The sequence below is a fragment of the Streptomyces zhihengii genome (assembly GCF_016919245.1).
In the GTDB taxonomy this organism is placed as follows: Bacteria; Actinomycetota; Actinomycetes; order Streptomycetales; family Streptomycetaceae; genus Streptomyces; species Streptomyces zhihengii.
Map to the genome: position 1 here is coordinate 792,961 of NZ_JAFEJA010000001.1, position 461,373 is coordinate 1,254,333.

The 461,373-nt window shown below is 73.7% G+C and carries 377 protein-coding genes, 2 tRNA genes, 5 pseudogenes and 1 riboswitch (2 of these 385 cut by a window edge); of the genes and pseudogenes, 181 read left to right on the top strand and 203 right to left on the bottom strand.

Going from position 1 to position 461,373, the window contains the following annotated elements:
* Positions 1-495 carry the 3' portion of a universal stress protein gene (locus tag JE024_RS03400; protein ID WP_205372132.1) on the top strand. 354 nt of this gene lie to the left of the window's left edge, so only the last 495 of its 849 coding nucleotides appear in the window; its start codon lies beyond the left edge, outside the window; its stop codon occupies positions 493-495.
* Positions 496-533: 38 nt separating this feature from the next.
* Here the strand turns inward: JE024_RS03400 and JE024_RS03405 are convergent, their stop codons facing one another.
* The 4 genes from JE024_RS03405 to JE024_RS03420 all read right to left on the bottom strand — a co-directional run bounded on the left by JE024_RS03405 (position 534) and on the right by JE024_RS03420 (position 2,894).
* Positions 534-830 (bottom strand): DUF1876 domain-containing protein, encoded by a 297-nt coding sequence (locus tag JE024_RS03405; protein ID WP_205372133.1) that lies wholly within the window; start codon positions 828-830, stop codon positions 534-536.
* 46 nt (positions 831-876) lie between these two features.
* On the bottom strand, positions 877-1,104 hold the full coding sequence (locus JE024_RS03410; protein ID WP_205372134.1) for a DUF6296 family protein: 228 nt from the start codon (positions 1,102-1,104) through the stop codon (positions 877-879).
* 64 nt (positions 1,105-1,168) lie between these two features.
* On the bottom strand, positions 1,169-1,765 hold the full coding sequence (locus JE024_RS03415) for a tellurite resistance TerB family protein (protein ID WP_205372135.1): 597 nt from the start codon (positions 1,763-1,765) through the stop codon (positions 1,169-1,171).
* A 205-nt stretch (positions 1,766-1,970) separates the two neighbouring features.
* A complete protein-coding gene (locus tag JE024_RS03420) occupies positions 1,971-2,894 on the bottom strand; it encodes an NADP-dependent oxidoreductase (RefSeq protein WP_205372136.1) in 924 nt (307 codons plus the stop codon).
* 226 nt (positions 2,895-3,120) lie between these two features.
* Here JE024_RS03420 and pgm point away from each other — a divergent pair, with 226 nt between their 5' ends.
* Positions 3,121-4,761, top strand: coding sequence for a phosphoglucomutase (alpha-D-glucose-1,6-bisphosphate-dependent) (pgm, locus tag JE024_RS03425; protein ID WP_205372137.1), 1,641 nt, complete (start codon positions 3,121-3,123; stop codon positions 4,759-4,761).
* A 78-nt stretch (positions 4,762-4,839) separates the two neighbouring features.
* Here the strand turns inward: pgm and JE024_RS03430 are convergent, their stop codons facing one another.
* From JE024_RS03430 to JE024_RS03445, 4 genes are all read right to left on the bottom strand, one after another.
* The gene (locus JE024_RS03430; protein ID WP_205372138.1) at positions 4,840-6,414 is read right to left on the bottom strand and encodes an alkaline phosphatase D family protein; all 1,575 of its coding nucleotides are present in this window, start codon (positions 6,412-6,414) and stop codon (positions 4,840-4,842) included.
* Between the two features lie 146 nt (positions 6,415-6,560).
* A complete protein-coding gene (locus JE024_RS03435) occupies positions 6,561-7,535 on the bottom strand; it encodes an SIS domain-containing protein (RefSeq protein WP_205372139.1) in 975 nt (324 codons plus the stop codon).
* A 181-nt stretch (positions 7,536-7,716) separates the two neighbouring features.
* Complete coding sequence (locus JE024_RS03440) at positions 7,717-8,709, bottom strand: beta-sandwich domain-containing protein (protein ID WP_205372140.1); 993 nt, start codon at positions 8,707-8,709, stop codon at positions 7,717-7,719.
* A 32-nt stretch (positions 8,710-8,741) separates the two neighbouring features.
* On the bottom strand, positions 8,742-10,181 hold the full coding sequence (locus JE024_RS03445; RefSeq protein ID WP_205372141.1) for a Gfo/Idh/MocA family protein: 1,440 nt from the start codon (positions 10,179-10,181) through the stop codon (positions 8,742-8,744).
* Between the two features lie 416 nt (positions 10,182-10,597).
* On the opposite strand from JE024_RS03445, the gene JE024_RS03450 reads away from it, so the two are divergent.
* The 3 genes from JE024_RS03450 to JE024_RS03460 all read left to right on the top strand — a co-directional run bounded on the left by JE024_RS03450 (position 10,598) and on the right by JE024_RS03460 (position 16,449).
* Positions 10,598-13,591, top strand: a complete 2,994-nt coding sequence (locus tag JE024_RS03450) for a 3-keto-alpha-glucoside-1,2-lyase-like domain-containing protein (RefSeq protein ID WP_205372142.1) — start codon at positions 10,598-10,600, stop codon at positions 13,589-13,591.
* Positions 13,592-13,679: 88 nt separating this feature from the next.
* Positions 13,680-14,813 carry an IS630 family transposase gene (locus tag JE024_RS03455; protein ID WP_205371596.1) on the top strand — a complete coding sequence of 378 codons (1,134 nt, stop codon included), beginning with the start codon at positions 13,680-13,682 and terminating at the stop codon, positions 14,811-14,813.
* A gap of 295 nt (positions 14,814-15,108) precedes the next feature.
* Entirely contained in the window at positions 15,109-16,449 is a 1,341-nt protein-coding gene (locus JE024_RS03460; protein ID WP_205372143.1) for an ABC transporter substrate-binding protein, read from the top strand.
* 52 nt (positions 16,450-16,501) lie between these two features.
* Here the strand turns inward: JE024_RS03460 and JE024_RS03465 are convergent, their stop codons facing one another.
* From JE024_RS03465 to JE024_RS03490, 6 genes and pseudogenes are all read right to left on the bottom strand, one after another.
* Positions 16,502-16,999 carry a peroxiredoxin gene (locus tag JE024_RS03465; protein ID WP_205372144.1) on the bottom strand — a complete coding sequence of 166 codons (498 nt, stop codon included), beginning with the start codon at positions 16,997-16,999 and terminating at the stop codon, positions 16,502-16,504.
* A 43-nt stretch (positions 17,000-17,042) separates the two neighbouring features.
* Complete coding sequence (locus tag JE024_RS03470) at positions 17,043-17,591, bottom strand: MarR family winged helix-turn-helix transcriptional regulator (protein ID WP_205376354.1); 549 nt, start codon at positions 17,589-17,591, stop codon at positions 17,043-17,045.
* 258 nt (positions 17,592-17,849) lie between these two features.
* A pseudogene (locus JE024_RS03475) lies at positions 17,850-18,266 on the bottom strand (SRPBCC family protein); the annotation flags it as partial.
* Between the two features lie 118 nt (positions 18,267-18,384).
* Positions 18,385-20,940 (bottom strand): xanthine dehydrogenase family protein molybdopterin-binding subunit, encoded by a 2,556-nt coding sequence (locus JE024_RS03480; RefSeq protein WP_205372145.1) that lies wholly within the window; start codon positions 20,938-20,940, stop codon positions 18,385-18,387.
* Positions 20,941-20,945: 5 nt separating this feature from the next.
* Entirely contained in the window at positions 20,946-21,500 is a 555-nt protein-coding gene (locus JE024_RS03485) for a (2Fe-2S)-binding protein (RefSeq protein ID WP_205372146.1), read from the bottom strand.
* Positions 21,497-22,369 carry an FAD binding domain-containing protein gene (locus JE024_RS03490; RefSeq protein ID WP_205372147.1) on the bottom strand — a complete coding sequence of 291 codons (873 nt, stop codon included), beginning with the start codon at positions 22,367-22,369 and terminating at the stop codon, positions 21,497-21,499. The genes JE024_RS03485 and JE024_RS03490 overlap by 4 nt, the downstream gene beginning before the upstream one ends.
* A 219-nt stretch (positions 22,370-22,588) precedes the next feature.
* On the opposite strand from JE024_RS03490, the gene JE024_RS03495 reads away from it, so the two are divergent.
* A complete protein-coding gene (locus JE024_RS03495) occupies positions 22,589-23,725 on the top strand; it encodes an XdhC family protein (RefSeq protein WP_205372148.1) in 1,137 nt (378 codons plus the stop codon).
* Between the two features lie 48 nt (positions 23,726-23,773).
* On the top strand, positions 23,774-25,198 hold the full coding sequence (locus JE024_RS03500; protein WP_205372149.1) for a TetR/AcrR family transcriptional regulator: 1,425 nt from the start codon (positions 23,774-23,776) through the stop codon (positions 25,196-25,198).
* Positions 25,199-25,501: 303 nt separating this feature from the next.
* Here the strand turns inward: JE024_RS03500 and JE024_RS03505 are convergent, their stop codons facing one another.
* Complete coding sequence (locus JE024_RS03505) at positions 25,502-26,878, bottom strand: MFS transporter (RefSeq protein ID WP_205372150.1); 1,377 nt, start codon at positions 26,876-26,878, stop codon at positions 25,502-25,504.
* Positions 26,879-27,215: 337 nt separating this feature from the next.
* On the opposite strand from JE024_RS03505, the gene JE024_RS03510 reads away from it, so the two are divergent.
* The 13 genes from JE024_RS03510 to JE024_RS03570 all read left to right on the top strand — a co-directional run bounded on the left by JE024_RS03510 (position 27,216) and on the right by JE024_RS03570 (position 39,081).
* Positions 27,216-28,700 (top strand): aldehyde dehydrogenase family protein, encoded by a 1,485-nt coding sequence (locus tag JE024_RS03510; RefSeq protein WP_205372151.1) that lies wholly within the window; start codon positions 27,216-27,218, stop codon positions 28,698-28,700.
* Positions 28,701-28,757: 57 nt separating this feature from the next.
* Entirely contained in the window at positions 28,758-29,750 is a 993-nt protein-coding gene (locus tag JE024_RS03515) for a VOC family protein (RefSeq protein WP_205372152.1), read from the top strand.
* Complete coding sequence (locus JE024_RS03520; protein WP_205372153.1) at positions 29,747-30,544, top strand: aspartate dehydrogenase domain-containing protein; 798 nt, start codon at positions 29,747-29,749, stop codon at positions 30,542-30,544. The genes JE024_RS03515 and JE024_RS03520 overlap by 4 nt, the downstream gene beginning before the upstream one ends.
* A complete protein-coding gene (locus JE024_RS03525; RefSeq protein ID WP_205372154.1) occupies positions 30,541-31,362 on the top strand; it encodes an alpha/beta fold hydrolase in 822 nt (273 codons plus the stop codon). Before JE024_RS03520 ends, JE024_RS03525 begins: the two co-directional genes overlap by 4 nt.
* Entirely contained in the window at positions 31,353-31,874 is a 522-nt protein-coding gene (locus JE024_RS03530) for a cupin domain-containing protein (protein ID WP_205372155.1), read from the top strand. The genes JE024_RS03525 and JE024_RS03530 overlap by 10 nt, the downstream gene beginning before the upstream one ends.
* Positions 31,867-32,622 (top strand): SDR family oxidoreductase, encoded by a 756-nt coding sequence (locus JE024_RS03535; RefSeq protein ID WP_205372156.1) that lies wholly within the window; start codon positions 31,867-31,869, stop codon positions 32,620-32,622. Before JE024_RS03530 ends, JE024_RS03535 begins: the two co-directional genes overlap by 8 nt.
* Before the next feature lie 18 nt (positions 32,623-32,640).
* A complete protein-coding gene (locus JE024_RS03540; RefSeq protein WP_205372157.1) occupies positions 32,641-33,429 on the top strand; it encodes an SDR family oxidoreductase in 789 nt (262 codons plus the stop codon).
* 9 nt (positions 33,430-33,438) lie between these two features.
* Entirely contained in the window at positions 33,439-35,064 is a 1,626-nt protein-coding gene (locus JE024_RS03545) for a thiamine pyrophosphate-binding protein (protein ID WP_205372158.1), read from the top strand.
* A 64-nt stretch (positions 35,065-35,128) separates the two neighbouring features.
* The gene (locus tag JE024_RS03550; RefSeq protein ID WP_205372159.1) at positions 35,129-36,064 is read left to right on the top strand and encodes a PDR/VanB family oxidoreductase; all 936 of its coding nucleotides are present in this window, start codon (positions 35,129-35,131) and stop codon (positions 36,062-36,064) included.
* A gap of 34 nt (positions 36,065-36,098) precedes the next feature.
* On the top strand, positions 36,099-36,335 hold the full coding sequence (locus JE024_RS03555) for a recombinase-like helix-turn-helix domain-containing protein (RefSeq protein ID WP_244882570.1): 237 nt from the start codon (positions 36,099-36,101) through the stop codon (positions 36,333-36,335).
* 2 nt (positions 36,336-36,337) lie between these two features.
* Positions 36,338-37,345 (top strand): Rieske 2Fe-2S domain-containing protein, encoded by a 1,008-nt coding sequence (locus tag JE024_RS03560; protein ID WP_205372160.1) that lies wholly within the window; start codon positions 36,338-36,340, stop codon positions 37,343-37,345.
* A gap of 115 nt (positions 37,346-37,460) precedes the next feature.
* Positions 37,461-37,937 carry an SHOCT domain-containing protein gene (locus JE024_RS03565; RefSeq protein ID WP_205372161.1) on the top strand — a complete coding sequence of 159 codons (477 nt, stop codon included), beginning with the start codon at positions 37,461-37,463 and terminating at the stop codon, positions 37,935-37,937.
* A 121-nt stretch (positions 37,938-38,058) separates the two neighbouring features.
* Complete coding sequence (locus JE024_RS03570) at positions 38,059-39,081, top strand: LacI family DNA-binding transcriptional regulator (RefSeq protein WP_205372162.1); 1,023 nt, start codon at positions 38,059-38,061, stop codon at positions 39,079-39,081.
* 17 nt (positions 39,082-39,098) lie between these two features.
* Here the strand turns inward: JE024_RS03570 and JE024_RS03575 are convergent, their stop codons facing one another.
* Positions 39,099-40,124 (bottom strand): LacI family DNA-binding transcriptional regulator, encoded by a 1,026-nt coding sequence (locus JE024_RS03575; protein WP_205372163.1) that lies wholly within the window; start codon positions 40,122-40,124, stop codon positions 39,099-39,101.
* 198 nt (positions 40,125-40,322) lie between these two features.
* Entirely contained in the window at positions 40,323-40,643 is a 321-nt protein-coding gene (locus tag JE024_RS03580; RefSeq protein ID WP_205376356.1) for an L-rhamnose mutarotase, read from the bottom strand.
* 502 nt (positions 40,644-41,145) lie between these two features.
* Here JE024_RS03580 and JE024_RS03585 point away from each other — a divergent pair.
* Positions 41,146-41,766 carry an L-threonylcarbamoyladenylate synthase gene (locus JE024_RS03585; protein ID WP_205372164.1) on the top strand — a complete coding sequence of 207 codons (621 nt, stop codon included), beginning with the start codon at positions 41,146-41,148 and terminating at the stop codon, positions 41,764-41,766.
* A gap of 132 nt (positions 41,767-41,898) precedes the next feature.
* Here JE024_RS03585 and JE024_RS03590 read toward each other — a convergent pair whose 3' ends face one another.
* A complete protein-coding gene (locus JE024_RS03590; RefSeq protein WP_244882571.1) occupies positions 41,899-42,867 on the bottom strand; it encodes an arabinan endo-1,5-alpha-L-arabinosidase in 969 nt (322 codons plus the stop codon).
* A 400-nt stretch (positions 42,868-43,267) separates the two neighbouring features.
* Between JE024_RS03590 and JE024_RS03595 the strand changes: the two genes are divergently transcribed.
* The 3 genes from JE024_RS03595 to JE024_RS03605 are packed head-to-tail and all read left to right on the top strand — an operon-like array spanning position 43,268 to position 44,560.
* The gene (locus tag JE024_RS03595) at positions 43,268-43,624 is read left to right on the top strand and encodes a hypothetical protein (RefSeq protein ID WP_205372166.1); all 357 of its coding nucleotides are present in this window, start codon (positions 43,268-43,270) and stop codon (positions 43,622-43,624) included.
* 7 nt (positions 43,625-43,631) lie between these two features.
* A complete protein-coding gene (locus tag JE024_RS03600) occupies positions 43,632-44,153 on the top strand; it encodes a hypothetical protein (RefSeq protein ID WP_205372167.1) in 522 nt (173 codons plus the stop codon).
* A 35-nt stretch (positions 44,154-44,188) separates the two neighbouring features.
* Complete coding sequence (locus tag JE024_RS03605) at positions 44,189-44,560, top strand: peptidase inhibitor family I36 protein (protein WP_205376357.1); 372 nt, start codon at positions 44,189-44,191, stop codon at positions 44,558-44,560.
* Positions 44,561-44,671: 111 nt separating this feature from the next.
* Here the strand turns inward: JE024_RS03605 and JE024_RS03610 are convergent, their stop codons facing one another.
* The 3 genes from JE024_RS03610 to JE024_RS03620 form a co-directional block, all read right to left on the bottom strand.
* On the bottom strand, positions 44,672-47,146 hold the full coding sequence (locus tag JE024_RS03610) for a polysaccharide lyase 8 family protein (protein WP_205372168.1): 2,475 nt from the start codon (positions 47,144-47,146) through the stop codon (positions 44,672-44,674).
* Positions 47,147-47,369: 223 nt separating this feature from the next.
* A complete protein-coding gene (locus tag JE024_RS03615) occupies positions 47,370-47,885 on the bottom strand; it encodes a MarR family winged helix-turn-helix transcriptional regulator (protein WP_205372169.1) in 516 nt (171 codons plus the stop codon).
* A 109-nt stretch (positions 47,886-47,994) separates the two neighbouring features.
* The gene (locus JE024_RS03620; protein WP_244882572.1) at positions 47,995-50,748 is read right to left on the bottom strand and encodes a type 1 periplasmic-binding domain-containing protein; all 2,754 of its coding nucleotides are present in this window, start codon (positions 50,746-50,748) and stop codon (positions 47,995-47,997) included.
* A 108-nt stretch (positions 50,749-50,856) separates the two neighbouring features.
* Here JE024_RS03620 and JE024_RS03625 point away from each other — a divergent pair, with 108 nt between their 5' ends.
* Complete coding sequence (locus JE024_RS03625) at positions 50,857-51,354, top strand: GNAT family N-acetyltransferase (RefSeq protein WP_205372170.1); 498 nt, start codon at positions 50,857-50,859, stop codon at positions 51,352-51,354.
* Between the two features lie 67 nt (positions 51,355-51,421).
* Positions 51,422-51,718: an EF-hand domain-containing protein gene (locus tag JE024_RS03630; protein WP_280521569.1), complete on the top strand. Its 297-nt coding sequence runs from the start codon at positions 51,422-51,424 to the stop codon at positions 51,716-51,718.
* A gap of 42 nt (positions 51,719-51,760) precedes the next feature.
* Here the strand turns inward: JE024_RS03630 and JE024_RS03635 are convergent, their stop codons facing one another.
* Complete coding sequence (locus JE024_RS03635; RefSeq protein ID WP_205372172.1) at positions 51,761-52,651, bottom strand: DMT family transporter; 891 nt, start codon at positions 52,649-52,651, stop codon at positions 51,761-51,763.
* A 294-nt stretch (positions 52,652-52,945) separates the two neighbouring features.
* Here JE024_RS03635 and JE024_RS03640 point away from each other — a divergent pair, with 294 nt between their 5' ends.
* Both JE024_RS03640 and JE024_RS03645 read left to right on the top strand, forming a co-directional pair.
* A complete protein-coding gene (locus JE024_RS03640) occupies positions 52,946-53,920 on the top strand; it encodes a TerC family protein (protein WP_205372173.1) in 975 nt (324 codons plus the stop codon).
* Positions 53,921-53,988: 68 nt separating this feature from the next.
* On the top strand, positions 53,989-54,204 hold the full coding sequence (locus JE024_RS03645; RefSeq protein ID WP_205372174.1) for a hypothetical protein: 216 nt from the start codon (positions 53,989-53,991) through the stop codon (positions 54,202-54,204).
* A 246-nt stretch (positions 54,205-54,450) separates the two neighbouring features.
* Here the strand turns inward: JE024_RS03645 and JE024_RS03650 are convergent, their stop codons facing one another.
* The 4 genes from JE024_RS03650 to JE024_RS03665 all read right to left on the bottom strand — a co-directional run bounded on the left by JE024_RS03650 (position 54,451) and on the right by JE024_RS03665 (position 62,922).
* The gene (locus JE024_RS03650) at positions 54,451-56,499 is read right to left on the bottom strand and encodes an ATP-binding protein (RefSeq protein WP_205376359.1); all 2,049 of its coding nucleotides are present in this window, start codon (positions 56,497-56,499) and stop codon (positions 54,451-54,453) included.
* Between the two features lie 370 nt (positions 56,500-56,869).
* The gene (locus JE024_RS03655) at positions 56,870-59,857 is read right to left on the bottom strand and encodes a tetratricopeptide repeat protein (RefSeq protein ID WP_205372175.1); all 2,988 of its coding nucleotides are present in this window, start codon (positions 59,855-59,857) and stop codon (positions 56,870-56,872) included.
* Positions 59,854-61,716 (bottom strand): HSP90 family protein, encoded by a 1,863-nt coding sequence (locus JE024_RS03660; protein ID WP_205372176.1) that lies wholly within the window; start codon positions 61,714-61,716, stop codon positions 59,854-59,856. The genes JE024_RS03655 and JE024_RS03660 overlap by 4 nt, the downstream gene beginning before the upstream one ends.
* Before the next feature lie 330 nt (positions 61,717-62,046).
* Entirely contained in the window at positions 62,047-62,922 is an 876-nt protein-coding gene (locus JE024_RS03665) for an NAD(P)-dependent oxidoreductase (protein ID WP_205372177.1), read from the bottom strand.
* Positions 62,923-63,068: 146 nt separating this feature from the next.
* On the opposite strand from JE024_RS03665, the gene JE024_RS03670 reads away from it, so the two are divergent.
* Complete coding sequence (locus JE024_RS03670) at positions 63,069-63,536, top strand: winged helix-turn-helix transcriptional regulator (protein WP_205372178.1); 468 nt, start codon at positions 63,069-63,071, stop codon at positions 63,534-63,536.
* Positions 63,537-63,543: 7 nt separating this feature from the next.
* Here JE024_RS03670 and JE024_RS03675 read toward each other — a convergent pair whose 3' ends face one another.
* The 3 genes from JE024_RS03675 to JE024_RS03685 form a co-directional block, all read right to left on the bottom strand.
* Positions 63,544-63,774 (bottom strand): hypothetical protein, encoded by a 231-nt coding sequence (locus JE024_RS03675; RefSeq protein WP_205372179.1) that lies wholly within the window; start codon positions 63,772-63,774, stop codon positions 63,544-63,546.
* A gap of 208 nt (positions 63,775-63,982) precedes the next feature.
* Complete coding sequence (locus JE024_RS03680; RefSeq protein ID WP_205372180.1) at positions 63,983-66,469, bottom strand: MGH1-like glycoside hydrolase domain-containing protein; 2,487 nt, start codon at positions 66,467-66,469, stop codon at positions 63,983-63,985.
* A 387-nt stretch (positions 66,470-66,856) separates the two neighbouring features.
* Positions 66,857-70,123 carry a LamG-like jellyroll fold domain-containing protein gene (locus JE024_RS03685; RefSeq protein ID WP_205372181.1) on the bottom strand — a complete coding sequence of 1,089 codons (3,267 nt, stop codon included), beginning with the start codon at positions 70,121-70,123 and terminating at the stop codon, positions 66,857-66,859.
* A 598-nt stretch (positions 70,124-70,721) separates the two neighbouring features.
* Here JE024_RS03685 and JE024_RS03690 point away from each other — a divergent pair.
* From JE024_RS03690 to JE024_RS03715, 6 genes are all read left to right on the top strand, one after another.
* Positions 70,722-71,807 carry an ABC transporter substrate-binding protein gene (locus tag JE024_RS03690; protein WP_205372182.1) on the top strand — a complete coding sequence of 362 codons (1,086 nt, stop codon included), beginning with the start codon at positions 70,722-70,724 and terminating at the stop codon, positions 71,805-71,807.
* A gap of 153 nt (positions 71,808-71,960) precedes the next feature.
* Positions 71,961-73,733, top strand: coding sequence for a sugar ABC transporter ATP-binding protein (locus tag JE024_RS03695; RefSeq protein ID WP_205372183.1), 1,773 nt, complete (start codon positions 71,961-71,963; stop codon positions 73,731-73,733).
* On the top strand, positions 73,730-74,707 hold the full coding sequence (locus JE024_RS03700) for an ABC transporter permease (RefSeq protein WP_205372184.1): 978 nt from the start codon (positions 73,730-73,732) through the stop codon (positions 74,705-74,707). Before JE024_RS03695 ends, JE024_RS03700 begins: the two co-directional genes overlap by 4 nt.
* Positions 74,704-75,750 carry an ABC transporter permease gene (locus JE024_RS03705; protein ID WP_205372185.1) on the top strand — a complete coding sequence of 349 codons (1,047 nt, stop codon included), beginning with the start codon at positions 74,704-74,706 and terminating at the stop codon, positions 75,748-75,750. Before JE024_RS03700 ends, JE024_RS03705 begins: the two co-directional genes overlap by 4 nt.
* Positions 75,751-75,871: 121 nt before the next feature.
* Positions 75,872-76,894: a LacI family DNA-binding transcriptional regulator gene (locus JE024_RS03710; protein ID WP_205372186.1), complete on the top strand. Its 1,023-nt coding sequence runs from the start codon at positions 75,872-75,874 to the stop codon at positions 76,892-76,894.
* Positions 76,895-76,976: 82 nt separating this feature from the next.
* Complete coding sequence (locus JE024_RS03715) at positions 76,977-78,059, top strand: aldose epimerase family protein (RefSeq protein WP_205372187.1); 1,083 nt, start codon at positions 76,977-76,979, stop codon at positions 78,057-78,059.
* 68 nt (positions 78,060-78,127) lie between these two features.
* On the opposite strand, the gene JE024_RS03720 is transcribed toward JE024_RS03715, so the two are convergent.
* Positions 78,128-78,601, bottom strand: a complete 474-nt coding sequence (locus tag JE024_RS03720; protein ID WP_205372188.1) for a carboxymuconolactone decarboxylase family protein — start codon at positions 78,599-78,601, stop codon at positions 78,128-78,130.
* Between the two features lie 115 nt (positions 78,602-78,716).
* On the bottom strand, positions 78,717-79,658 hold the full coding sequence (locus JE024_RS03725; RefSeq protein ID WP_205372189.1) for a GNAT family N-acetyltransferase: 942 nt from the start codon (positions 79,656-79,658) through the stop codon (positions 78,717-78,719).
* Positions 79,659-79,744: 86 nt separating this feature from the next.
* Here JE024_RS03725 and JE024_RS03730 point away from each other — a divergent pair, with 86 nt between their 5' ends.
* Together JE024_RS03730 and JE024_RS03735 are read left to right on the top strand one after the other, a co-directional pair.
* Complete coding sequence (locus JE024_RS03730) at positions 79,745-80,770, top strand: LLM class flavin-dependent oxidoreductase (protein ID WP_205372190.1); 1,026 nt, start codon at positions 79,745-79,747, stop codon at positions 80,768-80,770.
* Positions 80,771-80,781: 11 nt separating this feature from the next.
* On the top strand, positions 80,782-83,127 hold the full coding sequence (locus JE024_RS03735; protein ID WP_205372191.1) for an ATP-binding cassette domain-containing protein: 2,346 nt from the start codon (positions 80,782-80,784) through the stop codon (positions 83,125-83,127).
* A gap of 39 nt (positions 83,128-83,166) precedes the next feature.
* On the opposite strand, the gene JE024_RS03740 is transcribed toward JE024_RS03735, so the two are convergent.
* Genes JE024_RS03740 through JE024_RS03750 form a run of 3 tightly spaced genes read right to left on the bottom strand, consistent with a single transcriptional unit; the run spans position 83,167 to position 86,556 of the window.
* Complete coding sequence (locus JE024_RS03740; RefSeq protein WP_205372192.1) at positions 83,167-83,913, bottom strand: succinate dehydrogenase/fumarate reductase iron-sulfur subunit; 747 nt, start codon at positions 83,911-83,913, stop codon at positions 83,167-83,169.
* Positions 83,910-85,847, bottom strand: a complete 1,938-nt coding sequence (locus tag JE024_RS03745) for a fumarate reductase/succinate dehydrogenase flavoprotein subunit (RefSeq protein WP_205372193.1) — start codon at positions 85,845-85,847, stop codon at positions 83,910-83,912. The genes JE024_RS03740 and JE024_RS03745 overlap by 4 nt, the downstream gene beginning before the upstream one ends.
* 1 nt (position 85,848) lies before the next feature.
* On the bottom strand, positions 85,849-86,556 hold the full coding sequence (locus JE024_RS03750) for a succinate dehydrogenase (protein WP_205372194.1): 708 nt from the start codon (positions 86,554-86,556) through the stop codon (positions 85,849-85,851).
* Positions 86,557-86,651: 95 nt separating this feature from the next.
* On the opposite strand from JE024_RS03750, the gene JE024_RS03755 reads away from it, so the two are divergent.
* Positions 86,652-87,530, top strand: a complete 879-nt coding sequence (locus tag JE024_RS03755; RefSeq protein WP_205372195.1) for a LysR family transcriptional regulator — start codon at positions 86,652-86,654, stop codon at positions 87,528-87,530.
* A 231-nt stretch (positions 87,531-87,761) separates the two neighbouring features.
* Here JE024_RS03755 and JE024_RS03760 read toward each other — a convergent pair whose 3' ends face one another.
* The 4 genes from JE024_RS03760 to pip all read right to left on the bottom strand — a co-directional run bounded on the left by JE024_RS03760 (position 87,762) and on the right by pip (position 93,167).
* On the bottom strand, positions 87,762-89,924 hold the full coding sequence (locus JE024_RS03760) for a putative bifunctional diguanylate cyclase/phosphodiesterase (RefSeq protein ID WP_205372196.1): 2,163 nt from the start codon (positions 89,922-89,924) through the stop codon (positions 87,762-87,764).
* Positions 89,921-90,733 carry an SAM-dependent methyltransferase gene (locus JE024_RS03765; RefSeq protein WP_205372197.1) on the bottom strand — a complete coding sequence of 271 codons (813 nt, stop codon included), beginning with the start codon at positions 90,731-90,733 and terminating at the stop codon, positions 89,921-89,923. Before JE024_RS03765 ends, JE024_RS03760 begins: the two co-directional genes overlap by 4 nt.
* 297 nt (positions 90,734-91,030) lie before the next feature.
* Positions 91,031-91,987, bottom strand: coding sequence for an SCO0930 family lipoprotein (locus tag JE024_RS03770; RefSeq protein ID WP_205372198.1), 957 nt, complete (start codon positions 91,985-91,987; stop codon positions 91,031-91,033).
* A 217-nt stretch (positions 91,988-92,204) separates the two neighbouring features.
* Complete coding sequence (pip, locus tag JE024_RS03775; RefSeq protein ID WP_205372199.1) at positions 92,205-93,167, bottom strand: prolyl aminopeptidase; 963 nt, start codon at positions 93,165-93,167, stop codon at positions 92,205-92,207.
* 75 nt (positions 93,168-93,242) lie between these two features.
* Between pip and JE024_RS03780 the strand changes: the two genes are divergently transcribed.
* Positions 93,243-93,746 carry a MarR family transcriptional regulator gene (locus JE024_RS03780; RefSeq protein ID WP_205372200.1) on the top strand — a complete coding sequence of 168 codons (504 nt, stop codon included), beginning with the start codon at positions 93,243-93,245 and terminating at the stop codon, positions 93,744-93,746.
* A gap of 172 nt (positions 93,747-93,918) precedes the next feature.
* A complete protein-coding gene (locus JE024_RS03785; RefSeq protein ID WP_205372201.1) occupies positions 93,919-94,440 on the top strand; it encodes a hypothetical protein in 522 nt (173 codons plus the stop codon).
* Between the two features lie 104 nt (positions 94,441-94,544).
* Here the strand turns inward: JE024_RS03785 and JE024_RS03790 are convergent, their stop codons facing one another.
* Positions 94,545-95,042, bottom strand: coding sequence for a hypothetical protein (locus tag JE024_RS03790; RefSeq protein ID WP_205372202.1), 498 nt, complete (start codon positions 95,040-95,042; stop codon positions 94,545-94,547).
* Positions 95,043-95,330: 288 nt separating this feature from the next.
* On the opposite strand from JE024_RS03790, the gene JE024_RS03795 reads away from it, so the two are divergent.
* A complete protein-coding gene (locus tag JE024_RS03795; RefSeq protein WP_205372203.1) occupies positions 95,331-96,002 on the top strand; it encodes a class F sortase in 672 nt (223 codons plus the stop codon).
* Between the two features lie 64 nt (positions 96,003-96,066).
* On the opposite strand, the gene JE024_RS03800 is transcribed toward JE024_RS03795, so the two are convergent.
* A complete protein-coding gene (locus tag JE024_RS03800) occupies positions 96,067-96,927 on the bottom strand; it encodes a polysaccharide deacetylase family protein (RefSeq protein ID WP_205372204.1) in 861 nt (286 codons plus the stop codon).
* 137 nt (positions 96,928-97,064) lie between these two features.
* On the opposite strand from JE024_RS03800, the gene JE024_RS03805 reads away from it, so the two are divergent.
* Positions 97,065-97,529: a universal stress protein gene (locus tag JE024_RS03805; protein WP_205372205.1), complete on the top strand. Its 465-nt coding sequence runs from the start codon at positions 97,065-97,067 to the stop codon at positions 97,527-97,529.
* 40 nt (positions 97,530-97,569) lie between these two features.
* On the opposite strand, the gene JE024_RS03810 is transcribed toward JE024_RS03805, so the two are convergent.
* The gene (locus JE024_RS03810; protein WP_205372206.1) at positions 97,570-98,784 is read right to left on the bottom strand and encodes a CapA family protein; all 1,215 of its coding nucleotides are present in this window, start codon (positions 98,782-98,784) and stop codon (positions 97,570-97,572) included.
* Positions 98,785-99,125: 341 nt separating this feature from the next.
* Here JE024_RS03810 and JE024_RS03815 point away from each other — a divergent pair, with 341 nt between their 5' ends.
* Together JE024_RS03815 and JE024_RS03820 are read left to right on the top strand one after the other, a co-directional pair.
* Positions 99,126-99,743 carry a sigma-70 family RNA polymerase sigma factor gene (locus JE024_RS03815; protein WP_205372207.1) on the top strand — a complete coding sequence of 206 codons (618 nt, stop codon included), beginning with the start codon at positions 99,126-99,128 and terminating at the stop codon, positions 99,741-99,743.
* An 83-nt stretch (positions 99,744-99,826) separates the two neighbouring features.
* Positions 99,827-100,330, top strand: a complete 504-nt coding sequence (locus JE024_RS03820) for a hypothetical protein (protein ID WP_205372208.1) — start codon at positions 99,827-99,829, stop codon at positions 100,328-100,330.
* Between the two features lie 18 nt (positions 100,331-100,348).
* On the opposite strand, the gene JE024_RS03825 is transcribed toward JE024_RS03820, so the two are convergent.
* From JE024_RS03825 to JE024_RS03845, 5 genes are all read right to left on the bottom strand, one after another.
* On the bottom strand, positions 100,349-101,569 hold the full coding sequence (locus JE024_RS03825; protein WP_205372209.1) for a sensor histidine kinase: 1,221 nt from the start codon (positions 101,567-101,569) through the stop codon (positions 100,349-100,351).
* Positions 101,566-103,299, bottom strand: a complete 1,734-nt coding sequence (locus JE024_RS03830; RefSeq protein ID WP_205372210.1) for a sodium/solute symporter — start codon at positions 103,297-103,299, stop codon at positions 101,566-101,568. The genes JE024_RS03825 and JE024_RS03830 overlap by 4 nt, the downstream gene beginning before the upstream one ends.
* 3 nt (positions 103,300-103,302) lie before the next feature.
* Positions 103,303-103,683, bottom strand: a complete 381-nt coding sequence (locus JE024_RS03835; protein ID WP_205372211.1) for a hypothetical protein — start codon at positions 103,681-103,683, stop codon at positions 103,303-103,305.
* Positions 103,684-103,820: 137 nt separating this feature from the next.
* The gene (locus JE024_RS03840; protein WP_205372212.1) at positions 103,821-104,090 is read right to left on the bottom strand and encodes a hypothetical protein; all 270 of its coding nucleotides are present in this window, start codon (positions 104,088-104,090) and stop codon (positions 103,821-103,823) included.
* Between the two features lie 472 nt (positions 104,091-104,562).
* Positions 104,563-105,405, bottom strand: coding sequence for a LytR/AlgR family response regulator transcription factor (locus tag JE024_RS03845; protein WP_205372213.1), 843 nt, complete (start codon positions 105,403-105,405; stop codon positions 104,563-104,565).
* A 170-nt stretch (positions 105,406-105,575) separates the two neighbouring features.
* On the opposite strand from JE024_RS03845, the gene JE024_RS03850 reads away from it, so the two are divergent.
* Positions 105,576-106,244: a zf-HC2 domain-containing protein gene (locus JE024_RS03850; RefSeq protein ID WP_205372214.1), complete on the top strand. Its 669-nt coding sequence runs from the start codon at positions 105,576-105,578 to the stop codon at positions 106,242-106,244.
* Between the two features lie 85 nt (positions 106,245-106,329).
* Here the strand turns inward: JE024_RS03850 and JE024_RS03855 are convergent, their stop codons facing one another.
* The 4 genes from JE024_RS03855 to JE024_RS03870 form a co-directional block, all read right to left on the bottom strand.
* Positions 106,330-107,190, bottom strand: a complete 861-nt coding sequence (locus tag JE024_RS03855) for an Fpg/Nei family DNA glycosylase (protein ID WP_205372215.1) — start codon at positions 107,188-107,190, stop codon at positions 106,330-106,332.
* A 56-nt stretch (positions 107,191-107,246) separates the two neighbouring features.
* Entirely contained in the window at positions 107,247-108,593 is a 1,347-nt protein-coding gene (locus JE024_RS03860) for a wax ester/triacylglycerol synthase family O-acyltransferase (protein WP_205372216.1), read from the bottom strand.
* 103 nt (positions 108,594-108,696) lie between these two features.
* Positions 108,697-110,769, bottom strand: a complete 2,073-nt coding sequence (locus JE024_RS03865) for a SpoIIE family protein phosphatase (RefSeq protein ID WP_205372217.1) — start codon at positions 110,767-110,769, stop codon at positions 108,697-108,699.
* Between the two features lie 55 nt (positions 110,770-110,824).
* The gene (locus tag JE024_RS03870; protein WP_205376767.1) at positions 110,825-111,868 is read right to left on the bottom strand and encodes a DUF6777 domain-containing protein; all 1,044 of its coding nucleotides are present in this window, start codon (positions 111,866-111,868) and stop codon (positions 110,825-110,827) included.
* Positions 111,869-112,196: 328 nt separating this feature from the next.
* Here JE024_RS03870 and JE024_RS03875 point away from each other — a divergent pair, with 328 nt between their 5' ends.
* Entirely contained in the window at positions 112,197-113,603 is a 1,407-nt protein-coding gene (locus JE024_RS03875) for a lipase maturation factor family protein (protein ID WP_205372218.1), read from the top strand.
* 110 nt (positions 113,604-113,713) lie between these two features.
* Here the strand turns inward: JE024_RS03875 and JE024_RS03880 are convergent, their stop codons facing one another.
* Both JE024_RS03880 and JE024_RS03885 read right to left on the bottom strand, forming a co-directional pair.
* The gene (locus JE024_RS03880; protein WP_205372219.1) at positions 113,714-113,884 is read right to left on the bottom strand and encodes a hypothetical protein; all 171 of its coding nucleotides are present in this window, start codon (positions 113,882-113,884) and stop codon (positions 113,714-113,716) included.
* A 321-nt stretch (positions 113,885-114,205) separates the two neighbouring features.
* A complete protein-coding gene (locus JE024_RS03885) occupies positions 114,206-115,672 on the bottom strand; it encodes an SDR family NAD(P)-dependent oxidoreductase (RefSeq protein ID WP_205372220.1) in 1,467 nt (488 codons plus the stop codon).
* A gap of 876 nt (positions 115,673-116,548) precedes the next feature.
* On the opposite strand from JE024_RS03885, the pseudogene JE024_RS03890 reads away from it, so the two are divergent.
* A pseudogene (locus JE024_RS03890) lies at positions 116,549-117,376 on the top strand (DMT family transporter); the annotation flags it as partial.
* A gap of 105 nt (positions 117,377-117,481) precedes the next feature.
* Here JE024_RS03890 and JE024_RS03895 read toward each other — a convergent pair.
* A complete protein-coding gene (locus JE024_RS03895; protein ID WP_205372221.1) occupies positions 117,482-118,729 on the bottom strand; it encodes a transglycosylase family protein in 1,248 nt (415 codons plus the stop codon).
* A gap of 87 nt (positions 118,730-118,816) precedes the next feature.
* Complete coding sequence (locus JE024_RS03900; RefSeq protein WP_205372222.1) at positions 118,817-120,115, bottom strand: ROK family protein; 1,299 nt, start codon at positions 120,113-120,115, stop codon at positions 118,817-118,819.
* A gap of 202 nt (positions 120,116-120,317) precedes the next feature.
* On the opposite strand from JE024_RS03900, the gene gnd reads away from it, so the two are divergent.
* On the top strand, positions 120,318-121,760 hold the full coding sequence (gnd, locus tag JE024_RS03905; RefSeq protein ID WP_205372223.1) for an NADP-dependent phosphogluconate dehydrogenase: 1,443 nt from the start codon (positions 120,318-120,320) through the stop codon (positions 121,758-121,760).
* Positions 121,761-122,214: 454 nt separating this feature from the next.
* Here the strand turns inward: gnd and JE024_RS03910 are convergent, their stop codons facing one another.
* The 4 genes from JE024_RS03910 to JE024_RS03925 all read right to left on the bottom strand — a co-directional run bounded on the left by JE024_RS03910 (position 122,215) and on the right by JE024_RS03925 (position 125,199).
* Positions 122,215-123,024, bottom strand: a complete 810-nt coding sequence (locus JE024_RS03910) for an MBL fold metallo-hydrolase (protein WP_205372224.1) — start codon at positions 123,022-123,024, stop codon at positions 122,215-122,217.
* Between the two features lie 174 nt (positions 123,025-123,198).
* On the bottom strand, positions 123,199-123,615 hold the full coding sequence (panD, locus tag JE024_RS03915; protein ID WP_205372225.1) for an aspartate 1-decarboxylase: 417 nt from the start codon (positions 123,613-123,615) through the stop codon (positions 123,199-123,201).
* A gap of 144 nt (positions 123,616-123,759) precedes the next feature.
* A complete protein-coding gene (locus JE024_RS03920; RefSeq protein ID WP_205372226.1) occupies positions 123,760-124,695 on the bottom strand; it encodes an RNA polymerase sigma-70 factor in 936 nt (311 codons plus the stop codon).
* Between the two features lie 30 nt (positions 124,696-124,725).
* Positions 124,726-125,199 carry a carboxymuconolactone decarboxylase family protein gene (locus JE024_RS03925; RefSeq protein WP_205372227.1) on the bottom strand — a complete coding sequence of 158 codons (474 nt, stop codon included), beginning with the start codon at positions 125,197-125,199 and terminating at the stop codon, positions 124,726-124,728.
* Between the two features lie 183 nt (positions 125,200-125,382).
* Between JE024_RS03925 and JE024_RS03930 the strand changes: the two genes are divergently transcribed.
* Positions 125,383-126,609 (top strand): cytochrome P450 family protein, encoded by a 1,227-nt coding sequence (locus tag JE024_RS03930; protein ID WP_205376360.1) that lies wholly within the window; start codon positions 125,383-125,385, stop codon positions 126,607-126,609.
* 82 nt (positions 126,610-126,691) lie between these two features.
* On the opposite strand, the gene JE024_RS03935 is transcribed toward JE024_RS03930, so the two are convergent.
* The 3 genes from JE024_RS03935 to JE024_RS03945 form a co-directional block, all read right to left on the bottom strand.
* The gene (locus JE024_RS03935) at positions 126,692-127,507 is read right to left on the bottom strand and encodes a class I SAM-dependent methyltransferase (RefSeq protein ID WP_205372228.1); all 816 of its coding nucleotides are present in this window, start codon (positions 127,505-127,507) and stop codon (positions 126,692-126,694) included.
* A 116-nt stretch (positions 127,508-127,623) separates the two neighbouring features.
* The gene (locus JE024_RS03940) at positions 127,624-128,667 is read right to left on the bottom strand and encodes a Clp protease N-terminal domain-containing protein (protein WP_205372229.1); all 1,044 of its coding nucleotides are present in this window, start codon (positions 128,665-128,667) and stop codon (positions 127,624-127,626) included.
* A 128-nt stretch (positions 128,668-128,795) separates the two neighbouring features.
* Entirely contained in the window at positions 128,796-129,404 is a 609-nt protein-coding gene (locus JE024_RS03945; RefSeq protein ID WP_205372230.1) for an LURP-one-related family protein, read from the bottom strand.
* A gap of 38 nt (positions 129,405-129,442) precedes the next feature.
* Between JE024_RS03945 and JE024_RS03950 the strand changes: the two genes are divergently transcribed.
* From JE024_RS03950 to JE024_RS03965, 4 genes are all read left to right on the top strand, one after another.
* Positions 129,443-129,631 (top strand): hypothetical protein, encoded by a 189-nt coding sequence (locus tag JE024_RS03950; protein WP_205372231.1) that lies wholly within the window; start codon positions 129,443-129,445, stop codon positions 129,629-129,631.
* Complete coding sequence (locus JE024_RS03955; RefSeq protein WP_307840689.1) at positions 129,628-131,502, top strand: sensor histidine kinase; 1,875 nt, start codon at positions 129,628-129,630, stop codon at positions 131,500-131,502. The genes JE024_RS03950 and JE024_RS03955 overlap by 4 nt, the downstream gene beginning before the upstream one ends.
* A 115-nt stretch (positions 131,503-131,617) precedes the next feature.
* Complete coding sequence (locus tag JE024_RS03960; RefSeq protein WP_205372232.1) at positions 131,618-132,280, top strand: response regulator transcription factor; 663 nt, start codon at positions 131,618-131,620, stop codon at positions 132,278-132,280.
* Between the two features lie 269 nt (positions 132,281-132,549).
* Entirely contained in the window at positions 132,550-134,055 is a 1,506-nt protein-coding gene (locus JE024_RS03965) for an aldehyde dehydrogenase family protein (RefSeq protein WP_205372233.1), read from the top strand.
* A gap of 53 nt (positions 134,056-134,108) precedes the next feature.
* On the opposite strand, the gene JE024_RS03970 is transcribed toward JE024_RS03965, so the two are convergent.
* Positions 134,109-134,735, bottom strand: coding sequence for a TetR/AcrR family transcriptional regulator (locus JE024_RS03970; RefSeq protein ID WP_205372234.1), 627 nt, complete (start codon positions 134,733-134,735; stop codon positions 134,109-134,111).
* Positions 134,736-134,824: 89 nt separating this feature from the next.
* Here JE024_RS03970 and JE024_RS03975 point away from each other — a divergent pair, with 89 nt between their 5' ends.
* Entirely contained in the window at positions 134,825-135,964 is a 1,140-nt protein-coding gene (locus JE024_RS03975) for an acyl-CoA dehydrogenase family protein (protein ID WP_205372235.1), read from the top strand.
* An 81-nt stretch (positions 135,965-136,045) separates the two neighbouring features.
* Here JE024_RS03975 and JE024_RS03980 read toward each other — a convergent pair whose 3' ends face one another.
* The 6 genes from JE024_RS03980 to JE024_RS04005 form a co-directional block, all read right to left on the bottom strand.
* Positions 136,046-137,878, bottom strand: a complete 1,833-nt coding sequence (locus JE024_RS03980; RefSeq protein ID WP_205372236.1) for an AMP-dependent synthetase/ligase — start codon at positions 137,876-137,878, stop codon at positions 136,046-136,048.
* A gap of 76 nt (positions 137,879-137,954) precedes the next feature.
* Positions 137,955-140,138, bottom strand: coding sequence for a 3-hydroxyacyl-CoA dehydrogenase NAD-binding domain-containing protein (locus JE024_RS03985; RefSeq protein ID WP_205372237.1), 2,184 nt, complete (start codon positions 140,136-140,138; stop codon positions 137,955-137,957).
* Positions 140,139-140,186: 48 nt separating this feature from the next.
* Entirely contained in the window at positions 140,187-141,401 is a 1,215-nt protein-coding gene (locus JE024_RS03990) for an acetyl-CoA C-acetyltransferase (protein WP_205372238.1), read from the bottom strand.
* A gap of 78 nt (positions 141,402-141,479) precedes the next feature.
* Positions 141,480-142,628, bottom strand: coding sequence for an acyl-CoA dehydrogenase family protein (locus tag JE024_RS03995; protein WP_372449765.1), 1,149 nt, complete (start codon positions 142,626-142,628; stop codon positions 141,480-141,482).
* Positions 142,625-143,650: an LLM class F420-dependent oxidoreductase gene (locus JE024_RS04000; RefSeq protein ID WP_205372239.1), complete on the bottom strand. Its 1,026-nt coding sequence runs from the start codon at positions 143,648-143,650 to the stop codon at positions 142,625-142,627. Before JE024_RS04000 ends, JE024_RS03995 begins: the two co-directional genes overlap by 4 nt.
* Positions 143,650-144,804: a CaiB/BaiF CoA transferase family protein gene (locus tag JE024_RS04005; RefSeq protein WP_205372240.1), complete on the bottom strand. Its 1,155-nt coding sequence runs from the start codon at positions 144,802-144,804 to the stop codon at positions 143,650-143,652. The genes JE024_RS04000 and JE024_RS04005 overlap by 1 nt, the downstream gene beginning before the upstream one ends.
* 262 nt (positions 144,805-145,066) lie before the next feature.
* Here JE024_RS04005 and JE024_RS04010 point away from each other — a divergent pair, with 262 nt between their 5' ends.
* The 4 genes from JE024_RS04010 (at position 145,067) to JE024_RS04025 (ending at position 148,986) form a co-directional block, all read left to right on the top strand.
* Entirely contained in the window at positions 145,067-145,786 is a 720-nt protein-coding gene (locus JE024_RS04010; RefSeq protein WP_205372241.1) for a TetR/AcrR family transcriptional regulator, read from the top strand.
* 102 nt (positions 145,787-145,888) lie between these two features.
* Entirely contained in the window at positions 145,889-146,404 is a 516-nt protein-coding gene (locus tag JE024_RS04015) for a DUF4334 domain-containing protein (protein ID WP_205372242.1), read from the top strand.
* Positions 146,401-147,507 (top strand): NAD(P)-dependent alcohol dehydrogenase, encoded by a 1,107-nt coding sequence (locus JE024_RS04020; RefSeq protein WP_205372243.1) that lies wholly within the window; start codon positions 146,401-146,403, stop codon positions 147,505-147,507. Before JE024_RS04015 ends, JE024_RS04020 begins: the two co-directional genes overlap by 4 nt.
* Positions 147,508-147,768: 261 nt before the next feature.
* Complete coding sequence (locus JE024_RS04025) at positions 147,769-148,986, top strand: TetR/AcrR family transcriptional regulator (RefSeq protein ID WP_205372244.1); 1,218 nt, start codon at positions 147,769-147,771, stop codon at positions 148,984-148,986.
* Positions 148,987-149,126: 140 nt separating this feature from the next.
* Here the strand turns inward: JE024_RS04025 and JE024_RS04030 are convergent, their stop codons facing one another.
* A complete protein-coding gene (locus JE024_RS04030; protein ID WP_205372245.1) occupies positions 149,127-150,323 on the bottom strand; it encodes an oxygenase MpaB family protein in 1,197 nt (398 codons plus the stop codon).
* Between the two features lie 350 nt (positions 150,324-150,673).
* On the opposite strand from JE024_RS04030, the gene JE024_RS04035 reads away from it, so the two are divergent.
* The 3 genes from JE024_RS04035 to JE024_RS04045 all read left to right on the top strand — a co-directional run bounded on the left by JE024_RS04035 (position 150,674) and on the right by JE024_RS04045 (position 154,863).
* A complete protein-coding gene (locus JE024_RS04035; RefSeq protein WP_205372246.1) occupies positions 150,674-151,897 on the top strand; it encodes an oxygenase MpaB family protein in 1,224 nt (407 codons plus the stop codon).
* A 17-nt stretch (positions 151,898-151,914) separates the two neighbouring features.
* Positions 151,915-154,266: a molybdopterin cofactor-binding domain-containing protein gene (locus JE024_RS04040; protein WP_205372247.1), complete on the top strand. Its 2,352-nt coding sequence runs from the start codon at positions 151,915-151,917 to the stop codon at positions 154,264-154,266.
* Between the two features lie 120 nt (positions 154,267-154,386).
* Positions 154,387-154,863 (top strand): (2Fe-2S)-binding protein, encoded by a 477-nt coding sequence (locus JE024_RS04045; protein ID WP_205372248.1) that lies wholly within the window; start codon positions 154,387-154,389, stop codon positions 154,861-154,863.
* Between the two features lie 137 nt (positions 154,864-155,000).
* Here JE024_RS04045 and JE024_RS04050 read toward each other — a convergent pair whose 3' ends face one another.
* Positions 155,001-157,955 (bottom strand): helix-turn-helix transcriptional regulator, encoded by a 2,955-nt coding sequence (locus JE024_RS04050; protein ID WP_205372249.1) that lies wholly within the window; start codon positions 157,953-157,955, stop codon positions 155,001-155,003.
* 335 nt (positions 157,956-158,290) lie between these two features.
* Between JE024_RS04050 and JE024_RS04055 the strand changes: the two genes are divergently transcribed.
* The 3 genes from JE024_RS04055 to JE024_RS04065 all read left to right on the top strand — a co-directional run bounded on the left by JE024_RS04055 (position 158,291) and on the right by JE024_RS04065 (position 161,931).
* On the top strand, positions 158,291-158,947 hold the full coding sequence (locus JE024_RS04055; RefSeq protein ID WP_307840690.1) for a helix-turn-helix transcriptional regulator: 657 nt from the start codon (positions 158,291-158,293) through the stop codon (positions 158,945-158,947).
* A gap of 165 nt (positions 158,948-159,112) precedes the next feature.
* Positions 159,113-159,799, top strand: a complete 687-nt coding sequence (locus JE024_RS04060; RefSeq protein WP_205372251.1) for a Pvc16 family protein — start codon at positions 159,113-159,115, stop codon at positions 159,797-159,799.
* Positions 159,796-161,931: an ATP-binding protein gene (locus tag JE024_RS04065; protein ID WP_372449766.1), complete on the top strand. Its 2,136-nt coding sequence runs from the start codon at positions 159,796-159,798 to the stop codon at positions 161,929-161,931. Before JE024_RS04060 ends, JE024_RS04065 begins: the two co-directional genes overlap by 4 nt.
* 61 nt (positions 161,932-161,992) lie before the next feature.
* Here the strand turns inward: JE024_RS04065 and JE024_RS04070 are convergent, their stop codons facing one another.
* Both JE024_RS04070 and JE024_RS41870 read right to left on the bottom strand, forming a co-directional pair.
* Positions 161,993-163,405 carry an RICIN domain-containing protein gene (locus JE024_RS04070; RefSeq protein ID WP_205372252.1) on the bottom strand — a complete coding sequence of 471 codons (1,413 nt, stop codon included), beginning with the start codon at positions 163,403-163,405 and terminating at the stop codon, positions 161,993-161,995.
* Positions 163,406-163,537: 132 nt separating this feature from the next.
* Entirely contained in the window at positions 163,538-166,600 is a 3,063-nt protein-coding gene (locus tag JE024_RS41870; RefSeq protein WP_280521542.1) for an eCIS core domain-containing protein, read from the bottom strand.
* A 260-nt stretch (positions 166,601-166,860) separates the two neighbouring features.
* Between JE024_RS41870 and JE024_RS04080 the strand changes: the two genes are divergently transcribed.
* The 4 genes from JE024_RS04080 to JE024_RS04095 all read left to right on the top strand — a co-directional run bounded on the left by JE024_RS04080 (position 166,861) and on the right by JE024_RS04095 (position 169,630).
* The gene (locus JE024_RS04080; protein ID WP_205372253.1) at positions 166,861-168,459 is read left to right on the top strand and encodes a phage tail sheath subtilisin-like domain-containing protein; all 1,599 of its coding nucleotides are present in this window, start codon (positions 166,861-166,863) and stop codon (positions 168,457-168,459) included.
* A 72-nt stretch (positions 168,460-168,531) separates the two neighbouring features.
* A complete protein-coding gene (locus tag JE024_RS04085; RefSeq protein ID WP_205372254.1) occupies positions 168,532-168,975 on the top strand; it encodes a phage tail protein in 444 nt (147 codons plus the stop codon).
* Positions 168,975-169,475, top strand: a complete 501-nt coding sequence (locus tag JE024_RS04090) for a hypothetical protein (protein WP_205372255.1) — start codon at positions 168,975-168,977, stop codon at positions 169,473-169,475. Before JE024_RS04085 ends, JE024_RS04090 begins: the two co-directional genes overlap by 1 nt.
* The gene (locus JE024_RS04095; protein ID WP_187743631.1) at positions 169,472-169,630 is read left to right on the top strand and encodes a DUF6760 family protein; all 159 of its coding nucleotides are present in this window, start codon (positions 169,472-169,474) and stop codon (positions 169,628-169,630) included. The genes JE024_RS04090 and JE024_RS04095 overlap by 4 nt, the downstream gene beginning before the upstream one ends.
* A 1,448-nt stretch (positions 169,631-171,078) precedes the next feature.
* Here JE024_RS04095 and JE024_RS41875 read toward each other — a convergent pair.
* Positions 171,079-172,269 (bottom strand): hypothetical protein, encoded by a 1,191-nt coding sequence (locus JE024_RS41875; RefSeq protein WP_205372256.1) that lies wholly within the window; start codon positions 172,267-172,269, stop codon positions 171,079-171,081.
* Positions 172,270-172,882: 613 nt separating this feature from the next.
* Between JE024_RS41875 and JE024_RS04105 the strand changes: the two genes are divergently transcribed.
* The 8 genes from JE024_RS04105 (at position 172,883) to JE024_RS40870 (ending at position 181,573) form a co-directional block, all read left to right on the top strand.
* Positions 172,883-173,398, top strand: a complete 516-nt coding sequence (locus JE024_RS04105) for an extensin (RefSeq protein ID WP_205372257.1) — start codon at positions 172,883-172,885, stop codon at positions 173,396-173,398.
* 123 nt (positions 173,399-173,521) lie between these two features.
* Positions 173,522-173,944, top strand: a complete 423-nt coding sequence (locus tag JE024_RS04110; protein WP_205372258.1) for a phage tail protein — start codon at positions 173,522-173,524, stop codon at positions 173,942-173,944.
* Between the two features lie 28 nt (positions 173,945-173,972).
* Positions 173,973-174,695 (top strand): CIS tube protein, encoded by a 723-nt coding sequence (locus JE024_RS04115; RefSeq protein ID WP_205372259.1) that lies wholly within the window; start codon positions 173,973-173,975, stop codon positions 174,693-174,695.
* Entirely contained in the window at positions 174,695-176,611 is a 1,917-nt protein-coding gene (locus tag JE024_RS04120; protein WP_205372260.1) for a VgrG-related protein, read from the top strand. The genes JE024_RS04115 and JE024_RS04120 overlap by 1 nt, the downstream gene beginning before the upstream one ends.
* Before the next feature lie 61 nt (positions 176,612-176,672).
* Positions 176,673-177,104, top strand: coding sequence for a GPW/gp25 family protein (locus JE024_RS04125; protein WP_205372261.1), 432 nt, complete (start codon positions 176,673-176,675; stop codon positions 177,102-177,104).
* On the top strand, positions 177,104-179,062 hold the full coding sequence (locus JE024_RS04130; protein WP_205372262.1) for a putative baseplate assembly protein: 1,959 nt from the start codon (positions 177,104-177,106) through the stop codon (positions 179,060-179,062). The genes JE024_RS04125 and JE024_RS04130 overlap by 1 nt, the downstream gene beginning before the upstream one ends.
* Positions 179,059-179,631, top strand: coding sequence for a phage tail protein (locus tag JE024_RS04135; RefSeq protein ID WP_205372263.1), 573 nt, complete (start codon positions 179,059-179,061; stop codon positions 179,629-179,631). The genes JE024_RS04130 and JE024_RS04135 overlap by 4 nt, the downstream gene beginning before the upstream one ends.
* Positions 179,632-180,061: 430 nt before the next feature.
* Positions 180,062-181,573: an NADase-type glycan-binding domain-containing protein gene (locus JE024_RS40870; RefSeq protein WP_244882574.1), complete on the top strand. Its 1,512-nt coding sequence runs from the start codon at positions 180,062-180,064 to the stop codon at positions 181,571-181,573.
* A gap of 158 nt (positions 181,574-181,731) precedes the next feature.
* On the opposite strand, the gene JE024_RS04145 is transcribed toward JE024_RS40870, so the two are convergent.
* Both JE024_RS04145 and JE024_RS04150 read right to left on the bottom strand, forming a co-directional pair.
* Positions 181,732-182,298, bottom strand: coding sequence for a M23 family metallopeptidase (locus JE024_RS04145; RefSeq protein WP_205372264.1), 567 nt, complete (start codon positions 182,296-182,298; stop codon positions 181,732-181,734).
* A gap of 215 nt (positions 182,299-182,513) precedes the next feature.
* Complete coding sequence (locus JE024_RS04150) at positions 182,514-183,032, bottom strand: pyridoxamine 5'-phosphate oxidase family protein (protein WP_205372265.1); 519 nt, start codon at positions 183,030-183,032, stop codon at positions 182,514-182,516.
* 573 nt (positions 183,033-183,605) lie between these two features.
* On the opposite strand from JE024_RS04150, the gene JE024_RS04155 reads away from it, so the two are divergent.
* Positions 183,606-184,721 carry an aromatic acid exporter family protein gene (locus JE024_RS04155; protein ID WP_205376364.1) on the top strand — a complete coding sequence of 372 codons (1,116 nt, stop codon included), beginning with the start codon at positions 183,606-183,608 and terminating at the stop codon, positions 184,719-184,721.
* Positions 184,722-184,847: 126 nt separating this feature from the next.
* On the opposite strand, the gene JE024_RS04160 is transcribed toward JE024_RS04155, so the two are convergent.
* Both JE024_RS04160 and JE024_RS04165 read right to left on the bottom strand, forming a co-directional pair.
* Complete coding sequence (locus JE024_RS04160; RefSeq protein WP_244882575.1) at positions 184,848-186,071, bottom strand: PP2C family protein-serine/threonine phosphatase; 1,224 nt, start codon at positions 186,069-186,071, stop codon at positions 184,848-184,850.
* A complete protein-coding gene (locus JE024_RS04165; RefSeq protein WP_244882577.1) occupies positions 186,068-187,696 on the bottom strand; it encodes a sensor histidine kinase in 1,629 nt (542 codons plus the stop codon). Before JE024_RS04165 ends, JE024_RS04160 begins: the two co-directional genes overlap by 4 nt.
* A 317-nt stretch (positions 187,697-188,013) precedes the next feature.
* Here JE024_RS04165 and JE024_RS04170 point away from each other — a divergent pair, with 317 nt between their 5' ends.
* Positions 188,014-188,439: a response regulator gene (locus JE024_RS04170; RefSeq protein WP_205372267.1), complete on the top strand. Its 426-nt coding sequence runs from the start codon at positions 188,014-188,016 to the stop codon at positions 188,437-188,439.
* Between the two features lie 129 nt (positions 188,440-188,568).
* Here the strand turns inward: JE024_RS04170 and JE024_RS04175 are convergent, their stop codons facing one another.
* Positions 188,569-189,507 carry an alpha/beta fold hydrolase gene (locus JE024_RS04175; protein ID WP_244882579.1) on the bottom strand — a complete coding sequence of 313 codons (939 nt, stop codon included), beginning with the start codon at positions 189,505-189,507 and terminating at the stop codon, positions 188,569-188,571.
* A 429-nt stretch (positions 189,508-189,936) separates the two neighbouring features.
* Between JE024_RS04175 and JE024_RS04180 the strand changes: the two genes are divergently transcribed.
* Complete coding sequence (locus tag JE024_RS04180) at positions 189,937-190,710, top strand: polysaccharide deacetylase family protein (protein WP_205372268.1); 774 nt, start codon at positions 189,937-189,939, stop codon at positions 190,708-190,710.
* 84 nt (positions 190,711-190,794) lie between these two features.
* On the opposite strand, the gene JE024_RS04185 is transcribed toward JE024_RS04180, so the two are convergent.
* Positions 190,795-193,719, bottom strand: a complete 2,925-nt coding sequence (locus JE024_RS04185; RefSeq protein WP_205372269.1) for a helix-turn-helix transcriptional regulator — start codon at positions 193,717-193,719, stop codon at positions 190,795-190,797.
* A gap of 325 nt (positions 193,720-194,044) precedes the next feature.
* Positions 194,045-194,746, bottom strand: coding sequence for an aspartate/glutamate racemase family protein (locus JE024_RS04190; RefSeq protein WP_205372270.1), 702 nt, complete (start codon positions 194,744-194,746; stop codon positions 194,045-194,047).
* 160 nt (positions 194,747-194,906) lie between these two features.
* On the opposite strand from JE024_RS04190, the gene JE024_RS04195 reads away from it, so the two are divergent.
* Positions 194,907-195,668, top strand: coding sequence for a class I SAM-dependent methyltransferase (locus JE024_RS04195; protein ID WP_205372271.1), 762 nt, complete (start codon positions 194,907-194,909; stop codon positions 195,666-195,668).
* 77 nt (positions 195,669-195,745) lie between these two features.
* On the opposite strand, the gene JE024_RS04200 is transcribed toward JE024_RS04195, so the two are convergent.
* The gene (locus JE024_RS04200; protein ID WP_205372272.1) at positions 195,746-196,243 is read right to left on the bottom strand and encodes a lamin tail domain-containing protein; all 498 of its coding nucleotides are present in this window, start codon (positions 196,241-196,243) and stop codon (positions 195,746-195,748) included.
* 228 nt (positions 196,244-196,471) lie between these two features.
* Here JE024_RS04200 and JE024_RS04205 point away from each other — a divergent pair, with 228 nt between their 5' ends.
* The 3 genes and pseudogenes from JE024_RS04205 to JE024_RS04210 all read left to right on the top strand — a co-directional run bounded on the left by JE024_RS04205 (position 196,472) and on the right by JE024_RS04210 (position 199,607).
* Positions 196,472-196,894: a DUF6003 family protein gene (locus JE024_RS04205; protein WP_205372273.1), complete on the top strand. Its 423-nt coding sequence runs from the start codon at positions 196,472-196,474 to the stop codon at positions 196,892-196,894.
* A gap of 696 nt (positions 196,895-197,590) precedes the next feature.
* A pseudogene (locus JE024_RS41880) lies at positions 197,591-197,662 on the top strand (hypothetical protein); the annotation flags it as partial.
* 241 nt (positions 197,663-197,903) lie between these two features.
* The gene (locus JE024_RS04210) at positions 197,904-199,607 is read left to right on the top strand and encodes a phosphoketolase family protein (RefSeq protein WP_244883120.1); all 1,704 of its coding nucleotides are present in this window, start codon (positions 197,904-197,906) and stop codon (positions 199,605-199,607) included.
* A 41-nt stretch (positions 199,608-199,648) separates the two neighbouring features.
* On the opposite strand, the gene aztD is transcribed toward JE024_RS04210, so the two are convergent.
* The 4 genes from aztD to aztB all read right to left on the bottom strand — a co-directional run bounded on the left by aztD (position 199,649) and on the right by aztB (position 204,338).
* Positions 199,649-200,860: a zinc metallochaperone AztD gene (aztD, locus tag JE024_RS04215; protein ID WP_205372275.1), complete on the bottom strand. Its 1,212-nt coding sequence runs from the start codon at positions 200,858-200,860 to the stop codon at positions 199,649-199,651.
* Positions 200,861-201,005: 145 nt separating this feature from the next.
* Entirely contained in the window at positions 201,006-201,968 is a 963-nt protein-coding gene (aztC, locus tag JE024_RS04220) for a zinc ABC transporter substrate-binding protein AztC (RefSeq protein ID WP_205372276.1), read from the bottom strand.
* Entirely contained in the window at positions 201,965-203,251 is a 1,287-nt protein-coding gene (locus JE024_RS04225) for a hypothetical protein (RefSeq protein ID WP_205372277.1), read from the bottom strand. The genes aztC and JE024_RS04225 overlap by 4 nt, the downstream gene beginning before the upstream one ends.
* A gap of 208 nt (positions 203,252-203,459) precedes the next feature.
* Positions 203,460-204,338, bottom strand: coding sequence for a zinc ABC transporter permease AztB (gene aztB / locus JE024_RS04230; protein ID WP_205372278.1), 879 nt, complete (start codon positions 204,336-204,338; stop codon positions 203,460-203,462).
* Positions 204,339-204,352: 14 nt separating this feature from the next.
* Here aztB and aztA point away from each other — a divergent pair, with 14 nt between their 5' ends.
* The 4 genes from aztA (at position 204,353) to JE024_RS04250 (ending at position 210,464) form a co-directional block, all read left to right on the top strand.
* Positions 204,353-205,093: a zinc ABC transporter ATP-binding protein AztA gene (gene aztA / locus JE024_RS04235; RefSeq protein ID WP_205372279.1), complete on the top strand. Its 741-nt coding sequence runs from the start codon at positions 204,353-204,355 to the stop codon at positions 205,091-205,093.
* 484 nt (positions 205,094-205,577) lie between these two features.
* Positions 205,578-205,688, top strand: coding sequence for a class III lanthipeptide (locus JE024_RS42255; RefSeq protein ID WP_366675060.1), 111 nt, complete (start codon positions 205,578-205,580; stop codon positions 205,686-205,688).
* 217 nt (positions 205,689-205,905) lie between these two features.
* The gene (locus JE024_RS04245) at positions 205,906-208,923 is read left to right on the top strand and encodes a class III lanthionine synthetase LanKC N-terminal domain-containing protein (protein WP_205372281.1); all 3,018 of its coding nucleotides are present in this window, start codon (positions 205,906-205,908) and stop codon (positions 208,921-208,923) included.
* A complete protein-coding gene (locus JE024_RS04250) occupies positions 208,920-210,464 on the top strand; it encodes an ATP-binding cassette domain-containing protein (protein WP_205372282.1) in 1,545 nt (514 codons plus the stop codon). Before JE024_RS04245 ends, JE024_RS04250 begins: the two co-directional genes overlap by 4 nt.
* A gap of 123 nt (positions 210,465-210,587) precedes the next feature.
* Here the strand turns inward: JE024_RS04250 and JE024_RS04255 are convergent, their stop codons facing one another.
* The 3 genes from JE024_RS04255 to JE024_RS04265 all read right to left on the bottom strand — a co-directional run bounded on the left by JE024_RS04255 (position 210,588) and on the right by JE024_RS04265 (position 216,180).
* Entirely contained in the window at positions 210,588-213,503 is a 2,916-nt protein-coding gene (locus JE024_RS04255) for an ATP-binding protein (RefSeq protein ID WP_205372283.1), read from the bottom strand.
* A 935-nt stretch (positions 213,504-214,438) separates the two neighbouring features.
* Complete coding sequence (locus tag JE024_RS04260; protein ID WP_205372284.1) at positions 214,439-215,101, bottom strand: response regulator; 663 nt, start codon at positions 215,099-215,101, stop codon at positions 214,439-214,441.
* On the bottom strand, positions 215,089-216,180 hold the full coding sequence (locus JE024_RS04265; RefSeq protein ID WP_205372285.1) for a sensor histidine kinase: 1,092 nt from the start codon (positions 216,178-216,180) through the stop codon (positions 215,089-215,091). The genes JE024_RS04260 and JE024_RS04265 overlap by 13 nt, the downstream gene beginning before the upstream one ends.
* 361 nt (positions 216,181-216,541) lie before the next feature.
* On the opposite strand from JE024_RS04265, the gene JE024_RS04270 reads away from it, so the two are divergent.
* Positions 216,542-217,237, top strand: coding sequence for a TetR/AcrR family transcriptional regulator (locus tag JE024_RS04270; RefSeq protein ID WP_205372286.1), 696 nt, complete (start codon positions 216,542-216,544; stop codon positions 217,235-217,237).
* Here the strand turns inward: JE024_RS04270 and JE024_RS04275 are convergent.
* Positions 217,149-218,114, bottom strand: coding sequence for an oxygenase MpaB family protein (locus JE024_RS04275; RefSeq protein ID WP_205372287.1), 966 nt, complete (start codon positions 218,112-218,114; stop codon positions 217,149-217,151). The genes JE024_RS04270 and JE024_RS04275 overlap by 89 nt on opposite strands.
* Positions 218,115-218,416: 302 nt before the next feature.
* Here JE024_RS04275 and JE024_RS04280 point away from each other — a divergent pair, with 302 nt between their 5' ends.
* Positions 218,417-218,833 carry a DUF7144 family membrane protein gene (locus tag JE024_RS04280; protein WP_205372288.1) on the top strand — a complete coding sequence of 139 codons (417 nt, stop codon included), beginning with the start codon at positions 218,417-218,419 and terminating at the stop codon, positions 218,831-218,833.
* 76 nt (positions 218,834-218,909) lie between these two features.
* Here the strand turns inward: JE024_RS04280 and JE024_RS04285 are convergent, their stop codons facing one another.
* The gene (locus JE024_RS04285) at positions 218,910-219,299 is read right to left on the bottom strand and encodes a Zn-ribbon domain-containing OB-fold protein (RefSeq protein ID WP_205372289.1); all 390 of its coding nucleotides are present in this window, start codon (positions 219,297-219,299) and stop codon (positions 218,910-218,912) included.
* A gap of 127 nt (positions 219,300-219,426) precedes the next feature.
* Positions 219,427-220,206, bottom strand: a complete 780-nt coding sequence (locus JE024_RS04290; protein ID WP_205376366.1) for a TetR family transcriptional regulator — start codon at positions 220,204-220,206, stop codon at positions 219,427-219,429.
* Positions 220,207-220,399: 193 nt separating this feature from the next.
* On the opposite strand from JE024_RS04290, the gene JE024_RS04295 reads away from it, so the two are divergent.
* The 4 genes from JE024_RS04295 (at position 220,400) to JE024_RS04310 (ending at position 225,130) form a co-directional block, all read left to right on the top strand.
* Entirely contained in the window at positions 220,400-221,185 is a 786-nt protein-coding gene (locus JE024_RS04295) for an electron transfer flavoprotein subunit beta/FixA family protein (protein ID WP_205372290.1), read from the top strand.
* Positions 221,186-221,303: 118 nt separating this feature from the next.
* Positions 221,304-222,266: an electron transfer flavoprotein subunit alpha/FixB family protein gene (locus tag JE024_RS04300; RefSeq protein ID WP_205372291.1), complete on the top strand. Its 963-nt coding sequence runs from the start codon at positions 221,304-221,306 to the stop codon at positions 222,264-222,266.
* Between the two features lie 261 nt (positions 222,267-222,527).
* Positions 222,528-223,445: an AurF N-oxygenase family protein gene (locus tag JE024_RS04305; RefSeq protein ID WP_205372292.1), complete on the top strand. Its 918-nt coding sequence runs from the start codon at positions 222,528-222,530 to the stop codon at positions 223,443-223,445.
* 14 nt (positions 223,446-223,459) lie between these two features.
* On the top strand, positions 223,460-225,130 hold the full coding sequence (locus JE024_RS04310; RefSeq protein ID WP_205372293.1) for an FAD-dependent oxidoreductase: 1,671 nt from the start codon (positions 223,460-223,462) through the stop codon (positions 225,128-225,130).
* 309 nt (positions 225,131-225,439) lie between these two features.
* On the opposite strand, the gene JE024_RS04315 is transcribed toward JE024_RS04310, so the two are convergent.
* Both JE024_RS04315 and JE024_RS04320 read right to left on the bottom strand, forming a co-directional pair.
* Positions 225,440-225,976: a DoxX family protein gene (locus tag JE024_RS04315; protein WP_205372294.1), complete on the bottom strand. Its 537-nt coding sequence runs from the start codon at positions 225,974-225,976 to the stop codon at positions 225,440-225,442.
* A gap of 113 nt (positions 225,977-226,089) precedes the next feature.
* A complete protein-coding gene (locus JE024_RS04320; protein WP_244883121.1) occupies positions 226,090-227,460 on the bottom strand; it encodes a bifunctional transcriptional activator/DNA repair enzyme AdaA in 1,371 nt (456 codons plus the stop codon).
* 289 nt (positions 227,461-227,749) lie between these two features.
* Between JE024_RS04320 and JE024_RS04325 the strand changes: the two genes are divergently transcribed.
* On the top strand, positions 227,750-228,466 hold the full coding sequence (locus tag JE024_RS04325; protein ID WP_205372296.1) for a TetR-like C-terminal domain-containing protein: 717 nt from the start codon (positions 227,750-227,752) through the stop codon (positions 228,464-228,466).
* A gap of 81 nt (positions 228,467-228,547) precedes the next feature.
* Here the strand turns inward: JE024_RS04325 and JE024_RS04330 are convergent, their stop codons facing one another.
* The 3 genes and pseudogenes from JE024_RS04330 to JE024_RS04340 all read right to left on the bottom strand — a co-directional run bounded on the left by JE024_RS04330 (position 228,548) and on the right by JE024_RS04340 (position 232,955).
* Positions 228,548-229,780 carry an NAD(P)/FAD-dependent oxidoreductase gene (locus tag JE024_RS04330; RefSeq protein WP_205372297.1) on the bottom strand — a complete coding sequence of 411 codons (1,233 nt, stop codon included), beginning with the start codon at positions 229,778-229,780 and terminating at the stop codon, positions 228,548-228,550.
* A 317-nt stretch (positions 229,781-230,097) separates the two neighbouring features.
* Positions 230,098-231,495: pseudogene (locus JE024_RS04335) on the bottom strand (FAD-dependent oxidoreductase); the annotation flags it as partial.
* Positions 231,492-232,955 (bottom strand): FGGY family carbohydrate kinase, encoded by a 1,464-nt coding sequence (locus JE024_RS04340; RefSeq protein WP_244882583.1) that lies wholly within the window; start codon positions 232,953-232,955, stop codon positions 231,492-231,494. The gene JE024_RS04340 and the pseudogene JE024_RS04335, both read right to left, overlap by 4 nt.
* 575 nt (positions 232,956-233,530) lie before the next feature.
* On the opposite strand from JE024_RS04340, the gene JE024_RS04345 reads away from it, so the two are divergent.
* The 4 genes from JE024_RS04345 to JE024_RS04360 all read left to right on the top strand — a co-directional run bounded on the left by JE024_RS04345 (position 233,531) and on the right by JE024_RS04360 (position 239,857).
* Positions 233,531-234,532 (top strand): hypothetical protein, encoded by a 1,002-nt coding sequence (locus JE024_RS04345; protein WP_205372299.1) that lies wholly within the window; start codon positions 233,531-233,533, stop codon positions 234,530-234,532.
* Between the two features lie 129 nt (positions 234,533-234,661).
* Positions 234,662-236,197: an amino acid permease gene (locus tag JE024_RS04350; RefSeq protein WP_205372300.1), complete on the top strand. Its 1,536-nt coding sequence runs from the start codon at positions 234,662-234,664 to the stop codon at positions 236,195-236,197.
* Positions 236,198-236,358: 161 nt separating this feature from the next.
* Complete coding sequence (locus JE024_RS04355; protein ID WP_205372301.1) at positions 236,359-237,375, top strand: LacI family DNA-binding transcriptional regulator; 1,017 nt, start codon at positions 236,359-236,361, stop codon at positions 237,373-237,375.
* Between the two features lie 181 nt (positions 237,376-237,556).
* Entirely contained in the window at positions 237,557-239,857 is a 2,301-nt protein-coding gene (locus JE024_RS04360) for a hypothetical protein (RefSeq protein ID WP_205372302.1), read from the top strand.
* A 106-nt stretch (positions 239,858-239,963) separates the two neighbouring features.
* Here JE024_RS04360 and JE024_RS04365 read toward each other — a convergent pair whose 3' ends face one another.
* Genes JE024_RS04365 through JE024_RS04380 form a run of 4 tightly spaced genes read right to left on the bottom strand, consistent with a single transcriptional unit; the run spans position 239,964 to position 245,692 of the window.
* Positions 239,964-241,952 (bottom strand): beta-galactosidase, encoded by a 1,989-nt coding sequence (locus JE024_RS04365; RefSeq protein ID WP_205372303.1) that lies wholly within the window; start codon positions 241,950-241,952, stop codon positions 239,964-239,966.
* Positions 241,953-241,982: 30 nt separating this feature from the next.
* Positions 241,983-242,933, bottom strand: coding sequence for a carbohydrate ABC transporter permease (locus JE024_RS04370; RefSeq protein ID WP_205372304.1), 951 nt, complete (start codon positions 242,931-242,933; stop codon positions 241,983-241,985).
* A complete protein-coding gene (locus tag JE024_RS04375) occupies positions 242,930-243,997 on the bottom strand; it encodes an ABC transporter permease (RefSeq protein WP_205372305.1) in 1,068 nt (355 codons plus the stop codon). The genes JE024_RS04370 and JE024_RS04375 overlap by 4 nt, the downstream gene beginning before the upstream one ends.
* 3 nt (positions 243,998-244,000) lie before the next feature.
* Positions 244,001-245,692, bottom strand: coding sequence for an extracellular solute-binding protein (locus JE024_RS04380; protein ID WP_205372306.1), 1,692 nt, complete (start codon positions 245,690-245,692; stop codon positions 244,001-244,003).
* A 402-nt stretch (positions 245,693-246,094) separates the two neighbouring features.
* On the opposite strand from JE024_RS04380, the gene JE024_RS04385 reads away from it, so the two are divergent.
* Positions 246,095-248,974, top strand: coding sequence for a glycoside hydrolase family 3 protein (locus JE024_RS04385; protein WP_205372307.1), 2,880 nt, complete (start codon positions 246,095-246,097; stop codon positions 248,972-248,974).
* 204 nt (positions 248,975-249,178) lie between these two features.
* Positions 249,179-250,384: a S8 family peptidase gene (locus JE024_RS04390; RefSeq protein ID WP_205372308.1), complete on the top strand. Its 1,206-nt coding sequence runs from the start codon at positions 249,179-249,181 to the stop codon at positions 250,382-250,384.
* Between the two features lie 410 nt (positions 250,385-250,794).
* Here the strand turns inward: JE024_RS04390 and JE024_RS04395 are convergent, their stop codons facing one another.
* Together JE024_RS04395 and yicI are read right to left on the bottom strand one after the other, a co-directional pair.
* On the bottom strand, positions 250,795-251,796 hold the full coding sequence (locus tag JE024_RS04395; protein WP_205372309.1) for an SGNH/GDSL hydrolase family protein: 1,002 nt from the start codon (positions 251,794-251,796) through the stop codon (positions 250,795-250,797).
* 419 nt (positions 251,797-252,215) lie between these two features.
* Positions 252,216-254,525 carry an alpha-xylosidase gene (gene yicI, locus JE024_RS04400; protein WP_205372310.1) on the bottom strand — a complete coding sequence of 770 codons (2,310 nt, stop codon included), beginning with the start codon at positions 254,523-254,525 and terminating at the stop codon, positions 252,216-252,218.
* Positions 254,526-254,764: 239 nt separating this feature from the next.
* Between yicI and JE024_RS04405 the strand changes: the two genes are divergently transcribed.
* The 12 genes from JE024_RS04405 (at position 254,765) to JE024_RS04460 (ending at position 268,445) form a co-directional block, all read left to right on the top strand.
* Positions 254,765-255,418, top strand: a complete 654-nt coding sequence (locus JE024_RS04405; RefSeq protein ID WP_205372311.1) for a GntR family transcriptional regulator — start codon at positions 254,765-254,767, stop codon at positions 255,416-255,418.
* On the top strand, positions 255,415-256,326 hold the full coding sequence (locus JE024_RS04410) for a dihydrodipicolinate synthase family protein (protein ID WP_205372312.1): 912 nt from the start codon (positions 255,415-255,417) through the stop codon (positions 256,324-256,326). The genes JE024_RS04405 and JE024_RS04410 overlap by 4 nt, the downstream gene beginning before the upstream one ends.
* The gene (gene araD, locus JE024_RS04415; RefSeq protein WP_205372313.1) at positions 256,323-258,047 is read left to right on the top strand and encodes an L-arabinonate dehydratase; all 1,725 of its coding nucleotides are present in this window, start codon (positions 256,323-256,325) and stop codon (positions 258,045-258,047) included. The genes JE024_RS04410 and araD overlap by 4 nt, the downstream gene beginning before the upstream one ends.
* Before the next feature lie 157 nt (positions 258,048-258,204).
* Positions 258,205-259,158, top strand: coding sequence for a carbohydrate ABC transporter permease (locus tag JE024_RS04420; RefSeq protein ID WP_205372314.1), 954 nt, complete (start codon positions 258,205-258,207; stop codon positions 259,156-259,158).
* On the top strand, positions 259,155-260,087 hold the full coding sequence (locus JE024_RS04425; RefSeq protein WP_307840691.1) for a carbohydrate ABC transporter permease: 933 nt from the start codon (positions 259,155-259,157) through the stop codon (positions 260,085-260,087). The genes JE024_RS04420 and JE024_RS04425 overlap by 4 nt, the downstream gene beginning before the upstream one ends.
* Positions 260,084-261,265 carry a Gfo/Idh/MocA family protein gene (locus JE024_RS04430; RefSeq protein ID WP_205372315.1) on the top strand — a complete coding sequence of 394 codons (1,182 nt, stop codon included), beginning with the start codon at positions 260,084-260,086 and terminating at the stop codon, positions 261,263-261,265. Before JE024_RS04425 ends, JE024_RS04430 begins: the two co-directional genes overlap by 4 nt.
* Positions 261,262-262,101, top strand: coding sequence for a DUF6807 domain-containing protein (locus tag JE024_RS04435; protein WP_205372316.1), 840 nt, complete (start codon positions 261,262-261,264; stop codon positions 262,099-262,101). The genes JE024_RS04430 and JE024_RS04435 overlap by 4 nt, the downstream gene beginning before the upstream one ends.
* Entirely contained in the window at positions 262,101-263,693 is a 1,593-nt protein-coding gene (locus tag JE024_RS04440) for a glycoside hydrolase family 43 protein (protein ID WP_205376368.1), read from the top strand. Before JE024_RS04435 ends, JE024_RS04440 begins: the two co-directional genes overlap by 1 nt.
* Positions 263,694-263,807: 114 nt before the next feature.
* Positions 263,808-265,148 carry an ABC transporter substrate-binding protein gene (locus JE024_RS04445; protein ID WP_205372317.1) on the top strand — a complete coding sequence of 447 codons (1,341 nt, stop codon included), beginning with the start codon at positions 263,808-263,810 and terminating at the stop codon, positions 265,146-265,148.
* Positions 265,145-265,990 carry a rhamnogalacturonan acetylesterase gene (locus JE024_RS04450; protein WP_205376369.1) on the top strand — a complete coding sequence of 282 codons (846 nt, stop codon included), beginning with the start codon at positions 265,145-265,147 and terminating at the stop codon, positions 265,988-265,990. The genes JE024_RS04445 and JE024_RS04450 overlap by 4 nt, the downstream gene beginning before the upstream one ends.
* Before the next feature lie 17 nt (positions 265,991-266,007).
* On the top strand, positions 266,008-267,309 hold the full coding sequence (locus JE024_RS04455) for a pectate lyase family protein (protein WP_417844045.1): 1,302 nt from the start codon (positions 266,008-266,010) through the stop codon (positions 267,307-267,309).
* A gap of 26 nt (positions 267,310-267,335) precedes the next feature.
* On the top strand, positions 267,336-268,445 hold the full coding sequence (locus tag JE024_RS04460; RefSeq protein ID WP_205372319.1) for a pectinesterase family protein: 1,110 nt from the start codon (positions 267,336-267,338) through the stop codon (positions 268,443-268,445).
* Between the two features lie 115 nt (positions 268,446-268,560).
* Here JE024_RS04460 and JE024_RS42075 read toward each other — a convergent pair whose 3' ends face one another.
* From JE024_RS42075 to JE024_RS04480, 4 genes are all read right to left on the bottom strand, one after another.
* Positions 268,561-268,923, bottom strand: a complete 363-nt coding sequence (locus tag JE024_RS42075; RefSeq protein ID WP_307840692.1) for a hypothetical protein — start codon at positions 268,921-268,923, stop codon at positions 268,561-268,563.
* A 303-nt stretch (positions 268,924-269,226) separates the two neighbouring features.
* Positions 269,227-269,781 carry a SigE family RNA polymerase sigma factor gene (locus JE024_RS04470; protein WP_205372320.1) on the bottom strand — a complete coding sequence of 185 codons (555 nt, stop codon included), beginning with the start codon at positions 269,779-269,781 and terminating at the stop codon, positions 269,227-269,229.
* A gap of 21 nt (positions 269,782-269,802) precedes the next feature.
* Positions 269,803-270,816, bottom strand: coding sequence for a LacI family DNA-binding transcriptional regulator (locus JE024_RS04475; RefSeq protein ID WP_205372321.1), 1,014 nt, complete (start codon positions 270,814-270,816; stop codon positions 269,803-269,805).
* A gap of 181 nt (positions 270,817-270,997) precedes the next feature.
* The gene (locus JE024_RS04480; protein ID WP_205372322.1) at positions 270,998-272,770 is read right to left on the bottom strand and encodes a glycoside hydrolase family 6 protein; all 1,773 of its coding nucleotides are present in this window, start codon (positions 272,768-272,770) and stop codon (positions 270,998-271,000) included.
* Positions 272,771-273,268: 498 nt separating this feature from the next.
* On the opposite strand from JE024_RS04480, the gene JE024_RS04485 reads away from it, so the two are divergent.
* The 6 genes from JE024_RS04485 (at position 273,269) to JE024_RS04510 (ending at position 283,274) form a co-directional block, all read left to right on the top strand.
* On the top strand, positions 273,269-276,205 hold the full coding sequence (locus JE024_RS04485) for a glycoside hydrolase family 48 protein (RefSeq protein WP_205372323.1): 2,937 nt from the start codon (positions 273,269-273,271) through the stop codon (positions 276,203-276,205).
* A gap of 253 nt (positions 276,206-276,458) precedes the next feature.
* Entirely contained in the window at positions 276,459-276,890 is a 432-nt protein-coding gene (locus JE024_RS04490) for a pyridoxamine 5'-phosphate oxidase family protein (RefSeq protein ID WP_205372324.1), read from the top strand.
* Between the two features lie 1,504 nt (positions 276,891-278,394).
* Positions 278,395-281,247 carry a LuxR family transcriptional regulator gene (locus tag JE024_RS04495; RefSeq protein ID WP_244882584.1) on the top strand — a complete coding sequence of 951 codons (2,853 nt, stop codon included), beginning with the start codon at positions 278,395-278,397 and terminating at the stop codon, positions 281,245-281,247.
* A 22-nt stretch (positions 281,248-281,269) separates the two neighbouring features.
* Entirely contained in the window at positions 281,270-281,914 is a 645-nt protein-coding gene (locus JE024_RS04500; protein ID WP_205372326.1) for a TetR/AcrR family transcriptional regulator, read from the top strand.
* 132 nt (positions 281,915-282,046) lie between these two features.
* Complete coding sequence (locus JE024_RS04505) at positions 282,047-282,622, top strand: hypothetical protein (protein ID WP_205372327.1); 576 nt, start codon at positions 282,047-282,049, stop codon at positions 282,620-282,622.
* On the top strand, positions 282,609-283,274 hold the full coding sequence (locus JE024_RS04510) for a TIGR03086 family metal-binding protein (protein WP_205372328.1): 666 nt from the start codon (positions 282,609-282,611) through the stop codon (positions 283,272-283,274). The genes JE024_RS04505 and JE024_RS04510 overlap by 14 nt, the downstream gene beginning before the upstream one ends.
* A gap of 158 nt (positions 283,275-283,432) precedes the next feature.
* Here JE024_RS04510 and JE024_RS04515 read toward each other — a convergent pair whose 3' ends face one another.
* The 7 genes from JE024_RS04515 to JE024_RS04545 all read right to left on the bottom strand — a co-directional run bounded on the left by JE024_RS04515 (position 283,433) and on the right by JE024_RS04545 (position 292,211).
* Positions 283,433-284,989 carry a pectate lyase family protein gene (locus tag JE024_RS04515; RefSeq protein WP_205372329.1) on the bottom strand — a complete coding sequence of 519 codons (1,557 nt, stop codon included), beginning with the start codon at positions 284,987-284,989 and terminating at the stop codon, positions 283,433-283,435.
* 581 nt (positions 284,990-285,570) lie between these two features.
* Positions 285,571-286,464, bottom strand: a complete 894-nt coding sequence (locus JE024_RS04520; protein ID WP_205372330.1) for a geranyl diphosphate 2-C-methyltransferase — start codon at positions 286,462-286,464, stop codon at positions 285,571-285,573.
* Between the two features lie 16 nt (positions 286,465-286,480).
* Positions 286,481-288,031 (bottom strand): family 2 encapsulin nanocompartment cargo protein terpene cyclase, encoded by a 1,551-nt coding sequence (locus tag JE024_RS04525; RefSeq protein ID WP_244882586.1) that lies wholly within the window; start codon positions 288,029-288,031, stop codon positions 286,481-286,483.
* Between the two features lie 480 nt (positions 288,032-288,511).
* Complete coding sequence (locus tag JE024_RS04530; RefSeq protein ID WP_205372331.1) at positions 288,512-289,930, bottom strand: family 2B encapsulin nanocompartment shell protein; 1,419 nt, start codon at positions 289,928-289,930, stop codon at positions 288,512-288,514.
* Positions 289,931-290,244: 314 nt separating this feature from the next.
* Positions 290,245-290,658, bottom strand: coding sequence for an ATP-binding protein (locus JE024_RS04535; RefSeq protein ID WP_205372332.1), 414 nt, complete (start codon positions 290,656-290,658; stop codon positions 290,245-290,247).
* Positions 290,659-290,782: 124 nt separating this feature from the next.
* Positions 290,783-292,072 (bottom strand): helix-turn-helix domain-containing protein, encoded by a 1,290-nt coding sequence (locus JE024_RS04540; protein ID WP_205372333.1) that lies wholly within the window; start codon positions 292,070-292,072, stop codon positions 290,783-290,785.
* A 65-nt stretch (positions 292,073-292,137) separates the two neighbouring features.
* Positions 292,138-292,211, bottom strand: a tRNA-Pro gene (locus JE024_RS04545).
* 130 nt (positions 292,212-292,341) lie between these two features.
* On the opposite strand from JE024_RS04545, the gene JE024_RS04550 reads away from it, so the two are divergent.
* The gene (locus JE024_RS04550; RefSeq protein WP_205372334.1) at positions 292,342-292,827 is read left to right on the top strand and encodes a DUF309 domain-containing protein; all 486 of its coding nucleotides are present in this window, start codon (positions 292,342-292,344) and stop codon (positions 292,825-292,827) included.
* Positions 292,828-292,940: 113 nt separating this feature from the next.
* Here the strand turns inward: JE024_RS04550 and JE024_RS04555 are convergent, their stop codons facing one another.
* Positions 292,941-293,303: a DUF488 domain-containing protein gene (locus tag JE024_RS04555; RefSeq protein WP_205372335.1), complete on the bottom strand. Its 363-nt coding sequence runs from the start codon at positions 293,301-293,303 to the stop codon at positions 292,941-292,943.
* A 32-nt stretch (positions 293,304-293,335) separates the two neighbouring features.
* Positions 293,336-293,941, bottom strand: a complete 606-nt coding sequence (locus tag JE024_RS04560; RefSeq protein ID WP_205372336.1) for a TetR/AcrR family transcriptional regulator — start codon at positions 293,939-293,941, stop codon at positions 293,336-293,338.
* 201 nt (positions 293,942-294,142) lie between these two features.
* Between JE024_RS04560 and JE024_RS04565 the strand changes: the two genes are divergently transcribed.
* Both JE024_RS04565 and JE024_RS04570 read left to right on the top strand, forming a co-directional pair.
* The gene (locus JE024_RS04565; RefSeq protein ID WP_205372337.1) at positions 294,143-294,928 is read left to right on the top strand and encodes a phosphatase PAP2 family protein; all 786 of its coding nucleotides are present in this window, start codon (positions 294,143-294,145) and stop codon (positions 294,926-294,928) included.
* On the top strand, positions 294,925-296,061 hold the full coding sequence (locus JE024_RS04570; protein WP_205372338.1) for a DMT family transporter: 1,137 nt from the start codon (positions 294,925-294,927) through the stop codon (positions 296,059-296,061). The genes JE024_RS04565 and JE024_RS04570 overlap by 4 nt, the downstream gene beginning before the upstream one ends.
* Before the next feature lie 48 nt (positions 296,062-296,109).
* Here the strand turns inward: JE024_RS04570 and JE024_RS04575 are convergent, their stop codons facing one another.
* Together JE024_RS04575 and JE024_RS04580 are read right to left on the bottom strand one after the other, a co-directional pair.
* Positions 296,110-298,227: a serine/threonine-protein kinase gene (locus tag JE024_RS04575; protein WP_205372339.1), complete on the bottom strand. Its 2,118-nt coding sequence runs from the start codon at positions 298,225-298,227 to the stop codon at positions 296,110-296,112.
* 343 nt (positions 298,228-298,570) lie between these two features.
* Positions 298,571-299,368 carry a DeoR/GlpR family DNA-binding transcription regulator gene (locus JE024_RS04580; RefSeq protein ID WP_205372340.1) on the bottom strand — a complete coding sequence of 266 codons (798 nt, stop codon included), beginning with the start codon at positions 299,366-299,368 and terminating at the stop codon, positions 298,571-298,573.
* A 289-nt stretch (positions 299,369-299,657) separates the two neighbouring features.
* Between JE024_RS04580 and JE024_RS04585 the strand changes: the two genes are divergently transcribed.
* From JE024_RS04585 to JE024_RS04615, 7 genes are all read left to right on the top strand, one after another.
* The gene (locus JE024_RS04585; protein ID WP_443742864.1) at positions 299,658-300,929 is read left to right on the top strand and encodes an extracellular solute-binding protein; all 1,272 of its coding nucleotides are present in this window, start codon (positions 299,658-299,660) and stop codon (positions 300,927-300,929) included.
* Positions 300,930-300,973: 44 nt separating this feature from the next.
* A complete protein-coding gene (locus tag JE024_RS04590) occupies positions 300,974-301,882 on the top strand; it encodes a carbohydrate ABC transporter permease (RefSeq protein WP_244882589.1) in 909 nt (302 codons plus the stop codon).
* Complete coding sequence (locus JE024_RS04595) at positions 301,882-302,781, top strand: carbohydrate ABC transporter permease (RefSeq protein WP_205372341.1); 900 nt, start codon at positions 301,882-301,884, stop codon at positions 302,779-302,781. The genes JE024_RS04590 and JE024_RS04595 overlap by 1 nt, the downstream gene beginning before the upstream one ends.
* Before the next feature lie 50 nt (positions 302,782-302,831).
* On the top strand, positions 302,832-303,809 hold the full coding sequence (locus JE024_RS04600) for an ROK family protein (RefSeq protein WP_280521543.1): 978 nt from the start codon (positions 302,832-302,834) through the stop codon (positions 303,807-303,809).
* Positions 303,806-304,747, top strand: coding sequence for a 1-phosphofructokinase family hexose kinase (locus JE024_RS04605; protein ID WP_205372342.1), 942 nt, complete (start codon positions 303,806-303,808; stop codon positions 304,745-304,747). Before JE024_RS04600 ends, JE024_RS04605 begins: the two co-directional genes overlap by 4 nt.
* Positions 304,728-305,594, top strand: coding sequence for a class II fructose-bisphosphate aldolase (locus JE024_RS04610; RefSeq protein ID WP_205372343.1), 867 nt, complete (start codon positions 304,728-304,730; stop codon positions 305,592-305,594). Before JE024_RS04605 ends, JE024_RS04610 begins: the two co-directional genes overlap by 20 nt.
* Positions 305,595-305,782: 188 nt before the next feature.
* Positions 305,783-308,197: a SpoIIE family protein phosphatase gene (locus JE024_RS04615; RefSeq protein ID WP_205372344.1), complete on the top strand. Its 2,415-nt coding sequence runs from the start codon at positions 305,783-305,785 to the stop codon at positions 308,195-308,197.
* A 46-nt stretch (positions 308,198-308,243) separates the two neighbouring features.
* Here the strand turns inward: JE024_RS04615 and JE024_RS04620 are convergent, their stop codons facing one another.
* Entirely contained in the window at positions 308,244-310,298 is a 2,055-nt protein-coding gene (locus JE024_RS04620) for a phosphocholine-specific phospholipase C (protein ID WP_205372345.1), read from the bottom strand.
* Positions 310,299-310,579: 281 nt separating this feature from the next.
* On the opposite strand from JE024_RS04620, the gene JE024_RS04625 reads away from it, so the two are divergent.
* Positions 310,580-311,038: an SRPBCC family protein gene (locus JE024_RS04625; protein ID WP_205372346.1), complete on the top strand. Its 459-nt coding sequence runs from the start codon at positions 310,580-310,582 to the stop codon at positions 311,036-311,038.
* 37 nt (positions 311,039-311,075) lie between these two features.
* On the opposite strand, the gene katG is transcribed toward JE024_RS04625, so the two are convergent.
* From katG to JE024_RS04650, 5 genes are all read right to left on the bottom strand, one after another.
* Positions 311,076-313,262: a catalase/peroxidase HPI gene (gene katG / locus JE024_RS04630; RefSeq protein WP_205372347.1), complete on the bottom strand. Its 2,187-nt coding sequence runs from the start codon at positions 313,260-313,262 to the stop codon at positions 311,076-311,078.
* A 151-nt stretch (positions 313,263-313,413) separates the two neighbouring features.
* Entirely contained in the window at positions 313,414-314,832 is a 1,419-nt protein-coding gene (pntB, locus tag JE024_RS04635) for a Re/Si-specific NAD(P)(+) transhydrogenase subunit beta (RefSeq protein ID WP_205372348.1), read from the bottom strand.
* 1 nt (position 314,833) lies between these two features.
* The gene (locus JE024_RS04640; protein ID WP_205372349.1) at positions 314,834-316,360 is read right to left on the bottom strand and encodes a Re/Si-specific NAD(P)(+) transhydrogenase subunit alpha; all 1,527 of its coding nucleotides are present in this window, start codon (positions 316,358-316,360) and stop codon (positions 314,834-314,836) included.
* Positions 316,361-316,683: 323 nt separating this feature from the next.
* Positions 316,684-316,757: transfer RNA gene (locus JE024_RS04645), tRNA-Pro, on the bottom strand.
* A gap of 126 nt (positions 316,758-316,883) precedes the next feature.
* Positions 316,884-317,252, bottom strand: coding sequence for an MmcQ/YjbR family DNA-binding protein (locus JE024_RS04650; protein ID WP_205372350.1), 369 nt, complete (start codon positions 317,250-317,252; stop codon positions 316,884-316,886).
* Positions 317,253-317,460: 208 nt separating this feature from the next.
* Between JE024_RS04650 and JE024_RS04655 the strand changes: the two genes are divergently transcribed.
* The 3 genes from JE024_RS04655 to JE024_RS04665 all read left to right on the top strand — a co-directional run bounded on the left by JE024_RS04655 (position 317,461) and on the right by JE024_RS04665 (position 323,284).
* Entirely contained in the window at positions 317,461-320,931 is a 3,471-nt protein-coding gene (locus tag JE024_RS04655) for a ThuA domain-containing protein (protein ID WP_205372351.1), read from the top strand.
* Between the two features lie 10 nt (positions 320,932-320,941).
* Positions 320,942-321,817, top strand: a complete 876-nt coding sequence (locus JE024_RS04660) for a sugar phosphate isomerase/epimerase family protein (RefSeq protein ID WP_205372352.1) — start codon at positions 320,942-320,944, stop codon at positions 321,815-321,817.
* 111 nt (positions 321,818-321,928) lie between these two features.
* The gene (locus tag JE024_RS04665; RefSeq protein ID WP_280521544.1) at positions 321,929-323,284 is read left to right on the top strand and encodes an IS4 family transposase; all 1,356 of its coding nucleotides are present in this window, start codon (positions 321,929-321,931) and stop codon (positions 323,282-323,284) included.
* 810 nt (positions 323,285-324,094) lie between these two features.
* On the opposite strand, the gene JE024_RS04670 is transcribed toward JE024_RS04665, so the two are convergent.
* From JE024_RS04670 to JE024_RS04690, 5 genes are all read right to left on the bottom strand, one after another.
* The gene (locus JE024_RS04670) at positions 324,095-324,898 is read right to left on the bottom strand and encodes a MerR family transcriptional regulator (protein ID WP_205372353.1); all 804 of its coding nucleotides are present in this window, start codon (positions 324,896-324,898) and stop codon (positions 324,095-324,097) included.
* Positions 324,891-325,427, bottom strand: a complete 537-nt coding sequence (locus tag JE024_RS04675; RefSeq protein ID WP_205372354.1) for a VOC family protein — start codon at positions 325,425-325,427, stop codon at positions 324,891-324,893. Before JE024_RS04675 ends, JE024_RS04670 begins: the two co-directional genes overlap by 8 nt.
* Positions 325,428-325,536: 109 nt before the next feature.
* Positions 325,537-326,361, bottom strand: a complete 825-nt coding sequence (locus tag JE024_RS04680; RefSeq protein WP_205372355.1) for an ABC transporter ATP-binding protein — start codon at positions 326,359-326,361, stop codon at positions 325,537-325,539.
* Positions 326,358-327,383 (bottom strand): ABC transporter substrate-binding protein, encoded by a 1,026-nt coding sequence (locus JE024_RS04685; protein ID WP_205372356.1) that lies wholly within the window; start codon positions 327,381-327,383, stop codon positions 326,358-326,360. Before JE024_RS04685 ends, JE024_RS04680 begins: the two co-directional genes overlap by 4 nt.
* A 56-nt stretch (positions 327,384-327,439) precedes the next feature.
* A complete protein-coding gene (locus tag JE024_RS04690; RefSeq protein ID WP_205372357.1) occupies positions 327,440-328,303 on the bottom strand; it encodes an ABC transporter permease in 864 nt (287 codons plus the stop codon).
* A 141-nt stretch (positions 328,304-328,444) separates the two neighbouring features.
* Here JE024_RS04690 and JE024_RS04695 point away from each other — a divergent pair, with 141 nt between their 5' ends.
* The gene (locus JE024_RS04695) at positions 328,445-329,485 is read left to right on the top strand and encodes a LacI family DNA-binding transcriptional regulator (RefSeq protein WP_205372358.1); all 1,041 of its coding nucleotides are present in this window, start codon (positions 328,445-328,447) and stop codon (positions 329,483-329,485) included.
* Between the two features lie 522 nt (positions 329,486-330,007).
* Positions 330,008-331,204 (top strand): acyl-CoA dehydrogenase family protein, encoded by a 1,197-nt coding sequence (locus tag JE024_RS04700; protein WP_205372359.1) that lies wholly within the window; start codon positions 330,008-330,010, stop codon positions 331,202-331,204.
* Between the two features lie 33 nt (positions 331,205-331,237).
* On the opposite strand, the gene JE024_RS04705 is transcribed toward JE024_RS04700, so the two are convergent.
* The 7 genes from JE024_RS04705 to JE024_RS04735 all read right to left on the bottom strand — a co-directional run bounded on the left by JE024_RS04705 (position 331,238) and on the right by JE024_RS04735 (position 336,680).
* Complete coding sequence (locus tag JE024_RS04705; protein WP_205372360.1) at positions 331,238-331,801, bottom strand: GAF domain-containing protein; 564 nt, start codon at positions 331,799-331,801, stop codon at positions 331,238-331,240.
* Positions 331,798-332,433: a GTP-binding protein gene (locus tag JE024_RS04710; protein ID WP_205372361.1), complete on the bottom strand. Its 636-nt coding sequence runs from the start codon at positions 332,431-332,433 to the stop codon at positions 331,798-331,800. Before JE024_RS04710 ends, JE024_RS04705 begins: the two co-directional genes overlap by 4 nt.
* Positions 332,411-332,782, bottom strand: a complete 372-nt coding sequence (locus JE024_RS04715) for a DUF742 domain-containing protein (RefSeq protein WP_205376375.1) — start codon at positions 332,780-332,782, stop codon at positions 332,411-332,413. Before JE024_RS04715 ends, JE024_RS04710 begins: the two co-directional genes overlap by 23 nt.
* 2 nt (positions 332,783-332,784) lie before the next feature.
* Complete coding sequence (locus JE024_RS04720; protein WP_205372362.1) at positions 332,785-333,219, bottom strand: roadblock/LC7 domain-containing protein; 435 nt, start codon at positions 333,217-333,219, stop codon at positions 332,785-332,787.
* Between the two features lie 6 nt (positions 333,220-333,225).
* Complete coding sequence (locus JE024_RS04725) at positions 333,226-335,154, bottom strand: ATP-binding protein (RefSeq protein ID WP_205372363.1); 1,929 nt, start codon at positions 335,152-335,154, stop codon at positions 333,226-333,228.
* A gap of 441 nt (positions 335,155-335,595) precedes the next feature.
* Complete coding sequence (locus JE024_RS04730) at positions 335,596-336,300, bottom strand: NUDIX domain-containing protein (RefSeq protein ID WP_205372364.1); 705 nt, start codon at positions 336,298-336,300, stop codon at positions 335,596-335,598.
* Positions 336,297-336,680, bottom strand: a complete 384-nt coding sequence (locus JE024_RS04735) for a DUF4406 domain-containing protein (RefSeq protein ID WP_205372365.1) — start codon at positions 336,678-336,680, stop codon at positions 336,297-336,299. Before JE024_RS04735 ends, JE024_RS04730 begins: the two co-directional genes overlap by 4 nt.
* 48 nt (positions 336,681-336,728) lie before the next feature.
* Between JE024_RS04735 and JE024_RS04740 the strand changes: the two genes are divergently transcribed.
* Entirely contained in the window at positions 336,729-337,487 is a 759-nt protein-coding gene (locus JE024_RS04740) for a DeoR/GlpR family DNA-binding transcription regulator (protein WP_205372366.1), read from the top strand.
* A gap of 155 nt (positions 337,488-337,642) precedes the next feature.
* Here the strand turns inward: JE024_RS04740 and JE024_RS04745 are convergent, their stop codons facing one another.
* Positions 337,643-338,845 carry an MBL fold metallo-hydrolase gene (locus JE024_RS04745; protein ID WP_205372367.1) on the bottom strand — a complete coding sequence of 401 codons (1,203 nt, stop codon included), beginning with the start codon at positions 338,843-338,845 and terminating at the stop codon, positions 337,643-337,645.
* Between the two features lie 386 nt (positions 338,846-339,231).
* On the opposite strand from JE024_RS04745, the gene JE024_RS04750 reads away from it, so the two are divergent.
* Complete coding sequence (locus JE024_RS04750; RefSeq protein ID WP_205372368.1) at positions 339,232-339,852, top strand: TetR/AcrR family transcriptional regulator; 621 nt, start codon at positions 339,232-339,234, stop codon at positions 339,850-339,852.
* Positions 339,853-339,983: 131 nt separating this feature from the next.
* Here the strand turns inward: JE024_RS04750 and JE024_RS04755 are convergent, their stop codons facing one another.
* Both JE024_RS04755 and JE024_RS04760 read right to left on the bottom strand, forming a co-directional pair.
* Complete coding sequence (locus JE024_RS04755) at positions 339,984-340,775, bottom strand: SGNH/GDSL hydrolase family protein (protein WP_205372369.1); 792 nt, start codon at positions 340,773-340,775, stop codon at positions 339,984-339,986.
* 187 nt (positions 340,776-340,962) lie between these two features.
* On the bottom strand, positions 340,963-341,889 hold the full coding sequence (locus JE024_RS04760) for a M23 family metallopeptidase (protein WP_205372370.1): 927 nt from the start codon (positions 341,887-341,889) through the stop codon (positions 340,963-340,965).
* A 2-nt stretch (positions 341,890-341,891) separates the two neighbouring features.
* Positions 341,892-342,055: riboswitch (cyclic di-AMP (ydaO/yuaA leader) on the bottom strand.
* Positions 342,056-342,574: 519 nt separating this feature from the next.
* On the opposite strand from JE024_RS04760, the gene JE024_RS04765 reads away from it, so the two are divergent.
* Positions 342,575-343,387: a tyrosine-protein phosphatase gene (locus JE024_RS04765; RefSeq protein WP_205372371.1), complete on the top strand. Its 813-nt coding sequence runs from the start codon at positions 342,575-342,577 to the stop codon at positions 343,385-343,387.
* Between the two features lie 114 nt (positions 343,388-343,501).
* Here JE024_RS04765 and JE024_RS04770 read toward each other — a convergent pair whose 3' ends face one another.
* The 17 genes and pseudogenes from JE024_RS04770 to JE024_RS04850 all read right to left on the bottom strand — a co-directional run bounded on the left by JE024_RS04770 (position 343,502) and on the right by JE024_RS04850 (position 361,585).
* Positions 343,502-343,666, bottom strand: coding sequence for a DUF6126 family protein (locus tag JE024_RS04770; RefSeq protein ID WP_244883123.1), 165 nt, complete (start codon positions 343,664-343,666; stop codon positions 343,502-343,504).
* A gap of 24 nt (positions 343,667-343,690) precedes the next feature.
* Complete coding sequence (locus JE024_RS04775; protein WP_205372372.1) at positions 343,691-344,278, bottom strand: helix-turn-helix domain-containing protein; 588 nt, start codon at positions 344,276-344,278, stop codon at positions 343,691-343,693.
* Positions 344,279-344,383: 105 nt separating this feature from the next.
* Complete coding sequence (locus tag JE024_RS04780) at positions 344,384-345,778, bottom strand: aspartate aminotransferase family protein (protein WP_205372373.1); 1,395 nt, start codon at positions 345,776-345,778, stop codon at positions 344,384-344,386.
* A gap of 96 nt (positions 345,779-345,874) precedes the next feature.
* Positions 345,875-346,888, bottom strand: a complete 1,014-nt coding sequence (gene hpnH / locus JE024_RS04785) for an adenosyl-hopene transferase HpnH (RefSeq protein ID WP_205372374.1) — start codon at positions 346,886-346,888, stop codon at positions 345,875-345,877.
* A 5-nt stretch (positions 346,889-346,893) separates the two neighbouring features.
* Positions 346,894-347,553 (bottom strand): phosphorylase family protein, encoded by a 660-nt coding sequence (locus tag JE024_RS04790; protein ID WP_205372375.1) that lies wholly within the window; start codon positions 347,551-347,553, stop codon positions 346,894-346,896.
* Positions 347,553-349,577 (bottom strand): squalene--hopene cyclase, encoded by a 2,025-nt coding sequence (shc, locus tag JE024_RS04795; RefSeq protein WP_205372376.1) that lies wholly within the window; start codon positions 349,575-349,577, stop codon positions 347,553-347,555. The genes JE024_RS04790 and shc overlap by 1 nt, the downstream gene beginning before the upstream one ends.
* A gap of 212 nt (positions 349,578-349,789) precedes the next feature.
* Positions 349,790-350,875: a polyprenyl synthetase family protein gene (locus tag JE024_RS04800; protein ID WP_244883124.1), complete on the bottom strand. Its 1,086-nt coding sequence runs from the start codon at positions 350,873-350,875 to the stop codon at positions 349,790-349,792.
* Positions 350,876-350,913: 38 nt separating this feature from the next.
* The gene (gene hpnE / locus JE024_RS04805; RefSeq protein WP_280521545.1) at positions 350,914-352,323 is read right to left on the bottom strand and encodes a hydroxysqualene dehydroxylase HpnE; all 1,410 of its coding nucleotides are present in this window, start codon (positions 352,321-352,323) and stop codon (positions 350,914-350,916) included.
* Complete coding sequence (gene hpnD / locus JE024_RS04810) at positions 352,320-353,270, bottom strand: presqualene diphosphate synthase HpnD (protein ID WP_205372378.1); 951 nt, start codon at positions 353,268-353,270, stop codon at positions 352,320-352,322. Before hpnD ends, hpnE begins: the two co-directional genes overlap by 4 nt.
* On the bottom strand, positions 353,267-354,184 hold the full coding sequence (gene hpnC, locus JE024_RS04815) for a squalene synthase HpnC (protein ID WP_205372379.1): 918 nt from the start codon (positions 354,182-354,184) through the stop codon (positions 353,267-353,269). The genes hpnD and hpnC overlap by 4 nt, the downstream gene beginning before the upstream one ends.
* 389 nt (positions 354,185-354,573) lie before the next feature.
* Positions 354,574-355,368, bottom strand: coding sequence for an ABC transporter ATP-binding protein (locus JE024_RS04820; protein WP_205372380.1), 795 nt, complete (start codon positions 355,366-355,368; stop codon positions 354,574-354,576).
* Positions 355,361-356,290, bottom strand: coding sequence for an ABC transporter permease (locus JE024_RS04825; protein ID WP_205372381.1), 930 nt, complete (start codon positions 356,288-356,290; stop codon positions 355,361-355,363). Before JE024_RS04825 ends, JE024_RS04820 begins: the two co-directional genes overlap by 8 nt.
* Positions 356,291-356,384: 94 nt before the next feature.
* Positions 356,385-357,269, bottom strand: a complete 885-nt coding sequence (locus JE024_RS04830; protein ID WP_205372382.1) for a glycosyltransferase family 2 protein — start codon at positions 357,267-357,269, stop codon at positions 356,385-356,387.
* On the bottom strand, positions 357,266-358,045 hold the full coding sequence (locus JE024_RS04835) for a CDP-alcohol phosphatidyltransferase family protein (protein WP_205372383.1): 780 nt from the start codon (positions 358,043-358,045) through the stop codon (positions 357,266-357,268). Before JE024_RS04835 ends, JE024_RS04830 begins: the two co-directional genes overlap by 4 nt.
* Complete coding sequence (locus JE024_RS04840; protein WP_205372384.1) at positions 358,023-359,084, bottom strand: iron-containing alcohol dehydrogenase family protein; 1,062 nt, start codon at positions 359,082-359,084, stop codon at positions 358,023-358,025. Before JE024_RS04840 ends, JE024_RS04835 begins: the two co-directional genes overlap by 23 nt.
* Positions 359,072-359,809 (bottom strand): phosphocholine cytidylyltransferase family protein, encoded by a 738-nt coding sequence (locus JE024_RS04845; RefSeq protein ID WP_205372385.1) that lies wholly within the window; start codon positions 359,807-359,809, stop codon positions 359,072-359,074. Before JE024_RS04845 ends, JE024_RS04840 begins: the two co-directional genes overlap by 13 nt.
* A pseudogene (locus JE024_RS04850) lies at positions 359,806-361,585 on the bottom strand (DUF5941 domain-containing protein). The gene JE024_RS04845 and the pseudogene JE024_RS04850 overlap by 4 nt, the downstream one beginning before the upstream one ends.
* 381 nt (positions 361,586-361,966) lie before the next feature.
* On the opposite strand from JE024_RS04850, the gene JE024_RS04855 reads away from it, so the two are divergent.
* Entirely contained in the window at positions 361,967-362,908 is a 942-nt protein-coding gene (locus tag JE024_RS04855) for a cation diffusion facilitator family transporter (RefSeq protein WP_205372386.1), read from the top strand.
* 441 nt (positions 362,909-363,349) lie between these two features.
* Entirely contained in the window at positions 363,350-363,943 is a 594-nt protein-coding gene (idi, locus tag JE024_RS04860; protein WP_205372387.1) for an isopentenyl-diphosphate Delta-isomerase, read from the top strand.
* Between the two features lie 225 nt (positions 363,944-364,168).
* Here the strand turns inward: idi and JE024_RS04865 are convergent, their stop codons facing one another.
* Positions 364,169-364,666, bottom strand: coding sequence for an ATP-binding protein (locus JE024_RS04865; protein WP_205376377.1), 498 nt, complete (start codon positions 364,664-364,666; stop codon positions 364,169-364,171).
* Positions 364,667-364,927: 261 nt separating this feature from the next.
* Here JE024_RS04865 and JE024_RS04870 point away from each other — a divergent pair, with 261 nt between their 5' ends.
* On the top strand, positions 364,928-365,713 hold the full coding sequence (locus tag JE024_RS04870) for an enoyl-CoA hydratase/isomerase family protein (protein ID WP_205372388.1): 786 nt from the start codon (positions 364,928-364,930) through the stop codon (positions 365,711-365,713).
* A gap of 195 nt (positions 365,714-365,908) precedes the next feature.
* Here JE024_RS04870 and JE024_RS04875 read toward each other — a convergent pair whose 3' ends face one another.
* Together JE024_RS04875 and JE024_RS04880 are read right to left on the bottom strand one after the other, a co-directional pair.
* The gene (locus tag JE024_RS04875) at positions 365,909-366,544 is read right to left on the bottom strand and encodes a DJ-1/PfpI family protein (protein ID WP_205372389.1); all 636 of its coding nucleotides are present in this window, start codon (positions 366,542-366,544) and stop codon (positions 365,909-365,911) included.
* A 24-nt stretch (positions 366,545-366,568) separates the two neighbouring features.
* Positions 366,569-367,537, bottom strand: coding sequence for a GlxA family transcriptional regulator (locus JE024_RS04880; RefSeq protein ID WP_205372390.1), 969 nt, complete (start codon positions 367,535-367,537; stop codon positions 366,569-366,571).
* A 122-nt stretch (positions 367,538-367,659) separates the two neighbouring features.
* On the opposite strand from JE024_RS04880, the gene JE024_RS04885 reads away from it, so the two are divergent.
* From JE024_RS04885 to JE024_RS04900, 5 genes are all read left to right on the top strand, one after another.
* On the top strand, positions 367,660-368,517 hold the full coding sequence (locus tag JE024_RS04885; RefSeq protein WP_205372391.1) for an SCO6745 family protein: 858 nt from the start codon (positions 367,660-367,662) through the stop codon (positions 368,515-368,517).
* A gap of 92 nt (positions 368,518-368,609) precedes the next feature.
* Entirely contained in the window at positions 368,610-368,744 is a 135-nt protein-coding gene (locus tag JE024_RS41885) for an LPFR motif small protein (RefSeq protein ID WP_280521546.1), read from the top strand.
* A gap of 172 nt (positions 368,745-368,916) precedes the next feature.
* The gene (locus JE024_RS04890; protein ID WP_244882593.1) at positions 368,917-371,307 is read left to right on the top strand and encodes a Tex family protein; all 2,391 of its coding nucleotides are present in this window, start codon (positions 368,917-368,919) and stop codon (positions 371,305-371,307) included.
* A gap of 862 nt (positions 371,308-372,169) precedes the next feature.
* Positions 372,170-372,724, top strand: a complete 555-nt coding sequence (locus JE024_RS04895) for an RNA polymerase sigma factor (protein WP_205372393.1) — start codon at positions 372,170-372,172, stop codon at positions 372,722-372,724.
* Positions 372,721-373,017, top strand: a complete 297-nt coding sequence (locus JE024_RS04900; RefSeq protein WP_205372394.1) for a hypothetical protein — start codon at positions 372,721-372,723, stop codon at positions 373,015-373,017. Before JE024_RS04895 ends, JE024_RS04900 begins: the two co-directional genes overlap by 4 nt.
* Before the next feature lie 27 nt (positions 373,018-373,044).
* Here JE024_RS04900 and JE024_RS04905 read toward each other — a convergent pair whose 3' ends face one another.
* Both JE024_RS04905 and JE024_RS04910 read right to left on the bottom strand, forming a co-directional pair.
* Positions 373,045-374,685 (bottom strand): ABC-F family ATP-binding cassette domain-containing protein, encoded by a 1,641-nt coding sequence (locus tag JE024_RS04905; protein WP_205372395.1) that lies wholly within the window; start codon positions 374,683-374,685, stop codon positions 373,045-373,047.
* A gap of 77 nt (positions 374,686-374,762) precedes the next feature.
* Positions 374,763-376,514, bottom strand: a complete 1,752-nt coding sequence (locus JE024_RS04910) for a BCCT family transporter (RefSeq protein WP_372449767.1) — start codon at positions 376,512-376,514, stop codon at positions 374,763-374,765.
* A gap of 214 nt (positions 376,515-376,728) precedes the next feature.
* On the opposite strand from JE024_RS04910, the gene JE024_RS04915 reads away from it, so the two are divergent.
* The 3 genes from JE024_RS04915 to JE024_RS04925 all read left to right on the top strand — a co-directional run bounded on the left by JE024_RS04915 (position 376,729) and on the right by JE024_RS04925 (position 379,103).
* The gene (locus JE024_RS04915; protein WP_205372396.1) at positions 376,729-377,316 is read left to right on the top strand and encodes a sugar O-acetyltransferase; all 588 of its coding nucleotides are present in this window, start codon (positions 376,729-376,731) and stop codon (positions 377,314-377,316) included.
* A complete protein-coding gene (locus tag JE024_RS04920; protein WP_205372397.1) occupies positions 377,317-377,868 on the top strand; it encodes a TetR/AcrR family transcriptional regulator in 552 nt (183 codons plus the stop codon).
* A 209-nt stretch (positions 377,869-378,077) separates the two neighbouring features.
* A complete protein-coding gene (locus JE024_RS04925) occupies positions 378,078-379,103 on the top strand; it encodes a LacI family DNA-binding transcriptional regulator (RefSeq protein ID WP_205372398.1) in 1,026 nt (341 codons plus the stop codon).
* A 107-nt stretch (positions 379,104-379,210) separates the two neighbouring features.
* Here the strand turns inward: JE024_RS04925 and JE024_RS04930 are convergent, their stop codons facing one another.
* Positions 379,211-381,994 carry a glycosyl hydrolase gene (locus tag JE024_RS04930; RefSeq protein WP_205372399.1) on the bottom strand — a complete coding sequence of 928 codons (2,784 nt, stop codon included), beginning with the start codon at positions 381,992-381,994 and terminating at the stop codon, positions 379,211-379,213.
* 265 nt (positions 381,995-382,259) lie between these two features.
* Here JE024_RS04930 and JE024_RS04935 point away from each other — a divergent pair, with 265 nt between their 5' ends.
* The 4 genes from JE024_RS04935 (at position 382,260) to JE024_RS04950 (ending at position 387,005) form a co-directional block, all read left to right on the top strand.
* Positions 382,260-383,561 (top strand): ABC transporter substrate-binding protein, encoded by a 1,302-nt coding sequence (locus tag JE024_RS04935; protein ID WP_205372400.1) that lies wholly within the window; start codon positions 382,260-382,262, stop codon positions 383,559-383,561.
* Positions 383,562-383,702: 141 nt separating this feature from the next.
* The gene (locus JE024_RS04940; protein ID WP_205372401.1) at positions 383,703-384,650 is read left to right on the top strand and encodes a carbohydrate ABC transporter permease; all 948 of its coding nucleotides are present in this window, start codon (positions 383,703-383,705) and stop codon (positions 384,648-384,650) included.
* On the top strand, positions 384,647-385,549 hold the full coding sequence (locus tag JE024_RS04945; RefSeq protein ID WP_205372402.1) for a carbohydrate ABC transporter permease: 903 nt from the start codon (positions 384,647-384,649) through the stop codon (positions 385,547-385,549). Before JE024_RS04940 ends, JE024_RS04945 begins: the two co-directional genes overlap by 4 nt.
* 55 nt (positions 385,550-385,604) lie before the next feature.
* Positions 385,605-387,005 (top strand): GH1 family beta-glucosidase, encoded by a 1,401-nt coding sequence (locus tag JE024_RS04950; RefSeq protein ID WP_205372403.1) that lies wholly within the window; start codon positions 385,605-385,607, stop codon positions 387,003-387,005.
* Between the two features lie 355 nt (positions 387,006-387,360).
* Here the strand turns inward: JE024_RS04950 and JE024_RS04955 are convergent, their stop codons facing one another.
* Positions 387,361-388,239, bottom strand: coding sequence for an oxygenase MpaB family protein (locus JE024_RS04955; RefSeq protein WP_205372404.1), 879 nt, complete (start codon positions 388,237-388,239; stop codon positions 387,361-387,363).
* Positions 388,240-388,314: 75 nt separating this feature from the next.
* Positions 388,315-389,217: an ion transporter gene (locus tag JE024_RS04960; RefSeq protein WP_205372405.1), complete on the bottom strand. Its 903-nt coding sequence runs from the start codon at positions 389,215-389,217 to the stop codon at positions 388,315-388,317.
* Positions 389,218-389,501: 284 nt separating this feature from the next.
* Here JE024_RS04960 and sph point away from each other — a divergent pair, with 284 nt between their 5' ends.
* Complete coding sequence (gene sph, locus JE024_RS04965) at positions 389,502-390,491, top strand: sphingomyelin phosphodiesterase (protein ID WP_205372406.1); 990 nt, start codon at positions 389,502-389,504, stop codon at positions 390,489-390,491.
* A 184-nt stretch (positions 390,492-390,675) separates the two neighbouring features.
* The gene (locus JE024_RS04970) at positions 390,676-391,752 is read left to right on the top strand and encodes a S1 family peptidase (RefSeq protein WP_205372407.1); all 1,077 of its coding nucleotides are present in this window, start codon (positions 390,676-390,678) and stop codon (positions 391,750-391,752) included.
* 72 nt (positions 391,753-391,824) lie between these two features.
* Here the strand turns inward: JE024_RS04970 and JE024_RS04975 are convergent, their stop codons facing one another.
* The 3 genes from JE024_RS04975 to uppS all read right to left on the bottom strand — a co-directional run bounded on the left by JE024_RS04975 (position 391,825) and on the right by uppS (position 394,780).
* Positions 391,825-392,304: a macro domain-containing protein gene (locus JE024_RS04975; protein ID WP_205372408.1), complete on the bottom strand. Its 480-nt coding sequence runs from the start codon at positions 392,302-392,304 to the stop codon at positions 391,825-391,827.
* Positions 392,305-392,453: 149 nt separating this feature from the next.
* Positions 392,454-394,010 carry an oxygenase MpaB family protein gene (locus tag JE024_RS04980; RefSeq protein ID WP_205372409.1) on the bottom strand — a complete coding sequence of 519 codons (1,557 nt, stop codon included), beginning with the start codon at positions 394,008-394,010 and terminating at the stop codon, positions 392,454-392,456.
* Positions 394,010-394,780, bottom strand: coding sequence for a polyprenyl diphosphate synthase (gene uppS / locus JE024_RS04985; protein ID WP_205372410.1), 771 nt, complete (start codon positions 394,778-394,780; stop codon positions 394,010-394,012). The genes JE024_RS04980 and uppS overlap by 1 nt, the downstream gene beginning before the upstream one ends.
* 242 nt (positions 394,781-395,022) lie before the next feature.
* On the opposite strand from uppS, the gene JE024_RS04990 reads away from it, so the two are divergent.
* The gene (locus JE024_RS04990) at positions 395,023-395,751 is read left to right on the top strand and encodes a MerR family transcriptional regulator (protein WP_205372411.1); all 729 of its coding nucleotides are present in this window, start codon (positions 395,023-395,025) and stop codon (positions 395,749-395,751) included.
* A 41-nt stretch (positions 395,752-395,792) separates the two neighbouring features.
* Positions 395,793-396,068, top strand: a complete 276-nt coding sequence (locus JE024_RS04995; protein WP_205372412.1) for a DUF2087 domain-containing protein — start codon at positions 395,793-395,795, stop codon at positions 396,066-396,068.
* 137 nt (positions 396,069-396,205) lie between these two features.
* Here the strand turns inward: JE024_RS04995 and JE024_RS05000 are convergent, their stop codons facing one another.
* The 4 genes from JE024_RS05000 to JE024_RS05015 are packed head-to-tail and all read right to left on the bottom strand — an operon-like array spanning position 396,206 to position 401,959.
* The gene (locus JE024_RS05000; RefSeq protein ID WP_205372413.1) at positions 396,206-398,380 is read right to left on the bottom strand and encodes a 3-hydroxyacyl-CoA dehydrogenase NAD-binding domain-containing protein; all 2,175 of its coding nucleotides are present in this window, start codon (positions 398,378-398,380) and stop codon (positions 396,206-396,208) included.
* Positions 398,381-398,426: 46 nt separating this feature from the next.
* Positions 398,427-399,641: an acetyl-CoA C-acetyltransferase gene (locus tag JE024_RS05005; RefSeq protein ID WP_205372414.1), complete on the bottom strand. Its 1,215-nt coding sequence runs from the start codon at positions 399,639-399,641 to the stop codon at positions 398,427-398,429.
* Positions 399,642-399,686: 45 nt separating this feature from the next.
* Positions 399,687-400,829, bottom strand: coding sequence for an acyl-CoA dehydrogenase family protein (locus JE024_RS05010; protein ID WP_205372415.1), 1,143 nt, complete (start codon positions 400,827-400,829; stop codon positions 399,687-399,689).
* Positions 400,826-401,959: a CaiB/BaiF CoA transferase family protein gene (locus JE024_RS05015; RefSeq protein ID WP_205372416.1), complete on the bottom strand. Its 1,134-nt coding sequence runs from the start codon at positions 401,957-401,959 to the stop codon at positions 400,826-400,828. Before JE024_RS05015 ends, JE024_RS05010 begins: the two co-directional genes overlap by 4 nt.
* A gap of 204 nt (positions 401,960-402,163) precedes the next feature.
* Here JE024_RS05015 and JE024_RS05020 point away from each other — a divergent pair, with 204 nt between their 5' ends.
* Positions 402,164-403,363 (top strand): saccharopine dehydrogenase family protein, encoded by a 1,200-nt coding sequence (locus JE024_RS05020; RefSeq protein ID WP_205372417.1) that lies wholly within the window; start codon positions 402,164-402,166, stop codon positions 403,361-403,363.
* 221 nt (positions 403,364-403,584) lie between these two features.
* Here JE024_RS05020 and JE024_RS05025 read toward each other — a convergent pair whose 3' ends face one another.
* Positions 403,585-404,181: a DUF4383 domain-containing protein gene (locus JE024_RS05025; protein WP_205372418.1), complete on the bottom strand. Its 597-nt coding sequence runs from the start codon at positions 404,179-404,181 to the stop codon at positions 403,585-403,587.
* 60 nt (positions 404,182-404,241) lie between these two features.
* Entirely contained in the window at positions 404,242-404,949 is a 708-nt protein-coding gene (locus JE024_RS05030) for an endonuclease V (RefSeq protein WP_205372419.1), read from the bottom strand.
* A 47-nt stretch (positions 404,950-404,996) separates the two neighbouring features.
* Here JE024_RS05030 and JE024_RS05035 point away from each other — a divergent pair, with 47 nt between their 5' ends.
* The gene (locus JE024_RS05035; protein ID WP_205372420.1) at positions 404,997-405,296 is read left to right on the top strand and encodes a YciI family protein; all 300 of its coding nucleotides are present in this window, start codon (positions 404,997-404,999) and stop codon (positions 405,294-405,296) included.
* Positions 405,297-405,505: 209 nt separating this feature from the next.
* On the opposite strand, the gene JE024_RS05040 is transcribed toward JE024_RS05035, so the two are convergent.
* Entirely contained in the window at positions 405,506-406,612 is a 1,107-nt protein-coding gene (locus tag JE024_RS05040) for a WD40/YVTN/BNR-like repeat-containing protein (RefSeq protein ID WP_205372421.1), read from the bottom strand.
* 185 nt (positions 406,613-406,797) lie between these two features.
* On the opposite strand from JE024_RS05040, the gene ssgD reads away from it, so the two are divergent.
* The 3 genes from ssgD (at position 406,798) to JE024_RS05055 (ending at position 410,343) form a co-directional block, all read left to right on the top strand.
* Complete coding sequence (gene ssgD / locus JE024_RS05045; RefSeq protein ID WP_205372422.1) at positions 406,798-407,214, top strand: spore wall synthesis regulator SsgD; 417 nt, start codon at positions 406,798-406,800, stop codon at positions 407,212-407,214.
* Positions 407,215-407,574: 360 nt separating this feature from the next.
* Positions 407,575-409,215, top strand: a complete 1,641-nt coding sequence (locus JE024_RS05050) for an ABC-F family ATP-binding cassette domain-containing protein (protein ID WP_205372423.1) — start codon at positions 407,575-407,577, stop codon at positions 409,213-409,215.
* Between the two features lie 153 nt (positions 409,216-409,368).
* Positions 409,369-410,343 (top strand): acyl-ACP desaturase, encoded by a 975-nt coding sequence (locus tag JE024_RS05055; protein WP_205372424.1) that lies wholly within the window; start codon positions 409,369-409,371, stop codon positions 410,341-410,343.
* A 461-nt stretch (positions 410,344-410,804) separates the two neighbouring features.
* Here the strand turns inward: JE024_RS05055 and JE024_RS05060 are convergent, their stop codons facing one another.
* The 7 genes from JE024_RS05060 to JE024_RS05090 all read right to left on the bottom strand — a co-directional run bounded on the left by JE024_RS05060 (position 410,805) and on the right by JE024_RS05090 (position 416,098).
* Positions 410,805-411,062: a WhiB family transcriptional regulator gene (locus JE024_RS05060; RefSeq protein WP_205372425.1), complete on the bottom strand. Its 258-nt coding sequence runs from the start codon at positions 411,060-411,062 to the stop codon at positions 410,805-410,807.
* Between the two features lie 179 nt (positions 411,063-411,241).
* The gene (locus tag JE024_RS05065) at positions 411,242-411,622 is read right to left on the bottom strand and encodes a hypothetical protein (protein WP_205372426.1); all 381 of its coding nucleotides are present in this window, start codon (positions 411,620-411,622) and stop codon (positions 411,242-411,244) included.
* 37 nt (positions 411,623-411,659) lie between these two features.
* Positions 411,660-412,157, bottom strand: coding sequence for a hypothetical protein (locus JE024_RS05070; protein ID WP_205372427.1), 498 nt, complete (start codon positions 412,155-412,157; stop codon positions 411,660-411,662).
* Positions 412,158-412,246: 89 nt separating this feature from the next.
* Positions 412,247-412,870 (bottom strand): isochorismatase family protein, encoded by a 624-nt coding sequence (locus JE024_RS05075; RefSeq protein WP_205376379.1) that lies wholly within the window; start codon positions 412,868-412,870, stop codon positions 412,247-412,249.
* A 204-nt stretch (positions 412,871-413,074) separates the two neighbouring features.
* A complete protein-coding gene (locus JE024_RS05080; protein WP_205372428.1) occupies positions 413,075-414,067 on the bottom strand; it encodes a GlxA family transcriptional regulator in 993 nt (330 codons plus the stop codon).
* Between the two features lie 298 nt (positions 414,068-414,365).
* Complete coding sequence (locus tag JE024_RS05085) at positions 414,366-414,824, bottom strand: SRPBCC family protein (protein WP_205372429.1); 459 nt, start codon at positions 414,822-414,824, stop codon at positions 414,366-414,368.
* 230 nt (positions 414,825-415,054) lie between these two features.
* The gene (locus tag JE024_RS05090) at positions 415,055-416,098 is read right to left on the bottom strand and encodes a multicopper oxidase domain-containing protein (RefSeq protein ID WP_205372430.1); all 1,044 of its coding nucleotides are present in this window, start codon (positions 416,096-416,098) and stop codon (positions 415,055-415,057) included.
* A gap of 195 nt (positions 416,099-416,293) precedes the next feature.
* Between JE024_RS05090 and JE024_RS05095 the strand changes: the two genes are divergently transcribed.
* Entirely contained in the window at positions 416,294-418,783 is a 2,490-nt protein-coding gene (locus JE024_RS05095; RefSeq protein ID WP_205372431.1) for a ThuA domain-containing protein, read from the top strand.
* Between the two features lie 53 nt (positions 418,784-418,836).
* A complete protein-coding gene (locus tag JE024_RS05100) occupies positions 418,837-420,990 on the top strand; it encodes an OmpL47-type beta-barrel domain-containing protein (protein ID WP_205376380.1) in 2,154 nt (717 codons plus the stop codon).
* Positions 420,991-421,065: 75 nt separating this feature from the next.
* On the opposite strand, the gene ligD is transcribed toward JE024_RS05100, so the two are convergent.
* Complete coding sequence (gene ligD / locus JE024_RS05105) at positions 421,066-422,073, bottom strand: non-homologous end-joining DNA ligase (RefSeq protein WP_205372432.1); 1,008 nt, start codon at positions 422,071-422,073, stop codon at positions 421,066-421,068.
* Between the two features lie 52 nt (positions 422,074-422,125).
* On the opposite strand from ligD, the gene JE024_RS05110 reads away from it, so the two are divergent.
* The gene (locus tag JE024_RS05110) at positions 422,126-423,205 is read left to right on the top strand and encodes an ATP-dependent DNA ligase (protein ID WP_205372433.1); all 1,080 of its coding nucleotides are present in this window, start codon (positions 422,126-422,128) and stop codon (positions 423,203-423,205) included.
* Here JE024_RS05110 and JE024_RS05115 read toward each other — a convergent pair.
* From JE024_RS05115 to JE024_RS05190, 16 genes are all read right to left on the bottom strand, one after another.
* The gene (locus JE024_RS05115) at positions 423,179-424,414 is read right to left on the bottom strand and encodes a lytic transglycosylase domain-containing protein (RefSeq protein WP_205372434.1); all 1,236 of its coding nucleotides are present in this window, start codon (positions 424,412-424,414) and stop codon (positions 423,179-423,181) included. The genes JE024_RS05110 and JE024_RS05115 overlap by 27 nt on opposite strands.
* Positions 424,411-425,259, bottom strand: coding sequence for a nuclear transport factor 2 family protein (locus tag JE024_RS05120; protein WP_205372435.1), 849 nt, complete (start codon positions 425,257-425,259; stop codon positions 424,411-424,413). Before JE024_RS05120 ends, JE024_RS05115 begins: the two co-directional genes overlap by 4 nt.
* Positions 425,260-425,299: 40 nt before the next feature.
* A complete protein-coding gene (locus JE024_RS05125) occupies positions 425,300-425,827 on the bottom strand; it encodes an Rv1363c family protein (RefSeq protein WP_205372436.1) in 528 nt (175 codons plus the stop codon).
* A gap of 23 nt (positions 425,828-425,850) precedes the next feature.
* Positions 425,851-426,741: a hypothetical protein gene (locus JE024_RS05130; RefSeq protein WP_372449769.1), complete on the bottom strand. Its 891-nt coding sequence runs from the start codon at positions 426,739-426,741 to the stop codon at positions 425,851-425,853.
* A gap of 21 nt (positions 426,742-426,762) precedes the next feature.
* Positions 426,763-427,248 (bottom strand): hypothetical protein, encoded by a 486-nt coding sequence (locus JE024_RS05135; protein WP_205372437.1) that lies wholly within the window; start codon positions 427,246-427,248, stop codon positions 426,763-426,765.
* Positions 427,245-428,522 carry an MCE family protein gene (locus JE024_RS05140; protein WP_205372438.1) on the bottom strand — a complete coding sequence of 426 codons (1,278 nt, stop codon included), beginning with the start codon at positions 428,520-428,522 and terminating at the stop codon, positions 427,245-427,247. Before JE024_RS05140 ends, JE024_RS05135 begins: the two co-directional genes overlap by 4 nt.
* Positions 428,522-429,601 carry an MCE family protein gene (locus JE024_RS05145; protein ID WP_244883127.1) on the bottom strand — a complete coding sequence of 360 codons (1,080 nt, stop codon included), beginning with the start codon at positions 429,599-429,601 and terminating at the stop codon, positions 428,522-428,524. Before JE024_RS05145 ends, JE024_RS05140 begins: the two co-directional genes overlap by 1 nt.
* A gap of 77 nt (positions 429,602-429,678) precedes the next feature.
* Entirely contained in the window at positions 429,679-430,788 is a 1,110-nt protein-coding gene (locus tag JE024_RS05150) for an MCE family protein (protein WP_205372439.1), read from the bottom strand.
* Entirely contained in the window at positions 430,785-431,837 is a 1,053-nt protein-coding gene (locus JE024_RS05155) for an MCE family protein (RefSeq protein ID WP_205372440.1), read from the bottom strand. Before JE024_RS05155 ends, JE024_RS05150 begins: the two co-directional genes overlap by 4 nt.
* Positions 431,834-432,865, bottom strand: a complete 1,032-nt coding sequence (locus JE024_RS05160) for an MCE family protein (RefSeq protein ID WP_205372441.1) — start codon at positions 432,863-432,865, stop codon at positions 431,834-431,836. Before JE024_RS05160 ends, JE024_RS05155 begins: the two co-directional genes overlap by 4 nt.
* A complete protein-coding gene (locus JE024_RS05165; protein WP_205372442.1) occupies positions 432,862-434,100 on the bottom strand; it encodes an MCE family protein in 1,239 nt (412 codons plus the stop codon). The genes JE024_RS05160 and JE024_RS05165 overlap by 4 nt, the downstream gene beginning before the upstream one ends.
* On the bottom strand, positions 434,097-434,900 hold the full coding sequence (locus JE024_RS05170; protein ID WP_205372443.1) for an MlaE family ABC transporter permease: 804 nt from the start codon (positions 434,898-434,900) through the stop codon (positions 434,097-434,099). Before JE024_RS05170 ends, JE024_RS05165 begins: the two co-directional genes overlap by 4 nt.
* 3 nt (positions 434,901-434,903) lie before the next feature.
* Positions 434,904-435,758 (bottom strand): MlaE family ABC transporter permease, encoded by an 855-nt coding sequence (locus JE024_RS05175; RefSeq protein WP_205372444.1) that lies wholly within the window; start codon positions 435,756-435,758, stop codon positions 434,904-434,906.
* Positions 435,755-436,741 (bottom strand): ABC transporter ATP-binding protein, encoded by a 987-nt coding sequence (locus JE024_RS05180; protein ID WP_205372445.1) that lies wholly within the window; start codon positions 436,739-436,741, stop codon positions 435,755-435,757. The genes JE024_RS05175 and JE024_RS05180 overlap by 4 nt, the downstream gene beginning before the upstream one ends.
* Before the next feature lie 272 nt (positions 436,742-437,013).
* A complete protein-coding gene (locus tag JE024_RS05185; protein WP_205376769.1) occupies positions 437,014-438,522 on the bottom strand; it encodes a DUF6801 domain-containing protein in 1,509 nt (502 codons plus the stop codon).
* Between the two features lie 131 nt (positions 438,523-438,653).
* The gene (locus JE024_RS05190; protein ID WP_205372446.1) at positions 438,654-439,244 is read right to left on the bottom strand and encodes a hypothetical protein; all 591 of its coding nucleotides are present in this window, start codon (positions 439,242-439,244) and stop codon (positions 438,654-438,656) included.
* A gap of 500 nt (positions 439,245-439,744) precedes the next feature.
* On the opposite strand from JE024_RS05190, the gene JE024_RS05195 reads away from it, so the two are divergent.
* The 4 genes from JE024_RS05195 (at position 439,745) to JE024_RS05210 (ending at position 443,468) form a co-directional block, all read left to right on the top strand.
* Complete coding sequence (locus JE024_RS05195; RefSeq protein WP_205372447.1) at positions 439,745-440,959, top strand: PucR family transcriptional regulator; 1,215 nt, start codon at positions 439,745-439,747, stop codon at positions 440,957-440,959.
* Positions 440,960-441,282: 323 nt separating this feature from the next.
* A complete protein-coding gene (locus tag JE024_RS05200; RefSeq protein WP_205372448.1) occupies positions 441,283-441,540 on the top strand; it encodes a hypothetical protein in 258 nt (85 codons plus the stop codon).
* A gap of 243 nt (positions 441,541-441,783) precedes the next feature.
* Positions 441,784-442,245: an SCP2 sterol-binding domain-containing protein gene (locus JE024_RS05205; protein WP_205372449.1), complete on the top strand. Its 462-nt coding sequence runs from the start codon at positions 441,784-441,786 to the stop codon at positions 442,243-442,245.
* A gap of 5 nt (positions 442,246-442,250) precedes the next feature.
* Positions 442,251-443,468 carry an acyl-CoA dehydrogenase family protein gene (locus JE024_RS05210; RefSeq protein ID WP_205372450.1) on the top strand — a complete coding sequence of 406 codons (1,218 nt, stop codon included), beginning with the start codon at positions 442,251-442,253 and terminating at the stop codon, positions 443,466-443,468.
* A 118-nt stretch (positions 443,469-443,586) separates the two neighbouring features.
* Here the strand turns inward: JE024_RS05210 and JE024_RS05215 are convergent, their stop codons facing one another.
* Complete coding sequence (locus tag JE024_RS05215) at positions 443,587-444,018, bottom strand: YchJ family protein (RefSeq protein WP_205372451.1); 432 nt, start codon at positions 444,016-444,018, stop codon at positions 443,587-443,589.
* A 96-nt stretch (positions 444,019-444,114) separates the two neighbouring features.
* On the opposite strand from JE024_RS05215, the gene JE024_RS05220 reads away from it, so the two are divergent.
* A complete protein-coding gene (locus JE024_RS05220) occupies positions 444,115-445,461 on the top strand; it encodes a 6-phospho-beta-glucosidase (protein ID WP_205372452.1) in 1,347 nt (448 codons plus the stop codon).
* A 59-nt stretch (positions 445,462-445,520) separates the two neighbouring features.
* On the opposite strand, the gene JE024_RS05225 is transcribed toward JE024_RS05220, so the two are convergent.
* Positions 445,521-446,375, bottom strand: a complete 855-nt coding sequence (locus JE024_RS05225; protein WP_205372453.1) for a helix-turn-helix domain-containing protein — start codon at positions 446,373-446,375, stop codon at positions 445,521-445,523.
* A gap of 154 nt (positions 446,376-446,529) precedes the next feature.
* On the opposite strand from JE024_RS05225, the gene JE024_RS05230 reads away from it, so the two are divergent.
* The 3 genes from JE024_RS05230 to JE024_RS05240 all read left to right on the top strand — a co-directional run bounded on the left by JE024_RS05230 (position 446,530) and on the right by JE024_RS05240 (position 449,760).
* On the top strand, positions 446,530-447,129 hold the full coding sequence (locus JE024_RS05230; RefSeq protein ID WP_205372454.1) for an NADPH-dependent FMN reductase: 600 nt from the start codon (positions 446,530-446,532) through the stop codon (positions 447,127-447,129).
* A gap of 169 nt (positions 447,130-447,298) precedes the next feature.
* Complete coding sequence (locus JE024_RS05235) at positions 447,299-448,591, top strand: MFS transporter (protein WP_205372455.1); 1,293 nt, start codon at positions 447,299-447,301, stop codon at positions 448,589-448,591.
* Positions 448,588-449,760, top strand: coding sequence for an anhydro-N-acetylmuramic acid kinase (locus JE024_RS05240; RefSeq protein ID WP_205372456.1), 1,173 nt, complete (start codon positions 448,588-448,590; stop codon positions 449,758-449,760). Before JE024_RS05235 ends, JE024_RS05240 begins: the two co-directional genes overlap by 4 nt.
* Positions 449,761-450,003: 243 nt before the next feature.
* Here the strand turns inward: JE024_RS05240 and JE024_RS05245 are convergent, their stop codons facing one another.
* A complete protein-coding gene (locus JE024_RS05245) occupies positions 450,004-450,240 on the bottom strand; it encodes a DUF397 domain-containing protein (protein ID WP_205372457.1) in 237 nt (78 codons plus the stop codon).
* Positions 450,241-451,101: a Sco1979 family transcriptional regulator gene (locus tag JE024_RS05250; protein ID WP_205372458.1), complete on the bottom strand. Its 861-nt coding sequence runs from the start codon at positions 451,099-451,101 to the stop codon at positions 450,241-450,243.
* A gap of 125 nt (positions 451,102-451,226) precedes the next feature.
* Between JE024_RS05250 and JE024_RS05255 the strand changes: the two genes are divergently transcribed.
* The 3 genes from JE024_RS05255 to JE024_RS40895 are packed head-to-tail and all read left to right on the top strand — an operon-like array spanning position 451,227 to position 452,875.
* Complete coding sequence (locus tag JE024_RS05255) at positions 451,227-451,697, top strand: ATP-binding protein (protein ID WP_205372459.1); 471 nt, start codon at positions 451,227-451,229, stop codon at positions 451,695-451,697.
* Positions 451,691-452,158 carry a hypothetical protein gene (locus tag JE024_RS05260; protein ID WP_372449770.1) on the top strand — a complete coding sequence of 156 codons (468 nt, stop codon included), beginning with the start codon at positions 451,691-451,693 and terminating at the stop codon, positions 452,156-452,158. The genes JE024_RS05255 and JE024_RS05260 overlap by 7 nt, the downstream gene beginning before the upstream one ends.
* A gap of 57 nt (positions 452,159-452,215) precedes the next feature.
* Positions 452,216-452,875 carry a hypothetical protein gene (locus JE024_RS40895; RefSeq protein WP_244882594.1) on the top strand — a complete coding sequence of 220 codons (660 nt, stop codon included), beginning with the start codon at positions 452,216-452,218 and terminating at the stop codon, positions 452,873-452,875.
* 112 nt (positions 452,876-452,987) lie between these two features.
* Here the strand turns inward: JE024_RS40895 and JE024_RS05270 are convergent, their stop codons facing one another.
* Positions 452,988-454,046 carry an MmyB family transcriptional regulator gene (locus tag JE024_RS05270; protein WP_205372460.1) on the bottom strand — a complete coding sequence of 353 codons (1,059 nt, stop codon included), beginning with the start codon at positions 454,044-454,046 and terminating at the stop codon, positions 452,988-452,990.
* Between the two features lie 257 nt (positions 454,047-454,303).
* Between JE024_RS05270 and JE024_RS05275 the strand changes: the two genes are divergently transcribed.
* The 5 genes from JE024_RS05275 (at position 454,304) to JE024_RS05295 (ending at position 459,537) form a co-directional block, all read left to right on the top strand.
* Positions 454,304-454,936: a helix-turn-helix transcriptional regulator gene (locus JE024_RS05275; protein WP_205372461.1), complete on the top strand. Its 633-nt coding sequence runs from the start codon at positions 454,304-454,306 to the stop codon at positions 454,934-454,936.
* A gap of 79 nt (positions 454,937-455,015) precedes the next feature.
* The gene (locus JE024_RS05280) at positions 455,016-455,546 is read left to right on the top strand and encodes a toxin-antitoxin system, toxin component (protein WP_205376385.1); all 531 of its coding nucleotides are present in this window, start codon (positions 455,016-455,018) and stop codon (positions 455,544-455,546) included.
* Positions 455,547-455,549: 3 nt separating this feature from the next.
* Positions 455,550-456,737, top strand: coding sequence for an MAB_1171c family putative transporter (locus tag JE024_RS05285; protein ID WP_205372462.1), 1,188 nt, complete (start codon positions 455,550-455,552; stop codon positions 456,735-456,737).
* Positions 456,734-458,191: an NAD(P)/FAD-dependent oxidoreductase gene (locus JE024_RS05290; protein WP_205372463.1), complete on the top strand. Its 1,458-nt coding sequence runs from the start codon at positions 456,734-456,736 to the stop codon at positions 458,189-458,191. Before JE024_RS05285 ends, JE024_RS05290 begins: the two co-directional genes overlap by 4 nt.
* A 77-nt stretch (positions 458,192-458,268) precedes the next feature.
* The gene (locus tag JE024_RS05295; RefSeq protein WP_205372464.1) at positions 458,269-459,537 is read left to right on the top strand and encodes an ROK family protein; all 1,269 of its coding nucleotides are present in this window, start codon (positions 458,269-458,271) and stop codon (positions 459,535-459,537) included.
* Between the two features lie 352 nt (positions 459,538-459,889).
* On the opposite strand, the gene xylA is transcribed toward JE024_RS05295, so the two are convergent.
* On the bottom strand, positions 459,890-461,059 hold the full coding sequence (gene xylA, locus JE024_RS05300) for a xylose isomerase (protein ID WP_205372465.1): 1,170 nt from the start codon (positions 461,057-461,059) through the stop codon (positions 459,890-459,892).
* Positions 461,060-461,225: 166 nt separating this feature from the next.
* On the opposite strand from xylA, the gene xylB reads away from it, so the two are divergent.
* A protein-coding gene (xylB, locus tag JE024_RS05305; protein ID WP_205372466.1) for a xylulokinase crosses the window boundary here: on the top strand, positions 461,226-461,373 show its start. The gene runs 1,337 nt beyond the window's last position; only the first 148 of its 1,485 coding nucleotides appear in the window; its start codon is at positions 461,226-461,228; its stop codon lies beyond the right edge, outside the window.

Genomic DNA, 461,373 nt, shown 5'->3' on the forward strand with positions numbered 1-461,373 from the left:
ATGGGGTCGGTCGGCACGGCGGTGATCGGCGCCACCGAGGTGCCCGTGGTGGTGGTCCGGGCGGGTGACGGCGGCGAGCGGGCCCGGGAGGTGGTGGCCGGGGTGGATCTGCACCCGGGCACCGACGACGTGCTCGCGTTCGCGTTCGCGGCGGCCGGACGGCGGGACGTCCCGCTGCGGGTGGTGCACGCGGCGAAGGTGCCGCTGTTCCACGCGCACGCGCCCGCCCACCGGGAACGGGCGGCGGCGGAGGCGGCCGCGGCCCTCGGGGCGGCCCTGGCCCCGTGGCGGGAGCGCTTCCCCGCGGTGGCCGTGATGGAGCGGGCGGTGCCGGGGGCCGCCGCGCAGGTCCTGGTGGAGGAGGCGGCCGGCGCCCTGCTGGTGGTGACCGGACGGCGGATCCGGCGCGCGCCGGTGGTGCCGCACATCGGCCATGTCACCCACGCGGTGATGCACCACTGCACGGCCCCGGTCGCCGTGGTCGCCCACGCCTGAGCCCGGTCGCCCCTGACGGTGCGGCCCGGGCCGGACCGTCAGGGTGTGGTGTACGGCCAGCCGTATCCCGGTCCGGGCGGTCCGCCGGGCCCGGCGCCCACCGCCTCCAGGTCGCTGTCGGCCTCCCGCATGAGCTGCCGGGCGACGCTCCGCATCGCCCGCGCGGCGGCCAGTTCGTCACCGATCCGGGGCACGTCCACGTCCTGCGGGCTGCAGTGGGCCGTGCCGTAGCCGGTGATCGTGCCGTCGTCGGTGGCCAGCTTCGCGCAGGCCCTGGTCGTGCCGTCGTCCTCGGTGAGGACGAGGTCGACCTTCCACTCCCGTGTCGTTGTCATCGCGCACCCTCCGCGCGGCTCGGCGCCTGCCCCCTTGCCCCTGGCTCTACACCCGTGTGCGGGCCGTCACCGGGAAGGGGTGGGCCTGGTGCGCGCCACTCGCGAGCATGCGGACGTCGCCGCGCTCGCTGATCTCCGCGCGCACGATGCCCGTGTCGTCCTCGTAGACCGGGCAGCCGCCCGGCCCCGCACGCTCCGTGCGGCGGACCACGACCGCGTCGTCGGCGACCGCCGACGCCTGGAAGACGAGCTCGTAGCTCTCGGGATATTCCATCGATGCCACCACCCTCTTCCATCGTGGCCCCCGCACGGGCCGCGCGCCTCTTCGGCGGGGTGGATCAGATGCCGAACTCCGCCGAGGACAGGCCGAGCGCGGTGCACGCCTCGCGGATGATCTGCTCCTCGGCGGGCTCGATGTAGCCGTCCGCGCCCGCGACGACGATGCCGGTCTGGATGACGGCCCGTGCCTCGGCGGGCTTCTTCGCCGCCTTGGCGACCTCCTGGAGGACCGCCGCCTTGCCCATGACGAAGTTGGCCGAGAGCTGGTCGACGTGCTTGTTGAAGCGCTGGCGGAGCTGGTCGGCGGGGAAGTTCTGGAGGACGTCGTTGGTGAGGATGAGCTGCTCGACGTGCTGGCGCTCGGCCGGGTCGACGCGCCCGTCGGCGGCGGCCACCAGCGCGCACATGGCCATGCTGGCGTCCCGGTAGGCGCCGCTCTTCAGTTCGGTCTTGAGGGACGTGAGCTGCGACTTCAGCGCGCTCACGAGCTGGGCCTTGGAGCCGCCGGACCGCGCGCCGGGCTGGCCGGGCTGTGCGCCGTGGGGCGCGCCGGGGTGCGCGCCGGGCTGTCCGTGGCCGCCGGCGCCGCCGCGCGCCCCCTGGGCCTGCTGGAGACCCCTGGTCGCCTGGTCCTTGATCCGATCCCACATCGCCACTCGTGCCACCTCGGCTTCTGCCGTGTCGTCAGTCGTCGGTCACGCGTCGTCGCGTGCCACCCTGCCAACGTCTTCCGCCCGCCGTGAAGTTCCGCCGCCGGAACTCCACGGCGCACACGGCGTTCCCGTCCCGCGCGCCCCACCGCCGCACGGGACGGCGGAGGGCGGTGGCCGGCGGTGGCGTGCGGCGGGCGGGCGGCGGTGCTCAGCCGACGTCGAGGACGATCTTGCCCCTGGTCCGCCCGGTCGCGCTGAGGCGGAACGCCTCGGCCGCCTCCGCCAGCGGCAGCGACCGGTCGATGTGCACGGTGAGGCGGCCCTCGTCGGCGAGGCGGCCGAGCTCCGCGAGGTCGGCGCCGCTGGGGCGGACCCAGACGTGGTGGCCGCCGCGCGCGGTGACCGAAGGGTCGGTGATGGAGGCGACCCGGGAGGTGTCGGCGAGGAGCTCCTGGGAGACCTCCACCGCGCCCTGGCCCACGTAGTCGACGGCGGCCGTGATCCCGTCGGGGGCGATCGCGCGCACCCGTTCGGCGAGCCCGTCCCCGTAGGCGACGGGCTCGGCGCCCAGTTCGCGCAGGAAGTCGTGGTTGCGCTCGCTCGCGGTGCCGATGACCCGGGCGCCGCGGGCGACGGCGATCTGGACGGCGAAGGAGCCGACGCCGCCGGCCGCGGCGTGCACCAGCACGGTGTCCGACCCGGTGACGCCGATGCGCTCCAGGGACTGCCAGGCGGTGAGCCCGGCCAGCGGCACCCCGGCCGCCTGCTGCCAGCTCAGCGAGCGCGGCTTGCGGGCCAGGGTGCGGACGGGGGCGGAGACCAGTTCGGCGTAGGTGCCGTGCTGCACCTCGTCCTTGCGGACGTAGCCGTACACCTCGTCGCCGACGGCGAACTCGGTGGCGTCCAGGCCGACGGCCTCGACGACGCCGGCCGCGTCCCAGCCGGGGACGAGCGGGAAGTGGACGTTCATGATCGGGTCCAGGCCGCCGGCGACGATCTTCCAGTCGACCGGGTTGACCCCGGCGGCCTTCACCCGCACCAGGACCGCGTCCGGTGCCACCTTGGGGTCGTCCGTCTCGCCGTAGGCCAGGACCTCGGGTCCGCCGTACCGGGGGGCCGTGATGGCTCGCATGTCTGCCTCGCACTCTCGGGGATCCTGCGGCGGCATCCGCGCGGCCGCCGCGCTGACGACGGGCCCGGCCCGCGGGCGGCCCGCCGCCGCGGGTGCCGTACGCCAGGTGGCGAGAAGAGCGTGCCCGAACGGCCGGACGGCCCCGGCAGGCGGGTCCGAGGGGCGATCATGACCCTACGACACTTGTCCGAGCGCACCCAGCAACCGACGCCCAAGGAGTGGACGGATGGCGAACGAGCATGCCGGACGGCCGGCCCGGCCGGAGGATCTCGTCGACGTGGCCCGACTGGTCACCGCGTACTACGCCCTGCACCCGGATCCGGAGGACCCCGGGCAGCGGGTGGCCTTCGGGACGTCGGGGCACCGCGGCTCGTCCCTGGCCGGGGCCTTCAACGAGGACCACATCGCGGCCACGAGCCAGGCCATCTGCGAGTACCGGGCCCTCCAGGGCACCGACGGGCCGCTGTTCCTGGGGGCCGACACCCATGCGCTGTCGGAGCCGGCGCGGGTGACGGCGGCGGAGGTGTTCGCGGCCAACGGGGTCACCCTGCTGATCGACTCGGCCGACGGGTACACGCCGACACCCGCGGTGTCGCACGCCGTTCTCGTGCACAACCGCGAGGCGTCCGGCGGACGGGCGGACGGGGTGGTGGTGACGCCGTCCCACAACCCGCCGGCCGACGGCGGTTTCAAGTACAACCCGCCCAGCGGCGGCCCCGCGGGCTCGGACGCGACCGGCTGGATCCAGGACCGGGCGAACGAGATCGTCGCCGGGGGCCTGAAGGACGTGCGGCGGGTGACGTACGCGCGTGCCCTGGCCGCGGCCACCACCGGCCGGTACGACTTCCTCGGCGGCTATGTGCGCGACCTGCCGTCGGTGCTCGACCTGGACGCGGTGCGGGCCGCGGGACTGCGGATCGGCGCCGACCCGCTGGGCGGGGCGTCGGTCGCGTACTGGGAGCGGATCGCCGAGGAGCACCGGCTCGACCTCACGGTCGTCAACCCGCTCACCGACCCGACCTGGCGCTTCATGACGCTGGACTGGGACGGGAGGATCCGGATGGACTGCTCGTCGCCGTACGCGATGGCCTCGCTGATCGAGGGGCGCGACCGGTTCGCGATCACCACCGGGAACGACGCGGACGCCGACCGGCACGGCATCGTCACGCCCGACGGCGGGCTGATGAACCCGAACCACTACCTGGCCACCGCCATCGGCTATCTGTTCCGCCACCGGGAGCGGTGGCCGGCCTCGGCCGGGGTGGGCAAGACGCTGGTGTCGTCGTCGATGATCGACCGGGTGGCGGCGGACGCGGGCCGGAAGCTGGTCGAGGTCCCGGTCGGCTTCAAGTGGTTCGTCGAGGGGCTGTCCGACGGAACCATCGGCTTCGGCGGCGAGGAGTCGGCGGGTGCGTCCTTCCTGCGGCGCGACGGATCGGTGTGGACGACCGACAAGGACGGCATCGTGCTCGCGCTGCTGGCGTCGGAGATGCTCGCGGTGACCGGGCGGACGCCGAGCGAGCACTACCGCGATCTGACCGCCCGGTTCGGCGAGCCGGCGTACGCGCGGGTCGACGCCCCGGCCACCCGGGAGGAGAAGGCCGTCCTCGGGCGGCTGTCGCCGGAGCAGGTGACGGCCGACTCCCTCGCCGGGGAGCCCGTCACCGGTGTGCTGACCGAGGCGCCGGGCAACGGCGCCGCGATCGGCGGGATCAAGGTGACCACCGAGAACGCCTGGTTCGCCGCGCGCCCCTCCGGCACGGAGGACGTGTACAAGGTGTACGCGGAGTCGTTCCTCGGGCCGGAGCACCTGACGCGGGTTCAGGAGGAGGCCAGGGCCGTGGTGTCGGCGGCGCTCGGCGGCTGAGCGGGTGCGTCCCGGCCGGCCCGCCCGTCCGGCGGGCGTCCCGGCGGCCCCGCGGGTCGCCGGGACGCCCGTGCCGGGTCAGAGCTGGACGCCCGGGCGGCCGTCCTCGACGACCGCGCTCGCCCGGGTGCTCACGGGGGCGCCGGGACGGGTCACGTAGGGGACGACGCGGAAGTCGCTGCGCCAGCGCTCCTGATCGGCGTGGACGCGCACGTAGCCGCGCTGGCCGTTGAAGAACTTCATGTGCGGGTTGGCGGCGAGGAAGGTCTCGCCCTGGGCCGTCATGTCGGCCCCGTCGCCGCCGCTGGTGACGGAGGTGCCGACGAACTCGGCGCCGACGGTGGGCGAGCCGGGGTCGGCGTAGTCCCGCTTGAGGTCCCAGGCGTAGTTCTGGTGGCGGTCGCCGGTGATGACGACGAGGTTGCGCACCCCGGTGGCGTCCGCCTCGGCGAGCAGCCGGTTGCGTTCGGCGACGTAGCCGTCCCACGGGTCGAGCCAGACCGTGGTGCCGGGGCCGGGGTCGTGGTCGGTCTGGCCCATCGGGGCCTGGTTGCCGAGCACCTGCCAGCGCGCCGGGGAGCGCCGGAAGCCGCGGAGCACCCAGTCGCGCTGCCGTGCGCCGAGCAGGGTGCGGCCGGGGTCGAGGCGGTCGGCGCAGTCGGCCGAGACGCCGTCGCCGCAGGGCTGGTCGTCGCGGTACTGGCGGGTGTCGAGCATGGTGAAGTCGGCGAGCCTGCCGTACGGGAGGCGGCGGTACATCTGCACGTCGGGGCCGGCGGGGAGCTGGGCGCGGCGCAGCGGGGCGTGCTCGTACAGGGCCTGGAAGGCGGCGGCCCTGCGTGCCGGGAACGGCGCCGGGTCCTGGCCGTTCTCCGGGATGCCGTCGGCCCAGTTGTTCTCCACCTCGTGGTCGTCGAACGTCATGATCCAGGGGAAGTTGGCGTGGGCGCGCCGGAGCGGGGCCTCGGACTTGTAGAGGCCGTACTGGAGGCGGTAGCGGGCGAGGGAGACGGTCTCGGTGTGGAACTTCGGGTCGGTGACGACGCCGCGCTTGTTGGTCTTGACGCCGTACTCGTAGAGGTAGTCGCCGAGGTGCACCACCAGGTCGAGGTCCTCGTCGGCGAGGTGGTCGTAGGCGGTGAAGTGGCCGTCCTGCCACGCCTGGCAGGAGGCGAAGGCGAAGCGCAGGTCGCGCGGCATCGTGCCGGGCGCGGGGGTGGTGCGGGTGCGGCCGACGGGCGAGAGGTGGCCGCCGGCGCGGAAGCGGTACCAGTAGACGCGGTCGGGGGCGAGCCCGTGGATCTCGGGGTGCACGGAGTGGGCGAGCTCGGGCGTGGCGACGACGGTGCCGCGGCGGACGACCCGGGAGAAGCGCTCGTCGGAGGCCACCTCGTAGGCGACGCGCACCGGGACGTCCGGCATGCCGCCCCGGCCGTCCTCGGCGAAGGGGTCGGGGGCGAGGCGGGTCCACAGCACCACCCCGTCCCAGCGCGGTTCGCCGGAGGCGATGCCCAGCGAGAACGGGTCGGACGGCATGGCGGGCGCGGCGTGGGCGGAGCCCGAGCTCCACTCCCCCGTCCCGAGCATCAGCGCGGCGGCACCCGCGCCGCCGAGTCCGAGCATCTTCCTGCGGGATACGGGACGTACGGCCACGGGGTCCTCCTGGGCTGTTCGGGACGTGAACCGCCAGAACCCTCGTGGGGGTGGGTGACCCGTGGCCGCCCGTCGTGTGACCGGTTGCCGAGAGTTGCGTGAACATGGCAACCGCTTGCCGGGCGTCATCGCCCCCCGTGCGGGCCTCAGTTGCCGGGTGCGGTGAGCACGACGGACCGGGTGAGGTTGCGGGGGGTGTCCGGGTTGTGTCCGGCCGCCTCGGCGATGTGGACGGCGAGGCGCTGGGCGCGGACGAGGTCGGCGAGGGGGTCGGTGGCGGGCGCGTGGGTGCTGAGGGTGGCGCCGGTGCGGGTGATGTCGTCGGCGAGGCCCTCGGGGAGGGCGCCGAGGGCCCAGACGGCGCGGCCGGGCTGGGCGATGCTGATGGGGCCGTGGCGGTACTCCATGGCGGGGTACGCCTCGGTCCAGGCGCCGGCGGCCTCGCGCATCTTCAGGGCGGCCTCCTGGGCGAGGCCGTACGTCCAGCCGGTGCCGAGGAAGGTGAACTGCCCCGCGGTGGTCAGGGGGTGGTCGAGCGGCTGGGCGAGGACGGCCTCGGCGTGGCCGGCGGCCTCGGTGACGGTGGGGAGGCCGGCCGGGAGGGTGCCCCGGTGTTCGAGGTGGGCGCGCAGCAGGGCGAGGGTGGTCGTGGCGAAGCGGGTCTGGACGACGGACCGCTCGTCGGCGAAGTCGAGCAGCACGGTGTGGTCCGCGGCGCCGGGGGCGGGGGTGTCGGCGTCGCCCGTGACGACGGTGGTGGGGACGGTGCCGCGCAGCAGGCGGAGGAGGTCGAGGACCTCGGTGGTGGTGCCGGAGCGGGTGATCGCGACGACCCGGTCGTAGGCGCGGCCCCGGGGGAAGGCGGAGGCGGTGAAGGCGTCGGTCTCGCCGCCGCCGCCTTCCTCGCGGAGGGCGGCGTATGCCTGGGCGATGAACCAGGAGGTGCCGCAGCCGACGACGGCGACGCGTTCGCCCGTGCCGGGCAGGACACCGGCGACGGCGGGGACGAGCGCCGCGGCGCGGCGCCAGCACTCGGGCTGCGAGGCGATCTCGGCCGAGGTGTGCGAGGTGGACGCCGCCGGCGAGGGGACGGAGGGGGACGAGGAGGCGGTGCGGGACATGGGTGGGTACTCCCTACGGCGGGGTTGTCTGGCCTGTCTGGACCAGGGCCCAGCATAGTGCTCGAAGTTGCTCTTTCAGTGGCCTCAGCGAACATTTTCAAGCAGAAATACGAAAGTCGTGGCCGGGCCGCCCGTTCTTCCGGGCGGCCCGGCCACGGACCGGAGCCTGTCGTCCCCTCGATCAGGGAGCGACCGCCATGTCGAAGACGTGGACGTTGGCGTTGGCCGGCATCACCACGAACTCGACCTCCTTGGCCGGGTCCAGCGCGATCGCATGGGCGAAGACGCGGTAGGCGATGCCCGCGTTCCCGTACCCGCTCGGCCGGTTGCGCCCGTTGCTCGACGCGACCAGCGTCGCACCGTGGGCGTTCGGCGGGTCGAAGGACCAGTTCGGGAAGCCGAACGAGCCGCTGGTGGAGGTGCCGTCCTTGTAGAAGACGGTGGCGCTGCCGGTCGCGCCACTGCCCACGCCGGAGCCGAGGAAGACCAGCTTGGAGCCCTTGCCCGTGAGGGCGACGGCCTGCCCCGCGCTCGACACGTTGTCCTTGGTGCCGCTCGGCACGTCCGGCCAGCGCAGCTTCGCACCCAGCGTGGTGACCTCCGCGCCGCGGGTCAGCCCGGCGTCGGCGAGCTTCTGGGCGGAGAAGCTGTTGCCCTCGCCGTCGTAGTTGCCCGGCGCCGTGTTGCTCTCGTCGGTGATCGCGACGGCGTTGTAGGCGGCCGCGATGTTCGCGACCGGCTCCCCGGTCCGCTGGGAGCGGGTGCCCGTGGCGGAACCGGCACCGTCACCGCCCCGGTAGGTCGCGGTCGCGGTGAACGTCCGGATCCTGAAGCCGGCGCGCGCCTCCGGCACCTGGATCCGGAACTGCGCCGTGGCGGACTGCCCCTGCGCCAGCGAGCCGTCGACACTGCGTTCGGCCGGCTGCACCGCCCATCCCACCGGGCCCGCGAACGACACCTTCAGCGAGCGCAGCCGCTCGGGGGCGGTGTTCTTCACGGTGACGTCCACCGCCGATATCGCCGGGCCCTGGAGGTCGACCGGGGATATGGTCACCTCCGTGCCCGCCGCGGCGGCGGGCCGCGCGTCGGCCGCGACCGCCGGAGCGGGGACGAGCAGCAGCGCCCCCGCCGCGGCCACGGCTCTGAGTGTGGTGGTGAATCCTGCTCTTCTCATGGTCCGTCTCCTTGTGACGCGTACGGGACCGGTCAGGCGACCGGGGGCATCTCGGTCTCGCGCGAGTCCAGGCCCATGCGGAGGTTGACCCAGGACCCGCGGGTGAAGTCCGGGATCTCGACCGGCCGGCCGCCCGCGGCGAGCGAGGTCACGCTGAGCGGGACGGGCGAGCACCAGGCGGCGGAGTCGTAGACGTCGATGTCGGGCACGAGACCGGCCCGCATGAGCTGGACGGTGCGCCACTGGAGGACGTAGTCCATGCCGCCGTGACCGCCGTTGTTGGCGGCGTCGTCACCGATCTTCTTCCACAGCCAGTGGTCGAACTCCTTGCGGTAGGTGTCGAAGTCCCTCCAGGCGTGGCCGCCGTGGTCGGGCTCGACGTAGATCCGCCCGCCGGTCGTGGAGGTGCCCGCGTAGTCCTCGAAGATGCCGCGGCTGCCGGCCAGACTGTTGATCCGGCTGTAGGGCCGCGGCGAGCTGACGTCGTGCTCGGCCCGGATGATCCGGCCCTTGGCCGTGTCGATGAGACAGGTGACCAGGTCGCCGTTGACGTAGGTCTCCTTCCACGACGGGTGGGACTTCGGCACGAAGCGCTCGCGGTAGTCGGCGAGGCCCTTGGGCTCGGTGGCGGTGGCCCGCAGCACCGTCATCCGGTCGCCCCGGTTGATGTCCATCGCGGCGGCGACGGGCGCCAGTCCGTGCATGGGGTAGAAGGACGCGGTGCTGCGGGTGTGCCAGAGCCGGCGCCAGGCGTCCGTGTAGTAGGTGTCCGAGAACAGCAGGGCGCGCAGGTCGTGGAGGTAGCCGCCGTGGCCGTTGGTGACCTCGCCGAAGAGGCCCTCGTGCGCCATCTTGAGCATGGCGAGCTCGTTGCGGCCGTAGGAGCAGTTCTCCGCGAGCATCAGGTGGCGGCGGGTGCGCTCGGAGGTGTCGACGAGGTCCCACAGCTCGTCGAGGCCGGTGGCGATCGGCAGTTCGACGATGACGTGCTTCCCCGCCAGCAGCGCCGCCCTGCCCTGCCGGTAGTGGAACTCCCAGGGGGTGGCGACGTACACGAGGTCGATGTCGTCGCGCTTCAGCATCTGCTCGAAGGCCGTGTCCGAGCCGCCGTACTCGGCGGGGCGCGGCTTGCCCTGGGCGACCAGCCGGTCGGCGGTGCGCTTGGCACGGTCGGCCCGGATGTCGCAGACGGCGGTCACCGTGCAGCCGGGGACGGCGGCCCAGCCCTCCGTCATGCCGCCGCCCCGGTTGCCCAGACCGATGACACCCACCCGGACCGTGCGGTACGCGTCGAAGGCGACGCCGGCGATGGACCGCTGGCCGGGCCTGCGGCGCGGGGAGGCGCTCGGCAGGACGGCGGTGGGCGGGCCGGCCGCGTTCGCGGTGGAGGCCGCTCCGGCAGCGAGCGCACCCGTGGTGGCCAGCGCGCCCCCCAGCAGCAACCGGCGTGAGACAGCGGGGATTTCAGGCATGGAGGTATCGCTCCTCGGTCCGTGTTCGGCAGGTGGCGGGGACGACTCTGGCCGCGACGGAGAGCCGTGTCAATAGTTGCTCACTAAGGTGCCTTTACAAACAGAAACAAGCATTCACTGCTGTCTGTGCGACCCCCTCATGGTGTCTTTCGTCAACCCCGCGCGACGCAGTGCCACGCCGAGGTGACGGCCGGTCATCTTTGTCGATCAGAGGGAAAAGACGGCATACGAGGGAGTCACTTCACCCCGGGGACAACAGAGTTTGTACTCATCGATGACGAAGTCATGGACGTCCTCCGCAAAGTCCTCCTATGGTGTGCGTCGCGCTCGTCCGCTCTCCGGCGTGTTCCACCTCTTCGCGTACCGCCCGTCGACACCACCGTCACGTGCTCCCCGCGGGGAGCCTGGGAGGATGCATGAAGCCACGACCGCACCACCGGGTCCGCAGACGTCTGGGCTCCCTGATCGCCGTCTCGTTCCTCGCCGGCCTTCTCGCCTCGCCGCCCGCCGCGGCCGCCGGTCCCGCCGCCGAACTGCCGCCGCAGGAACCGGGCGTCACCCTGCGGGTGTTCGACATCGGTCTGCCCATGAGCCGGATCTGCGACCTCAAGCCCGGGCAGACGCCCAACGTCGACCGGCTGATGCCGGCGATCGACTGGAGCGCGGCCGAGGACTTCGGCGTCGCCGACCACTTCGTCTCCCAGGTCACCGCCAATCTGGCGGTGCCCCGGGACGGCGCGTACACCTTCCGGCTGACCAGCGACGACGGCTCGCGCCTGGTCGTCGGGGACCGGACCGTCGTCGACCACGACGGCCTCCACGGAGCCGAACCGAAGGAGGGCACCGCCGAGCTGACGGCCGGTCACCACGCCCTGCGCATCGACCACTTCGACCGCACGGGCGGCCAGCAGATCACCCTGGCCTGGAAGCCCCCGGGCGCGGCGGACTTCACCCCGGTGCCGAACTCCGCGCTGAGCACCGACGCCGGAGTCGTCCGGGTCACCGCGCCCGGACGCAAGCAGTGCGAGAGCGGCACCGACACCCCCGGGGACGGGCTGCCCCTGACCGGCGTCCACCCCGGCTACGAGCTGACCGACCTGCGCCCGGCGGGCTTCGAACCGCAGGTCACCGCGATGGACTGGCTCCCCGACGGACGGCTCGCCGTGACCACCTGGGGCGGCACGGACACCACCGACGGCGAGGTCTACCTGCTGGACGGCGTCACCGGGGACACCGGCCCCGACCGGGTGACCGCGAAGAAGGTGGCCGGCGGCCTCAAGGAGCCGCAGGGCATCAAGGCCGTCGACGGCATGCTCTACGTCTCCCAGAAGCACGAGCTCACCGAGCTGCGCGACACCGACGGCGACGACGTGACCGACACCCGCCGCACGGTCGCGACCTGGCCCTACGGCGGCAACTTCCACGAGTTCGCCTTCGGCCTGCTCTACCGCGACGGCTTCTTCTACCTCAATCTGTCGGTCGCCATCGACTACGGCGGCGCGACGACGAAGCCGCAGCCCGCCGCGGACCGCGGCACCACGATCAAGGTGAACCGGAAGACCGGCAAGGTCTCCTACGTCGCCGGCGGTCTGCGCACCCCCAACGGCATCGGCTGGGGCCCCGGGGGCGACATCTTCGTCACCGACAACCAGGGCGGCTGGCTGCCCGCGTCCAAGCTGGTCCGGATCAAGCAGGACCGCTTCTTCAACCACCGCACCGACCCGCCCGGCCCGTTCGACGACCGGCCCGTCACCGAGCCGGTGCTCTGGCTGCCCCAGAACGAGATAGCCAACTCGCCCAGCACCCCGCTGCACCTGACGAGCGGCCCGTACGCCGGGCAGCTCCTCTTCGGCGACGTGACCTACGGCGGACTGCAGCGCGCCTTCCTGGAGAAGGTCGGCGGCAAGGACCAGGGCGCCGTCTTCCGGCACACCCAGGGCCTGGAGGCCGGCGTCAACCGGATCAGCCGCGGCCCGGACGGCGCGATCTACACCGGCGGCATCGGCGCGGGCGGCAACTGGGGCCAGGAGGGCAAGCTCACCCACGGGCTCCAGAAGCTGACGCCCAACGGGAAGAAGCCCTTCGACATCCTGGCGATGCGCGCCAGGGCCGGCGGCTTCGAGCTGGAGTACACCCAGCCGCTCTCCCGGGAGACCGCCGACAAGCTGGCGCAGAGCTACCGGGTCGACCAGTGGCGGTACGTCCCCACGCCCTCCTACGGCGGGCCGAAGGTCGACGAGGAGACCCTCGCCGTGCGCTCGGCCCGGCTGTCCGCCGACCGCAGGAAGGTCACCCTGGAGGTCGTCGGCCTGAAGCCCGGCCGGGTGGTCCATCTGCGTTCGCCGCGGCCCTTCTCCTCCGCGGCCGGCGAGGCACTGTGGAGCACCGAGGCCTGGTACACGCTGAACGCGCTGCCGGGCCCGCAGCCCGCGGTGACCCGGTACGAGGCCGAGGAGGCCGCCCTCTCCGGCGGCGCGGCCACCGACACCGAGCACGCGGGCCACTCCGGGAGCGGCTTCGTCGACGGCTACGGCACCACGGGGGCGGCCACCGCGTTCACCGTGAACGCCGCGGCGGCGGGCACGTACGACGTGGCGCTGCGGTACGCCAACGGGCCGAACCCGTTCACCGGGACCAAGACCGTCAGCGTGTACGTCAACGGGGAACGGATCCGGCAGTCCGGCCTGCTGTCCACGGGCGCGTGGAACCAGTGGACGACCAGGACGGAGTCGCTGGCCCTGCGCAAGGGGCCCAACACGATCACCTACCGGGTCGACGAGGGGGACACCGGCCACGTCAACCTGGACCTGATCACCGTCCATCCGAAGGGCGCCCGGGTGGTGCTCTTCGACGGCGCCGACCGCTCGGCCTGGCAGCACACGGACGGGCGCACCGCGTCCTGGCCGCTGACGGACGGCGGGATGGAGGTCTGCTGCGGCGATCTGCGGACCAAGCAGGAGTTCGGCGACTTCCGGCTGCACACGGAGTTCTGGCTGCCCGAACTCCCGCCGGACGTCACCGGGCAGGACCGCGCCAACAGCGGGGTGTACCTCCAGGACCGCTACGAGATCCAGATCCTCGACTCCTGGGGCGACACCACGCCCGCCGACAACGAGGCGGCCGCGATCTACCAGCAGAAGGCCGCCGATTCCAACGCCGCCCGCCCGCCGGGCACCTGGCAGACGTACGACATCACGTTCCGCGCGGCCCGCTTCGACGGGAACGGCGCGAAGACGGAGGACGCGCGGGTCACCGTCGTCTGGAACGGCGTGAAGGTCCACGACGACGTCGCCCTCACCGGCCCGACCGGCGCGGGCGACCCCGAGGGGCCCACGGCCGGTTCGATCCGGCTCCAGGACCACGGCAACAAGGTCCGCTACCGGAACATATGGATCGAGCCGCTGGGCTAGTGCCGTAGCAGGCAACGTTTGCCCTGTTGTGATGTGACGCGCCGTCCTGGTGCTGTGCTGGGCGGCGCGTGGCCGTCACTCTGTCCGAGTGGCAGAGCGAGTACGGGTACGCGAGATCGACGATGACGAGGGCAGACGGCTGCTGAGGATCATCCGCAGGGGCACGGGGTCGGTGGTGACCTGGCGGAGGGCCCAGATGGTGCTGCTGTCCGCGCAGGGCATGCCGGTGGCGAAGATCGCCGAGGTGTCGTTCACCAGCGATGACCGGGTCCGGGACGTGATCCACAACTTCAACACTGACGGCTTCGACTCGCTGTATCCGAAGTACAAGGGCGGCCGGCCGAAGACCTTCACTCTGCCCGAGCGGCGCGAGATCAAGAAGATCGCCAAGTCCAAGCCGACCGAGCACGACCTGCCGTTCTCGACCTGGAGCCTGACCAAGCTGGCGGACTTCCTGGTCGCCGAGGGGGTGGTCGACGACATCAGCCACGAGGGACTGCGCATCCTGCTCCGCGAGGAAGGCGTCTCCTTTCAACGCCTGAAGACCTGGAAGACCTCCCGCGATCCGAACTACGCGGCCAAGAAGGCCCGGGTCGAGCACCTCTACGCGATCGCCGACGGCGAGGTCATACCCGAGGACCGCGAGCCCGAAGTCGTCTTCTGCATGGACGAGTTCGGCCCCCTCAACCTGATGCCACACCCTGGACGGCAGTGGGCCGAACGCGGTGGCAAGCACAAGGACCCGGACCGCGAACCCCGCCGACGGCGCCGGGCGACCTACAACCGCTACGGCGGAGTGCGACACCTGTTCGCCGCCCTGGACCTGGCCAAGGACAAGCTCTACGGCCACATCAAGCCCATCAAACGGCGCACCCAGTTCCTGGAGTTCTGCCGCTACCTGCGCACGCTTTACCCGCCTACGGTGCGGATCGCGATCGTCTGCGACAACTTCTCCCCGCACCTGACCACGAAAAGATGCCAACGGGTCGGCACCTGGGCGGCGGCGAACAACGTCGAGATGGCCTACACGCCGACGAACTCCTCCTGGCTGAACCGGATCGAAGCCCAGTTCACGGCCCTGCGCTACTTCACCCTCGACGGCACCGATCATGCCGACCACAAGGAGCAGGGCAGCATGATCCGCCGCTACATCATCTGGCGAAACCGCCACGCCGACGACCGGCGCCTACACGCCGTCGTCAACAAGGCAAACGTTGCCTGATCCGGCACTAGGTGTATTGACCCGCAGTGTCGTTCGCATCGCCGGACACGCGCGCGGGAGCGCGCGGACGGCACACCGGCCGGTCCGGGGGACTCCCCCGGACCGGCCGGCGCCGTTGCACGGGGCTTCCCGGGTGCAACAAGTTTCCGCTGCACGGGCATTGACCCCGGGCCCGGGACGATCTTAGGTTCTTCGCGTCGCCCTTCGTATGTCATATATGAGACGTGATATGAGAGCCGATCGCCGCAGGCCGCCCAACGCCCCTCCGGTGCACCCCCAGAGAAACGAGCCGACCATGATCAAGCCCCGCAACAGCCGTCTCCTCACCGCGATCACCCTGGTCTCCGCCCTGGCACTCACCGCCACCGCCTGCGGCGACGACGGCAGCGGCACGGCCGGTGCGCAGGGCGCCGAGGGGTCGGGAACAGGGAAGATCGTGTTCTGGGACGAGAACGGCGGCGTCCGCACGGCGATCTGGAAGGAGATCATCGCCGACTTCGAGAAGGCGAACCCGGACATCGACGTGGAGTACGTGGGCATCGCCTCGACCGAGGCCCAGGCCAAGTACAACACCGCGATCCAGGGCGGCGGTCTGCCGGACGTCGGCGGCGTGGGCGCCGCGATGCTCGCCGGCATCACCGCGCAGGAGGCGCTGGACCCGCTGGACGACCGCATCGCCGGCAGCTCCCTCAAGGGCATGCTCAACGAGGCGATGACCGAGAACGTGCGCAACGCCGCCGGCCGGGACGAGCTCTACACCGTGCCGATCTCCGCCACCAACGGCGTCCTGTACTACCGCACCGACCAGTTCGAGAAGGCCGGGCTGGACGAGCCGGACACCTGGGACGAGTTCTACGCCGCCGCCGAGAAGCTGACGGACAAGCCGAAGAACCAGTTCGGCTACACGATCCGCGGCGGCCCGGGTTCCATCGCGCAGGCGCTGGACGCGATGTACGGGCAGTCCGGCATCGAGTCCTTCTGGGACGCGTCGGGGAAGAAGACCACGGTCAACGACCCGAAGAACGTCGCGGCGCTGGAGAAGTACGCCGGTCTGTACCGGAAGGTCACCCCGGAGGCCGACCTGAACAACGACTTCACCAAGATGGTCGCCCAGTTCGACGCGGGCGGCATCGCCATGCTCAACCACAACCTGGGCTCGTACCAGGACCACGTGAACGCGCTCGGCACCGACAAGTTCCGCGGCATCCCGCAGCCGAAGCTCGCCGACGGCAGGAGGGTGATGGTCTCCAACCCGGTGTCCGGCCTCGGCCTGATGAAGTCGTCCGGGAACAAGGCGGCGGCCTGGAAGTTCATCGAGTTCGCCGCCTCCCACGCGTCGAACTCGAAGTTCGGCGAGTCCGCCGGGCTGATCCCGGCCAACAAGGAAGCCGCCGAGGACCCCTGGCTCGACAAGGCGGAGACCACCAAGCTCGGCGCCGAGGCGCTGTTCTCCGGCGACACGAAGATAGTCCAGCTCCCCTACTACCTGCCGGACTGGAACACCCTCTCCAAGGCCGACAGCGAGGCCGGCTTCCAGAAGGTGCTGCTCGGCAAGGGCACGGCGAAGGAGTTCCTGGACACCCTCGCGGCGGCCCTCGACGAGGCCCAGGCGGAGTGGCTGGACCAGCGGGGCTGACCCCCGGCGGCGGGACCGGGCGGCTCGCCCGCCCGGTCCCCTCGCGCACCGGTCAGCCGGCCCGGCGGCCCTGGGTCACCTCGGCGATCCGGGCCGTCAGCGTGTCCACGTCCTGGAACGTCAGCCCGGCGAGCGCCACGTGCTTCCAGCGCACCGCGCCCTCCCCGTCCACGACGAAGACGGAGCGCCGCAGCCCGAGGCCGGGCAGCGAGATCCCGTAGGCCTTGGCCACCGCGCGGTCGGTGTCCGCGAGCAGCGGGAAGCGCAGGTCGTACTGCTCGGCGAAGCCCTCGTGGCTGTCCAGGTCCTGGGGGCTGACCGCCCAGACCGTGGCGCCGAGGTCCTTGAAGCGCTCCAGCTCGGAGGTGTAGGAGCAGAGCTGCTTGGTGCACACAGGCGTGTTGTCGCCCGGGTAGAACACGAGCACCAGCGGTCCCCCGCCGTGCTCGCCGAGCGTGTAACTGCCCCGCTGGGGGCCGGAGTCGGTGCGTACGGTGCCCGGCAGGGTGAAACCGGGGGCGGCGGAGTCGACAGCGGGTGTCCTCGACATGGTCGGGGCCTCTCTCGGGACGGCGGACGGTGCACGCAGGATGTCACTGCGCGGAGCCGGCCGGACCGGCGGGCTCCGCGTCGGACGCCAGGATGGAGATCTCCAGCTTGCGCAGCAGGCGCGCGAGCTGGCGCCGCTCGGACGGCGACAGCCCGGCGAGCATCCGGCTCTCGTTGTCCAGATGCTCGCCGAACACGGTGTCCACGGTCGTCAGGCCCTTGTCGGTGAGCCGCGAGTAGACGACCCTGCGGTCGTCGGCGTCCCGCTCCCGGACGATGAGGCCGTCCTTCTCCAGCCGGTCGATCCGCAGGGTGACACCCGCCGAGGACACCAGCCCGGTGTCGGCGAGCTGACCCGCCGTCAGCCGGTAGGGCTCCCCCGCCCGCCGCAGGGCGGTCAGCACGTCGAAGCCCGCGACGGAGAGTCCGTGGCGCTCGATCGACGCGGTGAGTCTGGTGCTGTAGCGGAGGAAGGAACGGTGCAGCCGGGCGAGGACCTCCAGCGGACTCGTGTCCAGCTCCGGCCGCTCGCGCGCCCAGTCCTCGATCACCTGCGTGACGGCGTCCCGGTCCGCCGGCCTCGATCCAGCCATGGTCTTCCCCTCGTACGCACCGGCCGGGCGCCCCCTCCGGCTTCTCACGGCGCTGAGAATCTTACCGCTGAGGCGACGAGGGGGCCGGGGGCGGGCGGAAGCCGCCCCTCCCGGGGTAGGGAGGGGCGGCCGGGGTGCTCCCCGGGACCGGGCGGGGTGCTCCCCGGGACCGGGCGGGGCGTTCCCCGGGACCGGGGCGGGCGGGGGCGCTTTGCCGGCGGCCGGGGCGGTCGCGGTGTCCGACAGCAGGTCCTCCAGCCGCCCGGCGAACTGCCGCACGATGCGGTCGCCGACCTCGGTCATGATGCCCCGGCCGAACTGCGCGGGGCGCCCGGTGATGTCCAGGTCGGTGCGCACCCGCACCACGGTGCCGGCGGGCCCGGGGGTGAGGGTGGCGGTGACCGTCGCCGACGCGGTGCCCGCGCCGCGGGTCTCGCTGCCGCTGAGGTCGAGGAGCACCGAGCGGGCGGACTCGTCACGGGTGACGGTCCCCTCCCCCCGGTAGCTCATCTGCACGGCGCCGACCTTGACCTTGACGCGGCCGGTGAAGGCGTCGCCCTCCAGGGTGTCCAGCACGGCGCCGGGCATGCAGGGGGCGACCCGGGCAAGGTCGTGGAACAGCTTCCAGGCGTCGTCGGGCGAGGCGGGGACGGTGAAGGAGTGGTCGAGCTGCACGGGGGTGTCCAATCGTGGGAGTGCGGGCGGCGGTCCCGGGACCGCCGGCGGCGGCCGGGGCCCCGGGGGGCCTGGGCCCCGGGGACGGGGCCCAGGTGCCGGGGCCCCGGGCCGGGCGTCAGGCGGGTGCGGTGGCCGTGCGGATCAGGTCGCGTATCCGGCTCGGTGAGAGGGGGCCGCGGCGCACGACCACGCCGAACGGGCGCAGCGCGTCCTCGACGGCGCCGGCCAGCACGGCCTGCGGGGCGATGGCGCCGCCCTCGCCGAGCCCCTTGACCCCGAGGTCGTTCATGGGGCTCGGGGTGACGATCTCGTCCAGGTCGAGGTCCGGGATCTCCGACGAGGTGGGCACCAGGTAGTCCATGTAGGTGCCGGTGCGGGGCTGGCCGTCGGGCCCGTACACCATCTCCTCGTAGAGGGCGCCGCCGATGCCCTGGGCGACGCCGCCGGTGATCTGGCCCTCCGCGATGAGCGGGTTGACGATGACGCCCGCGTCGTGGACGACGACGTAGTGGAGGATCGTGACCTCGCCGGTGTGCTCGTCGACCTCCACGACGGCCGCGTGCGCGCCGCCGGCGACGGCGAAGCCCGGCGGGCGGAAGTGGACGGTCTCGCTGAGCTCGGTGCCGTGGCGGCCGTCGGTGGGCTCGGGGGTGCCGGGCAGCGGGGCGCGGCCGGCCAGTTCGGCGAGGGTGATCGAGGGGCCGTCCGGATCCTTCGCCGCCACCACGCCGTCGGCCAGCACGAGTTCCCCGGCCGGTGTCTCCAGCCTGCGGGCCGCCGCGTCGACGATCTTCTCGTGGAGCAGCCGGCCCGCGCGGTGGGTGGCGTTGCCCGCGTTCACCAGGGCCCGGCTGGCGATGGTGCCCACGCCGAACGGGGTGGCGTCGGTGTCGCCGCCGACCACGTCGATCACGTCCGGGGGGACGCCGATGGCGTCGGCGGCGATCTGGGCCATGGAGGTGCGGTGGCCCTGCCCCTGGGAGGGCGCGCCGATGGCGAGGCGCACCCGGCCGCTGGGCAGGACGTCCACACGGGCGGTCTCGAAGGGGCCGAGCCCGGTCGCCTCGATGTACATCGCGAACCCGATGCCGACGTGCCGGCCCTCACGGGCGCCTTCCCGCTGCCGGGCGCGGACGTCCTCGACGCCGGAACGGGCGACGGCCCGGCGCAGCAGTTCGGGGTAGTCGCCGGAGTCGTAGGACTGCGGCCTGCCCGAGCGGTCGACCAGGCCGGTCTCGTACGGCATCTCCTCGGGCCGCACCAGGTTGCGTGCCCGCAGTTCCTCCGGGGCGATCCCCAGGCGGGCGGCGAGCCGGTCCATGGCGCGTTCCATCGCGAACACGGTCTCGGGGCGGCCGGCGCCCCGGTACGGCGTGGCGAAGGCGGTGTTGGTGAGGGTGCCGGTGACGTCGATGTCCACGTTCGGGATCCGGTAGGGCCCGAGCAGATGGCAGAGCGAGTTGTACGGGACGACCAGGCCGGTCATGTTGTACGCGCCGAAGTTGACGGTGATCCGGTCGCGGACGGCGAGGAGCCGGCCGTCGGCGTCCGCGGCGAGCTCGATCTCGTGGACCTGCTCGCGGGCGTGCGAGGAGGCGGTGAGGTTCTCGTTGCGGTCCTCCCGCCACACGACGGGGCGGCCGATGCGGCGGGCGGCGTGCGGGACGAGGAGTTCCTCGACGTAGAGGATGCCCTTCTGCCCGAAGCCGCCGCCGACGTCGGCGGCGATCACCCGCACGTCCGCGGCGTCGAGACCGAGGGTGTGGGCGACGGCGTCCCGCAGCCGGTGGGGTGTCTGGGTGCCGGACCAGATCGTCAGCCGCCCGCTGTAGGGGTCGACCTGGGCGGAGATCGCGCGGGTCTCGATGGGCGAGGCGACGTAGCGGTGGGCCTCGAAGCGTTCGGCGACCACCGCGTGGGCGCCCGCGAACGCCGCGTCGGGGTCGCCGACGCGGGTGGCCACGGCGACGGCGGTGTTGTCGGGCAGGTCCTGGTGGAGCAGGGGGGCGCCGGGGGCGAGCGCCGCCTCGGGGTCGACGAGCACGGGCAGGGGCGCGTAGCGGACGTCGACGAGTTCGAGGGCGTCCTCGGCCAGGTAGCGGTTCTCGGCGAACACGACGGCGACGGGCTGGCCGACGTAGAGCACCCGGTCGCGGGCGAGCAACGACATGGGCGTCATCCGGACGACCGGGTCGAGGAGTGCGGCGAGGCCCGGCGGGGTGCGCAGCTCCTCCTTGTTGAGCATGGCGGGCAGGCCGGTCACGTCGTCGCCGGTCCACACCGCGACGACGCCGGGCGCGGCGAGCGCCGCGCTCACGTCGACGGACTCCACGCGGGCGTGGGCGTGGGGGCTGCGCAGGAAGGCGGCCTCGACGGCGCCGGGCAGGGCGATGTCGTCGACGTAGCGGCCCCGGCCGCGCAGCAGCCGGTCGTCCTCGACGCGCGGGACGCCGCGGCCGATCCAGCCGCCGCCCTCGTGTCCGTGGGGGTGTGCGTGGGCGGGGGCCTGGTCCGGGGCGGGGGCCTTCTGCGGGGCGGGGGCCTTCTGCGGGGTGCGGGCGGAGGCGGACCGCTTCGACGGCTTCGGCGGGGTGGACCGGGCGGCCGGGCTGGACGGGGTCGACTCGTTCGACAGGTCGGTCGGGTCGGCCGCGTTCGACGGGTTGGTCATCAGGGTCACTCCCCGAAGCGCTCGTCGAGTGCCCGGCAGACGGCACGGCGGATGTTGCGGTAGCCGGTGCACCGGCAGAGGTGGCCGCTGAGGGCGTCGGCGACCTGCTCCTCGTCCGGCCGCGCGGGCTGTTCGGTGAGGGCGGTCGCCGTCATCACGAACCCCGGTGTGCAGAAACCGCACTGCATGCCGTGGCACTCGTGGAAGGCGCGCTGCACGGGGGTGAGCGGGGCGTCGTCCGGGGCCAGGCCCTCGACGGTGCGCAGGTCGGCGCCCTCGCACTGGACGGCCAGGGTGAGGCAGGTGCGCGCAGGTTCGCCGTCGAGCAGGACGGTGCACGCGCCGCAGACCCCGTGTTCGCAGCCGGTGTGGGTGCCGGTGAGGCCGAGCCGGTCGCGCAGGAAGTCGCTGAGCAGCAGCCTCGACTCGACCTCGGCGGCCACCGGCCGGCCGTTGACCGTGAGGCGTATCGCGTGCCAGGCGGACGGCTCGGCGAGCGGCGGGGTGCGCACGGTCGCCGGGGCAGGCCCGGACGGTGCGGCGGGGACGGTAGCGGTCATCGGGTGCGCTCCCATGCGGTGGTGCAGGCGCGGACGAGGAGGTGGGCGGCGCTCTCGCGCCGGTGTTCGGCGGTGGAGTGGACGTCGTCGGCGGGGGCGAGTGCGCCGAGGGCGGCGCGGGCGGCCTCCGCACGGGCCGCGGGGCCGGCGTCGGTGCCGGTCAGCGCGGCCTCGGCGGCGGTGAGGCGTACGGGCGTGGGGCCGGCGCCGCAGCAGACGACGCGGGCCCGGCGCACGGTGTCCGACGCCGGGTCGCGTTCGAGGAGGACGGCGACGCCGACGGTGGCGAAGTCGCCGTGCCGGCGGGTCAGTTCCTCGAAGGCCCGGCCGTGGTGGGCCGCGAGGGGCGGGAACACCACCTCGGTGAGGAGTTCGTCGGGCTCGACGGCGGTCGCGAAGGTGGCGACGAAGAAGTCGGCGGCCTCGACGGTGCGGGTGCCGCGCGGGCCGGCGACCACGAAGCGGGCGTCGAGCGCGAGGGCGGCGGTGGGCAGTTCGGCGGCCGGGTCGTGGTGCGCGAGACTGCCGCAGACCGTGCCCCGGCCGCGGATCTGCGGATGGCCGATGAGACCGATGGCGTCGGCCAGCAGGGGCCAGCCGTCCCGGACCGCGGGGTCGGCGGCGGCGCGGGACTGCCGCACGGCGGCGCCGATCCGCAGACAGCCGTCGGAGTCGACGACGACACGGCCGAGTTCGGGGATGCGGGTGATGTCGACGAGCACCTCGGGCCGGGCGAGGCGCATGTTCAGCATGGGGATCAGGGACTGCCCGCCGGCCAGGACCTTGGCGTCGCGGCTGTCGTCGGCGAGCAGGGCGAGCGCGTCGCCGACGGTGCGGGGGGCTGTGTAGTCGAACGGTGTGGGTTTCAACCTGCTGCCACCGGACCTCTCGGGGTCGTGGTCGCGCCGGGGCGATCGACACGGACGAAGCTATCTAACACCTGAAATGATTTACACTAAAGTTTATTCTTGGCAAGAGGCGGCGGCGGATTGCCCGATTTCTCTCGCGTCCCCGAGCGCCTCGGTCTCCGTCACCGCGGCCGCCGCCGGCGCCGCCGCGCGCCCGATCCACCTACCGGGGTGAGCCTCATGCGACATGTCATCGAGCAGGCGGCCGCCTGGCAGCGGGCCGGGGTCCGCTTCGCCATGGCCACCGTCGTCCGCACCTGGGGCTCGGCCCCGCACGGGGCGGGCGCCACCATGCTGGTCGCCGCGGACGGCCGGGTCGCCGGGAGCGTCTCCGGCGGCTGTGTCGAGGCCGCGGTCTGCGCCGCGGCGGAGGAGGTGCTCGCCGGGGAACCCGCCCGCGTCGAGCGCTGGGGCGTCGGCGACGAGGACGCCTTCGCGGTGGGGCTGACCTGCGGCGGGACCATCGAGGTCCTGATCCGCGAGGCGCCGCCAGAGGCGGTGCTCGACCGGGTCGCGCGGGAGGCGGCGGCCGGGGTGCCGGTCGCACTGGTGACCCCGCTCGACGGCGGCGGCTGCCTCGCCGCGGGCGGCGACGGCGTCACCGGCTCCCTCGGCGACGCGGCGTCCGACCGCGCGGCCGGCCTGGCCGCGGAGGGGATGCTGGGACGCGGGGCGAGCGGGGTGGTGACCGCGGGGGCGGACCAGGAGACGGCGGACGCCGCAGGCGAGGCGGGGGCGGACGCCACGGCGGACGCCGGCGGGTGCGCGCCCGCGCGGGAGCTGCTGGTGCAGTCCTTCGCGCCGCGCCCGCGGCTGCTGATCTTCGGGGCGGCCGAGTTCGCCCGGCCGCTCACCGCGATCGGCGCGGCCCTCGGCCACCGGGTGACCGTCTGCGACGCCCGCCCCGCCTTCGCCGTCCCCGCGCGCTTTCCCGGCGCGGACGAGGTGGTGACCGACCGGCCGGACCGCTGGTTCACGGCGCACGCCGGCCCGGTCGGACCGGCGACGGCGGTGTGCGTGCTGACCCACGACGCCCGGTTCGACGTGCCCGTCCTGGCTCTCGCCCTGCGCTCCGGGGCCGGCTACGTGGGCGCCATGGGCAGTCGGCGCACCCACACGGACCGGCTGGAGCGCCTGCGCGCGGCGGGCGCCACCGAGGCCGAACTCGCCCGGCTGCGCTCGCCGATCGGGCTCGATCTCGGCGGGCGGGGAGCGGAGGAGACCGCTCTGTCGATCATGGCGGAGATCGTCGCGGTCCGGCGCGGCGGGAGCGGCGCTCCGCTCACGGAGCGCGAGGGACCTGTGCACGGGTCGTGACCGTTTTTGAACGACTGTTTTTATGAACACTCGTTTAATCTGAGCCATGTGGACGCGAAGAGCAAGAGCCAGGACGCCCCCCGCACCCCGTCCGGCGTGACCGGGGAGGAATCCGCCGAGCGGCCCCCGGGCCGCCGGCGCGCCGGATCGCACGACCCCGAGGGCAACCGCAGAGCGGTCCTGGACGCGGCGCGCCGGCTGTTCGGCGCCCACGGGTACCGGGGCGCCGGGGTCCGCGCCATCGCGGCGGAGGCCGGGGTGACGCCGGGGCTGGTGATGGCGTACTTCGGGACGAAGGACGCGCTCTTCCGGGAGGTCGTGGGGAGCGGGACGGGGGTCACCGAGGACGTGCTGGCGGCCGCCACCCACGACACGGCCGACGTGCCGGCGGCACTCGCCGCGGCCTATCTCAACCGGTGGGACCGGCTCCCGGCCGACGACCCGTGGCCCGCCCTCATCCGCTCGGCCATCGGCCACGCGCCCAGCGCGGAGATGCTGCGCACCATCCTCGACACACAGGTGGGCGCCCCCCTCGCCCGCCTCCTCGGCGACGGCCCCGGAGCGGAGGTGCGCACCGCGCTGGTCCGCAGCGTGCTCTTCGGCGTGATCATGGAGCGCTACCTCTTCGCCCACGAACCGGCCTCGTCCGTCCCCACCTCCACCCTGACCCCGGCCCTGACCCAGGTCCTGACGGCCGCGTTCACCGCGGACGCGGAGGGATGCGGCGCGGCTGGGGCGGCCGCGGATGGTGCGGGCGGGGCGCCGGGACCGGGCGGGCGCGCCGGTGCTGCCGGCACCGCCACTCCCCCGGATCCCACCGGCTCCCACCCGGCCGCGCCGGGGTCGGCACCGCTCACCCCGCCGAACGCCGGAGCGCAGCCCGCCGCGGATGACGCGGCCGGGACCGCGGGCCCGGGCGCCGCCGGGGCGGGCGAGGCCGGGGCCGCACCGGCACGGGGCAGCGCCGGCGACGCGGACGGCGCCGTGCGTCCCGGGGCTCACCGGGAATCCGCCGCCGAGGGCGGCACCCCCGGTGGGGCGGCGGTGTTCGGTGGGCTGGCGGCGTGCGCGCAGCGGCATCAGGCCGTGGTCGGAAAGGCGGTGCGGGGGTACGGGATCAGTCTGCCCGCGTACGAGGTGCTGGCGGCGCTGCGGGAGGCGGGTGAGCCGTACCGGCGGACCACCGGGGAGGTCGCGGCCCGGCAGGGGGTCGGGGCGGGCGGGCTGACGCAGCACGCCGACCGGCTGGAGGCGGCGGGGCTGATCCGGCGGGAGCGGGACGCCGGCGACCGCCGGATCGTGCATCTGTGCCTCACGCCGGAGGGCGGGGAGCTGGCCGACCGGGTGCGCGCGGTGCGGGACGCCCAGGAGGAGGAGCTGCTCGCCCCGCTCGGCCCCGAGGACCGGCGGCGGCTCGCGGCGCTGCTCGGCGCGCTCGGCACGCCGGACGCCGCCGGCACACCCGGCACGTAGAGCGCGAACGCGGCACACCGGACGGGCCCGCACGTCCCGCACACCCCGCACGACGGACGCGATCGGCACCCGCGGCGCGAGAGACCGCACCCGCACCCGCACCCGCACCCGCAGCGCCACCGACGGCACCCGCAGCACGACCGACCCGGCCCGCCCACCCACACGCCACCGACGCCCCGCAACCCGAACACGCCCCGCACACGGGACGCGGACGCGGACGCACCCCGCACGCGGACGGGGCCGGTGCCGTGGAGCGGTGGATCCGCTCCGCGGCGCCGGCCCCGGCACCCGCCCAGGGGGGCGTCAGCTGTTGAGTTCCTCCAGGGTCTTGCCCTTGGTCTCGATCGCGAACCAGGCGATCACCGCGCCCACCGCCGCGACGACGGCGAGCTGGGCGAAGACCAGCGAGAGGCTGCCGCCCGCGCCGATGATCGCGCCGACCGTGACCGGTCCGAGGATGACTCCGGCGCGGTTCCAGAGGCCGCCGAAGGAGGCGCCGGTGGCGCGGATGCGGGTCGGGTACATCTCGGGCGAGTAGAGGTACAGGCCCGCGTTGATGGCGAACAGGAAGAAGGTCGTGCAGGAGGCGAACACCGCGACCTGGGTGCCCGAGGTGGCGCCGAGCACGGAGAGCACGCCGAGGGAGAGCATCGCGCCGGTGAGGGCGGCGATCAGCGCGGGGCGCCTGCCGATGCGGTCGATGACCATGGCGGCGATGAAGGTGCCCACCAGGCCCGTCACATTGCTGAGCAGGGTGAAGACGAGCGCGGTGGTCAGATCGAGGCCGAACTCCTTGGTGTAGAGGGAGGGCAGCCAGGTGGAGATGCCGTGGTTCACGTAGTAGGCGACGAACCACAGACCGGAGATCACCGCCGTGCGCCGCAGGTAGCGCCCCTGGAACAGCTCCCGGATCCGGCCGGTGCCGGCGGCCTTCTCCTCGGCGGCGGGATCGGCGGGGGCGGGGGCCGGCAGCGGCTCGGCGGTGGACTGCTCGACCTGGGCCTCGATGCGGGCGATGACCGCCTCGGCCTCCTCGACCCGTCCGCGGGCGAGCAGCCAGCGCGGGGACTCCTCGACGTGGCGGGGCAGCGCGGCGGCGATCAGGACGGGCAGGGTGCCGATGACGAACATGGCGCGCCAGCCGAGGTTGGGGACGACCCAGACGGCGACCAGGGTGGCGGTGGCCAGACCTGCGGGGAAGATCATCTCGTACAGCAGCACGAAGCGCCCGCGCTTGTCGGAGCGCGCGATCTCGTTGATGTACGTGGCGGCGACGGGCACCACTCCGCCGATGCCGAGGCCCTGGACGAAGCGGAAGAGCGCGAACGTCTCGATGGAGCCGGAGAAGGCGACGGCGAGGCTGGACAGGCCGGTGATGCCCACGCCCAGCGCGACCGTCCGCACCCGGCCGATCCGGTCGCCCAGCCAGCCCGCGGCGAGGGCGCCGATGAGCATGCCGATGGAGGCGGCGGTGACGGCGAAGGTGGCCTGTCCGGTGGACAGGTTCCACTCGTCCATCAGGACGGGCAGGGCGGAGGCGGCCAGGAGCTGGTCGAACGCCTCGAAGAAGGTGACGGCGCCGATCAGGAAGCGGACCTTGACGTGCCAGCGCGAGTGCGGCAGTCGTTCGAGTCTCGCGGCTATCGAGCCGAGGGCTGGCTTGCCGGCCACAGTCGTCATGGAGGGGTCCTTCCGCGAACAAGGGAGTTGCGGCGACAGTAGGGTCAAGTACCTAAGCGGTCAATGGTTAAGAGCTTAGGAATCTTTCGGCCATCCGCTCGTGACACATCCTTCACATGAGGGATGCGGCGCTCAAGACCTCCTCCACAACGATTCCACCTCGGGGGCCTTGCGCCGAGAAACTTAAGCCCTTAGATTTCTAGCACTTCGAGAACGGAGAGCGGCACCACGGCCGCGGCCCTCGGCCCGGCCCGTGCGCCCATCCGTCCCCGAAGTCCCCGGACCTCCCGCCGAGTTGTCCGTCGTCCCCCGTCCGCCGCGTCCCCCAGGAGCCGCAGTGCACCACCACCCCACCGACATCCTGATCGCGGGCCAGTGGCGGCGCGGTGCCGGCGAGCCGGTCGACACGGTCGACCCGGCGACCGGCGCCGTCCTCGCCACCGTGCACTCCGCCTCCGCCGACGAGGTCGGCGAGGCCGCCGAGGCGGCGGCGGCCGCTGCGGCGGACCCCCGCTGGCGCGACCTGCTCCCGCACCAGCGGGCCCGGGTGCTGCACCGCATCGGCGACCTCGTCGAGGCCGCGGCCGACGAGCTCGCCGCGGTGCAGACCGCCGACACCGGCAAGACCCTCGCCGAGACCCGGGCGCTCGCGCTCAGCGCGGCCGGCACCTTCCGGTACATGGCGGCGGTCCTGGAGACCGCCGAGGACAGCCTCACCCCCTCCCGGGGGGCCTATGTGACGATGAGCGTCCACGAGCCGGTGGGCGTGGTCGGCGCCGTCAACCCGTGGAACTCCCCCGTCGCCAGCGACGCCCAGAAGATCGCGCCGGCGCTCGCCGCGGGGAACGCCGTACTCCTCAAGCCGGCCGCCTGGACGCCGCTCGTCTCGCTGCGCCTCGGGCGGCTGATCACCCGGGCGCTGGAGGAGCACCACCTGCCCACCGCCCTGCTCTCGGTGCTGCCGGGCAGCGGCCGGATCGTCGGCGACGCCCTCGTGCGCCACCCGCTGGTCGCCCGGATCGGCTTCACCGGCGGCACGTCCACCGGGCGCGGCATCGCCGCCGTCGCCGCGCAGAAGCTGGTGCCCGCCTCCCTGGAGCTGGGCGGCAAGTCGCCGACGATCGTGCGCGCCGACGCCGATGTCGAGCAGGCCCTGGCCGGCGTGATGTTCGGGATCTTCTCGTCCAGCGGGCAGTCCTGCATCGCCGGCTCCCGGCTGTTCGTCGCCCGCGAGCTGTACGACTCCTTCCTCGGGAAGCTGGTCGAACGCGTCCGGGCGCTGCGGGTCGGCCCCGGCACGGACCCCGCCACCCAGGTCGGCCCGCTGGTGCACCACCGCCACCGCGACGCGGTCGCCGCCTGGGTCGACCTCGCCCGCTCCGAGGGCGCCAGGGTGCTGTGCGGCGGGGCGGCCCCCGACGGCGAGCGGTACCGCGACGGCGCGTACTACCTGCCGACCGTCCTGGACGGCCTGCCCAACACCTCCCGGACCTGCCGGGAGGAGATCTTCGGCCCCGTCCTGGTGGCCCTGCCCTACGACGACGAGGACGACCTGGTCCGCCAGGCCAACGACTCCGTCTACGGCCTGGCCTGCGGCATCTGGACGCGCGACGCACGCGCCGCCTGGCGGCTCGCCCGCCGGATCGAGGCCGGCACCGTCTGGATCAACACCTACAAGCAGTTCAGCGCCTCCACCCCGTTCAGCGGCTGGAAGGACAGCGGCCTCGGCATGGAGAAGGGCCGCGACGCGATCCGCTCCTACCAGCGGCAGAAGTCCCTCTACTGGGGCACCTCCGACGCCCCTCTGCCCTGGGCCGGCTGATCCGGCGCACCGCCGCCGGCCGACCGCCCCGCACGCCCCGCCCGTCTGGAGACACTCATGCACCGTCCACCGCCCGGCCCCGTCGCCCGGCTCCGCCACCTGCGCTACGTGGAGCTGCGCACCCCCGCCTTCGCCGAGGCCGCCGGCTTCTACGAGGACGTCTGGGGGCTCGAGACCGTCGAGTCCGACACCGGCGCCCGCTGGCTGCGCGGCACGAGCGACGAGCACCACGTGCTGCACCTGACCGAGCACGAGCGGGTGGGTCTCGGCCGGATCGCCTTCGCCGTCGGCACGCCCGCCGAGGTCGACGGGGCGGCCCGGCGCCTGGAGGCGCGCGGCATCGTCCCCGTGCACGGTCCGGGGCCGCTGGAGCAGGCGGGCGGCGGGTACGGGGTGCGCTTCACCGACCCCGAGGGCCGTCTGGTGGAGATCAGCGCCGACGTCCACGCCGTGGTCCCGCGCGGCCGGGACGGCGCGGTGCCGGTGGGCGTCACCCACGCGGTGCTCAACACGACCGACATCGACGCGGCCGTGGCGTTCTACCGCGACGTCCTCGGGCTGCGGGTCTCCGACTGGTCGGAGCACCAGATGGCGTTCCTGCGCTGCAACGCCGACCACCACTGCATCGCGTTCAACCAGGCGGAGTGGACCTCCCTCAACCACGTCGCCTACGAGATGAGCTCGGTCGACCACTTCATGCGCGGCCTCGGCCGGCTCCGCCACCACGGCATCACCCCGCAGTGGGGCCCCGGGCGCCACGGCCCCGGCAACAACACCTTCTCCTACTTCACCGACCCCTCCGGGCTGGTCTGCGAGTACACCTCCGAGGTCGCCCAGATCGTCGAGGACGCCTGGATCGCGCGGGTGTGGCGGCGGGTGCCGGAGCTGTCCGACCTGTGGGGCACGGCCGGCCCGCCGTCGAAGGAGATCCGCTGCCACATGGCGGGCGCACCGGACCCCGGCCCGCTCGCCCCCGTAGACGCCCCGCCCGCCACCGGCCCGCGGGAACCGCAGGCCGCACCGCACGACACCCAGGAGGACGCCGCATGAGCACCGCACGCAAGGTGGGCGTCGTCGGCTGGGGCGCGATCGGCCGGGTCGTCGGCACCGCGCTCGCCGAGGGCCGGGTCCCCGGCGCGGAACTGGTGTGCATCGTCGACAACCGCCCCCTCGGCGAGGCCGCGCCGGCCCGGCAGGTCCCCTTCGAGGAGGCCCTGGAGCTGTGCGACCTGATCGTGGAGGCCGCGGGCCAGGGCGTCGTACGGGAGTGGGGCGAGCGGATCCTGGCCTCGGGCACGGACCTGCTGGTCGCCTCCACCGGAGCGCTGACCGACGACGGGCTGGCGAAGCGCCTGCTCGCCGCGGGCCCCGGCCGGGTGTACTTCACCGGCGGCGCCGTCGGCGGACTCGACCTGCTCCAGGCGGCCCGCTCGCTGGGCCCGCTGGACGAGGTCAGGCTCACCACCACCAAGCTGCCCGCCACCCTCGAACAGCCGTGGATGGACGAGGAGTTGCTGGCCCGCATGCGGACGGCGACGGGCCCGGTCGAGGTCATGGCGGGCACCGCCCGCGACGTGCCGGTGAAGTTCCCCAAGTCGACGAACGTGGCCGCCTCGGTCGCGCTGGCCGTCGGCGACCTGGACACTGTGCGGGTCCAGGTCGTCGCCGACCCGGCGGCGGAGCGCACCCGGCATGTCGTGGAGGCGTCCGGGCCGCACGGCGCGTACCGCTTCGAGGTCGCGCATCTGCCGGACCCGGGCAACCCCGCGACGAGTCAGGTCGTGCCCCACGCGGTGCTGCGCTCGCTGGGGGCGCTCGCCGGGCGGACGGGTCAGATCCTGTGACCGCCGCCGTCCATCTCACGGAGGCGGGTGAAGCGGGTCCGCTGCTGCTGTGCCTGCACGGCATCGGCTCCTCGTCCGCGGCCTTCGTGCCCCAGCTCGCCGAACTCTCCGCGTACGTCCGCGTCGTCGCCTGGGACGCACCCGGCTACGCCGCGTCGCCGGACCCGGACGGACCGCTGACGCTGGACGACTACGCGGACACCGCGGCCGCACTGATCCGGGCCCGCGGCGGCCGTGCCCACGTCCTCGGCGTCTCCTGGGGCGGGGTGATCGCGCTGCGGCTCGCCACCCGCCACCCGGAGCTCGTCGACTCGCTGATCGTGGCCGACTCCAGCCCCGGTTCGGGCACGGACGAGGCCAAGGCCGCGGCGATGCGGGCGCGGGCGGCCGAACTGGCCGAGCGCGGGCCGCGCGCCTTCGCCGAGGCCCGCGGGCCGCGCCTGGTGTCGCCGGGCGCGCCCGAGGAACTGGTGCGCCGGGTCGTCGACACCATGGCGGCAGCCGTCCGGCTGCCCGGCTACGCCCACGCGGCCGAGTCCATGGCCGGCGCGGACCTGCGCGCCGAACTGCCCTCCGTGACCGCTCCCCTGCTCGTGCTCTGCGGGGAGCAGGACACGGTCACCGGCGTCGACGCGAGCCAGGCGCTCGCGGGCGCCGTCCACAAGTCCGCCTTCGTGATCGTCAAGGACGCCGGTCACCTGGCCAACCAGGAGCAGCCGGGGCGCTTCAACGCCTGGGTGCTCGCCCATCTGCGGATCACCGCCGGTGTCCCCGACACCGCGGCCGCCACCGAACAGGAGCTGTCCTCATGCCTCTGACCACCACCGCGTACGACAACGGCGGCGACCTCTCCGCGTACACCGACTCCCTCATCGCGACCAAGGACTCCCGGGTCGCGGACTTCGGCACCCTCTCCTTCCAGGAGAAGGCGGGCCCGCAGTACCGCCGCGGCCAGATCCGCTACGTCGGCTCCGGCGCCACCGGCAACCACGAGAACGACAACCGCATCCTGCCGTCGGGCGGCTTCACCTTCTCCAACATGCTGCTGCCGCCCGGCGCCGAGGGCCCGGCCCACACCCACCACGACGTGGAGGAGGCGTTCTTCGTCCTGGAGGGCGAGGTCAAGGTCGGCATCCACCGCGGCCCCGACGAGGCCGAGTACCGCACCCTCGGCTACCGCGACATGATCGTCGTCCCGGCCGGGGTGACCCGTTCGCTGAAGAACGAGGGCGACACCGACGCCCTGTTCTGCGTCGTCATCGGCACGCAGAAGCCGCAGGTCCCGACCTACCCCGAGTACTCGCCGATGCACGGCGTCACCCGTGACTGACACCGCGGCCGGCGGTGCCCGCACCGTCGTCGTCACCGGGGCGGGCCGTGGCCTGGGACTGGCCATGGCCCGCCGGGCCGGCGCGGACGGCTTCCGGGTCGTCGTCGCCGAACTCGACCCCGAGCGGGGCGAGCGGGCGGCGGCGGAGCTCCGCGCCGAGGGGACGAAGGCCCGCTTCGTGCACTGCGACGTGGCCGACCCCGCCTCGGTGGACGCCCTCGCCGAGGCCGTCGCCGGGTGGGGCCCGCTGTACGGGCTGGTCAACAACGCGGCGCTCGCCAACGGCGTGGGCGGCAGGGAGTTCCAGGACATCGACGTCGCGGTGTGGGACCGGCTGATGACGGTCAACGCCCGCGGCCCCTGGCTGGTGGCCAAGGCGCTGTACCCGTACCTCGCCTCCCCCGGCCGGATCGTCAACATCGCGTCGGACGCCGCGCTGTACGGCTCCCCGCGCCTCGCCCACTACATCGCGTCCAAAGGCGCGGTCATCGCGCTCACCCGGGCGATGGCCCGCGAACTGGGCGACCGGGGCGTCACCGTCAACGCGGTCGCCCCCGGCCTCACCGAGTGCGAGGCCACCGAGACCGTGCCCGCCGAGCGGCACGACCTCTACCGCCTGAACCGGGCCGTCTCCCGCGCGCAGCGGCCGGACGACCTCATCGGGATCGTCTCCTTCCTGCTCGGCGAGGAGTCCCGCTATCTGACCGGACAGGTGATCGCCGTCAACGGCGGCTTCACCATGAACTGAAGCGCAGGAGCACCCATCATGGATCTGGGACTCGCCGGCCGCACGGTCGTGGTCACCGGCGGCAGCTCGGGCGTCGGCCTGGCCACCGTCCGCGCCCTGCTCGACGAGGGCGCCCGCGTCGCCACCTGCGGACGCGACGCCGGCCGACTGGAGAAGGCGGCCGCCGGCCTCGGCGCCGGGCCCGACCGGCTGCTGACCGCCGTGTGCGACGTACGCGACGCCGGCGCCGTGCGCGGCTTCGTCGAGCGCGCCGCCGGGGAGTTCGGCGGCGTCGACGGGCTCGTCAACAACGCCGGGCAGTCCCGGATGAAAGGGCTCGACGACTCCACGGACGAGGACTGGCGCGACGAACTGGAACTGAAGTTCGCCGGTGTGCTCAACCCGCTGCACGCCGCCCGGCCGTATCTCGCGGCGTCCGGCGCGGGCAGCATCGTCAACATCAACGCGGTGCTGGCCAAGCAGCCGGAGACCCGGCTGATCACCACCAGCGCCGCCCGCGCCGGCATCCTCAACCTCTCCAAGTCCCTCTCCGTGGAACTGGCCGGCGAGGGCATCCGGGTCAACTCGGTGTGCCTGGGGCTCGTCGACACCGGCCAGTGGACCCGCCGTCACGCCGCCGCCGGAGGCCCGCTGGGCTACGAGGAGTGGCAGGCGGAACTGGCCGCCGACCGGGGCATCGCCCTGGGGCGGCTGGGGCGGGCCGACGAGGTGGCGTACGCGGTCGTCGCGCTGCTGTCGCCCCGCGCCTCGTACATCACCGGCACCAGCATCGACGTCTGCGGCGGCGTGAGCCGCTCCATCCTCTGAGGAGACACCATGCGTTACGACAACGGAGGCGATCTCCTCGTCGCCGTCCTGCGCGAACTCGGCATCGACACCGTCTTCGGCATCGTCAGCGTGCACAACCTGCCGCTGGTGGAGGCCGTCGACCGCGAGCTGCGCTTCGTTCCGGTGCGCCACGAGGCGTCCGCGGTGAACGCCGCCGACGCCTGGGGGCGGGCCCGCGGCTCGATCGGCTGCGCGCTGACCTCCACCGGCACCGGCGCGGGCAACGCGGCCGGTTCGCTGATCGAGGCGCTCAGCGCGGGCAGCCCGGTGCTCCATGTCACCGGCCAGGTCGAGAGCGAGTTCCTGGGCAGCGGGCGCGGGTTCATCCACGAGACCAAGGACCAGCTCGGCATGCTGGAGGCCGTGTCGGCGTACGCGGCGAGCGTGCCGGACGCCGCGTCGGCGGGCCGGATCCTGCGCGAGGCGGCGCACGCGGCACTCGCCGTCCCGGGCGGCCCGGCCAGCGTGGAGTGGCCCGTCGACCTCCAGTACGCGGCCCAGAGCGACACTCCCGTGGCGCTGCCCCCGCAGGTCCTGCCCGTCCCCGGCGACGCCGGCCTGGCGGCCGCGGGCGCCCTGCTGGCCTCGGCCCGCCGCCCGCTGATCTGGGCCGGCGGCGGCGCCCGCACCGCCCGCGCCGAGCTCACCGCGCTGCTGGAGGCGACGGGCGCGGGACTGCTCACCTCCAACTCCGGCCGCGGCACGGTGCCCGAGGACCATCCGCAGGTCGTCGGCAACTTCGCCACCGCCCCCGCGGCCCGGGCGCTGCTCGCCGACGCGGACGTGCTGCTCACCGTGGGCACCCACTTCCGCTCCAACGAGACCGCCGACTACACGCTGGAGATGCCGGCCGCGCACATCCAGATCGACGCGGACGCGGCGGCCCTGGGCCGCGTGTACCCGGCCGCCCACGCGCTGCACGGCGAGGCGGCCGCCACCCTCGCCGCGCTGCTGCCGCACACCCGGGCCGCCGACGCCCCGTGGACCCGGCGGGTCACGGCCGTGCGCGAGGAGGTGCGCGCCGCGCTGTCCGAGGGGATCGGACCGCAGGCCGCGGTCCTGGCGGCGATCCGCGACGCCCTGCCCCGCGAGGCGGTCGTCGCCCGGGACGTCACCATCCCCTCCAGCAGCTGGGGCAACCGCCTGCTGCCGATGCACGACCCCCGCGACAACGTCTTCCCGCGCGGCGGCGGCATCGGCCAGGGCCTCGGGATGGGCATCGGCGCCGCGCTGGCCCGCCCCGGCGCGCCGACCGTGGTGATGGCCGGCGACGGCGGGCTCGCCGTCCACCTCGGCGAGCTGCTCACCCTCGCCCAGGAACGGCCCCGGCTGACGCTGATCGTCTTCAACGACGGCGGCTACGGGGTGCTGCGCAACATGCAGGACCGCTACGGCGAGCGGCGTTCCGGCGTCGACCTCGTCACCCCCGACTTCGAGCTGCTGGCCCGCTCCTGCTCGCTGCCGTACCTGCGGATCGCCGCCGAGGAGCACGCCGCCCCCGTCCTCGCCGAGGCCGTGGCGACCGACGGACCGGTCCTCGTGGAGGTCGACCTCGCGGCGCTCGGCCCGATGAAGAACCCGTTCACCCCGCCCGTCAGGATCCCGGGCCGGTAGGCCCGGAGCCGGTTCCGACGCAACACCCGTACTGCCCGACTGCCGGTAAGGAGGCACCAGGCCGATGAGCGACAACCCGTCCGAGCTGATCGTCCGCCGTATGACGTGGGAGGCCGAGGGCGTCCTGTCCGTCGAACTCGCCCACCCCGAGGGCAAGCCGCTGCCCGCCTGGACGCCCGGCGCCCACCTCGACGTCCATGTCGGCGGCCAGATACGCCAGTACAGCCTGTGCGGCGACCCCCAGGACCCGGACGTGTACCGGATCGGCGTCCTCAACGAGCCCTCCTCGCGCGGCGGCTCGCGCTTCGTGCACACCACCCTGCGGCCGGGACAGCGCGTCACCGTGTCCGAACCGCGCAACCACTTCGCGCTCGAGGACGCGGCGGGCTACGTCCTCGTCGCCGGCGGCATCGGGATCACCCCGCTGCTGGCGATGGCCCGCGAGGCGGCCCGCCGGGGCGTGGCGTGGCGGCTGGTCTACGGCGGCCGCAGCCGCGCCTCGATGGCCTTCACCGGTGAACTCGCCGCGCTCGGCGGCGATGTCACGCTCGTCCCGCAGGACGAGCTCGGCCACATCGACCTGGACGCGGCGCTCGGCGGCCTGCCCGACGGCACGCTGGTGTACTCCTGCGGCCCGGAGCCGCTGCTGGCCGCCGTCGAGGAGCGCTGCCCGGCCGGTCTGCTGCGGCTGGAGCGGTTCGCCGCGCCCGTCGTGGAACGCACCGGCGACGAGGCGTCGTTCGAGGTCGAGTGCCGCACCTCGGGCGTGACCTTCGGCGTCGGCCCGGACACCTCGATCCTGGAGGCCGCCGAGGCGGCCGGGCTGAGCGTGGACAGCTCCTGCCGCGACGGCATCTGCGGCTCCTGCGAGACCCGGGTGCTCGACGGCACCCCCGACCACCGCGACTTCCTGCTGAGCGAGGCCGAGCACGCGGCGGGCGCCAGCATGATGATCTGCGTCTCGCGGTGCGCCTCCGGCCGGCTCGTCCTCGACCTGTGACCCCTTCCGACCTTCGCACGCCCCTGGAGACACCGTGACCGACCCCGTGAACGGCGCCTGGCCGTACCTGGACGTCCACCAGTCCCGTACGCACGAGCCCACGCCGTACGAGTACAAGCTCGCCGCCACCCTGGAGGAGGTCTTCACCCACGAGGGCCACGAGCTCGCCGACGTGGTGCGCGGCCTCAACGCCCGCCAGGTGCACGCCGCCGACGGCGCCCCCTGGACCGAGGAGTCCTTCCGCGCCGAGATGAACCGACTGGGAGCCTGACCATGACGCTGTCGACGTCCGCCACCGCGGACCACATCTACGCCAACGGCCTGCGCAACCAGTGGCACGCCGTCGTCCCCTCCCGGTTCGTCGCCCCGGGCGGCATGCGCAAGGTGACCGCGCTCGGGGAGCAGTGGCTGCTGTTCCGCCGGTCCGACGGCACCCTGGCGATGCTCGCCGACCGCTGTCCCCACCGCGGCGCCCCGCTGTCGCTGGGCAAACACCTGGGCGACCGGGTGGCCTGCTGGTACCACGGCGTCGAGGTGGAGACCGACGGCACGGTCTCCTCCGTGCCCGGCCTGCCCGGCTGCAACCTGGAGGGGAAGAAGCTCGTCACCTCGCTCCCGGTCCGCGAGGTGTCCGGCGCGATCCTCGCCTGGTTCGGCGACGAGGAGCACCCGGAGCCGGCCGAGCTGACCCTGCCGGACCCGCTGACGGACCCGGAGGCGGACGCGTTCCTGTGCTACGCGGAGTGGGACGTGCCGTGGCGCTTCGCCATGGAGAACCTGCTCGACCCGATGCACGGCGCGTTCCTGCACCACGACTCCCACACGATGTTCGACGGCGACACCACCGCCAAGTTCCGCATCCGGGAGACCGACCGGGGCTACTTCTTCGAGAAGACCGACCAGCGGGGCGTCAACTTCGACTGGGTCGAGCTGTGCCGCACCGGCGTCGACTGGGTCGACCTGTCCATCCCCTACCCGCCGTCGGCGGGCCCCGGCGGGCCGTTCGGCATCGTGGGCATGGCCTGCCCGGTCGACGCGGGGCGCACCGGCGTCTTCTTCTGGCGCTACCGCCGGGTCCAGGGCTGGCAGCGGGACGCCTGGCGCTTCCTCTACAAGACGCTGATCGAGAAGCGCCACTGGGACGTGCTGGAGCAGGACCGCGTGATGCTGGAGGCCATGCCGGCCGACGCCGACCAGCGGGAGAACCTCTACCAGCACGATCTGGGCGTGGTGCGGCTGCGCCGCCTGTACCGGACGGCCGCCGAGGCCCAGTCCGCCTGAAGGCTCGGGGTCCGGGCACCCGCCCGGACCCCGCCGGGGCGCGCCGCCCCGGAATGCGCGCTCCTGTCGGCGGGGGTATCAAAGGAAGACCGTCACCTGATCGGAGCCGAGTGCCATGGACGACTACCCGCTCCTCAACGTCTTCCTCTCGATGCTGTGGTTCTTCCTGTGGGTCATGTGGTTCTTCCTCCTGTTCAAGGTGTGCACCGACATCTTCCGGGACCGCACCATGGGCGGCTGGGGCAAGGCCGGCTGGCTGGTCTTCGTGCTCGTCCTGCCCTATCTCGGCGTCTTCGTCTACCTGATCGCCCGGGGCCGGAGCATGGGCGAGCGGGACGTCGAGCAGCTCAAGGAGCAGGACGCGGCCTTCCGCGAGTACGTCCGCAAGGCCGCCGGCGGCCAGGGCGGCGGCAGCACGGTCGACGAACTGCACCGGCTCGCCGCGCTGAAGGACAAGGGCGACATCTCCCCGGCGGAGTTCGAGCGCGCCAAGGCCCAGGTGCTCGCCGGCGCGGGCGGCGGCCCGTCCGCCGGTGCCGCCGGCGCCACTGCGTCGGCCGGCACCCCCGGCGGACCGGCCCAGGGGGTCTGACGGCGCCGCCCGTTCCGGTGCGCGGCCCCTGGACGCAGGACGGCCCCGCGGCCCCTCGCCGCGGGGCCGTCCGGGCATATGATGGTCCGCCCGGCCGGACCGACGAGAAGTGGCAGGACGCGTGGCGCAGACGGTGAGCATCAAGGAAGTCGCCCGGCTCGCCGACGTGTCGGTCGGCACCGTGTCCAATGTGCTCAACCGGCCGGAGAAGGTGGCGGAGAGCACCCGGATCCGGGTCCAGACGATCATCGAGCAGACGGGGTTCGTCCGCAGCGAGTCGGCCCGCCAGCTCAGGGCGGGCAGCAGCCGCATGCTGGCCATGCTCGTGCTCGACATGGGGAACCCGTTCTTCGTCTCCGTCGCCAAGGGCGCGGAGCGCGCCGCCCGTGACGCGGGCCTCGGCGTGATGCTCGGCAACAGCGCGGGCAGCGGCGACGAGGAGGCGTACTACCTGTCGCTCTTCGCCGAGCAGCGGGTGCGCGGGGTGCTCGTCACCCCCGCCGACCACAGCGGGCACCATGTCCGCGAGTTCGCCCGCCACGGCATCCCGTTCGTCCACGTCGACCGGCTGGTCCCGGAGGCCGACGGCTGCTCGGTCTCGGTGGACGACGTGGCCGGTGGCACCCTGGCGGTGCGCCATCTGCTGGCCGCGGGGCACCGCTCGGTCACCTACATCAGCGGCCCGATGGGCCTGCCCCAGTGCCGCGACCGGCACGCCGGCGCGCTCGCGGCCCTCGCGGAGGCGGGGCTGCCGGCCGACGCGCTGCGGCACGTCGAGACGGCCCGCCTCGACGTCGCATCCGGCATCGACGCGGCCTCCCGCCTGCTCGGCCTGCGCGAACGCCCGACCGCGCTCTTCTGCGCCAACGACCTGCTGGCCCTCGGCGTGCTCCAGTCGCTGTACGCGGCGGGTGTCCGGGTCCCCGACGACATGGCGATCGTCGGCTACGACGACATCGAGTTCGCGGCCGCCGCCGTGGTGCCGCTGACCTCGGTGCGCCAGCCCTCCGCGCGCATGGGACGGACCGCCGCCGAGCTGCTGATCGAGGAGACCGGCGAGGACGCGGCGGAGCACCGGCACCGCGCGATCGTGCTCCAGCCCGAGCTCGTCGTGCGCGGGTCCACGCTGCGCCGCCCCGGCTGAGCCTCGGCGGCCGGCCGTCACCCCCGGCGGCCGCCCAGTGTCGAGTCCCTGACCACCAGTTCCGGCTGGAGCACGATCTGCTCGTGCCGGTGCGCCGCCGCCTCGTCCCCCGTCTCCTCGATCAGCAGCCGCGCCGCCGTGCGCCCGAGATGGAAGGCCGGCTGCCGCACCGAGGTCAGCGGGACGGCCGCCGCCGCGGCGAACTCGATGTCGTCGTACCCGACCAGGGCGACGTCGTCGGGGACGCGCACGCCCGCCCCGTAGAGGCTCTGGAGCACCCCGAGGGCGAGCATGTCGTTGGCGCAGAAGACCGCCGACGGCAGGGCGGCCATGCCCAGCAGCCGCGCGCCGGCATCCCGTCCTGCGGCGGCGTCCAGACGCGCGGCCTCCACCTGCCGCAGGGCGCCGGCCGGCAGACCGCTCTCCGCCAGGGCCAGCAGGGCGCCCTCGCGGCGGTCGCGGCACTGGGCGAGGTGCATCGGGCCGCTGACGTAGACGATCTCCCGGTGTCCGCGCCCCACCAGGTGGCGCGCGGCCAGCGCGCCGCCCGCGATGTCGTCCACGGACACCGAGCAGCCGTCGGCGCTGGGCAGGGCCCGGTCGACGCAGACGAACGGGATGCCGTGGCGCCGGAAGGCGGCGAGGTTGCGGCCGGTGGCGTCCGCGGGCGTCACCAGCACACCGCGGACCTCCTGCTCGCAGAAGAGGGTCAGGTACTCGGCCTCCTCGTGGGGGCTCTCCGCGCTGTTGCAGAGCATCACGCCGAGGCCCGCGTCACGGGCGGAGCGCTCGGCGCCCGCCGCGACGTCCACGAAGAACGGGTTGGCCATGTCGAGGACGAGCATCCCCAGGGTGCGGCTGCGGCCGGCCCTGAGCTGGCGCGCGGACTCGCTGCGGACGTAGCCGAGGCGTTCGATCGTCAGCAGCACGCGCAGCCGTGTCTCCTCGGCGACCGTCTCCGGGCGGTTGACCACATTGGAGACCGTGCCGAGCGAGACGCCCGCCTCGCTCGCCACGTCCTTCATGCCCACGCCGCGCGCCATCAGCCGCCCGCCTGCGCGGGGCGGGCACGGGGCACAGGCGCCGGCGCGGGCGGTCCGGGCATGACGGCTCCTTCGGGGTGCGTGGCGGCCGGGACGAGGACGGGCGGGCGCGGGGCCGGGCGGGTGCGGGGCCGGGCGGATGCGTGTGCGGCGGCGGGGCGGGGGCCGGCGGATGCGTGTGCGGCGGCGGGGCGGGGCTCAAGCCAGATGGAAGACCTCGGTCAGGGGCTTCATCGCCTCGTCGGGAGCCGCGCCGTCCAGCGCCTCGAAGAACCCGCCCATCTCGGCCTGCCAGCGCGCGTTCACGGACGTGGCGGCCATGGCCTCGCGCGCGGCGTCGAAGTCCTCGGTCTCCAGGTATCCGACGAGCAGCCCGTCCTCCCGCAGGAAGAGGGAGTAGTTGTGCCAGCCGGTCTCCGAGAGGGCCGCGCGCATCTCCGGCCACACCTCGGCATGCCGCTCGCGGTACTCGTCGATACGGTCCTCGCGGACCTTCAGCAGGAAGCAGACACGCTGCACTTCGGGCACCGCCCCACGGCTCGTCACCGTCGGGCCGCGCCCGGACCGAGCCGGCGACCCGCGATGAAAGGTTTCAATGGATCACTCCGGACGCTAACCGGCCGGACCCGCAGCGTCAATGGGCAGACCGGGACGACCGCTCGACCGCCGCCCGGCCTGGCCGACTCCACCCCGGAGCGGCACCGACCCCGCGACAGGGCACACCCCTCCCCCGCATGAAACGATTCACACACCCGGACCCCCGCCCGGCTCCGCGCACCCCGCCGAGCACGCCCGGATCGGGGCGGAAGGCCCTCCGGGCCGCCCCGCAATCCCCGGCGGGCGCGCGACGACAGCTGCGGCACCTCACCGCGTTGCCGAATCGCCCGAATACGCCCAGTACGAGGACGACCCTCCGCCTTGCGATGCGTCCCCTGTGCCCTGCGGGCCCGGGGAGGCCCCATGCATCTGACGCCGCACGCTGATCCGCCGGGCCTTGCGGGGCAGCCCTTAGACTCGCCGGATGGCGAAGTACTTCGACGTGCACCCCGACAACCCGCAACGGCGCATCATCGGCAGCGTGGTCGACGACATCCGCTCCGGCGCGCTCGTCGCCTACCCGACCGACTCCTGCTTCGCGCTCGGCTGCCAGCTCGGCAACCGCGCGGCGCTGGACCGGATCAGAACGATCCGCCACCTCGACGACAAGCACCACTTCACCCTGGTGTGCCGCGACTTCGCACAGCTCGGCCAGTTCGTGCACGTCGACAACGACGTGTTCCGCGCCGTGAAGGCCGCGACGCCCGGCAGCTACACCTTCATCCTGCCCGCGACGAAGGAGGTGCCCCGCCAGCTCCTGCACCCGAAGAAGAAGACGGTCGGCGTGCGCATCCCCGACCATGTCGTCACCCAGGCGATCCTCGCCGAGCTCGGCGAGCCGCTGCTCTCCAGCACCCTGCTGCTCCCCGACGAGGAGGAGCCGCTGACCCAGGGCTGGGAGATCAAGGAGCGGCTGGACCACGTGGTGGACGCCGTCGTCGACTCCGGCGACTGCGGCACCCGGCCCACGACGGTCATCGACTTCTCTGGCGGGGAGGCCGAGATCGTGCGCCGGGGCGCGGGCGACACCACGCGCTTCGAGTGACGCACCGGCCCGGCGCACGCCCGCGGGCGTGCGCCGGGACCCCCGATCCGCAGGGCCCGTGATCCCCGGCTCCCCGTCGCCGGCTCCCGGTCCGCCCCCGCAGGGACGGGTCTCGGTGCGTGCGCGGGATTCTCAGTAGGCGACGGGCCAACCGCTGCGCCAGTCCAGGAGATTGACGCCGAGCTTGGGCGTGCCGTTGTCCTGGGCGTCGTAGTAGTGGTACACGATCAGGTCCCCGTCGACGTCCTTCATGACCGACTGGCCGCCGGGGCCGACGACCGAGCCGTGCGACTCCAGGACGGGCGTCCCGCCGTTCTCCGTCATCCGGACACCGTTCCTGTCGGTGTACGGCCCCGTGACCTTGGTGGCGCGCCCGACCTTGACCTTGTACGTGGAGGCGGTACCGGCACAGCAGGTGTCGTACGAGGCGAAGAGGTAGTAGTAGCCGTTCCGCTTGACGACGAACGGCGCCTCGACCGCCTTGGTGCCGGTCGGACGGGAGGCCAGGGAGCGCCGGCCCGTGTCCGAGGCGAGCTGCTTCCCGGTCGAGGGGTCGATCCGGATCATCTTGATCCCGGTCCACCAGCTCCCGAAGGACAGCCACCACCTGCCGTCGTCGTCGACGAAGAGGTTCGGGTCGATGGCGTTGTAGTCGCTGGAGGAACCGGACGTGTACACGATGCCCCGGTCGGTCCAGCTGCCCGGCGCTCCGGTGGCGGAGACCGCGAGTCCGATGGCGGAGGTGTTGGAGCCGAAGGACGAGACGGAGTAGTACATCAGGTAACTGCCGCCGTGGTGCGAGATGTCGGGCGCCCACGCCTCCGGGACCGGCGAGTAGCGCGACCACCAGCCCGGCCGGGACGGGAAGGCGTCCGCCGTCGCGGTGAAGCCGATGCGGTCGGACGAGGTCTTGCCCGAGACGCCTCCGCCCGTGGCGTACAGCAGGTACTGCCCGGACGAGGTCCGGATCATCGACGGGTCGTGGGTGATCACGGACCCGGTGACATGGCCGGGATTCGGGTATGCGGACGCCGTGCCGGGAATCAGTGCGAGCAGCACCGCGGCGGGTAAGGCGAGAAGTGCGGTTCTCCTGCGATACACACGAGCCTCCTGTTCGACATTTCGAACATTGGTCATATATCTGAACGGACCGTAGAAGCGAACCCGTCACGCGTCAACCGCGTGCGCGGCATCGTCCCCGAACATCCACCACAAGAACCTCCTGCGGCGCCTGCTAGGATAGAAAGCGCTTGCCATTACCTGGCACCCCCAACAGCCGCTCCGGACTCCCTGTCGCGCCGGGTCCGGAGCGGTGAGAACCGATGCGCCGCCCACGCCGCGGCGGGCGCCGTGACGCACCGCACCCGCCCCGCCGGGCACACCGCGTCAAGATCAACAATCCGATTACTCACCGTCAGGAGTGACACGAAGAGTAATCGCCCCGAGGGCCGGGGATGACCGCCGTGCACAGCGTTCCCCGCCCTCACTCCGGGATGTACCCATGCGCCTCCCCATCGCCCTGACCGGCGTCGCCGCCCTCCTCCTCGCCCTGTCCGCCGCGCCGGGACCGGCCGCCGCCGCCGTGCCGGGCAAGGCGTGCTTCTGGTCCGAGCCGGGCCAGGCGGGGCACGCCTGGTGCTACTCTCCCGGCGGCTACGCGGAGGCCGGGCCGTCCGTCCGGCGCCATGCCCGGTCGTTCGACAACCGCTCCGGCGGCAGCGTCCACGCGATCCACTTCGGCGACCGGGGCTGCTTCCACCGGGAGTTGCGCGTCGACGACTACGACGACGACTGGACGGCCTGGGCGGCCCGCCTCGACGGCGTGAGCGACACCACGATGGGCTGCGCGCAGGGCTGAGACGACGATGCCACGCCCCCGACCGCGCCCGCCGCGCGCCGTGCTGACCGCCCTCGTACTGCTCGTCTGCACGGCGGCCTGCGCCGCGCCCCCGGCTCCCCCGCGCCCCGACGATGTCGTCAGGGCGGCCCAACTGCGGCTCACCGACGCCTGCCTGACCCGGCAGGGCCTCACCCCGCCCCGGCCCGGGGCCGCTCCCCCGCCGGAACGGGAGGCCCTGCGGGTGAGCGACGCGCTCTTCGGGGCGGGGAGCGCCGAGCTCTCCCTCACCCTGGCCACCGGACACGAGATCCGCGCCCACACCGACGGCTGCCTCGCCGCGGCCCACCGCAGGCTCTACGGCGACGAGCGGGCCTGGTTCCGCGCGTCGGCCGTCGTCAACAACCTCAAGGCCGAGGCCGCGCACCGCGGCACCGATCTCGCCTCCGTCCGCCGCACCCACCGCGCCGAGGTCGCCGACTGGGAGCGGATGCGCGTCCGCGCGCTGCGGCAGGCCGAGACCCTGCTCGACCGGCCGTCCGGCCGGTGACATCCACCCGTACGACATCAGGAGCCACTTTCGTGATCAAGCACCGCACCGCCCTGCTGACCGCCGCCCTGCTGGCCGCCGGAGCCGCGCTCGCCACCACGGGTTCCGCGCAGGCGGCCCAGTGCCCGAGCGGCCACTTCTGCGCCTGGACGGACGCGAACTACGGCGGCCAGCGCGCCAACTGGTCGGGCGACGACCACGACTGGGAGCCCGGCATCCAGGACCTGGACTCGTCCTGGGCCAACCACGGCATCTCCGGCCCGGGCATCAAGGACCACGTCCAGGTGTACGAGAACCCGGGACTGATCGGTCTCGGCACGGTGTGCCTGGCCCCGGGCCAGGAGATCGCGCACGACGGGTGGGGCAACGACAGCGGGGACTCCCACACCTGGACGATGGGCTGCTGAGGGTTCCGCTCCCGCCCGCGCGTGACGCGCGGGCGGGAGCGGGGGCGCGGTCGTCGCGCCACGGCCGTCCGAGCCGGGCCGCCTCGGCCCCGGCCTCCCGGCTCAGCCGCCTCAGCCCAGTCGTACGGTGATCTTCTGGGTGGCGCCGGCCGTGCCGGTCAGGCTGCCGAAGGTCAGCCGCAGCGATCCGCCGGTGGCGGCCGACGCGACCGTCCCCGGGCGGGACAGCACGGCGGCGACCGGCCGGTTCCAGGTGACCGTGAGCGAGGTCGCCTGCCGCGCGGGATCCGCCACGCACACCACCGCGGTGCCGTTGCCCCGTTCCCGCACCGTCACCGCGCACGGCGCGCTCGCCGTCAGGGTGCCGGCCGTCCCGGCGGCGAAGAAGTTGGCCGCGGTGAAGCGGGCCGACGGCACCCGCACGCCCTGGACGTCGCCCGTGTTGGCGAGCACCTGCATCCAGGAGTTGTCGGCGGCGCGCTGCGCGGTCCTCGCCGCGGACGCCCCGGGCAGCATCTGGTAGGCGTAGGCCGCGTTGACCGGGTCCGTGCCGTGGTCGGCGAGGAGTGTCAGGTAGCGGCGGGTGACCGGGGTCGTCGCGCAGGTCTTGTTGATGTCGCTCCAGCGCCCGGTGCGTGCTTCCCGCAGGCCCCTGACGCCCGCGGTGCCGCCGAGCACATAGCCGCCGAAGCCGCCGATGTGCGCCCAGCGGGCGCCGGTGAGCGGGGCGGACCAGGGCGCGGCGGCGGGCATGGCCCTGCCGTCGACGGTCAGCGGGTGGGCCCCGTTCGCCCCGAGGTTGCGGTTGTCGATCACCGACTCCACGGCGGTGCCGTCGGTGCAGGTGATCCCCGCGCCGAGGCACACGACGGTGTCGTCGACGAAGAACCAGGACTTCTTCGCCTGCAGCGTGCTGCCGAGCCCTCGCAGGTGCTGCCCGATGCCGGCCATGGTGCCGTCGGTGGCGCCGCCCACCCAGTCCACGGCGGGACGCGACGCGCCCCAGTCGCCGCCCGCGGCGTCGGCCAGGCGCTTGGCGGACGTGGTGGTGCCGGGCAGCCGGTAGGGGTCGACGGTGGCCCAGAAGGCGTCCGAGTACTGGCCGTTGCCGTAGGTGTCGCCCCACCAGTAGAGCATTCCGCTGCCGGTGTGCCAGCCGCGCAGGTTCTCGGTGTTGCCGGTCTCGTAGTGGGTGATGCGCCGCGAGGCCATGCTGAGGGACGCCGTCCAGGTGGGCCGCCGGTGGACGGCGCGGTCCATCGCCGCGAAGAGCCGGTGCCCGGCCGGCTGCCCGGCGGCGGGGACGGAGGTGTCGTTCTGCACCCCGGCGAGCCAGGCGAGCGAGGCGAGGGAGAGGGTGCGGTCCTCCAGGACGGGGCTGTAGTGGTCGCGGCGCATCCAGCCCTTCACCAGGCCGCGCCAGCGCGCCCGTTCCGCGCTGCTCGCGCCTTCGGCGAGCAGCACCACGGAGGCGAGGATGCCGTGCCCCCGGGTGTGGTCGTCCTGCTGGATCCCGCGCGGGTCGGACAGCATGATGCCGCGGCTGATGCCGCGTCCGCTGACGCCGTCCATGATCAGCCCGTTGTGGATCAGCGGCGCCCAGGCGTGCTCCACCGCGTCCAGCACGATCTGCCGGGCGGGGTCGGTCACGGCATAGGGCGAGCCGGTGAGCAGGGCGAGGAGCAGTCCGATGCCGCCGAGCAGCACGGCTCCGTAGCTGCCGGTGTAGGGGACGTAGGTGTGCTGGACGAAGGACCCGTCGGTGTAGAGGCCGTCGCCTGTGCTGACGTACGGGAAGACGGGCGAGAGCGCGTCCCTGGCGAGGGCGGTCTTGGCCGGGTCCTGCCCGACGACGCCGCGCAGGGCCAGCACGCGGCAGAGGTCGACCCGGTTGGCGCCGGTGCTGGTGCCCGTGTAGGAGGCGACGGCGGAGTCGGGGACGAAGTGGTCCACCGCGGCGCAGTAGGCGGCGAGCCGGTCGGCCGGGATCGCGTCGTACATCAGCACGCAGAGGTCGAGCAGGCGCTGGGGCGCGCCGATCTGCCAGCTCCACCAGTTGCCGTAGGGCGCCTGGGCGGCGTTGTAGGCGCGGTCGTGGAGGTGGTCGAGTCCGGTGAGGATGCCGGCGGCGAGCGCGGGGTCGCCGGTGAGGCCGGTCCCGGCGCGGACGTAGGCCTCGGCCATGGTCCGCAGCCGCGTGTAACTGTCCACCAGGCGGGCGGAGTAGCCGTAGGACTCCGTGTCCTTGTCCGGGTCGGGGTCGCCGAAGTCGAGGTCGGGCCAGAGCCATCCGGTGGCCGGCGCCATGGCGCCGAGGTGTCCGGCCGCCTCCGTGCCCAGTTCGCGCAGGCGGGTGGCGAAGGGCTCGGCGGTGGGGCTGAAGCTGGTTCCGAGGACGAGGTCGCGCCAGACGGCGCGCAGCGCGGCCCAGTCGTCGGCGGTCGCCGCCGCGGCGTCCGGCGACGGCGGTGCGGACGGGGCGGCAGAGGCGGACGGGGCGGCGGCGGCCTGGCCGGCGGCGCCCAGGGCGAGCGCGGCGCCGCCGGCGGCGTGCAGTACACCGCGGCGGGTCCAGGAAGGGGTCATCGGGTCCTCCGGTGGCGGGAAGAGCAAGTGACCGCTTTCTAGCAATGGACAAGTTTTCAATCAATGGATACGACACGATCAATTTTCGATCCTTCGGGATCGTTCGATCAGATCGGGTGCCGGAAGGGGACGGACCGGGACATGCCGATACCGGCCGCCGGGTCCGGCGGCCGGTATCGGCGCGACTGCCGGCAGGGGCGCCGGTACGGAGGGAGCCGTCCGGTCAGCGGCGCAGCAGCGCCAGTTCGCGGTTCATCTCGGCCAGGAAGCGGACCACGACGCGGAGTTCGGCGGGGGTGAAGCGCCCGCGGGCGGCGTCGGTGCCGCGCGCCAGCGGCATGAAGTAGTCGCGGGCCAGCTCCTTGGCCGCCTCGGCGTAGTGGAGGTGCACCACCCGGCGGTCGTCGGCGGAGCGGACGCGCCGGATGTGCCCCGTCCGCTCCAGCCGGTCGAGGCAGGCGGTCATGGCGCCCGAGGTGAGGTTGAGGCGCTTGCGCAGCCGGCCGGGCGTCATGGGCTGCCCGGCCTCGGCCCCCGCATCGGCGTCGCTCTCGCTGTCGGCGTCCAGGATCGCGATCAGCGCCTGGACATCCGTCAGATGCAGCCCCTGCGCGTGCGCGAACTCCTGGGCGATCCGGTTGAACTCGCCGTTCATCCTGCGCAGCAGCACGGCGAACTCCTGGAGCCCGGTCGGGTCCGGAGCGGGGAGCGGGGAGGGGAAGCCGTCAGTGGTGCGCATCGACCCAGTCTAATATTTCTCTACAACGGACAAAATCGACCATCAAGGCATTTGACCAGGATACCGTCCGGAAATCACCGGGCCCTGACCGGGCCCGGCGACGTCCGGCTCATGGACAGGGGTGTTCCGCGTCCCCCCAGGTCCGGCGTACGTCGCCGCGCGCGACCGTTCCGCACAGCAGCACCGTCCGGGCGCCCCCGACCCCGCCGCGCTCGACCGCTATCAGCTTCCGCTCGCTCACCCGCCCGCCGCCCGCGGCGCCGTGCGCCTCGATCCGCCCGGTGGCGCCGTCGACCCCGCCCCCGCCCAGGCCCTGGTAGAGCACCGCCTGGAGGAGGCTGCGGTCCAGCCGCTCGTCGTGGCCGCCGGTGCCGCGCCACGCCTGGTCGACGCCCTCCGCGAGATAGCGCATCGCGTCCCAGGCGAGCGCCACATGGGCGTCCTGCCGCATCGCCCCCGTCCGGCTGCCGTGGTCCCCGGCGTACGTGCGGTCGTACGCCGCCAGGAAGGCCGCCGCCTCACCGCTGACGTCGGACAGGGCCGGGGCGCGGCCGTGCGAGACGTAGTACAGGCTCAGGCCGCCGAAGACCTCCCAGGGGCGCCGCTCCTCGGTGAGGGCGTTGGTGACGTCGTCGCCGCCGAGCACGGCGAGCCGGGGGCAGTCCCGGGCGTCCCGGCTCAACTCCTCCAGGAACAACTGGAAATGGCTGCCCCGGCCGGCCCACACCACGGCCGTGCGCGGCTCCTCGGCGACGGCCCGGCACACCTCGCGGGCCAGGTCCTCCACCGCCGCGACCTGCGTGCCGGACGGCGCTCCGGGCAGGGCCGAGGGCTCGGGCGAGTCCGTCGGCGTGTACAGCAGCGACTCGGTGCGCGACGCCCCGTACGCGGCCCGGAAGGCCGAGGCGAGGCTGGCGCTGTACGCGTCCGACGGGTCGGCGACCAGCCGCACCCGGACGGCCGGCCCGCCGTCCGTCATGGGGGCGTGCGCGGCGAACGCCGCCATGACCCGCCCGGCGCGGGTGTCGGTCGGCGCGGTCTGGTAGTAGTGACCGCCCTGGCGCAGCAGTTCGTCGGCGGTCCCCGAGGTGCCGACCATCGGCAGCCCGGCGGCGTCGAAGATGCGGATCGCGTCGTAGGTGCGCCGCCTGCTCTGCCCGAAGCCCACCACGCCGACGATCGAGCGGTCCCGGGCGGCCAGTTCGACGATCCGGTGGGCGACGGCGGGCGCGTCCCGGAAGCGGTCGCCGGCGTTCGCGGCGAGGACGCGCAGCGGGACGCGCTCGCCCGAGCGCAGCGCCTGGGTGTTCACGTATGCCTGGGCGAGGGCGAGCCCGCGCAGCTCGGCGAGGGTGCCGCCGCGGACGGGGTCCTCGGCGTCCTTGCCGCCGCTCAGCGGGCCGAAGTAGACGACGGTCCGGGCGCCGGGCCGCGGGTCGTCGCCGTCGCGGCCCGCGAGTTCGCTCTCGACCTGCTTGTTCTGTCGCTCGATGCGCTGCAGCACGTCCCGCACGGCGCGCTCGCTGTCGCCGGTGGAGAACGACGCCGCGCCCTCCGCCACGCCGACGCACTGCCCGTCGGTGCCGAGGAACGTGGACCCGAGGCACGGGTCGGGGCCCGTCGGGTCGAACGGGACACCGGTGACCAGGCCGCCCACCACGGCCAGGGCCAGCAGGCCCCCGACGGCGGCCACGCCCACCTCGGTGCCGGGCCCCCACCGGGTCGCCGGCGGGGCGAGCGTCGGCCAGCGCCCCAGCCAGTAGGTGGCCGCCTGGTCGTCCGCGGCCTCCTCGGCGACGGGCACCACCATCCCGGAGGGCCGCCCGGGCGGGGTGCCGCGCTGGGCGATGTTGGCCAGATCGGCGCCCGCCGCGGCGAGTCCGGGCACCTCGATGTCGGGGATCCGGCTGGCGAGCGTGCGCACCCCGGCCGCGACGGCCACCACCGAGGTGCACCGCAGGTCCTCCATGGCGGCGCGCAGTTCCCGCAGGAAGCGCTGGAGGCTCGACTCGGCCGGACCCGCCTCCTCCACCAGGATCACGAAGCGGCTGACGCGCCGCCGGCGCCACGGACCGAAGAGCCGCTTGCGGGCCGCGGCCTCCAGATCGGCGAGGAGCGCGTGCACCAGGATGCGGTCGAGCTGCTCGGGGTCGCCGTCCGGTCCGCCGCCGACCAGGTCGACGGCCGAGCGGAAGAAGTCGGACGGCGGTGTGCCCTGCTGCTGGCGCACCCACTCCGCGTACCAGCGCCGTCCCCCGGCACGGCTCCGGCCCAGCATCCGGCGGCCCGCCCGCCGGCCGTACAGGGCGCGCGGCAGGCGCTGGAAGAGCGGGCCCGCCACGAAGTTCCACAGCAGTTCGAGCAGGGTCCCGCCACTGGCCTGGTCCCGGCCGCCGAGCCACCACAGGCCGCGGGCGAGCCCGGAGACCTCACGGTGCGCGGCGTAGCAGTGGTCGCGCAGTTCGCCGGGGCGCCGCTCCATCAGGCCCTCGACGGCGGGCGCCGTGACGACCGCGCGCAGCAGCCGGTACGAGGGCAGCCGCAGCCGTCCGGTGCCGCGCGGCATGGTCGCGTCGAGCTGGTAGGCGATCTGCTCGTAGAGGTCGAGCGGCGGCGCGGCCGGGTCCGCCGAGGCCCCGTCGAGGTAGGCGTGCGGGGCGAGACGCCCCTCCCGGCCGCGCAGCCGCGAGCGCAGCCCTGCGACGATACGGCGCCCGGCCTGCCCGTCGCCCGGCTCGCTGAGCAGCACCACCGGCACCCTGCTGCGGGTACGGCGCGGCTGCACCACGAGCGTGTCGAAGGCGTCGACGAATTTCTCGACGCCCGGATAGGCCGGCACCCGGCTCTGTTCCCCCGCGGACATGACGTCTCCCCCTTCACGTGATCACGTGAGCGTCAAGGGTCGTGCCCCGCGCGGACGCCGCGCAACCGCCCCGTCACAGGACTGTGGCAGACCCTTACGATGGCGATCATGGTGGAGTTCGAGCTGTGCGCGGCGTCGGCCGGCGACGTCGAGACCCTGGCCGGGATACGGGCGCAGGCGATGCGGCCGGATCTCGAACGGCTGGGCCGCTACGACGACCGGCGGGTGCGGCAGCGCCTGCGCGACGCGTTCGTGCCCGCGCACACCTGGACGGTCCGGGTGTCGGGCGCCCTGCTCGGCTGTGTGGCGCTGCGGCCCGAGGGCGACGGCTACTGGCTGGAGCACTTCTACCTGGCGCCCGAGCTCCACGGCCGGGGCGTCGGCTCCGCCGTGCTGCGCGGGCTGCTGGCGCGCTGCGACGCCGAGAACGCCACCGTGCGCCTGAACGTGCTGGTGGGCAGTCCGGCCGCCCGGCTGTACGCACGGCACGGCTTCACGGTCGAATCCTCGGACGCGGTGGACGTGTTCATGGTCCGCGTCCCCTCCCGTGACGCGGCCTCCGCCGGTGAAGCGGTCCCGGCCGTGACCGGACCGGCGGCGCGCTGAGCAGCGGCGGGCGGCGGCGGGCGGGAAGACGCGCACGGCAGGCAACCGGAGCGGGGCGGACCGCGTCATCCTCTGCGATGAGACCGCCCCCGGACTTCAGGAGACCACCGTGAGCGAGAAGGCGCGCAAGCTGTTCGACGCGCTCGACCTCGACGGCGACGGGACGCTGACCCGGGCCGAGGTGATCACGGCGCTGCGCACCAAGGGGCCCTCCCTGGCCGCCTCGGGCGATCTGCCCTTCTGGGGCGTCACGGACGCAGACGGCTCCTCGGCGCTGTTCGACGCCGCCGACCAGAACGGCGACGCCGTGCTGACGCCTGAGGAGTTCGCCTCGGTGGTGAACCGCCGGTTCGGCTGGAGCTGACCCGCCCCGGCCGCACGGCGCCCTCCCGGGCCCGGCCGCCGGTCAGGAAGTGGCGCGCTCGGGGGTACCGGTGTCCGCCAATGTCCGGGCGAGCTCCGTCCGGGCGAGGGCGAAGACCCCGACGGCGACCAGCGCGACGCCGCACGCCTGCGGCACGGCCCACCAGCCGGTGCGAACGTGCTCCTCGTACAGGGTGATGCCCAGGGCGAGGCTGACGGTGGCGTCGCCGAGGGTGAGCGCGGGCTGGGAGGCGACCAGCGGTCCGGCCTGCATGGCGTGCTCCAGCAGAAAGAGCGCGCTCGCGCCGAAGGCGGCGAAGCCGTAGGTCTGCCAGGTGGTGAGGAAGGCGGCGATGCCGTCGTCGTCGAGGATGTGCATCGACTCCTTCATCAGCGCGGCGGTGACGGCGTAGCCGATGGCGGTGGCCGACGCGAGGCACGCCGCCCGGGCCCGCCCCTCGGGCTGCCGCAGCGCGGCGGCCACGAGCAGGGCCATGGCGCCCGCGCACACGGTGAGGGCGACGATCCAGCGGTCCAGCGGCACCTGCGTCCGGTTGCCGGACGGGTCGGCCGCCGCCAGCGCGGTCGCGAGGCCGACGACGACGGCGGCCACGGCCGCCCAGGCGCGGGCGGGCAGTCCGGTGCGGAACATCAGCGAGGCGATCATCAGGGCCAGCGGCAGTTCGAGGACGAACAGCGGCTGCACGATCGTCAGCGGTCCGGTGGCCAGCGCGACCGCCTGGCAGACGCCGGCCGCGACGACCGCCACGATCCCGGCCAGCCACACGGGCCGGTGCAGGAGGTCGAGCAGCAGCCCGGCCCGCAGCCCGTCCGACCGGGGCACGCTCAGCGCCGCCTTGCGCTGGAGCACGGTGGCGAGGGCGTTGCTGAGCGCCGCGAGCAGTGCGAACAGGACCGGCAGCAGCAGATGCACGGTGATGGCCTTCCCGGGTCGAGGTACCTGGCCGGCGGCCGTGGGGGCGACGGCCGCCCGGTACACGATGGGCCGCCGCGGGGCGGGCGCCGCGGATTGCTCCGACAGCGGGCACGGGCACGGGGCGGGAGGATTGCCGGGGCGGGGGTGCGCCGGGGACGGGGGTGTGCCGGGCACGCGCGGGACTCACGGGGCGGGGCGGCGGCCGGTCCGCCGGGCGGACGCCGGGGCGTTCGTCCAGACTCGTAGGTGAGGGGGAGCCCGGTTCCACCGGTCGTCTGTGAGGTCCGCCCCGTGCACGACGTGCCCTTCTGGCTCTGGGTCGTCTTCGCCGCCACCGTCCTGGTCTCGCTGACGGTGGATCTCCTGGCGCACCGGGAGGCCCATGTCATCGGCTTCCGGGAGGCGGCGGCCTGGAGCGGCGTGTGGGTGGGGCTGGCCCTGGTCTTCGGCGGGATCGTCTTCGCCGTGGTCGGCACGCAGGCGGGGGTCGAGTACTCGACGGCGTGGCTGCTGGAGAAGAGCCTGTCGGTCGACAACCTCTTCGTCTTCGCCCTGATCTTCGCCTACTTCAAGGTCCCGCGCGCCTACCAGCACCGGGTGCTGTTCCTCGGCGTCCTCGGGGCGCTGGTCTTCCGCGGGATCTTCCTGGCCGCGGGTGTGGCCGTGGTCAGCCGCTTCACCGCCGTGCTGTTCGTCTTCGCCGCGATCCTCTTCTACAGCACGTACAAGATCCTCACGGGCGAGGAGGAGAGCTTCGATCCCGGCAGGAGCTTCGCCGTGCGGGCGCTGCGCAGGGTCGTGCCGGTGACGGACGACTACGCGGGGGCGAAGTTCTTCGTGAAGGAGGCCGGGAAGCGGGTGGCGACCCCGCTGCTCGCCGTGGTGGCCGCGATCGAGGCGGCCGACCTGGTCTTCGCCGTCGACAGCGTGCCGGCCGTACTGGCGGTCAGCAGCGACGCGTTCATCGTCTACACCAGCAACGCCTTCGCGATCCTCGGTCTGCGGGCCCTGTACTTCATGCTGGCGGGGCTGCTGGACAGGTTCCACTACCTGAGCAAGGGCCTGGCGCTGATCCTCTCCTTCATCGGCGTGAAGCTGATCCTCCAGGCGAGCCACGAGCTGTTCAGCACCGCCGTCCCGGAAATCCCCTCGCTCGTCAGCCTCGCGGTGATCGTGGTGGTGCTCGGCGCCTCCGTCGCGCTCAGTGTGCTGCGACCACCGGAGGGCGAGCCGGAGGGCGGCCGGGAGGCCGAGGAGGAGCGCTGAGCTCCGGGGCGGCGTTTCCCCGGCCACGGGGAGTTCAAAAGCACGCAAAGCGGGCGTAAAGTGGCTGTATGTCCGACAAGCACGCGGCGGCCTCGCAGTCCGGGCATCTCTGCCCGTCCTGCCACAGTCCGCTGCCCGCCACGGTGGAACGGCACAAGACGATGGGCGTCTACGTGCCGGTGTACAGCGACGGGCCCTGCGACAACAGCGCCTGCTCCCGCGACGCGGCCCCCGCGCCGCCCGCGAAGACGTCCGCTCCGCCGCCGGAGGAGGGCGACGCCTGACCAACTCCCGCGCGGTTACCCGTCCCCGCGGGGGCGCGTTCCGTCGCGGGGACGTTCCGTCGCGGGCGTGTTCCGTCGCGGGCGTGTTCCGTCGCGGGCGCGGGCGGCATCATGTCCTCGCGCTGGCGCATGCGGCGGGTGTCCCCGCAGGGGCGCGTCGGGATGCGTGTCCCGCGCGGGTTGTAGCCGGTCTCCATCGGCTCGTGCACCGACGCGTGTCCCGCGCGGGCGCGTGCGCGGGGCGCGCTACACGGCGGAGGCCATCCGCAGGGCCGCCTCCAGCCCGTCCTCGGGCGCGCCCGCCGCGCCCTCGGCGAACGCCGCCTCGTAGGCGGCGTCGCCGGCGGCCTCCCGCGCCCTGCGCTCGCACTCCCGGCGCAGCGGCGCGAGTTCGGGGGTGCCGCGCTGCGGATGGCCCGCCGCCCTCCAGTACGTCTCGCTCGTGCCGCTGACCAGCGCGGCCCGCTCCCCCTCGCCCAGGGCGGCGAGCGCCGCCGCGAGGACGTCGAGGCCGAGGGCGACACCGAAACCGTCACCGAGGCCGCGCTTGCCGATGAGCATGGACCGCGCGTGCCGGGCGGCGGCGCCGGGGTCGCCGGTGAGCAGCATGATCAGCGCGAGCTGGTAGTTGACGTAGGCCCGGGTCCAGGACTCGCCCAGGTCGCCGCAGCGGGCGCGCAGGTCCCGCGCCGCGTCGCCCGCCTCCGTCAGCCGGCCGGACGCGGTGAGCGCGAACACCCGCACCAGCAGGCAGCGGGCCCGCGCGCCCGAGGCGCCGGACCCGTCCTCGCCCCACGGCCGGTCCCCGGCCTCGTCGAGCGCGGCGCCGACCTCCCGGTAGGCGGCTTCGGGGCTGCCGGTCAACAGGCCGAGCAGGCCGGAGAGATAGGCGGCGTCCAGCCTGTCCTCCACGTCGCCCCACCGCCGCGCGGCCCGGGTGCACTCCGCGCTGCGCTCGCGCGCCGGGCCGTACTCGCCCTGGAGGGTCAGCGCGACGCCGAGCGCCCACAGCGCACGGGCGTGGTGGGGGCCCGTGCCGGGGCAGCGGGCCAGCGCCGACTCCACGAAGTGGCGCGCCTCGGGCAGATGACCGCAGCAGGCCCAGAAGAACCCGACCGTCCCGGCGAGTTCCAGCGCGCCCTCCGGATCGGCCTCCAGCAGGTGTTCCAGCGCCGTGCACAGGTCCGTGTGCACGGCGGCGATGCGCCCGTACCAGTCGGCCTGCGAGGGGCCGAGCCACTGCGCGTGGGCGCGGCGGACCAGGCGCAGACAGCGGGCCGCGTGACGGTCGGCGACGGTGTGGCGCTCCCCCAGCGCGTCCAGCCACATGCTCCCGTACTCGCGCACGGTGTCGAGCATCCGCAGCCGGGGGCCCTCCCTGCGGACGACGGACTTGGCGGCCAGCGCCGTGAGCACCGCCGGGACGGAGGCGGCGTCGAGCGGGCCGTCCGCGCACACCTCGGCCGCCGCGCCCGCGTCGAAGGGGCCGCGGAAGACGGACAGCCGCGCCCACAGCAGCCGCTCCGCCGGTTCGCACAGCTCATGGCTCCAGCCGACGGCGGTCCGCAGCGCGCGGTGACGCCGCGGCCGGGCGGGGTCGTCGCTCTCCAGGACGTCGAACCGCGTGGCGAGCCGGTCGCGGACACCGTCGATGCCGAGGCGGGGGACCTGGGCCGCGGCGAGTTCGATGGCGAGCGGGATGCCCTCCAGCCGGCGGCAGATGTCGTCGACCGCGGCAACCGCGGTGTCGGGCAGCGGTTCGCCCAGGGCGTGTTCGGTGCGCCGGCGGAAGAGTTCGGCGGCGTCGGGGCCGCCGGCCGGCAACGGGTCGAGTTCCAGCACCTGTTCGCCCGGCAGGCCGAGCGGCTGCCGGCTGGTGACGAGCACGGTCAGCCCCGGGCAGGCGGTGAGGAGATCGGCGACGAGGTCGGCGCACGGGCCGACGAGGTGTTCGCAGGAGTCCAGCACCAGCAGGGTCTCCTGCGGGGCCAGCCAGGCGCACAGGGTGTCCGCGGGCATCCGGGGCGTGTGGTGCGAGAGGTTGACCGCGTCGGAGACCGTCGCGACGAGCAGCCGGTCCCCCTGGAGGAAGCCGAGATCGGCCCAGCGGACGCCGTCGCGATGGGCCTTCTCGTCGACGAGGGAGGCGGCCCGCAGGGCCAGCCGGGTCTTGCCGACGCCACCGGGCCCGGCGACGGTCACCAGCCGGTGGTCCGCGAGCGCGCGCACCAGCTTATCCGACTCGGCCCGGCGGCCCACGAACTCGTTGGTCTCGGGGGGTAATTGCCTGTGCACCACCCGTGCAGTGTGCCCCATACCCCGCCCGCCACTCGCCCGGGCACCGCGCGGTGCGCCCCGCAGCCGCGGCCGTCGCCGGCCAGGTGCGGGGCAGGGGCTGTCCGACGCCGTCGCCCCGGCGGTGGAACCCGCCCGGAACGCGCCGGGTCGGGGCGCCCCGCGGCACGCACCCCACCCGCCCGACACGGGCGGTCCACCAGCCGCCCGGCAGCACCGGCCGGCACGCGACCACACCGCACTCCGGACGGAGCCGCCGGGGGCACGCGGAGGCCTCTGCTCACGGCGCCCGAGGCCCTCGGAGCGCACCGGTCCGTCGCCCCGTCCCCGGCGCGGACGCCGGGGACGGGACCGGACGGGCCGGGCTGTCTCAGCCGGACAGGTGGGACAGGGTGCGCTCCAGGCGCGGGAGGTGGGCCGCGGCCGGGCCGTCGCCCAGGACGGAGACGTCGGCCATCAGGGCGCGGACGCGCCCCGCCGCCTCGGCCGGGAGGTCGAGCTCGCTCTCCGTCCAGGCGGCGCGCACGACGCACCGGACCCGCTCGTCGAGCGCCGGCTCGCCGAGGGCGGCGAAGGCGGGAGCGGCGCGGTCGAGCAGGGCGAGGGCCTCCCGGCGGACGGCCGCGCCGTGCTCGCGGGCGGCGATCGCGGCCGTGAGGGCCGCGTCGGAATCGGGGCCGTCCGCCGCCCCTTCGCCCTCGTCGTCGTCGGCGTCCTCGTCAACGCCGTCGAGGCCGTCCAGGAGCAGTTCCGCCGTCTGCGTCCAGGTGCGGGCGCGCTCCAGGAGGTGGGACGGCTCGTCGCCGTCCGCCACGGCCGCGAGGGCCTCGTCCATCAGCGAGCGGGCCGCCTCCGGCTCCCCGTCGCCGGCGTGCAGCCAGGCGAGCGAGCGCAGCGCCCGTGCCAGCAGGACCGCTTCGCCGACCGCACGCCACAGGTCGATGGCGCGGCGGTAGGCGGCGACGGCCTCGCCGGTCATCCCGGCGGCCGCGAGGCTCTCGGCGGCGAGGGTGGCGGCCTGGGCGTGGGGCCGGTCGTCGTCCCAGCCCTTGGTCACGTCGGCGGCCAGCAGGTACTGCTCGGCCGCGCCCCGGTGGTCGCCTAGGTCGCGCAGGCAGCGGGCCAGGGTGTCGCGGGCCCGGACGGCCGCGTCGTCGCCGTGTCCGACGAGGGCCGGCAGGGCCGGCAGGGCCGACTCCAGCACCTCGGCCGCCTCCGCCGAGCGCCCGGCCCCGGCGTACGCCTGGGCGAGGGTGAGCCGGGCGAACGCGCCCGCACCGTCCGAGTGTCCGGCCTCGTCGAACCAGTGCGCGGCCTCCAAGGCGTGTTCCGCGCCCTCCGCCTCCTTGCCGTCCTGGGCGAGCAGGGCCTCGGCGAGGGTGAGCCGGATCCTGCCCAGCCGCTCGGGGTCGGCGAGTTCGGCGCCCAGCACGAGCGCCTCGCGGGCGAACTCCTCGGCGTCCGCCGGGTGCCCGAAGGCCATCCGCAACTGGGCTCGGCGGGTGAGCGGTTCGGCCGCGTCCCAGGGCCGGTCCGCGTCGGTGCAGCGGCGGACGGCGGAGGCGTAGAGGGCGTCCGCGCTCTCGCCGTCCCCCGTCTGCCAGGCCCGGTCGGCGCGGATCTGCTCCGCCTCGGCGACAAGGTCGCTGACGTCGGCCGCGGCCCCGTACTCCTCGACGAAGGCGGCGAGCGCCGCCTCGAAGCGGGCGTGGGTCTCCCCGTGCTCGTGCCCGTCCTCGTCGGGGGCGAGGACGACGGCCAGTCTGGCGCCCGTCATCTCGGCCGTGGCGATCCGCCGGGTGCGCTCGGGGTGGGCGGTGTCCAGCGCCCGCGCCGATCCGGCGGCGGTGTCGAGCAGTCCCAGCACCTCTTCGGGGGCGGCGCCGCCGTCGAGGGCTGCGTAGACGGTCCGGAGGTCGTTCAGGGCCGCGCGGCTCTCCTCGCCCGCGGCACGGAAGCCGGCCGCGACCTCCTCGAACCCGGCCCTGGCGTCGGGGGCACCGGCGCGTCCGGCCGCCAGGGCGCGGTGCTCGCGCAGTTCGACGGCGAGGAGTGCGTCGGGCTCCGTGCCGGTGCGCTCCAGGGCGGCGCCGACGCGCTCCCACAGGGCCGTCGTGGCGGGGTGCCCGGTGGCGCGCAGCTCGCGGGCGCGGGCGACGAGTGCCGTGACGTCCTCGCCGGCGATGTCCGCGGCCGCGGGCACCACGGGAGTGGCGACGGGCCGGACGACGGGGTGCGCGGTGCCGACGCCGAGCGGCAGCCGGTCGGTCAGGGGCTCGGCCTCCAGGCGGCGCCGGAGCCAGGAGGAGACCGCGTCGTTGCCGTTGCGCCGGTCGAAGGCGGCGGCGAGCGAGGCGGTCAGGGCGGCTAGCGCGTCGTGGAGTTCGCCGACGGTGTGCGGGCGTCCCTCGTAGGGGACGGCGGGCTGCCCGGCCAGGCCGAGGGCGACGAGCCGGCGCAGCAGCACGAGGGCGCCGCCCGAGAGCTGGAGCCTGGTCCAGGGGTTGCCCGGGTCCCCCTCGGTGCCGAGGTGTGCCGCGTGCTCGGCCAGCAGTTCCAGGCCGCGGGCCTCGTTGCCGGTCAGGGCGCAGAACTCGATGTGCTTGCCGACGGAGGCGAGCAGGCTCTCGTTGCCCTTGGCCATGCGGTAGCCGCGCAGATGGTTGGCGCGGGCCTCGTCGAGGCGGCCGGTGCGGACGAGCGGCAGCAGCGAGAGCGCGAGGACGCGGTGCGGTTCCTCCATGCAGGCGGTGCTGCCGTCGAGGACGGGCGCCCAGGTGGCCAGGGCCCGCTCGTCGTCGCCCTGGTCCACCCGGTAGGTGCCCTGGTCGTTGAGCTCGCAGGCGTGGCAGTTGGCCATGCTGTCCCGCTCCGCCGCCGTCCAGGCGGCGAAGGCGGTGGCGGCCCTCGCGGTGTCGCCGACATGGTCGGCCAGCTCGAACTCGGCCTGACGGACGGCGCGTTCGCTGTGGCCGGCGGTGCGGTAGCGGCGCTCCATCTCGGCGAGCCACTTCTCCATCGTGGCCAGCGGCATCTCCGGCAGGGTGATCATGCCGGAGCTGACCCACTTGAACAGCCAGTGGAACGTGTGGGTGTCGTGGGCGTCGAACGCCGACGGGTCCTCGTCCCATTCACGCATCAGCCGCGCGAACGGGACCATCATCTTGCCGCGTTCGGTGCTGTACTCGTAGGCCTGGATCACGCCGAACAGGGCGGCCCGGAGCAGATCGCGGTCGCCGGACGCCTCCGCCGCGGCGACCAGCTCCTCGCCGCGCGCGTTGCGGAGCGGCCCGTTGGGCGCGGACCTGTTCTCCCACAGGGCACGGCGGATCTCGTCGGGGGTGGGGGCGCTGGTCACTTGTCGTCCTCCTCGGCGGCGGCCGGAGCGGGGGTGGTGGTGTGGGTGGCCCATTCCAGGAGCCCCAGGAACGCCCGGTTGAGCAGGGAGGCGTCCGAGGGGCGCAGCGGGCGCTGGGACATCAGCAGGGCCTGGCCGTAGAGCGACTCGACGGCGGTGCCGGCGAGTTCGGCGTCGGTGACGGCCGCGATCCGGCGGACGAGGGGGTTGTTGTGGTTGAGCACCAGCCGGGCGCGGGGCGCGGAGCCGCGCAGGGCTCCGAGGATGTCCGTCCAGAGGCTGTCGGCGCTCTCCTCGGCCGCGGCGCGGTCGCGTTCGTGCCGGGCCTCGCGGTCGTCGAGGAAGAGCGCGGGCACGGTGACGGGCTGGAAGGCGCGCAGGGCGACGTCGCAGCCGAGCGCGTCGAGCCTGGTCCGGGCCGTGGCGAGGAAGCCGGCGAGGGCCAGTTCCTGGCCGGGGTCGACCGGGTCGAGGTGGGCGGTGACGGCTCCGGCGTCGAGCTCGCCGACGGTGACGCCGTCCCGGACCTGCGGGAGCAGGGCGATCAGGTCGGCGTCGTAGGTGTATCCGCCGTTGACGACGCCGAGGCCGTGCGCGGCGGCGATCGGCGAGACCTGGCGGAACTCCTCCACCGTGCGGGTGAAGTGCACCCGGGGGTGGGCGCGGACGAAGTCGTCGAGGGTGGTGCGGCCGTCGGTGGTCTCGAACGGCAGCCAGGGCAGCATCAGCGCGAACAGGTCCGGGTCGTGCCGGGCCATGGACTTCACACCGAGGTGGTGGACGCCGAGGAAGGCGGCGAGCCGGTCCGGGTCGCCGGCGGCGAGCTCGGCGAGCCAGTCCCGGATGCGGGCGCCGAGCGCCTCCCGTACGGCGGCGAGGGTCTCGTCGTCGTAGAGGTTCTCGCGGGAGGCGGTGGGGCGCAGGGTGTCGGTGTCCAGGACGACGCGGACGAAGAAGGCCCAGTCGGGCAGCAGGTTGTCCGCGCGGTCGGTGAGCAGCATGCCCTTGAGGTACACCCGGTGGGCTGCGCGGCCGGCGGGGCTGGTGGCCTCGGGCAGGACGTAGGCGACGCCGCGGACGCCCGCGACGGGCAGGTCGAGGTCGATGGAGTCGAGCGGGGTGAAGCCGAACTGGCGCGCGCAGTGCCCGGCGAGGGCGACCCGGCGGGCGGTGGGCGTCGGGTGGGCGCGGTCCCAGACGGCCGGCCGGTCGGTCAGCGGGCGGCCGGTGACGCCGGGGCCGCTGAAGGTGACGTCGTACGGCAGGAGGGAGCCGTAGTCGGCGGCGAGCTGGGCGACGCGGTCGGGGGCCGTCCACTCCTCGGCGCCGGGGCGCGGCTCCAGGCGGACGGTGGTGCCCGGCTCGGGGCGGGCCTCGTCGGGCAGGGTGCGCACGGTGTACGAGCCGTCGTCGTTCGCCAGCCACTCGACGGGCGGTTCGCCGGGCTCGCGGGCCGAGCGGGTCACGACGCGGATCTGGCGGGCGACGACGAAGCAGGCGAGCAGGCCGATGCCGAACTGGCCGAGGAACTCCGCCCGGGCGCTCTCCAGGGAGTCCCGCTTGGAGCTGCGGCCGATGGTGGCGAGCAGGGTGTGGACCTCGTCGGCGGTGAGACCGACGCCGCTGTCCTCGATGACGACGGCGTCGCCGGTGGCGCTCAGCCGGATCGTCGCCGGGGCGGCGGGATCGTGGGACCGGCGGGCGGTGACGGCGTCGACGGCGTTCTGCAGGAGTTCGCGGACGTAGACGCGGGGGCTGGAGTAGAGGTGGTGGGAGAGCAGGTCGACCAGACCGCGCAGGTCCACCTGGAAGGAGTTCACCGCGGGGTCGCCGGCGGCGTCGGGCGTGTGCAGAGTCATGGGCATGAGGGGGCTGCCGCACGGCCGGCACCGGCCGCGGGAGCGGGTCGGGCGATCGCGGGGTCCCCCCCTCACGATGCGCGATGGGCCCGGCCCTGGCCTCGGCCGGAGCACACGAAGGCGCAGGTCGAGCAGGACTCGGTAGGTGATGACCATGGTAGGGAGCCCCACCGACAATGCCCAGGGCTTTGTGCGCCGGAACGGCGGAGCCGCCCGGCCGGCCCGGCGCGCGTGAGGCGCGCCGGGCCGGGCCGGGCGGCGGGTACGAGGCCGGGCCGGGCCGGGCGGCGGGTGCGAGGCCGGGGTCGGGCCGCGCGTACGAGGCCGGGGTCAGGCGGAGTTCCTGATGCTCTCGAAGATCCGGGCGAAGCCCTCCTTGCCGTGTCCGGCGTCGATCTGACGCCGGATGAGCCGCTGGACCATGGCGACGGCGTCGTCGGCGACGCCCTGCTCGGCGCCGGCGGCGAGGATGTCGCCGAGGTCCGAGAACTCCAGGCTCTGCTGCCCCGGGACGGTGTAGTCGCCGCCGTCGACGATCTCGGCGTACCCCTGGAACCCGCCGGTCATCGCGCTCAGCCAGGGCGCCGCCAGCGCGGCGAAGTCGGTCGCCCGCACACCGGCCGGGGCGACCATCGCGGCGCCGTGCAGGAAGCCGGCGAACATCACGTACATACCGGCGAGCAGGGCCAGGTCGTACAGCGACGCCATGCCCGCGTCGTCGCCGAAGTACGTGGCGTCGCCCCACAGTTCCAGCAGGGCGCGGTGCTCCTCGAACACCGGCGCCGATCCGCTGTAGAGCAGCGCGGCGCCGGGGCCGCCGATCATGGCCGGCACCGCCATGATGCCGCCGTCCAGGTAGGCGATGCCGTGGGCGGCGGCCCAGGCGCCGAGTTCGCGGGACTGCGCCGGGGAGTGCGTGGTCAGGTTGACGACCGCCCGGCCCGACAGCTCGCCCGCCAGCGGGTCGAGCACCTCGTGGACGGAGGCGTGGTCCAGCAGGCAGACGACGACCGGGCCGCCGGGCCGGATCGCCTCGGCGGCGGTGCCGGCGGCGACCGCGCCGCCCGCCACGAGCGCCCCGGCCCTGCCCGGCGAGCGGTTCCAGACCGTGGTCCGGTGTCCGGCGCCGACCAGCGCGCCGGCGAGCGCCGTGCCCATCGCGCCCAGTCCGAGAACGGTGACCGGGGTGTTGGTTTCGGTGGTCATGTTCGGGTCTCTCCCGTGATTCCGTGTATTCCCTGCATTCCAGGGGTTCTTCGCTTCGTGGAGAGCCTCTCGCGCGCCGGTAGTGTTGACGAGTACGCACTAAATAGTCGGATACTCACCTTCCGGTAAGTGACCCTGGGGGAACGATGGCGAGCACGGGGCGGCGCGGTCCCTATTTCTGCGGAATCGACGCGGCCATGGATGTGGTCTCGGGGAAATGGAAGTCGCTGATTCTCTGGGAACTCCAGGCCCACGGGCGGCGGCGGTTCGCCGAATTGCGGCGCGGGCTTCCGGGCGTGAGCGAGAAAATGCTGGCGCAGCATCTCCGGGAGATGGAGGAGGACGCTCTGGTGCACCGTGAGGTGTACGGCGAGGTGCCGCCGAGGGTGGAGTACTCCCTGACGGAGCACGGCGTCACGCTCAACGCCGCCCTGGAGTCCCTGGCGGGGTGGGGTTCGGCACGCATCGAGCGCATCGGGGCGGAGCGGCTCCACGCGGGGGCCGACCCGGACGCGGGGGCCGAGTCGGACGCGGGGGCGCCCGGCGGCGGTGCGGCTCCGCGCGCGGGGGCACGGAGCGGCGGCGGTGCGGCGGCCGACGCACCGGTGCGGTGAGGCAGGGTCAGTTGTCGCGCCGGGACCTGCGGAAGGCCGTCACGGCGAGCAGCGGGAAGCACAGCACTCCGACGAGGCCCGGCAGCGACGCGGTGGAAGAGGCCCCGGCGCCCACCAGGCCCGAGAGCAACTGGGCGGCGGCCAGGGCGCCGAGGGCGGCGTAGATCCAGCCCGTCCACGTGGGGTCGTTCGCGGTGCCGCTCCCGCGGCGGGTCGTGGTGAGGTGGTGTCGGTCCATGCATGGTCTTCTGCCCCGCCCGCCGCGTTTCAGCGCCGGGACGCCCCGGACGGGGCGTGCGGGCGGGGCCGGGCGCCGTACCCGCGCTCCGGCGTCCGCCCTTGCGCGCCGCCCGAGATGACCCCGCCCGGTGTCACTCCGTCCGAGGTCACCCCGCCCGGTGTCACTCCGTCCGAGGTCACCCCGCCCGGTGTCACTCCGTCCTGCGTCACTCCGCCCGGGTCGGGGCGACGTCCCCCGTGACGGCCGGCGAGCCGTCCTCCAGCCGCGAGTGGACGAGCAGGCGCAGCGGCTCCGCCGCGTCCGGCGGCAGGTCGGCGGGGGCCGTCACCGTCCAGCGGGTGCGCAGGACCGCACCGGCCCGGACGCGTTCGTCGTGCACCGCCCGGCGGGGTGCGACCTGCCAGCCGGCGGGGGCGAGAAGTTCGGGGCGCACGGTCACGGCTGCCGTCGCGGTCACCGTGGTGACCACCTCCACGGGCCGGCCGGGAGCGACGGCGACCCTGCCGCCCCCTGCCGTCAGGACGGCGGCGCCGAGCCTCGGGTCCTCGGTCCGCCACGCCTGCCAGGCGCTCACCCCGACCCCGCCGCCCCCGTCCCGCACGGGCGTCAGCCGCAGACCGTCGGTCGTCACGGGCCGCTCCAGCAGCACCCGGTTGAGGACGCCGCGCTGCGGGAGGGCCGGGGTGCGGAGCTGGCCCGGGAGTTCGGCCCAGCCGCCGTCCGGGGTCCGGTGTTCGAGCGTGTAGGAGTCGGGGGTGCGGACACCGCCGCCGTCGTCGTAGAAGGAGACCCGGATGTCCGACACCGGTACCGCCACGCCCAGGTCGACGGCGAGCCAGTCGGTGGCCCGCGGGCTCTGGTAGTTCGTCCAGCGGGAGGGCGGGGTGTCGATGTGGAGGTCCTGGCCGTCGACGGCCCTGGCGGGGCTGTCGAGGGCGAAGGTGTACGAGGCGCTCGCGGCCGGGTAGCCGCTGCGGGCGACGTTGGCGAGGTCGTCGACGAGGTGCGGCAGGGCCGGCCGGCGGCCGGCTCGGCCGACGGGGAGCCGCACCGGCCGCAGGTCGGGCTGCCGGTGGATCCGCCGGCCGTCGAGCCAGACGGTCAGCCCGGCCCCCCGGTCGTAGGCCGTGCCGTCCCTGTCCCACAGGACGGTGAGGTTGCGGCCCTGGTAGGGCAGGTTCTCCACGGCGAAGCGGTCCCAGGCGGCGGGCGCGAGCGGGGCGATCTCGACCTCGGCGCCGGGCTGCGGGCGGATGCCGAGCAGTCCGGAGAGCACGAGGTCGTTGAAGGTCGAGTGGTTGTAGTCCTCGCTGTGGCCGCGCCCGTCGTAGATCCAGCGGTCCTCGTCGGGGTGGTGCGCCTCGGCGATGTACGGGGAGCCGTTCTTGCGGTGGGTCAGCGCGTAGGAGCGGAGCGCGGCGACGTAGTCGCCGGGGCCGATCCAGGGCTGCGCGGGGTAGTCGATGAGCAGGTTGGCGAGGGCGGTGAGGGTGTGGCTGGTGGAGAACGGCCAGCTCGGGCCGTTCCACCGGCAGCAGCCGTCGAGGGCCTCGTGCATGAACCAGGGGCTGCGGCGCTCGACCGTGGTGGGGCCGTAGGGCGCGTGGAAGCCCTGCGGGTCGGTGAGCTGGGCCCAGGCCTCCGCGTTCTCGGCGGGCGCCATGTGGAAGTACCAGGGGACGAAGCCGATCTGCTCGCGGTCGGCGATGCGCCGGCGGTCGGGGTTGCCGTCCCGCATGACGTGCTTGTAGAAGCGGTCCCGCTCGTCCCACAGCAGGCGTTCCTGGCTGGTGCGCAGGGCTTCCGCCCGGCTCTCGTAGCGGCGGGCGGCATCCCGGTCCCCGGGCCCGGAACGGCGGCGCAGCAGGGCGGCGATCGCCTTGGCGTCGCCGTACTGGTAGGCGTTGAGCGTCGGCCGGAATCCGTCGCCGCCGTGGTAGGGGTCGTCGCTCTGGTAGGAGCTCGCGGTGTACTCCATGGCGTCCCAGACCGGGGTCTGCCAGTAGAGGCCGAGTTCCTCGTCGAACTGCGGCGCCCAGCCCTCCCACTGGCGCTGGAGTTCGGGCAGCCGGTCGACGGCGAAGTCCCAGCGGCCGTCCGCCGAGGCCCGCGCGACGACGGCGTCCGCGATCCAGAAGGAGTACTGGTGGGCCCAGTCGGTGGTGTTCTTGTTGAGGAAGTCCGTGGCGGGCTTGGGGCCCGCGCCGCTGCCGCGCAGCCAGTAGTCGATGTAGTCGTCGAGGTAGCGGCTGTCGCGCAGCCAGCGTGCCTCGCGGATGTGGTGGGCGGCCGCGGCGACGATGCCGCCGTTGGGGGCGGAGTAGCCGACGGGGCCGAGGAATTCGGAGAGGATCCAGCCCTCGTCGGGTCCGGTGTACTTCAGCGCGTGCTTCACCACGCGCCACCGGTAGTAGTAGGTGTCCCTGATCGCCTCGTCCGGCAGGTCGACGAAGGGGATGTTGGCCTCGTACCACTGGGGTTCCACGACGTCCCCGAGCAGCGCCCGGTGGTCGAGGACGGAGGTGCCGTCGCCCACCGGCGGGTAGAGCGAGGCGGCGGACGCCCGGACGGCGCCGCCCGCGGCCCGGGCGGTGTCGCGGCCGGCCGCGGTGGCCGCCGGGGCCGCGGCGAGGGCGGCGGCGCCCGCGGCGACGGCGCCGGTCTGCAGGAACTGTCGTCGGTCGAGGGGCATGCGGGTGCTCCGTCTCTGCGTGCCGGTGCGAAGGACGCGGAAGGAAGGGGGAGGTGCGGGGGGCCGGCCGGGGGCCGGTACAGCCGGTGCGGGGGGGCCGGTCGGGGGCCGGTACAGCCGGTGGGGGCGCGCGCCCCGGACCGCTCGGGACCGCTGCGCCACGTGCGGGAGCGGGCGCGCGCCCCGGACCGCTCGGACGCGTGCGGGCACGGGCGCGGCGCCACCCGGACCGCTGGGGCGGGCGCGGGACCGCTCGGACGCGTGCGGGACCGCCACCCGGACCGCTGGGCCGCGTGGCGCTCGGGCCGCGTGCCGGAGCGCGGCCGGGGCCGGTGCGGCGGGTGCGGGCGCACCGGCCGCACCGGCCCCGGTGGGTGGGCCGGAGGCCTACGGCTGCTCCTGGCGGTGGAGCGTGCCCACCTCCTCCGCGGTGAGCGCCTTGTCCCAGGCGTGGACCTGGTCGACGGCGCCGTGCCAGAAGTCGACGTTGTTCCCGCCCCACTTGGCGCGTCCGACGGCCAGCGGTCCGGTGCTCACGTCGGCGGGGCCGGCGGCCGCGGTGGCGGCCAGTTCGCCGTCGAGGTAGAGGCGGATCTCGCCGCCCTCACGGACGCCGACGAGGTGGTACCAGCGCCCGGTCTCGGGGGTCGTCTCGACGCGGGCCCGGTGGGCGCCGGGGGTGCTGAAGGCGAAGGCGCCCTGGCCGTACTGGAGGTAGAAGGGGTTCTCCTGGCGGCGTCCGTCCTGGCTGAGCGCGGTCGCGTAGTTGGACGGCACGGAGTCGAGCTTCACCCAGGCGGCGACGGAGTAGTCGCCGGTGGTGTCGAGGACGGGGCCCTCGGTCTGGGCGAAGGCGCCCTTGCCGTCGAAGGACAGGCCGCTGCCGCTGACGCCGGGCGTCCAGGCGGTGCCTTCGCCGAGGTGCAGGGGAAGGGCGTTCGGGCCCGAGTCCTTCGCGGTGGTGCCCTGTCCCTCGTCGAGGGTCCAGGAGCCGCCGCCCTTCAGCGCGTCGCGGTCACCGGCGGCCGCGCCGGCGGCGATGACCTTGTGGTTGATGTCGCGGACCCGTGCGGGGTCGACCTTGATCTCGCGGCGGTCGTAGGTGTAGAGACCGTTGAGTTCGTTCTCCAGGTCGGAGATCTGGGTGTAGACCGATCCGGAGAGTTCGGCGCCGGCGGCCTCCAGGTAGAACTTCTCGGTGTTCTCGACGTACTTGCGGGTCAGCGCCTCCTTGTCGGCGACGCCGCTGTAGATCACGGTCGGCGTGCCGGGCCACATGTGGCCGGGGGTGCGCAGGGTGAATCCGCCGTGCTCGCCGTCCATGGCCGCGCGGGTCCCGTCCGGGTAGGCCGGGTCGGTGTTGTTGTAGTCGTGGTGGTCGATGATGTCGCCGCGGCCCGAGTCACCCTTGGAGTTGCAGCAGTTGACACCGCTGTGGGCGTTGATGACACGGGACGGGTCGGCGGCCTTGACCTGGTCGGTGATCCGGCCGGTGGCCTCGCGGTCCCACTCGCCCCAGCCCTCGTTGAAGACGATCCAGCCGATGACGGACGGCGAGTCGTGGTGCTGGCGCATCATCTCGCGGCCCTGGTCGACGAAGGCCTTCTGGCCCGTCTCGTCGGTGTAGTTGCCGGAGACGAAGTCCTGCCAGACCAGCAGTCCGAGCTTGTCGGCGTGGTAGAACCAGCGGGCCGGCTCGACCTTGATGTGCTTGCGGACGGCGTTGAAGCCGAGCTTCTTGTGGGCTTCGAGGTCGAAGGCGAGGGCCTTGTCGCTCGGCGCGGTGTAGAGGCCGTCGGGCCAGAAGCCCTGGTCCAGGGTGGCGAGGGAGAAGACGGGCTTGCCGTTGAGGACCAGCTTCGGGTAGCCGCCGACCTTCTCGACGGCGATCTTGCGCATGCCGAAGTAGCTGTCGACGCTGTCGGAGGACCTGCCGTCGACGAGCTTCACGTCGAGGTCGTACAGGTACGGGTCGTCCGGGCTCCACAGGCGCTGGCCGGCCACGGGCAGGCGCAGTTCCTTGTTGGCGGGGCCGCTGATCCGGCCGACGACCTTGCCCCTGGCGTCGCGTGCGACGGCTTCGACGCGGGCCTTCGGGGAGGCGGTGCCGGACTGGACGGTCACCGCGAGGCTGCTGGTGTCGATGTCCGGTGTGGTGACGATGTCGTCGATGGCGACGTCGGCGACCGGCTCCATCCAGACGGTCTGCCAGATGCCGGAGGACTGGGTGTAGAAGATGCCGCCCGGGTTGGTGGACTGCTTGCCCATGGGCTGGTTGGCGCCGCCGGTGTCGGTGACGGCGACGACGATCTCCTGCGGTCCGCTGCCCTTGAGGGCGTCGGTGACATCGGCGGTGAAGGCGTTGTACCCGCCGGTGTGGTCGGCGACCTGCTTGCCGTTGACGAAGACGCGGGCCCGGTAGTCGACGGCGCCGAAGTTGAGCTTGAGGCGGTTGCCCTTGCCGACCTTCCAGCCGCCCGGGACGTTCACCAGCTTGCGGTAGAACATGTGGTCCTCGTGCCGCTCGATCCCGGAGAGCTGGGACTCGACCGGGAACGGCACGATGATCTTCTCGTCGAGGCTCTTGCCGAAGACGGGCTGCTCGCCCGCCTCGGCGCCGCTGAACTCCCAGGGGCCGTTGAGGTTCTGCCAGGCGCTGCGCACCTGCTGCGGCCGGGGGTACTCGGGGAGCGGCTTCCTGGTGTCGACCTTGTCGCCCCAGGAGGTGGTGATGCGGTGGGTCGAGGTGTTGCGGGCCGAGCGGACGATCTCGGGCACCGTCTCGCCGCCGGCGGTGAGACCGCCCTTCCCGTCGTAGGTCACGCGGACGGACTGGTTCTTCTGGATCGGCTCGCCGAGGGTGACCACCAGGGAGTTGCGGTCGCCGCGGGCGGCGGCCACGGACTTCACCGGCATGGCGGTGGTGTCGGCCTCGATCGTCAGGTGCTCGGCCAGGCCCTTGATGCCGGCCACCGCGTTCTCGAACCGCGCCCGCAGGGTGCGGCCGTCCTCGCCTACGGTCAGCTCGACGGGGTAGACCTCGAAGTCGGCGGGCGGGGTGAACGCCGACTCCGGCACGAGCTGCTTGGGCAGCGTGGGCGTGGACCAGCGCAGGAACATGTTGGCGCCGCCGACGTCCTGGAACATCTCCATGCGGAAGTCGACCTTCTGGCCCGCCGTCAGCCGCACCGGCGCACTGGTCTGTTCCCGGTCCCAGTCCCCCACCCAGTGGTCGATGACGGGCTTGCCGTCGATGAAGAGGCGGAAGCCGTTGTCACCGATGCCGTAGAAGGTGTAGTCGCCGGTGGTCGGCGCCTCGATGCTGCCCGTCCAGCGCGCGGTGGTGTGCTCGGCCGAACCGGTCAGCGTCTCGAAGGTGGTGGTGAGACCGGGGAAGTTGATCTGCGGGTCGAGCGAGGTGCCGCCGAGCTCGGCGAAGTCCCGGGCTCCGGGCGCCGACATGGCGAAGTACTCGCCCTTGAGGCCGTGCACCTCGATGGCGGCCCTCTCGGAGGAGGACGCGGACGCGAAGGTGCCGGCGGACGGCTCGGCGGCCGCGGCGGTCGGCAGCAGGGCGCTCGTGGGCAGCACCAGGGCGGCCGCGGTCAGCAGCGCCCACAGTCTCGTGCGGGAGCGGGTGTGTCGTTGTGTCATCGAATCTTTCCTCGTACAGAGGGGATCGGAGCCGGACGGGCAGGGGGCCGGGCCGGCCGAGGAGCCCGTGGTCACGACGGCTGGACGCCTCGCGCCCCGGCGGACCGGGCCGCCGGGGGCGACGGGTGACGGACTCCTGCCGAGGGCATGGCACGGCCGGACACCGGTACAGGGGGTGCCGGGGTCCGGTGGCCGCCGGACGCCCCCACGGGGGAACGTTTCGGCGATGGCCATTCCAACGATGGAAAAATGAGGTGCAGCGGAATGACAGCACGCCTCCCGGCGGCTGTCCAGACCCCCTGCACCGACGAGTTGGAACACCGGCTCCGACCGGTCGCCACCGGGGCAGGACACGGTTTCGTCATGTACGCGAAACGTTCCGCAGAACTCTTGCCACCCGAGCTCCGGCACCCTTATAACGTTGGAAAGCCGAAGCCGCCGAAGCACTCATGGCGGCTTCGCGCCCCGTACTTCGCCGCTCCGGGCGGACGGTTCTCGTCTGCCGCGCACCCGGGCCGGCAGGCTCCGTCCACTCACCTTCCCCGTCAGACCGCACGCCACTCGGCGGTGCTGTCCCCCCGCCAAGGAGTGTCCTCAGATGACCCTTCCGCAGAGATCACGCACGTTCGCCGTCGCCTGTGCGCTGGCCGCCGCCACCGCGCTCGCCGTGTCCGGCTGCGCCAAGTCGGAGACCTCGGACAGCGCCGGCGGCGACAGCAGCCAGGCCGCCCAGGCGGCCGAGACCCCGGCGGCGTCCTCGGGCGACGGCTGCACCCTCGAGACCTACGGCGCGCCGAAGCTCGACCTGAAGGACGCCGTCGTCGGCTTCTCCCAGTCGGAGAAGGAGGCCAACCCGTTCCGGATCGCCGAGACCCAGTCGATCAAGGACGAGGCCGCCAAGCTGGGCGTCAAGAAGCTGCTCACCACCAACGCGCAGTCCCAGCTCTCCAAGCAGATCAGCGACATCCAGGACATGCTCTCCCAGGGCGCCCAGTTCCTGATCGTCGCACCGCTCAACTCGGACGGTCTGGAGCCCGCGTTCCAGGCCGCCGCGGCCAAGAAGGTGCCGGTCCTCACCATCGACCGCAAGGTCAACGCGACCGCGTGCAAGGACTACCTGGCCTTCCTCGGCTCCGACTTCGTCGAGCAGGGCAAGCGCGCGGCCGACGCGATGATCAAGGCCACGGAGGGCAAGGGCAAGGTCGCCATCCTCCTCGGCTCCTCGGGCAACAGCGTGACGACCGACCGGACCAAGGGCTTCGTCGACCAGGTGAAGGCCCAGGCCCCGGGGCTGGAGATCGTCGCCCAGCAGACCGGCGAGTTCGCCCGCGACAAGGGCCAGCAGGTCATGGAGCAGCTCATCCAGTCCAAGCCGGACATCACCGCCGTCTACGCCGAGAACGACGAGATGGCGCTGGGCGCGGTCACCGCGCTGAAGGCGGCCGGGAAGAAGCCCGGCAAGGACATCAAGATCGTCTCCATCGACGGCACCCGCAACGCCGTGCAGGCCCTGGTGAACGGCGAGCTCAACGCCGTCATCGAGTCCAACCCCCGGTTCGGCCCGCTCGCCTTCGCCACCGCGCAGAAGTTCTACTCCGGCGAGGGGATCCCCGAGGACGTCATCATCGCGGACCGCGCCTACGACGAGGGCAACGCCAAGGCGTCCCTCGGCGGAGCGTACTGACGGCTCACCGGCCCGGCGGGCACGCCGCGTCGTACAGAACACCGGGCGAGCCGGGCCACACGCCGGCCTGCCACGCTCCGGGCCGCCGCGGTGCTCTCTTCCCGCGGCGGCCCGGGCCCCACCTTGCACGATCGATTCCGGAAGGCCACGTGAATGGCACCCCCCGAAGCGGCAGCGTCCGCGGCGACCGGCACACAGCCGTCGGCCGCGCCGACGGTGCTGGAGGCCCGCGGCGTCGGCAAACGCTTCCCCGGCGTGGTCGCGCTCGACGACGTCTCGTTCTCCCTGCGCGCGGGTGAGAGCCACGCGCTCGTCGGCGAGAACGGCGCGGGCAAGTCGACCCTCATCAAGGTTCTCACCGGCGTCTACCGCCCGGACGGCGGCGAGTTGCTGCTGTCGGGCGAGCCGGTGTCCTTCGCCCGTCCCTTCGAGGCCCAGCAGGCGGGCATCTCCACGATCTACCAGGAGGTGAACCTGGTACCGCTGATGAGCGTGGCACGCAACATCTTCCTCGGCCGCGAACCCAGGACCCGCCTGGGCCTGATCGACTTCCCGCGGATGCACCGCGAGGCCGCCGAGCTGCTCGGCGGGTTCGGCGTCACCGTCGACCCGCGCCGGCCGCTGCACACCCTGGGCATCGGCACCCAGCAGATGGTGGCCCTCGCCCGGGCGGTCTCCGTCAAGGCGCAGGTCGTCATCATGGACGAGCCCACCTCCTCGCTCGAACCGCGCGAGGTAGAGACCCTCTTCCGGGTCATCGGCGACCTGCGGCGCAAGAACATCGCCGTCGTCTACGTCAGCCACCGGATGGACGAGCTCTACCGGGTCTGCGAACGGGTCACCGTGCTGCGGGACGGCAAGCACATCCACACCGGCGACCTGGCCGACCTGGACCGGGTGCAGCTCGTGTCGATGATGCTCGGCCGGGAGATCTCCGAGGTGCGCCGGCACGGCGTGACCAGCTTCGGGGAGGAGGGGCACGACATCGCGCGCACGCCCGTGCTCACCGCCGACAGCCTGTCCCGCAGGCACCAGCTCGACGGCGTCTCGCTGGAACTCCACCCCGGCGAGGTGCTCGGCCTCGGCGGACTGCTGGGCTCCGGCCGCAGCGAGACCGCCAGGGCGCTGGCCGGGGCGCTCACCCTCGACTCGGGGGAGATCGCGGTCGGCGGCGCCCGCGTCGGACGGCTCACCCCGGCGGGCGCGATCCGGGCCGGGATCAGCCTGCTGCCGGAGGACCGCAAGGCGGACGGCATCGTGCCCGGGCTCTCGGTGCGGGAGAACATCGTGCTCGCGGCGATGCCCCGGCTCTCCCGGGCCGGCATCGTCTCCCGGGCGCGGCAGGACCGGGTCGTCGACATCTTCATGAAGCGGCTGCGCATCAAGGCGTCCAGCCCGGAGCAGAAGGTCGGCGAACTGTCCGGCGGCAACCAGCAGAAGGTGCTGCTCGCCCGCTGGCTGTGCCTGGAGCCGAAGGTGCTGCTGCTCGACGAGCCCACCCGCGGCATCGACGTCGGCGCCAAGGCCGAGGTCCAGGCGCTCATCGACGAACTGGCCCAGGAAGGGCTGGCGGTGCTGCTGATCTCCTCCGACATCGAGGAGCTCGTCGAGGGCGCCGACCGGATCGTGGTGCTCCGCAACGGCGCCACGGCGGGCGAACTGACCGGCGAGCAGGTCGGGGAGCAGTCGCTGCTCGCCGCCCTCGCCGACCACTCCCCCGCCGCGCGGCCGGCCGGCGACACGGACGTGACCGCCCCGGCCGGCACCCGCCAGGACGCCGCACCCGACGCCTCCGGCGGCCCCGACGGCGCCCCGGGCACCGGAGAAGACGCAGGCGCCGGAGAAGACGCGGGCGCCGGCACGGCCGCCGCCCCCGACGCGCACACCCCGGCCGGATCCGCGGCCGGCAAGGAGGACCCCCGATGACCACCCAGGCGACCGCGCCCGCGGCGCCGGCCCGACGATCGTCGCGCCCGAGCGTCCCCGCGTGGTTCCAGGAGTACGGCGTCTACGCGGCGGTCGCCGCGCTGCTGCTCTTCAACGCGGTCTTCACCGACCACTTCCTCACCACCGACAACCTCCGCACCCAGCTCATCCAGGTCGCCCCCATCGTCATCGTGGCGCTGGGCATGGCCCTGGTCATCGGCACCGAGGGCGTGGACCTGTCGGTCGGCTCCGCCATGGCGCTGGCCGCGGCGCTGCTGCCGCTCTACCTCGGCTACGGACTGGTCCCGGCCCTGCTCATCGCGCTGCTCGCGGGCGCCGTGGTCGGCGCGGTGAACGGCGCCCTGGTGTCCGTCGTCGGACTGCAACCCATCGTCGCCACCCTCGCGCTGTTCGTCGGCGGGCGCGGCATCGCCCTCGTCATGGCGGACGGCCAGCTCAAGCAGATCGTCAACCCCGACCTGCTCGCCCTCGGCACCGGCAGCGTCCTCGGCGTCCCGCTGGTGGTGGTGATCGCCGCGGCGCTCGCGCTCGCGGTGGCCTTCCTCGTGCACCGGACCACCTTCGGCCGCCAGATCGTCGCCATCGGCGGCAACCGGTCCGCGGCGGCCCTGGCCGGTCTGCCCGTCAAGCGCGTCCTGACCGGTGTCTACATCCTGTGCGGTGTGCTGGCCGCGCTGGCGGGCATCCTCGCCACCGCCCGGCTCACCGCCAGCGACCCCTCGTCCCTGGGCAACCTGATGGAGCTCTCCGCGATCACCGCCGTGGTCGTGGGCGGGACCCCGCTCAGCGGGGGCTCCGTGCGGGTGCTGGGCACCGTCGCCGGAGCGCTGCTGATGCAGCTCCTGCGGGCGACGCTGGTCAAGCACGACCTGCCCGACTCCACCGCCCAGATGGCCCAGGCCGCCATCATCATCGCCGCCGTCTACGTCGCACGGGAGCGCCGATCCCGATGAAACTCTCCTCGTCCCTCGCCGCCTCCCCGGCGGGCGGCTCCGCGCCCCCATCCCCCAAGGCCGCGGACGCCCACGGCGCCCGGCCCTCGGGCCGGGAGCGGATCGCCGAACTGGTGCAGCGCCAGGGCGTGCTCGCGGTGCTGCTGCTGGTGATCGTGATCGCCTCCTTCGTCTACCCGACCTTCGCCACCCTCGACAACGCCCGCGGTGTGACGGTCCAGGCGTCGTTCCTCGCCATCGTGGCGCTGGGCATGACGCTGGTGATCATCACCGGCGGGATCGACCTGTCCGTCGGCTCGGTCTTCGCCCTCGGCGGGGTGCTCGCCGCATGGGCCTCCCAGTGGGGCGTCCTGCCGGCGCTGCTGGTGCCGCTCGTGGTCTGCGGCGGCATCGGGCTGATCAACGGACTGCTGATCGCCCGGGCCGGCATGGCCCCGTTCATCGTCACGCTCGCCTCGCTGCTGGGAGCCCGCGGCCTGCTGCTGGCCCTGACCGACGAGGGCGCCACCACCTATCTGGTGCCCAAGGGGTCGTTCTTCGCCGAGCTCGGGCAGGGCAGCGTCTGGGGCTTCGGGTACCCGATCCTGATCGCGCTGGCGCTGTTCGGCGCGGGCGGCCTGGTGCTCCAGCGGACCTCCTTCGGGCAGACGCTGTTCGCCGTCGGGGGCAGCAGCGACGCCGCGACCCTCATGGGGCTGCCGGTGGCCCGCGCCAAGATCATGGTGTACCTGCTCAGCGGTCTGCTGGCCGGTCTGGCCGGTGCGGTGAACGCGGCGCGGCTGTCCTCCGGCGTCACCATCATCGGCGCGGGCATGGAACTCGACGCGATCGCCGCCGTGGTCATCGGAGGCACCCTGCTGGTCGGCGGCGCCGGGTCCGTCAGCGGCACCCTGTGGGGCGTGCTGCTGCTGGCGGTCATCCAGAACCTCATCAACCAGATCGGCTCGCTGAACTCCTCGTACCAGTCGGTCGTCAGCGGCGGGTTCCTTATCCTCGTCGTGGTCGCCCAGCGGTATCTGGCGCGAAGCCGAAGAACAGCGTGAACCCGCCGGGGCTCCGCGCGGCCGCACGGCCGCCGGGGCCCCGGCCGTCACCGTCCCGGCCGGCGCCGGGCCCCAGCCGGCCGGACCGACCGGACCGAGCATGTCGAGCAAGAGGAGTGCCGTGGGCGTCAGCCTGAAGGACGTCGCGCAGCGGGCAGGCGTGTCGATCAAGACCGTGTCGAACGTGGTGAACAACTATCCCCACGTCACGCCGCAGATGCGCGCCAGAGTGCAGCAGGCGATCGACGAACTCGGTTACCGCCCGAACCTCACCGCACGTCATCTGCGCAAGGGGCGGACCGGCATCATCGCCTTCGCGGTGCCCGAGCTCGGCAACCCGTACTTCGCCGAGCTGGCGGGGGCCGTCATCGACGCGGCCGCCGCGCACGACTACACGGTGCTGGTCGACCACACCGCCGGGCTGCGCGAACGGGAGCTGCTGGTCAGTCAGGAGTTCCGGTCGCATGTGATCGACGGGCTGATCCTCAGTCCGATCCATCTGGAGAACGAGGACCTGCTCGCCCGGCAGGAGACCTCGCCGCTGGTCCTGCTCGGCGAGCGGGAGTACGAGGCGCCCTACGACCAGATCGCCATCGACAACGTGGCCGCGGCCCGCACCGCGGTACGCCATCTGCTGGACCTCGGCCGGCGCCGGATCGCGTTCCTCGGCTCCCGCACCAGCCGCGAGCGCCAGCCCGCCCATCTGCGGCTGCGGGGCTGGCGGGAGGAGCTCGCCGAGGCGGGCCTGGAGCCGGACGAGAGCCTGGTCGTCGCGACCGACGGCTACGGCCGGGGCGACGGCGCGGCAGCGATGGCGGCCCTGCTGGACCGCGGCGAGCGCCCGGACGCGGTCTTCGCCTACAACGACCTGATCGCCCTCGGCGCCATGCGCACCCTGGTGGAGCGGGGGCTCGACGTGCCGCGGGACATCGCCGTGGTCGGCTTCGACGACATCGACGAGAGCCGCTACGGGGCCGTCACCCTCACCACCGTCTCCCCCGACAAGCCCGCCATCGCCCGGCTCGCCGTGGACCGCATCGTCGAACGGCTGGGCGGCGGTCAGGTGTCGGAGCCGCAGCGGATCCGGCCCGGGTACCGCCTCATCGTCCGGGAGTCGACCCGCACCGGCCGGACCGGCCCCTGAGCACGGTCGCCGCCGGGCCCCGTGCCCGGGCCCCGGACCTTCCCGTCATCCTGTGAAAGCCCTTTCCCCCCGAGGAATGATCATGCCCCGACCCACCGCCCAGCAGCGCCCGTTCGGCACCTCCCCGAGCGGAGAGGACGTCGCGCTGTGGCGCCTGGAATCCGGCGGCGGTGTGCACGCCGAGATCCTCACCTACGGCGCCGTCCTGCACTCCCTCGGCGTCCCCGACACGGCCGGCGACGTCCGGTCCGTGGTCGTGGGCCTGCCGTCCGCCGACGCCTACGACAAGGCGGGCGGCTACTTCGGGGCCGTCGTCGGGCGCTACGCCAACCGCATCGCCGACGGCCGGCTGACCCTCGACGGGACCACGTACGAACTCCCGCTCAACGACCGCGGCCACACCCTCCACGGCGGCCCGGAGGGCTTCCACACCAAGGTGTGGGAGGCGGCGGCCGGCTCCGGGGACGACACGGCGTGGGTGCGCCTGTCGCTGCGCAGCCCGGACGGCGACATGGGCTTCCCGGGCACCCTGGACGTCCGTGTCACCTACACCCTCGACGCCGCGGGCACCCTGTCGTGCGCCTACACGGCGACGACGGACCAACCGACGGTGGTCAACCTCTGCAACCACGCGTACTTCAACCTCGCGGGCGGCGGCGACGTCCTCGGCCACACCCTCCAGGTCGACGCCCCCGCCTATCTCCCGGTCGACTCGGCGAGCATCCCGCTCGCCGGCGCTCCCGCCGGTGTGGCCGGCACCGCGTTCGACCTGACCTCCCCCCGGGTGCTCGGCGAGCGGGTGGGCGCGGCGGACGAGCAGGTACGCGGAGCCGGCGGCTTCGACCACTGCTGGGTCCTGGCCGGCGCGGCGGACGGGGGGCTGCGGCGTGCCGCGCGGCTCGCCGCGCCGCGGGAGTCCCGGGTGATGGAGGTGTGGACGACGGAGCCGGGGATCCAGGTCTTCACCGCCAACCATCTCGACGGCGCCCTGGAGGACGCGGCGGGCCGCCCGCTGGAACGGCACGCGGCGGTCTGCCTGGAGACCCAGCACTTCCCCGACGCCCCCAACCGCCCGGAGTACCCGAGCCCGGTGCTGCGTCCCGGCACCACGGCCGAGAGCCGGACCGAGTTCCGCTTCCCGCACCTCGGCGGGGCCACCGGCTGAGGCGCGCCGGAACGGCGGGAGGGGGCGGACGGCCATGGCCGTCCGCGCCCTCCCGCCGTCCGCCCCCGTCAGGCGAACTGGCCGACCCGGTAGTCCCCGCCGGGCTGCCGCAGGATCACGTTCAGCCGGTTGAAGGAGTTGATCACGGCGATCAGGGACACCAGCGCGAGGAGCTGGTCCTGGTCGTAGTGCCTGGCCGCCGCCTCCCACGCCTCGTCGGAGACCCCGCCCGCCGCGTCGGCGATACGGGTGCCCTGCTCCGTGATCTCCAGCGCGGCGCGCTCGGCCTCGGTGAACACCATGGTCTCCCGCCAGGCGGCGATCATGTTCAGGCGCAGCGCACTCTCGCCGGCCGCCGCGGCCTCCTTGGTGTGGATGTCGAGGCACAGTCCGCACCCGTTGATCTGGCTGGCGCGGATCTTCACGAGCTCCTGCACCTCCAGGGGGAGCGCGGAGTCGGAGAGCGCCTTGCCGGCCGAGACGAGGTGCTTCAGGAACGTGCCGGCGAGCGGGCTGCCGAAGAGGTTCAGTCGGGCGTCCACGGTGGGGTCCTTCCGTTGCGGTTGCTGTACCCCTGTGACGGAACGGAGCGGACCGATGTGACAGGCGCGCGTGTGACCTGCGTCTCCCCCCGCGGAGCGGCCCGGCCCACCGGTGTCACCCGGCGGGCGGGGGCTCCAGGACGAGGCGGATCTCCGTGAGTTCGTAGCCCGCGCGGTCGAAGGCGGCCGCCATCGGGACGTTGACGGTGTCGGTGGTCGCGGTGACGCGCTCGGCGCCCCCGGCCGCGTGGAAGCGGGTGATCTCGGCGAGGATCTCGTCGATCAGGCCCTGCCCGCGCAGTTCCGGGACGACGCCCAGATAGCCGACGTTGCGGTGGTAGGGCGTCGCGGAGGGCACGGCGAGGCCGGCCAGGGCGCCGTCCGGGAGGTGCGCCAGGCGCCACCAGGACCGCTCGCCGGGGCAGTCGAGGTAGAAGTCCATGTCGGCCCGGGCCACGTCACGGGCGTCCGCCGTGCGGAGCTCGCTCTGTGTGTGGAGGTCGAGGCTCCCCTCGGACAGGCGGACGAACGCCTCCAGGAACTCCTCGTCCGTGCCGTCCCGGAAGGTCAGCCGGCGCGGCGGTGCGGGCAGCGGGGCGGCCGGGGTCCACTCGTAGCGCAGCCGCTCGATGACGCTGCTCAGCCCCGCGCGTGCGCCGGCCTCGCGGCGCCACTCCACGGCGGCGGCGAGTGCCGCGTCGTCGCGCCAGCCGCGCGGCAGGGAGGCGTTGTAGACGGGGGCGGTGCCGAAGGCCGCGTGCCCCGCGGCCAGCAGCCCCGCCGCCACGTCCGCCGGGTCGCCCGCCTCCGGGGCGATCCGGAGGCAGTCGAGGGCGATGGGCCGCTCGCTGTCGGCCCGTCCCCACCACAGGGCGCGGCCCACGACCCGCCCGTCGCCGTCCTCGGCGAACCAGGTCCACTCGGGCCTGAAGCGGTGGGCGTCGAGCTCCTCGCGGATCTTCCCGGCACCGAGCGCGGGCACGGGGTCGCCGGGGCCGGGGTCGGTGAGGGCACGGTCGAGGTCCGTCGGGTCCGCTGTGGCGGGTCGAAATCGCATGGGCGCATGATCACATCGGGCGCACCGCGGCCACCAGGTGTTTTTCCCCGGGGGAATCCCCTCCGCGTGCGGGCGTTGAAGCAGAGGTGAACACCGTCGCCGCCGTCCGGCTGTCCGTCCTCGACCGCTCCCGCACCCGTGAGGGCGCGGACCCCGCCGGGGCGCTGCGCGACACGGTGCGGCTGGCGCGCGAGGCGGAGGCGCTCGGCTACCACCGTTTCTGGGTGTCGGAGCACCACGGCGTGCCCGGGGTCGCCGGCTCCGCCCCGACGGTGCTGGCCGCCGCGGTCGCGGCGGCCACCTCGCGCATCCGGGTCGGGACGGGCGGCGTGATGCTCCCGAACCATCGTCCGCTGGTGGTGGCCGAGCAGTTCGGGGTGCTGGAGTCGCTCTTCCCCGGGCGGATCGACATGGGTCTCGGCCGCTCGGTCGGCTTCACCGACCCGGTCCGCCGGGCGCTCGGGCACGACAAGAAGGACGCGGACGGCTTCGCCGGGCAACTGGACGAGCTGCTGGGCTGGTTCACCGGCGGACCGGACGAACACCCCGGGGTCCACGCGTACCCGGCGGAGGGCCTGCGGGTGCCGCCGTTCGTGCTGGCGACGGGCGAGGGGGCGACGGTCGCCGCGCGGGCCGGGCTGCCCCTGGTGATCGGCGATCTGCGCGGCCGGGAGCGGCTGCTGGCGGCGGTGGACGCCTACCGGGAGGGCTTCAGGCCCTCGGCGTGGGCCGAGCGGCCGTACGTCGTGGTCGCGGGCACGGTGGTGGTGGCCGGGACGGAGGCGGCGGCGCGCCGGCTGCTGGTGCCGGAGGCCTGGTCGATGGCGTACTCGCGTACCCACGGCGTCTTCCCGCCACTGCTTCCGCCCGAGCGGGTGGCGGCGCTGACCATGACCGCCCGGGAGCGCGAGCTGTACGAGTCGGGGCTGAGCGGTCATGTAGCGGGCACGGCGGAGCAGGTGGCGCGGGAGCTGTCGGCGGTCGTCGCGGAGAGCGGGGCGGACGAGGTGCTGGTGACCACGAGCACCTACGAGCGTGACGCGCTGCTCGACTCGTTCCGCCGGCTGGCCGGCCTGGCGGGCCTCGCGTCCCTGACCAGCGCGGACGCGTAGGGTGAACCGCCATGGACAGCCCTCACGACCGCTTTGTGCGGGTCCGCGGCGCCCGTGAGCACAATCTGCGCGGCGTCGACGTCGACATCCCCCGTGACGCGCTCGTCGTGTTCACCGGCATCTCCGGGTCGGGGAAGTCCTCGCTCGCCTTCGGCACGGTCTACGCGGAGGCGCAGCGGCGCTACTTCGAGTCGGTCGCCCCGTACGCGCGCCGGCTGATCCACCAGGTCGGCGCCCCGGCGGTGGGCGGGATCAGCGGACTGCCGCCGGCCGTCTCGCTGGAGCAGCGCCGCTCAGCGCCCAGCTCGCGCTCGTCGGTCGGCACGGTCACCACGCTCTCCAACTCGCTGCGCATGCTGTACTCGCGGGCGGGCGACTACCCCGAGGGCGCGCCGCGGCTGGACTCGGACGCGTTCTCGCCGAACACCGCGGCCGGCGCCTGCCCGCGCTGCCACGGGCTCGGCCGGGTGCACGGCACCTCGGAGGAGCTGCTGGTCCCCGATCCCTCGCTGTCGATCCGCGAGGGCGCGATCGCGGCGTGGCCGGGCGCGTGGCAGGGCAAGAACCTGCGCGACGTGCTGGACGCCCTGGGGTACGACGTGGACCGCCCGTGGCGCGAACTCCCGGCGAAGGACCGGGAGTGGATCCTGTTCACCGACGAGCGGCCGGTGGTCACCGTGCACCCGGTGCGGGAGGCGGGCCGGATCCAGCGCCCCTACGAGGGCACGTACACCGGGGCCCGGCGGCATGTGCTGCACACCTTCGCCGACTCCAGGAGCGCGGCGCTGCGCGCCAGGGCCGAACGGTTCCTCACCAGCGAGCCGTGCCCGGTGTGCGGCGGCGGACGGCTGCGCCCCGAGGCGCTGGCCGTGACCTTCGCCGGCCGGACGATCGCCGAGGCGGCGGCGATGCCGCTGACCGAGCTGGCCGCCCTGCTGCGCTCCGCGCCGGACGGCGGCGCGACCGCGGAGGTGCTGAGGGCCGATCTGCTGGCCCGGGTCGCCACGGTGACGGAGCTGGGGCTCGGCTACCTCGGCCTCGACCGGCCGACGCCGACCCTCTCCAGCGGGGAGCTCCAGCGGCTGCGGCTGGCCACCCAGCTGCGGTCCGGTCTCTTCGGGGTGGTCTACGTGCTCGACGAGCCGTCGGCGGGCCTCCACCCGGCCGACACCGAGGCGCTGCTGGTCGTGCTGGAGCGGCTGAGGGCGGGCGGCAACTCGGTCTTCGTCGTCGAACACCATCTGGAGGTGGTCCGGCGGGCCGACTGGCTGGTGGACGTGGGGCCGCTGGCCGGCGAGCACGGCGGGCTGGTGCTGTACAGCGGGCCGCCCGACGGGCTGGCCGGGGTGCCCGGGTCGCAGACCCGCCGGTTCCTCTTCGGGCGGGAGGCCGTCCCGGCGGGCGTGCCCCGCGAGCCGTCCGGCACGGTACGGCTCGGGCCCGTCACCCGTCACAATCTGCGCGGGCTGACGGCCCAACTGCCGCTGGGCGTGCTCACGGCCGTCACCGGGGTGTCGGGATCGGGCAAGTCGACCCTGGTCGGCGCCGTCGACGCCGGACTGCCGGGTGTGGAGCGGCTGGTGACGGTCGACCAGAAGCCGATCGGGCGCACGCCCCGCTCCAATCTCGCGACCTACACGGGGCTGTTCGACGTGGTGCGCAGGCTGTTCGCCGCCACGGACGACGCGCGGGCGCGCGGCTGGAAGGCCGGACGCTTCTCGTTCAACACCAAGGGCGGCCGGTGCGAGACCTGCCAGGGCGAGGGCTTCGTCTCGGTGGAGCTGCTGTTCCTGCCGACCACGTACGCCCCCTGCCCGGACTGCGGCGGCGCCCGGTACAACCCGGCCACGCTGGAGGTCCGGCTGCGGGGGCTGACGATCGCGGACGTCCTCGGGCTGACGGTGGAGTCCGCGGCGGAGTTCTTCGCCGGCGACCGGGCCGCCTCGCGGAGCCTCGCGGCCCTGCTGGACGTCGGCCTCGGCTATCTGCGCCTCGGGCAGCCCGCGACCGAGCTGTCCGGCGGCGAGGCCCAGCGGATCAAGCTGGCGAGCGAGCTCCAGCGCGAGCGCGGCAGCCACACCCTGTACGTGCTGGACGAGCCGACGACCGGGCTGCATCCGGCCGATGTGGAGGTGCTGATGCGCCAGTTGCGGGGGCTGGTCGACGCGGGGCACACGGTGGTCGTCGTCGAGCACGACATGGACGTGGTCGCCCGCGCGGACTGGGTGATCGACATGGGGCCGGGCGGCGGCGACGAGGGCGGCCGGGTGGTGGCCGCGGGCCCGCCGGCCGAGGTCGCCCGCACGACCCCCGGCCCCACCGGCCCGTATCTCGCCCGGGCGCTCGCCGCCCCCTGACGCCGGCCCTCGCGCGGGCTGCCCACCGGTCCGCCGGTGTCAGCGCCGGGACCTGCGGGCCGCCCGCAGCCACTCCCGGTTCATGGCGGAGATCGACGGCAGCGGGATGCCCTTCGGGCAGGCGGTGGCGCACTCGCCGGTCAGGGTGCAGCCGCCGAAGCCCTCCTCGTCCATGGTGGCCACCATGTCGAGGACCCGGGTCTCGCGTTCCGGCGCGCCCTGCGGCAGCACGTTCAGATGGTTGACCTTGGCCGAGGTGAAGAGCATGGCCGAACCGTTGGGGCAGGCCGCCACGCACGCGCCGCAGCCGATGCACTCCGCGTGCTCGAAGGCGAAGTCGGCGTCCGGCTTGGGCACGGGGGTGGCATGCGCCTCGGGGGCCGATCCGGTGGGGGCGCTGATGTAGCCGCCGGCCTGGATGATCCGGTCGAAGGCGGAGCGGTCGACCACCAGGTCCTTGACGACGGGGAAGGCGGACGCCCGCCACGGTTCGACGTCGATGGTGTCGCCGTCGCTGAAGGAGCGCATGTGGAGCTGGCAGGTCGTGGTGCGCTCGGGGCCGTGGGCGTCGCCGTTGATGACCAGCGAGCAGGCGCCGCAGATGCCCTCGCGGCAGTCGTGGTCGAAGGCGACGGGGTCCTCCCCGCGCAGGATGAGGTCCTCGTTGAGGGTGTCGAGCATCTCCAGGAAGGACATGTCCGACGAGATGCCGTCGACCTCGTAGGTCGCCATCGTGCCGGTGGCGTCGGCGTTCTTCTGGCGCCAGACGCGCAGGGTGAGCTTCATGCGTAGCTCCGCTGAGTGGGGTGGACGTACTCGAAGACGAGGTCTTCCTTGTGCAGGACGGGGGCGCCGCCGGTGGACTCCCAGGCAGCGACGTAGGCGAAGGCGTCGTCGTCGCGGGCGGCCTCGCCGTCCGGGGTCTGCGACTCCTCCCGGAAGTGGCCGCCGCAGGACTCGGCGCGGTGCAGGGCGTCGAGGCACATGAGCTCGGCGAGCTCCAGGTAGTCGACGATCCGGTTGGCCTTCTCCAGCGACTGGTTGAACTCCTCACCGGTGCCCGGCACCTTGATGCGGCGCCAGAACTCCTCGCGGATCTGCGGGATCCGCTCCAGCGCCTTGCGCAGGCCCTGCTCGGTGCGGGCCATTCCGCAGTGCTCCCACATCACCTCGCCGATCTCGCGGTGGAAGGAGTCGGGGGTGCGGTCGCCGTCGGCGCGCAGCAGGGCCGCGAGGCGCTCCCGGGTCTCGGCGACCGCCTCGGCGACGGCGGGGTGCGCCGCGTCGACGGGGTCGAAGCCGCCGCGCGCGAGGTAGTCGTTGATCGTCGACGGCAGGACGAAGTAGCCGTCGGCGAGGCCCTGCATCAGCGCGGAGGCGCCGAGCCGGTTGGCGCCGTGGTCGGAGAAGTTGGCCTCGCCGATGGCGAACAGGCCGGGGACGGTGGTCTGGAGGTCGTAGTCGACCCACAGTCCGCCCATCGTGTAGTGCACGGCCGGGTAGATCCGCATCGGGACCTCGTACGGGTTCTCCGCGGTGATCCGCTCGTACATGTCGAAGAGGTTGCCGTACTTCTCGGCCACCTTCGGCCGGCCCATCCGCCGGATCGCGTCGGCGAAGTCGAGGTAGACGCCCTGCCCGCCGGGACCGACGCCGCGGCCCTCGTCGCAGACGTTCTTCGCCGCGCGCGAGGCGATGTCGCGGGGCACCAGGTTGCCGAAGGAGGGGTAGATCCGCTCCAGGTAGTAGTCGCGCTCCTCCTCGGGGATCTCGGCCGGCGGCCGGTCGTCGCCGTGCGCCTTCGGCACCCAGATGCGGCCGTCGTTGCGCAGCGACTCGCTCATCAGGGTCAGCTTGGACTGGTGGTCGCCGGTGCGCGGGATGCAGGTGGGGTGGATCTGGGTGAAGCACGGGTTGGCGAAGTACGCGCCGCGCCGGTGGGCGCGCCACACCGCGGTCGCGTTGGAGTTCATCGCGTTCGTCGACAGGTAGAAGACGTTGCCGTAGCCGCCGGTGGCGAGGACGACGGCGTCGGCGGTGTACGTGGAGATCTCGCCGGTCACCAGGTCACGGGCGACGATCCCGCGGGCGCGTCCGCCGGCCACCACGAGGTCCAGCATCTCGGTGCGGGCGTGCAGGGTGACGTTCCCGGCGGCGATCTGGCGGGAGAGCGCCTGGTAGGCGCCGAGGAGGAGCTGCTGGCCCGTCTGGCCGCGGGCGTAGAAGGTGCGGGAGACCTGGACGCCGCCGAAGGAGCGGGTGTCGAGCAGCCCGCCGTACTCCCGGGCGAACGGCACGCCCTGCGCCACGCACTGGTCGATGATCTCGACGGAGATCTGCGCGAGGCGGTGCACGTTGGACTCGCGGGCGCGGAAGTCGCCGCCCTTGACGGTGTCGTAGAACAGCCGGTGGATCGAGTCGCCGTCGTTGCGGTAGTTCTTGGCGGCGTTGATGCCGCCCTGGGCGGCGATGGAGTGGGCGCGGCGCGGGGAGTCCTGGTAGCAGAACTGCTCGACGTGGTAGCCCTGTTCGGCGAGGGTGGCGCCCGCCGCGCCGCCGGCGAGGCCGGTGCCGACGACGATCACGGTGTGCTTGCGCCGGTTGGCGGGGTTCACCAGCTTCGCCTCGAAGCGCCGGGTGTCCCAGCGTTCGGCGACGGGCCCGCCGGGCGCCTTGGCGTCGGCGAGGGGTTCGCCGGTGGTGTAGTCGAGGTAGCTCATGTCAGCTCACCACTCCGGTCATGACGGCGACGGGTACGGAGACGAAGCCGGCGGTCAGCGCGAGCGCCAGCAGGTCGGCGACGGCCTTCAGGGCGCGGTCGCGGGCGGCGTTGCCGGCGCCGAGGGTCTGGGCGGCGCTCCAGAATCCGTGCCGGACGTGGAGCCCCATGGCCGTCACCGCGGCGATGTAGACGGTGTTGCCGTACCAGGTGGAGAAGGTGTCCACCACGTTCTGGTACGGGTGCCCCTCCTGGAAGCCGCCCGGGTGGGCGTGACCGGTGGTGAGGTCCAGGATGTGCCAGACGATGAACAGCGCCAGGATGATGCCGCCCCAGCGCATGGTGCGGGTGGCGTAGCTCGCCCGCGGGCGCTTGTGGACGTAGCCGGTGGGCCGGGCCCGGATGTCGCGCCGGCTGAGCTGGTACGCGGAGACGGCGTGGCCCACGACGGCGGCGAGCAGCAGCACCCGCACCAGCCACAGGGCCCAGGAGTAGTGCAGCACCGGCGCGCCCATGGTCCGCAGCCAGTGCCCGTAGGCGTTGAACTCCTCGGGGCCGAAGAAGATCTTGAGGTTGCCGAACATGTGGGCGACCAGATAGCCGAGCATGATCAGACCGCTGACGGCCATGACCGTCTTCTTGCCGAGGGTCGATCCCCAGAAGGTGCGCGTCATGGACGGTTTTCGTGCCGTCCGCGTGTCCAGAGCCATGGCGCCGACGGTAGGCCCCCACCCGACCAGAGGTCCAAGACATGATCCGGCTCGCGTCGATAGGCCATGCCTATCGGGCGTCGTAGAGTGGAGTCATGCAGCTCCAGCAGCTCCGGTATTTCGTCGCGGTCGCCGAGACCCGTCACTTCACCCGCGCCGCCGAGCGCGTCCATGTCTCCCAGCCGTCGCTCTCCCAGCAGATCCGTGCCCTGGAGCAGGAGCTCGGTGCCGATCTCTTCGGCCGGGCCCGGGGCAACATCGCGCTCACCGACGCCGGCGAGGCCCTTCTCCCGCTGGCCCGCCGGATCCTCGCCGACACCGAGACCGCCCGCCGCGAGGTGCAGGAACTGGCGCAGCTCCGCCGCGGCAGGGTCCGCCTCGGCGCCACGCCGAGCCTGTGCACGGGCCTGCTGCCGCGGGTGCTGCGCACCTTCCACGACCGGCATCCGGGCATCGAGCTGATCATCGAGGAGTCCGGCTCGCACGACCTGGTCCGCGAGCTGGCACGCGGGGCGCTCGACCTGGCGCTGGTCGTGCTTCCCCTGCCGTCGCCGTCCCCCGCCCTCACCACCGTCGAACTGCTGCGCGAGGACCTGGTGGTGATCTCCTCACCGGACTCCCCCGCGCCGCCGGCACCGCTGCGCATCGCCGATCTGGCGGGCGAGCCCCTGGTGATGTTCCGCCACGGCTACGACCTGCGGGACCTGACGGTCGCCGCCTGCCGCGCCGAGGGCTTCGAGCCGTCGTTCACGGTCGCCGGCGGCGAGATGGACGCGGTGCTCGGCTTCGTGCGCGCCGGCCTCGGTGTGGCCGTCGTCCCGGCGATGGTGGCCCAGGGCGCCGGCCGCGACCTCCGCACGACCCCCCTCGCACCCCCCGGCCTCCACCGCACCATCGCCCTGGCCCACCGCAGCGACGTCGCCCCACCCCGCGCCGCCCGCGAACTCCAGCGGGTGCTGCTGGCGGCGACCTAGACTCCCGCCCCGGGCGCCCTTCTCCGGCCCGCCGGCGTTCGAGGCGCGGGGGCCCCCTCTCCAGCCCCGCCGGCGTTCGAGGCGCGGGGGTCCGGGGGCGGAGCCCCCGCCGCGGCGCCGCACCCGAAGAGCACCCCGGGCAACGGCATCCCGCCCCAGGGCGGCGCCGAACCCGAAGAGCACCCCCGGGCAACGCCACCCCACACAACAAGCCGCCCCACGGGGCCGCCCTCACACCGCGTCAGCCATCACCAGCGCATGAATCCGATCCGGCGCCCCCGGCCTCGCGTAGTACCACCCCTGCGCCGTATCGCACCCCAGCTCCCGAAGCTGCTCCGCCTGCGCCCCCGTCTCCACGCCCTCCACCGTCACCGCGAGCTCCAGGCTGTGCGCGAGCGACACGATCCCCTCGACGATCTTGAGGTCCACCGGGTCGCACGGATGCTGCTGCATCCCCTGCGTGAAGGAACGATCCAGCTTCAGCACGCTCACCGGCAGCCTCCGCAGGTTCGCCAGATTCGAGTACCCGGTGCCGAAGTCGTCGAGCGCGATGTCCACGCCCATCTCCGAGAGCTGCCGCAGCGGCTTGAGCAGATCCTCGTCCGCGCCGATCAGCGCCGACTCGGTGACCTCCAGGCACAGCGCCCCCGGCTCCAGCCCGGAGCGCTCCAGCACGTCGACGGTGTCCGCGACCAGCCCCGGGTGCTGGAGCTGGGCGGGCGAGAGGTTGACGTTGATGCGCAGCGGCCCCCCGTCCGCGTGCCGCCGGCTCCAGAAGCGTGCCTGGCGCACCGACTCCTGGAGCACCCAGCGGCCCAACGGCACGATCAGGCCCGTGCGTTCGGCGAGCGGGATGAAGCGGTCGGGCCCGAGCACCCCGTGCTGCGGGTGGCACCAGCGCACCAGCGCCTCGGCCCCGTGCACCGTGCCGTCGCCGAGGTGGACGAGCGGCTGGTACTCGATGAAGAACTCGCCGCGCTCCAGCGCGGCGGGCAGCGCGGTGGTCAGCCCGTGCCGGGTGATCGCGCGGGCGTCCGCCTCCGGGTCGGCGAGCTCGAAGCGGTTGCCGCCCGCGGACTTGGCCCGGTACATGGTGATGTCGGCGCTGCGCAGCACCTCGGCGCTGGTGCGTTCGCCGGCCGGCCCCTCGACGATGCCGATGCTGCCCCGGACGGTGAACTCACGGCCGTCGACGTTGATCGGTGTGGCGAGCGAGCCGAGGATCCGCGAGGCGAGTTCGTCGACCTCCCGCTCGGTGTCCGGGCCGGTGGTCAGGGCCACGAACTCGTCGCCGCCGAGCCGCGCGACCATCTCGCCCGGGGCGGTGGCGCAGCTCTGGAGCCGGTCGGCGACCTCGACGAGGAGCCGGTCGCCGGTGGCGTGGCCGAGGCTGTCGTTGATGGCCTTGAAGCCGTCGAGGTCGAGGTAGCAGAGGCCGAAGCGGGCGCCCTCCCCGGCCGTGACGGCCTTCTCCAGCCGTTCGAAGAACAGCGTCCGGTTGGGCAGGCCGGTCAGGGCGTCGTGCGTGGCCTCGTAGCGCAGCCGCAGGTTGAGCAGCCGGCGTTCGGTGGTGTCCTCCATCAGCGCGAGCTGGTACTGCGGCTCGCCCTCGGCGTCGCGCAGCAGGGAGACGGTGAGGTTGGTCCACAGCACGGTGCCGTCGTTGCGGTAGAACGGCTTCTCCGTCCGGTACTCCTCGCGCTCGCCGCGCACCAGTTCCCGGTAGAGGTCCCACACCTGCGGCCGGTCCTCGGGGTGCGCCCAGTCGCTCATCCGGCGTCCGCGGACATGGTGTTCGAGGCCGCCGAACATCCGGGTCAGGGTGTCGTTGACCTCCAGGACGTTGCCGTCGAGGTCGGCGATGGCGATGCCGATGGCGGCGCCCTCGAACACGGCCCGGAAGCGGACCTCGGTGTCGTGCATGGCCTGGAGCGCGTCGCTGCGGGCGAGGAGCGAGGAGCGGGCGATGGCCTCCTGCTCGGCCAGCGTGCGCTCGCGCAGCGCGTGGGCGAAGCCGGCGGCGACCGCGTGCTGGAGCCGTGCGCAGCGGGCGCGGCTCTCCTCGGCGCTCTCCTCGGGGTCGCCGCAGTACAGGACGAGGTAGGCGTCGATGACGCCGAGCGTGCGGCTCAGCGCGTCGGGGTCCGTGCAGTGGGCGTCCACGAGCGCGGCGCCGACCTGCTGGGCGGACTGCGGGGTGAACGGCCGGGCGTGCAGCGCCCGGTGGAGTTCCCGGGCGATCGGCAGCAGATGCCGTTCGAATGCGGGCCGGGTCAGCGACGTGGCGGTGACCGGGAAGATGGCCCGGCTCCAGATGGTCGCGAATCGCCGGAGGCGGTCCTCCAGGGCGTCCGGCTCCCCCGCGGAACCGGCGGCCTGCGCGTCGGGGCTCACGCCTTGCGCCCCACCCCTGAGAAGCCCGAGAAGGCGTATGGATCCTCCTGCTCGACGGGCCCGTCCGGCCGCCAGTGCGGCATGGGCACCAGGCCGGGGTCGACCATCTCGAAGCCCTCGAAGAACGCCGCGATCTCCTCGCGTCCGCGCATGGCCACCGGCTGGCGGATGTCGCGGTAGACGCCGACCGCGCCGCCGGCCGCCTCGGCCGTGACCGGGACGCCCTCGTAGGAGGCGTGGGTGAGGATCAGCAGGCTGCCGGGGGCGAGTTCGTCGCGCAGCGCGGCGACGGCGGCGCCCGGGTCGTCCGCGTCCTGGAGGAAGTGCAGGACGGCGACGAGCAGCAGGGCCACCGGGCGGCCGAGGTCGAGCAGGTCCCGGACCTCGTGGCTGTCGAGGATCTGGTTCGGCTTGCGCAGGTCCGCGGCGAGGACGGCCGACGCGGCGTCGCCCTCCAGCAGGGTGCGGCCGTGGGCGACGGCCACGGGGTCATGGTCGACGTAGACGACCCGGGCGTCCGGCACCGCCCCGCGCGCCACTTCGTGGACGTTGCCGAAGGTCGGGATTCCGGAGCCGATGTCGAGGAACTGGGTGATCCCCTGCTCCGCCGCGTAACCCACCGCGCGTCGCATGAACGCCCGGTTCGCCTGCATGATCTTCGGCAGGCCCGGCATGAACTCCATGGCCTTGCGGGCCGCTTCCCGGTCGACCTCGAAGTTGTGCGAACCGCCCAGGTAATAGTCGTACATACGGGAAACGCTCGGCACCGATATGTCGATGCCATGCGGTGCCCAGGCGGGACGCTCCATCGATGTCTCCAACAAGTCGCCACGGAGGGTCGGCCATGTCCATGGCCAGTGTTCGAGCCGAGGCTACTGATCGCCCGCCAAGAGGGCGAGTCCAAACGGAAATTAGCGGTCCGTTCTTGGTCACACGACGTGGTCACGGGACCGGGTGACAGGACGTCGTCATACGGGGACGGCACGCGCATGCGTCATGACCGCCTGTCACCGGCCGGCGGAATGCGCGCGGCGCACATGCGACCGGTCCGCCGGCACACCGGGGGGTGTGGGACGGACCGGTCGCGGGCCGGAGCTGCGTGGGGACTACTTGGGCGCTCCGACCGGCTTGCCCTCCGGGGAGACGGCGTACCAGGTGCCGCCGACGCCCTGGCCGTTGGTGTCGCCGGGCTTGGCGTCCCCGGAGAAGGTGTAGATGGGCCAGCAGTCGATCGTCTGCTGGGCGATGCCGTCGGGCCGGTCGAAGGTGACGAAGCCCTTCTTCAGGATGCCGACCGTGTCGTTCTTCTCGACGGGCTCGACCACGGGCCACTTCTCCAGGCAGGCGCCGGTGCAGGCCGTCTTCATGGGCCAGGCGGAGTCCTTCATGAAGCGGTAGACCGTCATCCCGTCCTTGTCGACGACGATCTCGCCGAGCTTGGGGTCCTTGCGCACCGAGAGCCCGGCGAGATCGGCCTCCTCGCCCCCGGCCTCCTCCGCGGCGCCCGGCTCCGCCTTCTTCCCGTCGGGGGCGGCCGCGTACCATGTGCCGCCGACGCCCTGCCCGTTGACGTCCCCGGCCTTGGTGTCCTTGGCGTAGCGGTACATCGGCCAGCCGTCGATGGTGAGCTGCTTGGAGCCGTCCGCCCTGGTCACCTCGCCGATCAGGGAGGCGTCGACGCCGGGGGCCGCGGTCGCGCCGCCCGCGGCCACCACGGGCCAGGTCTTCGCGCAGTCGCCTTCGCAACTGGACTTCGGGGGCTTGGCGGTGTCCTTGTCGAAGCGGTAGAGGGTGAAGCCCGCGCTGTCCGTGACGACCTGGCCGAGTTCCTTGCTCTCCCAGACGGCGAGCTGGCCCGCGGGCTTGGCCTCGGCCGCCTCCTCGCCCCCGGAGCCGTAGCCGGCGTCCGCCCCGTAGCCTCCGTCGCCGGGCGCCGCGGGATTCGCGGCGCCGACGGCCTGACCGTTGGGTGTCGTGGTGCCCTGGTCCTGACCGCACGCCGTCGTCAGCGCGAGTACGGCCGCCGCGGTCACCGCGAGCGAGGCGTTCCGCCAGGTGTTCATGTCCACTCCCGTTGTTCTTCCAGCCGGTTGGGGCGCCGCCCGGCGCCGTTCATGGCCCTAGGTACGGACGTGGGGGCGGCGGGTGTTCAACGCCGGGGGAAGAATCTTGTCCGTCGCGGACGCGAATGGTCGAAATCCCGCTGGCACCAGGCGAATTCACCCTCTGTGGGGCGCCTGTGAATTGGCCGGATCTCAACTCATCGGCGGGGCGGCCGGTTCACCCGTGGCCGCGCATCCCGTCCAGCGCGGCCCTGACCCGGGTGCGCAGTTCGTCGCTCCCTTTGTGTCCGGCGTCGTCCACGACGACGAGCTCGGCGTCCGGCCACGCGCGGGACAGTTCCCAGGCCGTGTCGAGGGGCGAACTCAGGTCGAGGCGTCCATGGAAGAGGACTCCGGGAATCCCCTTCAGCCGCCCGGCGTCGCGCAGCAGCGCGCCCTCCTCCAGCCAGGCGCCGTGGGAGAAGTAGTGCGCGGCGATGCGGACGAGCGCGATCCGGGCGTCGTCGGGCCGCCCGCTGTAGACGTCGGGCGCCCCGTGCGGCTCCAGTGACAGGACGGCGTCCTCCCAGCGGCACCAGTCGGCCGCGGCCCGCTCGCGCACCGCCCGCTCCGGGCTCTCCATCCGGCGCGCGTACGCGGCGACCACGTCACCGGGCTCCGCGGCCTCCGGCACCCCCGCTCGGAAGCGGTGCCACTGCTCGGGGAAGAAGCGTCCGACGCCCCGGTAGAGCCAGTCGATCTCGGAGCGCCGGGTGGTGGTGACGCCGTTGACCACGATCCCGGACACCCGCTCGGGGTGCCGCTGCGCGTAGGCGAGCAGCAGCGTGGAGCCCCAGGACCCGCCGTGCAGCACCCACCGCCGGACGCCGAGGTGTTCGCGCAGCCGCTCCATGTCGGCGAGCAGGTGGTCCGTGGTGTTGGCGCCCATGCCGGCGGCCGGGTCGGCCGCGTGGGGCGTGCTGCGCCCGCAGCCGCGCTGGTCGAACAGGACGATGCGGTACGCCGCGGGGTCGAAGTACCGCCGCATCCCGGGGAGGCAGCCGGAGCCGGGCCCTCCGTGCACGACCAGGGCCGGCCTGCCGTCGGGGTTGCCGGACACCTCCCAGTGCACGCGGTTCCCGTCGCCGACGTCGAGCAGCCCCTCCTCGTAGGGCTCGATGGGCGGATACAGCTCTGCCATGGCGTGTCCCCTCTCTCCCCCGCCCGGTCCGGGCGGCGGCCCCGAACAATACAACAGCACTGTTATATTGTGTCGATGCCGCACCCCTCCCACGCCGCACCGGGCCCCGAACTGCTCGGCACCCGCCTGCGCCTGCTGCTGAGCCTGCTCGACTCCGGCGTGGCCGCCGTCTACGAGGACCTCGGCCTGGCGGACGTCCGCCCGCGCTGGGTCCCGTATCTGCGCACCCTCGCCGCCGAGGGGCCGAGCTCCGTCCAGGCGCTGGCCGCCGCGACGGGCGTGACCCACTCGGCCGCGAGCCAGACCGTGGCCCAGCTCGTCAGGGAGGGGCTGGCCACCGTCGCCCCCGGGGCCGACGCCCGGCAGCGCGTCGCCACGCTCACCGACCGGGCACGCGGCCTGCTGCCGTCCCTGGACGCCGAGTGGGAGGCCACCGCCGCCGCGGCGGCGGCCTTCGAGGCGGAGCTGTCGTACCCGCTGAGCGCACTCGTGGGCGAGGCCCTCGACGCGCTGGAGCGCCTGCCGATGCGCGAGCGCGTCGCCCGGGCCGCGCCCCATCTCATCCGCCCCGCCGAATGACCCGCCGACACGCTGCCGCCGTCGCCCCGCCGGACCACCGGTATGACCCGATTGCCCTACACCGATCGCGGCCCGATGGGGGCGCTCTTAGCGTTTCGGTGATCGAGGAGCACTCCCCGACCTGTGCGGAAACGGTTCCGCAGCTGCTCCTCGGGGACCCGGAGGTCCGACCATGCGTGCGATACGTGCCGCATCCGCCGCTCTCGGAGCGGCCGCACTCGCCCTGACCGCTCCCACCGCCGCGTTCGCCGTCAACAACACGCCGTACGACTTCGCCGTGACACCGTCGACGGTGTCCGCGGGCGGCCGTGTGACGCTGACCGCCGGCGGCTGCCCGAGCACGACCACCGTGACGTCCGGCGTCTTCGACACCGTGACCATCCCCCAGAACGGCGCGGCCACCGCCGTCGTCGACTGGGACGCCAGGCCCGGCGCCGTCTACTCCGTCCAGTTCAACTGCATCGGACGGATCGGCACCCTCGATCTGCGGATCGCGGGCGGCTCCTCCACCCCGACCGCGAGTTCCACCCGGCCCGCCGCGACCATCGCCCCCTCGGGTGTGCGGGGCGGCGAGGGCGGCAGCATCGACGGCATGAACACCGCGGAGATCGCCGCGGGCGGGGCGATGGTCGCGGCAGCGGCCACGGCGACCGTCCTGGTCCTGCGCCGGCGTTCCGCCGACCGCCGTCACTGATGCGCCGGCCGGCTCAGCCGCCCTCCCCCGACAGCCCGTCGCCCCGAGTCCCTGACCGGGACTCGGGGCGACGGGCGGTGGGGCCGACCGGGAGGTTCGGCCGGTCAGACCTGACCGCTGACCGTACGGCGGCGACGGGCGATGAAGATGCTTCCGCCCACCGCGGCCGTGGCGACGAGACCGGCACCGATGGCCATCTCGGTGCTGGTGGGGCCGATGGAACCGCCGAGGCCGCCCTGGGCGCCCCGTGCGGGCAGCACGTTGAAGGAGGCGCTCGCGGTCTGCGAGCTGTCGTTGCACCGCACCGTCAGGTGGTAGCTGCCGGGCGCGGCGCTGTTGCGGACGCGGGCGGTGGCCGTGGACTCCCCGCCGCGGTCGCCGCGCGGGGAGAGGGTGGCGTCGGGGAAGGCGTTCGAGCTGACGGTGCCACCGCGGCGGCATCCGTCGACAGTGATCGTCAGGGTGCCCCCGGGGAAGACCGAGGAGGGGCTGACTTGGACGTTCCTCGGGCCGTCCCCACCGCCGGCGGCGGCCAGTGGAGCGCTGAGCCCGACGGCCGCGAAAGCGGTCGCGGTCACCGCGAGAGCGCGGATAGCACGCATCGTTGAACCTCCAGCGGAAGACGCTCCGAAGCGGCGCTCCGGGATATTCGACGAGGACGCCTTCCACCAGGAACATTCACCGAGGCTCCCTTTCCTCGCATTTCGGGCTTGGGCCACCCCGGTGAGCCGACACGCCGGGCCGGGCGGTCCCGATCTGACGGAGCCGCAGGTCACAGACCGTCAGACGTCTTATCCGCTCATTACTCGGATGGGTCATCCCGACTGGCCCCGCCACCCGTTCGCCCTTCCCTGATCGCCGCCCCGGGCCCGCGTGCTTAGCGTGCCTGCATGCGCATTAAGGGGAGAACCACGAGCCGGGACACGTTCGGCCGGGAGCCCAGACGACGCTCGCCCTGGGGCGTGCTGGCGCTCGTCATGCTCAGCGGGATCGCGCTGATGAGGAACGGGGTCGACGTCGGTCTCGGACCGCCGCAGCCGGCCGCGGCGGCGTCGCTCGGCAGTCACACCGGGGAGACCTTCCTGCCGGTGCCGCTCGAACCGCTTCCGTACGCCCCGCCCGCCACCGTGCGGGTGCCCTCCATCGACGTCGACGCGCCCGTGATGGACGTCGGTCTCGACGACAAGGGCTGGATCGCGGCGCCGCCGCCGCAGGACCCCAACCTCGCCGGATGGTTCCAGAACGGCGTGGCACCGGGGCAGCGCGGCACCGCGGTGATCGTGGGCCATGTCGACAACCAGGCGGGGCCCGCCGTCTTCTACGGCCTCGGTTCGGTCGAGAAGGGGCAGCTCGTCGAGGTCCCCCGGCTGGACGGCCGGGTCGCGGTCTTCGAGGTCTACGGCGTGGAGGTCTTCTCCAAGCACGACTTCCCCGGGGTGCGGGTGTACGGCGACACCGGCCAGCCGGAGCTGCGGGTCATCACCTGCGGCGGCGGCTACACCAAGGCGGACGGCTACGACGGCAACGTGGTCGTCTTCGCGCGGATGGTCAAGACGCGCTGAGCCGCCCCCCGCTCCGGCCGAGGGCCCCCGCGACGGTGTCGCGGGGGCCCTCGGCCGTCCGGGCTCAGATGCGGGGCACGGTGATGCGGTAGCCGTCGGCGAGGAGGCGCGGGAGGTAGCGGCGCAGGGCCGCGACGCTCTGGGAGCGGTTGCCGCCCGCGTCGTGGGAGAGCACCACGACGCCGGGGGCCGCGCCGTCCATGACCCGGCGGACGATCGTGCCGGTGCCGGGCTCGGTCCAGTCCAGGGTGTCCACCGTCCAGGCGAGCGGTTCCATGCCGAGTGCGGCGCCGATCTCGAAGGAGTGCTTGTTCCAGGCGCCGTAGGGGGCGCGGTACCAGCGCGGGGGCGCGCCGACCGTCTTCTCGACGATGTCGCTGGTGCGGCCGAGCTGGCTGCGGATCTCGGACGGCGCGAGGCCCGGCACCAGCGGGTGGGACCAGGTGTGGTTGCCGATCAGATGGCCGTCGTCGGCCATCTCGCGCAGCAGGTCGGGGTGGTACTGCGCCATCTCCCCGCAGACGAAGAACATCGCCGGCACGTCGTGGGCGCGCAGCGTCGCGAGGATGTCGGGGGTGTAGCGCGGGTCGGGGCCGTCGTCGAAGGTGAGCACCATCGTGCGGCCCTCGGCGGGCAGTTCCAGGAGCGGGCGGGTGCGCACGGGCGGCAGCGCGCGGCGGGTGAACGGGGCCTGCGCGGTCATGGGCTGGAGGCGGTAGGCGGAGGCCGGCCGGGGCCGGGCGGGGGTGCCGGCCTGCGGTCCCCTGGCGGGCGGCGCCGCCCCGGGTCTGCTGCCGGGCGCGGCGCGCTCGGGCATGCCGGTGCGTTCGGTGGCCAGCAGGCCGCCGAGGACCGCGGCGCCGGAGAGCGCGGCGGCGACGCGCAGCACGGAGCGGCGCGGAACGAGCAGCTCATCCTTTTTCATGGCCCACTGCTCGCACGGCCGTCGCCCCGTACGTACGACCGACACGGGGACGCCGCGAATTCGACCCGCCTGGAGCAAGGAGCGGGGCGACGGGCCCGGCGGGCCCGCCCGGGGGCCGGGCGGATAGCCTCGAAGGCGTGACTCAGCATCAGCCGTCCCCGGGGTTCGAACGCGGCACGGACGGGCCGAAGGTCGTCGTCGTCGGTCTGGACGGGTCGGACTCGTCGCTGCGGGCCGCCGCCTACGCGAGCGGGCTCGCCCGCCGTCAGGGGGCGCTGCTGGCGATCGTCTACGTGCAGCCGGTGATGCCGGCGGGCGCGGCGCTCGGGGTGCCGGTGGCCGGCACCACCGAGGAGATCGCGGAGGGGCTGGCCGCCGAGATCCGGACGGCGGCCGAGCGGCTGCGGGGCATCTGGGACGTGCGCTGGGAGTTCCACACCTTCCGCGGCGACCCGTACACGGGACTGGTCACCGCGGCCGACGAGCTGAAGGCGGACGCCGTGGTGGTGGGCGCATCGGAGTCGGCGGGGCACCGGATCATCGGGTCGGTCGCGGTCCGTCTCGTCAAGGCGGGCCGCTGGCCGGTGACGGTCGTGCCCTGACCGGCGGGCCCAGCGGCCGCCCACGCCCGTGACCTGGGGCTCAGCGGCCCATGACCAGGCCGTCCTCGGCCGCGCCGCGGCCGAGGACGGCCGAGGTGACGGCCGCCAGCGCGGTGTGGTGCTCCGGCCGGGCGGAGCCCTTCGCGATGACGTCGGAGAGGTTGACGACCCGGCCCGCGGCGGTGTCCATCCACTGCGGGACGTACTCGGCGCGGGTGACCTCCCAGCGGGCGCCGGGCTTCGCGGGGGGCGAGAAGGTGAAGCGGGCGATCGAGCCCTGGTTGCCCCGGGGGTCCTGGACGCCCTCGTAGTTGATCATCGCGCCGGCGATCTGGTCGCCCATGCCGTAGACGACCCAGGTGCCGCCCACCTTCTCGTACGCCTGCGGGACATGGGCGTGGGTGCCGAGGAGGAGGTCGATGTCGGGGCGGCCGTCGGTGGCGGCGGCCGTCAGCGCGCGGCCGAGGGAGAGCTGCTGCTCGTCGACGGCGTTCTGCCACTCGGTACCCCAGTGGAGGCTGACCACGACGACGTCGGCGCCCGCCCGCCGGGCGGCGCGGGCGTCGTCGACGATGCGCTGTTCGTCGATGAGCGCCACGCTCCAGGGCCGGTCCTCGGGCAGCGGGATGTCGTTGGTGCCGTAGGTGTAGGCGAGCTGGGCCACCTTCGCGCCGCCCGCCGAGAGCCAGGCGGGCCGGCCGGCCTCGCGTTCCGTGCGGGCCGATCCCGCGTGGGCGACGCCGGCCCGGTCGAGGGCGTCGAGGGTGCGGGCGATGCCCGGGGCGCCGTCGTCGAGGGTGTGGTTGGAGGCGGTCGAGCAGGAGTCGTAGCCGGTGGCCGCGAGGGCCTCGGCGATCTCGGGCGGGGACTTGAAGGAGGGGTAGCCGCTGTAGTCGCCGTTCGCGCCGTACACCGTCTCCATGTGGCAGATGGCGAGGTCGGCGCGGGAGACGACGGGGGCGACCCCGGCGAGCATGGGGCGGAAGTCGTAGCCGGTGCCGCCGGCGTCGGCGGCGGCCTGCTGGATGACCGACGCGTGCGGGAGGACGTCTCCGCTGGCGGCCAGGGTGAAGGGGCGTTCGGCGGCACGGGCGCCGCCCGCGGCGGAGGGGGCCTGCCCCGAGGGGGGCGCGGCCCGGGGCGGGGTCCGCTCCGCGGCGCAGCCGGCGGCGCAGGCCACGGCGGCCAGCGCCGCGCAGACGAGCGCCGCGCGGCCGGGCCGCCGTCCGCGCCGGGGTCGTGGGGTAGAGGACATCGCGAACAGCCTCCGAATGGTCTCAATTGTCAGATTTACCGCATATCGGACTGTTGACGAGACAGGGAGGCCGGGCCGAGTCAAGCGACGCAGCCGGGACGTCGCTGCAACGGCCCCCGGCACCGGGCGCACGGCCGCGGCCGGACGGCGGCGGGCGGCGCGCCCGGCCGACCGCCCGCCGCACGGCCGCCGGTCCGCCACCCCGGCCGACCGCTCACCGCACCACTCGCCGCCCGGTGCGACCGTTCACCGACGACCCGGGTACGGCGTCTGTCGCGGCGCGGCCCGATGCGTTCGGATACGCCACGTGACGGCGACCTACGGGTGAAGGGGTGTTGGCAATGGCGACGGCGACCGCGACCACCGACGAGAGGGCCATGGCGGAACTCCAGCGCGAGCACGGGCCCGCGCTGCTGAGCTTCCTGCTGGGCCTCACGTACGGGGACCAGCAGCGCGCCGAGGACCTGCTCCAGGAGACGCTGGTGCGCGCGTGGCAGCACCCCGAGGCGTTCGACGCGCCCTACGAGTCCATGCGCCCCTGGCTGTTCACCGTCGGACGCCGCCTCGCCATCGACGCCCGGCGCTCCCGGCTGGCGCGCCCCGCCGAGATAGGCGACGGCGTCCTCGCCACCACACCCGACCCCGCGGACCGCACCGAGAGCGCGGTCGCCGCGCTCGACGTGCGCGCCGCCGTCGGATCGCTCAGCCCCGAGCACCGCGCCGTGCTGGTGAAGATCTACTTCCACGGGATGAGCGTCAACGAGGCCGCCGAGGCGCTGGGCATCCCCGCGGGCACCGTGAAGTCGCGCTCCCACTACGCCCTGCGCGCCCTCGCCGGCTGCCTGCCCGGCTACAGCAGGCGGCCCGTCACAACGGCCCCGCGCACCTCGGTCGTACGCGACTCCCACTCCGGTCACGGCCGCGGCGCGACCGTATGCCGAACGTCACGCCGCAGTTGAGCGAATCCGGGCCTCCCGCCGTGAGGGACGGTGGAGGCTCGTGCACAGACCCGGAGAACCGACGGCGAGAGTGAGGGGACGGCATGCGGTCCGAGAGCACCGGCGGGGCGGGGCTCGCCGTCCCGATGGCCTGGCTGTGCGCCGAGTACACGGCCGACGTGATCCTGCGCACCGGCGGCCTGGTGGCCCCCGGCTCCCTGGAGTTCCGCGCCGGACACCGCGCTCTCGCGCTCACCGTCCACCTGTGCGAGGGCGGCGGCGCCGACACGTTCGCCTCCGGCGGCGCGCAGGACACCGACCACTGGCTCGCCCTCACCGCCTGCGGCCACCCCTGGCCCGCGTGGGTGGAGGAGCGGCTCGCCGCCCGCGCCGCCCGCGAGGGACACGACGGCCCCGACCTGGCGCTCGCGACGGCGACCTGGCACTGGCTGCGCACGACCGAGGTGTACGCCGCGGACCTCGGGGACCTCGAACCGTGGCACCCGTCCCGCCCGCTCCCCGGCACGGTCGACGAGAGCAGCAAGGTGTGGACGCCGGCCTGGGAACTTGGCGTCCCGCTCGGCCACCTGGCCGTCCACCTCTGGTGAGGGGGCCGTGGCGCCCGGTCAGCCCACGACCCGCCGGACGGACGACGAGTGCACGCCCGCGCGGTACTTGGGGATCCTCACGGTGATCTTCATCCCGGCCCCGACGGCCGTCTCGATCACCAGCCCGTAGTCGTCCCCGTACACCTGGCGCAGCCGCTCGTCGACGTTGAGCAGCCCGATGCCCGAGGCCGTGGTCCCCCGGCCCGCAAGGATCGCGCGCAGCGCCTCCGGGTCCATGCCGACGCCGTCGTCCTCGATGGTCACCACCGCCTCGGCGCCCGCGTCACGGGCGGCGATGGTGACCCGGCACTCGGTGCTCGAATCCTCCAGGCCGTGCTTGACCGCGTTCTCGACCAGCGGCTGGAGGCACAGGAAGGGCAGCGTCACCGGCAGCACCTCCGGGGCGACCTGGAGGGTGACCTTCAGCCGGTCCCCGAAACGCGCCCCCGCGAGGGCCAGATACTGCTCGATGCAGCGCAGCTCGTCCGCGAGATGGGTGAACTCGCCGTGCCGGCGGAACGAGTAGCGGGTGAAGTCGGCGAACTCCAGCAGCAGTTCACGGGCCCGCTCCGGATCGGTCCGCACGAACGACGCGATGGCCGCGAGCGAGTTGAAGATGAAGTGCGGCGAGATCTGGGCCCGCAGCGCACGGATCTCGGCCTCGATCAGCCGGGTGCGCGAACGGTCCAGCTCGGCCAGCTCCAGCTGCACCGACACCCAGCGGGCGACCTCCGTCGCCGCCCGCACGAGGACGGCCGACTCCCGCGACCCGTAGGCGACGAGCGTGCCGAGCACCCCCTCCTCGCCGCTGAGCGGCGCGATCACGAACCAGCGCAGCGGACACTCCAGGTCCGCGCACTCCGAGCGCACGCTCTGGCTGCGCCCGGACCCGAGGACCTCGGCGACCCGCAGCATCACCTGCTCACGGTGGTGGTCGCCGCCCGGGCCGTCCCAGGCCAGCACACGCTGCCGGTCGGTCAGGCACAGCGCCTCGGTGCCCAGCAGCGAACGCAGCCTGCGGGCCGCCTTGCGGGCCGTGTCCTCGGTGAGTCCCGCCCGCAGCGGCGGCGCCGCCAGCGACGCGGTGTGCAGGGTGTGGAAGGTGGCCCGCTCCACCGGCGTGCCGAGATCCAGGTCGGCCTTCGCGCCGCGCCGGGCGGTGACCCTGCCGCACGCGAACCCGAGCGCGAGCAGGACCGCGCCCGCCGCCGCGAGCGCCGCCGCCTCCATGCCCGTCATCGCTCCGCCCCTTCCGTCTGCTGCCGTCCGGTGAGGTCCTCGGGAAGGTGCAGCCGGGCCAGGATCGCGGCGGCCCCGGAGGGTATGTGACGGGGGGTGGCCAGCGAGACGGCCACCATGGTCAGGAATCCGAGCGGCACCGACCACACCGCGGGCCACGCCATCAGCGTGTGCGCCCACCCCTCGGGCGGCAGGCCCGCCCGGGTCGCCATCACGGCCGTCAGCGCGGCCCCGCCGCCCACCACGAGCCCGGCCGCGGCCCCGGGCGGCGTCAGCCGCCGCCACCAGATGCCGAGCACCAGCAGCGGGCAGAACGACGACGCCGACACGGCGAACGCCAGCCCGACGGCGTCGGCGACCGGCACGTTGCTCGTCATCACCGACAGGCACAGCGGCACGGCCACCGCCACCAGCGTCGCCAGCCGGAAGTGCCGCACCCCGCGGGAGGGCAGCACGTCCTGGGTGATCACCCCCGCCACGGACATGGTCAGCCCCGAGGCCGTCGACAGGAACGCCGCGAACGCTCCGCCCGCGAGCAGCGCGCCCAGCAGCTCCCCGGCCAGGCCGCCGACCACCCGCTCGGGCAGCACCAGGACGGCCGCGTCCGCCGCCCCGGTGAGCGCGAGCTCCGGCGCGTACACCCGGCCCAGCGCCCCGTACACCGGCGGCAGCAGATAGAAGGCGCCGATCAGCCCCAGCACCATCAGGGTGGTGCGCCGGGCCGCGCGTCCGTTGGGGCTGGTGTAGAAGCGGACCGCGACATGGGGCAGCCCCATGGTCCCGAGGAACGTCGCGAGGATCAGCCCGTACGTCGCGTAGAGCTGGTAGCCGTCCCGGCCGCCCGACAGCGGCTGCGACCAGCTCACCGGATCGGTGCCCGACACCGCACGCTCCGGCACCGGGGACCCGGCGGGCAGGCCGAGCTCCGTCCCGGCGTCGATCCGGTGGGTGCCCTCGCCGAGGGTGACGCGCTCGCCGCGGTACCGCTCGCCGTCAACCGTGCCGGAGACCGTCACCGTCAGCGGGGCGCCGAGGTCGACGCGCACGGTGTCGCCGACCCGGATGTCGGTGTGCTCCCGCAGCACTGCGGGGGCGTCGAACCGGGCACGCGGAGCGTCGTCGCCCGCCCAGGCGGCCAGCAGGAAGACCGCGGGCACCAGCAGCGCGGTCAGCTTCAGCCAGTACTGGAACGCCTGGACGAAGGTGATGCTGCGCATCCCGCCGGCCGCGACCGCCCCGGTGACGACGACGGCGACGACCAGGGATCCGAGCCAGTCCGGCGCGCCGGTCAGGATCTCCAGCGTCAGGCCCGCCCCTTGGAGCTGGGGCAGGAGATAGAGCCAGCCGATCCCGACGACGAAGAGGCTCGCCAGCCGGCGCACCACCGCGGACTCCAGCCGGGCCTCGGCGAAGTCGGAGAGCGTGTAGGCACCGGAGCGCCGCAGCGGGGCGGCGACGAGCACCAGCAGGACGAGATAGCCGGCCGTGTACCCCACGGGGTACCAGAGCATGTCCGGGCCCTGGAGCAGCAGCAGTCCCGCGATCCCGAGGAAGGAGGCGGCGGACAGGTACTCGCCGCTGATGGCCGCCGCGTTCAGCCCCGGCCCCACGGTGCGGGAGGCCACGTAGAAGTCGGAGGTGGTGCGGGATATCCGCAGCCCCAGCGCGCCGATCAGGACGGTGGCGAGGACCACGACGGTGACGGCGGTCACCGCGTAGGTCTGGTTCACGTGTCAGCGGCCTTCGACGAGCCGGGTGAAGTCGCGTTCGTTGCGCTCGGCCCGGCGCACGTACCAGCGGGCCGTCAGCCACATCACCGGGTACACCCCGAAACCGAGCGCCGCCCAGACGAACGGGGCCGGGGACCCCGGGGACCCGCCGAGCGCGGCGGGCAGGGCGAACAGCAGCGGCAGTGAGCCGACGAACAGCGCCAGCGTGCCGAGGGCGTAGAGCGCCGCGCGGAGCTGGCTGCGCATCAGGGACCGCACATAGGTGGCGCCGAGCGTGGTCTGCTCGGTGATCTCGGAGCGCGCGGGCGCGTACCCCGGCGGACGGCGTGCGCCGCGGGGCACACCGGTGACCACCTCGCGCCGCGGGGTTTGCTCTGCAGACATCGGCGTCCGCTCCAGCGTCTGTCGGAGGACTGGGACGGGGGCGTCGGGGACGGCCCGGGTTGGGGAGTCTACGCAGCGGTGATCACCGACGGTAGAGACGGAGGGCGGCGGATCCCGCCCGTCCGGCCCGGGGGTGCTCAGGGGCCGCTGGGGCGGGCGCAGTCGCTGAGCGCGATCTCCAGTTCGACGTACGACTCCTCGGCCCGGCGGAACGCGACCTCCAGCGCGGCCTCGGCGCGGGGGCCGGCGAGGCCGCGGGCGGACTCGCGGATGTCCTCCAGCACATCGGCCCAGCGGCCCGCGGCGCTGCGCGCCGCCGTCAGCAGCGCCTCCAGCTCGACCTGGCCCGTCGGTCTGGTCACGGGGAGGCCGCGCAGCTCGTCGAGCAGTGCTTCGATGTCGGACATCGGGCCCCTTTCCCCGGAGCGGGCCTGCGCGGTCGGGCGCGGTCCCCCAGTGATCAAGGTTAGGCCCACGGGGACCGCCGGGACCCGGGGCCCGGGGCCCCCGCTCGCCCAGCGGCCCTGCTCCGTCGCCGTACGGCGCCCCCGCCGCGACGAACGGGCGGCGTGCGGGGGTGAACGGTCCGGGGGCCCTCCTTGCGGGGGGCGCTGGCCGGGTTCCCGGCAAGCGCGCGTATCTCAGCCCGTCCGGCGATTGAGGACACCGCGCGCAGCGCGGTGCCACCCCACCGGCGTGCGGGCCGGTCGACGCGGCACCGCCATCGGCCCGTCGTCGTCCGCCGGACGGCTGGGATACCAAGCACGCGCACCTCTCGGCGTGCGCGCCGGTGGCTGGGGCACGGCCTGCGGCCGTGTCCTCCATCGCCGGACGGGCTCGGGGTGCCCGTCCGGAAGGCCGCCTTCCAGGGAAGGCCCCTCAGGGATTGCGGGGCTGCATCAGCAGGTCGCGGAGCTGGCGGGCGTGGCGGCGGCTGACCGCCAGTTCCGCGGCCCCCACGCGGACACTCGTCGCCCCCGCGTCCAGGCGCAGCTCGTCGATGCGGCCGAGCGCGACCAGGTGGCTGCGGTGGATGCGGACGAAGCCGCGCGACGCCCAGCGCTCCTCCAGCGTGGAGAGCGGGATGCGCACCAGATGGGAGCCCTCGGCCGTGTGCAGGCGGGCGTAGTCGCCCTGGGCCTCGACATAGGTGATCTCGTCCACCGGCACGAAGCGGGTGACCCCGCCCAGTTCGACGGGTATCTGCTCGCCGGCCGGTCCCGGCACCACCGCCGGACCGGCGCCCCGGTCCGCCCCGGCCCGCCCGGGCTCCGCGGGCCCGGGCGCGGCGCGCCCGGGCTCCCGGTCCGGCGGCCCGCCCGCGTGCTGGGCGAGCACCAGTTCGCGCACCCGGCGCACCGCCTCGGCCAGACGCTCCCGGCGGACCGGCTTGAGCACGTAGTCCACCGCCTTGAGGTCGAACGCCTGCACGGCGAACCCCTCGTGCGCGGTGACGAAGACGATCTGCGGGGGCCGCGCGAAGCCGGCGAGCAGCCGGGCGACGTCCAGCCCGGTGAGGCCGGGCATGTGGATGTCGAGGAAGACGACGTCGATCCCGTCGTCGCCGTCCGGGTCGGCGTCGATCGCCCGGCCGATGCGGCGCAGGGCCTCGGTGGCGTCGGTGGCGCCCTCGGCGCTGCGGATCCGGGAGTCGGCCCGCAGCAGGTAGAGCAGCTCCTCGAGCGCAGGTCTCTCGTCGTCCACAGCCAGTACGCGCAGCATGCTGCGGAGTGTAGAGGCGCCCGCCGGAGCGGGGCCACGCCCCGGTCCGCGACCGGCGCGCACACGGGTTTGCGATCGCGTCCGAAGCGTGACCCGGGAGTTGAGCAGAGGGCGTCCCCGCCGCGTATAGCAGGGTGACCGCCCGTAACACCAGGAATCGAGGATCCCCGATGAGCAGCCAGCAGCCGCACCGTGATGTGGCCGCCTATGCGCTGGGCGTCCTGGAACCGGGTGACGCGCTCCGTTTCGAGGAGCATCTGGGCGGCTGCGGGCGCTGCGCCGTGCAGTTGTCGGACTTCTCGGGGGCGGCCCGCGCGGTCGCGGCGCTCGCGGGGCCGGGCCGAGGCGTGGCGCCGCCCTCCGCGGGCCTGCTGGAACGGCTGACGCAGGGGGTCCGCGCGCAGCGGCGCCGCGACGGCCGGCGGCGGCTGGCGCTGGCCGCGGTGGCGGCCGTGCTGGTGGTCGGGACGCCCGTCGCGGTGGTGGCGGCACGCGGGACGGCGCCGGTGACCGTGCAGCGGGTGGTGGCGAAGGACCCGGTGTCCGGGGTGCGGGCGTCGGTGGCGCTGGAGGACCACGGCTGGGGCACCGAGGTGGCGATGCGGCTGACGGCGCTGCCGGGACCGCGGGTCTGCCGTCTCGTTGCGATCGGCAAGGACGGGGCGGAACATCCGGTGCTGAGCTGGTGGGTGCCGGACGGGGGCTACGGGGTGTCCGACGGCCCCGGCAGCGCGGGCCCGCTGGACGTCACCGGGGGAACCGATCTGCATCCCGCCGAGATCGGCCGGTGGGAGGTCCGGGGCGAGAACGGCGAACGGCTGCTCTCGATCGGCGGCTGAGCTCGGCGCCGACCGGCTCACCGGCCGGGGCGGCTCACCGGCCGGAGCGGGTCACCGGCCGGAGCGGGTCACCGGCCGGGGCGGGTCACTTCAGCAGCCGCGAGAGCCTGCGGTCGGCCAGCGGCTTGCCGCCGGTCTGGCAGGTGGGGCAGTACTGGAGCGAGGAGTCGCTGAACGACACCTCGCGCACGGTGTCACCGCAGACGGGGCAGGGCAGGCCGGTGCGGCCGTGCACCCGCAGCCCGCTCTTCTTCTCCGACTTCAGGCGCCCCGCGGCGAGCCCGCGCGAGCGTTCGACGGCGTCGCGCAGGGTGCTCCGCAGCGCCTCGTGGAGGACGTCCACATCGTGCTCGTCGAGGTTCTGGACCGGCTTGAACGGGGACATCCGCGCGGCGTGGAGGATCTCGTCGCTGTAGGCGTTGCCGATGCCGGCGATCAGCTTCTGGTCCCGCAGGGCGCCCTTGATCTGCCGCCGCTCGCCCGCCAGCACGGCCGCGAGCGCCGCCCGGTCGAAGCCGTCGGCGAGCGGGTCGGGTCCCAGCGCGGCGATCTGCGGCACCTCGGAGGGGTCGCGGACGAGGTGGACGGCGAGCCGCTTGGTGGTGCCCGCCTCGGTGAGGTCGAAGCCCGCGCCGTCGGTGAGGACGGTGCGCAGCGCGAGCGGCCCCTTGCCGGGGCGCGGTGGCGCGGCGGGGACCTCGTCCGTCCACCGGAGCCAGCCGGCGCGGGCGAGGTGCACGGTCAGGTGGAGCCCGGCCGCGCCGATGTCCAGCCACTTGCCGTGCCGCTCGACGGCGGTGACCTCGGCGCCCTCCAGGACGGTCAGCGGCGGGTCGTAGGTCTTGAGCACACTGATGGCCACGGGCGTCACGCGGGCGATCTCCCGGCCGGTGAGCCGGTCGTCGAGGAACCCGCGGAGCGCCTCCACCTCGGGCAGTTCTGGCATGGCTCCACCTTGCCGCACGGGCGCGCCGGTCGCGAAGCGGCGGCCGGGCCCGGCCCTCAGGCGGCGCCGGGCAGCCCGTCGAGTGCGGCGAGTTCCTCGCCCAGGGCGGCCGCGAGGCGCCCGACGTCGGGTACGGCCTCGCCGTCGGCGACGAGTCCGGCGTGCACCCGCCCGCCGTAGGTGGAAAGGGCGACGGCCAGCGACTGGCCTCGGGCGAGGGGCGCCATCGGGTAGAGCTCGCGCAGCGGGCGGCCGCCGAGGGAGAGGGCGGCGCGCGGCAGCGGGACGCTCGTCACCAGGAGGTCGAAGAGCATCCGCGCGGCGCCGCCGGCGAGCGGCGCCCCGAAGCGGTGGGCCAGGGGCGGGAGCTGGTCGGCGAGCAGGGCCACGGCGCCGGCGCCGCGGGCCGGTCCGGCGGCCTTGTTGCGGTCCATCGCCTCCCGCACGGCCGCCAGCCGCAGCCGGGGGTCCGGCTCGGCGACGGGCAGTTCGAGGAGGTAGGCGGAGAGCCGGTTGCCGGAGCCGGCGGGCTGCCCGGGGCGCCGCCGGGACACCGGGACGAGGGCGCGCGGCCCGGCCGCGGGCAGCCGGTCGCCGCGTTCGGTCATCCACCGTCCGAGAGCTCCGGCGACCACGGCGAGGAGCACGTCGTTGGCCGTGCCGCCGGACGCGCGGCGCACCCGGTGCACGGTGTCGAGCGGGAGCACGGCGGTGGCGAGCCTGCGGGTGCCGCTGGGGGCGGCGGTCAGCGCGGGCAGTCCGCGGGGGTCCAGACGGCTGGCCCGGACGAGGGATGCGCCGACGCCGACGGCCCGGCCCAGTTCCCCGATCCGGGACTGCGCGAAGCCGGCCAGCCGCCGCGCTCCGGCCGGCGGGGTGCGGGCCGGGACGGGGCGGGGGCGGTGCGCCGCGGTGGCGCGGGCGTCGGCGATCTCGTCGAAGATCCCGGCTCCGATGGCGACGGCCCGCATCCCGTCCGCGAGCGCGTGGTGGAGTTTGACGAGGACCGCGCACCGGGTGTCGTCCGCGGAGCGCAGCAGATACATCTCCCACGGCGGCAGTCCGCGCTCCAGCGGCCGCTCCATCAGCTCGCCCGCGGCTTCGGTGACGGCCCGGCCGAAGTCGTCGCCGTCCAGCCGTACCTGGTGGACATGGCGCCGGACGTCGAAGTCCCGGACCATGGTCCAGGCGGATCCGCCGATGGGCAGCAGCACGTCCGCGACCCGCATCCGCAGCCGGGGGATCGCGGCGGCGCGGGCGGCCAGCAGCTCCGGGAGGTCGTCGTGGCCGCCGCCCTCGGGCCCGGGGCCGAACACGGCGAGTGCCCCCAGATGCATCGGGTGCCCGGCCGACTCCAGGTGCCAGAACGCCAGGTCGAGCGGGGCGAGTAGCTCAGTGGTCACGGGGTCCTCATGTCTTTCGGAGGCCGGGACTCCGCAGTCAATCGCCTGCGATCGGTCACGGTCAAGCACGAATCATGCACATACGGTCAACAACACGTTTCGTTCAGCGTGCGTCCCGTTCGGGGACGCCGAACTCGCACCACACGCTCTTGCCGCTCCCCCGCGCCTCGACGCCCCAGGCGTCCGAGAGCCGGTCCACCAGCAGCAGTCCGCGTCCGGAGACGCCGTCCTCCCCCGCGTCCCTGCGCCGGGGCAGGGCGCTGGAACGGTCCTCCACCTCGACCCTGAGCCGCCGCCGGGCACCGGTGAGGACGCGCACGGTGACCACGGCCCCGCCGTCGGTGTGCATCAGCGCGTTGGTGATCATCTCGTCGGCGGCGAGCTCGATCTCGTCGGCGCGCTCCCGGGCGCCCCAGGCGCGCACCGCCGCCCGCACCATGTGCCGTGCCGAGCGCAGGCCCTCCGCGTCGTTCTGGGCGACGTGCTGCTGGAGCCGGCCGCCCGCCTGCGGGGCGAGGGCGCCCTTGCGGCGCAGGAGCAGCAGCGCCACGTCGTCGTCGCCGCCCCGTTCGTCGACGACCTCGCACAGGTGGTCGGCCAGGAGCTGGAGGTCGCGGGGGCCGTCGTGCACCAGCGAGGTGAGCAGCTGCATCCCGTCGTCGAGGTCGGCGCCGGGCTGTTCGACCAGTCCGTCGGTGTACAGCAGGAGCGTCTGCCCGGGGTCGAGTTCGAGGGTGCTGACCGGGTATTCGAGCCGGCCGAACTCGGCCGAGAGCCCGAGCGGCAGCCCGCCGGGCAGCGGCAGCCGGCGGCAGCTCCCGTCGTGGTTCCTGACCAGCGGGTCGACGTGGCCGGCCCGCACGATCTGCACCACCCCGGTGGTCAGGTCGGCCTCCGCGTAGGTGCAGGTGGCGAAGCGGTCGGTGTCCAGCTCGTCCAGGAAGACGGAGGCGCGGGCCATCACCGTCGCCGGCGTGTGGCCCTCGGCCGCGTAGGCCCGCAGCACGATGCGGAGCTGTCCCATGACGGCGGCCGCGTGGGTGTCGTGGCCCTGGACGTCGCCGATGACGGCCCCGACCCGTCCGCTGGGCAGCGCGATGACGTCGTACCAGTCGCCGCCGATGTCGCGGCCGAAGCGCGCCGAGCGGTAGCGCACCGCGATCTGCGCCCCGGGCACCTCGGGGATCCGGCGGGGCAGCATCGCCTGCTGGAGCCCTTCGGCGAGGTCGTGCTCCTGCTCGTAGAGGACCGCGCGCTGGAGGCTCTGCGCGATGCTGCTGCCGAGCGCCACGAGCACGTTGCGCTCGTCGGCGGTGAACCCGCGCTTGTCCCGGTACAGCAGCCCGAGCGCGCCGATGGGCCGGGCCTGCGCGATCAGCGGGAGGTAGGCGGCGGAGGAGATGCCCAGCCCGCTGATGTGCGGCCAGAGCACGGGGTAGGAGTCGGCGAAGTCCTCGGCCGATTCGATGAAGCGGGGCGTGAGGGTGCGGACGACCTCGCTCATCGGGTACTGCTCGTCGATGCGGGTGTAGCGGGTGCCGGGCACGAAGGAGCCCTCGGGGCCCTCCGCGACCAGGTGGATCCGGCCCGATTCGAGCAGGCCCATGACCAGGCTGGCCGCGCCGAGGAGTTTGAGGTCTCCGGAGCCCTTGAGCAGCTCGATGATGTCCTCGACCGTCCGCGCGTGCGCGAGGGCGGCGGTGGTCGACTCGACGACGCTCGTCTGCCGCCGTCGTTCGTCGTCGGCGTCCATCCGGGCGGCGGCGTCGGCGAGCTCCTGGGTGGCGTCGCGCACGATGCCGATGATGCGCACAGGGCGGCCGCTCTCGTCGCGCCGGACGCACGCCTGGGTGTGGGTCCAGCGCAGCGTGCCGTCGCGGCGGCGGATGCGGAAGTAGGCGCCGTACCGGTCGAGCCCCCGCTTGAGGGCCTGCGTCACCAGGGTGTCCAGCCGTACGCCCTCGTCCGGCGGCACCCGCGCGCCGAGCGTGGTGGGGTGGCCGTCGTACTCGTCGGGACGCAGGTCGAAGACGTCGAGGCCGAGCGCGTCCATGTGCATGAGGCCGCTGGTGAGGTCCCAGTCGAAGCAGCCCATGCCGTTGAGGGTCAGACTCGTGTCCGCGTGCGCCGGCCAGTCGTCGGGAAGCGACAGGGCACCCGCTGCCCGATCAGCCATGGGGCCACTCTGCCATCATTCGCCGCATCCCACGACCGGATGACCCCCGCCCCCGTCAGCCCTGGTGGACGTCGGGTGCGGGAGCCGCGTCGGGCCCGGTACCGGTGTCCGGGAGACCGCTGCCGGGCTCGGCGGGCAGGGGCAGCGGGTCCTCGTCGAGGGGCGCCTCGTCCGGTGCGGGCACCGGCTGGTCCTGGGGCTCGGCGGGGGCGGGCGCGGGCGCGTCGGGCACCGGCTGCGGCTCGGCGGGGGCGGGCGCCTCGGAGGGGCTCGGGGTGCCGGCGGCGTCGGTGCCGGCGGCACCGGTGCGCGACAGGTCGGAGAAGACCTCGGCGGCGTCCACCGGCGGCAGCACCTCGGGGCGGGCGTCCTCCTCGCCGTCGGTGCCGGTGGGCCGCTCGATCCAGCTCCCGTCGGCGAGGTTGACGATGAGGAGGTTGTTGACGACCTGGGTGGCGGGCTTGACCACGATCACCCGGTCGGCGCGGTAGCCGGACCACGGCTTGCCCTTGGGCACGACGGCGGTGGTGACGGCGATCGGCTGCCGCAGCGGGCTGCCGGCGGCGCAGCGCACCCGGGGCGATCCGTACTGGTCCACCAGGACGGCCGTGCCGGCCTGGAGGACGCCCTGGTGGGCGGCGGCGCGGCCGCCGTCGAAGCCGTGCCCGGTGACCCGGGTGTCGGCGCGCACCTGGACGGGGGTCAGTCCGCGCAGGAAGGAGGCGATGTCGCCCGCCTCGACGCCGGCGCCGTCGGCGAAGGCCCGGGCGCGGGCCTTGTCCTTGCCCAGCAGGCGGATCTGGGCCTCGACGTCGCAGCCGGGGGTCTCCTGGATCCCGGCGTAGAGGCCGGGGGTGGAGCCCGAGATCGTCCGCAGGGTGGTGCCGTTCCCGGAGGGGCTCTTGGGCGCCGGGGTCACGGGCGGGGGTGTGAAGGCGGCGCCCGACCGTGCGGTGGAGGCGGTGAAGGGGTCGGGGCCGGGGGCGGCGAGCGCCTGGAGGAGCAGTTCCCCCGACGCGGACTCCCGCTCCCCGCCGCCGCAGCCGGTGGCCAGCAGGCCCACGCACACCGCGGCGGCCGCCGCGTACAGACGATGCATCGGTGAACGCACCACGTCTCCCACTCCGTTGTCCCGCGCCGCACGCCCCGGGGCCGTGATCCGTGCCCGGTGCTCCGTGTCTCCGTGCCGCTGTTCTGTGTTCTGTGTTCTGTGTTCCTCCATTTCTGACGGATCGACAGAAGCGACGCGACTTGAACACGTTCAGCCCAGGGATGCGGGGCGTGCGGCCGGGGCCCGGCGGCCCCGGGTCCGTACTGGTCAGCCGAGTGCGGGCGCCCGGGGCCGCGGCGATGGGGGCCGGGGGCGGACCCGCCCCCATTCGGCGGGCAGGCGCCGCCGCGGCCCGGCGGCCGGGATACTGGGTGGGATGGAGTGGTTCGGCGACGACGCCTACTGGCTGAGCCGGCTGGTGTTCCAGCGGGCTCTGGCCGTCGTGTACCTGATCGCGTTCGTGTCGGCCGCGCTCCAGTTCCGGGCGCTCATCGGCACGCGCGGCATGCTCCCGGTGCCGGAGTACCTGCGCCGGGTACCGGCCCGGAGAGCGCCGACACTGTTCCGGCTGCACTGGTCGGATCGTTTCTTCGCCTCCGTCGCCTGGGCGGGCGCCCTGTTGTCGGCCGCCCTGGCGGCGGGGGCCGCGGACCATCTGCCGCTCGGCGTCGCGATGGCGTGGTGGGCGGCCCTCTGGGCCCTGTACCTGTCGATCGTCAACGTGGGGCAGACCTGGTACGGCTTCGGCTGGGAGTCCCTGCTGCTGGAGACGGGCTTCCTCGCGATCCTGCTCGGCAACGAGCACACCGCTCCCCCGGTGATCGTGCTGTGGCTGCTGCGCTGGGTGCTGTTCCGGGTCGAGTTCGGCGCCGGGCTCATCAAGATCCGCGGCGATGCCTGCTGGCGTGATCTGACGTGCCTCTACTACCACCATGAGACCCAGCCGATGCCGGGGCCGCTGAGCTGGTGGTTCCACCATCTGCCCCGGCCCGCGCACCGGGTCGAGACGGCCGCCAACCACGTGGTGCAGCTCCTGGTGCCGGTGCTGCTGTTCACCCCGCAGCCGGTGGCGGGTGCCGCGGCGGGGCTGATCGTGGTGACCCAGCTCTGGCTGGTGCTCTCGGGGAACTTCGCCTGGCTGAACTGGCTGACGATCGTGCTGGCGCTGTCCGCCGTCGACGCCTCCCCCGTCGTCACGCCGCCGGCCCTGCCCGCCGCGCCGCTCTGGTACGTGGTCGTCGTGTCCGCGGTCGCCGCCGGGCTGCTGGCCCTCGGCTACCGGCCGGCACGCAATCTGTTCTCCCGGCGCCAGGCGATGAACCGCTCGTACGACCCCTTCCATCTGGTGAACGCCTACGGCGCGTTCGGCAGCGTCGGCCGGGTGCGGTACGAACTGGTGGTCGAGGGGACGGGGGACGCGGTCGCCCACGAGGGCACCGTGTGGCGGGAGTACGGCTTCCGGGGCAAGCCGGGCGATGCGCACAGGCTGCCGCGCCAGTACGCCCCCTACCATCTGCGGCTGGACTGGATGATGTGGTTCGCCGCGCTGTCCCCCGCGTACGCCCGCTCCTGGTTCCTGCCGTTCGTGGAGCGGCTGCTGGCGGGCGACCGGGACACGCTGCGGCTGCTGGCGCACAACCCCTTCCCCGACGCGCCTCCGGCCCAGGTGCGGGCCCGGCTGTTCCACTACCGGTTCACGACGCGGGCCGAGCGCCGGGCGACGGGGGCCTGGTGGCACCGGACGCCGGTCCGGGAGTTCCTGGCGCCGACCCGGCTGCGCTGACGGCGGCGGAGGCACAGCGCCGTGTCCCCGCCCAAGAGGGGCGGGGACACGGCGTCGCGGCGCATATCAACGGGTGCGGGAGGTCCGCCGGAGCGGAGCCGCACCGGGGATCAGTCGATGCCGGGCAGGATGTGCGGCTCGGCGAGGTCCTCCTCGTATCCGGCCAGTCGGATCGGGGCCGAACGGGCCCAGACCTCGAGGTTGCGAATCTCATCGGCCTTGCGTGGCCGCTCGCCGCCGCGCTCCGACGGCCGCGTTTCGTGCTTCACCTCTGGTGTCACCGCGCACTCCTCTGTGTCGCGTAACAGGGACGGGGTCAGTTGGGTCGCGGTGGCGCCGTCAACTCTGGCGGGATCGCGGCCGGGTGGACCTGTCCCAGGACGGCCGGAGGGGACCGAGTAGGTCCCTGGAGGCCGTCCATTCACCCCAGAGTAACCATATGAGCGGGCCCATGCTCGATGGGGCCCTGAATTCAGCCCAATTCAGGCCAACGACCCCCTCCAGATGGACAACGGCCGGCGCGCCTGCTGGCGCACCGGCCGAAAATGCCCCGAAGGGTGTCGAGTTGCCCAGAAGTGCCGGAATGCATATCCGGCGGAGGGTCACCAGTTGGCGGGGGCGTAGTCCTTGAGGAAGCATCCGAACAGATCCTCGCCGGACTCGCCGCGGACGATCGGGTCGTAGACCCGGGCCGCGCCGTCGACGAGGTCGAGGGGCGCGTGGAAGCCCTCCTCCGCCAGCCGCATCTTGTCGGGGTGCGGCCGCTCGTCGGTGATCCAGCCGGTGTCCACGGCCGTCATCAGGATGCCGTCCGTGTCGAACATCTCCTGGGCGCTGGTGCGGGTCAGCATGTTCAGCGCGGCCTTGGCCATGTTGGTGTGCGGGTGGCCCGCCCCCTTGTAGCCGCGGCTGAAGACCCCCTCCATCGCGGAGACGTTCACCACGTACTTCCGACGGCCTGCCGCGGCGGCCATGGCCGGGCGCAGCCTGCTGATCAGGATGAACGGTGCGGTGGAGTTGCAGAGCTGCACCTCCAGGAGCTCGACCGGGTCGACCTCCGAGACCGTCTGGATCCAGCTGTTGGAGTCGTGCAGGTCGGGCACCAGGCCGCCCGCGTCGATCGCCGTGCCGGCGGCGATGCGCTCCAGCGAGGCGGAGCCGCTGACGAGTGCGAGATCGGTGATCTCCTGGGCGCGCAGCCCCTCGCCGGCGGACGCCGGGAGGGCCGCGACGGAGTCCACGGCGCCGCTGCCGAAGGTGCCGATGACCTGGGCGGGCGGAAGCTCGCCCGCGGGCAGCGGGGCGGACTCGGCGGCGACCAGCTCGCTGTACGCCTGGGGGGAGCGGCGCACCGTCTGGGCGGCGTTGTTGATCAGGATGTCGAGCGGGCCCTCGGCGGCCACCGAGTCGGCCAGGGCGACCACCTGCGCGGGGTCGCGCAGGTCGATGCCGACGACCTTCAGGCGGTGGATCCAGTCGTCGCTGTCCGGCATGGCCTTGAAGCGGCGGATGGCGTCGTTCGGGAACCGGGTGGTGATCGTGGTGTGGGCGCCGTCGCGCAGCAGCCGCAGCGCGATGTACATGCCGATCTTGGCCCGGCCGCCGGTGAGCAGGGCCCGCTTGCCGGTCAGGTCGGCGCGGGCGTCGCGCCGGGCGCGGTTCTCGGCCGCGCAGGACTGGCAGAGCTGGTGGTAGAAGGCGTCGACCTCGACGTAGCGGGTCTTGCAGATGTAGCAGGAGCGGGGACGCCGGAGTATGCCGGCGATCTCCCCGGCGGCCGAGGACGAGGGCAGCAGGCCCTGGGTCTCGTCGTCGATGCGCTCCGCGGAGCCGGTGGCGGTGGCCTCGGTGACGGCGCGGTCGTGCGCGGTCTTGGCGGCCCGCCGCTCCTGGCGCCGCCGCTGCTTGACCGTGCGGTAGACACCGGCGGTCGCCCTGCGCACGGCGATGGCGTCGGGGTGGTCGATCTCCAGCTTGTCGAGCTCGTCGAGCACGCTGAGGCAGACGGCGAGACGCTCGGGGTCGATGCCCGGGCCGTAGGCCACGGGGCTGTCGTCGGTCAGGGTCATCGCCGTCTTGGTTCCTCGATCACTCGAATGCGCGGTTTCAAAAGCGCGATTTTACCGAGGGAGCGGGGTCGGACCAAATGACGCCGGTCACTGCGGGGCCCGGATCATGGGGCGGCGGCGGTGCTGGCCGAAAGCAGCGGGCGCGCTGGGCGGCGATTGGTGTAGACCTATGGCGCCGTCACCTCCGGAGACAACCGCTTGTCGCCGTGTGCCGCACGGAGTGCGGACGGACCGCTCGCGACCTGGGACGGAATCTTCGCCCTTCCCCGCGGAAGGGCGGTACATGCGTTTCGCGCCAGCTTTCACCGAGCCCACACATCCCGGCCCGCGCGCACCCCACTATGTCTCCCGGCAGAGCCACTACCGAGGGGGGTAGGGCATGCCGGACGGGGGTCCGGCATGCCCTACCGGGGGTGCCGGCAGCGCTCCGGCCATGACCGGCGGGCCGTCCGCCGTACGGACGGCGCACGACGGGCGGCCCGCCGCCCCTTCACCGGGGCGGTACGGCGCGGCGGCCGAAGGGCACAGCGCGCGACGCGGCACCCGGCCCGACGAGAACGCCCGGAGCGCCCCGCCCGTCGCAGCGCACGCGACGCGAGCCCGAGGGGCCCGGCGTCCGCCCGTCGGGGCGGTGGGGGCGACGGCCCACCCGCCTCACGCCTCGCGCGCCCCGAGGGCGGCGGCGCGCGACAGGGGCGCGCAAATCGGATACTGGGGGATGAACCGTGCGCTTCGTGCCGTGCGCCCGTCCCCCGGGTGCGGTGCGCCCCGCCGGAAGAGGGACCTGAGGCGTACTCCCGTACTACCGCAGCAGTACGGACAAGTGCCTGCTCAAGAACGACGACGTGAACGCGGAAGGGGGACAGGGTGGTCACCATGAGTTCCCTCGCGCTGTCCGTGCTCCTGTCACTGGTCTCCGCGGTCGCCTACGCGGCCGGGGCGATCCTCCAGGAGCAGGTGGCGACCACGACGCCGTCCCGTCCCTACGCGCCCCTGCACCACACGGGATGGTGGATCGCGGTGGCGCTCAACGGCGTGGGCGCCGTCCTGCACGTCATCGCCCTCGCCTACGGCCCGCTGAGCCTGGTCCAGCCCCTGGGCGCGCTGACCATCGTCTTCGCGCTGCCGATGGCGGCCGTCTTCGTCCGCCGCAGGGCCGGGGCCACCGCCTGGCGCGGCGCGGTGATGGCGACCGTCGGGCTCGCCGGGCTGCTGGCGCTGACCGGAGGCAACGGCTCGCACTCGCTGGGCACCGGCCAGCGGGGCGTCCTCGCGGGCGCCACGCTCGGTGTGGTGGCGCTGCTCTTCCTGACGGCGCAGGGCGTCCACCGGCCGATACTGCGCAGTGTGCTGCTGGCCGGCGGGGCGGGTGTCGCCTTCGGCATCGCCTCGGTCTTCACCAAGACGGTGGCCGTGGACTGGCAGTGGGACATGCCGTTCGGCCAGTGGCCGGCCATGTCGGTGATCGCGGTGCTGGCCGTCGCGGGACTGCTGCTCTCGCAGGCGTCCTACCGCGGCTCCGGGCTTGCTGCACCGCTCGCCACCGTCACCGTGGTCAACCCCGTGGTGGCGGCGGCCGTCGGCATCACGCTCTTCGGCGAGGACTTCCGCTACGGCGTGACGGGCACGGTCCTGGCGCTCGGGTGCGGCGCCCTCGCGGCGGGCGGCCTGGTGCTGCTCACCCTCGAACGCCTCGGTTCCGACGGGGACACGCCCCCTGCGGACGCCCCGGACGTCCGCTCGGACGCCCGGGGCGGCGGCACCACACCGGGAGGGCTGGTGGCGGCGCAGCGCGGCCGCCGCGCCGCCTCAGATCGACACGCCGCCGGACCGGAGGTAGGCGAGCGGGTCGATGTCGGAGCCGTAGCCGGGCCCGGTCCGGATCTCGAAGTGCAGATGCGGTCCGGTGCTGTTGCCGGTGGATCCCGAGCGGGCGATGCGCTGCCCCGCTGACACCTGCTGGCCCGCGCGCACGTTCAGGGCCGAGAGGTGGGCGTACTGGCTGTAGCGGCCGTCGTGGTGGCGGATGACCACCTCGTAGCCGTACGCGCCGGCCCAGCCCGCCGAGACGACCTTGCCCGAGGTGACCGCCTTCACCGAGGTGCCGGTGGCGACGGGGAAGTCGACGCCGGTGTGGTAGCCGCTCGACCAGGAGCTGCCCGACTTGCGGTAGGCGGTGGACGGCCCGGAGCTGACGGGGGCGCTGAAGCCGGAGCGGCTCTTCTCCTCCGTGCGCGTCTTCGTCTGCTGCGTCTTCGGTTTGGGCTTCGGGGCCTCGGTGGCGGGCTTGGGCGCCTGCTGCTTCGGCTTGGCCTCGGGCTTCGGCTCGGACTCGGGCGCCTGCTGCTTCGGCTTCGCGGCCGGCTTGCCGGCCGGCTTCTCCGCCGTCTTCCCGGCGGCGGGACGGCCGGTGTCGGGGCGGTCGGCCTTGGCCGGGGCGCGCAGCACCAGCCGCTGGCCGGGGAAGATGAGGTCCGGGTCGTCGCCGACCGTCCGGCGGTTCTGCTCGTAGAGACGCTGCCAGCCGCCGTCCACGCCCTGCCGCTCGGCGATGCCCGACAGCGAGTCGCCGCGCGCGACCGTGTAGCCCTCGCGCTGGGTGGGCACCGTGGTCGGGGTCGCCTTGGCCGCCGGGCGCTGGGTGGTGTGCGAGGCCGGCACGACGCCGGGGGCGTCACCGCCGCGCGCGAGACCGGCCCGCTGCGAGCAGGAGGGCCACGCCTTGGGGCCCTGGCCCTCCAGCACCTTCTCGGCGACGGCGATCTGCTGGTCCCGGGAGGCGAGGTCGGCGCGCGGGGCGTACCGGGTGCCGCCGTAGGCCTCCCACGTGGACTGGCTGAACTGGAGCCCGCCGTAGTACCCGTTGCCCGTGTTGACCGACCAGTTGCCGGTCGACTCGCAGGCGGCGACCTTCTCCCAGGTGTCCAGGGACGCCGCGTCCGCGGTGCCGGCTCCGACCAGCGGCAGGGCCATGCCCGCTCCGCCGGCCGTGACCGTGAGTGACGCCCTGTTGAGGCGACTCGGCTGATATCGACGGTGTCGACCGGTTCCGGCCATGTTGCTCCCCCACCACCTGTAGGTCACGCATGCAGGTCATGCCGCAAGCGGCCAACGTAGGTCGCGGGCACACAGGGTGACAAGGTCTCAGGCCCAGAGTGACCGGATCCCGCCCTCCGGGACGGGTGCGCGGGGCGCACTCGGCGGCCGTCGGCTGCCGCCACGGCTGAGGAAGTCGGACAGCGGCAGCGTCGCCGCCCCCACCGTCACCGCGTCCGGGCCGAGTCTGCCCAGCTCGATCGTGGTGCGGGCGGCGGCGTGGCGCAGCGCGTACGTCTCCGCGTGACGGCGTACGCCGGGGAGCAGCCGCGGCCCGAGGAGCAGCCCGGCCCAGCCGCCCAGCAGGACGCGTTCCGGACAGAAGAGGTTCACCAGATCGGCGACGGCGGCGCCCAGGTACTCGGCGGTCTCGTCGAGGAGGTCCGCGGCGCGGGCGTCCGGGGCGGTGCCGTCCTCCGGGAAGGCGGCGGCGAGCAGCGCGGCGAGGACCGTCTCGTCGTCGGCGTCGGCGGGGAACTCGGCGCCCGCCTCCTGCCAGCGTTCGCGCAGGGCCGCCGCGCCCGCGTAGGCCTCCAGACAGCCCGCAGCGCCGCACCGGCAGCGGCGGCCCCGGATGCGCACGGTGGTGTGCCCCCACTCCAGGGCCCGCGGGCGGGCGGCCTCGTCGGGGTCGGCCGCCTGGACGACGGACGCGCCGACGCCGGAGCCGATCAGGGCGACGGCCGCGGTCGACGCGCCCCGCCCGCCGCCGAACCACATCTCCGCCTGGCCGAGTGTCTTGGCGCCGTTGTCGATGAAGAGCGGGACGTCGTCCGGGATGTCCACGGCCGTGCGCAGCAGCCGTTCGAAGGGGACGGCGTCCCAGCCGATGGTCTGGCCGTGGACGACGGCCCCGCCGGCGCCGGGGTCCTGTTCGACGAGGCCGGGCACGCCCACACCGATGCCGAGCAGCCGCGCGGCGTCCGCGCCGGCGTCCGTGAGCACCCGGCCGACGGCGGCGCGCACATGGGCCACCACCCGCTCCACGTCGTAGCCGTGCCGGTCCAGGGGGCGTTCGGCGCGGGCGAGTTCGGTGAGCGAGAGGTCGAACAGCTCGACCCGGATCCGGGTCTCGCCGATGTCCACGCCGGCGAGCAGGCCGCTGGCGGGGGCCACCCGCAGCAGCGTGCGCGGGCGTCCGCCGTCGGAGTCGACGACGCCGGCCTCCTCCAGGACCCCTTCGGCGACGAGTTCGGAGACGACGTTGCTGATGGATCCGGAGCTGAGACCGGTGGCCGGCCCGAGTTCCTGGCGGCTCGCGGGGCCGCCGAAGTACACCCGCTCGAGGACCCTGGCCCGATTCCCCCGCCGCAGGTCACGCACTGTCCGTCTGTCGCGCTCCGCCATCGTGCTCCTTCCCTCGGAGCAAGATACCCAGTGCCCGGCGGGCGATCCGCCCGCCCTCCCCCGAGGATCGGTGAGGTGGACGGACCCGCGCGTCCGTATCCACCGGCACGGGTGTTCCCGGGAGTGTTCCGGCCGCCCGCGTGGGCACCCGCCCCCGAACGGCCCGCCCGGGGCCGCGCCCGACGACTCCAGGAGCGATCGCATGAGTGGAACCGCCAGGATCGGTGTCACCGGACTCGCGGTGATGGGCCGCAACCTCGCCCGGAACTTCGCGCGGGGCGGGCTCACCGTCGCCGTGCACAACCGCACGGCGGCCCGCACCCGTGCGCTGGTCGAGGACTTCGGCGACGAGGGGTCGTTCGTCGCCTGCGAGTCGGCGGAGGAGTTCGTCGCGGCGCTGGAACGGCCCCGGCGGCTGGTGATCATGGTCAAGGCCGGGGCCGCGACGGACGCGGTGATCGAGGAGTTCGTGCCCCTGCTGGAGGAGGGTGACGTCGTCATCGACGGCGGCAACGCCCATTTCGAGGACACCCGCCGGCGGGAGAAGGCGCTGCGGGAGCGCGGGATCCACTTCGTCGGGGCCGGGGTGTCCGGCGGCGAGGAGGGCGCGCTCAACGGGCCGAGCATCATGCCGGGCGGCTCGGCCGAGTCCTACGCATCGCTCGGCCCGCTGCTGGAGCGGATCGCCGCCAGGGCACCCGACGGCTCGCCCTGTGTCACCCACGTCGGCCCGGACGGCGCCGGGCACTTCGTGAAGATGGTCCACAACGGCATCGAGTACGCCGACATGCAGCTCATCGCCGAGGCGTACCACCTGCTGCGGTCGGTCGCCGGCTACTCCCCCGCCCGGATCGCGGAGACGTTCCGCACCTGGAACACCGGGCGGCTGGACTCCTATCTGATCGAGATCACGGCGGAGGTGCTGGCGCACACCGACGCCGCGACCGGCGAACCGTTCGTCGACGTCGTGGCCGACCGGGCCGAGCAGAAGGGCACCGGGCGGTGGACCGTGCAGACCGCCCTCGACCTGGGCGTACCGGTGTCGGGGATCGCGGAGGCCGTCTTCGCCCGCTCCCTGTCGGGCCACGCCGGGCTGCGGGAGAGCTCCCGCGGGCTGCCGGGCCCCGAGCCGGCCGCGCTGGACGAGAAGGAGGCGGCGCGCTTCGCCGACCGGGTCGAGCAGGCGCTGTACGCGTCCAAGATCGTCTCGTACACGCAGGGCTTCCACCAGGTGCGGGCGGGCAGCGAGGAGTACGGCTGGGACATCGACGCGGGCGCGGTCGCGGCGATCTGGCGGGCCGGGTGCATCATCCGGGCGGCGTTCCTCGACCGCATCCGCGAGGCGTACGACGCGCGCCCGGACATGCCCAGCCTGCTCACCGACAAGCGGTTCGGCGAGGAGATCGGGGCGGCGCAGGACGACTGGCGCGAGGTGGTGGCCACCGCGGCCCGCCAGGGCGTGCCGACGCCCGGCTTCTCGGCCGCGCTCGCCTACTACGACGCCCTGCGGGCCGAGCGGCTGCCCGCGGCGCTCACGCAGGGGCAGCGCGACTTCTTCGGGGCGCACACCTACCGGCGGACCGACCGTGAGGGGGCGTTCCACACTCTGTGGGCGGGTGACCGCTCGGAGGTGCCCGCGGACTGAGCGCGGTCCCCTGACACACGTCGGCCCGGTGCGGCCCACCCCGCGGGGTGGGCCGCACCGGGCCGACGTGTGCCGGGCTGCCACCCGGGGGCGGGCTGCCGACATGTGCCGGGCGGGCCGCCCGGGGGCGGGCTCAGACCGGGCCGGGCTGGGGCTCCGGGGAAGGCACCGGCTCCGGGGAGGGGCCGGGCGGCTGCGGAATGGGGTCCGGCGCGGGCCCCGGCGTCGGCGGCGGCGTGGGCACGGGACCCGGCAGCGGTCCCGGGTCGGGCGGCGGGCCGGGCGTGGGGGTGGGCACCGGCGGTGCGGGGTCGGGGTACGGGTGGGTCATGCCGGACCTCCAAGGTGCGAAGTCGTGCGTTCCCGATGTCTCACGGTCGCGTTCCCTTCCGCGGCCGATCCAGTCGCGTACGGGGCCGGTGATCCTCCGCCGCCGCGTTCGAACCGAGCCCCGCTATCCCGCGCGCCCCGGTTCGAACGCGGCGAGCATCTCCTCCAGCGCGTGCTGGTCGGGGCCGATGAAGGGGTCCGCGCCGGGCGCCAGGGCGAGGGTGTCCAGCATCCGCGGCGCGAGGCCGGCGGCCGGCGGGAGGTGGGTGCTGAGCACGATCTCCGGCTCCATCACGCGCAGCGGGACCAGCGTCTCGGCGTACCGGCCGGGGTCGACGAGGTGGACCCAGGGGCTGTCCACGGTCGCCCAGAGCAATTGGGCGGTCCGCAGGTCACCCTCCTTGACGTCCCCCGCGCTGTCGCCCTCGGCGAGGTCCGGGGAGGGCATCGGGGCGCCGAAGCAGTCGGAGCTGAAGCAGGCCCCGGACTTCTCGTCCCAGAAGCCGATGGTGGCAGGGTTGTCGAACAGCGGCGGCCGGAAGGCGTGCAGCAGCCGGTCCCCCACGTCGAGGCACTGGCCCGGGTTGAGCAGGAAGATCCGGTCGAGGGGCAGCGGGCGCTCGGTCGACATGATGCCCGCGCCGGCGAAGGTGGTGACGACCCGGGCCCGGGGCGCGGACGCCAGCAGGGAGAACAGGCCGCCGGTGTGGTCGCGGTCCGGGTGGCTCAGCCAGATCCAGCGGACGTCCTCGGGGTCGACGACCGACCCGAGGGTGTTCAGGAAGTCCCGGTCGGGCAGGCCGAGACCGGTGTCGACGACGACGGGCTCGGCGGCGTGCAGGACGAAGGCGTTGACCGGGAGGAATCCGATCCCGGCGACCTCCAGGTGGTCGCCCAGCACGGAGATCTCGTGTCCGATCCGGTGAATGGTCATGACGGCTCCGGGACCCCCTGGACCGACGGCGGGCCGGATCCCGGGGCCCCGGCCCGCAGCCTGGCGGGCCGTGCCGTGCGACGCACCCCCGCGCCGGGCCGGCACCTTGCTCTGTCTCCAGTGTGACCCCGGGACGGGCTCGGCGCTCCCGCCGGCGACGGGAGCGCCGGAGGTCTAGACCACTGCGTGCGGGGGACGGACCGTGTCGCCGCCGGGCACCGGCTCGGCGGCGTCACCCCCGAGCGCCACGATCCGGTTCTCCGCGTCCACGTGCACGACGCTCGGGACGAGCGCGCGCGCCTCGGCGTCCTCGACCTGCGCGTAGCTGATCAGGATGACCAGGTCCCCGGGGTGCACGAGATGCGCCGCCGCCCCGTTGATCCCGATCACGCCGCTGCCGCGCTCGCCCTCGATGACATAGGTCTCCAGGCGCGCGCCGTTGGTGATGTCGACGATGTGCACGAGCTCGCCGGGCAGCAGATCGGCGGCGTCCATCAGATCCCGGTCGACGGTGACGGACCCGACGTAGTGGAGATCGGCCTGGGTGACGGTGGCGCGGTGGATCTTGGACTTGAACATGGTGCGAAGCATCGAGACTACTCCCACGAAGAGGCTCCCTGCCTGCGTTATTGCAGGTCAAGGGCTGTTCCATATCCTACAAGAGTCGCGTGGCCGTCGGCCCGGACGCCCCGGTAAGCGTACGCAGCGCTCGCCCCCGGTTTTCCGTGATCACCGTCACTCCGATCCGCCGGCGGCGCGCCTGCGGGTCCGCCTCACCTCCCGGTCGACGGCCCAGGCGTCGGCGACCGGTCCGAGGTGGCCGAGCTTGTCGGGGTTGATGACCGAGCGGATGGTCTGGATGCGTCCGTCGAGCATGTCGAGGGCGAGGATGTGGAGGACCTTGCCCTCCCGGTCGCGGAAGACGGCGCCGGGCCGGCCGTTGACCTCGTGCGGCTCGAACGTGACGTCGACCCGCATCATCAGCGGGTAGACGCCGGCCAGCAGCCTGGCCACGTTCTCGGCGCCGACGACGGCCCTGGCAAGCTGCGGGGCCTTGCCGCCGCCGTCGCCCACGAGCTGGACATCGGCGGAGAGCAGACCCCGCAGACCGTCCACGTCCCCTTGCGACAGTGCCGCGAAGAACCGCTTCGCCAGTTCCTGTCGCTCCCGCCGGTCCGCCTCGAACCGGGGCCGTCCCTCGTTCATGTGGCGACGCGCCCGGACCAGAAGCTGACGGCACGCCGCCTCCGAGCGCCCCACCGTCGAGGCGATCTCGTCGAAGCCGAAGGCGAACACCTCCCGCAGCACGAAGACGGACCGCTCCAGCGGGCTGAGCCGCTCCAGGAGCAGCAGCGCCGCCATCGACACCGAGTCGGCCAGCTCCGCCGCACGTGCCGGGTCCTCGTAGGGGTCCCTCAGCAGCGGCTCGGGCAGCCACGGCCCGACGTACTCCTCCCGCCGCACCCGGGCCGAACGCAGGACGTCGATGGCGATGCGGGTGACCGTCGCCGACAGGAACGCCTTGACCGACACGGGCCTCGTCGGCGAGGCGTCGAAGCGCAGCCATGTCTCCTGCACCGCGTCCTCCGCCTCGCCCACGCTGCCCAGGATCCGGTACGCGATCGAGAACAGCAGAGGCCGCAGCTCTTCGAACTCCTCCACCTTGCCCACGTCATCTCCCTTGTGCGGTCCGTGTGTCGATCAGTGGAACTGCCCGACCCGGTAATCCCCGGCCGGCTGCCGGGTGATGACGTTCAGCCGGTTCACCGCGTTCATGAACGAGATCAGCATGACCAGTGCCGTGAGCTGCTCCTCGTCGTAGTGCTCCGCGGCCCGTGCCCACACCTCGTCGTCGACGCCTCCCGCCGCGTCCGCGACCCGGGTCCCCTGCTCGGCCAGCTCCAGCGCGGCACGCTCGGCCCCGGTGAAGACCGTGGCCTCCCGCCACACGGGGACCAGGTGCAGCCGGACCGCGGTCTCGCCCGCGGCGGCGGCCTCCTTGGTGTGCATGTCGAGGCAGGCGGCGCAGCCGTTGATCTGGCTCACCCGCAGGGCCACGAGTTCCTGGGTGGCGGCCGGCAGCGGTGAGTCCTTGATCTCCCGGCCTGCCGCCATGAAGTACTTGAGGGCCTTGCCCGCGGTCGGGCTGGCGAAGTAGACGAGTCGCGCGTCCATCGTGTGTTCCTCCGTGCTCGTCGGTGTCCTCACCTACCGAGACGAGACAGCCCGCGTCCCTGTGACACGTTCGCGGACGGTAAACCGGCCGGGCGGGTGGGCAGGATGGATCACGATCGCCGCCGCGACCCGATCGTCCGGCACGGCGGCTCCGCCGCCCGCACCCACCGAAAGAGGCCCACCGTGCCCGAACAGCGGATTCTCGTCCTCGATCCCACCGCGTCCGACCCGGACGCCGAGCACCGGGCCCTGCGCGGACGCGGGGCGGCCACGCAGGTCGACATCCTCGGGGTGCGCGCCTGGTCCGTGTCCGATCCCGTCCTTCTCAAGCAGCTTCTGACGAGCAAGGAGGTCTCCAAGGACGGCCGCGCCCACTGGCCGGCGTTCGCCGAGACCGTCACCACCTGGCCGCTGGCGCTGTGGATCGCGGTGGAGAACATGTTCACCGCCTACGGCGCCGACCACAGCCGCTTACGGCGGATGATCGCCCCCGCGCTCTCGGCCCGGCGCGCCGCCGCCCTCCGGGACGACGTCGAGGGGATCGTGACCGGCATCCTCGACGACCTCGGCACACTCCCGGACGGTGCCACGGTCGACCTGCGCGAACGCCTCGCGTACCCGCTCCCGATCGCCGTCATCGGCAAGCTGATGGGCGTCCCGTCCGACCGGCGCGCCGAGTTCCGCGCCGTGGTGGACAACGTGTTCGCCACCCATCTCACCGCCGAGGAGCAGGCCGCCAACACCGCCGCGCTCTACGGCCTGATGGACGGGCTGATCCAGGTCAAGCGTGCCGAGCCCGGCGAGGACATGACCTCGCTCCTGATCGCCTCCCGCGACGACGAGGGCGACGGCTCGGCGCTCGGTGACGCCGAACTGCGCGACACCCTGATGATCAGCGCCGGCTACGAGACCACCGCCAACGTCATCGACCAGGCGCTGACCACCCTGCTGTCGGACCCCCAGCAGCTCGCCCATGTCCGGGAGGGCCGCTGCACCTGGCAGGACGTCGTCGAGGAGACACTGCGGCACCAGCCCGCGGTCAAGCACCTCCCGCTGCGCTACGCGCGCACCGACATCCCCCTCCCCGACGGGCAGCGGATCAGGGCGGGCGAGGCGATCCTCGCCTCCTACGCCGCCGCCAACCGCCACCCCGACTGGCACCCGGACGCCGACCGCTTCGACGCCACGCGCCCCGGCAAGGACCACCTCGCCTTCGGGCACGGCGTCCACTTCTGCCTCGGCGCTCCCCTCGCCCGGCTCGAAGTCGCCACCGCCCTGCGCCTGTTCTTCGAGCGCTTCCCCGACGCGCGGCTCACCACGGAGCGCGACGCCCTGGAGAGGCTGCCGAGTCTGATCAGCAACGGACACGCCTCCGTACCCGTGCGGCTGCGCCCGGCGGCGAGCGGTTGAGCGCTGTCGCGGCGCGGGGGCGTGGCGGGCGCGGGGGCGTGGCGCGCCCCTGACACGGCGGGCGCCGGGGTGCGCACGGCCGTCAGAGGGTCCGCGACACCCGCAGCTCGGTGAGGTGGCGCTTGGTGACCCGGCCGGCGTGGCGGCCGTCGATCAGGGCCGCGACGCAGCTCAGCAGGCCCGCCAGGGCCTCCGGCGGCAGGGCGCGGTGGTTGGAGTAGGTGCGCAGCAGCCGCAGGTACTCCTCGGTGGTGTAGGTCAGCTCCCACTGCCAGCGCCGGCGTTCGACGGGGCCGAAGCGTCCGCTGCGGGCGGCCTCCGCCGCGTGGTCCGAGGTGTCGACGTCGTCCGCGGCGGGGGGCCGCAGGCCCGGGGGTGTGGCCGGGTCGAAGCGTTCGTAGCAGCGCTGGACCTCGGCGAAGAACTCCTCGCTGCCGCCCGCCACATGCTGGGTGGAGACCACGGCGAGGGCACCGCCGGGCCGCAGCGCGTCGGCGGCCCGGGTCATGCGGACGGCGGGGTCGATCCAGTGGAAGGCCGTGGCCGCGACGACCGCGTCGAAGGGGTCGCCGGGCAGCGGCCAGGTCTCGAAGTCCGCGGTCACCACCTCCACGGCCTCGTACGCGGCCAGGTTCCGCCGGGCGACGGCGGCCATGTCCGCGCCGAGTTCGACGGCGGTGATCCGGCATCCGCGTGCGGCCAGCGGCACGGTGGCCTTGCCGGTGCCCGCCCCCACCTCCAGGACCCGGCACCCCGGTCCGGTACCGGCCAGTGCGTGCAGGGCGTCGAACAGCTCCGGCGGGTACCCGGGTCTGGCCCGGTCGTACAGCTCCGCGTCCTCGTCGAAGGTCCGGCTCAGACGAACGCGGCGGGTCTCGTGCGGGGTGTCGTCGCGCATGGCTCCCCATCGTAGGCGGCGCGCGCCTGCGGGACCGGTGGGCCGGGGCCGGTTCCCGGGGCCGGTTCCCAGGGGCAGCGTGTCGATCGGTTCCCGGGGCCGGCCCGGCGCGGCGGTCAGCTGCCCGGGGTCAGCGCGTCGATCAGCTGCCGGGCGCGGGTGTCGTCGTGCAGGAGTGCCTCGATCAGGGGGCCGGTCCCCGGGTCGGCGGCGGGCAGGGCGCAGGAGCCGGCGGGCGAGGTGGCGTACGGGCGGGTCGCCGCGTCGAGGTAGGCCCTGGCGGGGCGGGCGTCGGCCGTCAGCCGGACGCGTCCGCCGGTCAGGGCGCGGTGCACCGCGGCGTGGTCGATTCCCAGGCCGGCCAGCAGTTCGCCGCCCGCGTAGCGGGAGTCGTCGCCGGGGGCGGCTTCCTTCGCCAGATGCGGGTGGCGCAGGGCCAGCTCGTGGGTGGCCAGGACCGCCAGCAGGATGTGCTCGGTGCCGGGCTCGCGGCAACCGAGGCGGCGCGCCTGCTCGTAGGTCTCCATGGCGGCCCACCAGGCGGGCCGCGCGGCCCAGTTGACGCCCGCGAAGGTGAGCATCCACCGCTTCCACAGCGGCAGGTGCCGGTACACACCGCGGCCGAGCAGGACCTCGCGGGTGGGGTGCAGCAGGGGGTCGAGGTCGTCGTGCCCGGCCGCGGTTCCGCCGTCGAGCCGGGTGCGCACGGTCAGCGGTGAGACACTGCAGGCGCCGAGGAGTTCCACCGCGCGGTTGTCCTCCTCCAGCAGCGCCCGCAGCAGATGGACCGCGGTGAACTTCGGCGCGTCCTCCCGCTGGGCCTGCCGCATCGCCGCGGTCAGCGCCCGGGCCGCGGCGCCGGTGAGACGGATGCCCCGGTCGCCGTCCTCCCCCAGGACGTCCGTGGAGGCGACGGCGGCCCCGGCGTCGTCCGAGCCGCCCCAATCGCCGTCGCCTCCCCTCCTGTCGCGCAGCACCGCCATCAGCACCGTCCTGGTCGCGCCTTCGCCGTCGAGCGCTTCGCGTGCGGGGCCCCTGGCCGTGGTGATGCCCGCCAGCAGGTGTTCGGACCCGATGGGTCCGTCGGCGGATGCCCGTGCGCCGCGGGCGGCGCCCAGGATTCCGACGACGTTCCAGGCGGGCTCCTTGATCGCTGTCATACGGCTCTCCTCGTGGTGGTGGTGGCGGCGGGGGTGGGTCGGGGTGCGGGGAGGGGTGCGGGGAGGGGGTGCGGCGGGGGCGGGGATGCGACGTGCAGGGACGGGGATGCGGCGGGAGCGGGGGCGGGTCAGTCCGAGCGCAGGGCGTCCAGGGCGACGGCCTGGGCGATGGCGAGCCGGCGGTCGAGGCCGGGACCGGTCAGGCGGATCACGTACCGCGCACGCAGCCCGAACCGCTTGTCGACGGTCATGCCCCGCTTCCCGCCGTCGGCGCCCTCGGTGAAGTCGAAGTGGTGCGGCCACACGAACGGCACGAAGTCGGTGAACGGCAGGAAGTCCCAGACCCGGCGCAGCACGGCCACCGCCGCGTTGCGCTCGCGTCCGGTGAGATCCCCGTGCCCGGGCCGGCCGAGGACCCAGGTCGTGCGCAGCAGGGAGGCGACCGGCTTCTCGTGGAAGGTCCCGAGGGCGTTCCCCTCCTCGTCCCGCACCGTGTAGACGGCGCCGAGGTCGAGGGCCTGGCCGGCCTCGAAGGTGCACAGGACGCGGTCCCTGGACTCGTCGGTCCAGACCGTCGTCCGTTCGGTGGCCGTCAGCGCCTTCTGCTCGGCGAAGGCGACGGTCTCGCCCGCCGATCCGTCGGGGCGGGCCGATGTCACGGAGTACCTCTTGACCGCCAGGGTCGTCCGCCGTCTGACGGTGAAACTCTCCTGCGCCTGGAGCTGCGTGGTGTCCACGAGGTGCTTCCCCCATCGTCGTTCTCTTGCGTCGTCCGGTGTCCATCCTCACCACCGGCGGACGCACGGGGCAGTTCCCGGAAGTCGCGCACCCGAACGACGAAGGGGGACGGCGCGGACACCTCGCCCGGGCACAACACGGGCGCGGGCAGTCGACTTTCGTCGATCACGGCGACGACGCGGGGATGATGCGGCGCTCCGGGGCGGTGGCTATCGTCGGCCCGTGAAACGGACCGACGCACCCACCGCCCGCATCGCCTGGCAGCGCAGGCTCCGCCGTGCCCTGACATCGCCCTGGAGCCGTGGCCGGATCGCCGGGGAGTGTGTGGTCACCACCGTCCAGGCCGGGTTGCCCGGGCTCCTCGACGCGATGGTGGCCGGATTCACCGTGCGCACCCTCCTCGTCGTGGTGGGCGTCGCCCTGCTGTCACTGGCCAGGCGCGCGCTGCCGGCGACGGTGCTGGTCCTCGCGGCGGTCACGGCCGCGGAGTTGCCCGCGGCGTCGCTGCTGCTGGTGTACGCGAGCTGGTCGGCGGGGCGGCGTGTCGAGCGTCCCGGGCGCATGGCCGCCGCCTACGGCTGCGCGCTCGTCCTGTACACCGCGCTGTCCACCCACAACGAGCTGCGTGCGGACTCCGAGCTGCCGCTCGTCACGGGGGCGCTGAGCACGGCCGTTTTCCTGGTGCTGGCCGTCGTGCCGGGGCTGGTGGGCCGGTACCGGGCACAACGCCGTTCGCTGCTGCTCGCGTTGCGGCACAACAACGAGCAACTGGTGCGCGAGCAGGCGATGGTGGCCCATCAGGCGCGGCTGCTGGAGCGCGGCCGCATCGCCCGGGACATGCACGACAGCCTGGGCCACCAGCTCGCCCTGATCTCGGTGCATGCCGGGGCGCTTCAGGTCGACCCCGATCTGACGGAGCGCCAGCGGGAGGGTGTGAGGATCCTGCGGGACGCCTCGGTGGCCGCGATGGGGGAGCTGCGCGAGGCCGTCGGCATCCTCCACGACGTCCGGGACCGGCCGGACCGGGGCGGCGGGCGCACCGAGCCCGGCGGCGCGGGGGCCGGGCTCGTGCCGGCGGCGGGCGGCGAGCAGCCGCGGGCGCGGGCGGCGGCGTCCGTCGAGGAGCTCGTCGCCTCGTCCCGCGCCGCGGGCGCGACGGTGGAGCTGCACCGGTCCGGGACGTTCAGGCAGCTCGCTCCCGCGGCCGACCACGCGGCCTACCGGATAGCCCAGGAGGGCCTGACCAACGCCCACAAGCACGCCCCGGGCGCCCCGATCGCCGTGGCCCTGCGCTACGAGGCGGACAGCCTGGTCGTGGAGGTCGCCAACGGGCCCGCTCCGGCCGGGACTCCGGCCGCCCCGGCGGGGATCAGCGGGGGCCAGGGGCTGACGGGTCTGCGGGAGCGGGCCAGGCTCGTCGGCGGCATGGTGCACACCGGAGCGACCGCGGACGGCGGGTTCCGCATCGCCGGGATGCTGCCCTACGGCGCCGGGCACGGCGAGGCACCGCCACGGCCGCACGCGCCGGAGCCGGCCGGTGCGGCGGCGTTCGCGGCGCCCGTGAGCGCCGGGGGTCCCGGCGCCGGGTATCCCGGGGACGCGCATCCCGGCGCCGGGTATCCCGGCGGCCCGGCCGCACCCGGCCCGTACGACGGCTTCGCCGCGCACCCGGGGGCGGGGGCGGCGAACGGGGGCGGCGCGGCCCCCGTGCACGGGGAGTTCGCCGCGATCATGAGCAGCAGGAGGAACCTGGCCGTCGGCTGCGCCGTCACCGGTGCCGTCCTCGTGGTGGGCGTGATCGCCATGGGCGTCTGGGGGGTGAGCGCGCTGATGGACGAGGTGGACAAGGCCATGATCCCGGTGAGCGTGTACGAGTCCGCGCGCCCCGGCGACCCCGAGGCCGTCGTCCAGGAGAAACTGCCGGCCGAGGACTCGTTCCTGACGGCGGACCTCGCGACGTCGGGCCCGCCGATGCCCGAGGGTGCGACCTGCCGGCACTTCGCGTCCGACGACCCCGACGACTTCACGACCGTCTTCCGGTTCTGCTTCCGCGACGGAAAGCTGGTGTCGAAGGAGACCTTCGACGACGCACCCTGAGGCGCCGCGGCCGCGCTCCGACCGCCCACCGCACGCCCCGTGTTCGAACGGATCAGGGCATGATGGCCACCCACGGGCCATCCGCTCCGGGACCGACTTCGCACAGGAGGCCATTGTGATCCGGGTCCTCGTCGCCGACGACGAGCCGCTCATCCGGGCCGGCATCAGAATGATCCTCACCTCGGCCGACGACATCGAGGTGGTCGCGGAGGCCGGTGACGGCCGGGAGGCGGTGCTGCGGGCCGCCGACACCGGCGTCGACGTCGCGCTGCTGGACATCAGGATGCCCGTCATGGACGGCCTCACGGCGCTGGCCGAGCTGCGGCGCGCGGCGCCCCGGGTGCGGGCGCTGATCCTGACCACCTTCGGCGAACGCGAGAACGTGCTGCGCGCGCTCGGCCACGGCAGCGCGGGCTTCCTGCTCAAGGACTCCGCGCCCGACGAGCTGATCCACGCCGTGCGGGCGGCGGCCGCCGGGAACGCCTACCTCTCGCCGACGGCCACCCGGCACGTGGTGGACACGCTCGCGGCCCCGGGGGCCACCGCCCGCGCGGAGCAGGCCAGACACCGCATCGACGGGCTGACCGCCCGCGAACGCGAGGTGCTCGCCCTGCTCGGGGAGGGCCTGTCCAACGCGGACACCGGCCGGCGGCTGCACATGAGCGAGGCCACCATCAAGACGTACGTCAGCCGCATCCTGACCAAGCTCGACGTCGACAACCGGGTCCAGGCGGCGCTGCTCGCGCGCGACGCCGGGCTGCATCCGGACGCGGTCTGACCGACGCCGGGCGGCTGCGTCCCGACGCGGTCCGACCGACACCGGACCGCGTCCCGACGCGCTCCGACCGACACCGGCACACATCCGCACCTCGCCCGCCCGACGCCCAACTCCCGCCGGGAGCAGGCGGGTCGATGGGGCGTGCCCGAAGAGCGCCGCGTGCCGTGCGCGTCGCGGCGCGCCGGCCCGGACCGTTGTGGCGTCGGTGTATTGACGGCGAATGAAACAACTCAATAGTTTGAGTATCTTCGACTCACAGGGGGATTCGCATGGAATCCAGTACTGCCGAAACCGCACGGCCCGCCCCCGTCTTCACCACGTACTCCCCCGCGACCGGCGAACCCGTCGCCGAGCACCCGGCCCACGGGCCGGCCGAGGTCTCCCGGGCCGTGGACGGGGTCCGGGCGGTGCAGGCCGGCTGGGCGGCGCTGCCGGCCTCCCGGCGCCGCGACCACCTGCTGCGGTGGAAGAAGGCACTCGCCACCGAGCTGGACACGGTGGCGCGCACCATCGCCGAGGAGACGGGGAAGCCGGCCGGCGACGCGGCGCTGGAGGTGGTGCTCACGCTGGAGCACCTGGCCTGGGCCGCCCGCAACGCGGGGCGGGTGCTGCGCCGGCGGAAGGTGTCCACCGGGCTGTTCACCGTCCACCAGCGGGCCTCGCTGGTGCACCGGCCGCTGGGCGTGGTCGGGGTGATCGGCCCCTGGAACTATCCGCTCTACACCCCGATGGGGTCCATCGGTTACGCCCTGGCGGCGGGGAACGGCGTGGTGTTCAAGCCGTCCGAGCTGACCCCGGGCACCGGGGTGCTGCTGGCGCGGCTCTTCAACGACGCGGTGCCGGGGCACGCCGGACTGCTCACCACCGTCACCGGCGCGGCGTCCACCGGGGACGCGCTGGCCCGGTCCGGGGTGGACAAGCTGGCGTTCACCGGCTCGCCCGGGACGGCCCGCAAGGTGATGGCGGTGTGCGCCGAGACGCTGACGCCGTTCCTCGCCGAGTGCGGCGGCAAGGACGCGGTGATCGTCACCGCGGACGCGGACCTGTCGGCGGCGGCCGACGCGATCGTCTGGGGCGCGCTGAGCAACGCGGGGCAGACCTGTGCGGGGGTCGAGCGCGTCTACGCGGTGCGGGAGATCCACGCGGAGCTGTGCGAACGGGTGGTGGAGCGCGCCAAGGCGCTGCCCACCGGCGCCGGGGCGGACGCGGCCTACGGCCCGATGACGCTGGCGGGCCAGGTCGCCGTGGTGGAGCGGCATGTGACGGGTGCGGTGTCGGCGGGCGGGCGGGCCCTGCTGGGCGGGCCCGGCTCGGTGCGCGCCCCGTATGTGGAGCCGGTCGTGCTGAGCGACGTCCCGGAGGACGCGGCGGCGATGACGGAGGAGACCTTCGGGCCCGTCGTGGCGATCAACGCGGTGGCCGACGTGGACGAGGCGGTGGAGCGGGCCAACGCCTCGCGCTACGCCCTGGGCGCGGCGGTGTTCTGCGGCGGCGGGCGGGCGGGGGCGGCGATCGCGGCGCGGCTGCGCGCGGGCGCGGTGTCGGTGAACTCGGTGCTGGGCTTCGCCGCGGTGCCGGCCCTGCCGTTCGGCGGGTCCGGGGACTCCGGCTTCGGGCGGATCCACGGCGAGGAGGGGCTGCGCGCCTTCACCTCCGTGCAGTCCACGACCGTGCAGCGGTTCACCCCGCCGATCGCGCTGACCTCGTTCGACGTGCCGGCCGCCACACGGGAGCGGGCGGTGCGGCTCGCGCAGTCGCTGCACCGGCGCCGCTGAACGGCGGACCCGCGTCCCGGCCCGGTCCGCCCCGCGTGGGCGGGCCGGGCCGGTCAGGCGTTCAGCAGCGGGGCCAGATAGCGGCGGGCGAAGGCCCGGGCCTGCTCCTCGTCGTCCATCGCGATGCAGCCGGCGGGGTTCAGCAGGAACGACACGGCGACGCGCACCATGAGTTCGGCGACCGGCCCCGGGTCCTCGTCGGGGCGGCCCTCAGCCTGCTGGGCGCGGCGCAGATGGCCCGTCAGATAGGCGGCGGTGGCGGAGAGCGAGGAGCCGCCCTGCACGGTCAGATACGGCAGCACGACGTCCGGTTCGAGGCGCAGCAGGCCGCCGAAGAGGGGGTGGGCGCGGGTGTGGCGCAGGGCGACGACGAAGCCCTCGACGACCCGTTCCTCCATGGTCGGCAGCGCCGCCACCGCCGCGTCCAGCCGCTGGAAGAAGCGGCCGAGCTCGCGCAGCAGGGTTGCCTCGACCAGTTTGTCCTTGGTCTGGAAGCGCCGGAAGACGGTGACGCGGGAGACCCCGGCGCGCTTGGCGACGTCGTCGACGGAGGAACGGCGCAGGCCCAGCAGGGTGAACTGCTCCAGTGCGGCGTCCAGGATCCGCCGCGCGGTGCGGTCCTCCGTCTCCGGCTGGGCGATGGCCCGGGCGAGCTCCGAGTCGTCCGTGTCAGTTCTCATGGCCTTCACGATACCGGCGAACACCTCCCGGTGAGACTCTGAAACGTCTATCGTATCTTCGTAACGCGATTCGAACCCAGGAGGACCTGATGGGCAGTCGCCTCACCGAAGAACAGGCAGATTTCGTCGCGGCCCTCCGCGATTTCGCCAAGCGGGAATGCGGCACCCGGGAGCAGCGCGACGCGCTGACCTCGGGCGGCCGCGAGGCCCACGACCCCGCGCTGTACGGCCGGCTCGCCGACCTGGGCTGGCTCGGGGTGTGCCTGCCCGAGGAGTACGGAGGCTCCGGGGGCGGGGTGGCCGACGCCTGCCTCTTCCTGGAGGAGACCTCCTACGGCATGGTCCCGGCGGGCGGCTTCATCACCACCGTCATCGCCGCCAAGGCGTACGAGAAGTTCGGCACCGAGCGGCAGCGGCACGAGGTGCTGTCCGGTGTCGTGCGCGGTGACGTGCTGTCGATCGCCATGTCGGAGCCGGAGGCCGGGTCGGACGTCGGCGCGCTGCGCTGCCAGGCCCGGCAGGAGGCGGACGGCACCTGGGTGATCGACGGGCAGAAGACCTGGATCTCCAACGCGCACTGCGCCGAGCACATCCTGCTGGTGGCCCGCACCGGCGCGGACAAGCACGGCGGGCTGACCATGTTCCATCTGCCCGGCGGCACCGCGGGCGTGGAGATCCGGCGCATCGACACCATGGGCGGCCGGGAGGTCAACGACGTCTTCCTCACCGGTGTGCGGCTGCCCGCGGACGCGGTCGTCGGCCGGGTGGACGGCGGCTGGGCGCAGTTGATGGCCGGGCTGAACCACGAGCGGCTGTTCCTCGCCGCGAACATGCTGGGCCTGGCGCGGCGGGTCTTCGACGACACGGTCGCCTACGTCCGCGAGCGCGAGCAGTTCGGCCGGCCGGTGGGCTCCTTCCAGGCGCTGCGGCACCGGATCGCCGATCTCGCCACCGAGATCGAGTGCACCCGGCTGCTGGTGCGCGAGACGGCCCTGGACTGCGACGCCCAGCCGGAGAAGCTGTTCCCGCGCGAGGCGTCGATGGCGAAGCTGAAGGCGACCGAACTCGCCAAGCGGGCCGCGCTGGAGGGCATGCAGATGATGGGCGGCTACGGCTACACCACGGAGTTCGACATGGAGCGCCATCTGCGGGCGGCGGTGGTGTCCACGGTCTACGGCGGCACCAGCGAGATCCAGCGGGACGTCATCGGCAAGACCTACGGCCTCTGAGCGGGCCCGGCACGACGCTGCGGCCGCCGCCCCCCGGTCCGGGGGGCGGCGGCCGCAGCGTCGTGCCGGCGAAAGGGCGGCTCAGCCCTCGTAGAGGCCGGACAGCTCCTCGGCGTACTTGTCCCGGATGATCCGGCGCCGCATCTTCAGCGAGGGGGTCAGCTCACCGGTCGCCGGACCCCACTCCTCGGTCAGCAGCTCGTACCGCTTGACCTGCTCGGTGTGGTTGAGCCGGGCGTTGGCGGCGGCGACCGCCCGCTCCACCTCCGCGCGGACGGCGGGGTGCGCCGCCAGCGCGGCCGCTCCCCCCTCCGCCTCGACGCCGTTGGCCGCGGCCCAGGCGGGGGCGGCCTCCGCGTCGAGCACCAGCAGGGCGACCAGGTAGGAGCGGTTGTCGCCGTGCACCATCGCCTGGCCGATCAGCGGATGGGTCTTGAGCGCGTTCTCCACCAGTGCCGGGGAGACGTTCTTGCCGGTGGAGGTGATGATCATCTCCTTCTTCCGGTCGGTGAGCCAGAGGTAGCCGTCCTCGTCCATCCGCCCGATGTCGCCGGTGGCGAGCCAGCCGTCCGCGTCCAGGCCGGAGTGCACCGAGCCGTCCGGCTGGAGGTAGCCGGAGAAGACGGACGACCCCCGCACCATGATCTCGCCGTCCTCGGCGACACGGACCTGGACCGACTCCACCGGGCGCCCCACGGAGCCGAGCCGGAAGCCGGCCCGGGGGCTGTTGCTGGTGGCCACACCGGTGGTCTCGGTCATCCCCCAGGCGTCCATGATGACGATGCCGAAGCCGGCCCAGAAGCGGACCACGTCGACGGACATGGGCGCCGAGGCGCTGGCCGACCAGGTCACCCGGTCCAGGCCGCCCGCGGCCAGCATGGGCAGCAGCACCTCCTCGCGGACCCGCTCGTAGCGCTTCTCCAGTTCGGCGGGCGGCGTCTCGCCCCGCTCGCGGTGGCCGACGTGCTCACGCGCGACCTCGAACGCCTCCTCGATGACGGCCCGTTGCTCGGCGGGCATCAGCGAGAGGACGCCCCGCACGGCGGCGGACAGCTTCTCCCAGATCCTCGGCACGCCGAAGAACTGCGCGGGGCGCACCTTGCGCACCACGGCGGCGACACCCGTCGGATCGGCGCAGAGGTAGACGTGCGAGGCCCGGTGGCAGGGCAGGTAGATGCCCAGCATCCGCTCGGCGATATGGGCGAAGGGCAGGTAGCAGATGTGCTCGACGTGCGGGGGCAGCTCCACCACGGCGTCCAGCGCCAGCGCGTTGGACATCACCTGGCGGTGGGTCAGGACGACGCCCTTGGGCTCGCCGCTGGTGCCGGAGGTGTAGACGACGGTCAGCGGGTCCTCGGGGCGGGCGGTGTCCAGTTCCCCGGCGAAGTGCTCCGGCTCCGGTTCGCGGAGCAGGGCGGCGTACGGGGAGTGGGGGCCCTCCGCGCCCTCCTCGGCCACCACCAGACGCTCCAGCGGGGTGTCCGCGTCGGCCAGCAGCGGCTCCCACACGGCCACCTGCGCCGCCCCCTCCACCACGGCGAGGCGGGCCCGGCAGTTGCGGGCGATGTGGGTGATCTGCTCGGGCGCCGAGGTGCCGTAGACGCTGACCGGGATCGCGCCGAGGCGGACCAGCGCCAGGTCGGACAGCCAGTGTTCGGGCCGGTTGGACATCATCAGCAGCACATGGTCGCCGCGCCCGACACCGAGGGCCCGGAAGCCCGCGGCGAGGCTCCGGGTGCGCTCGTGGATCTCCGCCCAGCCGAGCGTGGTCCATGCGCCGTCCGGGTCCGCCGTCTGCCAGGAGAGGCCGGGGAGCAGCGGGTACTCGGTTGCGTTGCGGGCGAGCAGCTGCGGCAGGGTCCGGTCGGCCGGGTCGTCGGACAGGTCGCCGCTGGTACGGGGTCTTGATGTCATCGGGGCCTCCTTGCGGGCGGAAGGGAAGGGTCGGGCAGGCGTCGGGCGTCGGGCCTCAGGCGTCAGGCATCGCGCGTCAGGCGTCGGTGAAGGTCTCGCCCCGCTCGGCCTTGGCGACCAGCAGCGCCGGCGGCCGGAACCGGTCGCCGTAGCGCTCGGCGAGCTCACGGGCGCGGGCCGTGAAGCCGGGCAGGCCGCCCTCGTAGCCGTTGATGTACTGGAGCACGCCGCCCGTCCAGGCCGGGAAGCCGATGCCCATGAGGGAGCCGATGTTGGCGTCCGCCACCGAGACCAGCACGCCCTCCTCCAGGCAGCGCACCGAGTCGAGCGCCTCGACGAAGAGCATCCGCTCCCGCATGTCCTCGAAGGGGATGTCCGTGCCCTCGCGGGTGAAGTGCTCGCGCAGTCCGGGCCAGAGCCCCGCCCGCCTGCCGTCCTCGTCGTAGTCGTAGAAGCCTGCGCCGCCGCTGCGGCCGGGCCGCCCGAACTCGTCGACCATGCGGTCCACCACCCCGTCCGCGGGGTGTCCCGGCCAGGTGCCGCCGGCCTCCTCGACCGCGCGCCTGGTCTCCTCACGGATCTTGCGCGGGAGGGTGAGGGTGAGCTCGTCCATCAGGCTGAGCACCTTGGCCGGGTAGCCGGCCTGGGCGGCGGCCTGCTCGACGGAGGCCGGTTCGATGCCCTCGCCGACCATGGCGACGCCCTCGTCGATGAAGCGGCCGATGACGCGGGAGGTGAAGAAGCCCCGGGAGTCGTTGACGACGATGGGCGTCTTGTCGATCCGCCGGACCAGGTCGAAGGCGCGGGCGAGCGCCTCGTCGCCGGTCTTCCCCCCCTTGATGATCTCCACCAGCGGCATCTTGTCGACGGGTGAGAAGAAGTGGAGGCCGATGAAGTCGGCCTGGCGCTCCACGCCTTCGGCGAGGGTGGTGATGGGCAGGGTGGAGGTGTTGGAGCACAGCAGCGCGTCGGGCTCGACGACGTCCTGGATCTCCTGGAACACCTTGTGCTTGAGCGCGGTGTCCTCGAAGACCGCCTCGATGACGACGTCGCAGCCCGCCAGGTCGGCGGCCTCGGCGGTCGGCGTGATCCGGGCCAGCAGCGCGTCCGCCTTCTCCTGCGTGGTGCGGCCCCGTGAGACGGCCTTGGCGCACAGCTTCTCCGAGTAGCCCTTGCCCTTCCGCGCCGACTCGGCGGTGACGTCCTTCAGGACGACCTCGATCCCGGCGCGCGCACAGGAGTACGCGATACCCGCACCCATCATCCCCGCACCGAGCACGGCCACCTTCCGCACCGTACGCGGCTCGATCCCCTGCGGCCGGCCGGCACCGGAGTTGACGGCCTGGAGGTCGAAGAAGAACGCCTGGATCATGTTCTTGGTGATCTGGCCCGTGACCAGGTCGGTCAGGTACCGGGCCTCCACCACGAAAGCCGTGTCCACGTCGACCTGGGAACCCTCGACGGCGGCCGCGAGGATGTTGCGCGGAGCGGGGTAGGGGGCGCCGCCCGTCTTCTTCTTCAGCAGCGCGGGCAGGGCGGGGAGCTGCGCGGCCAGCTGCGGGTGCGCGGGGGTGCCGCCGGGGATCCGGTAGCCCTTGGCGTCCCAGGGCTGCTGGGACTGCGGGTGGGCGTCGACGAAGGCGTGCGCCTTGGCGATGAGGTCGTCCCGGTCGGCGGCGATCTCGTCGACGAGGCCGGCCTCCAGGGCGCGGGCGGGCCCGTACCGGGTGCCCTCCAGGAGGACCTTGCGCAGGGCGTCGGCCACACCGAACATGCGGACGGTGCGGGTCACTCCCCCGCCGCCGGGCAGCAGGCCCAGGGTGACCTCGGGAAGCCCGACGCGGGCGGCCGGGCTGTCCAGCACCACACGGTGGTGGCAGGCGAGGGCGATCTCGTAACCGCCGCCGAGCGCGGCGCCGTTGATCGCGGCGACGACCGGGACGCCCAGGGTCTCCAGGACGCGCAGCGAGCGCTTGACCCGCATTCCGGCCTCGAAGGAGAGGGAGGCGGTGTCGGGGGTGACGGACTTCAGGTCGCGCAGGTCGCCGCCCGCGAAGAAGCTCTTCTTCGCGGAGGTGACGATGACGCCCCGGAGGCTGTCGCCGCGTGCGGCGAGCCGTGCGGCGACGGCGTCCAGCGAGTCGATGAACGCGGCGTTCATGGTGTTGGCGGACTGGCCCGGGTCGTCGAGGACGAGGGTGACGACATGGTCGTCGGACTCTTCCCAGCGGATGGTGGCGGGTCCCGCGGTGGTGTCCATGGCTGGTGTGTCTCCCGTTGAGGTGGACGGCTGCTGAGGGCGGGACGGTCAGAGGCGTTCGACGACGGTGGCGATGCCCATGCCGCCGCCCACGCACAGGGTGGCGAGGCCGAACCGCTGGTCCCGGCGCTCCAGTTCGTCGACGAGGGTGCCGAGGATCATCGCGCCGGTGGCGCCCAGCGGGTGGCCGAGGGCGATGGCGCCGCCGTTGACGTTGACCCTGTCCGGCGAGAAGCCCATGTCCTTGACGTAGCGCAGGACGACGGCGGCGAACGCCTCGTTGATCTCGACGAGGTCGATGTCGCCGACGGTCAGTCCGGCCTTGGCGAGCGCCTTGCGGGAGGCGGGCGCGGGGCCGGTGAGCATGATGGTCGGATCGGCTCCGGAGACGGCGGCGGAGACGATCCGGGCGCGCGGGGTCAGGCCGTGGCGCTCGCCGGCCTCCTTGCTGCCGACGGCGACGAGGGCGGCGCCGTCGACGATGCCGGAGGAGTTGCCGGCGTGGTGGACGTGGTCGATCCGCTCGACCCGGTGGTACTTCTGGAGCGCGACGGCGTCGAAGCCGCCCAGCTCGCCGATGCCCGCGAAGGACGGCTTGAGGGCGGCGAGCGAGTCCGCCGTGGTGCCGGGGCGCAGGTGCTCGTCGTGGTCGAGGACGACCATGCCGTTGCGGTCCCGCACGGGCACGACCGACCGCTCGAAGCGGCCGTCCTTCCAGGCGGTGGCCGCGCGTTCCTGGGAGAGCGCCGCGTACTCGTCCACGTCGCGCCGGGAGAAGCCCTCCAGGGTCGCGATCAGGTCGGCGCCGATGCCCTGCGGCACGAATCCGGTCTCGTGGCTGGTCATCGGGTCGAGTGCCCAGGCGCCGCCGTCGCTGCCCATCGGCACGCGCGACATGGACTCCACACCGCCCGCGAGGACCAGGTCCTCCCAGCCCGAACGGACCTTCATCGCCGCCATGTTGACGGCTTCCAGACCGGAGGCGCAGAAGCGGTTCTCCTGGACGCCCGCCACCGTGTCCGGCAGCCCGGCGAGGATCGCGGCGGTGCGGGCGATGTCCGCGCCCTGGTCGCCCAGCGGGCTGACCACGCCGAGGACGATGTCGTCGATCGCGGCCGGGTCGAGGTCCGGGAACCGGCGGAGGGTCTCGTGGATCAGTCCGACGACGAGGTCGATCGGCTTGGTGCCGTGCAGGGCGCCGCCTGCCTTGCCGCGTCCGCGCGGGGTGCGGATCGCGTCGTACACGTACGCTTCGGTGCTCACCTTGGGGTGCCTTCCGTCTCGGGTCGTGAGGAGCGCCGCGCAGCAGCACCGCTGCCGGGGCGGGGAGCCGGCCTGGGCTCAGCCGAGCAGCGAGCGGCCGATGATCTCCTTCATGATCTCGGTGGTGCCGCCGTAGATGGTCTGGACCCGGCTGTCGAGGAACGCCCGGGCGACCCGGTACTCGCTCATGTAGCCGTATCCGCCGTGGAGTTGCAGGCAGCGGTCGACCGTCCGCTTCTGGAGTTCGGTGGCCCACCACTTGGCCATCGAGGCGTGCGCCGCGTCGAGTTCGCCCTTGGTGTGGTCGGCGATGCAGCGGTCCATGAAGGCCCGGGTGACGGCGCACTCGGTGGCCATCTCGGCGATCTCGAAGCGGATGTGCTGGAGCCTGGCCAGCGGCCGGCCGAACGCCTCGCGCTCCTTCACATAGGCGGTGGTGACGCCGAGGATGTCCTCGGCCGCCGCGGCGGCGCCGACCGCGATCGCCAGCCGCTCCTGGGCGAGGTTGCCCATGAGGTAGGTGAACGCCTGGTTCTCCTCGCCGAGCAGGTTCTCCTTGGGGACGCGCACGCCGTCGAAGAACAGTTCGGCGGTGTCCTGGGCCTTCTGGCCGATCTTGTCGAGGTTGCGGCCGCGTTCGAAGCCCTCGGCACCGCGTTCCACGACGAGCAGCGACAGCCCGTGCGCGCCGCCCTCGGGAGTGGTCTTCGCGACGACGACCACCAGGTCGGCGAGGATGCCGTTGGAGATGAAGGTCTTGGTGCCGTCGAGCACCCAGTGGTCGCCCGCGTCGGTGGCGGTGGTGCGGATGCCCTGGAGGTCGGAGCCGGCGCCCGGCTCCGACATGGCGATCGCGGTGACGATGTCGCCGGAGACGAATCCGGGCAGCCAGCGCTGCTTCTGCTCCTCGGTGCCGAGCGAGGTGAGGTACGGGCCGACGATGTCGTTGTGCAGGCTGAGCGCCAGCCCGGAGGCGCCGGCGCGGGCGAACTCCTCGATGAGGACGGCGCTGTAGCGGAAGTCGTCCGACCCCCCGCCGCCGTACTCCTCGCCGACGGCCGTGCCGAGCAGCCCTTGGCGGCCGGCCGAACGCCACACCTCGCGGTCGACGACGCCGTCGCGCTCCCAGCGCGCGTGGTGCGGGACGACCTCCTTGGCGAGGAAGGTCCGCACGGTCTCGCGGAACGCCTCGTGGTCGGGGCCGTACAGGTCTCGTTCCAGGGTCACAGCCAGTTCCTCACGTGCTCGACGAGCCGGGCGGGATCGGGGCCGACGGGGGTGACGTTGAGCATGGTCACGCCCGCCTCGCGGAAGACCTCGACGCGGTCACGGACATAGCCCTCGGGGCCGGCGAGGCAGAGCCGCTCCAGCAGCTCGGCCGGTACGGCGGCTTCCGCGTCCTTCTTGCGGCCCGCGAGGTAGTGCTCCTGCACGGCCGAGGCCGCGGACTCGTAGCCGTAGGAGCAGACCAGGTCGTAGTAGAAGTTGCGGCCCGGCGCCCCCATGCCGCCGACGTAGAGGGCGACGGTGGGGCGCATCAGGTCGCGGACGGCCGCGGCGTCGTCGCCGATGGCCAGCAGACCGCCGGCCACGACCGAGAGCGGGCCGAGCGCCGGGTCGCGCCGTGCGGCGCCCTCGGCCAGGGACGGGCCCCAGACCTCGGCCGCGCGCTCGGGGACGTAGAGGAACGGCAGCCATCCGTCGGCGATCTCGGCGGTCATCCGGACGTTGGCCGGGCCCAGCGCCGCGACGTAGACGGGCACGGTGTCGCGGACGGGGTGGTTCAGCAGCTTCAGCGGCTTGCCGAGGGTGCCGCCCTTCTCGGGCGGCAGGGGCAGGTCGGTGATGCCGTGGTGCTCGATCACCTCGCGCCGCAGGATCCGGCGGGACAGCTCGATGACCTCGCGGGTGCGGCCCAGCGGACGGTCGTAGCGGCGGCCGTGCCAGCCCTCGACGACCTGCGGTCCGGAGGCGCCGACGCCGAGCAGCGCGCGGCCGCCGGTGAGGGCGTCCAGCCCGGCCGCGGTCTGGGCGATCAGCGCGGGGGTGCGCGAGTAGACGTTGAGGATGGCGGAGCCGATCCGCATCCGCTCGGTCCGCGCGGCCAGGTAGCCCATGATCGTCGGGGAGTCGAAGCCGTACGCCTCGGCCACCCACACGGCGTCGAGGCCGGCGGACTCCAGGGCGGCGGCCCGGTCCGCGGCCTCGCGCGGATCCCCGGCGTACGTCAGGGGTGAGGACAGTTCCATCAGCGGTGGTCCTTCAGCAGTTCGGGCACGCCCCAGTCACGCGCCACCTCCGGGGTGTGGGCCCCGGGGACGGCCGGCGGGCGCCGCAGGGTGCCGGGGGTGCCGGAGAAGCGGGGGGCGGGGGCGGGCTGGGTGATGCCGTGCGCCTCGGTGTAGGTGCCGCGTCCGGTCAGATGGGGGTGTCCGGCGGCCTCGCGCAGCGAGAGCACGGGCGCGACGCAGGCGTCGGTGCCCTCGAAGACGTCCGTCCAGCGGGCCCGGGTGGCGGTCTTGAAGCGGTTGGCGAACAGGGTGCGCAGGGCGGGCCAGTTGCGCGGGTCTGCGCGGTCGGGCAGTTCCCCGGCGTCGAGGCCCAGCAGGGCGGTGAACGCCGCGTAGAACTGCGGTTCGAGCGTGCCGACGGCCATCCAGCCGCCGTCCGAGGTCTCGTAGACGGCGTAGTGGGGGCAGCCGCCGTCGAGCAGGTTGCGGCCGCGGGTGTCCTGCCAGGTGCCTTCGGCGAGCATGCCCCAGAACATGGCGGTGAGGTGCGCGGTGCCGTCCACGATCGCGGCGTCCACCACCTGGCCGCGGCCGGTGGCGCGGGCGGTGAGCAGGGCGGCGAGGACACCGGTGGTCAGGTAGAGGGAGCCGCCCGCGTAGTCGCCGAGCAGGTTGACGGGGACGGCGGGCGGTCCGCCGGGCGCGCCGATCATGGACAGGGCGCCGGCGGTGGCGATGTAGCCGATGTCGTGTCCGGCCCGCGGGGCGAGGGGGCCCTGCTGGCCCCAGCCCGTCATCCGCCCGTACACCAGGGCGGGGTTGGCGGCCAGGCACTCCTCGGGGCCGACGCCGAGGCGTTCCGCGACGCCGGGCCGGTATCCCTCCAGGAGGACGTCGGCGCGGGACGCGAGGGCCCGTACGGTGTCCGGTCCGCCGGGCGACTTGAGGTCGACCAGGACGGAGCGCTTGTTGCGGTTGGTCACGTCACGGGCGGGGTCGCCGCCGAGCGGCGAGGGGCCGGGGCGGTCCACCCGCACCACGTCGGCGCCCAGGTCGGCGAGGAGCATCGCGGCGAACGGACCGGGCCCGATGCCCGCCAGTTCGACCACGCGCACGCCGTCCAGCGGGCCCGCGACATCGCGGCCGGGAGGATCGGTGGGGTGCCGGCTCATGGGTTCCTTTCTCGGTTCACGGCGGACACACCGCCGTCGATCGAGGACTTACTGAGCGTTCGCTAAGAACGTAGAAGTGGGACGCCGGTCGGTCAACTCCCCGTGCGGCACGAGTTTTCGTGGATACTCACCGGGGAAGTGACATCACGCCGGGCGCCGGGGACCAGGATTCCCTGATCGAGCGCTAAGGAACCGGAAGGGTGGCGTTTCGGTGTCACGGCCGTACGATGTCGCCGACCGCCGCCCGCCTTGAGGAGAGTCGTTGAACACCGAGCCGAGCCAGGACACCACGCCCCCGGCGGAGCACTGGCGCTCCTACGCACCGCTCGACCTGCACGCGATCCTGATGCGCGCCATGGAGGCCTTCAACGAGCACGGCTACCACGGCACATCGGTGCGCGACATCGCCGGCCGGGTGGGCGTCACCGTGCCCGCGCTCTACTACCACTACGCGAACAAGCAGGCCCTGCTGGCCACCCTGCTGGAGACGTCCATCAGGGACGTCCTGGACCGCTGCCGGGCCGCCGCCGGGGAGGCCGGCGACGATCCGCTGGCCCGCTTCTGCGGCATGGTCGAGTCGATCGTGCTCTACATGGCCCACCGCCAGCAACTGGCCTTCCTGGACACCGAGATCCGCAGCCTGGAGCCGGAGAACCGGGCGCGGTACATCGCCCTGCGCGACTACCTGGAGCACATGCTGCTGGACACCGTCGAGGCGGGCCGCGCGCAGGGCGTCTTCACCACCCCGATCCCGGCCGACGCGGTGCGCTCGGTGCTCGTGATGTGCCAGGGCGTCGCCAACTGGTTCCGCGAGGACGGCCCGCTCACCGCCGAGGAGGTCGCCGAGCGCCATGTGCTGCTGAGCCTCGGCACCGTGGGCCATCCCGGCACCGTCACCGGGGAGGCCCCGCTCCCGCTGCGGGGCCCCTCCTCCGCGCGAGGCACGGCGGGCCGGGTCACCGCGCCGCGCACCCCCCGCTGACGCCCCGGCCCTGCACGTTCCCCACCCCCGACCCGCTCCCCCGCCCGCACCCTCCCGGCACACCGCCGCCGCGGTGCGGGCACCGACGAGAGGACACCCCGCATGGACGTGCACGAGGCCCGCACCCGGTTCCGCGAGCTCCGGGAGAAGGACGGACCGGTCCCGGCCGCCGAACTCGACGCGATCTGGGCCGTGCTGGCCACCACCCGCCCGGAGGAGATACTCGGCGAGTGGAAGGGCGGCGAGTTCGCCACCGGCCATCCGCTCAACGGCATGCTGGCGAAGGCCGGCTGGCACGGCAAGCGGTTCGCCTCGGTGCACGACGCCAAGCCGCTGATGTGCCGGGACGCCACCGGCGCGCTGTACTCCAACCTGGAGCTCGGCAAGGGCGAGGCCAGCCTGTGGACCGTCGAGTTCCGGGGCGAGACGACGGCCACCATGGTCTACGACGGCCAGCCGGTGTTCGACCACTTCAAGTGGGTCGACGACACCACGCTGATGGGCATCATGACGGCCAAGGGCGTGCCCCCGGAGGGCCCCTTCTACTACTTCTTCCTCGAACGCGACACCGAGGCCGGGACCCCGCGGGAGGCGGCACCCGCCGGAGCCGGCGCGTGAGACACGTCCGTGCCGCCGTCGCCGCGGCACCCGGGGCGCCCTTCACGCTCCGGGACGCCGTGCTGGAGGACCCGCGGCCGTGCGAGGTGCTGGTGCGGACGACCGCGGTCGGGATCTGCCACACCGACCTGGGGATGCGGGACACCTGGCCCGCGGCTCTGACGCCGATGGTCTTCGGCCACGAGGGCGCGGGCGTCGTCGAGGCGGTGGGCGCGGAGGTGACCGGTCTCGCGCCCGGGGACCGGGTGTGCCTCACCTTCGCCAGCTGCGGCGCCTGCGAGCAGTGCGCGGCCGGCCACCCCGCCTACTGCCTCGGCGCGCGGGCCCGGAACTTCTCCGGCGGGCGCGCGGACGGCACCACTCCGCTCTCGCTCGACGGCGCACCGCTGCACGCCGGGTTCTTCGGCCAGTCCAGCTTCGCCACCCACACCGTCGTCCACCGGCGCGGTGTGGTCAAGGTTCCGTCCGACCTCCCGCCCCAGGTCGCCGCGCCGCTGGGATGCAGCGGTCAGACGGGCGCCGGCACCGTGCTCAACCGGCTGCGCCCCGAGCCGGGTTCCGCGCTGGTGGTGCTGGGCGCGGGCGGGGTCGGCCTGAGCGCGCTGATGGCGGCGGTGGCCGCGGGCTGCGACCCGGTGGTGGCCGTCGACCCCGTCCCCTCCCGCCGCGCCCTGGCCGTCGCACTCGGCGCGCGGGCGGCGCTGGAGCCGGGTGACGGGCTGGTGGCGGCGCTGCGGGAGATCACCGGCGGCGGCGCGCACCATGTCGTCGAGACCACGGGCCGCGCGGACATGGCCCGCCCGGCGCTCGCCGCGCTGCGCCCGCGCGGGGAGCTGGCGCTCCTCGGCATCGGCGGCGAGGTGGCGTTCGACGTGATGGGGCTGCTCTCCCGGGGCGTCCGCGTCCACGGCGTGCTGGAGGGGGACTCCGACCCGGGGCGCTTCGTCCCCGAGCTGATCGCGCTGCGCGCCCGTGGTCTGTTCCCGATCGACCGGCTGGTCACCACCTTCCCGTTCGAGGACATCGAGGCGGCCGTGGCGGCCATGCGGGACGGGGGTGCGGTCAAGCCGGTCCTCACCTTCGGCGAACCGGGCGCGGTGTGACGCGGGGCGCGGGCGACACGGGCGCGGTGTGAGCCAGGTGGGGCGTGAGCCAGGCACGTCGTGGGCCGGGCAAGGCGGGGGCGTGAGCCGGACTCGCCGCGAGTAGGCCCGGGCGCGGCCGGCGGGTGGCCCGGGCGGGGCGGGCGGGCGCGGCCGGCGGGTGGTCGGCGGGTTGACCCAAGCCGCGCGGCCGGCGGGTGAGCCGGGCGGGCCGTCCGGAAGGCGCCCTGCCTGCTGACGGCGTGTGATTCACTGATCCGCATGGCCTCCGTCCCCCCGTCGGCACGTCCGGCCGGGACGGCGCGGCCGGCCCCGGCCACCCGGCCGCGCAACCGCAGGCAGCTCATCGTCGACGCGGCCGGACGGGCCTTCAGCGAGCGCGGCTACCACGCGGCGTCCATGGAGGAGGTCGCCGCCGCGGTGGGCATCACCGCGACGGCGCTGTACCGGCACTTCCCCAACAAGTACGCGCTGTTCGCCGAGTGCGCCGACGTGATGGTGGACGGGCTGGTGGCCGCGCTGGACGAGGTGCCGTCCGGGGCGCCGCCCGCGGAGGTGCTCGCGGCCGTCACCCGGATCACTGTCGCCCACCGCTCGTCGGGCGGTGTGTACCGGTGGGAGGCCCGGTACCTCGACCGCGAGGACCGCCGGCGTCTCAAGGTGAAGTTCAACCGCCTGGTCGAGCGGGTCGACGAGGCGGTGCAGCGTGAACGCCCCCTGTCCGACGGGCGGCTGCGGGCCACCGCGGCGCTCGGCGCGATCGGGTCGGTCACGATGCACCGCACGTCCATCGCCCAGCGCCGGGCGGAGGACCTGCTGCTGGCGTCCGCGCTGCGGGTCGCCGGGAGCGGCCCGGCGGCCCGGGTGCCGACCGCGCACCTGGTCGAGCTGCCCGCCCGGCCGGTGCCGCGCACCCGGCGGGAGGAGATCCTCGCCGCCTCCGTGCCGCTGTTCGCCCGGGACGGGTTCACCAGTGTCACCAACGGCCAGATCGCGGAGGCGGTGGGGCTGACCCCGTCCGCGCTCTACCGCCACTACCCCGGCAAGACCGACATCCTGGCGGCGGCCTGCCTCCAGGCGGCGGGGCTGCTGGCCCAGGGGGTGGAGCGCAGTCTGCGGGAGGGGGACGGCCCGCGGGACGCGGTCGTCGCGCTGGCGGCGACGTACGTGGCCTACAGCTTCGAGTACACCGACCTCAACAGCGTCGCCGAGGCCGAGGTGCGCGGTCTGCCGGCCGGCCCGCGACGGCCTTTGGTGCTGGCGCAGCGCAGGCACATCGCCGTCTGGGAGCAGCGGTTGCGGCTGGCACGCCCGGAGCTGGACCCGCGCCAGGCCCGGGTGCTGGCGCACGCCGGGTTCGGTGTGGTGGTCGAGGCCGGACGCCGGCTGCGGTGGCGGGACACCCCGGGGAACCGGGAGGCCGTGACCGCTCTGGTCGTGGCCGCCCTCGGGCTCCGAGGGGAACCGGAGCGCCGGTGACGGCCCGGCGCGGGCTCCGGCGGGAGCCGCAACGCCGGTGACGGGGCGCCCGCCGCCGAGCGGCTCAGGCGCCCCGTCGCGGTGTCCGTCCCCGGCCCCTGTTGCCGGGGGCGGACACGTCCGGGGGCGGAACGGCGGGCTCAGGCGGCCCTGTTGCCGATGGGGATGGTGATGGGCGTCGTCTTCCCGGAGGAGCCCTTGTTGAGGAAGAGCATGGCAAGGGCGCGGATGAACTGGTCGAGCATGTAGAAGGTGCCGGGCATGACGGGCGACAGCCCCTCGCGGAAGAGGATGAACGCCGGCCAGGCGGTGCGGACCAGGGCGGCGGCGGCGTAGTCGCGCTTGAGCCCGAGCCAGTCGCCGACCTCGTCGCTGAGGACGTAGCGCACGAACTCGTTGAGGAAGCCCCGGGTGACCCCGAGGTCGATCTGCGCGGTGAGGCCGAGCAGTTCCTCGGCGAGCTCGATGCCCTCGGTCGACGGGGTGAGGATCGGGTCGAGCATCTGGGCCGCCTGCCGCTCGGCGGCCGCCCAGGTCTTGGGGATGTGCTCGTACGGCACGCCGAGCAGGTGCACGGCGACCTGCCACGAGTGCAGGAACGCCTCCTGGTCCGCCGCCGGGTACGGGATCCGCCAGTCGAGCAGCTTGCGGTGGACGTAGGTGCCGAGGCTGTGGAAGGTGACCAGGATGTCGGCGGCGCTGATCGGGATGGTCTCGTCGGCGACCGCCCGCCAGTGCGGCGACTGCGGCAGCAGGTGGCGTACGGCCGCGTGCACCACGCGCGTCTTGTTGGCGGTGACGACGAACTGCCCCGTCGGCTCGAAGGCGCCCAGCTCGGCGAGGTCGTAGCCGAAGGTGAACGTCTTGGCGGCGCGGTCCTGCATGTCGGCGCCGCCCGCGGACCAGTAGACGCTCTTGGCCTCGCGGGGGATCACGGTGCTCATGATGCCGCTGCCGAGGCCGTAGAGCATGAACAGGTACGTGTCCCTGCGCCGGTTGAAGTCGGCGGCGCGCTTCAGCTTGGCCGGGTCGGCCCAGGAGGGCAGGACGTTGACCTGCCGCAGGTAGGCGTTGAACTCGGCCGGGACGCCGGTGGGCAGCGGGTCGTTGTTGTTCACCCAGGACGCCCACGCGGTGTTGATGGCCGGCACGTGCCCGCCGGTGATCATCTTCGCCATCAGCGGATCGGCCGCGGTGTCCCAGATCCACTCCGGTCCGGTGGCCGCCGCGCCCTGGGCCCCGGGTGCCGCCGCCCACGCCCTGGCGGGGTTCGCCACGCCCACGAGGCCGAGCGCGACACCGAGGGACAGTGCCTTGCGCCTGCTGAGGTTCTCCATTGACTTACCTGCTTCCCTGATGGGCCAGACGTTCCAGGTGCCTTCGCAGACTTGCCGGTTGCGCGGGCGATACGTGCCGAACCGTGTCGCAACCTTGTCGCACAGATGTGATTCTCGATTAACATAGCGAGCCGCGTCAGCGGGGGCAATGGTGGCGGCAGAGGCCGCCCGGAGCACCACGGAGACGCCAAGTCCCGGCCTTTGCCAGCCACTTCGCCAGGCGATCGTGTGCAACCTCTGGCGATCACGGCGCCGCGTGTGCTCCCCTGATGAAACAGTGAAGCACGATGTGTTTCATCGCATCAATCCCGGTGACATGTCCCGGGCAAACCGGTGAGGAGTCCGCAGAGATGGACGAGCTGAGCAGGCGCAAGATGCTGATCACGGGAGGGGCGCTCGGGGCGCTCGGGGCACTGGGAGCGGCGTCGCCGGCCCATGCGCGGGCCCTGTGGACCTGGGCGCCGAGCGGTTCGGTGGCGGGCAAGGGAGCGGGGCTCGACCCCGAGTGGGTCTGGGACGAGCAGGCCGACCCGGTGCTCGCCGCCGTGATCGAACGCGGCCAGGTGGCCCAGGTCAACCAGGCGCTGCGGCAGTGGACCCGCAACGACCAGCCGCTGCCGTCCGGCCTCCCCGCGGACGTGCGCGACTTCATGGAGTCGGCGCGGCGGCTGCCGTCCTGGGCCGACCCGGGCAAGCTGGCCGCGGCCGCCAGGTTCACCACGAAGAAGGGGATCTACACCGGGGCCCTGTACGGCCTGGGCAGCGGTCTGATGAGCACCGCCATCCCGAGGGAGGCGCGCGCCGTCTACTACTCCAAGGGCGGCGCGGACATGAAGGACCGCATCGCCAAGACGGCCCAACTCGGCTACGACGTGGGGGACCTGGACGCGTACAAGCCGAGCGGCGGAATGATCGTCACCGCCGTGAAGACGCGCATGGTGCACGCGGCCGTACGCCACCTGCTGCCCCAGTCGCCGGGCTGGGACCGGACCAGCGGCGGCCAGACCATCCCCATCAGCCAGGCCGACGTCATGGTGACCTGGCACAGCCTGGCCACCTTCGTGATGCGGAAGCTCAAGGACTGGCGGGTGCCCGTCACCACCGCCGAGTCCGAGGGCTTCCTGCACGTCTGGCAGGTCACCGCGCACATACTCGGCGTCCTGGACGAGTACATCCCCGCCAGCTGGGCCGAGGCCGAGGCCCAGTCCCGGCAGGTCCTCGACCCGGTCCTGGCGTCGACACCCGAGGGCAACGAACTCACCGACGTCCTCCTCGACATCGTCGCCGAGCTCGACGCCGGTCTCACCCGCCCGCTCATCAACGCCTTCGCCCGCTACACCCTGGGCGACCGGACGGGCGATCTGATCGGCCTGGACCGGGAGCCGTTCTGGCAGCCGCTGATCAGCGGTGCCTGGCCGCTGCTGGTGGCGTTCCGCGAGGGCCTCATCCCGCTGCCGCTGATCCCGCAGGCGGCCTGGACAGTGGAGGAGGCCCTCCGTAAGTTCGTCCTGCTCTACCTCTCCGAGGGACGGGGCATCAACATCGAGATCCCTGACGCCAACCGCCCCTCCTGAGCCACCCGGTGGAGACGATGACCACGACACCCGGTGACGGCGCCGAGCGCCCGCCCCGGCAGGACCCCGGCCGGCAGCCCGTCGGACGGCGCCGCTTCCTCGGATACGTACTGGCCGCCCCCACGCTGATGACGGCCGCCCCGCTCGCGGCGGCGTCCGACGCACGGGCCGGCCAGGCGGGAGCGGGGCAGGGGACGGCGGGGATCCCCTCGCCGGAGATCACCGAACTGGTCGATCTCAACGAGGTGATGACGGCCGCCGCCCTGCCGACGTCCGGCCTGATCACGGTCGAGGTGCACACCGACGGCACGGTGTCCTTCGCACTGCCGAGGACCGAGGTGGGGCAGGGCATCACCACCTCGACGGCGATGCTGATCGCCGAGGAACTCGGCGTGCCCCTCGCGCGGGTGCGGGTCACCCTGGCCGACGCGCGGCCGGAGCTGCTGTTCAACCAGCTCACCGGCGGGTCGAACACGACGTTCTCCACCTACACCCCGATCCGGGTCGCCGCCGCGATCGCCCGGAGCAGGCTGCTCCGGGCCGCGGCGGACGACTGGGGCGTCGCCGTCACCGACGTGACCTGGAAGGACGGCGTCGTCTCCGGCCCCGGCGGCCGGAGCGCCGGCATCGGGGACCTCTCCCCCGCGGCGGCGGGCGTCCGGACCGAGCAGGTGTCCGTCGCCCTCAAGGACCCCGGGTCGTTCACCGTGATCGGCCGCCCGCACGGCCGCGTGGACGCCCGCGCGGCCGTCACCGGGCAGAAGAAGTTCACCCTGGACCTCGACGTCCCGGACGCCCTGCCGACCATGGTGTGCCGTCCGCCGACGATCAACGGCACCGTCGGATCGGTGGCCAACGCCGCCGAGGTCCGCGCCATGCCCGGGGTCACCGACGTCGTCGTGATCCCCACCGGGGTGGCGGTGCGGGCGACGACCTTCGGCCGGTGCATCGACGCCGTGCGCGCCCTGCGGGTGGCATGGCGGCCGGGGAGCGCCGAGGGCGCCTCCGACGCCTCCGTCCTCGCCACCCTGCGGGACGCCGAACTCCCCATGGGGCTGCCGCCGCTGACACCGAGCGTGGAGGAGCGGTTCACCTTCCACTTCCGCAGCAACAGCGCGCTGGAGCCCAACTGCGCGATCGCCGACGTGCGCCCCGGCCGGGCCGAGGTCTGGTCGAGCCTGAAGGCGCCCATCGTGGCGAAGGAGATCATCGCCGCCAGGCTCGGTCTGCCGCTCGGCGCGGTGACCGTGCATGTGACGGAAGGAGGCGGGTCCTTCGGCCGCAAGCTCTTCTTCGACGCGGCGCTGGAGGCCGTCGAGGTCTCCCGGCGGATCGGCAAGCCGGTGAAGCTGATGTGGCACCGCGCCGACGACGTCCGCCAGGGGCGCACCCACCCCATGGCCACCTCGCGCGTCCGCATCTCCTACCTCGGCGACACCGTGCTCGGCTACAAGCAGCGGCACACCGGCGTCTCGACCGACCTCGGCCACGGGATCGGCGAGATCCTCACCGCGATGGCCGCCCGGCTGCCGGTCGGCGACAGGGCCTTCTCCCAGACCTTCTTCCAGCTCTCGCAGTCGATGCCCTACGAGTTCGGCGTGAACAGCCGGCTCCTGAGCGAGACCGGCAAGGGCTTCAACACCGGCAGCATGCGGGGCGTCTACTCCCCCGACGTCACCTGCGCCAGGGAACTCCTCGTCGACCGGCTCGCCGCCAGGATGGGCAAGGACCCCTGGCGGTTCCGGCACGACGTCCTGCACGACGACCGCGCCCGCGCGGTCCTCGACACGGCGGCCGAGGCGGGCGGCTGGGGCAGGACCATGCCCGCGGGGACGGCGCAGGGCATCGCCTTCCACGCCGAGTACCACTCCGCCTGCGCGGTGCTGGTGGAGATCGACTGCCGCCCCGAGGTGACCGGCCGCCCCGTCCGCGACGGTGTCACCGGGCCCCGCGTCACCAAGGCCGTCGTCGCGGTGGACGTCGGTCTCGCCGTCAACCCGCGCGGGCTGGAGGCGCAGATGACGGGCTGCGTCATGGACGGCATCGCGCTGACCCTGACCTCCAGCCTGCACCTGCGGGACGGGCACTTCCTGGAGGCGAGCTGGGACAACTACTTCTACACCCGGCAGTGGAACACCCCTCCCGAGCTGAAGGTCGTCGTCATGCCCTCCACCACCGAACGGCCCGGCGGCGCGGGGGAACTCGGGGTGGCCGCCGCCATGGCCGCCGTCGCCTGCGCCTACGGGCGGGCCACCGGCACGATGCCCACGGTGTTCCCGATCAACCACGGCACGCTCTCCTTCACGCCGAAGCCCACCGTCCCGCCCGTCCCCGCCTCTCCCACCGACGGCCTCGACCACGTGCGCTGACACACCGGCTCGAACACGTCCGCCGACACCCCCCCGATCACGTCCGGCACCCACGTCCCCCACCGTCCCATCACGCCCGCCGCCCCCGTCCCCCACCGTCCGACACCGCTTGGAGTTTCCGTGCCTCAGCACACCTTCCGACTCAACGGCGAACAGGTCACGGTCGACGCGGCCGACGACGAGCGGCTGCTGTGGGTCCTGCGCGACATCCTCGGTCTCACCGGGCCGAAGTACGGCTGCGGCATCAACGTCTGCAAGGCCTGCACCAGTCATCTCAACGGCAGGGCGGCCAACCCGTGCGCCATCCCGGTGAAGGACCTGTCGCCGTCCGACGAGGTCACCACCATCGAGGGGCTGCCGGCCACCGTGGGCGCGGAGCTGCACCCGATGCAGGAGGCGTGGCTCGACCTGGACGTCGCCCAGTGCGGCTACTGCCAGCCCGGCCAGATCATGGCCGCCGTCGCCCTGGTCCGCCGGGTCGGGGAGGAGGGCCGCCAGGTCACCGAGGCCGACCTGGACGGCATCCGCAACATCTGCCGCTGCGGGACGTATCCGCGTATCCGCGAGGCGATCAGGGCGGGGGCCGAGAGGATGTGACGGAGCCCGCCCGGACGCGGGCCGGCCCCCGCCCGCCGGGGGCCCCGGGGCCGCCGGCGGGCGGGGATCCGGTGCGCCCGGGGATCCGGTCAGTCGGGGCCGGGGGCCGGTCAGTCGGCGCCCCGGGCGGGATCCGGTCAGTCGGGGGCCGGACCGGCGCAGACCGGGCGGCTCCCGCTGCCGCTGCGGGTGAGGGCGGCGGGGAGTTCCGTGCGGCGGCGTATCCCCAGCTTCCGGTAGGTGCTGGTCAGATGGGTCTCCACGGTGCGGCGGGCCAGGTGCAGCAGATCGGCGATCTCGGTGTTGGTCCGCCCGGCGGCGGCCAGTTCGGCGATACGGCGCTCACTGCCGGTCAGGGCCCCGGAGCCGGTCGCCGTCAGGGAGCCGCGGGCGCCGCCCTCCCGGAGGGCCAGCCCGGCCAGGGTGAACAGACGGACCTCTCCTCTGCGTTCGGCGAGGTCCGCCGCCTCGCGCAGCCGGTCGCGGGCCCGTCCGCGCTCACCGGCGGCGAGGAGCTGACGCCCCTGGGCGAGCAGGGCCTCGACCAGTTCCGTGCCGGTGTCCGCGGGCGCCTCCCGGAGCATGTCCACCGCCTCCCCCGCCAGCTTCAGACCGCGCCGGCCACCGGTCGCGCTGCCGAGCACCCGCAGCGCGCGGCCCACCGTCCGGGGGGTGTTCCACGCCTGGGCCAGCCGCAGTTCCTCGGCGGCCAGGTCCAGCGCCTCCTGGCCGCCGCCCAGTGCCAGCCGGCTCAGCGCCGCCGCCGTGCGCCAGGGCGTGACGACCGGGCTGACCACCTCGCGGGCGGCCTGGCGGCGTCCGCACTCCAGGAAGTCGTGGACCGCGCCCGCGTGGTCGCCGGCGGCGGCGCGCTGCACACCCCGCGCGTACAGGAAGCGGTTCAGTTCCCAGGACTCCGGCGCCCGGCTCAGGTCGAAGGCGTGCGCCAGCCGGGCGGCCTCCTCGGCGCGCCCGGTGTGGACGAGCGCCATCAGCGCATGGGCGTCCCGGTTGGTGGGCCAGGGGCGCGAACGCGGCCCGGTCGCGTCGCCCGCGGCGCCGAGCAGGGCGGTGTGGTGGCCGCGGGCCGCCGCGATGTCGGCCCGGGTGTTGAGCAGCGCGTGCTGCATGGGATGGAGCAGCGCGGGGTGCTGCTCGGCCAGGCCCCGGTCCACGAGCCGGTCCGCCTCGTCGAGTTCGTCGGCCCACTGGGCGACCGCGGCGGCCGTGCCCAGCAGGAACGGCTCGGCCAGGGGGTCGGCCGGCTGCGCGAGCAGCGCCCGTACACGGGTCATCGCCTCCCCGGCGGAGATCAGTCCGGCCGTCGCGGCGTACCGCACCAGCAGGATCTGTCCGGCGGTGCCCACGAGCTCCGGGGAGTGCCCGTCGGTCTCGAACAGCCGGCCGTAGATCTCCTGACGGGCCGCCAGGTCCATGTCCGACAGCAGCGCGGTGGCGGTCTGCACGGTACGGGTGAGCCCCGGATGCCCGTCCAGCCGGCCCTCGGTCCGCCGCATCACGTCCAGGGCGGTGCGGATCTCGCCGCGCCCGGCCAGCGCGGTGCCGAGGGCGACCGCGGCCCGCACCCGGTCCCTCGGCTCGGCGGGCAGGTGCTGCGCCTCGGCGAGACGGGCGATGGCCGCGGCCGCGTCCGCCGACGCGTACTCCAGGGAACCCAGTTCGGTCAGCAGCCGCTGGCGCCGGTCGTCGGCGAGCGGTTCGGCCAGGGCGCGGCGGAGGTAGGCGGCGGCGTCCCGGGGCCGTGCGTCGTGGACCGCCACCGTCGCCGCGTCCCGCAGGACGCGCAGCGCCCAGGGCAGGGGGACTGCCGGGGTGCGCAGCAGATGCCGGGCGATCGCCTCGACGCGCTCGCCGCGGTTCAGCATCGTCTCCGCGGCCGCCCGGTGGGCCGCCTCCCGGCGGGAGGTGGGCCAGCCGGTGAGCACGGCGTCGCGCAGCAGGGGGTGGGCCCAGCGGGGCCGGCCGGCGGTGTCGTGGCGCAGCATGCCGATCCGCGTCATGGCGGTGAGCCAGCCGTCGACGCGTGCGGGATCGGCCCCGGCGGCCGTCGCCAGCAGTCCGGCGAAGTCCGCGCCGTGGCCGCGTGCGTGGCCGGGTCCGTGGTCGAGCGCGTAACCGTGTCCGTGGTCGGGCCCGTGGCCGGGTCCGTGATCGGGCCCGTGATCGGGCCCGTGGCCGGGTGCGTGCTCCGGCGCGGGGCCCTCCGCCGTGGCGGCGGCCTCGTCGTCGGACCATGCCTGTTCCAGCGCGGCGAGGCAGCGCGCCACGTCGGCCGTCGCCGGACCGGCGCTGTTGAGCCACCAGGACACGGCCGCCGGGTAGCTGCCGGGGTAGAGCGCGGCACAGGTCTCGGGCAGGGGCGGTACGCCGTCGGGGGTGGGACGGCCGGTCCGCGGATGGCTCCTGAGGTCGTCGAGCAGGGCATGGAGGAGCATCGGGCTTCCGGCGCCGGCCCGGACGGCCTCCGCCGTCCAGTGGGGCCCGGCCGCGGGGAAGGCGGCCCGGACCAGCCCGGCCGCCGCCTCGTCGCCGAGCGGGTCGAGGGTGTGGGCGCGGACGAGGGACGGGGGGAGGGACTGGGCGAGCCCGGTGGGCCCGGGGTCGATGTCGTACTGGCTGCGTTCGCCGGCCACCAGCAGTACGGGTAATCGGTCGACGCGCCGTACGGCCTCCCGCAGCCAGCGGCGTGACGGGGCGTCGGCGAGGTGGACGTCGTCCACCGCCACCAGCAGCGGGCCCTCGGCCGCGTAGGACAGCAGCAGCCGCCACAGTCTGGCCGCGCTGCCGCGGTCGTGGAGTCCCGGTGCGAGGTCGGGGAAGTCCGGAACGGGTCCGAGGAGTTGGAGCACGGTCGCGAACGGCATGCCGGTGTCCTCGGGCGAGCAGCGTGCCCGCAGCACCCGCAGCCCGCGGTCGGCCGCGTGGCGGACCGCGGATTCCAGGACGGCGGTACGGCCGGTTCCGGTCGCTCCCCGCAGCAGGACGAGGCCGCCGCTGCCGGAACGCGCGCGCTCCGTCTCGGCGACCAGCAGTGCCGTGGCGCCGTCGCGTTCGCGCAGCGGTCCGGTCATCAGTGCCTCCTGTGTGGACGGTGTGCTCCCCCGGTGGGTGAGACGCCGGAATCCGGGTGGGGGATGGTGTGAGGTGGCGCACCCCACCGGCGTCCCGCACGGTGTCCCCTGCCCGGCATTACCCCCTTCGACCTGCGGTGATGTGGGACGGGCCGCGTCGTCGCGGCGGTTCGGCGGGCCGGTCTCGTGGTGTGACTCGTGGTGGTCCACGATTGCGTCCCCGCGGCGTCCCCAGAAGTGTGGAACGTGCTCATCCGCCACCGGCCCGCGCTCCACTGCGGGCCGCTGAACAGGGGATACGGTTGCTCAACTCACCCCGGACCACAACCACGCCCATGACCGCCTCCGGCACCGGCCGGAGCGGTGGCGCCCCCGCCCGGCGGGTGCCGGTGGCGGTGTCGGCCACGGACCCGATCAGTCGCGAGGGCGCGGTCAGCCAGTTGCGCCGGCATCCGGAGATCGACCTGTGCGAGGAGTCCGCCCCCGGCACGGTGGCGCTGCTCGTCGAGGACGCGCTGGACGAGGCGGCGCTGACCCGGATGCGCAGAATCGTGCGCAGCGAGGGGTCACGCGTCGTGCTCGTGGTCGGCGCCCTGCGGGAGAGCGAGCTGCTGGACGTCGTCGAGTGCGGTGTCGGCGCGATCGTGTGGCGCCACGAGGCCACCGCCCACCGGCTGGTGCAGGCGGTGCTGGCGGCCTCCCGCGGCGACGGCGACCTGCCCGCCGACCTGCTCGGCCGGCTCATCGACCAGGTGGGCACACTGCACCGGGGCGCGGCGGGCCGGCCGGGCGCCTCCTCGCTCGGTCTCACGCCCCGGGAGGTGGACGTCCTGCGTCTGGTCTCCGAGGGCCTCGACACCGGTGAGATAGCGGGCAAACTGTCCTACTCCGAACGGACCGTCAAGAACGTGATGCACGGACTCACCACACGGCTCCATCTGCGCAACCGCGCGCACGCCGTGGCATATGCCCTGCGTGAAGGCTACATCTGACCGGCGGGGCAACCGCATACCGGCCCCCGGTGACCGCGGGGGCAGCGGAGACTGCCCGGCCGCCCGCCCCCGCGCGCGTGCGGCCGGAGCGGCGGCCGGGGGACCATCGAGGGTGGACGACGGGCCGGGCGCCACCGGCGGTGCGGGCAGAGCGGGAGCACAGGCGTGATCCACGAGGTGGACGAGACACTCAAGGGCCTCCTCGGCCAAGGGGCGTTGACGGGATCGGGGATCGAGGTGTCCTTCGAGGCGCCCACCCGTGACTGGGCGGCCCGGCGCAACGCGCCGGTGGTCAACACGTATCTGTACGACATCCGGGAGGACGTGAGCCGGCGTCAGCGCGGGCAGATGGCCGTGCGGGACGAGCGGGACGTCGTGGTGCGCCGGCGGCAGCCGCCGCGCTGGTTCCGGCTCTCGTACCTGGTGACGGCCTGGACGAAGACCCCGCAGGACGAGCACCGGCTGCTGTCCGCCGTGCTGGCCACCCTGCTGCCCCGCGAGGTGCTGCCGCCGGACGAACTCCCCGGCTCCCTGCGGGCGCTGGGACTGTCCGTGCCGCTGACGGTGGCCGGCATCCAGACGGAGTCCCGCTCGCTCGCCGAGATCTGGTCCGCGCTCGGCGGCGAGCTGAAGCCGTCCCTCGACCTGGTGGTCACCGCGCCCTTCCCGGCCTTCCCGGAGTACGACGCGGGTCCGCCGGTCACCGAGGGTGCGACGGTGCGGGTGGGCGGCCTGGACGGCGATCCGCCCGCGTCCGGGGGCCGTTCCCACCGCCCCCACCAGGTGGCGCGCGCCCGCGCCGCCCGGAGCACCCGCAAGGACGAGGGCTCCCGCCGGGCGGACCCGCGGTGACCGCCCACGACATCGCCGCACCACCGGCCGCGGCCGACCCCGGCGCCCCGGCGGACGGCGGGCCCGCGCTCGCCCTGCTGGACCGCCTCGCGGCCCTGCGGGAGCGGGTGACCGTGCTGGTCGAGCACCGGTCGGCGGGCGACCCGACCGCCGGTGACCCGCTGCGCGGCCTGTACCTGTCCGACGAGGCGGTGCGCCATCTGCTGCACCATCCCGCGCCCACGGACCCGGACGCCGCTCCCCCGCCGCCCGTCCCTGACGCCACCGGCACGCCCTACGACGCGGACGGGGTTCCGGACACCGCCGCTGGCGCGTCCCCCTTCGACGCGGACGGTGCCCCGTACGCGGGCGACCGGCTGGCGTGGCTGGCCCTGCGGGCGGGGCTGACCGGCCTGGACACCGCCCTGCTGCTCATCGCCCTCGCCCCGGACGTCGACCGCCGCTTCGAGCCGCTCTACGGCTATCTCAACGACGATGTGAGCCGCCGCCGTGCCACCGCCGGCCTCGCCCTCGACCTGTGCGCCGTCCCGGCGCACGACACGGCCGCCCGTGCCCGTCTGCACGCCTCGGCTCCGCTGCGCGCCCTCGGCCTGCTGGAGGTCGAGGAGCCCGAACGCCCCTTCCTCTCGCGGCCGTTGCGCGTGCCTGACCGGCTGGCCGGCCATCTCCTCGGTGACGACACCCCGGACGCGGCGCTCTCCGGACTGCTGCGCCCGCTGCCCGAGCCCCTGCCCGAGCCGCCGTCCGACGGCACCGCGGCGGACCTCGCCGCACGGGACTTCACGCACCGCCTCTCCGCGCTCCTGCGGGGCGGTCCGCTCACCGTCTACCTCCGCGAGGAGCGCGAGGGGGACGGACTCGCCGCCGCGTCCGCGGCCCTCGCCGCGGCCGGCCTCGACGCGCTGTGCTGCGCCGAACCCGGTGACCGGGTGCCCGAGTTGCTGCGGGAGGCCCGCCTCGGCGGCCGGGCCGTCGTCGTGCCGGGCCTGCCCGGGAAGGCGGGCCCGCTGGTGCGGGCGCTGACCGCGGCGGACGACGTGACGGTGCTGATGACGGGCGCGCGCCCGTACGACCCCGACTGGTCCCCCGTCGACCCGCTGGTCCTCGACGCGCCGGGCCGCGGGGCGGGCGGGGCGGCCGTCTGGCGGGCCGCGCTCGGCGCGGACGCCGACGGGTTCGACGTGGCCGGCACGATCGCCCCGTACCGGCTGGGCGGCGACCGCGTCCGGCGGACCGCGCGGGCCGCCCGCGCCCTCGCCGCCTTCGACGGCGGCCCGGTCACCGCGGCCCATCTGCGGCTCGCCGCCCGCCGCCAGTCGGCCTCCGGCCTGGAGAGCCATGCCCGCCGCATCCGGCCCGCCGTGGACTGGCGGGACCTGGTGCTGCCCGAGGCGCCGCTCACGCAGTTGCGCGAACTCGCGCTGCGCGCCCGCCACCGCGACCGCGTCCTCGGCGACTGGCGCCTGAGCGCGGGCGGCGGGCGCGGCCGGGGCGTCCTCGGTCTGTTCGCGGGCGAGTCGGGCACCGGGAAGACCCTGTCGGCGGAGGTGGTCGCGGCCGACCTGGGCCTGGACCTGTACGTCGTGCAGCTCTCCTCTGTCGTGGACAAGTACGTCGGCGAGACCGAGAAGAACCTCGAACGGATCTTCACGGAGGCCGACCGCACCGACGCGGTGCTCCTCTTCGACGAGGCCGACGCCGTCTTCGGCAAGCGCTCCGAGGTCAAGGACTCGCACGACCGGTACGCCAACATGGAGAGCGCCTACCTGCTCCAGCGGCTGGAGTCCTTCGACGGCATCGCCCTGCTCACCACCAATCTGCGGGCCAACATCGACGAGGCGTTCACGCGCCGGCTGGACCTGGTGGTGGACTTCCCGTTCCCGGACGCCGGGCAGCGGCTGGCGCTGTGGCGGCACGGTCTGGCGCACGTCCCGTCGGACGACGGCATCGACCCGGCCCCGCTCGCCGACGAGTTCGAGCTGGCCGGCGGGTCGATCCGCAGCGCCGTGGTCACCGCCGCCTATCTCGCCGCCGGGCGCGGGGACGTGGTGACGGCGCCGGACCTCCTGGAGGGCGCCCGGCGCGAGTACCGCAAGGCGGGCCGGCTGGTGCCGGGCGAGCACGGCTGGTGACATGCGACGGCCGCCGTCCGGCGGGGCGGGTGCCCCGCCGGACGGCGGCCGGCGGTGGGTCTCAGTCCTTCTTCGGCGTGATGATCTTCCACTCCTGGTCGTCGATGTTGGTGCAGTCGCCGATGCGCAGGCGGGCGTTGATGCCGCCGTCGCTCCTGCCCTCGACCTCCAGGCACTTGTTGTTGCTGGCGTAGTTGCGGATCCAGTAGTCGCCGCTGTCCTGCTTCTGGATCCACCAGAGCTGGTTGTCGGCGGTCGTGCCGTCGCAGTGGAACTCGGCGACGGGGGTGCCCACGGGCCGTCCGCCGTACTCGCCCAGGTCCATGCAGAACTTGTCCTTGACGTTGCGGATCTGGAAGAGCGGTGTGCCGCCGGGGCCCTGCTTGGGGTACTTGACCTCCAGGTCCCACAACTGGTTGTCCCGGTCGGTGCCGTCGCAGACGCTCTGCTGGACGGGGCCGTTGATCTCCCCCTTCTCGTGACCGGGCAGTTCGGCGCAGAGCTTGGTGGTGGTGTTGCGCAGCAGGACGTTCTTGGCCGGGACCACGGGCGGCGGACCGGCGGGCTTGGAGGGGCCTCCGCCGCCACCGCCGCCGTCGCCGTCCGGCTTCTCGGTCTTCGGCGGGTCGGGTTCCTCGGAGGGCTCGGGCGGGGCCGGCTCGACGGGCGGGGAGGGAGTGGGGCTGGGCGCGAGCGCGGCGCCCGCCTGCTCGGTCTGCTCCATCGCCTCCGTGCGGACCTGCGGCTTGTAGGAGATCCAGATCATCAGGAAGGCGATCGCCAGGACCAGCAGCAGGCCGAGGAAGGTCGCGAGCCAGGCGGGCAGGAAGCCGCGCTGGACGTACGTCCCCTCGACCTCCGTGGTGTCCGCCCCCGACCGGCGGACCGCCAGCGTGTAGGGGCGCTCCTCCTTGGAGCCGAACCAGGTGATCTGCCGGGGCTTCAGCGTCGTGTCGACGAACGCGGCACGGCCGGGCTCGATCTGGACGTTCGCCGGACTGATCCGGTACGAGAGGTGGTCGCCGTTGTCGCTGCCCCCGACCGAGGCCGTCACCCTGGTGTTGCCGAGATTGTCGACCGCCAGCTTCGGCCGCCCCCGGAACCGGCCCTTCACCGTCGGGGGCACCAGTTCCGCCCGCACCTCGGTGAACGGTGTGATCGTCAGGTTCCCCTCCGGGACGGTCACCGCCTCCGGGTGCTGCGTCGGCGTGATCCGCACGGCGTAGGGGTTCGGGCCGGCGACGGCGTCGGGGGTCCGGGGTGGAGCAAACGTCAGTTCGACGGTCCCGGTGGTGCCCGGGTACAGCCGCAGTGTCCCGGGCTCGACGGTCGTCCAGGGCGCCACGTCCCCGACGGGCTCGAACCGGTACTCGTCCACCACGTCACCGGTGTTGCGCACCCGCAGGCGTACCCGTGTGCTGCTGCCGGGGTCCACGGTGACGGACGAGGGTTCCAGAGAAGTCCAAAGGCTCACCCCCGCCACGCTAGCCACCGGGCCGCCCGCGGTCAGGAGCCACGGGGGCAGACCTGATTGCCCCGGCGGACCCGGCCGGGCGGTGGAACGGACGGTCCGCGGGGCCTTCCGGACGACCCCGCCGGGCAGCCCCTAGGCGTCGCTCATCTCGACGTCGGAGGCGTACTCGCCGAGCGGGACCATGCGGTAGGTGTCGGGGTCGCGCCAGTGGAACTGGCCGTCGGAGTCGTCCCGGTAGAGCGTCTGCCCCCGGTGGACGACGAGGGTGTAGCCGGAGACGCCCGGGTACGCGAAGCTGTGCGACGGCCCCGCCTCGGCGGTGCCGGACGCCGAGCCGCCCTGCTGCTGGTAGGCGAAGGCGGGGGCCGGGGCCGCCTGTCCGTCGTCGGAGGCGTAGTCGTCGGCGTACTCGTAGTCCATGCCGCCGTCGTCCCCGCCGTACTCATCCTGGTAGTCGGCGTAGTCGCCGTAGTCGGCCTGGGAGCCGGCGTAGTCGTCCTGGTCCGCGTAGTCCATGACGTCGCCGCCCTGGTACTCCGAGGCGCCGTCGTCCACCGTGGTCGCTGCCACGCTCGCGGTGTCACCGGCCACGGAGGCCGTGTCGGAACCGGACTCGGACGCGGTGTCGCTGTCGGGCTCCGCCGCCTGTGCCGGACGCCGCTCCGAGACGAAGCGGCGGAGCGTCCGTTCCGCGATGTGCAGACGGTGGCTCATCGTGGACACGGTGTACGTCGCGCCGAGGTCGGCCACGAGCTGCGCGAGCGCCGGCGACATCAGGGAGGTCTTGAGGTTGCCGGGCTTGGACTTCGCGTCCTCCACGCGCCACTGCTTGTAGAAGTCGCTCGTGTTCCGCTCGGCCTTCATCAGGGCCTCGATCTTCTTCCAGCCCTTCGACTTGCGCTTCATCTCCCGGCCGGTCTTGCGGGTCGGCTTCTTGGACGCGGACTTCGGCTTCTCGGCGTACTTCCCCTTGTCCGGCCGGCGCACCACGGGGTCGCCCGCCTTGCGGTTGTCGCGGCGCTCATGGCCGGTGGTGCCCTTGACCAGACGCGACACGGCGGCGTGGACGGCCTCGGCGCTCCGCTCCGTCTCCACCCCGCGGATGATCTCGACCAGTTCGGCGCGGCTCGCCTTCTTGTCCTTCTCCCACTTCCGGTAGACCTTGGCCTGCTCCTCGGGCCCGTCGTGGAGCCAGCTGTTCTGGATCTCCGTCCAGCCCGCCGCGTCGACGATCCGCGTGGCGCGCGCACGGGACTTGCCCTTCGAGGCGTCGTCGATCTTGGTGCCCTTGCCGACCTTCGCGCCACCGGTGCCGCCCGCGTAGCCGAGGTCGAGTTCCCGCTCGTAGGACGTGTAGACCGGAAGACCGGTCTCCTCGTCGAAGCCCGTCTCGACGTCGCTCGTGGAAGGGCTCCGGTAGTTGCGCCGCGCGGCGGCGGAGGCGTGTTCGAGGCTCTCGGGGCCGTTGCGCTCGTAGGCGTGCTCCGGCGGCTCGGTGCGGGACATGGCCGGGGTGCTCGGCAGCTCCCGGGCGAGGCGCAGCATCGTCTCCCGGAACTTCGGGTCCTTCACCACGTGGTCCTGGTGCTTGTACAGGTTCTCCAGGGACTCCCAGTAGTAGAAGCCCGGGTTGGGGTCGTAGTCCATGGTGCTGAAGCCGAGTTCGTTGCGGTAGTAGTCGAGCGCGGCCGTACAGCACAGGCAGCCGCGGTAGCGGCCCATGACGGCGTGCGGCGACCCCTTGGTCTCCTCGCCGGTGATGCCGGACGTGCGCAGCGCCAGCAGCAGCTTCTGCTCCGCGTGCATCAGCCCCTTCTCCGCCGGGACCTTGACGAAGAACACCGCGCCCTCGTACTGCTTGCCCGTCAGCATGAGGTGCAGCCGCGGGTCGTCGACGTCGATCACCGTCACCGGCTTGCCCCGGCGCTCGCGCAGGGCGTCGGCCACGGCGTCGTCGCGCTGGCCGGCCAGCATCGCCTGCGTCTTGACGTCGGCGCGGTTCAGCCGGTTCCGGTACTCGTCGGCGTCGGAGGCCGGCAGACCGCTCACCCGGCCCGCGTCGCTCTGGTGCGTGCCCACCAGGGAGGGGTAGGTGTCACGGGAGCCGTTGGTCTCGAAAGGCTTCAGCAGGTCCATGGACTCGTTGAAGTTGGAGGCGAAGAGCAGCCGGTTGTTGATCAGCATGCCCTGGACCTCGCGCTCGTTGACGGCCTTCTTCCCCGTCTGCTCGCGCCGGGCCTGGATGGCGTCGTACACCAGGAAGCTCTGGTGGGAGAGCGCCTGGGAGGTGCGGTCGTCCGCCATGGAGCGGGCGTAGCGCATCCTCACCTCCTCCGGTGCGGTGCCCTGGCGTCCGCCTCCGTAGGCGTAGTCCCACTCCTGCTTGACCTCCTCGTCGATGCCCTTGGCGATCTGGCGAGCGGACTTCTCCTTGACCTTGCCTGCGCTCCGGCCGCTGCCGCCCGCGCGCTGCACGGCGGCGGGGCCGTCGTCAGCGCCGGAGCGGACCGACCGCTGGGCGGCGACGGACGGGGCGGTGGTCGCCCCCGCCTCGAAGGCGTCGCCGTCGGCCACCGCCGACACCTCCGACGCCTGGCGCGGATCGGTGACGGTGACACCGGCGCCGTTGTCGTTGCCGGTCTCGCGGACGCCGCGGAGGTTCTTGTCCAGGTGGCTGGCCTCGTGGGCGAGGATCCTCGTGTTCCCGACGGCCGACGGGCCGAGGAAGATGTGGTTGCCGACGGTCATGGCCTCCGCGCCCAGCGCGGCGGTGGCGCGCTGCGCCGTGGGGTTGTCGTGGACGCGGCCCTCGGAGAGTCCGTCGTTGCGGTAGAACGCCTTCGCCCGGTCGAGGAACGGTTCCGGCAGGGTGCGGCTCGGCGTCGACATGGCGGCGTCGATGAGGCCGCGCTGGCCCTGCGGACCGGTGTCCTCGGCGCCCCCGTGACCGCAGCCGGCCCCGTGCCGGTGCGGCTCGGCGGCGGCGTCGGCGGAACGGGCGACGGTGGTCCCGTGCCCGCAGCCGGGCCCGTGCAGGTGCCGTTCCGCTTCGACGGCACGGGCGACGGCCGCGTTCCCCGCCGACCGCTGGAGCGCGAGCATCCGCCGGACCGGGTCCGGCGCGCCCGGCGTCACCGCACGACGGGGCGGCTGCCTCTCGTCGGACGGCTGCTTCCCCGCTCCGCGCTCCCGCACGACGCTCCCTCCACCACCGGACACCGATCCTTCAGCAGTACCGGGTCCGCGCGCATGCCGGCAGGGCCGCGGGGGCAGCATCGGGGGCAGAGGCTCCGGCCGCCCCCCTCCCGCGGCGCCTCCCGGCGGCCACCTGCCCCAACGGGCAGGACCGGGGGCAACCCCGGTGCCCCCGTACCGGCACCGGAGGACGTTTCGGCGGCGCAACGCGCGCGCGAGGGTGAGGACGTCTTGTCTCGCACCCCCGAGGAGAGCAGAGCATGCCGTCGTACCTGTCGCCCGGCGTCTACGTCGAGGAGGTTGCCAGCGGCTCGCGCCCGATCGAGGGGGTCGGCACGTCGGTGGCCGCCTTCGTCGGTCTCGCCCCGAGCGGGCCGCTGAACGAGCCCACACTGGTGACCAACTGGACGCAGTACGTCGCGGCCTTCGGTGACTTCAGCGACGGCTACTACCTCGCGCACTCCGTGTACGGGTTCTTCAACAACGGCGGTTCGGCGGCGTACGTCGTCCGGGTCGGCGGCTCCGCCGAGGACGCCGCCGGGAACGGCCAGGAGTCCGCGCGGTCCGCCGTGACGGGCGGCGCCCGCCAGGCCGCGCTGCCCGCCGCCGAGCCCCGGCAGCTCGGCACCTTCGCCGTGACGGCGACGGGCGAGGGCGGCGGCGCGCTGTCCGTCGAGGTCGCCGACGCCGAGGGCGAGGGCCCCGCGGAGCGCTTCAAGCTGATCGTCAAGGACGGCGACAAGCCGGTCGAGACCTTCGACGTGACGGCGAAGAAGGGCAGCCGCGCCTATGTCGTCACCCAGGTCAAGGAGCGTTCCAAGCTCATCTCCGTGACGGAGGCCGCGCCGTCCGCGCAGCTCGCCCGCCCGGACAACCAGACCGTGGCACTGCCCGCGCCGCCCCCGGCCGCCGACAACGCGCCGGCCGCCGTCCCGGGCGGGGCCTCGCACCCCGGCCCGGCGCAGTACCTCGGCGACTCCGCGGACCGTACGGGCTTCGGCGGTCTGGAGGCCGTGGACGAGATCTCCATGGTCGCCGTGCCCGACCTGATGGCCGCCTACCAGCGCGGCACCATCGACCTGGAGGCCGTGAAGGCCGTCCAGCTCGGCCTGATCGCCCACTGCGAGCTGATGGGCGACCGCGTCGCCATCATCGACCCGCCGCCCGGCCTCAACGCCCGCGACATCCGGGTCTGGCGCCAGGAGACGGCCGGCTACGACTCCAAGTACGCGGCCCTGTACTACCCCTGGATCAAGTCCTTCGACCCGGCGACCGGACAGACCAGGATGGTCCCGCCGAGCGGCCACGTCGCCGGAATCTGGGCCCGCAACGACACCGAGCGGGGCGTGCACAAGGCCCCCGCCAACGAGGTCGTCCGCGGCGCGGTCGACCTGGAGCTCCAGATCACCCGCGGCGAGCAGGACCTGCTCAACCCGATCGGCGTCAACTGCATCCGCGCCTTCCCCGGCCGCGGCATCCGCGTCTGGGGAGCCCGCACCCTCTCCTCCGACCCGGCCTGGCGCTACCTGAACATCCGCCGGTACTTCAACTACCTGGAGGAGTCGATCCTGATCGGCACCCAGTGGGTGGTCTTCGAGCCGAACGACCACAACCTCTGGGCGCGCATCCGCCGCAACCTCTCGGCCTTCCTGGTCAACGAGTGGCGCAGCGGCGCCCTGTTCGGGCAGAGCCCCGAGCAGGCCTATTACGTCAAGTGCGACGAGGAGACCAACCCGCCGGAGTCGGTCGACCTCGGCCGGGTCATCTGCGAGATCGGCATCGCGCCGGTCAAGCCCGCCGAGTTCGTGATCTTCCGGCTGGCCCAGTTCTCCAGCGGCAACGGGGAGCTGGAGGAGTAAGCGGACGCGGAGCACGCCTCCGTCCGCGCACCGCCTCCGTGCACCTCCCTCTCTCTCAAGGACAGCGAACACATGAGCCTTCAGCCGGGTGACGCCCTCACGTCACACAACTTCGGCCTCCAGATCGACGGTGTGATGGTCGAGTACCTCGCCGAAGTCAGCGGTCTCACCCTCGAACAGGACGTCATCACCTACCAGCAGAACAGCGCCCAGGGCAGGGCCGAGGTCGCGCTGCTGCCGGGTGTGCAGAAGAACGGCCAGTGCACCGTCGTGCGCGGTATGACGCAGTCGGCCTCGTTCACCCAGTGGATCAACGACTCGATCCGCGGCCAGATGAGCACGGCCCGCAAGAACGCGTCCATCATCGTGATGGACTTCCAGGACAACCCGGTGAAGCGCTACAACCTGCGCAACGCCTGGTGCAGCAAGATCGACACGAGCACGGTGAAGGCCGGCGAGGCCTCGGCCCTGACCGAGACCGTCACCATCGTGTTCGAAGAACTGGTCATCGAGTAATGCGGCGTTCGGCTGCCAAGGCTCCGGCCGCCGCGGCATCGCAGACCGCGGCGGCGGGGGCGGACTTTCCCCGGTCCGTCTCCGCCACCGCATCCGCCGGGCCGGCGGCGGACCCGGCGCCGCGGCAGTCGTTGCAGACCGAGTTCCCCTTCGAACTGCCGCGGGGGTACGTCGACGACGCGGGCACGGTCCACCGGGACGGGGTGATGCGCCTGTCGACCGCCCGGGACGAACTCGTCCCGCTGCGGGACGTGCGGGTGCAGGAGAACCCGGCCTATCTGTCGGTCGTGCTGCTCGGCCGGGTGATCACCCGGCTGGGCACGCTGACGATGGTGCACGACGGGGTCGTGGAGAACATGTTCGCGTCCGACCTGGCGTTCCTCCAGGACTTCTACCGGCAGATCAACGCGGAGGGCCACACCCGCGCGGCCGTGCAGTGCCCGCACTGCTCGGAGCCCTTCGAGGTGGAACTCGGCGGGAGCCGCCTGGGGGAATCGTGACGTACGCGACCGACCGGCTGCACGAGGAGATCGCGTACGTCGCCTACCACTTCCACTGGGGTCTGGACGCGATCCTGGACCTGGAGCACCAGGACCGGCGCCGGTACACCGAGCAGATCGCGTCCCTCGTGACGCGCGGCGCGACGGAGGGCTGAGCGGTGGCATTCCTGGACCGGCTTCGGGGACGTCGGGGCGGCGCGGCGGAGTCCGCGGGGGCGCCCACAGGGGCGTCGGAGGCGGCGGGTTCGCCGGATTCGGCGGGGTCGTTCGATTCGGCGGGGCCGGCGGCTACGTCGGCGACCGGGACGGGGACGGGGACGGCCGAGGTTGCGGCCGGTCCCGCGCCGGTGGTGGTGGCCGCGTGGAGCGGGCTGCCGCCGATCCAGCGGGCGACGGCCGACGGACCCACGGGCGTCGCGGACGCCGGCTTCGGCGGGCGGCTGCCGACCTGGCAGAACCCGTCGTTCAGCCGGGCTCCCTCCCCCGCGGTGCTGGACCCCGCCGCCGGGCTGCTGCCGGGCGCGCTCGCCGGCGCGTCCGGGTCGGCCGGGCCGGTGGGACCGGTCGGAGGGCTGGAGCGCCACGCGCCGAAGCTGCCGTCGGCCGCTCCCGCCCGCGGACCGGCCGCCCAGCGGACGCCCGTCGCGCCGCTCCGGGCGCTGCCCGTGGGGGCGCCCGCCTCCAGTGGGGCTCCCTCGGTGCGCACCGGAGCGCGGGCGGCGTCCGCCGCTCCGGCCGTGCAGCGCGCGCAGGCGAACGCTCGGGCCGCCGCGCCGGTCGCACCGGCCGTGTCTCCGGTGGCGCCCGTGGCGTCTCCGGCTGCGGCAACTCCGGCCGTGGGCACGGCGGGCCAAGGTGTCCGCGTGACTCCGGTGACGGCGGCTCCGGCCCCGGTCCGCCGGCCTCTGACCGAGGCCGCGCCGGCGCCGACAACCGTGCAGCGCCGCAGCCTGCCCACGGCCCGCCGGGCCCCGGGCCCGGTGCCGGGTGCTGAGGGGACATCGGGGGCGGGCGCCGCCTCGGGCTCAGGGCCGAGGTCGGCTCCCGTTTCGGGGTCGGCCTCCTCGGGCTCGGGGTCCGCTTCGGGCTCGGGGTCGGCCTCCTCGGGGTCAGCCTCCGTTGCGGGGTCGGCTTCGGGCTCGGCCTCGGCCTCGGCGTCGGGGTCGGCTTCGGCTTCGGCTTCGGCTTCGGCTTCGGCTTCGGGCGACGGTGACGCCGGTGGGCCGGGCGCCGCGCCCCGTGGTGGGCCGCCGGTGCAGCGCGCCGTCAACCCCGTGGCCGGCGAGGCCGCTCCGGGCGCCGCGCGCGGTGCGGCTCCGGACCTCCGCCCCGGGGCGGGCGACGGCGCGGGTCCACGCCGCCCCGTGCACGGTGAGGCTCCTCGTGCCGGTGCGCCGGTGCGGCGTACGGCACTTGGCGCGCCCGTGCGCGGCGTGACACAGCCGTCCGGCGACCGTGCCCCGAGTGCTCCGGTGGCCGGCGACCCCGTACAGCGGGCGGTGACCCAGCAGGGCGCACCGCCCGACTCCCGTGCGCCGCGGACGGACGGAGCCACGCGCCCGGAAGCGCCGCGCGGAGCGACGACGCCCGCATCCGGCACGACTCAGCCCGCGCGGCCCGTGCAGCCCGTGCAGCGGGCGGCGTCGGGCCCCGCCGCGTCCGCGCCCGGTACCTCCGGCACACGCCGGACGACCGCGCAGCGGGCCGCTTCCGACTCCCCCGCCGCGCGGCCCGGCCGCACGCCCTCGTCGCGCACCGGCAGCGACGCGCCACAGCCCGGCACTCCGCAGGTGCAGCGCTCAGCCGCCGCCACGCCCGCGCCGCTCGCGGACCGTTCGCCCTCCGCACCCGGCGCGCCGCGGACACCCACGTCACCCGCGGCACCCGCGGCACCCGTCCGGCGCGCCACGCCCGACTCCGGTGCGCAGCAGGCGCCTTCGGCACCCGGCGCGACCAGCGCGGCACCCGGCGCGGCGCACCCCACGGGCCCCCGGTCTCCGGGGAGCCAGGGCGGGACGACCCCCGCGCCCGGGCCCGTCGCCCCGGTGCAGCGGGCCACGCCCCGGCAGTCCACGCCGCCCGTGGCCCCCGCGCGGCCCACCAGGACCACCGCCGCCCCCGACGCCGTACGCCCCGCCCAGCCCGCCGCACCCGTACCCGCTCCCGCGCCCCGGGCGGCCACCCCCGCCACGCGGCCCCCGGTGCAGCGGGCGACGCCCGGCTCCCGTACGCCCTCCGCCTCGCCACGGACCGACGCGCCCCGGCCGGACGGGGCGCCCGCACCCGGCACCCGCGGTGAGACGGCACCCCGGTCCGGCCCCGCCGCCCCCGTGCAGCGGACGACACCGGGCGGAGAGGCCGCGCCGGCCCCGCTCCCCGTCCAGCCCGCTGCCCGTCCGCACGCTCCCGCGCCCCAGAGCGGCACCCGCCACGCGAATCCCACGACCGGACCGGCCCCGGCGGCACCACCCGCCACCCGCACGCCCGCACCCGCGTCCAGTTCGTCACCGTCCCCCGTGCAGCGCGCCGTGACACCCGGCACCCCGGCACCGGCCCGGTCCGGTCCTGTCCCGACCACGTCCGGCTCGACGCCGGTCCCCGTGAACGGGCCCACCGGCCCGCGGCCCACGCGGGCGGGCACACCGGACACGAGCGTGCCCCCGGTGCAGGGCGACTCCGCGCCGTCGACGCCGCCTCCCGTGCGGCGGGACGCCTCCGCTCCGCCCCAGGCGGCGCCCGTCCGGTCGGAGCAGCCGCGCACCGCGAGGGCGCACCCCACGGGCACCCCGTCCACCGGACCGACGGCCCCCGGGCCCGCCGCGAAGGCGCCGGTGCAGCGCGCGGTCGCCCCGGGGCGGCCCGGTCTCGGCGCTCCGACGTCCGGGCCCGCACCGACGCGTCCCGTCCGCTCCGACGGGACGGCTCCGACGCCACTCGCCCCTGCCCGGCCGCGCTCGCCGCTGGGTGCCCCGGTCGCGAACGGGCCCGGTGACACGGCCCCGTTCGCCCCGCCCCGGCAACCCGCCGCAGCCGGCCCCACGGACACCGCCCGCACCACCACACCCCCGGCAGCGGCACCGGCACCGAGCGCGCCGACACCGCCCCCCGTCCAACGCGCCGTCGCCCCGCTCCCCCCGGCCACGCCGACATCCGCCACGCCGCCACCCGTCACACCGACACCCGCCGTGCCCGCGCCCGCCGCGCCCCTGCCCTCCACGGCCGCGGCGCCGGCGCCCCCGGTGCGTCCCGCCGCTCACCCGGTGCAGCGGGCCACCCCGGCGAGGGCCGTACCCCTGCGCGCACCCGTTCCTCTCCGCGCTCCCGCCCGCCCCGGCGCACCCACGCGGTCCACGCACTCCGCCGCGTCCACGGCGTCCAGGCCCTCCGACGCGCCCACGCCGCCCGGCGTGTCCGCGCCCGGTCCGCTGCCGGTCGCCCCGCTGAACCCGCCCGTGGCGCAGGAGCCGCCGGCGCTGCCCAGGGCCGCGCGGCCGGCGGGCGCGGACTCCGCGTCCGCGCCCACGGTGCAGCGGCTCCCGGGCTTCTCGTCCGGCCACTCGCCCGGCCGGACCGTCGGCGCGCTCGCCGCCGCCGCGTCGGCCACGGTCGCCTCCCACCTGGAGCGCCTGCGGACGCCGCCCCGGCAGACGCCGCCCACCGGGCCACCCCCGCCGTACGAGCCGCCCGCCCCGCCCGCGCATCCGCCGGGCGGCCCGCCGCCGTACGAGCCGCGCGCCCGGGAGGCGGACCCGCCGCCGGAGTACACCGCGGTCCCGGCCGGCGGGTTCGACCCGCGCGACCTGACGGACTTCCAGCTCGACGAGCTGGTGCACCGGATCACCGGCCGCGTCACCCGTCTCGTCCGCACCGAACTGCGCATGGACCGGGAGCGGGTCGGCAGACTCCGCGACCCGCGCGCCTGACCGGACCGAGGTCCGCCGGGAAGGGCCGCACCGGACGCACGCCCCGTACGCGACCACGCACCCCGGCGCCCACGGACCACCACGCGCCACACCTCAGCAGAACGACAGAAAGGCCCACCCCCGATGCCCCGCCAGGATCCCGGGTCCACCATCTGGTTCGACCTCACCATCGACGGCGAGAGCCTCGGCCGCTTCAACGGCTGCGACGGCCTGTCGTCCCAGGTGGAGGTCGAACTCCGGGAGGAGGGCGGCAACAACGGCTTCGTGTGGCGGCTGCCCACCCGGGTCACGTTCTCCACCATCCGGCTGACCCGCCCGCTGACGCCGGACACCGCGAAGGTCGCCCGCTGGATCTCGTCCGTGCAGACGGGGATCAAGCGCCCCACCGCGCAGATCGCGGCGCTGCGCGCGGACGGGTCGCTGGTCGCCCGCTGGGGGCTGATCGACGTGCTGCCGGTGAGCTGGCAGGGCCCCACCCTCGACCCCGCGAGCCCGGCCGTGGCCACCGAGGTGCTGGAGATCGCCCACCACGGCTTCACCGACTGACGGCGCGGCGGAACGGAGAGGAGGACCCATGGCCACGAGCAGCAGGGGCGCCGGCAAGAGTCTGGTGCGCGCCACGCTGGCGATCCACGAACCGCCGGTCGGCACGAGCACCACGCCGGGCGCGCTGATGCGGACGTTCGGCTTCGAGTTCAACCCGGCGCAGCTCGCCCTGAGTCAGCGTGCGCAGTGGAAGGCGACGCCGACCATGGCGGTGCGCGACGGCTCGAAGCCGGAGTTCATGGGCGCGGAGCCGCGCGAGATGACGCTGGAGGTCTTCCTCGACTCGTCGACCGCGCCGACCGGCAACTCGGTGCTCAAGAAGGTCGAGTCGCTGCTGGGCTGCTGCGAGGTGACCGCCAAGAGCATCGCCGCCGACCAGCCGTCGCCGCCGTGGGTGGTCTTCGAGTGGGGGTCGTTCTCCACGGCCCGCTTCACCGCGTACGTCGGCTCGGTCGACGCGTCGTACACCCTCTTCGGCACCACCGGCGTCCCCATCCGGGCCACCTGCCAGATACGGCTCGTGGAGATCCCCGGCAAGACCAAGGGCCAGAACCCGACCTCCGGTGCGCTGACCGCTCAGCGGGTGCACCGGGTCGTCGCGGGCGACTCGCTCCAGTCGCTGGCCTGGCGCGAGTACGGCACGGCCACCGTGTGGCGGGCGATCGCCGAGATCAACGGCATCGACGACCCGTCCCGGCTGCCGGCGGGCACCGAACTGGTGCTGCCCGCCCCCGAGGAGGTGGCGCGCTGATGGTGCAGCCCGCGTTCTCCAGCATCATGCAGGTGCGGATCGGCGGTGCGAAGCTGCCGGACGACATCGCACCGCTGCTCACCGAGGGCTGGGTCGACCAGGGCGTCGGTGTGCCGGCCGCGTTCCGGCTCACCTTCCGCGACCCGTACCGGCTGGTCCTCGGCAAGCTGGGCGTCACCTTCGGCACCCGGGTGGTCCTCACGCCGGTCGCCGACGGCCAGGGGGTGGGCAATCCGCTGCTGACGGGCGAGGTCACCGCCCTGGAGGCCGATTACGACGGCACCGGCAGCTTCACCGTGGTGCGCGGCTACGACCTCGGCCACCGGATGATGCGCAGGCGCCGGGTGGCTGCCTACCGCAACCAGAAGGCATCCGACATCGCCCGCAAGCTCGCCGCCCTCGACGGGGTGCCGATCGGCCGGATCCAGCCGACGAAGGGCACGTACGGGTTCCTCAGCCAGGCCAACGTCACCGACTGGGACTTCCTGTCCCGGCTGGCCGACGAGAACAACATGGTGATGTCCCTGGACGCCAAGGGGAAGTTCCGGTTCGTCACGCCGAAGCCGTCCGCGGGGGCGCCGTCCCCGGCGACGGACGGCGACAAGAGCGCGTTCGTGCTCCAGGCGGGCCACGACGTGCTGCGGCTGCGGGCCGCGGTGACCGCGGCCGACCAGGTCGGCACGGTCGAGTCGCGCGGCTGGAACGTCACCACCAAGAAGAAGATCGTCGAGACGGCCCCCGCGTCCACCGACCCGGGCATCTCCATCGGGCTCACCCCGGGCAGGGCGGCGGGCGTCTTCGGCCCCGCCCCGCTCGTGTCCACCGGCACCCCGTACGACCGGCAGGACGAGGTCCGGCACGCCGCGCAGGCGCTCGCCGCCGACGTCACCTCCTCCTTCGCGGAGCTGGAGGTCGCGGTGTACGGCAACCCCGAGCTGCGGCCCGGCCTGCCGGTGGCCCTCAAGGACGTGGGCAAGCCCTTCGAGGGCAAGTACACCGTCACCTCGGTGCGCCATGTCTTCGGCGACGGGCGGCACTACGAGTCCTGGATCACGGTGAGCGGACGCCAGTGGCGTTCGCTGTACGGTCTGGCGTCGGGCGGCGGCGGCACCGACTCCGCGAGTGCCACCCGGCTGCCCGGCGTCGCCAACGCCATCGTGACCGATGTGCAGGACCCGCTGCGGCAGGGCCGGGTCAAGCTCCAGTTCCCGTGGCTCGACAACACCTACGTCAGCGACTGGGCGCGCAGTGTGCAGTGGGGCGGCGTCGGGGGCGGGGGCGTGTTCCCGATGGACGTCGGCGACGAGGTGCTGGTCGCCTTCGACCGGGGGGCGCTGGACCACCCGTTCGTGATCGGCGGCCTCTACAACGGCCGGGACCTGCCGACCAAGGTCGACGACGTCCCGCTGCACGACGGGCTGAAGCGCAAGGCCGCCCGGCACACGCTGTCGGACCGTCAGGCCAACCGCGTCGACCTGCTCAGCCAGCGGACCGGGAAGCGCCGGCAGGGCGTCCGGATCGCCAGCGGCGACGACCGGCTGACCATCAACCTGGACCGCACCAAGACCGAGATCACCATCGACAGCAAGGGCGCCGTCAGCATCACGGGCAGCCGCTCCGTCTCCATCGAGGCGGGCACCGACCTGGAGCTCAGCGCGAGACGGCGGCTCACCATCAAGAGCGGTGGGCTCCTCGACATCCAGGGCCGGGGCCTCGTCAACCTCAAGTCGCTGACCGGCGCCGTCACCGTGGACGCGATGGGCGCGCTCAACCTGAAGGCGGTGGGCGCCACCATGATCTCCTCCGGCGGCTCGGTGCAGGTCAACTCCATCGCCAACGTGGGCATCCGGGCGGTCCGGGTCGACCTCCAGGGTCTCGTCTTCGTCAACACCGTGAAGTACCCCCTCCCCGCATGACCGGACGACCGCGCCGGCGCGCCCGCGCCGCCGGCGGCAAGAGAAGGCAGGTGGCCCTCTGATGGCCGAACAGTTCGTCGGCTCCGGCTGGGCCTTCCCCCTGCGCATCGGACCCACCGGCGGGATCGCCCTGGTCAGCGGCGAGCGCGAGGTGGAGGAGGCGATCCGGCTGGTGCTGGCCACCGCGCCCGGCGAGCGGCCGATGCGGCCGGAGTTCGGCTGCGCCATCCACGACCTCGTCTTCGCGCCGGTCAACGAGCAGACGGCGGGCCGGATCCAGCACGAGGTGCACGTCAGCCTGGACCGCTGGGAGCCCCGTATCGAGGTGCACGACGTGGAGGTGTCCGCCGGGGCCGAGCAGAGCGTGCTGTTCATCGACGTCCGCTACTCGATCCGCGGCACCAACAACCCGCGCAGCCTCGTCTTCCCGTTCTACGTCATCCCCTCCCACCACGAGCCGGGCGAGCCGGGCTCCTCGGAAAGCGACGACTGATGGCCCTGCCCTCACCCAACCTCGACGACCGGCGCTTCCAGCAGTTCGTCGACGACGCCAAGCGCTACATCCAGCAGCGCGCTCCGGAGTGGACCGACCACAACGTCTCCGACCCCGGCGTCACCCTCGTGGAGACGGTCGCGCACATGGCCGACCAGATCGTCTACCGGCTCAACCGGGTGCCCGAGAAGAACCATCTCGCCTTCCTCGACCTGGTCGGCATCACCCTCTTCCCGCCGTCCGCCGCCCGGACGGAGGTGACGTTCTGGCTGTCCGCGCCGCAGGAGGACACGATCCTGATCCCGGTCGGCACCGAGGTCGCCACGCTGCGCACCGAGCGGGAGGAGGCCGTCGTCTTCGCGACCGAGGGCGACCTGGCGGTCGTGCCGTGCGCGCTCGGCCATGTGGTGGTGCAGCACAGCGGCCGGCCCGTCACCGACCGCACCACGGAACTCGCCGAGGGCAAGGACGTGCTGTGCTTCGCCGAGGCCCCGGCCCCCGGCGACTGCATGCTCATCGGCCTGACCGCCGCCGCCCCGCACTGCGCGCTCGCCCTGGAGCTCGACAGCCGCGTCGACGGTGTCGGCGTCGACCCGCGCCAGCCGCCGCTGGTGTGGGAGGCGTGGACCGAGGACGGCTGGCAGCCCTGCGAGGTGGACCGGGACGGCACCGGCGGCCTCAACCGCCCCGGTGACATCGTCCTGCACCTGCCCGGCGGCCATGTGCTGTCGCGCAACGGCGGCCACGAGGCCGGCTGGATCCGCTGCCGGGTCACCGATCCGCTGCCGGGCCAGCCGTTCTACACCACCTCGCCCAGCATCCGTTCCGCCGAGGCGTACACCATCGGCGGCACCACGCGCGCCGTGCACGCCGAGACCGTCCACGACGAGGCCCTCGGCGAGGCCACCGGGCTGCCCGGCCAGCGGCTGCGGCTCACCCACTCCCCTGTCGTCGCCGACGATCCGCCGCTGCTGCTCCAGACGGCCGCCGACGACGGCTGGCAGGACTGGGACGTCGTCCCGCACTTCGCCGGCTCCCGCCCGCGCGACCACCACATCACGCTCGACGCCGCGACCGGCGAGATCTCCTTCGGGCCCGCCGTCCGCGAGGCCGACGGCACCCTGCGCCAGTACGGCGCCGTCGCCCCCAAGGGCGCCGTCGTGCGGGCCCACCGCTACCGCACCGGCGGCGGGCGCGCCGGCAACGTGGCGCGCGGCGCCGTGCAGGTCCTGCGCACCTCCGTGCCGTACGTGTCCGAGGTCGTCAACCGCGAGGCGGCGCGCGGCGGTGTGGACGGGGAGACCGTCGAGGAGGCGAAGCTGCGGGCGCCGGTCACCCTCCGCGCCCAGGACCGCGCCGTCACCCTGCGCGACTACGAGGAACTCGCCCGCCGCGCCGCCCCCGAGACCGCCCGCATCACCTGTCTCCAGGGCGAGGAGAGCGAGCACGGGGCCTACGCGGTGCGGGTGCTGGTCGTCCCGCAGGCGGTCCCGGACCCCGGCGGCCGGCTGCGCTTCGAGCAACTGGTGCCCGGTGACGCCCTGTTGTCGCGCATCACCCGCCATCTCGACGAGCGCCGTCTGATCGGCACCCGCCTGGCCGTCGGTCCGCCGTACTACCAGGGCGTGACCGTGGTGGCCACGGTCCACGCCTTCCGCGGTGTGGACACCGACCGGGTGCGCCGCCAGGCCCACGACGCGCTCTACCGCCACCTCGACCCGCTCACCGGCGGCGCGGACGGCCAGGGCTGGCGGTTCGGGCGTCCGGTCCAGGCCGGTGAGGTGTTCGCCGTGCTGCAACGCGTGCCCGGCGTCGAACTCGTCGACGAGGTGGTCCTGCACCCCGCCGACCCGCTCACCGGCAAGCGCGGTGACCCGACCGACCGGATCGACCTCCAGCCGCCGTCGCTGGTCTTCTCCTTCGACCACCGCGTCCGGGTGATCGGGGACGGCGGATGACGGGCACCTCCCGCCGGGGCTCCGTCGACGGCCTCGGGTCCTCGCTCCCGCTGGGCACCATGCTCCCGGCCGTCTTCGCCGACGACGACCTCGCCCAGCGCTTCGTCGGCGGCCTCGACGACGTCATCGCGCCCGTGCTGAACGTGCTGGACTGCCTGGACTCCTACTTCGACCCGGCCCTCGCCCCGGCCGACTTCACCGGCTGGCTCGGCACCTGGGTCGGCGCCGAGACCGACGGCACCGAGCCCGAGGCCCGGCTGCGGGCCGCCGTCATCGCCGCCGCCGGGCTGCACCGGGTGCGCGGCACCGTACGGGGTCTGCGGGAGGCGGTGCGGCTGGCGTTCGGTGTCGAACCGGAGATCGTCGAGAGCGGCGGCGCCGAGTGGAACGCCCGGCCGCTCGGCCCGTTCCCCGGCGCCCCGCGCCCGCGTCTGCACGTCACCGTCCGCCTGCCCGAGCCCGCACCGGCCGACACCCACCGCCTGGACCGCCTCGTGGCCGCGGCCCGTCCCGCCCACATGCCCTACTCGGTCGAAGTGACCGCAGCCGAAAGGACCCCGGAGAGATGACCACGCAGAACTGCGCCGAGTGCGGAACGCGCGCGGAACCGGGACAGTCGTTCTGCGACGCGTGCGGCGCCGTACTCCGCTGGGACCAGCCGGGCACCCGCCCCGCCCGCCCCGCGGCCGCCGCCCCTACGGCCGCCGCCCCCGCCGGCGGCTTCCGCGGCACCCGGGCCCGCACCGGCGGCTTCGGCGCCCGCGCCCGTGCCCGCGGCGGAGCCGCAGGGGGCGGGCACCGGCCGCCCGGACGCGGACGGCGGCCGCACGGCCGTAGCGGCCGGGACGGCGGGGACCGCAGGGACCGCCGCCGGGCTCATGGACTCCGCCCGTGCCGCCCGCGCGGCCCGCGCCGCCCGGACCGCCGGCCTGGCGGCGGCACGGCGCGGCGGCCCCGCCCGCGGGCCCGGGGACGGCTTCGGGTGTCCCGGCGGGCCCGGTGGGCACCGGGGCAGGCGGCCGAGCCCCGGAGCCCGCCCGGCACGGCGACGGCCCCGGTGCGGCGGAGCCGCCGCGGCGCGACGACGGGCCCGGGGACGGGCAGTGGGCCCGTCGCGACACCGACCACGGGGCCGGCGGCCCGCACGGCGCGACCGGCACCCGCCAGGACGACGCCACCGCCTGGAACGCCGGCCCGCACGGTACGACCGGCACCCGCCGGGACGACGCCCCGCGGCGCGACGACGACCACCGCTGGGGCAGCGACCCCCGGCCGGGCGGTGACGCCTCCCGGCGGGAGGACGACGCCCGCTGGGGAAGCGGCCCCCGGCCCGACGACGGTCACGGCTCCCGTCCGGACGGCCCCCGCCCGGACGGCGCCACCGCCTGGAACGCCGGCGCGCACGGTACGACCGGCACCCGCCGGGACGACGCCTCGCAGCGCGACGACGACCACCGCTGGGGCAGCGACCCCCGGCCCGACGACGGTCACGGCAACCGGCAGGCGGACGACGCCCACCGCGGCGGCCCCGCCGCTCCCTCAGGCGCGGACGACGACACCGCGCCCATCCCCGGGGCGCCGGGTTCGGGCGCGCTCGGGGACACCATGTCCGACCGGGCACGCTCCCTGCTGGTCCCCGTGGCCGACCCGGAGGCCGCGAGCCCCGCGGCGCCGCCCGCCGCCGCCCCCGTCCTGCCGGGCCGTCCCGACGCGGACCGGCCCGCGGTGCGCGCCCCGGGGCAGGTGCCGGGTGTGCTGAACGGCGCGCCCTGCTCCTGGTGCTCGACCCCGAACCGTCCCGACCGGCACTACTGCGCGCGCTGCGCGATGCCCTTGGACGAGACCCCCGACACGACCCCGCTCCGCGCCCCGTGGTGGCGCCGGATCTTCGGCGGCCGGCGCCACGAGACGCCGTGGGCCGGCGACCGGCCCCGGCTGCGGCGGGTCTTCGACCGGATCGGCACCTGGATCACCCTCGTCGTCGTGATCACCCTGGTGGTCCTCGGCTTCGTCTACATCCCCGACGGCATCCAGGCCTCCCGGGACCACTTCGCCAAGCGCGCACCGGTCGCCCCGGACGGGATCACCGCCTCGCGCTCGTACAGCGGGCACAAGCCGCTGCTCGCCTTCGACAAGCGCAGCAACACCTGGTGGGGGCCGGGTGTCTCGCAGTCGGGCCAGGGCGAGTGGATCGAGGTCACGTTCAGCGAGCCGACCCGGCTGCTGGACGTGATCATCACGCCCGGTGTCTCCGTCCGCGCGGACAAGATCGGCGAGTCGGCCCTGCCGCACCGCGTCACGGCGACGATCACCGGGAAGGACGGCGCGACCACCACCACGCGCAAGCTGACCCTGGATCAGGGTGCGGGCGCCCAGCGGCGGCCGTTCCGCGTCGGTGAGGTGACGAAGGTGCGCTTCACCGTCGAGTCGTCCCACGCGGCCTCCGCCGACAAGCAGGTCGCCATCGCGGAGATCGAGTTCTTCGGCCCCTCCAGCGCGAACCGCTCCTGACCGGCCCGGCGCGCCACGCGACGCGCTCCGGTCCCGCAGGGGACCGGAGCGCGTCGCCGGAGATCAGCCGCCCGTGCTGCCGCCCCTCCACCGGTCTGGACCTGGCCGAAACGCGAGCGTCCACACCCTCGTGATCCGTGCCGTCCGGCGGCGTGCGGTCAGCCGCACCGGTTGGTGCTCTTCTGGTAGCGCACGGTGAAGTCGGGGTAGCTCAGGCCCTGGAGGGTCGCGACGACCACCGCGCCGTTGTGGATCTGCTCGTAGTGCAGATGCGGGGAGAACTCGGAGGTGGCGGAGGACGCGCCGACCCGGCCTATGAGCTGACCGATCGTCACCTTGTCGCCCGCCTTGACCTCCCGGTCGTACAGGTGGGCGTACCGGGTCTGCCAGCCGTCCCCGTGCCCGATCACGATCGTGTGGCCGTAGCCGTTGGTGGTGGAGTAGTAGGAGGAGAGCACGGTGCCGCCCGCGCTCGCGAACACCCGGCGCTTGAAGTCGTCCGGGGTGCCGTTGGCGTCATAGTGGTTCCAGTCGATCGAGTGCCCCGGGCTGTGTCCGTCCCAGTTGCTGCCGCGCCAGGTCTGGTTGCAGTCGAACGGCAGCTTGAAGGCGGGCCGTGCCAGCGGTTGCACCGCCTGCGGCGCCGCGACGGCGGTCGGAGCCATCACGGCGACCGCGCCGGCCGTGGCCACTGTGGCCAGGAGTCGACGGAAACGTCTCTGCATGATCTTCCCTTCAGGGGTCGGTGACCCGCTGATTCAAGGGCGCGATCATGCATGGCGAACAGGGTCCCCGTCGGCCATTTCCCGCCCGGCCCCGGGCCGTGGAGCGGGAGCGTGTGGACACCGGTCCACGGCTGCCGGGCGCACGGCCGGCGAGCGCCGTCGACGAGGGCCCGCACCCGCGCGTACGCGGTGCGGGCCCTCGTCGACGGTCCCGGTCAGGTGCTGGTGAGCTTGTCGAGGTCGGGGGCGTAGACGGTCATCCAGTGCGGGTTCAGCCGGTAGTAGACGACCTCACGGTTCCAGTCGAAGGAGTCGTCGCCGTAGAAGTCCTTCAGGTAGGCGAGGAGTTCCTGCCAGTCGGCCGTGGCCTCGGCGTCCTCGGGGTTCAGCTCCTCCACCGTGCCGTGGGTGAACACGCCGAGGTCCTCGCCGCGCAGGTGCGCGACGCTGGCGGCCGGACGGGCCGCGAGATGCCGGGCCTTGGCGGCGTTGCGCGCCGTGCCGAAGTGCCACCGGCCGTGCAGGAAGTGCCCGTCCGCGCCGCTGATCCGCGGTTCGCCCTTCGCGGTCACCGTGGAGAGGGCGAGCGTGCACATACCGGTGAGGACCCCGGTGAGCTGCGCCGCCGTGATGGTGCGGCCCTCGACGATCGAGCGGAGGTGTGAGGTCGAGCCGGAGAGGGAGGAGTCGAGGAGGGACTGGAGCCTGTCGAGTTCTTCTGGGGTTTCGCGCATACGGCCATCGTCGGCGGTAAACCCGACACCCTCTGTCCTCATTGATGAAGCGGCGGTGAGGTTGCTCCGCGCGGGTTGCCCTCCGTGCCCACGCCTGCGTGGCCGCCGTCGTCGGCCATCCGCTCGTCGGTCATCCCCGCGTCTGCGCGTAGAGGTCACCGACCCACGCGGAGGCCTGCTCCCCCGCACCCTCACGCCGCCCGACACCGCCTCCTACCCCCTTACCCCCGGAGGGCTCGGCGTGGCCTTGGTCGCAGCGCTCGCCGACCACTGGGAGCGCGTCCCCTGCCCGCCGAGCGGCAAGGCCGTCCGGGCGGTGCGCTCGCGCGGGCCGATGCGTGACGACGGCTTCGCGCGGCCTGTCGGAACAGCCTTCCGACGTGTCCGTCCGAACGCGGTCGGGCGCTGGAAGCGGAGCACGGTGGGACCGGCACGCGTCGGACCGGACCACGCCGCGTCTCCCGTGACGTGTGACCACTGCCCCGGCGGGCACTCGCGGCAGCACGACGGGCCGGGCCGCGGGGGTGCGGGCCGGGCGGAGTGTGGTGGCAGGAGGAGGTGCCGGGCGTGGGGATGCGCCGGCTCGGCTGGGAAGTGGAGGCGGGGGCGGCCGCGGTGCGGCGGGCGTTCGCCGCGCCGGGCAGGGAGCGGGACGCGGGCGTCCAGGCGCTGAAGGCGGCGGGCGCCGCCGTCGCGGCCTGGGCGCTCGTCGGCTGGTGGTGGCAGGCGCCGATGGCGCTGATGGCGCCCTGGACGGCCGTCGCCCTCGTCCAGGGCACCGTCTACCGTTCGGTGCGCACCGGCGTGCAGCAGCTGGCGCTGATCACGGCGGGCACCCTCCTCGCCGCGGGCGCGGCCCTCGCCACCGGCAGTGTGATGGGGGCCATTGCGCTCGCCCTGCCGCCCGCGGCCCTGCTCGGCGCGCACAACCGCTTCGGCGACCAGGGCGTCTACGCCCCCACCACGGTGATCTTCGTGCTCGCGTACGGGACGTTCTCCGGCTACGACATCGCGCACCGGCTCGGTGAGGCGGTGGTGGGTGCCGCAATCGGGATCGGCGTCAACGCCCTGCTGCTGCCGCCGGTGCACCTGCGGGGCGTGCGGGAGGCGCTCGCCACCATGGCCGGGGAGAGCACCGGTCTGCTCCGGCAGATGGCCGACGACGTCGAGTCCGGCTGCGACGAGGCCGACGCGCGGCGGTGGAAGGACCGCGCCGGGAGCCTCACGGCGACGCTGGAGGGCCTGCGCAGCGCACGGACGTGGAGCCGGGAGAGCTACCGCTTCAACCCGGGGCACCGGATGCGCCGCGGGGCGCGCCGCCCTCCTCCGATCGAGCACGACCTGTACTGGGAACGCTTCATGGAGCGCCTGGCGGCGCTGGTGGACAACCTCGCCGCGGGCGCGGGGCGGGACCGGGATCTCGCGCTGCCGCCGCCCGCCCGGCTCGGTGTGCTGGCCCGGCTGCTGCGGGCGGTCGCCGATGTCTGCGACTGGGACCGCAGGCGCTGGGACCTGCCGCCGGGTGCGGCCGACCGCGCGGAGCGCGAGGCGGCGGTCGCCCGGGCCGAGGACGCGTTGGCGGACCTCAAGGCCGGGCTGGTCTCGTACGACCAGGAGACGGCCGTGGCACTCGGCGCCGTGGCGGCGTCGGGGCAGCAGCTCCTGGGCCTGGTCCGCGGCGTGGCATGAGTGGCGTGAGTGGCATGAGACCGGTGCCGGCCCGCCGAGGGTGCGCGGGGCGGCGGTCAGCCGTGCCGCGGGAAGGTGGGCAGTGGGACGGTCAGCCGCGCGGGGGGCCGGTTGGCTGCGGGGCGGTCAGCCGTGCCGCGGGGAGGTGGGCTGCGGCTGTGGTCCGGGCTGTGCGGGGACGAGGGCGGTGTCCCAGTCGAGGCGGAGTATGGCGAGGTCGTCGGTGTGACGGTCCGCGTTGAGCTTGCGCACGTCCGCGATGAGCTGGTCGAGCAGGGTGTCGGGATCGGTGACCGGCGCCGTGTTGAGCAGGCGCAGCAGCCCCTCGGTGCCGAGCCGGGTGCGGTGGGTGTCGGTGTGGCCCTCGATGAGGCCGTCCGTGTAGACGGTGAGCGCGCCCCGGGGAGGCAGCGGCACGGTGGTGGCCGGCCAGAGTTCGACGCCGGGGGCGATGCCCAGGGCGACACCGTGCTGCGCGGGGAGCTCGCGTGTGGTGCCCTCGCTGGTGAGCAGCGGCTCGTGGTGTCCGGCCAGGTGGAGGGTGACGGTGCGGGCCCGCAGGTCGAGGGTGAGCAGCGTGCAGGTGGTGAACATGTCGGGACGGCCGCGTTCGGCCAGCAGCATCTGTTCGAGCAGCCGCAGCAGCTCGGGCCCGCGATGCCCCCCGAGGACCAGGGCGCGCCAGGCGATGCGCAGGCAGACGCCGAGGGCGGCCGCGTCGGGTCCGTGGCCGCTGACGTCTCCGACGACGGCGTGCACCAGGTGGTCGCCGGTCTCGACCACGTCCAGGAAGTCCCCGCCTAGCAGGGCGCGCTCGCGGCCGGGGAAGTAGCGGGTGGTGGCGGTGGCCGTCGTGGCGCCGAGCATGAGGGGCGGCAGCAGACCGCGCTCCAGGCGGGCGTTCTCCTGGGCGCGCAGTTCCCCTGCCTGGAGCGCGGCCTTGGCCCGTTCCGCCTGCTTTCGCTGGACGGCGTAGCGGACGACCCGCTGGAGCAGGTCGGGGTCGACCTTGCCCTTGACCAGGTAGTCCTGCGCTCCGGTGGCGAGCGCCTCGACGCCCGCGTGGGTCTCGGAGAGCCCGGTGAGCACGACGACGGCGGTGTCCGGTGCCGCCTCCTGGACGGCGCCGACCAGGCTGAGGCCGGAGCCGTCGGGCAGGTGCAGGTCCAGCAGGACGCAGGCCGCGGGCCGTTCGGCGAGCGCGGTGCGGGCCGCCGCGAGGGTCTTGTGCCAGACGAGGGTGTGCGACAGGCCGGTGTCGACGAGGAGTTCCTCCACGAGGAGGGCGTCACCGGCGTCGTCCTCGACGAGGAGGATGTCGTAGTGCTGCTCGGCAGCGGGCGCGCTCACGAGGTCGCTTCCCCGTCGGTGTCGGGGGTCGTGGGCGTGTGGACGGGGAGGGTGAAGGTGAAGCGGCTGCCGGGGCGGTGCTCGGGGTCGAGGGCGATGGCGCCCCCGTGGAACTCGACCACCTTCTTGCACATGGCCAGTCCGATGCCGTTGCCCGGGTAGGCGTCCTTGGTGTGCAGGCGCTGGAAGATGACGAAGATCTTGTCGGCGAAGTCCGGGTCGATGCCGATGCCGTTGTCGCTGACGGCCAGCCGCCACCGGTCGCCGTCGCGTTCGGCCTCGATCCGGATGCGGGGAGGGGTGTCCGGGGCGCGGAACTTGATCGCGTTCGAGACCAGGTTCTGGAGCAGCATGCCGAGCTGGGTGCGGTCGCCGAGGACGGTGGGCAGCTCGTCCCGGGTGATGACGGCGCCCGTCTCCTCGACGGTGACGCTCAGCGACTCCAGGACGTTGTCGGCGACGGCCTCCAGATCGACGGTGTTCTGCTGGTTGTGGACCCGGCCGACGCGGGAGAAGTCGAGCAGGTCGTTGATGAGGGTCTGCATGCGGTTGGCGCCGTCGACGGCGAAGCCGATGTACTGGTCGGCCCGGTCGTCGAGCTGTCCGCCGTAGCGGCGCTGGAGGAGCTGCGTGAAGCTCGACACCTTCCGCAGCGGTTCCTGGAGGTCGTGCGAGGCGACGTAGGCGAACTGCTCCAGCTCCGCGTTGGAACGCTGGAGGTCCGCCGTCTGCTCGTCCAGGAGCCTGCGGCTCTCCTCCGCGGCCTTCAGCTCGTCGACGAGCCGGCGGCGCATGGCCTCGACGTCGGCGCCGAGCGCCCGCAGGTCGGCGGGGCCCGCGGTGTCCACGGGCTGGTCGAAGCGGCCGGCGGCGACCGTGCGCGCCTGCGCCCGCAGGCGGGCGAGCGGTTCGGTGATGCCGCGGCGTACGCCTTCGAAGGCGAGCAGCGCGAGAAGGGCGACCAGGACGGCGATCGCGCCGAGGACCGCGTTGCGCAGCAGGGCCGCGCGGTCGAGGGCGTCACGCGCGGAGGACCGGACGTCCTGGAGGTGCTCCTGCTGGGCCTCGCTCGCGTCGCGGACGGCGTCGAAGAGCCTCTTGCCCTCGGCGGTGGTCGTGTCGGCCGCCTCGGGCGCCGGGGAGTCGGCGAGGGGACGGGCGAAGCGCTGCTGCCAGGCTTCGGCCGCCGATTCGACGGCGGCGAGATCGGCCAGACCGCGCGAGTCGCCGCGCACGAGCGAGTGGAGTCGCTTCGCCGCCGCCTCCTGGTCGGCCAGGCCCTTCTCCCAGGGGGCGAGGAATTCCTTCTGGCCCGACAGCCCGTAGCCGCGGACACCGGTCTCCTGGTTGAGCAGCGCGGCTTCCAGCCGCTCCGCCTCGATCAGCGCGGGCGAGTGGACGTCCACCAGCCGACCGGTGACGTCCGAGGTGCGTGTGAGGGACCACACACCGAGGGCGAGCAGGCCGAGGAGGACGGCGAGGGCCGTGGACACGCCGACGACGAGCCACTGCCGTGTCGTCCACCGGCCCGCACCCCGATGGTCCTCGCCGAGCCCCTCGCCGGGCCCCGTGGTTCGGTGGGCCCCTCCGGGCGCTGATGCGCCGTCGACCGTGCTGTCCGTCATGACTGCCCCTCCCCTGCACCGCCTCTCCTGGGGTAGGCAGGCGGCCAACTGTACCCTCACGGCAACAGTCGTTGTCGGGCGAGGAGGGGACCATCTAAGGTGAGCTCATGCATACTCCCGCCCGTCCACGCCGGTCCGGCTCCCGCTGGTGACCGAGGCCCCCAAGGGCGCGGCGGCCGTACCGGCCGGCGGCCCCGGACGGACGGTCGCACCGTCGGACCGCGCACCCGCCCCGAGCCGGTGCGCATGACCGCCTTCCCCCCTTCGAGCCGCCGCCCCGGCGGGCACGGCGCCGAGCGAACCCGGAGCACACAGTGATGACCGCAGCACCCCCCTACGACGTGCTTCTGGTCGAGGACGACGTCGCCGACGCCATGCTCATCGAGGACGCCCTGAGTGCTCACGGCGCGCGGAACCTGACGAAGGTGGAGGACGGCGTCGCGGCGCTGGAGTACCTCCGCGACACGTCGAACCCGCGGCCCGACCTGATCGTGCTCGATCTGAACATGCCCCGGATGAACGGCCGCGAGCTGCTGGCGATCGTGAAGGCGGACGAGAACCTGCGGTCGATCCCGGTGGTGGTGCTGACGACGTCCTCCGCGCCGGACGACGTGACCGACGCCTACCACCACTACGCCAACGCGTATGTGACCAAGCCGGTGAACCTCGACGAGTTCGAGCGCGCCGTGCAGAGCATCGACGCGTTCTACCTCGACACGATCACCAAGCCGCCGCGCTCGTAGTTCGTAGCCCGTCTTTCGTGATCTCGCGGACCGGCGGGGCGGGCGGCGCCGGCCACTCACGGTCCGGTCCGGGCGGGCTCCTGGTCATCCGGACGGGGCGAGGTTGCGCGGTCCGGCCGCCGCCCGGGCTCACGTGGCGGCCCCGTCCGCCGCAGCGGCAGTGGCGGCGGCGAAGTGCTGGAGCAGCGCGGTCGCGACGGGGGCGACGACCTCGGGCGCGATCATGTGGCCCATGGACGGCACCATCAGCAGCCGGGCGCCGGGGACGGCGTCGGCGATCAGCCGGCCGTGACCGGGCTTGGCCGGCTCGTGGGTGCCCTCGACCACCAGGGTCGGAGTGCGCACGGTGCCGAGCAGTCCGGTGGGCTCGACCTCGGGGTCGGCCATCCCGGCGAGCCGGTGGTTGGCGGTGGTCCGCGGATCGCGCGAGCGGTCGAACAGGGTCTCCTCCAGCCGCCGCTGGGCGTCCTCGTCGAACGGCAGCGCCGTCCCGTTCATGATCCGCGCCGTGGCGATCTGGAGATCGACGGCCTCGGCCCGGTCACGGGGCGGGGCGGCGGTGATGGCCGCCCGGAAGAAGTCGATGAACTCCGGACGCGGTTCCGGAAGGCTCCCGGCCGGCTGCGGTTCGCCGAGCAGGGCGCGCATCAGCACCTGCCCCTCCCGTTCGCCGAGCGGGGAGGAGCCGATGACGGTGAGGCTCTCCAGCCGCTCGGGGTGTTCCGCGGCGATCCACTGGGCGATCAATCCGCCCGCCGAGTGGCCGACCACATGCGCCCTGTCGATACCGAGGGCGTCCATCAGGCCGAGCGCGTCGTCCTTGAGCGCGGCCCAGGTGTAGGGGTGGGTCTCGAAGTCGCGGGCCGTGGAGCGGCCCACGTCCCGGTGGTCGTAGCGGACGACCCGGTGTCCGGCGGCCGCGAGACGGCCCACGAACTCGTCGGGCCACAGCAGGCCCTGGGTCATCGAGCCCATCACGAGCAGGACCACCGGGCCGGCCGGATCGCCGAACTCCTCGGTCCACAGCTCGATGTCGCCCACCGCGATCAGCTGTCCCTGTGCGTGCATCCGTGTGTCCGTTCTTCGTGCGGCCTGCTGTCGCCTGCCGTGTGTCCTGGTGTCTGCCGTGTTCTGGTGTCTGCTGTGTGCTGCTGCGTTTTTCTGCCTGCTGCACGCTGCTGTCCGCCGCCGCGTGCTGTGCGCCGCTTCGTGCTGTGCCGCTGCGTGCTGTGCCGCCGCGTACTTCGTGCTTCGTGCTTCGTGCTTCGTGCTTCGTGCTGCTGACGGGAACGACTCTGCCGGACCGGGCCACCGGTGCCATCCGTAGCACCACTGGTGGTGGTCACGGGGGCCGCGCCGGACCGCCCGTGTCCGCGAACTCCCCCGAAAATGTCCGCGATCGGTAACGGACGCATCCGACACCGCACTTCCCCCGTCCTGCCAGGTGGTTCCGAAGGGACCGGCACGACAGGCGACAGGGCGGAAGCGGGGGCGGACATGGCACGGCACGGTGGCGAGCGGAGCTGGTACGGCAAGGCGGTCGGGGCGGCACTCGGGGTGACGATGCTGGCCGTCGGCGCCTCGGTGTGGACCGCGCAAGCCGGCGCCGTGGGCGGCCCCTCTCCTCAAGCCACCGCCTCCGCGAAGCCGGACGCGGCCGTCGAGCGGGTCTCGGCCGAGATCGCCCACGCCTCCGACAAGGGGCCACGCGGCGTCAACATCACCATCGACGACGGCCCCGACCCCCAGTGGACTCCCCAAGTGCTCGACCTGCTGCGCGAGTACGGGGTGAAGGCCACGTTCTGCGTGACCGGGATCCAGGCGCAGGCGCACCCGGACCTCGTGAAGGACGTGGTCGCGGCAGGGCACCTGCTGTGCGACCACTCGGTGTCCCACGACACCACCATGGACAAGAAGTCCGAGGAGTACCAGTCGCGGGAGATCCTCGACGCCGAGCGCATGATCACGGAGGCGTCCGGAGGCGTCCGCCCCCTGTACTACCGGGCACCCGGCGGGGCCTTCACCCCGTACAGCCGCGAGCTGGCCGCCTCCCGTGGCATGCGCCCGCTCGGCTGGAACGTCGACACCAAGGACTTCGAGCGGCCCGGCGCGGACGCCATCGTCGAGACCGTCGAACGGGAACTCCCCAACGGGCCGACCCTCCTGTTCCACGACGCGGGCGGCGACCGCTCCCAGACCGTCGAGGCCCTGCGCCGCGTGCTCCCCCGGCTCGCCGAGCAGGGGTACGAGTTCGGCTTCCCGGTGCGCTGACCGCCGGCGCCGCCCGGCGGTCAGCGCTCCCGGCGGTCAGCGCTCCCGGCGGTCAGCGCTCCCGGTGGTCAGCAGTCCCGGTGGTCAGCGCTCCCGGCCCAGCAGGCGCACCAGGTCGGCGCGGGAGCTGATGCCCAGCTTCGGATAGACCTTGTAGAGGTGGTACTCCACCGTGCGGGGACTGAGGAACAGCCGCGCCGCGACATCCTTGTTGGAGGCGCCGTCGGCGACCAGACGCGCGATCCGCAGCTCCTGCGGGGTGAGCGCGGCGAGGGCGTCCGGTCCGGCGGGATCGGTGCTCTCCCCCGCCGCGCGCAACTCGCCCCGGGCGCGCTGCTCCCACGGACCGGCGCCGAGGCGCCGGAAGGCTTCCACGGCGTCGCGCAGCCGGTCCCTGGCCTCGGCGATCCGCCGGGCGCGGCGCAGGCGTTCGCCGAGCAGCAGGGCCGTGCGCGCCTGGTCCCAGGCGGCGCCGGGGTCACCGGCGAGGTGGTGCAGCGCCTCCTCCAGCAGTGTCACCGCCTCGCCGTCGTCGGCGGCGACGAGGGCGCGGCAGCGGGCGAGCCGGGCGCGTTCCCGGCCCGACGCGGCGTGGGCCGACCACTGCTCCAGGAAGGCGAGGGCGCCACGGGCGGCCGGTTCGTCACCGGCGGCGGCCGCGGCCTCGACCCGGTCGGCGGCGGAGCCCCAGGCAACCACGGGGCTCCCTGCGCCCGGTCCGGCGGCGGCGAGCGCGGTCAGGCGCCGGTGCGCCAGGTCGAAGCGTCCGAGGCCGAGGTCGAGCATGCCCAGGGCGTAGGAGGCGACCCCGGCGCGGAGTCCGAGCCGGTGGGGGATGGCGATGGCCAGGGCCTCCTGGGCGCGCGTCCGGCAGAGGTCCTCCTGGCCGCGGACGGCGGCGCAGACGGCCAGGTTGGCCAGGTGGGCGGCCGCGGAGTTGGTGAGGCCGGCCTCCCTGGCGAGCGCCAGGCCCTCGGTGGACAGGGCCTCGCTGTGGGCGAATCGGCTGTTCATCCGCTCAGCGGTGGCCGCGTTCTCCAGGACCACCGGCAGCGTACCGGCCAGCGAGGACATCCGGGCGACGGAACCGGCCCGTGCCCCGTACCCGGCGGCGGCGTCGCTCTCGCCGAGCAGGCTGGCGGCGGCAGCGGCCCACAGCAGGGCGGCCGCGTCGTCCGCGGTGTCCTCGACCGCCGCCAGGGCTCTCCGGAGCAGGGGCACTCCGCGGTCGCGGTCCCCCGCCTCCAGGGCACCGCATCCGGCGAGCACGGCGCGCAGGAAGGCGTCGCCGGGGTGTTCCGAGCGGGCGTCGGGGTGTTCCGTGGCGGAGCCGGGCTGCTCCGGGCGGGAGGCTGGATCCTCCGGGCGGACGTCGGGCAGGACGTCGGCCGCGTCGTCGGGCTGTTCCGTGACGGAGGCGGGCTGCTCCGGGCGGGTCGCGGGTTGTTCGGGCCGGGACGCGGGCTCCTCCCGGCGGGCGGCGGGCAGGACGTCGACGCGGCGGCCGATGAGGGCGCCGGCCTCGGTGTCGCCCACGCAGGCGGCGGCCTCGGCGGCGTCCGCGAGCAGGGCCAGCCTGCCGGGTGCGCGGTCGGCGGCGTCGAGGAAGATGCGCAGGGCGTCGGCCGCGTCTCCGGAGTTGAGGGCGAATCGGCCGCGCAACTGTGCGAGTTCGGTGAGCAGTGCGGGGTCCTTGGCGTGCTCGTGGGCCGCCGCGAGCGCGCTGTGCGCCTGTCCCGGGCGGCCGCCGAGCCAGGCCGCCGTCGCGGCGTCGGTCAGTCTCCGCGCGCGGGCGTGCGGTTCGGGGGTCAACTGCGCGGCGCGGGTCAGGACATCGGCGGCGTCCGCGTGGCCGCCTCGGGCGCGTGCCCGCTCCGCCGCGGCGGACAGGGCGGCGGCGACGGTCTCGTCGGGGCCGACGGCGGCGGCCGCCAGATGCGCGGCCCTGCGGTCCGCCTCCCCCGCGTCACCGTGGGCGGCGGCCAGGGCTTCGTGCGCGGCACGCCGCTCCGGGGGGCCGGCGGCGGCCTGCACGGCGGAGCGGACGAGCGGGTGGCGGAAGGTGATCGCGGTGGGGCCGGCTTCGATCAGTCCGGCCGCCTCGGCCGGCTCCAGGGCATGGCCCGGCACGTCGAGGCGGGCGGCCGCGGCGAGGATCGCACCGGGATCCCCGCGGCCGTCGAGCGCGGCGACGAGGAGCATCCGGCGGGTGGCGTCGGGCAGCGCGGCCAGCCTGTCCTCGTAGGCGGCGGCGATCCGGTCGCCGAGCGGCAGCGGGTCGGGCAGCGGTTCCCGGCCGCTGAGTTGACCGGGCGTCAGGAGCTCGGCGGTCTCGCGCAGGGCGAGCGGGTTGCCGCCGGTGGCCTCGGTGAGGCGGGCGGCGGCCCGGGGGCTCGGTTCCGTGCCCGTCCAGGAGGCCAGGGCGGTGGCGGCGGCTGCGGCGTCCAGCCCGGTCAGCGGTCGCTGCGGCAGGTCGCGCAGGGTGTGCCGGGTGGCGGGGGTGTCTCGGGTGGCGATCAGCAGGCCCACGGCGCCGGCCTCCAGTCGGCGGGCGGCGAACAGCAGGGCGGCGGCCGAGGCGCGGTCGGCCCAGTGGAAGTCGTCGACGACGCACAGCAGTCCGTGCGGACGGCTCGCCTCCTCCAGCAGCGACAGCACTCCGGCGGCCACCAGGAAGCGGTCGGACTCGGCCGGCGGGGCGGCGAGCCCGAGGGCGCCGTGGACGGCGTCGCGCTGCGGTTCCGGCAGGGCGTCGGTCAGGCCCGCGACCGGCCGCAGCAACTGGTGCAGGGCGGCGAAGGCGAGACCGCTCTCCGGTTCGGCGCCGGTGGCCCGCAGGACTCTCGCGGGGGCGGCCCGCCCGGCGGCGTGGCGCAGCAGCGCCGACTTGCCGACGCCGGGCTCGCCGCGGACCACCAGCGCCCTGCCCGTGCCGGACCGGACGCCGTCGAGGAGTGCGGTCACCGCGGCGAGTTCGGCCGGGCGTCCGGCGATTGCGTCCCCCGGCATGCGACGTGCTCCCTGGCTGCTCATGGGCACGGCCGTGTGCCGTGCGACGCACCGGGCGACTGTACCCCTCGGATGATCAAGGGCGAGGGCCGCCTGATCACGGCCCGGGGCCGCGTGCCCCCGGGCCCGCCCGGAGGGCTGGGGGTAGGGCCGTCCCGTTCAGGGCCGTCCCGTTGACCGGCCCCACCCCGCCGGGCCCGGCGGGGTGGGGCCGGTCAACGACCGGGACCGGTGCGGCACGACCGGGACCGGTGCGGCACGACCGGGGCGGTGCTGGACAACCCGGGTCGGCGCGGCAGCCCGACCGGATCAGAGCGCGGGCGGATCAGGGCGCGGCTGGTGCAAGGGCGGCGTCGACGGCAGCCTGGGCGTGTATTCGTGCCGTGGGGAAGACCGGCACGGGGCTGTCCGCCGCGCCGACGAGGAGTTCTATCTCCGTGCAGCCCAGGACGACGCCTGCCGCTCCGTCGGCGACGAGGGCGCCGATGACCTCCCGATAGGCCGCGCGGGACTCCTCGCGCACCACACCGAGGCAGAGTTCCTCGTAGATGACCCGGTGGACGAGCGCCCTTCCGTCCTCGTCCGGCACGAGGACGTGGAGTCCCGCGGCCTCCATACGTGCCCGGTAGAAGTCCTGCTCCATGGTGAACCGGGTGCCGAGGAGGCCGACCCGGCGTATGCCGGCCGCGCGGACGGCGTCCGCCGTCGCGTCCGCGAGGTGGAGCAGGGGGACCGACACCGCCGCGGCGACCTGGTCGGCGACCTTGTGCATGGTGTTGGTGCACAGCAGCACCATGTCGGCTCCGGCCCTCTCGACGGAGCGCGCCGCCGCGGCGAGGATCTCGCCGGCCTCCGCCCAGCGGCCCTCGGCCTGGAGGACCTCGATCTCCGCGAAGTCCACCGAGTGCAGCACGCAGCGAGCCGAGTGCAGGCCGCCGAGCCGCTCGCGTGTGATGTCGTTCAGCAGCCGGTAGTACTCGGCGGTCGACTCCCAGCTCATACCGCCGATGAGCCCGATCATCTTCATAGCGGATCCACCTCCTTCGACGGCCGATACTGCAGGACCGGCCACATCAAAGCAATCCAAGTATCCACAGCCATCACCATAAGTGACACTTATACGAAGAGTGGCGGGTGCTGGGGATATCCACTCGCCGCCCCGGTCGCCCGGCTGCGACGATTCCCCCATGGAACGAACGTTTGAGGAGCTGGTGGCCGAGGCCGACGCGGCGCCGATGGACGGCTGGGACTTCAGCTGGCTGGAGGGCCGGGCGACCGAGCAGCGCCCTTCCTGGGGCTACCAGCGCGCGATGGGCGAGCGGATGGCACGGGCCACGGCGGCGCTGGACATACAGACCGGCGGCGGCGAGGTGCTGGCGGGTGTGCCGGTTCTGCCACCACTGACGGCCGCCACGGAGTCCTGGCCTCCGAACGTGGCGAAGGCCACGAGGCTGCTGCACCCGCGGGGCGTGGTGGTCGTGGCCGACGCCGACGAGCCTCCCCTGCCGTTCGCCGACGAGGCGTTCGACCTGGTGGTCAGCCGGCATCCGGTGGCCGTCCACTGGGCGGAGACGGCGCGGGTCCTCCGGCCCGGCGGCACGTACTTCTCCCAGCAGGTGGGCCCGGCCAGCGTGTTCGAGCTGGTGGAGTACTTCCTCGGCCCGCAGCCGGCAGAGACGCGCCGCGGGCGCCACCCCGACGACGCGCGCGAGACGGCCGAGGCCGCCGGGCTGGAGGTGACGGACCTGCGCGCGGAGTCGCTTCGCACCGAGTTCCGCGACATCGGCGCGGTGGTCTGGTTCCTGCGCAAGGTGATCTGGATGGTCCCCGGTTTCACCGTCGGCCGGTACGGGGAGCAACTGCGCCGGCTGCACGAGCAGATCGTGCGCGAAGGACCGTTCATCGCCCACACCACACGGTTCCTGATAGAGGCCCGCAAGCCGGTGTGACCTCCACCGCCGCCCCGCCCGGGCACCGCGCCGGCGGGGCACCGCGCCGGCGGGGCAGCGGCTCAGCGGCCGGCGGCTCAGTGGAAGGTGATGAAGCCGTTGCCGTCGCGGTCGTTGGCGGCCTTGGTGTACGCGTGCACGTCGGCGCGGTCACCCGAGGGCTTGTAGAGGTAGACGGTGTCGCGGTCGTTGTTCCACATGAAGTTGCAGTTGTCGCGCCAGGCGACATTGCCTCCGTCGGAGTCGGTGCCGTGGTTTCCGCGGAGCTTCACGTAGTCGCCGGGCTGCAGGTAGTGGTTCGAGGTGAACGTGTGCCGGTTACCGGCCGCGTCCTTCACGATGTAGCCGCGCAGGTTCACCGTCGTGGAGCGCGAGAAGTTCTTGATGGTCACGTACTCGTCGCGGGTGTTGCCCGTGGCGCAGCTGTTGGAGTCCCTCCCGGGCGCGTCGTACTGGATGCCCCAGACCTTCAGTGCGGAGGAGTACTCCGCGGCCTGGGCCGGGGCGGCGGTCAGGGCGGTGAGCGAGCCGGCCGCGAGCGTGACGGCGACGACGGCGTGGGCGCGGGTGCGCATGATGAGGTCCCCCCTCAAATAGTGCTGATGAGCGACCAAACCATACAGAAAAGACGACGTACTGTTTGTCGTTTCAAATTCTCCCTTCGAAGGGATCGGCGATGGTGTAGTGCAGACGATCAGACGCCCGGCCGGGGCGGCGATTCCGGTGCGGGTCTGCCCGGTGCGGCGCGCGTCACGGGGTAGGCGGGGGACGACCGCTGACGCATCGCCTCCGAGGAGCCCGGGATGACCGACGACGCCTATCTGTTTCTGGTGGACAGCACTGCCGTGACGCTCGGGGTGCAGCCGACGGGCGTCGGCGATCTCGCGTGCATGGACACCCCCGCGGTGCGGGCGTGGCTCGACGCCCAGGGGGTGGACGCGACGTCGCCGCTGCTGCGCATCCTCCCGCCCGAGGACACCGCAGCCGTCCCGGAGGACGCCGAACGCCTGCCCGTCCCGCTCAGCGAGGAGGAGTTGGCACGGGTGCGCGGGCAGGAGGCGATGCCGGCGGCCACCGAGATCGAGAAGGAGCTGCTCGCCTACCGCTCCCTGACGGACGGCAGGGAGGACCTGATCAAGCGGGCCCTGTCCGCGGGCGTCCCCGCGCACCGGGTGTCCCAGCTCTCCGGTGAGGATCTCGCCGCCGTGAAGGCTGCCGCCGGCTGACCGCACGGACTCGCACCCGACCCCCGCGCGCCGCCACCGGACCCGGTGCCGGCGGCGGGACAAGCGGCGGGCGCGCCGCACCGGGCCGGTCCCGGCGGGGCCCGCCGCCGTACGGGGCATCGTCCTCCGCCGCCAGGCGGGCCGGGCGGCGGAGGCGGCGAGAGGGAGGCGGCACGACGCCGTGCGCCGCCGCGCCGACGGTCACACGATCCTCACATGGCGGGCCGTTCGGTCCCGATGCGCCGGGCACTCGACGGGCGTCACGCCCTCGAAGCCACCGGGAGACCCGGATGATAGCTGTCGCCCTGCTCCTGCCGCCCTTGTGTCTCGGGCTGGTCATGCTGCTCGACCGCTACGAGGACTACATGCGCGCCTCCAGCCACGCCCCCCGCCACGCGCGGGAGTGAGCGGCACAGGGCCACCGACCCGCCGGGCGTGATCGACACCCGGACACGCCAGCCGGCGTACCCGGCGCGCCGCCCAGCCGATGTCGGGGCGGGTACGGGTGGTCGGTGACCTCACGGGCCCGGCGGGCCACGGCCGCGGGCCCGTGACGACGGCGTCCGGCACCGGCCGGAAGGCGACGCCCGACGAGTACGCGGAGGGGCTCGCGCCGGACGGGCGGGTGATGGAGATCCGCCGGAGCACAACTGCCAGGGCCGGCTGCAGTGTTACCTCCAGACCGGGCTCCACGGGCTGTTCCCCGCCTACGAGGCGTTCGCCTCCGTCGTGGACGGCATGGTCGACCAGTACGCGAAGTGGCTGAAGATGTCCCGGGAGGTCTCCTGGCGCACTCCCGTCAGCAGGCGGACCTGCCTCCTCACCTGCGAGGGCCTGGCGCCAGGAACACAACAACTACAGCCATCAGGAACCGGGGTTCTTCAACAACCCCCTCACCAGGAAGCCGGCCGTGGCGGGTGTCCGTCTTCCGCCCGACGCCAACACCCTGCTGGTGAACGTGGAGCGGCCGTTCCGGGACACCGGGCGGATCAACCTGGTGATGGCGGGCATGCATTCCGCCGCGCAGTGGCTCGGCCTCGACGAGGCGCGCCGGCACTGCGCGGCCGGGACGCCGGTGTGGCCGTGGGCCTCGACCGGTGCGGGGAATGACGCACCCGAGGTGGTCCTGGCATGCGCCGGTGGCATTCCCACCGCGGAGACGCCGGCCGCCGAACAACTGCTGCGCCGGGACCTGCCGGACGCGCGCGTCCGGATCATGAACGTCGTGGACCTGTGTTCCCTCGCGCCACCGGACCGTCATCCCCACGGACTGGCGGACGCCGGCTTCGAGGCGGTGTTCGATACAGACCTGCCCGTCGTGCTGGACTTCCACGGCTACCCGTCCGCCGTGCACCAGTTGCTGCACGGCAGGCCGCGTCCGGAGCGGTTCCCTGTGCGCGGCTACGTCGAGGAGGGCACCACGACCACGCCCTACGACCTGCTGCTGAGCAACGGCGTCTCCGGTCACGACCTCGCGATCACCGCGCTGGAACACCTGCGGGGCGCCCGGCGGAGACCGGCGACCTGGCGCTGCGCTACGCCGCCGAACGGGCCCGGCCGCGGGCGGAGCTGCGCCGCACGAGCGTCGATCCGGCGGAGATCACGCGGTGGCGTTGGGAGCCATGAGGCCGTCTGCCGGGCGGCCGCGCGGCGAACCCAACGCCCCGCGGCACACCGGTCTTCCCGCACCCGCACCCCTCGACACCGAGTCCTCGGCGTACGCTGCCTCGTTACAGTCACAACAACCCTCGTCGACCTCACCTTTCGGGAGCAGACAGTGACCGGTAACGACAGCATCACCTCCACCACCGCCCAGCTCGAGGAGGAACTCCCCCGGCTCGAAGCCCTTCAGCACGCCCTGAGGGGGGAACTGGAGCAGGTCACCGTGCGGTTGGAATCCGTGCGCGGGGCCCTGACCGCACTCGGTGCCCTGGCGTCCGCGCCACTCCCCCGCCCCCGGGCCGAGCCCTCCGCACCCGCGGCGCCGGCCGAATCCGCTGACGCGGACGCCGTCACACCGACACCGGCGGCACCGGCTGCCCCTGCCCCCGAGGCCGCGGCAGCCGAGGCCGATGCCGAGGCCCCCGCGGAGGCTCCGGAGGCCGCTTCGGTGGAGTCCGGGACCAAGGCCGCCGAGGACGAGGCGGCCCCCGCAGCGTCCGTGCCCGCCCAGACGAAGCGGTCCGGCGCCGCCGGGTCCGCCCGGACGACGACCCGCGCCGCCACCGGTAAGGCGAAGGCCACCACCGGCCGGAAGACCACGGCCAAGCCCGCCAAGCCCGCGAAGGCCACCAAGTCCGCCGCCCCCGCCCGGAGCACGAAGACGGCCGGGGCGGCCGCCACGAAGAAGGCAGCCACGGCCGGGAAGACGGCCACGGACGCAAAGACGGCCGCCGAGCCGGCCAAGCCCGCGAAGGCCACCAAGTCCGCCGCCCCCGCCAAGGCAGCCAAGGCCGCCGAACCCACCAAGGCCGCCGAGTCCGCTGCTCCCGCCGCCGACCAGAAGGACGGCACGGGCCTCACCGAGCAGGTCGTCGCCGTGCTCGCCGCCCGGGCCGACACCGCGCTGCGGGCCCGCGACGTCACCGAGGCGCTCGGCCGGGAGACCACCCCGGGCGGCATCAACACCGTCCGCAGCACCCTCGACCGCCTCGTCGCGACCTCCCGCGCCGCGCGCGCCGGGCGCGGCCTCTACCAGGCGCCGGCGAACTGACACGGGCCTGCCGGTGCCGTCGGCGGCACCGGCAGGACGCCTCAGTGTCCCGCGGCCGTGCCGGACAGCTCGTTGGTGCTCTGCGGCAGTGTCACGCTCCGGACCTTCTTGCCCGACTCCAGGTCCACGGCGTGCAGGGCGCGCTTGCCCGGTTCGGAGACGTAGGCGGTGTGGTCGCGGACGAAGAGGGTGGGCCTCGGCTGCTGCCAGTCGAGCGGCTCCTGCCAGGCGCCGACCACGGGGATCTTCTTCTGCACGGTGCCCTTGGCGGGGTCGATGACGTGCAGGGCGCCGTCCGTGCCGAGGACGAGCGCCTCGCCGTGCGGTCCGCGGCCCAGGGAGCGGAAGGAGTAGCTCGTGCCGAGTTCGACCAGACGCAGGGTGCCGGTCCGGGTGTCGACGAGCGACACCCGGGTCGGGCGCTCCAGTTCGGCGTCGGGGTCGTTCTTGTAGTCGCCGAGGATGACCGGCGACGTCTCGCTGCCCGCCTGGTTGCCGATCCGCCCGTACGCGTCGGGGGACTTCACCTTGGTGAAGGCGCCGTCCTTGTAGACGAGGACGCCGTCCTCGCAGCCCACGGCGATCGCACCGTCGCGTGCCGCGGCCTCGCCGTGCACGCCGGGGCAGTTCTCGCTGCGGGCGATCTCCTTGCCCTGTGCGTCCAGGACGAGGGCGCCGGTCCGCTTCTCCTCGTCGCCGACGGTGCTGAGGAGTTCGCCGCCCGCGAGTTCGACGGCGACCCCGTGGTGCGGCTTCGGGGCGGTCCAGGTCCTCGCCGACGGCTTGGCCCCGTTCGCCAGGTCGTGGGGGTCGAAGACCTCCACGCGGCCGGTGCCGTCGGTGAAGAGCGCGGTCCGTCCGGCGTGGCGCACGACATGGCCGGGCTTGGCGCCGGGGAAGGCGATGTCGGTGAGCTTCCCGGCGGAGGCGTCCAGAACACGGAAGCCGGCGTCGGTGGAGACGATGACATGGTCCTCGTCGCCCGCCGGGTTGACCCGGTTGAAGCCGGGCAGTTCGATCGTGGCGGCGATGTCGAGGCTGCTCCCGTCCAGGATGTGAAGGCCGCCGTCGAAGGTCGCCACCAGGGGCTCCTTGACGTCGGCGGCGGCCCGGGTGCTCGGTGCGGCGTCCGTCTTCGCGCCGGAGGCGCCGGACGCGGAGCCGCCGTCCGTGCCGCAGGCGGTCAGGGCGGTGGAGACCGCCAGGGCGAGTGCCGTGCCCGTGAGGGCCTTGTTGCGTATCGCGTGGTTCACCGGTGTGTTCCTTTCTCGGCCGCGGAGGTCGCGGCATGGCATGAGTGGGGTGTGGCGCGAGCGGGGTGACGTGACGTGTGGAGGGATGCGCGGGAGATGCGCGCACCCGTGGTGCCCGGACGGCGTGCGCGGGCCGGGAGGTGCGTCAGGGGGCGGTGGCGGTCAGGCCGTCGGTCATGGCGGTGGTGTTGGTCCGCATCATGTGGAGGTAGGTCGCCGCGTCCCCGTCCTCGGCGGTGAGCGACTCCGAGTGGAGGGCGATGACCCGGACCCCGTCGCCGAGTTCGGTGCGCAGCACCTCGGCCAGCCGCGCGGGCCGCGACGAGTCGGCGAAGACGGTGCGCACACCGGCCTCCCGCATGGCCTCGGTGAGCGAACGCAGGTCGGACGAGCTCGGCGAGGCGAGGGTGGTGCCGCTGGGGACGACCGCGCCGATCACCCGGAAGCCGAAGCGGTCGGCGAGGTAGCCGAAGACATGGTGGTTGGTGACGAGCGCGCGCCGGTCCTCGGGGATCCGCGCGAACGAGGTCTCCATCCAGGTGGTGAGCTCGGCGAGTTCCCGGTCGTAGCGTGCCGCGTTGGCGCGTATCGCGGCCGCGTCCACTCCTCCGACGTTCTCGATCACCTGCCCGGCGATGAGGCCGGCGGCCTTGCGCACCCGGTCGGGGTCGGTCCAGAAGTGCGGGTCGGGCTGCCCGGCCTCGTCGCCGGGGCCGCCGTCGCCGGGTGCGCGGAAGGTCATCGGGTCGACCGCTTCGCCGACGCCGAAGGTCGTGACGCCCGACTCGCGCGCGGCGTCCACGTGGCGCAGGACGTTCTCCTCCAGGCCGAGCCCGTTGAAGACCACGAGGTCGGCGCGTTCGAGTTCGGCGGCCTGCACGGCCGACAGTCCGAAGGAGTGCGGGTCGGCCCCCGGCCGCATCAGCACGGTCACTTCGGCCTCCTCCCCGACGATCTCCCGGGTGACGTCCCCGAGGATGTTGGTGGTGACCACGACGCGCGGGTGGTCGCCGCCGCTCGTGCAGGCGGTGGCGAGGGCCGCGGTGAGCACGGTGAGCAGCAGCAGGATCAGGGGGCGCGGGCGGGCCGCGCGGGGCGTCGCGCTCATCGTCCCGTCTCCGCCATCAGTGCCGGGCGCATGTCGAGGGCGAAGGTGCGGGCGATGCGCAGACCGTCGTTGTAGTCGATCTCGAACACACGCTTGCCCGAGGGGTCGTTGACGTAGGCGCGGCTGCGGTCGACCTCGATGCGCGGTGTGGCGGCGGGGCCGGCGCCGGCGGCACTGTCGGTGTGGTCGGTGCCGTCCGTCCGGTCGGCGGGGTCGTTCCCGGGGCCGGTGAGCAGCGGGCGGGTGGTGGCGGTGCGCTCGCCGGTGGCGATGTCGTAGCCGTGCAGAGCGCCGTCGGCGGCCAGGACCAGCAGAGGGGAGCCCTCCCCCGCGGTGTTCGCCGCGACGGCGGGGCCGGTCGCCACCCTGGTCCAGGCCCGGTCCGTCACGTCGAGCACCCACACACCGCGCTCGCCGGCGCGGGCGGTGAGGGTGTCGCTGCCCGCCCGGTGGTGGAAGGCGGTGGCGCGTTCCGCCGCGGGCACGTCCTGGCCGTACGGGATCCGCTCGGCGGTGAAACGGCCGCCCGACTCGCGTACCAGCAGGGCTCCGTCGGCGCAGCCGATGACGACACCGCGGCGGGTGACGGCGTCGCCGCCCGGCGACTCGCACACGGTCCCGGGTGTGGCCACGCGCCGGCCCTCGCGGTCGAGGACGACGACACGGGGGCCGTCGGTGTCGCGGGTGAGGGCGACGAGGTGCTCCCCGTAGGGCACGACGGCGCCGCTGTAGGTGCCGGGCAGCGTACGGGGAGCGCCGGGCCCGCCCGTCTCCATCGCGGTGCGGTCGTACACGCCGGCGCGCCCCGCGGTGTCCGTCACGGCGGTCACGGCGGCGTCGCTGCGGATCTGGACACCCGGTCCCCCGGCTATCCGGCCCACGTCGCGTATCGCGGCGCGGTAGTAGTGCACATGGTCACCGTGGTCGACGGTCCAGGCACCGGTGTCGACGACCCGGGTCCCCTCGGCGGTGGGGAGGAAGCCGAAGCGGCCGTCGGCGGTGAGCGCGGTGGCGCCGGGCACCGGTGCCACGTCGTGTGTCTCGGCGGTGGTCAGGTCGAGGACCCGGGTGTCGCCGGTGGCGGGGTCGGACAGCAGCAGCCGGGACTGCTGCTCGGCCGCCTCCTGCGCGCCTTCGACGTATCCGTGGGGGGTGGCGGCGGAGGACTCCGTCCGCGGGGCGGCTGCGTCGTCGTCCCGGCCGGCGCAGCCGGTCGCGGCGAGCAGCGCGGCGAGCGCCAGCGCGGCGGGGGCCCGCGCGGGGACGTTCCTTCGGGCGAGCAAGAGGGTCTCCTCCGTGGTCGGCGAGCCGCGGGGCCTTCGGGCCGGCGGGCGGGCATGTCGGTGTGTTGACGTGTGGATGTGTCGGTGTGTCGACGTGGGCGTCCGGGGCGTCCGCGGGTGTGTCGGAGGTCCGTTGTGCGAGCAGGGCGGAGCCGACCGGCCGGCGGCGGGAACTCGGGTCCGGGGTCCGAGGGCTGCGGCGTACCGGTCAGTCGGTCGCCGGGGCGGGGGCCGGGGCTGGGGCTGGAGCTGGAGCGATGGTGGGTCGGGGGCGTCGGTGCCGGAGGCCGGAGGCCAGGTGGGAGAGGAAGAACAGGCTCACCGCGACGCCCGACACCGTCGCGCCGGCCGCGGTGCCGAAGTGCCAGGACAGCAGCAGGCCGAGGAACGTGGCCACCGAACCGAGCAGCGCGGCGAGTGCCATGACGCCGTGCACACTGCGCGCCCAGGGCAGGGCGGCGGCGGGCGGGGCGATCAGCAGACCGAGGACCAGCAGGGTGCCGACGATGTGGAACGAGGCGACGATGGCCAGCGCCAGCAGCCCGAGCAGCGCGGCGTGGGCGAGCCCCGGCCGCAGGCCGAGTGTCCGGGCCTTGCGCGGGTCGAACGCGAGGGCCAGGAAGGCCCGGTGGCCGAGTGCCGAGACGATCACCGCGAGCAGCAGTGCTCCCGCGAGCAGGAGGAGGTCGCTCTCGCGGACGGCCAGCACGTCGCCGAAGAGGAATCCGGTCAGATCGACGGCGAAGGACTGCGAACGGGACACGATGATCACGCCGAGCGACAGCATGCCGACGAACAGCAGGCCGATGCCGGTGTCCTGGGAGAGCTTCGGGGTGCGGTGCAGCGCGCTGACGCCGACGGTGATCACCGCGGCGCTCGCCGCCGCCCCCAGCAGGGGGTTGCCGCCGAGCAGCGCGGCCAGGGCAACACCGGGCAACAGCCCGTGGGACATGGCGTCCCCGAGGAAGGCCATTCCCCTCAGCACCACCCAGGTACCGGCCATCGCGCAGATCATCGACACAAGAATTCCGCCCCAGAGGGCCCTCTGCACGAAGGTCGCCTCGAAGGGGCCCGTCAGCCACTCCATGCCGACACACTACAATGACAATCATGTTCAATAAAGCCTCCCCCCTCCCCGTCCCCGCGGCGCCCGCTCCCCGGGTGCTGGTCTCGGGCCTCGACGCCGGGTATCCGGGGCGGCCCGTCCTGCGTCATGTCGACACGGAGATACGGCCGTTCACCATCACCGCGGTGGTCGGCCCCAACGGCAGCGGCAAGTCGACACTGCTCGGCGTCATGGCCGGGGTGATCCGTCCGAGCGCGGGCGAGATCACCTACGGCGGTTCCGCGGCGCCCGCCTTCGTGCCGCAGCGCGGCGCCGTCGGGGACACGCTGCCGCTGACGGTCCGGCAGACCGTGGAGATGGGTCGCTGGGCCGAGCGCGGCCCATGGCGCCGGCTGACCCGGCGGGACCACGCGGCCGTGGGCACCGCGATGGAACGCCTCGGCATCACCGCGCTCGCCGCTCGCCAGCTCGGCGAACTCTCCGGGGGGCAGCGCCAGCGCGCCCTGATCGCGCAGGGGCTCGCCCAGGGGTCGGACCTGCTCCTGCTGGACGAGCCGACGACGGGGCTCGACCCGGAGGCCGGGGAGCGCATCGCCGTCCTGCTGACCGCGCTGGCCGCCGACGGGGTCACCGTCGTCCAGGCCACCCACGACCTGGCGGCCGCGCGCGCGGCGGACGACTGCCTGCTCCTCCAGGACGGCCGTCTGGTGTCGCAGGGCCGCCCCGACGTGGTGCTGACGACCTCGGCCCTCACCGGCATCCGCTATCCGGCCTGAGAGCGCTGTCCCACGGCGGGACGGGTGCTCCCGACTGCGGCCGGCGCTCACCTCCGAGATCGGTGCTCCCGCGCGCGGCGGTCCGCCGGGAGGCCACCGCTCCGCACGGAGAGCGGTGCTCCCTTCGGAGAGCAACGCCCCACCAGAGAGCAGCGCTCACCTCCGAGACCGGTGCTCCCGCCCGCGGCCGGCGCTCACCTCCAAGATCGCCGCTCCCGACTGCGGCCGGCGCTCACCTCCAAGACCGGCGCTCCACCCAGAGAGCAGCGCTCCACCGCCGGCGCCCCCGTGGTGGGGGCCGGCCACCACCATTCGGGGTGGGGCCGGCGCCCCCGCGCCTGGGGGCGCGGCGCGGCGATGACGGGGGTCCGGCGCTCATGTGCGGGCCGCCCCCATGGCATTGACTCGGGCATGCCGACCGGCCCCCGAGGCCACGGCGCCCAGCGCGCGACCCGCGCAGTCGACCACCCAGGAGGTGTCCAGGATGAGCGTCCTCAAGCTCCAGAACCTGCAGCCGAGCGTCACTCCCAGCAGGGCCGCAGTGATCAGCGTGACCAGCAGCAGCAGCACCTGCTGCAGCACGAAGCCCAACTGATCCGGGGCCGTTCCGTCCGGAGCGGCCCGAGCGGTGAACGGTCCCGGGTGCGCCGGGGCGGTGCGCGCGGGCCGGCCGGGCGATCGGCCATGGGCGATCCGTGCGGGGGCGTATCCGGCCCCCGCACGGATCCCGCCGCTCACTGCCGCATTCGGCGGTCCTCCCACCGTTCCCGGCGGCCGCCGGGCTGCCCCCTCGGACGAACGCAGAGGCTGACATGCGCGACGAACGCTGGGTCAACCGTTTCCTCTTCGCCTGGAACGACTCGCTGTTCTTCGACCCGCTCGACGTCGACTACGTGCCGGCGGACGACCACTTCCTCGCCGGACTCGACGAGCGGACGCAGGCACGCTTCGTCCGCAGCGGGATCTGGTGGAGCCACCGGCACGACCCCGAACTGCCCGCGCAGGGCTGGAAGATCCATGTGTCGGCGGGCCTGGACTCCGTCCGCGAGGTCGCCACCACCGTGAGCCGTCACCTGACGGAGCGGGGCCTGGACTTCAAGATCGCCCTCGATCTCAACATCTTCGAGATGCTCAACTCCAAGGCGATGGCGCGGGGCAGCGGCGGCAAGCTCGCGACCGTCTACCCTCCCGACGAGGCCGCCTTCCGCTCGTGCCTGGCGGATCTGGCCCGGCTGCTGGAGGGCATGGAGGGCGCCTATGTGCTCTCGGACCTGCGCTACCGGGACAGCAAGGCGCTGTACTTCCGCTACGGGCAGTTCCTGGACACCCACACCATCGACGTCCTCGGCCGCCGCGTGGCGCACATCACCGGGCCCGACGGCCCCGTCCCGGACGACCGGCGCCCCGGATACGCGCAACCGTGGTGGGTGTCCTGGCCGTTCACCGACTGGAAGCCCGACGAGGAGACCGCCGCCGACACCGGCACCAACACCCGCACCGACACCGATTCCGGCGACACCGACACCGGCACCGGCACCGGCACCGAAGCCGATTCCGGCGACACCGGTGCCGGCACCGGTGGCGAGGAACTGCTCGGCGGCCGCTTCCGGGTGACCGGCGCGATCCAGTTCTCCAACAGCGGCGGGGTGTACACCGCGGAGGACACCGCGCGGGACGACCGCCGGGTGGTCCTCAAGGAGGCCCGCCCGCACACCAACCTCAATCCGCGTCAGGGCCATGACGCCGTCGACATCCTCGCCCGGGAGTGGATGTTCCTGAACCGGCTCGCCGGCACGGGCTTCTTCCCCGTCCCGGTCGCCCGGTTCAGCCACTGGGAACACCATTTCATCGCGGAGGAGTTCGTCGAGGGCTCCGACATCCGCTCGGTGCTCCTGGAGCGCAACCCGCTCGCCCGGCCGGGCTTCGACATCGAGCAGTCGCGGGAGTTCCTGCGGATCTTCGTCACCGTCTTCCGCGGGCTCGCGCGCGCCGTCCGGTCGGCCCACGAGCGCGAGGTGATCCTCGGCGACCTCACCGCCGCCAATCTGCTGATCGACCCCGACACCTGGGCGGTGACCGTCGTCGACCTGGAGGCCTGCCGCCTGGCCCGTCCCCCGGGACGCGAGGAGCAGGGCAGGAAAGACGGCGGGGAGCCCGGAAGGACAGGCCGCGGGACGGCCGTCCGCGAGCCCGGCGACGACCCAGGCGACAACCTCGGCGACGACATCGGCGACAGGGACGAACTTGCCCGGCCCGTCGAGCTGTTCACCCCCGGCTTCAGCCTCTCCCGCAGCCGCTACGAGGCGTTCGGCACCGAGGGCGACCTGTTCGCGCTGGCCACCACGATGGCGTATTTCATCTTCCCGGTCGCGGCCATGTCCTATCTGCGCGACGACGTCTTCGACACCTACCGCATCTTCGTCGAGGGTCTGGGCTGGCCCGAGCGGATCCACCGCCTGCTGACCGACCTGGCCGCCGCCCGCGTCACCCTGGACGAGGCGCTGGAGGAGCTGGAGGACGAGGAGGAGTTCCTCGCCGCCGTCCGGGTCCCGCTGCGGCCCTCCACGGCCGGTACGCCGGCCCTGCTGGCGCGGGCCGAGGCCGGGGTGGCCGCCTTCACCGCGGCGGCGGCGGACACCCGTCGGGCGACGCTGTTCCCGGTGGACCCGTTCGCGCACGTCACCAACCCGCTCAGTCTCGGCTTCGGCGCGAGCGGTGTGCTGTGGGCGCTGAACGCCTCCGGGGTGGCGCCGCGGCCCGAGTGGCGGCGCTGGCTGGAGGCCGAGATCGCCCGCATGGACACGGCGGAGTACGCGGACGGTCTGATGAACGGTCTCGCGGGCATCGCCTGGGCGGCCGACTCCCTCGGACTCTCCGACCAGGCCGGGGAGTTGCTCGCCGTGGCGAACCGGCGCGCGCCCGGACGCGGCGACCACACCTTCTACTACGGCCTCGCCGGACTCGGGACGACCAACCTCCGCTTCCATCTGCGCACCGGCGACCCCCGGCACCTCGCCGCGGCCCGGGTGTGCGCGGGAGTGCTGCGCGACAGCGCCCGGCGCGAGGACGGCCGGGCGCACTGGCTGAACGAGTTCTCCTCCGGCGGCCCGCTCACCGGGCTCGGCTTCGGACAGGCCGGGGTCGCGCTGTTCCTGCTGCGGATGCACCAGGTCACCGGGGAGGAAGGGTATCTGCGGCTCGGCCGGGAGGCCCTCGACTGGGAGATGGCGCACGCCAAGCCGCTGGACGACGACGGCCCGCTGATGTTCGAGCACGAGGGAGCGATGGAGCCCTACATCGAGGTGGGCTCGGCGGGGGTGGCACAGGTACTGCTGCGCTACGGGGACCTGGACGGCGCCCGCACGATCCTGCGCGGCCTGGACTTCACCCACTCGGTGCTGCCCGGGTACGCGTTCGGGATCAGCGGTGTCGCCGACGCCCTGCTGGACGCGGCCCGCTTCACCGGCGACCCGTCGTACCGCGACACGGCGCTGCGGCAGCTCGACTTCGTCCGCCGGGCGTTCCTCTTCGAGCCGGACGAGCGGTTCCGGGTACCCCGCGGCGACGGGCCGCCCCCGCTGGGCGTGCCCGGCGAGGGGCTGCTGCGCTGCTCCTGCGACTACCTGACCGGATCCGCCGGTGTGCTGCGGGTGCTGCACCGGGTGCACCACGGCGGGGCGCCCGACTTCCTCCTCGACGAACTCGACGACCTCGACGACCTCACCGACCTCACCGACCTCGACGAACTCGACACGCGCGCCAAGCTCGCCAAGCTCGCCAAGCGGTCCGGCCCGACCGGGATCACCGGGGCGGCCGAGGTGACGCGGTGAAGCAGCTCTGGAACACCCTGCGCGGGCACCGTCTGCCGTTCGTCCTGATCACCGTCGCGGAGGCGGGCACGGCGGGCATCGAGGCCCTGGTGCATCCGCTGCTGCTGAAGGCGCTGTTCGACCAGGCGATCGTGACCGCGGACTTCGGGAGGTTCCTGTGGCTCGGGGCCGGCTACCTGGTGCTCGGGCTGTCGCTGAACCTCGCGGGATACGGGATCTCCTGGTGGCGCAAGCGGTTCGAGAACGGCTTCGTGCTGGTGCTGGAGTCGGAGCTGCTGGAACGGTCGCTGGGGCAGGACGGGCGGAGGATGTCGCAGGCGGGCAGCGCCTCGTACGTCAGCCGCATCCACAACGACGTCCACGAGGGCGTGCTGCCCGCCGTCGACCTGTGCGTCCGGATCGCGCGCGGGGCCGTGGCGTCGGTCGTGTTCCTCTGTGTGCTGCTCTACCTGTCGTGGCAGGCGAGCCTGGTCCTGCTGGTGATCGTGCCGCCGCTGGTGCTGGTGAGCAACCGGCTGGCCAAGCGGATCGAGGACAACACGGGGCCCGAGCGCGAGGCGGAGGCCCGGTACATCAACCGGCTCACCGGCACGCTGGCCGCGTTCCACGCGCTGCGCGGCCTGCCGCGGCTGCTCCCCGGCGCCCGTGCGGCCAACCGGGACGCGCTAGGCGGCTTCCTCGGGCTGACCTTCGTCAACTACCGCCTGGCGCTGCGGCAGCGGACCCTCAGCGACCTGATCATGAATCTGTCGGACACCGCGTCCATGGTCATCGGAGCGTTCTTCGTCTTCTCCGGCCGGATGTCGTTCGGCAGCTTCCTCGCCTTCGTGAACTCGCTGTGGCGGGCGGTCACCGGCATCTTCGACCTGGTCAACATGATCCCGCAGGTGCGCCGCAGCTCCGCCGTGCTCACCCGGATCGAGGCCCTGCGGGACGCCCGGACGCCGTCGTACCACGAGCAGGGCGACCTGGTCTCGGTGACGGGGGCCCGGGTCGTGTACGGGAAGGGCGACGGCGAGGACGCCGGCGACGCCGCCGAGGTGGCCGTCGAGGACTTCGCGCTGCGGCCGGGCGAACACGTGCTGCTGCGCGGCCCCAACGGCTGCGGGAAGACGACGCTCCTGCACATCGTCGCCGGGACGCTCGCGCCGGACAGCGGCCGCGTCGTCCTGCCGCCCACCGTGGCGAGCCTGACCGCCCCGGTGAACCTGCCGCCGCTGCCGGTGCGTGAACTGGTCGGCGACGAGCGGCTGCGCACGGCACTCGGACTGGACGGCCTGGCGGGGCAGTTGCCGGCGGAGCTGTCGTCCGGGCAGCGGCAGCGCCTCGGCGTCGCGGCCCTGCTGAGCGAGGACGCCGACGTGTACCTCGCGGACGAGCCGTTCGCCAATCTCGACGAGCAGGGCAGGGAACTGGTGCTGCGGGCGATGGAGGAGCGGACGGCGGGCCGGGCGCTGCTCGTCGTGCACCACGGGGACGACGGTCTCGACGCGGGCTTCGACCGCGTGGTGACGCTGGCGGCGGCCGGGGCGGTCACCTGACGGGTGGCGGGACCGGGGTGCGCGGGGCCGGCCTTGCAGGGGAGGGCCTGCCCGCGGGCCGCGGTCGCGACAAGGAGGCGGGAGGCGGGGAGCGGGGCCCGCGTCCCGCTCCCGTGGGCCGGGTCAGGTCACCAGGTCGGCGCGGGCGGCGGAGGCGAAGGCCGCGCGGTTCGGGTGTCCGGTCTTCTGGAGCAGGCTGGCCACGTGCTTCTCGACCGTGCGGTGCGATATGTGCAGCCGGCCCGCGATGTCCTTGTTGCCGATCCGCTCGGCCACCAGCCGGGCGACCTCGAACTCCCGGACGGTGATGCCGCACCGCCGCAGGTCGAGGGGCACCTCCGCGTCGCCGGAGCGCCGCTGCCGCACCGGGGCGCCCATCCGGCGCAGCAGCGCCCGGCAGGCCCCGGAGACGTTGCGCAGGCCCGCCGTGTGGAAGTACTCCTCGGCCTCGCGCAGCCAGTCGACCGGCGCGCCCCAGCCGTCGCGGTGGGCCGCCGCCGCGACCAGCCGCACACACAGGTTGCGCGCCATCGGGTACGGCTCGGCCGCCGCGAGTGCCGCGCCGGCCGCCGCGGACGCCTCGACGGGACGGCCCTCCCGGCCGAGCAGCACGGCGTCGGCGAGGGCGACGAACTGCCGGTTCCAGCGGGTGCCGCCGGCCCCGGCCCGGGCCACTTCCGCGTGATGGCGTCTGCCCATGCGGCCGGCCACCACGCCGAGGAGCAGCACGATGCCGTGCCGGCCGATGTCGCAGGTCGCCGGATTCTCGGTGTCGTACGCGAGCGCCAGGGCGAACTCCCGTTCGGCGGCGTCGTGCGCGTCCTCGAGGAGCGAGCAGAACGCCCGGGCCAGCCCGTACGACATCGCCCGGACGCCCGGCGCCGCGTCGACGAGCGGGCCGAGCCCCTCCAGCGCCGCCTCCATCTCGGCGCGCCGTCCCTGGTGCGCGTACCGCACGGCGTCGGCGAGCCGCAGCCGCGCCAGACAGGCACCGAGGCCGAGGCGTTCGGCGTCTGCGGCCGCCTCCCGGAGGCGTTCCGCGGCGGCGGTGAACTCGCCGCGCCGGAGCTGCTCCAGGGCGAGGAAGAAGGAGGCGTCCAGGGCGGGCGGCAGCACACCGGTGCGCCGGGCCTCCTCGCGGGCCTCGTCCACCGGCCCGGGGCGGCCGTCGCGTGCGGCCGCGAGCCCGGCCAGCCGGAGATCGGCGGCGGCCCGGAGCGCGGGGAGTCCGTTGGCATGGGCGAGCGCGCAGGCCCGCAGGACGTGCGCGGTCGCCGCCGCCTCGTCCTGTTCCGCCGCCAACCGCCCGAGCAGGAGCAGCGCGCGGCCGGCCCGTTCCGGCAGGCCGGCCCGCTCGGCGGCGTCCGCGCCCCGGCGGGCGAGGGCGGCGGCGGTGGTGAGCCGGTCGGGCGTCAGGCGGTGGAGTTCGACGTGCGCGGCGGCGACGTCGACGACGGCGCGGTGGGCGTCGTCCGGCCGGTCGCCGAGCAGCAGCCGGGCGACGTCGATGTGGCGGACGGCCTCCGCGGGGCGGCCGGCGAGCGCCGCGGTCTCGGCGAGGCGGGCGTGCAGACCGGCCCGGCGGGCGGGCGGCAGGCCGGGGTCGCCGGTGAGGCCGTCGGCCCCGGTCGGCACCGCGTCCGGGCGGCCCCCGGACACGGCCGTGTCCAGCAGCCGCTCCAGCACGGTGGCCCGCGTCCCGGGCGCGGTGGCGGGGCCGGTCAGCCGGTGTGCGCGGGCGAGCAGTTCCAGGGCGCGGTCCACCGCGCCGTCGGCGGCCGCCCGGCCGGCCGCCTCGCAGTACAGCCGGACGGCCTCCCCGGTCTCCCCCGCCTGCCCGTGCAGTGCGGCGGCGCGGGCGCACCACGGGCCGGGCAGCCCCGGGTGGAGCGCGGCCAGCGCGCCGGCGGCCCGCCGCGCGGCGCCCGCGCGTTCGCCGGGGCCGAGGCCCGCGAGCACCGCCGGGCCGACCAAGGGGTGACGGAAGGCCCACCAGCCCGCGCTCGTGGTGTCGGGAACGACCAGCCCGGCGGCGGTCGCCGTGCGCAGTGCCATGGCCAAGGCGTCGTCGCCGCAGCCCGACGCGCGCTGCACCACCGCCAGGGGGAAGCGCGGCCCGAACACGGCGGCGGTCCCGAGCAGCCGGGCGCCGCCCGGGCCGAGGCGGGCCGTGCGGCGGGCGACGCTGTCCGCGAGCGCGGCGGGCAGGACGGGCGGCATGCCGTCGCCGGCGCCTGCCAGACCGTGCGCGATCTCCCTCAGCACGAACGGGATCCCGGCACTGCCGGTCATCGCCCGGTCGAGCAAGCCGGGGCCGATCTCCTCGGGGGCGAGGGCCAGTTCGGCGGCGAGCAGGCGGCGGACGGCGTCGGGGCCGAGCGGCGGCACTTCGACGACGGCGGCCGCGCCGCGCTGGCGGGCCCGGGCGACCAGGTCGGCGGCGGCGCCCGGTTCACGGCCGGTCACGAGCAGCAGCACCGCGGGCTGCCGGCCGAGGTTGTCGAGCAGGTACTCGACGGCGGCGAGCGTCGCCGCGTCGGCGTCCTGGAGGTCGTCGACGACGAGCAGGCAGCCGCGCCGCCGCCCGGCGACGGCGAGCGCGCGCAGCACCGACTCGGCGACCAGCAGCGGGGACAGCGGCCCGGACGCGGGGTGGGGGGTGCCCTCCAGCAGCGCGGCGAGGTGGGGTCCGTAGGCGTTCGTGGCGCCGGGGGCGGGGAGGGCGCCGGCACGGGTCAGGCAGAGCAGCCCCTCGACGAGCGGCCGGTACGGGACCGCCGGGCCGACCGTGCCGGCCCGGCCGCCGGCGGTGGCCATGCCCGCCCGCTCGGCCACCGCGAGGACCTCGGCGGCGAGCCGGGACTTGCCCACTCCGGGCTCCCCCGTGATCACGACCGCCGCGCCCCGCTGGGCCCGCGCCGCCGCCAGTGCGGCCCCGATCCGTGCCGTCTCGGCGGCGCGGCCCACGAGTTGCCCTCGTAACGGGGGGCCACCGTCGAGGGGCTGCGTCGCGGTGGGGGCCTTGGTCGTCGTCTTCATCTGCCTCTCCTGGTGCGTGGGGAACCGAAGGTGCGGCGAGGAACGAGCGGGGGGCGCCGGGGGCGGGTGCGGGGGGCCGGGTGCCGTCGTCCGGCGGCCGGGCGTGTGCCGGGGCGGGAAGGCGCGGCACGCCGGGGCCGGGGGCCTGCCGGCCGGGCAGCGGCCCGGAGCTGCGGGGCGGGGCAGCAGCCCGGGGCGGGGCAACGGACCGGAGCGGGGCAGCGGCCCGGTGCGGCGGGGCCGGACGCGTGGGAGCCCCGCTCACCGTGCCGGGGACGCGGTCCGTGCTTGGGGGCCGGAGTGCTGCGTCGCCGGCGGGCGGCGGGGCCAAGGGGAGGAGCGGGCGGGCACGGCGCCTTCGGGACGCGTGGTCCACCGGCGCCGGACAACAACCGTCCACCGCTGCCCGTCCTCCCCGGCGGGTCCGCCACGGCACCGCCGGGGACGACGATAGGCAGCCGCCGACCGCCTTTTGCAGCCGTCCGTTTGGGGGGCTTGCGCGGGGTGGCCGGCCGCTCCGGGGCCGGGGCGGCACCGGGTCGCCGGCCGCCCACGGCCTGTGCGGCACTTGCTCATCAGCCGCCCGGGACCGGCGCCCGGCGAGCAGCCGACCGGGGCCGGCGCACCCCGGGCCCGGCGCGACCACGCCGGGAACCAGCGCACCCCGCAGGGACCGGCCACCGGGAACGGACGCCCCCGGGGCCGGTGCACCGCCCGGGGAACAGCCGCCCCGGCAGCCCGCGCCGCGCCGGGTCATCAGCCGCGCCAAGACCGGCGCACCCGGCGGACCGGCCTCGCCGGGAACAAGCCCACCCCGGCGGACCAGCCCACCGGGAACAGGCGCCCCCGGAACCGGCGGCCCGCCCGGCGCCGGGCCGCCCGGCGCCGGACCGGGTGACGGGCTCGCGCCGGGCGGGTGGCGCGACGCCGGGCGGTCAGGGGCCGTCGAGGCTGTCCTCGCTGACCCGGCGGGCCAGATCGATCTTGGTGTAGGCGGGGCGGCCCGCCTCGCGGTACTTCGCCTTGACGCGGTCCAGGTAGTCCTTCGCGGTGTGGACGGTGATCCCGGCCCGCCGCGCCGCGGACTTGAGCGTCATCCCGGACGCGTAGTCGAGCAGGATCTGCCGCTCCCGCGGCGAGAGCCGGGGGCGTGCCGGGCCGGTGTCGTGGGCGCAGGCGAAGGCGAGTTCGGGCGAGTGGGCGCCGCGTCCCGCCGCGACGTCCCCGATGGCGGCGACCAGCGTCGGCAGGTCGTTGTCCTTGGTCAGATAGCCGTCGGCCCCGGCCCGCACCGCGTCGATGATCCGGGCGCGGTCGGGGACGGTGCTGATGACCAGCACCCGGCTGCCGGTGGCAAGCAGCCGCCGGATGTTCTCGGCCGGGGCGGATCCGTCGCGCAGCAGCAGGTCGAGCAGCACGACGTCGGCGGGGGCGGGCACCGGCCCGTCCGGCGACTCCTCGCCGCCGTGGAGCAGGTCGCCGACGGTCGCCGCGGTGGCCACCAGCGCGAGTCCGGGCACGGGGGCGAGCCATGCGCGCATCCCGTCGAGGAGCATCCGGTCGTCGTCGACGACCGCCACGGTGGTCACGCCGGCCATCTCAGCTCCACCCGGACGCCCTCGCCGGGGGCGGTGTCCACGCTCGCCCGCCCGCCGACCTCCGCCATCCGCCCCCGGACCGAGCCGCTCAGCCCGAGTCCGGGGAGCTGCTCCCGGGGGTCGAAGCCCGGCCCCCGGTCGACCACGGTGACGACCACTCCCCCGCCGCCGGTCTCCCCGGTGGCGGTGAGGTAGGCGTGTCCCGTCCGGGCGTGCCGCCGTACGTTGTTGAGCGCCTCGCCCGCCGCGTCGGCGAGGGCGGCGGCGACCTGCGGCGGCACTTCGGGCAGGCCGTGGTACTGCGCGGTGACGCGCAGTTGCAGGCCCTCGGCCGCGGTGACCGCGGCCTCCAGCGCCTCGCCTATCGCGTGCCGGGGATGCTCGTCGGCGTACCGCTGCACGAGCCGCCGCAGATACGCCGCCTCGCGTGCGCAGCGCTCCCGCACCCGGGGCGCGTTGGCGTCGACGCCGCCGCCCGCGATCGTGGTCAGGGTGGCGAGGACGGTGTCGTGCAGCGCCCGGTGGTGCTCCAGGCGTTCGGCGTACCGCGCCCGGTGCGCCTCGGCCTCCAGCGCGCGGGCGTTGGCCTCGTCGAGCAGCCGTCCCTGACGGCGCAGGTACCACCAGAAGACCCAGGCCATCGCCGCCGACGACAGCAGTGAGTTGACGTGCCCGCCGAGCACGGCGGGGCTCGCGCCCACGAGCCGGTAGCCGGCGAGGTGGGTGAGCACCAGGAGGACGACGGCGGCCAGGGCGTGCAGGCGGTCCAGGGCGATGGCGGCGACGGAGCTGGCGGAGCCGCCGAGCAGCATCGACCAGCCCAGCACGGCGGGTTCGTCCACCCCGGCCCACAGGTACAGGGCGAAGGGGAGCAGGCAGCCGGTGACGAGGACGTCGGCCCAGACGTGCCGGCCGCGGAACCAGCCCTGCCGCAGGGCCGTCCCGTGGCACAGCACGCTCAGCGCCAGGGCGGCCGCGAGGGCCGCGTACATCACGGGCTCGCCGCGGTGGCGCTGGGCGACCGCGAGGACTCCGACGGCCAGATGGCTGGCGCGGTAGAGCAGGGTGGCGAGGATCATGAAGGACTGCGCGCGTTGCAGTCCCGACCCGGCTCCGGTCGCCCCCTGCAGTGCGCGTATCGCGCGTAACGGTAAGGAACTCACCCTCGGTCACGCCTCCCCGTACCGGTGGCACCGCGGTGTCCCGGGGTGGTCGACCCGCGGGACGGGTTGGTGCACGGTGCCCAGAGTGTCGCTGGCGTCACGTATTGTGCCTCAGCGAGCGCCCGGCGCACGTGTCCCGGCACCCCTGACGGCCCCCAGCCCCCGGCGGCGGTCCCCCCGGCACGCCCCGTGGGAGCGACCTGGCCCGGATCTCCGGGCGTCGTGGCCGGGGCGCTGTGATTGAGTGGGGCGGCACGACGGAACGGGGCGGGTACACATGACGGTTCGCGGGGACGACGATTCGCTGCTCGGCGACGCGCGGCTCGACGGCTCACCACTCGGCGCCGCCTCACCGCTCGGCGGGGCGCTCGGCGGCTCGCTGCTCGGTGGCGCGCCCGAGCCGGCCGACGCGCTGACGGCGCAGATCCTCGACGCGGCGCGGGAGCAGTTCACCACCTTCGGTCTGCGCCGCTCGACCGTCGACGACGTGGCGCGCCGGGCCGGGGTGTCGCGGGTGACGGTGTACCGCCGCATCGGCAGCAAGGACAGCCTGGTCTCCGCCTGTCTGCTGCGCGAGTACCGGCGGTTCGTCACGGACGTGGACGAGGCCGTGGCCTCGCTGCCGACGGTGGAGGACCGGCTGGTGGAGGGCTTCACCGTGGTGCTCCGGCACATCCGCCACCACCCGCTGGTCGGGGGCCTGCTGCGGCTGGAGCCGGAGACGATGCTGCCCTATCTCACCGTGGAGAGCGGTCCCGCGTTCCTCGCGATGCGCGGGTATCTCGTGGACCGGCTCGATCAGGCGCGGCAGGCCGAGGGACAGCCGGAGAGCGATCCGACGCCGGTGGCCGAGCTGATGGTGCGCATCACGGTCTCCTTCCTGCTCAATCCGGTGAGTACCTTCGAGCTGGACGACGACGACCGGGTTCGTGACTTCGCCCGGCGCTATCTGGTTCCGCTGCTCGGGCGCTGAAGCCGCACTCACCGGGCAGCGGCTCCAGCGGACGGCCGGCGGCCCAGTGCGGCCCGAGGTCGTCGAGGGACCAGCCGAGCGGGTAGGAGCGCGCCCGGGGGCGGACGGGCATCCGGTCGGGGCGCGCGGGCATCAGCGCGACGGCGCGGGACCTGGCCCGTACGGCGCGCTCGGCGGCGGTGCGGGCCCAGGCGGGCTGCTCGGGGAAGCCGAGGGCGCGCAGCAGCGGCTCGTCGAGCAGGGCGAGGGTCATCCGGACGGCCATCGGGCGCAGCGGGCGCGGGTACCAGTCGGCCATGACCCGCAGGGTGGCGTGCGCGACCCGGCGGTTCGCCGGCGCGTAGGCGAACATGGTGCGCTCGTAGGCGGTCAGCAGCTCCTCGAAGCCGGCGTAGGTGTCGGGTGATCCCTCGATGCCCATCATCTCGCCCGTCCGGCGGCCGACCAGGGCGATGGCCTGCACCTCCTCGGGGCAGAGCCGCCGCCAGCCGAACCGGTTGATCCAGCGGACGGGTCCCACCACGGTGGTGGCGAGGACGTAGAGGAAGTCCTCGTTGGGGATGCGGTACCTGCCGTGGATGCGGTTGAGGTGCCGGGCGGTGGCGCGGCCGCGTTCGGAGTCGAACCCGTCGCGGACGAGTTCGTAGCCGAACAGCAGGGTGTCGTCGTACCGCTTCTGCCCGGCCCGCTCGAACTCCTGTGTGCGGTCGAGGAGTTCGGAGATCCGGGGGACGCCGTAGTCGCGCAGGAAGGCGACCCCGAGTCCCTGCCGGTAGTCCCAGGGGAACTCGTACTGGGTGATGAGCCGGTGGATCCGCTCGTAGTCCTGGGCGGGGTCCATCCGGCGGATCTCCCGCAGGCGGCTGTAACGGGCCATGCGGCGGGCCTCCCGTTCCGGGGCCGGGCGTCCGCCCGGCGCCGCTGAGTCAGAGATACAAGCACTATGTACTTGTTTCACTGGATGGTCAACGCCGATCACAGGAACGGGAGTTGACGAGGGGGACGCGATGCCGGACCGCCCGCCGGGCGGGTCGGCGCGCAGCGCGCTTCACCCGTTCGGACGCATCCACATGGCCCCGGGTCCGCGGCGGGCCGATGCTCGGAACCGTCCCGGAGGGACACGCCCGCACCAGCACACGGCACGCTCGCGCGGGTGCACGGAGCCGAAGGAGCACTGCCATGGCTCAGTCAACCGCGCGGCACGACGGCGCACGGCGCAACCCCTGGGCGGCCGGAGGAACGGTCTTCGCCGGGGTGCTGCTGCTCGTCGACGGCGTGCTCAGCGTCTTCAAGGGCATCGCGGGGATCGCCGAGGACGAGGTGTACGCCCGCGTCGGCGACTACATCTTCAAGTTCGACGTCACCGCGTGGGGATGGATCCTGCTGATCCTCGGCGTCGTCCTGCTGATCACCGGGTGGGGCGTCCTCACCGCGGCGGGCTGGGCGCGGGCGGTCGGCGTCGCGTTCGCCTCGCTGAGCATCCTGCTCAACTTCCTCTGGCTGCCCTATCAGCCGCTGTGGGCGGTGATCTCCATCGCGATCGGGGTGTTCGTCATCTGGTCGCTGTGCACGGACCGGCCGTCCCGGGCGGCCTGACGGCACGACGGCGGCGGGGAGCCGCGGCGGAGTCCGGACGGACCCTCCGCCGCGGCTCCCCGCCGTCGCGGCACGCTCAGCGCCAGCGGTCCCGCTCGCGGTCACCGGTGTCGCACACCTCGAAGACGACCTCGCCCGTGTCGAAGTCGGCGCCGGCGGCCGGGCGGACCCGCTCCCCCGCCCAGACGAGGTGCGGCGGCGCCCCGATCACCCGGCAGCGGAGCATGAAGCCCTCGGGGAAGCGGACCAGCGACTCGTTGCGGGCGAGCTTGGTGTAGCGGTGGACGACCGTGGTCCGCACCACGATGCCGTCCCCGTCGCTCCGGGCGGATTCCAGGTCGCTCGACGCGCACACCGGACACAGGAGCCGCCGGAAGGAGGCGGTTCCGCACCAACGGCAGCGCTGATAGATGAGACCGGCCTCCGCGCGCACCGGCGCTGCGGTGGCACTTGCTGGCTGGGACACGTCGCGACCCCCTGCACTCGGCTCCGAGCGACGCGTCCTCGCTGCCGCTGCCCGCACGATATGGCACTGAGTGCCGTCACGTAAAGACACTCAGTGTCAGTAATTTCGGAGCCGGCGGATGCCGGGGTCAGCGGTGCCGGGCCGGGGTGCCGAGCACCGCCTCGACCTGCTGCACCACTCGCCACAGCGGGGCGTCCCGGCGGGCCACCATGACGACCACGTCCCCGTCGGCCGACACCTCGGCGGGCCCTCCGCCCGGACCGCCGCCGGACACGGCGGCGTTCGCACCCGGGGAGCCACCGGATCCGGCGGACCCGGCGAAGGCCTCGGCCCCGGGGGCGGCGGCCGGCGCCGCGGGCCGCGCCCACACGTCGAGGACCGTGCCGAGCGCGTGCTCGACCGCGGCCTCCGCGTCACCGCTGCCGCCCGAACGCAGCCACGCCCGCAGGGCGTTGTTGTGCGCGGCCACCACGGCGGCCGCCACCACCTCGGCACGCAGCGCCCCGTCCGGCCCGCCGCTCCAGCACTCACGGAGAAATCCGGCCATGGTGCGCTCGTACCGCCGCACGACGGACAGCTCGTAGGTGCGCAGACCCGGCACCTCCTGGGTCAGCCGGTAGCGCTGGACCGAGAACTCCGGCTTCGCCGCGTACATCCGGGTCACCAGACGGGCGGCGTCGCACACCGCGCGCACCGGGTCGGGCTCCGTCCCGCGGGCGAGGAGCGCGGTCATGTCCGCAAGGCAGCGCTCGTGGTCGGGGAAGACCGCATCCTCCTTGGAGGGGAAGTAGCGGAAGAACGAACGCCGCCCGACACCGGCTCTGGCCACGATCTCGTCCACGGTGGTCCGCTCGAAACCGCGCTCCAGGAACAGCTGGAACGCCGCCTCGGCGAGGGTCTCCCGCATGGGCGTCCTGGGAGGGTCGTCGGCCCCTTGAGCAGCCGCCGGCCCGCGCCGTTTGCGCACCTCAGTCATGCGGGGAACGTAGCATCGGAGACCGGATTTGGCACTTGGTTCCTTTACATGGGGTACTGAGTGCCATAGGTTCGGAACATCAACCACGCGCGTCATGCGACCGCCCGTCAGGAGGAGAGCCGGCGTGAGCCTGAGGATCGTTGTCTGTGTGAAGTACGTGCCCGACGCCACCGGCGACCGGCACTTCGCCGATGACCTGACCGTCGACCGGGACGACGTCGACGGCCTGCTGTCGGAGCTGGACGAGTACGCGGTGGAGCAGGCGCTGCAGATCGCGGAGAGTGCGGACGACGCCGAGGTGACGGTGTTGACGGTGGGTCCGGAGGACGCGAAGGACGCGCTGCGCAAGGCTCTGTCGATGGGTGCGGACAAGGCGGTGCACGTCGAGGACGACGATCTGCACGGTACGGATGTGATCGGTACGTCGCTGGTGCTGGCGAAGGCGGTCGAGAAGGCCGGTTTCGATCTGGTGATCTCGGGGATGGCGTCGACGGACGGCACGATGGGTGTGGTGCCGGCGCTGCTGGCGGAGCGTCTGGGTGTGCCGCAGGTGACGCTGCTGTCGGAGGTGTCGGTCGAGGGCGGCACGGTCCGGGGCCGTCGTGACGGTGACACGGCGTCGGAGCAGCTGGAGGCGTCGCTGCCGGCGGTGGTGTCGGTGACCGACCAGTCGGGCGAGGCGCGCTACCCGTCGTTCAAGGGCATCATGGCGGCGAAGAAGAAGCCGGTGGAGTCCTGGGACCTGGAGGACCTGGAGATCGAGGCGGACGAGGTCGGTCTCGCGGGTGCGTGGAGCGCGGTCGACTCGGCGACCGAGCGCCCGGCGCGCACGGCGGGCACGGTCGTCAAGGACGAGGGCGAGGGCGGCAAGCAGCTCGCGGAGTTCCTGGCGGGTCAGAAGTTCGTCTGACGCGGCCTGGCGGGTCAGAAGTTCGTCTGACGCGGCCCGGCGGGCCGAGGTTCGTCCTAGGCCCCCCGTCTCTCTCGTCCCCCCTTCTTTTCTTCGTTCACAGCAGGAGTGTTGTCCCATGGCTGAAGTTCTCGTCTTTGTCGATCACGTGGACGGTGCGGTCCGCAAGCCCACGCTGGAGTTGCTGACGCTGGCGCGTCGGATCGGTGAGCCGGTGGCGCTCGCGGTGGGTGCGGGTGCCGAGCAGACGGCGTCGGTGCTGGCCGGTCACGGTGCGGTGCGGGTGCTGACGGTGGACGCGCCGGAGTTCGCCGAGTATCTGGTGGTGCCGAAGGTGGAGGCGCTGCAGGCGGCGGTCGAGGCGGTGTCCCCGGTGGCGGTGCTGGTGCCGTCGTCGGCGGAGGGCAAGGAGATCGCGGCGCGTGTGGCGGTGCGGATCGGTTCCGGTCTGATCACCGACGCGGTGGACCTGGAGGCCGGTGAGCAGGGTCCGGTCGCCACGCAGTCGGCGTTCGCCGCCTCGTTCACGACGAAGTCGCGCGTCTCGAAGGGTGTGCCGGTCATCACGGTGAAGCCGAACTCGGCCGCCGTGGAGCCGGCGCAGGCCGCGGGTGCGGTCGAGGCGCTGTCGGTGTCGTTCTCGGAGCGGGCGACGGGGACGAAGGTCGTGGCGCGTACGCCGCGGGAGTCGACCGGGCGTCCGGAGCTGACCGAGGCCGCGATCGTGGTCTCCGGCGGCCGGGGTGTCAACGGCGCGGAGAACTTCGCGGTCATCGAGGCGCTCGCGGACTCCCTCGGTGCGGCGGTCGGCGCCTCGCGTGCCGCGGTCGACGCGGGCTGGTACCCGCACACCAACCAGGTCGGCCAGACCGGCAAGTCGGTCTCCCCGCAGCTGTACATCGCCTCCGGCATCTCCGGCGCGATCCAGCACCGGGCCGGCATGCAGACCTCCAAGACCATCGTCGCGATCAACAAGGACGCCGAGGCCCCGATCTTCGACCTCGTCGACTACGGCGTCGTCGGCGACCTCTTCGACGTCGTCCCCCAGCTCACCGAGGAGATCAACACCCGCAAGGGCTGATCCCCCGGCACGCACACACCCGACAGGGGCCGCACGGTGACACCACCGCGCGGCCCCTGCCGCGTGCCCGGGGCCGTCGCAAGGCGTTCACGAAGCCCTCGCAGATCCTGCTGACAAAGTTTCTACCGAGGGGTAGGCCAGCCGGGCGCTCTTACTATACGGTCCGTCTAACAAGGGGGTGGAGCCACCTCCCGGGGCGCCCGAAGCGATCACGACGCCTCCCCGGCGCCCCGGAATCCCCAGGGATGGAAGGAGCCGCACATGGCAAGCAGCACGGTCCGGCCGCACGCCCAGGAGGACCCGGCCCCCGACGACGGTGTCGCCCGGCGACTGCTGGAGTCGTCCGCAATGCTGGCCTACGACCCCGCCGTCGAGGTGGACTGGGACACCCCCCTCGACAAGGACTTCCACGGCGCCAGCCCCGAGTGGAGCACCCTCTACGGGACCGCCTACTGGAGCGAGTTGACCGACGCGCAGCGCAAGGAGCTGACGCGCCAGGAGGCCGCGTCGGTGGCGAGCACCGGCATCTGGTTCGAGATGATCCTCCAGCAGATGGTGCTGCGCGACATCTACGCGAAGGACCCGACCGGCGCCGAGTTCCAGTGGGCGCTGACGGAGATCGCCGAGGAGTGCCGGCACTCCATCATGTTCGCGCGCGGCGCGCAGAAGCTCGGCGCCCCGCCGTACCGGCCCTCCCGCCCGGTGCTCGAACTGGGCCGCGTCTTCAAGACGCTGGCGTTCGGCGAGGCGGCCTACGCGGCGATCCTGGTCGCCGAGGAGGTCCTGGACGTCATGCAGCGCGACTGGATGCGGGACGAGCGGGTCGTGCCCTTCGTCCGCACCATCAACAACATCCATGTCGTGGAGGAGTCCCGGCACATGAAGTTCGCCCGGGACGAGACGCGCAAGCGGCTGGCCCGGGCCGGCTGGGTGCGCCGCCAGATCAACGCGTTCGTCGTCGCGGTCGCCTCGTACTTCATCGTCACCAGCATGGTGAACCGGAAGGTGTACGCGAACGCCGGGCTGGACGAGACGCGCGCGCTCGCCGAGGCGGCGGCCAACCAGCACCACAAGTCGATGATGCGGTCGAGCTGTTCGGGCCTGATGGACTTCCTCGCCTCCGCACGCCTCCTCACCAAGCCTGCGCTCGCGTTCTACAAGCGTGCCAACCTGATCTGAACCGGGCCGCCACCATGACCTTCGCCATCACCCAGACCTGTTGCAGCGACGCGACCTGTGTCGCCGTCTGCCCGGTCAACTGCATCCACCCGACCCCGGAGGAACGCGCCTTCGGCAGCACGGAGATGCTCTACATCGACCCGAAGACCTGCATCGACTGCGGGGCGTGCGCCGACGCCTGCCCGGTCGACGCGATCTTCCCCGTGGACAGCCTCGCACCCGACCAGAAGGAGTACGCGGCCCTCAACGCCGCGTACTTCGAGGACGACGCCCGCTTCGAGGACGACGAACAGCCCGCACCGGCCGGCGACGGCCCCAACTTCCACACCTGGGGCGAGCCGCGGTTCGAGCGCTCGCTGCCGTCCGACTTCGCGCCGCTGCGCGTCGCCGTCGTCGGCACCGGGCCCGCGGGCATGTACGCGGCGGAGGACCTGCTGCTGCACACCGCCGCCGAGGTGACCCTGATCGACCGGCTGCCCGTGGCGGGCGGCCTGGTCCGCTACGGAGTGGCCCCCGACCACCCGGCGACCAGGAGGGTCGGCGAGACCTTCGCCCGCTTCCACGCGCACCCCCGGGTGCGGATGTACCTCGGCCTGGAGGCCGGGCGGGACGTGTCGGCCGAGGAGATCGCCGCGCACCACGACGCGGTCGTCTACGCCGTGGGGGCGTCGGCGGACCGGCGGCTCGGGCTCCCGGCCGAGGAACGGCCCGGAGTCGTCTCGGCGACCGCCTTCGTCGCCTGGTACAACGCCCACCCCGAGGTCGCGCCCGACGCGATGGACCTGTCCGCCTCGCGGGTGGTCGTCGTGGGCAACGGCAACGTCGCCCTCGACGTGGCGCGGATCCTGGTGAGCGACCCCGAGACGCTGGCCGGCACGGACATCGCCGACCACGCGCTCGCGGCACTGCGCGCGGGCTCGGTGCGCGAAGTGGTGGTGGTGGGCCGGCGGGGACCGGAGGACGCGGCGTACACCCGGTCCGAACTGCTGGCCCTGCGGCACCTGCCGGGCGCGGAACTGGTCGTCGACGACCACGACCCCCGGATCGGCGCGGCGATCGACGCGGCAGGCCCGCAGGACAAGGCCGGTGTGCTGCGGGACGTCGCCCGGGAGCGCGTGGACTGGTCGCGGCCGGCGGACGGGGAGCGGCGCATCGTGCTGCGCTTCCACTCCTCGGTGCTCGACGTGGCGGGCGACGACGGCGGTGTGCGGTCGGTCGAGGTCAGCGGCGCCGAGGGCGGGACGGGGATCCCGGCGGGGCTGCTGCTGCGGGCCGTCGGCTACCGCGGGCTGCCCGTGGCGGGTCTGCCGTTCGACGAGGACACGGCTACGGTCCCGCACCACGGCGGCCGGGTGGACGGCATGCCGGGGACGTACGTCGTCGGCTGGATCAAGCGCGGTCCGTCGGGCGGCATCGGGGCGAACCGCACGTGCGCGGCGGAGACCGTGGGCACCCTGCTCGCCGACGCGGTCGCGGGGGCGCTGCCGGCGCCCCGGGGCTCGGCCAAGGCGTTCCGGCGGCTCGCCCGCCGCCGCAACCGCGATCTGGTGGACGCCCGCGGCCTGGCCGGCATCGAGCGCGCCGAACGCACCCGCGGGGACCGCGAGGGACGCCCCCGGGTCAAGCTGGCGACCGTCGCCGAGCTGGTCTCCGCGTCGAAGGGCCCCTGGCGCCTGACGCGGTGACCCGCCGCCCCGGCGGCATACGGCACGAGGCCGCCCCGGCCCGGGGATCTCCCCCGGGCCGGGGCGGCCTCGCTGTGTCCCGGCGCTCCGGGGCTCGGGCCCTGCCGCATTCCGGCGCTGCGGAGTCCCGGTGCTCCGGCCTTCCGTCGCTGCGATGCTGTGTCCCGGCGTTCCGGTGCTCCGGCCTCCCGGCGCTGCGGTGCTGCGATGCTGCGCCCCTCCGGCGTTCCGGTGCTCCGGCATCCCCGCATCCCGGCATCCCGGCCTCCCGGCGCTCCGTCAGGTGCGCGTACGGCGCTCAGGAGGGCGTCACTCCTCCTCCGTGGCCTCGGACTCCTCCACGCTCTGGTCGCGGACGCGCTTGCCGACGATGGCCGCGGCGGCCACCGCGCTCGCGACGAAGGCGGTGGCAATGACCCAGGGCTGGTCGAAGCGGTGCGAGGTGGCGTGGTCCAGCGAGTAGCGGCCGGGGCCGACGAGGCCCACACCGGCGGCCGTGAAGCCGAGGTACGCCGGGTACTCGAAGCCGCCCGACTGGGCGAAGAATCCCGCGGGCGCGTGCACGGACACCGCGCCCGCCATGTTCCCGGCCGCCGCCGCGCCCGCCACGGGCGTCGCGAGACCGAGCATGAGCAGGACACCGGACCCGGTCTCGGCGAGCCCCGCCGCGAGCGCGCTCTGCTTGGGCGGGTGGAAGCCCATCGCCTCCATCCCCTTGGTGGTGCCCTCCAGGCCCCCTCCCCCGAACCAGCCGAAGAGCTTCTGTGTGCCGTGGGCGGCGAGCACCGCGCCGGTGCCGACCCGCAGGGCGAGCAGGCCGATGTCGCGTCGGAGGATGGTCGTCATGGGCACTCCCGGTGGGCGGGCGGTGGTCGGGACGGACGTCATCCACTGTCGGCCGGAGCGGGGCCGCACCCGCTGCGTTGTTGGGCCGTACGGGTGAAGATCGGGCCGCGCGCTCAGTGGCCGGGCGGCAGGGCGAGGTGGGCCGCCGCGTAGGAGCGCCAGGGGCGCCAGTGCTCCGGGGCGGCGGAGGGCGGGACGGCCGGGTCGTCGGGCAGCAGGACGTCGGGGTCGCCCAGGGCGTGGCGGCGGATGCGGGCGGCCTTCCCGGGGCCGATGCCGGGCAGGGCGGCGAGACGGCGCTCGGTGTCGCCGCGGTCGACGCCGGGGTCCAGGCGGATGTCGCCGGAGGCGAGGGCGGCGGCGAGCGCCCGTACCGCGGGCGGCCCCGCGTCGGCGAGACGGGCCGCGCCGGGGAAGAGGCGGGCCGGGCCGGTGCGGGGAGCGGGCAGCTCCTCGCCGTACGCGGCGACCAGCTCCGCCGCGTCCGGGCCGGCCGCGATGCGCAGGGCGGTCTCGTGCGGGTCGGCCGTGCCGGGCACCCGGAGGCCGGGGCGGGCCGCGACCAGGGGTGCGAGCAGCGGATCGGCGCCGAGCCGCTCGGCGACGGCGAGCGGGTCGGCGTCCAGGTCGAGCAGGCGCCGCATCCGCTGCGTGGCGGTGGTGAGATCGCGCAGGTCGGTCAGGTGGAGCCGACAGTCCAGCCAGTCCCCGCCGCCGGAGCGTTCGTGGGCCTCGGCGACGGCGGGACCGGCCGGCAGGGCGAGGGTGCGGCGGTAGGTGCGGGCGCCCGGGGCGCCGGTGACCTCCTCCACCCCCGGCAGCGCGTCGGCGGCGAGCCGGTCGAACATCGCGGCGCGCTCGTACGGGCCCCGGTAGGCGAGCCGCAGCGGCACGCCGGCCGCTCCGTCGTGCGGGGCGGCGTGGCGGCCGCGTGAGGAGCGCAGTTCGCTGGGGGTCGCCGCGTAGATCTCCCGGATGGTGTCGTTGAACTGCCGCACGCTGGCGAATCCGGAGGCGAAGGCGATCTCCGCCGCCTGGAGGGTGGTCGTCTGGAGCAGGATCCTGGCGGTGTGGCTCCGCTGGGCGCGGGCGAGGGCGATCGGTCCGGCGCCGAGTTCGGCGTTGAGCTGCCGCTGGAGCTGGCGGGCGCTGTAGCCGAGCCGGGCGGCGAGACCGGACACGCCCTCGCGGTCCACCACGCCGTCACCGATCAGCCGCATGGCGCGGCCCACCACGTCGGCGCGGACGTTCCACTCCGCGGAGCCCGGCACGGCGTCCGGCCGGCAGCGGCGGCAGGCGCGGTAGCCGGCGCCCTGCGCCGCCGCGGCGGTGCGGTAGAAGGACACGTTGCGGCGCTTGGGCGTGACGGCCGGGCAGCTCGGCCGGCAGTAGATGCCGGTGGTGGACACGGCGAAGAAGAACACGCCGTCGAACCGGGCGTCCCGGCTGCTCACGGCCTCGTAACGGCTGTCCTCGACACGGATGTCCTCGGCACGGATGTCCGCGGCACGGCTGTCCCCGGCAGTGCTGTCCGCGGCACGGACGTCCTCGACGGTCATACGCCCAGTATGCGAGCGCGGGCCGCCCTCGGCTGGCGGGATTCGGACACCGCGGCGGAGCCGTGGGCGCCGGGGTCCGGCGTGCGGACCGGCCGCTCCGACGGGCGGGCGGGCAGACCGGCAGTCGGACCGGCGGACCGGAACCGGCCGAACACGCTCCGCATTACCTGCGACGTAATCGACGCCATGCGGGATTTCTGTCAGGGTCGGAATCATGACGACTTCCGAAGCCCGTGATCTCCAGCAGGACAGCCTCGAGGCGGCCGTTTCCCGGCTGAAGGCCGAGGCGGGCGACCGCCTCGCGGCCCGGCACCGCGTCGACTTGGACCCGGCCGAGCTCGCCGCCGCGGCCGGTGCCGACCCGGCCTTGGTCGAGGAGCGGTTCCCGGACCGGGACGCCCTGCTGACCGACCTGGTGCTGGGCGCCTACAACGCGATGGGCGACAGCGCGGAGCGGGCCGCGGCCGAGGCGGAGAAGGCCGGGGCCGATCTGCTGGGCCGCTGGGTCGCCTGCTGCGAGGGCGTCCGGACGTGGGCGCTCGCCCACCCCGAGGAGTACGTGCTGATCTGGGGCCGCCCGGTGCCCGGTTACGACGCCCCGCCGGAGACGATGGCCGCGGGCGCCCGCACGGTCCTGGTCCTGCTCGGCCTGGTCCGCGAGGCGCTGGCGGCCGGCGAACTCGCCGTGGACCACGTGCCCGCGCCCGAGCTGTCCGAGGGCATGGCCCGCACGATCGAGCCGCTGGCCCAGGGGATGTTGAGCGGCCTGCCCACTCCGGTCATCACCCGCATGCTGATCATCTGGACTCAGCTGCACGGCATGGTCGGCTTCGAGGTCAACGGCCACATCGCGGGTGTCGCCGCCGACCCGGCCGCCTTCTTCACCCACGCGGCCACCGCCATGGGCCAGTACGTCGGCCTGCCCCACTGACCCCGTGATCCCCCGGTGACCCGAGTCGGGGATGCGGTGGCGCAGGCGGCCCGGTGGCCGGGTGCGGTCGGCCGCGGGCGGTCAGGTGCCCGGGGCCGGCCGGAGGGTCAGGTCGACGGGGCCGGCGGCGGGGGTGGCGGCGGTCAGGAGAGGGCCGTACAGGTGGACGGAGCGGTCCGGCAGCGCGGTGGCGGGCAGGGCCGTGCTGCCCAGGACGCGTCCGCCCTGGACGGCGACGATGACGGGACGGGCGACCCGTGCCCCGGTGCGCAGGACGAAGCGGCCCCCGGGCGGCGGCACGGGGACGGCGGGGAGCAGGTTCGGCGTGATGCGCAGCAGCGGCGCCGCCACCCGGAGGGGTACCGCGGGGTCCTGCGGGGCTCCGGTGTCCAGATGGCGCAGGACCGCCCGGGCGGCGTGCCGCCCCTCCTGCGCGGCGACGGCCGCCGGTTCGACGCCGTGCAGCAGGTTCCCGGCGGCGAAGACGCCGGGGGCGGTGGTGCGCAGTGCGGTGTCGACGGCCGGTCCGCGGGTGGCGCCGTCCAGGGTGAGGCCGCCGAGGCGGGCCAGCTCGTGGTCGGGGATCCAGTCGCCGGTGAGGATCACGGTGTCGCAGGCGAGCAGCCGGTGGACGCCGTCGCCGCCCCGGATGCGGACGCCGGTGAGCCGGCCGTGTCCGGTCAGTTCGGTGACCGTCGCTCCGGTGAGGACCGGCACCCGGCCGCGCGGTGACTGGAGCGGCGCGTGGGGGCGGTCGGTGACCAGGGCGACGATCTCGGTGCCCGCGGTGCGCAGGGTGCGCACCGCGGCGAGGGCGACGGGCTCCGCGCCGACGACGACCGCGCGGCGGCCGGGCGCCCTGCCGTACAGGTGCACGCTCTGCTGGAGTTCGCCGGTGGTGAGCACGCCCTCGGGTCTGGTGCCCGGGATCAGCCGGGCGCCGCGCGGCCGTTCGCGGGCGCCGGTGGCCAGCAGCACGGCCCGGGCGGTGATGCGCTCGATGCCGTCCGGTGCGGTGACGTCGAGGGTGCGGGGCCCGGCCCATCCGGTGGCGATGACGCCGGTGCGCAGGGCGGCGCCCGCCGCGACGGCGGCGGTGACGAGCGGGCGGATCCAGGCGGGGCCCTCGACGGGCCGGTGGCGGGGGCCGAAGCCGCGGTGACGGCAGTGGCGGGGGACGCCGCCCGCCCGCTGCTCGCGTTCGAGGACCTCGACGCGTCCGGCGCCGCCCGCGGCGAGCCGGGCCGCCGCCGCGAGCCCGGCCGGCCCGGCGCCGACGACCAGCACGTCCACCTCCCGCTCCCGCCGGCTCATCCGCGTCCCTCCCCGTCGGAGGACGGGACCCCGGAGGTCGGGGCTCGGGAGCTCTCGGGCTCGGAGCCGGGGGGCGCGGAGATGCCGGGGGTCTTGGCAGCCGCGGAACCCGCGGACGCGAAAGCGCCGGGGCCGGAACCCGCCGGCGCGAAGGTGCCGGGGCCGGAACCCGCCGGCGCGCTGCCCGTGTCCGGCGGGTCGCCGTGCGTCGGGTCTCCCGGAGCGTCGGCGTCCGTCACGGCCGCGAGGCCGCCCGCGGGCGCGACTGCCGTGCCCGCCACGCCCGCGGGGTCCACCGGGCCCGTCCCGCCGGCCGCCGCGCGGTGGGCGTCGAAGCGGGCGCGGACGGTCGCGCCGCAGAAGAAGCCCTGGCACCGGCCGCCGCGTGCCCGGGTGCGGCGGCGCAGTCCGTCGAGGGTCGCCGGGGGCACGGTGGAGTGGACGGCGTCGCGGATCTCGCCCTCGGTGACCCGCTCGCAGTGGCAGACGACCGTGCCGTAGGCCGGGTCGCGGGCGATGAGGTCGGCGCGCTGGTACGGGCGTTGCGACTGCTCCCCGACGGCGGGCATCCGCACGGGTGCCGGTGGGCGTGCGGGCCCGAGGTCGAGGCCGCAGTCGGCGAGCAGGCCGGTGACGTGCGCGGCGACGGCCATGGACGCCGTCAGGCCGGTGGAGCGGATCGAGCCGACGGCGACGTAGCGCTGCTCGGGATGCGCGCGGATGCGGTAGTCGTCGTGCTCGGTGGCGGCGCGCAGGCCCGCGTACACGGCGGTGATCTCCTCGTCGGCGAGCGCGGGCAGGATGCGGCGGCCCTTCTCCCGGAGCGCGTCGAGGCCCTCCGCCGTCGATCCGGTGGCCCGCTTGTCGTCGAGGTCCTCGGCCGTGGGGCCGAGGAGGACGTTCCCGTGGACGGTCGGCGCGACGAGGACGCCCTTGCCGAGCGCGGTGGGGACGGGCAGCAGGATGTGGCGGACGAGGGGGCGGGCCAGCTTGTCGTGGACGATGAGCTGGCCGCGCCGCGGGGTGACGGTGAAGTCGTGGTGGCCGAGGAGCCGGTCGATGTCGTCGGCGTGCAGCCCCGCCGCGTTGACCAGGTAGCGGGCCCTCAGCGGGCCTCTGCCGGTGATGAGCTCATGGTGGCCCGGCCGGCTGATGACGTGCTGGACACGGCAGTTGAGGTGGAGGCCGACGCCGGCGCGGACGGCCTGGGTGGCGTAGGCGAGGGTCGTGGTCCACGGGCAGATGACCGATTCGCCGGGGACCTCCAGGGAGCCGAGTGCGCCGGGGCCGAGCCGCGGTTCGCGGGCGTAGGTGGCGGCGGCGCCGAGGATCCGGGTGTCGTGGCAGTCGTTGCGCCGGGCCTTGGCGGCGAGGCCGGGGAGGGCGTCGAGCTGCTCCTCGTCCCAGGCGACGAGGAGGGCGCCGACGGGTTCGACGGGGATGCCGCTCTCGGCGGCGTAGGCGGCGAGGCGGCGCTGCCCCTCGCGTACGAGCCGTGCCTCCAGCGAGCCGGGGACGGCGTCGAAACCGGTGTGCAGGATGGCGGTGTTGGCCTTCGACGTGCCGGTGCCGACGTCGTCGCCCGCGTCCAGGACGGCCGTGGTCAGCCGGTGGTGGGCCAGTTGCCGGGCGATCGCGCTGCCGACCACGCCCGCGCCCACGACGACGATGTCGTGCAGCCCGCCGGGGAGTGGGCCGGCGGTGGTGAGGCTCATGCCGTCGCCCGTGCCGGCGGGCCGGAGGGCGCCCGGGCGAGCAGTGCGTCGACCTCGGCGCGGAAGCGGCCCATCCGGGCGGCGGCCTCGTCCGCGCCGATCCGCGGCTCGTAGACGGCGGACGGCAGCCAGGCGGGGACGGCGTCACGGGCGCCGAGCGCGGGATCGGTGCCGAGCCGGGCCACCGCCGCGACGCCCAGCGCGGTGGCGTCGGGGAGTGCCGAGACCTCGACGGGGAGCTGGAGCAGGTCGGCCTGGGTCTGCATGAGCAGGGCGGAGCGGGTGAGGCCGCCGTCGACGCGGAGCGCGGACAGCGGGGTGCCGAGGTCGTGGGCGGCGGCCGCGGCGAGTTCCACGACCTGGGCGGCGATGCCCTCGCACAGGGCGCGCACCAGGTGGCCCGGCCCGGTGTCCAGGCCCAGCCCGGTGACGGAGCCGCGCAGGTCGCCGCGCCACCACGGGGCGGCGAGTCCGGCGAGTGCGGGGACGAAGGCGACCGTGCCGCTGTCGGGGACGGAGAGGCCGACCCGGTCGATGTCCTGGGCGCCGGAGATGACGCCGAGCCCGGTGAGCCAGCGCACGGCGGACGCGGCCGTGTAGACCTGCCCGTCGAGGCAGTAGCTGGTGGCGCCGCCGAGCCGCCAGGCGACGCAGCTCACCAGGCCGGTGGTGGCGCGCAGGGGCCGGGGGCCGGTCTGGGCGAGGAGGAACGCGCCGGTGCCGTAGGTGCACTTGGCGGTGCCCGGTTCGGTGACGCTCTGGGCGAGCAGCGCCGCCTGCTGGTCGACCAGGAGCCCGGTGACGGCCGTGGCGGGGCCGAAGGCGGTGGTGACGCCGACGGGGCTGTCGCAGTCGACGACCTCGGGGAGGCGCTCGCCGCCGAGGCCGTACAGGTCGAGGGCGCGCGGGGACCACACGGCCCGGTCCAGGTCGAGGAGCTGGGTGCGCCCCGCGGTGGCGGCGTCGGTGACGAACGCGCCGGTGAGACGGTGCACCAGCCAGGAGTCGCTGGTGGTGACGACGCCCTCGCGGGTGAGTTCGCGGCGGATCCAGGCCATCTTGGGGGCGGCGAAGTAGGGGTCGAGCGGCAGCCCGGTGATCCGCGTCAGTTCGTCGCCGTGCGGGGCGAGGGCGTCGCAGAGGGGGGCGGCGCGCCGGTCCTGCCAGACGATGGCGTCGGTGAGCGGCTCGCCGGTGGCCGGGTCCCAGGCGAGGACCGTCTCGCCCTGGTTGGCCAGGCCGATGGCGACGACCGCCTCCCCGGCGTCGGCCAGGGCCGCGCGCCCCGCGTCGGTCACGGAGGCGAGGAGCTCGCGCGGGTCGGCCTCGACCCGGCCGCCGGGGCCGTAGCGCGGGGTGACGGGCGCGGAGCCGGTGCCGATGACGCCGCGCTCGGGGCAGACGACGAGCGCCTTCGTCCCGGACGTGCCCTGGTCGACGGCGAGTACCGGTCCACTCACGTGCGCCCCGTTCATCACTCGGCAAGAGCTTGATCGCTCCCAGCAGCGTGGTGCAGCCTGCCTTTCTGCGTCAAGGGCGCTTGTGGACAAGCGAATTGATTGGTCATCATCATCTTGTCGTGCCGTCGTCCTTGAGTAGGATCGGCGCGGCTCGTCACCGGCGCGGGGCCCTGCACCACTCCTCGCGGCCGTGCGGCGACCGCCGGCGCCCGGCCGACCACCGGACCCGCCGGCCCGCTCGACGGACGACCGGCCGGCCACCCCGGTGACGTCCGGGCGGCTCACGCGCTGTGCCGCGGGGGACGCCACCGAACCGGAGGACCCCTGCGGACCGCCCGGTGGTACGCGCACGCCTCCTCACCGTCTTGAGGGACTCATGACTCGCACCGCTTCACCCGGCATCCGACCACCGGGCCCGCGACGCACGGGATCGGGGGCCCTCGGGCCGTGTTAGCCGTACCCCCTGGCGCACCGCGCCCGTTACGCGTACCGCCGAGCGCGGTGCCCCTCCGTCCGACGCCGACCCGGCCGGAGGCGCGCCGCCCGGCGGGCACCGGCCGCGGGAGGCACGGCTGATGCCCCCGGACGCGTTCCGCCCCAAGTACCACCCGGCCGGTCACGACGACCAGTTGCGCGGCGCGGTGCAGGAACTGCGCACCGGCCGGTGGCTGGCCATGCGGGACCTGCTGGAGTCGACACCCGACTGGGCGCTGTGGACGCAGCGGACCCAGGTGCTGGCCGCCGTCGCCGCCGGGTCGGACACGGTCCGGGCCTGGCGTTCGGAGGAGCCCGACAGCCCGGCCGCCGCGGTGATGCACTGCCGGGTGACGGTGGAACGGGCGCTGCGCGCGCACCGCGACGGCCACCACCGCACCCAGGAGCTGTGGCACGACGCCTGGCAGGCCTGCCGGGACGCCTCCCGGGCGGTGCCGGACGACCCGGTCCCCTGGGTGTGCCTGCTGGCGCTGGCCCGGCTCGACCCGGAACAACGGCTGGAGGAGCACCGGGTGGCGCCGCCCGGGCCGATGCTCTTCCCCGGGCCGTGGGGCCTGCTCGCCCAGGCCGACCGGCGCGACCCGCACAATCGCGAGGCGCACCACCGGATGCTCCAGTTCGTCTACGCCCGCCGCCCCGGGGCGCAGCTCCCCGAGGCGGTCAACTACGCGGTGTGGGCCGCGTCCTCGGCGCCCGCCGGTTCGGCGCTGAAGGTGCTGCCGCTGCATGTGCGGGTGGAGCGCTACCGGCGCGAGGAGGGCCAGGAGCGGGCGCTCGACCTGCACTGGGTCACCGACGACGCGACGCGCGACGCGGAGGCGGCGCTGCTCGGCTGGTTCGACGTCTGCGCTCCCGGCAGACGCTCGCTGCCGGACCTGAGCCATCTGGCGCACGCCCTGTGGGGCGCCCAGCGCTTCACCGAGGCCGCCCGGGTCTTCGAGGCGCTCGGCCCGTACTGGACCACCCAGCCCTGGTCCTTCCGCACCCGCGACCCCGGTGACGCGGTGCTCGCGGAGGAGGTGTTCCTGCGCGCCCGTGCCCGCTGTCTTGCGGTCGCGCGGGACGCGGGCGGGGCGGCCTGACGCCCTCACCCGAGGGCCACCCGCCCCGGCCTTCCCCCGTCCTGTCCCTGCCCGTCCCGCCCGAACGCGACCGCACGCGCCCTTCCCCGTCCGTCCAGCGCATCGCCCTTTCCCCACGGAGGTTTCCCGATGTCCGTCTCCCCGCCGAAGTGGTCGGCCGCCGACCGCACGCCACCCGAGGACAAGGACGAGGAGGCACGGCTGCGGGAACTGGGCTACCAGCCGGTTCTCGCCCGCCGCATGGGCGGTTTCGGCAACTTCGCGATCAGCTTCTCCGTGATCTCGATCCTGTCCGGCTGCATGACGCTCTACGGCTTCGGCCTGAACACCGGCGGCCCCTCCGTCATGCTGTGGGGGTGGCTGGGCGTCGGCCTGTTCGTGCTCTTCGTGGGCATGGCACTGGCCGAGGTCACCAGCGCGTACCCGACGTCGGGCGCGCTCTACTACATGGCGGACCGGCTCGGCGGCCGCAAATGGGGCTGGTACACGGGCTGGCTGAATCTGCTCGGTCTGCTGGGCGCGATAGCCGGGATCGACTACGGCTGCGCCCTGTTCACGGGCGCGTTCCTCAACCTCCAGTTCGGCTTCGAGCCGACGCCCGGCTCCACGATGGTCATCTTCGTCTGCATCCTGCTGCTGCACGCGACGCTCAACCTGTTCGGTGTGCGGCTGGTGAGCGTGCTCAACTCCATCAGCGTGTGGTGGCATCTGGCGGGCGTCGCGCTCATCGTGGGCGCCCTGGTGATCGTGCCGTCCGACCACCAGTCCCCCGAGTTCGTCTTCGGCGAGTTCGTCAACGGCACCGGCTGGGACAACCCCGTCTACGTGGCCGCCATCGGCCTGCTGCTCGCGCAGTACACGTTCAGCGGCTACGACGCCTCCGCCCACCTGTCCGAGGAGACGTCCAACGCCTCGGTGACGGCGGCCAAGGGCATCGTGCGCTCCATCTGGGTCTCCTGGATCGCCGGGTTCGCGCTGCTCGCGGGGCTGACGTTCGCCATCCAGGACTACGCGGGCACCCAGAACAGCGCGACGGGGGTGCCCCCGGCGCAGATCCTCATCGACGCGCTCGGCACCGGGGCGGCCTCCGCGCTGCTGCTGGTCGTCATCGTGGCGCAGCTCTTCTGCGGCAACGCCGAGGTGGCCGCCGCCAGCCGGATGGTGTTCGCGTTCAGCCGCGACAACGCGCTCCCGGGGTCCGCGCTCTGGCGCAGGGTCAGCGGCCGCACCCAGACGCCCGTGCCGGCGGTGTGGCTGTCGGTGGGCTTCGCCTGCGTCCTGGCCCTGCCCTCGCTCTACTCGCCGACCGCGTACGGCGCGGTCACCGCGATCAACGTCATCGGCATCACCCCGGCGTACGCGATCCCGGTGTACCTGCGGCTGCGGGCCGGTGACCGCTTCGAGCCCGGCCCGTGGAACCTCGGCCGGTGGAGCAAGCCGGTGGGCTGGGTGGCGGTGGCCTGGGTCGCCGTCGTGACCGTGCTGTTCTGCCTGCCGCAGTCGAACCCGGTGACCGTCGACTCGATGAACTACGCGTCCATCGCGCTGGCCGCGGTCCTGGTGCTGGCGACGGTGTGGTGGTTCGTCGCCCGGCGTTCGTACAGCACCCCGGCCGCGTACGGCACCGCCCGCGAACGGGCGGAGATCGAGGAGGACGTCGTCTGACGGCAGCCGCCCGCGGCGGCGGACGCCGTCCGACGGCCGCCTCGGCAGACCGGGGAGGGGCCCGTTCCGCGGGGACGGGTCCCTCGGCGCGCCCCGGCGGGTAGCCTGGCCGGGAGGCGACTGTCGAAGCGCTTCAATTCCTCTGATCTGCGGGAGAGCGGATGGTCACCCTTGCCGAGGTCGCCCGGCACGCCGGAGTCTCGGCCAGCACCGTGAGCTACGTCATCAGCGGGAAGCGCGCGATCTCCGCCGGGACGCGGGAGCGGGTGCGGCGGTCCATCAGCGAGCTGGGCTACCACCCGCACGCGGGCGCCCGGGCGCTGGCCGGCAGCAGGTCGCACATCATCGCGCTGATGGTGCCGCTGCGCACGGACCTGTACGTGCCGGTGATGATGGAGATCGCCGTCACCGTCGCCCAGGCCGCCCGTACGCACGGCTACGACGTCCTGCTGCTGACGGGCGAGGAGGCACCGGACGCGGTGCGGCGGGTGGTCGGCAGCAATCTCGCCGAGGCCATGATCGTGATGGACGTCGAGCTCGACGACCGGCGGCTGGAGCTGCTGCGCTCGGTCGACCGGCCGTCGGTGCTGGTGGGGATCCCCGCCGAGCCGGCCGGACTGACCTGTGTGGACCTGGACTTCTTCGCCACCGGCGCGGTCTGCGTGGAGCATCTGGCGGGGCTCGGGCACCGGGAGATCGCCGTCGTCGGCGAGGCGCCCGCGGTCTACGAGCGGCGCACCGGCTTCGCCGAGCGCACCCTCGCCGGCATCCGGGAGCGGGCCGGGCAGCTCGGCGTGCGGATGCTCCACCGCCCCTGCGAAGGCGGCTACGAGGGCGTGTCGGCGGTGCTCTCCCGGATCCTCGACGAGCGGCCCGGCACGACGGGTCTCGTCGTCCAGAACGAGGCGGCGGTCGAGCCGCTGCTGGCGGTCCTGCGGCAGCGCGGGCTCGCGGTGCCCGAGGACATGTCGGTGGTGGCGGTGTGTCCCGAGGAGGTGGCGACGGGAGCCTCCGTACGCCTCACCTCCGTGGCCGTCCCCGCGCGGGAGCTCGGCCGGCAGGCCGTCGAGGCCCTGATGGCCCGCCTCGGCGGCCGCCCGGCGGGCGAGGTCCTGCTGCTCCGCCCCGCCCTCACCCTCCGCGACAGCTCGGGCCCGGCGCCGGAAGCGGGCGTCTGACGGAGGGGCCCGGCTCCGCTGCTGGGCCTGCTCCGGGCCGGGGCTCCGCGACGGGCGGGGGTCCGCCCGGGACCGGAGGCGGTGAGCGATCCGCGTACGTTCGGTGCGCGGCGCATGTATCCCCTCCCCGCGGACCGGCCGCCGCGGGACAATCCCGGGAAACGAGGGAAGGGTCGCGCCCATGCCGTCCGCAGACTTATGCCGTGCCCTCCGCCGCCGCACCGTGCTGGGGCTGTCCGCGGGGGTGAGCGCGCTCGCGCTGACGCTGACCCCGGCACTGCCGCACGACGCCGCGGCTGCACGGCCCGCCTCCGGCCCCGACGCCCGGGTCGCGCCGGCCAGGGCTCCCGCCCCGAAGCCGCTCGGCAGGCAGATCACCAAGTGGTTCCAGGACCCCGTCGGCAACCTGGCCTATCAGACACGCAGGACGGCCGGGCTCGACCGCGCCTACGGCCGCAACCTGGCCATCGGGTTCGTCGACATCACGGGCCTCGACGACGTGGACGTCACGGGCTACCGCGTGGTCGGCTCCGGAGAGCTGGCGCAGAGCGATCCCGCGCTGTACGCCTCACTCGGCCTGGCCGCGAAACCTCAGGTCGAGCGGTTCGTGATCGTGCCCAGCTTCAACAACCCGTCCACCGGGGACACCAAGGGGGCCCACTCCGAAATCCGTTTCTTCTCGCAGGAGTTGCTCTACATGGGGGTGACGGACCCGGCTCGGACGTTTCTCCTGTACTCCGACCTGTCACCGTGCCGCGACTGCGCTCCGCGAATCCCGGACACCACCGAGGTGCGCTGGATGACCAGGGACGGCGAGGGCTCGCACCTGCGCAGGGAACGCATCCTGAACGCCGCCGCGGCCTCCGGTCACGAGGCCGCCATGACGGACGCGGACCGCAAGCGCAACGCCGAGGCGGTGGCGCGCACACGGCAGCGGACGCTGGACAAGCGGGCCAGGGAAGCCGAGCGGCGGGCGCAGTTGTGGGGGAAGGCACCGCCGACGCCGTGTCCCACACCGCTCTCGGCGCCACTCGCCGCGGGCGGGTCCGGCGTCCTCGCCCTGGCCGCCCACCGGCGGTCCGCGGCCGCTGCCCGGCCGGCCGCCGCCCCCTGCGGGGAACCGGACGGGAAGGACACCGCGCGGGCCGCACCGGGCGGGCTGGGCCGCGCTCTGGCCGGGCCCGTCGCCGAGTCCCCCGGAGGCATCGACTTCTCCGCGCTGACGCTGCGCTACCTCGCCGACCCGGGTGACGGCAGCGGGCTGCAGTACGCCTTCGAGGCCCCCGCCGCCGCCTCCGGCGCCTCCCCGGCGGCCGGTACGGACGCCGCCCGCCTCAGTTCCGACGCCTTCTTCGTCTGGCTGGCGCTGAAGCCCTCGACGTTCTGGGTCAACCTCAACCCCACCGAACCCGACCGCGTCGTGGACGCCGACATGGGCCGCACGGACGTGGGGCGGGTCATGCTCCAGGCGGACCTGCGGCTCAAGAAGGACGTGGGCAGGCTCGTGCACCCCGGCACGGAGCTGGGCCGGAGGTACCACGACCGGCTGAAGGGCACCTGCTCGTCGTCGCGTGTGTGGGTCCTGCCCGAGCCCGCCGACATCCACGCCGACGGCGAGAAGCTGTACGTCCTCAAGGCGCCGCTCAGCGTCCGGATGGAGGCTGAGCACATCGAACTGCCCCGGGAGAAGGGCGGGCCGGGCGACTGCCCCGAGGCCGACGAGGCCACCCGCGACCACAACGAGGCGCTCTTCCGCAGCCTGATCCTGCCCGAGCTCACCAAGCTGGTGAACGGCGACCCGCACTACGCCGACCTGCGCCGCGTGCACCTCTCCCGCGTCGCCGCCCAGTGGTACCGGGAGCTCGGCGCGTCCCGGCCCACCACGTACGGCGAGCTCGTCGACGGGGGCGACATCGACGCCTGGACGACCCGGACCGGCTGGAAGCCGAAGGACACCTTCGACCGGTACGTCCACTCGTACACCGAGGGCGACTACCGCTACAGCCGCGAGGAGACCAAGGGGGACCGCGTCTGGACGTACACCTACGTGTACGGGGGTGTCGACCTCACCTCCGCGCCGCTGCGCAAGATGTCCGAGAGCTCCTTCACCGCCCGCCACGCGGGCCTGCCGAAGGACGTCCGGGCCTCGCTGACCCGCCCGGTCGGCGGGGGCGGCACCGACGGCCGGCTGCTGATGGGGGCGCGGACTCCGCAACAGGCGGCCGCGGGACCGGGCCCGTCCGCCGACGGCGAAGACGACGACAGCGACGACGACTCCGGCGGCAGCTCCGGTGAGCGGGCGTCCGGCCGGTCGGCTCTCGCCGCGTGGACATGGGTCTGGCTGCCCGCGCTGCTGGTTCCTCTCGGCGGCATCCTGCTGTGGCGCCGCCACGCCACGGCACCGCGTCCGGCGAGGCCCGCACGCGGTCCGTCCGCCGGCGCGCCGGATCGGCCCCGTTCGCCGTACGACGACTACCTGTGAGCCGCGGCCGCCGCCGTCCCCGCGTCCCGGGAACGGCGGTGGCGCCGCACGGTCAGGTGTGCGGCGCCACCGGGTCCCTCCGGCCGGGGCCGGAAGTGCGAGCGGCTCAGGCGGGGTCGAGGACGGCGACGCCGAAGCGGGGCAGGCGCACGGTGTCGTGCACCTCGGTGTCCGTCAGCAGGTCACGGTGGCTGCCGGGGACGGGGACGGTGACCGGGTCGCGGCCGTGGTTGAGGACGAAGAGAAGCGGGCCGCGGCGCACCGCCTCGACGTGTTCGGGCAGGGCGTCGAGGACCGGTGCCACGCCGGCCTCGCGGGCGGCGCCGGCGAGCAGGCTGCGCAGGGCGGCCGGTTCGGGCAGGGTGCTGACGTAGTGGGCGCCGCCGTTGCGCAGGACGGCGGGGAGCCCGGCCAGCTCGCCGCAGGCGTAGGCGGCGACGGTCTCGGCGCCGGGCGCGGGCTGGATCTCCTCGGACCACAGGGTGCCGTGGAAGGTGCCGCAGTCGGCGCGTTCGCCCTCGCCCAGCGGCCACCACTCGTGGAGGACGTCGATGCCGAGGAGGTCGCGCAGCCGGGCGTCCATGCCGCCCGGGCGGACGCGGTCGTCCGTGTCGGCGATCCCCGTGAGGAATCCGCACACCAGGGTGGCCCCGGCGCGGACCCGGGCCACCAGCGCGTCGATCGCCGCGTCGTCGAGCAGGTAGAGCTGGGGCACGACGATGAGGCGGTAGCGGTCGAGGTCCCGGCCGGGAGGGGCGAAGTCGACCGGGATGTGCGCCTCCCACAGGGCCCGGTGCCAGGCGCGCAGGATGTCCTCGTAGGCGACCAGCCGTGACGGGCGGGCCTCCTGCGCGGACGCCCACCAGGCGTGCCAGTCGTGCAGGATCACCGCCTCGGCGCTCTGTCCGGTGCCGGCGGTGCGCGGTCCGATCCGGGCGAGGTCGGCGCCGATCCGTTTGATCTCCAGGAAGCCGCGGCCGCGTTCCCCGGCGTGGGACACCATCGCGGAGTGGAACTTCTCGGCGCCCTGGCGGGACTGGCGCCACTGGAAGTAGCAGACGGCGTCGGCGCCGCGGGCCACGGACTGGAGGGACCAGAGCCGGTTGAGGCCCTCGGGCTTGGGCCGGTTGACCTCGCGCCAGCTCACCGCCCCGGCGGCCTGCTCCATCAGCATCCACGGTCCGCCGGCCTGCGAGCGGGTCATGTCGGCGATCATGGCCTGGTACTGGCCGGCCAGCGGGTCGGCCGGGTCGGGGTAGGTGTCGACGGAGACGACGTCCTCGTGGCGGGACCACTCCCAGGCGTCCTGCCCGAAGAACATCGGCATGAAATTGGTGGTGACGGGGATGTCGGGGGCGTGGCGGCGCACGATGTCGCGCTCGGCCAGGAAGCAGGCGAGGAGCATGTCGGACGAGAAGCGCCGGAAGTCGAGGATCTGCGCCGGGTTGCGCAGGTAGTGGGCGCGGCGCGGCGGCAGGATCTCGTCGAAGGTGTCGTAGCTCTGGCCCCAGAAGGCGGTGCCCCAGGCGGTGTTGAGCGCCTCGGTGGTGCCGTAGCGGTCGGTGAGCCAGCGCCGGAAGGCGCGGGCCGCCTCGTCCCCGTAGTCGTAGGTGCAGTACTCGTTGTTGATGTGCCACATGAGCAGCGCCGGGTGGCCCGCGTACCGGGCGGCGACCGCCTCGGTGACGGCGGCCGCGGCGCGCCGGTAGTCGGGGCTGGCGGGTGCGAAGTGCTGGCGCGAACCCCACCACTCGGTGCGGCCGTCCTCGTCGCGGGGCAGCGTGCCGGGGTGGAGGCGGCCCAGCCAGGGCGGCGGGGAGGCGGTCGGGGTGGCGAGGACGACGCCGACGCCGTGGCCGTGCAGCAGGTCCATCAGCCGGTCGAGCCAGCCGAAGTCCCGTACGCCGGGGCGGGGTTCGATCCGGGCCCAGGAGAAGACGCCCACGGTGACGGAGGTGACGCCGGCCTCCTTCATCAGCCGGACGTCGTCCTCCCAGATCTCCTCGGGCCACTGCTCGGGGTTGTAGTCGCCGCCGAACAGGATCCTGCCGCGGGTGGCGTCCGCGAGCGTCGGCCGCGTACGGGGTGTGCTCATGACGTACCTCGTGCTCCTCGGCGACGGGGCTCAGCCCTTGACCGCGCCGGTGAGCATGCCCTTCTTGAAGTGTTTCTGGACGAACGGCGACAGGACGGCGACGGGCAGCAGGGCCAGCACCATCACGGCCATCTGGACGGCGGTGCCGGAGAGGTCGCCGGCGCGCACGGCCATGTTGAGGCCGACGGGGATCTCCTGCTTCTGCACGAGCTGGATGAGCACGTTCTGCAGCGGCATCATCTGCTGGTCGGTCAGGTAGATGGAGGCGTTGAACCAGGCGCTCCAGTAGCCGACCGCGTAGAAGAGGGTGATCACGGCGATGACGGCCCGGGACAGCGGCATGACGACCTGCCACAGGATCCGCCAGTCGCCGGCGCCGTCGATGCGGGCGCTGTCGATCAGTTCGGACGAGATGCCCATGAAGAATCCGCGCAGGACGAGGGTGTTGAAGACGCTCACCGCGCCGGGCAGGATCAGCGCCAGATAGGTGTCGGTGAGGCCGAGGGTCTGCACCAGCAGATAGGTGGGGATGAGCCCGGCGCCGAAGAACATCGTCACCATGAGGGTCATCAGGATCAGCCGGTGGCCGACCGAGCCCGGCCGGGAGAGGCCGTAGGCGCAGAGCACCGAGACCACCATGGAGAACAGGGTGCCGGTCACCGTGACGCCGACGCTGACCAGGGCCGCGCGGGTGACCTGGCCGCCGCTCAGCAGTTCCTGGTAGGCGACGAAGGTGATGTCCTTCGGGACGATCACGAGGCCGCCCGCCTCGGTGATCGTCTGCTTGCTGGACAGGCTGGTGACGACGACGATCCAGAGCGGGACGAGGACGGCCAGGCAGGCGAGGACGATGACGGTGCCCTTGGCCGCGCTGCCCGCCTTGCTGGGCGGCTCCTCCCAGACGGGCCGGGGCGGGGCGGCGAACCGGCCGGGCCGGCGCGGTCCGCGGCTCGGCGCGGGCCGGTCGATGACGGCGGTCACTTGCGGTACACCCCCTGCTCGCCCATGAGGTGGGCGGTCTTGTTGGCGGCGAGCACGAGCACCAGGCCGACGACGCCCTTGACGAGTCCGGCGGCCGCCGCGTAGCTGAAGTCCTGGTTGCGGATACCGGTCCACCACACGAAGGTGTCGAGGACCTCGGATGCTCCCGGCCCCACGGCGTCGCGTTGCAGCAGGAGCTGTTCGAATCCGACGGTGAGCGCGTCGCCGACGCGCAGGACGAGCAGCAGGGCGATGACGGGCCGCAGCGCGGGCAGGGTGATGTGCCACATGCGGCGCCAGCGGCCCGCGCCGTCCATGGCCGCGGCCTCGTAGAGGTCGTGGTTGACGGCGGCGAGCGCGGCGAGGAAGACGATCAGGCCCCAGCCGGCGTCCTTCCAGATCCCCTCGAAGGTGACGAGGAACTTGAAGGCCTCCGGGTCGGTCATGAGGTCGAAGCCCTCGTAGCCGCGCTGGCGCAGTTCCTGGGCGATGATGCCGGCGCCGCCGAGGATCTGCTGGAAGACGGTGATGACGAGCACCCACGAGAAGAAGTGGGGCAGGTAGAGAACCGCCTGGACGACGGCCCGCACCCCCGGCCGCAGCAGGCTGTTCACCAGCAGGGCGAGCGCGATGGGGATGGGGAAGTAGAGCACGAGCTGGAGGAAGAACAGCACGAAGGTGTTCTCGACGGCGTGCCAGAAGGCCGGGTCGCCGAAGACCCGTTCGAACTGGGCCATGCCCACCCAGGGACTGTTGGCCATCGCGGTGATGCCGTTGGTGGAGACGTACGGGTCGTACTCCTGGAAGGCGATGACGTTGCCGAGGATCGGCACGTAGTTGAAGACGACGAGCAGGAGGACCGCGGGGAGGGTCATCAGCAGCAGGGTGCGGTCGCGGCGCAGCCGGCGGCCGAGCGGGATCTTCCCCGCCTTCCCCGCCTTGCCCTTCGCGGGGCCGCCGCCGACCCGCTTGCGGAGCCCGGCGGGCCGGGCCCGGTCGGAGACCGGGCCCGGCTGCGGTGTGCTGTCGGCCGGCGCGGGGCCCGGCGCGATGTCGTGCGCCATGGATCAGCCCGCCGCGGGAGCCGAGGTGTCGAGGATCTTCTTGTACCAGTCGCGGAGCTCGTCGCCGCCCTTGCTCCTCCACTCGGAGACGGCCTGCTGCATGTCGGAGATCTTCTTGCGGCCGCGGACGATGTCCTTCTCCAGCTGCTCGAAGTCGTTGGACAGGTTCGTCCACTGGTTGGGCTCGGTGATGGTGAGCCCGTAGAAGGAGGACTTCTTGGTGAGGGCGCCCATCCGCTGCTGCCACTCGATCATCGCCTTGGTGACCTCGGGCTGGTCGGGGTGGGCGATGTACGAGGCCGGACTGGCCATGAAGCCCCAGGCGTTGGCGACCTGGTTGTTGCCCGCGTCGGTCTTCGTCGGCAGGCCGTCCTTGATCGTGTAGTGGGTACCCTCGACGCCGTACTCGGTGAGCATCCGCTCCTTGGTGCCGTACGGGGCGGAGGTGAAGTCCGCCGCGGCGAGGATGTCCTCGATGACGGCCTTGGGCGTGCCCTTCTTCACGAAGGCCCAGATGTTCGCCGGGTTGGTGGCCCACAGCGTCGGCGGCCGGCCGTCGTGGCCGGGGATGTCCATGGCCGCCATGGCGAAGTCGGGGTTCTGGCCCGCCTGCTCGACGGTCTTCTGGTACCAGTGCGAGACGTCGTTGTTGTAGATGAGGATCTGGCCGGAGGTGAAGCGGTCGCCGGCGTCGCCCTGGTTGTCGGCGCGCGCGTCGGGATGGACGACGCCCGCCTCGTAGAGCTTGCGCACCCACTCCAGCGATTCGAGGTACTCCTGCGTCTCGAAGCGGTGGATCAGCTTGCCGTCGACGAGGTTCCAGCCGAGCGCCTTGTCGCCGCCGTTGAAGACGCCGAACATGTTGTAGGCGGTCCAGCGCATGTCGTCGCAGGCCCACACCTTCGCCTTGGCGTCGGTGATCTCCTTGGCGAGGGCCATGAACTCGTCGGCGCTCTTCGGCGGCTGCCAGCCCTTCGCCTCGAAGAGGTCGGCGCGGTAGAAGGGCGCGATGTTGGTGACGTACGAGGCCGGCATCGGCAGTCCGCGCAGCCTGCCGCCGAAGATGGAGCGCTGCCAGGCGTCGGTCGGGATGGCGGCGAGGTTCGGGTACGCCTTGACCTTGTCGCCGGAGAGGTAGGGGCCGAGGTCCTCGAACTTCGCGTTGATCGCGCCGGGGATCTTGCCGTTGAGGTTCCAGCCGGGGACGACGACGAGGTCGGGGATCGCGCTGCCCGCGAGGACGGCGCCGAGCTTGTCGGCGTAGGTGTTGCCGTCCTGGTTCTGCCAGGTGACCTTGACGCCGATGGCCTCGTTCATGGCCTTGTAGTACGCGTTGTCCGGGGCCGGCGGCGGACCCCAGAAGGGTGCCATGGCGGTGAGCTCGCTGCCCTTGCCCTTCTTGGCGGCGACCGAGGTCTGCAACTGCGCGGTGGCGATCGCGGTGGTGAAGCCGGCGGCGGAGCCGTTCTCGGACGGGATGTCGGGGGTGACGACGGCCCGGGCGGCGAACGTGGGAAGGATCTTCTGTGCGTCCTTCCCGCTGGTCGTGCCCTCGTTCTTCTTGTTCTCCGTACCGCCGCAGGCGGCGAGCAGCGGCATTCCGCCCGCCACGGCGACGGCCGCGACGGCGGTGGAGGACAGGAACGTTCTGCGGCTGGTGGCCGGAATGCCCACGTCAGTGGCGTTCGGCGTCATTGCGTCAACCCTTCATGCCTGTGGTACGCGCCAGGACACCCGGCGGATCGCGTCCGCCGGTCGGCTGCGGTGTCTGTGGTGGTGCGAGAGTTACTGCGGTGCGGACGCGGGCGGTTCAGGACGGGCGCCTGGACGAGCGGTCCGTCCCGCCGTCATGACCGAGGGCTTCCGAAGATTCGTCGAAGCGCTTCGATGTTGCTGCGAGGTTAAGTGAACACCCCTCGCCGGGCAAGGGAGAGAACCGATATTCCTCGGATCTTTCCGGCCACTTGACCCGCACATCGCACCCCTGGGCAACCAGGCGAATACACACGGACGACGCTTGACATCGGCCAGGCCACCGCCTGAGCATCGAAGCGCTTCAACCGTCGTCCTTCTCCAGCCTGGCAAGGGGTTCCGTTCGTGACAGCTCACCGGCCGCCGCTCTTCCGTGACCCGCAGTCGGCCGTCGGCCGACGCGTCGACGACCTGCTCGCGCGGCTGACCACCGACGAACGGATCGCGATGCTGCACCAGTTCGCACCCGCCGTCGAACGTCTCGACGTCGGAGCTTTCCGCACCGGGCAGGAGGCCCTGCACGGCGTGGCATGGATGGGCCCGGCGACCGTCTTCCCGCAAGCCGTGGGCCTCGGCGCCACCTGGAACCCGGAACTGGTCCGCCGCGTCGGCGAGGCCGTCTCCCGGGAGGCCCGGGCGATGCGCGCGAAGGACGACCGGGTGGGCCTCAACGTCTGGGCGCCGACCGTCAACCTGCTGCGCCACCCGCTGTGGGGCCGCAACGAGGAGGGCTACGCGGAGGACCCGTACCTCACCTCCGCCGTCGCCGTCGCCTACACCCGCGGACTGCGCGGCGACCACCCCGTCCACTGGCGCACCGCGCCGATCCTCAAGCACTGGCTGGCGCACAACAACGAGACCGACCGCGACGTCTCCTCCGCCTCCGTGCGCCCGCGGGTGCTGCACGAGTACGACCTGCGGGCCTTCCGGGGCGCGGTCGAGGCCGGCGCGGTCGCCGGGGTGATGCCCGCGTACAACCTCGTCAACGGCCGCCCCAACCACCTCTCCCCCTGGCTGCGCGAGCACCTGCGGGCGTGGACCGACCGTGAGCTGCTGGTCTGCTCCGACGCGGGGGCGCCGTCCAACCTGGTGGACTCGGAGAAGTACTTCGCCACCCACGAGGAGGCGACGGCGGCGGCGCTGCGTGCGGGGGTGGACTCCTTCACCGACCACGGCACCGACGGATCGGTGATGGGAGCCCGGCTGCGCGGGGCGCTGGAGCAGGGGCTGATCGACCCGGAGGACATCGACCGGGCGGTGCGCCGGCTGCTCACCGTGCGTTTCGCGCTCGGCGAGTTCGACGCCGACCCGCACGAGGACGACACCGCGTACGACACCCCGGCCCACCGGGCCCTGGCACGGGAGGCGGCCGAGCAGGCCGTCGTCCTGCTCCGCAACGAGCCGCGGGCCGAAGGACCCCGGGGCCGGGCGCCGCTGCTGCCGCTGGCCGCCGGCACCCGGCTCGCGGTCGTCGGCCTGCTCGCCGACGAGTGCAAGCTCGACTGGTACAGCGGCAGCCTGCTGCACCGCAGTTCCCCGCTCGACGGGCTGCGCGAGCGCTTCGGCGCCGTCGAGTACGCCGAGGGCACCGACCTGGTCCGGCTGCGGACCGCCTCCGGGGGCGTGCTGCTGGCACCCGCGAGCGACGCCGCCGACCGGGCGCGCGGCGCGGAGGTCGCGCTGGACCCCGCCCTGCTGGCCGGCCGCACCGACCTGCCGCCGCTGACGGTCACGGACTCCCCCGGCACGGACGGCACGGTGTTCGCGATGACCGACTGGGGCGACGGGGTGCTCACCCTGCGGGCCGCTGGCGGGCGGTACCTCTCGGTGGCCGAGGACGGCTTCGTACGCGCCTCCGCCGACCAGCCGGGCGGCTGGGTGGTGCAGGAGACGTTCCGGCTCGTGCCGGCCGGCGGCGACCAGGGCAACCAGGGCGAACACCTCCTCCAGCACATCGCCACCGGGCTGTACCTCTGTGTCGCCGCCGACGGCGTGAAGGTTGCCGCCGAGGGCGAACCGCTCGCCGTCGACTCCGTGGAGCGCGGCGAGGACGCGGTGGCCCGGGCCGCCGCGGCGGCCGACGTGGTCGTGGTGGTCGCGGGCAACGACCCGCACATCAACGGACGCGAGACCGAGGACCGCCGGACCCTGGCGCTCCCGCCGCACCAGGAGCGCCTGTGGCGGGCCGCCCGCGACGCCAACCCGGACACGGTGCTCGTCCTGGTGTCGTCGTACCCGTACGCGGTGCCGGAGGCGGCCGCGGACCTGCCCGCCGTGCTGTGGACGGCCCACGGCGGCCAGGACGCCGGCACCGCGCTGGCCCGGGTGCTCGCCGGGGACGTGTCACCGGCCGGACGCCTGCCCCAGACCTGGTACCGCGACGACGCGGACCTGCCGGACCTGATGGACTACGACGTCATCGGCAGCCGGCAGACCTACCTCTACTTCCGCGGGGAGCCGCTGTTCCCCTTCGGCCACGGCCTGTCGTACACCCGCTTCGCCTACACGGGGCTGACGGCGGAGCTCACCGGGGGCCGGGTCCGCGTCCGGTTCACCGTCGCCAACACCGGCGCCCGCGCCTCGGACGAGGTGGCGCAGGTCTACCTCCGCGCCGTCGACGCCGACGTGCCCCGACCCGCCGCCGAACTGGCCGCGCACGAACGGCTGCACCTCGCCCCGGGCGAGTCCCGGGAGCTGGCGTTCGACGTGCCCGTGGAGGCCCTCGGCCACTGGGACGTCGCCCACGGGCGCTGGACCGTCGAGCCGGGGCGCTACGAGGTGCTGGCCGCGGCGTCGAGCACCGATGTGCGGCTGCGCGCGGCGGTGGAGGTCGCCGGCGTGCCGTCCCCGCCGCGCCCGGTGCTCGCCGGCGGCCTGGACGCGGCCGGCTACGACGAGCAGTCGGGCACCGTCCTGGTGGACCGCCACCGGACCCACGGCGACGCGGTGGCCCCGGTCGCGGCGGAGGGCAGCCTGCTGTACCGCCGCTGCGATCTCGGCGCAGGGCTGGGCACGGTGGGCGTGGAGGCGTCCGGCGAGGGCACGGTGGAGGTGCTCCTCGGCGGGGATCGGGTGGCCTCGGTGACCGTCCCCGCGACGGAGGGGCCCTACACGTACGTCACGGTGACCGGGCCGGCCGCCGCGCCCGCGGGAGTGCACGATCTGCGGGTCGTCCTGCGGGGCGCGGTACGGCTCGCCCGTCTGGATTTCACCGCTCGCGGCTGACGGACGACGGTTTTTGTTGCGCGTACATGCCAAATTTGTTGACTATCCGTCAACTCCCTTGAAACACAGCCGTTCCTGATCGAGTCTCGAGCCAGGCCCGGGGGCCGCACTCCAGCCCCCGGCGCCGTGCACGCGACCACGCGTGCACCCCCCCACAGCACGCGCCGCACACGGCGTGCGCTGCCCAGAGGAGGCTCACTCACCATGGCACCACTGCGCAGCAAGAAGGCCCGCACCGCGGCCGTCACCACCTTGACGGCCGCGGCCCTCGTCACCGGGCTCACCGCACTTCCCGCCCAGGCCGCGCCCGCCGAGGGCACGGTGCTCGCCGCCGGCTCCCCCACAGCCGTCCAGGGCAGCTACATCGTCACCCTCGCCGAGGACGCGGGATTCTCCGCGTCCGCCGCGAACTCCAAAGCCCTCGCCAAGGAGTACGGCGGCACGGCGAAGAAGACGTTCCGCCACGCCCTGAACGGCTTCACCGCCGAGCTCACGGCCACCCAGGCGCGCAGACTGGCCGCCGACCCGGCGGTCGCCTCCGTCGAGCAGAACCAGACCGTCCAGGTGAACGCCACCCAGACGAACGCCCCCTGGGGCCTCGACCGCATCGACCAGACGTCGCTGCCGCTGTCCGGCACCTACACCTACCCGGACACGGCGGGCAGCGGGGTGACCGCGTACGTCATCGACACCGGTGTGCGCATCACCCACACCCAGATCGCCGGGCGGGCCGCCAACGGCTACGACGCCGTCGACAACGACAACGTCGCCCAGGACGGCAACGGCCACGGCACGCACGTGGCCACCACCATCGCCGGCACGACCTACGGCGTCGCCAAGAAGGCGAAGATCGTGGGCGTCCGGGTGCTCAACAACTCCGGCTCCGGGACGACGGCGGGCGTGATCGCCGGCATCGACTGGGTGACGGCGAACCACTCCGGCCCCTCCGTCGCCAACATGTCGCTCGGCGGCGGTGTGTCCACCACCCTGGACGCCGCCGTGCGGCGCTCCATAGCGAGCGGCGTGACGTACGCGGTGGCGGCGGGCAACAGCAACGCCAACGCGTCCTCGTTCTCCCCGGCCCGCGTCACCGAGGCCATCACCGTCGGCGCGACCACCAGCACGGACGCGCGGGCGAGCTACTCCAACTACGGCGCGGTCCTGGACCTCTTCGCGCCGGGCTCGTCGATCACGGCGGGGTGGCACACGAGCGACACCGCGACGAACACCATCTCCGGTACGTCGATGGCGACGCCGCACGTCGCGGGTGCCGCCGCGGTCTACCTCGCCGGCCACACCTCGGCGACGCCGGCCCAGGTCTCCGCGGCACTGGTCGCCGGGGCGACGACGGGTGTCGTCACCAACCCGGGCAGCGGCTCGCCGAACCGCCTCCTGAAGATCGTCCCGTAACCCTCCAGGGTGCGCGGGGGGGCGTCGGGCCTTTGGCCCGGCGCCCCTTTCGCGGGGGGGCCTTGCGGTGCCTGCGGATGCACTGTGGGGTGCGGTGGCCGCGGGGGCGGGTGCGTTGTGGGGTGCGGGTGCGTGGGTGGCGCACCCATGCTGCGCGCGGGTTGTCCTCAGACGCCGGACAGGCTTTGTTGCCCGCTCGGGCATGTTTCTTCTGTGCAGGCGGGGGTGGTGCACCCCCGCTCCGCGCGGGTGCCCTCAAGCGCCGGACGGGCTTGAGTTGCCCGAACTGGGTCCGCACCGCAGGACGAACGTTGCGGGTCCCTCCGGAGGCTAGAGCGCCCGCTCGCCCCGATATGACTGCCCCTGACTCGACGACCGTCGGGCGCTTACGCCTCCTGCGCGCCCCTCCCTCACCATCCCGTCGACAGGCTCCTGAGGAACGGGGCAAGCCGGTCGGCGATCACCCGGTCATCGTGAGCCGAGGTGTGCCCGTCACATCCGAGGAAGTCCAGTCCCGACTGATCGAGGAACCAGTAGCGGACGCCGCTGTCGCCGGCGTCGTTGCGCGCTTCGACCACCTGTCGAACATGCTCGGCATTTCTGTCGAATCCGACGGCCACGAGGGTGGAGCCGGCACCGTAGCGCGTCCGCAGTGTCCGGAGGAACTCGCCGTAGGCGGTGCGATAGGCGGCCGCGAGGCTGTCGGGGGTCCACGGTTCACCCGGGGTGAGGTCGGAGAAGTCGTTGGAGCCGAGGTTGACCACCACGACATGAGGGCGCCACGTCCCCGGGTTCTGCCAGACGTCGCCCTCCACGTTCAGCAGGGCGCGGTCGTAGTAGGTCCGGTACGTGACGTGCGGCATAATGCCGGCGACGTTACGCACCATCCCGAGGCCGGAGAAGCCGTTGATCTGGTAATCGGCGTCCAGCTGCTGGGCGGTGAGGGCGCCGTGGCTCATATCGCTGTTGGTGTGCCGCTTGACCTGCTCCGGATTGCAGTCACAGGTGCCCGACATGTTGCCGTAGCCCACCGTGATGGAGTCCCCGATGAACTCGATCTGGCGGCCCCGGGGCGCCGGCTTGCTCAGTACGGCGCCCCCGGGCGCGGCGACGAAGCCTCCGAACGTGCTGGTCTCCCCCGGGGTGTCGTTGCGCTTGACGACCCGGACCGTGTGCTCGCCGTCCCGCAGACCGTTGATCCAGTGCGTGGTGTCACCGGGTGTGACCAGCGTGGCGACGGTGGTCCCGTCGACCTGGACGTCGTAGTCGGCCGCCGCGCAGTCGAGTACCACCCCGAGGCCGGTCCCGCGGAAGCGGCCCTCGAAGTACACCCCAGGCCAACTGAACTGCACCGTCTCCCCCAGGTCCCTTATCCGCCCTGCGGTGTGCACCTGCTCCGAAACGCTCTTCACGGAGTTCAGCTGACTCAGCTCATACCGCGAGCCCGCGTCCACAGCAGCAGGCGCCGCCGGGCGCATCCCGCGCTCCGATTTCGGGTTCCCTCCACTGAAAGTCATGTGCGTCCCGTCTCTCCGTCCCTGTGCGCACGACCACCGGCCCCGGACGCAGACACCGCCTCGCCCACCGGCGGGCCGGTACGTTCACCGCGGACACGGGGCGCGCAGGAGGCGTAAGCGGGCCGACAGTCCTCCGGCTAGGGCGAGTCAAGTCTGAGGCGAGCGGCCGCTCTAGCCTCCGGAGAGACCCGCAACCCCCACCCCACGCACCGGACCAGCGCCGTGCAACCCAAGCCCGTCCGGCGCTTGAGGACACCCGCGCGCAGCGGGGGTGCGCCACCCACACCCGCACCCCGCAACGCACCGCACCCCCCTCAGCGCTCCAGCCTCACCACACCCACCCCCACCCCGGTCCCGCCCGGTCCCACGTCCTGCCGCGCACCGCTCACCGCAGCGGAAGCCGCCTCGCGGAGGCGGAAGGGGCGGTCGGTGCCGTCCGCGTGGGCCGTCACCGTGTCGGGGGTCCAGGTCACGGTGAAGGCGGCCGCGCGCTCCCCGCGGGCCCCCGGCACGACGACCGTGACCGGCGGGGCGCCCGCCGCGGGCGGCGCGCCCACGAGGAGGGTGAGCTCGTCGAGCCAGTCCCCGTCGGGGCGCCCGGTGTCGGCGCCGAGGGGCAGCACCGCCCCGGGGCGGAGGTAGAGCGGCAGGCTGTCGAGGGCGTGGGTCTCGTGCCGCCACCCCGGCCCCCGCACGGTCTCCCCGGTGAGCAGATGGGTCCACTCCCCCTCGGGCAGGTACACCTCGACCGTCCCGTCGGCGGTGAAGACGGGGGCGACGAGCAGGTCGGGGCCGAGCATGTACTGGCGGTCGAGGGTGCGGCAGGCCGGGTCCCCGGGGAACTCCAGGACCATGGGGCGCATCAGCGGCACCCCGGTGTCGCGCGCCTCGACGGCCCCGGCGTAGAGGTAGGGCATCAGGCGGTGCTTCAGTTCGGTGAAGCGCCGCGCCACGGAGACCGCCTCGTCGCCGAACTCCCACGGCACCCGGTAGGAGTCGCTGCCGTGCAGGCGGCTGTGCGAGGAGAGCAGCCCGAAGGCGAGCCAGCGGGTGAAGACGTCCGGGTCGGGGGTGCCCTCGAAGCCGCCGATGTCGTGGCTCCAGAAGCCGAAGCCGCTGAGGGAGAGCGAGAGCCCGCCGCGCAGCGACTCCGCCATGGCGCCGAAGGAGGCCCAGCAGTCGCCGCCCCAGTGGACGGGGAACTGCTGGCCGCCGGCGGTGGCGGAACGGGCGAAGAGGACCGCCTCGCCGGGGCCGCGCTCCTTCTCCAGGAGTTCGAAGACGGCGGCGTTGTAGAGCTGGGTGTAGTAGTTGTGCATCCGCTCGGGGTCGGAGCCGTCGTGCCAGACGACGTCGGTGGGGACGCGTTCGCCGAAGTCGGTCTTGAAGCAGTCGACGCCCTGGTCGAGGAGGGTCTTCAGCTTGCCCTGGTACCAGGTGCGCGCCTCGGGGCTGGTGAAGTCGACGAGGGCCATGCCGGGCTGCCACAGGTCCCACTGCCAGACGTCGCCGTCCGGTCTGCGCACCAGGTGTCCGAGTGCCATGCCCTCGGCGAAGAGGGGTGACTTCTGGGCGATGTACGGGTTGATCCACATGCTGACGCGCAGGCCCCGGTCGCGCAGCCGGGCGAGCATGCCGGCGGGGTCGGGGAAGGTCTCCGGGTCCCAGGCCAGGTCCGTCCACTGGTACTCGCGCATCCAGAAGCAGTCGAAGTGGAAGACGGAGAGCGGGATGCCGCGTTCGGCCATGCCGTCGGTGAAGGAGGTGACGGTGGCCTCGTCGTAGTCGGTGGTGAACGAGGTGGTGAGCCACAGGCCGAAGGACCAGGCGGGGGGCAGCGCGGGGCGTCCGGTGAGGGCGGTGTAGCGGGTGAGGACGTCCTTGGGGGTGGGTCCGGCGACGACGTAGTACTCGAGTTCCTGGTCCTCGACGCTGAACTGGACCTGGCCGACGGATTCGCTGCCGACCTCGTAGGAGACCTTGCCGGGGTGGTTGACGAAGACGCCGTAGCCGCGGGAGGAGAGGTGGAAGGGGACGTTCTTGTAGGCCTGCTCGCTGCTGGTGCCGCCGTCGGCCTGCCAGATGTCGACGCTCTGGCCGTTGCGGACGAACGGGGTGAAGCGCTCGCCGAGGCCGTAGATGTGCTCGCCGACGCCGAGGGCGAGCTGGGCGGCCATGTGGTGGGCGCCGTCGGGGGTGGTCACGAAGGCGGTGCCCTTGTGGCCGGCCTCGGTGAGGAGGCGGCCGTCGGCGTCGAGGAAGCGCAGGGCCCAGCGTCCGGCGGTGTCGAGCCGGAGGGTGAGGGGGCCGCTGACGAGTTCGGTGACGGTGCCGTCGCGGTGGACGGCGGCGTGGCCGCCGCCGGTGGTGTCGAGCACGAAGTCGGGGCCCCGGCGCAGCTTTCCGGCGTGGTGTACCGTCCGGACTCCGATGACTCCCTCGGCCGGTGAGAAGCACTCGACGGTGATGAGGGGCGCGTTGAGCGTGTCGCCTCGGGTGCGTACGGGTGCGACGGAGGCGTAGGCCGTGAAGCGGCCGTCGCCGGTGTGCAGATCGCGTACTTCGGTGGCGTACGAGGCGTGGGTGCCCTCGCGCATCAGCCAGAAGCCGTCGGTGAACTTCATCCTGGTCCTCAAGACGTATACGGACGGGGCGGAAGCGCTTCCGCGGATCATACTGGGCCCTTCATTGCCCCTGGTCAACGCTTCCCGGCCAATTCGTCGAAGCGCTTCACCAGGCGAAAACGGACTTCCTCACGAATCCTGTGCGAAGCATTGACGTCACACGAACTCGGCTCTACGTTCGGCCCGTTGCACTTCGTACGTCATATATGAGACGCGATACACGAGATCTGAGAGTGACCATGGCTTTCGCGCCCAGTCCGATCCCCTCCCGCACCCAGTATGTCCTGGAGGCGATCAAGCACGACATACTCACCGGCGGTCTCAGTCCAGGTCAGGCGCTGGTGGAGACCGAACTGGCGGCCCGTTTCGGGGTGTCCAAGACGCCGGTGCGCGAGGCGCTGAAGACCCTGGCGGGCACCGGACTCGTGGTGATGAGCCAGTACAAGGGCGTCACGGTGCGCATGGTCGACGCGGACATGGCCCGCGAGGTCTACGACGTGCGACTGCTGCTGGAGCCGGAGGCGCTGCGCCGGTCGATCTCCCGGGGCGCGTCGCTGGAGCAGGCCCGCTCGGCGCTGATCAGCGCCGACGAGGCGGCCGACCAGGCCGAACGCTCACTGGCGAACCGGGAGTTCCACCGGGCGCTGTACCTGCCGTGCGGCAATCCGCTGCTGGCCCGGATGCTCGACGAGGTGCGCGACCAGGCCGCGCTGGTGTCGACGGTGGCCTGGGCGGCCGATCCGTCCTGGCACCGGGAGGCCGACGAGCACCGGGAGATCCTGCGGCTGGCCGAGTCCGGCGAGACGGACGCCGCCGTCGCCGCGCTCCACAGTCACATCGCGTCGTTCCTGCTGCGCGCGTTCCCCCTGACCGACGAGGAGAACCAGGCATGACGGCCACCGACTTCACGGCCCTGCGCGAGGCCCTCGCGGACGTGGTGGCGATCCCGGTCACCCCGTTCACCGCCGAGGACACCATCGACGAGCCCGCGCACCGCGCGCTGATCCGGCGCCTCGTCGACGGCGGCGTGCGCACCCTGACCCCCAACGGCAACACCGGCGAGTACTACGCGCTGGACCCGCAGGAGCGCCGGGCGGTCACCGAGCTGACCATCGACGAGGCGGGCGAGGGCGCCGTCATCCTGGTCGGCGTCGGGCTCGACGTGCCGACGGCGGTCGCCTCGGCGCGGCACGCCAGGGACGCCGGCGCGCAGATGGTCATGGTGCACCAGCCCGTCCACCCGTACGTCTCGCAGAGCGGCTGGGTGGACTACCACCGGGCCGTCGCGGACGCGGTCCCCGAGCTGGGCGTCGTCCCCTACATCCGCAACGCGGCCCTCGACGGCGGCCGGATGGCCGAGCTCGGCGAGGCGTGCCCCAATGTGATCGGCGTCAAGTACGCGGTCCCGGACGCGGCCCGGTTCGCCGCGTTCGCCCGGGACGCCGGCCTGGAACGCTTCGTGTGGATCGCCGGTCTCGCCGAGCTGTACGCGCCCTCCTACTTCGCGGGCGGCGCCACCGGGTTCACCTCGGGTCTGGTCAACGTGGCCCCCGCGGTCTCCCTGGAGATGCTGGCCGCGCTGCGCGCCGGCGACCAGCGGGCGGCGATGAAGGTGTGGGAGCGGATCCGGCCGCTGGAGGACATGCGGGCGGCGCAGCAGTCGGCCGACAACGTCTCGGTGGTGAAGGAGGCGCTGTCCGCGCTCGGGCTGTGCCGCCGGGACATCCGTCCGCCGAGCCGGGCGCTGCCGAAGCAGCAGCGGCCCCGGGTCGCCGAGCTGGTGGCCGGGTGGGGCATATGAGCCTGCGCCCCGAGGAGCTGCGGAGCCACCAGTGGTGGGGGACGGACGGCCTGCGGTCGTTCTCCCACCGCGCGCGCACCCGGCAGCTCGGCTATCTGCCCGAGGAGCACCTGGGCAAGCCGGTGGTGGCGGTCCTGAACACCTGGTCGGACATCAACCCGTGCCATGTGCATCTGCGGGACCGCGCGCAGGCGGTGAAGCGCGGGGTGTGGCAGGCCGGCGGGTTCCCGCTGGAGTTCCCGGTGTCGACGCTGTCGGAGACGTTCCAGAAGCCGACGCCGATGCTCTACCGGAACATGCTGGCGATGGAGACGGAGGAGCTGCTCCGCTCCTACCCGGTGGACGGGGCCGTGCTGCTCGGCGGCTGCGACAAGTCGACGCCCGCGCTGCTGATGGGCGCGGCGAGCGCGGACCTGCCCGCGGTGTTCGTGCCGGCCGGGCCGATGCTGCCGGGCCACTGGCGGGGCGAGACCCTCGGGTCGGGCACCGACATGTGGAAGTACTGGGACGACAAGCGGGCCGGTCTGATCGGCGACTGCGAGATGGGCGAGCTGGAGAGCGGCCTGGCCCGCTCCCCCGGCCACTGCATGACGATGGGGACGGCGTCCACGCTGACGGCGGCGGCCGAGGTGCTCGGGGTGACGATGCCCGGCGCGTCGTCGATCCCCGCGGTGGACTCGGGCCACGACCGGATGGCCGCGGCCTCCGGGCGGCGGATCGTGGATCTGATCCGCGAGGACCTGAAGCTGTCGCGGATCCTGACGCGCGAGGCGTTCGAGGACGCGGTCACCACCGTGCTCGGTCTCGGCGGCTCGACCAACGCGGTGATCCATCTGATCGCCATGGCGGGCCGGGCGGGGGTGTCGCTGACGCTGGACGACTTCGACCGGCTGGCGCGCGAGGTCCCGGTGCTGGCCAACGTCCGCCCCGGCGGCGGCCCGTACCTGATGGAGGACTTCCACTTCGCCGGCGGGCTGCCCGGCTTCCTGTCGCGGATCACCGATCTGCTGCACCTGGACCGGCCCACGGCCGCCCACGCGACCCTGCGCGAGCAGCTCGCCGGGGCACTGGTCCACGACGACGACGTGATCCGCGTCCGGGAGAACCCGGTGGCGCCGGAGGGCGGCGTGGCGGTGCTGCGGGGCAACCTCTGCCCGGACGGCGCGGTCATCAAGCACATCGCCGCCGAGCCGCACCTCCTCAAGCACACCGGTCCCGCGGTGGTGTTCCCGGACTACCGGACCATGCAGCGGACCATCAACGACCCGGAGCTCGGCATCACCGCCGACCATGTCCTGGTGCTGCAGAACGCGGGCCCCAAGGGCGGGCCCGGCATGCCCGAGTACGGGATGCTGCCGATCCCCGACCACCTCCTCAAGCAGGGGGTGCGGGACATGGTGCGCATCTCCGACGCCCGGATGAGCGGCACGAGTTACGGCACCTGTGTGCTGCACGTGGCCCCGGAGTCGTACATCGGCGGGCCGCTGGCGCTGGTGCGCACCGGCGACCTGATCACGCTGGACGTCGAGGCGCGCTCGCTGCGGCTGGAGGTGCCGGACGAGGAGCTGGAGCGGCGCCGGGCCGAGTGGACCGCGCCGCCCGAGCGCTACGAGCGCGGCTACGGCGCGCTGTACAGCGAGTACGTCACGCAGGCGGACACCGGCTGCGACTTCACCTTCCTCGCCAGGCCGGGCGAGGTGCCCGATCCCTACGCGGGCTGACGCCCGCCGCACACCGGGCCCTTGGCCGCGGCGCCGGACGGCGCCGCGGACAGCGGACCCCCACACCCTTCCAGTAAGCGCTTTCTCAGGGTGTTCCGCGGGCCCCGGCCCGCCCCCATTCTCCTGAATTGCCCGTACCACGATCGGAGTCCCAGTCATGGCCTCAGCTGTGGCGCAGAAAACCTCAGGGCCGCCGCGCCCGCTGCCCCGGCCGCCCGGCCGGCGGCGGAAGGGAACGGCACCCCGCAGGCTGCCGTATCTGCTGATCGCTCCCGCCGTCCTGCTCATGCTGGGCTTCATCGCCTATCCGGTGCTCAGCGTCTTCTACTACAGCGCGCAGCACTACAACCCGACGAAGCCGTGGCGGAACGGCTTCGCGGGGTGGGAGAACTTCACCGCGATCTTCACGGAGGACACCCACTTCTGGGGCACGCTGGCCTTCAGCCTCAAGTGGGTCTCGGTCGAGGTGTCGCTCCAGCTCCTCTTCGGTCTCGCGCTGGCGCTGATCGTCAACCAGACCTTCGTGGGCCGCTCGCTCGGACGGGCGCTGGTGTTCTCCCCGTGGGCCGTCTCCGGCGTGCTCACGTCGGCGATCTGGGTGCTCCTCTACAACTCGCAGACCGGCATCACCCGCTACCTGGCCGACGTCGGCATCGGCGAGTACGGCACCTCGCTGCTCTCCGACACCGGGACCGTCTTCTGGGCCGCGATCGTCGCCGACCTGTGGCGCGGCGTCCCGTTCTTCGCCATCCTCATCCTCGCCGACCTCCAGTCGATCCCGAAGGACCTCTACGAGGCGGCCGAGGTCGACGGGGCGAGCCGGATACGCCAGTTCGTGCACATCACCCTGCCGCACCTGAAGGACGCCATCATCCTCTCCACGCTGCTGCGCGCGGTGTGGGAGTTCAACAACGTCGACCTCCTCTACACACTGACCGGCGGCGGACCGGCGGGCGAGACCACGACCCTGCCGCTGTACATCGCCCACACCAGTGTCGAGGGACGCGACTTCGGCTACGCGTCCGCCCTCACGACCGTCGCGTTCGTGATCCTGCTCTTCTTCTCGATGGTCTACCTGCGCCTGAGCAAGTTCGGAGGCGAGACCAAGTGATCACTCAGGACACCACCCGTTCCCCCGACCTCTCCGCCACGGCCGCCGGCCCCGACCGCGCGGGCTCCGGTCCGGCAGGCCGGCCGCCCGTCAGCCGCCGCAGGAAGAAGAACCGCGCGTGGGACGAGGTCCCCCGCTGGCACATCTACCTCCCGCTCGGCATCTACCTGATCTTCACCCTGGTCCCGTTCTACTGGATCCTGCTCTTCGCGCTCCGTCCGACGGGCTCGACGTCGCTGGTTCCCTGGCCGCTGACGTTCGACCACTTCGAGAAGGTGTGGACGGACCGCTCGTTCGCCACCTACTTCGAGAACAGCCTGATCACGGGTGTCGCCACACTGATCATGACGACCCTGGTCGCCCTGGCGGGCGGCTACGCCCTCGCCCGCTTCGACTTCAAGGTCAAGCGGTGGTTCATGCTGGCGCTGCTGTGCTCGCAGTTCGTGCCCGGCGCGCTGCTGCTGGTGCCGCTGTTCCAGATCTTCGCCGACCTCAGCCTGATCAACTCGCTGATGAGCGTGATCATCGCGGAGACGGTCTTCCAGCTCCCGTTGTCCATCATCCTGATCAGCGGCTTCATCCGGAACGTGCCGTACTCCCTGGAGGAGGCCGCCTGGGTGGACGGGTGCAGCAGGTTCACCGCCTTCCGGGTCGTGGTCCTGCCGATGCTCCGGCCGGGCCTGGTGGCCGTCGGCTCCTTCGCCTTCGTCCACTCCTGGAACCACTTCCTGTTCGCCCTGATGTTCCTCAACAGCCAGGACAAGCAGACGATCCCGGTCGGCCTCAACACCCTGATGGGCGCGGACAGCGTCGACCTCGGCGCGCTGGCGGCCGGCGGTGTCATCGCCGCCGTCCCGGTGGTCATCGTGTTCGCCTTCATCCAGAAGTGGCTGGTCACCGGCTTCAGCGCGGGGGCGGTGAAGGGATGAGCGGCGCGAGCCTGCCCCTGCCGGTCGTCCTGGCGGGCGCCCGCGGCCACGGCCGGGTCCACCTGGAGAACATCCGCAGGCTCCAGCACGCGGGCCTGGTCCGCCTGGCCGGCGTCTGCGAACTGCGGCCGCTGACGGACGAGGAGCTCGGCTCCCCGGGCGAACCGGTCGCGCAGTCCGACGACTTCGACGGACTGCTGGCCTCCACCGGCGCGCGGATCGCGGTGATCTGCACACCGATCCAGACCCACACCGACCTGGCGCTCACCGCCGCCCGGCGGGGTGTGCACCTGCTGCTGGAGAAGCCGCCGGCCCCGTCGTACGCCGACTTCCGCCGGATGGCCGACGGGGTGCGGGCGGCGGGGGTGGCCTGCCAGATCGGCTTCCAGTCGCTGGGCTCCGACGCCGTCGCCGCCGTCCGCGGCCTGGTCGCGGACGGGGCGGTCGGCGAGGTGCGCGGGGTCGGCGCGGCGGGCGCGTGGGTCCGCGGCGAGGCGTACTTCCACCGTGCGCCGTGGGCCGGCCGGCGCCGGCTGGACGGCGTGGACGTCGTCGACGGCGCGCTGACCAACCCGCTCGCCCACGCGGTGGCCACGGCACTCGCGCTGGACGGCAGCGTGCACACCGAGGACGTCGCGGACGTGGAGCCGGAGCTGTTCCGGGCGAACGCGATCGAGTCGGACGACACCTCGTGCGTGCGGGTCACCACCGCGCGCGGCGGCCGGGTGACGATCGCGGCGACGCTGTGCGCCGAGACCGCGGCCGAGCCGTACGTCATGGTGCACGGCGACCGGGGCCGGATCACCTTCTGGTACAAGCAGGACCGGGTGCTCCTCCAGCGGGCCGGGCACGGCCCGGTGGAGACCGTCCACGGCAGGACCGACCTGCTGGAGAACCTGGTCTCCCATCTCACCGACGGGACGGACCTGCTGGTCCCGCCGGAGGCGACCGGCGCGTTCATGCGGGTCGTGGAGGCCGTGCGCACCGCGCCCGACCCGGTGGCGCTGCCCGACGGCGCCTGGCGCCCGGAGCCCTTCGGCGACGGGGCACGCCGCGTCGTCGCCGGGGTGGACGCGCTGGTCGCCGCGAGCGCCGAACGCACCGCGCTCTTCTCCGAGCTGGGCGCCGACTGGGCCCGCCCCGCCGCGCTGCGCCAGGTGCAGGGGGCGGGCCGGTGACGGCGACGACGGTGCTGAGCTGCGCGGGGCGCCCGGTCGCCCACTACGCCACGGCCGCGGTGACCGAACGGCGCTGCTCCCCGCGGCCCGCCCTGCACCCGGTGCGCACCCCGGCGGGGGTCACGGTGACCGAGCTGATGCCCGCGGACCATGTGCACCACCTGGGCGCGGGAGTGGCCGTCCCCGATGTGGCGGGGCACAACTTCTGGGGCGGGCGCACCTTCGTCCGCGACCAGGGCCCCACCGAGCTCGACAACCACGGCGAGCAGCGGCACGACGGGTTCAAGCTGCACGACCGGGACGGCTTCGTCGAGGAGCTGAGCTGGGTCGCGGACGGGCGGCGGCTGCTGCGGGAGCACCGCACGGTCGCGGTCACCGCGCTGGGCGAATCGGCCTGGGCGCTGGACCTGACGTTCTCGCTGACGAACACCACCGGCGAGGAGGTGTCGATCGGCTCGCCCGCCACCAACGGGCGGCCGGGCGCCGGGTACGGCGGCTTCTTCTGGCGGGCGCCGAAGGAGGCGACACGGGCCCGGGTGTTCACCGCGGACGCCGAGGGCGAGGAGGCCGTGCACGGCCGGTGCGCCGACTGGCTGGCGCTGGCGGGCGAGGAGTGGACGCTGGTGTTCGCCGGGGCCACGGCGCGGACCCGGGAGGACCCCTGGTTCGTGCGCACCGCCGAGTACCCGGGTGTCGGGTCCTCGCTCGCCGCGGACGACCGGCTGCCGGTCACGGCGGGCGGGACGGTGGTGCGCCGGATCGTCACCGTCGTCGCCGACGGGCGCCTCGACCGCGACGGCGCCGCCGCCCTGGTGCGGAAGGCGGTGACGGCGTGATCAGCGCGGACCTCGGGGACGGCACGTACCGCAATCCGGTGCTCGCGGCCGACTGGTCGGACCCGGACGTGGTGCGGGTCGGCGACGACTACTACCTGACCGCGTCCAGCTTCGGCCGGGTGCCGGGGCTGCCGCTGCTGCACTCCACCGACCTGGTCAACTGGACGCTGGTGGGGCACGCGCTGCACCGGCTGGAGCCCGCCGCCGCGTTCTCCGTGCCCCGGCACGACTGCGGGGTGTGGGCGCCGTCCATCCGGCACCACGACGGCCGCCTGTGGATCTTCTGGGGCGACCCGGACCACGGCATCTGGCAGGTCAACGCGCCCGGGGTGCGCGGCCCGTGGACACAGCCGCACCTGGTGAAGGCGGGACGCGGACTGATCGACCCGTGTCCGCTGTGGGACGAGGAGTCGGGCGAGGCGTATCTGGTGCACGCCTGGGCCAAGTCCCGCTCGGGGATCAAGAACCGGCTGACGGGGCACCGGATGCGGCTCGACGGCACCGGTCTCCTCGACGAGGGCACCACCGTCGTGGACGCCGACCTGATCCCGGGCTGGTTCACCCTGGAGGGCCCGAAGCTGTACCGGCACGACGGCTGGTTCTGGATCCTGGCCCCGGCCGGCGGTGTCACCAACGGCTGGCAGGGCGCGCTGCGTTCGAAGGACTTCTTCGGCCCCTACGAGGAGCGGATCGTCCTGGAGCAGGGTGCGACCGACGTCAACGGGCCGCACCAGGGCGGCTGGGTGCGCACCCGGTTCGGCGAGGACTGGTTCCTGCACTTCCAGGAGCGCGGTGCCTACGGCCGGCTGGTGCACCTCCAGCCGATGCAGTGGGGCGAGGACGGCTGGCCGGTGCTCGGGGACGGCGGGTCGCCGGTGCTGGTGCACCCCAAGCCGGACCTGCCCGCGCGCCCGCCGTCGGCGCCGGCGACCGACGACGACTTCCCCGGCGGGCGGTTCGGCCGCCAGTGGCAGTGGACGGCCAACCCGGGCGACGGCTGGACGACGGCCCACGGCGGCGACGGCCTGCGGCTGTCGTGCCCGCGCTCGGCGGACGCCGGCGACCTGCGGCGGCTGCCGCACGTGCTGACGCAGCGGCTGCCGGCCGTGGACGCGGTGGCCGAGGTCGAGCTGACGCTGGACAGCGAGGAGCCCGGCGCCCGGGCCGGGTTCGCCGTCCTCGGCGACGCGTACGCGTGGATCGGCCTGGAGCGCGGCGCCGACGGCGTGGCGCGGCTGGTGCACCGCTTCGCCGAGCCGACCGCGGAGACGGAACGGGACGCCGCCGTGGCGCGGGTCGCACCGGCGGGCCGGGCGCGGCTGCGGATCGAGGTGTCGGCGGGCGCCCGGTGCCGGTTCTCGGCCGCCGTGCAGCCCGGTCCGGCGGACGCCGGCGGCGGGCCGGCGGAGTCCGAGCCGGCCGGGATCGCGTTCGAGCCGTCCGGGCCGGTGTTCGCGGCGATGCCGTGGCGCTGGGTCGGCGCCCTGTTCGCCCTGTTCGGCGTGGCACCGGCGCTGCCGGGACAACAAGGTCCCGGTTACGCGGGGACGGCCACGTTCACCACCTTCCGACTGCGCCCCGCGGGGCGCTGACACACGGACGCCGGGAGCGCTCCCGCAGGACGGCGGGTGCTCCGGCCCACGGTTTTCCCCCCACCTGATCCCCCCTCACAGAAGTCCGACCGAACGAGAAGAAGAGAGCCGACGATGACCATCTTCACCAGCGGGGCGCGCAGAGCCGCCTCCGTTCTCGCCCTGACCACCGCCCTCGCGCTGACCGCCACCGCCTGCGGTGACGACGGCAGCGGCGCGGCAGGCGACAAGGGCACCGAGGGATCGGGCAAGGGAAAGATCACCTTCTGGGACAACAACGGCGGTGTCCGCACCGACGTCTGGAAGGAGATCATCGCGGACTTCGAGAAGGCCAACCCGGAGATCGACGTCGAGTACGTGGGCGTCGCCTCCACCGAGGTCCAGTCGAAGTACGACACGGCGATCCAGGGCGGCGGCCTGCCGGACGTCGGCGGTGTGGGCGCGGCGATGCTGGCCGGCATCGCGGCGCAGAACGCGCTGGAGCCGCTGGACGAGCGGATCGCGGTGAGCACCCTCAACGGCAAGCTGAACGACGCGATGCTGGACAGCGTGAAGGCGGCCGGCGGCCAGAGCAAGACGTTCACCGTGCCGACCTCCGCGAGCAACGGCGTGCTGTACTACCGCACCGACCTGTTCGAGGCGGCCGGTCTGGAGGCGCCCGACACCTGGGCGAAGTTCTACGACTCGGCCGAGAAGCTGACCGACAAGGGCAAGAACCGCTTCGGCTACACCATCCGCGGCGGCGCGGGCTCCATCGCGCAGGCGCTGGACGCGATGTACGGGCAGAGCGGCATCAAGGACTTCTGGGCGGGCGACCAGACCACGGTCGACGACCCGAAGAACGTGGCCGCGCTGGAGAAGTACGCCGCGCTGTTCAAGACGAACACCCCGGCCGCCGACGTGAACAACGACTTCACCAAGATGGTCGCGCAGTTCGACAGCGGCGAGATCGGCATGCTCAACCACAACCTGGGCTCCTACCAGGACCATGTGAAGGCGCTGGGCACCGAGAAGTTCCGGGGCATCCCGCAGCCGGTCGGCGACGACGGCAAGCGGGTCCAGGTGTCCAACCCGGTCGACGGCCTGGGCATGTTCAAGACGTCGAAGAACAAGGCGGCGGCCTGGAAGTTCATCGAGTTCGCCGCGTCCCACGCGTCGAACAGCAAGTGGAACGAGTCCGCCGGCGCGATCCCGTCCCACGTGGACGCGGCGAAGGACCCGTGGCTGGCGAAGGCGGAGCCGACGAAGCTCGCGGCCGACGCCCTCTTCAGCGGTGACACCACCATCGTGCAGCTCCCGTACTACCTGCCCGACTGGAACGCCATCTCCAAGGCCGACAACGAGCCCGAGTTCCAGAAGGTGCTGCTCGGCAAGTCGTCCGCGAAGGAGTTCCTCACCGAGCTGGCGAAGCAGCTCAACGAGGCCCAGGCGGAGTGGAAGCAGCAGACCAAGTGACGGCCGGCCGCCGTCAGGTGGTCGCGGCCGTCGCGGGCCTCGTGCTCGCGCCGGCCGCGGCGGCCCGGACCGCCCACGCGGCCGTCCCCGCTCCGGCGGGGCACCGGCCCCGCACCCTGTTCGTCGCGGGCGACTCCACCGCCGCCCAGAAGTACGCCGACGCGGCGCCGGAGACGGGCTGGGGCATGGCGCTCCCGTTCTTCCTCCACCGCACGCTGCGGGTGGCCAACCACGCGGTGAACGGCCGCAGTTCGAAGAGCTTCGCCGACGAGGGCCGGCTCGCGGCCCTGCTGGAGGCCGTCCGGCCGGGTGATCTGCTGCTGGTGCAGTTCGGTCACAACGACCAGAAGGCCGAGGACCCGTCGCGGTACACCGAGCCCTGGTCGACGTACCAGGAGCAGCTCCGGCAGTACATCGCGGGGGCGCGTGAGCGCGGGGCCCGTCCGGTGCTGGCGACCTCCGTGGAGCGCCGCCGCTTCGACGCCGCGGGCACCGCCGTCCCCTCGCTCGGGGACTACCCGGCCGCGATGCGGGTGCTGGCCGAGCTGGAGGGCGTCCCGCTGCTGGACGTGCACGCGCTGTCGCTGGCGCTGTGGCAGGAGCTGGGGCCGGAGCGGACCAAGACGTACTTCAACTGGACGGCCACCGAGCAGGACAACACCCACTTCAACCCGCCGGGCGCCGTCGAGGTGGCCCGGCTGGTCGCCCGGGAGCTGCTGCGCACCCGGGTGCTGGCGCCGCGCGACCTGCGGCGCCTGGACGACACGATCCCCCCGTCGCACATCACCTGGCCGCAGGCGCCCGACGCCTCCGCGGCCACCACCGAGAGACCGCACGCATAGAGAAGGCGAGCCGCACCATGCACCACATGAGAGCTCAGGGACGCGTCATGACGGCCCTGGTCGGTTCCACCGCACTCGTCCTCGCGGTGACCGGCACCGCGCAGGCCCACCCCGCCCAGCACGGGAAGGACCTGGCCCGCCAGACCCTCCCCGCGGGCGACGGCTGGGCGTCGGAGGGCACCGGCACCACCGGCGGCGCCGCCGCCGACGCCGAGCACGTGTACACCGTCACCACCTGGGAAGAGTTCCGCGCCGCGCTCGCCGCCGACCCGGGCGCGCCGCGCGTCATCCGCGTCAAGGGCACCCTCGACGCCACCGCCGCCGGCTGCTCCGCCTTCGAGGCCGAGGGCTACGACTTCGACCGGTACCTCGCCGACTACGACCCGGCCGTCTGGGGTTACGAGAACACCGTCAGCGGCCCCCAGGAGGACCTGCGCGCCGCCTCCGCGAAGGCGCAGGCCGAGGCGATCCAGGCGTTCGTGCCCTCGAACACCACCCTCGTGGGCGTGGGCCGCGGCGCCGGGATCACCGGGGCGAGCCTCCAGATCAAGGGCGTCGACAACGTCATCGTCCGCAACCTCACGCTGGAGGCGCCGCTGGACTGCTTCCCGCAGTGGGACCCGACGGACGGCGAGAGCGGCGCCTGGAACTCCGAGTACGACGGTGTGGTCGTCTACGGCTCCACCCATGTGTGGGTCGACCACAACACCTTCACCGACGGCCGCTACCCCGACAGTTCGCTGCCGGAGTACTACGGCGAGATCTACCAGCAGCACGACGGCCTGCTCGACATCGTGCGGGGCGCCGACCTCGTCACCGCGTCCTGGAACGTGTTCACCGAGCACGACAAGACGCTGATGATCGGCAACAGCGACAGCGCCGGCGCCACCGACCGCGGCAAGCTGCGGGTCACCCTCCACCACAACCTCTTCGACAAGGTCGTCGAGCGCGCCCCCCGCGTCCGCTTCGGCCAGGTCGACACCTACAACAACCACTACGTCGTCGGCGGCCCCTACGTGTACAGCCTCGGCATCGGCGCGGAGTCGCAGCTCGTCGCCGAGCACAACTCCTTCGCCGTGGACCGGTCGGTGAGCCCCGCGCTGATCCTCAAGAAGTGGAAGGACTCGCCGGTCACCACCGCGAACAACTACGTCAACGGCAGGAAGACCGACCTGCTGGCCGTCCACAACGCCGAGATCCCCGAGGAGGCGCTGCGCCCCGACGCCGGCTGGACCCCGGTCCTGCGCCCCCGCGTCGACCACCCGAACGTCCTGCCGCTCCTGGTCAGGCTGTACGCGGGCGCCGGCCGGCTGCGCTGACCGCCCGGGGAAGGGATCACCACACCATGACCGCACCCCTCGCCCGCCGCGCCTTCCTCGCGGCGGGCGCCGGGGCCGTGCTCGCCACGGCCTCCCCCGCCGCCCACGCCCGCCCCGGCCGGGGCCCCTTCGGCCGGTGGGGGTCACCTGCCGCCCGGCTCACACCGACGACGCTCTACGTCCACCCCGCCGGCCGCGGCGACCACACCACCGTGCGGGGCGCCGTCGACGCCGCCACCGGGGCGGGGTGGACGCTGGTGCTGGCGCCCGGTGTGTACCGGGAGACCGTCCTGGTGCGGGAGGAGCTCACCGGGCTCACCGTGATCGGCGCGAGCGGCGACCCCCGCGACACCGTGATCGTGTACGACAACGCCGCGGGCACCCCCCGGCCGGACGGCTCGGGCACCTACGGCACCTCGGGCTCGGCCACCACAACCGTCCGCGCGGCCGGCTTCACGGCTCTCGCCGTCACCTTCGCCAACGACTGGCTGCGCGCGGACCACCCCGGGATCAGCGGCACCCAGGCGGTGGCGCTGAAGGTGATGGGCGACCGCTCCGCCTTCCACCGCTGCCGGTTCCTCGGCCATCAGGACACCCTGTACGCCGACTCCCTGTCGGCGTCGGCCGTCGCCCGGCAGTACTTCTCCCACTGCTACGCCCAGGGGGACGTCGACTTCGTCTTCGGCCGCGCCCGCGCCGTGTTCGAGCACTGCCGCTTCCACACCCTCGCCCGGGACGTGGACTTCACGCCCAAGGGCATGGTCTTCGCCCCGTCCACCGTACGGGCCAACCCGTACGGCTACCTCGCCGTGCGGTGCCGGGTGACCGGCGCGGCCGAGGACGGCGCGTACAAGCTCGCCCGCCCCTGGGTGCCGAGTTCGGATCCGACGGCATGGCCGTCGCTCGTGGTCCGCGACACCTGGATCGGTCCGGGCATCGACGCGGCCCGGCCCTGGACGAACATGAGCGACACCTACCCCTGGCAGGAGCAGCGCTTCGCCGAGTACCGCAACACCGGCCCCGGGGCCCGGGTCCTCGACCCCGCCGAACGCCCGCGGCTGACGGCCGCCCAGGCCCGCACGGCCACCAGGGAGGTGTACCTGGGCGACTGGACCCCGTGGCGCGAGAGCCACTGACGGCGGCCCGCGGGCCCGTCCTCTCCCGGACAGCGGGGGCGGGCCCCGGGAGCGCCGCGCCGCCGCCGTCCCGTCGCGCACCCGCCGCGGGGCGGCGGCGGCGCGTGCACACGTGTCAGTCCGCTGATGTGAAGCGGCCGGTCACCGCGACCCCGGTGTCGCCGGAGCGGGCCCACGCGGAGTAGCTGTCGCCGGACGCGTCGCGCGCGCCCTCCGCGTGGTTGTACTGGGCGGCGAAGACGTGCTTCCCGGCGGGCACCGTCCGCCCCTCGCGGAGCGTCCAGCGGTACAGCAGCACGCCGTCCCGCTCCTGGACGCGCACCTCGAAGTCGTCGGCGGGCCGGGTGCCCCAGTGGCCGGTCTGCTCGACGCCGCCGGTCAGCGCCACCCGCAGCTCCACGGTGAGTTCGGTGAGCGGCTCGCGGGTGGTGAGGCTGAGATTGCCCTGCGCCCAGTAGCGGTTGCTGTGCGGGTCCACGACCGCCGCCGACGACAGGAAGCCGTCCGCGGCGCGTTCCGGCGCCGGCCGGCGGGGCGGGGCGCGGCGCTCCCCGCGCCGCGGGGGCGTCCGTCAGGGCGGCCACCGCGTAGCCGCCCACCGCCAGCACGCCCGCCACGGCGGCGGTCGCCGCCACGACCCGCAGCCACGGCGCGGGCGCCGCCCTCGGGCGCCGCGCGGCGGCGGGCTCCGCCATGCCGCGCTCCACCCGGGCGAGCATCGCCTCCCGGTCCGGGCGGTGGGAGACCGCCGTCTCCCGCAGCCGCCTGCGCACCTCGTCCATCACCTGCCGCCTTCCGCCACCAGCTCCGGCGCGTCCGCGCTCCCGAGCCGGCGCTGGAGCTCCGCCATGCCCTTGGAGGTCTGGCTCTTGACCGTACCCACGGATATGCCGAGGGCGAGAGCCGTGTCGCGTTCGGAGAGGTCGAAGGCGTGTCGCAGCACCACGCAGGCCCGCTTGCGGAACGGCAGCGCGCGCAGCGCCTCCTGGACGTCGACCACGGCGGACACGTCGGGGTCGTCGACGCGTTCGGAGCGGCGGGAGGAGACGAGCGCGATCCTGCGGCGTTCGCGGACCGCGCTGCGGACCCGGCTGCGGGCCAGGTTGGCGACGACGCCGCGGGCGTAGGCGTCGGGCCGGTCGGCGGCGCGCACCCGGTCCCAGCGGTGCCACAGGGCCACCATGGCGTCCGCGGCCAGGTCGTCGGCCGCGTCGGCCTCACCCGTCAGCATCCGCGCGAGGCGCGCCAGTTCGGCGTAGTGCCGTTCGAAGAAGGTGTGGAACTCGGCCCGGGCCTCGTCGCCCCCGGCCGGTGCCGTCCCGTCGGTCCGTCCCATCGCGTCCGCATCCGTCCGCGGTCAGCCGGCCGCCGGGGCCGGGCCGGAGCCCGCCCGCACGGTCAGGGACGGCGGCAGCAGCACGGACCCGGCGGCGGGCCGGCCGTCGAGCGCGGCGACGACCGCCTCGACGGCCCGGCGGCCCATGTCCCGGGCGGGCACGGCGACCGAGGTCAGCGGCACCGAAGCCCGCTCGGCGACGTCGTCGGGGCAGACGGCGACCACGGAGACGTCCTCGGGCACGGCCAGCCGGCGCTGGCGCAGCAGCGCCAGCAGCGGGTCGGCCGCCGCCTCGTTCTGGACGATGTACGCGGTGGTGCCGGGGCGCTCCTCCAGGATCCGGTCGAGCGTGGCGGCGACGGAGGCGTAGTTGCCCTCGCAGGGGCGGTGCAGGACCCGTACGCCGTGCTCCCGGGCGGCCGCGCGCACCCCGGCGAGGGTCCGCTCGGCGAAGCCGGTGTGCCGTTCGTAGACGCCCGGGGCACCGCCGACGAAGGCGATGTCCCGGTGTCCGAGGCCGGCGAGGTGACCGACGCACAGGGCACCGGCCGCCTCGAAGTCGAGGTCGACGCAGACCAGGCCGGTCGGGTCGGCGGGCAGGCCGATGAGGACGGCGGGGCTCTCGGCCGCCCGGAGCAGCGGCAGCCGCTCGTCGTCGAGTTCGACGTCCATCACGATCATGGCGTCGGCGACGGAGCTGCCCTGGACGCGGCGTACGGCCTCGGCTCCCTCGTCACCGGTGAGGAGCAGGACGTCGTAGCCGTGGGCGCGTGCGGCGGTGGTGACCGCCATGGCGATCTCCAGCATCACGGGGACATGGATGTCGGTGCGCAGCGGCACCATCAGGGCGATGATCCAGGACCGGCTCCCGGCGAGCGCCCGGGCGCCGGCGTGGGGCCGGTAGCCGAGGCGCTCCACGGAGCGCTCGACCCGCGCCCGGGTGGCGGCGGAGATGGTCCGCTTGCCGCTGAGGACGTAGCTGACCGTGCTCGCCGACACTCCGGCGTCGCGCGCTACATCGGCGAGGGTGACCATCGAGTACTCCACTGCAAACCGTTGTGACGCGCTCCGGCGCGTCCTGGGCCATGACCCTAGGTTTCGGGGTCATGAACTGTCCAGGCCGGCCGGAGCGCGCCACGCTGGGTTGTCGTGCTCGAAGGTGGTGCTCGGGGAGGTGCTCAGCGTCGGCACCGGTGGCGACCGGTGCCCCCGTCGCCTACAGCGCCGGGTACGCGTTCTTCATGAGCTCCTGGAACTGGGCGGAGAACCAGTGCCCGGAGACCGGTGCGCCGCCGAGGGCGCCGGACATGCTGTTGCCGTTGCGGGCGTTGCCCGTGTAGGTCGGGTCGCACATCCGGTCGAAGCCCTTGCCCTCGTCGTTCGGGATCTCCGACGCGGCGCCGTCCGACTCACCCGGGGGCTTGACCCACAGGTAGGCGTCGATGCCCGGCTCCGGCGCCGCCTTGGGCCGCTCGCCCAGACCGGCTCCGGCCTGGTTGCACCAGTTGCCGAGGTGGATGCGGCGGTCGAGACGGCCGCCGTTGACGTAGGTGTCGACGGAGGTCTGCGCACCCGGGGCGGTGGGCCGGGCGGTGCCGCCCCAGCCGTTGCGGGAGGTGTCGATCAGCATGCCGATGTTGGAGGCGAAGCCGGCCTGCACCAGGCGCTGGCGGAAGGCCTGCGCGTAGGACAGCTCGTCGACGTAGCGGTTCCAGTCGACCCACTTCGACTGGCGCACGGAGGTGCCGTTCACCGAGTCGTTGATGGTGTAGAACGGCTCCTTGAGGATGCCGTAGTTGGCGGTGTTGGTGATGAAGCCGGTCACGTACTCCAGCTTGCTGCCCTCGGCCTTGGCGGCCTGGGCGAACAGGTCGGCGGACGGGCCGAAGTTGTCGTCCCAGCCGAGCCAGCCGTGGTGGCCCGCGTCGATGTAGTTGTAGACGTTGGCGATCGGGCCGAGCTTGGAGAGCGCGTAGCCGACGCCCTTGACGTAGTTGCCGTTCTGCTTCATGACGTCGCACTGCGGGGTGCCCGTGGGACGGCCGCTGACGTTGGTGACCAGGTTGGGCAGCGAGTCGATCTCGATGACCGTGGTGATCCGCAGGCTCGCGTACTTCGGATCGGCGACCGCGGCCGCGATCGGGTCGATGAACTCGCTCTTGTAGCGCGGCAGCTCGTCCGGCTTCAGCTCGCCGTTGGAGGCGAGCGCGGCGCAGTCACGGCCGGGCAGGTCGTAGACGACGAGGTTGATGGCGAGCGGCTGGCCGGCGGCCTGCTTCAGGGCCTCGTCGAGGTGGTCGCGCAGGCCCATGCCGCCGTTGACGCCCTCGATCGCGGCGATGCGGTCGAGCCACACGGAGGTCGAGGTGTTGGAGATCCGGCTGCCGCCGGCCTCGGCCTCGGCCTTCGCCTTCCACTCCGGGTTGACGTAGAGCTTGGCGCCCTGGAAGGGGTTGTCGACCTTGTTGCCGGCCGGCGGCGGGTCGGTGGGCGGAGGGGTCGTGGGCGGCGGCGTCGTCGGCGGGTCGGTCGGCGTGGTGCCGCCGTTGCAGGCCACACCGTTGACCGCGAAGGACACGGGCTTCGCGTTGGTGCCGCTGTAGGTGAACTGGCCGCCCGGGGAGGCGGTCGCGCCCGCCGCGAGCGTCTTGTTCCAGTCGGCGTTCTTCACACTCACGGTCTTGCCGGACTGCGACCAGACGCCGCCCCAGCCGCCGCTCAGCTGCTGGTTGCCGGCGTAGTCGTAGGTCAGCGTCCAGCCGTCGATGACGGAGGTGCCGGTGTTCTTGACGGTGACCGTGGTCGTGAACCCGTTGCCCCAGTCGCTGACCTGGTAGTCGACGTTGCAGGCGAGTGCCGCGGCCGCGGCGGGGGTCTGCATGACCGCCACGGCGCCCGCGCCGGTGGCGAGGAGGCTGCAGGCGGCCAGCAGCGCGGTACGCCTCCGGCGGGCTGGTGGTGCGGTGGTGCGGGTGATCTCGCGGCTCATGACGGGAAATGTCCTCTCGTCGGGTCGGGGATCGGGCATGCCTGATCTGCGGAGCAGTCGGGCCATGCTCGGGACCGGGAGTGGGAGCGCTCCCAGATTCTGACCGGAATTCGGCTCGCGAAACCGGCTCATCGGGGAACGGTGGTGCGGGTGCGCAACCTGCAGCGATGTGATGTCACCCGGCGGGGGCAGGCCACCGGGCTGAGCGGCAGGGCGGTGCGGGGGGTGACGCATGGAGCGATCCGAAGTGCGTCGGACCTGCCCTTCACGGCCGGTCCGGAGTGGAATCGCTCCCACTGGCTGCATCGGAGATTAGCGCCGAACCGACGGACGCAACAGGGGACTTGGAAAATTTCTTGACGGACCACAGCTCGCCCGGGCCGATCCTGCGACAACTCTTGACAGCCCTTCGCACCCCCCTCACCGTGGGAGCGCTCCCACTGGTTCAAGGCTTGTGCTCAGCACGTCATCCCCGAGCCGTTCGAAGGGATTTCACGCATGTCCCCGCCAACCAGCACCTCCCCCAGAGCGAGACGACCACGCCTGCTGCGGCGCGCGCTCACCGTGTTCACCGCGGCCCTCTCGCTCCCCCTCGCCCTCACCGCGACCGGCACCGCGCCCGCCCACGCCGCGGCCCTCCAGTGCAGCGTCGACTACAAGACCAACGACTGGGGCAGCGGCTTCACCGCCGACGTCACCGTCACCAACCGGGGCACCGCCGCGATCGACGGCTGGACCGTCACGTACGACTACGCCGGGAACCAGAAGCTGACCAGCGGCTGGAACGGCGTCTGGTCGCAGTCCGGGAAGACCGTCACCGTCAAGAACACCGACTGGAACAGGACTATCGCCGGCGGAGCCGCCGTCAGCGCCGGCGGTCAGTTCACGTACAGCGGTGCCAACGCGGCCCCGACGTCGTTCGCCGTCAACGGCACCGTCTGCAACGGGGCCCACCAGCCGCCGATCGCCGTGCTCACCAGCCCGACGGCCGGCGCCGTGTTCACCGCCGGCGACGCGGTGCCGCTGGCGGCGACCGCCGCTGCGGCCGACGGCGCGACGGTCAGCAAGGTCGAGTTCTACAGCGACACCACGCTCCTGGGCACCGACACCAGCGCGCCCTACGCGCTCTCCGCCACGGGCCTCGCGGCGGGCAGCCACTCGCTGTACGCCAAGGCGTACGACAGCCTGGGCGCGTCCGCCGAGTCGTCCCCGGTCGGCGTGACCGTCGCCGCGGGCCCGGCCCTGGTCGCCACCCCCGCCCAGCTCGCGGTCCGCCAGGGCGAGTCGGCCACCTTCGACGTGAAGCTGTCCACACGGCCCTCGGCCGACGTCACGGCCACCGTGGCCCGCACCGCGGGCAACAGCGGCCTGAGCGTCTCCGGCGGCGCGAGCCTCACCTTCACCCCGTCGAACTGGAGCACCGCGCAGAAGGTGACCGTCGCGGCGAACGCGACCGGCACCGGCTCCGCCACCTTCACGGTGACCGCCCCCGGCCACACCAAGGCCGAGGTGACCGCCGCCCAGCTGGCGGGCGCCAAGGAGTACGACGAGCGCTTCCTGGACCTGTACGGGAAGATCATGGACCCGGCGAACGGCTACTTCTCGCCCGAGGGCATCCCGTACCACTCCGTCGAGACGCTCATCGTCGAGGCCCCCGACCACGGCCACGAGACGACGTCCGAGGCGTACAGCTACCTCATCTGGCTGGAGGCGATGTACGGCCGGATCACCGGCGACTGGACCAAGTTCAACGCCTCGTGGGCGCTGATGGAGAAGTACATGATCCCCACCAAGGCGGATCAGCCCACCAACTCCTTCTACGACCCCAACAAGCCGGCCACCTACGCGGGCGAGTACGACCAGCCCTCGCAGTACCCCTCGGCGCTCACACCGTCGGTCGCGTCGGGCAAGGACCCGATCGCCGGTGAGCTGAAGACCGCGTACGGCACCGACGACATCTACGGCATGCACTGGCTCCAGGATGTCGACAACGTCTACGGCTACGGCAACGAGCCCGGCAAGTGCTCGGCCGGCCCGACCGCGACCGGCCCCTCCTACATCAACACCTTCCAGCGCGGCCCGCAGGAGTCCGTCTGGGAGACCGTGCCGCACCCGACCTGCGACAAGTTCGCCTACGGCGGCCGGAACGGCTACCTGGACCTCTTCACCGGGGACTCCTCGTACGCCAAGCAGTGGAAGTTCACCAACGCGCCGGACGCCGACGCGCGCGCCGTGCAGGCGGCCTACTGGGCCGACCTGTGGGCCAAGGAGCAGGGCAAGGGCTCCGAGGTCTCGGCGACCGTGGGCAAGGCCGCCAAGATGGGCGACTACCTGCGCTACGCGATGTTCGACAAGTACTTCAAGAAGATCGGCAACTGCACCAGCCCGACGGCCTGCCCGGCCGGCACCGGCAAGGACAGCTCGCACTACCTGCTGTCCTGGTACTACGCCTGGGGCGGCGCGACCGACACGTCCGCGGGCTGGTCGTGGCGCATCGGTTCCAGCCATGCCCACGGCGGCTACCAGAACCCGATGGCCGCCTACGCGCTCGCCGAGTACGCCCCGCTGAAGCCCAAGTCGGCCACCGGCCAGGAGGACTGGGGCAAGAGCCTGGACCGGCAGATCGAGTTCTACCGCTGGCTCCAGAGCGCCGAGGGCGCCATCGCCGGCGGCGCGACCAACAGCGTCGGCGGCCGCTACGAGGCCCCGCCGGCCGGCACGCCGACGTTCTACGGCATGGCCTACGACGAGAAGCCGGTCTACCACGACCCGCCGTCGAACCAGTGGTTCGGCTTCCAGGCCTGGTCCATGGAGCGGGTGGCCGAGTACTACCACGAGACCGGTGACGCGGGTGCCAAGGCCGTCATGGACAAGTGGGTGGACTGGGCGCTGTCGGAGACCACGATCAACCCGGACGGCACCTTCCGCATCCCGTCGACGCTCCAGTGGACCGGCAAGCCGGACACCTGGAACGCGGGCAGCCCGGGCGGCAACGCCTCGCTGCACGTCACCGTGGCCGACTACACCCAGGACGTCGGCGTCGCCGGCTCCTACGCCAAGGTGCTGACGTACTACGCGGCCAAGTCGGGCGACACCGAGGCGAAGCGGGTGGCCAAGGCGCTGCTCGACGGCATGTGGAACCACCACCAGGACCCGCTCGGCATCGCCGTGCCGGAGACCCGGGCGGACTACAACCGCTTCGACGACCCGGTCTACGTGCCCAGCGGCTGGACGGGCACCATGCCGAACGGCGACACCGTCAACGCGTCGTCGACGTTCGCCTCGCTGCGGTCCTTCTACCAGGACGACCCGGCGTGGTCGAAGATCGAGAGCTACCTGGCGGGCGGCGCCGCGCCCGTGTTCACGTACCACCGCTTCTGGGCCCAGGCGGACATCGCGCTGGCGTTCGGGGCGTACGCGGAGCTCCTGGAGTAGCCGGCGGATCCGGGAACCGCTCCCAGGCCACCGGCCGGTGTCGCACCCGCGACACCGGCCGGTGGTGCGTGCGCTCCGCGGGCGGGGGGGCTCCGCGGGCGGGGGGGGCTCCGCGGGCGGAGAGGGGGTGCCGGGGTGCCGCTCCGGCGTGGTGGCCGGAACCGTGTGCTCGCGGGGCGCGGCGGGAATCGTCCCGGAGGGTGCCTCGTTGTGCCGGGTCGTCCGTGAACCACCCGAAGCCGAGGAGCGACCCGTGGCCCTGTCCCCCGAAGAACGTGAGCACTTCCTCGCCGAGCCGCATGTGGCCGCCCTCGCGGTCGCGTCCGGCGAGAAGGAGGACCGCGCGCCCCTGGCCGTGCCCATCTGGTACCAGTACGCACCGGGCGGCGACATCTGGATCCTCACCGGCCGCGACTCCCGCAAGGCGGGACTCATCGCCGCCGCGGGCCGGTTCACGCTGATGGTCGACCGGCTGGAGCCGACCATCCGCTACGTCTCCGTCGAGGGCCCGGTCACCGGCACCGAGCCGGCCACCCGCGAACAGCTCACCGAGATCTCCGCGCGCTACCTCCCGCCGGAGAAGGTCGAGGGATACGTCGACTTCGCCTGGAACAACCACGGCGCACAGATCGTGGTGCGCATGCGCCCCGAGAGGTGGGTGAGCTCGGACCTGGGTCAGGTGTGAGGGGGGCCGGCCGGGGGCCGGCGTCGTGGCCGGTGGTGGTGGGCGCACCCCCGCTGCGCGTGCGCTGGCGCCGGGCGGGCTGTTCCGGCCCCGTGCCGGCCGGTGGTCGTGGCGCACCCCCGCTGCGCGCGGGTGTCCTCAAGCGCCGGACGGGCTGAGGTTGCCCGAGCACGGTCCGGTTCGTGCGGGTGCCGTTGGGGCGCTGCGGGGGTGGGTGCGGGCGAGGCTCGCCCGAGGTTGGCCCGTCCCTAGCTCGACGACCGTTTTATCGCCCTCACCCACCCCCTCCGCGCCCCCGCCCACGGGAACCGGCCCGTCCGTCGTGGCGGAGGGGCATTTCAGCCCCTCCGGCGCTTGACCACACCGCGCTCAGCACGGTGCCACAACCCACGAACCGGCCCCGCCCGGGCACCCTCAGCCCGTCCGGCGCTGGAGGACACCGCGCGCAGCGCGGTGCCGCGACCGACGAACCCGGGCATCCTCAGCCCGTCCGGCGCTTGAGGACACCGTGCGCAGCGCGGTGCTGCGACCACCGGCCCGCAGGCGGGTCGATCCCCCACCGAGGGCGGACCGGTCCGCGGGGCTCGGGGACGGGGCGCGCAGGGGGCGTGGGCGGGCGATAAAACGGTCGTCGAGCTAGGGCAACGCAAGATAGGGCGAGCCTCGCCCGCACACGCCCCCGGAGCGACCCGGGACCCCCACCCCACGAACCGGCCCCAGACCGGGCAACCCCAGCCCGTCCGGCGATTGAGGACACCCGCGCGCAGCGGGGGTGCGCCCACCACCACCGGCCACCACGCCGGAACAGCCCGCCCGGCACCAGCGCACCCCGCCCGCAGCGGGGGTGCGGGCACACGACCGCCCGCACGCCGTGCACGACCACCGCCCGGTGGGGGCGGGCAACCCCAACCCGGACGCCCCCGCCCGGACGCACCCTCACCACCCCCCACCCCCGACAAGGGTTTTCCCCGTATCGCGTTCACCTCCGCGTTTCCTACTGTCTGCCGTAGCGGACGTCCCCGTGACGCCCTGGCCCGCGAGGTCCCCGCCCCGCCCGTCAGGTGCACGACGGATCGGCGTCCGGTGTCGGCCCCACCCAGGGCCGACGTGCCGAGCGGCGGCGCGCGGGCTCACCCGGCCCGGGGGAATCGTGGGACGCAGCCCCCACGCTGAACGACCATGGTTCCCGCGCCGCACGCCCGCATCCCCCGGCCGCCGGGCGCCGCACCCTCGACAGCGAGATCCAGCCATCTACTGAGCAGATCCGCACCGCGTGACCCCGGCTACACCACCGACCGCCCCCGGCATCCCCGACACCCGCCCGGCAGGGCATCCTCGCTGGTCAGAGCCGTGCGGGTTGCGGCGGAACCCCGCGCTCCCCGTCGGGAGCAAGTCCAGACCTGTCCGTATGCCGGACAAAGGGCCTGGACGCGCGCGGCAGGGTTCGTATCCTCTGCTCGAACGGGCAGGGGGCCCGCGCACGCCGAAAGGTGGTGGTGGGCCGATGGGACCGGCGGAGTACCGCGCCGTGCCGGTCGGGCGCACGGAGCTGCTGGCCCGTCTGGACCGGGTTCTGGCCACCGGCGGGCGCGCCCTGCTGACCGGGCCGCCCGGAGTGGGCAAGACCGAGGTCGCGCTCTGCGTCGCCGCGCGGGCCGAGGCCCGCGGGGAGTCCGTGCTCTGGCTTGCCGCGCTTCCCGCCGACCGCGACATCCCGGGAGCCGCCGCCGCCGCGCTCATCGCCTCGGTCGCCGCGTCGGCGACCACCCCCGCACCGGCCACCACGACCGAACGCACCACCGCCCCCGGCGAAGGCGTCCTCGACGGGCTCCCCGGCCCGCAGCGCGCCGCCGTCGCCATGCTGTGCCGTGAGGCGCCGATGCCCGAGGAGGGCTGCGACCCGGTCGCGCTGCGCCTCGCGCTCGCCCATGTGCTGCGGCGGCTCGCGGCCCGCGGGCCCGCGCTGCTGGTCCTCGACGGCGTCCAGTACATCGATCCGGCCAGCGCCGACCTGCTCCGCTTCGCCCTGCACCTGGCTCCCCCGGCGCTGCACGCCCTGGCCGTGGACACCCCGGCGGCCTACCCGCCGGCGGCCCAGGACGAGGGGGCGCCCGCCCCGGCGGGCATCACCCCGCTGTGGGAGCCCTCGGAGGCGGACGTGGTGAACGTGCCGCCGCTGCACGCCGACGAGATCGCCGAGCTGCTCATCCACCACCGGCTGCCGTCCCGGATGGCGGGCCGCATCCACAAGGCCAGCGGCGGCAATCCGCGCCTCGCGCTGGCGGTGGGACGTTCGCTGGCGGACGCCCGGACGCCGGTGCACCACGCGGAGGCGCTGTCGCTGTCCGGCCGGGCCCGCGATCTGGCCCGGGGGCTGCTCGGCGCGGTGCCGCAGGACGTCCGGGAGACCCTGCTGCTGGCGGCGCTGGCGCTGCGCCCGTCCGCGTCGCTGATCCGGCGGGCCGGCCGGCCGAGCGCCGAGGCGGATCTGGCCGCCGCCGAGCGCGCCTCGCTGATCCGGCTGACCGAGGACGGCACGGTCGCGTTCTCCGCGGGTGTGCTGCCGTCCACGCTGGTCCACGACGCCTGCTGGAACGAGCGCAGCACGGGGCACGCGGCGCTGGCGCTCGTCGTCGACGACCCGGTGGAGGCGGTGCGCCACCGGGCGCTCGCCACCGACGTCCCCGACGAGCGGCTGGCGGCGGAGGTGTCGGCGGCGGTGGAGACCGCGCGCCGGCGCGGCAACACGACGCTCGCCGCCGAACTGGCCATGCTCGCCGCGGAGTCGACGCCGGGGCTGCACGGCGACCGGCGGATCACACGGCTGGTGGAGGCGGCGGAGGAGGGGGCCCGCGCGGCCCGCGCCGACCTGGCGATGCGCGCGGCGACCGATCTGCTGGCGCGCGACGCGGCGCCCGGGGACCGGGTGCGCGCCCGGCTCGCGGTGCTGGACACGGCGGGCCAAGGGCTGACCGGCCTCGACGAGATCTACGCGCACGCCATGGAGGACTCGGAGGGCGACACCGCGCTGCGGGCCGCCGTGCTGCTGCGGCTGTCGATGAAGTACGTGCTGGCCGACGGCGATCCGGTGCGCTCGCGGGCGGCGGCGGTCGAGTCGGCCGAGCTGGCCGGGTCGGTGGGCGACGACGGCACCGCGGCCAAGGCCCTGACGGTGCAGGCCCGGATGGACCGCTTCCTGGGCGCTCCGGACGCCGAGGGGGTGCTCGCCCGCGCGCGTGCCCTGGAGGTGGTGGAGCGGCCGCTGGGCGTGCGCAACGCGGCGCAGATCCTGACGGTCCGCCATGCCCTGTTCGACGACCGCCTGGTGGAGGCGCGGGCGCAGCTCGCGACGCTGCTGCCGCTGGTCGAGCGGCGCGGTCCGGTCGAGGACGCGATCGAGCTGTTCCGCACGCTCTCCGAGGTCGAGGGCCGGCAGGGCCGCTGCGCCGACGCGCTCGCCCACGCGGGGCGTTCGCTCGCGCTCACCCTGGAGGCGGGCCTCTCCCCCGGTCCCGCCTGGTACGCGCTGGCCCTGGCGGAGACCGCGGGCGGCAGTTTCGCCCGGGCGGCGAGCTACGCGCGGCGCAGTGTGCGCGCCTCGGAGGAGGAGGGCGACCATGTGTTCCTCTCCCGCAGCCTCTACGCGCTCGGCCGGGTGCAGTTGCTGGTCGGCGACGTGTCCAACGCGCTGGAGACGCTGCGCCGGGTGCAGGCCGGGGAGCGGGGGCAGGGCGCGGTCGATCCCTCGATGCTGCGCTGGCACGAGGAGCTGGCCGAGGCGCTGGTGGCGGGCGACGGCCTGGCGGAGGCCGCGGCGGTGCTGGACGCCGTGCGGCCGGTGGCGCACCGGCTGGGCCGCACCACGGTGCTGCTCGGCTGCGACCGGGCGGACGCGGTCCGGCTGGCCGCGGGCGGGCGGCCCGACGAGGCCGCGGCCCTGCTGCGCGAGGTCGCGGCCGGCTACGAGGCGGCCGGCCTGCCGCTGGAGCACGGCAGGGCGCTGATCACGCTCGCCCGGGTGGAGCGCCGCAGGCGACGCCGTTCGGCGGCCGCGCACGCGCTCCAGCAGGCGGCCGCGGTCTTCGAGCGGGTCGGGGCGGTGCCGTGGCTCGCCCTCGCGTCGGAGACGCCCGCCGTCGCGGCGGAGGCCCCCGCGGCGGCGGCCGGCGGCGCGCTGTCGGGTCTGACCGACGCGGAGCTGCGGCTGGCCCGGCTGGTGGGCGAGGGGGCGAGCAACCAGGAGGCGGCGGCCAAGCTGTATCTGAGCGTGAAGACGGTGGAGGCACGGCTGACCCGCATCTACCAGAAGCTGGACGTGCGTTCGCGGGCTCAGCTCGCGACGGCCCTCAACAGCTGACCTGGTCATTAGACTGCCCGGCATGGCAGACGTGCGGACGGACGGACGGATCGAGCGGGGTGACCGGACCCGCCGGCTGATTCTGCGGCGCACCGTCGACATCGCCTCGGTGGAGGGGCTGGAGGGGCTCTCGCTGGGGCGTCTGGCGACCGAGCTGGGGCTGAGCAAGAGCGGGGTGTTCGCGCTCTTCGGTTCCAAGGAGGACCTGCAGCTCGCCACGGTGCGGGCGGCGGGCCGGATCTTCCTCGACCACGTGGTGGTGCCCGTGGCGGAGCTGGCGCCGGGCACGGACCGGGTGTGGCGGCTGTGCACGGGCTGGCTCGCCTACTCCCGGGACCGCGTCTTCCGCGGCGGCTGCTTCTTCGCCTTCGTCTCGGCGGAGTACGCCTCCCGCGAGGGCCGGGTGCGTGACGCGGTCGCCGCGGCGCGCGCGGAGTGGCACTCCTTCCTGGAGCGGACGCTGAGCGAGGCACGGCAGGCGGGAGAGCTGAGCCGGGACGCCGACGTCCCGCAGCTCGCGTTCGAGATCGCCGCGCTGCTGGAGGCGGCGAACACCGCGTCGGTCCTCGACGGCGATCCCTCGGGGTACGGGAAGGCGGCGTCCGGGATCCTCTCCCGGCTGCGGGCGTCGGCCACCGCTGCCGCGCGCCTCCCGTCGGAGGTCTGAGCCGGCCGTCCCGGAAGGGGACATGACGGAGTGTTGGTTTTCGGCCAAGTCATCGCCCGGGGAGAAATAAGCACGACCGTTCGCATACATTGTTTGCCACGGATCACCCCTGAGCACCGGAGGCGGCAGAGCATGCCCCGCACCATCTGGACCACCTCGTGGCAGCCCGGCCCCGCCGGGGAACCGACGGGGACGGAGCAGGTCCTCGTGAGCGTCACGGAGTTCGTCGCCCACCGCCGGCGCGGCACCGTCCCCGTCGCGGTCGCCGGCCTGCGCCTGCGCCGCACCTGGCCGAGCACCCCGGGCGCGCTGGGCATGTGGCTGTGGCTGGACCCGAACCCCATCCGGCCGCGCAGCGGTTCGGTGGCGGTCTGGCGCTCGGCCCGGGACCTGACGGCGTTCGTCGCCCGCCCGGACCACCGCCGCATCGTCCGCGCCCATCGCGACCGGGGTGTGACGCGCTCCGCGACCTGGACCGAGACCGGACCGGCGCGTCCCGAGGAGGTACTCGCCTCCGCCCTCGCGCTGCTGCGCGGCACCCGCCCCTGGCCGGGCGCCGGCGGCGACCGCCGCCCCGGCCCCAACCAGCGGTTCAAGGACCAGCTGGACGACCTGATCGACCGTCGGCTTCTGCCGGACGCGGCCCCCGGGCCGTCCCGGCCCACCGGGCCCCGGCCCGCAGAGAGGACTCCCCGTGGACGCATCTGACCTGCCCATCCGCGAGCTGGACCGGACCGCCGTGCAGGAGACGGTGCGGCTGCTGTCCCTCGCCGGGCCCGGCGACCTGGCCCGCCCGACGCCCTGCGACGGGTGGACGCTGGGCTCCCTGGTGGCCCATATGACCGCGCAGAACCGCGGATTCGCCGCGGCGGCCCGCGGCGAGGGCGCCGACCCGGCCGTCTGGCGGCCGCACCGTGGGGACGACTCCCCGGCCGGGCACCGCGCGGCGGCCGCGGAGGTGCTCGCCGCGTTCGCCGGGGACGGCATCGGCGAGCGGGAGTTCGCCCTCCCCGAGTTCGATCCCGTACGGCGCTTCCCCGGCCGGGTGGCGATCGGGTTCCACTTCCTCGACCAGACGGTCCACGCCTGGGACGTAGCCCGGACCCTGGGCGTCGGGTTCACCCCCTCGGAGGCGGCGGCCGAGGCGGCCCTGCGCATCGCGCTGCGGGTGCCCGACGACGAACGGCGGTTCGCCGAGGGCGCGTTCTTCGGCCCCGCGCTGCCGGCCGCACCGGGTGCCACGCCCTTCGAGCGCGCGCTCGCGGCCCTCGGCCGGGTGCCGGGCTGGACACCCGCGCTCGCCGTCTCCGCCCGCGGCACGGGCGGCACGGGCGGCACAGGCGGAGACGGCGAGCGCTGATCCGACCGCAGGATGTGTGCCGCACCCACGGCGACGGCACGGCTTCCGGCGCCTCGTGAGGCTCCGGAAGCCGTGCCGTTCGTCACGGGACCGGGGCGCCGTCCGTCCGGGAACCGCGGCTCCCGCACCCGGCCGGACGGCGCTCCCCCTCGTCCCGCTTATCCCGCGTAGGTCTCGAACTCGGCGACCTTCGGCGTGCCGGACGAGCCGGTGATCTCGAAGGTGAACTTCTTCGCCGAGGTCGTCGGGATGGTGATGGTGCTGCCGACACCCGTGCCCGAGGCCAGGACCGTCCCGGTGTCGCCGTTGAGGACGCGCCAGCCGCGGATGCTGCCGGCGGAGCCGGACGCCTCCCGGATCGCGATCTTGGAGACGCTGGTGGCGGAGCCCCACTTGACGGAGACGGTCCCGGTGGCGCCGGACGGCGACCAGTGGGTGCTCAGGCTGCCGTCACGCACATTGCCGTAGCTGGTGCCCGCGGCCTTGCTGGAGCCGTCGGCACTGGCGGTGAGGCTCAGGTTGGTGCCGCCGGGCTGCGTCGGCCCGGGCGTCGGGGTGGTCGGCGGCACGGTCGGGGTGGGCGTGGGCTCGGTCGGGTCCGGCGTCTGCGGCGTGCAGTTGCCGTCCGACACCTGGAGGCCCTTGTTCGCGCCCGCCGTCCGGCTCACCACGTCCGGCACGCAGTTGGCCGGGTCGAGGCCGAAGGAGTACGGGACGCTGACGGTGGTGGTGGACTTGACGTCCGGTCCGGCCGGGTTGTTCTCGGATCCCTTCGCGGACCAGGTGACGTTGTCGAAGACGTTGCCGCTGACGTGCCAGGTGCCCGCCGCGTCCGTGTAGAAGGTGCCGAGGACGTCCTTGGAGTCCTCGAAGTAGTTGTTGTCCACCTTGGCGCGGGCCCCGGCACGGGAGTTGATCCCGGACTCGTTCAGGCTCCGGTAGTGGTTGTTGTACATGTGGGCGACGCCGCCGCGGAGCAGGGGCGCGCGGGAGTCGATGTTCTCGTACAGGTTGTGGTGGAAGGTGACGAAGCCGTTGGAGACGTCCGACTCGCTGGACCCGATCAGGCCGCCGCGGCCGGAGTTGCGCAGCGTGCTGTAGGACAGGGTGACGTACTGGGTGTTGTCCTTCATGTCGAAGAGGCCGTCGAAGCCCTCCGACTCGCCGCCCGACGCCTCCAGGGTGGCGTGGTCGACCCAGACGTTGCGGACGTCGCTCTCCATGCTGATGGCATCCCCGCCGTTGGAGGTGGGCGAGCCCGACTTCTTGACGTTCTTCACGGTGACGTTCTGGATGATGATGTTGCTGGACTCGCGTATGTGGATGCCGAGTTGGTCGAAGACCGCGCCGTTGCCCACACCGATGAGGGTGACGTTGCTGATCTGCTTGAGCTCGATGACCCCGGCCGCGGTGTTGCAGCTGTCGCCGGACACCTTGGCCGTGTTGCCGTGGTTGATCGTGCCCTCGACCTGGATGGTGATCGGGGTGCTGCTGCTGGCCCGGCTGCACAGCGCCTGGTGGATCGCGGTGCCGGTGGTGGCCCGTACGGTCTGGCCGCCGGCGCCACCGGTGGTCCCGCCGTTCTGCGTCGCGTAGCCGGTGACACCACCGGTCGCCGCGGACGCCGTGGGCATCGTCAGCATCACACCTGCCGCCCCGGCAACGGCCGCTGTGGCCAGGCCCGCGCAGAGTCGCAGTGCGACTGGTCGCCTCATCGTGGTCTCCCGATTGTGTGTCGAAGGGTTCGTCTGGTGGATCGAAGGGGGTGTTGCTTGCTGTCGCATACCGTGGTGGTCCCTGAGGGCCGTTGTGGTTGCCGCCCGGTCGCCCGCTGTTCACCGGGCGCGCCCGGTACGGGCACGACGGCCCGGCGGCACGGTGGAGAGCGGGTGCGGGCGGCACACCGCCGGGATTCCTCCCGGCCGGTGCTCCCGTGGATCCCGCCGGTCGGAGCGACCCGGCGGTGACGGCGCCCGCGGTGCGACGGCAGGCCAGGGCAGCGGCCTGACCGGCCCGTTCACCTGAGAACGCGTCGCCGCACGTACGGCGGCCGACGGCACGGCGCATCGGCGTCCGGGCCCGCCCCACGGGTCCGTCGCGTCGGCCACCCGGGCAGGGGCCCGTGCCGGAATCGGTGGCGGCCGACGCACGGAATCACCTGGGAGTCCGCGACGGCCGCGTCGCAGGCGGCTTTCCCCGCCCCACGGGGAAAGCGCTTGCTGGCCGCGAGACTAGAGGCCCCGCATTGCGATGGCAAGGCTTTGGACAGAGCTGGGCGCACACGAACGGCCGGGGGTCAGACGCGGTCGGCGGCGATCAGCACGTACTGGAAGGAGCCGTCCTTGTACGAGTTGATGAACGCCTCCTCGATCCCGGTGACCAGGGAGGAGGTGGCGCGCAGCTCCCAGTACGGAAGGGTCTCAGGGGTGAGGTCGACGACGGCCTGCGGCACCAGGCGGTTGTCGGCCATCGCGCGCAGGTACTCGCGGCGGGAGTGGATGTTGCACTCGAAGTGGGCGTTGATCTGGGAGACCCACTTCGACGGCTGGCCGTACCGCGGGTTCCAGCAGCCGGTGATGGTCACGTAGCGCCCGCCGACGCCCAGGATCCGGGAGTGCTCGGCAAAGAGGTCGTGCAGATCGACGTACATGCTGGACTCGTTGTTCCACGAGCCGGCCGCCTGCCCGGTCTCGAAGGGCATGTCCAGCATGTTGCACACCCGGGAGTGGACCCGGTCCTCGATGCCGAGCTCATGGGCGCGACGGTTGCCGAAGTCGGCCTGCTTGGCGGAGAGGGTGAGGCCCTCGACGGAGCAGCCGAAGCGCTGATGGGCCATCACCATCGAGCCGCCCCGCCCGCAGCCGGCGTCCACCAGCAGGTCGTCGCGCCCGATGAGGCCGAGGTGGTCCAGGAGCACCTCGGCCTGGGCCGACTCCAGTCGGTGCAGCTCGGCGACCAGCCGCTTGTCGTACGCGGCGTCGCCGGAGTCGCCGAGGGCGGCGTGGTCGACGTCCCCGATGCCGTAGTGGTGGTGGTAGAGCCCGTCCACGTCACCGAGGCGCAGGTTCACGGGCCTGGCCTCCTGGTCCCAGTACCGGGCGATGTCGCCCTGGTAGGGCGATGCCGGGGCGGGGACGAAGGCGGAGGTGCCGTTGGCGGTGGTGAGTTCGGTGGTCACAGACAGATCCATTTCTTACGGGAGGTGCTTACCAGAAATCGGGCAGGCTGTATCGGTAGGTGTTGGTGCGGTGCCAGTAGTGGTTGCCGTCGACCCACACGGCCACTCCCCGCAGGAAGCGCAGCACGGTCGGCACGGGGCAGACGGCGGCGAGCGCGGCGGACTCGGCCTCGAAGGCGTGCATGAGGTCGTTGTGGACCTCGACCGCCTTCAGATAGGCGTCCCGCTCGGAGAGTCCCTCGCGGTCGGCGAGCACCACGGGCAGGTTGAGGTGCCGGCCGGGCGAGGCCAGCTCCTTGGTGTACGAGTAGAGGTCGTTGACGATGGTGGTGGCGTTCCCCGCCAGCGCGATGACCCGTTGCATGGCCGGCTGCGCGTGCAGGTCCGCCGGCAGTTCGTAGCCCCCGACGGTGTCGGTGATGGTGGGGCACGGCCGGAAGTTGTTGAACTGCCGCATGGCCAGGTACTCCCACACCTCCGGGGTGTGGTCGGTCTGCGCCCAGGCGGCTTCGGCGAGGTAGCCCAGGTGCAGGCGGGCCATGTCGTGCCGGTAGCGGTCGGCCTGCGAGGGGGTGGCCTGGCGCACGAAGTACTCCATGGCGGAGCGGTAGGCGCGGCGCGGGGCGTCCGAGTGCAGCGACTCGGCCCATCGCGGCTGGTACTCCCCGGTCGTGTGGAGCGGGTCCAGCGCGGTGTGCGCCAGCAGCAGCCGTCCGCCGAGCCCGATCGGCGAGCCGCCGTGGTCCTCGCAGTAGCAGTCGTCGACGGCGTTCTCCGCGACCATCAGCCGGGTGGCGGCCATGACGTGCTCGACGCCGGGCGCGTCCGGATGGCAGGCGACCATGTAGCGCCCGACGGAGAATCCGTCGAACTCGCCCTCCCACTCGTCCGGGAAGAGCTGGACCTCCTCGACGGCCCACTCCTTGATCCTGCGGCTGACCTCCGCCACCCGTGCCGCGTCGGGCTCCACCACGGGGTGGTGGTAGAGGCCCGGGACGGCGGGGCCGTCCGCCGGCGGCGCGGACGGCTCCGCGGCCTCCTCGTGCGGGGCCGCCAGGCGCAGGCTCCGGGTGCCGAGGCCGCTGGGGCCCCGGAGGATCCGCTCCAGGGCGGGTGCGGCCGGCTCGGCCCCGGCCTCCGCCGCAGGCGCGGCGCCGGCCGGGCCCGGGGGCTTCGGCGGGCCCGGGGGGCCCGGGGGGCCGGGCACCGTGCGGGTGGCGGCCTCCGGCACGGGCTGGGTACCGGACGGCTCCGGGGGCGGCGGCACGTCCCCGGCCAGGGCCTCCCGCACCGGCGGGGGCTCCGGTGCTGCCCCGGCGGCGGGCGGGCCGTCCGGCGAGCCCGGGGGCCTCGGCAGGTCTCCGGGCCTCGGCACCGCGCCGGTGGTCGGGAACGTGTAGGGCGCGTCGGCCCGCGCCACGGGGACGGCCGGCGGGGCGGTGAGTGCCGCGGCGAGGCCGACGGCCGCCGCGAGGACGGTGTCGGCGGCCCCGGCGGCCTGTGCGGCCACCTGCTCCCCGAGGCGGGCCGCGCCGGCGGGCAGGCCCGACGGCAGGGGGGAGGGCCCGGGATCGGGCATCCGTAACTCCTTGGTGAGGTGGGGGGTCGGCGCCGGCCGGGCCCCGGCCCGCGATCCGGCGCATGTTCGTCCGACGGCCTGCGGTGCGGAGTCGTCCCGGTGCGGCAGCCGTCGCATGGCCGCCGGAGGCAGCCCGGACCGGGCCGGTGCCCGGCGGTTGGGCGGGTGCTGCGCCTTCCGGCGGGGACGCGCGGGCGCCGACGGCGTTGCTGCGCGGCCCGTCCGCCGCGCGCACGCCCTGCGCGGTCCTTGTGCGCGGGCCCGCGCGGCCGGAGGGCGGCGGGGCCGTGACTCCGCAGGGGCGGGCTCCGTGCTGCGGTCCGTGGATCCGGCCGCGGGGTGCCGCAAGGTTTCGGCAGCCCGCCCGGGGCGGGCCGCGCCGCTGCGGCGGTCTGGGTGCCATGTACCCCCGGGGCGGGGGCACATGGCGCGTCCGTCACCGGCAGCGCGTACCGGCGGCGGTGCGGTCCGCGGGCCGGGTCAGTCGCGCTTGCGGGCGATCTGCACGTTCTCCAGGACACCGAGCGCGTCGGGCACCAGGATCGCGGCGGAGTAGTAGGTGCTGACCAGGTACGAGATGATCGCCTGCTCGCTGATGCCCATGAAGCGCACCGACAGGCCGGGCTCGTACTCCTCCGGCAGTCCGGTCTGGAGCAGGCCGATGACGCCCTGGTTGTCCTCACCGGTACGCATCGCGAGGATGGAGCTGGTGCTGTCCTTGCTGATCGGGATCTTGTTGCAGGGCAGGATCGGCACCCCGCGCCAGGCCGGCACCTGCTGGCCGCCGACGTCCACGTGGTCCGGGTACAGCCCGCGGGCGTTGAGCTCGCGGCCGATCGCCGCGATCGTGCGCGGGTGGGCCAGCATCAGACGGGTGCCGCGGCGGCGGCAGAGCAGCTCGTCGAGGTCGTCCGGGGTGGGCGGGCCCGAGTGGGGCTGGATGCGCTGCTTGAAGTCGGCGTTGTGGAGCAGGCCGAACTCACGGTTGTTGATGAGCTCGTGCTCCTGGCGCTCGCGCAACGCCTCGATCGTCAGACGGAGTTGCTCCTCCGTCTGGTTGTGCGGGCCGTTGTAGAGGTCGGCCACGCGGGTGTGGACGCGCAGCACGGTCTGCGCGACGGAGAGTTCGTACTCCCGCGGGCGCAGTTCGTAGTCCACGAACGCGCCGGGCAGCACGGCCTCGCCGATGTGGCCGGCCGACATCGCGATCTCGGCCTCGCCGTGGTGGTTCTGCCGCTGCTGGGGCAGCGAGCTGAAGTTCTCGATGTGCTCCTGGAGCGTCGGCGCCGAGGACAGCACGGCGGCGAAGTCCCCGCGGGACAGCGTGAGCAGGGTGCCGGCCGTCTCGGCGGTGGCGGTGTAGTCCCAGGTGGCGTCGGTGTCCAACAGGGCGTTCTCGCCGAACTGGTCGCCGTCCGCGCGGGTGGCGACGGTGACCTCGTCGCCGTACTTGCCGACCGCGGTCTGGCTGATCCGGCCGTGGGCGATCAGATGGATCTGCTCGGCGGGGGCGCCCCGCTCGACCAGGACCTCACCGGCGCGGAACTCGCGCTGGACGCAGCGGTCGGCCAGGGCGGTGAGCACCTCCACGTCCTCGAAGCCGCGCAGCAGGGCGAGTTCGCCCAGTTCACGGGGGATCACGCGGACGTCGGAGCCGTCCTGGACGAATTCGATGCGCCCGTCGCCGACCGTGTAGCTCAACCGCCGGTTCACCCGGTAGGAGCCGCCCTTGGCCTCGACCCACGGCAGCATCCGCAGCAGCCAGCGGGAGGTGATCTCCTGCATCTGCGGCGCGGACTTGGTCGTCGAGGCAAGGTTGCGTGCGGCTGCCGTACTCAGGCTGGACTGCTGCCGGGGCGGCTGCTCCGGCTGCACTTCCTGGCTGGTCTCAACTGTCATCGGACGCGGTCTCCTTCGCGCGGGGGGTGGTCGATGGGCACAGACATGTGCACCGACGGAGGAAAGAGGAAAAGGTGGCCAAATTCCGGGAATTCGCCTGGATCCCGGGAAAACAGTAACGGCCGTTGACCCCCGCCCACGGGCTGAGGCCATCCGCATTACCTCGATGCAGTGATCTTGTTCCGTGGTCGGTTTATCCACGCGATCAAGGGGTGGACGGATGATCCGATCAACCGCACGCCCTGTACGCACTGGGGGGCACGACGGGGCAGGCTTCCGGTCCACCCTGCCGGACCTGCCGCGGCGAAACGTCCTCATGCTCCTGCCAGTTCAGCCCATACCCGCTTGCCCCAGGACAGCCGCTCGACGCCCCAGTTCTCCGCCAGCGCCTCCACGATGGCCAGCCCGCGTCCCCCCTCACTCCGCGCCTCGCACTCCCCGCGCCGGGGAAGCCTGTGAGAGAAGTCCACGACGCCGACTCGTACGCGCGAGGGGCCCGGCCGTTCCACGAAGACTCTGATCGACTCCCGCCGACCGTGCCGGACAGCGTTGGAGACGAGTTCGGAAACGATCAGTGCGGCGCCGTCGGCGAGGTCGGCCAACCCCCAGGCGGACAGAGCGGTGCGCACCAGGCGCCGGGCGGACGCGGCACTCTCCGGCTCGCGCCGCAGCGTCCTGCTGTACCCGGGAGGTCCGGTCGGGCGAACCCGCGTCGTCGTTCGCGGCATGTCGGTCTGCTTCCTCGAAGCGGGCGAGCCCCGGGCGCGGTCCTTCGGGCCCGGGACATGGTCCGTTCATGAAAGCGATCCGCAGGGAACGCCGACAGGGACGCGGCGTCCCACTTTCCGGACGCTAGTCGCAGATGCCCAGGAACTCCGCCAACGGGCGCAACCCGGCTGGATGGTTGGGCAGGGCCCACAGGTCACGGACGACCGCGACGGCGAGGGTGTGGTGCCGCATCCACGTCGGCGCCACCCGGCGCAGGGACTCCAGGGTCTTGACAGCGCCGGCAGCGTCGCCGGTGTCCGTGTGGGCCCGGGCCACGTCCAGGAGCAGCCACGTCCGCCAGGACGGTGGCGTGTCCTTGCTCAGGCGCATGCCCTTGGCCAGCGCCAGGGCATCGTTCGGATGGCCGTACTGGACGGCGAGCCGGACGCGTTCGATGCGTACCGAGGAGGGGCTGAACACGCTGACCATGCGGTTGTCACCGCTATCGGGCAGCTTCGCGACACGGGCCGCTTCCCTTTCCGCCGCCTCCATCATCGCCGCCGCACGCTCGTAGTCACCGCCCCTGGCGGCCGATGTGGCGGCGTTCATCGTCAGCCCGCCCCACACTTTGAGGCCGTCGGCCGTTTCGGTGCGCCCCGTGCCAGCCATGTCGTCGGCCGCGCGGAGCGCGACGGCCAACGCGTCCTCCAGACGCCCTTGCCGCTGATAGGTCCATGCCGCCGAGTTGACGATCATCGGCAGGAGCAGCGGGTCGGACGAGCGCTCCGCAGCGTCGACGGCCCGCTCCAGACTGGTGAGAGCCAGGTCGGTCTTGCCCATCCGTACGGCGACGTGCCCGGCGAGCTGAAGCGCCTTGCCCAGAGCAGCGAAGCCGGCTCCGCGGTCGGTGTCGTCGCGCGAGGCGGCGGCGGCGCGCGCATCGGTGAGGATGTCCGGCAGCACTGCCATCACCGAGTCGAACTCGGCGGCGTGGTACCGCGTCCACCCGTCGGCGATCCGTTCCCTGAGCCCGTTCAGCGAGAAGCCGGGCCCCGGTGGCACCGGCTCCGGCCCCCAGAGCACGGGCATGACGGCTCGGCGTACGGCGACGAACCGTGGTCCGTCGTTCTCACCGGTGGCGGCGACGCCGGGCGGGTCGCCCAGGAGGGTGGTCAACTCGACGCCGAGGCCGTTGGCCAGGGCATGCAGTGTGGGCAGGCGTGCGGAGTGTTTCCGACCCTGTTCGAGCTGACGGATCACATCGACGGACACCCGGGAGCGATCGGCCAGCTCTTCCTGCGTCAGGGAGGCCAGACGGCGCAGGCGGCGCAGGGTCCGTCCCAGGTCTTCGTTTGCCACGCGGCCACGGTACGCCGCCGCGCTGCCGCGCCGTTCCGCGGTATCGACACGGCCGCGCGCCATCGGCCCGTTCACGGACATGACGAAGGGGCCGGTCCGGATTGCTCCGGACCGGCCCCTTCGATCGCGACTTCGAAAAGTCGGGACGACAGGATTTGAACCTGCGACCCCTTGACCCCCAGTCAAGTGCGCTACCAAGCTGCGCCACGTCCCGATGCCCGTGTGACCTGGGCTTTCCCCCTGGCCGAACGCGCAAGAGAACCATACAACACTCCACGGGGCGGCCGGACGCGACGGCGGTGGCCCGAGGGGGTGTGCCGGGAGCGCGGCAGGACAATGGGGGGATGGACGAGGCGAGCGACGGCAGGCCGGGGCGGGACCGGGACGCGGAGGGCAGGGCGCGAAACGCCCGGCCCAGGGACGGTCTCGGGCGTCCCCTGCCGTACGGCGCGGAGGGTGTGGATCGGCAGCCGGAGGGGGTGCTGCGCAGTCCGGACCGGTCGCTGGCCGAGGCGCAGCGGCTGCTCGACGAGGGGAAGCCGTTCCATGCGCACGAGGTGTTCGAGGACGCGTGGAAGTCGGGGCCGGCGGAGGAGCGCGAGCTGTGGCGGGGGCTGGCCCAACTCGCCGTGGGGCTCACCCACGCGGCGCGGGGGAACGTCACGGGCGGGGCCCGGCTGCTGCGGCGCGGTGCGGACCGGATCGCGCCGTTCCCCGGCCCGTACGGCATCGACGTACCCGGGCTGGCGGCGTGGGCGCGGGAGCTGGCCGGGCGTCTGACGGGGCCGGTGGACGCGGCGTCCGAGGCGCCGAGGCTCACCGTCCCGTAGGGGGCGCGCGACCCGGGCAGGGCGGCCCGGGAAGCACGGCACCGTGGGCATGCGGCCCGGGAAGCACGGCGCTGCGGGCAGGCGGGCGGCCGGGGTACCGGCGGCCCGGGAGGTCAGCGCGCCAGGAGGCGGAGCAGGACCGAGGTGTGGCTGCGGGACGGGTCCTTGGTGGCCGTCAGCAAGGTCACCGGGCCCTCGGCGGCCAGGGCGCGGAGGCGGGAGAGGGCCTCGGCGGCGGCGGGTTCGGACAGTTCGCTCTCGTAGCGCCGGCAGAACTCGTCGTACTCGCCGTCCGGTCCGTGGTACCAGCGGCGCAGTTCGGTCGACGGGGTGAGGGCCTTGGGCCACTCGTCGACGTGCGCCCGTGTCTTGGCGAGCCCGCGCGGCCAGAGCCGGTCGACGAGCACGCGGGTGCCGTCGTCGGGGTCGGGGTCGTCATAGACCCTGCGGACCTTCACCTCTCCGGCTGCTCGCATGAGCCCAGGGTCACAGAGGGCCGCGCGCCCTGCTACCGGGCGGTGAGGCCGAGGGCGGGGAAGAGGACCGCCTCGACGAAGCCGGGGAGCCCGGCCTCGTCGCCGAGGCGGTCGTCGAAGAGCCGCTCCACGCGCAGCACCCCCATGAAGCAGGGGGCGACGTAGCCGATCGCCGGATTGTCGGCGGCGAGCTCGCCGCGGACGACGGCCCGGCGCATGATCGCGTCGAGGGCGGCCACCTCGGGGTCGATCACCGTCTCCCGCAGGGCGTCGCGCAGGTCGGGGTGCTGGAGGTAGGCCTGGCCGACGGCCTCCATCAGCTCGGAGTCACGGCCGCGGCGGTCACAGGCGAGCCGGGCGGCCTCCCTCAGGTCGCCCGCGAGCGAGCCGGTGTCGACGCCGGTGAACAGCGCGCACCGCGCGGCGCCGAGAGCGGCGGTGACGAGCTGGGGCTTGGTCTTCCACTGCCGGTACAGCGTCGCCTTGCCGCACTTGGTGCGGGCGGCGACGCCCTCCATGGTCACGGAGTCGTAGCCGCCCTCGCGGAGCAGGTCGAGCACGGCGGCGAACAGCTCCTGCTCCCGCTCGGGCGTGATCTTGCTGCGGCGGGCGGCTGACGTGGCGGCCTGCGTGGACATCGGTTCCTCTCCCTTGCGGGCGGTCCGTGACGGGGCGGTGGGCGGCTGTCGGCGGGAGGTGACTGCACAGACGAGAGTAGGGGCCGCACAATCGAGACGCAAACGTATCGAGACGTTTGCGTCTCGATGAATTCGGATCTACGCTTCCTCCGTTTGCTGTCGATCCGCCGGCCGAGTACCGGGTGACTGAGGGGCCGCGTCATGGCTGCCGGGAAACGTCCCGCCATACCGGGGACGGCCGCTGCCCACCGGCCGCCGCTGCTGCGCGAACTCGCGCTGGTGACGGCGCTCTTCCTGGTCTACAAGCTCGGCCGCCTCCTGGCAGGCGGCCACGAGGCCCGGGCCTTCTCCAACGCCGCCGGCATATGGGACGCCGAGCGCGCCCTGCGCCTGCCGGACGAAGGGCTCGTGCAGGGGTTGCTGCTGCACAGCGACGCCCTCGTCCACGCGGCGAACACCTACTACGCGGTGGTGCACTTCCCCGCCACGGCCGCCTTCCTGGTCTGGCTGTACTGGCGCCGGCCCGAGCACTACCGCTGGGCCCGCCGCGCGCTGGCCGCCCTGACGGCCGCCGCGCTGATGCTGCACCTGCTGATGCCGCTCGCGCCGCCGCGGATGCTCTCCGCCGCCGGGCTCGTCGACACCGCGCAGATGTACGGGCCGTCGGTGTACGGGGTGACCCCGGCCACCGACTCGATGGCGAACCAGTTCGCGGCGATGCCCTCGCTCCACGTCGGCTGGGCCCTGATGGTGGCCGTCGGCCTGATGGCCGCGACCCGCGGCAGGCTGCGGGCGCTGTGGCTGCTGCATCCGCTGCTCACCCTGTTCGTCGTGGTGGCCACCGCCAACCACTACTGGATCGACGCCGCCGTCGCGGCCCTGCTGCTCGGCGGGGTCCTGCTGTTGCTGCGGGCCCCGGGGTTCGGGCCGCTGGGGCACACCTCCGGCGGCACGGCCACGGCCCGGCCCGCGGGAGCGCTGCGATGAACGGCCTGGTCGTCGCGGTCCTGCTCTCCCTGCTGTCCGCCGTCGGATACGCGTTCGCCGCCGTGACGCAGTCCCGGCTGGCCGCTGCCGCCGCCCAGGGCGGGGGCGGGCCCCGCTCGCTGGCGGCCCAGCCGCTGTGGTGGTGGGCGGTGGGCCTCAACGGCGCGGGCGCGCTGGCGCATGTCGGCGCCCTGCACTACGGGCCGCTGACGCTGGTCCAGCCGCTCGGCGCGCTGACCCTCGTGGCGGCGCTGCCGCTCGCCGCCCGGCGCGACCGCCGCCGGGTCGCGCGCGGCGAGTGGCGCGGGGCGCTGTGCACGCTGGCCGGTCTGGTGGGGCTGATCTCGGTGACCGGGCCCGCCGCGCCGGGCGACGCGCTGACGGTGCGGGAGTCGCTGACGGTGGCGGTGGCCTCCGGCCTGCTGATCGCCGTCCTCGCCCGGGGCCGTGGCCTCGGGCACGCGACCGCCTCCGGGGTGGCCTCGGGTGTGGCGTCGGCGCTGACCCAGACGGTGACCGCGGCGCTGGCCGGCGAGCTGCCGGGCGGGGCGACGGCATGGTGGGCGACCGCGCTGCTCTCCGCCCTGGTGGCGGCCCTCTCCGTCGGCGGGCTGCTGCTCTCCCAGCGGGCCTACCGGGGCGGGCTGGCGGCTCCCCTGGCGCTCGTCAACCTCTCCAACCCGGCCGTCGCGGCCGTGATCGGCGTCGCACTGCTGGGCGAGACGTTCCGCGCGGGCGCATGGGGCTGGCTGATCGCCGCCGCGTCGGCGGCGCTGGCGGCCCGCGGCGTGATCCTGCTGACCGGGGCAGTCCCACCGGCCCGGGTGACACAGGCCACGGCCCTGGTGACGGACGGCACCGTCACCGGGGCGCCCGCTGCCGGGCCGCCTCCGGCGGCTCCGTCACGCGGCGTGCACCGTTCCCGGTGCCGCGCACGGCACCGGGACGCTGAGGGACGGCGTGCGGGCCGGGCCCTCTCCCGCCCCGGAGCAGGGTCGCGAACCATGAGGGCCGTGCTCACCGCCCAGCCGCCGGCCACCGGGTCGCCTCGGGTGCCGGGGGCGTACCTCATTCTCCCGTCGCGTCGGCCGAGGAAGGCCGAGAAGAAGCCCTCGGCCGCTGCCACCCGCTGACCGCTCCCCACGGCCGGGATCGCCGCCACGACCAGACCGACGGGCGCGTCAGGCGGAGAGAGCGAGGACCTCGCCGTCGTCGGTGGACACGAACACGACGCCGTCGCTGTACGCGACACCGGCCCGCGACCCGTCCCCTATGGGGTGAGTCCAGCGCACCTCGCCCGAATCCGAGGCGAGCGCGAGCATGCGGGCCGTCTCACCGACGTTGTCCCCGACGTTCTCAGCGATGTACACCGTGGACCCGGCGACCACGGGACTGGTCCGGTAGGACTGCGCCTCCGGAGAGTCCTGTTTCCATCTGACGAGGCCGCTACCCGTCTCGAGTGCGTACACGCTGTGGCCGTGGGTGCCGACGTACAGAAGGCCTCCGGCCTCGACGGGTGGGGCCGCGACGGGGGTCGCGCCCGTGATCCAGCGACGTTCCCCGCTGCCGGGGTCGAACGCAGCGACCCCTTCCCGGCCCGCGGCGTACAGCGCACGCCGCCCGAGCGACGGCAACCCCCAGCCCTTCTGCTCACGGGACCACAGCGCCCGGCCGGTCTCGGCGTCGAACGCCATGAGCCCGGTCCTGGTCGCGACGGCAGCCATTCCGTCCCCGGTCACGGCCGAGAGCGCATCGGCCCGGACCGACCAGACTTGTCGGCCCGTCCCCGGGTCCAGACGCCGCAGTCGTCCGTCGCGGGTGACGAGCAGCAGGTCCTCGGAGGCCACGAGCAGAGTGCTCGGGCCGTCCGTCTCCCACAGCAGGTCCCCCGAGTCTGCGGCCCTCACCACCAGGGGAGATTCATGGCCGTCCTGGAACACCGACGTGCCCGCCGCGTACAGCGTCCGCTGGTATACCGAGGGGCGGCCATCGGGCGGGTCCGCGGTCCACAGGGTGCTGCCGTTCCTGGCGTCGAGCGCCTTCATGCCTTCCGACGTGTCGACGTACACAGCCCTCCCGGCGGGCACCGGTATGCCCACGTTGTTGCCGGTGTGGTCGTTGACGAAGTGCCGCCGCCAGCGCTGACGATCAGGCGGGTCGCTGACATACCGGTAGCCGCCGTAGGCCGCACCGCCCAGAGCGAGCGACAGAGCGCCCGTCAGGAGGGTTCGGCGCGCGGGGTGGGACGGCGTACGGCGCGTCGCGCCGTGCGGGGCGACGGGACGCGCCAGATCGACTCGGACTGAACGCGTGAAGCCACGGCGGGCCGGCTGCGTGGGAGGGTGCGAGGGCGACTTCACGGGTGCTGCAGTGACGGTGTCGGGGTCCACGGCCCGCGGTACGCCGTCGTGCGGGACATCCGTTCGATCCGCCGTTGACCGTCGGTCGCCGGACGACGAGGGGGCGAGAGGGGCCGCCTGCGTTCGCTGCTCACCCAGGAGTTCCACGAGGCGGGCGGGCGCCGGCCGGAGCTCCGGGTCCTTGGCGAGACAGGCGCGTACGACGGGCAGGAGGGCTGCCGGAACGGCCCCCAGATCGGGTTCCTCATAGGCGGCCCGATGGTTCACCGCGAGGGCAGCGCCCGTACCGAACGGCCCGGCGCCGGTCGATGCGAACACCAAGACCGCCCCCAGCGCGAAGACGTCCGCGGCACTGGACACGACACCCGAACGCAGCACTTCGGGTGCCATGTAGCCGGGTGTGCCGACCATGAGAGCGGTGTCCGTCAGAGCAGTGCTGTCCGCCGCGAGTGCGATTCCGAAGTCGATGACGCGGGGGCCGTCCGCGGCAAGCAGCACGTTGGACGGCTTCAGGTCTCGGTGGACGAGGCCCGCGTCGTGGATGGCACAGAGTGCCTCGGCCAGTGCCGCGCCGAGCAGGGCCGTGTCGTTCGCCGCGAGCGGTCCTTGCCGTCGCATCTCGTCGTACAGCGAGGGCCCGCGGACATAGGCGGTGGCCAGCCAGAGGAGGTCCCCCTCGACGGCCGAGTCGATCACGTGCGCGGTGAACTCTCCACCGACCCGCCGGGCGGCACTCACTTCACGGGCGAACCGACGCCGGTATCCGGCGTCGGCTGCAAGTTCGGAACGGACCACCTTGACCGCCGCCAGCCGACCGGTGCGCGAGCGGCCCAGGTAGACCCTGCCCATCCCTCCCGTGCCGAGGACGGAAAGAATGCGGTAGGGCCCGATGTCCCGGGGGTCGTGCGGCCCCGGAGCGGTCCCGGCGGTGCCGCTCACCGGCACACCCCGCCGTGCAAGGCCGCCGGGGCGGCGGCGGGCACGCGATGACGGTCACCGCCCTGCGCGGGGCCGCCCGACCGGGGCTGCGATCGCGTCATCCCTCAACTCCCCTTCCGCACAGACGAACTGACGGAAGAGTAGACGCGAACGGGCGCCTCCGGGGACGGTGCCGTCACGGTCGGCCCGCACCGTACGGCCTTCCGGCCGGGCGCCCCGCGCCGCGCACGCCTCACGGCCCGTCGCCCCGGCACCGTTCACGCCTCCCCCGCACCGCTCGCGCCGTCGGCCCGGGCCCCGTCCCGCGCCCCCGGCGGGAGCCCCCCGCGGGTGCGCGCAGGGCTCAGACCGCGACCACCTTGATCCCCGCGTCCGCCAGTCCCTCCGCGACCTCCGCGGGGATGGAGGAGTCGGTCACCACGACGTCGATGGCGTCGAGCCCGCAGATCCGGGCGAAGGCCCGCTTCCCCATCTTCGAGGAGTCGGTGACGAGGATGACGCGCTGGGCGCGTTCGGCGAACAGGCGGCTGATGCTCGCCTCGTCCTCCTGGTGGGTCATCACGCCGAGCTCGGGGTCGATGCCGTCGACGCCGAGCACGGCGACGTCCAGCACGACCTCGTTGAGGACGCCGACGGTGAGCGGGCCGACGAGTTCGTAGGTCTGGGGGCGGGCGACCCCGCCGGTGACGACGATCTTGATCTGCGGGCGGACGGCCAGTTCACCGGCGATGTTGAGGGCGTTGGTGACCACGGTGAGGAGCGGCGCGCCGGTGTCGGGGGCGTCGCGCCGGGTGCCGCCGGCGCGCAGGGCGAGTGCGCGGGCGACCTCGGTGGTGGTGGTGCCGCCGTTGAGCCCCACGACCTCGCCCTCGCCGATGAGTTCGGCGACGGCCGAGGCGATGCGCTGTTTCTCCGAGGCGTGCCGGGACGACTTGTACCGCAGCGGCAGTTCGTAGGAGACGCCGTGGGCGATGGCCCCGCCGCGGGTGCGGACGAGCATCTGCTGGGCGGCCAGTTCGTCCAGGTCGCGGCGGATGGTGGCCGGGGAGACCTCCAGGGTGCCCGCGGCGTCCTCGACGTCCACCCTGCCGTCGGCTGCGAGCAGTTCCAGCAGTGCGTTCCACCGCTCGTGCTTGGACATGGCGGGACTCCTTCAGGCTTCGGGCTGCGCACCGACACGCTAGGCGACGGCGCCCCTCGCCCGGATCGAGGGTCCGCACCTTGCATGAATCTGATCGTAACCCGCCATGCGTGCGCAGGTAACCGCATGCAGTTGTCCCGATTCTCGGCAACAGTCCCATAACAGCCCCTGGACCGGGGCGTGCCACCTGCTGAATACTGCGCGGCACGACACATGCTCGCAACTGCTCGAAAAGACCGCAGTATGCGCAGCTTCATGCATTCGAAGCACTCGAAGGCGGTAGACGGCAGTGAAGAAGCGAATGCTCGGCCTCGCGGCGGCCGGTGTGGCCGGGGCCCTGGTCCTCACGGCGTGCGGCGGCGGCAGCGGCGACGGCACCTCCGCCGACGGCACGGTGACGCTCAAGCTGGTCGCGGCGGACTACGGCGACAAGGCGTCCAACAGCTCCACCCGCTACTGGCAGGACGTGGCGCAGCGCTTCACCGCCGCGAACCCGAAGATCGAGGTCGACGTCCAGGTCATCAACTGGAACGACATCGACGCCCAGGTGAAGACCATGATCCAGAGCGGCAACCTGCCGGACGTGCTCCAGACCGGCGGCTTCGCCGACAAGGTCGCGGACGACCTGCTGTACAAGGCCGAGGACGTCCTCTCGGAGAGCACCCGGGCCAACCTCATCGACACCTTCGCGACGGCGGGCGAGGTCGACGGCGTCCAGTACGGCATCCCCTTCGTCTCCTCCGCCCGGGCGCTGTTCTGGAACAAGGACGTGTTCGCGAAGGCGGGCATCACCGAGGCGCCGAAGACCTGGGACGAGGTGAAGGCGGCCGCCGAGAGGATCAAGGCCGAGGTGCCGGGCGTCACGCCCTACGCCCTGCCGCTCGGCCCGGAGGAGGCCCAGGGCGAGACGCTGATCTGGGAGCTCGGCAACGGCGGCGGGTTCACCGACGCCAAGGGCGCGTACACCCTGGACAGCAAGGCGAACGTGGAGACCTTCGACTGGCTGCGGTCGAACCTGGTCGAACCCGGTCTGACCTACGCCAACCCGGCCGCCACCGACCGCAAGACCGCGTTCGCGGACTTCGCCGCCGGCAAGGCCGGCATGCTCAACGGCCACCCCTCCCTGATCCAGATGTCCAAGGACGGCAAGGTCGACTACGGCGTCGCGCCGATACCCGGCAGGACGGGCGCGCTGGAGTCCACCCTCGGGGTGGCCGACTGGATGATGGCGTTCAAGGACCGCGGGCACCAGGAGGAGATCAGGGCGTTCCTCGACTTCGCGTACGACAAGGAGAACACGCTGAAGTTCGACGAGACGTACAACCTGATGCCGGTCACGAAGGACACCCTCGCGGAGATGACGGGCAACGGCCGCCACAAGGACCTGGAGCCGTTCTTCGAGCTGCTGCCGAAGGCCGCCTTCTACCCGCTGGGCGACACGTCCTGGGACGCCGTCTCGGCCGAGATCAAGAAGAGCGGCGGCACCGCGGTCGGCGGGGACGCCGAGAAGGTCCTCGGCGAGCTGCAGAAGAAGGCCGAGGACGCGGCGGCCGACCGCTGACCCGGCCCCCGTCCCCCACGGCACCCGCCCCGAAAGGCATCCGCGTGTCCTCCTCCACCCCCCTTCGCCGCTCCGGCCGGAGCGGTGGCCCCGGCCGGCTCGGCCCGCTGCCCTGGATCGGCCCGGCCGTGCTGCTGATCCTGCTGGTCGTGGTGTGGCCCGTCTACGAGATGGTCCGCACCTCGTTCCTGCGGATCAGCGTCAGCGGATTCGTCCGCGGCTCGGCCGGTCTCGACAAGTACCGCAAGCTCTTCGACGAGTCCGCGCTGCCCTCGGTGCTCGTCTCCACGGTCGTGTGGACCGTGGTCGTGGTCGGCCTGACGATGCTGGTCTCGCTCGCCCTCGCCCAGCTCTTCAACCAGCGTTTCCCCGGGCGGCGGGTGACCCGCTGGGCCCTCATCGCGCCCTGGGCGGCGTCGGTGCTGATGACGGCCATCGGCTTCAAGTGGATGCTCGACCGGACCGCCGGCGTGCTCAACACCCTGATGGCCGACCTCGGTCTGATCGACGGCCCCCGGGACTGGCTGGGCGACCCGTCCACGGCCTGGCCCTGGATGATGTTCGTCGCCGTCTTCGTCTCGCTGCCGTTCACCACGTACACCCTGCTGGCCGGGCTGCAGACGGTGCCCGGCGAGGTGTACGAGGCGGCGAAGGTCGACGGCGCCGGCACCGCGCAGACCTACTGGCGCATCACCCTGCCCCTGCTGCGGCCCGCGTTCCTGGTGGGCGTGGTCATCAACCTGATCAACGTCTTCAACTCGTTCCCCGTCATCTGGGGCATGACCCGCGGCGGCCCGGACAGCGACACCGCCACCACCACCGTGTTCATGTACCAGCTCAAGAGCTCCGACATCGGCGAGTCGGCCGCCATGTCCGTGGTCAACTTCGCCCTGGTGCTGGTGATGGTCGTGCTCTTCCTCAAGGTCAGCCGGTGGAACAAGGAGGAGTCCTGATGGCCCAGCAGACGTACGCCGCGCGCCCGGTGGCCCGGCCGCGCGCCGGCGCCACCCCTCCCCCGCCCCGCGCGCCCCGGCGCTCGCTGCGCCCGCGGACGGTGCTCGTCGCCTCGCTGGCGTGGCTGATCGCCGCCGTGTTCCTGCTGCCGTACGCCGAGATGGTGATCACCGCGCTGCGGCCGGCGGACGAACTGCGCGACGCGACCTATCTGCCGGGCGATTTCGCCTGGTCCAACTTCGTCGACGTGTGGCGTGACTCCCACCTCGGGGCCAATCTGCGTGTCACCCTGCTGGTGGCCGGCGGTTCCACCCTGCTGGTGCTGCTGGTGGCCCTGCCCGCCGCGTACTACACGGCGCGGGTGAGGTACCGGGGGCGGAAGCTGTTCCTGCTGCTCGTCCTGGTCACCCAGATGTTCCAGCCGACATCGCTGCTGGTGGGCCTGTACCGCGAGTTCTACCAGCTCGACATGCTCAACTCGGTGTGGACGCTGATCCTGTGCAACGCCGCCTTCAACCTGGCGTTCGCCATCTGGATCCTGACCGCGTACATATCGGCGATCCCGGTGCAGCTGGAGGAGGCGGCGATGATCGACGGCCTGGGCAGGAGGGGCGCGCTGCTGCGGGTGGTGCTGCCGCTCGCGCTGCCCGGCGTGGTGACCGCGGTCATCTTCACCTTCATCGCCGCGTGGAACGAGTTCGTCATGGGTCTCACCCTGTCCACCGTCCCCGAGAGCCAGCCGCTGACCGTGGGCATCAACAGCTTCATCGGCAACTACACCGTCCAGTGGAACTATCTGTTCGCCGCGTCGGTCATCGCCATCGTGCCCGTCGTCGTCCTGTTCGCCTTCATCGAGCGCCATGTGGTCTCCGGACTCACCGCCGGGTCGGTGAAGTGATCCCGCGACCGGCGCCGCACGGCCCGTTCCCCGCAGAGGAGTTCAGCATCGTGCCCCCTTCCCCGCCCCCGGCGGCCGCCACGAGTGATCCGGTGACCGGCCCCGGCTGCGTCCTCGCCCTCGACGTCGGCGGGACGGGGATGAAGGGCGCGGTGCTCGACCGCGGCCTGCGCGCCGCATCGGTCCTGCGGCGCCCCACCCCGCGCGCCGCGGGACCGGACGCGGTGGTCGAGGAGATCGCCGCCGCGCTGGACGCGCTCCACGGGCTCGCCCGGGATCGCGGACTGCCGGTGCGCGCCGCGGGCGTCGTCGTGCCCGGCATCGTCGACGAGGCGGCGGGCCGGGCGGTGCGCGCGGTCAACATCGGCTGGCGCGACCTGCCGCTCGCCGCCCTGCTGGAGGAGCGCACCCGAGGGCCCGTCGCCCTCGGGCACGACGTGCGCGCCGGCTCCCTCGCGGAGACCGTCGCCGGAGCCGGGCGCGGGGCGCGCGACGTGCTGTTCGTCGCCCTCGGCACCGGCGTCGCCTCCGCCGTGGTCGGCGACGGCCGGGTGGTGTCGGCGGGCGGTCACGCGGGCGAACTGGGGCATGTGGTGGTCGAACCGGGCGGGGCGCGGTGCGCCTGCGGCGGGCGGGGCTGTCTGGAGACCGTGGCCTCGGCCGCCGCCGTGGCGGCCGCGTACACCGCGCGCTCGGGGCGGGCCGTCGACGGCGCCGCCGCCGTCGCGGCGCTGGTCGCGCGGGGCGACCGGGTCGCCCGGGAGGTGTGGGAGCGGGCCGCCGACGCGCTGGCGGGGGCGCTCGCCACGGCGACGACGCTGTTGGGCACCGAGCTGATCGTGCTCGGCGGCGGGCTGGCCCGGGCGGGCGGACTGCTGCTGGACCCGGTGCGGGAGGGGCTGGCCCGGCGTCTGACGTTCCAGCGGCCGCCGGCCGTGACCGGCGCGGCGTTCGGCGACCGGGCGGGGTGCGTCGGCGCGGGGGTGCTCGCGTGGCGCCGCGCGGACGCGGGGGCGGTGGCGGCGTGATCCTCACCGTGACACCGAACGCGGCGCTCGACGTGACCTGGACGGTGGACCGGCTGGTGCCGCGCGCCTCGCACCGGGTGGACCAGGTCCGTGAACGCGCGGGCGGCAAGGGGATCAACGTCTCCCGTGTCCTGGCGTCGCTCGGTCACGCCACCGCGGTCACCGGTCTGGCGGGCGGCCCGACCGGGCGGCTGATCCGCGCGGACCTGCGGGCGGCGGGGCTGCGCGACGAACTCGTCCCCGTCTCCGGCGATTCACGGCGCACCCTGACCGTCGTCTCCCGCGAGGACGGCGACGCCACCGTGCTCAATCCGGCCGGGCCGCGCATCGGGCCCGCCGAGTGGGACGCCTTCACGGCGCACTACGCCCGCCTGGCGCGGGGCGCCGACGTGGTGGTGCTCTCCGGGAGCCTGCCGCCGGGGCTGGGGCCCGGCACGTACGCGGAGCTGGTGCGGACGGCCGCCGCCGCGGGGGCCCGCACGGTCGTCGACACGAGCGGCCCGCCGCTGCTCGCCGCGCTCGACGCGCGCCCCGACGTGGTGAAGCCGAACGCCGCCGAACTGGCGGCCGTCACCGGCCACGACGACGCGCACCGGGCGGCGGCCGAGCTGCGCGAGCGCGGCGCGGGGGCGGTGGTGGCCTCGCTCGGGCCGGACGGCCTGCTCGCGCACACGCCCGACGGCGTCTGGCGGGCCGTGCCGCCCCGGCCGCTGTCCGGCAACCCCACGGGCGCGGGCGACGCGTGCGTGGCCGCTCTCGCCGCCGGCCTCGCGGCCGGCGCGCCCTGGCACCGGACTCTGTGCGAAGCGGTGGCCCTGTCGGCCGCGGCCGTCGTGGCTCCGGTGGCCGGCGACGTGGACGCGTCCGTCCACCGACGTTTCCGTACGACCGTCACACTCGTCCCGCTGGAGGAACCCGATGCCCCTCACGTCCACTGACTCCCTCGTCCGCGCCGCCGCCGAAGCGGGCACCGGCATCGGCGCGTTCAACGTGGTGCAGCTCGAACACGCCGAGGCCATCGTCACGGGCGCCGAGACGGCCGGGCTGCCGGTGATCGCGCAGATCAGCGAGAACACCGTGCGCTACCACGGCTCGCTCGCGCCGATCGGCCTGGCCACACTGGCGCTGGCGCGCGCCGCCGGCGTCCCGGTGGCCGTGCACCTGGACCACGCCGAGTCCGCCGAGCTGGTGCGGGAGGCGGTCGAGCTGGGCTTCACCTCGGTGATGTTCGACGCGTCGAAGCTGCCGTACGAGGAGAACGTGGCGGCCACCCGCAAGGTCACCGCCCACTGTCACGAGCACGGGGTGCACGTCGAGGCGGAGCTGGGCGAGATCGGCGGCAAGGACGGCGCCCACGCCCCGGGCGTGCGCACCGACCCCGGGGAGGCGCGCGCGTACACGGCGGCCACCGGGGTCGACGCGCTGGCCGTGGCGGTCGGCAGCTCGCACGCCATGGCGACGCGGGACGCGGCGCTCGACTACGCGCTGATCGCCGCGCTGCGCGAGGCGGTGCCGGTGCCGCTGGTGCTGCACGGCTCGTCGGGGGTCGACGACGCGGGTCTGGTCCGGGCGGTGGCCGCCGGCATGCGGAAGATCAACATCTCGACGCATCTGAACCGGACGTTCACCGGCGCGGCCCGGTCGGCGCTGGCCGCCGACGAGCGGCTGTCCGACCCGCGCAGGTATCTGGGGCCCGCGCGCGAGGCGATGGCCTCGGAGGTGGCACGGCTGCTGACCGTGCTGCACGGCGGCGACAGCGCGCGGCAGCGGGGTCACTCCGTGTGACGGCGGGCGGGTGAGCCGTGGCCCGTCTGTGCCGACATACGCTGACACACCCGGCGTTTGCGGTGCGGGGGCTGACGGGGGCCGCTTCACCGGGCATCATCACCTTCTCCGCACTGGCTGCCGCACCACGGGGGACGGCAGCATGGGGAGTGAGGCGACGCCTGTGCGCGTACGGAGGCGGTACACACTTGACCAGGCACGACTTTGCGTTCTGCGGGGCCGAGCTGGCCGCTGTCTACGTACTCGCCGACGGCGACGACGAGCTGCGTCTGGCGGAGGTCGCGGGCGACGGCGGCGGCACCTACGGGCTGCCCTCCGCCGTCGCGGTCGCCGGCCGCTCCCCCGCCACCGACGCGTTCCGCACGGACCGGCCGCTGTGGCTGGCGCCCCGGGAGCTCGCCGCGTACGACGCGGAGCTCGCGGGCAGCGCGACGGGGCATCTGGGCGGGTCCTGGCCGGCCGGCTACTCGCTGGGCGCGCTGCCGCTGGGCGGCGGGGCCACCGCGCTGGGCTGCCTGCTGGTGGCGGGTGCCGTGGGCGCGGGTTTCGACGCCGACCGGCGCGGGCTGCTGGAGCTGTACGCCGACCAGGTGGCGGCCGGTCTGGAGTCGGCCGCCGGCCGCGCGGCCGGTCTCCGGGGCGCGCCCGCGCTCGGCCGGTCGCTGGTGCCCCGGCACGGGGGCGCGTTCACGCTGGCGCTCGACAGCGGCTCACTGGTGGCCGACGAGCGGACGCTGTCGCTGTTCGGGCTGCAGGCGGCGGGCTTCGACGGGCGGGTGGAGTCCCTGCTGGCGTGCGCGGTGCCGGACGACGTGCCCGCGCTGATGCAGATCCTGGAGCCGGGCCGGATGTCGGCCGGCGGGGGTCAGCTCGCGTTCCGGGTCCGGCTGCCGGGCGGGGAGCTGCGCTGGCTGGGGCTGCGGTGCCGGCTGCGCTTCGGCCCGGACGGCACCCCCGAGCGCATACTCGGCGTCGTCGCCGACGCCGCCTATCTGCGTCCGACCGCCGACGAGGTCGCGGTCGTGCAGGACCTGGCGGCGCGGCTGGCCGGTGCCACGACCGTGCGCGAGGTCAGCCGGCTGGTGGTGGCGGCGCTGCGGGAACCGCTGCGGGCGAGCCGGATCGCGCTGGCCGAACTGAAGGCGGAACGGCTGTTCGTCACCGTCCTCGACCCGCCGGACCATCACGCCTGGCCCCCGGCCTGGCAGTCGGAGTGGCGCTCGGAGTGGCCGGACGCCTCGTACCACGCCCTGCCGACCCTTCAGAACGCCATGCGGCACGGGCATCTGAGCCTGTGGCCGTCCGGGGCGGGCCTGGAGGACAACCTCGCCGGCATCGGCCCCGGCGGTCTGGCCGTACTGCCGCTGCCGGCCGAGGGCCGGATGGTCGGGGTGTGCCTGGTGGGCTGGGACACCCCGCACTCGTTCGCCCCGGAGGAACGCTCGCTGCTCACGGCCGTCGCCGGCCTGGTGGGCCAGGCGCTGACCCGGGCGCACGCGCTGGACGCGGGGCACGAGCTGGCGACCATGCTCCAGCGCAGCCTGCTGCCGCGGAAGCTGCCCGAGCTGCCGGGCGGGGTGGCCGTGGCCCGCTATCTGCCGGCGACCCGCGGCCTGGAGGTGGGCGGCGACTGGTACGACGTGATCCCGCTCGGCGAGGGCCATGTCGCGCTCGTCATCGGCGATGTGCAGGGCCACAGCGCGGCCGCGGCGACCATCATGGGGCAGATGCGCACCGCCGTGCGGGCGTACGCGGTCGAGGGCCATCCGCCGGACGTGGTGGTCGCCCGGGCCAACCGGCTGCTGGTGGGCATGGAGACGGACCTCTTCGCCACCTGTCTGTACGCCGACCTGGACATGGAGGAGGGCATCGCCCGCTTCGTGCGCGCGGGTCATCTGCCGCCGCTGCTGCGGCATCCGGACGGGGTGACGCAGGAGCTGGAGGTGGAGGGCGGGCCGCCGCTGGGCGTGCTGGCGGACGCGCAGTTCCCCATGACGGAGGCCGGACTCGGTCCCGGGACGCTGGTCGCCCTGTTCACGGACGGTCTGGTGGAGTCGTCGCAGCTCGCCCTGGACGACGGCATGCGGCGCGCCCGCGAGGTGCTGGCCGGGGCGGACCCCGCCGACCCGGGCCGGGTCGCGGACGACATGCTCGGCACCGCCGACGGCCGCGACGACGACGTGGCCGTGCTCCTGCTGCGCTACGACGGGTCCCACTCGCGCCCGCTGCGGACCCACTGGACGGTCTGGCGGCTGCCGGACGCGGTGCTGCACGCCCGGCGTTTCACGGCCCGCACCCTGCGGTCCTGGGGGGTGCGCGAGGAGGCGGACGCGGCGCTGCTGGTCGTCTCCGAACTGGTCACCAACGCCATCGCGCACACCCGGGGCGAGGTGCGCCTGAATCTGACCCTGTCGTCGGACCGGCTGCGCGTCGCGGTGACCGACGCCTCGCCCCGCAGTCCGGTGAAGCCGCAGGTGGAATGGGACGCGACCGGCGGCCGGGGTCTGCTGATCGTCGAGGCGACCACGGCGGCGTGGGGCGCGGTGCCGCTCAGCGGCGGCAAGCAGGTGTGGGCGGAGATCCCCGTGGAGCGGGCGGGGTGAGGCCCTCCCGGGCCGCCGCGTGCGGCGGGCCGGGAGGAGTCGCGGATCAGTCGGTGAGCAGGCCCGGGTCGGACAGGCCCGGTGTCCCGGTCTCCACATGGCCGGCGAACCGGCGCAGGAAGACGGCGGAGCCGGCGGCGGTCACGGTGACGTCGTACCAGTGGGCCGACGCGCGCAGGTCGAGGGTGTGGCGGACCGTCGCGCCCGCGGGCACGGTGAGCCGGCGGGTGGTGCCGCCGTAGTTCTCGGCGACGGTGACCTCGGCGCCGGCGGCCGAGCGGTTGGTGACGGTCAGGTCGAGGGCGCCGGTGGCCGCGTCGTGACGTGCCGTCACCTCGGGGCCGGGGGTCGTGCCGGGGTTGCGGAAGCGGCGCAGGAAGCCGTTCGGGCCGTGCACGGTGAGGTCCGTGGTGCCCTTGCTGTACCGGGTGTTCCAGGTGTCGGCGACCGACGCCCCGGCCGCGGTGGTGTACGTCCAGGGCGCGTCGGTGCGGTTCGCGGAGGTGACGAGGAACTGGGCGCCCGCGCCGGGGCCGCCGGCGAAGGTGAGGCGGTAGGTGCCGGCCGCCGTGTCCGCGGCGCCGTCGACGTACGGGGCGTAGCGCAGCGGCCGGGTGGGCCGGCGGCCGCGCTCCTGGCGGGGCATGGTGCCGGACGCGGGCGGGGTGGGCCGGAAGTCGGGGTGGCGTTCGCGGTCGGGCGGGTAGTACCCGTCGGTGGGCGGGAGTCCGGGCGCGGTGCCGGTGCGGGCGAAGTCGAAGGCGGAGGTGAGGTCGCCGCAGACGGCGCGCCGCCAGGGGGAGATCTGCGGCTCGTGGACGCCGAAGCGGCGTTCCACGAAGCGGATGACCGAGGTGTGGTCGAACGTCTCCGAGCAGGAGTAGCCGCCGGTGCTCCAGGGCGAGACGACGAGCATGGGGACGCGGGGGCCGAGTCCGTAGGGTCCGGCGGTGAAGCCGGCCGAGCCGGGGTGGACGTCCAGCGTGGTCGGCACGGTGGACAGGCCCTGGGAGGCGTCGGCGGGCGCGTAGGGCGGCACGACGTGGTCGAAGAAGCCGTCGTTCTCGTCGTAGGTGATGAACAGGGCGGTGCGCGCCCAGACGTCGGGGTCGGCGGTAAGCGCGTCGAGGACCTGCGCGATGTACCAGGCGCCGTAGTTGGAGGGCCAGTTGGAGTGTTCGGAGAACGCCTCGGGTGCCGCGATCCAGGAGACGGCGGGCAGCCGCCCGGCCCGTACGTCGGCCCGCAGGACGTCGAAGAGGCCGTCGCCCGCGGCGGCGTCGGTGCCGGTGCGCGCCTTGTCGTACAGGGGGGTGCCGGGCCGGGCGCTCCGGTAGCTGTTGAAGTAGAGGAGGGAGTTGTCGCCGTAGTTGCCGCGGTAGGCGTCCTCGATCCAGCCCCAGGAGCCGGCGGCGTCGAGGCCGTCGCCGATGTCCTGATAGATCTTCCAGGAGACGCCGGCGGCCTCCAGACGCTCGGGGTAGGTGGTCCAGCCGTATCCGGCCTCGGCGTTGTTCAGCACCGGCCCGCCGCCGGTGCCGTCGTTGCCGGTGTGCCCGCTCCACAGGTAGTAGCGGTTGGGGTCGGTGGAGCCGATGACGGAGCAGTGGTAGGCGTCGCACACGGTGAAGGCGTCGGCGAGCGCGTAGTGGAAGGGGATGTCGTCGCGGGTGAGGTACGCCATGGTGGTCGCCGTCTTGGCGGGCACCCACTGGTCGTAGCGTCCGCGGTTGAACGCCTTCTGGCCGCCGGCCCAGTCGTGGTTGAGCCCCTGGAGGAACTCCATGCCGAGGTCGTCGCCGGCCGGCCGGAAGGGGAGCGTGATCTTCTTGCCGTCGGACTGGTTCCAGACGCTCCTGCCGCTGGGCAGGGTGACGGGGCGGGGGTCGCCGAAGCCCCGGACGCCCTTCATGGCACCGAAGTAGTGGTCGAAGGAACGGTTCTCCTGCATGAGCACGACGATGTGCTCGACGTCCTGGAGGGTGCCTGTGGCGCCCTGGGCGGGTATGGACGCGGCGCGGGCGATGCTCTCGGAGAGCAGGCCGAGGGCGGTGGCGCCGCCCGCGAGCTGGAGGAAGCGGCGTCGGTTCAACTGCGTCATGGGGGCGGGTCCTTCGCGGGTGGGGGGCGGTCGGCGAGGGGCGCCCCAAGGACAGCGTGCGCGGGGCGCCTCCGGACGAACACCTGGGGTCTGCCCTGCGCACGGCGGGCGAATGCCTGGTGTGCCGGGGGTTTCCCGCGCCCGCCCGCGGACGGTGCCGGGGACGGGCGCCGGATTCCGGACAAGCATCGGATTCCGGTACCGGGGTACGCGCCCCTCCATGCCCGACCGCACCGCGGACGTCCTGCGGGGCGCGGTGATCAGAGAAGGAGGCAACGGCCATGAGCATGGTGACGGAAACGATCGAGGTCGACGTCCCGGTGAGCACCGCCTACAACCAGTGGACGCAGTTCGAGGAGTTCCCGCGCTTCATGGAAGGCGTCGAGCGGGTGGAGCAGCTCGACGCCCGCCACAACCGCTGGACCATGGAACTCGGCGGCATCACACGGGAGTTCGACACCGAGATCATCGACCAGCTCGCCGACGAGCGCATCGCCTGGCGCACCACCCGCGGCGAGACGAAGCAGAAGGGGATGGTCAGCTTCCAGCGCCTGGACGAGAGCCACACCCGGGTGGAGCTGGTGATGGACGTCGAGGCGAAGGACATCGCGGAGAAGGCCGCGGCGGCCACCGGCCTGATCGAGCGGCGGGTGAAGGGCGACATGCGCCGCTTCAAGGAGTACATCGAGGGCCGCGGCGGCGAGTCCGGCGCATGGCGCGGGCGCATCACCCCGGGGTGACGCGCCCGCGCGGCCGGGGAGCGCCCCGCCGCCGTGCTCAGGCGAGGTCGAACCGGTCGAGGTTCATGACCTTGTCCCACGCGGCCACGAAGTCGCGCACGAAGGTCTCCTCCGCGTCCGCGCAGGCGTAGACCTCCGCGATCGCGCGGAGCTGGGAGTGGGAGCCGAAGACGAGGTCGACGGCGGTGGCGGTCCACCGGACGTCGCCGTCCGCCCGGCCGCGGCCCTCGTAGACGTTCTCCGCCGTGCCGGCCACCTTCCACTCCGTGCCCTGGTCGAGCAGGTTCACGAAGAAGTCGTTGCCGAGCACCCCGGGCCGGCGGGTGAGCACCCCGTGGGCGGTGCCGCCCGCGTTGGTGTCCAGCATCCGCATGCCGCCCACCAGCACGGTCATCTCGGGAGCGCTGAGCGTCAGCAGGTTGGCCCGGTCCAGCAGCAGGGTCTCCGCGTCCAGCTTCTCCCCCGCGCGCAGGTAGTTGCGGAAGCCGTCCGCCCGCGGTTCGAGGACGGCGAACGACTCCACGTCCGTCTGCTCCTGCGAGGCGTCCGTGCGCCCCGGCGCGAACGGGACGGTGATCTCGTGACCGGCCTCCTTCGCGGCCTGCTCGACACCCGCGCAGCCGCCCAGGACGATCAGGTCGGCCAGGGAGACGCCCTTGCCGCCGGAGCCCGCGGCGAAGTCCTGCTGGATCCCCTCGTAGGTGCGCAGCACGTCCGCGAGGCCGGGCAGGTCGTTGACCTCCCAGCCGCGCTGCGGGGCCAGCCGGATCCGGGCGCCGTTCGCGCCGCCCCGCTTGTCGGTGCCGCGGAAGCTCGCCGCCGAGGCCCAGGCGGTCGACACGAGCTGGGACACGGACAGCCCGGAGGCCAGGATGGTGCGCTTGAGGGCCGCGACGTCCTCCTCGCCCACGGTTGCGTGCCCGGCCTCGGGCACCGGGTCCTGCCAGAGCTGCGGCTCGGGGATCCACGGGCCGAGGTAGCGGGTGAGCGGGCCCATGTCGCGGTGCAGCAGCTTGTACCAGGCCTTGGCGAACGCGTCGGCGAGCTCCTGCGGATTCTCGTGGAAGCGCCGGGCGATCGGGGCGTAGACCGGGTCCGCCTTGAGCGCGAGGTCGGTCGTCAGCATCATCGGCGCGTGGCTCTTCGACGGGTCGTGCGCGTCGGGCACGGTCCCCTGGGCCGCGGGGTCGACGGGCTTCCACTGGTGCGCGCCGGCCGGGCTGGTGGTGAGCTCCCAGTCGTAGCCGAAGAGGTTGTCCAGGTAGCCGTTGTCCCAGGACGTCGGCGCCGTGGTCCAGGCGCCCTCCAGGCCGCTGGTGAGGGCGTGGGGGCCGGCGCCGGTGCCGTAGGAGTTCGCCCAGCCGATGCCCTGCGCCTCGACGGGGCACGCCTCCGGCTCCGGGCCGATGTACTGGGCGTTGACCGCGCCGTGGCACTTGCCGAAGGTGTGGCCGCCGATGATGAGGGCCGCCGTCTCCTCGTCGTTCATCGCCATCCGGCGGAACGTCTCGCGGATGTCCCGGGCGGCGGCCAGCGGGTCCGGGTTGCCGTTGGGGCCCTCCGGGTTCACGTAGATGAGGCCCATCTGCACCGCTCCGAGCGGGCCCGAGAGCTCCCGGTCGCCGCTGTAGCGCTCGTCGCCGAGCCAGGTGTCCTCGGGGCCCCAGAAGATCTCCTCGGGCTCCCAGATGTCCTCGCGTCCGAAGCCGAACCCGAACGTCTTGAACCCCATGGACTCCAGGGCGCAGTTGCCGGCGAACACGAGCAGGTCCGCCCAGGAGATCCGCCGGCCGTACTTCTGCTTCACCGGCCAGAGCAGCCGACGCGCCTTGTCGAGGCTGGCGTTGTCGGGCCAGCTGTTGAGCGGGGCGAACCGCTGGGCGCCGCTCCCGCCGCCGCCCCGGCCGTCCTCGATGCGGTACGTGCCGGCCGAGTGCCAGCTCATCCGGATGAAGAGCGGGCCGTAGTGGCCGTAGTCCGCGGGCCACCAGTCCTGGGAGTCGGTCATCACCGCGAAGACGTCCCGCTTCAGCGCGTCGACGTCGAGGGCCGCGAACTCCTGTGCGTAGGAGTATCCGGCGGGCATCGGGTTGGCACGGTCCGAGTGCTGGTGGAGCACCTGCAGGTCGAGCTGGTTCGGCCACCAGTCCCGATTGGTCCTCGGCCGGGTCGTCGCGCGGGACGGGGAAGGGATTACCGGGTTCTCGCTCTCACTGCCGGACACGTCCGCCTTCTTCCTGTCTCGGTGTTCCTGCTTCTCCTGCGGCCGGCCCGCCCGCGGCTCGCCGGAGGGCGAACCGCGGGCGGGCCCGGTGTCAGCGTCCGTATGGTCGCGCACCGCGCACCGCGTGGCCGTGAGAACACGCAGGGAACACTCAGAGGGCGCCGACGATGTCCTCCACCCGGGCCTTCGCGTCGCCGAAGAGCATCGAGGTGTTCTCGCGGAAGAAGAGCGGGTTCTGCACGCCCGCGTACCCGGAGGCCATCGAGCGCTTGAAGACGATGACCTTGCCGGCCTCCCAGACGGTGAGCACCGGCATGCCCGCGATGGGGCTGCTGGGGTCCTCGGCGCCCGCCGGGTTGACGGTGTCGTTGGCGCCGATCACGAGGACGACGTCGGTGGCGGCGAAGTCGTCGTTGACCTCGTCCATTTCGAGGACGATGTCGTACGGCACCTTGGCCTCGGCCAGGAGCACGTTCATGTGGCCGGGCAGCCGGCCGGCGACGGGGTGGATGCCGAACCGGACGTCCACACCCTTCGCACGCAGCTTCGAGGTGAGCTCCGCGACCGGGTACTGCGCCTGGGCGACGGCCATGCCGTAGCCGGGGGTGATGACCACGGACCGGGCCGAGCCCAGCAGTTCGGCGGCGCTCGCCGCGGTGATCTCGGTGTGCTCGCCGTAGTCGACGTCCGAGGACGACGGCGCCTCGATGCCGAAGCCGCCGGCGATGACCGAGAGGAAGGACCGGTTCATCGCCTTGCACATGATGTAGGACAGGTAGGCGCCGGAGGAGCCGACCAGCGCGCCGGTCACGATCAGCAGGTCGTTGCCGAGCAGGAAGCCGGAGGCGGCGGCGGCCCAGCCGGAGTAGCTGTTGAGCATCGAGACCACGACGGGCATGTCGCCGCCGCCGATCGAGGCCACCAGGTGCCAGCCCAGCGCCAGCGCGATGACGGTCACGGCGATCAGCAGCCACAGCGCGGGCGTGATGACGAACCAGACCGTCAGGGCGACGAACAGGCCCAGCGAGCCGAGGTTCAGGGCGTTCTTGCCCGGCAGCATCAGCGGCTTGGAGTCGATCTTCGCGGCCAGCTTCAGATACGCGACGATGGAACCGGTGAACGTCACCGCGCCGATGAACAGGCCGATGAACACCTCGGCGTGGTGGATGCCGAGCGTGCCGAGCGCGTCCAGCGCCCGGGCCTCGTGGCCGTCGGGGTCGTGCTCGACGTTGAGGTAGCCGTTCCAGCTCACCAGGACGGCGGCCAGACCGACGAACGAGTGCAGCAGCGCGATCAGCTCGGGCATGCCGGTCATCTCGACGCCGCGGGCCCGCTGGAGGCCGATCACCGCGCCGGTGAGCATCGCGGCGGCCATCAGGCCGAGGCCGGCGCCGCTGACGTCGCCGTCGATCGCGAGCACGACCGAGGCGACGAGCGCCACGCCCATGCCGAGCATGCCGAACGCGTTGCCGAGCCGTGCCGATTCGTGCTTGGAGAGTCCTGCCAGCGCGAGGATGAACAGCAGCGCGGCAACGAGGTAGGCCGCCTGGGCGGCGATGGTCGCAGACATGTCAGCTCCGATTGAACATGGCGAGCATGCGACGCGTCACCGCGAAGCCGCCGAAGACGTTGATACTGGCCAGAAGGATCGCCACGGTCGACAGCACCGTGACCGCCGTGCTCGTGTGGCCGATCTGCAGGACGGCGCCGACGACGATGATCCCGGAGATCGCGTTCGTCACCGACATCAGCGGCGTGTGCAGGGCGTGGTGGACGTGGCCGATCACGTAGTAGCCGATCACGATCGCGAGCACGAAGACCGTCACATGGGGCAGCAGCGCCGCCGGCGCGAAGGCGGCGGCGAGGAACAGCGCGAGGGCGCCGAGGGCCACACCGCCGAACCGCTGCCCGGCCGTCATCGGCGCCTTCTTCGGCGCGGGCTGTGCCGCGGCCGCCGCGGGGGCGGGCGCCGGGGCCGCCGAGACCTGGACCGGCGGGGGCGGCCAGGACGACTCGCCGCGGCGCACCACGGTGATCGAGCGCTGCACCGGGTCGTCCCAGTCGAGGACGAACCGCGCGTCCTTGTCCGGTGTCATCAGCTTGAGCAGGTTGACCAGGTTGGTGCCGTAGAGCTGGGACGCCTGCGCCGGGAGCCGGCCCGCCAGGTCGGTGTAGCCGATGATCGTCACACCGTTGTCCGTGACGGTCCGCTCGCCCTTCACCGTGCCCTCGACGTTGCCGCCGTTCGCGGCCGCCATGTCGACGATCACCGAGCCGGGCTTCATGCCCGCCACCATCTCCGCGGTGATCAGCGTCGGCGCGGGGCGGCCCGGGATCAGCGCGGTGGTGACGACGATGTCGGCCTCGCGGCACTGCGCGGCGTAGAGCTCGGCCTCGCGCGCCTTGTAGTCGTCGCCCATCTCCTTGGCGTAGCCGGTCTTCGAGACCTCGACCTCGGGCGACTCGATCGACAGGTACTCGCCGCCCAGCGAGCGGACCTGGTCGGCCACCTCGGGCCGGGGGTCGGTCGCCCGGACGATCGCGCCGAGCGAGCCCGCCGCGCCGATCGCCGCGAGACCGGCGACACCGGCGCCCGCGACGAGCACCTTCGCCGGGGGCACCTTGCCCGCCGCCGTCACCTGGCCGGTGAAGAAGCGCCCGAACTCGTGGGCGGCCTCGATGACGGCCCGGTAGCCGGCGATGTTCGCCATGGACGACAGCACGTCCATCGACTGCGCCCGGCTGATCCGCGGCACGGCGTCCATCGACAGTGCCGTGAACGGACGGCGGCCCAGCTCCTCGACCATCGCCGGGTCGAAGGCCGGCGCGAACAGGGCGATCACGGTCGCCTCCGGCCGTACCCGGTCGAGCTGGGACGCGGCCGGGGCGTTGACACCCAGCACCACGTCCGCGGCGGCCGCGTCGCCGATGGTCGCGCCGCCCGTCTCGTAGGCGCTGTCGGTGAAGCCGGCCGCGACGCCGGCACCCGGGTCGACGACGACCTCGTATCCCAGTTTGCGGATCTGTTCGATCGTGGCCGGCGTTGCCGAGACACGACTCTCACCTGCCCGCGCTTCCTTGAGGACTCCGACGATCACGAGCGTTCTCCGTTCGCTGTTATGGCCCACAACGGCATTTTTCAACTCGATCAGCTGTGCGCCCGCCATCGTCCCGGGGCACGACGATCAGCTTGGCCGCCGGAAGCTCTCCTTGAACAGCACCTGCCAGTGAGGTACACGCAACACTCGACAGGGCCCCGATCCCGTGCGTGGCACGGCGCGGCGCGTGTCGCGGCGGGGGCGGGCCGGGCACCGGCGGCCCCGGCAGGGCTCCGCGACGGACCCGGAACCGTGCCCGGAAACGAGTGAAGGGCCGCTTCAGATTGCTCTGAAACGGCCCTTCGACCTGCGACTCCTTCGAGTCGGGACGACAGGATTTGAACCTGCGACCCCTTGACCCCCAGTCAAGTGCGCTACCAAGCTGCGCCACGTCCCGATGCCCGTGACCTGGGGTTTCCCCCTGGCCGAACGCGCATGAGAACAATACCGCACTCCCACCCGTGGTCACGAACCGTTTGGCGTCGCCCACGCCCCCGGTCCGTGATCGCGCGTGAGCGCCGGGTCACCGGCCCTGGCGCGGTCCCAGTTCCGGGTGCGCGTCACGGAGGCGGGCCGACGCGGCCTGGCGCCAGGAGTCCTCCAGGACGGCGCGGAGTTCGGCCTCGTCGTCGAGCGCGGCGAGGCGGACGCGCAGCCACGCGTAGTGGTCGTCGTGCCCCTCGCGGAGGAAGAACTTGGCGGGCTCGGCGGCGATCAGCCCGGCCCGGTCCTCCTTGGGGCACTTGACCCCCAGCACCCGGTCCTCGTCGTCGAGCGAGGCGAAGATCCGGCCGCGCGCCTCCAGCCGGAAGGTGGGCATGCCCCAGGCGAGCTTCTCCTGGGCGCGGGGCAGGGACAGCGCGATCCTGCGGACGTCGTCGGCGGTGACCATGCGCCGACGGTAGATGGCGCCACCGACAACCGCGCGCGACACGGCCCGGCGACGCTCCCGCGGCCCCGGCGCCCGACGGGCCGTCAGCACGCCTCCCACAGAGAGCGCTTCCGACCCATTGACCCCCGTGGACGGCGCTCCTACGCTGTGCCGGTACTCAGAAAGCGCTTTCTACAATCCGTAGCCGGCCCACAGCACCGGGAGCGCCATGAGCCGTCATCGCCATCGTCCCCGCGGGAGCGCGCGTTCCGCCCTCACCGCCCTGACCGCACTGCTGGCCCTGCTCGTCGGCCTCGGGGTGACCCTGTCACCGCCGGCCGAGGCGGCGCCCTACCGCGTCCTCGTCTTCTCCAAGGTCACGAACTTCACCCACGACTCGATCCCCGCGGGCATCGAGGCCGTCGAGAAGCTCGGCGCCGAGAACGGCTTCGAGGTCGAGGCCACGGACGACGCGTCCGTCTTCACCGACACCGGGCTCGCCCCCTTCCAGGCGATCGTCTTCAACAACACCAACTCCACGCCCGAGAGCGGTGATCTGCTCGACGAGAGCCAGCGCGCCGCGCTCCAGCGGTACATCCGCGCCGGCGGCGGCTGGGTCGGACTGCACGCCGCGTCCGCCAGCGAGCGCGACTGGGACTGGTACGAGGGGCTCGTCGGGGCCATGTTCGACAAGCACCCCGCCGTCCAGACCGGCCGCGTCAAGGTGCTCGACCGCACCCACCCCTCCACCGAAGGGCTTCCGGAACTCTGGGAGCGCACCGAGGAGTGGTACAACTGGCGCACCAACCCGACCGGCAAGGTCCACACCCTCGCCCAGATCAAGGTGCGCGACGGCGTCACCGGCCTGGACGAGGGCGTCGACCACCCGTGGTCCTGGTGCCAGAACTACGACGGCGGACGCTCCTGGTTCACCGCGGGCGGCCACGCGGCCTCCGCGTTCCAGGAGGAGGACTTCCTGCGGCACCTGCTCGGCGGGATCCAGTGGGCCGCGGGCAGCAAGCCCGGCGACTGCACCGCCACCCGCACCGGGGCCTTCCAGCGCACCCCGCTCGTCACCGGTGACCTCGCCGACCCCTTCGAGCTGGCCGTGGCCCCCGACCGGCGGGTGTTCTTCATCCAGCGCACCGGCAAGGTCAAGATCGTCGACCAGCGGACGCTGAAGGTCACGACGGCGCTCGACTTCGCGTACACCCCGGAGATGACCAGCCAGTCCGACGGGCTGCTCGGGCTCGCGCTCGACCCGCGGTTCGCCGAGAACAACTGGCTGTACCTGCTGAACTCCGACAAGACCGAGAAACGGCTCAACCTCTCCCGGTTCACCGTCAGCGGCGACACCATCGACCCCGCCTCCGAGAAGCGGCTGCTGACCGTGCCCACCCTCCGCGGCGAGGGCCGCGCCAACTCGCACATGGCGGGATCGCTCGCCTTCGGCCGCGACGGCAGCCTCTACGTCGCCACCGGCGACAACACCGACCCGTTCGCGTCCGACGGCTTCACCCCCATCGACGAGGGCGAGGGCCGCCGCGCCTGGGACGCGCAGGGCACCTCCGGCAACACGAACGACCTGCGCGGCAAGATCCTGCGCATCACCCCGCAGGACGACGGCACCTACACCGTGCCCGAGGGCAACCTCTTCGCCCCCGGCACCGAGAAGACCCGCCCCGAGATCTACGCCATGGGCCTGCGCAACCCCTTCCGGATCACCGCGGACCCGGTCAGCGGCGCCGTGATGGTCGCCGACTACGGGCCCGACGCCCGTGCCGCGAAGGCCGACCGGGGCCCCGAGGGCACCGTCGAGTTCCTGCGCATCACCCGCCCGGGCAACCACGGCTGGCCCTACTGCGTCGGCGCCAACACCCCGTTCAACGACTACGACTTCGCGACGAGGACACCGGGGCCGAAGTTCGACTGCGCCCGGCTCGTCAACGACTCCCCCAACAACACCGGTCTGCGGGAACTGCCGCCCGCCGAGCCGGCCACGGTCTGGTACGCCTACTCGGCGTCCGCCGAGTTCCCCGAACTGGGCACCGGCGGAGGCGGCCCCATGGGCGGCCCCGTCTACGACCACGACCCGGCCAACACCTACCAGGGCAGGTTCCCCGCCTCCTTCGAGGGCAAGTGGCTCACCTACGAGCTGACCCGCAAGTGGTTCAAGACCTTCTCGTTCCAGCAGCGGGACCAGACCTTCCGGGACCCCCGCTTCGCCCCGGCGAAGGCCGGTGACCTGCACTCCATCAACACGGTCTTCGCCGACATGGAGTGGAACCAGCCCTTCGACGCCGACTTCGGGCCCGACGGAGCCCTCTACGTCATCGACTTCGGCCTCGGCAGCGGCACCGGCCGCGGCGGCAGCAACGAGGGCGCCGGCATCTACCGCATCGACCACGTCGGCGACGAGCGGCTGCCCGACGCCAAGGCGACGGCCACCCCCGACAGCGGCAGCGCGCCCCTGACGGTCGCCTTCTCCGCCGAGGGCTCCGGGCTGCCCGACGGCAAGCCCGTCACCTACGCCTGGGACTTCGACGGCGACGGGACCACCGACTCCACCGAGGCGGCGCCCACCCATGTCTACCGCGAGAAGGGCCGGTTCACCGCCCGGCTCACCGTCACCGGCCCCGGCGGCCTGACCGGGCTCGCCGTCCAGGACGTCACCGTCGGCAACACCCGCCCCGTCGTGACCCTCCAGCAGCCGCCGGACGGGGGCATGTTCGCCTTCGGCGACACCATCCCCTTCACCGTCAAGGTCAAGGACAAGGAGGACGGCCGGATCGACTGCTCCCGCGTCGTCGTCCAGTCGCAGCTCGGCCACGACTCCCATCTGCACCCGCTCGACAACTACACCGGCTGCACGGGCGAGATCGTGACCGACGCCGGTGACAGCCACGGACCGGGCCAGAACCTCTACTACGGCATCACCGCCCAGTACGAGGACAAGGCGGCACCCGGCGTCCCCGCGCTCACCGGATCCTCCTCCCTCACCCTGCGGACCGCCTTCCGCGAGGCCGAGCACCTCACCTCCACCGGCGGAGCGGGCGGCGGCACCGTCGTCGCCTCCCGCGCCGACGCCTCGGGCGGCAAACGGCTCACCGAGATCGAGCACGGCGACTGGATGGCCCTCGACCCCGTCAGCCTCAAGGGCATCTCCTCGGTGACCGTCGGCGCCGCGTCCGGAGGGCTCGGCGGCACGGTCGAGTTCCGCGCCGGATCGCCGACCGGAACCCTCCTCGGCAGCGTCCGGATACCGCCCACCGGCGGCTGGGGCGACCTCGTCTCCCCCACCACCGCGCTCACCGACCCGGGCGGGACGTTCCCGCTGTACGCGGTCTTCACCAACCCCGAGTGGTCGGACGGCAAGCAGGACCTGTTCGCCGTCGACTGGCTGCACTTCAACGGACCCGGCGTGGAGAAGCGCGCCGGCGCCGAGGTCGCCGTGACGGCACGGCCCGCCACCGGCCCCGCGCCGCTGGCCGTGCAGCTCACCGCCCGCGTCACCCTGCCGGAAGGCCGCACGGCCGCGTCCTACCACTGGGACTTCGGCGACAACACCCGGCCCGCCGGCCCGGAGGGCCCCACGGCCACCCACACCTGGCCCCGGCCCGGCGCCTACACCGCGCACCTGACCGTCACCGACGACAGGGGCGACACCACCACCAGCCATGTCCGCATCACGGTCGGTTGAGGAGACGCACATGGACCACAGCAGACGCGCGGTACTCGGCGGGGCGCTGGGGCTCGCCGCCGGGGTGCTCCCGTTCACCGGGGGCGCGGCGCACGCCGCGCCCGCCGGTGCGGCCGGCCGCCGCCGGCGGCGTATCCCGCCGTCCGGGATCGGCATGCACCTCTACACCATGCGCACCCCGCTGGCCGCGGACTTCCGCGGCACGCTCGAACAGCTCGCCGACATCGGCTACGCCACGGTCGGCGTCAGCGGCCGCCACGGCAACGACGCGGCCGCGATCCGCGCCATGCTCGACGCGACCCGGCTGCGGGCGGTGCTGGAGCACGTCGGATACGACACGGTCCGGGGCAGCGGCCTGCCCCGGGCCCTCGACGACCTCCACACCCTCGGCGCCCGCTGGATCGTCGTCCCGAGCCTGCCCGGCGCCCTGCACACACCGGCGGGCTTCCGGGAGGCGGCCCGCGAGTTCAACAAGGCTGGCCTGGCCGCACGGAACGCGGGGCTCGGTCCGCTCCTGTTCCACAACCACGGGGACGACCACAAGACCGTGGACGGGGAGGTGCTGTACGACATCCTCCTGAAGGAGACCGACCCCGAGCTCGTCGGCTTCGAACTCGACGTCTACTGGGCGGCGAAGGGGGGCGGCAGCGACCCCCAGGACCTCTTCGTCCGCCACCGCCGCCGCTTCCCGGCGCTCCACGTCAAGGACATGGCGCCCGGCGGGGGCTTCGAGGACGTCGGCTCCGGCGTCCTCGACTTCGCCGCGATGTTCGACACCGCCCGCCAGGGCGGCGTCAAACAGTGGCTCGTCGAACACGACGCCCCCGCGGACCCGTTCGCGACGGCCCGCAACAGCTACGCCTACCTGGCGGGGCTGCGGTACTAGCCCCAATGCCGTGTAGTTAGGGCTCTGGGCTGCTTGTCAAGCACACTAATGAAGTGACGGAGCTCCTGCTAGAACCGTGTCGACCAAGATCACTGTTCAGCAGGAGCTCCGTTGGCCGCCAAGTCTGTCATCTCTCGTGAAGTAGCGGTTGCGGCAGGGGCGTTTGCCCCCGGCCATCTCGGCGAGCTGACACGGATTGTCCCGTTCGAGATGGTCGATGAGGTGTTGGCAGATACCGGCAGAACCCAGCAGCGGATACGGGACCTTCCCTCGCGCGTGGTGGTGTATCTGCTGCTGGGCGGGGCATTGTTCCCGGGGCTCGGATGGCAGCAGGTGTGGCAGCGGCTGACGGCCGGCCTGGACGGACTGCCGACGGCGACTCCCACGGCCGGCGCGCTGGCCCAGGCCCGCAAGAGGCTCGGGACCCGACCGTTGCGTCACCTGTTCGACTTGCTTCGTGGACCGGCCGCGGGACTCGGGATCGCCGGAACGCGGTGGCACGGACTGCTCGTCTGCGCCATCGACGGCACGTTGATGGCAGTGCCGGACAGCCCCGCGAACCAGGCCGAGTTCACCAGGCACCGCTGCAACAATGGCGGCGCGGGATACCCCTCACTGCGGCTTCTGATCCTGGTCGCCTGCGGAACCCGAACCGTCATGGACGCGGTATTCGGTCCGGCCACCGACGGTGAGACCACCTACGCTCCACGCCTGGTCCGAAGCCTGCGGGAAGACATGATCGTCCTGCTGGACCGGAACTTCGCCGTCCAGGCCCTGATCGAAGCAGTCACCTTGAGGAGCGCACACGTCCTGGTCCGGGTGAAGGAGAACCGCAGACTGCCGGTCCTGCGACGCTTCCCCGACGGCTCCTGGCTCTCCCGGATCGGACCCGTTCCGGTCCGTGTTGTCTGCTGCGAGATCACCATCAGCACATCACAGGGACGACGCACCGGCGCATACCGGCTGGTCACAACCCTGACCGACCCCTTCACCCACCCCGCCGGCGATCTGATCGGGCTGTATCACGAGCGGTGGGAAATCGAGACCACCTATCTGGAGATCAAGTCGACGATCCTCGGCGGTCGGGTCCTTCGTGCCCGCACTCCCGCCGGTGTCGCCCAGGAAGTCTTCGCAGTGCTGGTCACCTACCAGGTCCTGCGGCTGGCGATGGCGGACGCCACCGCCAGCCGGCCCGGGACCGACCCCGACCGGGCGAGTTTCTCCATCGCCCTGAACACCGCCCGCGATCTGGTCATCCAGGCCGCAGGCGTGTTCAGTGGCGCCGTGATCGACCTCGTCGGCACCATAGGCCGCCGAATCCTGGCCGCCCTCATGCCCGACCGCCGTGTCCGCACCCGTCCACGCGTCGTGAAACGGGCCATCTCGAGATACAACGCAAGAGGCACCGTCGACCGCACCACCTACAGGGCCACGATCAGCGTCCACATCCTGACGCCCGCCCCTTGACACCGCCCACGGCACCCCTAACTACACGGCATTGGTACTAGCCCTCCGGGGGCGGGTGATCGTTTGCGCCGGGGTTGCCCGCCCCCACGGACTGCGGCGTGCGGGCCGTCGTGTGCCCGCACCCCCGCTGCGCGCGGGTGTCCTCAAGCGCCGGACGGGCTGAGGTTGCCCGGCCTGGGCCCGGCCCGTGGGGTGGGGGTCCCGGGCCCCGCGGACCGGTCCGCCCTCGGTGGGGGATCGACCCGCCTGCGGGCCGGTGGTCGCGGCACCGCGCTGCGCGCGGTGTGGTCAAGCGCCGGACGGGCTGAGGGTGCCCGGGTTCGTGGGTTGTGGCACCGTGCTGCGCACAGGTGTGGTCAAGCGCCGGAGGGGCTGAAATGCCCCCTCCGCCACGACGGACGGGCCGGTTCCCGTGGGCGGGGGCGCGGAGGGGGTGGGTGAGGGCGATAAAACGGTCGTCGCGTTAGGGACGGGCCAACCTCGGGCGAGCCTCGCCCGCACCCACCCCCGCAGCGCCCCAACGGCACCCACACCAACCGGACCCGCCCCGGGCAACCCCAGCCCGTCCGGCGCTTGAGGACACCCGCGCGCAGCGCGGGTGCGCCACGACCACCGGCCCGCAGGCCGGAACAACCCGCCCGGCACCAGGGCACCCCACGCGCAGCGCGGGTGCGCACCCACCGGCCCGCACGGGACCGGCAACCCCAACCCCATCAGCCCGGCCGGCGCTTGAGGACACCCGCGCGCAGCGGGGGTGCGCCCACCACCACCGGCCACCACGCCGGCAACCACCACCGGCCACGCGGCCGGCTACCCCCACCTCGCCTCATCCGGATCCACCCCATGTGCACGCGCGCTCGCGTCCACGATGTGGCGGAACCAGGCGGCGAGGCCGGGCCGGACCCCGTCGTAGTGGGCGGCGAACCCCGGATCCGCCTCGTACATCCGGCCGAGGCAGACCTGCATCTCCCGGGTGAGGGGGAAGTACGAGGAGAACACCTCCCGGTGCCGCTCGGCCAGCCGGTTCCCCTCCGGGCTGCCGGGCTCCACCCCGGCGTCCATCGCCTCACCGAGCGCACGGTCGAAGGCGGTCGCGGCGTCGGCGACGGCCTGCCATTCCTCCGGGCCGCGAGCGGCCGCCCGTTCGGCGTACTGCTGCCATTGCGCCGTGTCGCCGTAGAGCCGGCGGGCCTTGACGGGCCCCTCCGGGTCCCACCGGGGACCGAAGATCTCGGCCTGCTGCCCGGCGGTCAGCAGCATGCCGTGCTCGTGGGCGTCGATCATCCGGTCCAGTCCGGTGCGGAGCTGCCGGAGGCGGTCGATCCGCTCGGTCACCCGGTCGCGCTGGGCGCGGAGTGCCGTGGGCACGTCCTCGGTCGCGTCGTCCAGCACGGCGCGGATCCGCTCCAGGTCGAGGCCGAGCTCGCGGTAGACGACGACGCGGTGCAGCCGCTCGAGATCACCGGCGGTGTAGAGCCGGTATCCGGCGGCCGTGCGCAGCGAGGGGCGGGCCAGACCTGTCTCGTCCCAGTGGTGCAGGGCGCGGACCGTCACTCCGAGGAGCTTCGCGGCCCGGCCCACGGTCAGGCCGTCGGGGTCGGTGGCATCAGGCATGGTCCGCATTGTCGCCGGGTCCGTCACCGGGCGGGGTGATGCCGATGGCCGCGAGGTTCCGCGCCTCCTGGCTCGCCGGGTCGAACGGCTTCGCCGCCGTGAAGACGATCCGCGCGTTCTCGGGGGTGATCACCTCCACGTCGCGGGTGTTCCAGGGAGTGTCCCGCGGGCCGTCGACCGACTGGGGGCGCACGGCGCGGCAGGACTCGATCAGGTCGTCGATCTGGCCGAGCACGCAGGCGAAGCTGAGGCTCATCGCGGGTGCCTGCTCCGGCGTGCTCGGCGCGGCGACGAGGAGCACGTCCTGGAAGGCCCACCGGCGCAGGTGCACCAGCGTGCCGGGAATGGCGAACAACTCGAAGAACCCGAGCCCGCGGACCCAGAAGTCCACCGAGGCCGCGAGGTCGCCGGTGGGGACCGTGGCGAAGGCGGGCATCCCGTAGATGCCGCGGAACGGCTCCGGCGGCACCGCGTCCGGGCCGGGATCGGGCACGGGACTGATCTCGAACGCGTTGTAGTAGTCGCTCATGCGGTCCACCCTCCGGCCTCACGCGGCGTGAGGGTCAAGCCGGACCGTCGCGACCCCCGGCCGCCGCGCGACGCCGGCCCGACGTCCCCGCACCGCCGACCGCCCCAGGTCACTCCAGGGGTGCCGTCACCGCCCCCAGCAGCTCCCGGATCCGCGTCGTCGCGTCACGGAACTCGGGGCGCCCCATCGTCGCGGTGTAGTCGCGTTCCGCGGGGAGCCCGACCTCGATCGTCTCGGTGATCGTGCCGGGCCGCGGGCTCATGACCACGACGCGGTCCGCGAGGTAGCACGCCTCGGAGATGGAGTGGGTGACGAGCAGCACCGTGGTGCCCGTCTCCCGCCAGATCCGGTTGAGTTCGGTGTTCATCTGCTCCCGGGTGAGCGCGTCGAGCGCGCCGAAGGGCTCGTCCATGAGCAGCACGGGCGGCCTGTGCAGCAGCGCCCGGCACAGGGCGACGCGCTGTTGCATGCCGCCCGACAGCTCGTGGGGCAGCGCGTCCTCGAATCCGGTGAGTCCGGTCATCTCGATGAGTTCGTCGACGCGCCGGCGGGCGTCCTGCGCGGGCATCCGGCGCATCTCCGCCTGGAGGAGGATGTTGCGCCGGGCGGACCTCCATTCGAGGAGGGCCGCGCGCTGGAAGACGTAGCCGATGTCGTGCCGCGGGCCGCGGACGCGTTCGCCGCCGAGGAGGACCTCGCCGCTCGACGGCCCGAGGAGGCCGGCGACCAGCTTGAGCAGGGTGGACTTGCCGCAGCCGGACGGGCCGACGATCGCGGTGAACTCCCCGTCGCGGACGTCGAGATCGATTCCGCTGAGGGCGGTCACGTCACGCTGCTTGCCGCGGAAGCGGACTGCGACGTCCCTGAGGGAGACGGATCCGGCGCCGGGAGGTGCCGGGCGGGGCACGGTGGTGGTGTCGCCTGGCATCGTCATCCCTTCGCCGCGGTGGCGCTGTCCCAGTACTCGGCGACGGCCTTGGGACTCTTGACGAGCCCGGCCTCGGCGAAGACGTCGATGGTCTGCTGCCAGTCCGCCTCGGTGTTGACGCCGGGCGCCTTCCCCCGGGTGGCGTCGGTGTGCAGCAGGGTGAGGGTGGTGGCGAACTGCTCCGACAGCACGTTCTCGGGCGGCAGTTGCTCGCTGGCGCCCTTCATGGAGGCGACGGCGGGCTCGGGTGCCTTCTCGGCGGCGGCGAACGCCTCGCTCACGGCGCGTGCCATGCGCTGGGCGAGGTCCTTCCTGCCGCTGAGGATCTTGTTCCCGGCGATCAGGCCGTTGGAGTAGAAGTTGAGTCCGTGTTCCGAGAAGCGCAGGTAGGCGACGGGCTTCTTGGCCTTGTCCTGCATGGTGGGCCCCTGGTCGCTGGCGTAGCCGAGGAGCCCGTCGGTCTTGCCGGAGATGACGGCGGCGATCTTGCCGGCGGGGTCGGTGTTCTGCACGGTGACGTCGGATTCGGACAGGTTGTTCTTCTTCAGGAAGATGGGGAACGTCTTGGAGAGCGCGTCGCCCGCGGTGCCCGCGATGGTCCTGCCCTTGAGGTCGGCGGGGCCGCCGATGCCCTGGGACTCGAAGAACTGCACGGACGACGGTGTGGTCTGGAGGAACACCCCGAGGCTCTTGACCTGGACGCCGGCGTCGACTCCGGAGAGGACGGCGGGGGTGTCGGCCCAGCCGAAGTCGGTCTGGCCGGCGCCGGTGGCCTGCACGGTCTTCTGGGAGCCCTGGCCCGCCCGGATGTCGAGGTCGATGCCGTGCTTCTCGAAGATCTTCTGCTGCTTGCCGTAGTAGAACGGGGCGTGTTCGCCGTACGGGTACCAGTTGAGGGTGAGCGTCACCTTGTCCAGGGACTTCCCCGACGCGTCCGTGGTCGTGCCGGAGCCGTCCTCGCCGCAGGCCGTGGCGACCAGGAGCAGGGGAACGAGGCCGGTGAGGAGTCGTCTGCGTCGCGCGGTCATGAGGATGCCTCTCGTGAGCGGTGATGTGACGGGGTGACGGGTGGTGGCCTCGCGGGTCAGTAGGTGGTGGTGACGCCGGTGTCGCGGCGGCTGGCGTGCCAGGGCAGCAGGAGCTTCTCGGCGATCTCGACGAGGACGAAGAGGACGACGCCGATGAGGGACATCACGAGCAGCCCGGCGAAGAGCATGGGGGTGTCGAGGTTGCCGTTGGCCTGGAGGATCACATAGCCGAGTCCCTCGTTGGCGCCGACGAACTCGCCGACGACGGCGCCGGTCACGGCGAGGGTGACGGCGACCTTGAGCCCGGAGAAGAGGTGCGGCAGCGAGGCGGGCAGCCGGATCTTGACGAAGGTCTGCCAGGGGCTCGCGCCCATGGTGGCGGAGAGCTGGAGCATCTCGGGGTCGACGGCCTTGAGTCCGGTGACCATGGAGATGACGACGGGGAAGAAGGCGATGAGCACGGCGATGAGGATCTTCGGGGTGATGCCGAAGCCGAGCCATACGACGAACAGCGGCGCGATGGCGATCTTGGGGACGACCTGGGCGAAGAGGAGGATCGGGTAGAGGGTCTTCTCGACGGTGGCCGAGTACACCATCACGACGGCAGCGAGGACGCCCACGGCGACGGCGATGACGAAGCCGAGCAGGGTCTCGTAGGTGGTCACCCAGGTGTGCTGCGCGATGTAGTCGGCCTTGGAGGTGAGCACGTCGAGGGTGGCCCCGGGCGAGGGCACGAGGTAGGGCTCCACGATCTCGGCGGCGGCGACCGCCCACCAGGCGGCGAAGCAGGCGAGCAGCAGCGCGAAGGGCCGCCAGCTCCGTTCGAGGATCCGGCCCGCCCGTTCGGCGGCCGAGGGCGCTGCTCGCCGGTCCACACCGGCGACTTTGACGGGGGCTGCCTTGACGGCGCTCTGACTCACGGTCAACTCCTCACGAGTTCCACCGGAAACCACTCGTTCGGGAAAACGCTTCCAGAAAGCGCTTTCTGGTAAGCTGCCGCAACGCTAATGAACGCCGCTCGCCAGGGTCAATAGGTCGTTCCCAAGTTTCCCGGGGGTCACATGAGTGAACGGGAAAGCCAGGTACACGTCACACTCAGCACCGTCGCCCACCGCGCCGGTGTCTCCCTCGCCACCGCGTCGAGGGCCCTGAACGGCACCAGCCGGGTGCGCGACGACCTCCGCAGCCGGGTGCGCGCGGCCGCGGACCAGCTCGGGTACATCCCCAACGCGCATGCCCAGGCACTCGCCAGCGCCTCCAGCAACACGGTGGGGGTCGTCTGCCACGACGTGGGCGACCCGTACTTCGCCGCCGTGTCGGCCGGTGTGATGCGCGCCGCCGCGGCACGGGACCTGCTGGTGGTACTGGCCAGCACCTTCCGGGAACCCGCCCGCGAGATCGCCTACGTCTCCGCGCTGCGCGCCCAGCGCGCCCGCGCCATCCTGCTGATCGGCTCCGGCTTCCAGGACCGCGCCTGGGAACGCGCCCTCGCCGCGGAACTCGACCCGTACGTCCGCGCGGGCGGCCGGGTCGCGGTGCTGAGCCGGCACCGCAGCCTGCGCGCGGACGCGGTGCTGCCCGACAACCGGGGCGGTGCGGCCGCCCTCGCCCGCACCCTGGTGGCCCGGGGACACCGTGAGTTCGGCGTGCTCACCGGCCCGCCGGCCCTGACCACCGTCCACGACCGGCTCTCCGGCTTCCGGCAGGAGCTGGAGGCGGCGGGGATCGCGCTGCCTCCCGGCCGCGTCGTCCGGGGGCCGTTCACCCGCGACGGCGGTTACGCGGCGGCGCGCACCCTGCTGGCCCGGGGTGAGCGCCCCACCTGCGTCTTCGCGGTGACCGATGTGATGGCGGTGGGGGCGCTGGCCGCGTTCCGGGAGCTGGGGGTGCGGGTGCCCGAGGACATCTCGCTCGCGGGCTTCGACGACATCCCCCTCGTCCGCGAACTCTCCCCGCCCCTCACCACGGTCGCGCTCCCGCTCGCGGCGATGGGGCAGCAGGTGATGGGCCTCGCGCTGCGGGAACCGCGCGGCCCCCGGTCGCGGCTGGTGCGGGTGGGCGGCGAGGTCGTCCTGCGGGAGAGTGTCACCGACGCCCGGTGAGGGGTGCGCGGGAGTGCGCCGGGTTGCCGGGTGCGGGCGGCGGGACGGACGCGCCGGTGACGGTGCGCGGGCCGGCCGCAGGGCGGTACGCGGGGCCGGGCGTGGGGCGGTGCGCGGGCCGGGCGTGGGGCGGTGCGCGGGCCGGGCGTGGGGCGGATGCGTGCGCGCCGGGGCGTGCACACCCCGGCCGGGGTGTGTCGTGCGCGCGCCGGATGTCACCCCTGTGCGCCGGTGTCTGCGATCCGATCCCGCACCGGAACCGGTGACTTTCGGTCCCAACCGGCGAGGAATCGATTCCGCGGACGGGCGCGCGCGGTCACCCCGGAGCGCGGGAGCGCCCCCGAAAGGGCCCGTTCGCGCCGATGACGGCGAGATCCGGCCGATCGGGAGGTGGCAGCGCGACACCGGCGGGGAAGGGTCGGTGGTGACCGTGGCCGGGGACATGCGGGGCGCTTCCGCCGGGGAATCCGCCCTGTCCCGGTCCGGAACGGTCAACAGACCGAGGTGGCAGGGGAGCTCGCGATGGACGGATACTTCGCCGGCAGGTCGCACCACAGGCTGCGCGATCAGGTGAGGGAGTTCGCCGAGCGGGAGGTGCGGCCCCGCGTCCCGGCCATGGAGTCGGCGCGGACGGTGGACCGGGAGCTGTCCCGGCGGATCGCCCGCCAGGGCTGGCTCGGGGTCACCGTCGGCACGGAGTACGGCGGTTCGGGCCTGGGTCATCTCGCCAAGACCATCGTCATCGAGGAGCTGTCCCGGGTGAGCGGCGCCATGGGCGCGATGGTCCAGGCGTCCCAGCTCGGCGTCGCCAAGATCGTCCACTTCGGCAGCGACGAGCAGAAGAAGAGCTGGCTGCCGGCGATAGCCGCCGGCGAGTGCCTGCCGACCATAGCCGTCACCGAGCCGGAGTCGGGCGGCCATGTGCTGGGCATGGGGGCCACCGCCGTCCGCGACGGGGACGACTACGTGCTCAACGGCCGCAAGGTGTTCGTGGGGAACAGCCATGTCGGCGATCTCCACGGTGTGGTGGCGCGGACGGGGCCCGGCTCCGGCGGCCTGACGGCCTTCCTCGTCGAATCGGGCCGCCCCGGCTTCCGGACCGGCGAGCAGCGTCCGACGATGGGCCTGCACGGATTCGGCTTCGGGGAGCTGGTCTTCGAGGACTGCCGGATCCCCGCGTCGAGCCGGCTGGGCGACGAGGGCGACGGCCTGGCCGTGGCGTACTCCTCCAGCGTCCTGTACGGGCGGGCCAATCTCACGGCTGTGTCCCTCGGCATCCACCGGGCGATCCTGGAGGAGACGACGCGCTTCTGCGAGGAGCGCCGGCGCTACGGTAAGCCCCTGCACGAACTGCCCTCGGTGAAGCTGAAGCTGGGCGCCATGCAGTCCCGGCTGATGACGTCGCGGCTGGCCGCCTACCACGCGGTGCACCTGCTGGACGAGGGGCTGCCGTGCGACGCGGAGCTGATGAACGCCAAGCTGGTCAACGTGGAGTCGGCGATCGACTCGGCCCGGTGCGCCATGGAGGTGCACGCGGCAGCCGGGCTGTTCACCGACCGCCCGGTGGAGCGCTATCTGCGCGACGCGCTGCACATGTTCGCGCCCGCGGGCACCTCGGACATCCAGTTGCTGCGCCTCGCGGAGGTGGCCCTGGGCACGGCGAAGGGGCAGTGGTCGCAGCGGCTGTCCGGCGCGGTGCGGATGGCGCACGCCGGCTGAGGGCCGGACGGGGGCGGGGCAGCGGGGGCGGATTCAGATCCGGCCGTCCTCCCTGCGGTGGATCTGCTCGATCAGCTCGGCGGCGAGCGACTTGATGGTCACCAGGCCCGCCCTGCCCCAGGGCCTCGGTTCGGTGTCGACGACGCAGATCGTGCCCAGCGCGATGCCGGTGCGGTCGATCAGCGGCGCGCCGAGGTAGGAGCGGATGCCGATCTCGTCGACGACGGGGTTGCCGGCGAACCGCGGGTAGTCGCAGACGTCCTCCAGCACCAGCGCCTTGCGCCGCACCACCACATGCGGGCAGTAGCCGTGGTCGCGTGCCATGAAGCGGCCGACGCCGGCGGAGGCGGCCGCGTTCAGGTCGCCGCCGCGGGTGCCCTCGGGGGTGTGCAGCCCCGCGAAGAACTGCCGTTTCTCGTCGATGAAGTTGACCATCGAGTACGGGGCGCCGGTCACCTCCGCCAGGCGCTGCGCGAAGGCGTCGAACGCGGCGTCCGGGCGGTCGCCGAAGCCGAGTTCGCGCAGTCGCCGCACCCGGTCGGGCGCCTCCCGGTCCACCGGGGTGAGCAGCAGATGGCCGGTGGGGTCGTACGTCATCGCGGTGCTCCATGGCTCGGTGCCGTGCCCGGCACGAGGGCGGTTGCGGTCGTCAGGAGGTGCTGGACGAGGGTGACCAGGGTCCGGATGCCGGAGCTGGCGATGCGCGCGTCGCACAGCACGACCGGCACCTGCGGTCGGAGGTCGATCGCCGCCCGGACCTCCTCGGCGTCGTAGCGGTAGGCGCCGTCGAACTCGTTGACGGCGACGACGAAGCCGATGCCGCGCCGTTCGAAGAAGTCCACGGCCGAGAAGGAGTCCTCCAGGCGCCGGGTGTCGGCGAGGACGACGGCACCGAGCGCGCCCTCGGAGAGTTCGTCCCACATGAACCAGAAGCGCTCCTGGCCGGGTGTGCCGAAGAGGTAGAGCACATGGCGGGCGTCGAGCGTGATGCGTCCGAAGTCCATGGCGACGGTGGTCGTCCGCTTGGACTCGATGCCGTCGAGCCGGTCGGTGCCGACGCCGGCCTGGGTGAGGAGTTCCTCGGTGCTGAGCGGGTCGATCTCGCTCACCGCGCCGACGAACGTCGTCTTCCCCACGCCGAAGCCGCCGGCCACCAGGATCTTCAGCGCCGTCGGGAAGAGGTCGCCGTCCGCGGCGCCACCGCGGTCACAGACGTCGTCGCAGTCCATCGAGCACCGCCTCCAGCAGTGAACGGTCCGTGGGTGTGTCGTGGGTGCGCGGCGCCCGTGCGGTGACCGCGCCGCAGTCCACGAGGTCGGAGAGGAGCACCTTGGTCACGACGGCGGGCAGCCTCAGATGGGCGGAGATCTCGGCGACGGACGTCGGGCCGTGGCAGAGGCCGAGGGCCAGGGCGTGCTCCGGGCCGAGATGCGTCTGGGGGGTGGTGCCGGTCGCCATGACCAGGGAGAGCAGGTCGAGTGCCGCCGTCGGACGCGTGCGGCCGCCGCTGACCGTGTACGGCCGGATCAGCCGGCCGGCCGCGTCGTCGAGCCACGGTCCGTCCATGGGCGAGGGCACCGTCACTGCCCCGGGATGCCGGTGGCCCCGGCGGCGGTGCGCGCCGGTGTGGCGAGGTAGGGGCGCACGCTCTTGACCAGCATGGCCATCTCGTAGCCGAGCACGGCGGCGTCGGCCTCGCGGCCGGCGAGCACGGCCAGACAGGTGCCGGATCCGGCCGTGGAGACGAAGAGCAGGGTGGAGTCGAGTTCGACGACCACCTGCCGTACCTCGCCGCCGTCGCCGAAGCGGGTCCCGGCGCTGCGGCCGAGGGAGTACAGCCCGGAGGCGAGGGCGGCCATGTGGTCGGCGCTGTCGGCGTCGAGGCCGTGCACCGACTTCACCAGCCCGTCGGAGGAGAGCAGCACCGCGTTGCGGGTGTGGGGCACGCGCTGGACGAGACCGCTGAGCAGCCAGTCGAGGTCCGCGGCATGGCCGGCCGGCATCTCGCTCGCCATGGTCATCTACTCCTTGGTGGTGGTGTCGTCGAGGTACGGACCGGGCGCGGGGGCGCTCGGGTGGGCCGCCTCGGCGAGTCCGATGCCGCGCTGGAACGCGGCCATCAGGCCGGGGTCGTGCAGTTCGGGTTCCGCGTCCGGGCGCGGTGCGGGGGCTTCGCGCAGTTGCGGGACGAGGTGTTCCTGGCTGCGGCGGCGGGGCAGTTGGGGGCGGCCCGTCGTGCCGCGTACCGGTGTCGCCGGGGGCGGTTCGCCTTCGGCGCCCGGGGGCGGCGGGGGCGCGTCGTGGAGTGCGGGCGCCGGGGGCGTCCGGTGGGTGCGGCCGGGGCGGGCGGCGGCCGGGTTGGGCCGGTCGTTCCGGTCGCCGCGCACGGGCAGCGGCGCGAGCGCGGGGACGGCCCGGTCCTGCTCCCGCTGCGCGGGCAGGGCGGGGTGCGCGGGGTCGTGCGCGTCGGCGCGCGGTGCGAGTCGGTGCGCGGGGGCCGCCGGACGCGGCGGCTCGTGCGCGGGCGCGGTAGGGAGTGCCGGTTCGTGCGCGGGGGCGGCGGGGTGCGCCGGTTCGTGCGCGTCGGGGCGCGGTGCGGGTGGGTGCGCGGGGGCGTGGGTGCCGGGGCGCGGGTCGGTTCCGTCGGCGGGCCGCGCCTGGACGGGGGCGGCGGCGGGCGTCGTGGGGGTCCGCTGCCCGGCGGGTCCGCCGGGGTCGGCGCCGAGCAGGCCCTGCGGCAGGACGAGGACGGCCTGCACTCCCCCGTAGATGTTGGACTGCAGACGGACCGCGATGCCGTGCCGGCGGGCGAGGGCGGAGACCACGAAGAGGCCGATGCGGCCGTCCTGGAGCAGATGGGCGACGTTGACCTGGTCCGGGTCGGTGAGCAGGGCGTTCATCTTCTCCAGCTCACCGGCGGGCATGCCGAGCCCCCGGTCCTCGACCTCCACGGCGAGCCCGGCGGTGACGTGCTGCGCGCGCAGCAGGACCTGGGTGTGCGGCGCGGAGAAGAGGGTGGCGTTCTCGACGAGTTCGGCGAGCAGGTGGATCACGTCGGCGACGGCGTGTCCGCGCAGGGTGCCGTCGATCGGGGGGACGAGTTTGACGCGGGGGTACTGCTCGACCTCGGCGATGGCCGACCTGAGCACCTCGGTCATGGTGACCGGGTTGGACCACTGCCGGCGGGAGATGGCGCCGCCGAGCACGGCGAGGTTCTCCGCGTGCCGCCTGATGCGGGTGGCGAGGTGGTCGACGTGGAAGAGGCCCTTGAGGAGTTCCGGGTCCTCGACCTCGTTCTCCAGTTCGTCGAGGAGCTGGATCTCCCGGTGTACGAGCGACTGGAGGCGGCGGGCGAGGTTGACGAAGACCTCGACCTTCTGTTCGTTGCCGACGCTGCTGGAGAGCCGGGACGCCTGGACGACGGCGCTGACGGCGGCGTCGTGCGAGCGGTTCAGCTCGTGGGTGAGCAGGTCGAACTCGTCCCCGCCCCGGGGGCCGGGGGCGGCCGGGGCGGGGCGGGGCGGGGGGCCCTCGCCGCGGCGGAGGCGGTCGACGACGGCGCGCAGTTCGGCCTGTCCGCGGGCGGTGCTGCGGCGCAGTGCGGAGGCGCGCCCGAGGACGGTGCGCGCGGTCCGCTCGGCGCCCAGCGCGGCGACGGCGACGGCCGTTATGGCGAGGGCGGCCATGCCGAGGAGGACGACCCACAGGGTGAAGGTCGGTTCGGGGGATGCCGCCCGCAGCACGAAGGTGACGGCCGCCGCGCCGCTGAGGGCGGCGACCACCGTCGGCAGGACGGCGGTGCGCAGCAGTTGGGGTCGTATGCGGGCTTCCGGAGGGAGCGGTGCGTCGTGCGACCGCCCCGGCGACGACAGGGCGCGGGGGCCCGGCCGGCCGTGTCGCCCGCCCTCGCGGCGTTCGGATCGCGTGGCGGGTGCGCGAAGGTGAGACATCAGCGTCCTTGGTACGTGGGGCCCCAGGAATCGGCGTGGTGCGGATGGGCGACGGCACACGGGCGGGCCGGGGTGACAGGGGGAACGGAGCCCGCCGTTGATCGCCGGCAACACACGGTAGTCGCGGACGGAAGGCGTCCGAGAGCCAGTCGGCAAACTTGCCCACCGAAGGTCCCGCTCTGGTATGAGCCACCGCACGGCCTTGCGATTCCCAGGCCGCCCGGCGGGGGGGCCGGTGCGTTCCGCGCCTGATGGCGGGGCCGCCGGTACGGCCCGGCGTCCCCGGGCGCCGCGCGCCGGGCCGGGTCCCCGGGTGCGCGGGCCGGGGCGCCCGCGGGGTGTCACAACACCCGAAAGAGTGAGCCCCGGGCGCCGGAGGTGACGCTGCCCGCGCACGGGCGCCGGGGCGGGTCTCCCCCGCCCCGGCGCCCGTTCACCTGGTCAGGACCCGGCCGCGGACGGGGCCGGCTCCGCGTCCGGCCGCTTCGGGGCGAAGGGGCCCTCCAGCGCGGCCCATTGCAGGAGCAGGACGGTCTTGCCGTCGGCGATGCGCCCGTCGCGGGTCATGGCGAGCGCCTCGGAGAACGGCACTTCGAGGACCTCGATGTCCTCGCCGTCCTCCTCCAGGCCGCCCCCGGCGCCGGTCCGGTCGGCCGGTGTGTAGGGGCCGGCGAAGAAGTGGAGGCGCTCCGTCACGGAGCCCGGGCTCATGTAGGCGGCGAGGACACGGGTGAGCGGGCCGAGGGTGACGCCGAGTTCCTCGGCGCTCTCGCGCCGGACGGCGGCCTCCGGGTCGTCCGCGTCGAGCAGTCCGGCGGCGGCCTCCACGAGCATGCCGTCGGGGTGGCCGTTGACGTAGGCGGGGTAGCGGAACTGCCGTGTGAGCAGCACCCGTTCGCGTGCGGTGTCGTAGGGCAGGACGACGGCGCCGTCGCCGCGGTCGTAGGTCTCCCGCTGCTGGGTCTCCCAGCGCCCGTCGCGGCGGCGGTAGTCGAAGGTGGTGCGCCGCAGGACGTGCCAGCCCCGGGAGGTGAGCTCGACGTCGCGGACCACGACGCCGGGGTTGCGGTCGAGCCCGCGGCCGGCCCGGTCGAGCCCGGTGCGGCCGCGGTGGTCCGGGACGTCGACGCCGGGGCGGCCGGTCACCGGGCCTCCTGCGGGGTGCGGCGGGGGATCTCGGCCGCGTCGTGGTAGACGGGCAGGCCGCGTCGGCGGGCGGTGGCGACGTCCTGGTCGGCCCCGGCGGACGCGCCGGGCAGGCGGAGCACGGCGTCGCAGTGGGCGAGCAGCCGGTCGGCGGTGGGGTAGAGCACCTGGTCGGCGAGCGGGTCGGTGGGGCCGGCGCCGGCGGAGCGCAGCACGGGCAGGGCTATCCACTCGCCGATGACGGGCACGTGTCCGGCGGCGAAGACCGGCCAGGCGGCGGCTTCGAGTGCTTCGAGGTTGGCGGCCATGGCCGCAGGGTCGCCGCCGGTGCCGGAGCGGTAGGGGCCGGCGATCAGGATGAGCAGGGGCTTGTCGTTCATGAGTGGTACCGTACACGCAGAAACGTGCAAGAACAGGAGAGAGTGTGCATGCTGGCTGCTGAACGACGCGACCACCTGCTGGGTCTGCTCGCCCGCGAGGGCAAGATCGTCGCCAAGGACGTCGCCGCCGGGCTGGGGATCTCCGAGGACAGCGTGCGGCGCGATCTGCGCGATCTCGCCGCCGAGGGCCTGTGCCAGCGCGTCTACGGGGGCGCGCTGCCCGTCTCGCCCGCGGTGGTCGGCTACGCCGCCCGGCAGTCCGTCGCCCCGGACGGCAAGCAGAAGGTCGCCACGGCGGCGGCCGGCCTGGTGGAACCGGGCGGCACGGTGATCCTCGACGGCGGGACGACCGCCCTCGCCGTCGCCCACGCTCTGCCGCGGGACCTCGACTGCACCGTGATCACCCACAGCCCGACCGTCGCCGCGGCCCTGCTCGACCACCCCCGCGCCGAGCTCTTCCTGCTCGGCGGCCGCGTCTTCAAGCACTCGGCCGTGACCTGCGGCGCCGCCGCCGTCGAAGCGGCCCAGAACGTCTCCGCCGACCTCTGCCTGCTCGGCGTCACCGGCGTGCACCCCGAGGCCGGCCTGACCACCGGCGACGCCGACGAGGCGGCGATGAAGCGCGCCCTGTCCGCCCGCGCCGCGGACACCTGGATCCTCGCCTCCTCCGAGAAGATCGGCACCGCCTCACGCTTCCGCGTCCTCCCCTTCCCCGAGATCACGGGCCTGATCACGGACACCCCTCCGACCGACCCGGCCGTCTCCGACCTGCGCGCCCTGGGGGTGGAGGTGCTCACCGCGGGGTGACGCCGGGCGGGCCGGCGGCCCCGCGCCGCGGGGCGGCGTCCCCAACCCGCGGACCGGCGACCACTCCCGCCGGAGGAAGCCCGTGCCTCGGCATGCCCCCTCGCACGCGCAGGGCCCCCGCCGGAGCGGGGGCCCTGCGCGTGCGAGCGGGGCGCTCAGGTCTCGACGACCGCGTCGGAGGCCGGGCGGTCGTGCGGGGTGAGGTCGAGGGCGGCGGCGGAGGTGCGCCAGTGGCGGTCGAGGGGGCGGGAGATCTCCAGCCACCAGCGGTCGGCCGGGAGCGGGCCCGCCGGCTCGAAGGGCTCGCCCGGGCGGGGGGAGGCGACCGGCTGGGCGTGCTCGTCCGCCGCGTCGTGGGTCCACTCCCCCGGCTCCGCCCACGCGTGCGGGGCGAGGTTGAAGGTGCCCCAGTGGATGGGGAGCAGGACGCCGTGGGGGCGGCCGCCCTGGAGGTCGAGGTGGGCGCGGACGCCCTCCTCGGGGGTCATGTGGATGTCGGGCCAGTACTCGGAGTAGGCGCCGATCTGGATCATGGTGGCGTCGAAGGGGCCGTGCCGGCGGCCGATGTCGGCGAAGCCGGGGAAGTACCCGGTGTCGCCGCTGTGGTAGATCCGGTGCTCGGGGCCGGCCACGGCCCAGGACGCCCACAGGGTGTGCTGCTGATTGCGCAGGCCCCGGCCGCAGAAGTGGCGCGCGGGGGTGGCGGTCAGGCGCAGCCCGGAGATCTCGGCGCTCTCGTGCCAGTCGAGCTCGCGCAGCCGGTCGGGGGCCACGCCCCAGCGCTCCAGGTGGGCGCCGACGCCGAGGGGCACGGCGAAGACGGTGCCGGTGCCGGCCAGGGCCTTGATCGTGGGGAGGTCGAGGTGGTCGTAGTGGTCGTGGGAGATCACGACGACGTCGACGGTGCCGAGGGTGGCGATCGGCACGGGGACGGGGTGCAGCCGCTTGGGGCCGACGAAGTCGAACGGGGAGCAGCGGTCGCCCCAGACGGGGTCGAAGAGGACCCGGCGCCCGTCGATCTCGGCGAGGACGCTGGAGTGGCCCATCCAGGTCAGCCGGAGGCCCGAGGCCGGGGGCCTGGCCAGATCGGCGAGGGTGGTGGGGTGGACGGGGATGCGGTCGGTGGGGGCACGCCGGCTCCGGGCCTCCTTCTCGAAGTAGATCTTCGCGAATTCGGTCATGGAGGCGCCGGACGGCCTGGTCCTCGCGCCCACCGGGTTCTGGAAGGAGCCGTCCGCGAAGTTCGGCGAGCGGCGGATGCGTGCCATGCGCTCACCGGCCGGGTCGGCGCCGAAGGCGGCCGTCCTGAGGCCGCGCAGCCGAGCACGCAGCGAGTGGGGGAAACCAGCGCCGGTCACGGCACCTCCTGGTGTCGGGGTCCATCCATTATGTGCAGTTTCGTACGTTTCGAGGGAAAGCGGGCGCACAGCGCCCCGAGGCCCCTTCCCTGGCAACGCCGACCCACGCCCCCGTGTTCCGGTCGGCGTTGCGGGCGGCCCGCGGCCCGCGCAGGGCGGACGGAGGGATGGACGGCAGACGGCGGCCGGGCGGACGGCAGGCGTGGGGCGGGCGGACGGCGGGGACGGGGCGCACGTTCCAGCCCGGGGGCGCACTGCCCCGCGCGCCGGGGCGCACGGGGCCGGGGCCCGTGCGGTGCCGTGCACCCAACCGGTCCGGGAAAGCCCGGAATTCATGGCTCCGCGGGCTGGACCGGGGCCAAGATCCGCTGTGTAGGGTGACCGCCGTGGGCAGAGTGCGAAGAAGCGTCCCCGAGCGGCGGGAGGAGTTGCTCACCGCCGCCGTCGAGCAGATCGAGGAGCACGGCGCAGCCGCCGTCCGGATCGCCGACGTCGCCGCGTCGCTCGGTGTGAGCAACGCGCTCGTGCTCTACCACTTCGCCTCGAAGGAGCAGCTCGTCTCGGCGGCCTTCACCCATGCCGCCGACGCCGACCTGGCCCATCTGCGCAGACTGCTCGGCCGCCGCACCTCGGCGCTGCGCCGGCTGCGCACCGCCGTGCGCTGGTACGCGCCGACCGGCCAGGCGAAGGGGTGGCGGCTGTGGATCGAGGCATGGTCGGTGTCCCTGCGGGATCCGGCCCTGCGGGAGGTCTCCCGGGGCCTGGACCAGCAGTGGAAGGCGGCGCTCACCGAGGTGATCGCGCAGGGCGCGGCGTCCGGCGAGTTCCGCTGCGACGACCCGGCGGCCGCCGCCTGGCGGCTCACGGCCTTCCTCGACGGGCTCGCGGTGCAGATGACCTCGTACGAGGGGACGCTGTCGCGGGCGGCGATGCTGGAGTGGACGGACGACGCCCTGGCCAGGGAGCTGGGCGTCGACCGCGCGGAGCTCACCGCGACCGCCCGCTGACACCCCCGCCCGCTGACGCCCCCGGCCGCTGACACCCCCGCCCGCGCGACACGTGACCGGGGCTGCCCGGGGGGCGGACGCCGCCCGGCACGCAGGCCGCCCGGCCGGGCGGATGCCCGCGCGGCAGCGGCTCAGAGCGGCAGCAGGTCGGGGCGCTTGGCCAGGACGTGGTCGCCGGAGCTCTCGCCCCGCAGCCGGCGCCCGATCCACGGCCCGAGGTACTCGCGGGCCCATTGGATGTCGTCGCGCCGGACCTCGAGCTGCCCGCGCGGGGGCAGCGGCGGCCACGGCTGGTCCGGGTCGGCGGGCACCCGGAGGCCGAGGACCTGGGCGGCACGCAGGGCGACCCTGGTGTGCCCCTCGGGCGAGAGGTGCAGCCGGTCCGCGTCCCAGGCGCGCCGGTCCTGGACGGACTTCAGCGACCAGAGGTCGAGGACCGGGCAGCCGTACCGGTCGGCGATGGCCCGCACATGGGCGGTGTAGGTGGCGATCTTGCCCCGCAGGTGCCGCAGGACGGGCACGTCACGGGTGTCGAAGCCGGTGGTCACCATGACGGTGCCGACGCACGACGTCAGGTCGGCGACGGCGGCCTCGAAGCGCTCGGCCACGGCGTCCGGGTCGCTGCCCGGGCGGATGATGTCGTTGCCGCCCGCGCAGAAGCTCACCAGGTCGGGTGCGAGCTCCTTGGCCCTCGGGACCTGCTCGGCCACGATCTGGTCGAGCAGGCGGCCGCGTACGGCGAGGTTGGCGTAGCGGAAGCCGTGTTCGGGGGCGAGGTCGTCGAGGAGGACCGCGAAGCGGTCCGCCCATCCGACGAACGTCCCGTCGGGGGCGGGGTCGCCGACGCCCTCGGTGAAACTGTCACCGATCGCCGCGTACGACCCGAATGCGCCACTGTTCTCTGTTCTCGAATCGTCTGCCACGGGACAGCATCTTTCACCCGCGGATGTGACCTACGCGACCGTAAGGAGGGGTTGACGGGTGGTGATCTTTACCACCGGTCAACTTTTCCCCAAGCCGGAATACGCGGAATCCCCCGCTCCGCCGCCGGACGGAGCGAGGGACCCGGACCGGCCGCCCGAGGGCCGCCGGAAGGAGTGCGCGGGCGCCTCAGAGGGAGACGCCGTGCTGGCGCAGGTACGCCAGCGGGTCGACGTCCGAGCCGTAGGAGGCACCGGTGCGGATCTCGAAGTGCAGGTGCGGGCCGGTGGAGTTGCCGGTCGAGCCGGAGAGGCCGATCTGGTCGCCGCCGGTCACCGACTGGCCGCTGGAGACGGACAGCGAGGACAGGTGGGCGTACTGCGAGTAGGTGCCGTCGGTGTGCTGGATGACGACCTCGTTGCCGTACGAGCCACCCCATCCGGCCGACACGACGGTGCCGGCCGCGACGGCCTTCACGGAGGTGCCGGTGGCGGCGACGAAGTCGACACCGGTGTGGTAACCGCTGGACCACATCGCGCCGTTCTGGTGGTACGGCGTGGAGATGGTGGCACCGGGGACGGGCGCGGAGAACCCGGCGGCCGAGCTCTTGGCCGCAGAGCTCTCGGCCGCGGGCTTCTCGGCCGGCTCCGCCGCGGGGGCGGCCTTGCGCGCGGTGTCGCGGGAGGCCCGCGAGGAGTCGTCGGCGCGGACCTCGGGGTCGCTCTTGGCCTGGGACTTGGCGCCGATGGTGAGTTCGAGACCCGGGTGGATCAGGGACGGGTCGGCACCGATGGCGCGGCGGTTGTCGTCGAAGAGCTGCTTCCAGCCGCCGCGGACGTCCTGCTCGTCGGCGATCTTCGACAGGTAGTCACCGGCCACCACGGTGTACGTCTTGGGGGCCTTGGCGGCGGGGGCCTTCGCCGCGACGGACGCCGCGGCGGGGACCGAGGCGACGGCCGGGGCGGGCGCCGCTGCGGGGGCCGGGCCGGTGGCCGCACCGGCGGCGGTGGCACCGATCAGCGGGAGTGCGATGGCGGCGCCGCCGGTCCCGGCGACGACGAAGCCGCGGGTGATGGGGCCTGCCTTGGGACGACGGTGCTTACCCTTTCGGGGCATGGCGCTTTCCTCTCCGGCGCCTGCGAGGTGAGCTGTCGGGTTCGGGCTGGAGATGCCCGTTCGCGCGAGCTGCGCGATTTCACCCCAAGCCGTCCGAATTCTCCGGATACGGCGTACTACCTGGGTCCCCCGCTCCTGCCACACGTGGGTTCGGTTGGGAGTCCGGTCGGCGGCAGGATTAGGCGTTCCGTCCGGATCGAGCGTGACCGTAGGCGAACGGCGTCGGCGGAAACAAGCGTCGATTTCCGAAAGGCATTGCCGCGTCCGAATGGGCGCGGCATTTCCCGTCACCCTGCGTGGAGCGCGCCGGCCGGACGGCCTGCCCGGGGCGGCAGTTGAGCCCGGGGCGGCGGGCACGGTCCGTCACCGATGAGATCCTGCTCACCAGCCCGAGCCCATTTCCCTTTCATGCGGGGCACGTTATCCCCAAACCCTCAATTCGGACAGAATGCGCGAAAGGCTGTTCGGCGGCCTATTTGCCGCTCAAGATCGGCGGCATCGTCCGGCTTCGCCCCCTTTCCCCGCCGGCGGCTCCGCGGGGCGAAGGGGAGGGCGGCCGGGGGCCGTGGGGGCATGCCCGCACGACCCGGCGCGAACAGGACGATTGAATGATGAACGCGTGTCGTATGGTCGGGTTCGCGCCTCCGTCGGCGACCGCCGACGGCAGTCACCCGAAGGAGTCCACGTGACGCAGCAGCTGCCGCAGGCCCCGTCGACAGAGCCCGAACTCGCCGGAGTCCGCAATTTCCGCGACGTCGGCGGGCTGCCCACCGTGGACGGCCGGCGGGTGCGGCACGGCAGGCTGTTCCGCAGCGGACACCTCGCGCACGCCACGGCGAGCGACGCCGCGTACCTGTCCACGCTCGGTCTGCACACCGTCTTCGACTTCCGCAACGCCGCGGACCACCGGCTGGAGGGTCCGGACGTCGAGCTGCCCGGCGTGCGCAACGTCAACCTGCCGCTGAGCGACCCGGCGGACGGCGCGGAGTTCTGGCGGATGGTCCGCGACGGGAACCTCGACCAGCTCAAGGCGATCCTGGCGGACGGCAAGGGCGCGGACCGGATGATCGCCTCGTACCGCCTGATCGTCACCGAGCGGACGGCCGAGCACAGCCGGGTGCTGCACTCGCTCGCCGAGGACAGCGTGCCCGCGCTGATGCACTGTGCGGCGGGCAAGGACCGCGCCGGTCTCTCCGTCGCCGTCACCCTGCTCGCGGTCGGCGTGGAGCGCGAGGCGATCGAGGCGGACTACCTGAAGTCCAACGACCCGCACCGCCGCTACAAGGTGCGCCGCAGCTCCGACTCCCCCGAGGCGATGTCCGCGGAGGTCATGGAGCTGCTCAACCCGCTCTTCGACGCGCGGGCCGCCTACCTCGCGGCGGCCTTCGAGACGATCGACGAGACCTGGGGCGGGACGGAGCGGTACTTCTCCGAGGGGCTCGGCCTCTCCCCCGAGACCCGGGAGCGGCTGCGCGAGCGGCTCGTCGAGGACGCCTGAGCCCGCCCGGGCGCGGAACCCCGGCCGGGGGGACCCGCCCCCGGTCCCGCCCGGCGGGCGGCCGGCGGGCGGCCGGCGGGCGGGCGGCGGGCGGGCGGGCGGCCGGCGGCGGGGCTACTGGTTCCGAGCGCCGACGAGGAACAGCAGGTAGAGGAAGCCGGCCACGAGGTGGCCGGCGATCAGATAGGCGAAGAGGCGGATCACCAGCCCGCGGGGGAAGCGGTCCTCACGCGGGCTCGCGCCCGGTCGCGCTCTGCCGTCCAGCGGATCGTGCGACATGTCCTGGATCACGTACCTTCCGGGTCAGACGTGCGGATGGAAGTCGGGGCTCTGGAGCAGCGTGTGCATGAAGAGCAGCTCCGCCCCGTCGGAGGTGGCGGCGGCGATCCGGTGGGGGGTCAGCGAGTCGAAGTGGGCGCTGTCGCCGGGCGCCATCTCGTGGACGGTGTCGCCGAGGACGAGGCGCAGGCGGCCGTCGAGGACGTACAGCCACTCCTCGCCGGGGTGCACCCGGACCAGGTCGCCCTGGGCGCCGTACGGCACCACCACCCGCAGCGCCTGCATGGCGCGGCCGGAGGCGCCGACCTGGTGGTACGTCCAGCCGTCGGCGTTCATCGGGGCGGCCCGGCCGCCGCGGATGACGGGCTGCTCCTCGGGCGGCAGCTCGCCGAGCACCTCGCCGACCGTCGTACCGTAGATCCTGGCGAGAGCGAGGAGCATCGGCAGCGAGGGCTGGCGGTGCCCGGTCTCCAGGCGGGACAGATGGGCGGGCGAGAGCCCGGCGCGCAGGGCGGCGGCCTCCAGGGTGAGCCCTCTGCTGCGGCGCAGGTCGCGCAGCCGGGGGGCGACGCGGTCGAGCCCGTCGGCCGGCGTCGCGGCGGATGTGGTCATGTGACCATTGCGCCACCTGCTTGCCGCTGAGGCAAGTTTCTTGCCCCTGAGGCAAAAACGGGGCGGGCGAGCCCGAGGGCGGCGCGGAGCTGGGCCGGGCCGCGCTCAGCGGTTGCCGACGGCCTGGCGCACCAGGGTCCTGCCGAAGTCCCACATCAGTCCGCCGCCGTTGTGGGCGTCGTCCATCACGGCGGTGAACGCCGACACGAAGCGGTCGACCTCCCGCTCGCCGATGATCAGCGGCGGGATCAGCTTGATCACCTCCAGGTGGTCCCCGGAGACCTGGGTGAGGATCCGGTGCCGCTGGAGCAGGGGCACCACGACCATCTGCGCGAAGAGTCCCTTGCGTGCCGCCTGGAGCATCGCCCAGCGGCTGCGGAGCCTGATCGACTCGGGCCGGCCGAACTCGATGCCGATCATCAGTCCCCGGCCTCGGACCTCGTGCAGCAGCTCGTACCGGTCGACGAGGGCGGCGAGCCGGGAGCGCAGCAGTTCGCCGGTGACCCGCGCGTTGGCGACGACGTGCTCGTCCTCCAGGACCGCGAGCACGGCGAGGCCGGACGCCATCGCCTGCGCGTTGGAGCCGAAGCTCGCGGAGTGCACCAGGACCCGGTCCATGGAGGAGTAGACCTTCTTGAAGATCCAGTCCTTGCCGAGGGTCGCGCCCACCGGGACGTAGCCGCCGGAGAGCGCCTTCGCCACACAGACCAGGTCGGGCTCGACGCCCGCCTCGTACTGGAAGGCGTAGAAGTCGCCGGTGCGGCCGAGGCCGGTCTGCACCTCGTCCGCGACGAGCAGCGCGCCGTGGGCGTGCAGCAGTTCCTGGGCGGAGCGGAGGTAGCCGGGCGGCGCCGCGTGGACGCCCTTGCCCTGGATCGGTTCGACGACGAGGGCCGCGACGTCCCCGGCGCGCAGTTCGCGCTCCAGGGCGTCGAGGTCGCCGAGCCCGACGGCCGTGTCGGGCAGCAGCGGGGCGAAGCCGTCCCGGAAGGCGTTCTCCCCGTTGACCGACAGCGCGCCGGCGGTGAGGCCGTGGAAGGCGTGGGCGCAGTACAGGACCCGCGGCCGGCCGGTGGCGCGGCGGGCGAACTTGAGCGCGGTCTCCACCGCCTCCGTGCCGCTGTTGCCGAAGAAGACCCGGTCGAGGTGGGGGGTCTGGGCGAGCAGCCGCTCGGCGAGGAGTCCGGGCAGCGGCTGGCAGTCGAAGCGGGTGAGGTCGGCGAGCTGGGCGTCGAGCACGTCGTGCAGCGCCTTGCGGACGACGGGGTGGTGGCGTCCGAGGCCCATGACGCCGAAGCCGCCGAGCATGTCGAGGTAGTCGTTGCCCTCGGCGTCCCAGAAGTAGGCGCCCTCGGCCCGTTCGTAGACCTTGTCGAAGCCGATGGTGCGCAGCATCCGGGGCAGTTGGTGGTTGAGATGGCGGCTGTGCAGCTCGTAGCGTTCCGCTCCGCGCCGCGCCAGCAGCTCCGTCAGGTCGAAGCCTCCGGGTGGCCTGGTCATCGCTCGCCTCTCCTCATCCGCCTCGCTCCTCGCTCCCGGCTCCGGGGCCGGTCCCGCCGCGCCGGCGGCCGCCGTGCGGCCGCCTCGCGCCTCCGGCTAGCCCGACACCGACTCGCGCGCGGCGCGCAGCGACTCCTTGAGGGAGCCCATGGTGGCGAGGACGGCGGTGGGCTCGTAGCCGCAGTGCGCCATGCAGTTGGCGCAGCGGTCGTCCTTGCCGCGGCCGTAGGAGTCCCAGTCGGTCTCCTCGATGAGCTGCCGGTAGGTGGGCACGTAGCCGTCGGCCATCAGGTAGCAGGGCCGCTGCCATCCGAAGAGCGAGTAGTTGGGGATCGCCCAGGCGGTGCAGGGGAAGTCGGCCCTGCCCTCCAGGAAGTCGAGGAAGAGCGGCGAGTGGTTGAGCCGCCAGCGCCGCCGGTTGCCGCCGGAGAACGCCTTGCGGAAGAGCTCCCGGGTCTGCTCGACGCCGAGGAAGTGCTCCTGGTCGGGGGCCTTCTCGTAGGCGTAGGCGGGCGAGATCATCATCTCGTCGACCTTGAGGTCGTCGTTGAGGTAGTCGAGGACCTCGATGACGGTCTGCGGGGTGTCGGTGTTGAAGAAGGTCGAGTTGGTGGTGACCCGGAAGCCGCGCCGCTTGGCCTCCTTGATCGCCTCCACCGCCTCGTCGAAGACGCCCTCCTTGGCCACCGAGGCGTCGTGCCGCTCGCGCAGCCCGTCGATGTGCACGGCGAACGCGAAGTAGGGCGAGGGCGTGAACTTCTCGATCTTCTTGCGCAGCAGCAGGGCGTTGGTGCAGAGGAAGACGTACTTCCTGCGGGCGACGAGCTGGCGGACGATCTCGTCGATCTGGGGGTGCATCAGCGGTTCCCCGCCGGCGATGGAGACCATCGGCGCACCGGACTCCAGGACCGCCCCGACCGCCTGCGCCACCGGCATCCGCTGCTTGAGCACACCGGCCGGATGCTGGATCTTCCCGCATCCCTCGCACGCGAGGTTGCACGCGTAGAGCGGCTCCAGTTCGACGATCAGCGGGAACTTCTCCCGCCTGCGGAGCTTCTGTTCGAAGAGATACGTACCGACCCTGATGGTCTGGCGGAGCGGCATGGCCATCTGGCTCACCTCCTGGGGAGCAGCGAAGAACGGTGCCATTCGTGGAATGCGGGAAGCACGGCGCGCAGGACGCGGAAGGCCGATATTCCCCCGCGTACCGTGCCGATACGGACCAGCTCGTGCTCCGGGGCGTCCACGACCACCCGGACGGCGGCAACCGGGCGGGGTCCGGCGCGCAGGGCGCTGCCCAGCGTGGCGGCGGACTCCATGTCGACGGCGATCGCGCCGGTGGCCTCCAGCAGGGCGCGTTCCGGGCCGCGCACCACGTGGTCGACGCCCGCCAGGACCCCGCCGTGCACGGTACGGCCGGGGACGGCCCGGGCGACGGCCTCGCGCAGCAGGGCGGCGTCGGTGCAGGGGGTGACGACGCCGCCGGCGCTCGTCCGGTCGGCGACGACGAGGTCTCCGGGGTGCATGCCGGGCACCAGGCCGGCGCAGAAGCCGGAGGCGATGACGGCGGCCGTCCTGAGGGGTTCGGCGGAACAGGCCGCGAGGACGGCCCGCTCGGCGTTGGCCGGTCCCATGCCGGTGCGCAGGACCCGGGCCGCGCCGCGGCCCGCGCCCCGGCCCGTGAGGCCGCCCCGCAGGGCGAGCCTCTCGATGCCGAGGGCGCAGGCGATCAGCAGCGGCGGGCCGGAGCCGTCGGGTCCCGGCTCGGTGCCCATCAGCGGCCCCTGCGGGCGGCCGCGGCCCCGACCACCGGTTCGCCGTGGACGTACCGGCCGAGCGCGGTGAGCGGGAAGACCTGCCGGTAGAGGTGGTAGTTGATGGAGAAGTCCCAGGGGAAGCCGGTGCCGGTGAACTCCGGTTCGTCCCAGGAGCCGTCGGGGAGCTGGGCGGCCGTCAGCCAGGCGACGCCGCGGCGGGCGGCGGTGCCGTCCTCCTCGCCCGCCGCGAGGAGCGCGAGCAGCGCCCAGGCGGTCTGGGACGCGGTCGAGGTGCCGCGGCCGATCGAGCCGCGTTCCCGGTAGGAGCGCAGGTCCTCGCCCCAGCCGCCGTCGTCGTTCTGGACGGAGCGCAGCCAGCCGACGGCGCGGCGGACGGCGGGGTGGGCGGCGGGCAGTCCGGCGGCGATCAGGGCGGGGACGACCGAGCCGGTGCCGTAGAGGTAGTTGACGCCCCAGCGGCCGAACCAGGCGCCGCTGGGCTCCTGTTCCGAGAGCAGCCACTGGATGCCGCGCCGGGTGCGGGGGTGGTCGGCCATGCCCTCGTATGCCAGCATCTCGACGACGTGGGCGGTGACGTCGGCGGACGGCGGGTCGATCACCTCGCCGAAGTCGCAGAACGGCAGTTTGTTGGGGAGGGTGCCGGTGTTGTCGGCGTCGAAGGCGCCCCAGGCCCCGTTGCGGGACTGCATGCCGAGGTTCCAGCGGACGCCGCGGGCGACGGCCGCGTCCACGCGCGCCGGTTCGGGGTGGTCGACCCGGCGGAGCGCGAGGACGACCTCAGCGGTGTCGTCGGTGTCGGGGTAGTTGTCGTTGTGGAACTCGAACGCCCAGCCGCCGCTGCCGAGTTGGGGCCGGCGCACGGACCAGTCGCCGGGCCTGACGACCTGTTCGCCGAGCATCCAGTCGGCGGCCTTCACCAGTGCCGGGTGGTCGGCGGGCACGCCCGCGTCGGCCAGCGCCACGGTGGCGAGGCAGGTGTCCCACACGGGCGACTGGCAGGCCTCGATCATGCGCAGCGGCCGGCCGTCCTGCTCGCGCCAGACGGCGAAGCGGTCCAGCGAGGCGATCCCGGCGCGCATCACGGGGTGTTCGAGGTCGTAGCCGAGCAGGTGGAGGGCGATCACCGAGTAGACGGCCGGCGGCTGGATGCCGCCCCAGCAGCCGTCGTTCTCCTGGCGTTCGACGATCCAGCGGGCGGCGCTGTTCATCGCCGTGCGCCGCAGCCGGCGCGGCGCCACCCGGTGGTACAGGTGCAGGGCGCGGTCGGCGCGCTGGAAGAGGCCGTCCCAGGTGGTGGCGGGGGCCAGCGGCCGCGGCGGGCTGGGGTTGTCCGGGTCGGTGTGCAGTTCGTCCAGCGGGAACGGGGCGGGGCGCACCGGGCGCAGCGCGGACACCACGCTGAGCGGGACGATGGTCTGCCGGGCCCAGCAGCCGAAGGCGTAGATGTTCAGCGGGAACCACTTCGGCAGGAAGATGAGCTCCGGCGGGAGTTCGGGCAGGTCGTCCCACTTCCACCAGCCGAACAGGGCCAGCCAGATGCGGGTGAAGACGCGGCTGGCCGCGATGCCGCCCTGGCCGCGGATCCAGCTCGCGGCGCGCAGCATGTGGGGGTCGTCGGGCCGGTCGCCGGCGAGGCGCAGGGCCACGTAGGCCTCGACGGTGGTGGAGAGTTCGCCCGGGCCGCCGTAGAAGGAGGCCCAGGTGCCGTCGTCGCGCTGCTGTCCGCGGACGAAGCGGGCGGACGCCTCGGTGGTCGCCCGGTCGGAGATGCCGAGGAACTGCCGCAGCAGGAGGTCCTCGGCGTCCATGGTCACATTGGTCTCGAGGTCGCCCTTCCACCAGCCTTCGGTGTCCTGGCGTGCGAGCAGGTGCTCGACGGCGCGTTCCGCGGCGCGGGCGGCGCTCTCCTTGAGGTCGTGCGGGGCGGGGGCCTGGGGCTCCCGGGTGGTGGTACGGGTCTCGCCGGCAGGTGCGGAGCCGGCCCTCAGGGGCCCGCCGCTTCCGTCGGTCGTCGCAGTCATGGTCTCCCCTTCGTGGCAGTGTTCTCTGCTGAGCTGGGGTATGACGTCGGCCGGTGACGCGGTGGCGTCACCGGCCGGCGACGCGCTTCATATGGTGCGGCGGACGCTCCGCGGTGTGACGGTGCTGCCGGGGCTGCACGCGACGATGCCGCGTGTGACGTTTCTGCGCGGCGCGGTGGAGCGGCGCGCGGGGGTCCTGCGGGTGATGGCGATCATCTCTTTCGTACGACGACGAAGTCCGCGAGCGCGGTGAGCTGTGCGCGGACCGTTTCCGGCATGTCGACCCGGCCGAGCGCCTCGACGGCCACCGTGTGCTGGCGCCGGGCCTCCTGGGCGGTCCACTCGCGGCCGCCCGCCTCCTCGATGAGGGCCGCCCGGACGGCGAACTCCTCCTCGGAGAAGCTGTCGAAGTCATTGCTCTTGGCGTCGGCGGCGAGGAGTTCGGCGAGCCGCTCGGAGGCCGGTCCGCCCGCGGCGAGCGCGGCGACCACCGGGAGGGACTTCTTGCGCTGGCGCAGGTCGCTCCAGGTCTGCTTGCCGGTGGCGACCGGGTCGCCCCAGATGCCGAGCAGGTCGTCGACGGCCTGGAAGGCGAGGCCGAGGTGGTAGCCGTACGCCTCCAGGGTGTCGGCGGTCTCGTCGTCGGCGCCGCCGAGGACCGCGCCGATGGAGACGGCGCAGGCCAGCAGTGCGCCGGTCTTGTTTCCCTCCATCTCCAGGCACTCCTCGACGGTGACCCGCTCGCGGTGCTCGTAGGAGATGTCCTGCGCCTGGCCGTCGATGAGCTTGCGGGAGGCGGTGGTCAGCCGGCGGGTCGCCCGGCCGGCCTCCACGGTCCCGATCTCCAGCAGGAGTTCGTTGGCCAGCGCGAACAGCGCGTCGCCGACGAGGATCGCCTGGGCGGGGCCGTGCACCTTCCAGACGGTGTCGCGGTGCCTGCGCTGCTCGTCGCCGTCCATGAGGTCGTCGTGGAGGAGCGAGAAGTTGTGCACGAGTTCCACGGCGACGGCGCCGGGGATGCCGACCTCGGGGGCGGCGCCGGCGGCCTCGGCGGACAGCAGGGCGAGCGCGGGGCGCACGGCCTTGCCGCCGTCGCCCTCGGCGGGGTTGCCCTCCGCGTCGATCCAGCCGAAGTGGTAGGCGGCCACGGTGTCCATGGGTGCGGCGAGGCGGTCCACGGCGGCGCGCAGCACCGGGGTGGACAGGGTGCGTCCGCGTTCGAGCAGCGCGGCGATGTCCGTGCCGGGCAAGGTCGTTGCGGTCTGTGCGGTGTCTTCAGCCGGATGAGCCGAGGGCACTGTCGGCACGCTTACTCCTCTGGTTCCAGTACTGGTGCTCACGCCGCCTCCTGTAGCGGATGTTCATGGCGACGGCCGAGCGTGGAGAGCGCAGCGTCTGCGGCGCCGAAGCCGCTGCGCACGGCACCCTCCATGGTCGCGGGCCAGCCGGTGGCCGTCCACGCGCCGGCCAGGTACAGGCCGGGCGCGCGGGTGCGCGCCTGCGGCCGGAGCCGTCCGACGCCCGGGGCGGGCGCGAACGTCGCGTTGCGTTCCCTGGTGACGAAGAAGTCGAGGACCCGCGCGCCGCGCGCGGCGGGCAGCAGGCGTTCCAGTTCGGGGAGGTAGCGCTCCCGGAGGGCGGCGACGGGGTCGTCGATCTCGTCCTGGACGGCGGACTGCGACAGGGCCAGGTACTGGCCCTGTCGGACGCCCGCGGCCTCGGTCCGGTCGAAGACCCACTGCACGGGGGTGCCGAGGGCGGCGAAGAAGGGGCGTCGCAGCACCTTGCGGTCGTACAGGACGTGGACGTTGAGGATGGGCGCCGTGGTGATGTCGAGCAGCCGGTCGGGGTCGTCGAGCGCGCCGGACGGCAGCAGGGCGTGGGCCTCGCGCTGGGCGACGGCGAGGACGACGGTGTCGGCCTCCAGGGGGCCGGAGCCTGCGTCGACGCGCCAGCGGCCGTCCTCGCCGCGGCCGATGTGCCGGACGCGGGCGGAGAGTTCGGTGGCGACGCCGGCCTCGTCGAGGGCCTTGCGGGCGAGGGTGTCGTGCACGTCGCCGAGGGGGACGCGGGCCCAGCCGATGTCGGCGGCGCCCGGCTCGGAGAGCAGGCCCGTCCGGAAGACCATGGCGGCCAGGGCCATGGATGCCTGCGGGGCGCGGGCGTTGAGGGTGGCGACGCCGACGAGGTCCCACAGGGCGGCGACGGCGCGCGGCGACTGTCCGTGGCGGCCGAGCCAGGTGGCGAAGTCGATGCCGTCGAGCGCGGGGTCGGCGGGGTCGAGCTTCTTCAGGGCGAGCGCGGCGCGGGCCACGCGCGCGCGTTCGGCGAGGGAGAGGTGGGGGTAGCGGGCGAGGCCGCCGGCCAGGTGGAGCGGTACGGGCAGCCCGCCGCGGCGGATCCGGCCGAGGCGGGGGCCGCCGGGGGCGGCCACGTCGAGGACGGGGACGTCGAGCCGGTCCTGGAGGGGGGCGAGGTCCGTCGCGCCGACGCGTTCGAGGAACCAGCGGTAGGCGGTGCAGCAGCGCAGGTAGACGTGCTGTCCGTTGTCGACGGTGAGGTCGCCGCGCCGGAAGGAGAAGGCGAGTCCGCCGAGGCGGGGCCGTCCTTCGAGGAGGGTGACCCGCATGCCGGCGTCGGCGAGGCGCAGGGCGGCGGTGACGCCGGCGATGCCGCCGCCGACGACCACGGCCCGGCCCGGTGCGGGCGTCATGCGGTCCCCGTTCGGTGCGGGAGGTGCTGTCATGGCCGGCCTCCGTGGCCCTGGCGGCCGATGCCGCGGGCGTCCAGGCCGGAGAGGCCGCGGACGGCGACGTACGCCTTCTCGTGGCCGGGGAGGGACACCCGGCCGCGGAGCACGGCGCCGGGGTCGCGTTCGATGCGGTCGAGCAGGCGGCGGTAGATGCCGGCCATCGCGGCGACGCAGGCGCCGCTGCGGCGGTCCAGCATCGGCAGCAGCCGGTAGCCCTCGGTGAACAGGGCGCGGGCGCGCCGGACTTCGTAGTGCACGAGGCCGTCGAAGTCGGCGCCGGCCGGCGGGCGTCCGGTGGCGAAGCCGTCGGAGCAGCCGAACTTGGCGAGGTCGTCGGCGGGCAGGTAGATCCGGCCGCCCGCGGCGTCCTCGGCGACGTCCCGGAGGATGTTGGTGAGCTGGAGGGCGAGCCCGAGGGTGTCGGCGTACTCGGGGGCGCGTTCGGCGCCGCGGGCGCCGGGCTGGGTGCCGAACACCGCGAGGGAGAGGCGTCCGATGGCTCCGGCGACGCAGCGGCAGTAGACCTTGAGGTCGTCCCAGGTCTCGTAGGACGTGCCGCGGACGTCCATCAGGACGCCGTCGATGAGTTCGTCGAGCCCGTCGAGCGGCAGGGGGTAGCGCTGGGCGGCGTCGGCGAGGGCCACGGCGACGGGGTCGGTGTCGTCGTTCTCGACGTCGCCCTTGCGGATCCGGTCGAGCAGGGCGCGGGTGTCCTCCAGCCGGGCCTGCTTGGTGTCGGGGGCGAGGGTGCCGTCGCCGATGTCGTCGACCCGGCGGGAGAAGGCGTAGAGCGCGGACATGGCCTGGCGCTTGCCGGCGGGGAGCAGCCTGATGCCGTACGCGAAGTTGCGGGCCTGCTGTCCGGTCACGGCCTCGCAGTAGCGGTATGCGGCCTGCACCGGCGCAGGCATGGGGGTCGTTCCCTCCATCGTCCGGCTCATCCCTTTCTCCGTGCTCGTCGCAGGACGGCGGCGCTCTCGCGCAGCACGTCGGTCCTTGCGGCTCTGGGCGGTCCGGGCAGCACATCATGTCCGGCGGCGGTGATCGCGGCGAGGGCGGCACGCCCGCCGCCGACGAATCCGGCGAGCAGCAGCCGCAGCCGGCCGTGCACGCTGCCGACGAGGGCGTCGCCCTCGTCGAGCAGGCGGGCGGCGCGGTCCGCCTCGAAGGCGATCAGCGCGCGGACGGAGGCGTTCGCGGTGGGGGCCGCGAGGTCGTCCTCGCCGACCCGGAAGCGGTCGAGGTCCTCGGCGGGGAGGTAGATCCGGTCGCGTGCCAGGTCCTCGGCGACGTCCTGGAGGTGTTCGACGACCTGGAGGGCGGTGCACACGGCGTCGGAGCGGCGGACGCGCTCGGGGCTCGTGGTGCCGGTGATCGCGAGGACCAGCCGGCCGACGGGGTCGGCGGAGAGCCGGCAGTAGTCGCGCAGCTCGTCCCAGGTGGCGTAGCGGCGGACGAGCTGGTCCTGCCGGTTGGCGGCGACGAGGCCGAGGAAGGGCTCGGGGGTGAGCGCGCGGCGCCCGACGGTGGGGCGCAGGGCGTTCAGCAGGGGGTGGTGCGGGGGCTCGCCGGCGGGGCCGAAGACGCGCAGCAGGTCGGTCTCGAAGGCGTCGAGCAGCGCGAGCGGGTCGCCGGCCTTCTCGGGGGCGACGCCGAGCAGCCGGGCGTCCTCGCCGCCGGGGGCGAGGTCGCTGTCGCCGATGTCGTCGACGAGGCGGGCGAAGCCGTAGACGGCCATGAGGTCGTCGCGCCAGGCGCGGGGCAGGAAGAAGGGGGCGACGGGGAAGTTCTCGTCGGCGGCCTTGTCGAGGGTGGCGCGGGCGGGGGCCCCGCGCGTCCGGCGGGCGGCCGTCACAGGGCGCTGCCCGGTCCCGCGGGGACGGCGGGAGCCTCGCGGAGCTGGAGGGTTTCCGTCATGGCCGTCACATCTCCCGTTCTACACTGCCGACCCAATACAACCCATTTCGGACACGCCGCTGTCCGCTCCCGGCCCCTTGACCGTCGGCACTGCGGCATATACGGCGAATTCTCCGTACTTGCCGCGAATGAGCACTGCTACAGCTTACGTTGTACAAGGCGGCGTGCCGCCGCGGGGGTCCCCCGGCACCGGCGGCACCACCGCCCCGGGCTGCGGCGACTCCCGCGCCGCGCAGGGCACTTGCCCCCGGGGACGGCCCCCCGGACACGCCGGGACCCCCACCGCGCGGACGCGGCGGGGGTCCCCGGGCCGTGGCGGGGTACGGGCTACTTGCCCGTCTCCTTCTCGTAGGCCTTGATGACCTCGTCGGTGGGCCCGTCCATCAGCAGCTCGCCCTTCTCCAGCCACAGGACGCGGTCGCAGGTGTCCCTGATCGACTTGTTGCTGTGGCTGACCAGGAAGACGGTGCCGGCCTCCTTGCGGAGCTCGCGGATGCGCTGCTCGGAGCGGATCTGGAAGCGCCGGTCGCCGGTGGCGAGCGCCTCGTCGATCATCAGCACGTCGTGGTTCTTGGCGGCCGCGATGGAGAAGCGGAGCCTGGCGGCCATGCCCGACGAGTAGGTGCGCATCGGCAGGGTGATGAAGTCGCCCTTCTCGTTGATGCCCGAGAAGTCGACGATGCCCTGGTACCGCTCGCGGATCTCCTCGCGGGACATCCCCATGGCCAGGCCGCCGAGTATGACGTTCCGCTCGCCCGTCAGGTCGTTCATCAGGGCGGCGTTGACGCCGAGCAGCGAGGGCTGGCCGTCGGTGTAGACCTTGCCGCTCTCGGTCGGCAGCAGGCCGGCGATGGCCCGCAGCAGGGTCGACTTGCCGGAGCCGTTGGTGCCGATGAGGCCGATGGCCTCGCCGCGGTAGGCGGTGAAGGTCACCCCGCGCACCGCGTGCACCTTGCGCACCCCGCGGGACTCGCCCTTCTCACGGCGGAGGATCCTGCTGAGGGCCGCGGTGGCGCTGCCCTTGCCGCCGCTGCCGGCGTTGACCCGGTAGACGATGTGCACGTCGTCGGCGATGACCGTGGGGACACGGGAGCCGCCGTTGATGTCGATCTTGTCAGCCACGGCCGTACCGCTCCTCCGCCTTCCAGAAGTACACGAAGCCCCCGATGCCGACGAGCAGGGCCCAGCCGAGCCCCGCCGCCCACACGTGGTCGGGGAGGTTCGAGGAACCGTACTCCTCGATCAGGGCGAACCGGATGAGGTCCATGTAGACGGCCGCGGGGTTGTACATGAGGACGTCCGCGATCCAGGCCGGACGGTCCGCGAGCATCGCCGGGATGGAGAACATCACGCCGGACGCGTACAGCCAGGTGCGCATGATGAACGGCATGAGCTGGGCGAGGTCGGGCGTCTTGGAGCCGAGCCGCGCCATGATCAGCGCGAGGCCGGTGTTGAAGACGAACTGGAGCGCCAGCGCGGGCACGACCAGCAGCCACGACCAGGTCGGCAGCGAACCGAAGACCACGACGACCGCGATCAGCACGACCATCGAGAACAGGAGCTGCTGGAGCTGCTGGAGCGAGAAGGACACCGGCAGCGAGGCGCGCGGGAAGTGCAGCGCGCGCACCAGGCCGAGGTTGCCGGCGATCGCCCGGACGCCCGCCATCACCGAACTCTGCGTGAAGGTGAAGACGAACACACCCGTCACCAGGAACGGGACGTACACGTCGGTCGACATGCCCCGGTTGGCCTGGAGGATCAGGCCGAAGATCAGGAAGTAGACGAGCGCGTTGAGCAGCGGCGTCGCGACCTGCCAGAGCTGGCCGAGCTTGGCCTGGCTGTACTGGGCCGTCAGCTTGGCCTGGGAGAAGGCCAGGATGAAGTGGCGCCGACCCCACAGCTGCCTGACGTACTCGAGCAGACCGGGGCGGGCACCGCTGACCGCCAGGCCGTACTTCTCGGCGAGCTGCGCCGGGGTGAGACCGTCGTCGGGTGACGGCGCCGGGCTCGTGGCGACGGCGCCGTCGTGGGTTGTGTCACTCACAAGTTGAGACTTTCGTGTTCACATGAGCGGCGTTCGGGGGAATTCTGTGTCCCGCAGGTGTTCTACGGCCCAGATGTTGTCAGAACCGAGCTTGTCAGACGACAGGGGGTCGGCCCAGCCGGGTGAGGCGCCACACCGTACGCCACTTCATGGGCCGCCGGGGCCCGCAGGGGGTGCGCCAGCCCTCCGCGAACCCGCCGAACCAGGCCTTCAGCGCGGCCGCCGTCGGCCGCCGCAGCAGCGTCAGCAGGATCCACACGCCGAGGTAGAGCGGGATCAGCGGCAGGGGCAGGTTGCGGCGGGCCAGCCAGACGCGGTTGCGCGCGACCATGCGGTGGTAGACGGCGTGACGCGACGGCGGCATCGTCGGGTGCAGCAGCACCATGTCCGAGCGGTACTCGATGCCCCAGCCGGCGTCCAGCGCCCGCCAGGCCAGGTCGGTCTCCTCGTGGGCGTAGAAGAACGCCCCGGGCAGCGGGCCGACCTCGCCGACGACCGCGGTCCGCAGGGCGTTGGCGCCCCCGAGGAACGTGGTCACCCGCGAGGAGCGCATCGGGTCGCCGGCCCGCAGCCGGGGCACGTGCCGGCGCTGGGTGAGCCCCGTCTCCGGGTCCGCGATGCGGAAGCCGACGATGCCGAGCCGGGGGTCGGCCGCGAACGCCGCCCGCACCAGCTCCGCGGTGGTCCGCTCCGCCAGCAGGCCGTCGTCGTCGAGGAAGAGCAGGACGTCGACGTCGCGGCCGCCGGGGCCGAACGCCTCGATCCCGGCGTTGCGCCCCGCGGGGATGCCCAGGTTCTCGGGCAGCTCCACGGTGCGCACGCCCTCGGGGACGTCCCGCACGGGGGTGCCGTTGCCGACGACGACCACCTCGACCGGGTCGCCGTCCTGTGCGGCGACCGAGTCGAGCAGGGCGCGCAGTTCCACGGGGCGGGTGCCCTGCGTGATGATCACCGCGCCCACGGTGAGCGGTCGTGTCACTTCAGCCTGCTCGACGCCAGGATCGAGACGAGGTGCAGCACGGTCTGGAGCATCGCGATGCCGGCGAGCACGGCGACGCCGAGGCGGGAGAAGAACAGGTCGTCCCGGACCGTGTCCACGACCGCCAGGACCAGGATCAGCAGCGAGGCCTCGATGCCGAGGACCAGCCGGTGGAACTTGAGCGCCCCGGCGGCCCTGCGGGCGAGCGCCATCCCCGAGGAGCGCGGCTCGGAGGCGGACTCCTTGACGGGCGGCAGGCCGCCCTGGTGGCGGGCGACGCCGACGAGGTCGGTCTCGGCCTTGATCAGGATGGCGCCGAGGGCCGCCAGGGTGCCGAGGAAGGCCCACAGCCAGTCGATCCGGCCGGTGCCCCACAGATCGGCGGCGCGCAGGCCGAAGCCGACGAGGACGGCGGCGTCGCACAGGTAGGCGCCGACCCGGTCCAGGTAGACGCCGCCGAGCGAGAACTGCTTCTTCCAGCGGGCGACCTCGCCGTCGACGCAGTCGAGCAGCAGGTAGAGCTGCACCATGACGACGCCGAGGACGGCGCCCCAGATGCCCGGCACCAGCAGCGCGGGGGCCGCGAGGACACCGCACAGGGTCATCACATAGGTGAGCTGGTTGGGCGTGACCCTGGTGGTGACCAGATGCCGGGTTATCCGGAGCGAGATCTCCCGCATGTAGAGGCGGCCGCCCCAGTGTTCCCCGCTACGCCGGTCCTTCACGCCCGCCGGGTGAACGACCGGACGGAGTTCAGCTACTGATGGTTTTGGCATAGTCGGCGTACGCGTCCCTGATCTGGTCGTGGCTGAGGTCGAGGTGCTCCAGGACGGTGAACCGTCCCGGGCGGGTCTGCGGCGCGTACTCCACGGCACGGACGAACTCGTCCGTGGAGAACCCGATCTCCTGCGGCAGGACGGGCAGCCCGTGCCGGCGCAGCACGTCGGCGAAGAGCCGCGCGTCGTCGTGCGCGCCGCGCAGGTGCATGGCGAACGCGGCGCCGAGGCCGACCTGCTCGCCGTGGCTGGCGGCCCGTTGGGGGTACAGCAGGTCGAAGGCGTGGCTGATCTCGTGGCAGGCGCCCGACGAGGGGCGGGAGTCGCCGCTGATCGACATGGCGATGCCGGACAGCACCAGGGCCTCGGCGAGCACGGTGAGGAACTCGTCGTCGCCGGCGCCGCCGGGGTGGCGCAGGACCGCCTCGCCCGCGCTGCGGCCCATGGCGGCGGCGAGGCCGTCCACCCGCTCGCCGTTGATCCGGTGCGCGAGCTCCCAGTCCGCGATGGCCGACAGGTTGGAGATCGCGTCGCCGATGCCGGAGCGCACGTAGCGCACCGGTGCGTCGCGGATCACGTCGAGGTCGATGACGATCGCGATCGGAGTGGGGACCCCGTAGGAGCCGCGGCCGTTGTCGTTGTCGAGCGTGGAGATCGGCGAGCAGAGGCCGTCGTGCGAGAGGTTGGTGGCGACCGCCACCAGCGGCAGGCCGACCCGGGCCGCCGCGTACTTCGCCACGTCGATGATCTTGCCGCCGCCGAGGGCGACGACCGCGTCGTAGCGGCTGCCGCGGATCTCGTCGGCGAGGCGCACCGCCGCGTCGATCGTCCCGCCCGCCACCTCGTACCAGTCGGCGTCGGGCAGCAGCGGGGCGAGGCGTTCGCGCAGCGCCGCGCCGGAGCCGTTGCTGATCGCGCAGGCGATCCGGCCCGAGGCGGAGATGCGCTGGTCGGCGAGGATCCCCGCGAGGTCGCCGAGGGCGCCCGCGCGGATGTCGACGACGACCGGCGAGGGGATGAGCCGGGTCAGTACTGGCACGCGATCCCACGGCCCTTCGCGAGGTCGTCGTGGTTGTCGATCTCGACCCACTGCACCTCGCCGATGGGGGCCGTGTCGATCGTGAAGCCGCGGTCGACCAGCTCCTGGTAGCCGTCCTCGTAGTAGAGGTCCGGGTCGCGCTCGAAGGTGGCCTTGAGGGCGTCGGCGAGGTCGGCGGCGGCCTCCGGCTCGATCAGCGTGACGCCGATGTACTCGCCGGTCGCGGTGGCCGGGTCCATCAGCTTGGTGATCCGCGTGACGCCCTTGCCCTCGGCGGTGATGACCTTCATCTCCTCGTCGGCGAGCTGCTTGACCGTGTCGAGGGCGAGGATGATCCGCTTGCCGTCGCCGCGCGCGGCCAGCAGGGTCTTCTCGACGGAGACGGGGTGCACGGTGTCGCCGTTGGCGAGGATGACGCCCCGGGCGAGCACGTCACGGGCGCACCACAGGGAGTAGGCGTTGTTCCACTCCTCGGCCTTGTCGTTGTCGACGAGGGTGAGCTTCAGGCCGTACTTCGCCTCCAGCGCCGCCTTGCGCTCGTAGACGGCCTCCTTGCGGTAGCCGACGACGATCGCCGCCTCGGTGAGGCCGATCTCGGCGAAGTTGCCGAGGGTGAGGTCGAGCACGGTCGTCTCGCCGTCCACGGGCACGAGGGCCTTGGGGAGCGTGTCGGTGTAGGGGCGCAGACGCCGTCCGGCACCGGCTGCCAGTACGAGGCCGATCATGCGGGTTCTCCTTCGTCGTGTACGGCGGGTGCACCGCCGCGGGCGGCTGCCGTCCAGAAGCGGATGCTCTCGGTCAGCACCACGAGGGCCACGGCCACGGCCAGGGCGGTGAGGGCGACGGCGAAGTCCTCGCCGTCCAGCAGGAAGGCCAGCAGTGCCACTGCCAGGACCCGCCCCTCGTGCCCGCCGATCACCCGCACCAGCCAGTGCGGGGGCGCGCCCGTGCCGCCGCGGATGCGGTACACGGTGTCGTAGTGATGGTAGGCGACGGCCGACACCAGGCCGAAAGCCGCGGGCAGGGCCCCGTTCACGTCCGCGGCGGCGGCCAGGACCAGGACGGTGCCGTACTCGGCGGCGCGGAACACCGGCGGGACCAGCCAGTCCAGCGGGCCGCCGAGCGGCCTGGCGACGGCGATGCCGGAGGTGAGGCAGTAGACGCCGGCGGCCACGAGGGTCCAGGCGGAGCCGTAGCCGGTGAGGGCCGCGCAGAGCACCAGCGCCGCGGCGCCGGCGACGGCGGAGGCCAGCGGGACGATGCCCGGCAGGCGGCGGACGGCGCCGGACGCGGCCCGGGCCACGGCACCGGCGAGGGGCCCGCTGTCGGCGAGGTCGGCCAGCGCCGTGGTGGCGCGCTCGGTCCGGGCGGCCCGGCGGGTCAGCGAGCGCAGCACCCGGCCCGCGGTGGTGTAGCAGGCGGCGAAGGCGCAGCCGACGAGCAGGGCGTAGAAGACCACCCGGGGCGTCGTCAGGGCGGTGAGCACGGCGATCATGGCCCAGCGTTCGCCGATGGGGAGCACGATCATGCGGCGGACCCACACCGTCCAGCCCACGCTGTCCAGCCGGTCCGAGAGGGCGGCGGTGGGGCTGGTGTTGGCGGTGGCGTCGTGGTTGGCCTCGTTGAACGAGAAGTCGACGACGTGCCGGCAGCTCTGGAGGACCATGGCGCCGAGCGCGAGCGCCCACACGTCGTCGCCGCCGCGGGCCGCGCCCAGGGCGAGGCCCGCGTAGTAGGCGTACTCCTTGGCCCGGTCGAAGGTGGCGTCCAGCCAGGCGCCCATCGTCGAGTACTGCAGGGAGTAGCGGGCGAGCTGCCCGTCGGTGCAGTCCAGGACGAAGGAGACGAGCAGCAGCACACCGGCGGCCACGTAGCCGGGCCGGGTGCCGGTGGCCGCGCAGCCGGCCGCGATCAGCGCGGTGATCAGCGAGGCGGTGGTGACCTGGTTCGGGGTCAGCCCCCGGCGGGCGCACCAGCGGGCGATGTAGCGCGAGTAGGGGCTGATGCAGAACGTGGTGAAGAAGCCGTCCCGGGCCTTCACCGCGGAACGCAGCCGGATCGCCTCGTCGTCGACGGCGTCGACGCGGGCGCGGGCCTCGTGCCGCTCCTGGGCCTCGGCGGGCACCTCGGCGACCATCGAGCCGAGCTCGGGGCGGTGCACGGCGGTGCCGCCGGCTTCCAGCGCGGCGGCGACCTCGTCGACGGCGCCCCGCCGGCGGCGGCGCCGCCAGCGCGGCCCGGGCCGCGGGCTGGGCGGTGAGCGCGCCGGTCACGGCGGCGGCCGGGAAGCGCGGGTCGGTCAGGCCGAGGCGCAGGGCGTGGAGGTGACCGACGAAACGGGGGTCGACGAGGGCGACCCGGTCGCCGGCCGGTGCGGCGGCGAGCAGGCGGGCCGCGTCGCCGGGGCCGTCGGCGGTCCGTACGTCGAAACCGAGCGACCGCAGATCGCCTTCGAGCGACGATCCGGGTACCGGCGGGCCGGTGAGGATGGCGGTCGACAGACGAACCCACTCCTTGTGGCTGGCGGTGCTGGTGGACGGCGGCGCACGGCCCGGGACCCCGGGCGGCGGCGCGTCGGCAGAGGCTATCGGATCCGTAAGTGCGGGAATTCATCGGCCGTTCATGCCGCCGAGACCCGCGGGCTCATCATTGTCGATGATCACCCCGGGCTCCAAACCTGGGTCCCGGGCCGCCTCCTCACCGGCGGGCGCCGCGGGTCGCCCGGCCGGCCGCACCCTTCCTGACCTGCATGCATTTCCGCAGGTCAGAGCACATGACAACGGTGTTCAGTGCCGTGTTGACCATACCCCCCACCCGTAGTTCACTGAGGCGGGAGGGACACGGGTGTGATCCCTGACGGCACGGACAACGGGAGGCGTTCCATGGGGGCAGGGCACGATCACGGGCACACGCACGGCGGCCCGCCTCCCACCGGCACTGCGGCGGCGGCCCACCGGGGCCGGCTGCGGATCGCGCTCACCATCACCCTCGGTGTGATGGTGGTCGAGATCGTCGGCGGTGTGCTCTCCGGCTCGCTGGCGCTGATCGCGGACGCCGCCCACATGGCCACGGACGCCGTGGGGCTGGGCATGGCGCTGCTCGCCATCCATGTCGCCAACCGGCCCGCCGGCCGCAACCGGACCTTCGGCTACGCCCGCGCCGAGATCCTGGCGGCCCTCGCCAACTGTCTGCTGCTCCTCGGTGTCGGCGGCTTCCTGCTCTTCGAGGCGGTGGAGCGTTTCATCACACCCACCGAGACCCGCAGCGGGCTGACCGTCGTCTTCGCCCTCGTCGGCCTGGTGGCCAACATGGTCTCCCTCTCCCTGCTGGTCCGCGGACAGAAGGAGAGCCTCAACGTCCGCGGCGCCTATCTGGAGGTGCTGGCGGACGCGCTGGGCTCGGTCACGGTGCTCGTGTCGGCTGCCGTCATCATGGCCACGGGCTGGCAGTACGCGGACCCGATCGCCTCCCTGGCCATCGGCCTGATGATCGTGCCGCGCACGGTGCGGCTGCTGCGCGAGACGCTCGACGTGCTGCTGGAGGCGGCGCCCAAGGGCGTGGACATGGCCGAGGTGCGCGAGCACATCCTCGCCCTCCCGGGCGTCGAGGACGTGCACGACCTGCACGCCTGGACCATCACCTCGGGCATGCCGGTGCTCTCCGCCCACGTGGTGGTGAGCCGGGACGTGCTGGACGCGGTCGGGCACGAGAAGCTGCTGCACGAGCTCCAGGGCTGCGTCGGCGGGCACTTCGACGTCGAGCACTGCACCTTCCAGCTCGAACCGGTCGGTCACGCGGAGCACGAGGCGCGCCTCTGCCACTGAGCCGGGGCGGGCGGGTGCTGCCGGCGGTCCGGGGCGACGGGGTGCGGGGCTCGTGGGGCCGGGGCTGCGAGATCCGGGCCGGCGGGGTGCCGGGCTTGTGGGGTGCGGGGCGGCGGGGTGCGGGCCTGCGGGGGTGCCGGGCCGGAGTTCGGCTTCGAACATGCCTCCGCATATGGATTCAAGCCGACCTTCGGCGGGCCGGACGCCCCGGTGACGGCGCCCGTGCCGGACGGCCCGGGCGCGGCCGGGGGCGGCACGATCCGATATCCGGCGGCTTTCGGCCTCCGGTGCCGCTCCGGGCCCTCGCGGGCGGTCCCCCCGCGGTGCCGCGCGTGCGTGGCGTGAGCGGACATGCCCGGCGGCCGAAGTGCGGAGAAGGCCCGTCTTTGCGGCAGACTGGGCCGGGCTCCCCCGGGCCGAGGACCGAAGCGAAGGATGGTTATGCCGATCACATCAGCCGCCGCGGCGAACAGTTCGCCGAACGGCACCGCACCAGCGATTCTGCTCGAACTCGTCGACGAGCAGGGCAACACGATCGGCACCGCGGAGAAGCTGGCCGCCCACCAGGCGCCGGGACAGCTCCACCGGGCGTTCTCCGTGTTCCTCTTCGACGAGCAGGGCCGGCTGCTGCTCCAGCGGCGCGCACTGGGCAAGTACCACTCCCCCGGCGTCTGGTCGAACACCTGCTGCGGCCACCCGTACCCGGGCGAGGCGCCGTTCACGGCCGCGGCCCGGCGCACGTACGAGGAGCTGGGCATCTCGCCGTCGCTGCTCGCCGAGGCGGGGACGGTGCGCTACAACCACCCGGACCCCGCTTCGGGCCTGGTGGAGCAGGAGTTCAACCACCTCTTCGTGGGGATGGCCCAGTCGTCGCTGTCGCCGGATCCGGAGGAGGTCGGCGAGACGGCGTTCGTGACCCCGGCGGAGCTGACGGAGATGCACGGCGACGCGCCGTTCTCGGCGTGGTTCATGACGGTGCTGGACGCCGCGCGTCCGGCGATCAGGGAGCTGACCGGGACCGCCGGCGGCTGGTGAGCCCTCGGTGCACCTCCGCGGCCCCGCGCCCTGGCGCGGGGCCGCGGGCGTGTGCGGGGGCCTCGCGCGGACGGCGTGTGCGGGGGCGGGTCCGGCGCGCGGGCGGACGGGCACGGGGGTGTGCGGGTCCGGCGCGTGGGCGGACGTGTGCGGGGAGGCGGGGACCCCGCGTGTCCACGGGGAACGATCGGAAGCGTCGGCTTCGGGGCGGAACCCGGCGGGCCGCTAGAGCGGGGTCGGGTCGGTGTGCAGGACCGCCGTCCCGGTGTGGCGCACGGGCACGAGGGGGAGCTCGGCCCAGATGATCTTTCCGCCGCTCGCGGTGTGCTCGACGTCGCACACCCCGCCCGCCTCACGGGTGATCTCCCGCACCAGCAGGAGTCCGCGGCCGCCGGTCTGCGCGGAATCGGTCTCCAGCGCCTTGGGCCGGTAGGGATGGTTGTCCTCGACGGACACCCGGACCCAGTGCTCCCCGATCGCCACCTCGACCGCGACCTCGGGCGACAGCAGTGCCGCGTGCCGTACGGCGTTGGTGACGAGTTCGGAGACGATCAGCAACAGCCCCTGGACGACGTCGTCGGTGACCGGCACCCCCTGCCGGCCGAGCAGGTCGCGCACCGCGCGCCTGGCCTGCGGGACGGACACGTCGACCGCCGGGGCGGTGAATCTCCAGACCCCCTCGTACGACAGCGGCCCGGTCGGCACGCTCCCGCGGCTCTCCATCATCTCACCCTCGGTTCATTCCGGCTGACCCTGGGTCATCCATGGTGGGAGCACGCCGGTTCGGCCCGTGGAGGTGACCGGAAATGAAGACTTTTCAGCGAGATACGGGCGAGTGCTTACGAAAGCGACCGTTGAGCGATCGTTCGGCATCTTCTTCTGCTCGATTCACCAGGCCGATCGTTTCAGCACTTTTTCCGGCATCCGGGACTCCCGGCGACGGCCGCGGCGGGGGCGCAGAAGGCCCCGGATAGCATCCGCCGCATGGAGCCGCCCGAGTACCCGCAGCCGCGTCTGACCCACTCCGTCGCGGACGGCGTCGCCACCGTCGTCATCGCCAACCCGGCCAAGCGCAACGCGATGACCGCCGAAATGTGGCGGGCCGTCCCCGAGGTGCTCGCCCCGCTCGCCGCCGACGCCGATGTGCACGCGCTGGTCCTGACCGGCGAGGGCGGCACCTTCTGCGCGGGGGCGGACATCGGCTCGCTGCGCGAGCCGGGCGACGACCCGCAGGCCCTCGCGCAGAGCGCGGAGGAGGCACTGGCCGCGTTCCCGAAGCCGACGCTCGCCGTCGTGCGGGGCTTCTGCGTCGGCGGGGGCGCACAGCTCGCCGCCGCCTGCGACCTGCGGTTCGCCGCCGACGACGCCCGCTTCGGGGTGACGCCCGCGAAGCTCGGCATCGTCTACCCGGCCGCCTCGACCCGCAGGCTGGCCTCGCTGGTGGGGCCGTCCACGGCGAAGTACCTGCTCTTCTCCGGCGAGTTGATCGACGCGGACCGGGCGCTGCGGACCGGGCTGGTGGACGAGGTGCTGCCGGGGGCCGAACTGGGGCCCCGGGCGGCGGAGTTCACCAGGATCCTCGCCACGCGCTCGCAGCTCACCCAGTGCGCCGCCAAGGAGTTCACCGCGGGGCACACCGACCGGGAGGCGTACTGGCGGGCGCAGGCACAGGGCAGCGGCGACACCGCGGAGGGGGTCGCCGCCTTCCTGGAACGCCGGGCACCGCGCTTCACCTGGACGCCGCGGCCGCGGAGCGGCGAACCGGTCTGACGGGCGGGGCCGGTCCGGCGGCACGGGTGCGGGCACGGTGGACCGTCCGTCGACCCCGTGGCGGCTGCGCGAGGACGGCGGGAGAGCGCGGGCCCTCGGCGCAGGGGTCCTCCGAGGCGGCAGGGGTGCGCTCGCCGCAAGGGCCTTCCGGGGCGGCACGGGGTCCGCTCGGCGCCACGGGCCCCGGCGGGGCGGCTACGTCAGGACGAAGCGGCTGCGGGTGCGGAACTCCTCGACCAGGTGGGCGGGCGCCTTGTCGGGCGCGCCCGCGTCGTAGGGCGGCTGGGGGTCGTACTCGGTCAGGAGCTGCACGGCGCGGGCGTGGTCGTCGCCGGCGATCCTGCCGACCAGCGTCAGCCCCATGTCGATGCCGGAGGAGACCCCGGCCGCGGTGACGTACTTCCCGTCGGTGACCACCCGGCGGCCGGTGGGGTGCGCGCCGAGCGAGGCGAGGACGTCCAGGGCCAGCCAGTGCGAGGTCGCCTCCCGGCCCTTCAGCAGCCCCGCCGCGCCGAGCAGCAGGGAGCCCGTGCACACCGAGGTCGTCCAGGTGGTCGCCGCGTCGGCCGCGCGCAGCCAGCCGAGCAGCGCCTCGTCGTCCATGCGCGCGCCCTGCCCGGGGCCGCCGGGGACGACCACCACGTCGGGTCGGGGGACGGCGTCGTACGACGCGGTGGCGACGAGCGAGAGGTCGCCGCGGTCGTTGGTGACCGGGCCCGGCCGGTCGGCGACGAGGACGACCTCGCTGCCGGGCAGCCGGCACAGCATCTCGTAGGGGCCGACGGCGTCGAGGGCGGTGAAGCGGTCGAAGAGCGGTATGGCGATCTGCACGGTGGTTCCCTTCGGCGGGTGGGTTCAGGCGGGGTGCGGGGCGGGGCGGAAGCGGCGGCGGTACTCGGCGGGTGCCACCCCGAGGGCCTTGACGAAGGCGCGGCGCATGGCCTCCGGGGTGCCGTAGCCGCAGGCGCGGGCGACCCGCGCGACGGGGTCGGCGGTGTCCTCCAGGAGCCGGCGGGCGTGTTCGAGCCGTACGCGTTCGACGTAGCGGCCCGGCGTCGTGCCCGTCTCGGCCTGGAAGGCGCGGGCGAAGTGCCGGGGCGACAGGGCGGCGCGCCCGGCCAGCGCCTCCACGGACAGGTCGGCCGCGGGGTGCTCGGTGACCCAGTGCTGGACCTCGCGCAGCGGGTCGCGGCGGGCGGTCTGGGCCGCGAGCCGGGCGCTGAACTGCGCCTGGTTGCCCGGGCGGCGCAGGAAGACGACCAGATGGCGGGCGACGGTCAGGGCCACCTCCCGCCCGAGGTCCTCCTCCACCAGGGCCAGGGCCAGATCGATGCCGGCCGTGACGCCCGCCGAGGTGGAGATCCGGCCGTCGCGCACGTAGATCGGGTCGGGGTCGACGTCGACCCGGGGGTACTCCCGGGCGAAGTGCTCGCAGACGGACCAGTGGGTGGTCGCCCGGTGGCCGTCCAGCAGTCCGGCCCCGGCCAGCAGCAGCGCGCCCGTGCACACCGAGACCAGGCGTTCGGCGGCGGGCCCGTGCTCGCGCAGCCAGTCGAGGACCCGGGCGTCGGGCTCGCGGGTGCCCTGGCCGCCGGGGACGACGAGGGTGTGCGGGCGGGGCGCGCCGGCGAGGTCGAGATCGGGCACCACGGTGAGGCCGCTGGAGGTGCGGACCGGCGCGCCGCCGGGGGCGGCGGTGCGCACGGTGTACGCCCCGGGGTCGCCCGCGGCCCGCGCCGCTCCGGTGAAGACCTCCAGCGGGCCCGTGACGTCGAGGCTCTGCACGCCGTCGAACAGGACGACGAGGACGTTTCGTTCCGGCATGGCCTCATCCTCCGGCCGCCGCCGGATGGCCGCAATGACGAGGTTCCCACCTTTCCTGCCATGCGATCCGACACACCGGGCCTGCCTGTACCGACGTACCAACCAGTCGGTAACGTGCCCCCATGAGCCCTCTCCCCCCGCGCGCCGGTCGCCGCTGCCACAACGCCCTCAACCCGCTGCACTCGACGGTCTACTTCTCCCCCGACCTGGGCACCGAGCTGGGCGCCCTCGGCATCGAGGATCCCAACGCCGCCTACTTCGCCGCGCGCTCCGCGGCGATGGGCTCCGTCGGGGCGGGGACCGTCGCGGCCACGTTCTACAACTTCAACCCCGAGCTGGTCGCCCGGTTCGTGCCCGCCGTCTGGGAGACGGCCTCGCCCGCGGCCGTGCTCGACGCGCGGCTGCGCGCCGCCGACACCACGCTGCGGCGCCTGCTGGGCGAGGAGACCGTCGCCTCCCCCGAGCTGGCCGAGGCCGCGGCCCTCGCGCTGCGCGCCACCGAGGCGTGCACCCGGCAGGCCAAGCCCCTGTACGCCGCGCACGCCGATCTGCCCGTGCCCGACGCTCCGCACCTCGCGTACTGGCACGCGGCCACGCTGCTGCGCGAGCACCGCGGCGACGCCCACCTCGCGGCGCTGCTGCACGCCGGGCTCGACCCGCTGGAGGCCCTGGTGAGTCACACCGCCACCGGCAAGGGCATGGCCCCGCGCTGGATCCTGGCGACCCGGGGCTGGCGGCGCGCCGACTGGGAGGCCGCCCAGGACCGGCTGCGCTCGCGCGGACTGCTCGACGAGCAGGGCGCGCTGACGGACGCGGGCACGGCGCTGCGCGCCGAGGTCGAGGAGCACACGGACCGGATGGACCTCGCCCCGTACGAGCACCTGGGCGCGGAGTCGGTCGAGCGGCTGACGGAGCTGGGACGCGGCTTCCTGCTGACCGCGTTCGCGGCGGGGGCGTTCCCCAAGGAGGCCACGGGCTGAGACCGCCCGGCCCCGCGCCCGCCGGGCGGAGGTTTGATCGCGGCGGGAGGGGCTATCCGCAGCACAACGATTCCGGTTCAGGAGGTGGGAACATGTTCCGCGCTATCGCAGACGCGCTGCGCACCGTCGGCTCGGCCCTGGCCACGGTGGTGACGCTGCCTTTCCGGCTGCTGGCCAAGCTGTTCGGCGGGGCGTCCAGGAGCACCGGCCGCGCCCGCAGGGCATGACGCCCGCCGTGGGCGCGTGTGCCGGCCCCGGCCGCCGACGAGGCGGCCGGGGCCGCCCCGTGTCCGCGCCACGTGCGCGGACATGCCCGGGGGCCGCACGCGACACGGCCACCGCCCACCCGGCAGAATGCAGGCTCAAGCACAGCCAGCACGAGAAGGCGAGTCGGGGAACGTGACGACGTCCATCGAAGGCAGGATCGCCGAGGAACTCGGCGTACGGGAGCGGCAGGTCAGGGCGGCCGTCGAGCTGCTGGACGGCGGCTCGACCGTGCCGTTCATCGCGCGCTACCGCAAGGAAGCGACGGAGATGCTCGACGACGCGCAGCTGCGCACCCTGGAGGAGCGGCTGCGCTACCTGCGGGAGCTGGAGGAGCGCCGCACCGCCGTCCTGGAGTCCGTCCGCGAGCAGGGGAAGCTGACCGACGCGCTGGAGGCGCAGATCCGGGCGGCGGACACCAAGGCGCGCCTGGAGGACATCTACCTGCCCTACAAGCCCAAGCGGCGCACCAAGGCGCAGATCGCCCGGGAGGCGGGGCTCGAACCGCTGGCCGACGGTCTCCTCGGCGACCCGTCCGTGGATCCACTCGCGGCCGCCGCGGCCTTCGTGGACGCGGAGCGGGGCGTCGCCGATCCGGCCGCGGCGCTGGACGGCGCGCGGGCGATCCTGACGGAGCGCTTCTCCGAGGACGCCGACCTCATCGGCGAGCTGCGCGAGCGGATGTGGACCCGGGGCCGGCTGGCCTCGAAGGTGAAGGAGGGCAAGGAGGAGGCGGGCGCGAAGTTCTCCGACTACTTCGACTTCGCCGAGGGCTTCGCCCAACTGCCCTCGCACCGGGTCCTCGCGCTGCTCAGGGGCGAGAAGGAGGACGCCCTCGACCTGGTGCTGGAGCCGGAGGAGGCCGTCGAGGGGCCGTCCTCGTACGAGACCACGATCGCGGCGCGCTTCGGCGTCGCGCAGCGTGGGCGCCCCGGCGACAAGTGGCTCGGCGACACGGTCCGCTGGGCCTGGCGCACCCGGATCCTCGTCCATCTCGGCATCGACCTGCGGCTGCGGCTGCGCACGGCCGCCGAGGACGAGGCGGTCCGCGTCTTCGCGGCGAACCTGCGCGATCTGCTGCTCGCCGCCCCGGCGGGCACCCGCGCCACGCTGGGGCTCGACCCCGGTTTCCGCACCGGTGTGAAGGTGGCCGTCGTGGACGCCACCGGCAAGGTGGTGGCGACCGACGTCATCCATCCTCACGTCCCGGCGAACCGGTGGGACGAGTCCCTGGCCAAGCTGGCCCGCCTCGCGCGGGAGCACGCGGTCGAGCTGGTGGCCATCGGCAACGGCACCGCGTCCCGCGAGACGGACAAGCTGGCGGCCGACCTGATCGCCCGGCACCCGGAGCTGAAGCTCACCAAGGTGATGGTGTCGGAGGCGGGCGCCTCGGTGTACTCCGCGTCCGCGTTCGCCTCGCAGGAACTGCCCGGTCTCGACGTCTCGCTGCGCGGGGCGGTCTCCATCGCCCGCCGGCTCCAGGACCCGCTGGCCGAGCTGGTGAAGATCGACCCGAAGTCGATCGGGGTCGGCCAGTACCAGCACGACCTCTCCGAGGTGAAGCTGTCCCGCTCGCTCGACGCGGTGGTCGAGGACTGTGTGAACGGCGTCGGTGTCGACGTCAACACCGCTTCCGCGCCGCTGCTGTCGAGGGTCTCGGGCATCAGCGGCGGCCTCGCCGAGAACATCGTCGCGCACCGCGACGCCAACGGGCCCTTCCGTTCGCGCAGGGCCCTGAAGGACGTGGCCAGGCTCGGCCCCAAGGCGTACGAGCAGTGCGCGGGCTTCCTGCGGATCCGCGGCGGCGACGACCCGCTGGACGCCTCCAGCGTGCACCCGGAGGCGTATCCGGTGGTGCGCCGGATGGTGAAGTCGGGCGGCGGCGAGGTCGCCGCCCTGATCGGCAACACCTCGGTGCTGCGGTCGCTGCGGCCCGGCGACTTCGTCGACGACACCTTCGGGCTGCCCACCGTCACCGACATCCTGCGCGAGCTGGAGAAGCCGGGCCGCGACCCCCGGCCCGCGTTCAGGACCGCCACCTTCAAGGAGGGCGTCGAGAAGATCGGCGACCTCGCGCCGGGGATGGTGCTGGAGGGCGTGGTCACCAATGTGGCCGCGTTCGGGGCGTTCGTGGACGTCGGCGTCCACCAGGACGGTCTGGTGCACGTGTCGGCGATGTCGAAGACGTTCGTCAAGGACCCGCGGGACGTGGTCAAGCCGGGCGACGTGGTGCGGGTGAAGGTGCAGGAGGTCGACATCCCGCGGAAGCGGATCTCGCTGACCCTCCGCCTCGACGACGAGGCCGCGGCCCCCGCGGCCGGCCAGGGCGCCCCTCGCCGCGAGCGCGGCGGCAGGCCGCCGCAGCAGCGGCAGGGCGGGGGCGGCCGGGAGCGGCGGGGCGGGCGGCGGCGGCAACGGCGGCGCCGCCGCCCGGCCACGCCGCCCGCGAACAGCGCGATGGCGGACGCCCTGCGCAAGGCGGGCCTGCTCGACCCGGGCGGCCGCGGCGACAAGCGCCGCGGCTGACCCCGGCCCGGCCCGGCCCCGAACGCACGCTGCGCGTGCCGGGCGGCACGGCGCGGCCGCGTCACGGGGCCTCCGTACCGGAACCCGGCCGCAGCGTGCGCCCCGCCCCGGGCGGACCTCGGGCCCGGGGCGGGTCCGCCCACCGTGCGGCCGGTGCCGATCCCGTACGGCCGCTGTCACCCGGTACGGCCGGCCAGCGGGGCTTCCCCGGCGGGCCGTACCGGCACCCACGGGGTACGCCAGGCCCGACCCGCACCCCCGGTACCGCCCGCACCGGGCGCAACCGCGCCGGGGAGGTACGCCAAGCCCGACCCGCACCCCGGGTACCGCCCGCACCGGGCGCAACCGCGCCCGGAAGGTACGCCACACCCGACCCGCACCGGGCGCAACCGCGCCCGGGAGGTACGCCACACCCGACCCGCACCGGGCCGCCCGGGCCGCCCGGGCCGCCCGGTCCGCCCGGTGCGCCGGGTACGCCCCGGCGCGGGACATCAAGCCCGTGCCCGGGCACGGGCAGGCCGCCGGTACCGGGGCGCTGCCCCGGGGATGCCGCGCCGGCGGGGTCCCCGGGGCAGTACGGCCGGTGGGCCGGGACCGGCGGGAGTCTGAAGGCCGGCGGGCCAGGGCCGGCAGGAACCGGAAGGCCGGTGGGGTGCGTGCGGCCGGTGGCCCGATGCCGGGCGGCGGGGAACTTCTCCGGGCGGCGCCGAATCCTTTCGGCCTCCCCGCGCCTCCTATGAGTGCCGACGGACGTCGGCACCGAACCGGGAGGTCGTCATGATCGTGGGAATCGCCGTCGCCGCGGGAGCCGTGCTGCTCTGCACGTGCAGCTGGTTCGCCCTGCGCAAGCGGAGGCAGGCCCGTGGCTGACCCGTCCTGGCCGGGCGAGGAGCTGATCACCGCCGCCCAGCGCGGCGACGTCGACGCGATCACCGCGCTGGTGTCGGGTTCGCACCCGAACGTCCGGCGCTTCGCCCGCTCGCTCTGTGCCACGCCCGAGGACGCCGAGGACGCGGCACAGGAGGCCCTGATCATCCTCTACCGCAAGATCGGGATGCTCAGGGCGTCCGGGGCGCTGGCCTCGTGGATGTTCCGCATCGTCCGCAACGAGTGCCTGCGGCGCGCACGGACGCTGCGGGCCGACGCACCGCTGCCTGAGGGCACCGTGGAGTCGGCCGAGGACATCGCCCTCGACCGCATGGAGGCGGGCAGGGTGGCGGCCGCCGTCGCCGCCCTGCCCGCCGAGCAGCGCGCCGTGCTGATCCTGCGGGACGTGCAGGGCCTCAGCGGCCGCACGGTCGCCGAGCTGTGCGGCCTCAGCACCCCCGCGATGAAGTCGCGGCTGCACCGTGCCCGCGGTGCGGTGCGCCAGACCCTCCGTGCCGCACCCGAACCCGCGCGAGGAGACAGCCCGTGACCACGACCACGACCACCACCACGACCGGCCGCCCGGACTTCGCGAGCACGTCCCTGCTCCGCCATCTGGTCCGGGGTGTGATCGGCTTCGGCGGCCTGATCGGCTCCTTGGCGCTGCTCCCGCTCGCCGGCCCGGTCGTCCTGCTGCTCCTGCCGGTGGGGCTGGTGGCACTGCGCGGCTGCCCCCTGTGCTGGGCCGTCGGCCTGGCGCAGACCGTCTCCCGGGGGCGGCTGCGGCGCGCCTGCGACGACGGCCGGTGCCGGCTGACCGTCGCGGACGGGGAACCCGCGTAGAGCGCGGACGGGGAACCCACGCAGAGCTCAGCGGTGTTCGACGACCTTGCCGTCGGTCACCTCGATGCGGCGGGTGGTGTGCACGGCGTCGAGCATCCGGCGGTCGTGGGTGACCAGGAGCAGGGTGCCGGTGTACGTGGCGAGGGCGGATTCGAGCTGCTCGATGGCGGCCAGGTCGAGGTGGTTGGTCGGCTCGTCGAGCACCAGCAGGTTGACGCCGCGGCCCTGGAGCAGGGCGAGCGCGGCGCGGGTGCGCTCGCCCGGGGAGAGGGTGGTCGCCGGGCGCAGCACATGGTCGGCCTTCAGGCCGAACTTGGCGAGCAGGGTGCGCACTTCGGCGGGCTCGGTGTCGGGGACGGCCGCGCAGAACGCCTCCAGCAGGGATTCCGTGCCGAAGAAGAGCCCTCGCGCCTGGTCCACCTCCCCGACGACGACTCCGGAGCCGAGGGAGGCGTGTCCGGCGTCCAGGGGGAGGCGGCCGAGGAGGGCGGCGAGGAGGGTGGACTTGCCGGCGCCGTTGGCGCCGGTGACGGCCACCCGGTCCGCCCAGTCGATCTGCAGCGAGACGGGGCCGAAGCGGAAGTCCCCGCGGGCGGCCTCGGCCTCGCGCAGGGTGGCCACCACCGAGCCGGAGCGGGGCGCGGTGGCGATCTCCATCCGCAGCTCCCACTCCTTGCGGGGCTCGTCCACGGTGTCGAGGCGTTCGATCATGCGCTGGGTCTGGCGGGCCTTGGCGGCCTGCTTCTCGCTGGCCTCGCTGCGGAACTTGCGGCCGATCTTGTCGTTGTCGGTCGCCTTGCGCCGGGCGTTCTTCACGCCCTTGTCCATCCAGGAGCGCTGCATCTGGGCGCGGCCCTCCAGGGCGGCCCGCTTGTCGGCGTACTCCTCGTACTCCTCGCGGGCGTGCCGGCGGGCGGTCTCGCGCTCCTCCAGGTAGGCGGTGTAGCCGCCGCCGTAGAGGGTGATCTCCTGCTGGGCGAGGTCCAGTTCGAGGACCTTGGTGACGGTGCGGGTGAGGAACTCGCGGTCGTGGCTGACGACGACGGTGCCGGCCCGCAGCCCGCGGACGAACGACTCCAGCCGCTCCAGTCCGTCGAGGTCGAGGTCGTTCGTCGGCTCGTCGAGCAGGAAGACGTCGTAGCGGGAGAGCAGCAGCGAGGCGAGGCCGGCGCGGGCGGCCTGGCCGCCGGACAGCGCGGTCATGGGGGCGTCGAGGCCGACGGTGAGGCCGAGGCCGGCGGCGACCTCGTCGGCGCGTTCGTCGAGGTCCGCGCCGCCGAGGTCGAGCCAGCGCTCCAGGCTGACGGCGTAGGCGTCGTCGGCCCCGGAGGCGCCGTCGACGAGGCCCTGGGTCGCCGCGTCCATGGCCTCCTGGGCGGCCGCGACACCGGTGCGGCGGGCGAGGAAGGCGCGGACGGTCTCGCCGGGCCGCCGCTCGGGCTCCTGCGGGAGGTGGCCGACGGTGGCGGTCGGCGGGGAGAGCCGCAGCTCGCCCTGCTCGGGCCGGTCGAGGCCGGCCAGCAGGCGCAGGAGCGTGGACTTGCCCGCTCCGTTGACGCCGACGAGGCCGATCACGTCGCCGGGGGCGACGACGAGGTCGAGTCCGGCGAACAGGGTGCGGTCGCCGTGGCCGGCGGCGAGGTCCTTGGCGACGAGGGTGGCAGTCATCAGGGGGTGCAGTGTACCGAGCGCCCCGCCCGGGGCCGGGCGGGGCGCTCGGTGGTGCCCGGGGGCCGGGCGCCGGCTCAGGACTTTCCGGTCGGGCCGGAGGACGGGCCGAGGGCGCCGTCCTCCGGCTCGCCGTCGGTCGGCCTGATCTGGAGCTCGAAGTCACCGGCGTACTGCTCGTGGCCGGCGATCACCGCGGATTCGACGGCCTCGGTGCCGATCTCCCCGCGCACGATCAGCGGGTCGTGCCGCAGGTCGCGCATGAGCGCCACGCACATCCCGATCATCACCAGCACAAAGGGCGCGGCCACCAGGATGGTGAGGTTCTGCAGTCCCGCCAGTGCGTCTCCCTTGCCGTTGCCGATGAGCAGCATGATCGCCGCGACGGCTCCGGTGACGACACCCCAGAACACGACCACGAGCTTGGCCGGTTCGAAGGAGCCGCGCTGCGACAGGGTGCCCATCACGATGGAGGCGGCGTCCGCTCCGGAGACGAAGAAGATGCCGACGAGGACCATCACGAGGATGCTCATCACGGTGGCGATCGGGTACTCCTGGAGCACGGCGAAGAGCTGGCCCTCGGGCGTCGACTCGTCGGGCAGCCGGCCGTCGTTCTGGAGCGTCATGGCCGAGCCGCCGAAGATGGCGAACCAGAACAGGCTGACGGTGCTCGGCACCAGGATGACGCCGCCGACGAACTGACGGATCGTCCGGCCGCGGCTGATGCGCGCGATGAACATGCCGACGAAGGGCGTCCAGGAGATCCACCAGGCCCAGTAGAAGACCGTCCAGCTGCCGAGCCATTCGGCGACGCCCTCGCCGCTGCTGGCCTCGGTGCGGCCGGCGAGCTCGGGCAGGTCGCCGAAGTAGGCGGCGATGGAGGTGGGCACCAGGTCCAGGATGATGATGGTGGGGCCGGCGATGAAGACGAAGACCGCGAGCACCAGCGCCAGCACCATGTTGGTGTTGGACAGCCACTGGATGCCCTTCTCGACGCCGGAGACCGCCGAGGCGACGAAGGCCAGGGTCAGCACGGCGATGATGGCCACCAGCAGGCCGGTGCTGACCGTGGTCATCCAGTCGAGCTCGGTGAAGCCGCTGCCGATCTGGAGGGCGCCCAGACCGAGGGAGGCGGCCGAGCCGAACAGCGTGGCGAGGATCGCCAGGATGTCGATGACGCGGCCGAAGGCGCCGTTGACGTTGCGCTCGCCGATGAGCGGGGTGAAGACGGCGCTGATGGTCTGCCTGCGGCGGCGCCGGTAGGACGCGTAGGCGATGGCGAGTCCGACGACCGCGTAGATCGCCCACGGGTGCAGCGTCCAGTGGAACAGGGTGGTGGCCATGGCGGTCTCCATGGCCTCGGCCGCGTCCTCGGGGGAGGTGCCGGGCGGCGGGGTGGTGAAGTGGGCCAGGGGTTCGCTGACGCCGAAGAACATCAGGCCGATGCCCATGCCCGCGCTGAACATCATCGCGATCCAGGAGACGGTCCGGAACTCGGGTTCCTCGTTCTCCTGGCCCAGGCGGATCCGGCCGTAGCGGCTGATGGCGAGCCAGAGCGCGAAGACGACGAACCCGGAGGCGGCGAGCACGAAGGCCCAGCCGCCGTTGTGGATCAGCCCGCTGAGCATGCTGTCCGACACGTCCTCGAGCGTGTCGGTGGCGATGGCGCCCCACAGCACGAAGGCGAGCGTGAGCACGGCCGTCACGCCGAAGACCACACGGTCGGTGCTCGGGCGGCCGCTCTCGTGGGGAGGCTCGGGGAGGTCCGCTGTCACCGACAGCTCTCCACGGCCTGCCCGTTCCTCTTCGTCCTGCGGCACTGGCGGCACCTTTCACGGGGGTTCTGAGGGAACCTTCTTTCGCCCTCCGCTACCCCCTACCACAGGAACTACCGCCCACCCCGTGCAACAGGCTGGTACGGCCCGCACTGCCCGCCCGACTTGTGCCGTACGGGTGCCGGGGCGGGGGTGGCCGGGGGCGGCGGGCCCAGGGCGGTCGAAGCGATGCGTACGACCGTACGCCTCATGGTGTACGGTCGTACGCATGACGGACCACTTCGCCGGCGACACCCGGACGAACCACGAGCGCATGCTCGCCGGCGACCACTACATCGCCGACGACCCGGAGATCGCGCGCGAGGCGCAGCGTGCCGTGCGGCTGGCCGCGGAGTACCAGGCCGCGTACACCCGGGACGCCGACGCGGCGCAGCCGATCATCGAGGAGCTGATCGGGGAGCTGGGCGCCGGCGCGCACATCAGGCCGCCGCTCTTCGTGGACTACGGGTCGCGGATCAGCGTCGGCGAGGGGACGTTCGTCAACTTCAACCTCACCGCGCTGGACGTCGCGCGGATCACCATCGGCAAGGACTGCCAGATCGGGCCCAACGTCCAGTTGCTCACCCCGACCCACCCCCTGGAGCCGGGGCCCCGGCGCGACAAGCTGGAGGCCGCGCGGCCGATCACCATCGGCGACAACGTGTGGCTCGGCGGCGGCGCGATCGTGCTGCCGGGCGTGACCATCGGCGACAACAGCGTCATCGGCGCCGGTGCCGTGGTCACCCGGGACGTACCCGCGAACGTGGTCGCCGTCGGCAACCCGGCCCGGGTGGTCCGCGAGCTCCCGGGGACCTAGGTGGCGACCGGACGGGTGGACCCCGAGCGGCGCGAGCGGATCATCGGCGCGGCCCTGGACCTGATCGCGGAGGAGGGTGTCGCGGGCACCTCGCACCGCAAGGTCGCGGCGCGCGCGGGCGTGCCGCTGGGTTCCATGACGTACCACTTCACGAGCATGGACGAGCTGCTGCGGGAGGCGTTCACCCGCTTCTCGGGCGAGGTCGTGGCCCTGTTCGGCGAGCGGCTCGGCGCGGCGGCGACGCCGGACGAGGCGCGGGCGGCCGTCACGTCCCTCATCCACGAACTGGGCGAGGGCGGGCAGCGCAATCTGGTGCTGACCCACGAGCTGTACACCCTGGCGGCGCGCAGGCCGGAGTTCCGGAAGCTGACGCGGGCCTGGATGCGCAGCAGCCGGGACGCCCTGGAGCGGCACTTCGACCCGGCGACGGCCCGCCGGCTGGACGCCCTGATCGAGGGCCTGTCGCTGCACCAGGCGCTCGACACCGAGCCGCACGACCGGGCGCTGACCGCGGAGGCGGTCGCCCGGATCACCGCACCGGGCGGGAACTGACGGCTCCCGCTCCCCCGGCCGCCCGGCCGGCGCCCCACCTGACGGGGGCGCCGGCCGGGCACCTCCCCCGCCGCGGGCCTTCCCGCCGGGCAGCGCGGCGCCCGGCGGGCCGCCCGGATTGGGAGCGCTCTCAGGGTGTCCGGGGCGCCGGATATCCTTTCCGAGGACGTATCGCCGACCGGAAGTGCACCAGACGAGGAGCGCCCGCCTTGCCCGAGCCGATCACGGGGCCCCGCCCCACGCTGGAAGCCGTCGCCGCCCGCGCCGGCGTCTCCCGGGCCACGGCGTCACGCGTCGTGAACGGTGGCGCGGGCGTGCGGGCGCCGCTGGTCGACAAGGTGCGCCGGGCGGTCGAGGAGCTGGGCTACGTGCCCAACCACGCGGCCCGCTCCCTGGTGACCCGGCGCAACGGCGCGGTCGCCGTGATCATCGCGGAGCCCGAGTTCCGGATCTTCTCGGACCCGTTCTTCGAGCAGCAGGTGCGCGGCATCAGCCGGGAGCTGACGGCGCACGACGCCCAGCTCGTCCTGCTGTGGGTGGAGGGGCCCGGCGACCACGACCGGATCGCCCGCTACCTGGGCGGCGGCCATGTGGACGGGGCGCTCGCGTTCTCCCTCCACAACGACGACGAGCTGCCGGCGCTGATCGACCGGGCCCGCATCCCGACGGTGTTCGGCGGGCGCTCCCTCGCCGGCCAGGCCCTCGGGGTGCCGTACGTCGACTGCGACAACCGGGGCGGCGCCCGCGAGGCCGTGCGCCACCTCGTCTCGCTCGGCCGCAGGAACATCGCGCACATCGCCGGGCCGCGCGATCTGATGGCCGCGCTCGACCGGGTCGACGGCTACCACGACGTGCTGATCGGCGCCGACCCGGCGCTGACGGCCCAGGGCGACTTCACGGTGGAGAGCGGCGCCCGGGCGATGGCGGAGCTGCTGGAGCGGCGGCCCGACGTCGACGGCGTCTTCGTCTCCAACGACCTGATGGCGTCGGGCGCGCTGCGCACCCTGCGGGAGCGGGGGGTACGGGTCCCCGAGGACGTCGCCGTGGTCGGCTTCGACGACATGGCGTCCGTGGTGACGTCCACGGAGCCGGAGCTGACCAGCGTGCACCAGGACATCGAGGGCATGGGCCGGCTGATGGTGAAGCTGCTGATGCGCCTGCTCGACGGGTCCGGCGGGCCCGCGCCCGCCTCCGTCATCACCCCCACCGCACTGGTACGGCGGGCATCGGCCTGACGGCCGATGCCCGCCGCTCTCCCTGTGGGGGGCTGTGGCGGTGATCCCCGGGCCGCGCCCGGGGATCACCGGAACCGACGGGTCGGCCGGTCACCGGCCCCGGCGGGTCAGCTGAACGGGATCACCAGGACCGAGCGGTCCGTCCCGGTCTGGAGCTTCGCCGTCCCGTTGCCGATGGCGCTCCACACCTCCAGCCGGACCGTGCCGTTCCGCAGGTTGCCCAGGGTCCCGGTGGCCGACTTCAGACCGCGTGACTGGGCGTACTCCTCCCAGCCGTTCACGGGGTCGGTGGCGAAGTAGTGGTACGTCTCCGTCCGGTCGAAGGTCCCGTCGCCGGTGAGGTCGTAGCTGATCCTGGCCTGCTGGCCGAGGCCGACCCCGGTGCCCGCGTCCACCTGGAGCCGGAAGGACGTGGACGCGCCCTGCGCGAGGGTGCCGTTGACGCCGCGGATCGTGTACACGAGCGGCTGGTTGGGTGTGCCGTCGTGGTTGGCGCCGCCGGCCGAGGCGATGGTGTCGCTGCCGGCTGTGGCGCCCGTCGCGGTGGTCAGCGTGCCGCCGGAGCGGAGCTGGAAGGTGTTGCCGGTCGGCGGGTCGGGGTCGGGATCGGGGTCGGGGTCGCCGCCGCCGGTGCCGGTCCCGGTGGCCGTCGAACGGGCGGGCACGGAGAGGGTCTTGCCGTCGGAGAAGGTGACGGTGCGGGCGGTGGAGCCGTAGTTGTGCGCGGCGTAGGTGCGCGCGGTGCCCTTGGTGAAGACGGCCGAGGTGGGGATGTCCCCGGTCACGGTGGCGTCGGGGGCGCCGAGCGCGTCGAGCGTGGTGATCCAGTGGTAGGTGTGCGCCTTGGACTCGCCCGCCTCGGGTGTGTAGGAGGCGTTGCCCGCGTCCCACTTGGACTTGGCGGCGGCGGGGTCGGCGAAGGACTGGAACTCCCAGAGGATGTCGCGCCATTCGACGGCGGGGCCGCCGTTCTCGCGTTCCATCTCGGCGATGTTGCGGCGGATGGCCGCCTTCTCGCCGCCCAGGTGCAGGGAGCCGCCGGTCACCGGGAGGACGTTGATGCCGTGGATCTCCTCGGGGTTGGCCGTCCACCAGGTGGCGTAGGCGCCGCCGCTGCCCCAGACCATGCCGACCGTGTCGTGGCCGAAGGACGCGGGGAAGACCTGCTCGTCGGCGTCGAACCAGTACTGGGCGATGGCCTCGGACTCGGTGGTGAGGAGGTAGCTGCCCAGGTCGCGCAGACCGTTGTCACCGGTGGCCGAGCCCCACAGCACCAGCGCGGCGCTGAGGTTGGTCGACTCGGAGGAGGACTCCTGGTTGTTGCCCGCGGCGAAGCCCTGGTGGCCGGAGGCCCAGCTGTGCCCGGCGTAGACGTCGAAGCCGCGCAGGAAGGGGTAGGCGCTGTCGGTGCGGGAGGCGTTGGCGGTGTCGCGGATCAGGGTCTTGACCATGCCGCCCCAGGCGGAGTCGGCGGCCCACGCCTGGTCGTACTGGGCGACGATCGCCGCCGCGTAGACGTAGTAGCTGTAGTGGAAGTGGTGGTCGTTGAGCTCGGTGTCGCTGCCGTAGGAGGCCGGGTAGCCGGTGAGGGTCTTCCAGACCTTGTCGTAGGAGAACTCGTTGGCACCGCCGGCGGTGAACCAGTCCTGGAGGCGGCCCTTCATGAGCCCGATGAGCTTGTCGCGGATCGCGCCCTCGCCGATCTGGTCGGCCAGCGGCACGAGCTGCGCGAGCTTGCCGAGCGCCTTGCCCGTCCAGTAGGTGTCGACGGCCCCGGAGAACGGGTCGGAGGAGTTCGCGACCTCGTTCAGGTAGCCCCGCAGCCGGGCGGTGTCGACGGCGCTCGTCCTCGGGAGCCCGGGCAGCACGGCGGACGCCTTCTGCGCGGTGCTGAAGGAGGCCGACTCGCGCACCTTCATGGTGCCGCGCGGTGACACGTAGGTGTACGGGGTCAGCGCGTCGCTGGTGTTGAGCCACTGGTGGCGGTACAGGGCCTGGAGGGTGCCGCGCTCGGTGCCCTCCTTGGCCTCGGTGGTGAGGCTGTAGGTGGCGCGCACGGTGCCACCGCCGCTGCTCCAGTTCACCGTGGAGCCGGTGACGAAGCTGAAGGCGTACTTGCGGTAGGTGGCGAGCGCGTCGGTGGAGGGCAGCACGGCGACGGAGAAGTAGTCCTTGCCGCCGAGGCCCGCGGTGACGGTGGAGCCGGAGACGTTCCAGTCGCTGCCGGTGGGTGCGAACAGCGCGTAGTGGTGGCCCGCGACGGTGATGCCGAGGACGTTGCCCTGGTCGGCGAAGACGGCCGGCGCGGACGCGGTGGTGATCTGGGCGTTGCCGCCCGAGCCCTTGGCGTACACGAAGGGCATGCCGTGGCCGATGGTGGTGCGCAGGGTGCGGGCGCCGTCGGACCAGTAGGGCGTGACGGTCCAGTCGGACCAGGCGTCGGCCTTGGTGTCGGGCGAGTTGAGGCCGGTCAGGCCGAGGGTGAGGTCCCGCTTGTGGGCGTACTCGTACTGGCGGCCGTCGCCCACGACGGCGGGGCTCGTCGGGTAGCCGATCTCCAGTCCGCCGGAGACGGCCTGGTAGGTGAGCGGGTGGCCGTACATCGGGGTCGAGTACGGGTTGTCGCCGTAGCGCTGGAAGGCGAGCGAGGACCACCAGTCGTTGGTGGGCACCGGCTTGCCCTGGGCGGCGGCGGTGACCTTGGGGGTCACGGGTGCGCCGGTGTTGGTGGTGGGGCCGGACGTGCCGGCGGGCCGGGTGTCGGAGTAGCTGCCGGAGCCTACGGGGATGGTGGCGGCGGCCGCCGGGACGGCGGCCGGACCGAGTCCGACGGCGGCCATGGCGGTGGCCAGGACCAGCACGGCGGCCGGTCGGTTGCGGGGGGCTGGCATGAAGGGCACCTCGTGTCATCACGACGGATATGGGGTGTCTCAGCACGGGTCCGGGAGCTTTCGAGAGCGCTCTCAGATGGCCGGAAACGTAAAACTCCTGAAACGTGGGTGTCAATAGATGGGACACAGAAGGGATTTGGGCCTGAGTCCAACCCGTTATGTCTTCGAGTCTTGACGGAGCGTGCACCGGGCGGGCACGCTCCAGTCGCATGTTTGAGAGCGCTCTCAGGCTCTCGCTCCACCCCGAAGCCAAGGGAGGCTTCCCATGCCCATCGCCCGAGCCGCCAAGAGGGCCACCGTCCGCCTGGGCGCGGTCGTGCTCGCCGGAGCCCTGCTCGCCGCCTGCGGAGGTTCGTCGGACGACGCCTCCGACAGCGCGGGCGGCAAGGTCACGCTCACCGTCGACCTCTTCGGATCCTTCGGTTACAAGGAGGCCGGGCTCTACGCGGAGTACCAGAAGCTCCACCCGGAGATCACGATCAAGCAGACCGACACCCAGGACGAGGCCGACTACTGGAAGTCGCTCCAGACCCGCCTCGCCGGCGGCGGCGGTCTCGCCGACGTCCAGGGCATCGAGGTCGGCCGGATCGCCTCCGTCACCCAGCAGCAGGCGGACAAGTTCGAGGACCTGAACAAGTACGGCGCCGACAAGCTCAAGGGCCAGTTCGCCGAGGCCAAGTGGGCGGCGGCCACCGGCAAGAACGGCGAGGTCCTCGGCCTCGGCACCGACGTCGGCCCCGAGGCGATGTGCTACCGCACCGACCTCTTCGAACAGGCCGGGCTCCCCACCGACCGCGAGGAACTCGCGCAGAAGTGGTCGACCTGGGAGGGCTACCTGGAGCTGGGCAAGCAGTACAAGGCCAAGGCCCCCGCCAAGAGCACCTGGCTGGACAGCGTCGGCAGCCTCTACTCGATCATGATCGGGCAGGAGAAGGAGCGCTACTACGACGCCTCCGGCAAGCTCATCTGGGAGACCAACCCGGCGCTGAAGACCGCCTGGGACACCTCCGTCGAGGCGGCGCAGAGCGACCTGAGCGCCAAGCTCGACCAGTGGTCGCCGCAGTGGAACCAGGCGTTCGCCGCCGGTTCCTTCGCCACCATCCCCTGCCCCGCCTGGATGCTCGGCTACATCAAGGGCCAGGCCGGTGACGCCGGCAAGGGCAAGTGGGACATCGCCAAGCTGCCCGGCGGGGCGGGCAACTGGGGCGGCTCGTACCTGTCCGTCCCGAAGGCGGCCAAGAACAAGAAGGAGGCGTACGAGCTGATCGCCTGGCTCACCGCCCCCGAGCAGCAGGCCAAGCTCTTCCAGAAGGTGGGCAACTTCCCGTCGGCCACGGGCGCGATCGACAAGGTCGCCGGCGCCACGGACGAGTACTTCTCCGGCGCCCCGATCGGAAAGATCTTCGGCGACGCGGCCAAGGCGGCCCCCGTGCAGGTGCTCGGTGTGCACGACCAGAACGTCGCGCAGCAGATCACCAACGCCCTGAGCGAGGTCGAGCGCAAGGGCCTGGCCGCCGACAAGGCGTGGGCGAACGCGAAGAAGGGCGTCGCCAACACCATCGGCTGACCCGCTCCCCGGGGCCGGTCCGGACACACGGCGCACGCCGTCCTCCGGACCGGCCCCGGGGGCCGCCCCGGGCCGTCGTCGTCCCGGACCCGGCCCCGCCCCCACCGCCCCGGCACCGACTCACCCCCGAAGGGCCGCACCGTGACCCTCACCGCACCCGCGAAGCCGATCTCGCCGCCCCGCCCGCCCGCCGTGCGGCGTGCGTGGCAGAAGGTCTCGCCGTACGCCTACATCGCCCCGTTCTTCACCCTGTTCGCCGCCTTCGGGCTCTTCCCGCTGATCTACACGGCGTTCGTGTCGCTGTACCGGGTGGAGCTCCAGACCCCGGGCGACATGGAGTGGCGGGGCCTCGACAACTACACCGCGCTGCTGAGCGACGAGTTCTTCTGGACCTCGCTGCGCAACACGTTCACCATCGGGGTGCTCTCCACGGTGCCGCAGCTCGTGATGGCGCTGGGGCTCGCGCACCTGCTCAACTACCGGCTGCGCGGCCGCACCTTCCTGCGCACCGCGATGCTGCTCCCCTACGCGACCTCCGTCGCCGCCGCCACCCTCGTCTTCGCCCAGCTCTTCGGCCGTGACTTCGGGCTGATCAACTACGTGATCGGCCTGGTCGGCATCGGCCCGGTCGACTGGCAGTCGGGCACGGTGGCGTCGCAGATCGCCGTGTCCGCCATCGTGATCTGGCGCTGGACGGGCTACAACGCGCTGATCTACCTGGCCGGCATGCAGTCCATCCCCAACGAGCTGTACGAGGCGGCGGAGATGGACGGGGCCTCGCGGTGGCGGCAGTTCTTCCACGTCACCCTGCCGGGGCTGCGGCCCACGATCGTCTTCACGGTCATCGTCTCGACGATCGGCGCGACCCAGCTCTTCGGTGAGCCGCTGCTCTTCGAGGGCTCCATCTCCGGCGGCATCTCGCACCAGTACCAGACGCTCGGCCTCTACATGTACGAGCAGGGCTGGGGCTTCTTCCACCTGGGCCGCGCGGCCGCCATCGCCTGGGTGATGTTCCTGCTGATCCTGGTGCTCGTCGGGGTCAACGCCCTGATCGCGCGCCGCCGTTCCCGCAAGGAGGCCGGCCGATGACCGCGCTCGCCGAACCGCCGGTGAAGCAGCCGGCCGAACCGCCCGCACCCGGCCGGCGCCGGACCCGCTCCCGCGCGGGCCGCACCATGCAGGGCGGCAAGCTGGCCTACGCGATCCTGATCGTGGCCGTGCTGATCTCCGCCTTCCCGTTCTACTGGACGATCGTCGCGGCGAGCCGCTCCAACGCCGATCTGGCGCAGGTGCCGCCGTCGCTGCTGCCGGGCTCCAACCTGTTCCGCAACTTCGAGGCGGTGATGGAGGAGGCGGACATCGGCAAGGCGCTGGTGAACTCCCTCATCGTGTCCGGCTCGATCACCGTGGGCACGGTGCTCTGCTGCACCCTCGCCGGCTTCGCCTTCGCCAAGCTCCGCTTCCGCGGCCGGGGCGCCCTGCTGGCCGTCACGGTCGGCACCATGATGATCCCGCCGCAGCTCGGTGTGATCCCGCTGTTCATGCTGATCGCCGAACTCCAGTGGGTGAACCAGCTCCACGCGGTGATCCTGCCCGGTCTGGTCTCCGCGTTCGGCGTGTTCTTCATGCGGCAGTACCTGGTGCAGTCGCTGCCCGACGAACTGATCGAGGCGGCGCGGGTCGACGGCGCGTCCACGGCCCGGATCTTCTGGTCGATCGTGGTGCCCATCGCCCGGCCCGGCATGGCCGTGCTCGGCCTGCTCACCTTCATGGCGGCCTGGAACGACTTCTTCTGGCCCATCGTCGCCCTCACCTCGTCCGAACCGACCGTGCAGGTCGCCCTCCGCCAGCTCGGCGGCGGCTACGTACAGGACCAGTCCGTGATCATGGCGGGCACCCTGCTCGGCACCCTGCCCGTACTGCTGGTCTTCGGCCTGCTGGGCCGGCAGATCGTCGGCGGCATCATGCAGGGCGCGGTCAAGGGCTGACCCCGCCCGTCCCCGAATCCGGCCACACCGTCTCACTCCTGGGAGTTCCATCCTCATGACCGCACTCGACGCACGCCCCGACACGACGACGCACCGATTCCCCGCGGCCTTCCGCTGGGGCACGGCCACCGCGGCGTACCAGATCGAGGGAGCCGCCGCCGAGGACGGCCGTACCCCGTCGATCTGGGACACGTTCAGCCGCACCCCGGGCAAGGTCCGCAACGGTGACACGGGCGACATCGCGGCCGACCACTACCACCGGGTGAGCGAGGACATCGCGCTGATGCGGCGGCTCGGTGTCACCGACTACCGCTTCTCGGTCGCCTGGCCCCGGGTGCAGCCGACCGGCCGCGGGCCCGCCGTGCAGAAGGGGCTGGACTTCTACCGGCGGCTCGTCGACGAGCTGCTGGAGGCCGGCATCCGGCCGGTGGCCACCCTGTACCACTGGGACCTGCCCCAGGAGCTGGAGGACGCGGGCGGCTGGCCGCAGCGCGAGACGGCGCAGCGGTTCGGCGAGTACGCGGGCATCATGGCCGGTGCGCTGGGCGACCGGGTCGCCACCTGGACGACCCTCAACGAGCCGTGGTGCGCGGCCTTCCTCGGGTACGGGAACGGGGTGCACGCCCCCGGCCGCACCAGCGCGCTCGCCTCGCTGCGCGCCGCCCACCACTTCAACCTGGCGCACGGGCTGGCGACCAGGGCGCTGCGCGACACCCTGTCCGCGGGCTCGGAGATCTCCCTCACGCTCAACCTCCACGCGGTGCGCCCGCACACCGACACACCGGCCGACCTGGACGCGGCCCGCCGGATCGACGCGGTGGGCAACCGGGTCTTCCTGGACCCGGTCTTCAACGGCAGCCTGCCCGACGACCTGGTCCGGGACACGGCCGCGGTGACGGACTGGTCGTTCGTCCTCGACGGCGACCTGGAGACGGCGTCGGCGCCGATCGACTCGCTCGGCATCAACTACTACTCCCCCACCGTGGTCGCGGCGGGCTCCTCGCCCGCCGGTCCCTCGCCGTGGGCCGGCGCCGAGGAGCACGTGAGCTTCCTGCCGGCGCCGGGGCCGCGCACCGCGATGGACTGGCCGGTGGACGCCGACGGTCTGCACGAGCTGCTGCTGCGGCTGCGGGACGACCTGCCGGGGGTGCCGCTGGTGATCACCGAGAACGGCGCGGCCTACGACGACTACGCCGACCCGTCGGGCGAGGTGAAGGACCCGGAGCGGGTCGCCTATCTGCACGCCCACCTGGCGGCGGTGCACCGGGCGATCGAGGACGGGGCGGACGTCCGGGGCTACTTCCTCTGGTCCCTGCTGGACAACTTCGAGTGGGCGTACGGCTACAGCAAGCGCTTCGGGATCGTGCACGTCGACTTCGCCACCCAGCGGCGCACGTTCAAGGACAGTGCGCGGTGGTACGCGGAGGTGATCGCGCGGGGCGGCCTCGCCGAGTAGGCGGCCGGAGGCCGCCGGGCTTGTGGGACCGGTGCCCGGGTTCCCCGTCGCGCTCGGCGCGACGGGGGCCCGGGCACCGGGCGTGTGGGCCCGGGCGCGGGGGCTTCTCGCGTCCGCGGGTGGGGTCGCTTCGTGTGCGGGGGGTGCTTCGTGTGCGGGGGTTGCTTCGTGTGCGGGGGTTGCTTCGTGTGCGGGTGGTGGTCGCGGCACCACGCTGCGCGCGGTGTCCTCAAACGCCGGACGGGCTGGGGTGACGGGCGGCGCGGTGGCCTCGGACGCCGGACGGGCTGGGGTGACGGGCGGGACGGTGGCCTCGGACGCCGGACGGGCTGGGGTGACGGGCGGGACGGTGGCCTCAGACGCCCGACCGGCCGGGGCCGCGGGCCGTGCGTGCCCGGGCGCGGGCCGCGCGGGCGAGGGGGAGGTAGCGGAGGCGTTCGGGGAGGGCGGGGACCACCACGCGGACGACCGCGCCGAATCCGCGCAGCCGGCGCTCCTGCGCGTCGGTCCAGGGCAGTCCGAGGGCCTCGCGGGCGTCGGGCGGCATCAGGCCGATGGTCATGAAGCGGCGGAAGGTGGCGAGCGGGGGCAGCAGCACCGGCCACAGGATCCGCAGCAGCCACCTCAGCGCCCGTGGTCCCCGGTCGGGCGGGGGCACCGGCTGGGTGGGGTCGACGAGCTCCCGGACGACGGCCGTGGCCTCCAGCCGTTCGGCGAGCACCGTGCGGTAGTAGGGCCAGAACTCCTCGACGGTCGCGGGCATGTCGCGGTCGCGGATGCCGAGGATCCGGCCGATCTGGAGCCACTCCGCGTAGAGCTTGCGCTCCTCGGCGCCGGTGAGTTCGCGCACGAGGTAGCGGGCGCCGTGGCGGTAGACCGGGAAGCCGGTGGCGTGCACCCAGGCGTAGTGGGCGGGGCTGAGCGCATGGTAGCGGCGCCCGTGGGCGTCGGTCCCCTGGATGGTGCGGTGCAGCTCGCGCAGGCGGCGGCCCTCGGCCGCGGCCTCCTCGCCGCCGTAGATCCAGAGCTGGAGCGAGCGCAGCGAGCGTTCGCCGCGTCCCCAGGGGTCGGTCCGGAAGACGGAGTGCTCGTCGACGCCGGCGCCGACGGCCGGGTCGGCGACCTGCATGGTCAGCGCGGCGGGCAGCATCAGCAGGGCGCGGATGTCGCCGGCGAGGCTCCAGAGCACCCCGCCGGGCGGGGGCGGGTCGACGGCTGCCGCGGCGGGGCTCATCTGGTGCTCCCGGGGGTGGTCGGAGTCGGTGCTGCCTGACTCTCCAGTATGCGACCCGGCCCCCGGGAGCCGTGCTCAGGGCCGGTGGGCGGCCTTCGCCACCGCCTCCGGCCGGGGCGGGACGTGCGGCAGCAGGTGTTCCAGGTCCTCCAGCTGGGCGCGGGCCGCCGCGATCCGTTCCCTGATCTCCTCCACGGGGGGTGCCTGCTCGCCGTCCGCGGCCCTCCGGTCCCCGTCGAGTTCCCTGGCCTGGGCGAGCGAGTCGATGACGACGCCGATCAGGAGATTGACCATCAGGAAGGAGCTGAGCAGCACGTAGGAGGCGTAGTAGACGACGGCCCAGGGCGAGATCGCGAGCCCGCCGTAGAGGGCGTCGCCGAGGCCGTCGAGGGTCATCAGCACGAACAGGGTGAGGGCGGCGCGGCCCAGGGAGCCGTAGTGCTCGGGGTCGTCGGCGGAGAACGCGGCCCAGCCGAGCATCGCGTACATGTACAGCAGCAGGGTGCCGACCAGCAGGAAGCTGACGGCGCCCGGGACGCTCTTGCCGATCGCCGTGACGATGATGCGCAGTTGGGGCAGGAAGCGGGCGGTGCGGACGACGCGCGCGAGCCGCAGCAGCCGCAGGACGGTGGTGTTCTCGCTGACGAAGGGCAGGAACGCGCAGAGGACCACGGTCAGGTCGAAGACGTTCCACGGGTTGCGGAAGAAGTCCGACGGCCGGTCGGCGTGGGCGAGGGCGCGCAGGGCGATCTCCACGGTGAAGGCGCCGAGCAGCAGATGCTCCAGCAGCTTCAGTCCGGTGTGCCACTCCTGGGCGAAGCCCGCGTAGGTCTCGGCGCCCAGCAGGACGGCGTTGAGCGCGATGGCCCCGACCGCCAGTGCCGAGAACCAGTCGGCCTCCACCACCCGCCCGGCGCGTTCCGCGATGCGGGCGCGCCGCTCGTCCGTGGCGGCGAGCGCCGGGCTGTCGAGACTCATTCCGTACCCACTCCACTGTCCTGAGCTGCGTGAACGGCACCAGCTTGGCCCACGCCGCACCGTGTGCCGGGCGGAGTACACGCGGGGGCGCGCCATGCCCACCTGCCGGGGGACGGGGTGAACATCTGCGCGATCGCGAGGGGGCCACGCGGGTGGGCGCGAACGTTGCGCCGGAGTGAAGAACGGCGACATCTACCTATTACCTGAAGGTAACTTCTGCTGCTTTGATGTGCGGCACCGGTCGATCGTGCCGGCCGGTCCCCCACATCCCGACAGGAGATCCTGTGCCGACCTCCCCGCTCCGCCGCCTCACGGGCGCCGCCCTGTCCGCGGTGCTCGCCGCCGGTGTCCTCGCCGCCGCAGCGCCCTCCGCGGGCGCCGCGGCCGACGCCCCGGTCCCGCGGCTGAAGGTGCTCACGTACAACGCGTTCCTGTTCAGCCGGACGCTCTACCCCAACTGGGGCCAGGACCACCGGGCCGCCGAGATCCCGCGGGCGCCGTTCTTCCGGGGCAACGACGTGGTCGTGCTCCAGGAGGCTTTCGACAACACCGCGTCGGAGGCGCTGGCGCGCAACGCGTCGGCCGGATACCCGTACCGGACGCCGGTGATGGGCCGCGGCACGAGCGGCTGGGACGCGACGGGCGGCGCGTACTCGGCGCTGACGCCGGAGGACGGCGGAGTGGCCGTGCTCAGCAGGTGGCCGATCGTGCGCAAGGAGCAGTACGTCTACAAGGACGCCTGCGGCTCCGACTGGTACTCCAACAAGGGCTTCGTGTACGCGGTGCTCGATGTGAACGGCAGCCGGGTGCACGTCGTCGGGACGCACGCGCAGTCGACCGACCCGGGGTGCGGCGCGGGAGAGGCGGCGTCGGTGCGGGCCCGTCAGTTCCGGGCGATGGACGCCTTCCTGGACGCCAAGCGGATCCCCGCCACCGAACAGGTGATCGTGGCGGGCGACTTCAACGTGGACTCCCGCACGCCCGAGTACGCGGCGATGCTCGCCGACGCGGGTCTGGCCGGCGCCGACGCCCGGACGGGGCATCCGTACTCGTTCGACACCCGGGACAACTCGATCGCGGCGGACCGCTACCCGGACGACCCGCGCGAGGACCTGGACCATGTGCTGCACCGCGCCGGGCACGCGCGGCCGGCCGGCTGGACCAATGAGGTGATCAAGGCGCCGAGCGCGCCCTGGTCGGTGTCGAGCTGGGGCACCACTTACACGTACACGGACTTCTCCGACCACTATCCGGTGGTCGCCTCCGCGCGGTAGGCGGGCCGGCCGCCCCGCCTTCGCGGGCGGGGCGGGGGCGTGCGCCGGACACGCCCGGCCGGGCGGCACCCTTGTATCCGTGTCAGGGCCATGTCACATTGAGTCCGCACTCCGGACTGGTCCAGTCCACATCGCCCCCACCCAGGGCGATCCCCCCACGGACTCGTACGAAGGAGAAGCCCCCATGAGACGCACCTCCCGTGCGCGCATCTGCCTTCCCGCCCTGCTCGCCCTGACCGCCGTCGGCCTCGGCACCCACGCCTCGGCCGCCGAACCGGAGCCCGCCGCCGGGGCCCCGGCGCCCGGCGTCTCGGCGACCGCCGCCCAGTACGCCCTGCACAGCTCGCTCGAACGCGGTCTCGGCGACCGCACCGCCGGCTCCTATCTCGACGCCGCGAGCGGCGAGCTGGTGGTGACGGTGACGGACGCCGCCACCGCGGCCGCGGTCCGCGACAGCGGCGCCCGCGCCGAGATCGTCGACCGCTCCATGGCCGACCTGCGCGCCACCATGGACACCCTGGAGACGCGGGCGAAGATCACCGGGACCTCCTGGGGCGTCGACCCGAGGACCAACCAGGTCTCCGTGGAGGCCGACCAGTCGGTGTCCGCGCGCGACATGGCCCGGCTGCGGAAGGTGGCCGCCGGGCTGGGCGACAGCGTGCGGATCACCCGGGTGCCGGGCACCTTCACCAAGGAGGTCGCGGGCGGCGACGCGATCTACGGCGGCGGCTTCCGCTGCTCGGCCGCGTTCAACGTGTCCAAGGGCACGGCCCGTTACTTCCTCACCGCGGGGCACTGCACCAACGCGGCGAGCAGCTGGTCCGCCGCCTCGGGCGGCGCCGCCATCGGCACCCGTGAGGGCACCAGCTTCCCGACCAACGACTACGGGCTCGTCCGCTACACCGACGGCTCCCAGCCCGCCGGCGACGTGAACCTGTGGAACGGCAGCCGCCAGGACATCACCTCGGCCGCCGACGCCGTCGTGGGGCAGGCCATCCGCAAGTCCGGCTCCACCACCAAGGTCACCAGCGGCACCGTCACCGCGGTGAACGTCACGGTGAACTACAGCGAGGGCCCCGTCTACAACCTCGTCCGCACCACGGCCTGTTCCTCGGGCGGCGACAGCGGCGGCGCCCACTTCGCGGGCACCACGGCCCTGGGCATCCACTCGGGCAGCTCCGGCTGCTCGGGCACCAGCGGCTCCGCGCTCCACCAGCCGGTCCGCGAGGCACTGAGCGCCTACGGAGTGGCCGTCTACTGAGGCCGGCGGCGTGCGGGGGTGTGACCACCACCGGGTCGCACCCCCGCACAGCCACCATCGGGGATTCCCCGCTCAGTCCCCGTGGTCGTAGACGGTGACCTCGACGCCACGGGCCGTCAGCCGCTCGGCTATCAGCGGCTCGACACGCGACCACCTGCCGCCGGCGAGCCCGCAGCCGATCCGCGGCATGTGCACCGACGCACCCAGCTCCAGCGCCTTGTCGCCCACCGCCGCGAGGGCGCGGTCGATCGCCTCGTAGCGGACGGGGACGCCCTTGCTGCCCGTCCGCATGCCGCGCTGGCCCACCATGTTGGCCACCCAGAGGAACGGGCCGACCTGGACGAACTGAGCCGCGCCCAGGCCGAAGTCGTTGCCCGAGCGCTCCCGGTGCCAGCGCCGGTACTCCGCCTCCGGCCCGGGCCACCGGCGGGAGACGGCGAGGACGAAGCCCTTGCCCCAGCCGCCGAGGTCGTTGCAGACGTGCGCGATCAGCTTGACGCCCTTGCCCTGCGGCGCGGTGGCGTCCCCTCGGACATAGACGATCCCGGTCATGGCACCACCGTACGGCCGGCCACCGACACCGCCCTCCGCGGACTGCCCGCGCCCCTCGCACTCCCCCGGACTTCCCGGCTTCCCCGCTTCCCGGCATCGCGGCTTCCCGGCATCACGGGCGGTGCGGGCCCGGTCGCGGCGCGGCGGTGTCAGGCCTCGGCGAGCAAGGGGTCGTAGGGGCTGGAGCGGCGGCGGGCCGACATGAAGGAGAGGAAGTCGCCCACGAACTCGGATCGGGTGCAGACCCCGTCGGTGCCGGTGGTGTCGCGGCGGAACCCGGTACGGAACAGGGCCCGGTACTCGTCGGCGTCGATGGTGCCGTTGCCGTCCTTGTCGGTGGCGTCGAACAGCACCTCGGCGACCCGGATCAGCGCGGGCCCGGCCAGCGACGGCACGGCGGCGGCGTACTCCCCGGCGCTCACCCGTCCGTCGCCGTCCGCGTCCAGCGCGCTCTGCAGTTCCCGCCACCAGTCGGCGAAGGCGGTGTAGAGACCGGTCTCCTCGGGCTCGTCCAGGTCGAGGCGGGTGGACAGTTCACGTGCCATCGCCGCGAGGTCCGGCCAGTCCAGGTAGCCGTCGCCGGTCTGGTCCAGCACCTGGTGGAAGAACTCCTCGGCCGTGCGCCGGGCTTCGCCGCCGCCCGGGCCGTCCGCGGGGCCGTCCGCCGCCCGGTCCGCCGGGGCCAGCGGGCTCATCAGGCGCAGCAGCGCCGCGGCCCGCCGCATCCGGTCCTGGAGGGCGACGACGGTCCGCGCCCGGGGGTCGTCGCTCTCGGGCGAGAGCGAGAGGAGTTCGGCGAGCCCCTCGGCCCGCAGCAGCCCCGCGGGCAGGAAGCGCGCCAGCCCGGCGGCGACGTAGGCGCCCTGCATCAGGGTCTGGGCGCCCGGCATCTCCGGCAGTCCGGCGCGGCGCCGGTACGCCTCCGGCAGCGAGGCGACGGTGACCGCGCCGATGACCGGGCCCGCGACGGCCCGGCCGGCCGCCCACAGCGTGGGCACGCCCTGGAGCAGCGGCGGGGCGGGCAGCCGGTCGAACAGCCGGTACAGGATGACGCGGGCCGCCTCGGTGTTCTCCAGTTCCTCGGCGACGACCCGGTCGAAGTACCGCCAGAAGCCCGGCAGGTCCCCGGGCAGATGCCCGGCGTCGCCGTCGAGGGCGGTGAGGAAGGCCCGGAACTCGGCGTACAGCCGCTCCATGGTGTCCTGGTCCATCGGCCGGCCGCTCATCCGGAACATGGTGACGGTGCTCTCGAAGAGGGTCGCCACCACCCAGGCCCGCACCCCCGGGTCCATGGCGTCGTAGGGCCGGCCGTGGGTGTCGGTGCCGTCGAGGCGGGCGTGCATCCGGTTGAGGCGGGCGGCCTCCCGGCGCCGTACCTCCTCGTCGGCGCCGAACATCCGGCGCAGGCTGGTGAGGGTGTTGCGCAGCCGGCGCCAGGGGTGGGCGACGAAGGTGGAGTTGTCCGCGAGCGCGGCGCCCACCTGGGGGTGGGCCGCCTCCAGCACGGTCGCCCGGACGACGGCCAGGGCCCACCGGGGGTCGTCGAAGAGTGCGTGGAAGCGCGAGCCGGGCCCGTACAGCGGGACGTCCCCGTCCCCGTCCCCGTCCGCGGCGGGGCCGGGGCCGGGCGGCGGGGCGGGGTCGTCACCGGGGCCGGGCGGCGGGGCGGCGGCGTCCGGGGCGGGGTCGTCGTGGCGGACCGTCATCACGGTGCTCCGTTCGGCTGGGACGGCACGCCGCCGAAGCGGCGGTCGCGTCGCTGGTAGGTGTGCAGGCATTCGAGGAAGTGCGCGGCGCGGAAGTCCGGCCACAGGACCTGAGGGAAGACCCACTCGGCGTAGGCGACCTGCCAGAGCATGAAGTTGGAGATGCGCTGCTCGCCGGAGGTGCGGATCACGAGGTCCACGTCGGGGGTGTCGGGGTACGGGAGGTGGGCCGCGAAGGTCCGCTCGGTGACCTCGTCGGCGCTCGCGCCGCCGCGGATCAGCGACCGGGCGGCCTCGACGATGTCCCGGCGTCCGCCGTGGTCGAACGCGACGGTGAGGGTCATGCCCCGGTTCGCCTCCGTGAGGGTGGTGAGGTCCCGGAAATCCTGGGCGAGTTCCTTCGGCACGCGCTCGTCCGTGACCCCGAGGAACCGGCAGCGCACCCCGCGCGCCAGCAGCAGCGGGGCGTGCTTGCGCACGACGCCGCGGACGAGGCGCATCAGGAACTCGACCTCCGCGGGGGGCCGGTTCCAGTTCTCCGTGGAGAAGGCGTACAGGCTCAGCCAGCGGACGCCGGAGGACCGCGCCGCCTCGATGACGTCGATCACCGTGGTCTCGGCGGCCCGGTGGCCCGCGGTGCGGGGCAGCGAACGCCGGGCGGCCCAGCGTCCGTTGCCGTCCATCACACAGGCCACGTGCCGGGGCACCCCGGGCGCCGTGCCACCCCCCGGCGCCGCGCCGACGCCGGCCGTCGCACCCTCGTGCGTCATGCCCCCACCCTCGTGTCCCTCGCCCGTCGTTCCCCCGGCACCGCGCGACCGGCCCCGAGGAGGCGGCGCTCCGGCGATCACTGAGGGGAGTGTGGCAGCGGCGGACGGCACGGCACGGGGCAACAAGATCCGCTTCACCCATGGCGCATCAGTACGACCGGCCCCCGGGTGGTTTCACAGCAATGGTGAGACAGCAATACTGTTGGACAGAGCGGGTGCGGTGGTTCGGGAGAGGGAGTGCCATGGCGGACGTGACCGAGGAGGCGGCGTTCACCGTCGACGAGCTGGCCGCGCGTGCCGGGGTGACGGTGCGGACCGTCCGTTTCTACGGCACCCGCGGGCTGCTGCCCCCGCCGGTGATCGGCCCGCGCAGGGTCGGCCACTACGGCCGCGACCACCTCTCCCGTCTCGCGCTGATCGAGGAGCTCCAGCACCAGGGCATGACCCTCGCCGCCATCGAGCGCTATCTGGAGCAGCTTCCCGCCGATCTGAGCGCGCAGGATCTGGCGATCCACCGGGCCCTGGTGGCGGCCTGGGCCCCCGAGTCCGCCGAGCGGGTGACCCGGGCGGAGCTGGAGCGCCGCGCGGGGCGTCCGCTGTCGGACGAGGACGTGGAGCGGCTCGGGGCCATGGGGGTGCTGGAGGCGCGGACGGACGGCGGTTACCTGCTGGACGGGTCGCTGCTGCGGCTCGGGGCCGAGCTGCTGGACGTGCCCATCGCGCACGAGACGATCCTCGCCTCCCGCACGGTGCTGCTGGAGCACGCGCGCTCCGCGGCCCAGGAGCTGTCACGGCTGTTCCGCGACGAGGTCTGGGGGCCCTACCGGGAGCGGGACCCGGAGCATGCGACGGCGGCGATGAAGTCGCTCTCGGCCCATATGCAGCCGATCGTCGTGCAGGCCCTGGTGACGGCGTTCCAGCGGTCGCTGCGCGAGGAGCTGCGGAGCGCCCTCGGCGCCGGGGGACGGTAAATGCGTTGTCCGGGCGCGACCCGATGGGTGAGGCTGCGGTCATGTCCCTCCCCGCAGCCGGCACCGCGCATTCGGTGCACGCCCTCTTCTCCCAAGGCCGTCTGACGGCGATCCCGCGCAAGGCCGCCCGCCGCGAGCAGTTGCTCCGGCACCTGGCCGAGACCTTGTTCGTGCCCGGACGCGACTACACCGAGCGCGAGGTCAACGAGGCGCTGCTGACGGTGCACGACGACTGCGCCGCGCTGCGCCGCTATCTGGTGATCGGTGGCGAGCTGGCCCGGACGAGGGACGGCGGCAGCTACCGGCGAGCCGGGTAACCGCCGCCGCCCCCTTCGGCCTCGGGCGTCGGGCGGGCCTGACGCGTCGTGCCTCAGGCGTCAGGCATCGCGCCTCAGGCCTCAGGCGTCGCGCGTCAGGCGTCGCGTGTCAGGCGTCGCGTGTCAGGCGTCGCGTGTCAGGCGTCGGTGAAGGTCTCGCCCCGCTCGGCCTTGGCCACCAGCAGCGCCGGCGGCTGGAACCGGTCGCCGTAGCGCTCGGCGAGCTCACGGGCGCGGGCCGTGAAGCCGGGCAGGCCGCCCTCGTAGCCGTTGATGTACTGGAGCACGCCGCCCGTCCAGGCCGGGAAGCCGATGCCCATGATGGAGCCGATGTTGGCGTCGGCGACCGTCGTCAGGACGTTCTCCTCCAGGCAGCGCACCGAGTCCAGGGCCTCGGAGAACAGCATCCGCTCCCGCATGTCCTCGAAGGGGATGTCCGTGCCCTCGCGGGTGAAGTGCTCGCGCAGTCCGGGCCAGAGCCCCGCCCGCTTGCCGTCCTCGTCGTAGTCGTAGAAGCCGGCGCCGCCGCTGCGGCCGGGCCGCCCGAACTCGTCGACCATCCGGTCGATGACGGCGTCGGACGGATGCCCCGGCCAGGTGCCGCCGGCCTCCTCGACCGCGCGCCTGGTCTCGTTGCGGATCTTGCGCGGGAGGGTGAGGGTGAGCTCGTCCATCAGGCTGAGCACCTTGGCCGGGTAGCCGGCCTGGGCGGCGGCCTGCTCGACGGAGACGGGATCGGCGCCCTCGCCGACCATGGCGACGCCCTCGTTGATGAACTGCCCGATGACGCGGGAGGTGAAGAAGCCGCGGGAGTCGTTGACGACGATGGGCGTCTTGTTGATCCGCCGGACCAGGTCGAAGGCGCGGGCGAGCGCCTCGTCGCCGGTCCGTTCGCCCTTGATGATCTCCACCAGCGGCATCTTGTCGACGGGTGAGAAGAAGTGGAGGCCGATGAAGTCGGCCTGGCGCTCCACGCCTTCGGCGAGGGTGGTGATGGGCAGGGTGGAGGTGTTGGAGCACAGCAGCGCGTCGGGCTCGACGACGTCCTGGATCTCCTGGAACACCTTGTGCTTGAGCGCGGTGTCCTCGAAGACCGCCTCGATGACGACGTCGCAGCCCGCCAGGTCGGCGGCCTCGGCGGTCGGGGTGATCCGGGCCAGCAGCGCGTCCGCCTTCTCCTGCGTGGTGCGGCCCCGCGAGACGGCCTTGGCGCACAGCTTCTCCGAGTAGCCCTTGCCCTTCCGCGCCGACTCGGCGGTGACGTCCTTCAGGACGACCTCGATCCCGGCGCGCGCGCAGGAGTATGCGATACCCGCGCCCATCATCCCCGCACCGAGCACGGCCACCTTCCGCACCGTACGCGGCTCGATCCCCTGCGGGCGGCTGGCACCGGAGTTGACGGCCTGGAGGTCGAAGAAGAACGCCTGGATCATGTTCTTGGCGGTCTGGCCGGTGACCAGCTCGGTGAAGTAGCGGGCCTCGATGACCTGGGCGGTCTCGAAGTCGACCTGGGAGCCCTCGACGGCGGCCGCGAGGATGTTGCGCATGGCCGGGTAGGGGGCGCCGCCGGTCTGCTTCTTGAGATTGGCGGGGAACGCCGGGAGGTTGGCGGCGAACCGGGGGTTCGACGGGGTGCCGCCGGGGATCCGGTAGCCCTTGACGTCCCAGGGCTGCTGGGACTCCGGGTTGGCGTCGATGAAGGCGCGGGCCTTGTCGAGCATCTCCTCGGGAGTGGTGGCCAGTTCGTGGACGAGACCGCCCTCGACGGCGCGGCGGGGCGTGTACTGGGTGCCCTGGAGCAGCACCTTCAGCAGGGCGTCGGCGATGCCCATGAGGCGCACGGTGCGGGTGACGCCGCCGCCGGCGGGGAGCAGGCCGAGGGTGACCTCGGGCAGGCCGATCTTGGAGCCCGGGGCGTCGAGCGCGACACGGTGGTGGCAGGCGAGGGCGATCTCGTAACCGCCGCCGAGCGCGGCACCGTTGATCGCGGCGACGACGGGCTTGCCGAGGGTCTCGATCCGGCGCAGGGCGTGCTTGATGCCCATGCCGGCGTCGAAGACGTACTGGGCGTCCTCCGGGCCGGCCTTGATCATGTCCTTGAGGTCGCCGCCCGCGAAGAAGGTCTTCTTCGCGGAGGTGACGATGATGCCGCGGATGGACTCCTGCTCGGCCTCGATCCGGTCGGCGACGGCCGCGATCGACTCCTTGAACGCCTGGTTCATGGTGTTCGCGGACTGGTTGGGGTCGTCGAGGACGAGGGTGACGATGCCGGTCTCGTCCTGTTCCCAGCGGATGGTGGTGGACTCGCTCATGGTGGTGGCTGCTCCGTTAGGCGAAGGGGCGGAAGAGGACGGGGTCTCAGAGACGCTCGACGACGGTGGCGATGCCCATGCCGCCGCCCACGCACAGGGTGGCGAGGCCGAACCGCTTGTCCTGGCGCTCCAGTTCGTCGACGAGGGTGCCGAGGATCATCGCGCCGGTGGCGCCCAGGGGGTGGCCGAGGGCGATGGCGCCGCCGTTGACGTTGATCTTGTCCAGCGACAGGCCCATGTCCGCGGCGAAGCGGAGCACCACGCCCGCGAACGCCTCGTTGATCTCGACGAGGTCGATGTCGTCGATGGTGAGCCCGGCGCGCTTCAGCGCCTTGCGGGTGGCCGGCGCGGGGCCGGTGAGCATGATGGTGGGCTCGGACCCGGAGACGGCGGCGGAGACGATCCGGGCGCGCGGGGTCAGGCCGTGGCGCTCGCCGACCTCCTTGTTGCCGATGGCGACGAGGGCGGCGCCGTCGACGATGCCGGAGGAGTTGCCGGCGTGGTGGACGTGGTCGATCTTCTCGACCCAGTGGTACTTCTGGAGCGCGACGGCGTCGAAGCCGCCCAGCTCGCCGATGTCCGCGAAGGAGGGCTTCAGCTTCGCGAGGGAGTCCGCCGTGGTGCCGGGGCGCATGTGCTCGTCGTGGTCGAGGACGACCAGGCCGTTGCGGTCCCGCACGGGCACGACCGACCGCTCGAAGCGGCCGTCCTTCCAGGCGGCGGCGGCCCGTTCCTGGGAGAGCGCCGCGTACTCGTCGACGTCCCGGCGCGACCAGCCGCCGAGCGTGGCGATCAGGTCGGCGCCGATGCCCTGCGGCACGAAGCCGGTCTCGTGGTTGGTCATCGGGTCGGCGAACCAGGCGCCGCCGTCGGAGGCCATCGGGACGCGCGACATCGACTCGACGCCGCCCGCGAGGACCAGGTCCTCCCAGCCCGAACGGACCTTCATCGCCGCCATGTTGACGGCTTCCAGACCGGAGGCGCAGAAGCGGTTCTCCTGGACGCCGGCGACGGTGTCGGGCAGCCCGGCGGCGATGGCCGCGATCCGGGCGATGTCGGAGCCCTGGTCTCCGACCGGGCCGACGACGCCGAGGACGATGTCGTCGATCGCGGCCGGGTCGAGGCCCGGGAAACGGCGCTCGATCTCGTGGATCAGCCCGACGACGAGGTCGATGGGCTTGGTGCCGTGCAGGGCTCCGTTGGCCTTGCCGCGTCCGCGCGGGGTGCGGATCGCGTCGTACACGTACGCTTCGGTGCTCACCTTGTCAGCCTTTCGGGGAGGGGTTGGCCGAGTTCTCGGGGAAGGTCAGCCGAGCAGGGAGCGGCCGATGATCTCCTTCATGATCTCGGTCGTCCCGCCGTAGATGGTCTGGATGCGTCCGTCGGTGAAGGCCCGGGCGACGCGGTACTCGTTCATGTAGCCGTACCCGCCGTGGAGCTGGAGGCAGCGGTCGGCGGCGCGCTTCTGGAGTTCGGTGGCCCACCACTTGGCCATCGAGGCGTGCACGGCGTCGAGTTCGCCCTTGGCGTGGTCGGCGATGCAGCGGTCGAGGAAGGCCCGGGTGACGGCGCACTCGGTGGCCAGTTCGGCGATCTCGAAGCGGATGTGCTGGAGCCTGGCGAGCGGCCGGCCGAACGCCTCGCGCTCCTTCACGTACGCGGTGGTGATCTCCAGCAGGTGCTCGGCGGCGGCGATGCCGGCGACGGCGATCGCCATCCGCTCCTGCGCGAGGTTGGTCATCAGATGGATGAAGGCGCCGTCGAGCTCGCCGAGCAGGTTCTCCTTGGGGACGCGTACGTCGTTGAAGAAGAGTTCGGCGGTGTCCTGCGACTTCTGGCCGATCTTGTCGAGGTTGCGGCCGCGTTCGAAGCCCTCGGCGCCGCGTTCCACGACGAGCAGCGACAGCCCGTGGGCGCCGCCCTCGGGGGTGGTCTTCGCGACGACGACCACCAGGTCGGCGAGGATGCCGTTGGAGATGAAGGTCTTCGAGCCGTTGAGCACCCAGTGGTCGCCGCGGTCCTCGGCGGTGGTGCGGATGCCCTGGAGGTCGGAGCCGGCGCCCGGTTCGGTCATGGCGACGGCCGTGATGATCTCGCCGCTGCAGAAGCCGGGCAGCCAGCGCCGCTTCTGCTCCTCGGTGCCGAGCGAGGTGAGGTAGGGGCCGACGATGTCGTTGTGCAGCCCGACGGCGAGTCCGGGGGTGCCGGCCCGGGTGAACTCCTCGGCCAGCACGGCCGCGTAGCGGAAGTCGTCGTTGCCGCCGCCGCCGTACTCCTCGGGCACGGCGAGGCCCAGCAGGCCCTGGCGGCCGGCCGCGAGCCAGGCCTCGCGGCTGACGATGCCGTCCTTCTCCCACTGCTCGTAGTGGGGCAGCACCTCCTTGGTGAGGAAGGTGCGCACGGTCGCGCGGAACGCCTCGTGCTCGTCGGTGAAGATCTCTCGCCTCATCGGTCCTCCTGCGGAGCGGTCAGGTCCACGCCCCAGTCACGGGCGACGTCCGCGGTGTGCGCGCCGGGCAGGGCGGGCGGCCGGGTCAGGGCGCCCGGGGTGGCGGAGAAGCGGGGCGCGGGTGCGGGCTGGGTGACACCGCCGTGGTCGACGAAGGTCGACCGGGCCGCGAGATGGGGGTGCGCGGCGGCCTCGCGCAGCCCGAGCACGGGCGCGACGCAGGCGTCGGAGCCCTCGAAGACGGCCGTCCACTCGGCGCGGGTGCGGGACCTGAAGCGGGCGGCGACGGCCTCGCGCAGTTCGTCCCAGCGGCCGAAGTCCTTGCGCGCGGGGACCTCGTCGGCGATGCCGAGCAGGGTGATGAACTCGTCGTAGAACTTCTGCTCCAGCGCCCCGACCGCCATGTACTCGCCGTCGGCGGTCTCGTAGGTGCCGTAGAAGGGGCAGCCGCCGTCGAGGAGGTTGGCGCCGCGGCGGTCCTGCCAGCCGCCGGCGGCCATCATGCCGTGGATCATGGTGGTCAGATGGGCCGCTCCGTCGACGATGGCCGCGTCCACGACCTGGCCCCGGCCGCCCTCGGAGCGGGCGTGCTGGAGGGCGGCGAGGACGCCGATGACGAGGTAGAGCGAGCCGCCCGCGTAGTCGCCGAGCAGATTGGCCGGGACCACGGGCGGCCGGTCCGCCTCGCCGACCATGGAGAGGGCGCCGGTCACGGCGATGTAGCCGATGTCGTGTCCGGCGCGCTCGGCGAGCGGGCCGTCCTGGCCCCAGCCGGTCATCCGTCCGTAGACCAGGCGCGGATTGCGGGCGAGGCACGCGTCGGGGCCGACGCCGAGGCGTTCGGCGACGCCCGGCCGGTAGCCCTCGACGAGGATGTCGGCCTTCTCCACGAGGTCGAGGGTGCGTGCCCTGCCCTCGTCGGTCTTGAGATCGAGCAGCACGGAGCGCTTGCCCCGGTTGGTGAGGTCGCGGGCGGGGTCGATGCCGAGCCCCGCGCCGCCGGGACGGTCGACGCGCACGACGTCCGCTCCCAGGTCGGCCAGGTGCATGGCGGCGAACGGGCCGGGCCCGATGCCCGCCAGTTCGACCACACGCACCCCGGCCAGCGGACCGTTCCCTGACGCTGTCATCCAGCCCCCAGCAGTGTGACACAACTGATGTAACACCAGTGATGGTAAGAACACGTTCCACTCGGCACAAGGCTTTCGGCCGAGCAAGCGCTTAGCTCTGCGGACTCTGCCAGGTTACCGATGGGGAACACGTCTTCTGCCGGGCGGCGCGGCGCGCTAGCCTCGGCCACCGGCATGGACACGGCACAGCAGGCGGAGGAGCCCTTGAACAGCCAGAACGGGACCGGTCGCGACGAGCGCCCGTACGACATCGTGCTCTTCGGCGCGACGGGCTTCGTCGGCGTGCTCACCGCCGAGTACCTGGCGCGCAACGCGCCGCCCGGCTGCCGCTGGGCGGTCGCCGGGCGCAGCGCGGCGAAGCTGGCGCGGCTGCGGGAGCGGCTGACCGCGATCGACCCGGGGTGCGCCGAGCTGCCCCTGATCGTCGCGGACGCCTCCGACGCGGCCGCCCTGCGCGACCTCGCGCGCTCCACCCGCGCCGTCGCGACGACCGTCGGCCCCTACGTCTGGTACGGCGAGCCGCTGGTGGCCGCCTGCGCGGAGGCCGGCACCCACTACGCCGACCTGACCGGTGAACCGGAGTTCGTGGACGCGATGTTCGTCGCCCACGACGCGCGCGCCCGGGAGACCGGGGCCCGTCTGGTGCACGCCTGCGGCTTCGACTCGGTCCCCCACGACCTGGGCGCGTACTGGACCGTCCAGCAGCTCCCCGAGGGGGTGCCGCTGCGGATCGACGGGTTCCTGCGCTCCAACGCGATGTTCTCCGGCGGCACCTTCGCCTCCGCGCTCACCGCGATGGGGCGGGGCGCCCAGACGCTGCGGGCCGCGCGGGAGCGGCGGCTGCACGAGCCCCGGCTGGTGGGGCGGCGCGCGAGCGCCCCGCTCGGCGCACCGCGCTTCAGCCGGGAGACCGGCGCCTGGGCACTGCCGCTGCCCACCATCGACGGCCAGGTCATCGCCCGCTCGGCACGCGCGCTGGACCGCTACGGGCCGGACTTCCGCTACCGCCACTACGCCGCGGTGCGCACGCTCCCGATGGCGCTCGGCGGCCCCGCGTTCGTGGGGGCCGGTCTCGCCCTGGCGCAGATCCCGGCCGCCCGGCGCTGGCTCATCTCCCGCTACGAGCCCGGCACCGGCCCGGACACCGCCCGCCGTGCGCGGAGCTGGTTCTCGGTCCGCTTCGTCGGCGAGGGCGGCGGCCGGAGGGTGTTCACCGAGGTGACGGGCGGGGACCCGGGCTACGACGAGACCGCGAAGATCCTCGCCGAGTCCGTGCTGAGCCTCGCCTTCGACGATCTGCCGCCGCGCTCGGGCCAGTTGACACCGGTGGTCGCGATGGGCGACGCCCTGCTGTCCCGCCTGCGGGCGGCGGGGATGGGCTTCCGGGTGGCGCACACGGAGTGACGGCGGGGCCGGGGCGACGGCGCCGGGGGCAGCGGGGCCACAGGCCGGAAACCCTGGGCCGCGAACCCGAAGACGAGCCGCAGACCCCGGATTCCCCGGCCGGCGCCGCGCCGGGCCGGGAGCCCGCTCCCGGGAGGGCAGCCGCACGGAGAGGCGCGGGCCCCACAGCGCGCTGACCCCCGCCCCGGGCCCGGGGCGGGGGTCAGCACAGGGGCGGGCGGTCAGCCGTGTCCGTGGCGGCCGATGCCCCGGCGCGGGGCGCTGCCCGGGTCGCCCAGCGTCGCGGCGCCGCTCGCGGCGGGTGCCGGTGCGGGGCCGACGGCGGGCGCCCGGTCCGCGGCGGGCACCGCGGCCGCGGGGTCGCCGTGGCGGCGGCGCCAGTAGGGGTTGTCGGGCGACAGGCCGCCGGAGACCCGCCCGTACATCCCGAACGTCATGATCACGAGGCCCATGACGAAGCTGAACATCACGTTCGACATGCCGAAGTCCAGGAAGTTGCCCGCGCGGTCCAGCACGAAGATGTGGTAGAAGCCGCTCAGCACGAACAGCACCCCCACGGTCATGTTCACCGTCGAGGCCACATTGCCCCCGATCAGGCCGCCCACGATCAGCGCGAGGCCCACGACCGTGGAGATGACGCTGAGCGCCACGTTGGTCGTCATGCCCGCGATGGTGTCGCCGGAGGTCGAGAAGGGGCTGAGGGCGTCGGCGAAGCCCAGGCAGCCGAACACGATCAGGGCGACGCCGCAGAGGACCGCACCGTACCGGTACACGGTCGCCAGACGATGGTCGACCGGAAGCTCGTCTCGCAGTTTCATGCACCCTTTTCGCGGGAGTTCGTCCCACTGGATGCGACGGGCGGCCGATACGCGGCGGTTTCACCCGCCGGGCGCAACGGCCGCCGCCTCGCGCAGCGCCGCGCGGCAGAGCGCGTCCGCGCGACGCGTCGTCTCCGGGAGACGGAACTCGGGTGCCAGGTGCAGGGTGTGCGCACAGGCCGCGTCGAGACCGACCCGGTGGCCGGCCGAGACGAACACCGGTTTCACGCCCTCCCGGGTGCGCAGCGCGCGGCCGACCTCCTCGCCGTCGCCGGCGAGCAGCGGGGTCCAGGAGCCGCGGGCGGTGCCCGGTTCGGCGTGGTCGAAGACGAACGGGTTCTTGGCGACGCCGATGACCCGCAGCCCGGTGAGCACCCCGAGGTGGCTGGCGAGACCGAAGCGGCGCGGGTGCGCCCTGCCGTAGCCGTCGCACACCACGAGCCCGGGATCGGCCCGCAGCGCGCCGAGGGCGGCGAGGACGGTCGGTATCTCGCGGAAGGCGAGCAGGCCGGGGACGTACGGGAAGGAGACCCGGCCCACGGCCGTGGCCTCGGCGACGACGGCCAGGGTCGCGGCGTCCAGGACGACGGCGGCGGCAGCGACGAGGTCGCGTTCGTCGTCGTAGGCGACGTCCACCCCCGTCACCGTTCCGGTGCCGGGCGGCGGGCCCGCCTCGTCGAGGACGACCCGTTCCCGCAGGGCGTCCTGGACGGCGCGTGCGGCTTCCTCGGTGGCCGGCCAGCCGGCGGGGGCTTCTACGATCTCCATGGTGCCGCCCACCCTAGGGGGCAGGGGCCGCCGGTAGCCTGGCGATCATGTTCGTACTGGAATTGACGTACACCGCGCCCGTCGAGCGCGTGGACACCCATCTCGACGCGCACATCGCATGGCTGGACGAGATGTACCAGGAGGGCGTCGTCATCGCGTCGGGGCGCAAGAACCCGCGGGACGGCGGGGTGCTCCTGGCCGTCGGCGACGACCGGGAGCACATCGAACGCCTCGCCGCGACCGACCCGTTCGTGACGGGCGGGGTGGCCGCGTACCGGGTCACCGAGTTCGCCGCGACCAGGACCGCGCCCGGCCTCGCCGCCTACCGGGAGCGCCCGGCCTCCTGACACCGGCCCGGTCCGGGCCCGCGTGGGGCGGGCCCGGCCCGGTGACGCGGGAGCACGGACGCCGGTCCGGCGGCCGGGGCGCGGGTTCAACGGCGAGGCGCACCCCCGGACGCGGGATCGGCGGCGCCGGGACGCACTGCCCTGGGGCCGGGACGCACCGCCCTGGGTCCAGGAGGGACGGCCCCGGGGCCGGGAGCCAACGGCCCCGATCAGCGGTGCCAGGACAGCCTGGCGATGCGGCCCTTCTCGCCGGAGGCCCAGCAACTGCCGTCCGCCGTGCAGTCGACGGTGTCGAACGAGCCGGTGTCGACCGTCCGCCAGGTGCGGCCGCCGTCGAGGGTGAGGTCGGTGCCGGTCGGGCCCACCGCGAGCGCCGCCGACCGGCCGCGGGGCAGCCACGCCACGCCCGACCGGTAGGCGGGCGGGGAGGTGCGGGCCCGCTCCCAGCTCCGCCCGCCGTCGCCGGTGACCGCCGCGGCCTGCGGGGAGGGCTCCCCCGTGCGGTAGTCCCCGCCGACGGCGATGCCGTGGCGGCGGCCCTGGAAGGCGAGCGCGAACACCCCGCGGGCGGGGTCTCCCGCCGGGATGGTGGTGGGGGCGACGGTCCAGGTCAGGCCGCGGTCCGCCGAATGCAGCACCCGGGCGGCGGCCGCTCCCCCGGTGGCCATCCAGACGTCCTTCGGGCCCGAGGCGACCAGGCACTGGCCGCTAGCGGCGAAGCCGGCCTCGCCGGGGAGCGCGGCGGGCATGCCCGCGTCGGGCAGCACCCGCCAGGACCGGCCGCCGTCGTCGGTCGACAGGATCCGGAACCGGCCGTCGACCGGGTCGCTCATCGCGAGGCCGTGGCGGCGGTCGAAGAAGGTCAGGCAGTCGTAGAACGCCCGCGGGTCGCCGTTGCGGAACGACTCCGTCCAGGTGGCGCCGCCGTCCTCGGTGCGCAGCACCCGTGACGCCTCGCCCTCGCCGATCGCCAGCACCACGGCACGCCGTCCGTCGAACGCCTCGACGTCGCGGAACTCCAGCTCCCCCGCGCCCGGTGGCGACACGTCCTGCCAGGTGGTCCCGCCGTCCGCGGTGCGCAGCACCGTTCCCCGGGAGCCGGCGGCCCACGCCGTCCTCGCGTCGACCGGCGCGAGTCCCCGGAAGCGGGCGTCGGTCCCGGTGTCGGTGAGCCGCCAGCCGGGCGCCCCGGCCTTCGGCGCCCCGCCGCCCGTGCCCGTCGCGGCCTGAGCGGGAACGCCCGCCAGCACCGCCGCCACGGCCGCGGCGCAGAGCCCCACCGACACCGCTCGTCTCGTCTTCCCCTTGGACGTCATGGCGGTGGAAGCTAGCCCACGCGCCCCACGGCGTCCAGAGTGCGAGACGGCCGGCACCCCGCGGGGCCCCTCGGTGACACAGCTCACGTGTCCCGCAGGTGCACGGAATCGGCCATTCCTACGTCTGTGGGGGTAGCAGCAGCCCCCGAGGGGCACCAGCGAGCCGCGGATGTGAGGAGCGGGCCATGTCCACCGTCATCGAACAGGCCGTGCAGGCACGGCTCGTCGCGTCCGCGCCCCTTCTGGAGACGGTGCCGGCGACCCTGCACTACGACCGGGCGGACCCCTTCGCCGTGCGCATCGACTTTCCCGCGCCGGCCACCCTGGAAGGCGCGGACGTGTCGTGGGCGTTCTCCCGGGACCTGCTCGCCGACGGCGTCGACGAGCCCGCCGGTCTCGGCGACGTACGGGTGCGGCCGTACGGATACGACCGCACGGTGCTGGAGTTCCACGCGCCGGAGGGCATCGCGATGGTGCACATCCGCACCGGGGAGCTGCGGCGCTTCCTGCGCCGGGCGCAGACGCTGGTGCCGTCCGGCAGCGAGCATCTGCACCTGGACCTCGACCGCGATCTGACCGCGCTGCTCGGCGACGCCCGCTGACCCGGCGGGCGCCTGCGCGGCGTGGCGGGCGCCGGCCCGCGGCCCCGCCCGCGCAGGTGCGCCCGCCGCCGGCCCGGGCCGCTGCCCCGCCGGGAAAACCCTTTGCCGGGGGCCGTCGCCGCCCCCTACCGTTGGCGGCGGTTCTGTTGTCGTCGATCGGAGTGGGACGTTGCTCGTCTGAGGTCATGAGACACCCCCGCGGCACCTTCGTGTGCCCGCGCGCGTGTGCGACCTCGGCGTACAGCCGTCCACCGCCCCTGCCCGGCCGGGACCGTCCTCCCGTCGCCCCCCGGGGCCCCGTCGCGCACCCCGGTGTCTCCACCCGTTGCCCAGCCCCTTCTCTGCAACCGGGAGACCCGTATGTCATCCGCCTTTCCCCATCACGTCGTCTGCTCCTCCCTCTCCTTCTCCTGGCCCGACGGGACCGAGGTCTTCGACGGTCTCGACATCGCCGTCGGCCCCGGCAGGACGGGCCTCACCGGTCTCAACGGGTCCGGCAAGTCGACCCTGCTGCGGCTGATCGCCGGGGAGCTGCGGCCCTCCGACGGCGCCGTGCGCGTCTCGGGCGAGATCGGCCGGCTGCCGCAGAACGTCGTGCTCGACACCGCGCTGCGCGTGGACGAGGTCCTCGGCATCGCCGCGACCAGGGCGGCGCTGCACGCCATCGAGGGCGGCGACCCGGCCGAGGAGCACTTCACGGCCGTCGGCGACGACTGGGACGTGGAGGAGCGCGCCCGCGCCACCCTCGACGAGCTCGGTCTCGCGCACATCGGCCTCGACCGCACCATCGGCGAGGTCTCCGGCGGCGAGGGCGTGCTGCTGCGGCTCGCCGGGCTGCTGCTGGCACGCCCCGACGTGCTGCTGCTCGACGAGCCGACCAACAACCTCGATCTGTACGCCCGCCGCCGGGTCCACGCCGCCGTGGCCCGCTGGACGGGGGTGCTGGTGGTCGTCAGCCACGACCGCGAACTGCTGGAGCTGGTCGACCGGATCGCCGATCTCCACGACGGGGACGTCCGCTGGTACGGCGGCAACTTCACCGCCTACGAGCAGGCGCTGGCGGTGGAGCAGGAGGCGGCGGAGCGCACGGTCCGCGCGGCCGAGGCGGATGTGCAGCGCCAGAAGCGCGAACTGGCCGACGCCCAGGTGAAGCTGGCCCGGCGCAAGCGGTACGGGCAGAAGATGTGGGACTCGAAACGCGAGCCGAAGATCGTCATGGGCGCGCGCAAACGGTCCGCCCAGGAGTCCGCGGGCAAGCACCGCATCCTGCACACCGAGCGGCTCGCCGAGGCCAGGGAACGCCTCGGCGAGGCGGTGGAGGCCGTGCGCGACGACGACGAGATCCGCGTGGACCTGCCCCGCACCCTGGTGCACCCGGGGCGGGGAGTGCTCCGGCTCAGCGACCTGACACTCCGCCACGGGGTGCGGCTCAAGGGCGAGTTCGAGATCCGCGGGCCCGAGCGCATCGCGCTCGTCGGGCGCAACGGCTCGGGCAAGACGACGCTGCTGCGCACCCTCGCGGGCGAGCTGTCGCCGGTCAGGGGAGAGGCCACCACGGAGGTGCCGCTGCGTTTCCTTCCGCAACGCCTCGACCTGCTCGACGACCGGCTCAGCGTGGCGCGGAACGTGGCCCGGTTCGCGCCCGGTGCCACCGACAACCGCATCCGGGCCCAGCTCGCGCGCTTCCTGTTCCGCGGCGCGGCCGCCGACCAGGCGGCGGGCACGCTGTCGGGCGGTGAGCGCTTCCGGGCGACGCTCGCGGCGCTGCTCCTCGCGGAACCGGCGCCGCAGCTCCTCATGCTCGACGAGCCGACCAACAATCTCGACCTGGCGAGCGTGCGCCGGCTCACGGCGGCACTGTCGGCCTTCGAGGGCGCGCTGATCGTGGCCGGCCACGACATGGCGTTCCTGGAGGCGGCGGGGATCACCCGGTGGCTGCTCCTCGACGAGGACGGGCTGCGGGACGTGGCGCCGGGCGATCTGCCCGGAAAGGAGACGTGATGCGGCTCTCGCGTTCGCGGCCTGGCCTGCGGACATAACCACGTGCAAACGGACATCACGGATCCAGGCTTGGAGGAGTGCTTATCGCCCGCTTAACCTACGGTTTCGTAACCTACGAATCCGTAGGTAATACTCCCGTCCCCAGGAGCCCCCGTGACGATCACCTCTCCCCACCTCGGCAGTTCTGAAGCGTGGACGGACGCCCGTCTGCTGTACGCGCTGGAAGAAGTGGTGGAGAAGGAGCTCAACCGCCATCTCAAGGTCGCCAAGGACTGGATGCCGCACGAGTACGTGCCGTTCGGCGACGGCCGGAACTTCCCGGGCTTCTTCGAGGACGGCGAGGCGTGGGACCCGGAGCAGTCCAAGGTCACCGACGTCGGCAGGATCGCCCTGGTGGTGAACCTGCTGACCGAGGACAACCTGCCCAGCTACCACCACGAGATCGCGAGCCTCTTCGGACGGGACGGCGCCTGGGGCACCTGGGTGCACCGCTGGACCGCCGAGGAGGGCCGGCACGGCATCGTGATGCGCGACTACCTGCTCACGTCGCGGGCGGTCGACCCGGACAAGCTGGAGCAGTTCCGCATGGCGCACATGGCGGAGGGCTTCGAGTCGGACAACCGGCACTCGATGCTGCACTCCGTGGCGTACGTGGCCTTCCAGGAGCTGGCGACCCGCGTCTCGCACCGCAACACCGGCCACCAGTCGGGGGACCCGGTCTGCGACCGGATGCTGGCACGGATCGCGACCGACGAGAACCTGCACATGGTCTTCTACCGGAACCTGCTGGGCGCGGCCTTCGAGCTCGCCCCCGACCTGACGATGCAGGCCGTGCGGGACGTGGTGGTCAACTTCCGCATGCCCGGACACGGCATGCCCGGCTTCGAGCGCGCCGCCGCGCAGATGGCGATCGGCGAGATCTACAACATGCGCATCCACCACGACGACGTGCTCCAGCCCGTGCTGCGCTTCCTGAAGGTCATGGAGATCGACGGGCTCGGCCCGGAGGGCCGGCAGGCCCAGGACGAGCTCGGCCTGTACATGAACGGCCTCGACGGGGAAGCGGCCAAGTTCGACGAGAAGCTCGCCGCGCGCAAGGCGCGGATGGCGGCCCGCGCGGGCCGCTGACACCGGCGGGCCGTACGGCCCGCCGAAGACGGCCCGGTGGCCGGAGCCGCATCGCTCCGGCCACCGGGCCGTTTTCCCCCGTTCCCCCTGTTCTCCCCCGTGCCGGGCCCGTCCCCGTGTTCCCCGCGGACCCGGCTCCCCCTTTCCCCCGGCTCCCCCGAACCGGGCTGATCCCCCGTTCCCCCGGCTCCCCCGAACCGGGATGGTTCGGGGAAGCCCGGCTCCCCCGAGCCGGACTTCCCCCGTGCGCCCGGTTCCCCCGAACCGGGCCCGTCCCGCTCTCCCGAAGCGGGCCGTCTCCCCCGTCTCCCCCTGTGGGCTCGATTCCCCCTGTGTCACCCGCGCGCCGGCGGCGCGCCGTGCCGGATCGCCCCCGCGACGTCCGGCCGCCTCACGCCTGCCGCGCCCCGGCGCGGGATCCATGGCCGCGACCTCCCGGCCGCGCCCCCGTGCGTGCGGTGTCAGCCGCGCCCGCGGGCCTGATCGCGGCGCATCCGGAGCCGCTCCTTCTCGGACAGGCCGCCCCAGACGCCGAATCTCTCGTCGTTGGCGAGCGCGTACTCCAGGCATGCCACCCGGCCCTCGCAGGCGCCGCAGAGCTGCTTCGCCTCGCGGGTCGACGAGCCCGGGGCGGGAAAGAAGAACTCCGGACCCGCCTGGGCGCAGAGCGCCGTCTCCTGCCAGGCCAGTTCCGGTTCGGTCATGGTGTTCATCGGCATGGGGAACACCTTGCCGGGCGGCGATAAACACCTCATCAACGTCTCGTCAACAAGGCCCCACAGGTCTCCACCGCTCCCGAGTGTGCCGCCACCACCCCCGCGCGCGCACACCGTTGGCCGGCCCCGGCGCGTCGCGCCCACCCCGCCGGCTGGGGAGGCGGCTCGCCGGCGCGGGCCCGTCAGGGGCCGCCGAGTTCGGCGACGAGGGCGGCGTCGCGCATGCCGGGCAGGGAGTACCCCTCGGTCTCGTCCCACTCGACGTCGAGATCGTCGAGGTGGACCCGCCACTCGGCGTCGGGCAGCGCGCGGCGCAGAGCGGTCACGGAGTCGAGGACGGCGGCGACGACCGGCAGCAGGCGGCCCGGGTGCATCGGCATCTTGGTGGATCCGTCGAGCAGCTCGCCGGGGTCGTCCGCATCGTCCGCGTAGAGGTGGAGGCTCTCCTCCTCCTCGTACGGGAAGGACGCCCGGTGGGCGGCCTCGACATCGGCGACGGCGGCGCGCTCGGCGGCGGTCAGCGGGGCCCGGCGGCGGGCGCTGTAGTAGAGGGAGACGCTCATGGCCCGAGCGTACGGGCGGGGTCGGACAGTGACCGGATCAGCGGCCGCGCTGCTCGTAGACGGTGGTGGCCAGGTCGCGCAGGGCCTGGCGGGCGGGCTCCGGGTCCAGGCCGTGGTCGATGGCCTCCAGGGCGGCGGCGGCCGACGCGCGGACCTGGTGCGGCAGGCCGTCGTAGGCGGAGATGCCGTAGGCGACCCTGCGGCGGGCGGCGGCCTCCTCGTCGGAGACGCCGCCGGGCTCGATCGGGAAGACGGCCGCCTGGTAGGTGGCTATGCCGATCAGCACCGTCTGGGCCAGGCCCTCCGCGTATCCGTCGTCGGCGGCCGCGGCGCACTCCTCGCGGAACGCCGCCAGCGCCCGGCGCCGTGCGTACGCCGACCCCGCCCAGGACCCCGCGGCGGCGAGGGCGCCCGTGAATCCGGCCACGAACGGGCCGCCCAGCAGGTATCCGGCGAGGATGCCCAGGGCCGCGGCGGAGGCGACGAGCTGCACGGTGATCAGCCGGTGGGCACGAGTGAGGGCAAGGTTGTCCATAGCGGGCAGTATGACGGGTGCCCGCGACCGGCCCGGCACGGGCACCCGGGGAGACGCCCGGGCGCCCGGGTGCCGGGCGGGTCCGCGGCCTAGTCGCCGAGCGCCGCCTCGGTGGGGACCACGATGCCGAAGACGTCGGTGACGGTGGTCAGCGCGGCGGCCTTGAGCACGGCGGCCGGCACCACCGTGCCGTCCGGAGCGGTCAGCGCGCGGGTGGCGGTGGCGTCGGCGACGACGGTGGGCCGGTGGCCGCGGTTGAAGGCGCCCTGGGCGGTCGAGGCGACGCACATGTGCGTCATGAAGCCGGCCAGCACGAGGTCCCTGCCGCCGTCCGGTCCGGCGCCGAGCTCCGCCAGCGTCCGCTCCAGGTCGGTGGCCTGGAAGGAGTCGGGGAAGTTCTTCACCACGACCGGTTCGCCGTCGGCCGGGGCGACCGCGTCGCAGACGGCGCCGATGTGGGCGCGGATGTCGTACGGCGACCCCTCGCCCGCGTCGTGGACGACATGGACGACGGGGGTGCCGGCGGCGCGGGCCCGCGCCAGCAGCCGGGCCGCCGCGGCGAGGGCCTCGTCGGCCCCCTCCAGCGCCATGACGCCGGTGCGGTAGGTGTTCTGGAAGTCGATCATGACCAGGACGGACTCGCCGAGCCGGGGCGGCCGGTTGTCCTGCCCGCTGACGTCGCGCAGGGTCGTGGAGGCGGTGACGGTACTCATGGAGGTGCCTTTCGTCGTGGAGGTGGGCGGGGCGAAGGGGTCGTGGGTGCGGGTGCGGGTGGAGGTGTGCATGACACCGGGTCGGACGTACGGGGCGAGTGCCGGTGCCCCGGGCGGGCCGTCGGCCCGGGTGAGGGGCGGCCGGTGCCGGGGCGTCGGACCCGGGCGGGGTGAGGCCGCTCCGTGCGCGGCGGCGGTGGCGGGTCAGCCGGCGCGGGTGCGGAAGCGGCGGCGGTAGGCGGCGGGCGTGGTGGCGAGCCGGCGCCGGAACGCCCGGTGGAGGGTCTCCACCGAGCCGAGCCCGGCGGCCTCGGCGACCTGCCCGAGCGGGCCGTCGGTGGTCTCCAGCAGACGGCGGGCCACCTCGACCCGGGCCGCCTCGACGTAGGCGGCGGGGCTGGTGCCCGTCTCCTGGGCGAAGACCCGGGCGAAGTGCCGCTCGCTCAGACACATCCGCTCGGCGAGCGCCGCGGCGGACAGGTCCTCGTGGAGGTGGTCGGCGATCCACAGCCGCAGGTCGTCGATGTCCCTGCGGTCGGCGGCGGGGCGGCTCAGCGGTACCGAGAACTGGCTCTGACCGCCCTGCCGCTTGAGGTACATCACGAGGTGCCTGGCGAGCGCGAGGGCGGTCCGCTCGCCGAGGTCCTCGGCCACCAGGGCCAGCGCGAGGTCCAGGCAGGCGCTGATGCCGGCCCCGGTCCACAGCCGGCCGTGGTCGGTGCGGACGAAGATCGGGTCCGGGTCGACGGTGACGCCGGGATGGTCGGCGGCGAGCTGGGCGGCGGTCGACCAGTGGGTGGTCGCCGTCCGGCCGTCGAGCAGTCCGGCGGCGGCCAGCACGTGCGCGCCGACGCACACCGAGGCGACGCGCCCGGCGTGCGGGGCGGTCTCCCGGACCCAGGCCACGATGTCCTCGTCGACCCGGGCCCGGGGGCCGGCCTCGGTCATGTCGACCGCGCCAGGCACGATCAGCGTGTCCACGTCCGCGCCGACGTCACCGAAGGCCAGGTCGGTCAGCAGCCGCACGCCCGCGGAGGTGCGCACCTCTCCGGCGACGGGCCCGGCGAGCCGGACCCGGTAGCCAGCCCGGCCGCCGGTCTCCCGGTTGGCCAGGGCGAAGACCTCGGCCGGGCCGGTGACGTCGAGGAGGTCGACGCCGGGGAAGACCGCGATGACGACACGGTGGGGAAGGGGCATGCACCGATCCTGGCCGGTGGGCACCGCGGCCGCAATGACGATTCCCTGTCACATCCGGACACGGGGCGGGGGCGGCCGGCGCCGGGCCCCGGGCGTGTGGCGAAAGCAGCTCCGTCCGCCCGAAGGGCGGGGCCTGCGGCGTCTGGTCCGTGCGATCGCAAGGCGGAGGATCATCCTCGTACCGGGCGTACCCGGATGACTCCGGCAACGCGGCATGGGGGTACCTCCCAGCGGTAGCTGGGGGAGGGCGTGCCAGGCGTCGCGGGCCAGGAGGGACTTTCGCAACACGCCCGACGCGTCAGCGGGGGGCGATCGCCGTCTCGACGGCGGCCTTGATCCGGGCGCCGAAGGCGGGCGCGTCCTTGCGGGCGGCGGCGAGCGCCAGGCCGACGAGGAGCTTGCCCAGCCCGTGGCCCTCCAGGACGTTGAAGATGCGCACCCGTGTGCCGCCGCCGGGCAGCGGCTCCAGGTCGTAGCCGCCCTCGCGCGCCGTCACGGTGTTGCTCGACACCTCGGCCCACCGGATCGTGCGGGGTGCTTCGAGGGCGGTGACCCGGAACTCCCTGGCGGTCTTCATCCCGGCGTCCTTGACGGTGCTCCGGAAGACGGTGCCGACGGCGGTGGGACCCTCGGGGACCCGTTCGATCCTGAGCACCCGGGGGCTGAACTCCGGGTCGTTGCGGCCGTCGGCGAGGTAGGCGAACACGTCGTCGACGGGCCGGTCGATCTCGACGGTCGCTTCGAACTGACCTGACATGGGGCACTCCCGGTGGGTCGCGACGCGGCACGCCCGCCCGGCGCGCGCCGTTCCCGGGGCGCCTCGCGGACACCCGGGGCCGTCGCGGGCCCGCGGCGTGCCGCCCGTCCTGCACAGCGGCACCGCGACCCTACGGGACCTGCGGGCTTCCCGCGCGGCGACGGGGCACCCCCGGGGGGAAGCGGCCGGTGCGGAGGGAGGCGTACCCCGCCCTCCGCACCGGCGTGCCCTCAGTGGTCGTGGGCGGAGCCCGCGTCGGCGCCGCCCTCGGCCTTCGGGGACGCCGGCCCCTGCCGCGCGGCGCCGTGCCCGCCGTGGTCGCCGTCGTGGCCCGGGACGGTGCCGTCCGGTTTGGCGACCAGGAAGAGACCGGCCATCCCCATGTCGGAGTGGCTCTGGACGTGGCAGTGGTACATCCACGCGCCCGCGCCGACGTGCTCACCGGCGATGACCTGGAAGCCGAAGGAGTCGGCGGGTCCGGTGATCTTGTTGTCGACGACCCGGCTGACGTCCTCGGGGCCCGACAGCAGGCCCGTGCGGTTGTCGGCCCAGCGATGACCGTGCATGTGGAAGGTGTGGTAGTACTCCCCGTGCGTGATCATGATGATCTCCACCCGGTCGCCCACCGTGGCGAGGAAGTTCGGCGGGTCGGCGGCCGGACGGTTGTTGATCGTCATGTCGTTGAAGACGATCGTGAACTGCTTGTCCGGCAGGATGTCGCCCTTGCGGCGCACCACCATCGGCCCGTAGAGCCCCTTGCGGATGCCGCCCGTGCCGTGGTCCGTGCCCACGACGTGGTCGTGGTAGTGCCAGTAGCCGGCGCTGCCGGGGCGCCAGGTGCCGTCGGCGCGGCGGCCGGGGGCGTGGGTGCGCCAGGTGTAGGTGCGGGTGGCGCCCGGCTCGACATGGCTGCGGCTCATCTTCGTGCCGTCGTTGTCGATGTCGTAGTCCACGCCGTGCGGGTGGAGGCTGACGGGCACGTCCATCAGGTTCTCGAACTCGATGTGGAGGGTGTCGCCCTCGTTGAGCTCGATCAGCGGGCCGGGGATCGTGGCCTTGCCCTTCTCCAGGCCGTATCCCATCTGCCCGTCGGCCAGTTTCTCGGCGTAGAGCCGCAGATGGCGGACCACGCCGCCGGCGGGGGCGGTCCTGGGCGCGGCGGCCGCCGCGGGCGCCGCACTGGAGGAGGCGGAGGCGAGGGACAACGATGTCACGCCCGTCGCGGCGACCGCACCGCCCGCGAGCAGGCGCCGGTTGAAACTGCGTCTGTCCATTCGAACTCTCCAGTCGGTGACGGAGGCTGACGGGGCATGAGCCCCCGGGGACGGCCCACACGGTAGCGGGACAGCAGTTGTTTATCCACACTCAGGACAAAGTTCGTTCTCTTGCGGTCATACCTATTGGCGAACCATGAAAAGAGGTCTAGCTTCAACGGCTGTTGTTGTGACCTCAGAGGGGTGGGTGACCACATGAAGCGCGCACCACATCACCGGTCGAGATCAAGAACGGGAATCGCCGCCGCCGCACTCGGCGTCGGCGCCCTGACCGTGTCGCTGCTCGGCGGCAACCCCGCGTCGGCCGAGCCGTACCCGAAGGAGCCGTCGACCGCGGCGACAACGTTGTCCCTGCCGTCCCCACCGGGCGGGGCCAATGTGCGGGTACTCGTCTTCCACGGGTCGGCGACCCAGGAGTCGCCGACCGTCGACGCCGGGATCGCGGCGATCGAGAACATCGGGCTGACCGGCCCCACCGCCGGGCGGTTCCGGACGGAGGCCACCGACGACCCGGCGGTCTTCACCAACGCCAAGCGCCTCGGCCGCTTCAACGCCGTGGTGTTCCTGACCGGCGGCGGCGACGTGCTCGACCCGGAGCAGGAAGCCGGTCTGGAGGCGTACCTGGAGGCGGGCGGCGGGTTCCTCGGCATCCACGACGCCGCGCGGACCGAGCCGTACTCGGACTGGTTCACCGGGCTGATCGGCGCCCGGCCGACCGGCGCGCCGAGCAGCACCCAGCGGGCCGTGGTGGAGGTGGGTGACCGCGCCCATCCCGCCACCTCGGCGCTGCCGCTGGAGTGGAAGCGCCCGGACAAGTGGTTCAACTGGGCGAAGAACCCGTCCGGTTCGGTGCACACGGTCGCCCGGGTGAAGGAGAGTTCGTACAAGCCGGCCGACAAGGCGAACGGCTGGGACCACCCGATCTCCTGGTGCCGCGACTACGACGGCGGCCGGTCCTTCTACACCGGCATGGGCGGCACGGTCGACAGCTTCGCCGAGGCCGACTTCCGCGACCACCTGCGCGGCGCCCTGGCCTGGACGAGCCGGCTGTCGAGGGCCGACTGCAAGGCCACCATCGACGCCAACTACACCGCCGAGCGCGTGACCAAGGCCAACCAGCCCGGTCAGAACGACCAGATCGGCGAACCCCACGGCCTGGTCACCGCCCCCGACGGGCGGGTGCTCTACATCGGGCGCGGCGGCGCGGACTCCAGCGTGCCGGTGGTCACGGACTGGAACAACCCGGACATCGGCAAGGGCAACGGCGAGATCCACGTCTACGACCCGGCCGACAAGAAGGTCACCAAGGCCGGCGCGCTGACCGTCTTCGGCAACAAGGGCGGCGGCGACGAGCTGGTCAAGAACGAGGAGGGCCTGCTCGGCATCGAGCTGGACCCGGACTTCATGACCAACGGCTGGGTGTACCTGCACTGGACGCCGCACTCGCGGATCGACCGTGAGACCCACATGGGCGAGCGGCGGGTCTCCCGCTTCACCCTCGACCTCGCCACCGACAAGCTGGACCTGGCGAGCGAGAAGGTGCTGCTGACCTGGCCGGTGCAGATCCACAGCTGCTGCCACGCGGGCGGCGGCATGGCCTGGGACTCCGACGGCAACCTCTACATCGCCACCGGTGACACCAACTCCTCCGGCTTCAGCAGCGGTTACTCCGGCAACAACCCGGAGCCGAACTTCAAGGGAGTCTCCTTCTCCGACGCCCGCCGCACCGCGGGCAACACCAACAACCTCAACGGCAAGATCCTGCGGATCCACCCCGAGGACGACGGAAGCTACACGCTCCCCGCCGGGAACCTCTTCACGGGCGAGGAGACCGCCGAGGGCGGCGGCAAGACGCGGGGCGAGATCTATGTGATGGGCGTCCGCAACCCGGCGCGGATCTTCGTCGACAAGAAGACGGACATCCTCTACGCCGGCTGGGTCGGCCCCGACGCGGGCTCGCCGTCGACGACCTGGGGCCCGGCCAAGTACGACACCTTCGCCGCCATCACCAAGGCGGGCAACCACGGCTGGCCGTACTGCATGGGCAACAAGCAGCCCTACCGGGACCGCAACCTGCCCGACCCGTCCAAGCCGCTGGGCTGGTACGACTGCGACGCGCCGAAGAACGAGTCGCCCAACAACGACGGGCTGGTCAACCTGCCGCCGGTCACCTCCAACACCATCTGGTACTCGCCGCAGGGCGGCGGCGTGGACTACCCGCGGGACGCGAACGGCGTGCCGAGCTACAAGCAGGAGGAGCAGAAGCTGCTGCTGCCGTGGCTCAAGGGCGGCGGGCAGGCGACCATGAACGGCCCCGTCTACCGCTACGACGCCGCGAGCGCGTCCGACGTGAAGTGGCCGGCGTACTGGGACGGCAAGTGGTTCGTCGGTGACTTCTACGACGGCGACCAGCCGCGCCACGCGGTGCTCACCGACCCGAGGACGGTCGGTCAGGGCGGCCTTCCGGTGCACGCCGAGTCGCTCAAGAAGATCGTCCCGGTCGGCCAGGGCGGCATCCGCAACCTGATGGACTGGAAGTTCGCGCCGGACGGCTCGCTCTACGTCCTGGACTACGGACGCGGCTTCTTCACCTCCGACAAGGACTCCGCGCTGTGGCGCGTGACGTACAAGGGCGGCGGGCCCACGCCGGCCGCGGACCAGCTCGCGAGGAAGGCGGCACAGTGACCCTGAGACGAAGAGGCGCGAGCCTGTGGACCGCGCTGCTCGCCGCGGTGGCGATGGTCGTCGGGCTGACCTCGGCCACGGCCTGGGGCAAGACGGACGACGAACGGCGCGCCGGCGCCGCCCAGGTGCTCACCTGGACGGCCGGTGACCCGATCGACCGGTACCTGACCTTCCCCACCACCGCGGTGGCGGGGGCGACGACGATCGTCTTCGAGAACAGCACGGCCACCGGCAACACCACCGGCATGCCGCACACCCTGACGTTCGACGTCTCCGACCCGGAGTACAACAACGACGTCCCGCTGAACATCCTCGCCAACCCGAGCGACGCGAGCGGCGGCAAGCACTCCGTCGAGGTGACGCTGACCCCGGGCCGGTACCTGTTCAAGTGCACGATCCCCGGTCACGGCCAGATGCAGGGGATCCTCACGGTGACCGAGGACGGCGGGGGCGACGACACCACCGCGCCCGAGACGTCCGCGCAGGTGACGGGCGACCGGAACGCCGACGGCGCGTACATCGGCCAGGCCACGGTGGCGATCGGCGCGAACGACGAGGGGTCGGGCGTCGAGAAGGTGGAGTACGCGCTGGGCGCCGACGGCCCCTGGCAGCCGTACACCGCACCGGTCGTCGTCGACCAGGTCGGCGCGCACGTCCTGCGCTACCGGGCGACCGACAAGGCCGGCAACACGGCGGCCGAGAAGTCCGCCGAGTTCACGGTGGCCGCGCCGCCGACCGACGACACCACGGCGCCCGAGACCTCGGCGACCGTGTCCGGCGAGAAGGACGCGGAGGGCAACTACCTGGACATGGCCACGGTGACCGTGACCGCGTCCGACACCGGTTCGGGCGTCAACACCATCGAGTACGCGGTCGGTGACGGCGCCTGGCAGCCGTACACCGCACCGGTGATGGTCCACGAGGCGGGCGCCCACACCGTCCGCTACAAGGCGACGGACAAGGCGGGCAACGCGGCCGCGGAGAAGTCGGTCGCCTTCACGGTGGTGACCCCGCCGGACCCGGACACCACGGCCCCGGTGACGGCGGCGTCCGTCGCCGGCACCCGCAACTCGGACGGCGCGTACATCACCAGCGCCACGGTGACCCTGTCGGCCGCCGACACCGAGTCGGGCGTCGAGAAGATCGAGTACTCGCTCGACAGCGGCCCGTACCTCGCCTACACCACACCGGTGATCGTCGACCGCGTCGGCCACCACACGGTGCGGTACCGGGCGACGGACAAGGCGGGCAACACCGCCGAGGCGAAGAGCGTCTCCTTCTCCGTGGCGGAGGGCGGCGGGGTGCCCGCGCCCAACTGCCCGGAGTTCGACGAGCGGCTCACGGTGATCGTCGGCAGCGTCGACACGGGCGTCCCCAACCGGATGACCAGCAGCCGCTGCACGATCAACGAGCTCATCGAGGACGAGAAGGACTGGTCGTCGCACGCGCTGTTCCTCAAGCACGTCGACACCGTCGTCGACCGGCTGCTCACCGACGGGGTGATCGACGCCCGCGAGCACCGCAAGATCTACCGGGCCGCCAAGCAGTCGGGCATCGGCAAGCCGGGCCAGACGGAGGGGTACCGCGATCTGTTCGACGGCACCCAGTCGACCTTCTCCCAGTGGCAGCACGTGGGCGGCGGCAAGTTCGGCCTCACCGCCGACGGCGCCATGACCAGCAGCACCACCGTGCCGGGCATGGGCATGCTGTGGTTCCCGCAGCGGAGCTACGGCGACTTCTCGCTCAAGCTCCAGTGGCGGGACGACGCGCCGGGCACCGGCAACGCCAACGGCGGTGTCTTCGTCCGCTTCCCGTACGTCCACGACAATCCGGAGGAGTCGCGGCCCGAGTGGGTCGCCATCAAGTACGGGCATGAGATCCAGGTCCTCGACCGGCCCGACGGCGACATGTACAAGACCGGGTCCGTCTACGGCTTCGACCGGGTCGGCCTGGCCGGCGCCGGGGTGACGCCCAAGGGCACCTGGAACGACTACGAGATCCGGGTGGAGGGCCAGCACTACTCGGTCTTCCGCAACGGCAAGCTGATCAACGAGTTCGACAACACCGGCGGGCAGGTCTTCCAGCCGCCGCGGTCGGACGACCCGGGCACCGACGGCCGGCGGTACGCATCCGGCTACATCGGGCTCCAGGTGCACGGCACCACCGATGTGATCTCGTACCGCAACATCCGTGTGAAGGAGCTCTAGGAAGCTCCGGGAAGACGGCGTGACAGGGCGGCGGCCCCCCTCCCGGCGGGGAGGGGGGCCGCCGTGCGCCGTGCGTCAGGACTTCCTGGCGCGGCTGGGCTGCACCCGCTTCGGCTCGCCCGGCATCTTCGGGTACTCGGGCGGATAGGGCAGGTCGCCGAGCCCGTGGTCCGCCTCGTCCTTGCGGGCGAGCTCCAGCAGGGTCTCCAGGCCGAAGCGCTCGTCGTCCATGTCCGCGTGGACGTCGCCGAGTTCGGCGTAGCGCTCCGGCATGGTGCGGATGTCGAAGTCCTCCGGGCGCGCCTCGTCGATCTCGTCCCAGCGCAGCGGGGCGGAGACGGGGGCGTGGGGGCGGGGCCGCACCGAGTAGGCGGAGGCGATGGTGCGGTCGCGCGCGGTCTGGTTGTAGTCGACGAAGATCCGCTCGCCGCGCTCCTCCTTCCACCACTTGATGGTGACCCGGTCCGGCATCCGGCGTTCCAGTTCGCGGCCGACGGCGATGGCGGCGCGGCGGACCTGGGTGAAGGTCCACTCCGGCCGGATGGGGACGAAGACGTGCAGTCCCCGGCCGCCGGAGGTCTTGGGCCAGCCGCGCAGGCCCGCCTCGTCGAGGACGGCGCGCAGTTCGTGGGCGGCGCGCACGGCGTCGGCGTAGTCGGTGCCGGGCTGCGGGTCGAGGTCGATGCGCAGTTCGTCCGGGTGGTCGGTGTCCTCCCGGCGCACCGGCCAGGGGTGGAAGGTGACGGCGCCGAGGTTGGCCGCCCAGACGACGGCGGCGGGTTCGGTGGGGCACATCTCGTCGGCGGAGCGCCCGGAGGGGAAGGTGATGTGGGCCGTGGGGATCCAGTCCGGCAGGTACTTCGGCACCCGCTTCTGGAAGAACGACTCGCCGGTCACCCCGTCGGGGTAGCGCTCCAGGGTGGTCGGCCGCCCCCGCAGGGCCCGGGTGACACCGGGGCCGACGGCGAGGTAGTAGCGGACCATGTCCAGCTTGGTGTAACCGGGCTCGGGGAAATAGATCTTGTCGGGATTGGACACGCGGACGGTCCGCTCCCCCACTTCGAGTTCCACGGCTTGGGCCATGCCCGTCAGCGTAGGCCGTGCCACCCGGCGGTGCATACCGGACAATCGGCCCATGGATCTGCCCGTGATGCCACCCGTCAAGCCGATGCTCGCCAAGTCCGTGAAGACGATCCCGCCCGGGATGCAGTACGAGGCCAAGTGGGACGGCTTCCGCGCGATCGTGCACCGCGACGGCGACGAGATCGTCCTCGGCTCCCGCACCGGGAAGCCGCTGACCAGGTACTTCCCCGAGCTCGCCGAGGTGCTCACGGACCGGCTGCCGGACCGGTGCGTCGTCGACGGGGAGATCGTGATCGCGCACGGGGGACGGCTCGACTTCGACCGGCTCACCGAGCGCATCCACCCGGCGGACTCCCGGGTGCGGATGCTCGCCGAGCGCACCCCCGCCTCGTTCGTCGCCTTCGACCTGCTGGCCCTCGGCGACGAGGCGCTGCTGGACACGCCGCTGAGCGAGCGGCGCCGGCTGCTGGAGGAGGCGCTGGCCGGGGCCCGGCCGCCGGTGCACCTGGCGCCCGCGACCACCGACCCCGCACTGGCGCGGGAGTGGTTCGAGATCTACGAGGGCGCCGGGCTGGACGGGGTGGTGGCCAAGCCGCTCGACCTGCCGTACCGGCCGGACGCCCGGCTGATGTACAAGATCAAGCACGAGCGGACCGCGGACGTCGTGGTGGCCGGCTTCCGCTACCACAAGAGCGGCCCCGTGCTGGGGTCGCTGCTGCTCGGACTGCACGACGCCGACGGCGCGCTCCAGCACGTCGGGGTGTGCGCCGCCTTCCCCATGAAGCGCCGCGAGGAGCTGGTCGCGGAGCTGGAGCCGCTGCGGATGACGGACCTGTCCGGGCATCCCTGGGCGCGGTGGGCCCAGGAGGAGGCCCACGAGGGCGCCCGGCTGCCGGGGGCGCCGAGCCGCTGGTCGGGCAAGAAGGACCTGTCGTGGGTGGCCCTGCGTCCCGAGCGGGTCGTGGAGGTGGCGTACGACCACATGGAGGGCGACCGCTTCCGGCACACCGCGCAGTTCCGCAGGTGGCGGCCGGACCGCGACCCCGCGAGCTGCACCTACGCGCAGCTCGAGGAGCCGGTGCGGTACGACCTGGACGAGGTGCTGTCAGCCTCCGGTGGCGCCGGACGGTGAACAGGGCGGCTCGCCGCCCGGGTCCTCGTCGGCGGCCTCCGCCCCGCCGGCCTCCCCGGCGCCGGACTCCGACGGCGAGGGGTCCGGCGACGGCGACGGGCAGGGGCTCGGGGACGGCGACGGGCTCGGGCCGGGGCTCTCGCCCGGGCCGGGGCTCTCCCCGGGGCCGGGGCTCGGGCTCGGGTCGGGCGATCCGGAGGGGCCGGTGCTCGGCACCGGGACGATCGTCGGGCGCGGCAGCGGCGAGGTGCCGCCGCCGGGCGACGGCGACGGGCGGGTGCCGGGCACCGGCCTCGGGCCTCCGGGCGTCGGGCCGATGATGATCTCGCCGTCGTCCTCGCCGCCGCCGACGGGCTCCCGCGCCGGGGTGTCGCCCCCCGCGCCCGGGCTGACCGGCAGCACGCCGGTGCCGTCCGTCACGGGGTGCACGCCCTGGCGGTAGAACGCGAGCCAGGCCAGCACGGTGCGCAGGTACTCCTCGGAGCGGTTGTAGCTGAGCACGGCGCGGTCGAGGTCGCCGGCGGCGGACAGGTCCCGGTCGCCCGCGCACAGGTAGCGGCCCGCGGCGAGCGCGGCGTCGTGGATGTTGTTCGGGTCCCGCAGGCCGTCGCCGTTGGCGTCCTGGCCCCAGCGCGCCCAGGTGGACGGGATGAACTGCATCGGCCCCACCGCGCGGTCCCAGCGGCTGTCGCCGTCGTACCGGCCGCCGTCGGTGTCGCGGATGGCGGCGAACCCGTTGCCGTCGAGGACCGGCCCCAGGATCGGCGAGAGGGTGGTCCCGGCCGCGTCGACCCGGCCGCCGCGCGCCTGTCCGGACTCCACCTTGCCGATGGCGGCGAGCAGTTCCCACGGCAGCCGGCAGCCCGGATCGGTGCGGCCGACCGCGGCCGCGGCCGACCGGTAGGCGGCGAGCACGGTCGCCGGGATGCCGGACTGGGCGTGGACGGCGGCGACGGGGCCGGCGGTGGGGGCGGGCCCGGCCTGGGGGGTGCCGTCCGAGCCGCGCAGCGGCGGCAGTTCGGTGTGGTACGAGTCGTCGTTCTGCGGCGCGGGCGCCGCCCCGGCCTCCCCGGCGGCGAGGCCGGCCTCCGGCCCGGGGAGGCCGCCCGTGACCGAGGGCGCCTGCGAGGCGGTGAGCGCCGCCATGGCCGCCACGGCGGCCGCGGTCCCCGCCAGCCCCCTGCGCATCCGGATGCCGCCGCGCCTCATGAGCCCGCCCCCAGGGTGTCGAGGTTCGCGATCCGCCAGGTGCCGTCCGTGCGGACCAGGTCGACGGCGAGCATCGCCGCCGCGTACGTCCGCTCGTCCTCGGCGGCCTTGTCGCCGCTCTTCGCGGGCGCGGTGCGGGTGTTGCTCTGGTCCGCGTAGACGAGGACCCGGGCGCGGTCGCCGTCGATGCGCTCCACGCCGCTCTCGGTGACGGTGGTGGTGAGCAGCAGTTTCTGCTTCGGCCCCTGGTCGCGGACGGCCGCGAGCATCGTGGTGTGCTGGCGCACCGCCTCACCGGTGAGATGGGTGCGCACCGCCCGGTCGAGTGCCTCCGGGTCGGCGAAGTCGTAGCTGAAGACGGCTTCGACGGCCTGGGTGGCCGCGCCCTTGACCTCGCTGGTGCGGGCGATGTCGGTGAGGGCGGTGTTGCGGGTGGCGGGGTCGTCGCGCAGCGAGGACGCCTGGGTGGCGGCGTAGGCGGCGAAACCGCCCAGCAGCACGGTCAGCAGACACAGGATCACCGGCAGCCGGCGCGTCCGGGCGGACGGGGAGCCCTTGCCCGACGGGGTGTCCGTGGCGTCGGCGGTGTCCGTGGCGTCGGTCGTGTCCGTGGCGTCGGCGGTCCGCTCGCCGGTCCCGGTGTCCTCGGCGGCGGCGGGCGCGGTGCCGTCGGGCTCCGGGCCGTCGCCGGGCTCGGTCCCCGGTGGCGGGAGCTCGGCCTCGTGGCCGGGCCGGTCCGTGCCGGGGCGCTCGGCGGTGGGCTCGCCGGCCGGTGCGGTGGCCGTGCGGGCCGCGGTCGTCGCGAGCCTGCGCCGGCGGTTGACGAGGTGCCGGGTCGTCGACATGTCGGGGTGTCCTCTCGGTGCGTGGGGCCGGGCTGCCGCTCTACCGGTCCGCCGTGTCGCCGACGGGCGCCTGGCCCAGGGCGCTGAGCTTCCAGCCGTCGTCGGTGCGGGTGAGCTGCCCGAGCATCCGGCTCTCCTTGCGTGCGGGCTCGCCCTTCGGCGCGGTCACGGTGACGCGCACGGCGACGAGCACGCTCGCCCGTCCGGCCCGTTCGTCCAGTTCGGTGACGGCCCCGGAGAGCACCTTGGCGGTGGTGACCGTGCGTGCCTCCTGGATCTGCTTCTCGAACGCGGCCCGTCCGTCGACGAGTTGGGTGCGCAGATCGCCGGTGGCCGAGTCCTCCCAGGTGTCGAGTCCGCGGCGCAGGTCCCGGTGGTCCAGGGTGTTCATGTTCTGCACGGCCTGGGTGCCCGCGGCGAGCACCCGGTCGCGGGTCTGGGCGAACGCCGCCGCGTCGTCGTGGGCGGCCGTGTACCAGGCCCGGCCGGCCCACACGGCGCAGGCCGCCGCCACGACCGTGAGGGCAAGGGCCGCGGCCAGCAGCGGGTTTCTCGGGGTCCGTGCCATGGGGCTGTGTCTCCTTGTGTTCGCTACCGGGAGGCGATGTCGGTGATGCGCCAGCGGCCGTCGTGGAGTTCGGCGGTGACGGAGAGCTGGGCGGGGGCGGTCGCGGGCTCCTTGCCGGGCCGCTCGGACACCTGGTCCAGGAAGACCAGCAGCCGGGCGCTGTCACCGCTGAGCCGGGTGACCCCGGCGCGCACCACATGGGTGGTGAGCGTGACCTTCTGCCGGGCCGCCTCCTTCTCCACCTGGGCGAACAGCCCGGTGTACTGGCGGGCGGCCCGTCCCGCGAGCAGTTCACCGGCCGCGGCACGGGTCCGGGCGGTGTCGGTGGGCGTGTAGGAGAAGATCTCCGTCAGCGCGTTGCTGACGTCCCCGGTGACCCCGGCCGTGGTGTCGGCATCGGTGAGCGCCCGGTTCGCCGCGGCCGGGGTGCCGCGCAACTGGCGCTCCTGGAACAGGAGCACGGCGCCGGCGGCGAGCAGCGCCACCACCGTGGCGAGCACCGCGTACAGCCGCCACCTCCGCCGGGGCGGTGCGGTGCTCCCGGGGGACCGGCCGTCCGGGCCGTCATCGTCACCGTCACCGGGGGCCGGTCCGGGATCGGCGTCGGCGTCGGCGGCCGGTCCGGTGCCGGAGTCATCCGGGCCGGCCCCGGTGCCGGGACCCGCTTCGGGTTCGGTGCCGACCACGGCGCCGGCTTCGGCCGGGGCTTCGGAGCCCTCGGAGCCGTCCGCGGCAGGGGCGGCCTGCCGGGCCGTGTCGCCGCCGGTGCCGGGACCCGCCCCGGCCGGAGCGGGCTGCTCCGCGGCGGACCGCGAGGCCGTGCCGCCGCCGGCGCCGGCCTGCGCGCCCGGGCGGGCGGCCGCGGCCGCCCCGTCGGGCTCGGCGGTGTCCGGCGCGTCGTCGCGCGTGCGCAAGGTCCCCTCCTCGTTCCCCATCTACGCCCCTCCGACCGGGACCGCCGCGAGGGAGCGGATCTTCCAGCCGTCCGCGGTCCGGGCGAGGGTCGCGTCGAGGCGCTTGCGTTCGGTGTGCGGCTCGGCGCCGGGCGGTGTGGTCACGACCTCCACGGTGGCGATGAGCTCCGCCGTGCCGGTCCGGTCGTCGAGCGCCGTCAGGGCCGCCTCGGTGACCCGTGCGCGGGCCGTGGTGTCGGTGGCACCGCGGGAGCGGGCCAGGTCCTCGCGCAGCGGGCCGGTCGCGGCGTCCAGCCAGGTCGTGCGGGAGGCGTCGGGCGACCCGGCGTCGAAGCTGGTGAGCTCGGCGACCCGCCGCTTCCCGTCGGCGAGAGCGTCGTCGCGTGCCTCGGCGAAGGAGAGCGAGTCGTCGGCCCGGGTCTGGCTGTACGACCAGCCGGCGAAGGCGCAGAACAGGACGGCGAGGACCAGGGCGGTCCGGGCGGCGAGTGCGGTGCGGCCGGTCATCGGGCGCCCTCCAGGCCGAGGAGCCCGCCGATGCCGGTGGGCGCGGCCGGCAGACCGGGCAGTCCGAGGGCGCCGGGCAGGGTGCTGACGGGCGCCTCGCCTGCGGGCCCGGCGGACCGGGCCGGGGCGGGGAGCGTGCCGGGGCGCGCCGGGTCGGGCACTCCCCCGCCGTCGGGGGCGTTGGCGCTGCCGCGGACGCCGATGCCGGTGGAGGGCGCGGCGGTGCAGCGGGTCCTGGTGTCGGTCGCCCCGGCCGGTGTGGTGTCGAGGCCGTTGCGGTACTCGGTCCGCCCGTAGCCGTCGGTGCACGGCAGCGGCTCGAAGAAGGTGACGGACATCCCGAAGTTGGCTCCTTCGCCGGTGACCGCGGTGGCGCCGGCGGCGGCGACCGCGGGCAGGGTCACCAGGAGTTCCTCGATTCCGCGCTGGCGGGTGACGGCGACCTCCGAGGTGGTCAGCAGATTGGCGACGACGACGCCGAAGGACGGGTCGAGGTCGCGCAGCAGCCCGCTGATCTGGCCGGCGGCGTCGGGGGCGGTGGCGATGACCTTGCGCAGGTCGGTGTCGGAGTCCTTGAGCTGCGCGGCGAGTTCGGAGGCGCCGTCGGCGAAGCCGCGGAGCGCCTGTCCCTGCTCGGCCTGGGTGCGCAGCACCGTCTCGCCGTCGGCCATCAGCCGGGTGGTGACGGGCAGCGCCCGGTCGGCGGCGAGGACGAACTCGTTGCCGTGGTCGAGGAGGACCTGGAGGTCGTCGCCGCGGCCGCCGAGTGCGGTGCCGAATTCGTCGACCACGGTCCGCAGCGCCTCCAGGTCCACGGAGGAGGCGAGGTCGTCGATGCCGGTGAGGACGTCGGTGACGGGGGCGGGGATGCGGGTGCGGTCGCGGTCGATGACGGCGCCGTCGGCGAGGTAGGGGCCGGCCTCGCGGGCCGGGCGCAGGTCGATGTACTGCTCGCCGACGGCGGACAGGGAGGCGACGACGGCTTCCAGGTCGGCCGGGATGCGGGGCGCGGAGTCCTTGATGCGCAGTTCCGCCTCGACGCCGTCGTCGGTGAGGTGGATGGGTCCCACCCGGCCGACGGAGACGCCCCGGTAGGTGACGTTGGAGTGGGTGAAGAGGCCGCCGGTGGCGGGGAGCTGGACGCGCACCGTGTAGTGGTCGCGCATGCCGACCAGGTGCCCGAGGTCGGCGTAGCGGACGCCGAGGAAGCCGAGCACGAGCACGGCGATGACGAGGAACGCGAGGTTCTTGAGGCGGGTGGCGAGGGTGAGCATCAGCGGCTCCCTTCCCCGGTGGTGCCCGTGACGGAAGGCAGCGGGAGCGGCGCCCTGCCCCGGGCGGCCGCGGCGGGTTCGTCGTCGTCCGGTACGAACTCGGGGATGATCGTGGTGCCCGGGACGGCGGTGGTGTCGAGGTACACGTTGAGGTAGTCGCCCTTGATGCCGCGCAGCACCTCGTCGGTGAACGGGTAGGTGAGCATCACCTGGAGCGAGTCGGGCAGGTTCTGACCGGAGTCGGCGAGGGCCTTGAGGGTGGGCGCGAGGGCCTTGAGGTCGGCGATGGTGTCGGCCTTCGAGGCGTTGACGGTGCGGACGGCGACGCCGGAGAGGGTGTCGAGCGAGCGGAGCATGGTGAGCAGCGAACCGCGCTGCTTCTCCAGCACCTTGAGGCCGGGGCTGAGGTCGGTGAGGACCGTGCCGACGTCCTGCTTTCGGGTGGCGAGCGTGGTGGCGAGCCGGTTGACCCCGTCGAGGGCCTTGGTGATGTCGGCCTTGTTGTTGTCGAGGCTGGTGACCAGTTCGTCGAGGCGGGTGAGCAGGGAGCGGATCCGGGGCTCGCGTCCGCCGATGGCCTTGTTGAGCTCGGTGGCGATGGTCTTGATCTGGGCGACGCCGCCGCCGTTGAGGAGCAGGGACAGGGCGCCGAAGACCTCTTCGACCTCGGGGTTGCGGTTGGTGCGGTTCATCGGGATGGCCGCGCCGGCGGCGAGGGTCCCGGCGGCGTCCTTGGGGGGCGGGCTGAGCTGGATGTACTTCTCGCCCAGCAGGCTGGACTGTTCGAGGTGGGCGAAGGCGTTGGCGGGCAGGCGCACCTTGCCGTTGATGCGCATGGTGACCGTGGCCGACCAGTCCTCCTGGTCGAGGCTGATGCCGGTGACCCGGCCGACGGCGACGTCGTTGACCTTGACCGCGGACTGCGGGACGAGGCTGAGGACGTCGGCGAACTCCGCGGTGATCTCGTAGGGGTCGTCCCCGAGGTCCGCGCCGCCGGGCAGGGGCAGTTGGTCGATGCCGGACATCTGGGGCGCCGAGCAGCCCGCCGCGCCCGCGGTGACGCCGAGGGCGAGCAGCAGGGCGAGCGCGGGTCTGCGGGGGCGCCGCCGGGACGGGGGGCCGGCCGCGGGCGCCGGGGGCGGTGTGGGTGTCGTGGTCACCGGGCGTCTCCCGCCTTCTCGCCGGGGGTGCCGTAGACGGTGCCCACCGGGGGCAGCGGCAGACCGGGCAGTGCCTTGCGGCGGTCGGCGTCCACCGGCACCAGGCCGGTGAGGCCCGTCGTCTCCGCGGGGATCACGATCTCGGGGCCGAAGCTGAGTTCGTTGATGTCGGCGCGGCCGTTGAGGGTGCGGTGGACGGGGTCGTAGGCGTTCAGCGCGTTGCCCGCGGCGAGCGGGGCGGTGTCGAGGGCCTCGGCGAGCGAGGCGCGCTGGTCGACCAGGGTCTGGGTGAGCGGGACGAGGGCGTCGACGTTCTCCTTGAGCGCTCCCCGGTTCTTCTGGATGAAGGCCTTGACCTTCTTCAGGGCGGTGCCCAGTTCCTTGAGGGCGGCGCCGAGGTTCTCCTTGTCGTCGGCGAGGAAGCCGGTGACGGAGGCGAGCTGCTGCTCGGCCTTGGCGACGTTGCCGTCGTTCTTCTTCAGCATGGTGGTGAAGGACTGGAGGTGGGCGAGGGTGTCGAAGAGGTCCCCGCTGCTGCCGTCGAGGGTCCTGGCGGCCTTGCCGAACTGCTCGATGGAGTCGCCGATGGCCTTGCCGTTGCCGTCGAGGTTCGCGGCGCCGGTGCCGATGAGCCGGGCGAGCGCCCCGTCGGCGTTGGCGCCCTCCGGGCCGAGCGCGGTGGACAGTTCGGTGATCGACTCGTAGAGCTGGTCGACCTCCAGCGGCATGGCGTTGCGTGCGGCGGGCAGCACCGCGCCGTCCTCGATGGTGTCGCCGCCGGTGTACGCGGGGGCGAGCTGGATGTAGCGGTCGGCCACCACGCTGGGGGCGACGACGACGGCGTGGGCGTCGTGCGGGACCTTGACGCCCTCGTCGAGCAGGAGGGTGACCCGCACCTGCTCGCCGGCCGGGGTGACGGTGTCCACGGTGCCCACCTTGACGCCGAGGACCCTCAGGTCGGAGCCCTCGTAGACGCCGGTGGCGCGTTCGAAGTAGGCGGTGATCCGGGTGGATCCGGAGGCGTCGAAGGCCATCACCCCCGAGGTCCCGGCGACGGCGACGACGGCGAGCCCGGCGCCGATGCCGACGATGCGTCTGATGTTCACGATCCACCGCCTGACGGCTCGGTCCGCTGCTGCGGCTTGGGCGGCATGCACCCGGTCTCGGGCGGTGTGCCGGCGGGCAGGTAGTTCCTGGGCACGAGGCCGCAGACGTAGGTGTCGAACCAGCGGCCGTTGCCGAGGGTGTTGCCGACGAGGCGGTAGTAGGGGCCGGCGAGCTTCAGCGTGGCGTCGAGGCTCTTGCGGTTCTTCAGCAGCACGGCGGTGACCTTGCCGAGTGCGTCGAGCGTCGGCTTCAGCTGCTTGTCGTTGTCGTCGACGACGCCGCTGAGTTCGGTGCTCAGGCTCCGGGTGCCGGTCAGCAGCGCGTGGATGGCGTCGCGGCGGGCCTGGATCTCGCCGAGGAGGAGGTTGCCGTCCTCCAGCAGGGTCTCGAAGCTGCTCTTCTTGCCGTCGAGGGTCTTGGTGAGCTTCTTGCTCTCGCGCAGCAGTGAGGCGAGCTGGGCGTCGCGTTCGGAGACGGTGCGGGAGAGGGCGGAGAGCCCGGTGGCCGCGTTCTTCACGTTGGGCGGCGAGTTCTCGAAGGTGGTCGAGATGGCGTCGAAGCTCTCGGCGAGCTTGGCCGTGTCGATCTTCCCGATGGTCTCGCCGAGCCCGTTGAACGCCTGGGTGACGTCGTAGGGCGAGGTGGTGCGGGAGGCGGGGATCCGCTCGCCGGGGTCCTGGCGGCCGCCGCCGAGCGGGTCGACGGCCAGGTACTTCTCGCCGAGGAGCGTCTTGATGGCGATGGCGGCGGTGCTGGAGTCGCCGATCCAGGCGTCCTCGACCTCGAACCGGACGACGACCTTGCCGCCGTCCAGGGCGATGCCGGTGACCCGGCCGACCTTGACGCCGGCGATGCGGACCTCGTCGCCCTCGTCGAGCCCGGCGGCCTCGGTGAACTCGGCCGTGTAGGAGGTGGAGTCACCGGTGAACGGCAGCGAGTCGGCGCGGTAGGCGCCGAAGCCGAGCAGGGCCATGACGAGCAGGCCGACGACGGCGACGGCGACCGGGTTGCGGTCCCTCACGGGCTTGATGCGCGGGAGTGCTCTCATGCCAGGCACCTCGGCTCGGTGATCGCGATCCCGGTGGGCGGCGGGCTGCCGTCGGAGGTGGCGACGCCGGAGACCTTCGCCTCGCAGAGGTAGAGGTTGAGCCAGGAGCCGTAGGACGCGAGGCGGGTGACGGCCTGCATCTTGGCGGGCGTCTTCGCCAGGAAGTTCTCGATCTGCCCGCTGCCCTTGTCGAGTTCGCGCGACAGGCGGCCCAGTTCGGCGATGTCCTCCTTGAGCGGGGCGCGGCCGTCCTTCAGCAGGTCGGCGGTGACGGTGGTCAGGTCGCCCATGGCGACGACGGCCTCCCCGAGCGGTTTGCGGTCGCCGGAGAAGCCGGTGACCAGTTTCTGCAGGGTGACCACGAGGTCGTCGAAGCCGTCCTCGCGGTCGTTCACCGTCTTCAGGACGGTGTTGAGGTTCTGGATGACCTGGCCGATGACCTTGTCCTTGGCGGCGACGGTGGTGGTGAGCGAGCCGACGTGCCGGATGAGGCTGTCGACGGTGCCGCCCTCGCCCTGGAGCACCTGCACGATGGAGCCGGCGAGGTCGTTGACCTCGTCGGGGGCGAGTCCCTCGAAGAGCGGCTGGAAGCCGTTGAAGAGCTGGGTGAGGTCGAGCGCCGGGCTGGTGCGCTCCAGCGGGATGGTGTCGCCCGCGGGGAAGACGCTGCCGATCGGCCCGGCGCCCTGGTCGAGGTCGATGTAGCGCTGGCCGACCATGTTGAGGTACTTGATGGAGGCGGTGACGGTGACGGGCAGGACCCGGCCCTTGCGCACCGCGAAGGTGACCTCGGCGACCCGGCGGTCGGCGACCTCGACCGATTCCACCTGGCCGACCTTCACGCCGGCGATGCGGACGCTGTCGCCCTCGATCAGGCCGGTGGCGTCGGTGAAGCGCGCCTTGTAGCTGATGGTGTCCCCGACGCCGGTGTTGGCGATGCCGAGGGCCAGCACGGTGGTGGCGAGCACGGTCACGAGGATGAAGGCGACCGATTTGACGATCGGTCCGGTGAGGCTGCGGCGGTTCATTTCAGCGTCACCTCCGTGCCCCGCAGGACGGGCCCGGTGAGCACGCTGCTCCAGTCGGGCAGCTCGGCGGGCGCGGTGCCGAGGCCGGGTGCGAGGAGTTCGTTGACGAGCTGGTTCTCCTGCGGGGAGTTCGGCAGGCCGAGGCTTTCCGAGGCGGCGTCGGCCGCGGCGGGCGCGGGCCGGCCGGTGTAGGGCACGGTGTAGCAGTGGGGGCCGCCGGTCGCGTCGTACACGGGCGTGTCCCGGCCCGGTACGTACTTGCCGAGGGACGGCACGGAGGTCACGGTCACATGGAGTCCGGGCTGGTCGGTGCCCTTGCCGAGGGCCTTGTCCATGGCCGGCACGAACCCGGCGAGGGTGCGCAGGGTGCACGGGAAGGACGGGGAGTACTCGGCGAGCAGTTCGAGGGTGTCGCGGCTCGCTGCCGCGAGGCGGATCAGGTTGTTCTCGTTCTTGCGGAGGAACGAGGTGAGGTCCTGCGCGGTCTTGGTGGTGGAGCCGTACAGCGTGGCGAGTTCGGCCTGCTGGTCGGCGACGGTGCTGCTGGTGACGGTGAAGTCGGTCAGGGCGTCGAGGATGCCGGGCGCGGTGTCCGCGTAGAGGTGGCTGACCTCGACGAGCTGGGTGATGTCCCGGTTGAGGACCGGCAGATGGGGGTTGAGCCGTTCCAGGTGCCCTTCGAGGGTCTCCAGGGTGCTGCCGAGCTGGTCCCCGCGGCCCTGGAGGGCCTGGGCGACGGCGGTGAGGGTGGCGGAGAGCTTCTCCGGCTTCACCGCGGTGAGCAGCGGGAGCACGTTGTCGAGGACCTGCTCCAGTTCGATGGCGTTGCCGGTGCGGTCCTGGGTGATGGTGTCGCCGGCCTTCAGGGTGTCCGCGGTGGTGCTGTGCGCGGGCGGCACCAGGGCCACGAACCGGGCTCCGAACAGGGTGGTCGGCAGCATCTGCGCCGTCACGTCGGCGGGGACGCGGTCGAGTTCGCCGGGCTTGACGGCGAGGGTGAGCCGGGCGCCCCGCCCGTCGGCGGCGATGTCGCGGACCTCGCCGACGACGACTCCGCGCAGCTTCACCTCGGCGCCCTTGTGCATCTCGTTGCCGACGGCCCCGGTGAGCACGGTGACGGTGGCGTCGTCGCTGAACTGCTTGCCGTACACGGCGACGGACAGCCACACCAGCAGCACGGGCAGCAGGAGGAACACCACGCCCGCGAGGCGGCGTCGGATCTTCTGGGTGTTCATCCGGCCACCTTCACCGTCGTGGTCGCTCCCCAGATGGCGAGGGAGAGGAAGAAGTCGGTGACGCTGATCAGCACGATGGCGTTGCGCACCGAGCGGCCGACGGCGACGCCGACGCCCGCCGGGCCGCCGGAGGCGCGGAAGCCGTAGTAGCAGTGGGCGAGGATCACCATCACGCTGAAGATCAGCACCTTGAGGACGGACAGCACGACGTCGTCCGGGGAGAGGAAGAGATTGAAGTAGTGGTCGTACGTTCCCGCCGACTGGCCGTTGAACAGCACGGTGATCCAGCGGGAGGCCACGTAGGAGCTGAGCAGTCCGATGGCGTAGAGCGGGATGATGGCGACGACGCCGGCGATGATCCGGGTGGTCACCAGGTACGGCATCGAGCGGACGCCCATCGCTTCGAGGGCGTCGACTTCCTCGTTGATCCGCATGGCGCCGAGCTGGGCGGTGAAGCCCGCGCCGACGGTGGCGGAGAGCGCGAGACCGGCGACGAGCGGCGCGATCTCACGGGTGTTGAAGTAGGCGGAGACGAAGCCGGTGAAGGCGGAGGTGCCGATCTGGTTGAGGGCCGCGTACCCCTGGAGGCCGACCACGGTGCCGGTGAACAGGGTCATGGCGACCATCACGCCGATGGTGCCGCCGATGACGCCGAGCCCGCCGCTGCCGAAGGCGACCTCGGCGAGCAGCCGCTGGACCTCCTTGAGGTAGCGGCGCAGGGTGCGGGGGATCCAGAACAGGGCGCGCAGGTAGAAGGTGAGCTGGTCGCCGGAGCGGTCCAGCCAGCCGAGCATCGGCATCGCTCAGCCCCCCTTCGGGGGGACGACCTGGAGGTAGATCGCCGTGAGGACCATGTTCACGAAGAACAGCAGCATGAAGGTGATGACGACGGACTGGTTGACCGCGTCGCCGACGCCCTTCGGCCCGCCGCGCGGGTTGAGGCCGCGGTAGGCGGCGACCACACCGGCGATGAAGCCGAAGATCAGCGCCTTGATCTCGCTGATCCAGAGGTCGGGGAGCTGGGCGAGGGCGGAGAAGCTGGCGAGGTAGGCGCCGGGGGTGCCGCCCTGCATGATCACGTTGAAGAAGTAGCCGCCGAGGGTGCCGACGACGGACACCATGCCGTTCAGCAGGACGGCCACCAGCATGGTGGCGAGGACCCGCGGGACCACCAGGCGCTGGATCGGCGAGACGCCCATGACCTCCATGGCGTCGAGTTCCTCGCGGATCTTGCGGGAGCCGAGGTCGGCGCAGATCGCGGAGCCGCCGGCGCCGGCGATCAGCAGGGCCACGATGAGCGGGCTGGCCTGCTGGATGACGGCGAGGACGCTCGCGCCGCCGGTGAACGACTGGGCGCCGAGCTGCTGGGTGAGCGAGCCGACCTGGAGGGCGATGACCGCGCCGAACGGGATGGAGACCAGGGCGGCCGGCAGGATCGTCACGCTGGCGACGAACCAGAACTGCTCGACGAACTCCCGGAACTGGAAGGGCCGCCGGAAGACGGCACGCACGACGGTGGCGGCGAGTGCGAACAGCCGGCCGGTCTCGCGCAGCGGTGCGAGCACCCGCGACGGGGGTCTGGGCGGCGGCGGGGCGGTCTTCGCGGGCGGGGTGTGGGCCGGCGGCGGTGTGGGCCGCACGGGCGGCGGGGCGGTCATGGGCGCACTCCGCCGGCCGCCGGGCTGTAGCTCCGCTCGATGGCCGCGCGGGCGGGCCCGGGGAGCTGGCCCAGCATGCCGAGGACGCGTTCACGGCGGCGCAGCGCGCCCTGGCGGACCGGCATGCCGGGCGAGGGCTCCAGCTGGGGCACCACGGTGCGGGGGCCCTCGGGGCGCAGCCCGCGGCCGTCGGTGCGCTCCATGGCCAGGGTGGCGGCGTCCTTCTCCTCGGACATGCCGATGGGTCCTTCGCGGCGTCCGCCGAGGAACTGGGCGATGACCGGCTCCTCGCTGGTCAGCAGCACCTCGCGGGGGCCGAAGGTGACCAGGTTGCGCAGGAAGAGCATGCCCATGTTGTCCGGGACGGTGGCGGCGATGTCCAGGTTGTGGGTGACGATCAGCATGGTCGCGTCGATCTGGGCGTTCAGATCGATGAGGAGCTGGGAGAGGTAGGCGGTGCGGACGGGGTCGAGCCCGGAGTCCGGTTCGTCGCAGAGGACGATCTGCGGGTCGAGGACGAGGGCGCGGGCGAGCCCGGCGCGCTTGCGCATTCCGCCGGATATCTCACCGGGGAGTTTCCCCTCGGCGCCGACGAGTCCGACCATGTCCATGCGCTCCATGACGATGCGCCGGATCTCGGATTCCTTTTTGCGGGTGTGCTCGCGCAGCGGGAAGGCGACATTGTCGAAGAGGTTCATCGACCCGAACAGGGCGCCGTCCTGGAACATCAGGCCGAACAGCTTCCGGGTCTCGTAGATGTCCTTCTCGGAGCCGTTCACCATGTCCACGCCGTTGATGAGAACGCGGCCGTGTTCGGGCTTCAGCAATCCGATGAGCGATTTCAGGAACACCGTCTTCCCGGTGCCCGAGGGGCCGAGCATCACGCTGACCTCTCCTGCCGGAAGGGTGAGCGTGACGTCCTGCCAGATGTTCTGTTTGCCGAAGGACTTCGTGAGCCCTTCGACGACTACCTCGATTCCCATCTCACCTCCCAGTCCAGGAATTTGCGCACACGTGTGGCAGCACACGTGCCGAATGGGGCGGAAGTGCACCGGGCGCCCGCACGCTACGTTCGCGTGCGGGGCCTGGGCAATGGCTGTGACCAGCGCTTTCAGGCCGAACCGAATGGTTTGTCATCCGGTGACAACATGCCGCGTAAACCTTGTCCTCCGGTGCGTAGTGCGGGTGGCCGGCCGTGGGGCGCCGCGCGGCCCGGAGGGGGCCGGGCCGCGGGGGACCGGGAGGTCGTGCCGGGTCAGGGAGCCTTTTCGGGCTCCTGGCCGGGGAGCGGGGGGACCACCGGCGGGCAGCCGTTGACGCCGCCGCCGCTGGGGACGCAGAGACGCCCCTGGTTCATGGCGATGAGGTTGTCCGGGCCCGACAGGGACGCGGTGAAGAGCTGGTCGAGATCCTCGCCGCCGGTCCCGCAGCCGGTGAACTCCGGGATGGTGACCGTGCCGCGGAGGGGGCCGCCGATGATGACATTGGTGTAGTCGGGGAAATCGCCGTTCAGCCGGACCGGGAAGGGCCGTGCCGTGCGGCAGTTGTCGCCGACGTCGAGCGGGGTGCCGTTGATCGTCACGTCGTGGACCCGGAGCGACTGGTAGAAACCGGCGACCGCGAGGTTGTACCGGTCCGGCGGGGATCCGACGGTCGCGGTGGAGATGGTGATGGGCCCGGTGATGAACTCGACCTTCGCGCTCACCGGCTGGAATCCGAAGGTGAGGAAGGTGGATTCGGCGTCGGGGAGCGTCATCTCGCCGTAGGAGTCGATACGGGTGAACGCGCCGCCCGGCTGGGTGCGCAGCCGGGTCGCGGTGCGGACGGCGGCCCGGGCGTTGAGCAGTTGGGGGGTGGCGGCGGGATCGTTGACGATCATCGCGCCGCCGAGCTTCTCCACGTTGGCGAGGCCGACCGCGAAGGCGCAGCCGTGGCTGCCGCCGGCGGGCGGGTAGAACAGCCGCACCGGGTCGCCCGGGGGCGGCTGGATGACGAAGTCCTCGTCCAGGCCGTCGGCCGGCGGCTCGGCCGGGCACTGGGTGGGAGGGGCCGCGGGCGGCTGTTCGACGGCGATGCCGTCCCGGCCCCCGTCGCCCGGGTCCTCGCTCGCGCCGTCGCCGGGCTCGCCGGGGGTGGGCGAGGGGTCGGCGGGCAGGGAGGGGGCGGTGCGGCCGGTCACGGGCACGGTGGCGAGCAGGGTGTCCTGGCCGTCCGCGGGCGCGCAGTCCACGGCCGGCAGCTCCTGCCCCGACAGCTCTCCCCCGGTGACGGGGCGCAGCCGCAGGCCGACGGCTCCGGCGGCGATCCGCAGCTCCCCGGGTGCGGTCGCGGTGACGGAGGGGACCTCGCCGGTGTGTTCCAGGGTGAGGCCATCGGGGTCGTCTCCGACGGGGACGGCGGGGGCGCCGAGTGTCCAGACGGCCTCCGCGGACCGGGTGCCCTGTGTCACCAGGGCGGTGAGCGACACCGTGCCGGCCAGTTCCGACGTGCCGTCGGGCAGCAGTCCTTCGAGGGCGGCGGGCGGGAGCGTGACCCGGGCGGTCACCCGGCCGGGCTGCACGGGCCTGCCGACGGTGCCGGCGTCCGGGTAGGCGCCGGTGACGTGGATCCGCACGGGGTGCTCGCCGGAGGTGAAGTCGCAGTCGTAGGCGAGTTCCACGTCGGCGTCGCGCGCCTGGGCGGACGAGCCGGGACCGACGAGCAGCCCCGCCACGAGCCCCGCGGCCCCGATCGCGGCGGCCCTCAGATGACGCCGGGCGGTCATGAGGCCCTCCCTCTCCGCAGACCCATTGGCTCCCCTCCCTGTACGGCGTGGTGCGGCGGGCCCCGTGTCCTGGATCCCGGTCACGGGGCCCGCCGTCCGTCCTGTGGTGCGTGGTGCGTGGTGCGGGGCGGTCAGTCGAGGGTGATGGTGTGTCCGCCGCTGACCGCGTAGACCGCCTCGTAGAGCGCCGGGTCGTCGTCGTTGATGACGCCCAGGCAGTCGGCGTTGGAGGCGGTGAGGTTGCCGTCGTTGATGACGAGCTGCTTGGTGTCGTTCTTGTAGTAGCCGGTCACCTGTCCGGTGAAGTCGGCCGAGCACGCGGTGCCCTCGACGTGGGCGTCGATGTTGGTGATCGAGCCGTCCACGGCGTTGGCGACACTGCTGACGCCGTTGACGTTCAGCGGCATGCTGCCCGCGGTGGTCACGTCGAAGTCGATGCCGATGACCGAGCAGTCGGTGAACGACAGGGTGGTGATGGTGCCGATGCCGGCGCCGGGGTTGCCGGATCCGGTGTCCAGGGTGCCGGAGGCGCTGGAGGACGCACACTCCAGCGTGGCGGCCGGCACGGTCAGCGTGGGGTTGGTCGCGGTGGCGGTGAAGCTGCCGCCCGGCGTCACGGTCCAGGTGTCCAGCGAGGTGGCGGACGCCTGGGTGACGGTGAGTCCGAGGGCGGCCACGGCGGCGGCCGCGGCGACAGCAGCGTTTCTGGTGAATCGGCGCACGGGTGTGTTCCCTTCAGGGGATTGGCGTACCTGGGGATCGCTTTTCGGCCGCACAGCCCGAAAAGCGGTTGCGGCTCTTTCTTGGAACGCTCAGTGCGATGGAACGCGGGTCGAATTCTTTCGGCCACCCGGTCGTGCGACTTGCGGGAGTGACGTTACGAGCGAGTAACCCCCCGCGCAATACTGGTTCGGGAGATTCCCGCACCGCTGCTACCAGCGGGTATTTTCTTGTCGCGACGCGAGGGGGCGCCTGCGGATTCTTGTCGCGAAGTGAGCAACCGCGCCGTAGCGGACCCCCGTCGGCCGCTCTCGCCGACAGGTATCGGACCAAGTCATGTCACCATGTCCCAACTCCTGTGCAGGCACGTCCCGCTGGTCTATGTTCATGGATCAACGACGTCGCCAGCCACCCGAGTCGCACCAGGTCCGTGGGAGCGCTTCCCCCACCCCTCACGGACACCGACGGACCACCCGGCCACCCGGACCACGAGGGGAGAACCATGCCGAGAACGACCCGCCCGTCCGACGCGGGCGAGCCGCTGGCGCCGCTGCCGCAGGAGTTCGCCGCGATCATCCGGCCCGAACTGCCCAGCCTCATCCAGGAAATCGGCATCGAGGTCTCCCGCGCCTACCCCGAGTACGCACGGCTGCTGAGCGGCCCGTACGGGAAGGCGATCCAGGTGGGCGTCGAGCAGAACATCTCGGTCTTCGTCGAGCAGGTCGCCTCGCCGTCGATGCCCTCCCCGCTGCGCGACGAGATGCTGCGCAGGTTCGGCCGGTTCGAGGCGTACGAGGGGCGCAGCCTGGAGTCGCTCCAGGGGGCCTACCGGCTGGGCGCCCGGGTGGCGCTGCGCCGGGCGAAGCGGATCGGCAGGCGCTACAACCTCTCCCCCACCCTGATGCTGAGCTTCGCCGACGCGCTGTTCGCCTACGTCGACGAGATCGAGGCGCTCACCCGCGAGGGCTACCTGGAGGTGCAGACCAAGGCCGTCGAACACGACGAGACGCTCCGCCGCCGGCTGCTGCACCTGATCATGGCGGGCCCGCCCGTACCGCGTACGGCCATGGCCGAACTCTCCGAGCAGGCGGGCTGGCCGATGCCCGACGAGGTGACCCTGGTCGCCGTCCGCCCGTCAGCGGAATTGGCCGGAATCGATCTCGACAACGATGTCCTCACCGACCTCGGCGGCCCCCACCCGCACTTACTCGTGCCCGGCCCCGTCGACGACGCGCGAAGAGAGCGCCTCATGGCCGCGCTGACCGGCGTACGCGCGGCCGTGGGGCTGACCGTGCCGACCTCGGGAGCGGCCGATTCCATCCGCTGGGCCCGCCGCCTCCTGGATCTCGCCGACACGGGTGTCGTCGACGACACCCCCCTCCTCTTCTGTGCGGACCACATGCTGACCCTGTGGCTGCTCTCCGACACCGCGCTGCTCGACCAGCTCGCCCGCCGCGAGCTCGCCCCGCTCTCCCGGCTCACCGCCACCCGCCGCGGCCGGCTCATCGAGACCCTGCGCACCTGGCTGGACACCCGGGGGACGGCCGCGCAGATGGGCGAGCTGCTGGACGTCCACCCGCAGACCGTCCGCTACCGGCTGCGCAGCCTGGAGGCCATCTTCGGCTCCCAGCTCACCGACCCCGAGCGCCGCTTCGCGACCGAGAGCGTGCTGCGCGCCCTCCATCTCCAGGACCGCCGCCAGAAGGCACGGCGCTGAGCTGCGCGCCGCCCCGCACGGGGCGGCCCGTGACCATCGTCACGTTTGCGTCCCCGCACGAGCGGGTCGGCGCGGTGTCCGTGTTCGCGTAAGGTTTGTCGGCGGTGCGGCGGGGGCGGGGGCCGGCGAGCGGAGCGGCGCGCACCTCCCGCCGGACCATGATCCAGCGGATTCCCGCGTGACCGGAGGCGACGGTGCCGACCGCATCCGCCGCCTGACGAAGACGCCCCTTCGCGGAACCCGGAGACCCGTTCCGGAGTCCTGGAGGGATGGGGGCCGGCCGACCGACGGCCCCCGACGCAGAAAGCAGACAAGGACTCGACGTGACCGCCTCCAACCTCGTCCCGGTACCGATCCCCGACCGGGTGGCCGTGATGATCGGCTCCTGCATGCCCACGCACGTCCTGCACGCCGAGATCGAGGCGGAGTGCGCGGCCCGCGAGGTGCACCGCTTCCGGGGTCCGCTGTGCACGGAGGACCGGGCGGACCGCGAGCACGCGCTCTCCGCGCTGGCACGGGCCAACAAGGTGCTCGCGGCGTACAACCCGGGCCTGACCGTCCGGCCCGACCGGAAGCGCTGACCGCACCCGGCGCACGACAGCCGCAGACCGCACCGAAGAGGCCGCCCCCACCGGGGGCGGCCTCTTCCGTCATGCCCGCCCCCGGTCCGGGCCGCCTCGCGCTCCCCTCACGGGGGGCCACCCCGCGCGCCCGGCCCGGGCGGTGCCGCGCTCGCGGACCGGGCCACCCCTCGCCTCTTGCCGGGGGCGGCGCGCTGCCCTACCTTACTCAGAAGTAAGTTTACTTCGGAGTAAGGAAGCGGCGTGGCGGACAACATCAGCGGTGACCTGGGCAGCCTCGACTTCTCCACGGTCTCCCCCGAGGAATTCGCGAAGATCGTCAAGGGCCTGAGCGCCGGCCAGATCGACGAGACCATGCGCGGCGATCTGCGGATGCGCGTGCTCCGCGAGGTGTTCGGCCGGATGAACCAGCAGTTCCGCCCCGAGGCGGCCGGGGACCAGGACGTCCTGATCCGGTGGAAGATCACCGGCGGGAGCGAGGTGGTCTTCGAGACCGCCATCGCCGGCGGCACCTGCACCATCACCGAGGGCCGCTCCGACCGGGAGCCGCGCACCACCCTGGTGATGGGCGACGCCGAGTTCCTCAGGCTGGTCTCCGGCAACGCCAATCCGGTGACCATGTTCATGATGCGCAGGCTCCGGGTGAGCGGTGACGTCGTCACCGCCTCCGGCCTCACCCGCTACTTCGACATCCCGAAGGCCTGATCGCCATGCCGTCCTTCTTCTCCCTCCAGCTCACCGAGGAGCAGCGCGACCTGCGCGACTGGGTGCACGGCTTCGCCGCCGAGGTCGTACGCCCCGCCGCCGCCGAATGGGACGAGCGCGAGGAGACGCCCTGGCCGGTCATCCGCGAGGCCGCCGCGATCGGCCTCTACGGCTTCGAGTCCCTTGCCGACATGTACGGCGACCCCACCGGGCTCTCCCTCCAGATCGCCAACGAGGAGCTCTTCTGGGGCGACGCGGGCATCGGCATGGCGCTCTTCGGCACCTCGCTCGCGGTCGCCGGGATCTTCGCCTCCGGCACCCCCGACCAGCTCGCCGAATGGGTCCCCCAGTGCTTCGGCGACGCGTCCGACCCGAAGCTCGCCGCGTTCTGCGTCTCCGAGCCGGGCGCCGGCTCCGACGTCTCCGGGATGCGCACCCGCGCCCGCTACGACGAGGCGGGCGACACGTGGGTCCTCAACGGACAGAAGGCGTGGATCACCAACGGCGGCATCGCCGACGTCCATGTCGTCGTCGCCTCCGTCGACGGCGCGCTCGGCGCGCGCGGCCAGGCCGCGTTCATCGTCCCGCCCGGCACGGCCGGACTGGAGGGCGGCAAGAAGATCCGGAAGCTGGGCCTGCGGGCCTCGCACACCGCGGAGGTCTTCCTGGACGACGTACGGGTGCCCGGCAGCTGCCTGCTCGGCGGAAAGGAGAAGCTGGACGCCCGGCTCGCCCGCGCCCGCGAGGGCACCGGGGCCAAGGGCCAGGCCGCGATGGCGACCTTCGAGGTGAGCCGGCCCACCGTCGGCGCCCAGGCCCTCGGCATCGCGCGTGCCGCCTACGAGTACGCGCTCGACTACGCCGGGCAGCGCGAGGCCTTCGGCCGCCCGATCGTCGAGAACCAGTCGATCGCCTTCGCCCTCGCCGATCTGCGCACCGAGATCGAGGCGGTGCGGCTGCTCATCTGGCAGGCCGCGTGGATGGCGCGGAGCGGGAAGACCTTCGACGCCGCGCAGGGGTCGATGGCCAAGCTCCGGGCCGGCGAGCTGGCCGTCAGCGCGACGGAGAAGGCCGTGCAGATCCTGGGGGGCGCGGGGTACAGCCGCGAGCACCCGGTGGAGCGGATGTACCGCGACAGCAAGATCTACACGATCTTCGAGGGCACGAGCGAGATCCAGCGGCTGGTGATCGCCCGGGCGATCACGGGGCGGCACATCCGCTGAGGTGCCCTGGGGCGGGCGGGAAACCCAGCCCGTCCGGCGATTGAGGACACCCGCGCGCAGCGGGGGTGCGCACGACCACCGGCCCGCGGGGGCCCGACCGAGCCCCGGCGGGCACCCCTCACAGGAACTCCCCGTCGACGTACACCCACCCCCCGCCCTCGCGGGCGAACTCGCTGCGCTCGTGGAGTTCACCGCGCTGGCCGTGGTGGCGGTAGCGGGCGCGGAAGGTGACGGTGCCGCGCGGATGGAAGGCGCTCCCGTCGGTGGTGTCCGTGATCTCCAGCCCGGACCAGCGCATCGCCTCGTCGAGTTCGAGGTGGGGCGGCCGGGTCGACGAGTGCCAGGTGCGCAGCAGATACGCGGCGTCCCGCGCGACGAAGGCGCTGTACCGGGAACGCATCAGCAGCTCCGCCGTGGGGGCCGCCTCCTCGCCGCTGTGGAAGCGCCCGCAGCACTCCCCGAAGGCGGCGGGCAGGCCGCAGGGACAGGGGGACTCCGCCGTGAGGGCGGCGGGGGCCGCGCGGCCGGGGCGCTTGATGCGAGGTGCCATGGCTCCATCTTCCCGCCATCGGCCGCCTCGCCCCACCCGCGGCCCCGCCCGCGCGAGCCGGGCCGGACGCGCGGTGGCGCCACGTACCGTACGGGCATGAAGCTCACGATTCTCGGCGGTGGCGGATTCCGGGTGCCTCTCGTGTACGGAGCGCTGCTCGCCGATCACGGCGAGGGCAGGGTCACCGAGGTGACGCTGCACGACACCGACCCCCGGCGCCTGGACGCCGTCGCCCGGGTGCTCGCCGAACAGGCGGGGGACTCTCCCGCGGCCCCCCGCGTCCGGGTGACCACGGATCTCGACGAGGCGGTGCTCCACGCCGACTTCGTCTTCTCGGCGATCCGGGTCGGCGGCCTGGAGGGCCGGGCCGCCGACGAGCGGATCGCGCTGGACGAGGGGGTGCTCGGCCAGGAGACGGTCGGCGCGGGCGGGGTGGCGTACGGGCTGCGCACGGTCCCCGTCGCCATGGACGTCGCCCGGCGCGTCGCCCGCCTCGCCCCCGACGCCTGGGTCATCAACTTCACCAACCCCGCCGGGCTGGTGACCGAGGCGATGAGCCGGGTGCTGGGCGACCGGGTCATCGGGATCTGCGACTCCCCGGTGGGCCTCGGGCGGCGCGTGGCGCGGGTGCTCGGCGCGGACCCGGCGACCGCGTGGATCGACTACGTGGGCCTCAACCACCTCGGCTGGCTGCGCGGGCTGCGGGTGGACGGCCGGGACCGGCTGCCCGATCTGCTCGCGGACGACCGGGCGCTGTCGTCGGTCGAGGAGGGCAGGCTGTTCGGGACGGACTGGCTGCGCTCGCTCGGCGCGATCCCCAACGAGTACCTGCACTACTACTACTTCAACCGCGAGACCGTGCGCGCCTACCGCGAGGCCGAGCGGACCAGGGGCGCCTTCCTGCGCGCGCAGCAGGCGGGCTTCTACGACGCGATGCGCATGACCGGCACCCCGGCGCTGGCCACCTGGCGGCGCACCCTCGCCGAACGCGAGGCGACGTACATGGCCGCCAACCGGGAGGCCGCGGGCGCGGGCGAACGCGCGGACGAGGACCTGGAGTCCGGCGGGTACGAGAAGGTGGCGCTCGCGCTGATGCGGGCGATCGCGCGGGACGAGCGGGCGACGCTCATCCTCAACGTGCGCAACCGCGGCACCCTCTCCGTGCTGGACGCGGACGCCGTCGTCGAGGTGCCGTGTCTGGTGGACGCCAACGGCGCGCACCCGGTCGCCGTCGATCCGCTGCCGCTCCACGCCGTCGGCCTGGTCACGGCGGTGAAGGCGGTGGAGCGGGAGGTGCTGACCGCCGCGGACAGCGGATCCGTCTCGGCGGCGGTCCGGGCGTTCGCGCTGCATCCGCTGGTGGACTCGGTGGGTGTCGCGCGCCGGCTCGTCGACGGCTACCGCGCCGGACACCCGGGCCTGGCGTACCTCACCGCACGCTGAACCCGGGCCGCGCCGGGTGCCGGAGTGTGCCGCCGGGTGCCGGGGTGTGCCGCGCGGGTTCAGGCGGTGACCGCCCGCAGGGCTCCGGGGCGGCGGCCCGCCAGGCGGTCCAGCGCCCGGGAGGCCGCCTCGTCGGCGGGCAGGTGGACGAGCAGGAACTGGTCGTCGTCCGCGGGGAGGTCGAGCCGCTCGTAGGACAGCCGCAGCGGGCCCGCCTCGGGGTGGGCGACGCGGACGACGCCGTTCGGCCGCGGCAGGCCCGGTACGGACCGCACCCGGTCGGTGAAGGCCGCGCCCGCGGTCACGGTCAACTCGTCGGCCAGCCGCTCCACATGGGGATCGTGCCGGAACGGGCCCTGCTTCAGGGTGGCGACCTGGTCGTCGGCGACCAGGGCCCAGTCGGGGTAGGCGTCCCGGGCGCGGGGGTCGGTGAACACGTAGCGCGTCAGGTTCGGCGGGTCGTCGTCCAGGATGCCCAGCGGTCCGGCGAGCGCCTCGTACCCGCCCGTCCAGGCGACCAGTTCGCCGAGCCGGTTGACGACGGCGGCGGGGGCCGGTTCCAGGCGTTCCAGCAGTGCGCGGACCCCGGGCCGGACGGTGCGTCCGGGGGGTGCCGCCCCCATGCAGCTGAAGCCGCCGCCCGCGCCCTTGGAGAGCCGGTGGAGGTGGACGCGTTCGCCGGGCGCGAGGCGCAGGGCGTCGGCGAGGGCGGAGAGCACCTGGGGCGAGGGCCTGCGGTCGCGGCCCTGTTCGAGCCGGGTCACGTACTCGACGCTGACCCCGGCGAGCGTGGCCAGTTCGGAGCGGCGCAGGCCGGGCGTGCGGCGGCGCGGTCCGGCGGGCAGGCCCACCTCCGCGGGCGTGACCGCCTCGCGCCGGACGCGCAGGAACAGGCCCAGCTCGTTGTCGCTCATCTCCCGAACGTAACAGCCCCCGGCGGCCGGATCGTGGCCCTGCCCCTACCAGCCTCCGCCCGGTCTTCCTGCCCCCCGGCCGCCGGCGGCAGTGTGGTCCGCGGCGGCGGTCCGCCGCACTCCGCACCGGAACACACGCACAGGGAGCACAGCCATGTCTCAGCAGACACTCCGCCTCGCCGTCGTCATCGGCAGCGTCCGCGAGGGCCGGTTCGGGCCCGTGGTCGCCGAGTGGTTCGCGGCCCGGGCCCGGGAGCACGGCCGCTTCACCGTCGACGTGGTCGATCTGGCCGACACCCCGCTGCCGCTGGAGCTTCCCCCGGTGCCGCCCGCGGTGCGGCCGGACATGGACCGCCCGGCCTCGATGGCGCACCTCACCGAGCGGCTGTCCGCGGCCGACGCCTTCGTCGTCGTGACGCCGGAGTACAACCGGTCCTTCCCGGCCTCCCTCAAGGCGGCGATCGACTGGCACTTCACCGAGTGGCAGGCGAAGCCGGTCGGGTTCGTCGGCTACAGCGGCGGCAGCGGAGGGCTGCTGGCCATCGAGCAGTTGCGTCAGGTACTGGGCGAGCTGCACGCGCACACCGTCCGGGACTGCGTCTCCTTCCCCCGCTACTACCAGCTCTTCGCCCCCGACGGCACCCTGCGGGAGCCGGAGGAGCCGGCGGGCGCCGCGAAGGTGATGCTGGACAGCCTACAGTGGTGGGCGGCCGCCCTGTCCGAGGGGCGCCGGGCCCGTCCGTTCACCGCCTGACCCCCGGGGCGCGGGCGGGTGGAGCCGGTGCTTCGCCCGGTACCGATCCGCCGGGGAAGGCGGGGCTTCGCCCGGTGCCGGTCCGCAGGGGAAGGCGGGGCTTCGCCCGGTGCCGGTCCGCAGGGGAAGGCGGGGCTTCGCCCGGTGCCGGTCCGGGCATGGAAGAGGAATGACGACCTCCGCCGACCGGGCCGTGCCGCCCGTCCGTTCACGCCGCGCCCTGGTCGCCGGATCGGTCGGCAACTTCGTGGAGTGGTACGAGTTCGGCGTCTACGGGTACTTCGCGACCGTCATCGCCGCGAACTTCTTCACCCCCGAGGGCGGCGGCGACGCCGAGGCCCTGGTGAAGACGTACGCCTCGTTCGCCCTGGCGTTCTTCTTCCGGCCGGTGGGGGCGGCGCTGTTCGGGCGGCTCGGGGACCGGATCGGGCGCAGGCCGACGCTGATCCTGGTCGTCTCGGTGATGACCCTGGCCACCACGGCCATCGGCCTGCTGCCGACCTACGCCACCGCGGGCGCGCTCGCGCCGTGGCTGCTGACGCTGCTGCGGATCGTGCAGGGGCTCTCGGCGGGCGGCGAGTTCGGCGGAGCGGTGGCGCTGATGACGGAGTTCGCGCCGCCCGGGCGGCGCGGCCTCTACGGCTCGTGGCAGTCGTTCACCGTCGCGCTCGGCCTGCTCGGCGGCGCGGGGGTGGCGGCGCTGCTGGCGACCGTGCTGACGGAGGCCGCGCTGAACGACTGGGGCTGGCGGGTGCCGTTCCTGCTGACCCTGCCGCTGGGGGCGGTCGCGCTGTGGCTGCGACTGCGGCTGGAGGAGACGCCCGGCTTCACGCGGGCGGCCGCCCGGGCCGAGCCGGCTCCCCCGGCGGGCGAACTGGTGCGGGCGATCCTGCTCGGCGCGGGGCGGATCATGGGCTGGGCCGCCGCGGGCTACACCTTCCTCGTGGTGCTGCCGTCCTACCTCCAGTCGGCGCTGAACGCCTCCTTCCGCCAGGCGCTGATCGCCACCGTCCTGGCCAACCTCGGGTTCGCCGCCTCCATCGTCCCGGCGGGCGCGCTCAGCGACCGGGTCGGCCGCAGGGCGGTGATGGTCACCGGCGCGGTGCTGGTGGTCGTGGTGTCGCTGCCGCTGATCGACGTGTTGCAGGATCCGGGCGCCCCGGCCGCGCTGAAGGGGCTCGCGGTGTTCGGCGCGGGCGCGGTGGTGGGCCTGCTCGCGGGCCCGGGTCCCGCGATGCTCGCGGAGATGTTCCCGACCCGGGTCAGATACACGGGCCTCGGCCTCGCCTACGCGCTCTCCAACGCGGTGTTCTCGGGATGCGCCGGGCTGATCGTCACGGAGCTGGTCGAGCGGACCGGCGACGTGGACGTCCCCGCCTACTACGCCGCCGCCACCTGCGCGGTGAGCGTGCTCGCGCTGCTGACGCTGCGCCCGGACGACCATCGAAGGCCGATGTCATGAGGGTCGTGGGCCTGATGTCGGGCACGTCGTACGACGCGGTGGACGCCGCGGCGGCCGACATCACGGCGGACGGCGGCGCCCTGCGGGTGACCCCGCTGGGCCTGGTCAGCGCGCCCTGGGACGACGGGCTGCGGGCGCTGCTGGCGGGCGCGCTGCCGCCCGCGCGCACGAGCCTCGGCGACGTCTGCCGGCTCGACACGGGGATCGGGCGGGCCTTCGCCGCGGTGGCGGTGCGCGCGGTGGACGAGCTGTGCGCAGGGCGTGCGGAGCTGATCGCGTCCCACGGCCAGACGGTCCACCACTGGGCGGAGGAGGGACGGGTGTTCGGCACCCTCCAGCTCGGCGAGCCCGCCTGGATCGCGGAGGCGACGGGGCTGCCCGTGGTCTCCGGTTTCCGGCCGCGCGACGTCGCGGCGGGCGGGCAGGGGGCGCCGCTGGTGAGCCTGGTGGACGTGCTGTGGCTGCGGAGCAGGCCCGGGGTGTCGGTGGCGCTGAATCTGGGCGGCATCGCGAATCTCACGGCCGTGCCCGCCGCGGGCGAGCCGGTGGCCTTCGACACCGGGCCGGGGAACGCGCTGATGGACGCTGCGGTCACCGAACTGACCGGCGGGCGGCGGACGTACGACGAGGACGGGGCGCTCGCGGCGGCGGGGCGGGTGCACGAACCGCTGCTGGCACGGCTGTCGGGCGATCCGTACTACCGGCTGCCGCCGCCGAGGACGACGGGCAAGGAGCTGTTCCACATCGGCCATGTGCACCGGGCGCTGGAGGGCGTGGGCCCGGTCGCCCCCGCCGACCTGCTGGCGACGCTCACCGCACTGACCGCGCGGACCGTCGCCGCCGCCGTGCGGCCGCTGGGGGCGGCCGAGGTGATCGCCTCCGGCGGCGGCACCCGCAACCCGGTGCTCATGGGCATGCTCCGCGCCGAGCTGGGCGGCACGGCCCTGGTCACCTCGGACACGCTGGGCCTGCCGGCCGCGGCGAAGGAGGCGCTCGCCTTCGCCGTGCTGGGCTTCCTGACGGCGCACGGAGTGGCGGGCACCCTGCCGTCGTGCACCGGCGCCCGGGGGGCGCGGATCCTGGGCTCGCTGACACCCGGCCGAGGGCCGCTGCGCCTGCCCGCCGCGATGCCCGGAGACATCAACAGCCTGAGCTTTACTATGCGTTGATGGTGCGCGTACACTGTGCGTTGGTCACACCGGTCACAGAAGTGCACCGGCGGCCATCTCCGTCACCGCGGTGTGTGCCGGTGTCCGCCCCTGCGGCGGTGTCCGTCCGGCGTGCCCCGGAAGAGAAGGGCACGACAGACGAACCCGCCCTGCGCGCGCATGGGTGGGCGGCCGTACGCGGACAGCCCGACGCGTGCGGTGATGGGTGACGGACGATGACGCTGCTGCCCCCGCGGCAACACGTCAGCCGACGAGGAAGTCCGCCTTGCCCGACTTCGCTCCTTGGATGAAGGCGGCGATCTCACCGGTGGTGTAGATCAGCGCCGGCCCGTCCGGGTCGGCGGACTGACGGATGGCGACACGGCCGTCGGCGAGCTTCATCGTCTCGACGCAGTTCCCTCCGTTGCCACCGCTCCAGGGTTTCTGCCAGCCGTCCTCGCCCAGCTCGGCGGCGGGCATCCCGTTGTATATGCGATTCATTCACAGCTCCCTGCGGAGTTCATCCAGAATCTCCTTCGTGCGTTGTGCCGTCGCGGCCTGTGCCGCCATGCGGTCCATCACCTCCAGATGGGTGGCGACCTCGGGGCGCGCGTCCAGGTAGACGGCGCCGGTCAGGTACTCGCTGTAGACCATGTCCGGCAGCTCGGGGACCGAGAACCGGAACAGCACGAACGGCCCGTAGGTGCCCGGGTGGTGCCCGCTCGCGAACTCGGCGATCTGGAGGGTCACATGGGGCAGCCGGGCGGCGTCGAGCAGCTTCTCGACCTGCGCACGCATCACACCGGGGCCGCCGACGGGCCTGCGGAGCACCGTCTCGTCCATGATCACCCAGAGCCTGGGGGCGTCCGGGCGGGCGAGCAGCTCCTGGCGCTCCATGCGCAGGGCGACGTGCCGCTCGATCTCGTCCGGGTCGGTGTGGCCGATGGCGCCGCCCAGCATGATGGCCCGCGCGTAGTCCTCCGTCTGGAGCAGACCGGGGACGAACTGCGGTTCATACGCACGGATGAGGCCGGCCGCTCCCTCCAGGCTGACGTACATGCTGAACCAGTTCGGCAGCACGTCGTGGAACCGCTGCCACCAGCCGGGCCTGTTGGCCTCCTCGGCCAGCTCGACGAATCCGCGGGCCTCGTCCTCGCCGATGCCGTAGGCGCCGAGCAGCAGCTGGACGTAGGGGATCTTCAGAGCGACCTCGGCGGTCTCCATGCGGCGGATGGTGCCCGCCGCGACCCGCAGCACCTTGGCCGCTTCCTCGCGCTTGAGACCGGCGCGCTCCCGGAGATCCTGCAGACGCCGGCCGAGGACCACCTGGCCCACGGTGGGGGCGGACCGCGGTTCGCTCACTTCGCTACCTCCCCACGTGCTCTGTTGCGAGAAGTGTGCCATGGCGATCCGTCAATGAATATGCCCACTCTGCATTTTTCATAGTGGGTCTTGCCAAGGTGGCCGGTGCAGGTGAGACTTGTGATGTGAACCGTGACGCGCTCACCACCCCCCTCCTGGACGCGAGTCCGGCCGTCGACGCTTCCCGGTACGGCTTCGAGGTGCCTGCCCGCGTCGAATCCGTCTCCCGTGCGAGACGGCAGGTGAGCGAGCGGCTGGACCTGTGGGGCATCCACGGCGACGTCCACGACACCGCGCTGCTGGTCGTCTCGGAACTGGTCACCAACGCGGTCGTGCACACCGGGGGCCATCTCGTCTCCTGCCAACTGCGCCTCACCGAGAAGCAGTTGCGCATCACCGTGCACGACCAGGGCACCGCGCCCACCGGGCCGCGCGTCTGCTACGGGATCGAGGAGGAGCGCGGCCGGGGGCTGCTGCTCGTCGAGACCCTCAGCGCCGCCTGGGGCACGCACGACTGCGAGCACGGCCACGGCCGGGTGGTCTGGTCCGAACTCGCCCTCGGTGACGCGCCGTTCGAGACGGTGTGGTCGTGCTGAGAGGGCTGTCGGCCCTGCTCGCCGGGCGCACCGGGGAACAGGGCGCCGAACCCCCGGCCCCGGCCGGCGGCCTCGTCCTGCGGTGCCACCGCCCGGAGTCCCGGCTCACCCGACTCCGCCTGCCCGCCACCCTGCCGGCCACGCTCGGCCACGACGCCGTCGGCGTCCCGGCCCGCTTCGGGATGCGCCTGGCCGGCCGGCTGCCGCGCGGCGGCTGTGTCTTCGCCGACGGCGGATGGTGGTGGTGGATCGTGCCCGCGGGCTCCGATCTCGGCCTCCAGTGGCCGCTGCCCGCCCAGTACGCGCGCGACGCCCTGGTGCCCGCCGTCCGGCCCCGGCTGATCCGCCTCCCCGAGGGCGACAGCCCCTACACGCCCCCGATCCCGCTGTACCTGATGACCTGCCAGCTCACCGGCGTCGCGCCCCGCTGGCCGGCGGCCGCGGGCACCTCCCGCCCGTGACCGCGGCGACGGGATCCACCGGCGCCCGCCCGGTGCCGGGCCGATAGGCTGCCGCGCATGTCAGAAGCCGATGTGAGCACCGACGAAGCGAGCGCCGCCACGACGGCCCCCGAGCACGAGGGCACGGTCCGGACGAGCACCGACGGGGGCCCGAACGACAAGGACGCCGCCGCCCGCGACGGGGCCGACGGCACGGACGGCTCGGGTGCGGGCGCGCACGGCGCGGGTGACTCAGGCGCGGACGAGGCCGACGGCAAGGGCGCGCGCGGCGCCGACGCGGCGCGGCCGACGGACGCGGACGCGCAGCCGGCGGGCGCGGGTGCCGAGGGCTCGGGCGCCTCGGAGGCCGGCACACGCCGGGCGGCAGCCGTGCGTGGTGCGGGCGCCACGGACGCGGACATCGCCGACGCCGAACTCACCGGCGCCGAGGACGAGGACGACACCGACGAGCCCCAGGGCCTCACCCCGCGTCAGGCGCGGCATGTGCGCATAGCGCTCTCCGCCGCGATCATGATCGCGGTCGGGGCGGTCCTCGTGCTGCGGCTCGGCAGCACCCACTCGGTACTCACCCTCGCCTTCTACGGCATGGCGCTGATCCTCTCCGGCAGCGCGCTCATGCTCAGCCGGGCCGGACGCACCCGCTGGGCCACGCTGGTGCTCGGCACCGGTGTGGCGGTCGCGGTGGTGGCCGAGTGGGCCGTCGCGAGCATGCGCTGAACCCGGGGGCGCCGCGCGGCGGCACGGCCGGCCCGCGGCGCCGGGCCCGGTTCGACCTGAAAGGGCGGGGCCCCGGCGCACCGGTACCCGCGGCCCCGAACCGGGCCCGGCGTCAGCCGCCGGAGACCGCCCTCAGACGCGCCTTCCCCTGGCGCACCCCCGGCGTCGCCGAACGGTTCTCGCGGAGGACCAGGGTCAGCCGGGTGTACCCCTTCGCCTCCAGCCTGGCGGGCGTCTCGTCGACCACACGGCAGTCGGTGCTGCCCCAGCGGGGGTCGGGGTGGTTGACGGGCCGTACGGCGCCGTCGTGGTGGATCGCCTCGGCACCGACCGCGCTCATCCACAGCGGGAGTCCGCAGCGGTAGGCGGCGTCCATGATCGGGTCGAGCGCGATGTCGTCCCGCACGGCCTGGAGCGCCTCGTCCTCCTCGCCCTCGAGCAGTCCGGCGAGCTGGGCCATCAGCGGCAGGCACCAACTGGTGTCGTGCTCGGCCAGCACGCGGGGCGCGTCGGGGTGGAAGAGCACGAAGCGGAGGAAGTTCTGGTGCGGCATGGCCGTGGGGTGCGGGCCGACGCCGCGGAAGAGGGCGTCGAAGGCGGGGTTGGTGTGCGCGACGTCCCAGCGGCGGTCGAACAGCACGGAGGGCAGCGGCACCGCGTCCATCAGGGCCGCGTAGTCCCGCAGGTAGGCCTGGGTGGCCGGGTCCTCGGGGGTCTCGGGGCGGGTGGGCGGCGCCGGGACCGGCGGGTGCACCGGCACGGGCGGGTGGACCGGACCGGAGGGACGGGCGGGGGCGGGGCGGCGGACCGGGGGCGTCGGCGGGACCGGACCGGAGGGCCGCGAGGGGGCGTTGCCGGAGCCGGCGGAGGACAGCGCACCTGCCAGGTGCCGCAGGCGTCCGCGCTGCACGGCGTCCATCTCCAGGGCGCCCATCACCGCGGTGAGGGCGTCCTCGCCGAGGTCCTTGACCGGGGTGCGCTCCCAGGTGGCGTAGGCGTAGGGGCTGATGCCGAGACGGGCGGCCACGTCGTTCAGGCTGAGGCCCAGCTCCTCGCGGCGCCGTCCGAGCAGCTCCGAGGGGCGCTTGGGGCGGGCGGCCGCGCGTGCGGAACCGGTCCGCCCGACTGCTCCCTGACCACCCGTACAACCGACGCCTGCCTCGTTCGCCATCGAGAGACCGCCGCCTTTCCGAATCTTCTCGAAAGCCCGCCAAGTCCCGCTCCGGCGGCCTCCTTTGGATCACCCTGCTCATCCGAGATCCTGCTACCGCCAGGTGAGGGATGTCAACTATCGTGGCATTCCGGCGTAGCCAGCGCGTATTTCACGCCACAGCTGTGGCAAGGTCTGGCTGCATTCGCTCGAAACGGTTAATCTCCCGGCAGCCCGTTGTCTGCGGGGCAGTCCCGCATGATCTAGGAGACCTACTGGTGACGGACGGCTTCTCGGTTCCGGGTCCGACGGCGGGCAGCCATCTGGCGGCGACGAAGGCCCGTGTAGCCGACCTCGCGGACAAGCTCGGAATCAGCCACGACGAGGTGTTCGACGCCCATCTGCTGTCCGAGGCGTCGGGAGTCCCGGTGGACGTGGTCCGCGCCCTGCTCGACGGCAGGCTGGCCGGTGAACCGGACCTCCAGGCACGGTTCCTCCAGCGGTTCGACCTGCTCCGCAGGACCCGTCTCAAGCCCAACGGCCGCCGCTGGACGCAGCAGGAGATCGCCGACGGCGCGGGGATGTCACGGCAGCAGGCGGGTGCGCTGATCAACGGCGACCGGCGCCCCACCATGGAGCACTGCGACGCGATCCAGCGCTTCTTCCGGGTGCACGCCGGCTTCCTCACCGCCGACGACGAGGACGCCCTCGTCGGGGCGCTCCAGCGCACCGAACAGGGTCTGCTTCAGGACTTCGCCGGGGAAAGCGACCCGCTGGAGCGCCTGTTGCAGGACCATGGAGTGCGTGGCATCGCCTGGCGGGCAGCCCAACTGCCCACCGACAAGCACCGGGACAAGGTCACCGAGTGGCTCGACCTGCTGCTCGAGAGCGTCAGACCGACCGACACCTGATTTCCGGACAGGCTCGGATTCGTAACGTGTCCCCACTGGTACGGGCGGGGAGAGGAGAGCGGTGAGCATAGGCAAGGACATGCGCAGGCTGTGCGGCGAGCTGGTCGCCGGAATCGACCTGCCCGCCCCCGCCGAACCCGCCGACCTCTACCGCGCCCTGTGCGACGGCATGAGCAGACGCCGTGGCAGGCCCGTCCGCTACCGCATGGCCTCGTTCCCGCCCGGCACCGCGAGCGGTCTGTGGCTGGACATGGCCGAGCAGGACCTCGTCGTCATCGAGGAGCGCACCGCACCGGACCACCAACTGGTGATTCTCGGCCATGAGCTGTGGCACATGAACGCCGGCCACTGCAGCCACCATGTCGACGGCGCCGCCGTCGCCGCGCGGCTGCTGTCGGACGAGGCCGACCTTCAGGCCACCGTGCTCAGGGTCGCGGCCCGGTCCCGCTCGGACGTGACCGAGGAGCGCGAGGCGGAGAGTTTCGGCCTGCTGCTGGGCAGCAAGTGCCGTGCCTGGCTGGCCGGTTCGAACGGCCGCGGACCGGTGTGCCGGGACGGGCTCGAAGGGCGCATCGGGGCATCACTGGGCTACCGCGGGCCACAGGGCTGATGCGTGGACGGATCGGACTACTACATCCCGGCCGCGGCCCTCGCCGTCGCACTGGTGTTCAAACTCCCCGGGATGGTGCGCGACTGGCGTGACCCGCTGCTGCGGTCCGTCTGCGCGCTGCTGCTGCTGGGCGCGTCCACCTTCTTCTTCGCCGCCCCGCCGACCATCGCCGCCGTGAACAGCATCACCGGCGTCCCCAACATCTCGGGGCCGCTGGTCTACTGCATCCTCTCCGCGTTCAGCGCCTCCTGCCTGGTCCTGCTGGTCAACTGGCGGGGCGGGCCACCGGAGGAGACCCGGCACACCTCCCGGCGGCTGGTGGCCGGCTACGGCGTGGTGGTCGTGCTGCTCGTCGTGCTGTTCGCGCTCGGCTCCGCGCCCGAGGAGCGGCTCCGCGACCTCGACACCCACTACGCCAACACCCCGTACATCCGCGAGATGATCGTGCTGTACCTCGTCGCGCACAGCGTGGCGGCGGTCGGCATGACGGTGCTGTGCTGGCGCTGGTCGACCCAGGTGAGCGGCTGGCTGCGCGGCGGGCTCTCCGCCATCGTCGTGGGCTCGCTGTTCAACCTCGGCTACGGAGTGACCAAGTTCGCCGCCGTCTTCGCCCGCTGGGCCGGCGTCGACTGGGACGGCCTCAGCAGCGTGGTGGCCCCGCCCCTGGCGTCGGCCGGCGCGCTGCTCAGCGCGGTGGGCTTCGTGCTGCCGCTGGTCGGCCAGCGGCTGGCGGACCACTGGCACGCCTGGACCGCCTACCGGCAGCTCGGCACCCTGTGGCACGAACTGCGCTCCACCACCCCGGCGGGCACGCCCACCGTACGGATCTCTCCCCTCTCCCCCGTCGAACTGCGCGTCACCCAGCGGGAGTCCGACATCCACGACGGCCTGCTGCAGCTCGATCCGTACTTCGACCGGGAACTGCGCGCCGCCGCCTGCGAGGAGGCGCTGGCCGGCGGTGCCGGCCCCCGCGAGGCCCAGGCGGTCGGCGACGCCGCCATGGTGGCCGCCGCGCTGCGGGCCCGGGCCGACGACCCGGAGGGCGAGATCGTAAGCTCGGCACAGACCTACACATCCCGGGCAGCCGAAGGACCGCGCGATCTGGTGCGCATGTCTCTCGCGCTGCGACAGTCACCCGTCGTAGCGGCGGCGCGCACGCGCGCCGCCAGGTCGGAGAGCGGCACCACATGAGCGATCCCCTGAGAACCAGCCGGTCCGCGAGCCGGGGCACGGCCCGCACCGCCGTCGTCATCGGCGGCGGCCTGGCCGGCATGCTGGCCGCGGCCGCCCTCTCGGCCCACGCCGACCGGGTCACCGTCGTCGAACGCGACAGCCTCCCCGACGGGCCGCACTCCCGCAAGAGCCTCCCGCAGGCGCACCACGCGCATCTGCTGTGGTCCGGCGGCGCCCGGGCCATCGAATCGCTGCTGCCGGGGACGACCGACCGCTGGCTCGCCGCCGGCGCCCGGCGCATCCCGCTGCCGACGGGTCTGGTCTCCATGTCGGCGCTGGGCTGGTTCCGCCGCTGGCCGGAGATGCAGTTCCTGATCGCCTGCAGCCGCGACCTGCTGGACTGGGTGGTCCGCGAACAGGTCGTCGCCCTGCCGGGCGTCACGGTGCTCCAGCGCACCGAACTGCTCGGTCTCAGCGGCACGGCCGCGCGGGTGCGCGGCGTCCGGGTGCGCGGCGAGGACGGCGGGGAGCGGGAGCTCGAAGCCGATCTGGTCGTCGACGCCAGCGGGCGGGGCTCCCGGGCCCCGGAGTGGCTGCGCTCCCTCGGCGTCGACGAGGTGACGGAGGAGAAGGTCGACTCCGGTCTCGCGTACGCCAGCCGCCTCTTCCGGGCGCCCGCGAACGCGGAGCACTTCCCGGTGGTCAACGTCCAGGCCGACGCCCGTGAGCCGCGCCCGGGCCGGACGGCGACCATCGTGCCGCTGGAGGGCGGACGCTGGCTGGTGACGCTGTCGGGCACCCGGGGCGGCCAGCCGACGGGCGCCGCCGACGAGTTCGAGAACTTCGCCCGCTCGGTGCGGCACCCCGTCGTCGGCGAGCTGATCTCGCACACCGAGCCGCTGACCGACGTGGTGGTCAACCGCTCCACGGTCAACCGGCGGCGCTTCTACGAGAAGATCTCCGGCTGGCCGGAGGGCTTCGTCGCCGTCGGCGACGCCGTCGCCACGTACAACCCGGTCTACGGGCACGGCATGTCGGTCGCCGCGCAGGGCGTCGTCGCCCTGCGGTCCGCGCTCGCCGACCACGGGATCACCGCGCCGGGCCTGGCGCGCCGGGTGCAGCGGGCGGTGGCCCAGCCCGTGTCCACCGCCTGGGACCTCGCCACCGGACAGGACATCCTCTACCCGGGTGCCATCGGCAAGGCGTCCGGACCGGGCGCCGACGTGCTGCGGCGCTACGTCGACCGGCTGATGCTCACCGCGACGGGCCGTCCGCTGGTCACCAAGGCGCTGTTCGACGTCATGACGCTGTCCGCGCCGCTGGCGTCCCTGGCCAGGCCCGAGGTGGCGCTCGCCGTGCTGCGCGGCCCGAAGCTGCCGCCGCTGCCCGGGCCCCCGCTGACGGCCGAGGAGCTGCGGATCGCCAAGGAGCCGTGCGAACCGGAACGGGAGCCCGATCCGGCGGACGCGTAGCCCCGGTGCCGGGCGAGGAACGCGGCGAGGACCGCGGCGCGGGCACCGGACGGACACGGACTAGGCTCCGGAGCACGATGAACGGCAATCACACCGGCGGCCAGGGGGGCCGCACCGCCCTGACCCCCCTGGAGCCGAAGGCCGACCGGGAGACGGTGCGGCGGCACAATCTGAGCCTCGTCCTGCGCGCGGTCCGCGACGAGGGCGAGGCGACCCGCGCCGGTGTCGCCGGGCGGGTCGGTCTCACGCGGGCCGCCGTGTCGTCGCTCGTCGAGCAGTTGCTGGAGAGCGGCTTCCTGACGGAGTCGGGCAAGACCTTCAGCGGGCAGGCGGGCCGGCCGGGGACCGTGCTGAAGGTGGCGCGCTCCGGTCTCGCGGGCGTCGGTGTCGAGGTCAACGTCGACTACGTGTCGGTGTGCGTCGCGGACCTCGCCGGAACGGACCGGGTACGGCTCGTCGAGCACCTCGACAACCGGGGCGCCGACCCGGCGGTCGTCTTCTCGCGCGCCGCCGGGATCGCCGCGCGCGCCCTGGTGTCGGCGGCCGAGCAGGACCTGCGGCCGATGGGCGCGGCCCTGGCGCTGCCCGGGCTCGTCGCCGCGGGCACCGTGCGCGAGGCGCCCAACCTGGGATGGCGGGAGGTCGACGCCGAGACGCCGTTCGCCGATGCGCTGGCCGCGCTGCGGCCGGACCGGCGGCGGCTCGCCGTCCGCTCGGAGAACGAGGCGAACCTGGCGGCACTCGCCGAACTGTGGTTCGGCGGACTCGGCGAGGCCCGCACCTTCCTCTACCTGACGGGCGAGATCGGCGTCGGCGGCGCGCTCGTCCTCGGCGGTGAACTGCTGCGCGGCGCGAACGGGTTCGCCGGCGAGATCGGGCACGTCTCCGTCGCGGACGACGGACCGCTGTGCCGGTGCGGCGCGCGCGGCTGCCTGGAGCAGTACGCCGGGCAGGCCGCGCTGCTGCGGGCGGCCGGCCTGGACGAGCGGTCCGGCGCGCGGGGTGTCGCGGAGCTGGCCCGCCGGGCCGCGTCCGGCGAGCCGCGCTCCCGCGCGGCGCTGGCCGGGGCGGGGACGATGCTGGGGCGGGTGCTGTCGGGGGCGGTCAACCTCTTCGACCCGGACGCGGTGGTGCTGGGCGGCATCTACCGGGAGCTGCTCCCGTGGCTGGCCGCGCCGGCGGGCGCGGAGCTGGCGACCCGTGTGGTGTCGGGGCTCTGGCCGGCCGACGGGGTCCGGCTGCGGGCCGCCTCCCCCGCCGCCGACGCGGCCCGCGGCGCGGCGGCCCTCGTCCTCCAGGACGCCCTCGCGGACCCGGTCGCCTACGCCCACTTCGGAGCGACCTAGGGCTTCTCGTTCGGATCTTGGCGGGCTCGCGTCGGGGCCTTCCGCCGTCGGTCGCTTCGGGCTCCCTCCGGCCGCACCCCCGGCCCGCCCGGGGAACCTCCAGCCCGCCCGGGGAACCCCCCAGCCCGTCCGGCGATTGAGGACACGGACCGAAGGGCCGTGCACACCCCACCGGCAGCACCAGAAGCCCGTCCGGCGATTGAGGACACGGGCCGGGGGGCCGTGCACACCCCACCGGCCGGTGGGCGCGGCACCGCCTGCGGCGGCGTCCTCAAGCGTCCTCAAACGCCGGACGGGCTGAAAGGCAACCGGCCCCGCCCGGTGAACGCGGGACGGGGCCGAAGACCTGCGGTCAGCGTGCGCCGAGGAGGTGGTCCATGGCCAGCTGGTCGAGCCGCTCGAACGCCATCCCCCGCTCCGCCGCCGCGTCCACATCGAACTCCTCGAACGCCCCCCGGTCCGCGAGCAGGCCGCTCAGGCCGTCCTCAGCCGTGGGGCGGGCGAGCTCGTCGAGGCGGGAGGCGCGCAGGGCCTCGACGACCTCGGGGTCGGAGCGGAACGCCTCGGCGCGCTCCTTGAGGATCAGGTAGTTGCGCATGCAGCCCGCCGCCGACTCCCACACCCCGTCGAAGTCCTCCGTCCGGGGCGGCTTGAAGTCGAAGTGCCTCGGCCCCTCGTACCCCGCGCTCTCCAGCAGGTCCACGAGCCAGAAGGCGGACCGCAGGTCGCCCGCGCCGAAGCGGAGGTCCTGGTCGTACTTGATGCCGCTCTGGCCGTTGAGGTCGATGTGGAAGAGCTTGTCGGCCCACAGCGCCTGGGCGATCGAGTGCGGGAAGTTGAGGCCCGCCATCTGCTCGTGCCCGACCTCCGGGTTGACGCCGTACAGCTCCGGGCGCTCCAGGCGCTCGATGAACGCCAGGGCGTGGCCGACGGTGGGCAGCAGGATGTCGCCGCGGGGCTCGTTGGGCTTGGGCTCGATGGCGAAGCGGAGGTCGTAGCCCTGCTCGGTGACGTACTCGCCGAGGAGGTCGAACGCCTCCTTCATGCGGTCGAGCGCGACCCGCACGTCCTTGGCCGCGCCGGACTCGGCGCCCTCGCGGCCGCCCCAGGCGACATACGTCCGGGCGCCGAGTTCGGCGGCCAGGTCGATGTTGCGGATGGTCTTGCGCAGGGCGTAGCGGCGCACGTCGCGGTCGTTCGCGGTGAAGCCGCCGTCCTTGAAGACGGGGTGGGTGAAGAGGTTGGTGGTGGCCATCGGCACGATCAGCCCGGTGGCGTCCAGCGCCTGGCGGAAGCGCTTGATGTGCGACTCGCGCTCGGTCTCGCTCGCGCCGAAGGGGATGAGGTCGTCGTCGTGGAAGGTGACGCCGTACGCGCCCAGCTCCGCGAGGCGCCGGACCGACTCGGCGGGGTCCAGGTGGGGGCGGGTCGCGTCTCCGAAGGGGTCCCTGCCCTGCCAGCCGACGGTCCACAGACCGAAGCTGAACTTGTGGTCGGGGGTGGGGGTGAAGCGTTCCGTCATGGCTCAGTCCGCCTTGGGCTCACGGGTTTGTTTTCTTGCTTTACTAATAATGCACACCAACCCCTGATCACAGAAGACCCTCCGCACCTGTTGCCACGCATCACCGTGCAGTAATTTGTTTGCGAACCTGCCAAATAGGCGGTGCCCAGCAGCGAGAGGTGGAGCCATGCCGACGAACGCGGTCGTCATCGGGGTGGACAGCTCGACACAGTCCACGAAGGCGGCGTTCACCGACGCCGCGACCGGCAGGCTCCTCGCCGTCGGACGCGCACCCCACCGGGTCACCGGCGAGGGCGGCGCCCGCGAGAGCGACC

Excerpts from the sequence above, each read along its gene's own strand:
- JE024_RS04265 (WP_205372285.1), bottom strand. The coding sequence starts at position 216,180 with ATGATCCTCGCCACCCTGCTCTACCGCGCCAGCCATCTGGCCGTCGGA.
- JE024_RS04580 (WP_205372340.1), bottom strand. The coding sequence starts at position 299,368 with ATGTCCAAGCACGAGCGGTGGAACGCACTGCTGGAACTGCTCGCAGCC.
- yicI (WP_205372310.1), bottom strand. The coding sequence starts at position 254,525 with ATGAAGTTCACCGACGGCTTCTGGCTGATGCGCGAGGGCACCCACGCC.
- JE024_RS03900 (WP_205372222.1), bottom strand. The coding sequence starts at position 120,115 with ATGGCGGAGCGCGACAGACGGACAGTGCGTGACCTGCGGCGGGGGAAT.
- JE024_RS04505 (WP_205372327.1), top strand. The coding sequence starts at position 282,047 with ATGCCCCGCACCATCTGGACCACCTCGTGGCAGCCCGGCCCCGCCGGG.
- JE024_RS04245 (WP_205372281.1), top strand. The coding sequence starts at position 205,906 with ATGCGCGACGAACGCTGGGTCAACCGTTTCCTCTTCGCCTGGAACGAC.
- JE024_RS03420 (WP_205372136.1), bottom strand. The coding sequence starts at position 2,894 with ATGCGAGCCATCACGGCCCCCCGGTACGGCGGACCCGAGGTCCTGGCC.
- JE024_RS04495 (WP_244882584.1), top strand. The coding sequence starts at position 278,395 with ATGGGACCGGCGGAGTACCGCGCCGTGCCGGTCGGGCGCACGGAGCTG.
- JE024_RS04520 (WP_205372330.1), bottom strand. The coding sequence starts at position 286,464 with ATGGATCTGTCTGTGACCACCGAACTCACCACCGCCAACGGCACCTCC.
- JE024_RS03970 (WP_205372234.1), bottom strand. The coding sequence starts at position 134,735 with ATGAGAACTGACACGGACGACTCGGAGCTCGCCCGGGCCATCGCCCAG.
- JE024_RS05290 (WP_205372463.1), top strand. The coding sequence starts at position 456,734 with ATGAGCGATCCCCTGAGAACCAGCCGGTCCGCGAGCCGGGGCACGGCC.
- JE024_RS04685 (WP_205372356.1), bottom strand. The coding sequence starts at position 327,383 with ATGACCGCGCGACGCAGACGACTCCTCACCGGCCTCGTTCCCCTGCTC.
- JE024_RS03585 (WP_205372164.1), top strand. The coding sequence starts at position 41,146 with ATGGCGAAGTACTTCGACGTGCACCCCGACAACCCGCAACGGCGCATC.
- JE024_RS04090 (WP_205372255.1), top strand. The coding sequence starts at position 168,975 with ATGCGGCGTTCGGCTGCCAAGGCTCCGGCCGCCGCGGCATCGCAGACC.
- JE024_RS04055 (WP_307840690.1), top strand. The coding sequence starts at position 158,291 with ATGACCGCCTCCGGCACCGGCCGGAGCGGTGGCGCCCCCGCCCGGCGG.
- JE024_RS03565 (WP_205372161.1), top strand. The coding sequence starts at position 37,461 with ATGGACGACTACCCGCTCCTCAACGTCTTCCTCTCGATGCTGTGGTTC.
- JE024_RS03770 (WP_205372198.1), bottom strand. The coding sequence starts at position 91,987 with ATGAACACCTGGCGGAACGCCTCGCTCGCGGTGACCGCGGCGGCCGTA.
- JE024_RS05075 (WP_205376379.1), bottom strand. The coding sequence starts at position 412,870 with ATGAGTACCGTCACCGCCTCCACGACCCTGCGCGACGTCAGCGGGCAG.
- JE024_RS03875 (WP_205372218.1), top strand. The coding sequence starts at position 112,197 with ATGGAGTGGTTCGGCGACGACGCCTACTGGCTGAGCCGGCTGGTGTTC.
- gnd (WP_205372223.1), top strand. The coding sequence starts at position 120,318 with ATGAGTGGAACCGCCAGGATCGGTGTCACCGGACTCGCGGTGATGGGC.
- JE024_RS03965 (WP_205372233.1), top strand. The coding sequence starts at position 132,550 with ATGGAATCCAGTACTGCCGAAACCGCACGGCCCGCCCCCGTCTTCACC.
- JE024_RS05040 (WP_205372421.1), bottom strand. The coding sequence starts at position 406,612 with ATGACGTCCAAGGGGAAGACGAGACGAGCGGTGTCGGTGGGGCTCTGC.
- JE024_RS04455 (WP_417844045.1), top strand. The coding sequence starts at position 266,008 with ATGCACCACATGAGAGCTCAGGGACGCGTCATGACGGCCCTGGTCGGT.
- JE024_RS03645 (WP_205372174.1), top strand. The coding sequence starts at position 53,989 with ATGTCCGACAAGCACGCGGCGGCCTCGCAGTCCGGGCATCTCTGCCCG.
- JE024_RS04725 (WP_205372363.1), bottom strand. The coding sequence starts at position 335,154 with ATGTCTCACCTTCGCGCACCCGCCACGCGATCCGAACGCCGCGAGGGC.
- JE024_RS40895 (WP_244882594.1), top strand. The coding sequence starts at position 452,216 with ATGTCAGAAGCCGATGTGAGCACCGACGAAGCGAGCGCCGCCACGACG.
- JE024_RS03740 (WP_205372192.1), bottom strand. The coding sequence starts at position 83,913 with ATGAAGCTCACCCTGCGCGTCTGGCGCCAGAAGAACGCCGACGCCACC.
- JE024_RS05080 (WP_205372428.1), bottom strand. The coding sequence starts at position 414,067 with ATGCCCCTTCCCCACCGTGTCGTCATCGCGGTCTTCCCCGGCGTCGAC.
- JE024_RS04150 (WP_205372265.1), bottom strand. The coding sequence starts at position 183,032 with ATGCGCGAAACCCCAGAAGAACTCGACAGGCTCCAGTCCCTCCTCGAC.
- JE024_RS04325 (WP_205372296.1), top strand. The coding sequence starts at position 227,750 with ATGACGACTTCCGAAGCCCGTGATCTCCAGCAGGACAGCCTCGAGGCG.
- JE024_RS05100 (WP_205376380.1), top strand. The coding sequence starts at position 418,837 with ATGGTCGTCGGGCTGACCTCGGCCACGGCCTGGGGCAAGACGGACGAC.
- JE024_RS03670 (WP_205372178.1), top strand. The coding sequence starts at position 63,069 with ATGGCGAGCACGGGGCGGCGCGGTCCCTATTTCTGCGGAATCGACGCG.
- JE024_RS04050 (WP_205372249.1), bottom strand. The coding sequence starts at position 157,955 with ATGACCGGACCGCTGCGCGAACGCGACGGCGCCACGGCACTGCTGGTC.
- JE024_RS05155 (WP_205372440.1), bottom strand. The coding sequence starts at position 431,837 with ATGAGAGCACTCCCGCGCATCAAGCCCGTGAGGGACCGCAACCCGGTC.
- JE024_RS03795 (WP_205372203.1), top strand. The coding sequence starts at position 95,331 with ATGCGCATTAAGGGGAGAACCACGAGCCGGGACACGTTCGGCCGGGAG.
- JE024_RS04365 (WP_205372303.1), bottom strand. The coding sequence starts at position 241,952 with ATGAGCACACCCCGTACGCGGCCGACGCTCGCGGACGCCACCCGCGGC.
- JE024_RS04970 (WP_205372407.1), top strand. The coding sequence starts at position 390,676 with ATGAGACGCACCTCCCGTGCGCGCATCTGCCTTCCCGCCCTGCTCGCC.
- JE024_RS04560 (WP_205372336.1), bottom strand. The coding sequence starts at position 293,941 with ATGTCCACGCAGGCCGCCACGTCAGCCGCCCGCCGCAGCAAGATCACG.
- JE024_RS04775 (WP_205372372.1), bottom strand. The coding sequence starts at position 344,278 with ATGACCACATCCGCCGCGACGCCGGCCGACGGGCTCGACCGCGTCGCC.
- JE024_RS05210 (WP_205372450.1), top strand. The coding sequence starts at position 442,251 with ATGCCGTCCTTCTTCTCCCTCCAGCTCACCGAGGAGCAGCGCGACCTG.
- JE024_RS41885 (WP_280521546.1), top strand. The coding sequence starts at position 368,610 with ATGTTCCGCGCTATCGCAGACGCGCTGCGCACCGTCGGCTCGGCCCTG.
- JE024_RS04445 (WP_205372317.1), top strand. The coding sequence starts at position 263,808 with ATGACCATCTTCACCAGCGGGGCGCGCAGAGCCGCCTCCGTTCTCGCC.
- pgm (WP_205372137.1), top strand. The coding sequence starts at position 3,121 with ATGGCGAACGAGCATGCCGGACGGCCGGCCCGGCCGGAGGATCTCGTC.
- JE024_RS03780 (WP_205372200.1), top strand. The coding sequence starts at position 93,243 with ATGCCGCACCCCTCCCACGCCGCACCGGGCCCCGAACTGCTCGGCACC.
- JE024_RS03550 (WP_205372159.1), top strand. The coding sequence starts at position 35,129 with ATGAGCGACAACCCGTCCGAGCTGATCGTCCGCCGTATGACGTGGGAG.
- JE024_RS03485 (WP_205372146.1), bottom strand. The coding sequence starts at position 21,500 with ATGACCGCTACCGTCCCCGCCGCACCGTCCGGGCCTGCCCCGGCGACC.
- JE024_RS05225 (WP_205372453.1), bottom strand. The coding sequence starts at position 446,375 with ATGAGCGACAACGAGCTGGGCCTGTTCCTGCGCGTCCGGCGCGAGGCG.
- JE024_RS03495 (WP_205372148.1), top strand. The coding sequence starts at position 22,589 with ATGCGACATGTCATCGAGCAGGCGGCCGCCTGGCAGCGGGCCGGGGTC.
- JE024_RS03665 (WP_205372177.1), bottom strand. The coding sequence starts at position 62,922 with ATGACCACCGAAACCAACACCCCGGTCACCGTTCTCGGACTGGGCGCG.
- JE024_RS05065 (WP_205372426.1), bottom strand. The coding sequence starts at position 411,622 with ATGAGCGTCTCCCTCTACTACAGCGCCCGCCGCCGGGCCCCGCTGACC.
- JE024_RS04650 (WP_205372350.1), bottom strand. The coding sequence starts at position 317,252 with ATGGTCACCGCCGACGACGTCCGCAGGATCGCGCTGTCCCTGCCCCGC.
- JE024_RS03785 (WP_205372201.1), top strand. The coding sequence starts at position 93,919 with ATGCGTGCGATACGTGCCGCATCCGCCGCTCTCGGAGCGGCCGCACTC.
- JE024_RS04735 (WP_205372365.1), bottom strand. The coding sequence starts at position 336,680 with ATGAACGACAAGCCCCTGCTCATCCTGATCGCCGGCCCCTACCGCTCC.
- JE024_RS05070 (WP_205372427.1), bottom strand. The coding sequence starts at position 412,157 with ATGGACAACCTTGCCCTCACTCGTGCCCACCGGCTGATCACCGTGCAG.
- JE024_RS04695 (WP_205372358.1), top strand. The coding sequence starts at position 328,445 with ATGAGTGAACGGGAAAGCCAGGTACACGTCACACTCAGCACCGTCGCC.
- JE024_RS04835 (WP_205372383.1), bottom strand. The coding sequence starts at position 358,045 with ATGCCAAAACCATCAGTAGCTGAACTCCGTCCGGTCGTTCACCCGGCG.
- JE024_RS05060 (WP_205372425.1), bottom strand. The coding sequence starts at position 411,062 with ATGCCGATGAACACCATGACCGAACCGGAACTGGCCTGGCAGGAGACG.
- JE024_RS03700 (WP_205372184.1), top strand. The coding sequence starts at position 73,730 with ATGACCACCCAGGCGACCGCGCCCGCGGCGCCGGCCCGACGATCGTCG.
- JE024_RS04855 (WP_205372386.1), top strand. The coding sequence starts at position 361,967 with ATGGGGGCAGGGCACGATCACGGGCACACGCACGGCGGCCCGCCTCCC.
- JE024_RS03895 (WP_205372221.1), bottom strand. The coding sequence starts at position 118,729 with ATGGCCGGAACCGGTCGACACCGTCGATATCAGCCGAGTCGCCTCAAC.
- JE024_RS04570 (WP_205372338.1), top strand. The coding sequence starts at position 294,925 with ATGAACGGCCTGGTCGTCGCGGTCCTGCTCTCCCTGCTGTCCGCCGTC.
- hpnE (WP_280521545.1), bottom strand. The coding sequence starts at position 352,323 with ATGACAGCACCTCCCGCACCGAACGGGGACCGCATGACGCCCGCACCG.
- JE024_RS04275 (WP_205372287.1), bottom strand. The coding sequence starts at position 218,114 with ATGGCCCGTTACAGCCGCCTGCGGGAGATCCGCCGGATGGACCCCGCC.
- JE024_RS04995 (WP_205372412.1), top strand. The coding sequence starts at position 395,793 with ATGTCCCTCCCCGCAGCCGGCACCGCGCATTCGGTGCACGCCCTCTTC.
- uppS (WP_205372410.1), bottom strand. The coding sequence starts at position 394,780 with ATGACGCACGAGGGTGCGACGGCCGGCGTCGGCGCGGCGCCGGGGGGT.
- aztB (WP_205372278.1), bottom strand. The coding sequence starts at position 204,338 with ATGGAGTGGCTGACGGGCCCCTTCGAGGCGACCTTCGTGCAGAGGGCC.
- JE024_RS05030 (WP_205372419.1), bottom strand. The coding sequence starts at position 404,949 with ATGGAGATCGTAGAAGCCCCCGCCGGCTGGCCGGCCACCGAGGAAGCC.
- JE024_RS04390 (WP_205372308.1), top strand. The coding sequence starts at position 249,179 with ATGGCACCACTGCGCAGCAAGAAGGCCCGCACCGCGGCCGTCACCACC.
- JE024_RS05090 (WP_205372430.1), bottom strand. The coding sequence starts at position 416,098 with ATGGACAGACGCAGTTTCAACCGGCGCCTGCTCGCGGGCGGTGCGGTC.
- JE024_RS04035 (WP_205372246.1), top strand. The coding sequence starts at position 150,674 with ATGGACGAGCTGAGCAGGCGCAAGATGCTGATCACGGGAGGGGCGCTC.
- JE024_RS03505 (WP_205372150.1), bottom strand. The coding sequence starts at position 26,878 with ATGACGACTGTGGCCGGCAAGCCAGCCCTCGGCTCGATAGCCGCGAGA.
- JE024_RS03680 (WP_205372180.1), bottom strand. The coding sequence starts at position 66,469 with ATGCCCCTCGACCGACGACAGTTCCTGCAGACCGGCGCCGTCGCCGCG.
- JE024_RS42255 (WP_366675060.1), top strand. The coding sequence starts at position 205,578 with ATGAGCGTCCTCAAGCTCCAGAACCTGCAGCCGAGCGTCACTCCCAGC.
- JE024_RS03610 (WP_205372168.1), bottom strand. The coding sequence starts at position 47,146 with ATGACCCCTTCCTGGACCCGCCGCGGTGTACTGCACGCCGCCGGCGGC.
- JE024_RS04845 (WP_205372385.1), bottom strand. The coding sequence starts at position 359,809 with ATGATCGGCCTCGTACTGGCAGCCGGTGCCGGACGGCGTCTGCGCCCC.
- JE024_RS04360 (WP_205372302.1), top strand. The coding sequence starts at position 237,557 with ATGCCGTCCGCAGACTTATGCCGTGCCCTCCGCCGCCGCACCGTGCTG.
- JE024_RS03615 (WP_205372169.1), bottom strand. The coding sequence starts at position 47,885 with ATGCGCACCACTGACGGCTTCCCCTCCCCGCTCCCCGCTCCGGACCCG.
- JE024_RS03405 (WP_205372133.1), bottom strand. The coding sequence starts at position 830 with ATGACAACGACACGGGAGTGGAAGGTCGACCTCGTCCTCACCGAGGAC.
- JE024_RS03575 (WP_205372163.1), bottom strand. The coding sequence starts at position 40,124 with ATGGCGCGCGGCGTGGGCATGAAGGACGTGGCGAGCGAGGCGGGCGTC.
- JE024_RS05195 (WP_205372447.1), top strand. The coding sequence starts at position 439,745 with ATGCCGAGAACGACCCGCCCGTCCGACGCGGGCGAGCCGCTGGCGCCG.
- shc (WP_205372376.1), bottom strand. The coding sequence starts at position 349,577 with ATGACTGCGACGACCGACGGAAGCGGCGGGCCCCTGAGGGCCGGCTCC.
- JE024_RS05215 (WP_205372451.1), bottom strand. The coding sequence starts at position 444,018 with ATGGCACCTCGCATCAAGCGCCCCGGCCGCGCGGCCCCCGCCGCCCTC.
- JE024_RS03925 (WP_205372227.1), bottom strand. The coding sequence starts at position 125,199 with ATGGACGCGCGACTCGTCTACTTCGCCAGCCCGACCGCGGGCAAGGCC.
- JE024_RS03790 (WP_205372202.1), bottom strand. The coding sequence starts at position 95,042 with ATGCGTGCTATCCGCGCTCTCGCGGTGACCGCGACCGCTTTCGCGGCC.
- ssgD (WP_205372422.1), top strand. The coding sequence starts at position 406,798 with ATGTCCACCGTCATCGAACAGGCCGTGCAGGCACGGCTCGTCGCGTCC.
- JE024_RS04115 (WP_205372259.1), top strand. The coding sequence starts at position 173,973 with ATGGCCACGAGCAGCAGGGGCGCCGGCAAGAGTCTGGTGCGCGCCACG.
- JE024_RS03715 (WP_205372187.1), top strand. The coding sequence starts at position 76,977 with ATGCCCCGACCCACCGCCCAGCAGCGCCCGTTCGGCACCTCCCCGAGC.
- JE024_RS04625 (WP_205372346.1), top strand. The coding sequence starts at position 310,580 with ATGAGCATGGTGACGGAAACGATCGAGGTCGACGTCCCGGTGAGCACC.
- JE024_RS03465 (WP_205372144.1), bottom strand. The coding sequence starts at position 16,999 with ATGTCGAGGACACCCGCTGTCGACTCCGCCGCCCCCGGTTTCACCCTG.
- pntB (WP_205372348.1), bottom strand. The coding sequence starts at position 314,832 with ATGTCTGCGACCATCGCCGCCCAGGCGGCCTACCTCGTTGCCGCGCTG.
- JE024_RS05175 (WP_205372444.1), bottom strand. The coding sequence starts at position 435,758 with ATGACCGCCCCGCCGCCCGTGCGGCCCACACCGCCGCCGGCCCACACC.
- JE024_RS05245 (WP_205372457.1), bottom strand. The coding sequence starts at position 450,240 with ATGAATCGCATATACAACGGGATGCCCGCCGCCGAGCTGGGCGAGGAC.
- JE024_RS04205 (WP_205372273.1), top strand. The coding sequence starts at position 196,472 with ATGACCGACGACGCCTATCTGTTTCTGGTGGACAGCACTGCCGTGACG.
- JE024_RS03470 (WP_205376354.1), bottom strand. The coding sequence starts at position 17,591 with ATGGCTGGATCGAGGCCGGCGGACCGGGACGCCGTCACGCAGGTGATC.
- JE024_RS04405 (WP_205372311.1), top strand. The coding sequence starts at position 254,765 with ATGGCTTTCGCGCCCAGTCCGATCCCCTCCCGCACCCAGTATGTCCTG.
- JE024_RS03765 (WP_205372197.1), bottom strand. The coding sequence starts at position 90,733 with ATGGAGCGTCCCGCCTGGGCACCGCATGGCATCGACATATCGGTGCCG.
- JE024_RS05025 (WP_205372418.1), bottom strand. The coding sequence starts at position 404,181 with ATGAAACTGCGAGACGAGCTTCCGGTCGACCATCGTCTGGCGACCGTG.
- JE024_RS04015 (WP_205372242.1), top strand. The coding sequence starts at position 145,889 with ATGGACGTGCACGAGGCCCGCACCCGGTTCCGCGAGCTCCGGGAGAAG.
- JE024_RS04555 (WP_205372335.1), bottom strand. The coding sequence starts at position 293,303 with ATGCGAGCAGCCGGAGAGGTGAAGGTCCGCAGGGTCTATGACGACCCC.
- JE024_RS04905 (WP_205372395.1), bottom strand. The coding sequence starts at position 374,685 with ATGACTGCCACCCTCGTCGCCAAGGACCTCGCCGCCGGCCACGGCGAC.
- JE024_RS04030 (WP_205372245.1), bottom strand. The coding sequence starts at position 150,323 with ATGGAGAACCTCAGCAGGCGCAAGGCACTGTCCCTCGGTGTCGCGCTC.
- JE024_RS04005 (WP_205372240.1), bottom strand. The coding sequence starts at position 144,804 with ATGAGCCGGCACCCCACCGATCCTCCCGGCCGCGATGTCGCGGGCCCG.
- JE024_RS04515 (WP_205372329.1), bottom strand. The coding sequence starts at position 284,989 with ATGAGGCGACCAGTCGCACTGCGACTCTGCGCGGGCCTGGCCACAGCG.
- JE024_RS04110 (WP_205372258.1), top strand. The coding sequence starts at position 173,522 with ATGCCCCGCCAGGATCCCGGGTCCACCATCTGGTTCGACCTCACCATC.
- JE024_RS05035 (WP_205372420.1), top strand. The coding sequence starts at position 404,997 with ATGTTCGTACTGGAATTGACGTACACCGCGCCCGTCGAGCGCGTGGAC.
- panD (WP_205372225.1), bottom strand. The coding sequence starts at position 123,615 with ATGCTTCGCACCATGTTCAAGTCCAAGATCCACCGCGCCACCGTCACC.
- aztA (WP_205372279.1), top strand. The coding sequence starts at position 204,353 with ATGACAATCATGTTCAATAAAGCCTCCCCCCTCCCCGTCCCCGCGGCG.
- JE024_RS04740 (WP_205372366.1), top strand. The coding sequence starts at position 336,729 with ATGCTGGCTGCTGAACGACGCGACCACCTGCTGGGTCTGCTCGCCCGC.
- JE024_RS03825 (WP_205372209.1), bottom strand. The coding sequence starts at position 101,569 with ATGACGGGCATGGAGGCGGCGGCGCTCGCGGCGGCGGGCGCGGTCCTG.
- JE024_RS05165 (WP_205372442.1), bottom strand. The coding sequence starts at position 434,100 with ATGAACACCCAGAAGATCCGACGCCGCCTCGCGGGCGTGGTGTTCCTC.
- JE024_RS04350 (WP_205372300.1), top strand. The coding sequence starts at position 234,662 with ATGTCCGTCTCCCCGCCGAAGTGGTCGGCCGCCGACCGCACGCCACCC.
- JE024_RS04700 (WP_205372359.1), top strand. The coding sequence starts at position 330,008 with ATGGACGGATACTTCGCCGGCAGGTCGCACCACAGGCTGCGCGATCAG.
- JE024_RS03410 (WP_205372134.1), bottom strand. The coding sequence starts at position 1,104 with ATGGAATATCCCGAGAGCTACGAGCTCGTCTTCCAGGCGTCGGCGGTC.
- JE024_RS03480 (WP_205372145.1), bottom strand. The coding sequence starts at position 20,940 with ATGACCAACCCGTCGAACGCGGCCGACCCGACCGACCTGTCGAACGAG.
- JE024_RS04315 (WP_205372294.1), bottom strand. The coding sequence starts at position 225,976 with ATGACGACCATCCTCCGACGCGACATCGGCCTGCTCGCCCTGCGGGTC.
- JE024_RS04710 (WP_205372361.1), bottom strand. The coding sequence starts at position 332,433 with ATGGACTGCGACGACGTCTGTGACCGCGGTGGCGCCGCGGACGGCGAC.
- JE024_RS04040 (WP_205372247.1), top strand. The coding sequence starts at position 151,915 with ATGACCACGACACCCGGTGACGGCGCCGAGCGCCCGCCCCGGCAGGAC.
- JE024_RS04210 (WP_244883120.1), top strand. The coding sequence starts at position 197,904 with ATGCATTCCGCCGCGCAGTGGCTCGGCCTCGACGAGGCGCGCCGGCAC.
- JE024_RS04955 (WP_205372404.1), bottom strand. The coding sequence starts at position 388,239 with ATGAGCCCCGCCGCGGCAGCCGTCGACCCGCCCCCGCCCGGCGGGGTG.
- JE024_RS04530 (WP_205372331.1), bottom strand. The coding sequence starts at position 289,930 with ATGACAGTTGAGACCAGCCAGGAAGTGCAGCCGGAGCAGCCGCCCCGG.
- JE024_RS04000 (WP_205372239.1), bottom strand. The coding sequence starts at position 143,650 with ATGGAACTGTCCTCACCCCTGACGTACGCCGGGGATCCGCGCGAGGCC.
- JE024_RS04655 (WP_205372351.1), top strand. The coding sequence starts at position 317,461 with ATGAGCCGTCATCGCCATCGTCCCCGCGGGAGCGCGCGTTCCGCCCTC.
- JE024_RS04155 (WP_205376364.1), top strand. The coding sequence starts at position 183,606 with ATGCGCCGGCTCGGCTGGGAAGTGGAGGCGGGGGCGGCCGCGGTGCGG.
- JE024_RS03845 (WP_205372213.1), bottom strand. The coding sequence starts at position 105,405 with ATGCTGCGCGTACTGGCTGTGGACGACGAGAGACCTGCGCTCGAGGAG.
- JE024_RS04460 (WP_205372319.1), top strand. The coding sequence starts at position 267,336 with ATGACCGCACCCCTCGCCCGCCGCGCCTTCCTCGCGGCGGGCGCCGGG.
- JE024_RS04025 (WP_205372244.1), top strand. The coding sequence starts at position 147,769 with ATGGCCTCCGTCCCCCCGTCGGCACGTCCGGCCGGGACGGCGCGGCCG.
- JE024_RS03600 (WP_205372167.1), top strand. The coding sequence starts at position 43,632 with ATGCCACGCCCCCGACCGCGCCCGCCGCGCGCCGTGCTGACCGCCCTC.
- JE024_RS04300 (WP_205372291.1), top strand. The coding sequence starts at position 221,304 with ATGGCTGAAGTTCTCGTCTTTGTCGATCACGTGGACGGTGCGGTCCGC.
- JE024_RS05240 (WP_205372456.1), top strand. The coding sequence starts at position 448,588 with ATGAGGGTCGTGGGCCTGATGTCGGGCACGTCGTACGACGCGGTGGAC.
- JE024_RS04355 (WP_205372301.1), top strand. The coding sequence starts at position 236,359 with ATGGTCACCCTTGCCGAGGTCGCCCGGCACGCCGGAGTCTCGGCCAGC.
- JE024_RS03520 (WP_205372153.1), top strand. The coding sequence starts at position 29,747 with ATGAGCACCGCACGCAAGGTGGGCGTCGTCGGCTGGGGCGCGATCGGC.
- JE024_RS03560 (WP_205372160.1), top strand. The coding sequence starts at position 36,338 with ATGACGCTGTCGACGTCCGCCACCGCGGACCACATCTACGCCAACGGC.
- JE024_RS04255 (WP_205372283.1), bottom strand. The coding sequence starts at position 213,503 with ATGAAGACGACGACCAAGGCCCCCACCGCGACGCAGCCCCTCGACGGT.
- idi (WP_205372387.1), top strand. The coding sequence starts at position 363,350 with ATGCCGATCACATCAGCCGCCGCGGCGAACAGTTCGCCGAACGGCACC.
- JE024_RS03725 (WP_205372189.1), bottom strand. The coding sequence starts at position 79,658 with ATGCGATTTCGACCCGCCACAGCGGACCCGACGGACCTCGACCGTGCC.
- JE024_RS03910 (WP_205372224.1), bottom strand. The coding sequence starts at position 123,024 with ATGACCATTCACCGGATCGGACACGAGATCTCCGTGCTGGGCGACCAC.
- JE024_RS04380 (WP_205372306.1), bottom strand. The coding sequence starts at position 245,692 with ATGACGCCGAACGCCACTGACGTGGGCATTCCGGCCACCAGCCGCAGA.
- JE024_RS03695 (WP_205372183.1), top strand. The coding sequence starts at position 71,961 with ATGGCACCCCCCGAAGCGGCAGCGTCCGCGGCGACCGGCACACAGCCG.
- JE024_RS03750 (WP_205372194.1), bottom strand. The coding sequence starts at position 86,556 with ATGGCTCTGGACACGCGGACGGCACGAAAACCGTCCATGACGCGCACC.
- JE024_RS04185 (WP_205372269.1), bottom strand. The coding sequence starts at position 193,719 with ATGCCGGGGGACGCAATCGCCGGACGCCCGGCCGAACTCGCCGCGGTG.
- JE024_RS03445 (WP_205372141.1), bottom strand. The coding sequence starts at position 10,181 with ATGCCTGAAATCCCCGCTGTCTCACGCCGGTTGCTGCTGGGGGGCGCG.
- aztC (WP_205372276.1), bottom strand. The coding sequence starts at position 201,968 with ATGAGCGCGACGCCCCGCGCGGCCCGCCCGCGCCCCCTGATCCTGCTG.
- JE024_RS04670 (WP_205372353.1), bottom strand. The coding sequence starts at position 324,898 with ATGCCTGATGCCACCGACCCCGACGGCCTGACCGTGGGCCGGGCCGCG.
- araD (WP_205372313.1), top strand. The coding sequence starts at position 256,323 with ATGAGCCTGCGCCCCGAGGAGCTGCGGAGCCACCAGTGGTGGGGGACG.
- JE024_RS03625 (WP_205372170.1), top strand. The coding sequence starts at position 50,857 with ATGGTGGAGTTCGAGCTGTGCGCGGCGTCGGCCGGCGACGTCGAGACC.
- JE024_RS04780 (WP_205372373.1), bottom strand. The coding sequence starts at position 345,778 with ATGACCAGGCCACCCGGAGGCTTCGACCTGACGGAGCTGCTGGCGCGG.
- hpnD (WP_205372378.1), bottom strand. The coding sequence starts at position 353,270 with ATGAGCCGGACGATGGAGGGAACGACCCCCATGCCTGCGCCGGTGCAG.
- JE024_RS04760 (WP_205372370.1), bottom strand. The coding sequence starts at position 341,889 with ATGCCCCGAAAGGGTAAGCACCGTCGTCCCAAGGCAGGCCCCATCACC.
- JE024_RS03835 (WP_205372211.1), bottom strand. The coding sequence starts at position 103,683 with ATGTCTGCAGAGCAAACCCCGCGGCGCGAGGTGGTCACCGGTGTGCCC.
- JE024_RS04080 (WP_205372253.1), top strand. The coding sequence starts at position 166,861 with ATGCCGTCGTACCTGTCGCCCGGCGTCTACGTCGAGGAGGTTGCCAGC.
- JE024_RS03685 (WP_205372181.1), bottom strand. The coding sequence starts at position 70,123 with ATGACACAACGACACACCCGCTCCCGCACGAGACTGTGGGCGCTGCTG.
- JE024_RS03545 (WP_205372158.1), top strand. The coding sequence starts at position 33,439 with ATGCGTTACGACAACGGAGGCGATCTCCTCGTCGCCGTCCTGCGCGAA.
- JE024_RS04475 (WP_205372321.1), bottom strand. The coding sequence starts at position 270,816 with ATGGTCACCCTCGCCGATGTAGCGCGCGACGCCGGAGTGTCGGCGAGC.
- JE024_RS05235 (WP_205372455.1), top strand. The coding sequence starts at position 447,299 with ATGACGACCTCCGCCGACCGGGCCGTGCCGCCCGTCCGTTCACGCCGC.
- JE024_RS04200 (WP_205372272.1), bottom strand. The coding sequence starts at position 196,243 with ATGCGCACCCGCGCCCACGCCGTCGTCGCCGTCACGCTCGCGGCCGGC.
- JE024_RS04980 (WP_205372409.1), bottom strand. The coding sequence starts at position 394,010 with ATGACGGTCCGCCACGACGACCCCGCCCCGGACGCCGCCGCCCCGCCG.
- JE024_RS03705 (WP_205372185.1), top strand. The coding sequence starts at position 74,704 with ATGAAACTCTCCTCGTCCCTCGCCGCCTCCCCGGCGGGCGGCTCCGCG.
- JE024_RS03810 (WP_205372206.1), bottom strand. The coding sequence starts at position 98,784 with ATGTCCTCTACCCCACGACCCCGGCGCGGACGGCGGCCCGGCCGCGCG.
- JE024_RS04305 (WP_205372292.1), top strand. The coding sequence starts at position 222,528 with ATGGCAAGCAGCACGGTCCGGCCGCACGCCCAGGAGGACCCGGCCCCC.
- JE024_RS04960 (WP_205372405.1), bottom strand. The coding sequence starts at position 389,217 with ATGAGTCTCGACAGCCCGGCGCTCGCCGCCACGGACGAGCGGCGCGCC.
- JE024_RS04935 (WP_205372400.1), top strand. The coding sequence starts at position 382,260 with ATGCCCATCGCCCGAGCCGCCAAGAGGGCCACCGTCCGCCTGGGCGCG.
- JE024_RS03440 (WP_205372140.1), bottom strand. The coding sequence starts at position 8,709 with ATGAGAAGAGCAGGATTCACCACCACACTCAGAGCCGTGGCCGCGGCG.
- JE024_RS05115 (WP_205372434.1), bottom strand. The coding sequence starts at position 424,414 with ATGAGGCGCGGCGGCATCCGGATGCGCAGGGGGCTGGCGGGGACCGCG.
- JE024_RS04790 (WP_205372375.1), bottom strand. The coding sequence starts at position 347,553 with ATGGGCACCGAGCCGGGACCCGACGGCTCCGGCCCGCCGCTGCTGATC.
- JE024_RS03735 (WP_205372191.1), top strand. The coding sequence starts at position 80,782 with ATGGACAGCCCTCACGACCGCTTTGTGCGGGTCCGCGGCGCCCGTGAG.
- JE024_RS04485 (WP_205372323.1), top strand. The coding sequence starts at position 273,269 with ATGTCCCCGCCAACCAGCACCTCCCCCAGAGCGAGACGACCACGCCTG.
- JE024_RS04500 (WP_205372326.1), top strand. The coding sequence starts at position 281,270 with ATGGCAGACGTGCGGACGGACGGACGGATCGAGCGGGGTGACCGGACC.
- JE024_RS05125 (WP_205372436.1), bottom strand. The coding sequence starts at position 425,827 with ATGGCACGGACCCCGAGAAACCCGCTGCTGGCCGCGGCCCTTGCCCTC.
- JE024_RS04175 (WP_244882579.1), bottom strand. The coding sequence starts at position 189,507 with ATGCACGCACAGGGACAGCTGATCGCGGTGGGCGACATCGAGCTGTGG.
- JE024_RS04675 (WP_205372354.1), bottom strand. The coding sequence starts at position 325,427 with ATGAGCGACTACTACAACGCGTTCGAGATCAGTCCCGTGCCCGATCCC.
- JE024_RS04190 (WP_205372270.1), bottom strand. The coding sequence starts at position 194,746 with ATGAAGATGATCGGGCTCATCGGCGGTATGAGCTGGGAGTCGACCGCC.
- JE024_RS03855 (WP_205372215.1), bottom strand. The coding sequence starts at position 107,190 with ATGCCAGAACTGCCCGAGGTGGAGGCGCTCCGCGGGTTCCTCGACGAC.
- JE024_RS04705 (WP_205372360.1), bottom strand. The coding sequence starts at position 331,801 with ATGACGTACGACCCCACCGGCCATCTGCTGCTCACCCCGGTGGACCGG.
- JE024_RS04880 (WP_205372390.1), bottom strand. The coding sequence starts at position 367,537 with ATGCCGGAACGAAACGTCCTCGTCGTCCTGTTCGACGGCGTGCAGAGC.
- JE024_RS05220 (WP_205372452.1), top strand. The coding sequence starts at position 444,115 with ATGAAGCTCACGATTCTCGGCGGTGGCGGATTCCGGGTGCCTCTCGTG.
- JE024_RS04950 (WP_205372403.1), top strand. The coding sequence starts at position 385,605 with ATGACCGCACTCGACGCACGCCCCGACACGACGACGCACCGATTCCCC.
- JE024_RS03980 (WP_205372236.1), bottom strand. The coding sequence starts at position 137,878 with ATGACATCAAGACCCCGTACCAGCGGCGACCTGTCCGACGACCCGGCC.
- JE024_RS05095 (WP_205372431.1), top strand. The coding sequence starts at position 416,294 with ATGAAGCGCGCACCACATCACCGGTCGAGATCAAGAACGGGAATCGCC.
- JE024_RS05110 (WP_205372433.1), top strand. The coding sequence starts at position 422,126 with ATGGATCTGCCCGTGATGCCACCCGTCAAGCCGATGCTCGCCAAGTCC.
- JE024_RS05015 (WP_205372416.1), bottom strand. The coding sequence starts at position 401,959 with ATGACAGCGTCAGGGAACGGTCCGCTGGCCGGGGTGCGTGTGGTCGAA.
- JE024_RS04565 (WP_205372337.1), top strand. The coding sequence starts at position 294,143 with ATGGCTGCCGGGAAACGTCCCGCCATACCGGGGACGGCCGCTGCCCAC.
- JE024_RS03935 (WP_205372228.1), bottom strand. The coding sequence starts at position 127,507 with ATGCGCGACGACACCCCGCACGAGACCCGCCGCGTTCGTCTGAGCCGG.
- JE024_RS04130 (WP_205372262.1), top strand. The coding sequence starts at position 177,104 with ATGGCCCTGCCCTCACCCAACCTCGACGACCGGCGCTTCCAGCAGTTC.
- pip (WP_205372199.1), bottom strand. The coding sequence starts at position 93,167 with ATGGCAGAGCTGTATCCGCCCATCGAGCCCTACGAGGAGGGGCTGCTC.
- JE024_RS03540 (WP_205372157.1), top strand. The coding sequence starts at position 32,641 with ATGGATCTGGGACTCGCCGGCCGCACGGTCGTGGTCACCGGCGGCAGC.
- JE024_RS04595 (WP_205372341.1), top strand. The coding sequence starts at position 301,882 with ATGGCCCAGCAGACGTACGCCGCGCGCCCGGTGGCCCGGCCGCGCGCC.
- JE024_RS05270 (WP_205372460.1), bottom strand. The coding sequence starts at position 454,046 with ATGGCGAACGAGGCAGGCGTCGGTTGTACGGGTGGTCAGGGAGCAGTC.
- JE024_RS04290 (WP_205376366.1), bottom strand. The coding sequence starts at position 220,206 with ATGCGGGAGACCCTCGCCGAGGCGGCGTTCCAGCTGTTCCTGGAGCGC.
- JE024_RS03820 (WP_205372208.1), top strand. The coding sequence starts at position 99,827 with ATGCGGTCCGAGAGCACCGGCGGGGCGGGGCTCGCCGTCCCGATGGCC.
- JE024_RS04170 (WP_205372267.1), top strand. The coding sequence starts at position 188,014 with ATGACCGCAGCACCCCCCTACGACGTGCTTCTGGTCGAGGACGACGTC.
- JE024_RS03675 (WP_205372179.1), bottom strand. The coding sequence starts at position 63,774 with ATGGACCGACACCACCTCACCACGACCCGCCGCGGGAGCGGCACCGCG.
- JE024_RS05230 (WP_205372454.1), top strand. The coding sequence starts at position 446,530 with ATGTCTCAGCAGACACTCCGCCTCGCCGTCGTCATCGGCAGCGTCCGC.
- JE024_RS03870 (WP_205376767.1), bottom strand. The coding sequence starts at position 111,868 with ATGCATCGTCTGTACGCGGCGGCCGCCGCGGTGTGCGTGGGCCTGCTG.
- JE024_RS04085 (WP_205372254.1), top strand. The coding sequence starts at position 168,532 with ATGAGCCTTCAGCCGGGTGACGCCCTCACGTCACACAACTTCGGCCTC.
- JE024_RS04420 (WP_205372314.1), top strand. The coding sequence starts at position 258,205 with ATGGCCTCAGCTGTGGCGCAGAAAACCTCAGGGCCGCCGCGCCCGCTG.
- JE024_RS04410 (WP_205372312.1), top strand. The coding sequence starts at position 255,415 with ATGACGGCCACCGACTTCACGGCCCTGCGCGAGGCCCTCGCGGACGTG.
- JE024_RS04310 (WP_205372293.1), top strand. The coding sequence starts at position 223,460 with ATGACCTTCGCCATCACCCAGACCTGTTGCAGCGACGCGACCTGTGTC.
- JE024_RS05135 (WP_205372437.1), bottom strand. The coding sequence starts at position 427,248 with ATGACCGGCCGCACCGCACTCGCCGCCCGGACCGCCCTGGTCCTCGCC.
- JE024_RS03885 (WP_205372220.1), bottom strand. The coding sequence starts at position 115,672 with ATGACCCTGACCGACGACAGCCCCGTGGCCTACGGCCCGGGCATCGAC.
- JE024_RS03515 (WP_205372152.1), top strand. The coding sequence starts at position 28,758 with ATGCACCGTCCACCGCCCGGCCCCGTCGCCCGGCTCCGCCACCTGCGC.
- JE024_RS03460 (WP_205372143.1), top strand. The coding sequence starts at position 15,109 with ATGATCAAGCCCCGCAACAGCCGTCTCCTCACCGCGATCACCCTGGTC.
- JE024_RS04660 (WP_205372352.1), top strand. The coding sequence starts at position 320,942 with ATGGACCACAGCAGACGCGCGGTACTCGGCGGGGCGCTGGGGCTCGCC.
- JE024_RS03620 (WP_244882572.1), bottom strand. The coding sequence starts at position 50,748 with ATGTCCGCGGGGGAACAGAGCCGGGTGCCGGCCTATCCGGGCGTCGAG.
- JE024_RS04870 (WP_205372388.1), top strand. The coding sequence starts at position 364,928 with ATGGAGCCGCCCGAGTACCCGCAGCCGCGTCTGACCCACTCCGTCGCG.
- JE024_RS03975 (WP_205372235.1), top strand. The coding sequence starts at position 134,825 with ATGGGCAGTCGCCTCACCGAAGAACAGGCAGATTTCGTCGCGGCCCTC.
- JE024_RS04430 (WP_205372315.1), top strand. The coding sequence starts at position 260,084 with ATGAGCGGCGCGAGCCTGCCCCTGCCGGTCGTCCTGGCGGGCGCCCGC.
- JE024_RS05280 (WP_205376385.1), top strand. The coding sequence starts at position 455,016 with ATGCGCAGGCTGTGCGGCGAGCTGGTCGCCGGAATCGACCTGCCCGCC.
- JE024_RS05170 (WP_205372443.1), bottom strand. The coding sequence starts at position 434,900 with ATGCCGATGCTCGGCTGGCTGGACCGCTCCGGCGACCAGCTCACCTTC.
- JE024_RS04930 (WP_205372399.1), bottom strand. The coding sequence starts at position 381,994 with ATGCCAGCCCCCCGCAACCGACCGGCCGCCGTGCTGGTCCTGGCCACC.
- JE024_RS04125 (WP_205372261.1), top strand. The coding sequence starts at position 176,673 with ATGGCCGAACAGTTCGTCGGCTCCGGCTGGGCCTTCCCCCTGCGCATC.
- hpnH (WP_205372374.1), bottom strand. The coding sequence starts at position 346,888 with ATGGCCATGCCGCTCCGCCAGACCATCAGGGTCGGTACGTATCTCTTC.
- JE024_RS05010 (WP_205372415.1), bottom strand. The coding sequence starts at position 400,829 with ATGAGGCGAGAGATCTTCACCGACGAGCACGAGGCGTTCCGCGCGACC.
- JE024_RS03985 (WP_205372237.1), bottom strand. The coding sequence starts at position 140,138 with ATGGACACCACCGCGGGACCCGCCACCATCCGCTGGGAAGAGTCCGAC.
- JE024_RS04975 (WP_205372408.1), bottom strand. The coding sequence starts at position 392,304 with ATGACCGGGATCGTCTATGTCCGAGGGGACGCCACCGCGCCGCAGGGC.
- JE024_RS03595 (WP_205372166.1), top strand. The coding sequence starts at position 43,268 with ATGCGCCTCCCCATCGCCCTGACCGGCGTCGCCGCCCTCCTCCTCGCC.
- JE024_RS04260 (WP_205372284.1), bottom strand. The coding sequence starts at position 215,101 with ATGGCCGGCGTGACCACCGTGGCGGTCGTCGACGACGACCGGATGCTC.
- JE024_RS05050 (WP_205372423.1), top strand. The coding sequence starts at position 407,575 with ATGTCATCCGCCTTTCCCCATCACGTCGTCTGCTCCTCCCTCTCCTTC.
- JE024_RS03940 (WP_205372229.1), bottom strand. The coding sequence starts at position 128,667 with ATGACAGCGATCAAGGAGCCCGCCTGGAACGTCGTCGGAATCCTGGGC.
- JE024_RS04620 (WP_205372345.1), bottom strand. The coding sequence starts at position 310,298 with ATGACGCAGTTGAACCGACGCCGCTTCCTCCAGCTCGCGGGCGGCGCC.
- JE024_RS03850 (WP_205372214.1), top strand. The coding sequence starts at position 105,576 with ATGAGCAGCCAGCAGCCGCACCGTGATGTGGCCGCCTATGCGCTGGGC.
- JE024_RS04610 (WP_205372343.1), top strand. The coding sequence starts at position 304,728 with ATGCCCCTCACGTCCACTGACTCCCTCGTCCGCGCCGCCGCCGAAGCG.
- JE024_RS04480 (WP_205372322.1), bottom strand. The coding sequence starts at position 272,770 with ATGAGCCGCGAGATCACCCGCACCACCGCACCACCAGCCCGCCGGAGG.
- JE024_RS05120 (WP_205372435.1), bottom strand. The coding sequence starts at position 425,259 with ATGTCGACGACCCGGCACCTCGTCAACCGCCGGCGCAGGCTCGCGACG.
- JE024_RS04165 (WP_244882577.1), bottom strand. The coding sequence starts at position 187,696 with ATGACGGACAGCACGGTCGACGGCGCATCAGCGCCCGGAGGGGCCCAC.
- JE024_RS05180 (WP_205372445.1), bottom strand. The coding sequence starts at position 436,741 with ATGGGAATCGAGGTAGTCGTCGAAGGGCTCACGAAGTCCTTCGGCAAA.
- JE024_RS04470 (WP_205372320.1), bottom strand. The coding sequence starts at position 269,781 with ATGGGACGGACCGACGGGACGGCACCGGCCGGGGGCGACGAGGCCCGG.
- JE024_RS04535 (WP_205372332.1), bottom strand. The coding sequence starts at position 290,658 with ATGCCGCGAACGACGACGCGGGTTCGCCCGACCGGACCTCCCGGGTAC.
- JE024_RS04120 (WP_205372260.1), top strand. The coding sequence starts at position 174,695 with ATGGTGCAGCCCGCGTTCTCCAGCATCATGCAGGTGCGGATCGGCGGT.
- JE024_RS05295 (WP_205372464.1), top strand. The coding sequence starts at position 458,269 with ATGAACGGCAATCACACCGGCGGCCAGGGGGGCCGCACCGCCCTGACC.
- JE024_RS05160 (WP_205372441.1), bottom strand. The coding sequence starts at position 432,865 with ATGAACCGCCGCAGCCTCACCGGACCGATCGTCAAATCGGTCGCCTTC.
- JE024_RS04135 (WP_205372263.1), top strand. The coding sequence starts at position 179,059 with ATGACGGGCACCTCCCGCCGGGGCTCCGTCGACGGCCTCGGGTCCTCG.
- JE024_RS05085 (WP_205372429.1), bottom strand. The coding sequence starts at position 414,824 with ATGTCAGGTCAGTTCGAAGCGACCGTCGAGATCGACCGGCCCGTCGAC.
- JE024_RS05000 (WP_205372413.1), bottom strand. The coding sequence starts at position 398,380 with ATGAGCGAGTCCACCACCATCCGCTGGGAACAGGACGAGACCGGCATC.
- JE024_RS04770 (WP_244883123.1), bottom strand. The coding sequence starts at position 343,666 with ATGTCGCACGATCCGCTGGACGGCAGAGCGCGACCGGGCGCGAGCCCG.
- JE024_RS04945 (WP_205372402.1), top strand. The coding sequence starts at position 384,647 with ATGACCGCGCTCGCCGAACCGCCGGTGAAGCAGCCGGCCGAACCGCCC.
- JE024_RS04915 (WP_205372396.1), top strand. The coding sequence starts at position 376,729 with ATGACGGACCACTTCGCCGGCGACACCCGGACGAACCACGAGCGCATG.
- JE024_RS04345 (WP_205372299.1), top strand. The coding sequence starts at position 233,531 with ATGCCCCCGGACGCGTTCCGCCCCAAGTACCACCCGGCCGGTCACGAC.
- JE024_RS05140 (WP_205372438.1), bottom strand. The coding sequence starts at position 428,522 with ATGCTCACCCTCGCCACCCGCCTCAAGAACCTCGCGTTCCTCGTCATC.
- JE024_RS03800 (WP_205372204.1), bottom strand. The coding sequence starts at position 96,927 with ATGAAAAAGGATGAGCTGCTCGTTCCGCGCCGCTCCGTGCTGCGCGTC.
- JE024_RS03815 (WP_205372207.1), top strand. The coding sequence starts at position 99,126 with ATGGCGACGGCGACCGCGACCACCGACGAGAGGGCCATGGCGGAACTC.
- JE024_RS04885 (WP_205372391.1), top strand. The coding sequence starts at position 367,660 with ATGAGCCCTCTCCCCCCGCGCGCCGGTCGCCGCTGCCACAACGCCCTC.
- JE024_RS04195 (WP_205372271.1), top strand. The coding sequence starts at position 194,907 with ATGGAACGAACGTTTGAGGAGCTGGTGGCCGAGGCCGACGCGGCGCCG.
- JE024_RS04680 (WP_205372355.1), bottom strand. The coding sequence starts at position 326,361 with ATGACGATGCCAGGCGACACCACCACCGTGCCCCGCCCGGCACCTCCC.
- JE024_RS04990 (WP_205372411.1), top strand. The coding sequence starts at position 395,023 with ATGGCGGACGTGACCGAGGAGGCGGCGTTCACCGTCGACGAGCTGGCC.
- JE024_RS03660 (WP_205372176.1), bottom strand. The coding sequence starts at position 61,716 with ATGACTCTGCACACGCCCGACGCCGCCGGCGACCCCGCGGTGAACTCC.
- JE024_RS03450 (WP_205372142.1), top strand. The coding sequence starts at position 10,598 with ATGAAGCCACGACCGCACCACCGGGTCCGCAGACGTCTGGGCTCCCTG.
- JE024_RS04280 (WP_205372288.1), top strand. The coding sequence starts at position 218,417 with ATGGCTCAGTCAACCGCGCGGCACGACGGCGCACGGCGCAACCCCTGG.
- JE024_RS03755 (WP_205372195.1), top strand. The coding sequence starts at position 86,652 with ATGCAGCTCCAGCAGCTCCGGTATTTCGTCGCGGTCGCCGAGACCCGT.
- JE024_RS04145 (WP_205372264.1), bottom strand. The coding sequence starts at position 182,298 with ATGCAGAGACGTTTCCGTCGACTCCTGGCCACAGTGGCCACGGCCGGC.
- JE024_RS03840 (WP_205372212.1), bottom strand. The coding sequence starts at position 104,090 with ATGTCCGACATCGAAGCACTGCTCGACGAGCTGCGCGGCCTCCCCGTG.
- JE024_RS04375 (WP_205372305.1), bottom strand. The coding sequence starts at position 243,997 with ATGGCGCACGACATCGCGCCGGGCCCCGCGCCGGCCGACAGCACACCG.
- xylA (WP_205372465.1), bottom strand. The coding sequence starts at position 461,059 with ATGACGGAACGCTTCACCCCCACCCCCGACCACAAGTTCAGCTTCGGT.
- JE024_RS05185 (WP_205376769.1), bottom strand. The coding sequence starts at position 438,522 with ATGACCGCCCGGCGTCATCTGAGGGCCGCCGCGATCGGGGCCGCGGGG.
- ligD (WP_205372432.1), bottom strand. The coding sequence starts at position 422,073 with ATGGCCCAAGCCGTGGAACTCGAAGTGGGGGAGCGGACCGTCCGCGTG.
- JE024_RS04865 (WP_205376377.1), bottom strand. The coding sequence starts at position 364,666 with ATGGAGAGCCGCGGGAGCGTGCCGACCGGGCCGCTGTCGTACGAGGGG.
- JE024_RS04525 (WP_244882586.1), bottom strand. The coding sequence starts at position 288,031 with ATGCCCGATCCCGGGCCCTCCCCCCTGCCGTCGGGCCTGCCCGCCGGC.
- JE024_RS03530 (WP_205372155.1), top strand. The coding sequence starts at position 31,353 with ATGCCTCTGACCACCACCGCGTACGACAACGGCGGCGACCTCTCCGCG.
- JE024_RS04550 (WP_205372334.1), top strand. The coding sequence starts at position 292,342 with ATGGACGAGGCGAGCGACGGCAGGCCGGGGCGGGACCGGGACGCGGAG.
- JE024_RS03745 (WP_205372193.1), bottom strand. The coding sequence starts at position 85,847 with ATGAGCTACCTCGACTACACCACCGGCGAACCCCTCGCCGACGCCAAG.
- JE024_RS04180 (WP_205372268.1), top strand. The coding sequence starts at position 189,937 with ATGGCACGGCACGGTGGCGAGCGGAGCTGGTACGGCAAGGCGGTCGGG.
- JE024_RS04720 (WP_205372362.1), bottom strand. The coding sequence starts at position 333,219 with ATGGCGAGCGAGATGCCGGCCGGCCATGCCGCGGACCTCGACTGGCTG.
- JE024_RS03865 (WP_205372217.1), bottom strand. The coding sequence starts at position 110,769 with ATGGCTGATCGGGCAGCGGGTGCCCTGTCGCTTCCCGACGACTGGCCG.
- JE024_RS04270 (WP_205372286.1), top strand. The coding sequence starts at position 216,542 with ATGACGGTTCGCGGGGACGACGATTCGCTGCTCGGCGACGCGCGGCTC.
- JE024_RS04330 (WP_205372297.1), bottom strand. The coding sequence starts at position 229,780 with ATGAGCCGGCGGGAGCGGGAGGTGGACGTGCTGGTCGTCGGCGCCGGG.
- JE024_RS03435 (WP_205372139.1), bottom strand. The coding sequence starts at position 7,535 with ATGTCCCGCACCGCCTCCTCGTCCCCCTCCGTCCCCTCGCCGGCGGCG.
- JE024_RS03690 (WP_205372182.1), top strand. The coding sequence starts at position 70,722 with ATGACCCTTCCGCAGAGATCACGCACGTTCGCCGTCGCCTGTGCGCTG.